The organism is Hylemonella sp. GW821-FHT10B10, from assembly GCF_059415585.1.
Genome location: NZ_JBWKNN010000001.1, coordinates 1,288,584 through 1,743,498 on the forward strand (window position 1 = coordinate 1,288,584; position 454,915 = coordinate 1,743,498).

Genomic DNA, 454,915 nt, shown 5'->3' on the forward strand with positions numbered 1-454,915 from the left:
GACGGTGTTGCTGGCGTCGTGGCTCGGGTTCATATCGTGGCGCGGATCCATGGCGGGTTCAGGCTCCGATCTTGTGCCGCCAGCGCGATGGATATCTTGATCTTGGTCATGAATCATTGCCATGATCACGGGCCGGCCTATCCCGTCTTGTCCCGGCCGGGGTGCATGCCGGGCCGGCCGTGCCCGGTGCCGGGGTGGCGACGGTTACAAGTTCAGGTACTGCTGCAGGATTTGTAGCAAAGTTGTTGATTCTTCATGGCCTTATCGCTGCACAGAGCCATTCCTTGGCATAAAATCGGCAGCGTCGGCCTGGATTCCAGGGTGGTGGCTGGCACGAAATTCCCATGAAGTCTTCCGATTCAGAACTGATAGATATCAACGAGCTGCGCGTCGGCCTGTACGTCGAGCTCGAACTGGGCTGGATGTCGCATCCCTTTCCCACGGGCAGTTTCAAGATCAGTTCCAACCGCCAGATCGAGACCATCCGCGGCCTGGGTCTGAAGCAGGTGCGCTTCGTGCCGTCCAAGAGCGATCCGCCGCTGGACGCGCCGTCCAGCCACCCGTCCATGGACGAGACCGCGGCCGCACGGGCCCTGGCCCAGGAGCGCGAGTTCCGCCGCCACCGCGCCCAGCAGATCGAAGCCCAGCAGAAGAGCCTGAAGCTCTGCGAGCAGAAATTCGGCGCGGCCCAGCAGCTGTTCAAGCGTGTGCAGGAATCTGTGCTGGAGCAGCCGCAGGCCGTGCGTGACGACTGTGTGGCCATGATCACCGCGGCCATCCGTGAAATGGAATGTGACGGCGAAGCCGCCATCCGCCTGCTCTCCGAAGGCGTGGGTGAACGCGCCGCCATGCACCCTGTCAATGTCTCGGTGATGAGCGTGCTGCTGGGCAAGGCCATGGGCCTGGCCGGGCAGGACCTGGTGGACCTGGGTGTGGGGGCCTTCCTGCACGATGTGGGCAAGCTGCAGCTGCCGCAGCGTGTGCGCTGGTTCGAGGATGGCTTTTCCATCGAGGATTTCAAGCAGTACCAGGAGCATGTTGGCAAGGGCGTGGCCATTGCCAACCGCATGCAGCTCACCGAAGGCGCGCTGATGGCCATCGCCCAGCACCACGAGCTGATGGACGGCACCGGTTTCCCCATGCGCCCGCCGGGCAGCGAGCTGACGCTGGGCGCCCGCATCCTCGCCCTGGTCAACCGTTACGACAACCTGTGCAATCCGTTGCGCCAGGTCGCGGCACTGACGCCGCACGAGGCCCTGTCCCTGCTATTTGCACAGCACAAGGCACGTTTCGACAACGTCGTGCTCAGCGCCTTCATCCGCATGATGGGTGTGTACCCGCCCGGTTCGGTGGTGCAGCTGATCGACGGCCGTTACGCCCTGGTGGTATCGGTCAATTCCGTGCGACCGCTCAAGCCGCGTGTCATCGTGCACGAGCCCACGGTGCCCAAGCACGAGGCCCTGATCCTGGACCTGGAAAGCCAGCCGGGCATCGGTATCCGCCGCAGCCTCAAGCCGGCAGGCCTGCCGGCCGACGCGCTGGACTACCTGGGCCCGCGCCAGCGCATTGCCTACTACTTCGAGAGCTCGGGGCCGGCACCCCTGTCCGACGCCTGAGGCCAGCCGGTCTTCGCCGGCAAGCAAAAAGCCAGGGTACGCCCTGGCTTTTTTCATGGGGCGACGGCCCGCGGGCCGTCGTCGCGCGGTCAGATCGCCTTGGCGGCGCGCAGTTCGTCGAGCTGGGCCTGGGTGTAGCCCATCTGTGTCAGCACTTCCACGGTGTGCTCGCCCAGCAGCGGTGAGCGCGTGACTTCGGTCGGGCTGTCCGAGAGCTTGATGGGGTTGCCCACGCTGAGGTACTTGCCGCGCACGGGGTGGTCGATTTCCACGATGGTGCCGGTTTCGCGCAGCGACTGGTCTTCGGCGATTTCCTTCATGGACAGGATGGGGCCGCAGGGGATGTCGAACTCGTTGAGGATGTCCATGGCCTCGAACTTGGTCTTGGTCTTGGTCCATTCCTCGATGCGCGCGAAGATCATCTTCTGGTGCGGCAGGCGGGCCTGCGGCGTGGCGAAATGCGGGTTGGTGATCCAGTCGTCCTCGCCGATCACCTTGCAGATGGCCTGCCAGGCGTTGGACTGGGTGATGAAGTAGATGTAGGCGTTGGGGTCTTTCTGCCAGCCCTTGCACTTGAGCACAGCGCCCGGTTGGCCGCCACCCGAGGCGTTGCCGGCGCGCGGCACGGCTTCACCGAACTCGATCTCGGGGTACTGGGGATACTCCTTGAGCGCGCCGGTGCGTTCCAGGCGCTGCTGGTCGCGCAGCTTGACGCGGCACAGGTTGAGCACGGCGTCCTGCATCGCGGCCAGCACCTTCTGGCCGCGGCCGGTTTTTTCGCGCTGGTAGAGAGCGGTGACGATGCCCAGGGCCAGGTGCAGGCCGGTGCCGCTGTCGCCGATCTGGGCGCCTGTGACCATGGGCACGCCATCCGGGTCACCGGTGGTGGAGGCGGCGCCGCCGGTGCACTGGGCCACGTTCTCGTAGACCTTGCAGTCCACGTAGGGGCCAGGGCCGAAACCCTTGACCGAAGCCAGGATGATGCGCGGATTGATCTCCTGGATCTTCTCCCAGGGGAAACCCATGCGGTCGAGTGCGCCGGGGGCGAAGTTCTCGACCATCACGTCGCATTCCTTGATCAGCTTGACCAGCACTTCCTTGCCCTTGGGGTTCTTGGTGTCCAGGGTGATGGAACGCTTGTTGTGGTTGAGCATGGTGAAGTACAGGCTGTCGGCGCCTTCGACATCACGCAGCTGCGCACGCGTGGCGTCACCTTCGCCGGCCTTCTCCACCTTGATCACATCCGCGCCGAACCACGCCAGCAACTGGGTGCAGGTCGGTCCCGACTGCACATGCGTGAAGTCGAGGATGCGGACTCCTTCGAGGGCTTTGGTCATGAATGAACTCCTGGTTCTAATGATAAAAAATTCTTATACGTTGACCGCTCAGGTCTTCTATATGACTTGAACATTATAGGGGCTTCATTTCGGCGAAACATTGTCGTTTTTTATGTGCTCGCAGGGCCGCACTGATACATGCTTTCGGAGGCGGCGGCAAAGGTCGTTGCGACGACAGTGTGAGTGTGTCAGGAGCAAAAAAAACGGCGCCCGAAGGCGCCGTTTCATATCCGAGCAGCAGGGTCTCAGACGGCTTTCTTGCTGTGCATGGCCGTGATCTGTTCCTTGCTGTAGCCCAGCTCGGCCAGCACCTGGTCGGTGTGCTCGCCCAGCAGCGGGGAAGCCGTGACTTCGGGCTTGAGGTCCGAGAACTTGATCGGGCTGCCGATAGTGAAGTAGCTGCCGCGCACGGGGTGGGGCACTTCAACGATGGAGCCGCTCTTGCGCAGGGACTCGTCAACCAGCAGTTCCTTCATGGACAGCACCGGGGCGCAAGGAATGTCGAACTTGCGGAAGATGTCCACAGCTTCGAACTTCGTCTTGTCCTTGATGAAGTCTTCGATGGTGGCGAAGATGTCCATGATGTGCGGCTGGCGGGCCTTGGGGGTCGTGTACTTGGGGTCCGTCTTCCACTCGGGTTTGCCCAGAGCGTCGCAGATAGGTTCCCAGGCGTGGCCCTGCACCGTGAAATAGATGTAGGCGTTGGGGTCGGTCTCCCAGCCCTTGCACTTCAGGATCCAGCCCGGCTGGCCGCCGCCGCCGGCGTTGCCGCCGCGCGGGGTGACCTTGTCCTTGAAGGCTTCCATCTCGTGGGGGTACTGGGGATATTCTTCCAGGTAGCCCAGGCGTTCCAGACGCTGCTGGTCGCGCATCTTCACGCGGCACAGGTTCAGCACGGCGTCCTGCATGGACACGGCAACCTTCTGGCCCTTGCCGGTCTGCTGGCGGCCGATGATGGCGGTCAGGATACCGATGGCCAGGTGCATGCCGGTGTTGGAGTCACCGAGCGCGGCGGCGGAGATGGTGGGCTGCGAGTTCTCGCCCTTCCACCAGCCGGTGGTCGAGGCGGAACCGCCGGCGCACTGCGCCACGTTTTCGTAGACCTTCAGGTCTTCGTAGTGGTGGCCGTCGCTGAAGCCCTTGACCGAAGCCAGGACCATGCCGGGGTTCAGCTTCTGGATGTACTCCCAGGTGAAACCCATGCGGTCCAGGGCGCCGGGACCGAAGTTCTCGACCATGACGTCGGACTTCTTGATCAGCTTCTCCAGCACTTCCTTGCCTTCGGCGGTCTTGGTGTCCAGCGTCAGCGAACGCTTGTTGCTGTTGAGCATGGTGAAGTACAGCGCGTCGGCATCGGGGATGTCGCGCAGCTGGCTGCGGGTGACGTCGCCGGCGCCCGGGCGCTCGACCTTGATCACGTCAGCGCCGAACCAGGCCAGGAGCTGGGTACAGGCGGGACCGGCTTGCACGTGTGTGAAGTCGATGATCTTGATGCCCTTGAGGGGTTTGTTGGACATGTTGCAGTTCTCCTTGTGGGTTGTTGCGCTTTTAGAAATCAGTGCTTCTTGGTCGCAACACTGGCCGGGTTGAGGCTGGTGATGCGGCCGCTCTCGGTGCCGGCGGTCTCGTCGATGACGGCATTGATCAGGGTGGGCTTGCGCGACTTGATGGCTTCTTCCATCGCCTTGCGCAGCTCAGCCGGGGTGGTGGCGTTGACGCCGACACCGCCGAAGGCTTCCATGAGCTTGTCGTAGCGCGCGCCCTTGACGAACACGGTCGGGGCCACGTCGGCGCCACCGGTCGGGTTGACGTCGGTACCGCGGTACACGCCATTGTTGTTCATGATGACGATACAGACCGGCAGGTTGTAGCGGCAGATGGTCTCGACTTCCATGCCGCTGAAACCGAAGGCGCTGTCGCCCTCGACCGCGATCACGGGCTGGCCGGATTCGACGGCGGCGGCCACGGCAAAACCCATGCCGATGCCCATCACGCCCCAGGTGCCCACGTCCAGGCGCTTGCGCGGCTTGTACATGTCGACAATGGAACGGGTGAAGTCGAGCGCGTTGGCGCCTTCGTTGACCAGCATGGCGTCGGGGTTGGCCTTGACGATGTCGCGCACCACGTTCAGCGCGCTGTGGAAGTTCATCGGCTTGGGATCCTTGGCCAGGGTCTCGGCCATCTTGGCGACGTTCTTGGTCTTGCGCTCGTTGATCGCGCCGGTCCATTCGACCGGGGGCTTGGCCCAGTTGCTGCCGATGCCGGCAAGCAGGGCAGAGACGCAGGAGCCGACGTCACCCACCAGCGGGGCGTCGATGGCCACGTTGCTGTCGGCTTCGATCGGGGAGATGTCGATCTGGATGAACTTCTGGGCACCCCAGTCCTTGTGGTCCTTGCCACCCCAGGTCTTGCCCTTGCCGTGCGAGAGCAGCCAGTTCAGGCGGGCGCCGATCAGCAGCACCACGTCGGCTTCGGGCAGCACGTAGGAACGGGCGGCGGCGGCAGACTGGTCGTGCGTGTCGGGCAGGATGCCCTTGGCCATGGACATGGGCAGGTAGGGGATGCCGGTCTTCTCGACCAGGGCCTTGATCTCGGCGTCGGCCTTGGCGTAAGCCGCGCCCTTGCCCAGCAGGATCAGGGGCTTCTTGGCGCCCTTGAGCAGGTCCAGTGCGCGCTTGACGGCGTCGGGGCCGGGGATCTGGCGCGGAACCGGATCGACCACCTTGATCAGCGAAGCCTTGCCGGCTGCGGCGTCCATGGCTTGCGAGAACAGCTTGGCCGGCAGGTCCAGGTAGACGCCGCCCGGGCGGCCGGAAACGGCGGCGCGGATGGCGCGGGCGATGCCCACGCCGATGTCTTCAGCGTTGAGCACGCGGAAGGCGGCCTTGCACAGGGGCTTGGCGATGGCCAGCTGGTCCATTTCCTCGTAGTCGCCCTGTTGCAGGTCGACGATCTCGCGCTCGGAGGAGCCGGAGATCAGGATCATGGGCCAGCAGTTGGTCGTGGCGTTGGCCAGCGCGACCAGACCGTTCAGGAAACCGGGGGCGGACACCGTGAGGCACACGCCGGGGATACCCTCGGCGCCGTTCAGGAAGCCGGCGATGGCGGCGGCATTGCCGGCGTTGGCTTCGTGGCGGAAGGAGATCACGCGCAGGCCTTCGGCCTGCAGCATGCGGGTCAGATCGGTGATCGGAATGCCCGGCAGGCCGTAGATGTTTTTGATGCCGTTGAGTTTCAGGGCATCGATGACCAGGTGGAAACCGTCGGTCAGTTCTCTGGTTTGAGCGTCGTTGGACATGGTGTAGTCTCTCTCGGTTTTAGACGTCTTTGGAAGTCGGGCGACCCGGCTGGCAAATACCTGCTGCTCCTCGAATCTGGCTGGCCCCGGGAGCGCGCAATCGGGGTAACCGCGATGTGTGGTGCCCTCGCGCGACTCGCGCTGGCGGGGGCCAATTGCATCGACGGGTTATGATAGGAAGCGATTCAGTTTCCGCCATTGACCACGGTCAATTTTCGGGACAAATATCCGGTTCCCGAGGGGGATCGGCCCGATACCGGCGCGAGCACGCAATCCCGACCCTGGCCCATGACATCCATCGAGAATCACCCCGAAAAGAACATCATCCGGGTTCAACTCCGACAGAACGACGTGCTCAAGGGCATGGGCGCGGCGTCGCACGAGGAGCTGGAGCAGCATCTGACGGTGGTGGACTGCAACAAGGGCGACTTCCTGCTGCACCAGGGGGTGCACGAGATGGAGCAGTACTTCATCCTCGACGGCGTGCTCAAACGGGTGGTGGCCAATCCCCAGGGCAAGGAAATGATCCTGCGCTTCGCTGCCGAGCGGGAGATGGAAACCAGCTACGCAGCATGGTCTCTCAAGACGCCCACGCCCTACAGCATCGTCTCGGTGACCAAGGCGCGGGTGGTCAAGCTGCCCATGCCCGAGTGGATCGCCTTTCTGGAGCGCCACGCCGAGGAAAAACGCCTGTTCGAGTACTGCGTGATGAACCTGATGAGCGAAATCATGGCCCACACCATCACGCTGCACCTGCTGGATGCACCGGGTCGTGTGCACCGCTTCCTGCGCAAGCATCCCGAGCTGTTCGACCGCATTCCCAAGAAGGAGCTCGCGGCCTACCTGAACCTCTCGGCCGAGACGCTGAGCCGTCTCAAGCAGCGCGGGAAGATCTAGCCTTATTCTTTTCACTGACCCAAAAAAACAGGGCCTGTTCCGTGAGGAAGCAGGCCCTGTTTCCTTGCCCCTGAGGGAAGGAGAGGAGGGGGTCTCAGGTTTTCGAGTACGTGAAGATGCGGGAGGAACTCATGAGACGCAGCCGGTTTTCGACACCGACCACACCCGACACCATGGAAGCTATCTTTTCCACGTCGGCCTGCTCATCGCTGTTGACCACGATGCCTTTGAGGATCACGCGGCCCTTCTGGGCTTCGATGGTGATGTTGACCTCCTGGGTGGTCTCGTTGTCCTTGAGCGCAGAGCGCACGCGGGCCGCCAGCGTCATGTTGGCCAGCAGCTGGCGCGAGGCCTCCGACTCCTGGAACTCCGGGCGCAGGCTCAGCTGGCGGATCTGTTCCACGCAACTGTGCACGCTCAGGCGGTCGGTGTTGAGCACCAGATCGTAGAGCACCGGGTCACCCCAGGTCACGCCGAAGAGGTGATGCATGCGGGTGGCGTGTGCGTGGTCGCTGCGGCGGATCTCGCTTTCCGCGAAGTCGCGGTCATCGGTCTCCAGGTGGTTCATGAGCCACTCGACACGCTTGTTGAAGGACCGTGTGATGCGCACCGTGAGCACGTGCGGCACGGGCCGCAGCAGGCAGGTGGCGCCCCAGCCGCGCAGCACCACATCGCCCTTGTTCGCCAGCTCGTACACCTCTTCGGCGGTGTACAGGGCCAGGCGCTCGGCGTCGGTGGTGGCGCGCTCGATCAGACCGGCCTTGCCTTCACGCAGGCGATTGATCAGGCTGGTGGAGACATGCATCTTGCCGGCCACGTGATCCACCACCTCGTGGCGCATCACGGACAGGTTCAGCGTGGCTGCCAGTTCCAGGGCCACATCCTTGGCCAGGGAACCCATTTCCTGGGTCATTGCAATCACGGGCATGTCTACGCTCCTTTGCTACACGAATGCAGACTCAATCCACAGGCCGCTCGGCGGCGAACTCGTCCTGCTTGGGCGGCCTGACCAGGGCGATCAGCTTGGAGATCAGCGGCCAGAACAGCAGCACGAGGGCCAGCGTGGTGATGGAGCCGACCAGACCGTTGGAGAACATGACCGAGAGCTCACCCTGCGAGACCAGCATGGCCTGGCGGAAGGAGTCTTCGGCCTTGTCACCCAGCACCAGGGCCAGCACCAGCGGCGCAAGCGGGTAGTCGAGCTTCTTGAACACGTAGCCGACCACACCGAACAGCAGCATGAACCAGATGTCGAGCATGGCGTTGTGCACGGTGTAGGCACCGATCGCGCAGATCACGATGATCACTGGGGCGATGATCGAGAAGGGGATGCGCAGGATCGAGGCGAACAGCGGCACGGTGGTCAGCACGACCAGCAGGCCGACCAGGTTGCCCAGGTACATGGAGGCGATCAGGCCCCAGACGAAGTCCTTCTGCTCGACGAAGAGCAGCGGGCCGGGTTGCAGACCCCAGATCAGCAGGCCACCCAGCAGCACGGCGGCCGTGGGCGAGCCCGGGATGCCGAGGGCCAGCATGGGCAGCAGGGCTGCGGTGCCGGCTGCGTGGGCCGCGGTTTCCGGTGCCACGACGCCTTCGAGTTCGCCGGTGCCGAACTTGGCGCCGTTCTTGGACATCTTCTTGGCAATACCGTAGCTCATGAAGGAGGCCGGGGTGGCACCACCGGGGGTGATACCCATCCAGATGCCGATCAGCGAGGCGCGGATCGAAGTCGCCCAGTACTGGGGCAGCTTCTTCCATGTCTGCCAGACGACCTTGGGGTCGATCTTGGCGCTCTTGCCGGAGAAGGCCAGGCCTTCTTCCATCGACAGCAGGATTTCACCGATACCGAACAGGCCGATCACCGCGATCAGGAAGTCGAAGCCGCGCATCAGTTCGTGGAAGCCGAAGGTCAGGCGCAACTGACCGGTCACGGTGTCCATGCCCACAGCGGCCAGGGCGAAGCCGATGGTCATCGAGGCCAGGATCTTGAAGGGCGAGCCCTTGCCCATACCCACGAAGCTGCAGAAGGTCAGCAGGTAGACCGAGAAGAATTCGGGCGGGCCGAACTTCAGGGCGAACTTGGCCACCATGGGCGCCAGGAAGGTGATCATCACCACGGCGACGAAGGCACCCACGAAGGACGAGGTGAAGGCGCCGGTCAGCGCTTCACCGGCATGGCCTTTTTGCGCCATGGGGTAACCGTCGAACGTGGTGGCAACCGACCAGGGTTCACCGGGGATGTTGAACAGCACCGATGTGATGGCGCCGCCGAAGAGGGCCCCCCAGTAGATGCAGGACAGCATGATGATGGCCGAGGTCGGGTTCATGCTGAAGGTCAGCGGCAGCAGGATGGCCACGCCATTGGCGCCGCCCAGGCCCGGCAGCACGCCGATGAGCACGCCGAGGACGATGCCCACCACCATGAGTAGGAAGTTCATGGGCGTCATCACGACGGCGAAGCCCTGGAACAGTGCGTTGAGTTCTTCCATTTTCTTTAAGTCTCCGTAATTTCCTGATGTGTGCTCAATAACCCAGGAAGCTGAGCAGGTCGTAGGCGCCCTTGTGCAGCGGCACCTTGAACCAGACTTCAAACATCATGAAGAACACCGCGTTGACCACCAGGGCGATGATCACGCTCTTGAGCCAGCTGTACTTGCCCAGGATGATCATGAACAGGGCGATGTAGACGGCCGAGGCCACGTAGATGCCGATCAACTGGATCGCGCCTACGTAGACGGCTGCAGGCAGCAACACGGACAGCACGCGACCGAGCGATTCGCGGTCGACGAAGACTTCGGTGTTTTTCTCCTTGCCGGCCAGTGCCTGGTAGAGCACGCCGATGCCGGAGATCATGAGGATGATGCCGATGTAGAAGGGGAAATAGCCAGCGCCGGGGCCGTCGCTGGTCCATTCGGAGCCGAGCTTGCGGCTGCCGTAGATGACGACGCCGCCCATGACGATGACCAGGACCGCGACGATCGCATCAATGATGTTGGTGGCTACGCCGGTGCGTTCGCCTTCGTGTGATTCCATATTCGATTCCATGACGAAAGATGTACTGAGGAGCAGATTTCGGGCGGCAGATACCGTGGGTCAGCGCCAGTCTGGACCGGCTACCGTCCCGCTACGCAGTTGCTTTGGGTTGGGAGAGAGGGCGGGCCGGCCACATGACCGGTCCCGCTCTTGTTTTTTTTACTTGCTTACTTGGCCAGGAAGCCGGCTTCCTGCATCAGGGTGCGGTGGGTTGCTTCAGCAGCGGTGAGCCACTTGCTGAATTCCGCGCCGCTCATGGAAGTCTGGTTGAAAGCACCCTTTTCCATGTACTCCTTCCAGTCCGGAGTCTCACGAACCTTCTTGAGCAGGTCCACGTAGTACTTCAGCTGGTCAGCCGTGATGTCCGGTGCGGCGAAGATGCCGCGCAGCATGACGTAGTCAGCCGGCACGCCAGCTTCCTTGCAGGTCGGGATGTCGTTCCAGGACTGGGTGTCGGTCACCTTGGCCTTGTAGGGCATGCGGGTGTCGTCGAACACGCACAAGGCGCGCAGCTTGCCGGCACGCCACTGGGCCACGGCTTCGGCAGGGTTGTTCACGCTCGAATCGACGTGGCCGCCGACGAGCTGCACGGCCACCTCACCACCGCCCTTGAAGGGGATGTAGATGAACTTGGTGCCGGTGGCCTTTTCCATGCCCACGGTCAGGATCTGGTCTTCCTGCTTGGAACCCGTACCGCCCATCTTGAACTTGTTCGGGCCAGCGGCCTTCACGGCGTCCAGGTACTCCTTGGCGGTCTTGTAGGGCTTCTCGGCATTGGTCCACAGCACGAACTGGTCCAGCGCCATCATGGAGACGGGGGTCATGTCCTTCCAGTTGAAGGGAACACCGGTGGCCAGGGGCGTGGTGAACAGGTTGGACAGGGTGATGATGATCTTGTGCGGGTCGCCCTTGGCTTCCTTGACCGAGAGGAAGCCCTCGGCACCGGCGCCACCGGACTTGTTCACGACGATCAGCGACTGGCTCATCAGCTTGTGCTTGACGATGATGCCTTGCATCAGGCGGGCCATCTGGTCGGCGCCGCCGCCGGTACCGGCCGGCACCACGAACTCGACCGGCTTGGTCGGTTCCCAGGCCATGGCCGGCAGCGAGGCGCTCAGCCCGGCCGTGGCGATGACGGCGGTGGCCGCAGCCACCATCCGGGTTTTCAACTTGGCTTGAAAGCTCTTCATCTCTTGTCTCCTTTTAATGAACATTTGCTGATAAGGACCACTCTGCGTTAGCCTGACGACAACCTGACGGCAATCGATCTGGAGGTAATGTGAAATTTTCTCGCGAATTTGCTCTTGATTGCGGTCAACTTTCCGGAATTTTCCACTGGCCCTAGGGTTTCTACGAGTGGGGATATTGCGTACGGATGATGACAGAAAAAACGGCGCGCAGGCCCCTTTGTCACGCCTCGAAACAGGGTCTGGGACGGTGTCAGGCCAACCCCAAAAGAAAAAGCCTCGATGTCGTTGCAGACATCGAGGCTTTCGCCCTTTAAGGGCGCTGAAGCCGGAAGATCAGTTCTTTTCCATGTGCGCCTTGCGCATGGGGCGAAGCATGAACCAGGCCATCAGCGCGGCCGCGGCATTCATCACGCTGGCGACGATGAAGACGGCGTGCCAGTTGCCGGTGGCGGCGGTCAGCAGGCTGGAGAGCGGCACCACCAGCGAGGCTGTTCCCTTGGCGGTGTAAAGCATGCCGGCGTTGGCCGCGGCGTACTTGCTACCGAAGGTGTCGGCGCAGGTGGAGGGGAACAGGCTGTAGATCTCGCCCCAGGCGAAGAACACGATGCCGGTCAGGATCACGAAGGCGACCGGGTTGTGGCCGAACTCATAGAGGGCGAGGATGCCGACGGCTTCGATGGCGAAGGCGATGAACATGGTCTTCTCGCGGCCGATCTGGTCCGACACCCAGCCGAAGAAGGGGCGGGTCAGGCCGTTGAGCACGCGGTCGATGGCCAGAGCGAAGGTCAGCGCGGGCAGGGCCAGGCCCATGATGCTCACGGGCACATCGCCGATCTTGAAGTCCTGGGCGATCGGGCCGAGCTGGGCCGTGGCCATCAGGCCACCGGCCGCGACCATGACGAACATGATGTACATGACCCAGAACACCGGCTGGCTCAGCAGCTCCATGGGCTTGTAGTCGCGACGGGCCTGCTGGACGTTGATCGCGGAAATATCCTTGCTCTTGCTCAGATTCTCCGGCGCGTGCTTGAGCCACAGGGCGATCACGAAGACCACCGCGCCTTGCAGGATGCCGAAGTAGAGGAAGGCGGCTTCGTAGCCCTGGTTCTTGATCATGGCCGAGATCGGCAGGATGGTCAGGGCGGAGCCCGCGCCGAAACCGGCGGCGGTCAGGCCGGCCGCCAGGCCGCGGCGGTCCGGGAACCACTTCAGTGCGTTACCCACGCAGGTGCCGTACACGGCGCCGGCGCCGATACCGCTGATGGCGGCGGCGATGTAGAGCAGGGTCAGCGAGTCGGCGTAGGAGTTCAGGACCCAGCCCACGCCGCACAGCACGCCGCCGAGCAGCACGACCGGGCGGGGACCGAAGCGGTCCACCAGATAACCTTCGATGGGCACCAGCCAGGTTTCGGTCATCACGAAGATGGTGAAGGCGACCTGGATGGCAGCCTTGCTCCAGCCGTGCTTGTCGGCGATCGGGTTGACGAACAGAGTCCAGCCGTATTGCAGGTTGGCAATCATGGCCATGCAGATGATGCCCATGAGCAGCTGCAGCCAGCGATTGGTGCCGGCGTGGGTGGCGCCGGCGGGGTTGATGGTTGCCGTAGAGGCCGAGTTCATTTCGTATATCTCCGTATGTTGTATGTTGCGAAATGCGAGGCTACGCCCTCAGCAGTAAAGCCGATGAATTCGGTTTGCATGGGAGGTGACCTGATCCTGCAGTCCTCTGAACTGAGGTGATCAGCGCCTGATCAGAGGATGTGAATATTGTTTCGCGAGCGATGCGCGATGTCGTTGACTGCGGTCAATTTTGAAAAATTTCCGCGTGCGCTTTCACGAGTGAAAAATCGACTTGTTGACCGCGATCAATTTTGAAAATCTTCAGCACACTGCACGTCATCCAGAGTCAGTTTCTGGTCAGGCGTGTTTGTGCAGACAGTTGCGTTGCATGAAAAAAAAGCGCGAAAAAAAAGGCAGCCCCAAGCTGCCTTTTTTCTTCATGATGCGGATCGTCTCAACTGCCCGCGATCTGCAATCCGGCGCTGCGTGCGTAGTCCGCAGCCTCCATCTTCTTGCCGCCTTCGGGCTTGAGGCGCAGCACCTCGATCATGCCGCCCTGCGCGTTGATGAAGATCGACTTGTCGGTGATCTGCGCGATCTCGCCGGGCTTGCCTCGCACCGCACCGTAGGTGCGCACCGGGTGCTTGCGGCAGTCGTAGACAGACACCTTCGTGCCGCCCAGTTCGCACCAGGCGCCCGGGGCCGGGTTGCAGGCGCGGATCAGGTTGTAGACCTGGTCCACATGGTTGGCCCAGTTGATCTTCGACTCCTCGGCCTTGAACCAGCCCTCGTAGCTGGCCTGGCTCTCGTCCTGTGCGGTTTCCCGGTGCTTGCCGGCCAGCACCAGGTCGGCTGCCTCCAGCATGGCGGCCACGCCCAGGGGGAAGAGATGGTTGAAGTAGACCTCACCCAGGGTGTCGTCCGGACCGATGGTGCAGCGCTTCTGCAGGATCACCGGACCTTCGTCCAGGCCGTCGGTGGGGCGGAAGATGCTGAGCCCGGTCTCGCTGTCGCCGCGCGCGATCGGCCAGTTGATCGAGGAGGGCCCACGGTATCTCGGCAGCAGCGAGGGGTGGTACTGGATGGTACCGTGTTTCGGGATGCTCACGAAGGACTGGGGCGCGAACTGCAGCACGTAGGCCATCACGCCCAGGTCCACGTCCAGCGCGCGCAGCGCCTGTTCGGCCTCGGGGCTTTTGAGGCTGGGGAATTGCAGGACCGGCAGGCCGGCCGCTTCGGCCGCGGCACGCAGGGCATCGGGCTTCTCACCCGGTTTCTCGGGTTTGCAGAACACGCCGGCAACTTGGTCGCCGCGCGCCAGAAAGGCGTCGAGCACGGCCTTGCCGAAATCCTGCTGGCCGATGATGGCTATGCGCATGGTTCTTTTGTCTCCTCGGAATTCTGGGCGAGCTTATAGAGACCGGATTATCCGTGGCTTACAGGGCGGACCTATCAGCCAGGCGACATCAACGCATCAAAAAATAGCCTGCCAGCATGTAGAGCACCACGGCGAAGGCGCGCTTGAGCGGCCGGATGTCCATGCGGTGCGCGGTGCGCGCGCCCAGCGGCGCCGTCAGGATGCTCATGGTGGCGATCACCAGCAGGCCGGGCAGGTAGAGGTAGCCGAAAGCGCCGGGCGGCATGTCGGGCAGGCTGCGCCCGGCCCAGATGTAGCCCAGGGTGCCGGCCAGCGCGATCGGGAAACCCAGCGCGGCCGAGGTGGCCACGGCCTGGTGGATCTTGACGTTGCACCAGGTCATGAAGGGCACCGAAACGAAGGCACCGCCGGCGCCCACCACGGACGAGAGCAGGCCTATCACATTGCCCATGCCGAACATCCCCCAACCACCGGGCAGCGTGCGCGTGGGCTTGGGTTTGCGGTCCAGCAACATCTGCGTGGCGGAGTAGGCGATGAAAAGCGAGAACACCATGCCCAGGACGCGGGTGGGCAGGGCGGCGGCGATCTGCGCGCCGATCAGGCCGCCCAGCACGATGCCCGGCGCCAGCACACGGGCCACCGGCCAGAGCACGGCGCCATGTTTGTGGTGCGCGCGCACGGAGGACAGCGAGGTGAAGCAGATCGTGGCCAGCGAGGTGGCCACCGCCATCTTGACCACCACCTCGGCCGGAAAGTTCTTGGCCTCCAGGATGATGGTCATGAAGGGCACCATGATCATGCCCCCGCCGATGCCCAGCAGGCCCGCCAGAAATCCGGCACACACGCCCATCAGGGCCAGTTCGACAATCAACTGGGGTTCAAGAAACATCGGGGAAAAGGAGTTGAGGGGCGCGAAGTGTAGGTGTCTGCAAGTGCCACCAGGCCGCATCCTGAACCGGGGTTCAGGTGGGCGAGGTCAGCGTTGGCTTTGGGTTCATCTGACGCGAGACGATCACGCTAGCCAGGCAATTTCCAAGCCCGGGCTCAATGAGCATTGGTTCAAGGAATTTAAAGCCCGATGGCATTGCAGACGAAGCCATTGTAGGCCTTCGCACCCCCACCGTGTGACTTGCTGCAATCGGGGCGTCAGATCAACTGGCCGTCCTGGCCCAGCGCGGCATCGACCCGTTCGATCAGCGCGCCCAGCACGGCGTCGGCATCGGCGCCGTTGCTTTGGGCGACGGCACTGGGGCTGCGCGGAGCCGGTACCGCCGCCACTGGCGCGTCGCGGTCGCTGAGTTCAAAAGCCAGGTTCAGCGCAGCCAGCACGGCGATACGGTCGCGCGCCTTGACCTTGCCGGCGTCACGGATCTTGCACATGGCGGTGTCCACGCGCTCCACGGCTTCGAGCAAACTGGTTTCGCCGCCTTCGGGGCAACCGAGCAGATAACTCTGGCCCATGATCTGCACTTCGAGTTGTTTCATGCGGCGTCCTTGGGGACATCGGTCTCGGCCGGCTCGGACAGGCGTTCCAGCAGTGCATCCACGCGGGAGCGCGCCGCACCCAGGCGCGACTTGAGCTGATCGCGTTCTGCCGTCAGCGCGTCGAGCTGGTCGGTGAGCAGTTCGTTGGTGCGCTGCAGCTCCGCATGGCGCACCAGCAGGCGCTCAACGCGCTCGACCAGCTGTTCGATTTGGCTCGGATTCGACATAGGGCCTTCAAATTTGTCTTGCAATTGTAGGGTTTACGCAAGATTTCGAAAGTAAAATCACGATTGTTGGTGCTCGCGGTGTGGTTCACATGCCGCAGTTCAACGGGAAGCAGGAGGGTGAGCCAACCCGGCAAACCTAACCTGCGCTGCCCCCGCAACGGTAAGTGGACGTGTCTCACGGCACCGCTTTCATCACTTAGCCACTGGATGCCCTGAACAAGCATCCGGGAAGGCGATGAAGGTCGTTTCCACCAGCCCGGATACCGGCCAATAAGGTGGTTGTGCGCCTGCGCGCAACCGTGACGTCCATGCCCTGGCGGGGAAGCCGGGGAGGGCTTCGGTTCCATTGTTCATCATGAAAAACAGTTCTTCGTACGCGCGCCCGGCCGGGCTGGTGCTGGCCGCCGCATTGCATTCCCTCACAGCTCAGGCCCAGACCGTGGCTCTCCTGGGCGAAAACGTGGTCACGGCCAACCGCACGGCGCAACCCCTGAGCGACCTAGTGGCTGATGTCAGCGTGCTCGATCGCGATGACATCGAGCGCAGCGGCGCCAGTACCTTGCCGGACATCCTGGCGCGTGTGCCAGGCATCGAGATGGGACGCAATGGCGGTCCCGGTACCACGACCAGCCTGTTCATCCGCGGCGGCGAAACACGCTACACCGCGGTTTTCATCGACGGCGTGCGCGTGGACACCCAGTCCGGCAGCGGCGGCGCGCCCTGGGAAAACATACCCCTGGCCCTGATCGACCGCATCGAGGTGCTGCGCGGCCCGGCTGGCGCGGTCTACGGAGCGGACGCCATGAGCGGCGTGATCCAGATCTTCACCCGCAAGGGTGAGGGCGGCTTCTCCCCCTTTGTCAGCGCAGGTCTGGGAACCTACAGCACGCGCAAGACCGAAGCCGGCTTCAGTGGCAGCCACGAGGGCTTCGACTATGCCCTGGGCTTTGGTGACGAGAGCAGCAAGGGTTTCAATGCCCGGCCCGTCGCCGGTCAGAACGGTGACGACGATGGCTACAACCGTCAGTCCGCCAATGCCCGTCTGGGCTGGCAGATCACACCGACCCAGCGCGTCGAGGCCACCGGCCTGTCGAGCAATATGAATTCTTCGTATGACACCTCGGCCAGGGATGACAAGAGCCTGTACCAGCTGCAGACCATGGGTCTGAACTGGCTGGCGCAATGGACCGATGCCTACAGCACGCGCCTGAGCGCCACCGATGCGCGCAATCGCTACGAGACGGAACCGTCGGTCTCCAAGTCCATCACCCAGCAGCGGGGTTACCTGTTCCAGAACGAATACCGTGTCGGCCCCCAGCTCTTCACGGCCGCGCTGGAACGGCGCGAGGACCAGCTGGACAACAGCACCACCACACCCGCGACGACCACCCGCGCGCTGAACGGCCTTGCGCTCGGGTACGGTTTCAGCGGCAAGCAGCACACCCTGCAGCTGCAGGCGCGTCAGGACCAGGACAGCGAGTTCGGCCTCCAGAACACAGGCAACGTCGGTTATGGTTATGCCCTCACGCCGCAATGGCGTCTCACCGCCTCGGCTGGCACCGCCTTCCGTGCGCCCACGCTGTACCAGCGTTTCAGCATTTACGGCGTGTCCACGCTGCAGCCCGAGAGCAGTCGCAATGTGGAAATGGGTGCGCGCTACAGCGCCGGCACGACCAGCTGGGGCGTGGTGGCCTACCGCAACATGGTCGACAACCTGATCGTCTATGCCAACAGCAACCCGGGCTGCCCCAACAGCCCCAACGGCTGCTACGGTAACGTGGCGCAGGCCGAGTACAGAGGGTTGACCTTCTCCGGTCAGCAACGTGTTCAGGACGTGAATCTGCGGGCTTCCGTGGACATCCAGGATCCGCGCGACGGCAGCACCGGCCTCATGCTGGCCCGACGCTCCAACCAGCACGCCACCCTGGGTGCGGACACGCGCCAGGGCCGCTGGACCTATGGCGTCGAATCCCAGCTCTCAGGCATGCGCTACGACACGGCGGCCAACACCACCGTATTGCCCGGTTATGTCCTGTTCAACCTGCACGCCCGTAGTCAGGTCGCGCGTGACTGGTCGGTGCTGATGCGTCTGGACAACGCCACCGACGCGCAATACCAGCTGGCCAATACCTATGCTACGGCGGGCCGCGCTCTTTTCGTCTCGCTGACCTGGGCGCCGGGCCCGGTGGCGGCAGCGCCAGTTGCCGCTCCTGCGGCGGCACAATGACCGCCATGTCCGACACCGTGCGCTGTCCCGCCATCCTGGTTGCCGCTCCGGCCTCGGGCCAGGGCAAGACCACGGTCACCGCGGCGCTGGCCCGCCTGCACAGCCGCCAGGGGCGGCGTGTGCGCGTGTTCAAGTGCGGCCCGGATTTTCTCGATCCCTTCTGGCACACCCTGGCCAGCGGGGCCCCCGTGCACCAGCTGGACCTGTGGATGACGGGCGAGGCCGATTGCCGCGCACGCCTGGCGCAGGCGGCGCAGGAGGCCGACCTCATCATCGTCGAGGGGGTCATGGGCCTGTACGACGGCCAGCCCAGCGCGGCCGACCTCGCCCAGCACTTCGACCTGCCCGTGCTGGCGGTGATCGACGCCTCGGCCATGGCCGGTACCTTTGGCGCGCTGGCCTACGGCCTGCAGCATTACCGCGCTGGCCTGCGCTGGGCCGGTGTGCTGGCCAACCGGGTGGGCAGCGCGCGCCATGCCGACATGCTGTGCCAGGGCCTGCGCGAGCCACAGCACTGGCTGGGCGCCTTGTTGCGCAACCCGGCCCTGACCCTGCCTGAACGCCATCTGGGCCTGGTCGCCGCCACCGAGCTCAGCGATGCGCAGCAGCGGCTGGACGCCGCGGCCGACGCCCTGGCCGACACACCCCTGGGCCGCATGACCGGCGCCGAACTGCAGGCCTGGGCCGTGGACTTCCCGGCACCGGCCGCCTGGCCTGCCCAGGTCCCCATGCCCTTGCGCGGCAAGACGGTGGCGGTGGCCAGCGATGCCGCCTTCTGCTTCATCTACGCCGCCAACATCGAGTGCCTGCAGCAGCTGGGTGCGCGCATCGCCTATTTTTCGCCCTTGGCCGACGCGGCCTTGCCCGCTTGCGACGCCGTCTGGCTGCCCGGTGGTTATCCCGAGCTGTACGCCGCACGCCTGGGCGCCAACTGTGCGCTGCGTGAAAGCCTGCGCACCCACATGCTGCAGCGCAAGCCCCTGTGGGCCGAATGCGGCGGCATGATGGTTCTGTTCGATCAGCTGGTCGACGGGGAGGGCAAACGCCACCCCCTGTGGGGCCTGCTGCCCGGCACGGTCACCATGCAGAAGCGGCTGGCCGCCCTGGGGCCGCAGGCCTTGCAGGTCGACGGCGAACAACTGCGCGGCCATACCTTCCACTATTCCACCTGTGACACCCCATTGGTGCCCCACACCCGCACCACGCGGCCGGGACAGGAGATGTCCGCAGGCGAGGGCGAAGCCCTCTACCTGCAGGGGCCGATGGGCGCGAGTTACTTTCACGCCTGGTTTCCGTCCAATCCTGCGCTGGTGGCGCGCCTCTTCAGCCAGGGCCTGCAGGCCGTGCCGCAGGAACATTTCGCATGATGTCCACCGCCACGCTGGGCCCCCAGCGCATCGTCTGCCTGACCGAGGAGACCACGGAGTGGCTCTACCTGCTGGGCGAGGAGCGGCGCATCGTCGGCATCTCGGGTTACACCGTGCGGCCGCGCCGAGCGCGCGAGGAAAAACCGAAGATCAGCGCCTTCCTGAGCGCGAAGATCGACCAGATCGTCGCCCTGCGGCCGGATTGCGTCTTCGGTTTCTCCGACCTGCAGGCCGGCATCGCCACCGAGCTGATCCGCAAGGGCATCCCCGTCACGGTCTTCAACCAGCGCAGCGTAGCCGAGATCTTTTCCATGATGTACCAGGTGGCGGCCATGGTGGGCGCGGCCGAACGCGGCCTGGCCCTGATGGCGCAGATGCAGACCGGGCTGGACAGCATCCGGCAGGCGGCGGCGGCGCTGCCGCGCCGTCCCCGCGTGTATTTCGAGGAATGGGACGAGCCCCACATCAGTGCCATCCGCTGGGTGTCCGAGCTCATCGGTATTGCCGGCGGTGAGGACTGCTTTCCCGAACTGGCCCAACAGGCCATGGGCAAGCAACGCATCATTGCCGACGGCACGGAGATCGTGCGCCGTGCGCCCGATCTCATCATCGGCTCCTGGTGCGGCAAGAAATTCCGCCCCGAGAAAGTGGCGGCGCGCGCCGGCTGGCAGGACGTGCCCGCCGTGAAAAACCGGCAGCTCTTCGAGATCAAATCAGCCGACATCCTGCAGCCCGGACCGGCCGCGCTCACCGATGGCGTGGCGCAACTGCACCGCCTCATCAGCGACTGGAGCAAAGCCCATGCTTGAGTCCTTGACGATCGCCCGCAGCGAACTCATCCTCGGTGGCCAGCGCAGCGGCAAGTCGCGCCGTGCCGAGACACTTGCGCAGGCCTGGCTCGCGCAAGCGCCACAGCACCGGGCCACACTCATCGCCACCGGACAGGGTCACGACGATGAGATGCGCGCGCGCATCGCGCAGCACCAACGCGACCGTGCCCTGCGTGTGCCGGGTCTGGCCACGGTGGAGGAGCCGCTGCACCTGGCCGAAACCCTCGCCACCCACAGCCGCGCCGAAACCCTGCTCGTGGTGGACTGCCTGACCCTGTGGCTAACCAACTGGCTCATGCCGGCGGAAGGTGAGGGTGGTGCGCCACCGTTGCCTGCCTTGCTGCAAGCCCTGGATCAGGCGGCCGGCCCCGTAGTGCTGGTGGGCAACGAGATCGGCCTGGGCGTGATCCCCATGGGGCGCGAGGTGCGTGCTTTTGTCGATGAACTCGGTCGCCTGAACCAGGCCATTGCTCAGGTCTGCGCGCGCGTGACCTTCATGGCCGCCGGCCTGCCGCTGACCCTGAAAGGACAAGCATGAAACGCCTTACGGCCCTCTGCCTGCTGGTCTGCGCGGGGCCGGTGCTGGCCCTGCAGATCACCGACGACCGCGGCGTGTCCATCACGCTGGCGCAGTCGCCGCAGCGCATCGTCAGCCTGCTGCCTTCGCTCAGTGAGACCGTCTGCGAGCTGGGCCAGTGCCATCGCATCGTCGGTGTGGACCGTTATTCCAACTTCCCGGCCAGTCTGCAGAAACTGCCCCAGGTCGGCGGTGGCTTGGACCCGAACATCGAGATGGTCGTGGCCCTGCGGCCCGACGTGGTGCTGATCGCCAAGTCCTCCCGCGCGGGCGAACGGCTGGAGGCCCTGGGCCTCAAGGTGATGGCGCTGGAACCCAAGAGCCACGCAGATGTGCAACGCGTGATGTTCAAGCTGGGCCAGTTGCTCGAGGTGCCCGATACCGCCCGGATCTGGCGTGCCATCGACGCCGGCGTGTCGGCCGCGGCCCAGTCGCTGCCGGCCAGCGCCCGGGGCGTGAAGGTCTATTTCGAGGTGAACCCGGGGCCCTATGCCGCGAGTGAATCGTCCTTCATCGGCGAGACCCTGGCCCGCCTGGGTGTGCAGAACATCGTGCCTGCCAAACTCGGTCCTTTCCCCAAGCTCAACCCCGAATACATCGTGCGGGCCAACCCCGACCTCATCATGATCGGGCAACGCAGCGCTGACGGCCTGATGACGCGGCCCGGCTGGCAGAACATCCGCGCGCTGCGTGAACAGCGCGTGTGCATCTTCCCCACGGAAGACGCCAACGTGCTGGTGCGCCCCGGTCCCCGCATGGCCGAAGCGGCGCGCATCATGGCCCGCTGCCTGGAAAACAAGGCGCCCCGGGTCGCAGGAGCCAAGCCTTGAAGCAGCCCCGCGTCCTCTGGCTGGTCCTGGGCGGCGTGGTCGCCGCCGGGGCCCTGGCCGCGCTGGGCATCTGCGTGGGCAGCACCGGCGTCGAAAACCTGCTGAGCCCCTTGCTGCATCCCGCTGTGAACCCGGAGCAGACCGCCATGGCACAGCAGATCGTCTGGGACATCCGCCTGCCGCGCACCCTGGGCGCCTGGGCCGCAGGCGCCTTGCTGGGCCTGGCGGGTGCTGTGGCGCAGGGCCTGTTCCGCAACCCCCTGGCCGACCCCTACCTGCTGGGCAGTGCCTCCGGCGCCTCCCTGGGGGTGGCGCTGGCGCTGGCTGCCCTGGGTGGCGGGGCCGGCATGCTCGGCGGCGGCAACATGATGAACAGCGGTGTCGCGGTCAGTGTGTTTTCGAGCAGCGTCTGGGTGCGCCTGGGCCTGACGGGCGCGGCCTTTTTGGGGGCGGTGCTGGCCGTGCTGTTGACCCTGGTGCTCTCGCGCGGCGTGGGCCACACGCTGCGCCTGCTGCTGGCCGGTGTGGTCGTGGGCGTGGTGCTGGGGGCCATGACACATCTGCTGCTGCTGTTCTCGCCCGATTCGCTGCAGGCCATGCAGGCTTTCATGCTGGGTTCGACCGCCTTTGTCGGCTGGACCTCCTGTGTGCTGATGGCCGTCGTGTGGTGCCTGTGCGTGTTGGCGGCCTGGTTGCTGGCGCGTGTGCTCGACGGCCTGAGCCTGGGCGACGCCACGGCCATCAGCCTGGGCCTGCCCGTGGCCCCCATGCGGGCCGCGCTGGTGGCCGTGCTGGCCCTCGCCACGGGTACCGCGGTGGCGCAGACCGGCCTGATTGCCTTTGTGGGCCTGGCAGCACCGCATCTGGTGCGCTCCATCATCAAGACCACGCACGCTCGCCTCATGCTGCTGTCCAGCCTGGTGGGCGGTGTGCTGCTGATGGCCGCCGACACCCTGGCCCGCTGGCTGATCGCCCCGCAGGAACTGCCCGTGGGTGTGCTCACGGCGGTGCTGGGTGGTGGTTATCTGCTGTGGCTGATGCACCGTGGCACGGCGCAGACCGGGAGCCGGGCATGAGCGCGGCAACGACTTCCATCGCGCTGCGCGCCGAGGCCATCGGTGTCCAGCTGGGGCACGGTCCCGGCCGCAAGACCGTGCTGCATGGCGTGTCGCTGGACATCGCTGCGGGGCAATGGACCAGCATCGTCGGCCCCAATGGCGCGGGCAAGTCCACCCTGCTCAAGTGCCTGGCCGGCGTGCTCTCGCACCAGGGCAGCGTCACCCTGCTGGGCCAGCCCCTGTTGGCCTTGCCGGACCGCCAGCGGGCCCGCCAGCTGGCCTGGCTGGGGCAGAACGAAAGCTCGGCCGATGACCTGCTGGTGTGGGACGTGGCCATGCTGGGCCGCCTGCCGCACCAGCCCTGGCTGGCGCCACCGAGCGCGGCCGACCACGCGGCCGTTGAACAGGCCCTGCGCGCTACCCAGGCCTGGGACTGGCGCGAGCGGCCGCTGGGCCAGCTCTCGGGCGGCGAACGCCAGCGGGTGCTGCTGGCGCGCGCGCTGGCCGTGCAGGCCCAGGTGCTGCTGATGGACGAACCCCTGGCCAACCTGGACCCGCCGCACCAGGTGGACTGGCTGCTGCTGGTGCGCGAACTGGTGCGCCAGGGCAAGACCGTGGTCAGCGTGCTGCACGAGCTGTCGCTGTCCCTGCAGGCCGATGAGCTCGTGGTGATGGCACAGGGGCGCATCAGCTACCACGGGGCCTGCGGCGATGCCGCCACCCATCGTGCGCTCGAAGCGGTGTTCGATGACCGCATCCACGTCCAGCGCATTGCAGAGCAATGGATCTCTTTGCCCAAAATTTAAGCAGGCCGAACATCATGCAGATTGAAACCCCACCCAGCGTGAAACCCTATGAGAAGCCCGAAGGCGAACGCCGCGGCCTGGTCATCGTCAACACCGGCGACGGCAAGGGCAAGAGCACGGCCGCCTTCGGTCTGGCCCTGCGGGCGCACGGCCGCGGCAAGGCCGTGAAGATCTACCAGTTCATGAAGGTGCCGTCCGCGCGCTTTGGTGAACACCGCATGTTCGAGCAGCTCGGGATCCCGATCGAAGGGCTGGGCGACGGTTTCAGCTGGAAGAGCCAGGACCTGGAACATTCGGCCCAGCTCGCGCGCGACGGCTGGGAGCGCGCCAAGGCCAGCATCCTCGGCGGCGAGCTGTTCCTCGTCATCCTCGACGAGATCACCTACCCGCTGATCTACGGCTGGCTGCCGCTGGACGATGTGCTGGCGACCTTGCGCGACAGGCCGAAGGAAGTGCACGTGGTGCTGACCGGTCGGCGCTGCCCGCCCGAAATCATCGAACTGGCCGACACCGTGACCGAGATGGGCAAGATCAAACACGCTTTCAACGCGGGCATCCCCGCGCAGCGTGGCATCGAGGACTGACGTGCTGCACTGGCCCGAACCCCTCGCACCCGGCGTCCTGCTGCTGATGGCCAGCGCCCTGTGGCTGGCCTTGCTGGTGGACCGCTACCTGGGCGAGCCCCCGGCATGGTGGCACCCGGTGGTTTGGATGGGGCGTTACCTGGGCTGGATCGGTGCGCGCATCGCGCCGCAACGCGAATGGGTGGGTCGCGATGCCGACTGGTCGCGTTTCCGGCTCGGGGCCTTGGCCTGGGGCGTGGGCGCCATCGTGGTCTTCATGGCCGCGTCCCTGCTGCAGGCCTGGGCACTGGACTGGCATGGGCTGGTGACGGCGCTGTTGCTGGGCGTGCTGCTCAAGCCGCTGCTGGCCTGGTCCATGCTACGCCGGGAGGTACTGGCCGTGGAGCAGGCCCTGGGCAAGTCGCTGGAGGCCGGGCGTGAGCGCCTGTCCTGGCTGGTCAGCCGCGATGTCACCAACCTCAGCGCCGAGGAGGTGCGCGAAAGCGCCATCGAGTCCCTGGCCGAAAACCTCAACGATTCGGTGGTGGCCCCCATCTTCTGGTTCCTGCTGCTGGGCCTGCCCGGTGCGGCGCTCTACCGGTTTGCCAACACCGCCGATGCCATGTGGGGCTACCGCGGTGTCTACCAGGGGCGCGACTGGTCCTGGGCTGGCAAATGGGCCGCGCGTGCGGACGATGTTTTGTCCTGGTTGCCCGCGCGGCTGACGGCCGTGCTGCTGATGCTGGTGCACAGCGGTGGTCCGTCCTTGCGCGCACTGCGCCAGCAGGCGCGGCGCACGCCGTCGCCCAACAGCGGCTGGCCCATGGCGGCGATGGCCCTGGCCCTAGGGGTGCAGCTGCGCAAGCCCGGCGTCTACGTATTGCACGAAAGCGGCCGCGCGGCGCAGGCCGAAGACACGGCGCGTGCGGCCCTGCTGGGCGAGCAGGTGCTGTGGCTGCTGCTCGTGTTGGCCTGGGCCACGCTGCTGGGCATGGGCTATGCGCTGGCGGAGGCCCACGCATGAACGCCCCACGACTGCATGGCGGCCCCGATGCGCTGGGCGTGCCCTTGCACGATTTCTCCAGCAACAGCCATGGTTGCGGCCCCTGTCCGTCGGCGCTGGCCGCGGTGCGTTCGGCCGATGTCACGCGTTACCCCGATCCGGCCTACACCGACCTGCGCGCGCAACTCGCGGCCTGGCACGGCGTGGCTCCCGAGCGGGTGCTGCTGGCGGCCAGCGCCAGCGAATTCATCCACCGCATCAGCGCCTGGGCGGCGCAGCAGGGCACACGCAGCGTCTGGCTGCCGCCGCAACACTATGGCGACTACGTCGCAGCCGCGCAGGCCTGGGGCCTGCAGCGGGTGGAATATGCGCAGCAGGCTGGCCTGGCCTGGGCCTGTGAACCTTCCAGCCCGCAGGGCAGGGCGCAGGACGGCCTGGCCGCGCTGGTGCAGGCTGCATCGGTCTGTGTGCTCGACCGTGCCTACGAACCCCTGCGCCTGGAGGGCACGCCCACGCTGACGCAGGAACAGCTCATGCGCGTGTGGCAACTCTGGACACCCAACAAGGCCCTGGGCCTGACCGGCGTACGCGCCGCCTACGTGATCGCCCCGCTGGGCGCACACAAGGCCGTGGCGCAACTTGAAGCCCTGTGTCCCTCCTGGCCGCTGGGCGCACAGGGTGTGGCGCTGCTGAAGGTCTGGGTTCAAGCCGATACACAAACCTGGTTGCGCTACAGCCTGGAGACGCTGCGCAGCTGGAAGGCGCGGCAGATCGCCTTGTGTGAATCTCTGGGCTGGACTTGCACACCCAGTCTGGCCAATTACTTCTGTGCGCGGCCCGCCTTGCAGGGCGAAGCGCTCGCCCAGGCCCTGTTGCAGCTGCGTGCGCAGGGCATCAAGTTGCGTGATGCCGCGTCCTTCGGTCTGCCGGGCTGGGCGCGCTTGAGTGTCTTGCCCCCCGCGGCGCAGGACGCCTTGCGCGAGGCCTGGTTGCGCATCACCCACGACAGGAAAATACAAGCATGAGAGCCAAGGCCGTCATGGTGCTGGGCACGACCAGCGGCGCGGGCAAGAGCTGGCTGACCACGGCCCTGTGCCGCCACTACGCGCGCATGGGCCTGAAGGTGGCGCCCTTCAAGGCGCAGAACATGAGCAACAACGCACGCGTGGTGGCCGGTGCCGGGGGCGGCGGAGAGATCGGCAGCGCCCAGTATTTCCAGGCCCTGGCCGCCAGGGCCGAGCCCGAGGTGCGCATGAACCCCCTGCTGCTCAAGCCCGAGCGCGACACGCACAGCCAGGTCGTGCTGCTGGGCCAGGTGGACGAGGCCCTCACGCGCATGGACTGGCGTGGCCGCAGCGAGAAGGTCTGGCCCGCCGTGGCGCGCGCGCTCGATGCGCTGATGGCCGAAAACGACGTGGTGGTGATCGAGGGCGCCGGTTCTCCGGCCGAGATCAACCTCATGGGCAGCGACATCGTGAACCTGCGCGTGGCGCGGCACACTGGGGCGCGCTGCCTGCTGGTCACCGACATCGACCGCGGCGGTGCCTTTGCCCACCTCTACGGCACCTGGGCCTTGCTGCCCGAGGCCGATCGCAGGCTGATCCGCGGCTTCGTGCTCAACAAATTCCGCGGCGACGCCAGCTTGCTTGCCCCCGGCCCGCAACAGCTGCAGGACCTCACCGGCGTGCCCACCGTGGCCACGCTGCCCATGTGGTGGCAGCACGGCCTGCCGGAAGAAGATGGTGTCTTCGACGACCGCCATACCGGCAACGGCGAGATCCATACGCGTATCGCCGTCGTGGCCTATCCGCGCATCAGCAACCTCGACGAATTCCAGCCGCTCAAGAATGTGCCTGGCGTGCAGCTGCGCTGGGTGCGCAACCCGGCCGAGCTGCAGGGCGCGGACTGGATCATCCTGCCCGGCTCCAAGTACACCAGCGGTGACCTGGCCTGGCTCAGGGAACAGGGCCTGGACCGCGCCATTGCCGCACACGCTGCGCAGGGCAGGGCGGTGCTGGGCATCTGCGGCGGCCTGCAGATGCTGGGCGAGGCCCTGATCGACACGCACGGTATCGACGGCAACGCGCCAGGCCTGGGCCTGCTGCCCCTGGTGACGGCTTTCGAGCCGGCCAAGACCGTGCAGCGCACACGCGCCGCCTTTGGCGCCGTGACGGGCCCCTGGGCCGCGCTCTCGGGCGTGGCCGTGTCGGGTTACGAGATCCACCATGGCCAGACGGCGCAACATCCGGCCATGGCGGCTGCGGGTGATGTGGCGCGGGTCCCCATTCCCGGCCTGGCCTGGCAGAACGGAGCCGGCAATGTGCTGGGCCTCTACCTGCACGGTCTGTTCGAAGACCCGGCCGCGCTGCACGCGCTCTTCGGCGCCCAGGTGCCCACGCTGGAAGCAGTTTTTGAACGCATGGCCGACTTCATCGATGAACATTTCGAACCCGGCGTGCTGGACGCGCTGACTGCTGATTGAACGTATGAACTTCACCCTGCCCAACATTCCCGACCTGCACGACACCGCGCTGGCCCAACGCCTGCAGCACAAGATCGACCAGAAGACCAAACCCCTGGGCTCGCTGGGCCAGCTCGAAACGCTGGCATTGCAGCTTGGCTTGATCCTGGGCAGCGAAACGCCCGAGTTGAAGTTCCCGCAGATGCTGGTCTGCGCGGGTGACCACGGTCTGGCCGCGCGCGGTGTCTCGGCCTACCCGAGCGACGTGACCTGGCAGATGGTGGAGAACTTCCTGGCCGGAGGCGCCTGTGTCAGCGTGCTGGCGCGCCAGCACGGCATCGCGCTGAGTGTGGCCGATTGCGGTGTGCGCCACGATTTCGCGTCGCGTCCCGGCCTGCTGAACTACAAGGTGGCGCCTGGCACCGCCGACGCGTCCACGGGCCCGGCCATGACGGCCACGCAACGCGCCCAGGCCCTGGCCAACGGTGCGCAGATCGTCCAGGACCTGCCGGGCAATGCGCTGCTGCTCGGCGAGATGGGCATAGGCAACACCTCCGCCGCTTCGCTGCTGCTCGCGCGCCTGGCGAACCTGGACATCGCCGACTGCACGGGCGCCGGCACGGGCCTGGACGATGCCGCCGTGGCGCGCAAGACCACGGTGCTGCGCGAGGTGTTGCTGCGCCATCCGGACGCCAGCGAGCCGCTGGCCGCGCTGGCCGCCTTCGGCGGTTTCGAGATCGCCACGCTGGTCGGCGCCGTGCTGCAGGCCGCGGCCGAGCGGCGTGTCATCGTGGTCGACGGCTTCATCGCCAGTTCGGCGGTGCTGGTCGCCAGCCGCCTGGCGCCGCGGGTGCTGCAGCGCTGCGTCTACGCGCACCGCTCGGGCGAGCGCGGCCATGCGCTGATGCTCGCGCAGCTGCAGGCCCGGCCCCTGCTGGACCTGGGCCTGCGCCTGGGCGAGGGCTCGGGCGCGGCCCTGGCCTGGCCCCTGCTGGTCTCGGCCTGCACCATGCTGCGCGAGATGGCCAGTTTTGAGTCGGCCGGTGTGTCTGAAAAGACTTAGTCGTATCCTCTGCGCATGAACCCCATCCGTCACTACCTCCTCGCCCTGCAGTTCTTCACGCGCGTGCCTGTCACGGGCCGTCTGGCCGCGTGGGTGGGCTACAGCCCCGAGATGTTGCGCAAGTCTGCTGCGCATTTCCCTGGTGTGGGCTGGCTCGTGGGCGGGTTGGCCGCGCTGCTCTACGCGGGGCTGCTGCGCCTGCTGCCCGACGCGAGTTATGCGCCGCTGGTGCTGGCCGTGCTGACCACGGTGTTCACGGTGCTGCTAACCGGCGCTTTTCACGAAGACGGCCTGGCCGACGTGGCCGATGGCCTGGGCGGTGCCGCCGAGCGCGAACGCGCGCTGGACATCATGAAGGACTCGCGTGTCGGCGCCTACGGTGCGCTGGCCCTGGTGCTGGCCCTGCTGGCCAAGGTGGCGCTGCTGGCGATGCTGGGCGAGGCCGATCCAGCCCTGGCCTGCGGGGCGCTGTTTTTTGCGCATGTGGTTTCGCGCTTCCTGCCGCTGTGGCTCATCCGTCTATTGCCCCATGTGGGCGACACGGCGCGCTCCAAGTCCAAACCCCTGGCCGACCAGATCGGCGCCGCCGGCCTGCTGGTGGCGGCGCTCTGGACCGCGGCGGGCGTGGCCCTGGCCCTGTGGTGGTTGCCTGATGCGCGGCTGTGGATCGGAGGCGGTATCGCGGCGCTGCTGGCCTGGGTCTGGATGTGGCGGCTCTTCGTGCGCCGCTTGCAGGGTTACACCGGCGACTGCCTGGGCGCCACGCAGCAGGTCTGCGAGGTGGCTGCCTATTTCGGCCTGGCCCTGGCACTGCGCGCATGAAGCTCTGGTTGCTGCGCCATGCGCAGCCGCTGGTTGAGCCTGGCGTCTGCTACGGCGCCAGTGACATGCCGGCTGATGCCGCGGCCACCCGGGATTGCGCCGCGTTGGTCGCGCCGCTGCTGCCGGCTGGCCTCACCTTGTTGAGTTCACCTTTGCAGCGCTGTACCCAGCTCGCGCAGGCGCTGCTGGCCTTGCGACCTGATCTGACATTGCGCCTCGATGCGCGCCTGGCCGAGATGGACTTTGGTTGCTGGGAAGGCGTGCGCTGGGACGACATCCCGCGCGCGGCCTTCGATGACTGGACTTCGAACTTCGGCGAGGCGCGTTTCGGCGGCCGCGAAAGCGTCAACGAACTGCTGCAACGCGTGGCCGCCGTGCGTGCCGAGGCGCAGGCAGGGGGGCAGGATGCCGCCTGGGTCACGCATGCGGGTGTGCTGCGCGCCATGGCCCTGCTGGACCAGGGCCTGACCACACTGGATCAGGCGCCTTTGTGGCCCCGGGACGTGGCGGGCTGGGGGGAGTGGCAGGAGCTGACGCTCTGAGCCAGCCCTGCGGTCCGGGCCAACTCAGGCGGCGGTGACCCGGTTGCGGCCCTGGGCCTTGGCCCGGTACAGGGCCGAGTCGGCCCGGGCCAGCAGGGTGTCCAGGTTGTCGTGGGCCAGCTGGTTGGTCGTCACGCCGATGGAGACGGTGTAGTGCGGCTCGCGGGTGGACTGGTCGATCATGGCCCGGATGCGTTCGGCCACCGTCAGGGCGACATCGAGCGGGGTCTCGGGCAGCAGCAGCACGAACTCCTCGCCACCAAAACGCCCCAGCTGGTCCGAACGGCGCAGCAGCGTCTTGACCTGGCTCGCAAACTCCATCAGCGCCCGGTCGCCGCACTGGTGGCCGTAGCTGTCGTTGATGGCCTTGAAGTGGTCCAGGTCCATGAGCAGCAGGGACATCACATGGCCGTGGCGGCGACAGCGCTCCAGCTCCTGCAGGCAGGCCTCGTTCATGTGGCGGCGGGTGTAGGCGCCAGTCAGCGAGTCGTGCGCAGCCAGTTCCTCCAGCTCGGTGCGCAGCCGGTCGGTGGCCATGAGCACGGCGCTGATGGAATACAGCAGCATGGAGATCGCAAAGCTGTTGAAGTAGATCTGCTGGATCAGCCCCGCATCGAAAAAGTCGGCGCCGGCCGGCAGTTGGTGGGCGGTCAGCAGGCGCAGAAGCTGGATGGCCGTGAGCACCGTCAGCACGGTGATGGCCATGACCTTCGAGTACGTATAAGGGCGCTGCTGCGCCAGCAGCCAGGCATGCACGCCCGTCAGCAGGGCCACCATGGCCGCGGACAGGGCGATGCGCGCACGGTACTCCGGTTGCACCAGGTTGAACCAGATCTGCACCAGCAGCACGGCTGCGATCAGCAGCATCCAGCGCCTGGGGCGCGGGACGATACCCAGAAAGCGCTGGGTGCCCGCATAAGCCACGTAGAGGCCGGACCAGAGCAGCAGGGTGGAGACGGAGACCGAGAGCAGATCGGGCAGCACGCCCTTGCCCCAGACCAGCAGGCCACCGAGAAACATGGCCAGCAGCGCGGCCGCCCATTCACCCAGGCCCTTGATCGAGGGCGGGTAGTTGCGCTTGAGCATGTACATGACCAGCGCCATCAGGCCACTCATGAAACCGGTGATGAAAATGAGTGTTCTGGGGTCTAGGGATGGCATGCGCGAAGGGATTCAGGGACGTCTCATTGTCGTCGATCACCCTGAATGGGCCCTGACGAGCGGGTCCGATGGGCCAGGGGCAGCTCAGTGCGCCGCTGTCTTCGGCTTGAAGTCGCAGTAGGCCGACACGCTGCACTGCCAGCACAGCGGCTTGCGCGCCTGGCAGACGTAGCGACCGTGCAGGATCAGCCAGTGGTGCGCGTCGATCATGTACTTTTCGGGCACCCGCTTGAGCAGCTTGATCTCCACTTCATAGGGGTTCTTGCCCGGCGCCAGGCCGGTGCGGTTGCCCACGCGGAAGATGTGCGTGTCGACCGCCATGGTCGGCTCGCCGAAAGCGCTGTTGAGCACCACGTTGGCGGTCTTGCGGCCCACGCCGGGCAGGGCTTCCAGCGCCTCGCGGCTGCGCGGCACCTGGCCGCCATGGCGTTCCACCAGGATGCGGCAGGTCTCCATCAGGTGTTTGGCCTTGCTGCGGTACAGGCCGATGGTCTTGATGTAGCCCTCCAGCCCTTCCAGGCCCAGGTCCAGGATCTGCTGCGGCGTGTGGGCCACGGGGAAGAGCCTGCGTGTGGCCTTGTTCACGCCCACGTCGGTGGCCTGGGCCGAGAGCAGCACCGCGGTCAGCAGTTCGAAGACCGTGGTGTATTCGAGTTCGGTGACGGGTTGCGGGTTGGCGGCCTGGAGGGTGGCGAAGAAAGATTCGATGGCGGCGGGGGTCATGTACGAAAGGCAGCGTCTCAGAGCGAAGAAATATCGAAGAAGCTCTCGCGTTCGGGCAGCTTCTTGCGCATCCAGTCCAGGTTCAGGTCCAGCGCGGCGACCACCTCCTTGGGCAACGCGTCCACGATGTCGGGGTCGCTGAAGGCCATGTCGGCCAGGCGGCTGGCCAGGTGCACCACACCACCGAGCTGCGACAGCGGCGGCGAGGCCAGCGGGGCCGACGCCGTGTTGAGCCCGCGCACGATGGCCGGCGGGAAATGCCAGCGGTGTGCCAGCTCGGCCGTGACCTGGGCCTCGGTGAAACCCAGCAACTGCTGCTCGCGCAACCAGCGGTCGCCGGGGATCTGCGGCTGGCGTTCCAGCTCGGCCAGGGTGGCGGGTTTGGCCTGCACGATCAGCAGCTCGCCCAGGCGCAGCATCATGCCGGTCAGCCAGGACTGCTGTGCGTCCAGGCCGATGCCGCCGGCCAGCCACTGGGCATAACCGGCACAGGCCATGCTGTTGCGCCAGAACTCGGTGCGGTCCAGGCCGGGCACCACGGGGAAGGCCACGTTCATGCAGGCGGTCAGCGCCAGCGTGCGCACCTGGGACAGGCCCACCATGGAGATGGCCGCATCCAGCGTGCCGATCTCGCGGCGCATGCCCATGGCGGCGCTGTTGGCGCTGCGCAGTACCTTGGCCGTGAGCACCGGGTCCTTGGCGATCAGGTCGCGCACCTGGCTGATGGACACGTCCTCGTCGTGCAGGGTGCGAATCAGCGCGTGCGCCACCTCCGGCATCACCGGCAGCTTGACGGACTGGAAGAATTCGGAAAGATCGGACATGGGGGCATCCTCGGGTCGCGGGTGGGGCCAGTGTGACGGCAGCTCGGGCCGGCAGCAAGGGCGGAAATCTCCGGTTACAGCATTGTCCATCAGGTCCGGGGCACCGTTCTGCGCAGGCTGCGGATTTCATGGGATGATCCTCGCCTCGCTGTCCAACATCACGCCCGACCATGAAGCTTCGTGTCCCACCGCGCGTCCTGCACCTGTGCCTGGCCGGCCTGTTGATGGCCCTGCTGGCGGCTTGCCAGGGCCTGCCTGAGGCGGGGGCCCCGGTGGCCGCCACGCCCGCGCCGGCCCCGGTCGTGGCCAGCCCGGCCGCCGTGCCGCCGGCCGCGCCCGCAGCAACGAGCTTCAACAACCGGCCGCGCCTGTTGGTCTTCCTGGTGGTGGACGGCCTGCCGCAGCGCCAGGTGCTGTCCTACCGCGACCAGCTGGCCCCCGATGGCCTGGCGCGTTTCCTCGACCGCGGTGCCTGGTTTTCCGATGCGCATTACGGCCACGCCTTCACCGTCACGGCGGCCGGCCACGCCACCGTGCTCACCGGGGCCTACCCGCACCGCACGGGCATCATCGCCAATGAATGGCGCGACGCCATGACCGGCGCGCCCGAGTACTGCACCGGTGACATAACGGCCACCTACATCGGCCACAAGACCCAGCCCCTGGACGGCACCAGCCCCAAGAACCTCAAGGTGGAAACCGTGGGCGACGTGCTGCGGCGTGCGGACCCGCGCGCCAAGGTCATCGGCATTTCGGGCAAGGACCGCGGCGCCATCCTGCCCGCGGGCCAGACCGGCACCGCCTACATGTACATGACGCAGACGGGCTATTTCGCCAGCAGCACCTTCTATATGCCGCAGCACCCGGCCTGGGTGACGACCTTCAACGCCGCCAAGCCGGCCGACCGCTGGTTCAAGAAGGAGTGGAAGCCCGTGCTGGCCGAGGAGGCCTACGCGCGCTCCATTCCCGACCGCCAGCCCTGGTATGGCCAGAAGGCCGCCGCGCTGCCCATGGTGATGGGCGCGCCGACCGACGAGGCCCCGAACTCGGCCTATTACAACCAGCTGCTGCGCAGCCCCTATGCCGACCAGCTCACCCTGGACTTCGCGCGCGCCGCCATCGCCGGCGAGGGCCTGGGCCAGGACAACGTGCCCGACATCCTTGCCATCAGCCTCTCGGGGCACGACTACGTCAACCACCGCTTCAGCGCCGAGTCGCGTTTCTCGCACGACCACCTGCTGCAGCTCGACCGCATGCTGCAGGACTTCTTCAAGCACCTGGACGCCACGGTGGGCAAGGACAACTACATCGCCACGCTCACGGCCGACCACGGCTTCATGCCCGCGCCCGAGTTCACGGCGCAGCAGGGCCTGCGCTCGGGCCGCATCAACGGCGGCCAGCTGCTGGCCCGCGTCAACAGCGAGTTGGAGCAGGAGTTCGGCGCGGGCAAGTGGGTGAGCTACTCGGGTTCGGCCCTGCTGCTCAACAAGCAGCTCATCGCCCAGCACCGCGCGGACCCCGACGAGGTGGCCGAGGCGGCACGCGACCTGCTGCTGGAAGAACCCGGCATCGCCGTGGCCTACACGCGCGGCGAGCTGGCCTCGGGCAGCCGCATCGACGGTCCCTTCTTCACGGCCGCGCAGCGCGCCTGGCACGCCGATGTCTCGGGTGACGTGCAGTACGTCGTCAAACCCTACTGGATGTTCGGCTCCAGCAGCAGCATCGCCACGCACGGCTCGCCTTACCCCTATGACACCAACGTGCCCATCCTGGCCTGGGGCCCGCGCTGGGTGAAACCGGGCAAGGTGGAGACGCGGGTGGAGGTGGTGGACATCGCCCCCACGGTGGCGGGTTGGCTGGGCGTGGCCGTGCCCGCGGCCTCCGAAGGCAAGCTCCTGCCGCTGCCGACGAAGTAGGGCGTCGGGCCGGGGCAGGGCTTTGACGGAGAATAGGGGTTTTCTCCGCCACTCCCTCGCCTCATGCAATTCGCCGACCGCCTCAACAACGTCGAAACCTCCGCCATCCGCGAACTCTTCAAGCTGCTGGGCAAGCCCGGCATCATCTCCTTTGCCGGGGGTTTCCCCGACAGCGCCATGTTCGACGTGGACGGCATCCGCGAAGCCTCGCAGAAGGCGCTGAGCGAAGAGCCGGGTGGGGCCTTGCAATACGGCGCCACCGAGGGCTACAACCCCCTGCGTGAACAGCTGGCCGCCTTCATGGGCAGCAAGGGTGTGCAGGTCAACCCCGACGGCCTCATCGTCACCACCGGCAGCCAGCAGGCGCTGGACCTGATCGGCAAGACCCTGATCAACCCCGGTGACAAGGTCATCGTCGAGGCGCCCACTTTCCTGGCCACCATCCAGTGCTTCCGCCTCTACGGCGCCAACGTCATCGGTGCGCCCATCGACGCGGACGGTGTTCAGGCCGACAAGCTGGAGCAACTGATCGCCGAGCACAAGCCCAAGTTCGTCTACCTCATCCCCACCTTCGGCAACCCCAGCGGCGCCACCCTGAGCCTGGAGCGCCGCAAGCGCATCCTGGAGCTGGCCGTGAAAACGAAAACAGTGGTGATCGAGGACGATCCCTACGGTGACCTCTATTTCGGCAAGGCCCCGCCGCCCAGCATGCTGGCCCTGAGCGCCCAGGTCAACGGCAGCCGCGACTGGCTGATCCATTGCGGATCCCTGAGCAAGGTGCTCAGCCCCGGTCTGCGCGTGGGCTGGATGATCGCCCCGGCCGAGTTGCTGGCCAAGGCCACCATGTGCAAGCAGTTCAGCGACGCGCACACCAGCACCTTTGCCCAGGCCACGGCCGCGCAATACCTCAAGGCCGGCCGCATGCCCGCCACCCTGGCCCGTGTGCGCGAGGTCTACGCCGAGCGCGCCAAGACCATGGGCGAGAGCCTCAAGCGTGAACTCGGCGACGCCATTCAGTTCACGCAACCCGGTGGCGGCCTGTTCTTCTGGGCCCGCCTCACAGGCGCGAACGGCAAGCTCAAGGACGCTGGTGAACTGGCCAAACGCGCTATTGAAAAGGGCGTGGCCTTTGTGCCGGGCGCGCCGTTTTACGCAACCAACCCCGATGTTTCCACCCTGCGCCTGAGTTTCGCGACGGTAGGGGTAGACAAGATCGTCGAAGGTGTGGGACGCTTGGGCTCAGCCGTCTAGTCCTGACCGTTCACCGTTTTCAATCCTGCAGATCCACTTGTTTTGAGAGAACCTTCCATGCCAGCCTTTATTTCGAACCTCTCGGTTGCCAAGCGTCTGGGTCTGGGGTTTGCGTTGGTCCTGCTGCTGTCCCTCATCACCATCCTGGTCAGCATCTCGCGCCTGGCCTCGGTGGCGGAGGCCACGCGCAACATGATGGCGGTGCCGGTCAAGACCGAGCGCCTCATCGGGGACTGGTACCGCAACATCCACACCGGCATCCGGCGCACCGCCGCCATTGCCAAGAGCAGCGACCCTTCTCTGGCCACCTACTTCGCCGAAGACCAGGCGGCCTCCACCAAAAGCTCCGGCGAATACCAGAAGACCATCGAAGGTCTCATGGTGAAGCCGCGCGACAAGGCCTTGTTCGAAGAGATCGGTGAGCAGAGAAAGATCTACATCGCCGCGCGCGACGCGCTGGTGGCGCTCAAGAAGGAAGGCAAGCTGGAAGAAGCCAACCAGATCCTCGACCAGCGCTTCACGCCCACCTCCAAGGTCTACATCGCCAAGATCGAAGCGCTGCTCAACAGCCAGCGCGAGGACATCGACAAGCTGGCGCAGGACATCCAGGCCAACTACGAAACCAGCCGCAACCTCATGGTGGGTCTCGGTGTGGTCAGCCTCTTGCTCAGCGTGGCCTGCGCCTGGCTGCTGTCCGGCTCCATCACCAAGCCGTTGCAACAGGCCAGCGAGGTGGCGCGCGACGTGGCCCAGGGTGACCTGAGCATGCAGATCGACAACAGCCGCACCGACGAGGTGGGCCAGCTGCTCAACAGCCTTAAGGACATGCAGGGCAGCCTGTCACGCGTGGTGTCCCAGGTGCGTCAGGGCTCGGAGAGCGTGGCCACGGCCAGCGCCGAGATCGCCCAGGGCAACCAGGACCTGAGCGCGCGCACGGAAAGCCAGGCCAGCGCCCTGGAACAGACCGCCGCCAGCATGGAAGAACTCTCTTCCACCGTCAAGCAGAACGCCGACAACGCCCGCACCGCCAACCAACTCGCACAGAACGCGTCCACGGTGGCCGTCAAGGGCGGCGAGGTGGTGGCCCAGGTGGTGGGCACCATGAAGGGCATCAATGATTCCAGCAAGAAGATCGCCGACATCATCAGCGTGATCGACGGCATCGCCTTCCAGACCAACATCCTGGCGCTGAATGCCGCTGTGGAAGCCGCCCGTGCCGGCGAACAGGGTCGCGGTTTTGCCGTGGTCGCCAGCGAGGTGCGCAGCCTGGCTGGCCGCAGCGCCGACGCCGCCAAGGAGATCAAGACCCTGATCAACGACAGCGTGGAGCGCGTAGGGCAGGGCACGGCCCTGGTGGACCAGGCCGGCAACACCATGCAGGAAGTGGTGGCCGCGATCCGTCGTGTGACCGACATCATGGGCGAGATCAGCGCCGCCAGTGCCGAGCAGAGCGCCGGCGTCGGCCAGATCGGCGAAGCTGTGACGAACATGGACCAGGCCACGCAGCAGAACGCGGCCCTGGTGGAAGAGATGGCGGCGGCGGCCTCCAGCCTCAAGGGCCAGGCCAACGAGCTGGTGCAGACCGTGGCGGTGTTCAAGCTCAGTGGGCAGTCGGGTGGACAACAGCAGAGTTTCCTGGCGTTGCGGTAAGACCGCCGGGGACCACATGAGCGGCCGTCACGGCCGCTTTTTTATGTCTCCCATTTAGGCAAGCGCCCTAGAATCAAGTCGTTCGTTTAGTCTGCTGAGCGGATTCCCGACAAGGGCCTCAATTCGAGGCCCTTGTCGCCTCTGGGCGGGCAGCTTAGGCTGATGCAGAATGGCTCATGCCTATCGTCATCCTCCCAGCCATCGCAGCTCGGCTCGCGGAGATCGAGGCTTCGCAGGAGCCGATAGACGCTTACGAATTCTCGACCCAGTTAGAGCAGCTCGTGGGATCTACCGAGCTCAGCTCCGATGAGCGGCTGGGCTGCCAGGCGGAAATTCTCGGGTTGAGGTTCGTCCCCGTTCGGGGCGATGATCGCAGCCCCTGGGACAGCTACTTCGGACCGATCTTCTCTGGCCAGAGAGAAGATGGGGAGATGGTTTACGTCCCTGACGCCAAAGCCGTCGGCTCCGAAATCATCGAATATTGGAGGAAGCGCTCGGAGCAGACGCCCCATCCCGTCCTTAGAGCCAGATACGCGGACCTTACATGGGAGATCGGCCGGATCTGGAATAGGGGTCATCGCACCGACGAGCGCATTGATCTGCCGCGTGAGCTTGCCCAGCGCTCGATTGACGCTCGATTGATGGCCACAGACAAGGGGCTGTCCCACAGCGAATATCAAGCATGGGAGTTTTTGGAGCGGGCGCTGGAACTCGCGCTCCACATCCACGACGCCGATCGCGTAGAGCGCGCCAAGCGCGCCGCCTTTGAGCAAAGCCGCAGGCAGCGCGCCGTGGGTGAGTCAGGCTATTGGTGGCGCCTCGATAACATGGTGTGGGAGCCCAAGAGCGTGGAGCTGACGGAGATCGAACGAGCGGAGTTGGTCTCCTGGCTCGATGAGGCGCTCGAGATTCACTCTGACATTCGAGACGAGAAGCATTTCGACCCGCATCAGGCCCAAATGGCTGCGGACCGGCTGCGGCGCTGGCATGACAAGCTGGGCCATCCGGAGCTTGGCATCGCTGCGGTCAAGAAGGCGGGAGCGGCCTTCGAAGCCATTGCCGCCAAGACGAACGCCCTCACCGCCATCGCATGGCTACAGGATCTGAGCGCACGCTACCGGCATGCGAAGCTGATGGAGGACGCGGCCCGCGTGGATGCCGCGATCAAGGCGCGAAGCGAGGAGGCCGAGACCTCGATGACGCGACACGAGATCAAGATCGAGGTGCCCCAAGAGAAGATGGATCAATGGCTGGATACCTTGCTTAAGGACTCCTTGGAAAGGTCGTTGGGCCGTATCGCGGTCCACATGATGACCGACGAAGACAAGCTGCGGCAGATGGTTGAGGACTCCGCAGCCAACGCTCCGCTGCAGGCGCACATCCCGATGAGCATCATGGGCGAGAACGGCTTCACCCGAGCGACGATCGGCTCTGTCAAAGACGACATGCCCGGCCGTATGCTGAACATGGCAGCCACGCTCATTGGCCATTCGGCTCCGTGGTTGCACATGGCTCTGGATCGGGCGAAGACGCGATGGGCGTTGGATGCCGAAGGGCTACTGGCTTGGCTGTGTCAGAGCCCCTTGTTTCCTTCTAGCTCGAGCGGCTTGCTCAAGGATGGCATTGACGCGTGGTTTGCCGAGGACCATGTGAAGGCCGTTCATCTGCTGGTACCGCAGGCGGAGGCCGCGCTGCGCGAATGGCTGAGCGCGCTGGGCGAGTCGCCGATGGAGGAAGATCGCCGCGCAGGCGGCTTCAAGGTGATTGGCATGGGAGATGTCCTGCGCGCCGAATCATTCAAAGAACAGGTCCAATCCACCTTGATCCATCATCTCCGCGCCTTTTACACCGACCCCAAGGGCCTCAACCTGCGCAACCGCGTCGCTCACGGGCTGGCTAGCCCAGAGATATTGAATCGCGGCACCGCGAACTGGGTCATCCACTCACTGTTGGCTATTCGCACCTTTGCGCACTTGAAGAGTTAGCCGACTGTCGGATCAACTATAGATCTGTACGTTGAACGGCCACTTTGCTAACTGGCGACTTGCCCGCAACGGGTCGCAAGCAGACATGTCATCGTGACAAAGCCCTTAGTTCAGGAAGATCCAGAATCTCGACCCCCCCACGTTGCACAGCCACGATCCCCTGCGCCTCCAGCTCCTTGAGGATTTGGTTCGTCGTCTGCCGAGACACGCCGATCATCAACGCCAGTTCCTGTTGCGTCACTGCCAGTACGCGTCGCGTGCCACCGCGGCCGGTCTGCACGCCATAACCCTCGGCCATGCCCACCAGGCGCCGCGCCAGGCGCAACGGGGCGCTGAGCACGGTCTGCTCTTCCATCGTCAGGAAAGCCAGGCGCAGCTTGTCGGCCATGAGCACGGCCAGGTTGCGCCAGTGCTGCGGGTGTTCGTTCAACCAAGCGAGCAGTTCGGCCTGGGGCACCTGCAGCAGCGTGGTGGGCTCGGCCGCGTGCGCGTGGTGGGTACGGGTGGCGCCGTCGAAGACGGTGATCTCGCCGAACCACTGGGGCGGGGGCAGCACCACCAGCAGGGCTTCGCGCGCGTCGTCGCCGCGGCCGCTCTGGCCCGAGATGCGGATGGCGCCGGACACCACGGCGTAAAGGCCGCAGGGCGGGCCGTCGCGCAGGAACAGGGCCTCGCCCGTCTGCAGGGTGCGCACCTTGGCCATGTGCAGCAGGGCGTGGGCGAAATCGGCGGGCAGCCCGGCGTACCAGAGGCCGGTCTGGAGCAGGGGCAGGTAGTGTTGCGGATCGGACATGGGGTTTGTACGGGGGCGAGGGCTTGTGTCGGGTACCTGACAGACTGTGGCCGAGGGTAGGTCGATCATTGATATCTGTCAATGTGAAAGACACCGAAGAGGAGACACCCATGAAAACACTCACCGACCACCTCACGCAGTACGCGGCCTACCACCAGGACCAGCGCAACGTGGCCACGCATTTCGTGGGCATCCCCATGATCGTGCTGGCCGTGACCACGCTGCTGTCGCGCCCGGGTTGGGACATCGGTGGCTTGCTGGCCACGCCGGCGCTGTTGCTGGCCATCCTGTCTTCCATCTTCTACCTGCGGCTGGACCTGCGCTTTGGCATCGCCATGGTGCTGCAACTCGTATTGAGCCTGTGGATCAGCCAGTGGATCGCCGCGCAGAGCACGGCGGTCTGGCTGGGCTGGGGCATCGGCCTGTTTGTCGTGGGCTGGGTCATCCAGTTCCTGGGGCATTACTGGGAGGGCCGCAAGCCGGCCTTTGTGGACGACATGGTGGGCCTGCTCGTGGGGCCGCTGTTCCTGACCGCCGAGGCAGCTTTTGCCCTGCACCTGCGCCAGGACGTGCATGCCGAGATCCAGCGTCGCCTGGGTGAGGGTGCGCACGGTGCGCGCCGGGTGGCTGCAGCATGAGCTTTACGGCGGCACTGCCGGCGCTGCTGCTCGGGGCCCTGGCCCTGGTGATGTTCGGCCTGGGCCTGTCGCTCTCGCTGGGTGACTTCGCGCGTCTGCGCCAGCAGCCCAAGGCGGTGATCTTGGCCCTGGCCATCCAGATGCTTTTGCTGCCGGCCGTGGCCTGGGCGCTCATCGTGGGTCTGGGCGTGGCGCCGGTGTATGCCGTGGGGCTCATGCTGCTGGCGGCTTCGCCGGGTGGGGTGTCGGCCAATCTGTTCAGCCATCTGTTTGGCGGCAACGTGGCCATGAACATTTCGCTGACGGCCATCAACACGGTGCTGTCCATCGTGAGCCTGCCGCTGATCACCAACTGGGCCATCGCCACCTTCGCGCAGACGGGGCAGGTGGTGCCGCTGCAGTTCGGCAAGGTGTTCGAGGTGGTGGGCGTGATCCTGGTGCCGGTGGCCATCGGCATGGTGGTGAGCCGCCAGCGACCGGCTTTTGCGGCGCGCATGGAAAAGCCCATGAAGATCCTCAGCGCCGTGGTGCTGGCGGTGTTCTCGGTCATCGCCATCGCCAAGGAATGGACAGCGCTGACGGAATCCTTCGCCAGCCTGGGCCCGGTGGTGCTGGCCTTCAACCTGCTGAGCCTGCTGGCGGGGTATTACCTTTCGCGCTGGGCCGGCCTGGACAAGCCCATGGCCACGGCGGTGAGCTTCGAGATCGGCATCCACAACTCCACGCTGGCGATCTTCGTGGCACTGTCGGTGCTGCAGAACTTCCAGCTTGCGCTGCCGGCGGCGATCTACTCGGTCAGCATGTACCTCACGGCCACGCTGTTCGGTCTGCTGGTGTTGCGTCGGCGGCAGATGCAGACCGCGGCAGCCTGAACACTCGACCAAGTTCAACCAAACAAGGGCCCTCACCGAGGGCCTTTGTTCCTGGGCCACATTCCAGCTACAGCCTCGCAGGCTGTCAGGTGGGCGTACGACGCACCGTGCGTTTGTCGCGCAGGGTCATGAACTCCTCTGCCGAGGTGGGGTGGATGCCCACCGTGGCATCGAAGTCGGCCTTGCTCGCGCCCAGGTTCAGCGCGAGGGCCAGGCCTTGCACGATCTCGGGCGCGTCCGGACCGACCATGTGCGCGCCCAGCACGCGTTGACTGGCCGTGTCGACCACGAGCTTCATCAAGGTCTTTTCTGCCCGACCCGACAAGGTGTGGCGCAGCGGGCGGAAACGCGATTCGTACACATCGACGTCACCATACTGAAGCAGTGCCGCTTCTTCACTCAGGCCCACGGTGCCTATGGGCGGCTGGCTGAACACCGCCGAGGCCACATGCCCAAGCCGGATGGCGTTGCGCTGCGGGCCGAAGAGGTTGCGGGCGACGGCGCCGCCTTGGGCCAGCGCCACCGGGGTCAGGGCCGGACCATCGGTGACATCGCCCACCGCATGGATGTGGGGCAGCGCCGTCTGGCCCATGGCATCGACCGGTATGCCGCCGCGCGCCGATACGGTCAGGCCCGCGGCGCCCAGGTTCAGGCCGCTGGTGTTCGGCGTGCGGCCGGTGGCGTACAGCACGGTGTCGAAGACGGCCGCGCCGCGCAGGCCGCCACTGAGCCGGGCCTCGACCTGGCCGTCGGCAACGCGCTGCAGGGCGTGCACCTGTGTCTTCATGCACAGGGAGATGCCCTTGAGTGCCATTTCCTGTTCCAGATGCGCGGCCACCGCACCGTCGAAACCGCGCAGCAGCTGTTCGCCGCGGTGGGCCAGCGTGACGTCGGCGCCCAAGCCCCTGAAGATGCCGGCGAATTCCACTGCGATGTAGCCACCGCCGACCACCAGAATCCTGTGGGGCAGGGCGGGCAGGTCGAAGGCCTCGTTGGAGGTGATGGCGTGTTCGATGCCGGGAATGTCGGGCAGGTGCGGTGCGCCGCCGGTGGCGATCAGAACGTGCTGCGCGGTGATACGCCGGCCCTGCACATCCAGGGTGTGCGGGTCTTCAAAACGGGCATAGGCCTGGAAGGTTTGCACACCGGCATCGTGCAGCAACTGCTCGTAGATGCCGCTCAGGCGCGAGATCTCCTTTTCCTTGGCTCGGACCAGCTGCGGCCATGAGAAGGATGCGGGTGGTACCGTCCAGCCGAACCCGGCGGCGTCTTTGAAATCTTCCGAGTAATGCGCGGCCTGGACCAGGAGCTTTTTGGGAACGCAACCGCGAATGACGCAGGTGCCGCCGTAGCGAAAGCCTTCGGCGATGCCCACTCTGGCGCCCAGGCCGGCCGCCACACGCGCGGCTCGGACACCGCCCGAGCCGCCACCGATCACAAATAAGTCGAAGTTGTAGTTTGGCATGTCGTTTCTCTTCCTGGCTCCGGGTGAGTCGTCTGCTTGGTGATCACGGACCTAGGCTGTGCGGCGCCAGGCTTGCGGAAAGAGCCCGCGCTCGGCCAGATTGAAAACGCCTTCGATCAACAGGGCCAGCAGCGCCACGGGGATGGCGCCGGCCAGCAGCGTGGCGTTGTCGTTCAAGGCCAGGCCGGTGACGATGCGCTCGCCGAAGCCGCCGGCGCCGATGAAGGCCGCGATGGTGGCGGTGCCGACGTTGATCACGGCCGAGGTCTTGATGCCCGCGAGGATGGTGGTGCGGGCCAGCGGCAGTTCGATCAGGCGCAGGGTGGAGGCAGAACCCAGGCCCAGGGCCTGGGCCGCCTGTTTCAAACCGCCGGGGATCTGGCTGAGCCCGGCGTGGGTGTTGCGCACGATGGGCAGCAGCGCATACACGGTCAGGGCGATGAAGGCCGGCAGCAGGCCGATGCTGCCGGTGATGGGGATCAAGATGGCGAGCAGGGCGAGCGAGGGGATGGTCTGCAGGACGCCGGTGGTGCCCAGGATGAGCGCCCGGGCCCGCGGATGGCGGGCCGCCAGGATGCCCAGGGGGATGCCGACCACCATGCTCGCGCCCAGCGAGAGAAAGACCAGGGCCAGGTGTTCCAGGGTGAGGCGCAGCAGGTCGGGGCCGAGGAGCTTGTCCAGCCAGCCGGGGGTGGCGGTGCGCTCTGCCAGGGGCAGGCCGCCGGCCAGAAACTCGCGGGCCACGCGCTCGAAGGCCTTGCCTTCGAGCTCCGCGCCGGCGTTCAGGCGGCGCATGGTGTTGTCGTCGATGCGGCCTTCGAGCCGGGTCAGGGCCGCCCAGCTTTGGGGCAGGCGTTGGGGCAGCTTGGCCTGGTGCAGCAGCACCGCGTCATAGCGCGGGAAATAGTTCGCGTCGTCCACGAGCACCCGCAGCTGGTAGGGGCCGATCTTGGCGTCGGTGGCGTAGATATCGATGAGATCGACCTGGCCCTGGGCCAGGGCTTCGTAGGCCAGGCCGTGGTCCAGTCCGCGAGGCCGGGCCGGCGACAGGGCGTAGGCTGCTTGCAGGCCGGGCCAGCCGTCGGCACGGCCGATGAATTCCTGCGAGAGGCCGTAACGCAGATCGGGGTGTTTCTTCAGGTCCGACAGGCGTGTGATCTGGCGCGCGGCGGCCTCGGGTTCGCGCATGGCCAGGGCATAGCTGTTGTTGAAGCCCAGGGGTACCGAGGCCCGCAGGCCCAGGGGGGCGAGCCGCTCGTTGAGCTCGCGCAGAGGCGGCACATGGTCCAGGCGCAGGATTTCGCGCGCGATGGTGCCGGTGTATTCGGGATAGAGGTCGATGCTGCCGGCCTGCAAGGCGCCCAGCAGGATGGCCGTGTTGCCCAGCCCCTGCCGGTGGGAGACTTCCGCTTCGCCGGCCGTCTGGGCGGTTTGCCTGACGATCTCGGCCAGGATGTAGGCCTCGGTGAAACGCTTGGAGCCGACCCGCAGGGTCTCGCCGCCGGCCGGCAGTACGCAGGCCAGCAGGAGCAGGCTGGCGGTGAGGACTTTCAGGCGTGTCATGCGTGGGCTGGGAGGGACGGGGTGGGGATCGCTGCATTGTCGCCCCCCGCGCGCTGCAAAACAAAAGGCCCTCGATGAGGGCCTTTGTCGGTGCTGAAGCTGGCCGGAGCCAGCGCGGGATCAGCCGCCCTTCGAGGGACGCTTGCCCGGGTTCTTCTTGCTGCGGGTGGCGACGCCACGCTCCAGGCTGACGCGTTGGCCGCGGCCGCCGGTGGGCAGGGTCACGCCGTTGAGCGGCTTGGGACGGGGGGTGGCCTTGCGGGCTGCTTCGGTAACGATCTTGTTGCCCATCTGGGGCTCCTTCTGACGAACGATAAAACCGTAATGTTAGCCCATTCGGCGGGGTGGCCCTGCCGCCCCGGAGTGCGGGCCTATGATGGCGGCAACATTGCTCCTGCACACCCCAAAACCGCCATGTCTGCATCCGCCCACGCCACGCTTCCCGGTCTGTCCCTCTACCCCCATCTGCTGGCCCCGCTGGACCTGGGTTTCACGCAGATCAAGAACCGCGTGCTCATGGGCTCCATGCACACGGGCCTGGAAGACGGACGTGACCTGAGCAAGCTGGCCGCCTATTTCCGCGAGCGGGCCGAGGGCGATGTGGGGCTCATGGTGACCGGCGGTTTTGCGCCGAACATCGCGGGCTGGGCCAAGCCTTTTGCGGGCACGCTCTCCACTTCGGGTGCGGCCAAACGGCATCAGGTGGTGACCCGCGCGGTGCACGAGGCTGGCGGCAAGATCGCGCTGCAGATCCTGCACACGGGGCGCTACGCCTACCACCCGCTGGCCGTGGCGCCCTCGGCCATCAAGTCACCCATCTCCCCCTTCAAGCCCTTTGAGCTCTCGACACGGGGCGTGGAGCGGCAGATCCGCGCCTTCGTGAACTGCGCCATGAAAGCACGTGAGGCCGGTTACGACGGCGTGGAGATCATGGGCTCCGAGGGCTATTTCATCAACCAGTTCCTGGCCAAACACACCAACCACCGCGATGACCAGTGGGGCGGCGACTACAGCCAGCGCATGCGCCTGCCGCTGGAGATCGTGGCGCGCACGCGCGAGGCCGTGGGCCGCGACTTCATCATCATTTACCGGCTCTCGATGATCGATCTGGTGCCTGGCGGCAGCAGTTGGGACGAGGTGGTGACCCTGGGCAAGGCCGTGGCGCAGGGCGGCGCCAGCATCATCAACACCGGCATAGGCTGGCACGAGGCCCGGGTGCCCACCATTGCCACCAGCGTGCCGCGCGCGGCCTTCGCGTGGGTGACGAAGAAGATGAAGGCCGAGTTCGCGGCCACGGGCATCACGACACCGCTGGTCACCTCCAACCGCATCAACACGCCCGAGGTGGCTGAAGCCTTGCTGGCCGAGGGCGACGCCGACATGGTGTCCATGGCCCGGCCCTTGTTGGCCGACGCGGACTTTGTGAAGAAGGCGGTGCAGGGTCGGGCCAACGACATCAACACCTGTATCGCCTGCAACCAGGCTTGCCTGGACCACATCTTCAAGAACAAGCTCACGAGCTGCCTGGTGAACCCACGCGCCTGCCACGAGACGGAACTGGTCTACCGCCCCACGGTACAGCGCAAACGCATCGCCGTGGTGGGCGCCGGCCCGGCTGGCCTGACGGCGGCGACCCTGGCCGCCGAGCGCGGGCATGAAGTACATCTGTTCGACGCGGCGAGCGAGATCGGCGGGCAGCTGAACATGGCCAAGGTGGTGCCGGGCAAGGAAGAGTTCCACGAGATGCTGCGTTACCTGGCGCGGCGCGTGGAGACCACGGGCGTGCAGCTGCATCTGAACAGCGCCGTGCTGGCGGCAGACCTGCAGGTTTTCGACGAGGTGATCGTGGCCACGGGCGTGACGCCGCGCGACCCCAAGATCGCGGGGCAGGACCACCCCAAGGTGCTGAGCTACATCGATGTACTACGCCACAAGAAACCCGTGGGCCGGCGCGTGGCCATCGTGGGGGCAGGCGGCATCGGTTTTGACGTGGCCGAGTTCCTGGTGAGCGAAGGCCACTCCACCACGGTGGACCTGCCGGCCTGGCTGGCCGAGTGGGGCGTGACGGACCCGGCGCAACAGCGCGGCGGCCTGAGCGCCGAGGGCCCGCAGGTGAGCCCGCCCGAGCGGCAGGTGACTTTGCTACAGCGCAAGGCCGGCAAGCTGGGTGATGGCCTGGGCAAGACCACGGGTTGGATCCACCGTGCGGCGCTCAAGATGAAGCAGGTCAAGATGATCGGCGGCGTGAACTACGAGCGCATCGGTGACGAAGGCTTGCTGGTGACGTATGGCGAGCAGCGCGAGAACCCCACCTGGATTGCCTGCGACACGGTGGTGCTCTGCGCGGGCCAGCTGCCGCTGCGCACGCTTGCCGATGAACTGCAGGCGGGCGGCAAGCCCGTGCACCTGATTGGTGGTGCGCTGGAAGCGGGCGAACTGGATGCCAAGCGCGCCATCGACCAGGCCGCGCGGCTGGCGGCGCGTTTGTAAAGGGCCAGGGCGCAGAATGGGGGCATGAAAGTACCCGAAAGACTGCAACCCCTGTTGGAAGAAGGCCTGATCGACACGGTGGTGCGCCAGCTCATGAGCGGCAAGGAGGCGCTGGTCTACGTGGTGCGCAGCGGCGAGGAGACGCGTTGCGCCAAGGTCTACAAGGAAGCCACGCAGCGCAGCTTTCGCCAGGCGGTGGACTACACCGAGAACCGCAAGGTCAAGAACTCACGCCAGGCCCGTGCCATGGCCAAGGGCTCGCGTTATGGCCGCCAGGCCATCGAGGCGGCCTGGCAGAGCGCCGAGGTGGATGCGCTCTACCGCCTGGCTGCGGCCGGCGTGCGGGTGCCCAAGCCCTACAACTTCCACGAAGGTGTGCTGCTGATGGAGCTGGTGACGGACGAGCACGGCGATGCGGCGCCGCGCCTGAATGACGTGATGTTCACCGCCGAAGAAGCGCGAGCGCACCACGCCACGCTGCTGACCGAGGTGGTGCGCATGCTGTGCGCGGGCGTCGTGCACGGCGACCTGTCGGAGTTCAACATCCTGCTGGCGGCGGACGGTCCGGTGATCATCGACCTCCCGCAGGCGGTGGACGCGGCCGGCAACAACCATGCCGCCCGCATGCTGCTGCGCGATGTGGCCAATCTGCGCGGCTTCTTCGGGCAGTTCGCACCCGAACTGCTGTTGACCGACTACGGGCCCGAGATATGGGAGCTGTACCAGCGCGGTGTGCTGAATACCGAGACGGTGCTGAGCGGCAAGTTCGAGCAGCCGGTGGGTACGGTGGACGTGGGGGGTGTGATCCGGGTGATCGACGATGCGCGGGCTGAAGAGGCGGCGCGGCAGCTGCGCATGCAGACGGCCCGCTGAGTGCGACGGGCCGCGTCGGCTCAAGCGGTGCGGATCACCGAGATGAACTCGTTGCCGCTTTCGGGCAGCCAGACTTCGCCGGGGCGCCCCAGGATCTGGCGTATGGATGCGCCCGCGCGCGGCATGGCCAGCACCTCGAACTTTTCCGAGCGCGGATCGAAACGCAGCATGGCGTTGTGTTCCCACTCCGAGGCCCAGACCATGTCCTTGTCGTCCACGTAGACCGCGTAGACACGCGGACTGTCGCCGGGCGCCTTCCATGTGCGCCAGCTGGCCGCGCCCGAGCCCAGGGCCGGGTCGTGCATGGACAGGTTGCCGCTGTTCCATTCGGCCACCCAGATGCGGCCCCGGCTGTCGGACCAGACGCGGCGAGCGCCCTGTTTGGGTGTGGGCGGCTCGACGATGCGCGAGGCGCCGGTCTGGAGGTCCATCTGCGCGATGTAGGAACCGGCCAGCGAACACCACCAGATGTCGCCCTTGGGCGTGGCGCAGATGCCGTAGGGCCCACGCCCGCGCGGCGCGGCCTGCACGCTGACGGTGCCGCTGCGCACCGCGACCTTGCCCACATAACCGCTCTGCCCGGTGAACCAGAGGTCGCCATTGCCGTCGAAGGCGCAGGTGTTGAGGTTGGCGTAAGGCGTGCCCGCGGGCAGGGGATAGACGCGCACCTCGCGCGCGGGCCAGCTCACGCGCACGATGGCGTTCTGTCCGCCATCGGTGAGCCACGCTGCGCCGTCGCGACCGGCGATGACGCCGTGGGGCGAGGAACCGCTGCCCAGGGTGATGAGCTCGGTCTTGCCCGTGCGCGGGTCGAACCAGCCCAGGTGGCCGCTGCGTTGCGCGGAGAACCAGACCCCGCCGTCGGGTGCTGGGGCTATGTCATGGATGCCGGTGGCACGCGGTGTGTTGAGCGGCCAGGATTGCAGACGTGAGTTCAGGGCCTGGGCATGCCCGCTGCCGGGGGCGCCCCACAGGCCCAGGGCCAGGGCAGGCAAGGCGACCAGGGCCTGGCGGCGCTGAGGACCGGGAACCTCAGGCGGGGCGTGAGGGCGAGCGAACGATGCGGGTCTCATGGCCGTGACTCCTTGCGGTGGCACCCGCCAGGGCGGGGCACCCATTCTGGCAGCAAGCTGGGCCGGGGGGCAAGCGCCCGGGATCAGGGCCAGTCGCTGAAGGGGAAGGGCGTCTCTTCGCTGGCGAAGCTCAGGTAATCGGTGATCTGGCGCAGGTACTGCCCCAGGCTGCGACCGAAGTGCTGCAGGCGTTCGTTGGGACCATCGCTCACGATGGACAGCAGCAGCTGCACCAGGGCCAGGGCGCCCAGCACGCTGAGGGCCAGGTACAGGGCCATGCCCATCAGGAGCATGAAAAGCACACGAAGCCAGAGGCTGCGTTTTTCGGGGATGTTGGTCATGTCGCTCATGGGGCCCTCCTGTGTATGGGTCGTTTACGGCGAACGGTGCAGGCGCGGGGCGGCCAGCAGGGCCAGGTTTTCCTCGATGGCCAGGTCCACGTTGCGCCAGCGGCCCTTGAGCTGGGCCTTGTCCATGGCGGCCTGCAGCTGTTGCAGGTCTTTCACCGTGGGCGCCACCTTGATCTGGGCGATGGCCGCAGCCGCGTTGCCGCCCTTGATCAGCATGAGCACCTTGCCCGGCCATTCACTCTGTTTTGCCATCCATGCACCTGTCAGTTCTTCAGGCCTCACTGTACACACTGGCAGCGGGTATGCTCGCCAGCAGATGAACTACACCGTCAAATTGTTCGACGCCGAGGGCGAGTCCGAGCCCCGGCACCGCGAGGCCGTGTCGCGCTTTCGCCGTGCGCTGGAAGACACGCTGGGCGATGCCAGCCTGGTCCTGCCCGTGTACCTGGCCTACCAGCGCATCGCGGCGGCCTACGGCGAGCAGCCTGATGTTGCCGCGCTGACCGATGCTGAGCGCGAGATCGTCGAGCAATGGCAGGCCGCCGAAACCGCTGCCATCACGGCCGTTTTTGGCCCGCTGCGCAATATGGGTGACGGGATGTACGAGCTCAAGCCGGCGTAGCACCCAGCCCGAGGGCGTGGAACACGCGGATGGCGGCCCAGGCGTCGTTGGCGGCGTAGACCAGCTGGGCCTCCGTGAGCCGAGGGTTGGCCCAGTTAGATGTGGCGGCCTTCTTGGATTTGAGGAAACGGCGGTTGAAAAGGATGGCCACGGCAGCCTTCACGCCCATGTCCTTGCGGTAGCCGCGCTCACGGAACACGGCGTTGAGCTCCAGCACACCGGCCGGCTCCACGCCCAGCTTGGCCGTGATGCGCTTGCGGTCGTCGCCCAGGCCGAAGCCGGCCTTGGTGACACTGTGCAGCGCCAGCAGCTCGGCCACCGGCGCACGGCTGGCGGGTTCATGCAATTGAAAGACCCAGGCCTGTTCGGGGGTGGCGAGTTGCACGATGTGCGGCCCGTCGGACTGTTCACCGACCTGGAAGGTGGGCTTGGATTCGGTGTCGAAGCCCAGGTGGGCAACACTGGCCAGTTCGGCGCAGGCTTTTTCGGCTTCCTTGACGCTGCTGACCAGGCGGATGCGGTCCATACCCAGGCGCTCGAAAGGGTCGAGCAGGGCGATTTCTTCCTTGCCCGGGGTGTTCTGATGGGTGTTCATGCGCCTGTTTATCGTTGTGCGAGATTGGGGTGACAAAAGCCTGGGTATTGAGTATGCTCTTTCGCACGAACTGCTGCGATACAAGGCAGGTGGGCCATACCGGGCGCAAACTAGATACTCAGGGGTGGATCATGGTTTTCGACTTCGAAGAACGGGCAGACCACATCGACCAGATGTCCAAGCTGTTGTCGGTGATGCAGGACGTGGCGCGCAAACTGGCGAACGAGTCCCATGGCCGCTCCTACGACAGGGCGCGCGAGCTCAACGAAATCCTGCACATGGCGCGCGAGCAGATCACCACCATCGAGACCGAGGAGCGCCGGCTGTACCAGCTGGAGAGGCGCCGGGCACCGCGTGGCAACTACGAGGTCTGAGCGCCGGGGATAATCGGGCGTTCGACATAACGCCCCATGCAAAGCAGCAAATCCTTCACGAGCGGTGACTACCAGCTCTACCCCTCGCCGCGCAACGCGCACCGCATCCTGTTCGAGCACCAGGTCTTCGTGCCCTTTCCCTATGCGCTGATCGATCTGGCGGCCATGGGACTCAAGGGTCGTTACAGCCTCTTCGCCGCCAGCCGCCTGGCCGACCGCAAACAGGGGCAGCTCGTGAGCTTCGAGAACGAGGCCGACGTCACCACCTTCAACGCCAGGTTCGAACCTTGAAGAGCGGCGGGGGTCTGGTTTATTCCACCGAGGGCGGGCGCATGTGCCCGGTCTGCCGTCGACCGCAGGCGCAGTGCGCCTGCAAACAACAGCAGGCCACCCAGCCGCTGGGGGACGGCAAGGTGCGGGTCTCGCGCGAAACCAGCGGTCGCGGCGGCAAGGCCGTGACGGTGGTGCGGGGCCTTCCGCTGGATGCCACGGCGCTGACCCAGCTGGGCAAGCAGCTCAAGGCGGCTTGTGGAACCGGCGGCACGGTCAAGGACGGTGTGATCGAGGTACAGGGTGACCATACTGACAAGGTGTTGGCACTGTTGCAGGCCCGGGGTTATGCGGCCAAGAGGTCCGGCGGATGATCCCCGATGCCGAGCAGCTGCAGCGCCTGCTGACGGTGGAAATGCCCTACGGCAAACACAAGGGCTGCCTGATCGCGGACCTGCCCGGCAACTACCTGAACTGGTTCGCACGCGAAGGTTTTCCCAGCGGAGACCTGGGTCGCCTGCTGGCCCTGATGCATGAGATCGACCACAACGGTCTGTCCGGCTTGCTCACGCCGTTGCGCCGGCAACTGCGCAAAGGTCCCTAGGCCTTTTTCTTCACCACGGGTGCCTTGCCGGGAAAACGCGTCTGCTGGTGTTCGCGCGGGCGGTAGAGCTGCACTTCCTGCTCGTAACCGAGCTTGCTCTTGAGCACGCTGTTGCACTGCGTCACCACGTCCTCCAGTGTCTTGCGTCCGGCGGTCGCACGCAGCTGCTGGATCAGCATGAAGGTCATGGCGCCGTAGGGCACGGAACCATGCGTGTATTCATAGGCGTACTGGTCTTCCCGGCAAGCCGCCAGCAGCACGGGGTTGTAGGGGCCGTGGTGGCCCAGACGCCTGGTGGCGGCCTTGAAGGCGGCCGGGTTGTCGCTCCAGCGGCCCACGGCACGGCCCATTTTCTGGGTGGCGCCATCCATTCCCAGGTAACGACGCACCACATCGGCGGGCGCCTTGTTCATGCGTCCGCGCAGGTCCAGCTTCTTGCGTGGGAACCACATCTGCTTGTCCACGTCCCATTCGATACCGCGGTGGCGTACGTCATCGGGCGGGTTGATGCCGCGCACCGCCACGCCACCGGCGCGTGCGATGCCACCCGAATGGCAGCAATCCAGGATGATGGAAAAGCGCGCCTCGTAGGGCAGGTTGGCGTAGTACTGGGCCAGCATGTCGTCGGTGATGCCGGTGTTGCCGCTCCAGTCGAAGTCGTAGGTGACCAGGGCCTCATCCTTGTGGTCGGGTTCACCGTCGGTATCCAGGGCGGCCACCTGGGCGCCGTGGCCCGAGTAGAAGAGGACACGCTCGTCGCCGGCGCGCACGTCTTCGAGCAGCCACTGCAGCCGCTCCTGCACACCGCGGGTGGTGGCCCGTGCGTCGAGCACCACGCGGATTTCCTCGGGCTGGTAGCCGCGCTCCTGCAGCATGGCACTCATCTGGAACACGTCATTGACGCAACCGCTCAGGCGATTCTCCGGCTGTGGGTAGTCGTTGATGCCGATCAGCAGAACGCGGCGCTTGCGCGGGCTGCGGCGCTGGATGGTAGGCGCCTTGAACCAGGTGCCGCCCACGGCCGGTGCCGGCCTGGGCTTGGCGGGTTTCGCACTGCGTGGCAGGGAGCTGGCCAGGCCGGCCCAGACATTGCTGGCCGTGACCTCGTGCACGAGGTACTGCTCGGCGCTGTGGTCCAGCGGGCCCCATTCGTCGAAAAAGGTGTCGAGCTGGGTGAAAGGGGCCTCGGGGAAATCCAGCTCGCAGGTCAGCACCGCGTCTTCGGAATTGAAGAGGTGGTACCAGTGGCGCACGGTGGTGAGGGGCTTGAGGTAGCCCCCGAAGCTTTCGGCCAGGGCCGGGTGGCCGATCTGCGAACCCAGGGTGACGAAAAGACGGTCCTGGGCCAGGGACTGCTGGGCGGCCAGGGTGTCGTAGGTGATGAGCGAACCCAGGCTGTGCGCGCAGATCACGTGTGGATTGACGCTCTTGATGCTTTGCGCCAGCTCGCTGGACAGCCGCTGGCGCAGCTGAGGCAGAGCGGTCCACTTGGCGACCATGCCGATGGTGTTGTCGAGCAGCGTGCCCAGGCCTTTTTCGGCGCCACGGCCCATGGCGCGACGATGCGCCCAGTAGCTGTTCCACAGGCGCTTGACGGCATCGGCATAGACGGCAGCGTCGGCACTGGCGGCCTCGAAGTGCGCGTTGTAGCGCAGCTCGTGGACCTCGAAGGCGTCGGCGGCCACGCCGGCGCTGGCGGCCGCTGTCCGGATGGACTGCTGCCATTTGGCCAGCCAATCGCCGTTCTCATTGGTGTTGACGCCGTGGATGCACAGGATGCGGATGCTCATGGGACCCCCTGCTAGCTGCTTGTGGATGTGCGTCTTTATAGGCACAAACGCGACGCCTGTCTTCCCCTGTTTGTGGGAGATGGTCATAATCGGCGCGCAGTCACCACAGAGTCCAACCGAGCAAGCGCATGGCCCTTTTTGTCGATTCCGCCACCGTCACCCATGGCATCCAGCTGGCTGTGGCCCCCGTTTTCCTGCTGACCGCCGTCTCCGGGATGATCGGCGCCGTGGCCGGACGGCTTTCGCGCATCATCGACCGCGGTCGCGTGCTGGAGGAAAAGCTGCGCCTGGACGTCGAACCCCTGCTGGCGCCGCAATGGCAGGCCGAGTTGCTCATGCTGCGCAAGCGTGGCCTGCTGGCCAACAGCACCATTGGCCTGCTGACCCTTTGCGCCTTCATGATCGGGCTGACCATCGTGGTGCTCTTCCTGGGGGAGACCACAGTCTTCCAGATCGACCGGCTGGCGATCTACGCCTTCCTGGCCGGCGTGAGCTGCTTCATGGCCGCGCTGTGCTGCTTCTTCGCCGAGACCCTGCTGGCCACGCGCGTGCTGAAGTTCGGTCAGCCTGTGACTGATTAACGCCGCAGCAGGTTCTTGAGCCTGTCTTCAGCTTGCTCCTTGAGGCGCTGCGCGGCCTTGGCTTTTTCCTCGTCCAGGCGCTGCTGTGTCTCCTGCTGCAGCTGCGCCTTGCGTTGGTCGACGAGCTCCTTGGCGCGGTTGCCAGCACCGGCGCCGAAGTCGATCTTCCAGCCGATGGCCTTGTAGGGTCCGCTCAGGCGCACGGGCAGGGTCAGGCCCTTGAGCTGTTCCATCTCGGGGCCGCCCTGGCCCTGCAGGGTGGGCACCACGGTGGCCTTGACCGTGTAGTCCAGCCTGTCCTCGGCAATGAAGATGTCGCCAGCGCCGCCCAGACGCAGCAGCGGGGTCTTGGCGGAGAGGTCGTCGTTGTGGGCCACACCCTGTTTGATCTTGAAGCTGGCGCCGAACTCGGTGAAGTCGGTCTTCTCCTGGGCACCGGCCTTGCCTTCCTGGGAGCCGCCGCCGAGTCTGGTCTTGGCGCTGCGCAGGGCGCCTGCGATGTCCAGGCCGTTGATGGCGCCGTCGGTGAGCTGCACGCCAGCCGTGCCGTTGAGGTTCTTCTTGAACAGGCTCACGGTGTTGCCGCCGGTGCTGACGTCCAGTGCCACGTTGCCGCGCCCGTCGATGGGCTGCTGGTCCAGCGCATCTTTCATCAGCGGGCCGATGTTGATGCCGCGCAGGTCCAGCTTGGCGCCCAGGGTCTGCGGCGCCTGGGCGTTGGCCGTGAGGGTGCCGTTGACACCTCCGCCGTAGAGCGTGGCCGTCAGCGGATGGAGCTCGGCCTTACCGCCCGCGGCCTTGAGCTGCATGCGGATGCTGGCGGCGCGCAGGTTCATGAACTTGAGCGAGGCGATCTTGAGCGCGCCCCGCGCGTCCAGCGTGCGCAGCGGTGCAAGATCGATCACGGCTTCAGGCCCGGACGGGCCGCTGCCGGCGGCTGCAGCAGATTTCTCGCTCTTGGGCAGGTAACGGTCGGCGTCGAGTTCGCCCACGGCAATGTCGAAGTCGATGGCCGGCTGCGAGAAGCGCTTTACGCCGGCCTTGATGGCCAGGCTGGTACTGTCGAGCTGGCCGTCCAGGGCCAGCTGCGCGGCTTCATGGGCCAGGTCGACCGAGACCGGGCCTTGCAGCTTGAGCGCCAGCGTGCCGCCAGCCGGGTTGGGGGCCGAGACCTCCAGCGTGAGCGCGGGGACCTTGACAGCTTGCGCACTGGCCTCGACGCTGGCCAGGCCCAGCTTGATTTGCAGATCGCGTTGGCCGGCTGCGGCGCCACCCAGGCTGGCCTTGAAGTTTTCGAACAGGATCTTTTGCTGCGCAAGCTGGGGCGTGAAGTCGCCCTTGACGCTCAGCTGCAAGGCCAATTGCGGGTTCTCTCCCTTGAGGTCGGCGCCGAAGTCCAGGGGACTCTTTTTGCCCTCGGCGATGGCGCCGGTGCTGAAGTTCAGCCTGGAGACGCTCAGGCGCTGGCCGCTGGCGTTGTCGCGGTAGTCCAGGCTGGCGTTGGTGATAGCGATGCCGCCAACCTGGAGCAGGGGCAGGGTGGCAGGCGCCTCCGGCTTGCCGGCCTCCGGCTGGGCAGGGGCCTTGTCACCGCTGGACAGCAGATCGTCGAAGTTGAAATGGCCCTGGCGGTCACGTTGCACTTTGACATTCAGTCCGTCGACCAGCACGCGGTCCACCTCCACCTTTTTGGAAAACAGCGGCAACAGTGCCACCGAGACCTTGACCTGCTGGGCGGCCGCGAAGACCTGCTCGCTGCGCGCTTCGGACAGGGAAATCTGGCCCAGATCTGCGCCGATGCGCGGGAACAGCGTGAGCCGGATCTCGCCGGGGATGGTCAGGGTGCGGCCGGTCTCTTCCTTGACCAGCTTGATGAGCTCGGGTTTGTAGTCGTTGGGGTTGAAGGTGGCGACGACGAAGGCCACCACGGCCACCAGCAGCACGACGATGGCGGCAAGGGCGACGAGGAAGATTTTGAGGGCTTTGTTCATGACGTAGGTCTCACAGCTCAGGCTTGCTGACAGGATAACGCAGCGGGTCCGCTGCAGGTTGGCATCAGAGCTTGCCGTCGCGCGCCAGTTTGGCGGCCAACTCACTCAGCGCTGCGTAGGCGGCGCCCGCCTGTGTATCCCACTCAGCGACGGCATGCCACTGGCGCTGCACCAGGGCCGTGTCTCCGCGGGCTGCCGGGCCGGTCAGCGCGCCGGCCGGTCCCAGGGCCAGCAGGTTGTCCACGGCATTGCGCAGCAGGGTGGCGCGCAACTGCGGCAGCAGTTCGGACGGCACGCCGCTGTTCAACCAGAGCGCTTCGGCCGTGGCCTGCAGCACGGGCAGGAAGTTGGTGGCGAAGACCGCTGCGGCGTGGTAACGCAGCTTGTCGGCCGAGGGCAGGGTGAAACAACGCGCGCCGAGGGCGCTGAACAGGGCCTGCAGAGCGGCCATGGCCTTGGCCTCGCCTTCGAGAGCGCAGGGTGTGCCGGCGAATTGCTGCACGGCTGCGGCCGGTGTGGCAAAGCTCAGGATGCAGTGCGCGCTGGCGATCTGCCAGCCCAGACCTTGCAGGGATGCAAGCTCAGCCGCCGCCAGCGCACCGCTGGCGTGGAAGACGATGGACGGTGGTCGGCCCGTACGGGCCAGGGCTTGCGCGCTGGCGGCGATCTGCCGGTCGGGCACGGCGATCAGCCAGTAGTCGGCGGGACGCATGGTTTCCAGGGATGCGACTGGGTGGCCGGTGCCGATGAAGTCCACCGCCGCCCGTGCGCTGGCCATCGAGGTGGTCAGCACGTCCTGCATTTGCAAGACGCCCCGGCTGTGCCACAGCTGGCCCAGCGTCCTGCCTACGCGTCCGGCACCGATCAGGTTGAGCGTGGGCAAAGGCATGACGGGGATCAGACCAGGCCGAACCAGCCCAGCAGGCCGCCGATACCCAGCAACCACAGCAGATGCAGGCGGGTGCGCCAAACGATCAGGGCGGTCACCGCGGTGATCAGCCACAGTGGCCAGTCGCGCGCCGGGTCGCCGTGGGCCCGGGCCAGGATCCAGCCGGTGGCGATCAGCAGGGCGATCACGATGGGGGCCATGCCCAGCTTGAAGGCGCGCACGGCGCGCAAGTCGCGGTTCTCATGGCTCCAGCGCGAGGTGACGTAGACCAGGATGGTGCTGGGCATGATGATGCCCACCATGCAGACCAGCACGCCGAACAGCGCCCAGCCCAGTCCCCCGGTGTTGAGCCCGACATGCCAGCCCAGAAGGGCCACGAACAGGATGTTCGGCCCGGGCGCGGCCTGCGCGATGGCGATGGACGAGGTGTACTGGGGATCAGTGAGCCAGCCCTGCTGGTCCACCAGAAAGCGGTGCATGTCCGGCGCTGTGGTGATGCCACCGCCCACGGACAGCAGGGAGAGGGTCAGAAAGTGCGTGAAGAGATAGAGCCAGTCGCCCCAGCCCAGGTCCAGCATCGGGTTCATGCGCGTGCCTCCTGGCCCAGCAGGCGGTAGGCGAGCACGCAGGCCACACTGCCCAGGCCCAGCAGCACATAGATCAGCGGCCAGCGCAACAGGGCCACGGCGATGAAGCCCAGCACGCCCAGCACGCTGTTCAGGGCGATGCCCATGACGCTGCTCTTGAGGGAGGTCGCGAGCCGCAATCCGGTGGCCACCACCAGGCCCGCGGCCACCGCCCCCATGCCTCGCAGCGCGCCGATGACGCCGGGGTGGCTGGCGAACTGGGCGTACAGGAGGGCCAGGGACAGCACCACGACCATCGGTGCGGTGAAGATACCGGCCAGCGCCGCCAGCACGCCGGGCACACCGAAGTAGCGCCCGCCGATCATGACGGCCAGGTTCACCACGTTGGGGCCGGGCATGATCTGGGCCACGGCCCATTCCTCGACAAATTCCTCGTTCGTGAACCAGCGTTTGCGCTCAACCAGTTCGCGCTGTGCCACGGCGAGCACGCCACCAAAGCCCTGCAGGGCCAGCACGGTGAAGGAAATGAAGAGATCCGCCAGGGATTGGGGTTGCGTGCGTTCGACGCTGCGGGAAGTGTCATCCATGCGCCGATTATCGGGCCTCTTGTCCCGCAAACGCTTGACGGGCCGCGTGGCCGTACCCAAGATCAGCCGCATGTCCGACGCCGTACCGCAGCTCCTCCTGAACCAGCTTTCCTTTCCCGAATCCCCGCGCTGGCACGAGGGTGCGCTCTGGTTTTCCGACTTCTACACGCAGCTGGTGATGCGCCTGTGGCCGGACGGGCGCTGCGAGACCGTGGCGACCGTACCGGGCCAGCCCTCGGGCCTGGGCTGGCTACCCGACGGGCGCCTGCTCGTGGTGTCCATGAAGGAGCGGCGCCTGTTGCGGCTGGACGGCGATACGCTGGTCGAAGTGGCGGACTTGTCGGCCCTGGCGCCTTTTCACTGCAACGACATGGTGGTCGATGCCCAGGGGCGCGCCTACATTGGCAATTTCGGCTTCGACATGCTGGCGCGGGCCGAGCCGCGGGCCACGAATCTGATCCTGGTGGAACCCGACGGTCGCGCCCGCGTCGTGGCCGAAGACCTGATGTTTCCCAACGGCAGCGTCATCACACCGGACGGGCACACGCTGATCGTGGCCGAGAGTTTTGCCGCGCGGCTGACAGCTTTTGACATTGGCGCCGATGGTGCGCTGAGTGGACGCCGTACCTGGGCAGCGATCCCCAAGAGCAGCCCGGACGGCATCTGTCTGGACGCCGAGGGCGCGGTCTGGCTGGCCTCACCGGCCAGCCGCGAAGTGCTGCGCGTGCGGGAGGGGGGTGAAGTGACACAGCGCCTGCCCATGCCAGGACAGCCCTTGGCCTGCATGCTGGGCGGGCCACAGCGGCGCACCCTCTACATCCTCTCCAGCAAGGTCATGGTGACACCCGAACAGGCGCGAGAGCTGCGCACGGGCACCATCCACACCCTGGACGTGACGGTGGCCGGCGCGGGCCGGCCCTAGTTGCGCGCGTAGTTGAGCTGGAAGTTGTTGACCCCGTCAAAACGGGTGATTTCGTTGGCCAGCTCCGCGATGGGGACCATCCTCTGCCGGTTGCGCGCCACGGCCACGAAGGACCATTCCAGGACATCCTCCCGGCATTCGATGGAAATGGTGCCGGTCGCAATGTCGTAACCGCGCTTGCTGGCCATCTGCTGCAAAGCGGCTTCACTGGGTTTGAAGCCGGGTTTGAAGCACAGAGTGATGGCCACGGCCTGGCGCGAGGGCAACCAGGTTTCGAGTCGGGAGATCCACATCATGGAGAAGGCCGAGAGGCCGGCCAGGGCCATGGCTGCGCCATAGAAGCCCACGCCGACCAGGATGCCGATGACCGAGGCCGACCACAGGGAGGCCGCCGTGGTCAGGCCGCTGATGTTGAACCCCTCGCGCATGATGACCCCGGCGCAGAGGAAACCGATGCCGGTGACAATGCCCTGGATCACGCGGCTGGTGTCGGTGGCCGTGCCCAGCAGGAAGTTGCCGCCGAACCAGGAGGCGGAGTAGCCGCCGATGACGGTCAGCGCGGCAGAGGCCATGCAGACCAGGCCGTAGGTGCGCATGCCGGCCGCCCGGCCATGGTAAGACCGCTCGTACCCGACCAGCAGGCCCAGCAGCAGGGCGCCCAGAAGGTTGAGGAAGACCAGGACATTGGTCTTGATCATGGGGATGGTCCAGAACGCGGCGAGGGTGTCGAAGGTGGGCATGTGACAGTGGGTTACAGATGGCTTGGAACCATTCTGCGCCCGCGGAACGGTGCTGCCAAGCGAGGGATCCCCCCGGGCCCCCGCTGGTATTGCCAAAAACGTACACTTCAGGGTTGCCTGTCCCGCTTATGAACGCTCCCGTCGACGTCTCCCTCTTTCCGCGCGCCGCCAAACCGCTGACCAGTTACCGCAAGTACTGGGCCGCGCGCTTTGGCACGGCCCCCATCCTGCCCATGAGCCGCAAGGAGATGGAGCAGCTGGGCTGGGACAGTTGCGACATCATCCTGGTCACGGGCGACGCCTATGTGGACCACCCGAGTTTCGGCATGGCCGTGATCGGCCGGGTACTGGAGGCGCAGGGCTTCCGCGTGGGCATCATTGCCCAGCCCGATTGGCAGAGCGCCGACCCCTTCAAGGTGCTGGGCAAACCCAACCTGTTCTGGGGTGTGACCGCGGGCAACATGGATTCCATGATCAACCGCTACACAGCGGACCGCAAGATCCGCAGCGACGATGCCTATACCCCGGGCGACGTGGGCGGCAAGCGGCCGGACCGCGCAGCCATCGTCTACAGCCAGCGCTGCCGCGAGGCCTATCCGGACGTGCCCATCGTGCTGGGCGGCATCGAGGGCTCGCTGCGCCGCATCGCCCACTACGACTACTGGAGCGACAAGGTGCGCCGGTCCATCGTGGTGGACAGCAAGTGCGACCTGCTGCTTTACGGCAATGCCGAGCGCGCCCTGGTCGAGGTGGCACACCGCATCGCCGCGCGCGAACCCGTGCAGCAGATCACCGATGTGCGCGGCACGGCCTTTGTGCAGCGCGAGAGCCCCGAGGGCTGGTTCGAGATCGACTCGAGCGAGGTGGACACGCCGGGCCACATCGAAGAGCACATCAACCCCTACCAGACCACGTCCGAGCAGGCCGCAGCCCAGGGCCAGTCCTGCAGCAAGGAAGAGGGCGGTACCGCACCTGCCGTGATGCCGGCCATCCAGCCCATCACCTTCATGGCCAACCCGGCGCTCACGGGCAAGGGCAGCATCAAGCGCCTGCCGCGTGACCGCAGCGTGATCCGTCTGCCCAGCTTCGAGCAGGTCAAGTCCGACCCGGTGCTTTATGCCCACGCCAACCGTGTCCTGCACCTGGAGACCAACCCCGGCAATGCGCGGGCCCTGGTGCAGGCGCACGGCGAAGGCACAACAGCGCGCGACGTCTGGATCAACCCGCCTCCGATTCCGCTGACCACGGCCGAGATGGACTATGTCTTCGGCCTGCACTACGCGCGCAGCCCGCATCCGGTCTATGCCGACGAAAACGGCAGCCATGACGGTGCCACCAAGATCCCGGCCTGGGAGATGATCCGCTTCAGCGTGAACATCATGCGCGGCTGTTTCGGCGGCTGCACGTTCTGCTCGATCACCGAGCACGAGGGCCGCATCATCCAGAGCCGCTCGGAAGACTCGGTGATCCAGGAGATCGAGGACATCCGCGACAAGGTCAGTGGTTTTACTGGCGTGATCTCCGACCTGGGCGGACCGACTGCGAACATGTACCGCATCGGCTGCAAGAGCCCCGAGATCGAGGCCGCCTGTCGCAAGCCCAGCTGCGTCTACCCGGGCATCTGCCAGAACCTGAACACCGACCACAGCGCGCTGATCCACATGTACCGGCGCGCGCGTGCGCTCAAGGGCGTGAAGAAGATCCTGATCGGATCGGGCCTGCGCTACGACCTGGCCGTGAAGTCGCCCGAGTACGTCAAGGAACTGGTACAGCACCACGTGGGCGGCTACCTGAAGATCGCGCCCGAGCACACCGAAGGCGGGCCGCTCTCCAAGATGATGAAGCCCGGCATCGGCAGCTATGACAAGTTCAAGCAGATGTTCGAGAAGTTCAGCGCGGAAGTTGGCAAGAAGCAATACCTCATTCCATACTTCATCGCGGCCCACCCGGGCACGAGCGACGAGGACATGATGAACTTGGCGCTGTGGCTCAAGAAGAACGGGTTCCGCGCCGATCAGGTGCAGACCTTCTATCCCAGCCCCATGGCCACGGCCACGACCATGTACCACAGCGGCCTGAACCCGCTCAAGGGGATCCACCGCGACGCGCGGGGCGAAAAGGTCGATATCGTGCGCGGCGACAAGCGCCGTCGCCTGCACAAGGCCTTCCTGCGTTACCACGACCCCAACAACTGGCCGCTGCTGCGTGAAGCGCTCAAGACCATGGGCCGTGCCGACCTGATCGGCAACGGCAAGCAGCATCTGATCCCGACCTTCCAGCCGCTGACCGACGGCAGCTACCAGAGCGCGCGGCGCAAGAACTCCACGCCTTCGGCCGCCAAGCCCGCCGTGAACACCCCGGTCAAAGGTCTCATCCTGACCCGGCACACCGGTCTGCCCCCGCGCGAGACCGGCAGCGCCAAGGCCAAGCCGGCGCGCAAACCGCGCTGAGCTTTATTTCTTGAGAGTGTGCAGCGGCAGATCCAGCCGCTGCGCCAGTGCATCCAGCGTGCGTCGGCTTTGCTGCCCGAACCAGATTGCCAAGGCCTGGTGCATGGTCGGCCCCATCATCGACGCCGGCTTCAGACCCGCTGCCTCGCACAGCGCCTGCGCAAAATGCGGCTCCAGCGCCGCCACGGCCACGCGCCCGTCCTTGCAGGCATACACACGGTAGCCGGCATGGCCGCCCCCCACCGCGCTTGTCGGAGCGGTCAGACCCCAGCGCCGTGGCAGACCCAGCCAAGCCGCGGCCTCCGAGAGGGCCACTTCATGCCGCGTGCCGTGGCCTTGCTTCTGACGCAGCATCAGGGCCTGCAGCACGGCTTCGCTGGCCAGCAGGGCGCCGCCCATGTCGGCAAAGAGTGTAGGGGGCAGGGCCAGACCGTTGATCAGGTCCTGCTCGGCCATATAGGTTAGGTCGTGCCCCGGGATCTCCGCCGCCGGGCCTGGGGCACCGACGATGGTCACGAGGTTCAGGGCCGGGTACTCCCGGTGCAGCGCAGACCAACCCAGGCCCAGACGCTTGAGCGCAGAGGGGCGGAAGGAAGTCAGCAGCACGTCGGCGCGGACCAGTTCGCGTTGCAGCAGCTTGCGGCCGGTGTCGGTTTTGAGGTCAGCTTGGAGCACCCGGATGCCCGTGTGAAGTTCCGCATAGGCAGCGGCCTGGTAGGCCTGCATGGGATCGCCGGCGGGCGGTTCGAGCTTGGTGCAGCGGGCCCCCAGGAGATGCAGGCGCATGAGGGCGGCCGGGCCTGGCAGGTTCAGCGCGAGGCTGAATACGCGCACGCCCTTGAGGGGTTTGGAGGTCTGTGCCATGGCGGCCAGTGTAATGAAGCCGGCGGTCGGACCGTGTTTGGACAGATGTGTTTTTCTTTGATACGCTGGGACATGCGGGTCCGTACAAGACCCGAAGGGTGAGGTGATCTTGACGATCGATTTGTCTGCAACAGACCCCCATGCGGCACGTGCCGATCAGGCCCGTGGCCTGATTGCCATCGTCTGGGTGTTCGTCGGGGTGGTCATCCTGCTGCTGCTGCTGGCCAGCTACAGCATCAGCCTCATGTCGGCGGGCCGTGCCTATGTGGGCGGCGAGGGCATGTGGTCCAAGGCGCAGAAGCAGGCCGTGCACGCCCTCTTGCGTTACACGCAGGATCACCAGTCCGTCGATTACCAGCGCTATGAAGCGGCGCTTTCGGTGGTGCTGGGCGACCGCCAGGCCCGGCTGGAACTGGAAAAACCCGATCCCGACCTGGGCGTGGCCGCCCAGGGCTTTCTGCAAGGGCGCAATCACCCTGATGACGTCCAGGGCATGATCCACCTGTTCCGGGTCTTTCGCCGCGTGCCGGAGATCGACCAGGCCATCACGATCTGGGCCGAGGCCGATGTGCATATCGACCGGCTGATCGACCTGGGGACCCAGATCCGGGCCAGCGTGCGGGCAGGGAAAGCCGGTCCGGCCATCACGCGAGCCTACCTGCAGCAACTCGACGATATCGACCGCGCGCTCACACCGCTGGAAGACGCGTTCTCATCTACCCTGGCAGGTGCCGCGCGCAAGACCAGCACCGTGTTGTTGGGGTTGATGTTTGTGGTGGTCTCGATCCTGCTGGCGGTGGCCTACCAGTTCTCGCGCCGGCTCGTCATGCAGAACGCGAGCTTCCAGCGCGCCTTGGTCGACAGCGAAACCCAGCTGCGCGGGCTGCTCCAGCTCGCGCCCCTGCCCATCCTGATCGTGCGCCGGGAAGATGCCGCCATTGTGTTCGCCAACGAGCGAGCACAGGCCCAGTTCCGAATGGAGGACAACGCCGCGCAGGTGTACAAGGCGGACAGTTTTTACGTGCGCCCCGAGGAACGCAAAGAGCTGATTGGCGCCGTCTGGCGCAAGGGCGGTCTGCGCGATCAGGAGGTCGAGCTGCAAGACAGCAGCGGCGGGCGCTTCTGGGCGCTGGTGTCCTGCCAGCGCATCGATTTCGCGGGGGGCGACTGCGTTCTGACCACGTTGACCAACATCGACGAACGCAAGCGTGCGCAGCAGGAATTGCACCACCGGGCCTTCCATGACGAATTGACCGGCCTGCCCAACCGCTCCATGTTCATGGACGCTCTCAACCGCACGCGGCACCGTGCGGAGCGCCGCAATGGCATTTTCCTGCTCTTTTTTGTCGACCTTGACGACTTCAAGGCGGTGAACGACACGCACGGCCACCGGCTGGGGGATATGTTGCTGCGCGAGGTGGCCTTGCGTTTGCGCCTGTGCCTGCGCGAGGGTGACCTGGTAGCGCGCCTGGGCGGTGACGAGTTCGTGGCCTTGGTAGAGAGCGAAGAACGCGCCGAGGATGCGGCCGTCATTGCGCACAAGATGCTGGCCGCGCTGGCACCCGACTATGTCTTCGACGACAAGGTGCTCAAGGTCACGGCGAGCATCGGCGTCAGCCGCTACCCGCACGACGGTACGGAACTCGCCGAACTGATGCGTCGTGCGGACGCGGCCATGTACCGCGCCAAGGCGAGCGGGCGCAATACCTTCAAGACAAACACCGCCGAGAGTTGAGCTCCCGGGCCGACGGTGCCTCGCTCAGCGGCCGAAGTCCAGCGGCAGGCCCACGTAGTTCTCGGCAATGCTGCGCGAGCCGGCCTCGCTGTGAATCAGGTAGTCCAATTCGGCTTCCTGGAACTTCTGGGCGATCTCGCCTTCGTTCGGGAAACGGTGCATCAGGCTGGTGAACCACCAGGAGAAACGTTCGGCGCGCCAGATGCGCTTGAGCGCCAGTTCGGAATAGCGGTCAATGCCGGCTTCGGACTTGTCCTGGTAATACTCGACCAGCCCGTTGAACAGGTATTTCACATCGGTGGCGGCCAGGTTCAGGCCCTTGGCGCCCGTGGGCGGCACGATGTGACCGGCGTCACCGGCCAGGAACATGCGACCGAAGCGCAGCGGCTCGGTCACGAAGCTGCGCAGCGGGGCAATGCTCTTCTCGATGCTGGGGCCGGTGATGAGTTTGGCGCGGGCTTCGGGATCCAGGCGCAGGCGCAGTTCCTGCCAGAAGGCCTCGTCGGACCAGTCCTCGATCTTGTCTGTCAACGGCACCTGCAGGTAGTAGCGACTACGTGTGTGGCTGCGTTGTGAGCACAGGGCAAAGCCGCGCGGGCTGTTCACATAAATCAGCTCCTCGTGCACGGGCGGCGTGTCCGACAGCAGGCCCAGCCAGCCGAAAGGGTAGACCTTCTCGTATTCGCGAATGGCGCCGCGCGGTGCGCTGGCGCGGCAGACACCGTGAAAACCATCACAGCCGGCGATGAAGTCGCAGGCGATTTCATGCTTCTTGCCGTCTTTCTCGTAGGTCACGCGCGGGTTTTTCGTGTCGAAGTCGTGCACCTGCACGTTGGCGGCCTCGTAAACCGTGGTCAGGCCGGCGGCCTGGCGTGCGTCCATCAGGTCGCGCGTGAGTTCGGTCTGGCCATAGACCATGACGTTCTTGCCGCCGGTCAGCTTGTTCATGTCGATGCGGTGGCGCTCGCCCTTGAACAGCATGTCGAAGCCGCCATGGACCAGACCTTCCTTGTGCATGCGCGCGCCGACGCCAGCCTCGTCCATCAGGTCGATGCAAACCTGCTCCAGGATGCCGGCTCGGATGCGCGAGAGCACGTAGTCGCCGGTCTGGCGCTCGATGACGACGGCGGCGATGCCCGCCTTGTGCAGCAACTGGCCGAGCAGCAGGCCCGAAGGGCCGGCGCCGATGATGGCAACCTGGGTGCGCATGAGGTGCTCCTGTGCGGTAAAAAAGCGATGTCCAAGAATAGGCAGGAGTGGCCCGTAATGCATCCCTTGATGCTCGTCAATGCGCGATGATCGCCATAAATGTGCGATCATCGCGCAAACAATGAGGTTTCCATGATTGCCAAATCCGACCTGATCGAAGGCATGGCCAAGGGCATGGCCGTGCTGGAGAGCTTTGACACCGAACGCCAGCGCCTCAACGCCACGCTGGCCGCCCAGCGTGCCGGCCTCACACGCGCCGCGGCGAGGCGCCACCTGCTCACGCTGGCCCATCTGGGTTACCTGGAGACCGACGGCAGCTATTTTTGGCTATCGAGCAAGGTGCTGCGCTTTTCCGGCAGCTACCTGGCTTCGGCGCGCCTGCCGCGCCTGCTGCAACCGGCACTGGAACGCCTGGCCACGCAGACCGGGCAGGCCTATTCGGCCGTCGTGCTCAACGGCGACGAGGTGGTCATCGTGGCGCGCAACAGCGATGTGCGTCGGGGGGCCGCCGAGGGCCAGCCGCAGCTCATGGCCTACGGCCTGCACCTGGGCGCGCGGCTGCCAGCCCACGCCACCTCGACCGGTCGTGTCCTGCTGGCGGCCCTGCCACGGTCGGAGTTCCAGGCTTGGATGAAAGGACGGCTGCTGACGCGCCTGACCATGCACACCGTGACCGAGCCGCGCGCCTTTCGCGCCCTGGTCGAAGCCGTCCGGCGGGATGATCACTGCCTGAGCAGCGAGGAGCACGAACTGGGCGTACATGCCCTGGCGGTGCCTCTACGCAATGTGCAGGGCCAGGTGGTGGCCGCACTCAATGTGGTGGGCTCGACCGCGCGCCTTTCCGGTGCAACGATGCAACGCGAACTCCTCCCCCTGATGTGGGAGGCCGCGCGCGAAGTGCGCGCCCTGCTCTGAGAGGCTGTTCGCGGCGTCCATGAACTGTATGCAATTGCAACAGTTCGCAGTTGGTCCGACGCCACTTGGGGCTTGCGGTATATATTGGAAAAGGTATTCTGCATGCCTAATTTCCATCACACACAAGGAGCCACCATGAAACGTCTGTCACTCATCATCGCCCTGGCATGTGCCTTGCCCAGCGCCTGGGCCCAACTCAAGCCCTGTGACGAGTTGAAGGCCGAGATCGCGGCCAAGATCGACGCCAATGGCGTCAAGAACTACACGCTGGAGATCGTGGCCAGTGATCAGGTCGGTGACCGCAAGGTCGTGGGCAGCTGCGAGGGCGGGGCAAAGAAGATCATCTACGTACGCAACTGAGACGGCGCAAGCCCGGTCCGGTCGCCGCCTTCGGGCGGCGTTTTTTTTGTACGCACGCGTTTGCACCGCTTACAAATCCATACCATCCAGCCGCCGCTGCCGCGCCTGGCGCTGCAGAATGGTTTCGACCATGTTTTCCCTATTTCGCAAGAATCAGGGCGCCAGCCCGGAAACCCTAAGTCCCAACTCCATGCTGCCCCGGCGCATGGACCTGGAGGAACGCAAGGCGTTCCGGCGTGAACTGCTGGACCAGACCGTACGGGAAAGTCTGCAGGCCTTGAACGTGGCTGCAGACAGCTACCGGCTGCGGACCATGCCGCTGGACCCGCGCCACCACCGTTTTGTCGTCATGATCGACGTGGGCCGGCATTTCCAGCCGCAGCATGCGGGTCGTGCCTGGGATGACCCGGAAACCGAAAACTGGATACGCCAGCGCGCCTACGAGCGCTTCGGCCTGTCGCTAGATGCCATTTACTGGCGTACCGGCGAGGCGCCGGACGTCCCACGATCCTCCAGCGCCCTGGCTGCGGTCGCCCCGGCGCATCCGCACTACCAACTGGTCTCGGAAGAGGAAAAAGAGGCGCTGATGGAGGCCATCCGGCAGGGCAACGAACTGCCCGTGCTGCATGTGGGCGACTGGGAATACCAGACCGACATCGTGCCGCTGGACGACACCGGGCCGCAGCACTGAGCCGGGAAGGGGCGCTCAGTCCAGCGTAATGGCCTGCGGACGCGTGCGGTAGAACTTCAGCGGGATTTCCTGGGCCTCACGCGTGGCCTGGTTCAGTACCGACTTCTTCATCTTGCCCACCACGTGCATCTCGCAGGGTTTGCAGTCAAAGCGCAGGGTGAGCTTCTCCTTGCCGTTTAGCAGCGTCAGTGGCTCGGCGCGCACCGTGCCCTGCACGCCCGTTACACCCTTGGCCTGCTTGGGGCACAGGCTCAACGAGAAGCGCACGCAGTGCTTGGTGATCATGAGGCTGACTTCGCCTTCTTCCTCATGGCTCTCGTAGGCCGCGGCAATGACCTTGACGCCGTGTTTGGCGTAGAAGTCGCGGGCCTTCTCGTTGTAGACGTTGGCCAGATAGGTCAGCGTGTCCTCCGGGTAGGCCACCGACGGCTCGACGGGTTTAGCGCGCGGCGGGCGCGCGTAAGCGCCGACGCGTGCCGTTTCCAGTGCGGCCACCGCGTCGCGGCGCAAAGCGTTGAGCGTGGAGGCTGGCACGAACCAGGGCTGGCTGAGTTCAAGCAGGATGTCTATCGGCTCGAAGAGGGTCGCGCCGAAGCGGCCCAGCTGCTCACGCAGCGTGGTCTCGGCCTGAGCGGGGTTCTTTGCTGGCTCCTTGGGTGCGTCTACGGCGGCCTGGCCCGTGTGACCGTCTTCGTCCGTGAGCTGCAATGAGAACCCGTTAACGGTTTCGGCCAGCTTGGCCCAGAGGCCGATGCGGCGTTCACTGGATTTCTTCTCCAGCATGCGCACCCAGTTCATGTCTCGGTTGCGGTTGAGTTCGGTGCCTTTGCGCAGGTCCTTCAGCCCGGCGATCGGGTCCTTGGGATAGACGCGCCAGGTATCGACGGACATGGCACCGGCCGGCTCGGCGCGGTTGATGGCCAGGCCCACGAGTTCCTTCTGCAGGTCGTAGTAGCACAAGCCGTCGCCGTTGTGCAGCACGGTGCCGGGCTCGGTAACCGTGAGTTCGACGAAATCTGGCCCAACCTTGGTGACATAACCGAGATGGCGACCGGGGTTCTTGGGCGTATCAAAAGCGCCGATGTCTTCCTTGCGGCCCTGCACGAAGTAGTCGGTGAACTCGCGGTTGAAGTTCTGGTTCGGGTCGGGCGTGAAGGTGAAGGTGGTCCTGCCACTGGAGGCGCGGGCCAGTTCCGGGCGTTGCTCCAGCAGCTCGTCAAAGAGCCTGCGGTAGTGCGCCGTGATGTTCTTGACGTAGGCCAGGTCTTTGTAGCGCCCTTCGATTTTGAAGCTGCGGATGCCGGCGTCCACCAGGGCAGCAAGATTCTCGCTCTGGTTGTTGTCCTTCATGGACAGCACGTGTTTGTCGTGGGCGACAAAACGGCCCTGGCTGTCCTGTACCTGGTAGGGCAGGCGGCAGGCCTGCGAGCAGTCCCCGCGGTTGGCGCTGCGGCCCGTATGGGCGTGGCTGATGTAGCACTGGCCGCTGTAGGCCACGCACAGGGCACCGTGGATGAAGAACTCCAGTGTGCAGTGCGTCTGCGCGCGAATGGCCTGGATCTGCTGCAGCGTCAGTTCGCGCGCGAGAACGATCTGGGACAGGCCGGCGTCCTGCAGGAAACGCGCCTTCTCAGGCGTGCGGATGTCGGTCTGGGTGCTGGCGTGCAACTGGATAGGGGGCAGGTCGATCTCCAGCAAACCCATGTCCTGGACGATCAGAGCGTCCACACCGGCATCGTAGAGCTGCCAGGCCAGCTTGCGGGCCGGCTCCAGCTCGTCGTCACGCAGGATGGTGTTGAGCGTGACAAAAACGCGGCTGTTGTAGCGATGGGCGTGCCGGACCAGGCGTGCGATGTCCTGCACCGGGTTGTCGGCCGTGCTGCGCGCGCCGAAGGAGGGGCCACCGATATAGATGGCATCGGCGCCATGGTTGATGGCTTCAATGCCGATGTCGGCTGTGCGCGCCGGCGACAGGAGTTCAAGCTGGTGATCGGGAATCGACATGCCCCCGATTATCCCAGCCTGCCGGAAATCTGGCAGGCCGGGTAGGGCCTTCAGCGCTCGGCCGGGGCGACGGCCGCGCCTTCAATGCCGTGCCGCTGGAGGGCCTGGGCGACAAAACCCGAGGCCTTCATTTCCTCGACAAAACCCCGCAGGTAGCTGACGCCGGCTTCGCCGCGCACGCGCGGCGTGCCCATGGCCTGGTTGATGACCATGAAACGGCCGGGCAGCAGGCGCAAGCCGGGCACACGCTTGGCATCGGCCTCGAGCTGCTGCTTGACGCCGGCGGCGACTTCGAGCTTGTTGGCGATAAAGTAGTCGACGACAACGGGCGAGGTCGGTGCGCGTTCCAGCGTGGCCCGCTTGATCTCGCGGCTCAGGTAGAGGTCATAGGCACTGCCCTTGCCCACGGCCACGCGCATGCCAGGGTGGTCCACCTCCTCATTGCGCCGGATCGGGGAGTCCTGACGCACGAGGTAGGCGCCTTCGATCACCACGTAGGCGGCGCTATAGAGCACGTCCTGTCCGCGCTGCGGGTCGATCGCGACAAAGGCGATGTCCACCTTGTCGGCCTTGAGCGCTTCCACGACCTGGCCGGCCGAGGTGAAGGTCACCAGCTCCAGCTTCACGCCCAGGCGCCGGGCCAGTTCACGCGACAGGTCGACCGAGACGCCCGTGGGCTGACCGGCCGCGTCCTTGTTGGCCAGGATGGGGTTGCCGAAGTTGATGGCGGCACGCAGGGTTCCCTGGGGTGCCAGTGCCTGCAGCGTGGCGGGCGGCACCGAACTGCAGGCCTGCAGCAGTGCTGACAGCCCGAGCAGGGAGACGATCTTGAGCAGGTGTTTCAGCCACGAGGTCACTGCAGTCATCAGAAGTCCACCTTCTCGCCGGGTTGCACCTTGAGCATCTTGTTGGCTTCGATGCCCAGCGCGGCCGAGAACTCGGCCGTGGTGCCCTTGAGTTGCGGAATGGTGCCGTAGTGGATGGGCAGGGCGTACTTGGGCTTGAGGTAATTCTTGACTGCGTAGGCGGCGTCGGCCGGACTCATGACAAAGTGGCCGCCAATGGGGATGAGCAGCAGGTCAGGCTTGTAGTACTCGCCGATGAACTTCATGTCACCGAACAGGCCGGTGTCCCCCATGTGGTAGATCTTGAAGCCGTTCTCCATCTCGATGATGAAACCCACTGGCTCGCCGCCCACATGGACCTCCTCCTTGGTCGTGGCCGGGTTCTTCCAGCCAAATTCAGACGAGTGTTCGGCATGGGTGGCGGTGATCTTCACGCTGCCCGGTCCGAAGGGCTCGATGGTTCCGCCCTTGCCAAAACGCGGGGCCAGTTCGGGCGGCAGCACGCCCAGGGTGGCGATGGTCTGGTTCATACCGGCCGGGCCGTACATGGGAACCTTGTGCATCTTGGCCAGGTCCGGAGCGTCGGCGACGTGGTCGAAGTGGGCGTGGGTGACCAGCACCAGATCGACCTTGCCCAGTGCCTCGAGGTTCTTGAAACCGGCCGGGGTCTTGGGGTTGGTGCGCAGCCAGGGGTCGACCACGATGACCTTGCCGCCGGGGGTGGTGATGCGCACGGCGGCCTGACCTAGCCACAGCACTTCGGTCTTGCCGCTTTGGGCACTGGCGCCCATGGCACCCAGCAGCAGGCTGGTCGCCAGGGCGGCTTTGAAGAGTGGGTTCAATACGGTGAACATGATGGAATCTCCTGGGCTGGGTTGGTGGGGACGTGTGCTGATTGAACACAGGCCGCCAGCCTGCGTCAAGCGAGCAAACCCCGCGAGTGCCATGTCGCAGCCATGAAAAAACGCGGCCACGGCCGCGTTTTTCGGGAAAGCCGCCAGGGTTTATTCGATCTTGGCCTTGGCGCGCAGTTCTTCCTGGTACTTCAGCAGCTTTTGCTGACCCAGTTGCTGAGCGATCTGCGGCTTGATGTCCTCGATCTTGGGCAGCTGGGCTTCGCGCACGTCGTCCAGACGGATCACGTGGTAGCCGAACTGGGTCTTGACCGGGGTCTCGGTGATCTTGCCCTTGGGCAGGGCGACCATGGCGTCGGAAAACTCCTTGACGTAGTTGCTGGCCGCGGCCCAGTCCAGATCACCACCGTTGGCGCCAGAGCCCGGGTCCTTGGACTGCTTCTTGGCGATGGCCTCGAACTTGGCGCCCTTCTTGAGCTGGGCGATGATGGCCTTGGCCTCAGCTTCCTTCTCGACCAGGATGTGGCGGGCACGGTATTCCTTGCCGCTGTTGGCCGTGGCGAACTTGTCGTATTCAGCCTGGACTTCAGCGTCGGTGATCGGGTTGTTCTTCTGGAAGGTGGTGACCAGGTCGCGGATCAGCAGGGAGTCGCGCGTGAAGTCCATCTGGGCCTTGAATTCAGCGCTGCTGTCCAGGCCCTGTTTCTGTGCTTCCTGCACCAGCAGTTCGCGGTCGACCACGGCCTTCTTGAGTTCTTCCATCATCTCGGGAGTGATCTGGCGGCCCGAGCGGGCGAACTGCTGGGCCAGCGCGTCCACGCGCGTCAGCGGGATCGGCTTGCCGTTGACGATGGCCAGGTTCTGCGCCTGGGCCGGCATGGCCAGGGTGCCCATCAGGGTAGCGAGGGCCAGGGCCGGAAGTATCAGCTTGTTCATCATGAGTCCTAGGAAAACGAGAGGGGAACCGGTGGTGATCTAGAGTGTTTCGATCGCGATGGCATGCACGCCCTGGGCGATGAAATCTTGCAGCGCATCATACACAAGGCGATGGCGCGCCACGCGTGAGACATCTGTAAAAAAGGGTGAAGCAATGCGCACCCGGAAGTGGGTGCCGTAGGGTGTGCCGTTGGAGCCGGTGTGGCCGGCATGGGCCGCGCTTTCATCGATGACTTCCAGCAGGCCGGGCTGCAGTTTTTCCCGCAGCCGCTGGGCCATGAGGTCGGCCAGTCCGGACAGATCCTGTGTCACTGGGATACCTCCGTGCTGCTCACTGCGGTGCGAGCTTGCTTGAATCGGTTCTGCGCGGCGCTCACGGGGTTCAGGCCTGGTCGGTCTTCAGGTAGCGGGCGATGTACAGGCCCTGGCCGACGATGAAGAGCAGGGGGAAGGCATAGCCCCAGAGCTTGAAATTGACCCAGACCTCGGTGCTGTAGAAAGCCGCCACGTAGCCGTTGAGCGCGGCCATGAAAGCGCAGTAGACGATCCAGGCCACGTTCAGGCGCATCCACACGGCATCCGGCAATTCCAGCTGGCTGCCCAGCAACAGCTTGAGGTAGTTCTTTTTCATGACCCACAGGGCCACGGCCAGCGCGATGGCCATGGCCGCGTAGAGCACGGTGGGTTTCCACTTGATGAATCGGTCGTCGTGCAGGGCCAGGGTCAGCGTGCCGAAGACCAGGATCAGCAACAGGGTGATCTTCTGCATGGCCTGCAGCTTGCGGTCGATGGCGTAGATCAGGCCGGTCTGAATCACCGTGGCGGCCATCAGCACCGCGGTGGCGACGTAGATGTCGTAGAACTTGTAGGCGCCGAAAAACAGCAGGATGGGAAAGAAGTCGATCAGGATTTTCATGCGCTGATTATCGGACGGAGATGAGGTGGGGTGACTCGCCAGGCTTGTTGTCCGGAGCGCCGCAGAACCGGCCTTGCCGGGCTACGGGTGCGGCTCCCCGCAAAAGGGGGTGGCGCAGGGAGCGTTGCCTGGGGCTTAGTCCTTGTGTTCCAGGGCGGCGGAGTTCATGCAATAGCGCAGGCCCGTGGGCGTGGGGCCATCCTCGAACACATGGCCAAGATGCGCGCCGCACTGGGCACAGACGGTTTCCACGCGCACCATGCCGTGGCTGATGTCGCGCCGCTCTTCAATGGCATGGGGTTCCGCCGGCTCCGAGAAGCTGGGCCAGCCGCAACCGGCGTCGAACTTGCTGTCAGCCTCGAACAGGCGGGCGCCGCAGCAGACACAGCTGTAGTGGCCGGGTTTCCAGAAGTCGGCGTACTTGCCCGTGAACGGGCGCTCGGTGGCCGCGTGGCGTGTGACCTGGTAGGCACCGGGCTCGGCATGCTTTTCGGCCAGCAGGGCTTTCCACTCTTCTGCAGTTTTCTGGATGGCGTAACTCATGACTGGACACTCTCGCTCAAGATGAACAACTGATTTCGATGCCGCTGGCCCATTCGGGCGGAAAACCGGCCTCGGCCTCATGGCCGGGGTGCTCGTCATAAGGAGTCTCCAGCAGGGCCAGAAGTTTCGCAACCCCGGAAAAATCCTTGTCCCGTGCCTGGCGGATGGCCAGCTCGCCCAGGTGGTTGCGCAGGACAAATTTGGGATTGACCTTGAGCATGCCGGCCCCACGGTTACCGTCTTCGCGGGCCAAGCGGGCATCGTAGAGGCGCAGCCAGTCGTCCAGGGCGACACGGTCCAGGAACAGGTCGCGCACCGGGGCGGCCTGGCTGTCGGCTGCGTAGTGGCTGAGCCGGCGCCAGAAGATGGTGTGGTCCACGCGTTCCTGTGCCAGCAGCTTCAGGATACCTTCGACCAGCGCCCGGTCCTCAGGCTGCGCTCGTTGCAGCCCGAGCTTGGCGCGCAGACGTGCTTCCAGTTCTGCCGGGAACACCGTCTTGTAGGACTCCAGCGCGGCCAGGGCAAGCTCCTGATCGTCGATCAACGGCAGCAGGGCCTGACCCAGGGCGTAGAGGTTCCAGTAGGCGATGTTGGGCTGGCGGCCGTAGGCGTAGCGACCCTGGTCGTCAGAGTGGTTGCAGATATGAGCTAGGTCGTAGCCGTCCAGGAACTGGAAGGGGCCATAGTCCAGGGTCAGGCCCAGGATGCTCATGTTGTCGGTGTTCATGACGCCATGGCAGAAGCCCACGGCCTGCCACTGGGCCAGCAGCGCCGCGGTGCGTTCGCTGACGGCTTCGAGCAGGGCCGCGTAGACGTTGCCCGCGAACTTGTCGTTCGCTCGGCAGGCCGGGTAGTAGTTGTCGATGACAAAGTCCGCCAGCCGGCGCAGTTCTTCGGGGCGGTCGTTGGCGGCAAAGTGCTCGAAATGGCCGAAGCGAACGAAGCTGGGCGCCACGCGCGTGACCACGGCGGCGGTCTCGATGGTTTCGCGCCGAATCGGCGCGTCCGAGCCCGTCACGCACAGGGCCCGTGTGGTCGGGATGCCCAGGCCGTGCATGGCTTCGCTGCACAAAAATTCGCGGATGCTGGAACGCAGCACGGCGCGGCCGTCGCCCATGCGTGAGTAAGGCGTGCGGCCGGCGCCCTTGAGCTGGAGCTCCAGGCCGTCAGCGGTTTCGCCCAGCAGCAAGGCCCGGCCGTCGCCAAGCTGACCGGCCCAGATACCGAACTGGTGGCCGCTGTAGACCGTCGCCACGGGCTGGGTGTCGGCCAGGGGGCGGTTGCCGCTGAGCGCCTGCAGCAGGTCCTCAGAGTTCACCCAGTCCTGCGGCAGGCCCAGGGCCTGCCCCACGCGGCGACTCTGACCGACCCAGTAGGGGGCGGGCAGCGGCTGCGGGGGGAGCGCAGTGTGGAAAGCCGGGCCGAGGGCGGCGTAGCGGTTGACCCAGTGCAGGCCGGTCTCAACGGCAGCTTTCCCGTCCAGGGTGGTTTCAGTGGCGACAGACATGGCTGGATTGTCTCGCAGCCGACGATCTCCGGTCCGGATCAGGGACTTACCCTCAGTGAACAGGACTATCCCTTGGTTCATACTGGCACGCAGAGCACCTAGAACAAAGAAGGAGACCTGTCCATGCTCGGATTGATGCAAAGCCAGCCCCTGCTGATTTCTTCCCTGATCGACTTTGCCGAACGGCACCACGGGGACGGCGAGATCGTCTCGCGCCGCGTCGAAGGCGACATCCACCGCTACCACTGGCGCGACGTCGCCGTGCGGGCCCGCCGCGTGGCCAACGCGCTCGATGCCATGAAGCTGCAGTTCAGCGACCGGGTGGCCACCCTGGCCTGGAACGGTTATCGCCATCTGGAACTGTATTTCGGTGTCAGCGGTTCGGGCCGTGTGCTGCACACCCTCAACCCGCGCCTGCACCCTGAGCAGATCGCCTGGATCGCCAACCACGCCGAAGACCAGGTCGTGTGTTTCGACCTGAGTTTTCTGCCCATCATCCAGGCCGTGCATAGCAAATGCACCACGGTGAAGCACTGGATCGCCTTGTGTGACGCGGACAAACTCCCCAAGGACAGCGGCATTCCGAATCTGCAGAGCTACGAGGCCTGGATCGGCGCCCAGTCGGAGAAATACCGTTGGCCGGAATTCGACGAGAACTCGGCCTCCAGCATGTGCTACACCAGCGGCACCACCGGCAACCCCAAGGCCGCGCTGTACAGCCACCGCTCCACCATCCTGCACGCCTACGCAGCAGCGCTGCCCGATGTGATGTGCCTGAGTGCGCGCGACTCGGTGCTGCCGGTGGTGCCCATGTTCCACGTCAACGCCTGGGGCATCCCATACTCGGCGGCCCTGACCGGCGCAAAACTGGTTTTCCCGGGACCAGCACTGGACGGCAAGTCGATCTACGAACTGATCGAGTCCGAGCGCGTGAGTTACGCCGCCGGCGTGCCCACCATCTGGCAGATGCTGCTGGGCCACCTGAAGCCCAATGGCCTGAAGTTCTCCACGCTCAAGCGCACGGTCATCGGTGGCTCGGCCTGCCCGCCGGCGATGATCACCGCCTTCCGCGAAGAGTACGGCGTGGAGGTGCTGCATGCCTGGGGCATGACGGAGATGTCGCCCCTGGGCACGCTGTGCACGCTCAAGAACAAGCACCTGACCATGCCCGAGGCCGAGCAGATGAAGATCCGCCTCAAGCAGGGACGCGCCATCTACGGCATGGACATGAAGATCGTGGGCGGTGACGGCAAGGAGCAGCCCTGGGACGGCAAGGCCTATGGCGACCTGCTGGTGCGCGGCCCCTGGATCCTGCGCGAGTACTTCAAGGGGGAGGGCGGCAACCCGCTGGTCCAGGACGGCTGGTTTCCCACCGGTGACGTGGCCACCATCGACCCCGACGGTTATATGCAGATCACCGACCGCAGCAAGGACGTGATCAAGTCCGGCGGCGAATGGATCAGCTCGATCGATGTGGAAAACATCGCCGTGGCCCACCCGGCCGTGGCCATGGCGGCCTGCGTGGGCATGAAACATCCGAAATGGGACGAGCGTCCTGTGGTCGTGGTGGTGAAGAAGCCGGGAGCGGAGGTAAGCAAGGAAGAACTGCTCCAGTTCTACGAGGGCAAGACAGCGAAGTGGCAGATTCCGGACGACGTGATCTTTGTCGATGCCATCCCCCTGGGCGCCACCGGCAAGATGCTCAAGACCCGGCTGCGGGAGACGCTGAAGGATTACAAACTGCCGGGCACCTGAAGCGGCCCCGGGCAGGCGGAATGACCCGCTGTGGTGCAAGGTCGTAGGACCGACGGCAGCGGAGTCGCAAAGGCGATAGTTCTAGGGCAATCCCTAGCGCGTTGATAGTTGAATTTGGTTACTCTGCAAACATTCTGACAACGAGGAGACGACAAATGAAGTTCACCGTGAAATTCGTGACCGCCGCCGCAACCCTGGCTTTTGCCGGCGCGGCCCTGGCCCAGAAGGGCGAAACCGTCAAGATCGCATGGATCGACCCGCTGTCAGGCCTCATGGCCCCGGTGGGCAACAACCAGGTCCGCAGCTTCCAGTTCTTCGGCGAGAAGTTCAGCGGCGCGGGTAACCCGGCTGGCGTGAAGTTCGAGATCATCGCCCTGGACAACAAGCTCAGCCCGGCCGAAAGCCTGAACCAGCTCAAGGCTGCGATCGACCAGGGCGTGCGCTACATCACGCAGGGCAATGGCTCCTCGGTGGCCGGTGCGCTGATCGACGCCGTGGCCAAGCACAACGAGCGCAACCCCGGCAAGGAAATCATCTACCTGAACCACTCGGCTGTGGATCCCGATTTCACCAACAGCAAGTGCAACTACTGGCACTTCCGCTTCGACGCCGACACCTCCATGAAGATGGAAGCCATCACCACCTTCATGAAGGACCAGAAGGACGTCAAGAAGGTCTACCTGCTGAACCAGAACTACTCGCACGGCCACCAGGTCGCCAAGTTCGCCAAGGAAACGCTGGCGCTCAAGCGCCCCGACGTCCAGATCGTCGGCGAAGACCTGCACCCGCTGGCCCAGGTGCGCGACTTCGCGCCCTACATCGCCAAGATCAAGGCTTCGGGCGCTGACACCGTGATCACCGGCAACTGGGGTTCGGACCTGGCCCTGCTGGTCAAGGCTGCCAACGAAGGCGGCTACAACGGCAAGTTCTATACCTACTACACCGGCGTGAGCGGTACGCCGACCGCCCTGGGCCAGACCAGCGCGGGCCGCGTCTTCCAGGTGTCCTACAACCACTACAACATGGGTGGCGACATGGGCAAGTGGCAGGCCGAGTACAAGGCCAAGTTCAAGGATGACTTCTATACCGGCTCGGTGATCCACATCTACAAGGCCCTGGGTGAAGCCATGGCCAAGGCCAAGTCGACCGATCCGGTCAAGGTGGCCGCCGCCCTGGAAGGCCTGAAGTTCAAGAGCTACAACGGCGACGTCGAGATGCGCAAGACCGATCACCAGATGCAGCAACCGCTGTACCTGACGGTCTGGCAGAAGGCGGACAAGAAGTTCCCCTACAGCCCGGAAAACACCGGCATGACGCTGGCCTTGGTCAAGGAATTCCCCTCCTACGTGTCCAGCACGCCCACCAGCTGCCAGATGAAGCGCCCCTGAGTTTTCCTGATCGCAGCCAGGCATGGGGCCCGATTGCTCTGAAAAGGTCGGGCCTTTTTCATGTCTGATCGCCAAGTAATGAGGTCTGCCACGCAGACACGGAAGGTTGTTTCCTGATGGAGTTCTTCATCATCTCCATGCTCAACGGCTTGAGCTATGGGCTCCTGCTGTTCATGCTCAGCTCCGGGCTGACGCTGATCTTCAGCATGATGGGCGTGCTCAATTTCGCCCATGCCAGCTTCTACATGCTGGGCGCCTATATCGGCTACAGCGTGGCTTCCCTGGTTGGCTTCTGGCCCGGCCTGATCGTGGCGCCGCTGCTGGTCGGTGCACTCGGCGCGGTGTTCGAGCGCCTGGCCCTGCGCAAGGTGCACAAGTACGGCCATGTGCCGGAGCTGTTGATCACCTTCGGCCTGTCGTACATCATCCTCGAGCTGGTTCAGCTGGTCTGGGGCCGTACGGCCGTGGAGTTCCGCCCGCCCGAGCTGCTGCAGGGCCCGATGTTCACGCTGATCAACCACGCGGCAGAGGGCATCAGCCTGGTCTGGGGCATGGCACCCGCAGAACTTTGCGAGGCCGCCGCCTGCTCGCCGTTCCCGGCTACGCGCGGTTTCATGATGCTGGTGGCCTTGTTCATGCTGGTGTCCTTGTGGCTCATGCTCACGCGTACCCGCATCGGCTTGGTGATCCAGGCTGCGCTGACCCACCCCGAGATGGTCGAGTCCCTGGGCCATAACGTGCCGCGCGTGTTCATGCTGGTGTTCGGCGCCGGTGCCGCGCTGGCCGGCCTGGGCGGTGTGATTGGCGGCAGTACCTTTGTGACCGAACCGGCCATGGCCGGCACGGTGGGCTCGGTCATCTTCGTGGTGGTGGTGGTGGGCGGGCTGGGTTCGCTCTCCGGCGCCTTCCTCGCCTCGGTGCTGATCGGCGTGATCCAGACCTTTGCCGTGGCTTTCGACTACTCGTTCGTCACGCTGGCGCAGCAGCTGGGGCTGGAGCTTGGCGCCGCAGCGCGCAACAACTCGGTGCTCAAGCTCACACTTTCGCAGGTCGCGCCCATCCTGCCCTATCTCTTCCTGGTCCTGATCCTGATCTTCCGGCCCAAGGGCCTGCTCGGTACACGGGACGAGTGAACATCATGGTCAAGCACTACTACGAATTCAAACCCTACAACGTTGGACGCTGGATCATCTGGGGCTTCTTCGCGCTGCTCCTGCTCCTTGCGCCCAAGGTCTTCACCAGCGGCCTGTCGGTGACGATGTTGTCGCAGATGGGCATCGCCATCATCGCCTGCCTGTCCTACAACATGCTGCTGGGGCAGGGCGGCATGTTGAGCTTCGGTCATGCCGTCTACTCGGGCCTGGGCTCCTACATGGCCGTCCATGCCCTGAACATGGTCAGCAAGGGAACCCTGCCCATCCCGGTCAGTCTGCTGCCCATCATCGGCGGCCTGGCCGGCATGGGGTTTGCCGTGCTCTTTGGTTACGTCACCACGCGCAAGTCGGGCACGCCATTTGCCATGATCACGCTGGGCATGGCCGAGCTGGTCTTCGCCATGTCGCTGATGTTCTCCGAGTTCTTCGGTGGCGAGGCGGGTGTCTCGGGCAACCGGGTGACGGGCTCGTCTTTCTTCGGCATCAACTTCGGCCCGGGCATCCAGGTCTATTACCTGATCGCGGTCTACACCTTCATCTGCGTGGCACTGATGTTCGCTTTCACGCGCACGCCGCTGGGCCGCATCCTGAACGCTGTGCGCGACAACCCGGAACGGGTGGAGTTCATCGGCTACAGCACGCAGCGTGTGCGTTACCTGGCCTTCATCATCTCGGGTTTCTTCGCCGGCATCGCGGGCGGCCTGGGCGTCATCCTGTTCGAGATCGTCACGGCCGAGGTGGTGAGCGGCATTCGCTCCGGCGCCTACCTGCTGTTCACCTTCCTGGGCGGTGCCACGTTCTTCTTCGGCCCCATCATCGGCGGGGTGCTGATGGTGCTGGCTTCGGTGCTGCTGTCCGAGATCACCAAGGCCTGGCTGCTCTACCTGGGCCTTATCTTCGTGTTCATGGTGATGTACGCGCCGGGCGGCATCGCCAGCCTGATCATGATGAACCTGCGCGTGGCCAGCTTCGGCTTCCTGCGCAAGCTCTGGGTCAGCTACCTGGGTCTGGCCATCTCAGCCCTGGTGCTGCTGCTGGGCGCTGCGGTGCTGATCGAGATGATCTATCACATCCAGCTCAATCTCTCCATGGGCCCCGAGCTGACTTTCATCGGCATCCCGCTCAACGCGCACAGCCCGGACCACTGGTTCGGCGGCGCCTTCGTGCTGCTGACGGGACTGGGCCTGTTCGAACTGTGCCGCCGGCACTACGTGCATGAATGGGGTGTGGTCCAGGAAGACATCGAAAAAGAAATCAAGCGGAGGGAAGCGCTATGAGCGGGGCCACGAACATGACCCAACCTGCACTGGAGCTCAAGGCGCTGCGCAAGAGTTTTGGCCGGACCGAAATCATCCGCGGTGTCGATCTGGTCGTCCAGCCGGGCGAGCGCGTGGCGGTGATCGGCCCCAACGGTGCCGGCAAGTCCACGCTGTTCAACCTCATCAGCGGGCGCTTCGGACCGACCAGCGGCGAAGTGCTGCTGCATGGCCGTCGCATCGACGGCATGCGGCCCTACGAGATCAACCGCATGGGCCTGGCGCGCAGCTTCCAGATCACCAACATCTTCCCCAAGCTCAGTGTTTTCGAGAACCTGCGCTGCGCCGTGCTCTGGAGCATGGGCTACCGCTACACCTTCTTCAAGTTCCTCGCCGACCTGGACGATGCCAACGACCGCACCGAGGAACTGCTGGAGATGATCCGCCTGGACAAGAAGCGCGACATCCTCGCCGTGAACCTGACCTATGCCGAGCAGCGGGCGCTGGAGATCGGCGTCACCATCGCCGGCGGCGCCAGCGTGATCCTGTTGGACGAACCGACCGCCGGCATGAGCAAGAGCGAGACGACGCGCTTCATCAAGCTGATCCGCGAAGTCACCGAGGGCAAGACCCTGCTGACCGTGGAGCACGACATGGGCGTGGTCTTCGGCCTGGCCGACAAGATCGCGGTGGTGGTCTATGGCGAGTTGCTGGCCTTCGACACACCGGAGGCCGTGCGTGCGAACGCGCGTGTGCAGGAAGCCTATCTGGGCTCGACCGTGGCCGATTCGCAGGCGGGGGGACATTGAGATGACGGCTTTGCTGAAAGTTGAGAGCCTGCACGCCTTTTATGGCAAGAGCCATGTGCTGCATGGTGTGAGTTTCGAAGTGCAACCGGGCGAGATCGTGGCCCTGCTGGGGCGCAACGGATCGGGCCGCTCCACCACGGCCAAGGCCGTCATGGGCCTGGTGGACTGCGCCGGCAGTGTGCAGTGGAAGGGCGGGGAGATCCAGGGCAAGAAGGCCTTCGAGATCGCCCACCTGGGCGTGGGTTACGTGCCGGAGAACCGTGACATCTTCCCTGACCTGACCGTCCACCAGAACCTGATGCTGGGCGAGAAAGGCAAGGGCCGCAAGAGCCGCTGGACCTTCGACGACATGTACACCATGTTCCCGCGCCTCAAGGAGCGGGAGCACACCGAGGCCGGTGTGCTGTCAGGGGGCGAGCAGCAGATGCTGACCCTGTGCCGCACCCTCATGGGCGACCCGGACCTGATCATCATCGACGAGCCCACCGAAGGCCTGGCCCCCAAGATCGTGGAGCTGGTGGGCCAGTACCTGAAGACGCTCAAGGAGCGCGGAATCTCGGTCCTCCTGATTGAACAGAAGCTGACCATCGCCATGGCCATCTCCGACCGCGCCCTGGTCATGGGGCACGGCAGCATCGTCTTCGAGGGTACCCCCGAAGCGCTGCGCAACGACAGCTACACCCGCAAGGAGTGGCTCGAGGTCTGAGCCTTCCAGGCCGGGTTTCAGGGGGTTTGTCCCAGCGGTGACAAACCCTCGTTGCATCGCAACATAAACCTTCTACAATCAAAAATCGAACGATCGTTCTATTTTCTGAACCACCCGAGGAACGCAAGCATGAGCGCTGAATACAAGGTGCATGGCGACGTCGCCGTGATCACGCTGAACAACCCGCCCGTCAACGGCCTGGGCTATGAAACCCGCAAGGGCATCACTGAGGCGCTGGCCAAGGCCAACGCCGACGGCAAAGTCAAGGCCGTCGTCATCACCGGCGCCGGCAAGGCCTTCTCGGGCGGTGCGGACATCAAGGAATTCGGTACCCCCAAGGCCCTGCAGGAACCCAATCTGCTGAGCGTCATCCTGGCCATCGAGAACTCGGCCAAGCCCGTGGTGGCCGCCATGCACACCATCGCCATGGGAGGGGGCCTGGAGCTGCCCCTGGGCTGCCATTACCGCATCGCTGCACCGGGCTGCAAGGTGGCCCTGCCTGAAGTCAAACTCGGTCTGATCCCTGGAGCCGGTGGCACGCAGCGTTTGCCGCGCGCCCTGGGTGTGGAGCCCGCGCTGAACATGATCGTCAGCGGCGAGCCCGTGCCCAGCGAGATGCTGGCCATGGTGCCCGGCCAGAAGCTCTTCGACAAACTGGCCAAGTCCAACGAAACACTGCTGGACGAAGCGATTGCCCTGGCCCAGGAAAAGGCCGACGTGCGCCCGCTGCCTCTGGTGCGCAACCTGCCGGCCAAGCACCCGCTGGGAGACGCCTATTTCCAGTTCGCCCGCAATATGGTGGGCGGCATGTCCAAGAATTTCCCAGCCCCGCTCAAGTGTGTGGACGCCGTGGAAGCCGCCACCAAGAAGAAATTCGACGAAGGTCTGCTCTACGAGCGCGAGATCTTCATCAACCTGATGTGGACCCCTGAGTGCCGCGCACTGCGCCACATCTTCGCCGCAGAACGCGCCGCCTCCAAGATTCCGGATGTGCCGGAAGACACCCCGAAACGCGAGATCAAGGCTGTGGCCGTCATCGGCGCGGGCACCATGGGTGGCGGCATCACCATGAATTTCTTGAACGCCGGCATTCCCGTGAAAATGCTGGAGATGAAACAGGAAGCGCTGGACCGCGGCCTGGCCACCATCCGCAAGAACTACGAAGCCCAGGTCACCAAGGGCAAACTGAAGCAGGACAAGTACGAGCAGCGCATGGCGCTGCTGTCGACCACGCTGAACTACGACGACCTCAAGGACGCCGATCTCGTGATCGAGGCTGTCTTCGAGGAGATGGGTGTCAAGGAGACCGTGTTCAAGAAGCTGGACGAGGTCATGAAACCCGGCGCCATCCTGGCCTCCAACACCTCCACGCTGGACGTCAACAAGATCGCCTCCTTCACCAAGCGTCCGCAGGACGTGGTGGGCCTGCATTTCTTCAGTCCCGCCAACGTCATGAAGCTGCTGGAAGTGATCCGCGGCGCCAAGACCGGCAAGGACGTGCTGGCCACCGTGATGGCCGTGGCCAAGACCATCAAGAAGACCGCCGTGGTCTCCGGTGTCTGCGACGGTTTCATCGGCAACCGCATGATTGAGCAATACAGCCGCCAGGCCGGTTTCCTGATCGAGGAGGGCGCCACGCCAGAGCAGGTCGACAAGGCGGTCGAGAAATTCGGCTTCGCCATGGGCCCCTTCCGCATGGGTGACCTGGCTGGCAATGACATCGGCTGGGCCATCCGCAAGCGTCGTTACGTGGAAAAGCCGGGCATGAAATACAGCAAGACCGCCGACCTCCTGTGCGAGATGGGCCGTTACGGCCAGAAAACCGGCGCCGGCTGGTACGACTACAAGCCGGGCAAGCGCGACGCCATCCCCAGCCCGGTCGTGGTGGAGATGATCGAGAAGCACCGCAAGGACATGAGCATCACGCCGCGCAAGATCTCCGACGAAGAGATCGTTCAGCGCCTGGTCTACGCCCTGGTCAACGAGGGGGCGCATATCGTGGAGGAGGGCATTGCCTCGCGCGCCAGCGACATCGACATGGTCTACCTGACCGGCTACGGCTTTCCCATCCATCGCGGCGGCCCCATGCAGTACGCCGACACCATCGGCCTGTTCAACGTGGTCCAGAGCATGCAACGCTTTGCGCAGAACCCGCTGGACGACGCCAAGTTCTGGCAGCCGGCGCCGTTGCTGGCCAGGCTGGTGGCCGAAGGCAAGAGCTTCAACGGCTGAGCGCAGACCAGCTGCCTTGTTGAACGGACGCTGAAACTGAGCCATGAACAGCGGAAAAATCATGCGCCGCGGCCTGCTGGCCCTCTCGCTGCTCATCGCCGTGCTTGCACTGGCGGTGGCTGGCAAGACTTGGCTGACGCCGTCGCGGCAGATCGCGGTGGGGGCCATCGAGCCGGCCCGGGTGGATGCGGCGCTGGCGGCCTCCCGTCTGGGGGCGGCTGTGCGCTTCCGTACCGTCTCCAGCGAGAGCGACCCGGCGCTGAACCGCGAGGAGTTCGAGAAGTTCCACGCCTTCCTGGCGCGGTCCTTCCCGCGCCTGCACACCCAGCTCAAGCGCGAACTCGTGGGCGGTCTGTCGCTGCTCTACACCTGGCCGGGCAGTGACCCGCTGGCCAAGCCTGTTGCGCTGATGGCGCACCAGGATGTGGTGCCCATCGCTTCCGGGACCGAGAGCAAGTGGCAAGTACCACCTTTTGCCGGCGAGATCCGTGACGGTTATGTCTGGGGCCGCGGCGCCTGGGACAACAAGGGCAACCTGATGTCCCAGCTGGAAGCCGTCGAAATGCTGCTGGGCGCCGGTTTCCAGCCGCGCCAGACGGTCTACCTGATCGCCGGCGCGGACGAAGAGGTGGGGGGGCGCCGGGGCGCCCTGGCCATCGCTGCGCTGCTGAAATCCCGCGGTGTCCAGCTGGACTTTGTGCTGGACGAAGGCCTCGTGATCACCCAGGGCGTGCTGCCCGGCTTGAACCAGCCGGCGGCGCTCATTGGCGTGGCGGAGAAGGGTTATGCCTCCTACCAGATCAGTCTGGACACCTCGCCCGGGCATTCCTCCATGCCGCCGGCGCACACTGCCATCGGCATGATGAGTACAGCCCTGGCCCGTCTGGAAGACCGGCAGATGCCGGCCGCCATCCGAGGCGTGGCGCTGGACATGTTCGATACGCTGGCGCCGGAGATGACGGGCATGAACCGTGTGCTGCTGTCCAATCTGTGGCTGTTCCGCCCCCTGGTGCAGGCGCAGCTGGAGAAAAGCCCGAGCAGCCATGCCATGTTGCGCACCACTACGGCGCTGACCATCTTCCAGGCCGGCAACAAGGACAACGTGCTGCCCGGTCACGCCGAGGCCGTGGTCAACTTCCGGCTCCTGCCGGGTGACACCGTGGCCGGTGTGCAGGACCATGTGAAACAGGCCATCGGCAACGAGGCCATCAGCGTCAAGCCCCGCGAGTGGGCCAACGAAGCCTCCCCGGTGTCGCCCATCGTCAGCCCGGGATACCGCCTGCTGGGTCGCACGGTGCGCGAGGTGTTTCCCGGCACGGTGGTGGCCCCCGGCCTGATGATCGCGGCCACCGACTCGCGCCATTACACCGGGCTGTCGGGGCAGATCTACCGCTTCTCGCCGGTGCGCGCCCGGCCCGAGGACCTGACCCGCTTCCATGGCACCGACGAGCGCATCTCGGTCGCCAACTATGTCGAAGCCATCCAGTTTTATCACCAGCTGTTGCGGAATGCCTCGCGGCCCGAGACGCCCTGAACCCGCATCGAACCTTTAGCCAGAAAGACCTCACCATGACGAACGCCGTTATCGTTTCCACCGCACGCACTCCCCTGGCCAAGAGCTGGAAGGGCGCTTTCAACATGACCCACGGCGCCACCCTGGGTGGCCATGCCGTACAGCACGCCATCCAGCGCGCCGGCATCGACGCCGGTGAAGTAGATGACGTGCTCATGGGCTGCGCCACACCCGAAGGCGCCACGGGCTCCAACATCGCGCGTCAGATCGCGCTGGCTGCGGGCTGCCCGGTCACGGTATCGGGTGTCACGGTCAACCGCTTCTGTTCCTCGGGCCTGCAGACCATCGCCATGGCCGCGCAACGCATCATCGCCGGCGAGGGCGATGTCTACGTGGCCGGCGGCGTGGAGAGCATCTCCTGCGTGCAGAACGAGGCCAACCGCCACATGATCACCGACCCGGCCCTGCTCAAGGCCAAGCCCGAGATCTACTGGAACATGCTGCAGACCGCCGAGCAGGTGGCCAAGCGTTACAACATCGGTCGCGACGTGATGGACGAGTACGGCGCCGCCAGCCAGCAGAAGGCTTGCGCCGCCCAGGCTGCCGGCCTGTTCGCGGCCGAGATCGCCCCCATCACCGTGACGGCCGGCGTGGCCGACAAGACTCTGGGCCTGATCACCAAGAAGGTCACGGTGAGCGCGGACGAAGGTCTGCGCGAAGGCACCACGAAAGAGGGCATCAGCGGTATCAAGCCGGCCATGCCTGGCGGCGTGATCTCGGCCGGGAATGCCAGCCAGTTTTCCGACGGCGCCGGTGCCTGCGTGCTCATGAGCGAAGAGCTGGCAAGCCAGCGTGGTTTCAAGCCCCTGGGCCGTTTCCTCGGTTTTGCCGTGGCGGGTTGTGAGCCCGACGAGATGGGCATTGGCCCGGTCTTTGCGGTCCCGAAGGTGCTCAAGCGCCTGGGCCTGAAGGTCAGCGATATCGATCTTTGGGAACTCAACGAAGCTTTTGCCGTACAGGTGCTCTACTGCCGCGACAAACTGGGCATCCCGGCGGATCGCCTGAACGTCAACGGCGGCGCGATCGCCGTGGGCCATCCCTATGGCGTGAGCGGCCAGCGCCTGACCGGTCATGCACTGATCGAGGGCAAACGCCGCGGCGCCAAGCGCGTGGTGGTCACCATGTGCATCGGCGGCGGCATGGGCGCAGCCGGTGTGTTCGAAGTCCTCTGAGCTGGCCATGGGCACCACACCCCCGCCATTGACCGTCTCGCCCGAGGCGTTCCTGGCGATGGGGCGGGAAGTGCTGGCGAGTCAGCCCTTCAGCGTGCTGATCGGTGCGCAATTGCACGCGCTCTCGCCGGGACAATGCGAACTGCACGTGCCCGTCACGGAGGCCATCCGCCAGCAGCACGGTTTCGTGCACGGGGGCGTGGTCAGCTACGCCGCCGATAACGCGCTGACCTATGCCGGCGGCACCGCCATGCGCGTGCCGGTGGTGACCTCCGAATTCAAGATCAACTACCTGCGGCCCGCCGTGGGCGAGCGTCTGATCGCGCGTGCCCACGCCGTGCATCAAGGCAAGAACCAGGCGGTCTGTCGCTGTGACGTGTTCGTGGTGAAGGATGGCGCGGAAAAGCTCTGCGCGATCGCCCAGGGCACGATCACCGCGCTGCCCGCCCAGCCTTCGGAATGACTTCATGAGCTATCGCCAGACCCTCGACTTCCTGCTCTACCAGTGGCTGGCCGCTGATGCGTTGAACCAGCGCGAGCGTTTCGCCGACCATAACCGTGAAACCTACGACGCCGTGCTCGACACCTGCGAACGCATCGCGCGCGAGAAATACGCGCCCTTCAACCGCACGGTCGACATCGAGGAGCCGCGTTTCGACGGCGAGCGGGTGATCCTGCCGCAGGCCACCCACGACGCCCAGAAAGCCTACGCCGCCTCGGGCATGCTCAGTGCCGCGCAGGACTACGAGGTGGGTGGCATGCAGCTACCCTACACGGTGGAGGCGGCGGCCAATTCCTTTTTTGCCATGGCCTCGGTCAGCATAGGCTCGGGCCTGCTGACCTCCGGCAATGCCAACCTGCTGATGGCGCACGGCACGGATCTGCAGAAGGAAGTCTTTGCCAAGAACGAGTTCGCAGGGCGCTTCTCGGGCACCATGTGCCTCTCCGAGCCGCAGGCCGGCTCGTCCTTGAGCGACATCGCCACGCGTGCCGTACCCGATGGCTCTGATTTCCAGAACGATCCGCTCGGTCCGCGTTACCGTCTCAAGGGCAACAAGATGTGGATCTCGGCCGGCGAGCATGAGCTGACCGAGAACATCATTCACCTGGTGCTGGCCAAGATCCCGGGCCCCGACGGCAAGCCCGTGCCGGGCACGCGCGGCATTTCGCTTTTCGTCGTCCCCAAGAAGCTGGTGGACACGCAGGGCCAGCTGACCGGGGAGCGCAACGATGTGGCCCTGGCCGGCCTGAACCACAAATGCGGCTGGCGCGGCACGACGAACACGCTGCTGAATTTCGGCGAGGGCAAATACCCCGTGCGGGGCGGAACGGGTGCGATCGGCTACCTCGTGGGCCAGCCCGGCCAGGGCCTGCGCTGCATGTTCCACATGATGAACGAGGCACGTATCGGCATCGGCATGGCGGCCACCATGCTGGGCATGGCGGGTTATCAGGCCTCGCTGGACTACGCAAAAAACCGGCCGCAAGGGCGACCGATCGGACCCGACGGGAAAGACGCCGCCAAGCCCCAGATCCGCATCATCGAGCACGCCGACATCAAGCGCATGCTGCTGGCCCAGAAAGCCTGGTGCGAAGGGTCGCTGGCGCTGCAGCTCTATTGCGCACGCCTGATCGACGAGCAGCATACGGGTGCACCTGCTGCTGCCGATGAAGCGCGCCTGCTGCTGGAGGTGTTGACGCCCATCGCCAAGAGCTGGCCCAGCGAATGGTGCCTGGAGGCGAATTCCCTGGCCATCCAGATCCACGGTGGTTACGGCTACACACGCGACTTCCCGGTGGAGCAGTACTGGCGCGACAATCGCCTCAACATGATCCACGAGGGCACGCACGGCATCCAGGCCCTGGACCTGCTGGGGCGCAAAGTGCTGATGGAGGAGGGGCGTGGCCTGCAACTGCTGGCGGGTCGCATGACAGCGACCATCGCCCGCGCCCGGCAACAGGCCGAACTGGCGCCGTACGCGACCCAGTTGGCCCAGGCCTTGCAACAAGTCGGCGCGGCCACGCAAGCGGCATGGTCCACGGGCCAACCCGCCGAGGCCCTGGCCAACGCCGTGCCGTATCTGCAGGCTTTCGGCCACACCGTGCTGGCCTGGATCTGGCTGGAGGTCGCGTTGGTGTCGCAAGCCGGTGCACAGGATGCGGGCAACCGCGGCCGCCTGTTGTCAGCCCGGTATTTCTTCCGATATGAATTGCCGAAAATCGGCGCCTGGCTTAAGGTGGTGGAATCCCGTGACATGACGTGTGCGGAATTTCCCGAAGAGGCGTTCTGATGGCAAGCGAAATCAACAAACTCCGCGTCGAGCGGCTGGTCTGGATCCTGGTCTACGGCGGTCTGCTGACGCTGGTACTGGGCATGTTCCTTCAGCGGTATGACAGGCTGCTGGCCGATACCTTCCAGATCTGCGGCACCATCGTCGCCAGCATCGGGGCCCTGCTGATCTGGGTCCGTTCACGCATGAAATAACCGAGGAACCAAGGCAGAAGACCATGACACGCAGCATTCAGCAACTTTTCGACCTCAAGGGCAAGACCGCCCTGATCACCGGCGGCTCGCGCGGCCTGGGCCTGCAACTGGCCCAGGCGCTGGGCGAAGCCGGTGCGCGCGTGATGCTCAGCGCCCGCAAGGCCGAGGAACTGGAGGTGGCCGTGGCCGACCTTCAGGCCGCCGGTATCGACGCACGCTGGATCGCCGCGGACTGCGCCCGGGAGGAGGACATCCATCGCCTGGCCGATGAGACCATGCATCGCATGGGCGGGGTGGACATCCTGGTCAACAACGCCGGTGCTGCCTGGGGGGCACCCGCCGAAGACCACCCGATCCCCGCCTGGGACAAGGTGATGAACCTCAACATCCGTGGTTACTTCATCCTGAGCCAGGTGATCGGCAAGAAGAGCATGATCCCGCGCAAGACGGGCCGCATCATCAACGTGGCTTCCATAGCCGGCCTGGGCGGCAACCCGCCCGAGATGACCACGATCGCCTACAACACCTCCAAGGGGGCCGTGATCAACTTCACGCGCGCGCTGGCAGCCGAATGGGGTAAATACAGCATCAACGTCAACGCCATCTGCCCGGGGTTTTTCCCGAGCAAGATGACAGCCGGTACCCTGGCCGCCTGGGGTGAGGAGAACCTGAAGAAACACGCACCGTTGCAGCGCCTGGGCGACGACGAGGATCTCAAGGGCCTGTGCGTGCTCTACGCCTCGGCCGCCGGCAAGCACATCACCGGCCAGTGGCTGGCCGTGGATGGCGGCGTGAGCTGCGTGACCGGAGGTTGAGGAGCCTGTATGTCGATTCCTTTTGGCGTGCGCGTCCCCTTTGTCGATCACCTGGGCTTCACCCTGGAGCGCTTCGAGAATGGCCAGTCTGAGCTGCACTACGAAGCCAGACCCGAGCACCTGAACTCCTTCGCCGTCACACACGGCGGCGCCACCATGACGCTGATGGACGTGGCCATGGCCACGGCCGCACGCAGCGTGCAGCCCGAGATGGGTGTCGTCACCATCGAGATGAAAACCAGCTTCATGCAGGCCGCACGCGGCAAGCTCACGGCCAAGGGCCGGCTGATCCACCGCACCGCAACGCTGGCCTTCACCGAAGCCACGCTGTATGACGCCGAGGGCAGGGCCTGCGCCCATGCCACCGGCACCTTCAAGTACGTCAAGCGCCTGCCGACCGGCCCCAGGGAAAGCAACGCGCTTAACGTGATTTCCACCGATTGACACAGACAGAGAGACACACCATGCCCAGCAACCGCCAAATCCTGCTCGACAACCGCCCCGAGGGCGAAGCCACCACGAGCAACTTCAAGCTCGTCACCACCCAGACGCCCGCCCTGCAGGATGGCCAGGTACTGGTACGTCACCACTATCTGAGCCTGGACCCTTACATGCGCGGCCGTATGAACGACAGCAAGAGCTACGCCCAGCCGCAGCCGCTGGGTGAGGTCATGATCGGCGGCACCGTCGGCGAAATCGTCGAAAGCCGCCACCCCAAGTTCGCCGCCGGTGACAAAGTCGTGGGCATGGGCGGCTGGCAGGAATACAGCGTGGTCGACGCCAACCAGCCTGGCGCCGTGCGCAAGGTGGACACCACCCATGTGCCGCTGAGCCACTACCTGGGCGCGGTGGGCATGCCCGGCGTAACGGCCTGGTACGGTCTGGTCAAGATCATCGATCCCAAGGCCGGCCAGACCATGGTGGTCAGCGCCGCTACCGGTGCCGTGGGCAGTGCCTATGGCGCACTGGCCAAGGCGCGCGGCTGCCGCGTGGTGGGCATTGCCGGCGGCAAGGACAAGTGCGACTATGCGGTCAATGAGCTGGGCTTCGACGCCTGCATCGACTACAAGCAGCACAAGGATGCGGGTTCTTTGTCCAAGGCGCTCAAGCAGGCCTGTCCCAATGGCATCGACGGTTATTTCGAGAACGTGGGCGGCATGGTGCTGGACGCCGTGCTATTGCGCATGAACGCCTTCGGCCGCATCGCGGTCTGCGGCATGATCGCGGGCTACGATGGCCAGCCCATGCCCCTGGCCAACCCCGCGCTGATCCTTGTCAACCGTCTCAAGATCGAAGGCTTCATCGTCAGCGAGCACATGGACATCTGGCCCGAGGCGCTCAAGGAACTGGGCATGCTGGTCGGTACGGGCAAGCTGCGTCCGCGCGAGAGCGTGGCGCAGGGTCTGGAGGCCGCACCCGAAGCTTTCCTAGGCCTGCTCAAGGGCAAGAACTTCGGCAAGCAGCTCGTCAAACTGATCTAGGCGACGCCATGAACCATGCTCCTCATCCGCAGCAAGGCGATGGAGCAGGGCGGTCCCTCGCCAGAGCGGGCGAGGAGTTTCGTGACGACCTGCGCGCGCCGGGCAGCCGCAATGTCCAGGCACGGCGCCTGCTGTCCGCCGAGGAACTGGCACCGCTGACCGCGCTCTCGGACAGCCGGTCCATGCTGGCCGTTGCGCAGACCCTGCTGCTGGCTTCATCCGGCATGGCCTTGGCCGTGGGCGCATGGCCGACGCCGCTGTGGTGGGCCGGCGGATTGGCCGGCCTGGTGCTGATCGGCGTGGCCCAGCACGGCCTGTTCATCCTGGCGCACGAAGCGGCCCACTACCGCCTTCTCACCAGTCGCACCCTCAACGATTTGCTGGGTCGTCTGATCGGCATGAGCGGCGGTGTCTCCATGTGCACCTACCGGGTCACCCATCGCCTGCACCACAACAACCTCTATGGCCCCGAGGATCCGGATACGGCCATCCACGGCGGCTACCCGCGCGGCAAGGCCTACCTGTGGAAGAAGTTGGCGCAGGACCTGATCGGTTGGAACGCCTGGAAGACCTACGCCTACTTCTTCGGCTCCCCCGCGATCAACGAAGACACGAAGCGCCGCATCTCTCCGCTGGACGACACCTCGCCACAGCTGCGCGCCGCAGCCCGGCGCGATCGCTGGGGCGTGGTGGCCTTTCATCTGCTAGCACCGGCGTGCGCCGCGCTGATCGGTGGCCTCGATGGCCTGCTGATCTACCTGGCCCTGTGGGCCCTCCCTTTGCTCACGACGCTGCAGCCCATCCTGCGCCTGCGCGCCATTTGCGAACACGGCGCGGTGAGCGACCTGACTTCGCCGCTGGCGGCTGCGCGGACCAACCGGACCTGGGGCAGCGCAGGCAACTGGATCGGGCGCTTTTTCCTGTTCCCGCACCACGTGAACTACCACCTGGAACACCACCTGTACCCGGCGGTGCCCCATTACAACTTGCCACAGCTGCACCGCTTGCTGGAAGAGAAAAATGCACTGACCGAGGCTGAGGTGCGCGACCTCCGTGAGACCTGGTCCCAGATTTTTGCACCAAGGAAAGCCCGTGGCTGAACTGATCCTGCACCATTACCCTACATCGCCTTTCTCGGAAAAGATCCGCCTGATCCTGGACTGGAAGCGGCTGGCCTGGTCCTCCGTCACCGTGCCCAGGATGCTGCCCAAGCCGGACGTGGTGGCCCTGACCGGCGGCTACCGCAAGACGCCTTTCCTGCAGATCGGTTCGCATATCTATTGCGACACAGCCCTGATCTGCGACGTGCTGGAACATCTGCAGCCCGAGCCCCCGCTCTACCCCGCGAACCAGAAAGGCCTGGCCCGGGTCCTGGCCCAATGGGCCGACGACAAGCTGTTCTGGGCCGCCATGGCCTGGAACTTCAGTCCGGCAGGTGCGGCGCAGATGTTTGGCGGCGGCACCCCCGAGCAATGGGGGCCGCAGGCCAAAGCCTTCGGCGAAGACCGCAGCAAGATGCGCGTGGCTGTTCCCCGCAACCCGCCAGCCGATGCCGCTGCCGCCTACAAGAGCTACTTGCGCCGCCTGGCCTCGATGCTGGACGCGCAACCTTACCTGCTGGGCAGTGCACCTTGTATCGCCGACTTCTCCGCCTATCACCCGCTGTGGTTCACGCGCACACAGACCAGCGTGATGGCCGGCATCCTGGACGCAACACCTGTTGTGCTGGCCTGGATGGACCGCATGGCAGCCCTAGGCCATGGTGGGCCTCGCACTGACATCGATGCCGGGGCAGCGATTGCGCTGTGTGCTGCGTCCGCGGATCAAGGTGCCGTTCTGGCTGAACAGCCCTTCCAGGACGAGCACGGTATTCCCCTGGGCAGCCAGGTCCGCATCGCCAGCGACAGTTTCGGCCCCGAACCCAGCAGCGGCGTGCTGGTGGCCGCCACCCGCATGCATTACACGATCCGCCGCGTCGATGAACGTGCCGGCGTGGTCCACGTCCATTTCCCCCGCATCGGCTACGTACTCAAAAAGGAAGAGACATGATCAAGGATTTCGCCGGCAAGACGGCTGTGTTGACGGGGGCCGGCTCCGGCTTCGGCCTCGAATGCGCGCGCATCGGTGCCCGACTGGGCATGAAACTGGTGCTGGCCGATGTGCAGCAGGACGCGCTGGACCGCGCTACGGCCGAGTTGAAAGCCGCCGGTGCCGAAGTGCTGGCCCAACAGCTCGATGTGTCCGATGCGGCACAGATGGAACACCTGGCGCAGCGCACGCAAGAGCGTTTTGGTGCCCCGCATTTTGTCTTCAACAACGCCGGTGTCGGCGCGGGCGGCCTGATCTGGGAAAACTCGGTCCAGGACTGGCGTTGGGTGCTGGGTGTCAACCTCTGGGGGGTGATCCACGGCGTACGCCTGTTCACGCCCATGATGCTGGAGGCCGCCCGGAAGGACCCGGCCTACCGCGGCCACATCGTGAACACCGCGAGCATGGCCGGGTTGCTGAACCCGCCGAACATGGGTGTCTACAACGTCAGCAAGCATGCGGTGGTCTCGCTCAGCGAGACGCTGTACCAGGACCTGGCCTTGGTGACCGATCAGGTCCGCGCTTCGGTGCTTTGCCCCTTCTTCGTTCCTACTGGCATCCAGAACAGCGAACGCAACCGGCCGGGCGAGCTGGCCACGGCCAAGCCCACGCGCAGCCAGCTGATCGGACAGGCCATGAACACCAAGGCAGTGACTTCAGGCAAGGTGACGGCAGCCGAAGTGGCAGAACTGGTATTCAAGGCCATGACGGCCGGGCAGTTCTACATCTACAGCCATCCCAAGGCCATCGCCTCGGTGCAGACCCGGCTGGAGGACATCATGCAAGCCCGCAACCCGACCGACCCCTTTGCCGCCAAGCCCGAGATAGGCGAGGAACTGCGCAAGGCGCTACGCGCAGCGGGCTGAGGCGGCCCGGATGGCTAGTGGATCTTGGGTGGCGATTGCTTGTCGCTGTCCAGCAGAAGATCCAGCTGGGCCAGCGGGTTGTTCTGCCGGTCCTGTGCCTCGACGAACTGCAGCAGCTCGACGTTCTTGATGAACCCGGCCGCAGAGGTGACCTCCAGCAGTTTCTCGGGTGCCATGGGACGTGCCACTGCATAACCCTGCACATAGTCCACCCCGATTTCGGCCAGGGCCTGTACCGTGGCGGCGTCCTCGGCCCATTCGGCAATGGTCTTCATGCCCAGGTTGCGTGCCAGGTTGACGATGGCCTCGACGATGGAGACGTTGGCCGGGTGCTGGTTCATGTTCACGACAAAGCTTCCGTCGATCTTGAGCAGGTCGGCCGGCAGTTCCTTGAGGTAGGAGAAAGACGTGTAGCCGGCACCGAAATCGTCCAGGGCCACCCGGGCGCCATAACCGCGCACCCGGTCGATGAAACGACGCGTATTCTTCAGGTCGTGCAGGGCGATGCTCTCGGTGATTTCGATGCACAGGAAGCTGGAGATATGGCTACTCCGGCGCAGCATGTCGAACACCTCCTGCATGAACTCCTCGTCATTGAGAGAAGCGCCGCTGAGGTTGATGCAGACGAATTGCGTGCGCTGCAGCCGGCCCCGGTTCTCGTCCAGCCAGGCCAGGCTGGTGGTCAGCACCCAGCGGTCGATCTTGCTCATGCGTCCGCTGTCTTCGGCAGCGGCGATGACACGACTGACTGGCACCAGCTGGCCTTGTGCATCACGCATGCGCAGCAGGACTTCGAAATTCAGCGCATCGTTCGGACGCGTGAGCGACATGATGGGCTGCATCTCCAGGTACAGGCCAGCGATGGTGTCGCTGGCGGATATCTCGCCGATCAACCGCATTTCGGCCTGATGTTCCTTGAAAGCAATGGAATCCTGCTCGTACACGACCAGTCCGCGGTATTGTCCCGTCTTTGCATCGCGGCAGGCGCGATCGGACGTGGAAAGAACCTCCTTGAACTGTGCGCCCGGGCTGACCTCGATCAGGCCGATGGAGCCGCGCACGTAAAAGGCCTTCTCGCCGACGCGGAAGGGCTTCTCGTCAATGCTGTCGATGATGCCGCGGGAAATCACCGTGGCCAGCGGCATGCGCGTGTCCGGCAGCAGGATGACGAATTCGTCGCCTCCGACACGTCCCAGCCGCATGTTGGCCGCCAGCAGGCTGTTGACGCGGTGACAGACCTGGCGCAAGACTTCGTCGCCGGCGTTGTGGCCGTACAGATCGTTGATGAGCTTGAAACGGTCCAGGTCCAGGTAGGCCAAGGCCAGGGGATGGGCTGCATCCACTGCCGCCACCGCCTCATAGAAGGCTTTCTCGACGCCGCGGCGATTCAGCACCTTGGTCAGGGCATCGTTGTCGGCGAGGAAATTGAGCTCTTCGGCCGCGATGGACTTGTCGGTCACGTCCTGCAGCGACCCTTCGATCTTTTCACCCGAGAGCGCCGCCTTGACCAGGTAGCGCCGGGGCGCCTCATAACCGGTCACGTCCATCTGGCTGCGGATCTCGATCTCACCGTCGGGCCGGTGCTGTGCCAGATCGAGCAGCGCCTGCCAGATATCAGCGCCGAAATACTGCTGCCAGGTGTTATGCGTCGTCTTGAAGGCGCGCGGTCCCAGCATCTTGCGCAGGGCCGGGTTGATGCTCGTGAAGCGGCCATGGAGGTCCAGCGTGAACATGCCGATGGGGATGGCGTCGTAGGTGTGCTGCAACTGAGCCTGGGCCGCGAGGCGTGCGCCATGTTCCTGGCGCATCTGGGCGGCGATGGCCAGGGAGGCGAGCAGGGCAGAGGCCAGGGCGGCAGTGACGGTATTGAAAAAACCGACGAGTTGCTTGAGCCCGAACGCTGCCGCAAAAATCTCGGACAACCCGGAAACCAGGGTGATCGTCAAAGCAGCCGCATACCAAAGGGCGACCAGTGAACGGGTGCGAAGGACGATGTGCACGAGCGAGCCCAGCAGCAGCAGCAGCAGCGCACCCGTGCCCAGAATCCACATGACCTTGAGAAACTGGTCACGCGGCAGCACCAGAGCCGCCACCAGCAGTGCGAAACACAACCATTCGGCAATGTGGACCAGAAAAGCGGATCGCATCTGCTTGAGGTCATCGCGCAAGAGGGCTTTGAAGAGGGTCACCGTCAGGATGGCCCATACGGCACGCGCAACAGAGCGGCTCAAGGCCAGCCAATCGGGTGGCACTTCGTGATTCAGCCACTGGGTATCCCAGCCGGCAGAAGTGGCACTGATGCGCAATGTGACGATCAGCCAAGCCGCGAAAATGACGTAGAGACTCTGACGATTGATCAGTGCTGTGATCAAGACAAAGAGTGCCAGGACCAGCATGCCCCCGTCGAGCAGGCCAGACTTGCGATGGAAGTCCTGCACGGAAACATCCAGCGCGCTGGTGGTCCAGAGTAACGCCGTCATCTTGGCCGGACCCTGGAAGCGGGCCTTGCAGATCACCCACTGCCCAGGTGTGTCAATCTTGAGCGCATAACCGGCCTTGACGCGTGACAAGGCACCAATGGGGCCGTTTTCGTCTATGTCTCCCAGGACCTGCTTGGAGATGCCGTCCCAGCAATCCATGTCCATCACATGACGGGAGGGAAACTCCACATACACGGGAACATCGATCTTGGCTGGGATGGAGAAGCCGAACCACACTGGCGCTTCCGACAGCTTGGTTTCATGCTCCCTGACTTGGAGCTGGCCGCTCAGTTCCTGCTCCGCCTGGTCCAGATCCAGCTTGGCCCCGGACTCGACCAGTACCCTCAGGTCCAGCGGATGTGCAGGCGGGGCGCTGTACAGATCGTCCCAAAAAAACAGCGCGAAGACAGAAACCAGGGCGAGCACCCCGGGGATGAGATAGACCGATGCGTACCAAAAGAAACGATCGAGCACATATTGAACGGATCCGACCACGGATCTGTTCCAGTCCTGCACGCGCTCTGCCATCGCACCCCACATTGACGACTCCCATCTCTTCCGAAGAAGATCGTAGATGGCGGTTCAGTCTGCCACCCCCCTCGACTTGGGGCATAGCATAACGCCACTCGCATGGGTTTGTAAGTGAATGCGATGTTTTTGCTACAAAAATAATACCGCCCGCACACATCCTCTATGGATATGCGCCGAGACCGGAAATGCGTTGCGCGAGGCCTAGGCCTGGTAGGCGTGCGCGATCGACTGCATGCCCATATAGGACGGCGAAACATCCACCCCGTCCTCGTTGATGTCGAGATCAGGGTGGTTCGTGAAGAAGATGAACTTGGTCAGGGGATGCTGCGCCCGACTCCAGCGCTCATATGCGGAGGCGACCTCGAAGGCCATCACGCGATGCGGGATATTGTTCATATGCGGCAGGGGAGTGAAGCCCTGGCCCGGGTAGACGTCCTGGAACAGCAGTTGCTGATACATGCGATCCAGGGGCGTGCGCGCCGCTACGACGGCCCAGTCGATGCCATTCTGTTCCCAATACTTGAAGAGGCCCTTGAACAGCATCAATTTGACGAGGCGGCCTGCGTGGCCCTGCACGATCCCCAGCCGACTGACATGTGCCAGGGACTTGCCTTCCAGCCATTGAGGCAGGGCAATCGATTTCTCCAGCGCCAGCGGCTGATATTGATTGGTCTGGATGCGAGCCGTTCCCAGCGGTGAGCCATCCACCTTGGATTCGGCCAACAACACGACGACCCCTTCCTGCGTATCCATCGGCTCGGGTGCCATCAGCGCCTGGGCGACTTCAGGCATATGGCGCGCATAGGCTTGCTGACGGATTCGCACCGCTTTCTTCAGATCTTCCTCGTTGCGCACCAGGCGGACCGTAAAAGGAAGCCGCTCTTCCGTCATGTCGGCGGCATGGGGGGCGTTGGCGGGCATTTCACCCATTACGACGGGACTGGCAAGGGGTACGCTTTGAATGTTCATGTATGCACCTGAATGGACGATAAAGATGTCAGGCCAAGCGACTTGCCGGCCTCCCAAGACTCAACAACTCCATCGTGGATGGAAGCGTTAAATAGTTGAGTCGGAATCCGCCTGATCTTCTTGTAGGAATTTGTCTGACAAGCCCTGCTGCAGCTGTGGCACACTCGCTGACTTTGTTGCCTGGGCCGTGCCCCAGGCTGGTGCAAAGTCAGAGAGTCATGCAGAAAATCATCGCGCAGATCGCGCAGGAAATCCAGGTCCGGTTACAACAAATCGAGGCCGCCGTGGCCTTGCTGGACGGGGGGGCTACGGTGCCCTTCATCGCCCGCTACCGCAAGGAGGTCACTGGCGGGCTGGACGATATCCAGTTGCGGGAACTGGAAACCCGCCTGGCCTATCTGCGCGAACTGGAAGACCGCCGTGCGGCCGTGCTCAAAAGCATAGAAGAGCAGGGCAAGCTCACGCCCCAGTTGCGTGCCGCCGTGCAGGCCGCCCCGACCAAGCAGGAGCTGGAAGATCTTTACCTGCCCTACAAGCCCAAGCGCCGTACCAAGGGCCAGATTGCGCGCGAGGCGGGGATCGAACCCTTGGCCGACCGGCTGTTTGCCGACCCCTCGCTGGACCCGGCTCGCGAAGCCCAGGCGTATGTCCTGAAAGAGAAAACCGAAGCCGGCGACGATTTCACCACAGTGGCCGCCGTGCTCGACGGCGTGCGCGATCTGCTGTCCGAACGCTGGGCCGAGGACGCCGCGCTGGTGCAGTCGCTGAGACAGTGGCTCTGGCAGGAGGGCCTGTTCCAGAGCAAGCTGGCCGGTGGCAAGGACGAGAACCACCCCGACGTGGCCAAGTTCCGCGACTATTTCGATTACGACGAACCCATCGGCCGCGTGCCTTCGCACCGCGCCCTGGCGGTCTTCCGCGGTCGGGCGCTGGAGATGCTGGACGCCAAACTGGTGTTGCCGGTCGAACCCGAGCCGGGCAAACCGTCGATCGCCGAGGGCAAGATCGCCCTGCACCTGGGCTGGAGCCACAAGGGCCGGCCGGCCGACGACCTGCTGCGCAAATGCGTGGCCTGGACCTGGCGCGTCAAGCTCAGCCTGTCCACCGAACGCGACCTCTTCGCCCGCCTGCGCGAGGAGGCCGAGAAGGTGGCCATCAAGGTCTTCGCCGACAACCTGCGCGACCTGCTGCTGGCCGCCCCGGCCGGTCCTCGTGTGGTCATGGGCCTGGACCCGGGCATCCGCACCGGCGTCAAGGTGGCCGTGGTCGATGCCACGGGCAAGCTGGTGGACACGGCCACGGTCTACCCGCACGAGCCCCGCAACGATTGGGACGGTGCGCTGCACACCCTGGCGCGCCTGGTCGAAAAACACGGCGTAAACCTGATTGCCATCGGCAACGGCACGGCCAGCCGCGAGACCGACAAGCTGGCGGCCGACCTGATCAAGCTGGCGGCCAAGGTTGACAAGCAGATCGAGAAGGTCGTGGTCAGTGAAGCCGGCGCCTCGGTCTATTCCGCCAGCGAATTTGCCAGCCAGGAAATGCCCGACGTGGACGTGAGCCTGCGCGGGGCGGCGAGCATCGCCCGGCGCCTGCAGGATCCGCTGGCCGAGCTGGTCAAGATCGACCCCAAGTCCATCGGCGTGGGTCAGTACCAGCACGATGTGAACCAGAGCGAACTGGCGCGCAGCCTGGACACCGTGGTGGAGGACTGCGTGAACTCGGTGGGCGTGGACCTGAACACGGCCAGCGTGCCGCTGCTGTCGCGTGTCTCTGGCCTGTCGGGCAGCGTGGCCAAGGCCGTGGTGCGCTGGCGCGAGGCCAATGGCGCTTTCGGCAGCCGGCAGGACCTGCTCAAGGTCACGGGCCTGGGCGCCAAGACCTTTGAGCAGAGCGCGGGTTTCCTGCGTATCCGCGGCGGCGACAACCCCCTGGACATGACGGGTGTCCATCCCGAGACCTATCCCGTGGTCGAAAAGATCATGGAGCAGACGGGCAAGCCCGTGGCCGAACTCATGGGCCGGGCCGAGATGCTCAAAACCCTCAAGCCCGAGCTGCTCGCCAACGAACAGTTCGGTGTCATCACGGTCAAGGACATCCTGGGCGAACTGGAAAAACCTGGTCGCGACCCGCGCCCGGACTTCAAGGTAGCGCGCTTCAACGACGGTGTCGACGATATCAAGGACCTGCTGGAGGGCATGGTGCTCGAAGGCACGGTCAGCAATGTGGCCCAGTTCGGCGCCTTCGTGGACCTGGGCGTGCACCAGGACGGGCTGGTGCATGTGAGCCAACTGGCCAACAAGTTCGTCAACGATGCACGCGAAGTCGTCAAGACCGGCGATATCGTCAAGGTCAAGGTGCTGGAGGTGGACGTGGCACGCAAGCGCATCAGCCTGACCATGAAGCTCGACGCCGCCCCGGCCCGCCGCGACGCACCGCGCGAGAACCGCTACGAAGGGGCAGGGCGGGGCCAGCAGCCGCGCCGCTCCAGCGACCCGGCGCCTCAGTCCGCCATGGCCTCGGCTTTCGCCAAGCTCAAGCGCTGAAGCCGGCACTGGGTGAAACCGGTCACACGAGCGACCGGTTTCAGGGTTTCCTCTCGACGGGGAACGGGGCTGCGCGACATAATGGCAGCATGAGAGTGAACAAGCATAGGAGACCAGACGCATGGACCTGAGCGCCCTGCTGGCCTCTCCCATCGTGCTGCCCAGCATCCCCAAGGTGGTTGCGCTGTTGCTCAGCGAACTCGACCGCGAGGAGCCGGATCTCAAAAACATCACCCAGCTCATCAGCACCGACCCGGCGCTGACCACGCGCGTGCTGCAGACCGCCAACACCCCCTTCTTCAGGCTGACGGGCAAGGTCAACAGCGCTGCGGAGGCGCTGGCCATCCTGGAGCTCTCCCACATCCGCCAGATGGCGGCTGAGGCCGCTTCGGCCGCTTCGCTCAAAGGTGTCCCCGGCGTCAACCTGCCGCAGTTCTGGAACTACAGCCTCAACGTGGCCAAGCTGGCCCGGTCGCTGGCCGGCGTGACCCGGCAGAACCAGGGGGCGGCCTTCACCTGCGGGCTGATCCATGCCATCGGCGAGCTGGTCATGCACGCCGGCATGCCCGATGAAATGGCGCCGCTGAACAAGGAACTCGGTCCGCTGGACCTCAAGCGTGCCAAGGCCGAGTTCATGCGTTTCGGCTACACCTATGCCCATGTGGGCGGGGCCTACGCCCGTCAGTGGCGTTTTCCGCAACCCATCGTCGACGCGCTGGAGCACCAGTACGCGCCGTTCTCCAACAATGTCTACGAGCCCCTGGCCGGCGTGATCCACCTGGCCAGCTGGCGTGCCCGCGCCAGGGAGGCCAACCTCAACGAACGGGCCCTGGCCGTGAGCTTCCCCGGTGAAGTGGGCGAGGTGCTCGACCTGGACATCGACATGGTGCTGCAACAGGACCCTTTCGACTGGTCCGCGCATACCTGATTGCTGTTTCTTCCGACTTCTCCCGCATGAAAGCATTGAGTCTGTACGCCGGGCCGGCGGCCCGTGCCCATATCCGCGAACATGGCCTGTTGCCCGGGCACATACACACCATTCCGGCGGCGGCCGGCGGCCCCAAGGGCCTGATCCTGGGCGCTCTGGACCGTTATCTCTTCGGCCAGTGGTTGCCGCAATCGTCCCAGACGGTCGATCTGGTGGGGGCCTCCATCGGCGCCTGGCGCATGGCCACGGCCTGCCTGGACGACCCGGTGGCCGCATTCAGGCGGCTGGAGCATGACTACATCCACCAGCATTACGAACTGCAGCCCGGCCAAAAGATGCCACCGGCAGAGCACGTCAGCGAAGAATTCGGCCGAAACCTTCGCAGTTTCTATGGCGGCCGCGTCCTCGAGGTGCTGCAGCACCCACGCTACCGCCTGCACGTCGTCACCTCGCGCGGTCGCCACCTGTTACGGCGCGAGCATGGCCTGCGCACGCCCCTGGGTTACCTGGGCGCCTTCCTGAGCAATACGGTGCAGCGCCGTGCCATGGGGGCCTGGCTGGAACGCGTGGTGTTTTCCACACCCGGTGGATCCGGCCAGGCGGGCCGCTGCGCGCCTTTGCCTTTTGCCACGGGCGACTACCGCACCCGGCAACTACCGCTGGACGAGGCCAATTTCTACCCGGCCCTGCAGGCCAGTTGCTCGATTCCCTTTGTGCTCAAGGCCGTACACGACATTCCTGGCGCACCGCCCGGCGCCTATTGGGACGGTGGCATCACCGACTACCACCTGCACCTGAACTACGCCGCTGCCCCCGATGCCGCGCAACGGCCCGGTCTGGTGCTCTACCCGCATTTCCAACGCGCCGTGGTACCGGGTTGGCTGGACAAGGCCCTCAAGTGGCGCCACCGTGCTACGCACCACCTGGACACCATGCTGTTGCTGGCACCTAACCCCGAATGGATCCGCAGCCTGCCCAATGGCAAGCTGCCCGACCGCAAGGACTTCACGCATTTCGGCAACGACCTGGCGGGCCGTGTCCAGGTCTGGAGCCGCGCCGTCCAGATGAGTCAGCAACTGGCCGATGAATTTCAGGCCTGGCTGGAAAAACCGGATCCGGCGCAGCTGCAGACGCTCTGAGCCGCTTGTTGGGAGCAAGGAGTTTTCACATGCGTCTACTTCTACTGATGATCAGCTGCATGGCTTTGGCCATGCTCAGCGCTTGTACCCCCGAAGTCGGCAGCAAGGCCTGGTGCGAACAGATGCAGGACAAGCCCAAGGGCGACTGGACGGCCAACGAGGCGACCGACTACGCCAAACACTGCCTGTTCAAGTGAACCGGGGCTGATGCCCGGGTTCACATGGCCTGCTGCAGCATGGCGCGGTAGTCCTCCCCGCTGGCGATGCGCGGGTTGGTCTTGTGGCAATGGTCGGCCAGGGCGCCGGTGATGACCTTGTCGAACTGACTCTCGGCCACCCCCATGGCGCGCAGGCCCGTAGGCAGGCCCAGGCGGGCGTTCATGTCCTGGATAGCTTGTCCGATGTCGCCGGCCGAGTCCAGGTTCATGGCCTGGGCCATGCGCAGCAGCCGGCTTTCCTTCTGGATCGACTCGGCGCCGGCGTTGAAGTGGATCACGGCCGGCAGACACATGGCGTTGAGCGTGCCATGGTGCAGGCGCGGATCAATGCCACCCAGGCTATGGCTCAGCGAATGCACGCAGCCCAGGCCCTTCTGGAAGGCCATGGCGCCCTGCATGGAGGCGCTCATGAGGTTCAGACGCGCCTCGCGGTCGCTGCCATCCCTCGTCGCCCGCTCGATATGGGCCCAGGCGCGCTGCAGACCGTCCAACGCAATGCCATCGGCCGGGGGGTTGAAGGCTGGCGCCATGAAGGTCTCCATGCAATGGGCAATGGCGTCCATGCCGGTGGCGGCCGTCAGCTTGGAGGGCAGTCCCAGCGTGAGCTCCGGGTCGCAGATCGCGGCCTTGGGCACCAGGTGCCAGGAATGGAAGCCCAGCTTGCGACCGTCGTCCACGATGATGAGGGCGCCTCGCGCCACCTCGCTACCGGTGCCCGCCGTGGTCGGCACGGCGATCAGCGGCGCCACGCGTTCGGTGATACGGGTCGAACCGCCCTCGATGGTCGCGTAGGTCGTGAGCGGGCCATCGTGCGTCGCGGCGATCGCCACGCCCTTGGCGCAGTCGATGGCGCTGCCGCCGCCCACGGCCACCAGGCCGTCGCATTGCTGCGCCCGGTAGATTGCGGTGGCCGCCCGCACGGCGGCCTCGTTCGGATTGGACGGGGTCTGGTCAAACACGGCCGGGCGCATGCCGGGCAGGGCATCCAGCGCCTTCTGCAACAGACCCGCAGCCTTGACACCGGCATCGGTCACGATGAGAGGGCGCGTGATGCCATTGCGTTCGCACTCGGCCTTGAGCAGCTTGATCGCGCCGAAATCGAACTGGACCTGCGTGATGTAGTTGATGACGGACATGGTGCCTTGCCTCCGCAGTGTACGATTTGAAATCTTTCTCTGACTACTTTAGCAAGCCTTTTCCGTTTCATGAGTCACCAACGCAACCCGCGGGCCCTGCTGACCCCGGCCATGCACCAACTGCTGGACCGCATGGGACGCACCCGCCAGCCCCCTATGCATGCCCTGAGCCCGCAACAGGCACGCCAGGTCTATGAGGTCGGCTCCGGCATGCTGGACATCGCGGGCCACAAGCTGGCTCGTGTGGAAGACCTGCGGGTGCCTGTCCGTGATGGCCACACGATCGGCATCCGCCTTTACGCGCCGTCTGCGGAAAAGCTGCCCGTACTGGTGTATTTCCATGGCGGTGGTTTCACCATCGGCAGCGTCGCTACGCACGACGCCCTGTGCCGCCGGCTCAGCCATCTGGCGCATTGCGCCGTGGTGTCGGTGGACTACCGGCTGGCACCCGAACACAAATTCCCCACAGCCTCCAATGACGCCTGGGATGCCTTGCAGTGGCTGGCCCGGGAGGCCGGGGCCCTGGGCCTGGATGGCACGCGCATCGCGGTCGGCGGTGACAGCGCCGGCGGCACGCTGGCAGCGGTCTGTGCCATCGAGGCGCGCGACGCGGGCCTGCTCCTGGCCCTGCAGATGCTGTTCTATCCGGGCTGCGCCGCGCACCAGGAAACACCTTCCCACAAGACCTATGCCGAGGGCTTCGTGATCGGCGAGGCGCAGATCACGTATTTCTTCAACCACTATGTCAACACGCCGGCCGACCGCGACGAGTGGCGCTTCGCGCCCTTGCTGGCGCCCGATGTGGACGGCGTAGCGCCAGCCTGGATCGGCCTGGCCGAGTGCGACCCGCTGGTGGACGAGGGCGTGATGTACGCCGACAAGTTGCGCGCCGCTGGCGTGGCCGTCGATCTGGAGATCTACCGCGGCATGGTGCACGAGTTCATCAAGATGGGGCGAGCCATCCCCGAGGCCCTGCAAGCCCATGCCGACGCCGCGCGCGCCCTGAAACACGCCTTTGGCACCCCCTGACCCATGAGCCAGCACACCACCCGAGCCGACTTCCGTTTCTTCCACCCCTTGCGCGTGCGTTGGGCCGAGGTGGACATGCAGAAGATCGTTTTCAATGCCCACTACCTGATGTACTTCGACACGGCCATCAGCGACTATTGGCGCGCCCTGGCCCTGCCTTACGAGGCGGCCATGGTGCATCTGGGGGGTGACCTCTATGTGAAAAAGGCCAGCCTCGAATACCACGCCTCGGCGCGTTATGACGACCAGCTGGCCATCGGCCTGAAGTGCGAGCGCATCGGCAACTCGTCCATCCAGTTCCGCGGAGGCGTGTTCCGCGGCGATCAGTTGCTGGTGGCGCAGGAACTGGTCTACGTCTATGCCGACCCGGCCACACAGACCTCACAAGCTGTCCCGCAGCAACTGCGCGACACTCTGACAGGCTTTGAAGCGGGCGAGGCCATGGTGGACCTTCGCCTGGGCGGCTGGAATCAGCTCGGTGATGCCGCTGGCCGGGTGCGTACCGAGGTCTTTGTACAGGAGCAGCAGATCCCGCTGGAACTGGAATGGGATGAGGACGACGCCACCGCCCTGCATGCCGTGGCCTATAACCGCCTGGGCATGCCCGTCGCCACAGGGCGCCTGCTGCAACATGAGCCCGGGGTCGCCAGGATAGGGCGCATGGCGGTCAGCCGCGTGTTGCGCGGTAGCGGACTGGGCCGGGACATCCTGCGCGCACTGATGGACGCAGCCCGCCAGCGTGGCGACCGCAGCGTGGTCCTGCATGCCCAGCGCAGCGCCGAGGGCTTTTACCGGCAACTGGGCTTCGTAGGGCAGGGCACGCCTTTCGAAGAAGCCGGCATTCCGCATCTAGAGATGCACCGGAAGCTGACATGAGCCAGTTGCAAGCCGGCTTGCGCTGGCCCGCCGGGGCGGATGGCGTCGTGCTCGTGCTGGCCGCCATGCTCTGGCTGGTGCCAGTGGTCGGGATGCCCGGCGAACTGGTGCTGCAGGACACGCTGAAATCGATCCTGGTGGTATTTGCCGCCCTGGGCGCATCCCTGCTGTTGTGCTGGCAGGGCCTGCGCACGCCACAGCTGTTGCGCTGGCATCCGCTGCTGTGCCTGCCCCTGCTGCTGATGGCCTGGGCCCTGGGCAGCATGGCCTGGTCGCACACTTACCTGGCCGGGGTGGAGGCAGTGCGCTGGTTCATCTTTGCGCTGTTGCTTTGGCTGGGACTCAATACCCTCACGCTGGAACGTCTGGGCGTGCTGGCCACGGGCATTCACTGGGGTGCGGTGCTGGCTTCGCTCTGGGTGGCCTTGCAGTTCTGGCTGGATCTTCGGCTTTTCCCCCAGTTGCCGCCGCCGGGCTCGACCTTTCTGAATCGCAATTTCTACGCCGAGTTTGTGGTCTGTACGCTGCCGTTTTCGGTGCTGCTGACCGCCCAGGCGCAGGGACGCTCCCAGATCGTCCTGCGGGTGTTCAGCACTTCATTCAATGTTCTGGCATTGCTGATGACGGGCACGCGCTCCGCGCTGCTGGCTTCGCTGGTGCTGTTGCCGGCGCTTGCGCTGATCCTCTGGCGCTACCGCGGCCGGCTTGAGTTCACGCGCTGGGCGCAAACCGATGGCTGGCTGACTGGCGTCATCCTGCTGGGCACGCTGCTGGGGCTGGGCAGCCTGTCCACCGGCAATGCCTATCTCGCCCAGGAGGGCATTGGGCATACGGCCCTGGAACGCGCCTTCATCCGAGGCAGCTCGCTGGGAACAGCTTCTGAGTACAGCGAGGGATCGTCCAGTGTCCGTCTACAGATGTGGCAGGCGACATTGCGTCTGATCGCCGATCGGCCGCTGGCGGGTGTCGGCGCCGGCGCCTGGGAGGTGGAAGTCCCCCTCTACCAGGCAGCAGGAACTCAACTGGAAACAGACTACTACGCGCACAACGAGTACCTGCAGCTGCTCGCCGAATACGGCGCAGCGGGCTGGCTGTTTGCACTGCTGCTTGGGGGCTATCTGTTGCGGGCCGCCTACCGGACCTGGACAGAGCAAGGCGCAGGCCAGCCGGCGGACCCGCAGGAGGCCCCTTGGCGTGCCATCCTGCTGACCAGCCTGCTGGGCTTGCTGGTAGTTAGCGGTGCAGGGTTTCCCTGGCGACTGGCCAGTACCGGTGCCCTGTTTGCGTTGAGTCTGGGAGCGCTGGCGGCGTCCGATCTGCGGCGCCGGTCCGCCCATCCCGGGCGACCGTTGTTCCCGCGCATGCCAGCCTTGTTGCCGGGTCTGGCCCTCGCGGGCTTGACGCTGGCCTCGGCACTGGCCGTCTGGACCAGTTGGCGCGCTGTTGCCGCCGAAACCCGTCTGGTGCGCGCTGCACAGCTGGCTTATGCGATCTCCATGACCGGCGCCCCGGACGATCCACGCTGGCAAGGCGCGCGCGCGGACATGCTGCGGCTGGTTCGGGAGGGCATCAGCATCCACCCTCACTATCGCAAGATCACGCCCCTGGTGGCGGATGAACTGGCCGCCTGGGGCGATTGGCAGAACGCACGCTGGATCTGGGCCTCGGTGCTGGATTCACGCCCCCACGTGGTGGCCCTGTTGGCCAATCTGGCCAGGGCCTGCATCCGTACCGGGGATCTGGCACAGGCCCAGGCCTATTACGAGCGCGCGCAAGCCATAAGACCGGACGCACCATCCTTGCGCTCGGTCGAGATCATGTTGCTGCTGGGCCGCCGACAGGATGCTCTGGCCTTGGCTCGCCTGCGTGAACACCTGGCCGGAGGCCAGGTCGAACCCGACCTGGTTGAGTACGCCTATGTTCTGGGACTGCGGAACAAGGATTTTGCATTGGCCCTTGAGTCGCAGCGCCTGCGACGCGCCTTGTGGCCCGACACCCACATCGACAGCTGGCTCAAGACGGCCATGGTGTATGCCGGGCCGGATCTGAAGAACCGCCCACAGGCACTGCAATCCTTCCAAGCTGCGTGGGAAGCCACTCCCGAGTCCTTGAAGCCCCAGGTGCGCCAGAGGGTGCCGCCGGACTACCGTGACCAGCTGCGCTGACCTGGCTCAGATATCTTCAAGCAGGGCGTAGGGCAGGGGCAGCAGTTCCACCGACGGACCACCCGCCTGGCCCAGCAGCAGGCTGGCGCCCGCCGCCGAGATCTGCAACGAGACAATGGCGTCGCAGCCACCACCGGGCGCTGCTGCGGCCTGGGCCACGATGCCGCAAGGCTGGCTGGTATCGACCGCATCGAAGACTTCCTGACCGGCCTGCACGTCGGCCGCGCTGTGGGCCAGATACGCCCGACGCTTGAGCGTGCCACGGAACTGGCTACGCGCCACCACCTCCTGCCCGGGATAGCAGCCTTTTTTGAAATTGACACCACCGACGGACTCATAGTTGAGCATCTGCGGCACAAAGGCTTCGAAGACAGGCTGCGTCAGTGTGGCCACGCCGCTACGTACCTCACCCCAGAGCCAGTCCTCGTGTTTCAGCGCGGGAACCACCGGAAGAGGGGTACCAACCGGCGCCACCCACAGGGCGCGGGGCGTGCCATCAGCCGGATACAGGTGTACCAAGCTGGCAGCGCCCAGGTCGTTACGGCTCCATGGCGAATGGACTCCGGGCGCCAGGGTCTGCAGGGCCTGGCCGGCCAGCCCGTACAGGAGCAACTCGCTGCTGGCATCACTGAGCTTGACCTTGGCACGCAAGACAAACATGGACAGGCGTTTGAGCGTGGGCGCGAGCAAATCGCGGCTGCAGACCAGCAAGATCTCGCCATGGCTGCGCTTGAAGGCGACGAAACTGGCCTGCATACGCCCCTTGGCCGAACAGAAGGCCGCCAGGCGAGCCTCGGACAGGCCCAGCAGGGAAAAGTCCTGGGTCAGCTGGCCATGCAGGAATTTGGCGGCATCCTCACCCTCGGCGCGTATCACACCAAGATGGGGCAGGGGGGCGAGGCCATTCAGGATGAAGTTCATGAGGGTGAATTATCATCGTCCGCTGTACACATAGGATTCGTAGGGCTGTGAAATTCATTGCGTCGTTTTTGTTTCTGCTGGCCAGCATGCTGTTTGCCGGTGCCGTCTGGTGGCTGCAGCAGCCCCTGGACCTGAAGACCGAGACGGTGGAGTTGACGGTCGAACCCGGCATGCCGGCACGCGCCGTGGTGCAGTCCCTGGTGCAAGGTGGGGTTCAGGTCGATCCGCAACTGCTCTATTGGTGGATACGGCTCTCCGGCCAGGCGCGCCAGATCAAGGCGGGCAGCTACGAGATCAGCGGTGAGCCGACACCACGCACCGTGGTGGCCAAGCTGGTTCGCGGAGAAGTCGCCCAGCGCAGTGTGACCTTGGTCGAGGGGTTGACCTTCAGCCAGTGGCGTGAATTGTTGCGCAAGGCCGATCAACTCCGGCCCGATATGCAGGAACTCGGCGATGCCGCCGTCATGGAAAAACTGGGCCGTCCAGGCCTGCATCCTGAAGGACGCTTTTTCCCGACCACCTACAGCTATGCCAAAGGATCGAGCGACCTCGCCCTGCTGCGCCGCGCCATGCAGGAGATGGACCAGCGGCTGGCGGCTGCCTGGGCCCAGCGCGCGCCCGACAGCCCGCTCAAGACCCCAGACGAGGCCCTGATCCTGGCCAGCATCGTCGAGAAGGAAACCGGTCGCCCCTCGGACCGCGGCCAGATCTCGGGGGTTTTCAACAACCGCCTGCGCATCGGCATGCTGCTGCAGACCGATCCCACCGTGATTTACGGCTTGGGCTCCAAGTTCGACGGTAATCTGCGCAAGCGCGACCTGCAGACCGACACACCCTGGAACACCTACACCCGCGCCGGCCTCCCACCTACGCCCATCGCCATGCCAGGCCAGGACTCTTTGCTCGCCGCCGTGCAGCCGGCAGCGACCCGGGCCCTGTATTTCGTGGCGCGCGGCGACGGGACCAGCGAGTTCAGCGCGACGCTGGAAGAGCACAACCGCGCCGTGCGCAAATACCAGCTGGGACAACGCTGAATGGCGGGCCTGTTCATCAGCTTCGAAGGCATCGACGGGGCCGGCAAGTCAACCCATATCGAGAGCCTGGCCCAGGCACTTCGCACGCAGGGCCGCAGCGTGACGCTCACTCGCGAGCCAGGTGGCACGCCGTTGGCCGAGAAGCTGCGCGCCCTGGTGCTCAACGACCCCATGGATGCCATGACCGAGGCTCTGTTGGTATTCGCCGCGCGGCGCGACCACCTGCAACAGCGCATAGAACCCGCGCTGGCTCGCGGTGAGGTCGTGCTGTGCGACCGGTTTACCGACGCCACCTATGCCTACCAGGGCGGCGGTCGTGGTTTCGATACGCAGATCCTGGGCGTGCTTGAAACCTGGGTTCAGGCTCTGCCCCCCGGCACGTCCTTGCGCCAGCCCGACCTGACGATCTGGTTCGATCTGGACCCGGTCATTGCTGCCCAACGTCTGGCCGGCGCACGCGTGCCCGATAAGTTCGAGGCCCAACCGGTGGAATTCTTCCGCCGCGTGGCGCAAGGGTATGCCGAACGCCTGCTCCAGGACCCGAAGCGTTTTGCCCGTATCGACGCCGCGCAAAGCCGCGAGACCGTCTGGTTGGACGTATTGCAAGCCATGAAAAACAGAGGATGGCTGACATGAGCGCGCTGGCGCCGTGGATTGCCTTGCAAAGCCGGCAGTTGCTGGCTCAGCGGGGCCATGCCTGGCTGCTGCAGGGGCCCTCGGGCCTGGGCCAGTACAGCCTGGGCCTGGCGCTGGTCCGGGCCTGGCTGTGTGAACAGCCGGCAGAGCAGGGCGCCTGTGGCAACTGCCCCTCCTGTCATGCCATCGATGTTCGCACCCATGCCGACCTGTGCGTGCTCATGCCCGAGACCGTGATGCTGGAGCTGGGCTGGCCCCTGGACGAAAAATCCCAAAGCGACATCGACGAAAAAAAGCGCAAACCGAGCAAGGAAATCCGCATCGAAGCCATGCGTGATGCCATCGAATTTGCCCAGCGCACGAGCGCGCGCGGGCGTGGGAAGGCGGTGCTGGTCTACCCGGCCGAGCGTATGAACCATGTCACGGCCAATGCCCTGCTCAAGACCCTGGAGGAGCCACCCGGTGACGTGCGCTTCGTGCTGGCCAGTGAAGCCGCGCACCAGTTGTTGCCCACCATCCGCAGTCGCTGCCTGACCCACGTGATGTACTGGCCCCAGGAAAGCGCGGCCTTGCCATGGCTGCAGGAGCAGGGCGTGGCCGCTGGTGATGCCCGCACGCTGCTGCGCGCGGCCGGGGGCCGGCCCGAGGACGCTTTGCTCTTTGCTGTGTCCGGGCGCGACCCGAAAAGCTGGCGCAGTCTTCCGCGCGCGCTGCAGCGCGGCGATTTGGTTGCTCTGGCCGACTTCAGCCCGGCCCAGTTGATCGACGCCATGCACAAGCTTTGCCACGATCTGATGGCCTTGGGAACAGGCGCCGCGCCGCGTTATTTCGAAAGCGGAGATCTGCCCGCCCCCCCGCCCTTGACCGCGCTCAGCGCCTGGCAACGCGAACTGGGACAGGAAAGCCGCAGCGCCGAGCACCCCTACAACAGCGGCCTGATGATCGAAGCGCTTGTGAGCCGCGCCCAAACCGCTCTAAACTAGCCGCTTCCGTTCCACGCCCACCATGTCCACAGCTCCCAACAACGCCCCTCGGCCCAGTGTCATTCAGCTGGCCATCAAGGAGAAAGCTGCGCTTTATGCGGCTTACATCCCCTTGTTCACCGAAGGTGGGGTGTTCATCCCGACCACCCGGGAATACCGCCTGGGGGACGACGTTTATGTGCTGATGTCGCTTCCCGACGACAACCAGCGCTACCCGGTAGCCGGCAAGGTGGCCTGGGTGACCCCTGCCAAGGCAGCCGGAACCCGCACCCAGGGAGTCGGCGTGCGCTTTCCAGCGGACGAGAAGTCCCGCATGCTCAAGAACAAGATCGAAGAGATCCTGGGCTCGCACCTGAGCTCTGACCGGACCACGCAGACCATCTGAGCGCTGCGGTTGACCCGCAGCAATGATCTTCCGCGTGCCCTTTGCCATGTACACCGACTCCCACTGCCATCTGACTTTCCCTGAACTGCGGGAAGACTTGCCACGCATCCGCGAGGCCATGGCCGCAGCCCAAGTCACACGCGCCCTGTGCATCTGCACCACGCTGGAAGAATTCGACGATGTGCACGGTCTGGCACTGCAGCATGACAATTTCTGGGCCACGGTCGGTGTGCACCCGGACAACGAGGACGTGACCGAACCCAGGCTGGACGATCTACTGACCCGCGGCCGCCTGCCACGTGTGATCGGCATTGGCGAGACCGGACTGGATTACTACCGACTGGGCGAACGGACCGTGGCCGACATGGAATGGCAGCGCGAGCGCTTTCGCGTCCATATCCGTGCGGCACGCCAGCTTTCCAAGCCCCTGGTGATTCACACCCGCAGCGCTTCCGACGACACCTTGCGGCTGCTGCGGGAGGAGGGCGAGGACGGTTCGGCCGGCTCGGCTGGTGGTGTTTTTCACTGCTTCACGGAAACCATGGCCGTAGCCCGGGCTGCTCTGGATCTGGGGTTTTACATCTCGTTTTCGGGCATCCTGACCTTCAAAAATGCCGCCGACCTGCGCGAGGTGGCCGGCTTCGTGCCCATGGACCGCATGCTGATAGAGACCGACAGTCCTTATCTGGCGCCGGTACCCTATCGCGGCAAGACCAACAATCCGTCCTACGTTCCATATGTTGCGCAGCAGATTGCGCAACTGCGCTCATGCCCGATCGAGACCGTGGCGGACATCACCAGCCGCAATTTCGAACGTCTTTTCAGCGGCGCATTGCTGCCCATCTGATTTCAAGTGTTTTCTAGATATCCGACAGATCATATTGATCTATATGGATATATTACTGATGATTAGCTGTCAATGCAATGAATTTTCGGTAACTCCAACCCAAATGAATCAAAGAGCTTGGAGAGGCGAAAAATCACGCCAGCTCCAAGAAGGCGAAATTTTGGTAACCGGTCCTACGTCTAAGCATTCCCTCCGGTGGCCAATAGGGCTGGGCGTCAGAGCATCCTCGTTGGTGTCGGTTTACCGCTACACAAGACTCAAACACGTCTCCAGAAGGCGAAGGCGGCCTACGTGGCCAAACCGGGACAGATGGCTAGGAGGTAGGGCCGAGGAGATGGGGATTACGGCCCTTCTTACTGTTCCATGGTCTTACGCGGCCTTGAGCTTCCTCGGGCTTGGCCAGTGTCGGCAGGGGCAGTTCCAGCACTCCCGCGACGGGCAGGGCCCCCTGCTCGCCATCGGTCGCTCTCCTTTTGAAGGCGTTTGGACCCATGTTGCGCTCGCCCCCGCGTGACAAGCCCACGCCCTAGACAACCAATTCCTTGAGTCTCGCCCGTCCAGCGCTGGTGAGACGGTACAGGCTCCGCTTTTCTTCCTTACGCTCATCTAGCAGCCCGCTTTGCCAGCACAGATACAGGATGTGCTCGAGCTTGTCCTGAGCAAAGGGGACGCGACCGATGCCCTTGGCCGGGGCGTAACGTTCTAGCCCACGGTCTCCGATGATGAACCAAAATCGGTTTCTGCCGTCGCGCTGTACTAGGGTCCGGGTGCTGGCGATGTGGAAATGGCGAATGATGACCCATTCCTTGGCAATATGCGCCATGAAGGCGCTAGGGCTTTGCTCCATGTATCGGGGCAATGTCCGTGTCAAATCCATCAGCGAGTACCGGTCATTATCGAAGTCCAGCAGCACTTTCTTGTGCCAAGGATTTTTGAGTAAGTTATTTGCCTCGACTGCGCAGAACAGCAGGGCCTGGTAAACCAGCGCCAGTGCAGCATTGCTGTCTTCCGCCCCAAAGTGAAAAGGGCAGTGCCTTAGTTCGGAAATGCGCGTAAACACGTCCGCACCTTTGCGGCTCGGATACCGGCTTGCCGCCGAGTAGAGACATGATTCGCCGGCCTGCGCCTTCTTCAGGCCGGCTACAGTCCTCGCAACCGTCGTACGCAGATTGTCGTCAAGCGCCGTCTCACAGCCCTGTCCGATGGCGTTGGCGACAGCTTCCACCGAGTTGTCGCCGTCCGGGTCTCGTTGGTAGGTAAGCCAAGTTTCCAGCACGCCGAGCATCTTTTCGAGCGCCAGCCGATGTAGCTGGCGCAGTTGCAGCACGGCCCACTCCGCTTGTGGCAGCTCCACCCCATTGAGGCTGAAGAGCTCCGCGCCGCTTGCGCTCCCCCGGGCCATGCACGCGCGGACCTCAGCTTCGCTCACGAACTGGCGTGCCCCCCCTTGCACCCGTTGACCCGGCAGCGTCCAGCGCGCGGAGGGTGAGGTGGATAGACCTCCATCGCTTCTTGTCCTCCGGAAATTCCGGTTCGGCGTCGACGGGGAAGAAGCGTGCCAGAAATGCCTGCTGTTCCGCTGGCGATGCCGTAGTCACGTCAAACAGCTGTTCCAGCTGAAGAATGTCTTTTTGAGTGGTTGTCAGTTGGGTTACATCGCGCAGCCAGCGGTACTTTTTAAACGTGCGGGCGCGGTCTTCAAAGGCCTGGGCGAGTTGCCGTCCCTCAGCTGTGCAGAGGAGCAGCTCCGTCGTCTTTCCCGTTAGGAATTTCAACCCAGCGACGATGCTGGGGCCATAGGCGTCGGGGCCGAGCAGCCCGCCGTCGCTTCCGCCGACGCGGTCAAACTGAAGCTCGACCTTCTCGCTTCCTGTTGGAAAGCGCCGCTCGATGCCTGGAATGTTGCGCAAGTCCCTCCCCTGGTTCAACCAGATGAGCACCAACTGGACTTTTTCATAGCCCCTTTGAGCCAGCTCGATGCCCTGCGCCATATCGAGCCGGGAACCGTGCGCCTCCAAGTGCTCCTCGACTTGATGGGCCATCCAGCAGATGGAACCGTAGACCCTGATATAGCGCACGACATTGTTGATGCCGGGGAACACGTCGTTGTACAGCCGCTCATTGACGGCGGCCAGCCCTATGGGGTCGTTGCCCGTTATACCCGGGTTCAGCGGCGAGGTGAGGAGGGGTCCCTCAAGCATTGGCGAGGCGCTCCTTGACGCGTTGAGCAATATGCTCGTCTGCGAAATGAAAGATGGCCTTGCGACACATCGAGTTCGGGCAGACGACAAGGTGATTGGACTTCAGTTTGTCCCGTAGGTTCGTACTGAAGGCACGATAGCAATGAGGGCAGCCGCAACTGTCGAGCTCGCGCTCGGTTTGAAGCAGACCGGAGTCTCGCAACTTCGGATTCACGCGTCGGATGGACCTCACCGCGGCCACGGCCTGCGGAAAGGACGCTTCATCTTCTAAGCTGGCCTGGTACGCCGGTTCCAGCGCGTTCTTCACCAAGTCTTCAATGCATTGGTCCAAGGGCTTCGCCTGCCACAGCTCATCAATCGACTGCACCGCAGCCGCCTTCAGGCCTGCGCTGACTCGTGCGAACGCGTAGTCTTGAAAGGCGAGATTCACCTCATGCCGATTGGGTGCGGAAACCCGCCAATCGCCAGACAGGCGCAGCAAAAAGTCCTTGAGTACCGTGCGCGGGGCTTGCCGGTTCCGTTGATTGGCCATCGCAATAATCAGGCAAGCGGTCCCTAACGCGAAGTTTTTCAGGCTTTGATACTCGTCCTGAGCGTAGCGGAACCCACTGTAGACCTCCAGCCAGTGGCGAAGCCCCTGGTAGTCCTTATCGTCGCCCCACGTTGCCTTGAGCGCCAGCTTGAGAGCCCGAGCACCCGCCACCAGAGCAAGTAGCGGACCGGTGGCAAGTCCGGGGTTGTCACGCAATATGGCAGGGATGCCAGCCAGCAGAGTCTGCAGCAGTTCTTCCAGGTCCTCCGGGGTTGTCGCTGGTTGCTGGACGGTTGGCGTGGGCCGAGCGACGCCCTTGCTCGCCGCGGGGGGCGGAGGGGCGTCCACTACAGCCGGCTGTTTCACTGGAACCGGTTCGTCAGAGTTCAGCCAACGGAAATAGGCGCGCAGCACGTCGTGGGTGCTCCCCCCGGGGATGCCCGAGCGGCTTCTCGCCCCGCCGTATTGCCAGGGCGCAAATGAGAAGGGCTCGTCCGACGGCTGAGGTCCCGCCGCCCGGAGGCCTCCTTGCCCTCGGCTTGGCGCCCCCCCCTGCGGGTGGGGCGGTATTGCGGCCCGTGTAAACATCTGCAGCAGTTCAAGAACGTCGTCATTGGCAAAGTCGCCCGCCAGCAGATGGCGCACTGCCAGTTTCTCACGCCGCTGCTCATCGGTTGCGGACAGGTCCTCCTCGACGCTGAGCCAGCAACGGGCGTCTATACCTGCTCCCTTGAGCGTCAGTTGAACGGGGCTGTCCGTTTCAAGGCGCTTTGGCAGCCGAAAGGAAAACTGTCCCTGCGCGTTAAGCGCCACCATCGTCCTTGGAATCAGCTCTTGTTCCGGCCCGTCCTCAAGCGTGGCAAGGGCCGAGGATGGTAGCTCGGGCACCCCCCAGACCGAGCCTTCCACCGTGCCGTCGATGCTCAGCGTGGCATCCATGTAGGCGAAACCGACTTCGCGCGCTGAGGGCTCGTAATTGTTGGGAACGAAATCTTCAGGCTTGCATGGGGTCCACTTGAACGGCGACTTCGGCAGCACGCGGGCCAGGGACACCTCCACGTTGTCCTTGGATTCCAGGCTCGTTTGCGTGGCGTTGATAGAGCCGGAGACTATCAGGCATGTGTTCTTGGCGCGCACCTCGAACAGCTTCGCATGCAGCCGCCGCGGTTCGAGGTCCAGCTCCGGAACGACAAACGAAAACGTGGGAGCGGCTCCAGCTTTCTCCGCCTTGCGCGGCTTTTCCAGTGGAGCAATTTTTGTGACGGGGTCCAGCCCAAATTCGAGCCGGTGCGCAGCCAAGGCTTTACCCAGTCTTCGCACCGGCGAACCATCGCGCGTATGGAAGGGGGCCAGGACCAGCAAGGAGTCCGCTTGAGTGCCTTGACCATTCCAGAGGTCAACGATTTGTGAGCTGGCCGTGTCGTCCAAGGTGTGAACAAGCCGAACGGTCGATTGCTGCGTCATCGAAAGCCGCGAGGTCGTCGTGCAAGCCAGCCGAGCGCGCCTTTCCAGCAACCTGAGCACCGCGACCCCTTGCTTCGAGGTGCCGTCTACAAGTTGCGCCAGACGCCCTGCGAAATTGGCGAGGTCTGCAAAGACAGCCGGATAGTCCCGGCTTGAGACCGCGTCCAGGCACTCAAGTTGTCGATGCAGCCCAGATGCCGTCAGATTGCCACTGCCTACGGCCAAGATGTCCTGGTCCTTGCAGACCAAGTAAGCCAGCTTCGGGTGAAAAACGCCTCCTCCAGGAGCCGTCAGTGCGGCAATCCGATATTGGCGTCCGACCCCTTGCGCCTGCGCCTCGACAAGGCTGCTATCGAGCTCGTCGGCATCGGCCAAGATAGCCACCTCTTTGCAGCCCGCCTGGCGCAGAGTGGGCAGCAGGGCGCTTTCGATGAAGCCAAGACTTAGGGTGTAGGTAGTGAACAGTGCCGACTGTGGCCGGACTTCGGATATCAACTCGATTAAATTTCTTGGACTCATCCCTGCGAAATCTCTGATTAAGGCGAAGCTTGTCTACGTGCCTTCGCACGCAGTGAAAGTTAAAGCAAGCAGCCTTTGCTGTCAATGTGGCTAGCCAAGCGTTAGCTCCGTTGTCAAGAATGACGCCGCAACACCTAGGTGTGTACCCAAGGTGTGGGCAAAGCGATTCAAGAGCGCGCCCGTGTTGGGTTCGCCGCCTCTTCCTTGCCGGAGCTCTTCCCTCCAACAAGAACCCGTAGGGGCAAGGTTCCGTCTGGGATTCAAGACACGTGAATGTCTCAAATCAACACTCTTTCGCTGTCACCTTGCCACTGGTAGCGAACCTCGTGTTCACCCAAATCGTTTGACTACTTTGAGTCAACGGCAACTAGTCCTTAGGGCTACGCGCGCTGCCGAGTAGGAAATTGATGTCCTCCGCATCGATGCTAATGCTGGCCCAGTCGAATGGAAGCGCCCAGTCAAACCTGCGCAATGAACCGTTCAGGACTAGCTTGACCGCCCTGACAACCAACTGGAACGGTAACGGGCTTTCTTCGCTCAGGGCACGCAAGGTCCTCGGATTCGCTGGGCGTTTTGCATCGTGCCACTTGGCTGTAAGCTGCATCTGCAGGTCGACAATGTGGTCCAGACTAACCCGCAGGTCATCAGATTTCCTAGGATTCCAGGAAGGGAAGACGTCCTCAAACATCGGGTCATGACGTTCCAGCGGCACCCCCAGTATTTGCGCAAGTTCGACAGGATTAAGTAGTCCATGGGAAATGAACTGCTGGGTTGCCAGTACCTGGTCTATGTCAAAACCAGGACTTTCTCGGTTCGGAACCTCCAGCATCCCTTGGGATATCACGCCTGAAAGCGTCAGGTCGTCTACTGCTAGGTAGCGCGCTAACTCGGCGCCAGTGGTGAACATTGGCGGGCGCCCTTTGAAAAGTTCAGCTCCACGTTTTGACTGAGGCAAAGGCACATCCGAGCAAATTGCCTCCGCAACTGGGCGGGGCAAACCGACTTCGGAGAAGAGCAGCTTCATCCCCTGCGATTCAATCAAGGCAGGCCTTGGAATGGCGCGAAGTGGCGCAAGGAGACGATGAGGAACACCTCGGAGTTCCGGCAAGTGATACCTATCGTTGTACCGGCAGTTGGATAGAAGCTCCGTTGCCTGGTGACGTAGGGCTAGGGGCAGGGTTCGCAGATACTGTCCCGGCCATCCACCTTTCGCCCAGTCCGCTCCGGACAGGCTCATGGCCTTGTACACCTTAAAACCAACGTCGAATGGGAGGACATCGTCTTTCCCTCCGTGCAGGGAGTACCGGAAGGGGGCGAGCGCCGCATAGTCCAGACTGACATCCGTCGTTGTGGCCGTTGCTGACATCGTTCGTAGACCGGTCAACGGTCTCCCGCACCGACCACAGGAAGAAAGAGTGGACCGAGTCCAATCTAGCCGGGCATCGCAAGCGGGGCAGGTGTCCAGCAGCACGACATCGTGACGAGGGCAGGTTGTCACGGGGCTCCAATCCCACTCCTCAAGGCAAAGGCCAGACTCTTCAAGGCAGAGGGGACATATCTGGCTGTAGCGGTGAAGAAACGCGTCTTCGTCGACCCGGCAGCCATGAATAAATAATGCATCGTCTCCGAGTTGCCTTCCAAGGAAATGAATTAGATGCCCGGGGTCCCCAACGGCCATACAGCCGATTTTTTCAAGGTCCTCCCGTGAAGTGCGCAATTTGTGGAGAGCTTTGTCAAACGAGCGCGTCACTTCGATAGTTGCGGCAATCAGCAACTCCTTGATTCCGTAGTACCCGTTCCCTTCGGCAAGTCTGAGCAGATATCCCGGAAGGGACTCTCCTACGGCAATCGGTAGGTTTCGATAACACCCAGGTAGGAACTTTTCAACCGGGCCAGTCATTTGCCCACCTTCGGACGTGACTCATGCTTCAGCAGGGCCATCTTCGTATGGCTGGAAATCTCATCGGCGCTCCAGCTAAAGGGATTCACATCAACTCCAGGCTGCGAACCACCGACCTGCTCGAAGGCAGTAATTAGCAAGTCGCGCGCGCTGACCGATTCGGCGGACCTCTTGAGAAGGCTTGCTACACGCTGAATCAGGGCGTCCAAATTTCTCAGATGCCCCCCAGAAGCGAAGTACATCTGAGCGACGAAGTCCAGGTTGTTGATTGATAGGCGCTCAGATATGCCATGACGCCTCAAGAGGCCGCGCAAAACATAGCGAAACTCTGCTTGGGCAGCCGAGGAGAAGATGTGCAGCTTGGGTATAAAGATTCGGGATGTGAAGCGGCTGTCTAACTCGCTCTCCATCGAGAGCGGCTTCAGGAGCTTCTCTGTCGCGGAAACAACGACGACGAGTCCGTAGGGTTTCTTCTCTCCATCGGCGGTCACCCAGGACTTGGGGCTCTTCTCGTCGTGCAAATTCCAAAGGTTCTTGAGAAATTGACTGTTCTGGGAGCGTAGGGCGGGGGTGCTTGCCAACAGACCGTTGTGAAACTCCTCCAGCATTACCACCGATGTCTTGCACGCTCGAATGGCGTCGTACAGAACTTTCTCAGCCTCTGAAATCTTGTCTCGCGGGTTCTGAAGGAGGGGGCGATTTAACTGGGTGCCCGCAGACCGAATAATTGAAGGTGCGTCCGCCTTTGTGGACAGAGAAATTCTGACTGCTGGGACTATCCGCTGGGTGCCCTCCATTGAGTTTTGGAACCTTCTGGTGAGATGGTCAAAGGCGTGGGTCTTGCCTGTTCCGGACTCACCAATAAGCAAAACTCCCTTGCTGACGCCTCTCTTAGCCTCGTCAACCGCGTAATCAACCTCTTCCAGCAACCTGACTTGGGAAGGCCGAAGGTACTCAGTCATCCGGAATGTCTTCCGCGGCCAGCAATGTCTTAAGGCTCTCTGGAGGGCCTGTTGGCGCAGCCGGTTTTGCTTGCGGCAAGGCAGCCGCCTGTGTAACCGCCTGGATGTCTTTTCGCGGCGTAGTCTTGGGCGTCGACGGCTCGGAGGATGACTGGAGCTTGTTGAAAACTTCCGGCATCACAAATGAAACTTCTCCCCGTTCAAAGGCCATGGGGTAGTCCACCTCAATTCGCTTCTCAACTGCGGCCCAGAGTTCCTGTGGCATTGCGTATGGAAATTCAAACGTCGTGCACTTGGCTTGAATCGGAGTGTCATTCTCAGGAAGAAGGACCAGAACAGTCCGGATGTCGTCGGGGTCAACCTTGACGAATACCTTGCCGCTGTAATGACGATATGCCTGTGCCAGTTCAGGGCTGTTGTATTTCAGCTTCTCGGCAATGACTCCCTCTCTTGTCAATGTTGCCGTGTACGTCAGTGCAAAAGTACATTTGATTTGCGTGAGCCCAGTAATCAGTATTGGTGGCGCTTGCTCGAGACCATTGCGCCAGACTTGAATACGGGAAACTGGAAGGCGAGGGTGGGGACTGTTGTTAAATTCCTGGATGTATTCAGTACGCATCAGCGTGTATTCCTCGACCGTGTGCTTGGCAGCAAGCTCCGCCTTCTTTCGTAGCCGGTCGTACTTGGGGTTCATGCCTTTCTCTTGCCGAGCGACGTAGCCTGCAAGCCCTTCGACAAACTGCGTTTCGACGGTCATGTGAGTTCTCTCTATGGTTCCTTTCAGGTCGCCGCTCCAAGGGGGCATACGCAACAAGCATATGCCGCAGGCCATGAACGCAAATATCACAGCATCGGCAACGAGTTCTGTGCCGTTGTCGATTGCCGCGACCCTTTCGATTCCAAATACGTCCCAATCCTGAGCGTATTTCTGTGCGCTCTCTGGGAGAGTCAGTGACTTGGGAAGAATGCAGTTCTTGAGCAATCGAATCGTGTCCCTCGCCGCCGGCGATTGAGTGAGACACGCCCCCTTGATAACCGTTGAGTGGTGGTCAATCCCAAGGCCATCGTGATATAGAACCGGGTAGTTCCAGTGTTCATTGGGGAACAGAAAGACTCCAAACTTTGTGTAGTCGTACTCGGTTCTATGGCCTGAGTAGTAGGTGTGGAGGCGCCCAATCTCTCGCAGCTCTTGTTCAGCGACAAGTTTTCCTAACAAGGCGGCTCGCAACTCCAGTTTGTTCAAGCCTTTGATGGTGCGCCTGATGTGTTCGTATGAAATGACGTAGCCGCTCATCATTGAGTCTGCTCAGCGTTCTTTGCGCTCCATGACTTGAGTTCCTTGTCCACTTTCTTATGAATATTTGCAGCGGTCAGACTCGGGAACTTGAGCACGGTTCTCTTGGTCAGTTCCTCCACAGCCTTGAAAAACTCAGTCCGCCTCGTTCGCCAGGGAGCGGGGTGCAGTCCCTTTTTTTGAATTGCGTCCAGTTGATAGCGCCGTTGTCGCCATCTCAGTAGGTCGTGATACAGCGTGTGAGGAGCCCAATTTTTCGTGTCTACAAGGCCTGCATCTGCATATGCTTGCTCAATTTCCGCCGTGGCTACTTGGACTTCCTTGCGTTGAACATCGCTTTTTGGGGACGTGACTCCAAGCTGCATCAGGCACTTCAAGATGTACACCTTCTTCTGCCAGTCAATGGCACGATGAACTCGAACATGAGACAGGTCCGTGACGGCATTGGCACGTCGGGGATTGGTGTCACCTCCCTCGCCACTTGGGTCGGTGTTTTCGTCAAACGAACCGGGCGTTGGGTCTGGAACGTCAAGGTCATCAATCAAAATTGCCTCCTCAAGAACAAGCAGACTGGCCAGCTCATTGACGGACATCTTTTGAGTCACTGAGATTTCGTCTTCTTTCCTCAGTTTGACCACAGCTCTCATCGAATCTCGGTCAACGACTCGATAGCGAATTCCTCGAATTTCAACAATCTGGCCTTCGTCAAGGCTCAGGCAAATCATCCGAGACATTTGCTGAGCTCAATAACTGCCAAGGGGCGATATACCAGTTCCAGTTGCCGGTGATACAGGAGGTGGTACAACATTCCGACCGGAACGCCAGCTATCTTCGCGTGTTCGCGCCAAGTCGTGAGAGGGCACGGCTGGTGGCGGCCTAGTCTCTGCTTGGCACTAGCTAGAGACTGTTTCGAGTAGGGAAGCTGGCCATATGGACGCAGCAGCAAGATGGTCTGTACGAACCCGGACTTTTCCAAAGCCTTGCGATAGACAACCTGATGGGTGTAGCCCCGCGCCCGCAAATGTTCACCAACATGGTCTAGCTTTTCGCTTTCCTCCAGGGACAACCCCACCTTGTCGTACTTTGCATCGGTAAATTCAATTTCGCCGGTGTTGAGAACGCACCGGTAGTCTGGTATTGCCTCGACGGCAGGTGTCCCGTTACCGGCCTCGAATTTGTGGCGTTCGGGCTCGAATTCGATGGAGAGAACCTCCGGTCGTGATTCAAGCCAAATCGCACAGTAGAGGGAGGAAATCGAATCAAAGGGGAGGCGGTCTGACTTGCCCTTGTGACTCGGGAAGTGGCCGATAAATCTTGGGCGCCCACCTCGGTTCGAGATGGTCCTGGTTGGACTCTTGATACGTCGTGCCATTTGTGCGAACCCTGCGTTTGGATGCGCTGATGGTATACGGCAGAACCCAATGAATCAAACAAAATATCAAATTAATCAACTACTTAGGTTCACTTGCTAAAGTGAAATATACATTCAGAATTCGTTCAACGCGAAAGGCGCCGGGCACTATGGCCGATGCCCGACGTTGAAGGGGGTGTCCTTTCGCATCTCGTCCGCACTAAGGATTCGTGGCGGCTCTGGGGCAGACATGCGTGGACGTTCCGAAGCGTTCGGAGGCCGAGCCGAAGCAGCGACGGCCCGGTTTGCGCAAGAACTAGGTCAGGATGCGGCATCTCGAATCGCCTGGATGATGCCGAGGGTCTGAGAATTGCCCTGAAATCTGCTGAACGGCGGGACGGGTCCAAGGAGCTCAGGCAGCGTTTCGTGGATGCTCTGAATCTCGAGCAGCGTGGGGAAGTGCTTCAGAAGCGCCTGCGCCCGGTCCCGGACTTGTTGCGAAACCATAAGCCCATTGGACGGGTCAGAGAGCGCCCAGAGCAGGTCCTTCGTCTGCACAAGAGACTTGGTGCGCAGGTACGGGGAGGTTTTCACGTTCTTCCTCTTGAGGAATTGCCGAACACCGCAGCCAGCGTGCGCGTGAGCCCCTCCAACACCAAGGGTTCGCTGATGCCGTGCACGTTGTCGGTAACGACCAGGTACTCTCTGAAGAATGGCGGCCATCCGTTCTCGTCGTCGTCAATTGCGAGGACCTGGGTCGGCGCACGGCGCAGATAGTCCTCGTACACCTGTTGCCCACGCGGCATGTTGGAGAAGTCGTCCCTGGACATCCGGCTGTGAAACGTCGCGCCGATGACCCGACTGCGCAGCTCCTCGGGCAAGTAGCTTGCAGCCCTTCTCAGGCCAAGCGTACGGACCCATGTAGTACTCAACACAATCCGCACTGCGGGGTAGGGGCGCAGCAGTTGGCCCAACAACCCAGCATGCTGAAACAGCGTGAATTGAGGCGCGGCAGAGATGTAGATGCCCTTCTTGGGATGGCGGTACACGCGTTCGTGGTGCAAAACGCCGTCGTAGTCGAGGTAGAGCACCTGCCCGCCACGGACTTTCGGGCTGTCGGGAAGGAGAGTGCTGAGGACTCGCCCCTTGTTTTCAGGTTGCGCCGCCTCTATCACTTGGTGTTGCGGTTCTGTTATGGGTTTCACTTTCAAGCCCTTGTCGAATCAATAGCCGTGTCTAGGAGCTTCTGGTCGTATACAGAACCCAGGTGTTCACTCGACATAACGCAAGTCGGCGACATTGACTGTCGCGACGCAAATGGTCTTGCGCTTTTTGGTCAAGAACTCGACCTCGAACGCCGGCGCGTCGTAGATATGAACTACCAGTCCCTCAGCACCACTCGTGAGGCCTAGTTCTGGGATGTCTCGGGTGAGCGCTACTCTCGAGTACTCTGCCCGGCCCTTGGGAGCGGCTTCCCGCATCGCGGTCCAGACCTCCTTCGTGACGTCGACGATATCTGCTGCCTTGTTGATGCCGCACCACCAGTTCCATGTGTAGTCCGCGTCGATGTTCCCTCCCGGTTGGTCGTGCAAAACGTACACGCGACTGTCACTTGTGACTCCCTTGCCGGTCTTCGGGTCGAAAGAAATTACTTTCGAGCTGGTACGACCCTCTCTACGGGATTCAACAGCGCAGCCTACAAAGTGCCGAGTTCTCTGGGATTCGCTAGGCAACGTCACTTCGTAAATGCTCCAGTTCGCGAGCGTAGTAGTAGGCTGCTGCTCGACAGACGCCACTCTCCAAACGCCAAGGAGCGCCGATGCGGGAATTTCTGGGATATCCATAGCTGTTTCCCCTGTTTGTTCATTTCGAGGTGGCGGCTAATACGCGCGTGCGCTTCATCAACCAAGCGACTTCATCGAGGCTGAGGCCCCAGCCCTGGAGGTTCACTCGCTGTTCGGTTTCGCGATAGAGGTCCTCGATGTCTGTGATGAGACCCGCTTCCGCTTTCCGTCTCGTCCGCTCCGCGAGTTGCTTCGCGAGGTCTTCGCAATAGACCCAGCGCGCATGCAACTCTTCTTGCGTCATTCCGACCACGTAGCGCCCGTCGATTTCCCTGGCCACGAACTTCGGCTGCGAGCCGGGCACCGTGGCCGCCGTGATGCCCCGAGGAAAGTCGCTTGGGACGCTTGGCTGCATGTCGCCACCTACGCTGCCACCGGCATGGGCAACGCCACCATGGGCCCGACGAACTCGTCGGTGACGTCCTTCTCCTTTGCAACGCCGCTAAGAAGCTTCCAGCGCTGCCAGACGAGGTTCCCGGCGAGGCTGTGGCCCGGCGGCCCCTCGAGCAGATACACGCGTCCGCTTTTGGTGAGCGCCACACGACGATGCGGGTCGAACGCGACGATGGCGGCGCTGGCTTGGCCCGCGCCGTGCTCTTTGCTGTAACCGACGATGTGGCGGGTCCAGGGCTCCTCCTCACCACGGATGGGGGTCTCGTAGATGGACCATTTCGTCAGAACGATGTGAGGTGCATCGAAGAGTGCTTGGATGGGGGTAGTCATTGGGTTCTCCTGCGTCTTGTCAGTCGAAAAAATCGATGTAGCGGTTTGCCAGAGCTTTGGCCGATGCGAGCGGGTCCGCAGCTGACAGAACTGCCCGGACAACTTCGTCATCGACATCGATGCCGTAAAGCCGAAAGCGCAGTGGGTAGAAATCTGGAGCGCGAGCAACGTAGAGCTCGATGAGTGCGAGTAGCTCTCGTCCGTTTTCGGGCGCGGTTTCAAAGTAAAGAATGCGTTTCTCGCCGTTGGGTGCCGGCAGGTCAGGGGCGAATCCGACCACGACCTTCGGCCCAACAAAGCCGGGCGGGGCATCGTCTGAGTTGGCGTGAACAAATTTCGACGTTGAAAGCTTGCAGCCGGAGCACTCGTAGTAGCGCGCGAGGTCACTACGAGATGTGCAGTTGCGCAAGGCCACGGCAAGTGGCACAGCCGTGTGCACCTCCGAGCATCTCGGGCACATCGCAGCGACGTAAGGCGGATGAAAATGCCAAGGGTTAATAATCATGATGAGCAAAGCTTCTCCCGGGCCTGCGCAAAGCGCTTGCCTGAGAACCGGGGTTGGAAGGGGCTAGCCTGGGTCTAGTGCGAGGAAGTGTTCAGGGTGTCACCTCCTCACGCGTCGTACGACGCTGATGACGACGCCCATGAGCTCGAGTGAGCTGGTGGGGTAGATAGGCTCGAAGGCCGGGTTCGCCGCTTCAAGGTAGTGCCTGCCGTCGCCGGTCTGGCGCAGGGTCTTGACTGTGAACTCACCATCCACGACCGCAACGACGATGTCGCCGGTAGAAGTGGGACTGTTGTGCTCGACCACGACCAGGTCACCGTCGAAGATGCCTGCGTCTTTCATACTGTCACCGCGGACCTTGTGGACCGAGGTCCTAGTCGGGTGGTCAATGAGGTAGTCATCCAGGGTAATGAGCTCAGGCTCTTCTTGGGTGGCAGGCTGAGGCAGGCCGGCGCGGACCGGACCCAGCACAGGGCGGGCGAAGAAGAGCTTGCCCGGGGCGATACGCCCCTCATGGCGCTTGACGTAGCCCGCGTCAGTCAGTCGGCCAACGAGCGCGAAGACGCTCGAGGTCGAGCTCAGGCCCAGGACCTCGCACAACCTAGCCATCGGTGGAAAGGTCTGGTGGCGCTTCCAGTACGTCTGCAGGGTGCCAAGGTAGGCGGCGTCTTTCATCTGAATCCGTCCAAAATCGGTTAGATGAATTACACTGTACGCACATACAGACATAATGGCAACGCTAGGAAATATAAGCCCTGCAGGACAGTTTGCTATTTCAAACTCCACTCTCAGCTCATGGCGCGGCTACCACAACTGGAGCGCACGTTCCAATTGCTCCGGTATGCTTCCAATAGAGTTAGTCTGCAAATAAAGGGAACCCGTACGAGGAGATTCCCGCTTTCAAGGAGGTAAGACTTGCACACGATTCCATTCGAAATTCAGGTCCCGAAGAATGAGCTGGAGCCAATCTAATGCTGGACATAGACAGCGTTAGCTTCGACATCCAATGCCCGGAATGTCACTTCTTCGGAAAAATTCGATATCGCGAAGCGAGGCTGCGTGACGTATTTATTTGTCGTGGCTGCAAAGGGAACATACGGCTCGACGACAACATGAACGAGTGCAGAAAGGCTCGCAAAGAAATTGCCAGTGCGATGGCGGACCTCGAACGTCAACTCCAGTCACTCAATAGAACAATCAAAATCAACCTCTAATATGGACTCAGCGTATCTCCAGGCGCAGCGCTTCCAGTTGCAAAAGCGGTTTCGCAGACTCAATTCTTGTGAGCCAGATTTTTTCCACAGCTCGCTCATGCAGTTCTGGAACTACCTTACGTCCCATCCCTTGCACGGAGGGACGATAGCAAGCCTGGCCGCAAGAACCTCACCCTATTCAGAAGACCTTACGCAACTAACCACAGTAGGTGAGGTCCCCATTTTTATGACCGAGGCCGAGGCGGATGGATTCTCGTTTCGTGTGATTGAACACTGTGCGCAGTTGCCTCTAGAGTCAAAGAACCCAGAAATTAATATCGGACGTGTGGTTGGACGCGACTCCAAATACCGAGAATGCCTTGATGCGTTTATCGAGCGCTATCTTGAGCCTTTCTATGAGATTTTGGATGAGGCCCTCGACCAGAAGACGGCAGTTCTATCTTTGTTGTTGAAATACAAGCGTAAGGTCGAATGGTTCGAGCGGGCAGAGCTTGCGGCATTGGCTGCCAGAGGGGAGCGTTCCCTTGCAAAGCATCTCTACGCCTATCTGTTTGACCAGGGACTTGATTTCCACATAGAGCCTCAATCCGTGTCAGGGGAGGCAGATTTGGTCGCAAAAGACCTCGTTCTTGACGCAAAGATTTTCGACGGAGAGAGAAGAGGCGTCGGCTACGTGAAATCTGGCGTAAATCAAGTTCTGACCTACACGCGGGACTTCAACCAGACTGTCGGGTACGTGGCCATCTACAAGACCTGTTCTGAGGACCTGCATTTCGATTTTGCAGCCGAGAATACGCTCGTACCGTTTCTGCACTTTGGGGGGAAGACGCTCTTCTTCCTCGTAATTGACTTGTGCGATTACGGGGCGTCTGCCTCAAAGAGAGGTGCACTCAAGGCTCATGTGGTTACTGGAGATGTCCTACGACAAGCCGTCGAATCAGAACCTTCAGCCAGCACAGACTCCAGCTCACCAGTGGGGGACTAGGCCTGAAGCCTTGGCGGAAGGGGACAAAGATATCCTGGCTTACTAGCGGATGAAATCTGATGGGGCATTCACTCTGCAGGCATCACGAAATTTGTCCAAAAATCTGCCGTCAAATTTCCCTGCGCGAAGACGGGGTTAAACAAGAAGGTATTCAGGGTCGAGCGCAGACATGCCTTAGCAGTTTGGGCGTTAGCAACGAGCAGAGGGGCCTCCTTGGAATGCAGATTGATTCCACCATGCACCACCTTGTTTCGCATGCTCTGAATGTCCTTGAGAGCTTTATATCGGTCATGGCGCTCCTTCGAAGGTCCCAAGAAGGCAAAGTTGAGGGCCACTCTGAAAGAGAGCTCTCTGTCATCCCGCGGATTGAGTAGGACTTCCAGGCCGATTACTGCATCTAGCAGCGCGTCGACGGGCGATGTTCTTCGCTCAGCGTCATGCAATCGAGCAGCCGCGATTTGAACATTTGGGCGTGCATTTTCGACCGCTTTATACGTGCGCTGCAGGTCCTGCAATCTGCCGGGTTCAAGCTGCATCGAAGCATATGGGTTTGTTGAAAGTGGATGCACGCCATTGATACCCGATAGAGGTGGAACGGGTCGCTTCTCGTACTTGAAATAGGTCCCGACAGGTGCGGACTGACCTGAAGCCGCGACATGTAAAGCGACCAGCACAATGTTCAATACCTCTTGTGCCTTCCCCTGAATTTCAGTGTCAAATTTGGCGTCTTCAGCGTGGGCTCTCTCGAGACGAACCGGAGTTGAGGTGCGCCATTGGACAGCAACATTGAGGTTGTGCGGAGCGACCGAAGTGAATGGAGCTAGCTCGATGTCGGCATTGGTGAGTTCGGCGAACAGCTCGTCTGAGATTGCCACTAGGGACACATCATCACTTAGCTTGAAATCATTGACGCCGTCAGGGAGTTGCAATCCATAAAGCGGCATCATCACGTCAACATTTATGCGCCGATTGAGCAACAGGTAATTGATTTCTTCGAGGAGTGCATCGATTGCAACGTCCTGCGCTGCTCCTCGCTCAACTCTTGCAATGACTTGACTGCACCAATACAGCGCTAGTCCGGTGGTGTCGGATATGGTAATCATTCCCCCGTGGTAGTAGCAGAACCCTCGTAGTTCAGGCTGATGTTGCGTTAACTCTGTGCTCAGAACCTCTACGATGCGTTTTACGGGCGGCACGCCATATAACGCGGTTAATGTGCGCCATCCCCTGTATGGTTCGATTTGAATTTGGAAGGCTCCTGGCCCGGTCTTCCGGTGGACTTTCTGGTGGTCCATGGGTGGGATGCTGCCCCAGATTGGAATCAGTGCATCTAGCGCGGCGCGAATCGCTGCGCGCGCTTCATGAGTTAGTCCAGCGCGAGCTGCTGGAGCTGCAACGCCACTATTTTGCTTTTCTGGCATGAGACTCTCCCGCCTTTGATGCCGTCCAATGTAGCGCTTTTTCAGGCAAAAACATTACTAACTGTAGTCTTATTGCGCCTACTACAGGTAGTGTGTTGACTGGGCAGCTCCCCCCACTTATAGTGTTTAGCACTCGCGACCGGCGAGTGCTAAACACTGGAGGGCCGTGCCATGGCCACGCAGCAGCAGTTCATTGATTTCTTGGCAGAGATTGAACCCAGCTCGACAACCAAGTCGGCATGCATCAGTGCGCACACGAACCTACGTGGAAAGCTGGAGAAACACGAGACGTACAAGAATATTCACGTCAACACGTACCTCTCAGGTTCGTACGCCAGGAGCACAGCGCTTCGCCCTAGGCAAACTAATGGAACTGTCCGACGGCCTGATGTAGACATCATCGTGGTCACTAACCACAACCGTCATGACCTTCCGAGCCAAGTAATTTCCACGCTGCGCAAGGCTGTGAAATCCCTGGGATATACAGAGGTAGAGGCAAATCGGCGGTCAATCTGCGTGTCTTTGGGGTCGGTCGAGATGGACGTCGTGCCAGTGATTCCCAACCCCTGGGAGACTAATGGCTGGCTGATTGCCGACAAAAGCGAAGAACGATGGCTGGTGACCAATCCAATGGGACACAACCAATGGGCTAGTGCGGTCAATAAAAAGGCCAATGGCAATTTCGTTCCTCTCGTAAAGCTGGTCAAGTGGTGGCGCCGAGAAAACCTTCCGCATCTCAAGCGGCCTAAGGGCTTCATCCTGGAAACCATGGTGGCTAAGCACATGGATTTCAAAGAGACAAGCTACGAGGAGATGTTTGCCAAGTTTTTAGAGGCTGTTCGGGATGAGTACCGAGAGACTGTCCAATGGGGACAGGTGCCACACTTGGAGGACCCGAGCGTTTCAGGGAATAACGTGTTCTCGCACGTCAAACCAGAGGAGTTCAAACGCTTTTACGACCTTGTTGAAGCCCACGCCACTCTCGTTCGACGTGCGCAACGTGAGTCAGACGCCGATAAGGCATTGTCCCTTTGGCAGCGTGTATTCGGTGACCGCTTCCGTAAGTCAGAACAGAAGGGTGGGCTGCTGCGGACGGCAGCAACTACTGCTGCGTTGGGCCTGGCTTTTCCGGCTACTGCCGTTGTTCCCCCGAACAAGCCTCCTGGATTTGCTTGATGCGTTTGATATTTGAGGAACCTATTCGCATGCGCGAAGAGGCTCGCGGGCTGAATGAGCTCGCGGGTAATTCGGTTTGGCTGACAAAGTTGGACTGGGGGTTCACAGAGTCTCACGATGTTCGGGTCGATTTCGACATTACTGTGAATGAAAAAGTGTACGAGGCAGTCCTCATTTACCCGTCCTTGTTTCCACAGGCGCCGGCATTTGTGAGGCCAAGGAAATCGAGTGAATCTTGGAGCGCACATCAATACACGTTGAATGGAACCCTTTGCCTAGAGTGGGGCCCAGACAACTGGCATGCTGGTGTAACAGGGGTTGACCTTATCGTTAGCACGCATAGGCTGTTGGCCTTTGAAAAAAATGGTCCAACTTTCGGGATATCCGCTCCAACACGGCACGAGCTTTCAATAGGGCAGCGCGTTCGGACAGAAACCCAAAGATTTCTCGTAACCTCTAATCTACGTGACTCCCTTGCGATGGCGAGTAGAACTGCGCCTGTCCCGCTCACTGTAGGAACGGTTCACAGGCATTACGAACTTGTCTCTGTTGCAACAAAACTTGGGTTAGAGGACGTGACGTCAAACCTCGAAGTTCCCAAAGAGATTGCAGACCCCAAGTCATTTAGCTCCTGGATTCGGAAAGGGTGGGTTGTCTGGTGCGACGAATGGGAATCCTTGCAGAAACCTGCCAAGGACCAAGTAGCCGTCCGGGATTTTCTGAAAGCCAAAGGGTGTTGGCCGTATGCCGATGATGAGCTCCAAGCGGATTTTCTGCTTCTTGTTGATGGCAACCAGAGGGTGCGGCCTATCGCACTAGCGAAAGAAGCTGAGGGCAAATCTGCGTATGAATACTACCCAGTTGATTGCACGAACCAAGGACAACAAAGACAGCCGGAAAGTAACGCGACGCTGAGCCAGAAAAAGATTGCCATTGTCGGGTTAGGCTCGGTAGGCAGCAAGGTCGCAGTCTCATTGGCGCGCTCAGGTGTAGAAAAATTCTTGCTTATCGACGACGACATTCTTAAACCGTCGAACCTCTCGCGCAACCAACTTGATTGGTTGTCAATGGGGTATGACAAAGTTGATGGGACAAGAGGTTCGATTCAGCTGGTTCGGCCAAGTGCAGACGTATCATGTAGAACATTCCGATTGGCAGGGCAGGAGAGTGCTGCATATAACACGACCGTACTTGAGCAAATTGCGGCATGCGACCTTGTCATCGATGCTACGGCGAATCCCAAAGTGTTCTCGTCAGTCGCTGCAATTTGTACGCGGCGAAAAGTTCCATTTGTCTGGGGTGAGGTTTTTGCTGGCGGCATCGGAGGCCTTATGGCTCGAAGCCTACCGGGTTTCGATGCTGACCCGCTACAAATACGTCGAGCGATTCATGAGTACTTGGCCACAATGCCTGAGGCTCCGTTCCGGCACGCTCAAAACTACGACGCTGAAGCTGAGGACGAGGTATTTGTCGCTGGGGACGCGGAGGTAAGCTCGCTGGCTTCCTCATTGACACAGTTCGTTATCGACTCTCTAGTTGGAGCCGAGGAACCCAGATTCCCCAACTCTGCCTACCTTATTGGCTATCAGAAGGCTTGGATTTTTGAAGCTCCGTTCGACACACATCCAGTTTCATGCCCTCGAGCTCCAGTGGGCCCGGAAGAGCCCGAGGACAATGAGCGCGCGGTTAAGGCCCTAAGCGACCTAATGACTGTGTTTGCTCCGAAGTAATGTTGAAGGTAGTAATCCCAGCAGAGGTGTGTGCGACATTGCTAAAGGCACTTAAGCATGCGGGAACAGATGAGTGTGGAGGTGTACTGATGGCTGAGCATGTGGGGCTTGACCACTTCACCGTCCGGCAGATAACAGTGCAGGGAGGTGGTCGCTTCGCTAGTTTCGTAAGAGAGACTAGGTCGGCAATGCGTGCGCTGAAGAACTTCTTCAGCCAGACAGGTAATAACTACTCACGATTCAACTACCTGGGTGAATGGCACTCTCATCCGAGTTTCTCGGTCCAGCCCAGCAGTACAGACCATCATTCGATGCTGGATATCGTTATGAATGAGCGTGTGGGGGCGAATTTTGTGGTTCTAATTGTTCTCAAGCTGTCAAGCAAAGGGGAGTTGATTGGTAGTGCACATACCTACCTCCCGGACGGTTCATTCGGACCATCAACCTTGATTCTCGAAGGCAACACATGAAGCCCCCTCTCTTTGCCCCTCAAGCAACTGGCGGAAGAGTTGCTCGAGACGGATTTGAATATCAGGATGCCTTCTTGCTCGAGCACATTCCAAAGTTTCTTGCTCAAGGTGCATTTAGCCAAGTCGTCAGTGAGCATTTAGGTGATGTCGAGTTGCGCTACTTTCGTCCAGGAGGTGGGACCAAATGCGTTTTCTACGAGGCGAAAGGTTACCAGCTCACCAAGACGGATTTCTGGAATGAAGTCGCGCACTTTAAGGAATTGCATGAACAATCGCCTAATGAGTACGTGCAGTTCGTTCTGGTATGCGAAGACTACGTCGATGCATACCAGGCAATGCTTCGAAAGCTAGAGAGGTACCGAGGACCTGGCCAATCTCTGAATGAAGACTCAGAAATCCGCACATCTGCCAGAGAAGATATTGTCAAGACCATCGTCCAATTCGGACAGTCCGAGGGCATGGCCCAGTTTGTCTTGGAAAGGGTGATGTTTATCAGGTACAGCTCTGCCAATGTTGATGCTGGGTTCGGAACGAAGCTAGAGGAATTCCTGCCTAAATTGGACCTGAGTCGAAGTGAAACAGCGGCATTTCGTTCGAAATGCAGAGGCCTTGTAAACAAGTCAGTGAATGGGGTTGTTACTCGAAGTGAGGTGGAGGCAGCACTTATCGAATGTGCGCCAAGTGTGGCTTCGGCCTGGCGTGCTACGCCAACTGTCCTTGAGCTGACCTCGACTGCTTTCGAAATTGGAACTGTTTCGCTGGATGTGTCAGCTTTCAACGGGCCTGGTCGCGGCACTCTACCCAAGGAAGACTGGACCCAACTGCAGACCAAGTTGCAGGATGTCGGCGCTTTCTTGCACGCCACCAGAATTCGCCGTGGGGTGTACTTGACCTCAAAGCACCGGATGTCATTGGCCTGTCTGTTGGGTTATTGCTTTTCTGCAACGCGAAACTTTACTCTCGCAATCGAACATAACGGCCATGTGTATGACACCTCAACACACGACAGGCTGCCGGCACCTTTTTTTAAAGCCTCAGAGATATCACCAGCACAGCTTGGAGTGGAGGACGGAATCGCATCCATTTCTTTCCCGAATAGCTCAAATGCCGACATTGACGCAAATGCAAAGCGTTTCGGGCTAGAGGCTGGTCCGAAGATTCATTTGGTTTCGGCTGGTGTTGTTTCGGATATTGGCAGCTTGAATACGGCTGTGAGCGAAGCTAAGGTGGCTTTAGCTGCGTACAGGAGCCGTCATCAGTTGCAGCGGATTCACCTCTTCATCAAGACGCCTGCTGTATTTGCAATGGCACTAGGGCATCGGCTCAACGGAGTAGGGCGCATCCAGCTCTACGACTGGATTGATTCGGCCTATATGAGGGGCGGCAGGGATTCATGTAAATTTCCGCAAAAAGAGCCCTAAGTGGCTGTCGTGGCTGGTTTCTTTGCCACTTTCCTGCCACCCGATTCGGTATCTTTCGCCGCAGCTAAGTCGGGCTCGGCCGGCGCCGCGGACAGTCGCGCTAGCATGCTGGCGACCACCTGCTCCTGGGCCGTGACGGATGACCTCGCCGTCGCCAGCGCCAATTCCAACTCCTGCTTCGCGGTCAGCATCTCGTCGACCTTGGTTAGCAACTCCTTGTTCGAGGTGCTGAGCTGCTGGACGGCCGCATCCTGCGCGACCAGGCGCCGACCCAATTCCTCGGTGCGCCGCTGAGCAAACCCCAGTTCATCCTTAAGTGGCCGCAGGCCTCTCACCTCCTCCTGGACTTGGTGCAGATCGCCTTGGGCGCGAGACAAATCCCCCAGCAAGCGTGCGTTTTCTTGAAGGATGTGCAGGGCTTCTCGTTGTTTGGTGGCCAAGGTCTCGTTCACGGTGCGTAGCTCGGCCTGCAGGTACTGCACCTGCTGCTCATGTTTGCGCTGATCTTGGTCGCGTTGCTCCTTGGAGGATTGCCGGAAATGCTCTAGCGCCTGGCGCGCATGCTGGTGCTTTTCTTCCAAAGATTGGCGATGGCGCTCTTCGGCCGCGATGCGCTCCTGCAGATCGGCCACCTGCTGTGCGAGCTGAGTGCACTCAAGGGTCTTGCTGCTCAGCGCTTCGCTGGTTTTGCCGTGAGCGGTTTTTTCGTCGGCCAACGCTCGCTGGGTGTGCTCTAGCTGCTGGCGGGTGGACTGCGCCTCGGTTTTCAAGGCCGCGACGGCTTGCTGCTGCTGGCCCAGCTGCTCGGCGTGCCTGGCCTGGGCCGTGGTGACTCGCTCTTCCGCTTCCTCGTTGACGCGGGCGGCCAGGCGGCCCACCAGGTCTTGGATCGCCTCGCTGACGGCCACGCGGCTGCCGGTGGCTGGTCCTTCCTCTTCCTCGATCTCCTTCAGGTAGCGGTGGATGGTGGTTTTGGACCCGCTGCCCAGCTCTTCGCGTACCGCATCGATGGAAGGATTGCGCCCCATGGCCAGCAATTTATCGCGTGCGCGCAGCACTTCAGATTTGTAAATTCCGGCTCTGGACATGGTTCACCTCTTTATTTCGTACCTCAATACGTACCATGATAGTACATACTATTTATTATGGCAACAAAATAGTAATTTCAATAAAACTAACATCGGGTAATAGTTAGTTATCCGGTGTTAGGTTAGTTTTTGCTGATTTCAGCCGCCGGTTTGAATCGCCCCGGGAATTGAGGAGGCTCAAATCTTTGAGAGGATTGAGCCATGAAGAAGTCAAATCATTTTTCACCCGAGGTCCGCGAACGCGCTGTTCGCATGGTGCAGGAGCATCGTGGCGAGTACCCATCGCTATGGGCGGCCATTGAATCCATCGCGCCCAAGATCGGCTGCGTGCCGCAGACCCTCAACGAATGGGTCAAGCGCGTTGAGGGGTCGTCTCAGAAAACGGAAAATAAAGCACGCTAAGCCGGTTGCAACGGTCGTAACGGCCTGAACTTGCCCGCGCCGATCTTGGCGCTGCTGCGCCACAGGTAATCGCCGGTCAGGTTGATGTGCTCCCAGCCCAGCGGCGACAGGTACTGCAACAGCGCGTCATCGACCGCATGGCCGTTGCCACGCAGCCCATGTGCCGCCCGCTCCAGATAGACCGTGTTCCACAAAACGACGGCTGCTGTTACCAGGTTGAGGCCGCTGGCACGGTAGCGTTGCTGTTCAAAGCTGCGGTCGCGGATTTCACCCAAGCGGTTGAAGAACACGGCGCGGGCCAGCGCGTTGCGCGCCTCGCCCTTGTTGAGTCCGGCATGGACGCGGCGGCGCAGCTCGACGCTTTGCAGCCAATCCAAGATGAACAGCGTGCGCTCGATGCGCCCCAGCTCGCGCAACGCCACGGCCAGGCCGTTCTGGCGCGGGTAGCTGCCGAGCTTGCGCAACATCAGCGAGGCCGTCACCGTACCCTGTTTGATCGAAGTAGCCAGGCGCAGGATTTCGTCCCAATGGGCACGGATAGCCTTGATGTTCAGCTTGTCGCTGCTAATCATCGGCTTGAGTGCGTCGTAACTGGTTTCACCCTTGGGAATGAACAGCTTGGTGTCGCCTAGGTCGCGGATGCGCGGCGCAAAGCGGAAGCCCAGCAAGTGCATGAGGGCAAAGACGTGATCGGTAAAGCCCGCCGTGTCGGTGTAGTGCTCCTCAATGCGCAAGTCCGACTCGTGGTACAGCAGGCCATCGAGTACGTAGGTCGAGTCGCGCACGCCGACATTGACCACCTTGGTGTGGAACGGCGCGTACTGGTCGGAGATATGGGTGTAGAAGGTTCGCCCTGGGCTGCTGCCGTACTTCGGGTTGATGTGCCCGGTACTCTCGGCTTTGCTGCTGGTTCGGAAGTTCTGGCCGTCCGACGATGACGTTGTGCCATCGCCCCAGTGTTCGGCGAAGGGATGCCGGAACTGAGCGTTGACCAGTTCGGCCAGTGCGGTCGAATAGGTTTCGTCGCGGGTATGCCAGGCTTGCAGCCAGGCGAGCTTGGCGTAGGTTGTGCCGGGGCAGGACTCCGCCATCTTGGTCAGGCCCAAGTTGATCGCGTCGGCCAGGATGGTGGTCATCAGCAGATTCTTGTCCTTGGCCAGATCGCCCGATTTCAGGTGCGTGAAGTGGCGGGTGAAGCCCGTCCACTCATCGACCTCCATCAGCAGCTCGGTGATCTTGACGTGCGGAAGGATCATCGCCGTCTGGTCGATCAGCGCCTGCGCCGTGTCGGGCACGGCGGCATCGAGCGGCGTGATCTTCAGGCCGGACTCGGTGATGATGGCGTCGGGCAGGTCGTTGGCCGCCGCCATGCGGTTGACGGTGGCGAGTTGCGCTTCCAGCAGCGTCAGCCGCTCATGCAGGTACTGGTCGCAGTCGGTGGCAACGGCCAGCGGCAAATCGCTGGACTGCTTGAGGCTGGCGAACTTCTCGGGCGGCACCAGGTAGTCCTCGAAGTCCTTGAACTGGCGCGAGCCCTGCACCCAGATGTCGCCCGAGCGCAGCGCGTTCTTCAACTCCGACAGAGCACACAGCTCGTAGTAGCGCCGGTCGATTCCGGCGTCGGTCATCACCAGCTTCTGCCAGCGCGGCTTGATGAAGCCAGTGGGTGCATCGGCGGGCACCTTGCGGGCGTTGTCGGTGTTCATACCGCGCAGCACCTCAATGGCATCAAGCACGTTTTTGGCGGCGGGCGCGGCCCGCAGCTTGAGCACGGCAAGGAATTCCGGCGCGTAGCGGCGCAAGGTGGCGTAGCTCTCGCCGATACGGTGTAGGAAATCGAAGTCATCGGGCTGCGCGAGCTTCTGCGCCTCGGTAACGCTCTCGGCGAAGGCATCCCAGGACATGACGGCCTCAATGGCGGCGAACGGGTCGCGGCCCGACTGCTTGGCGTCGATCAGCGCCTGGCCGATGCGCCCGTACAGACGCACCTTGGCGTTGATGGCTTTGCCCGATGCCTGGAACTGCTGCTGATGCTTGTTCTTGGCCGCGTTGAACAGCTTGCCCAGGATGCGGTCGTGCAGGTCGATGATTTCGTCGGTGACGGTGGCCATGCCCTCGATGGCCAGCGCAACCAGGGTGGCATAGCGCCGCTGCGGCTCGAACTTTGCCAAGTCGGCGGGTGTCATCTGGCCGCCCTCGCGGGCGATCTTGAGCAGCCGGTTCTGATGTACCAGCCGCTCGATGCCGGTGGGCAGGTCGAGCGCCTGCCAGGCTTTCAGGCGCTCGATATGTTCGAGCATGTGGCGCGAGTTTGGCTTTGCCGGGGACTGGCGCAGCCAAGCTAACCAGGTCGTCTTGCCATTGTCCCGGCGTTTGAGCAAATCGTCGAGGCGACGACGATGTACGTCCGATAGCGGTTCGGCCAAGGCATCGTAGATGCGGCGGTTGGCGCGGGTGATCGCCTCGGCGCTCGCCCGCTCGACGGCGTTGAGGGCGGGCAGAATGACCGACTGTCGCCGCAGATGTTCGACCAAGGTGCTGGCCAGCACGACGCCCTTGTCGGTCTGCATGGCCAACTCGGTCAGCGTGTGTACGGCCTGCCGGTAGTGGCTCACGGTGAACGGCTGGAAGCCGAACACCGTTTGCAGCTCCACCAGATGCTCACGCCGGGTCTGCTCCCGCTGCCCGTAGTCGTCCCAGCTTTCGATGCCGACCTTGAGCTGGTTGGCGACCAGTTTTAACAACGGCTGGAACGGCGGCTGATCGACGCCAAGGATGATGCCGGGAAAGCGCAGGTAGCAAAGCTGCACCGCGAAGCCCAGCCGATTGGCTGGCCCGCGCCGCTGCCGGATGATAGAGAGGTCGGCTTCGCTGAACGTGTAGTGACGGATCAACTCGTCCTTGGTGTCCGGCATCGCCAGCAGGCTTTCGCGCTCGGCGGCGGTCAGTATGGAACGACGAGGCATAGCTATTGATCCAATCTCAAGTATTGATACAGGGTCTCCCGGCTGACACCAAATTCACGTGCCAGCTTCGCCTTCTGCTCGCCAGCAGTGGCCCGCCGCCGCAGCTCGGCGACCTGTTCAGGCGACAATGCCTTCTTGCGGCCCCGATAGGCTCCGCGCTGCTTAGCGAGCGCGATGCCTTCTCGCTGCCGCTCACGGATCAAGGCCCGCTCGAATTCGGCGAACGCACCCATCACCGACAGCATCAGGTTCGCCATCGGCGAATCCTCGCCGGTGAAGGTCAGACTCTCCTTGACGAACTCGATGCGCACGCCGCGTTTGGTCAGCTTTTGCACAAGGCGGCGCAAATCATCGAGGTTGCGCGCCAGCCGATCCATGCTGTGAACCACCACGGTGTCGCCTTCGCGCACGAAGGCCAGCAGCGAATCGAGTTCAGGTCGCTCGGTGTCCTTGCCCGACGCCTTGTCGGTGAATACCCTGCCGACTTCGACATGCTCCAGTTGCCGTTCCGGGTTCTGGTCGAAGCTGCTGACCCGGACATAGCCGATGCGTTGACCCTGCATGATGCCTCCAAACACGAAAGTGTCAGGAAGAAATCTATGACCTTTCGCCGCAGGTGTCAAGAAATGTAAAAATTAGCTCTATTCTGACGTTTCGATGTGACCTGTCCTGACATCAGGATAGGGTATGCTTCAACCTGACGGAGTTGGGTCTCCGGCGGCAGGTGTAGTAACTGGTTCGGCTACGGCTTTAGCTCGGGCCTGAAAACGTTCATAACAATCGAGTCCACAAAAGTGTTCGACGTATTCCGCGCCTTCCGGGGTGAAGGCAGCATCGAGCGGGATTTCCTTGCAGCACACGCAGCAACTGGTGGTTGGTTCGTTGACATTCATGGTGGCACCCCTCCATTGACTGACGAAACCGGCGAACGCCGCTGCCGGCATCGGCTTGGCGAACAGGAAGCCTTGTGCTGCGTCGCAGCCGGTTTGCTGCAACAGATCAAGACTCGCCGCCGTCTCCACGCCCTCGGCCACGACATCCATGTCCAGCCCGTGCGCAAGCTGGATCACCGCCCGGACAATGGTCTGATCACGGGCGTCCTCCGCAAGTCCGGCGACGAACGATTGGTCGATCTTGAGCGTGGTAATGGGACAGCATTTCAAATGTTGCAGACAGGAATAACCCGTCCCGAAGTCGTCGGCGGCGAAGCGCACACCCAGCCGGCGCAAGGCTTCCAGTGCGGGGAAGATCGCCGGATCGCCGAACGCGACCGATTCGGTCAGCTCAATTTCAAGATACTCGGCTGGCAACTCGGCATCGGCCAGCACGCCCTTTACCCACCTGTCGAAGTCCGGACCCACCTGGCTCGCCGAAACATTGACGGCCAGCCGGAACGGTTTCCACGCCAGCACCCGCCAGTCGCGCATCTGGCGGCAGGCTGCGCCTAGGAGTCTGCGCGGCAGAACGATTTGCTCTCGATTTTGGATGTTTTCAGGGGCCTCTTACCCATTCGCCATGCCGAGAAAATCGATTTTGACGCGTTCTGAGAGGTCGGAAAAATTTGTGCTGGTTTCATTTCTTTCTGCCGCGCAGACTCCTAGCACCCAAGCGCCGATTTCCGGCATCAGGCCGGACGTTTCGACCACGGGCAGGAACTGGCCCGGCGGCAACAGTCCGAGCGCCGGGTGACGCCAGCGCAACAGGGCTTCCGCGCCGACAATCTGGTCACTGCGCAAATCGACAATCGGCTGGTAATGCAATTCAAACTGCCCGCGCTTGACCGCCTGCGCCAGTTGCGCCGCTGTCCATTCAATGGGTTGGGAGGCGCTCATGATCGACCTCTGAAGGCCCGCAACAGCCGCGTCACTGACAGGACAAACAAGCCAGTCAGCGCGAGGGCCGCGATGCCCCAGTGCTCCCCGATGAATGCCCCGGCTGTCGTGCCGGCGAGTACGGCCGCGAGAATCGGCAAATGGCAGGGACAGGTGAGCACGGCCAGCGCGCCCCACAAGTAGCCGGTGAACGGTTTGTGTGCCTCGGTCGGCAAGCGCTCGGGGCTGTTCATGGCAGACTCGCTACGTGCTGTGCCGGCGCGCTCGGCAAGGCGGCCAACCGCACGTCCAGATCGGCCAAGGCTTCGCGCCGGCGTTCGACGAACTGGCGCAGCACGGCAAGCTGCGCGGCTGTTTCATCGCCGTTTTCCGCATCCAGCGCCCGGCACAGCCGCGCCAGCGCGTCCAGGCCGATGCCCGCCTCGAAGGCGGCCCGCACGAAGCACAGCCTCTGCAACGCGGCATCATCGAACAAGCCGTAGCCGCCCGTGGTGCAGGCGACTGGCCGCAGCAGTCCGCGCAGCAGGTAGTCGCGCACGATATGTACGCTCACCCCGGCCTCAAGGGCCAGCCGGGACACTGTGTAGGCGTTCATCGAACACCTCCTTCTTTTCCTCACCCGGCGCAGCAGGAAAGCTGCTTCACGTCCTTGCTGAAGGTCTGCGCCGCGAGCTTCAACCCCTCAACCATCGTCAGGTAGGGGAACAACTGGTCGGCCAATTCCTGCACCGTCATGCGATTGCGGATGGCGAGCACCGCCGTCTGGATCAACTCGCCCGCTTCAGGGGCCACCGCCTGCACGCCGATGAGCCGTCCGCTACCTTCCTCGATGACCAGCTTGATAAAGCCGCGCGTGTCGAAGTTGGCAAGCGCACGCGGCACGTTGTCGAGCGTGAGCGTGCGACTGTCAGTCTCGATCCCGTCGTGATGCGCTTCCGCTTCGCTGTAGCCCACAGTGGCGACCTGCGGATCGGTGAACACCACGGCCGGCATCGCGGTTAGATTGATGGCAGCATCCCCGCCCGTCATGTTGATCGCGGCGCGGGTGCCGGCGGCTGCCGCCACATAGACGAATTGCGGCTGGTCAGTGCAGTCGCCGGCCGCATAAATGTGTGGCGTGCTGGTGCGCATGCCCTTGTCGATGACGATGGCACCTTGTGCATTGACGGTGACTCCTGCCGCGTCCAGTGCCAGGCTGCGCGTGTTCGGCGCCCGGCCGGTGGCGACCAGCAGCTTGTCGGCGCGTATTTCACCGTGCGCCGTGGTCAGCAGGAATTCGCCGTTCTCATGCGCGACCTGGCTGGCTTGCGTATGTTCCAGCACCGTGATCTCTTCGGCACGGAAGGCGGCTGTGACAGCCTCGCCGATGGCAGGGTCTTCGCGGAAGAACAAGGTGCTGCGCGCCAGGATCGTGACCTGGCTGCCCAGCCGGGCAAAGGCTTGCGCCAGTTCCAGCGCCACCACCGACGAGCCGATCACGGCCAGGCGTTCGGGAATGGTGTCGCTGACCAGGGCCTCGGTCGAAGTCCAGTAGGGCGACTCTTTCAAACCGGGAATCGGCGGCACGGCCGGGCTTGCACCCGTGGCGACCAGGCAGCGGTCGAATGCCACCACGCGCTCGCCGCCATCGTTCAAACGGACGGCAAGGCTCTGTGCGTCCTTGAAACGCGCTTCGCCGTGCAGCACGGTGATGGCCGGGTTGCCGTCCAGGATGCCTTCGTACTTGGCGTGACGCAGCTCATCGACGCGGGCTTGTTGTTGCGCCAGCAGTTTACTGCGGTCAATCGCAAGCACAGTCGCGGCGATACCGCCGTCGAACGGGCTTTCGCGGCGCAGATGGGCGATGTGGGCAGCGCGGATCATGATCTTGGACGGCACGCAGCCGACATTGACGCACGTACCGCCAATGGTGCCGCGCTCGATCAGCGTGACCTTCGCGCCTTGCTCGACGGCCTTGAGCGCCGCCGCCATCGCGGCCCCGCCGCTGCCGATCACAGCGATATGCAACGCGCCGCGCTCGCCGCTCGCCTTGTCATTTCTGCCCAGTAGATCGCGCATCTTGTCAAGCAATCCGCCCGGCGTCGAAACCGACGGGGCATCGGCGAGCGTAGCCCGGTAGCCGAGGCCAGCCACGGCGGCGGTCAGTGCATCCGGTGACGTGCTTGGTTCAATGGATAGCTGCGCCGTGCCTTTCGGATAGGACACAAGCGCCGACTGCACGCCGGGCACTTTCTCAAGGGCCTCCTTGACATGCACTGCGCACGAGTCGCAGGTCATGCCGGTAATTTTCAGGGTGGTCATGCATTTTTCCTTTTCTGTGGTCGGCGACGGCCGTTGCCGTCAGCCGCGTTGTGCTGGCAGTTCGCAACCGTCCGGTCCACAGCGGCGATGTGCTGGCGAGACGAAATCCCAGACCGATACCCCGACCATCAGGGCCAGACCGACGTACATCAATCTCGCCGTCCACCAGTTGCCCAGGAACCAGACCGTGGCCGCGAACACGATGGCCGGCCCGATCATGCCGAACAGGCTGCGGTGCCATTGCCGGTGGCTCAGCCATCCCAGCGCATTCGCGATAAAAGCAAGCACGGCAAACAGCGGTAGCAGCCGGCTTATGAACAGCCCCTCGTATTCACTCAGGAAGCCTAGTCCGATGGCCGCGCCGAAACTGGGAGAGCCGGGAAGCAGGCCGCGCAGCCCATCGCGGAAACGACGCTGCCGAGCGCGCCGGTTTTATCGGCAATGCGTGTCATCAAGCCCATGGTGTCGCTCCCGGTTCAGCGGCTCACTGCTTGACGCTGGATGGATAGCCCGCGTCTTCGGTGGCCTTGGTCAGCTTCTGCACGCTGGTCTTGGCATCATCGAAGGTGACAACCGCTTCGCGTGTCTCGAAGGTCACGTCAACTTTGCTGACGCCTTCGACCTTGGAAATCGCCTTCTTGACAGTGATCGGACAGGCGGCGCAGGTCATGCCAGGCACCGACAGCTTGACGGTTTGGGTGGCCGCCCACACGGGGGCAACGACGGCGACGAGAGCAAGGGAGGCAAATAGCTTTTTCATGGTGAACTCCTGTGATTAATAGAAAAATGGCATGACGTAGGGAAATCCGAGCGCGACCAGAACCAGCACGGCCACGATCCAAAAAATGAGTTGGTAGGTGGTTCGCACCTGCGGGATTGCGCAGACCTCGCCCGGCTTGCAGGCTGCGGCCGGTCGGAAGATGCGCCGCCAGGCGAAGAACAGGGCGACCAGCGCCGCGCCGATAAAGAGCGGTCGATATGGCCCCAACACCGTCAGGTTGCCGATCCATGCCCCGCTGAATCCCAAGGCGACCAGGACCAGCGGCCCAAGGCAACACGTTGAAGCGAGGATGGCGGCCAGTCCGCCGGCGAAGAGCGCGCCGCGCCCGTTTTGTGGTTCAGACATGCGCTGGTCCTTTCGAATTTGAATTGGATAGCGTAACCTTACTTCCGTAGTCATGTACGGAGTCAAGCGATATGCAAATTTTTTTTGAAAATCTGACCATCGGCGTCTTTGCCAAGGCGGCCGGGGTCAATGTGGAGACCATCCGGTTCTATCAGCGCAAGGGCTTGTTGCCGGAGCCGGATAAGCCTTACGGCAGCATTCGCCGCTATGGCGAGGCGGATGTAACGCGGGTGCGGTTCGTGAAATCAGCCCAGCGCTTGGGCTTCAGCCTGGACGAGATCGCCGAGCTGCTGCGACTGGATGACGGAACACATTGCGAGGAAGCCAGTATCTTGGCCGAGCACAAACTCCAGGACGTGCGCGAGAAGATGGCCGACTTGGCGCGTATGGAGTCGGTGCTATCCGAACTTGTGTGTGCCTGCCACCTGCGGCAGGGAAATGTTTCTTGCCCGTTGATTGCGTCGCTACAAGGTGGCGCAAGCCCGACTATGCCTTAGCGTGCTTTATTTTCCGTTTTCTGAGACGACCCCGTTGAGATTGACACCGGTGCCAGAGCCGGCATCAAGACGACCGACTTGCAGCGCCTGTAGGAACTCGAGCGCGAGAACAAGGAGCTGCGCAAGGCCAACGAGATTTTGAAGTTGGCCAGCGCGTTTTTCGCCCAGGCGGAGCTCGACCGCCGTCTGAAGTCCTGAAGGGCTTTGTCGATCAGCATCGACAGGCCTACGGGGTCGAGTCGATCTGCAAGGTGCTGCAGATCGCCACGTCTGGCTACTGGCGCTACGCCGCCCAGCTACACAACCCGGCCCTGCGATGTCAGCGCGCTCAGCGTGATGGTGTCCTGGTGCCACAGATCGAGCGCCTGTGGCGTGCCAACCTGCAGGTCTACGGCGCTGACAAGGTCTGGAAGCAGCTCAACCGTGAAAGCATCTGCGTTGCCCGTTGCACAGTGGAGCAACTCATGCGCCACCTGGGCCTGCGGGGCGTCCGCCGCGGCAAGATGGTGCGCACCACCGTCAGCGATGGCAAGGCACCATGCCCGCTGGACCGGGTGAACCGGCAGTTCAAGGCCGACCGGCCCAACCAGCTGTGGGTCTCGGACTTCACGTACGTTTCAACCTGGCAGGGCTGGCAATACGTGGCCTTCGTAATTGACGTTTATGCCCGCCGGATCGTGGGTTGGCGCCAGAGCAGTTCGATGCGAACAGACCTCGTGCTGGATGCGCTGGAGCAAGCCTTGTACGACCGTCAGCCCGAGCGCGCCGACGCACTGATTCACCATAGCGACAGGGGTTCGCAATACGTGTCTATTCTGTACAGCGAGCGACTGGCCGAGGCGGGCATAGAACCCTCGGTAGGCAGCCGAGGCGACAGCTATGACAACGCTCTGGCGGAAACCATCAACGGGCTGTACAAGGCCGAATTGATTCACCGCCGGGCACCCTGGAAGACCAAGGAATCGCTGGAACTGGCAACGCTGGAATGGGTGTCCTGGTTTAACCACCACCGACTGCTGGAGCCTATCGGATACATTCCTCCTGCCGAAGCTGAAGAAAATTACTATCGGCAATTAGCCAGTCAGGCCGTTGCATCGGTCTGACTTAACCCAATGGGCCTCCACGAAACCCGGGGCGATTCACCACCCTCTATCTGCTTTGGGACAGGGGCGGTCGGTCGAGGCGTTTCCCAATATCAGAGCCCCCCATTTGGGGACCTCTGCGATGAATGGTGCTTGACGATGTTGCGCCGCACAAATTAGAATCACATGCTTTCAACTTTTGGGGTTTCTTGTGGGTAATGGTTCTAGTGACAGTTGTCGGTTGAGTATCGGCTCGGCTGCCTGACAGGCCCCACGGAAATCTATTCCGCAGCGGCCATGCCGGCCGCTCGCTTCTAAATCCGGACTTTCTCCGGAAATCTCTCGACAGTATCTGTTTCTCTGCATGCAGCCAAGCCGTTGGCCGGCTTGACTGTTGCCTGGGTGAATCACGAACTCTCGGTCTCTCCATGCTCATAACAGGAAGAACGAACATGCGGTTTTTCAAAAAATTGGTATTGGTGGCGGCACTTGTGCCTTTCTGCGCTTGGGCGGCCGACGGCACCACTGACTCGTTTCTGCGTCTGCCCGAGGGCGATTCGCCTTGGCGCATCCATGGGGATGCCAACCTGATTAGCCAGTTCCACGACAGCTTTCCGAGCCTGTACGAGAACACCCCGGACCAGGGCGGCAACAGCTTTCAGTCCGGGCTCGAGCGTTCACAGACGACGATGCTGGGTTTGAACATTGGCTATCGGCTCTCTGCTGCCACCGAGTTCTGGTACCGGGCCGAGGCCATCCGTGGCGTGGCGTTGAGCAATGCCGGCGGTTTGGCAGGGCTGACAAATAGCGATTTGCAGCGTGTCATCCAGAAAGATTTCATGTACTACACAGCTCAGGCTTACGTGCGTCATCGCATTGACCTGGGGGGCGAGTCTACGAACCTCGATGAGGGCGGCATGCAGTTCGCTCAGGCAGCCCGTGGCCGGCGCTTTACGCTGACCATGGGCAAGCAGGACTTGTTGGGCATTTACGACTACAACAGCTACGCCCACAAGGGGCCGAACGGCTTTCTCAATTGGGCTCTGATGACCAGCAGTGCGTTCGACTTTGCTGCCGACGCCCGGGGCTACACCTTCGGTGTAACAGGTGATCTGACCTGGGATGACTACAGCGTGCGCTTTGGCCGCTACCTGATGCCTGTGCTGCCCAACCAGCTGGATCTGGATTTCGAGGGCTGGTCCAAGAATCGGGTGGGCTACAACCTGGAACTGGAGAAACGCTGGACCACCGGTGCGGTGCGACTGCTGGCCTTTCACAATCGCATGCGGCTGAGCACCTATGCCAGTACCGCCAACATTGCGCTCATCGAGAACGGGTTCGACGACAACGGTGCCAATCCGCGCGTGGACCGCACCAAGACAGGCCTGGGCTTCAATGTGGAGCAGGCCCTGACGTCCCACGTGGGCGTATTTGCCCGGGGCATGTCAACGCATAGCGATGGGGAGACCATGGCTTTTACCGAAGCGGATTCAAGCCTGAGCGCTGGCATCGTGGCCCAAGGTGCTGCTTGGGGCCGTCCCTTCGACGCAGCCGGTCTGGCTTTCTCCAACCAGTACGCCAGCGCAGATCGGCGTGACTACCTAGGGCGTGGCCTGTATACGCTGTTCACAGGCGACGGTCCCAACCCCTACGGCCCGGTGCGTTACGGGGTGGAGCAGGTGATCGAGGCCTACTACCTGATCGGCTGGAGCCGGCAAACGCATCTGACCGTGGACTGGCAACGCCTGACAAACCCGGCCTACAACCCGGATCGCGGCCCGGTGGATGTATTCAGCCTGCGACTGCACGCGGAGTTCTGAGAGAGAAATGAGCGAATCGAAACGACGGACATCTGTCCATGGCTGACAGGCCATCAAATTCCCAATCTCATACTAGGAGAAATAGCAAATGGCAGAAGAGAAGAAAGAACCCTGGCTCAATCAGATGGCACTGGCGACCGTGATACTTGCCGTCTGTGCCACCTTGTCGACTTTTAAGGGTGGCTCATATTCCACGGCCAGTGTGATCAATCAGACACTGGCATCTGATCAATGGGCGTTCTATCAGGCAAAGAGCACCAAACAGCATCTCTACGCGTTGCAGGTCGAACAGCTCAAGCTCCAAGAGATGACCCTGCCAGCAAAGGAAAAAATTCAGTCAGCGTATTCCCAAAAGATTGCGGACTACGAAGAACAAGTCAAACGGTATGGCCTTGAAAAAAAAGATATCGAATCTAAAGCCCGCTCGCTGGAAGACCAACGCGATGACGCCCAAAGCCACGGAAAACCCTTTGGGGTTGCGGTGATGTTCTTGCAGGTTGCTATTCTTCTCAATTCAATTTCCGGGCTGATGAAGGCCAAACGTGTTTGGTGGAGCAGCATCCCTGTAGGTTTGATCGGTTTGATATTTTTCGCAAATGGTTTTTTAGGATTTTTCTGAACGCATTTGCGGAGGACAGGGTGATCACCTTTTACATCCCTGCTGAAAGTTTCAGCAGAGCAGGGGAACACCCCTATCAATTTTCGGTCGGCGGCAACACCCTATTCTCGAATTCTTATCAAATCCAACGGTTTTCGAGAGGTAGTAAGATGGTCCACCGCTGCCAAAGCAGCCTTGGATAGGCGCTCGCTAAAGGAGAAAGACTTATGAGCATTTTTGACAAACTTTTCGGGGGCCATCACGGCGGTGGGCAAGGCTATGGCGGTGGGCACGGAAGAGGCGGGCCTCCAGCCGGTGGGTGGGGTAACAGCGGTGTTGCTTGCCCGAACTGCAAGGCGCTGAACGCACCTGGCGCTCGTTTCTGCCAGCAGTGCGGGACTTCGTTGGCTCTTTCGGCTTGCACGCAATGTGGAACCAAATTGCAACCGGGTGTGAAGTTCTGCTCTCAGTGCGGCAAGGCGGGGGGGTGACCTTGCCATGTTTGGTTGGCTATGCGCGCGTCTCGACGCAAGATCAGAAGCTGGAGTTCCAACGGGAAGCCTTGGCCAAGGCCGGATGCCAGAAGCTCTTTGAGGACAAGGCGAGCGGCACACTAGCCGAAAGCCTCGGCTTGGTCCGCACGCTGGAAATGCTGCGAGAGGGAGACACCTTGGCCGTCTGGAAGCTAGATCGCTTGTCTCACCGAAATGGAGCGCGAGCTGACGGTGGAGCGCCGCGCAGCATTGGCGGTCGCCCGGCTGTCGGGCCGCACAGGCGGACGCAAGCCGAAGATGACCAACAGCAAAATCGAGTCAGCCAAGAAGTTGCTCGCTAGCGGGATTGCTCCCAAGGCCGTGGCCAGGAATCTGGGCGTCTCGATTCCAACCCAGTACCGCTGGGTAGCGGCTTCCGGCCACGCTGAACAGAAATGAGATCAGAAAAAGGACAAAGATGAGCACTGGACACACCCATGCCTTGCCCAGCGAGCGCAAGGAAAAATCTCTCTGGATCGCTCTGGCGCTGACAGGGAGTTTCTTGCTGGCCGAAGTCGCTGCTGGCATCGTTTTCAATAGCCTGGCGCTAATCTCAGACGCGGCGCACATGTTCACCGACGCGGCAGCGCTGGCTATCGCGCTGGCGGCCATGCGGATAGCGCGACGCCCCGCCGATGCCAAACGGACATACGGCTACTATCGATTCGAGATCCTTGCGGCCGCATTCAATGCCCTTCTGCTCTTCGGCGTTGCCGCCTACATCTTGTATGAGGGATGGCAACGTTTGCGCGAGCCTGCACAGGTGCAGTCCAACGGGATGCTGGCGGTAGCGGTGCTGGGGCTGATCGTCAACCTGATCAGTATGCGCATGCTCCAGGGGGGCAAAGACGAGAGCCTCAATGTCAAAGGCGCCTATCTGGAGGTCTGGAGCGACATGCTCGGCTCCATCGGGGTGTTTGGAGCCGCGCTGGTCATCCGATTCACAGGTTGGGTGTGGGTCGATGCGGCCGTGGCCGTGGCGATTGGGCTATGGGTGCTGCCCAGAACGTGGCTGTTGCTCAAGGAAAGCCTGAATGTCTTGTTGGAGGGCGTTCCAGATGGAATCGACTTTGATACGCTGACGGCATCTATTCAGGCTGTGCCAGGTGTGACCGGCCTGCATGACCTGCATGTATGGGCGCTGACCAGCGGCAAGGCCAGCATGACCGTTCATATCGTTCATTCACCTGAAGTGCGCCCAAGTGACTTGCTGCAAACGGTCAAGGAACTTCTGGCGGACCAGTTCAACATCTTCCATACGACGCTGCAACTGGAGACGGTCGCCTGTGAGCACGGCGCAGATGGGTGCAACTTTGTCGATCACCGCCACTGATTCCCATGAATTTGGCCGAAGAATATGCCATCGTACCTGCTCGGTACGGGGATGATAAATCGACAGGTACCCCTTCTCAGCGTCTTGGATCCGACGATGCCGCTTTGAATTCCTTGTATTCGTCATCGAGATTCGACACGGCAAATCTGTAGAGAATTGAATTCTGGGCGAACGTGGCACGCTCACGATCCATGTCCACCGTGTTTCCGTCGAGGCTCGGCTGGGACGCGAGTGCGTAACGAGCAAACGCAAGTGTGCTCTGCGGCAACTCTTTGATTGGGAGGTGAGCCGTAGATGTCGAAGCCAACCCCATAGTTGGCCCGGTCACATTGCGCAAGGCTTCCTTGAAATCAACGTCCAACGCTTTGTAGCCTGGCGTATCGGCATTTGCGATGTTGGACGCAAGCAATGCTTGACGTTGCCCGCGTGCCAGGAGCACTCGGGCATTGAAATCGTCATCAACAGTAGCGGACCTGCTTGAGCCGCTACTGGCTAGTCTCAGTGTTTCCATTGCAGATCATCACGGTGTTTGGCATCAGTCGAACCAATGGAGTATCGTACGTTCTAGGATGATACGGGGTCGCAGTCTTGTCAAATCCAGAAAATAACCCTAAATGTCTGCACTAAAGCTTCGTTCTCTTGGGCTGCTGCCGGTTTTAAAGACACTTTGTTAAGGTGGTCGATGATACCGGCAGCAGCCCATCTCGATTTCTTAAAACCCTAGTCAGATCAGCAAATTATGGAACTCGCACGGAGTTGGCGAAACTCGGACGCAACCGTCCGACTTCGGCTGGTGGGCGACTTCGAGCCCATCCAGCCCCAGACTGGTCAAATGCCCCGAAAGCTCAATGGCGGCGCGGCATTACGCCGTTGACCAGGTGGAAGCTGCCGGCGACATCAGGCCGCCCAGGCGCCCCGCTAGGCCCGCCCTCCATGCGTCCGCGCCCGATGGCCTCCAGGGCGCCAAAACGCCCCCAAAAGCCCGTTTTCAGAGGGCACCGGCCCACATCATCCCGCTCAGTTCCGCATCTTCCCGGATGTTCAGCCCCATGCGTCCGGTCACATTGCTGACCACACGCCCCGGCGGCGTCATCAGCTCCCACAGCACCTCGAATTCGCGCGCCGGCAGCTCCAGCAGCAGTCCGTCGACGGTGAAGCGCCGCGCCTTGCGGTCCAGGCTCAGGCGTCCGATTTCAAACAGGTCGTCGGTGCCAGCGGTGCGACGCACCAGCGCGCGCAGCCGCGCCTCCACCTCGGCCAGCTCAAAGGGTTTGCCCAGGTAGTCATCGGCACCCGCGTCGAGGCCGGCGATGCGCTCGTCGGTGCGGTTGCGCGCGGTCAGCACCAGCACGGGGGTGCGGTCGCCACGGGCACGCGCCTCGCGCAGCAGGGTCAGGCCATTGGCCAAGGGGCTGTTCGGTGCGTCGCTCTGCGGCAGGTTCAGGTCGAGCAGAACAGCGTCGAAGGGCTGCACCCGCCAATAGTGGGCGGCCTGCTCCAGGCTGCCGGCCTCGTCCACCCGGTGGCCGGCATCACGCAAGCTCAGGCGCATGACCTCGCGCAGCACGGGATCGTCTTCAACCAGCAGGATTCTCATGGTGGCAGGGCTCGCTACAGGGGCTGTCTACGCGTTTTCACCAAGGGCGGAGTCAGTCGGCGGTCAGGCGTGGCAGGAGACACTCGATCCCCCCGAGTGGATTGATCCATGAGCATACGTCAGTTATTGTTGTTAAGCGGCCTGCTGCTGTCGGTGGCCAGCCAGGCCCAGACACCGGCGCCCGCCACCGTGCCGGTCTCGCTGCAGCAGGCGCTGCAGGCCGCCCAGGACAATCTGGACGTCGTGCTGGCGCGGCGTACGCTGGCCGGCGCCCAGGCCGACATCACCAGCGCCGACCGCGCACCCTTTCCTGTGCTCTCGGCCAGCGTCAGCCAGATCGACCTGCAGAACGGCAACGGCAGTGGCAACACCTGGACCGAGCAGCGCTACGACAAGTCGATCGGCCTGGACTGGACCTGGGAACGCGGCAACAAGCGCGAACTGCGCACCCTGACCGCACGGCGCGCCGCCGACGCGGCCCGGGCCGAACTGGACGAAACCGGCATGCAGCAGCGCCTGGCCGCACTGTCCGGCTTTTATGACCTGCTGGCGGCGCAAGAGCGGGTGGCCGAGGTCACCCAGATCGAACGCAACGCCGCCGAGCTGGCGGGCATCGCCGGGCGGCGCCTGCAGGCCGGCGATCTGTCGGCCCAGGAAACAGCGCGCACCGAAATCGAGGCCCAGCGCGCCCGCGCCGACCTGCACCAGGCTGAACTGGAACAGCGGCGCGCCGCCCTGGTGCTGTGGCAGCTGACGGTGCTGGCCCCGGCGCCCGAGCAGCTGCAGGCCCGTGCCGACTGGCCCGTTCTGCCGGCCGCCCCCGCCATGACCGCAGGGCTGGACGAACTGGTCGAGGCCCGTGCCGACGTGGCCGCCGCCCGCGCGCGCGTGCAGGCCGCCCAGGCGGCCCTGGACAGCAGCAGCGCCCAGAAGAAGTCCGACATCACGGTCGGCGTGTCCTATGACCACTACCCCGGCACCTCCAACGCCCTGGTGGCGCTGCGCATGTCCATGCCCTTGCAGTGGGGCTACGGCTACGAGGGTGAGATCGGCCGGGCCAGCGCCCAGCTCGCGCAGGCCGAAGTCGCCCTGGAACGGACCCGGCGCCTGACCCGGCTGGAACTGCAGCGTCTGCAACACGAGCTGCAGAGCGCGGCCGTGCGCGCCAACGCCTATGAAACCGAGATCCTGCCGCGCGCGCGCCGTGTGGCCGAGGGCGCCGAACTGGCCTACCGCAAGGGAGCACTTTCCCTGACCGACTTGCTGGACGCCCGCCGCACCCTGCGCACCACCGTGCTGGACGCAGTGGCCGCACGCAGCGACTACGCCAAGGCATTAGGCGTCTGGCAACTGCGCACAGGCCAGGCGCTCAGCATCGCAGCCGGCCCTCCCTGAATCAAGATCCGAAAAGTCGTCGAACATGTTGAAACGCCTGAAACTCCAAATGCCCCTGCTGCTGGCGACGATGCTGCTGACCGCCTGCAATGAGCAACCCGCACCGACGGCCGCTGCTCCGGCGCCGATCATGCAGGGTCAGCAACTGCGCTTTGCCGCTGGGCATCCTCAACTCAAGCTCCTCACAGTGGCGCCTGCCGAGCCAGCCAACTCCATCACCATCGAACTGCCCGCCAAACTGGTCTGGAACGAGGAGCGCACCCAGCGCATCTACCCCTCCTTCGCGGGTCGTGTGATGAGTATCAAAGCCGACGTCGGCCAGCGCGTAGTGGCTGGCGCACCGCTGGCCGTACTGGCCTCACCGGACTTCGGCCAGGCGCAAAGCGAGACGGCTCGCGCCGAGGCCGACGCCCGCCTGGTGGCCAAGGCCCTGCAACGCCAGCGTGAACTGTTCGATGCCGGCATCGTCGCGCGCAAGGAACTGGAGCAGGCCGAGGCGGATCAGGAACGCGCCCGTGCCGAGGTGGACCGCGCCCAGGCCCGCACCCGCCTTTATGGGGGCAGCGGCAACGTCAACCAGCAACTGATCCTGGGCGCCAGCATCGGGGGCGTGGTGGTCGAACGCAACCTCAACCCGGGCCAGGAACTACGGCCCGAGCTCAGTGGCCCGGGCGTGCCGGCCCTGTTCGTGGTGACAGATCCCACCTCTCTCTGGATTCAGATCGATGCGAGAGAGTCAGAGGTTGGCATCGTGCGTCCAGGAACCCGTTTCGAGCTCAGCGTCGCTTCGTTACCCGGACAGAAGTTTTCGGGCCGGGTCATCGCAGCCTCTGATTTCATCGACCCACTGACGCGTACGATCAAGATCCGGGGCGTCGTGGCTAACGCCAATCGCCGGCTGAAAGCAGAAATGCTGGCCACGGCCCGCTTCGAACGCACCTTCCCTAACGGAGTGGTGATACCGGCAACAGCCGTTCTCCTGCGAGGCACCCGGCAGTCCGCATTTGTGCAGACACGACCCGGCGAATTTGAGCGGCGTACCGTGGAGCTGGAGTATGAAGGCCCCCAGCAGGTCGTCGTGAGCAGCGGCCTGAAAGCGGGTGACCAGGTCGTGGTTGAAAACGCGCTGTTGCTCGCCAGGTTACTGCGGCTTGCGGAAGAAGAGTCTCGCTCGGGCAACGATACCGGGGCCGGGGCTGGCGCAAAGGCGCAGAGCCGCGAGGCGGACAAGAAATGAGGCGCCTGATCCAGTATGCCGTGCACCAGCCGCTGTTCATCGTGCTGGGCACGCTGCTGTTCGTGATGGCGGGCGTGATTGCCTTCAAGAACCTTTCGGTCGAAGCCTTCCCCGACGTCACAGACACCCAGGTCACCGTCATTTCCCTCTTCCCTGGCCGTGCCGCTGAAGAAGTCGAAAAGCAGGTGACGCTTCCGATCGAAACCGCACTGGCCGGCTTGCCCAACTCGATCCGCCTGTTCTCGCACACCCAGTTCGGACTCTCCTACACCGTGGTCACTTACGACGACAGCGCCAACGTCAACCTGGCGCGTCAGCAAGTGATGGAGCGACTCAACGGAATCGACCTGCCTCCCGGCGCCCAGGTAAACATTGCGCCGAATGCCACCCCGGTGGGTGAGATCATGCGTTATCGTCTGCGTGGCGATGGCAAGTCCACCACCGATCTGAGAACACAGCAGGACTGGGTGGTGGAGCGCGCGTTGCGACAGGTGCCGGGGGTCGCCGACGTGGTGGCCATGGGGGGCTTCATCAAGCAGTACGAGGTGCAGCCCGACCTGGACAAGCTGCGCGCCTACAAGCTGACCTTCCAGAACCTGCTCGACGCCCTGGGCCGAGGCAACTCCAATGCAGGCGGCAGTTATGTCGCGCAGGGTTCGCAGCAGTTCGCCATCCGCGGGATCGGCCTGCTGCGCTCGCCCGACGACATCGGCCGCATCGTGCTGGACTCGCGTAATGGCACGCCGATCCTGATCCGGGACGTCGCACAAATCCAGCTCGGCTCCGTCCCCCGTCTTGGCGTCACAGGGCAGGACCACGACGATGACGCCGTGATCGGCATCGTCATCATGCGCAAAGGCGAAAACGCCAGCGTGGTACTGCGCGGGGTGAAGGACAAGATCGAACAACTCAACGACCGGGGCCTGCCACCGGGCGTGGAGATCGTTCCCTTCTACGACCGAACCTGGCTCATGGGCAAGACCCTGTCCACGGTGTTCCGCAACCTGGTCGAGGGCGCGCTGCTGGTGTCCCTGGTGCTCTACATCTTCCTGTCCAACCTGCGCGCCAGCCTGGCGGTAGTGGTGGTGATCCCGCTGGCGCTGCTGGCCACCTTCATGGGCCTGAAGATCATGGGCGTGCCGGCCAACCTGCTGTCGCTGGGCGCCATGGACTTCGGCATCATTGTCGACGGGGCGGTGATCGTGATCGAAAACATCATGCACCGGCTCGAGAAGGACAGCGAGAACATGTCCGAGAGCGAACGGCGCCAGACCATCATCGACGCGGCCAACGAGGTGGGGCGGCCCACGCTGTTCTCCATGCTCATCATCATCGCCGCGCACATCCCCATCTTCGCGCTGCAGCGCCACGAAGGCCGCATCTTCCAGCCCATGGCGCTCTCCGTTACCACGGCCCTGGTCGGTTCCCTGATCTTCTCGCTCACCCTGGTGCCGCTGCTGGCCTACTGGATGTTGCGCAAGAAGCTGCCGCACGGGGACAACCGCGTGATCGCCGCTGCCAAACGCGTCTACACACCGGTGCTGGACTGGGCCCTGACCCACCGGCGCAAGGTGGTGATCATCGCCCTGTCGGCTTTTGTGCTGGGCCTGGGCGCGGCCGCGCGCCTGGGCTCCGAGTTCCTGCCCGAACTCAACGAAGGTACCTTCTGGGTGAACTGGGACATGCCTGCGAGCCAGTCCCAAGAGCAGGCCATCAAAGTCCTGCGTATCGCCCGCGAGCAGCTGCTGACCGTCCCCGAAGTGCGTACCGTGGTTTCCAAGGCCGGCCAGCCCGAAGACGGGACCGACCCCAAGACCCTGAGCATGGCCGAAGTCTTCGTTGACGTGAAGCCCGCGGAAGAGTGGCGCAAAGGTATGACCCGTGAGACGCTGATTGAAGAGATGGATCGGAAACTGGCGGTGATCCCTGGTGTAGATCCGGCCTTCTCACAGCCCATCCGCGATAACGTGCTCGAATCCATCTCGCAGATCAAAGGACAGATCGTCGTCAAGGTGGCGGGTGAGGATCTGGGGGAGTTACAGCGCACGGTGGAGGCCATGCGCCGCGAGTTCCGCCAAGTTCAGGGCGTGCAGCGCGCCGAAGTCGATCGTTTGGGCGAATTGCCGCAACTGTTGATCGACATCGACCGGGAACGGGCCTCGCGCTTCGGACTCAACGTCAGCGACGTGCAGGACGTGATCGAATCGGCACTGGCCGGCCGCGCGGCCACCCTGCTGTGGGAGGGCGAGAAGAAGTTCGCCGTCGCGGTCCGCCTGCCCGAGGACGAGCGCACCATCGCCAACTTGCCCTCGACCCCGCTGGCCATCCCTGGCGGGGGTTACACAACGTTGGGCGCTGTCGCAAGCATCCGGCAAAGCACGGGAGCGATGAACATCGCTCGGGAAGCCGGTCGTCGAACCATGGCCATCGGGGTTTTCATCAAGGGGCGTGACATGGGGTCCGTGGTCAGAGACATGAAAGCCCGCGTGGCAGCTAATGTCCAGGTACCTGAAAACTACACTGTCAACTGGTCAGGCGAGTTCGAGAACCAGGAGCGCGCGATGCAGCGCCTGTCCGTGGTGGTGCCGATCTCGCTGCTGTTGATCTTCGTCCTGCTGTTCGACGCCTTCGGCTCCTTCAAGAAAGCGGCGCTGATCCTGGTCAATGTGCCGCTGGCGCTGATCGGGGGCTTTATTACTTTGTGGGTGTTCGACATCCCGCTGTCGGTGTCTGCTGCCATTGGTTTCATCGCCCTGTCGGGCCAGGCCGTGCTCAACGGCGTGGTGATGCTCTCGGTCTTCCAGCAACTGCGCAACTCGGGCTACAGCGTGCTTGAAGCGGCACGCACAGGCTCCATGCAGCGTCTGCGCACGGTGCTCATGACGGCGATGCTGGCCGCGCTGGGCCTGCTGCCCATGGCACTGTCGCACGATATCGGCTCGGAAACCCAGCGTCCGCTGGCCCTGGTGGTCATCGGCGGGTTGGTGACGGCCACTCTGCTCACCCTGGTGGTCCTGCCCGTGCTCTACGTCGCCTGGTTCTCGGGCAAGAAGCTGGCCGAGGATATCTAGGTGCCCTGCGCTCATCCCGCGCTGACCCCGATCGGCGCCGGCGCGCGCATCACGATGCGCGTGAACAGGCGATCGTAGACGGGGTCGCGCGGGTACGTGCCGGTCAGCGGATCGCCGTTGGTGGCAAAGGCCGCGTCGCGTTCAGCCCAGTCCTGCGGGCTGAGCCGCCGGCGGGCCTCGGGCCGCACCACGGTCTCCTCCAGCCGCATGTGCTCAGGGTAAAAATCCAGGTAACGCAGCACGGCGAGTTCGAAGGCGCTGCGGCTCGATGCACCGAGCAGCTCCCAGGCCAGCAGCAGGTGCTGCAGCTCGCGCACGGTGGCCTCACCGCGGCATGGTCAAGCTCCAGCCGACACTTGGACACCCTCTAGCAGGCAGAGAGTCAACCGTGATCGCCAATCCCTTGCCGTTCTAGCGCCCAATGTTACGGTCGAGAGGGTTTCGAGCGAAAATTAGTCATCGCTGCATCCGCGGATTATCACGGGGAAGGACAAAAATGAGTGATTTCGACGTAGCCATCATCGGTGGCGGCCCAGGCGGCTACCAGGCCGCCATACGAGGTGCCCAGCTGGGGATGCGCATCGCCTGCGTGGAAGACCGCCCTCGGCTGGGTGGCACCTGCCTCAATGTGGGCTGCATTCCCTCGAAAGCGTTGCTGGAGTCCTCCGAGCGTTATCTCGAAGCGCGTACCGCCTTCGGCAAGCACGGCATCGATTTCACCGGTTTAGCCCTTGACCTTCCAAGGCTTCTCGCGCACAAGGACGGCGTGGTTGACGAGCTCGGCCGGGGCATTGATTTTCTGTTCGGCAAGCACAAGATCACCCGGTTGCTCGGATATGGTCGCCTGGATGGGCCTGGCCGTGTTCTGGTGCGCGACCCAAAATCAGGCGCAGAGCGGACCATCACGGCTCGGCATATCGTGATTGCGACCGGCTCGAAACCTAGGGAAGGTCTGAACAAGTCATAAAGCTGCCACGCGCAGCCCGATGCGCAAGGCAACCACGACGCGCAGGACCAGATCGCACCTGCCCGAAGGCCGTTTGCGGTGCGATCTGCTCCCCGGCTGCGGCCTCACGCCGCCTGCACACGGCCCACTCCCATCATCGCCATGAGCTTCTTGCGCGCCATCCACAGATTGGACAGCGCAAACAGCGTGATGACGTGTGCGGTGTTCTTGGCCAGGCCCTTGAACCTGACCTTCACCAGCCCGAACTGGCGCTTGATCACCCGGAAGGGGTGTTCCACCTTGGCCCGTACGCTGGCCTTGCGGTGCTCTTGCCTTTTGGCCCTGGTCTTGGCCCGGCCCTCAGGCATTTTGGCCATGTCGCTGGGTCGTGCAGCGATGTGCCACTGCAGATCAGCCTTGCTCACCCGGGTCTGCGCCCCGCGGTAGCCCGAATCCGCCCAGACCTGTTCTTCCTTGCCGTGCAGTAGATCCGCTACCTGCTCCACGTCGGCCTCGTTGGCCGCGGTGGTCGTGACGGTATGCACCAGCCCGGAGTCCGCATCCACGGCGATGTGGGCCTTCATGCCGAAGTGCCACTGGTTGCCCTTCTTGGTCTGGTGCATCTCGGGGTCTCGCTCACCGCTGCTGTTCTTGGTCGAGCTGGGTGCCGCGATGATGGTGGCGTCCACGATGCTGCCGCGCTTGAGCATCAGCCCCTTCCTGTTCAGGTGGGCGTTGACCAGCTTGAGGATGTCTTCGGCCAGGTCGTTCTCTTCCAGAAGATGGCGGAAGTTCAGGATCGTGGTCTCGTCGGGGATGGCCTCGCTCAGGCTCAGGCGGGCAAAGCTGCGCAGCGAAGCAATCTCGTACAGGGCCTCTTCCATCGCCGGGTCGCTCAGCGCGAACCAGTTCTGCATCAGGTGCACGCGCAGCATCGATTCCAGCGGGTACGGCCTGCGGCCACGTCCGGCCAGGGGGTAGTGCGGCTCGATCAGCTTGAGCAGCCCTTTCCAGGGCACGACCAGTTCCATTTCCTCCAGGAAAACCTCCCGCCGGGTCTTCTTCCTCTTGCCTGCGTATTCGGCATCGGCGAAACTGATCTGGTCCATCGGTATTACTCCTTTGCCACGATCAACGATTCAGCGGCTTGATCGGTGGACTTGTTCAGACCTTCCCTAGTATGGTGCCCGGCGTCCAGATCGACGAAGAGCGCGTCGTCTCTTCCACAGGTGCTCTGAGCTTTCCAGAAATCCCCAAACACCTCGTGGTGATCGGCGGTGGCTACATTGGCCTCGAACTGGGTTCGGTTTGGCACCGACTCGGGTCCAGGGTCACCATCGTGGAATATCTAGACCGCATCACGCCGGGCCTCGACACCGAGATGGCCACGCAGTTGCACAAGATTTTGCACAATGCCGGCGTCGAATTCATGCTCTCCACCAAAGTGACCGGCGCGCAGCGGCAGGCAGGCTCGGTAGTGGTTGACGTCGCGCAGGTGGATGCGGGAAAGCCATTGTCAATCACAGCCAATTCCTGAACTAGTCGCCATCACTTGCGCTCTAGAAAAGCGCTTGTAGACTATCTATTAATCGAACTTATCACATCAATTATCGTGACTGATCATGAAATAACAATAATTAACGTGACTGAATCTGCCGAAGGCGTTCGGAAGGTCCTGTCGAATTACATAAGCATGACTGGCAGGGTCGTAACTCTGGCTGGAGTCTCGCTCGAGTGCGAGAGCTCGCTCGAATATGACTTCGCTGAATTGCTCGACTTCAACTCACGGGTTGGGACGATTGGTGCGCAGCCAATGACCATCAAATACAGAGTGGCAGGGGAGTCAGGTGTCAGGCGGTATACGCCGGATTTCCTCGTCAAGTTTAGAAACTCCCATCAGAAAACTCCCTGGCAACCAATCCTTTACGAGGTGAAGTTCCGTGATGAGCTTGAAGAAAAAAAGCGGGAGTTGTCTTACGGATTTGCCGCTGCAAAGTTACTTTGCAAGTCGCGTCGGTGGCGGTTTCGGGTTGTCACGGAAACGTTTATCCGTACTCCGTTCCTCGAGAACGTCAAGTTTTTGCGAGGTTTTCGAACCTACCCAGACACAGGTGTGCACAGCGCGATGCTGCTGGAGGTTATCGAGCAGCTTGAGTTGGCGACACCGGCTGATCTGTTGGCCGCCACGTTTCAGGACATGCAGCGGCGCATGGAGGCTGTTGGCGTGCTTTGGCGGCTGATTGCCAATCGATCAATTGGAGCCAATCTGATGTCAAAGCTGACTATGTCGTCTGAAATCTGGCACGAGGAGCCGGTGCTCTATGCAGCAAACGTCTAACGAGCCGGGGAGGTTCCTTCTCATCAAGCCAGGTGTGATCCTGAGCTTCCGTGGAGCACCGCACCTGGTGAAACGAGTCTCGACACCTGAGCGCGTATTGGTCGAGAACCTCGATACACATCAAGTGGAGAGTGCGTATGTGCATCAGTTGTCAGCATACAACCCGGCTGAAGCGCTAGCTGAAGAAGGCCCGGCAAGATCTGCAGCTCCGGAGTTGGAGACGTTCACCAAAGAAGAACAAGAGCGCGCTCAGAAAATCTACAGCGTGCTTGAGCCAGTCCTGGAGCCGCACGGAAGGACGCGACAGTTGGTGGCGCAGGCTGCCAAAGAACTGGGCAAGAGTACAGGAACTGTCTACAAGCTGATCAGTAACTTCGATGGAGCGGGATTAGCTGGGTTCATACCTGGTAAACGTGGTCCCAAAGGGGGATATCGATTAGGCCCCAGGGTCGAAGAAATCATTGAGGAAATCATCAACGATGTCTACCTGAATTCTCAAAAGAAAAAACAAGTAGATGTGATTGGTGACATCAGGGAGCGGTGTGAAGTCGAAGGATTACCAGTGCCTCACGACAACACCATTCGAAATCGCATTACCTCCATCCCCGGAAATGTAGCCCTGCGGCGCCGAGGGTACAAAAAAGAGGCCGACAAGAGCTTGCCAGTGCCTGGTGAATTCCCGAAGACAAGTGGTCCTTTGTCGGTCGTTCAGATGGATCACACGCCGCTTGATATTCTGGTCGTGTTCTCCGAAACGCGACAGTATTGGGGACGGCCCTGGTTGACGCTGGTCATCGACGTGGAAACCCGAGTGATTGTTGGCTTCTACTTGAGCATGAGCCGACCTTCGTCTGTTGCCGCCGGCATGGCAATTGCCATGGGCATCTTGCCGAAAAAAGACTATCTTGGGTCGCTCGGTCTTTCCGGAAACTGGCCGGTGTGTGGAATTCCGCGTCGACTTCACTGTGATAACGCACGCGAATTCAAGGGGAAGACGTTAGAGAACGCAGGCCGTGAGTACCGCATCGACTTGCAATTGAGGCCGGTGAAGACGCCAGAGTACGGCGGGCATATCGAACGGATGGTGGGTAACGTCAACCATATGCTGCATCGTAAGCCCGGGACTACATTCTCAAACATCAAGCAGCGGGAGGGCTACGACTCCAAGAAGAAATCAGCCTATACGCTGAGAGAGTTGGAGATTGAGATCGCTGATTGGATCGTCAACCATTATCACCAGACCAAGCATTCAGCGCTTGGGATCCCTCCGATCAAAGCATGGGAACGAGGTGTCATGGGGAGCGATGACAAGCCAGGTATCGGGTTGCCTGTGCTGCCGAGTGATCCTGAGCGATTCAAACTAGATTTCATGCCGGGCGATATCGGAACCGCAGCAAGGAGCGAGAGCAGCAAGCAGTAAAGACAACGCAAAAGGTCCGTCGTTCACACCAAAGGGCAGGCCAATCGGGTAAGCCGCAGGCAATAGATGCCAGCGAAATCGAGTCAAGAATGAGGCCGCAATCTCCCACCGAAGGAGACACCGGTAACCCGTTTGCTGCACTTTCCAAGAAGACTCTGACTGGCTTCCCAGTACGAAGCAAATGAGCTCATACGACCATCTGAACAATGAAGCAAAGGCGCTGCTGCAGGCGCCGCTTGATGAGCGGCTAAATCATGTCAGACAGCTTCATTACATCGAATATCCCGCGGCCGAAAACTCTCTTCGAGAGTTGCAAGATCTGGCGAACTACCCACTGACAACGCGGCCGCCATGTCGAGCCTTGATCGCCGACAGCAACAATGGCAAAACAACTCTAACTAGGGAGTTCATGCGGCGCAACCCGACGACGCTGGACGCGGCCGGGTAGCCGTCGAAGAGACCGAGAAAGTCGAAGGACTCATTGATGAGCTTGACTCTCAATCGGCCATTGATGTTGTTCTCCGTATCGAGAAGATACTGGCCGGCATGGAAATACCCGAGGAAAAAGTGATACGCCCGGGTGGATACAACAGCAAGCAGCAGTTCCTCGAGGATTTCCTTAAACCCGTTGTCATCAAGCTTGGAGTTGATGAATAGGCGGTTCTCGACAACGATGGAGAGTGCTCGTTCGACAAAGAAGGCCAGAACGATGATCATCGACAGGACTTCAATCAGCACATCCCAGTCGACGCGAAACTGAATCGGATCCATGGAGCCTCCCTAGATTTCAGGTTGAACCAGAAAAGGGAGGACGAACTAACACGGCGCGCAGCCGTGAAATCTATGCTTCTCCCTTGTGTGCGGCATTTAACGGCAACCGCAAATCCAGGTCAACCAATCTATTCGCATCAACTAATGCAGCACACTGAAAGCTTGCAAACTGACCGTTGCCGGCACTTAGGAATCCACTGCCTAGGACCTCAAAAGACGCGTGATCTCCCGGTCTATTCGCTGCTCTAGCAAGACCAAGGCTTCGCCCTCCAATCCGGTACCTCCAACATGGACATGAGGCAATAGAACCAGCTGCGGGCAGATTTCATCAAAGTAATTGGCACGATCGTCCACTGCCAACCATGGCGCTCCCGGTGCGTTTGAGGCTAGCCATTGCTCACATTCTTTTTGACGGAGTCCCCGGGAAATTTTCAATCCCTGCAGGTTGGGCGTTGCGCCAACGATTCGATTCTTGATATCGATTGAGAAGAATGCGACAAGATCCTCCAATGAAAAGGACAGCCGCCACGAAGTTGACAGGACGATCAGTACTTGCGGATGGTGCCGCATCAGGTTCTCAAAATTCTCCAGATGACAAAACTCAAGATCCTGGCCAACACCCTCGGGATGCAGGACACCATCAAAGTCAAGAAATAAATATAGCTTTGTAAACATCATCATCTCTTTATGCACTTCATTCTCATTTCTGTATAGATCTGCTTGAGATTGCGCCGTTGTTTCCGCGATTTTGTTGCCTCGATTCCTAGCCAGGTAGCCAGCTTCTCGGCATAGGGATCAAGCTTGCTTGGACTGGCCCGCTTTGCGTATGTGGGCTCGGTCTCGTCTGACCGCAGGTACTTCTTCACTGTTTTGCGACCCAGGTCTGTACACCCGGAGACCTCGCGGATGGACATCTGTTCTTGCAGTGCCCAACGTCTGATGACATTCAATGTCGCCACGTCTATCACTCCTAAGTTCTCCCTGCTTTTGAAACTAGCAGGGTACGGCCTACGTGTGTCAACTTTGGATGGAAATCACTGTCCTAAGTGGGTCAGATTTCAGCGGAATTCAACAGTGAGTGAAATGGCGGGATTGGATTAGAGCGCAGCTATGACTTCCGCTCCTACCGCTCGACCCAGACGAAGGCCCTCCTCGTTGTCGCTTCGGAAGTGAATGCCACCCCAAAGCCGTGAGATTGCAGCTTCGTCGGCCATAGCGTTCAATCTTGGTGCCTCGGCTGGCCAGAAATGCGCCATAACAATGGATGTTGCACCTGAGAGCGTGGAGTGTCCGGAGACGTAGCTAGGGAACCCCGGGGTCACCAAGGGAGTCGTGAATCCGGGGTCGATGTCGCGTCGGATCGCGGTAATGGGGCGTTCACTCCAATCACGGAACTTGATGCGCCAGCAGACGATGAAAGAGTCTTCCATGACCACAGAGGTTGCGGTCAGGATGGCCACGCTCGCCTCAAAGGCGTCGCCAGGAATCTGTGAGCGCAGCAACAGATCAATGGCGTGTTGCATCCAGACGCCAGCGGGGGTGACTGAGCCTGCATCCAGATTCCAGCGTTCGGCAACTTCGAGTTGTTTGGAAGTTAAATTCCGAATGACGTTCAGAACCTCCTGTGTTTCGCGGCGATGTTGGTCAGATTCAGGGCGTGGTGCGGTAGGGGGCTGGTACCGCTGCGGGTTCGGCCTCAACCAAGAGCGCCACTCACCCGCATAGGGTTCCGTCGGGTTGACCGCATAGATCGGATGCGCGGCTTGCCATATGCCGGGAAAGTCCTTGGGGCGGTCGCGGACGGGCCAAGCCCTACCGGCTCCATCACGCAGACTGCGCTTGATGATGGCTTGCCCCACGTGCGTGCCTGTAGCTTCGACCAAGTCCTGGTTGATGTTGTTTTCTGGAAGTTGCGATGCGAGCCAAGCATATTGCGCCTCAAAAAATCCGGGCGTCTCATTAGGGAAGAGATGTTGCAGGACCAGAGATGCGGCTCGATGCGCACTAAGCTCCCGCGTTTCGGGTGATGCCCCCTGTGTTGCCGCGAGCAGCCATGCGTCATGCATGGCAACTTGGGCGTGCGCGATGCAACGTGATGCCCGCAGAGGGTTTTGCTGATATTTCACAACCAGCCGCAGCCATTGCTTTGTCCAATGAACAGCGCGTTGGATGGCCTGGGTGTTGTCTTGGGCTGCTGCTGTGTTTCGCGATGAAGTCACCAGTGGAAGGCCGGAAGGCAATTCAATGAACCACGGCTTCTTGATGATTCCGTGTACCAATTCAAGAGTGTTGATCTTCGACTTTGCGTGTACTGAATGCTGCGTATGCACCAGAAGAGAAGCAAGCCCTGTCGTAGCGATGATCTTAATCAGCGCCCGCTTATTTGCTTGGGTGTTGTTTATCGATGCAATAGTTTTTTTGCGTAGGAGCATGTATGACAGCTCAAAAATGTGTGTTAAAAACTCGCTCAATTAAAAGCGCCTAAAAAAATCAAGAGGGCGCTAAAACGGGAGGAATGCATTTTGCTGCGGCTTTTTGCCAGATTGCAAACGCTGTCGCTGTCCAGCGTGTGGGGCTTAGTAGCGCTTCTTGCGTGCATTGGCGCTGGACTCTATCAGCCGGCCCATGCGGCTGTTGAGCGTTACAGCTATGACCCACTGGGCAGGCTTATCCAATACGTGGATAGCGCTGGTCAGGTCACCGAATACACCTACGACGCGGCAGGCAACCTCACTTCTGTGACGGGTGCGGGCTCGGCGTCGGGCTTTGTGCCTGTGTTGAGTACGGTCACACCTGGCCTGATCCGTCGCGGGGAAACCAAAAGTCTGCTCATCACGGGGCAGCGTTTGCAGGCGGGTAGCCTGAGAACGTCTGATCCAGGTTTGGATCTGCTCAACGTCCGGCAGACGGCCGCTCAGATTCAAGCGGACCTGATTGCCGATCAAGCTGTCCCAGTTGGCTCACAAACCCTTAGCTTCACCAACGCACAGGGCACTGCGTCCATCGCCCTCACAGTGGCGCCGGTGTTGCCGACGTTGTCTGTGGAGCCATCTCCACTGGCTTTGCCGCCGGACAACTCGGCACGCAACATCACCTTGCGACTGTCGAGCTCTGATGTGGTGTCCCACGCCATCAACTTGGTGATGAGCGACACGAGCAAGGCGACCATTTCACCGGCCACTGTCACGATAGCCCCGGGGCAGACGTCCGTGCAAGTCAGCGTTACACCCAAGGTCGCGGGCTTCACTTCGTTGCAACTCACATCTTCTACTTTGGTGTCGACAACTGTGCCTGTGTTCATCACAGCTGACTTCAGAGGAGTGAACACCAGTCAGGCCATGCCTGTAGGTCTGGTCGTAGGTTCGCTCACGCAGCCGACTTCCAACACCACCTCTGCCTTGTTCGGGGCGCCACTGGTGGGGGTGACGGTTGGTCCCGTGCTGACCGGCATCAGCCCGGCCGGCATGCCTGTGGGGCAGACGCAAAGCCTGGTGGTGAGTGGTCGTGGCATACCTGCTGGCGCAACGTTGTCGATGCTGCCGGCGGCAGGTCTGACCTTGGGCGTGCCAGCCATCGCAGCCGATGGTTCGCAGATTTCTGCAACCCTGAGTGTCGCAGCCAATGCGATAGCTGGCGCACGCAGTGTCGTGGTGAAGGATGCGAGCGGCAAGGTGTTGCCGTTCGTTCCAGCGGCTGCATCTCAACTGGTACTGACTACCGGCCAGCCGGAAATCTTCTCGATTGAGCCGCTGTATGCCAAGGCGGGCACCTTGCTGCAACTCAAAGTCCGTGGTCGTCATCTGCACAACGGAAAACTGGCTTTGCTGCCCGGTATTGATGTGGCCATCGACCCACAGCCCGTGATCAATACGGATGGTACCGAGCTCATCGCCACGATCCAGCTTTATCCCTTGGCGTCGGTTGGGCCGCGCGTAGTGCAGATCACCACGCCATCGGGCCAAAGCAGTGCGGAGCTCAATGCCGCCAACCAGTTCAGCATCGTGACCCAGATCAATGGAACTCTGGGGCCTGTCTTCGCACCGGTCGTGGGCATCATGGTGGGTGATGGTTCGAGGGCTCCGTCCAACCAGTCCATCGGTCCGGTGGCAGCCTCTTCGCTTGGTGTGGTCGTTGGTGGCGCGGCCTACAACGTCACGCCTAAGGTGGCTGTGGTGGGCACATCCCTGAACCTGACAGTCACGGGTGTCGGTTTGCAGGCAGTGCAGTCGGTCAGCTTGCTTGCACCTGACGGTATTACCCAATCTGCCTTCAGCGTGAATCCGGAAGGCACAGTCCTGACCTTGCCCATCACAGTGGATGTCGCGGCAGCCAAAGTTGCCCGCAAGATTGTGCTGCGGACGGCATCTGGTCGCCTGTCTTTTGTGCGCGATGCTGAGAGCAGTTTCCTGGTAGCAGCGCCTGCGCCGGAAATCATTGCGACTGCGCCCCAGGTCATCAAGGCCGGGACGAGTACGACGCTGACCCTGCGCGGCAAGAATTTCCGCGACGTGCTGGGTGTGCGTTTCGAGCCTGCCGATGGCTTGGCGGTGACAGCCAACGGCGTCATCACGGCCAATACGGATGGAACTCTGCTGACCGTTCCTGTGACGGCCACATCCGCAGCGGTTACAGGTCCGCGCACCGTGATCGTGGTGGCTGCCGGCGGCGAGTCCAGCAATGTGACCATGGCCGCCAATACGGTGCAAGTCGCACAGCAGGTCGGCGCAACCTATGCTGACGTTAGCGCGCCGGCTGTTGGGCTGCTGGTGGGCTCGGCTACGACGGAGCCAACTGGTAGCGCCTTGCTGGTGCCAGCTGCCCTGGTTGGTGTGGTCGTGCAGACGCCGCCCATCGCGGTGACTGACAACCGGATTGTGGTGGGTGCGCATGTGGGCGTGGCGGTCGGTGGATTCGTGAATAACATCGCGCCTACGACGCCCGATGGCTTCCTGATCGGCTCGACTGCTACTTTGGCGGTGCAGGGCCTGGGTCTGGACAAAACCAGTGCCATCACTTCACTGGGGCATGCCGGGATTACCTTCGGCGCCTGGGCGGTCAATTCGCAGGGCACGCTGCTGACGGTACCGGTCACGGTCGCCAGCAATGTGCCGGCCGGCCGTTACGGTGTGTCGCTGAGCCAGACCGTCAATGGCGTGACGAGTCGATTCACGACCGTGCCTGCTGCCACGCTCCAATTCAATATTGGCGCCCTGCCGACCTTGCTTGAATCGGTCACGCCCATCGTGCTGGAGCAGGGCAAGAGTTACACCTTCACTGTGCGTGGGGATGGACTCAAGGATGTCTATGAACTGCTCACCGAGCCTGGAGCGGGTGTTCAGTTTGGCTCGGTGCAGTGGGCCACGGATGCACTCGGCGAGCTGCTCACGGTCAGCGTGCGCATTGATGCAACAGCGGCTATTGGCAGCCGCGTGGTCCGACTGCGCGTTCCTGGCGGCTTGACCAGCTCCGAAGCTGTTCCGGCCAACACCATCACCATCGTTTCGCCGCAATGAAGAGGGCAGCACCATGAAGACACCCATTTCCAACGAAACGCACGTGCCTCTTGTATCCGGCGCTGCACCCATCTCTGTTTCACCTACTGCTTTTTCAAATTCGTTCAGGAGGATTGCCATGTTCAAGTCCACTTCCATCCGTTCCCGCGCAGGGTTCGGCTTGCGTCCGCAGGCTCTCATGGCGGCGTTGGCTCTCGCGTTCGCTGTCACTGGGGCGCACGCCTTCACCAGCGGTAGTACGGGGGCCGATGGAGCGCTGGCTCCAACGGTCAATACTGAGATTCAGCTGCCACCTTCCGGTGTTCTGAACTACACCACGATCAATATTCCTGCTGGTGTGACGGTCAAGTTCAAGCGCAATGCGCTGAATACGCCGGTGTATCTGTTGGCCAGTGGCAATGTGACGATTGCTGGCGTGATTGACATTAACGGGAAAACTGCTGCTGCTACGGGTACGGCAGGGGATGGGGTGGTCGCCGATGATGGCGTTCCGGGTGAAGGTGGCCCAGGCGGTTATGACGGTGGCCGAGGTGGGCGTGATGATCTGGCACAGACACCGGCAGTCATCCGAGGTGGCGCAGGTCTGGGGCCTGGCGGCGGGCTCGGTGGTGTCGAGGGTGCTGATGGTTGCGGGAGTGACAATCGTCAATATCGATACATAGGCGGCTCAGCGGGTTATGCGCAGGCTGCTCTAGAGCAGTATTACCACCCCGGCGGCTATTACCAATGGTGTGGTGCGTCACCCGCTTCCGGTAAGGCGTACGGCTCTGCCATATTGCAGCCCTTGATCGGCGGCTCAGGCGGCGGCGGTGGCCGCGGCGGCGCTAACTTCCCAGGGTCTGGCGGTGGCGGCGGTGGCGGCGCCTTGTTGATTGCCAGTTCTGGCACGGTCACGTTGACTGGCAGTATTGCCGCTTCGGCTGGATACGGCGGTGCGGTTGCGGGTACCAATTCGGGTGGTTCAGGCGGTGCTGGTTCGGGTGGAGCGGTGCGCATCGTCGCGACCAGCGTAACGGGCGCTGGTTCGATCACAGCGAACTTCGGCTGTCCGCAAGGCATCACGGGATCTATCAATACCAACATGACCTGCAACTATTTCCGCAGTTCAGTCGGCCGTATTCGCATCGAAGCCGAAACCCTGACCTACAGTGGTGCCACAACACCGGCCTACACCACCGATGTCCCCGGCCCCGTCTTCCTGGCCAGCCTGCCTTCGCTGCGCATCGCCACGATCGCCGGCGTGGCCGTTCCGGCAACCCCCACGGGCAATGCCGACGTGACGCTGCCGACTGACGTGGTCAACCCAGTCACTGTGACGTTTGAAACCGTCAACGTGCCGACGGGCAACACTATCCTGTTCAAGCTGATCCCGGCCTATGGCGTCCCCACCGAAGTTCTGAGCGCGGCCATTGCCGGTACGACCGCTGCCGGTACCGCCAGCATCACGGTGGCATTGCCGCAAGGTCCCAGCACCCTGCAGGCGACGACGACCTACACCGTGGTTGTCGCCATGGGGGATGCATTGTCAGTCTTTGCCCAGAACGAGCGGGTCGAGAAAGTTCAGCTTATCGCTACTCTTGGCGGCGCAGGTCAGGCCAAGCTCATCACGGTCAGTGGCAAGGAGTACATGGTGCCCATGTCGTTGCTGCAGCAAGTGGGCTTCGCGGGCTAAGCCGCGGCGCTCGGGCAATTACAGGTAGGTTGGTATCAGAACAGAAAGTGAGCATGGTCTAAGCGCTTGACCGCGGCGGGCTGGGAGGCCCGCCTCGAATGCCGTGTGCTACGCGAGCCGCGGTTTGCACGCGCAAGACCTGCGATCTTCACACTCAGGGATAGGCGCGATATGTCGTGGATCACAAGCAGTAATGTGCGGGCGCTGCTGCGTCGGCTGCAAGGCTGGGCGGCGGTATTGCTCCTGCTCGGGGCATCCCAGGTTGCAGCGCAGACCACGATTTATGGCTCACAGAGCGCATCCATCACGCCTACGGGTCTGGGCGCAGCCAATTTTGCTGATATCGATAGCTTTGCTGTCGGCCGCAATGTCAGCGGTCCTTTCTACATCTCCGTCAACAACAATTCGGCGCAGTGGCCCAGCGGCAAGAGCGCCTCTGTCGAAATCTGGGTCAACTTCCAGAAAGTCGTCAGCACCAGCAACGTTTTCACGGCGCAGGGTGCACCCATCCCCACTTTCCAGAAAAGCGTATCGCTGCGCACCGGCGTGCTCAATCTCATCCTGGTCAAGGTCAATGGCACCGCACCGGTGCGCATCAACTACCAGATCCAGGTAGGCCAGATCCCCGTGGTGCCTTCTACGCTCAGCGGACTGACCCCCAATCCGCTGGAGCTGACCAATGGCAAGAGCGGGGTACTGTCGGCGACGCTCAGTCCCACCCCATCCGTGGCCGGTGCCGTGACGTTAAGCAGCGCCAACGACAACATAGCCACCGTCGCCGGCAGTGTGGCCTACGGAGCCGGGCAATCCCAGGTGGCCATCCCCGTGCGCGGCAAGGGGGTCGGACAGACCACGCTGACCGCCAGCCTCAACGGCAGCTCGCGCAGTGTGGCCGTCAACGTCTCTCCAGTGCCGCCGCGTGTTGTGTCGCTGCGCCCCATCTACAGCGCCGTTCAGCAAGGTGCCAGCGGCCAGTTGCAATTGCGCATTGCGCCCAGCCAGCAGCAGGACACCACGGTGACTCTGGCCAGCTCGGATGCGGCCAAGCTCGGCGTGCCGGCCAATGTCACTGTTCCGGCCGGGCAGACCACCGCCAACTTCTCGGTGCAAGGCCAAGCCACGGGCCTGGCCTACGTCACGGCAACTTTGCCGGGGACGCCGCGTGCTTCGCGCGCGTTTGCCATCGTGCGCATCGTGCCGTCCGCCGTCTCCGTCACCTCGCTGCTGCCCGCCACCAGCGTGCTGCAAAAGGGCAGCACAGCCCAACTCAGCGTGCAGCTTTCGGCAGCACAGGGCACCGATACGGTGGTCGCCCTGCAGGCGCGCACCGGTGGCGTCATCAGCATTCCCGCCAGTGTCACCGTTCCGGCCGGGGCCATGCAGGCCAGCTTCAACGTCAATGCACTCGAAGTGGGCAACACCCTGGTGGCTGCCACGCTGGGTGGCAGCACGGTGGAAGCGGCCGTGCAGGTCACGCCGGTGCCGGCCGCCGTGGCGGCGCTCACACCCGCGAGCAGCACCCTCATCGTCGGCGCCAGCGGCACGCTGACTGTGCAGCTCAACAGCGCACAAAGCAGTGTCACCACGGTGGCGCTCTCCGCCCAGCCAGCCGGTACGGTGCAGGTGCCAGCCACCGTCCTCGTGCCGGCCGGAGTGAACCAGGTCGAGTTCCAGGTCAGTGCGCTGGCCGTGGGCCAGGCCCAGGTGATGGCCAGCCTCAACGGCACGAGTCAGAGTGTCACGGTCGTCGTCACCCCGCAACCTGCTGCCATCGCGTCTGTCTTGCCCAGTCCCCTGAGCCTGCAGCAAGGCGCCAGCGGTGCGGTCACTGTGCGCCTCAATGCTGTACAGACAGAAGACGTCACGGTCGACCTGGCAGTGGCCAACCCGGCCCTGCTGCAGGTGCCCGAGACTCTGCTGATTCCTGCTGGACAGATCGAGGCAGAGCTGAGTGTCCAGGCACTCGCTGCGGGGGGCACACAGCTCACTGTCAGCCTCAACGGCACAAGCCAGTCGGTACCGGTCACCATCACCTTGCCGCCGCCTGTCCTGTCCAGCCTGTTGCCAGCCAGCCAAGATTTGCCCAAGGGCAAGCTGGGGCAGTTGCGTCTCACGCTGGACCGCGCGGCGCAGGAACCTGCCATCGTCAGCCTGAGCAACAGCAACACCGCTGCGCTGGGCCTACCCAGCCAGGTGACCGTGCCTGCGGGTGTGCTGGCCATTGATGTGCCCATGACCGCGATCGTGCTAGGCCAGTCCACCGTGGTGGCCAGCCTCAACGGCAGCACGGCCCAGGTCGTGGTCAATGTGGTGGCGCCCGAAATCACCGGCATCACGCTCACGCCCGCCAGCCTGAGCCTCACGCCGGGCCAGAGCGCCGAAGTGCAGGCCATGGGCACCTATTCCGATGGCAGCACGCGCGACATCGGCATGGACGCCAACACCAGCTGGTCCATCGCAGATTCAGGCCTGGCCACTGTCAGCGCCCAGGGCCGTGTCACGGCCCTGGCGCAGGGCACTACCGTGCTCAGCGCAAGCCAGACCGTGGCGCCCACCTACGGTAATCCCACGCCCAGCGCGGTGGTCGGCCAGGCCAGCGTGACCGTAGGCAGCCCGGCTCCCCTGGCCATGTCGGCTGCCAAGACCAACCTGGTGGTGGGTGAAACGGTGGCCGTCAGCATTACCGCGCCCTATGCCGCCGGTGCCACGCCCTACACCGTCAATCTCAACAGCAGCGGCACGGCGGCATTGCAGCACCCGTCCAGCGTCACCATCAACCCGGGGTTGACCAGCGTGACTTTCAATGTCCAGGCCACGAGCGCCGGTACCGTGGCGCTCAGCGCCTCGGCCGTACCGTTTGCGCCGGGGCAGCTCAGCTTTACCGCCACGCCGCCTGTGGCCACGGCCATTGTCATCAGCGGCATCACGCCCACCAGCGGTACGGTGGGCAGTGTGGTTACGCTCACCGGTGAGGGCTTTGCCTCGCCGGCCAACGCCAACACGGTGGCCTTCGCGGGCAATGTGCCAGCCATCGTGCAGTCCGGCACGGCCATCGAGCTCAAGGTCCTCGTGCCCGAAACCGCCCAAAGCGGTCCCATCACCGTGAGCAACAGCCTGGGCTCGGCCCAAAGCCCGGTTTTCACGGTGATCCGTGCGCAGGACTTCAGCTTCCAGGTCAGCCCGTCCACGGTTGACGTGATCCAGGGTTCCAGCGCCAGCCTGGTGCTGAACATGGCCAGCACCGGCACCAATGCCTACCAGGGTCTGGCCCGACTCAGCGCCAACGGCTTGCCCGCGGGCGTGACCGCCCAGTTTGATCCACCCGCGCTTAGCGCCTACCAGACTGGCAGGCTCACCTTGCTGGCCGACAGCTCTGCCGCGCTGAGCCAGGCTACCGTCACTGTCCGCGCTGAAGCCACCCTTAACGGTCTGCCTTGGGTGCGCGAGAGCCAGGTGGCTGTCCGGGTGGTGACCAAGGACAACGTCACCGGCGTCAAGGGCCGTTTCATCACGCCCTCCGGAGCGGGTATTGCCGGCATCATCGTGCGCCAGGACATCACCACCAACCAGGTGGTCACCGACGCCGGCGGCAACTTCACGCTGACGGGCCTGTCCAGCGGTGTGACCACCCTGCGTTTCGACGCCACGCCGGCCAATTCGCTTTATCCCATCTGGCCCTATAACGTGACCCTGGCAGCCAACGAGCTGCTCACCATGTCGGACTGGATCCTCCAGCCGCCGCCGGCCGATGCGCTGTTCAAGCCCATCAACAACGCCACGCAAGACCAGCAGATCACCGACGAGCGCTTCCCCGGCTTCGCCATCACTTTGCCAGCGGGTGCCACCATCACCGGCTGGGACGGGGTGAAGAAAACGCGCATCGCCGTGCAGAAGATCGACCCCGACAAGCTGCCCGTCGGTGCGCCGCCTTTCCCCATGAAAGAGGCCTATCAGCTCTACTTCGGCACGCCCATGGGCGGCATCCCCAGCACTCCCATTCCCGTGACGTTGCCCAACGTGGCCGAGAAAGACCCGGGCGAGAAGGTCGAGATCTGGTGGTTTGATGGCTCGCCCATGGGCGGCACCGGCGACTGGAAGATGGCCGGCCTGGGCACTGTGAGTGCCGATGGCAAGACCGTCACCAGCGATCCGGGCGTGGGCATCCCGCGCTTCTGCGGGGTGTGTGGCCTGTTCAGCCTAAGTTGCCCGCCGGTACCCAAGCCGCCGCAGCCATGCCCAACCTGTGATGGGCAGGCCCAGGCCGCGGGTACGGCCGGCAATCCAGTGGACTTGTTCACCGGCCAGGAGATGGCCAAGCAGCACAGTGGTTTGTCCATCGGCGGCGTGACGCCCATTGACATGGGCATGCGCTACAACCCCGTGGACGCTTTCGACAACCGCGCCGGCACCATCACCAGCTTTGGTTACGGCTGGACCATGGGCTACGACATCAGTTTCTGGCCCATGAGCGGTGCGCAGAAGCGCGTGGTCATGCCTGGCGGCATTTACGTCAATCTGGTGGATGACGGCACGGGCAAGTACCGTCCCGTGGACGACACCCGTTACGCTGGCGCTTATGCGCGTGCGCTTTCCGGTAGTAACTGGGAGTTCGTGCTCAAGGACGGTACCCGTTGGCAGTTCGAACCCTTTGCTGGCATTACGGGGGTTATCCGTGGCGGCCCGCCGCTCTTCGTAACCAAGATCATCGACACCAGCGGAAACACCACCAACATCAGCCGTCAGAGCAATGGGCGCATCCTGTCCATCACCGGGCTAGCCAGCCGTGGCCTGAGCATGAGCTACGGGGCCAATAACTTTGTGTCTCGCATCACAGATCACACGGGCCGCCGTGTGGACTACGAGTACACGAGCGAGGGCCGCGTCAGCAAGGTCACGGACGCAGCCAGCCGCGTCACACAATACAACTACCAGCCAGTGCCCACCTACACCAACACGGACACAGGTGTGGCGCAAACGGCATGTTCTGCAGACCTCATGCCTTCGAGCATGCGCGTCATCAGCTCCATCCTCTACCCGGATTCGGATACGCCCACCGTCAACACCTACGGGACAGACCGTGTCGTCAAGCAGACCACCTCCACGGGCGAAACCTGGAAGTTCGCTTACCGGCGCACGGGGGCCTGTGTGGTCAAGGTGCTGAGTGGTGGTTTGGAGCCTGCTGGCGGCACTAGCCGCACCTGGGACTACACCTGCCGTGCTGGCCAATCCCTGGCCACGCGGACTTTGGCCCCCAGCAGTGGGAACACCATCACCCCTTCCCTGGCGGGTACGTGCCCGGATGTGGAGTCCGAAGAAACCCGCGCAGCGGGCTGGCGCTTCTTCGGCGGTACGGTGCAGGAAGTCATCGTCACCCAACCCGATGGCCAAGTGCGCCGCAGCAAGTTCAACGCCCGCGGCTTGGCCACAGAAGCCATTGATCCGCTGGGCCAGCGCACCCAGTTCGTCTACGACGCCAAGCAGCAGAAGACCAAAACCATCGACCCGCTGGGCCGTGAAACCAGGTACGAATACGACGCGGTGGGTAACCTCACGGCCGTGGTGGACGCCCTGGGCCAGCGCATCGAGGCCATGTACGACCCCACCTTCAACAAGCCCGTGCAGGTCACGCGCTTCCTGTTGGGCGTGCCCAGTACCCAAGGCGGAGTGAACCTCAGCTACACACCGGTCTTCACCAGCAGCGCTTATGACAATGCGGGCCGTTTGACCAATGAGACTAACCCGGTGGGCCTGCAAGGCAGCCTGAGCTACAACGCCCAGGGGCTGATCAGCCAGGCGGTAGCGCCAGCCCAGGTCAATGTGGGCAGCATCCCCATGGTGCAGTCCGGAGTGGCCAGCAGTATCGCGCCCAGTCAGCGCAAGGTCAGCCTGGGCTATAACATCGCCGGTGATCTGGCGCAGATCACCGACGCCCAGGGCAACGAGACCCGCATGGGCACGGATGCGCTGGGCCGCGTGACGGGCAACACCGACGCCCTGGGCTACAGCGGCAGCCTGCAGTACAACACCCTGGATCAGACCACTCAGGCCACCGACCCGCTGCAGCAGAACACCGGCCTGAGTTATGACAGTGCCGGCCGTGTCACGGCAGTGACCAACGCCGCAGGCGTGCAGATCGAACGCTACGGCTACGATACCAAGGGTCGCTTGACCAGCAAGACCGACGCGCTCAACCAGAGCGAGACCTATGAATACGACGCCGCGGGCCGCCTGAGCAAGGTCACCAACCGCAAGGGCCAGGTGAGTACTCTGGCCTATAACGAGCGCGGCCAGCTGGCCAGCCTGGAGCTGCCGGACCGCACAGTCAGCTACCAGTACGATGCCACGGGCCGCCTCAGCGAGGTGCGTGATGCCAGCAGCGTCAATAGCTATGTCTACGATGCCATAGACCGCACCCTTCAGACCACGGCCACCACGGCCGCCGGCAGCCACACCCTGGCCTACCAGTACGACAGCCTGGGCCGGATGACCCGTCGTACCCTGAGCGGTACGGGCATTGCCGCGCCAGAGGTCACCACCTACCGCTGGGACAACGCCGACCGCCTGCTGGGCCACACTACCAACATTGGTGGGCAGGACCACAGCACTAATTACAGCTATGACGCTGCCGGTCGCTTGAGCGCACGCAAGGTCCAGGCCGGCAATACCCCGGACCTGATCACCCAGGCCTATGGCTACGACAGCCTGGACCGCCTGAGCCAGATCAAGTACCTCAAAGGTGCAAGCACGGCGGGCGAGCAGCTCATCGAGCAGATCGACTACGAGTACGACGCCAATGGCCGCCGTACCGCCCGGACCACGCTCAACGCCAATGGCACGGGGCAGAGCGAAACGCCCATGACGGCCACTTTCGATGCGGCCAACCGCATGACAGCCATCACGCTGAACCTGGGCGGGACGAGCAAGACCTGGAATCTGACGTATGACGCCAATGGCAATCTGGTGCAGAAGCAGAATGCGGGGGACACCAGTGAGCAGACGCTTTATGTCTGGGATGCCAGCAATCGGCTGATTCGGATTGAGCAAAATGGGGCAGGGGGAAACAACCTGCTGACGGCCAGTTATGGCTATGACGCGTTTGGGCGCAGGGTGCAAAACGCAGTTTCTCAGGGTGGCCGGACCAGTACCGTCCAATACCTTTACGAAGGAGCTCAGGCTTTGGGTGAAATTCGAGACGGCAAGCTAAGCCATCGGCTGCTGACTGGATTGAACTTAGATGAGACCATCGCCAGAGTGGCGATCAATACGTCGGGGCAGAAGGATGCAGCACTCAGCCGCATCTACATTGCCGACGTGCTGAACAGCGTGGTTGCGCAGTTGGCGGATGACAACAGTGCCAACTTGCAGAACAGCTATGCCTACAGCCCGTATGGGGAATCAAGCACGGTGGGGCCGGATGTGACAAACAATCCGACCCAGTACACGTCGCGGGAGAATGACAATCAGACGGGGTTGTATTTTTACAGGGCACGATATTACGATCCAGTGAGAAAAGTATTCATCTCCGACGATCCACTGGGGTTGGAGGCAGGGGTGAACTTTACGGGGTATGTGGAGGGGAATCCTGTGACGTATACGGACCCGACTGGAGAAATCATCCCCGTAGTTGCGATGGGAATCGGTGCGCTTTTCGGTGGAGGGCTTGATCTTGCTGTGCAACTGTATAAGAACGGTGGCAATTTCAGTTGCGTCGATTGGGGCGATGTGGCTATTTCGGCGGTTTCGTCAATGTCTCTTGGGGGACGGCTTGGATACAAGGCAACACTTGCGGCACTGAAGCCTATGGCCCAGACAATGACCAAAGAGGGCGCATACGCGTTGAGATCGCAGGTACGGAGTGACTACAGGCTTTTCAAACCGATTCGCGATTTTTTGTCGAAGCGGGATATACCTTTTGAAAAGGTGCGCGATCCTATTGATTCTTTTGCACGCAGCAATTGGCGATATGACTTGGGATTGACTGCGCCAGGTGCAGCGACATTGGGCGGAAAAGTTGGTTCCGCTCTTGGAGGAAATTGTGACTGTCCTGCCAAGTAATTCACTGCGCCCAATTCTGATGCGTCCTGTTGGTGTAGGGCAGACAGATCGTTCTGATGAATTCTATGTTATGGATTCGAGCTCGGGGGTGCTGACACGGATCAGTGATTCGCTTGTGCCTCAAACAAAACTTGTAGCTGATGGGGGCGGAATATATTCATTTCGACAACAGAATGGGTGGATTATTGATGTACCGCACGTTTTTCGGTTAAACGAAACTTGGATTGCACGAGCAATCGGCGGCGACATTCAAGTCGAGACCCCTAATCTCAAGTTTCGTGTGATCGAAGATGCTATCCAAATAAAAGTTCGCACTATCGGGTTGATCGGGCGCTACGCCGTGACAAGTGAATGTCGTGGGTTGAAGATATTCGGCTGGTTCTGGTTTCCATGGTCTCGCACTTGGTTTATAGGTGATGAGTCAGATCGTCCGCGATGTATGCCGTTCACCGAGTTGCTTTACGAGTTGAGCGATGCGCGACGTGCTAAGAAGCTTGCATCTCAATGGGAGATGGGGATTCGCGTTGTTAGTGATGCGTTCAACTTGCCAAAGGATATACAGTGGTCAGTCTGATGGCCGACCTGGGCACCGTCAGTGACGACGGCAAGACCGTCACGAGAGATCCGGGCGAGAAATCCTGGGGTCAGGTCTTGCCTTTTGTTCATTTAAATATTCAACCAGCGTGAAATCATGTCCCGACCACTAAGACCGGAGTTGCACGGTGCGCGGCACTACCTGACGGCCCGAGGCGATGGCCGGGAGGATATCTCTCTGGACGACGCGGGTTGCGTGTTTATTCTGGAGTGTCGGGCTAGGTGAATAGATAATCGTTGGGCCGTGTAGGCCTATTAAGCTGTTATTGCTTAGAGACACATAGGTTGAAAATAGTGGGCATGTTTTTTTGATGAATAATTTGATGAATAAGTCGATGCGATTCAAACATGGCTTCACGTTACTGGAGCTACTGGTCGTCGTCGCCATCATCGGCCTCCTGGCCGCCTACGTTGGCCCCAAATACTTCGGCCAACTCGGCAAATCCGAGCAAGCTGTTGCCAAATCCCAGATCGAAGCCTTCAGCCGTGCCCTCGGTGCCTATCGCATCGACACTGGCAGCTATCCCAGTTCAGAGGAAGGTCTGGGCGCCTTGGTGAACCGCCCCGCGGACAGCGTACGCGCCGCCAAGTGGAACGGCCCATATCTCGAAAAAGCCGCCCCGCCCGACCCCTGGGGCAAGCCCTATCTCTACACGAGCCCGGGCAGCAAGGGTGACTTCGATCTGCTGAGCTACGGCAAGGACGGCCAGCCCGGAGGTACGGGTGATGCGGCCGACGTCAGCAACCATTGACGGGGCGCGAGGGGCGCCGCCATGAAGTTCGACGTGCGGGCGCTCAGCGCACAGCAGCAGATCGAGGCCTTCGAGTTGGAGGCCTTGGACGCTGCGCATGCGCAAACCCTGGTGCAGGCACGCGGCTTGGCGCTGCTCTCGCTCAAGGCTGTGGTCGGAAGGGCCTGGCTGCCCGCGCCGCGCAGCAAACCCTTTGACCTGCTGTTGTTCGCCCAGGAACTGCTGGCCCTGGTGAGCGCTGGCCTGAGCGTGGTGGAGGCACTAGACGCCTTGCTGGAGCGAGCGGCCCAAGCCTATTTGCGGGCCGTGCTGCAGCGCCTGCGTGATGCCTTACAGCAGGGGCAGCGTCTCTCACAGGCCCTGGCGCAGCAGAGCGACGTTTTCCCGCCGCTCTTTGTGGGGGTGGTGCAAGCGGCCGAAGGCACCAGCGACCTGCCGCGTGCGCTGGAACGTTATGTGTCTTATGAAACCCGGTTGCGCACCCTGAAGCACAAAGTGGTCAGTGCGGCCATCTACCCTTCCATACTCTTTACTGTGGGCCTGGCTGTGGCGCTGTTTTTGCTGGGTTATGTGGTGCCGCGTTTTGCCTCGGTTTACCAGGGCGGCGGGCGCAGCCTGCCCTGGGCTTCACAGGTCTTGCTGGCCTGGGGGCAGTTCGCCGCTAACTATGCGCTCTGGCTTGTGGCCGGTTTGGCGGCTGTCGTGGTGGCCGTGGTCTGGGGTGCACGCCGTTTGCTGCGCACGGGCCAGTGGAGCCGCTTGCTACGGGTGCTGCCCGGCGTGCGGCAACGGCTTGAAATCCTGACACTGACGCGCCTGTACCTCACGCTGGGTATGCTGCTTGATGGCGGCATACCCATCATGCGGGCCATTCAGTTGTGTGAGGCGGTTTTGCCGCAGGACACAGTAGGCCGCTTGCAGGCCGCGCGCCTGGCTGTAGGTCAGGGCGAAAGTCTTTCCGGTTCCCTGGAGCGCCAGGGCTTGGCTACGCCGGTCTCGCTGCGCATGCTGAGGGTAGGTGAGCAGACGGGGCAGATGGGCCAGATGCTGGGGCGCACGGCAGCGTTTTACGACACCGAAACCACGCGCTGGATCGAGCAGTTCAGCAAGGCGTTTGAGCCCATCCTGATGGCGGCCATCGGCCTGGTGATTGGGGTCATCGTGGTGCTGCTCTATATGCCTATTTTTGATCTGGCGGGGAGCATCTGATGGCAGATGCGGTGGCGGCACCCACCCTGGAAGGACTGCAGGGCCTGCGCGCGCGAGCACATGCCAGCGGCCGCCCCTTGGTGGATCTGCTGGCCGAGGCGCATCAGATGCACCCGCGCGAAGCCGCGGGCTGGCTGGCGATGCAGTTCGACCTGCCCTTCTGGGACAACCAGGCGCTGCAGCCGCAGACCGCCAGATTGGACCTCTGGCCCATGGCCCGGGCGCAGGCCCAGCGTGCCGTGCTGCTGCAGCGCGCCGACGATCCTGGTTCCTGGGTGGCCGCGCTGACCGATCCTTTTGACAGTGATGTACTGGCCCAGCTGGAACAGGCCGCAGGCCAGGCGGTGCAGCAGGTGCTGTGCACGCCGGAGGACTTGCACGCCTATCTGACGCAGCAGGAGGCCTCGCTGCGTGCGGTGGACAGCCTGGAGTCCATGCGTTCAGATCAGACTGAAGCCGAGCAGGGCATCGAGGTGCTGTCCCTGGTGAGCGCCACGGATGCCGCCAGCCCGGCGGTGCGGTTGGTGAACTCCACGCTCTACGACGCCCTGCGCGCCGGGGCCAGCGACGTGCACCTGGAGTCCACGCCCATGGGCTTGGCGGTGCGCTACCGCATTGACGGCGTGCTGGACGATGTGACGGACATCCAGGACCGCGCCGTGGCCGAGCAGACCATCTCGCGCCTCAAGGTGCTGGCCGAACTGGACATTGCCGAGCGGCGCGTGCCGCAGGATGGCAGCTTCCAGGTGCGGGCCCAGGGGCGCTTGATCGACTTGCGTGTGTCTATCATGCCTAGCATCCATGGCGAGGACGCGGTGGTGCGGATTCTGGACAAGCAGGCCATGATCGAGGCGCATGGCAAGCTGAGTCTGGAGGCGCTGGGTTTTGATGCGGTGGCGCTCAAGACCATGCGTACGCTGACCGAGGCCGCCTACGGTATGCTGCTGGTGACGGGGCCCACAGGTTCCGGTAAGACCACCACGCTCTATGCCGCACTGGCCGAGACCTATACGGGCAAGGACAAGATCATCACGATTGAAGACCCGGTTGAATACCAGCTGCCCGGGGTGCTGCAGATCCCGGTGAACGAGAAAAAGGGCCTGTCTTTCGCACGCGGCCTGCGCTCCATCCTGCGGCACGACCCGGACAAGATCATGGTGGGCGAGATCCGTGACCGCGAGACGGCCGAGATTGCAGTGCAGTCGGCGCTGACGGGCCATCTGGTGTTGACCACGGTGCACGCGAACAATGTGTTCGACGTGTTCGGCCGCTTCACGCATATGGGCTTGGACCCGTACACCCTGGTGTCGGCGCTCAACGGCATCTGGGCCCAGCGCCTGGTGCGGGTGAACTGCATGCATTGCCGCCAGCCCTACCAGCCTGAGGCGCTGGAGTTCGAGAAGCTGGGCTTGGATGCCGGGCAATGGGCAGCTGCGAAGTTCATGAAAGGCGCGGGCTGCGGCGACTGCCGCGGCACGGGTTTCCGCGGGCGGCGCGCGATTGCGGAGTTTCTGCTGCTGGACGACGAGCTGCGCGAGATGATCATTCAGCGCCTACCGGTACGCCAGATCAAGGAGGCCGCACGGCAGCGCGGCACGCGCACGCTGCTGGAGGCGGCGCTGGACCTGGTGCGTGCAGGTGCGACCACGCTGGAGGAGGTGCGACGTGTCACGCTGGCGCAGTAAGTCCGTAGCGCCTGCGCTGCCCCTGGTGCTGGGCCTGTCCGCACAGGGCGTGGCTTGGCTGGCGCCGAAGGCGGCATCACCCACCTGGCAGACCTGGAACTGGCCCGAGGACGTGGATGGGCCGACTGCGTTGCGGGACTGGGTGTCGAATCAGGCGCCTGACGTCGATGGAACGCGGCAACCCGTGCAGGTGTGTCTGGCACCGAGCCTCGCCCAGCACTGGGTGCAGAGTGTGCCGACCCAGACGACTTCCCTGTCCGAGCTGCATGCGGTGGCGGCAGCCCGGGCTCAGCAGCTCTGGGGGCCGGCCCCGGGCGGCTGGATGGTGACGGGCGATTGGCAGCCCGAGGGCTCTTTTTTGTGCACCGCCGTGCCGGCGGCTTGGGAACTGGTGTGGGCGGCGATGCGGGAGCGCTGGGGGGGGGTAGCGTTTCACACTCCTTTGCTGCTGGCGCAGCAGCAGGGGCAGACGCAGTGGCCGCAGACCGGTTGGCTGGCCGTGGCGGTGGCGCAGCGCCTGTATGTGCAGCGGCGTGTGGCCGGGCGGATGGCGTCTTTGCGCAGTGTGCGCTGGCCGGAAGCCAGTACCCTAGAAACCTTACAAGCTCAGGCTGTGCAGGAAGGGCGGCGCGAGATGCTGCGTGCGGACAGCGGGCAGGAAGACTTGCATTGGCTGGCCCTGTGCGAGGGCGGGGAGCAGGCTGTGGCAGATGCGACTTTGAAGGCGCTGCCCTGGCGCTCTGCGGGTGCGATGCCCGTTGTTCCGCTGGACGCGCCTGAGGCTGCGCAGGCCGCCTGGTGCGCACGGCAGTGGGTGGAGGGCGACCGGCATGCGGCCTGAGCCCTCTGATATGTCATTCAGCTGGGAGACCGCGCCGCGCTGGACGGTGTGGGGCCGGCAGAGCGGGCCGCGTGTGCGCGCGGCCGCCCTGGTTGTGGGCGGTGTTGCGCTGCTTGGCTTGGCTTGGGGTGCGTGGAGCAGCTGGCGGCAGATGCAGGACCTCGAAGCCGTGCAGGCGCAAGTGCAGGCTTTGCGCGCAGCACCCGCGAAACCGATGGCGCCGCGCGTATCCGCCACGGTGCGTCGTGATGGCGGGCTGGTGCTGGGGCAGGCCTTGAGCACGGATCAGCGGCAGGGATTGCGGGCGGTGGCCCGCCAGCTCAACATTCCCTGGCAGGAGTTGTTCGAGCAACTGGAGCGTTCGACGCCGCCGCAGGTGGCCCTGGTCAGCGTGGAGCCGGACGGTCAGCGTGGCACGGTGCGCTTGCAGGCGGAAGCCAAGTCGCTCGACACACTGCTGCAATATGCCGCTGCCTTGCAGGGCCAGGGCGTGTTGGGCCGCCTGAACTACAACAAGCATGAGACCAACGGTCAGGATGCCAACCGTCCCATGCGCCTGACCTTCGAACTGGTGTTGTTGCCCTCTCGGCAGGCCGTCATGGCGGCAGTCCCACCAGAGGGCGCGCGATGAATCCAGGTTGGATGAAAACAGGGTACTGGCGGCTGCGGCTGGAGATTCTGCTGTGGCGTCATGGCTTGGTCTGGCTGGGCGTGCTGGTTTTGTTGATGGCGAGCCTGGCGCTCTGGCTGGTGCTGCTGCCGGGCGGAGCACAGCAACTGGCGCAGGCTCGGGCGGAATTGCAAGGCGTGCAGTCGGGGCAGGCTGTGCGCCTGGTGAGTCCGTCGGAACTGGCCGGGCAAGAGGATGTGGCGCTGGTGACTGCGCTGGATCGTGTGGCGTTGTCCGAGCAGGAGGTCAGCGAGGTGCTGCGACGCCTGGGGCGAATTGCACAGAGCAAAGGCCTGTCGCTGACAGAGACGGATTTCCAGGTGACGGGCGAAGGATTGGGTGGACTGCGGCGCTTGCAGCTGACCTTCCCGCTGCGCGCTGCGTATCCCCAGGCGCGGCAGTTCGTGGAGGCCGTGCTGCTGGAGTTTCCCGGTGTGAGCGTCGACCAGATGCTGCTCAAACGTGATTCGGTGGGGCAGCGGCAGGGCGAGATACGCCTGCGTCTGTCGATCTGGACCAATCCGGCCAAGTCCGGGCGGGGGAGCACCTGATGGCGATCCCAGGGAAAAACAAGCGCTGGTGGATACTGGGGCCGCTGCTCGTGGGTGCGTTTGGGCTGGCGGTGTTTGGCGACAAGACGCCTGCCGATGGTGCCGCGGCCGTGGTGGTACCGCGTGTGCAGTCTGCACCGCAGACCGTGCCCTCTGGACAAGCGCTAGCCGGGGTGGCTGTATCAGCCCCTGTGGCTCCCGTGCCTGATGCGCAGGTGTTGGTGCCGCGTGATCAGCTGGTGAAATCCGGCGAGCGTGCGCCGGTGCTGGATTTGTTCAGCCAGCGCAGCTGGACGCCCCCTGCACCCAAAATCAAGCCGGTGGTGTTGCCCGCGCCTGTGCCGACGGCGCCACCTCTGCCTTTTGTCTATGTGGGCAAGAAACAGGAAGGCGGCCACTGGGAGGTGTATCTCGGGCAAGGCGAAAAGACCTTCGTCGTGCGTGAAGGCCAAATGCTAGAGGGCCAGTACCGCGTGGATTCGATCAAGCCGCCACAGATGGAGCTTGTGTATTTGCCGCTGGGCCAGTCCCAGAACCTGTCGATTGGAGAAGTACGATGAGATGGAGAGGGGACAGGCGCATCCAGCGGGGCCTGCAAGGCTTGTTGATCGCTTTGGCATTGACAGCTTGTGCCAGTGACCGCGCCTACCGAGAAGGGCAGGACCTGGCGCGCGAAGGCAAGACCGAGGAGGCGCTGGCGCGTTTCGAAGATGCGAGCCGGCAGAATGCGGATTCGGCCAAGTTCCGCATTGCCGTCTTGCAGACGCGCGAAGCGCTGGTGTTGGGCGCACTTGCGGCAGGACGCAAGGCGCTCGATGAGGAGCGTTATGACGATGCACGTGCGGCGTACCAGCGTGCCATGAGCTGGCAGCAGGGAAGTCCGCGGGCACAGGAAGGGCTCAATGCCATTGCCGCGGCCCAGCGTCACGCCAAGTGGATGAGTTCGGCCCAGCATGCCCTGGACCGCAAGGACGACAAGGTGGCAGAGAACTGGCTGCGCATGGTGCTGAGCGAGGCCCCGCAGCACCGCAAGGCTCGGGCTTTGTTGCAGGAGCTGGAGGAGACCGGGCAGAAGAAGTCAGGCACCGTGCTGCTGGCCGAGGCATATCGCAAGCCCATCACGATTGAGTTCAAGGACGCACCGTTGAAGCAGGTGTTCGAGGTGATTTCGCGGACCTCGGGGCTGAACTTCCTGTTCGACAAGGATGTGCGCTCGGACCAGAAGACCTCCATCTTCCTGAAGAACTCGACCATCGAGGCCGCTGTGAACCTGACCTTGTTGACGAACCAGCTGGAGCAGCGGGTGCTCGATGCGAACACGGTGCTGATCTATCCCAATACGCAGGCCAAGCAGAAGGACTACCAGTCCCTGACGGTGAAAGCCTTCTATCTGGGGAATGCAGAAGCCAAGGTGGTGGCGAGTACGCTCAAGACCATCCTCAAGTCACGCGATGTGGTGGTGGACGAGAAACTTAATCTGCTGATCCTGCGGGACACGCCAGAGGCGATCCGCATGGCGGCCAGGCTGGTGGCTATGCACGACGTGGCCGAGTCCGAGGTGATGCTGGAGGTGGAGATCCTGGAAGTCAAGCGCACGCGGCTGCTGGATCTGGGCATACGCTGGCCGGATCAGCTCAGCCTGAGCCCGCTGGCGGCATCGTCGGGCGCCTTGTCGGTGGCGGATTTGCGTGGCCTGAACGCTGAAACCCTGGGGGCCACCATCGGGCCGACCACCATCAACGCCAAGAAAGTAGATACAGACACCAACATTCTGGCCAATCCGCGCATCCGCGTGCGCAACCGCGAGAAAGCCAAGATCCTGATCGGTGAGCGGGTGCCCAACATCACGTCCACCTCGACGGCCACCGGATTTGTGGCGGAATCGGTGAACTACGTGGACGTGGGCCTGAAGCTGGATGTGGAGCCCACGATTTCCATCGAGGGCGAGGTGGCCATCAAGATCGCGCTGGAGGTGAGCAGTGTGACCAGTCAGATACAGACCAAATCGGGTTCGCTGGCCTACCAGATTGGAACGCGGACGGCACAGACCATCCTGCGCCTGAAGGACGGTGAGAACCAGGTGCTGGCTGGTTTGATCAACAACGAGGACCGCCAGACGGCTAACAAGGTACCAGGCTTGGGTGAAATACCGGTGCTGGGACGTTTGTTCGGGGAGCAGCGCGACGACACCGCCAAGACCGAGATTGTCCTGTCCATCACTCCACGTATTTTGCGCAACCTGACCAAGCCCGGTACGTCCAATATGGAGTTCGAGTCGGGGACCGAGAGCAGTCTCAGCGGTTTCAGCTGGGGTAGCCCGGATGCGGCGACGAAAGCTGCGGAGGGGGCGGCCAAGTCGGCGAATGGAGCGGCAGCGTCGTCAGGGAATGGCGAGGCCAATGGGACGCAGGCTGCGACGTCGCTAGCCTGGCAGGGCCCGGACAAGGTGAAGGTGGGCGATGTGTTTGCGGTGCAGTTGACGATGCAGTCCAGCCAACCCGTGATGAGCCTGCCCCTGGCGGTCGGATTCGACGCGCGCAGCATGCAAGTGGTGTCCGTGACCGAGGGAGATTTCCTCAAACAGGGCGGGGCACAGACGAATTTCACCAGCCGCGTTGATCCGAGCGGCCAGATCGTGCTGACGGTGACGCGTTCCGGTGACTCGGGAGCTACTGGCAGCGGCGTGGTTGCGACGGTGAATCTTCGGGCAACTGCGGCCGCCAGCGCCGATGCGCGTGTCCAGCTGTTGACCGCGGCGCCTGTCGCACAGGGTGGCAAGGCCGTGAGTGCTCCCTTGCCATCGCCGCTGGTGATTGGCGTTGCCCCCTGAAGGCGTATGCGTTGCCCGTGTGAATTACTGACGCAAGATGGCAGCCGACTGCTGCGGCGGGAACAAGGGTTCACGCTGGTGGAGTTGCTCGTGACCTTGGCCATTCTGGCGGTGCTGGCGAGTCTGGTGGTACCGGTGGCGCAAATCCAGGTGCAACGTGGCAAGGAACAGCAGCTGCGGGCGGGCCTGATCGAGATTCGTTCGGCCATCGATGCCTATAAGAAGGCGGGTGACGAAGGGCGGGTGCCGCGCGAAGCCGGTACGACGGGGTATCCCAAGTCCTTGGGAGTTCTTGTTGAAGGGGTGAACGACCAGCGAGACCCGAAGCGCGGTAAGTTGTACTTTCTGCGGCGCATTCCTCGGGATCCATTTTTTGAAGACCCGAATATCGAAGACGCCCAGACTTGGGGTAAGCGCTCTTATGCAAGCGAACCGACAGACCCGGCGGAAGGGGACGATGTATACGACGTCCATAGCCTCTCGACGCTGACGGGTCTGAACGGTGTGGCTTTGAGGCGCTGGTGATGACGATGTGCAGAAGAGGATTCACCCTGATCGAGTTGTTGGTGGTTCTGGCCATCGTGGCGGTGCTGCTGACCTTGGTGGTCCCGCGGTATGCGGATCGGATTGATGTGGCCAAGGAAACCGTCCTCCGTGACAACTTGCGCGGTGTGCGGGATGTCATTGACAAGTTCTACGGTGACCGGGGACGTTTCCCGGAAAGCCTTGAGGAATTGGTGGAGAAGAACTACCTGAAGAAGCTACCAGTCGATCCACTGACCGACTCCGAGGTCACGTGGCAGATCGTGGAAGTGCCCAGTGGCCACAAGGGGCGGGTCTACGACATCCGGAGCGGAGCTCCCGGGAACGGGCGCAACGGACGGCCTTATGCGGAGTGGTAGCGCTCTGCGGTCTCGGTGCGGTCGGCCGTGGGGGCGTGGCTTTGCCTATGTGTTGCTCCTCCTGGGCGTGGCTGTGTTGGCTTTGGGGGCTTCGGCGGTCTTGCAGCTGAGTGCTCAGTCGGGGCGCCGGCAAGCTGAGCAATCACTGCTATTCGTTGGGAGCGAGTTTGAACGGGCCTTGTACAGCTATGCGGGTGTTCCCGTGGCGGCCACCGTCGGTACTCAGGCTGGGGCGTTGCTTGCGCGCGGCCCTCGCACCCTGGAAGAGCTGCTGAAGGACCCGCGGGTACCGGGCGTGCGGCGGCATTTGCGCCAACTGTACGCGGACCCGATGACCGGAAAGTTGGAATGGGGAGTGGTGCGCGATCCTGCAGGATTCATCATCGGGGTATACAGCCTGGCCGATGGGCAGCCAATCAAACAACTGAGGTTCGACACAAGGCATGCTCATTTCGAGGAAGCGCCCGGCTATGCCAAATGGGTATTTGGCCTGCCGATGGCGCAGCTGCAGACTTTGCAAAAGGCTGGAGTTCCGGCGACGCCTGCCGTGACCAAGCAATAAAGGGAGAGGAAGATGAGACGCTTGAGCTGGAAGCAGTGGGTGCTGGCGAGTCTGGCACTGGTGTTTGCATGGGAAGCCTGGGCCCAGCCTGCATGCGAGCGATACGAGCTGCTGATGCCGAAGCGGGGGAGCCAGATCACGGATCGGCATCCTGAATTGCACTGGAACGGTGACGTGAATTCCAGTTACCGGCTCCAGGTTGCAGTGATCTTGCCCGAAGGGCGGGTGTTGGAGTCTGTCGATACCGTAGTGGCAGGTACGAAGTGGCAACTGGGCGCTCCGGTTTCCGTCGTGACAGCCGTTTTCAAGGTGCTGGTGAGCCGAAATTGTCCTGCGCTGTCCATCCAGGACCTGAATGCACAGGGGCCCTATTTCATTGTTCAGTCTACGGATCAGTGCGCGCTGAAGTCACGATCCGTGGGGCAAAAAGGGAAGGCGTTGGAATGGACTTCACCTAGCAACGCAGACAAGTTTGTTGTCCAGATTTTCTCAGTGACCCAAGCCACTGATGGGACTGTATTGACGCGACGAGTAAACAGCTACGAGGTCGCAGGGGCATCTTGGACATTTCCTGAGGAGCTCAACACAGAAATACAGCGGGGGACGCAAACAATGTCCTCATGGATAGCTTCGGTACAAGCTCGATGTGGGGCGTTGACGAGTCTGCCACAGGCGGTCAAGCTGAATGCTGTTGAATTCCGCCGAAATCTGTCGCACTTAGGACAGTGATCTCTATCCAAATTTGACCCACGTAGGCCCTGCCCTGCTAGTTTTAAAAGCAGGGGGAATTTAGGAGTGATAGACGTGGCGACATTGAATGTCATCAGACGTTGGGCGCTGCGAGAAGATGTCCATCCGCGAGATCTCCAGGCGTACAGGCCTGGCTCGCAACACAGTGAAGAAGTACCTGTGGTCGGATGAGACCGAGCCGACGCACACAAAGCGGATCAGCCCAAGCAAGCTCGATCCCTATGCCAAGAAGCCAGGTCGCCAGGCTAGGAATCGAGACAACAAAATCGCGGAAACAGCGGCGCAATCTCAAGCAGATCTACACAAAAGGCGCTTTTCAAGTTTCGGTGAGATGAGAGACGTGTTTAGTTGGGCTATGGCGACGCTTGACTCACTTGTTTGGATTGACTGATTCGAGACGTGCAAATATGCTCCGCAACTACGGATCACATGAAGTACCTGCGTTGCAGCGTACATCCCAGGGAGAACGCATGACAAGAAGCACGGTAACGGTGCCTGCAATCTACGATGGCCGCGAGCAGGCCTGGATCAAGCATCAACTGCTTGAGAGCTACCTAGAAAAACTACTGCTGATCATAGGCATGTCCGCCCGCGCAGAGGGAAAGGTCGAGATCTGCTACGTAGACTGCTTTGCCGGCCCCTGGGGGGACGACTCGGAGAAGATGGAGGGTACCTCCATTGCCATTTCCATGCGCACCATGGCCATGTGCAAGCAGAAGCTTGCCAAGCTTGGGGTCGACGCCACCATGCGGGCGCTGTACGTAGAACTTGATAAGCAGGCATTTGGGCGGCTGTCTGGCTACCTTCAGAGGGCAACGCCAGCCGGCGTTGAGGCCGAATGCAAAGAAGGTGACTTCCTTGCCCTGCGGCAAGACATCCTCAAGTGGTGTGGAAGCACAGCATTCGCTTTCTTCTTCATCGACCCCAAAGGCTGGAAGACGGTCGGCGTCCCCAACCTGCGCACGCTCCTCGCTCGGCCGCGGTCGGAATTTCTGATCAACTTCATGTACGACTTCATCAACCGCACTGCATCGATGCGCGAATGGCAGCATGAAATCGCGGAATTCCTGGATCAGCCGATTGAAGTTCTTCAGGACTTGGAGGGGGCATCCCCCCAGATTAGAGAAGCCGCGCTACTCAGCACTTACCGCGAAGGCCTCAAGAACGCCCTACCACCTCAGCGGGCCAAGTATGGTCCGAGAACGGCCTATGCGCGCGTCATGGACAAAGACAGAGAACGCGCTAAATACCATCTGGTTTACCTTACCACCCATCCCGTTGGCATTATCGAGTTCATGCAAATATCGCAGGATGTCGAGCTGATCCAGAAGCGCGTTCGCGTCGCCAAGAAAGTCGAAATCCGGCAACAGCAGAGTGGGATCGAAGACCTGTTCGCCGAGACGTACGATGATCTAGTCGACGCCGATGAGCAAGCCAGTCCAGACATTGTGGATCAGTTCTGGCTCAAGTATTTGTCGGCAAATCCCAAAGTAGTGGACGAAGGCGCATTCGCCGACATCTTGGAACAGCAGGGATGGACACCCAGTGATCTACAGGCGTCCTTGGCCCGCTTAATCAAAGTGGGCAAGGTCAGTAACGTCAATGCGACCAGCCTTCGGCCAAAGCGCCCCCTGCACTACGAGAAGAAGGAACAGCTCGTTCTGACGCGCTGAGCATCAGTTGAAGGAGATCAGCGACTTCTGCTTGACCTGAAGCTGATCGCCCGGTTTGATGGAGTTCCCCTTGGTGCGAGTCTTGCCATCCGGTGACATCACCAACAGCTCGCGGCACCGGATGGCTTCGTCAAGCGATTCCTTGATCATGCCAGCTGTCGCCGGTGTCAGGCTTCCAATCGACTCTGTCAGTTGCCGGAACTCAATAGGGTCACTTCGCCCGAAGAGTAGAGGAACGAGCTTTTCGCCCAAGCCTCTTTTACATTTGTCGGCGGCGATGGCATCGAAATGGTGGGACTCGCCCAGCTCAATATCGTTCTGCTGAGTCACGGCTCCGTCGCTCCCAGCACGGTAGCCCAGGGTAAACAGGTCCGGCTCCAAGTAGTGCGAGAAGTGGTTAGCCATCTCCCAGTGCAACTCCATCATGACGTCGCGCGCCTTGTAGTTCTTGGACAGGTGAACCAGCCAGTACGTCCAAGATGAGTTGCCCATGGGCGTGATGTAGAAGATGGTGGAATGGGTGGCGCCGCTGCTTTCGATCAGCCCTTTAGCTAGATTGCGCTGGATGGCGGAGCGCCAGACCGCCGGTGGCGCGCCTCTCAGCGATTCGAGAGTTGCCCAGTCAATTTGAGCGTCCAGACCAAGCTCTTCCATCTTCTTGCGGCTTTGAGAGTTGTCCGCCAGGAAAGAGATCAGCGAATCCACACCAAAGGTTAGGATCACCTCGGGCTTGTCCACCTCGGTGAAGATTTTCTTGATCAGCGGGACTGGCACCTTGTCGTAAGAGTACTGGTCCAGCAGGAAAATCGCGCGTCCACCGCCTTGGCGCTTGATGATGTCCTGATTGATCTTGTGAACGTGGGCATCAAAGGCACCTTGGACCGAGATGATGTCCTTCCCCAGTCGTACATCGCCATATTTCGTGGTCAGCAGCGCGTTCAGATAAGCGTGTGTGGCTCGGTGCCGCTCGACGAAGTAGTACTTGGCATCCACCTTACGAGGCTTTGCTCGACCGATGTTGAGCAAAGCCTCTTGCTCGGTGACGGTGTCCACCACGATCTGCGGGGATCCCGGACTGTAGCCCTGACCGTCGGGTGCGACGTACTCACCACCGCCAGCAAAGCCGTCCACGATGGACAACACCAATCTTTCAATGTTGTAGTTGCTCATCAGCACCTTAATATAGCGCCCCAGGTATTCTTGGACGATTTGGTGCTTGACCAGACTGTGATGGTCCAACTTTGGTGGCGCGTTGCCGATCTGCCAGTTGTACTTCTCTCCGTGCTTTGTCATTTGGCTGCAGCAGAGTCTAGGAAGCTCCTATGCTAGTACAACTGGCACTGTATTCCAGACGGGGCGCGGCAGTGTCAAGCCAGCGCCATCATCTGCGCCGGCATCTGGTCCCAAACCCGGCCGTTCAGCAAACGTCCATTGGCAGACTTGGCTCGACGCTTGCCGTCGGCTCCCCAGCCACCCCACTGTTTGAAGAAGAAGGCGACACCCTGCTCCTCACACTGCTCGCGCACAGAATCGGCCCATTCAGGCTTCATGGGCCTGGCCTTCGGCCCGGATTCGCCGCCGACGATTACCCAATGGATATCGGTCAGGTCCAATTCGCCCACATCCTCCAATAACGGCTCTACAGAGAGAAAGCGGATGTGCGCCGGCACCTTGCGAAGGTGATCAATACGCAGCACGCCGTGCTTCTTGTTCTCCACGGACACGCCCAGCCAAGCGTTCCTTGGGACCTCCCGGTTCTTGAAGAAGCGCGCCATGCGCGCTGCACGCTTAGTCAGGATCTGGTAGGTGTGGCGTGGCGTCTTGTGAATGACGTCAAAGACTTTTTCGATGTACTCATCGGTAATCCGGTCATGGAACAAGTCGGACATCGAATTGACGAAGTACGTGGTCGGCTTGTTGCGCAATATCGGATCGTTCAGCCGCTGCGGCAGCATGGTGAGTTGGAAGCCGTTTTCGTAGCCCGGCGTGCCCATTGCCTGCAGTCGGTGCGCCATGCTCTCGGCGTAGCAATTCTTGCAGCCCGCAGAAATCTTGGTGCACCCGACGGTGGGGTTCCAAGTCTGCTCGGTCCATTCGATCTTGCTGGTAGTGGTCATAAGGTCTTCCCTCCTTGTGCTTTGGTGGGCCAGTGGCTACGCGCCAGGCCGCGGAAAATTCCGTAGATCTCCATATTCGACTGAGGCCGGATTGGCTTGTATTCTGGGTTGTGAGGCATCAACACCGGCCACTTGCCCTCGTACCGCAGTTCCTTGAGCGTATAAGCGCCATCAACGACCGCCACCACGATCTGCCCTTCCTGGGCCTGCTTCGTGCGTTCAATGATGGCTAGATCGCCATCCAAAATGCCGGCATCCCGCATCGAGTCTCCCCGGACTTTCAGCAGCACTGTCTTCGACGGACGCTTGACCAGAAAGCTCTCCAGCGTCATCACGTCCGACCACGACTGAGGCTCGACTGCGTCCGGCATGCCGGCTCGCACACTTGCATCCATCACCGGCAACGAAAAGAAACGCTCCGTCGGTAGCACCTTCCCGCCGGGACCCTTGCGCAAGATTCCAGCAGCACACAGGCGGTCACGCAGCTTCAAGGCCGCGTTAGCCGAGCTGAACCCCAGAACTTCAGCCATCCGGGCCAGCGAACTAGGCATTGCACGGTCAGCCATGTACTGATCGCGCAGCTTCAAGAGGTGTTCATGGTCGGCGTTGGCTTTGCCCATGGGCGTATTTTGGTGTATGAACATACACCTTGCAAGTTTTCTGCACTTATCCATGCGCGAATAAAGTGTTGCGCAACGGCTGTCCAGCGTCATGGAGCACACCTATGGCTCGCCTGCACGATAGCCGGGCCTACTGATTCGATCAGCTTGGCCAGGATTTCGGCGGTGCTCTCCCGACCGTCCCAGACCTTGTCCAACGCTTGGCGAATCCGGGCATTGTCGAGCCCAGAACATGCCGCGTCGCCTATGCGAATATTTGTATCAATATCTGCATAATCAAGGAGCAGCCTCATTTTGGGCGTCACGGTCTTGGTGCGTGAAGCCAGGAATCGCTGGACCGTCGATTGATTGACACCTTGCTCAATAGCAAATGATGTGGGTGTAGAGCCGACCCTTTTTAGATAGGCCTGCAGCTCCTTCCGGATTCGAGGTAGATTCGCCTGCGGCGGCTTGGCTATTCTTGGCATATATGCACATTATTGTGCATATATGCGCGCTGTCAAGAATGGGGTTCCAAGGCCATGAGTGGTGGGGCGGCGCAGCTGCCCTATTCACCACCGCACCGCGAGGCACGGCTCGTGTCAGAACCTCTTGTCTACGCCCACCCCTGGAGCGCAAGAGCATGCCTCCCAGCTCCCGGGCGGCAAGTGCGCTGAGTGAAGGACCAGCCACCGACATGGTCCAATTCCCATGCAGTATTCGGCGGAAAATGTCGACAGCGTTCGGACGGGTGAAAGGTGAGGTAAGAACAAAATGGCAAACGAGGCAGACGGGTGTGGCGGATCTGGAAGCCACTCAATTGCGGGCTACGAATACCAGATCGATGTCTCTGTTTGGCTCGCCCTTGACTTAGTGCTGGCAAACCGGCTCACTCTAGAGTTGGTTCTTGAGCCCGTTTCAGAGGAAGACGTCGAGGCTGATCTTGCCGACGTCGAGCCTGGCCGCTTGACGAGTACGGCGGCCTTGGACGGTTATCGCCTCGTTGTGCAGGCTAAGCTTCGCGGCGGAGACGCCTGGACGGTGGCTGGTGTGAAGGCGTTGCTAAAGCATGGCGTCGCCCGACCATCAGCCGCGAAGCGGCTCGAAGACAAAAATATCCGCTACTTGCTCGTCACCTCAGCCAGCCTGAACGGAGGTACGCGGGGATTGCTTGTCCGCCGGGCGGGGAGCTGGCCCAAGGCGGCCGACATGCCAGCAACGATCAAGAGCGCGCTCCCGGTGGGCTCAGCGGCGCGGGTTGCGATCATCGGCAACGAAGATAAGGAGCGGATCACCACCGATATCAAGACCCTCCTAACCGAGAGTTTTCGCGTCCCGAATGCCAAGCTGGACGAGTGCCGCCAAGCGTTGCGCGAGGCAGCGCGGGTTCGGATCGGTGGAGCAGGCGGTGGCTGCTGGACGCGTGCGCAGTTGGAGCAGGTCATCCGCCGTCACGATGGCTACATCGCTAGCTCACCGGGGCTCGATCATTACGTCGCCCCTACCAATTGGGGCGAGTTGCGCGCGGCGATGACCGATCGGCACGCAGCTCTGATCATCGGTCAGTCTGGGACGGGAAAGACAATGGCGACGCGTAAGCTCTATGACGAGCTGCGCAAGGAGATACCTGGCCTAGCTCGCGTACCAATCACGCTCGGGCCCGAACAGCTCCGCGACGATACAACGCCGCCACCGGTGCTCTATGACATCGAAGACCCGTGGGGCCGCTACGACTTCGACCCCAAGAGCCGCCCTTGGAACGATCAGCTTGCACAGTTCTTTGCCAAAGCTCGTCCCGATCGAATGATCGTGGCGACTTCGCGCCTGGACGTGGCCCAGAGCGCGGGAGCGCTCGATACGGTGAAGCCGTGGCGCATTGGGCTGGAGGCTGAGCACTATGGCGGCATCGAGCGTCGACGTTTGTACCGGACACGAATCGAAGCGCTGCCCCGAAAGCTCCAGGCGTTAGCGAAGGATAGTGAAGGATCGGCGCTGGCGAGCCTAGCCACCCCGCTGGAAATCCAGAAGTTTTTTGACGCCCTGCCGACACTCGACGACAAGGAGAGGCGAAATTCCGCAGGATTCGTCGCTGAGGCTATACGGCGGGCGCACCAGGACTCGATCGAACGGACAGTGGTCGATCAGATCGAGGAGCGTAAGGATATTCGCGCGGCCACCGTCCTCTGGGGTCTGCTCAAGGCCAATGACAAGCTCTCGCTCAGGCTACTGCGGCAGATCGAAGAGGATTTCGCCGAGCAAGGGGCCCCTTATGAAAAAGGTGTTTCCCCGCTCGTCACCTTCTTCGTCGCGGCTCGAAATCTGCGTCAGGTTGAAAGTACAGTGACCTACTACCATCCGCGGGTCGAGGCTGGCATTGAGCAAGCGCTGAATCGAGACCGTCTGCTCGCACGGCGAACGCTCCGCCTCTTGATCGACATCCTGATATCGCCGATCGGGCCAGGAGAAGCCTGGGGTGTTGCCGCATCTGCGAGGTTACTTCTTGCCCTTGATCGAACACCAAAGCTGAAGCCTGAGCCGTCGACCACGGCGCAAACGAAGATAGATGCATGGCTAGCCGCTGAGTTAGCCAAGGGCGGGAAGGAGTTCGAGGGGAACCTCAACCTTGCCGAAGCGGCAGGTTCAGCGAACAGCAATGTTTCTGAAGTGGCACGGTTCCTCCTGCACCGGCCGGATCGTAGCTTTGCGGGAATGCGCCTGTGGGGCCCCGCGGAGCATGACGAGGCGTGGTACGCACGAATGCGGGCCGACCCGAAGGTCAGGTCGGTCGTGGAGACTTTCATCCGAGATGTGCTACCGCACGCCCGTGATGATTTCGGAACTGGCTTCGTCGCGGAGGCCGAGCGCATCGCGCCCGGACTCACAACGGCGTTCCTGGCTGCCGCGGCGACAGCGGTGCACTACGGTCTTACAAACACCCATGACGCAATCGCCGAAGGCGCACTTAACGACCTCTCAGCGTTCGAGGCGATCGTCGATGCTGCAATCGCGGTGCGCACCCTCAGCGAGGCCGATCGCCAGCGCGCTGCGGATATCCATCTAGCGATTGTCAACGGCGAGTACAGCGAGGATTATGCCCAGCACCTTGCCGACGATGACGATGGTTGGACCGCAGGCGAGTTTCTGGAGGCCTATGTCAAGCGAGTGCGGGGGACGGTCGGTTGGCAGCACTTGGTCGAGCATCGGCATAGGGGTCGGCTGCTCTCCTACTGGCTCCGCGAGCTGGCGAAGGACGAGGCCCCGAATATAGAAGAACTTTCCAGTGCCTTTGCGATTGGACTCGGGACGGATGACGAAGACGATCTTTGGTATGTCCTGGGCAAGACGTGGGATTCCGCGTTCGAGCAGGCGCTGGTGAACCGCATCCTAGAGAGCCATCCTGCGCCCAGAGTGCGTGTCGCGGCGTTGACGTGTCTTGCCGAGCGGGCCACAGAGCGGCTACCAAGGATTTGCCATGAACTCGCGGCGCGGGGAGAGGACGGCCGACTGGTCGAAATTGCGATCGAAATTGGAGAAATGCGCTGCAAGCGATCTACCTTTGACGGCGATCGCCACGGTGAAGCGGCAAATCGGGCGGCAGAGCATCTACCAGCTCAGCTTAAAGAGATCAGCGATGCAGTTTTCGCGTTGGAAGCGGGGGCATCGCCGATTCTCACGGACGACGCGCATGAGCTGCTTACCCGCGTCATCCCGCCAAGTGAAGAAGTTCGTCTCTTTCGCGTCAGCCTGGACAAGCACCTACCTATATTCGTGCCTGACGATGTGCAGTGGTTACTCGCCAATACCGAGGATGCGAGCAACGCTGCAGAAGCGATCAATTTCGCGATACGTCATGGGATGACGGCTGAGGTTGAGGCGGGGCTCGCTCACCGATTCGCCGACGTAGTCGCACGATCGCTCACGGCGATAGCGGTGCAGAAGGTGCCCCCCCTACCTAACTCTCTGCTCGCCCTCGCTCGACATAAGGGTAGTCCGGTGCGTCGGGCCCTGGTTGAATTGCTCGATGCCAAATCGCATTCCGATCACCTTCCCGCGTTGCTTCTTCTGGCCAAGGACGAGTGGTCGCCTCGTTCTTCATATTATGGGGAAGACGACAACTATCCTATCGCGCAGTCCGCCATTGAGGCGATCGCGAAGCTCGGCGCAATCGAGGACCGGGTGGCCGAAGAGTTGTACCGGCTGGCCATCGACACACGCGACCCAGATGTTCGGTATAACATCTTTGTTCTTCTCATCGGTGCGGCCGATCCTCGCTTCCAAAGTGAGCTTTTCGAGCTTGCCGTGAGCCCGGGACGCCGAAAAATTCGGCTGGCGGCTTCGGGGGCGCTGATGGCTGGCCACGAGCATGTAGTGTCCGAAATCCTCGGACGAATCACACCGCAGTTGCTGGGGACGCGAATTGAGAGCGTCGCCTCAAGACTGCTGCTGCTCGTTGCACTACAGGGCGAAATTGGCGACGTTTTGAAGGCTGCCGAGGCGCTTTCCACGAGCGAGACGCGCCGCGTCCTATTGCTCCTTGCGATCTGGGTGATTCGCGATCGCGATATATCGGCAGCCGAGCAGATCGCCAGGATGCTGCCAACAAACCACGCCGGGGTGAGGTGGGCGCTGGCAGGTGCTGAGGGCAAGCTCGACGATACGGCTCTGGACGATTTGGGAGATTCCATCAACGTTGAGCAGGTCTTCCTGTTCATGCGACCGAAGAAGAAGCGCTGAACTGTGGCTCAGTCATACAAACCCATACCCTTGAACTCTCGTTGACTTTCACCGTTGAGGCATGCACGATGCTGACTACAGTCAACTCGGCAAACGCCTGAGAGAAACAATGGACGTCTATCAGGATCAGAGCGAAGGCTTCAAGAAAGCTCGTGTACATCCATATGTCTCTTCAAGACCCGGCGGGGCGAGTTTTGTTGATTTCAAGCGCCATCCGGAGCGGATAGCCGAGGTATTAGAAGATTTTGTCGTCTTTGGGCATGAAGCGGCGATTCAAACCTTTTACCAATTCCTTGCCTGGATCAACGGGCCTGATTCGTTGCTGGAAAGCTGCGATTGTGCGCTACGTGGACCTGGGCCGCATGACTCCAAATACTCGGAGCACTTATTGTGCGTTCACGGGCGACTGATGGTGATGCATCGTGACTTGTCAGCAAATTGCGATGACCGGTTCAACCTTCTCTACAACACATTGGGCAGGGAGCTGAGTTTTATTGATCAAGAACTCAATCGGAGCCAAGGCACCGTCGGATTCGCCGGCAGCCGCGCTCTGTACAAGGACCTGATTCCCGTACATCAACGCAAGGACGGCAACATCGTCTCGCGTTTCGGGGACCCCGGCCGAGGGCATCAGGTCTTGCTTCTTTTCAAAGCCTTCGGCGACGACCAAAACGAGGCCTTCAAAAACTTAGATCGGGTTTTTAAGAACATCGAAATGGCCTGTCGGCGGGCCTCGGAAAAGCTGCAAGCTACTAAGATGGTGCCGACTGAACGCGAGGGCGTGTAATACGGGCAGCAAGCATAGCCCTATAACACCCTGGTGGCACGATTATGCTTCCCGTCGCGGAACAGTTATGGTTCCGGCGACAGGAGTCCCGGATGCGCCAGGGTGCCGACTTATAGCTGCACGCAAGGCCCGCTTCCTGAACTATCTTTCTGGCCGGGAGCCGCCACCGGCCGTTAAATGTCTCTAATAAGAGCGTGTTTGCCAAGCGTGACACCCTTCTTGAGATCCCTCACTTGCGCAAGCACATGCAGCCTGATGGCCTCCGGGAGCACTGTGACCAGAGGCGAAGCCTGCCGTAGTTGTTGGGCCCGCTGGCTCGATCTCAGGATCTTGCGCCACGATTGATATTTCAGGATTTGCTCCCATTCCTGCCAAAGGGGGGCAGAGCGTGAGTTGGGTCTGGTAGTGAGCCAGCGGCTCAGAATCTTGTTGGCCCTGTCGAGCAGAACCGGATCTTGTTGAACTACGCGCACTGCCTGACGGTGCAAGGCGAGGCTCTGTAGGTCCTGTAGTTGGTGACGAGTCTCATCCGCAGAGATGACGACTTGAGCAGTGGATCTAGCACGTCGTGATCGCACGGTGTCAGAACCTGCCTGCCTAGGCAGACGTCCGTCAACGGCGACAAATGCCAGTTCTCCACTCAAGTTCAGAACGGCCATGACGCGAAGATATGACCCCATGGACGAACTCGGGTCACCTGACTCCACAGCCCTGAGGGTCATACGAGAGATGCCGGCCCGCTTGGCCATCTCGATTGTGCTCAGGCCTTGAGCTTTGCGTTGCAGTTGGAGACGGTTGCCCAGTTGCAGAAGCACTTGGCAGTCCAAGACGGAGAGCGAGTCAGGCGCGATCATTTGTCTACCATAATAGACAAAGTGTCCTCATTTGTGCGAAGGCTGATCGCCAACCGTTCGGCGGGTTGATCAGCCGCCGGCCTATCGTGCCAAAGCCACTTTGCCAGCCAGCCGATCTGAGATCTCTTCCACCATGGACGGCGGGGCCGCGTAGTCTTCCAGCGTTTTCGGCCAGGTCGCTTTGGCCAGGTCCACCAAGTCGCGACAGTGGCGGATCAGGCTCGACGGCCGAGAAAAGCCGCCTCGCTCGATGAGCTGCGTCATCTCATCCCAGCCAAACCTGGACACGATCTCGTCGACGGCGCGGTTGTGCCCGTAAGACTTGGGCGAGCCCTTGAAGTAGCTCGACACGCTCACCGGGTCGTACAAAGGTGCAAGTGTCGGGGTGATGCCGTCCTCGTAAAGCAGAGCCCAGTTCTTGAGGTGCGCGTCGGTGTTGCCCATCAGGATGAACGCCACCATGCGCCCCAGGAACTCCTTCACATCCTGGGCCGGGCGTGCGGACTGTTCATTGAGCACGCGCAGCATCTGGCCGTAGTCCTGCAGTAGTTCGTGGCCGTATTTCTGACTCGGGGTAAGGCCCATGGCCTGTGCAAATTCCTCCATGTGCACACGCCGCCCGTCAATGCGGTCAAAACGCTGCACCGCCAGGATGAACTCGAATGGCACCTGCTCTGGCAAGGCCGCTTCCTCGCGCGTGATCAGGTTGGCTCTGGCGCAATTGAGTCCCAGGCCTGCACACAGTGCGTAGCCGGCGTACTCGTTGAGGGTCATGTCCGGGTGCACGGAGTTGGGCAGTTTGAGGATGTGGCTGCCGGCGTGGCCATGTCGGCGAACGACGTAGCGGCGCCCATCGTGTACCGCAGAGAACTTGGTTACTACCCCCGGGATGGCCGAGCCATCTTCGACAGGAGTTTCCACAAAGCCGGGCTCGAGCACATCCAGGCCCAGCGCCGTGTGCCAGTGCCGCACGGCGGTCGGGATGTCCTCGCCTGTGGGCATGGGCTCCACTTCCAGCGCGCCCATGAGGTCGTGGCCGGCCGCGGCCAGCAGCTCGAACTCATTGTCGACGCTGCAGCCGCGTTGATCGGCAAGGCGGGTGCGGTTGTGCCCTTCGGGCAGTAGATTCTCGAAATAGCTTGGCCAGCGGCCTGAGGTTGTGACCACCCGTACATCATTCTTCGCCGAGAGGATGTCTCTGGTCTGCGCGTCGTTCGAGCCGCGATAGTTCAAGGACAGGGTCAGGCGCTGCGGGTCGTTGATGTAGTCCGCATCGAAGGACACCCGCATGATGTCACCGTAGCTGGAGAGGTAGCCGATGGGCATGCGCGCGCCTTCGGGCGCATACAGGTACATGCGCAGGTAGCGTATCGTGCCCGGCGCATTCGCGCGGACAGCACTCATTTCTTGCCGCCCTTGGGAGGCGAGAGACCTTGCAGGCGGGCCAGGGCTGCAGCAGAGATGCCCGGGCCCTTGCCCTTGTTTACTTCTTGGGCTGCGGGGAGGCTGAAGGCGTCAACTGGAAGATCCATGCGCTCCACGAAATGAGATGTCAGGTCTTGCTGGGCCACACTTCTGGCCGACCAAACGGCTGCTGGCTGAGGGGTGCGCACCCCCGCGTTGCGGGCCGAGAGCTGCCGGGCGAGGCTTCTGGCGGAATGCACGTTCTCCAGCTCATTGCTGGTTTCTTGCGTGAGCCTGTGTGTCGCCTGGCTGATGGCCAAGGCCTGGGTCACGACGGAGTCGGGTGCACCGACGCCACTGGGCTGAGCCAGCACACGTCCTCCCGACTGGATGAAAGCTTGGACCTCGCCGGCCAGGACCTTGGGCACCAGGAGCAGCTCCAGCCCTAGCGCACGTGCCAGCTCGTGGACCGTGGCCAGCTTGGGGTCAAAGCCGGACTCCACGCGCCCGACCGTGACACGGCTGGTGCCGGCCTTCAGGGCCAGTTCTTCCTGGGTCAAGCCCTGCGCCTTGCGGGCTGACTCGAGAGTGTCGATGATGCTAAGCCTATTTCTCATTCAGAGACCTTTGATAAGCCTAATTATCATGGCTCGTCGAGATAAATCAAGTAAATGTATATTACAAGATTCATAATCTGCTAAATATAAAAGGAATTTGTCATTATGGGGCTACTTGGAGCATTCAGAACTGGGTTCGAGAGGTTCAAGGCACGCGGGCTGAAGTGTGGGGCCGAAAGGGCCTCCGCGCCTCAGGTTAGGCTGGAACCCGATGCTCGAACCTAGCAGTGATTCAGCAAGGAGTTCATGCTTTGGGCACGTAAGGGCGCTGTGAAGCGCTTTTACCTAGCCGGAACTACTCTGGCCGGTACAGCAAATTAATGTTTATTCCAGTAATTTGATGTGATTCACAGCCATCCCTCGCGCCACTCGCGTGCGACGCCGTGCTGGTGAGCGTCGGTCGAAAGCCGAACACGGATGGTTTGGCATTGGAGTCGGCGAACCTCAAGGCCGATGCCATGGGCTTCATCCCAGTGGACCTGAGGACGTTTGCCACGTCGACGCCTGGGATCTACGCCATTGGCGATGTCATTGGAGGCGCAATGCTCGCGCACAAGGCGTCAGAGGAAGGCATTGCGCTTATGGAGATGTTGGCGGGGCAAAAGCCGCACGTGAACTACAACACGATTCCATCAGTCATCTACACTGCCCCCGAGGTGGCGTCCGTCGGGCAGACCGAAGAGGCGCTGAAGAAGGCGGGCGTTCCGTACAAGGCCGGCCGATTCCCATTCAGCGCCAGCGCACGCGCGAAGGCCAAGGCGCACACTGCCGGACTGGTCAAAGTCCTGGCCCACGCAACTACGGACGAGATCCTGGGCGTCCACATCATCGGTCCCGAAGCAGGATCGCTGATTCACGAGGCGGTTGTCGCTATTGAATTCAAGGCCTCTTCTGAAGACATCGCACGATGCTGCCACGCGCATCCAACCCTACCTGAGGCCCTGCGGGAGGCGGCTCTCGCGGTTGAGGGCCGCGCTCTACACATGTGAGCAATTCATCCGGAAGTCGATCGCACCTGATATTGCGGCCGATTCCCACAACACTGCGTTTCCCTCGAATAATTCCGAACGCTCCAATGCAAACATCAGACATCATGAATCAAAGAATCAAAGCGCTGGCAGTTCAGGCCACAGAAATCAGGCAGACGAGCGACCATTGCTCGGGCCAAAGCGAAACGTGGAGCGAGATGAATCTCGACACCTTTACACGGATTCTTGTCGAAGAATGTGCCGGCGTCATTAAGCAGAATAGCGCAGGACTCGAACAGGGTCTGGTCAGCGTTGAAGCTTTGAAGGCTACGCTGCTTTCACATTTTGGACTGGAATAATCATGCTTTGAACTTTCTGAGGGGGTCGAGTTCGGCTCAAGCGAAAACATCGACGCGTTAAAGCTCAGTGAACTTCCAAGTTCTGGACAAAAGCAAATTGGTGGCCTTGATGGTGTGCCGAGACGTACTGTTGGCCTTGGTCACCGAGCCTGACAAAGAGTCGAAACGGATGGCAAGCCCTGCGCACCCGGGTCCGAGGGTGCTCGTCGCGAGAACGCTCCAGATCGTTCTCAAATCGTGTACTCTCGCTGCCATCTCCGGCGCCGCGTACTGTGGTGCCTCGCATCCCCGCCTTCTGACCGCTCAAAGAGAGTATGCCGTACCGATGGTGACATGACCCGTCTTGACCAGTATATCGAGGCCGCCGAGCGCGACAACACGCGCCGGAGCTACGCTTCGGCCATACGCCATTTTGAAATAGAGTGGGAAGGCCTGCTGCCTTCCACTGCCGATGCCGTCTCCCGCTACCTGGCCGACCACGCGGCAACCCTGGCCATCAACACTCTTCGCCAGCGGCTGGCAGCGCTGTCCCGGTGGCATACCGACCAAGGTTTTGCCGATCCTACCAAGTCGCCCCTGGTGCGCCAGGTCCTCAGAGGCATTCGCTCGATTCACGCAGTGCCAGAAAAGCGCGCGCGCGCGCTGGAGCTGGCGGTGCTGCAGCAGGTCGATCAATGGCTCGATGCCGCAATCGGCAACGCCCAGCGATCCGGTGACCGGCCGGCTTTGCTTCGCCACGCGCGCGACCGCAGCTTGATGCTGCTGGGATTCTGGCGTGGATTTCGCTCCGATGAGCTGGTCAACCTGCGCGTGGAGAACACCGAGGTGACGCCGGGTCAAGGCATGGCCTGCTACCTGGGTCGCAGCAAGGGCGACCGGCAGTTGCAGGGCCGGGTTTTTAAATGCCCAGCCCTGTCCCGTCTGTGCCCGGTGACGGCCTTCAATGCCTGGGTCGACGTGGCCGGTTTGACCGAGGGTCCGGTGTTCCGCAAGATCGACCGCTGGGGCAATATTGCCGACGAAAGTCTGCATGCCGATAGCCTGATTCCGTTGCTGCGCAGCCTGTTCGCTGAAGCCGGTGTCGAATCGCCCGAGAAATACAGCAGCCACTCCTTGCGCCGCGGCTTTGCCAGCTGGGCCCGCGCCAGCGGCTGGGACATCAAGGAACTGATGGAATACGTCGGCTGGAAGGACGTCAAATCAGCCATGCGCTACCTCGATGCATCTGACTCCAGCCTGCAAGCCCGGTTCGAGCAGGGTCTGACAGCCCTGACGTCGGCCACTCCGCAGCCACCGCCGCCTTTGTTGCAGCTGTTCGAACAGGTCGAAGTTCCCCGCCCGCCAGTTGAAGGAGCGACGCTCATGGCAGTCCTGCGTGTTACGCTGGTGCTAGCCCGGTTCAGCAAGCACTCGCGCGGCCTGGCCCGAGGCCACCGGCTGATCGAGCAGACCTGCTTCGAGCGTTTCGCCATGCAACGCCTGAACACCGAGGGCACGCTCTACGAACTGGCGGTTCCCTACCTTTCCCGCGACTTGCTGGACGAGGTGATCGCCACGCTGCTCGATGACATGTACCGCATTGCCGAGGACAACCAGTGCCTGCTGGAAACCTCGTTTCACGAACCCGCCACCGACACCTATTGGGATTGAGGCGATGGATAGCAATGCCATCAGGCGGGGTAGCCCCCGCGAATGACCACGCTCCACGAGACGGCCTATCCCAGCCTGAAATCCGATCCGACACCTCGTGAGCTGGCAGAGCTTTACACGCCGACCGTGGATGAGCAACTCCTGGCTGCCGGCATAGGCAAACGCGTTTTGCCGCGGATGGCAGCGCTAATCCACCTGAAGGTCTTCCAGCGCCTGGGTTATTTCATCCCTCTGGCCGACGTGCCCCCAGTGATCCGGGAGCACATTGCGCAACAAGTGGGCGTGGTTCGGCCGCCCTTGGCGGCGGACCTTAAGCGCTTCGAGGCCTCGGGCTCACGCACGGCACTTTTTGCGGCTTTGCGCCGGCACCTCAATGTCAAACCTTTGAACCCGGCTGGCAACGCCTGGCTGGAGGTCGTGGCCGACACGGCGGCTGAGACGAAACACGCGGTGGCCGACATCATCAACGTGATGCTGGAGGAGCTGGTCCACCATCGCTACGAATTGCCTGCCTTCTCGACGCTGGACCGGATGGCATTTCGAGCCCGAGAAAAGAGCAACAGCCGGTACTTTTCCGCTATCACCAGCCAACTGACGGTGCATACCAAGGCCCTGATCGACAGCTTGCTTAAAACCGCTACGGGCGAGGCGGTTTCTCCTTGGCAAATGCTCAAGCGCGAACCCAAGCGGCCGACCAACAAGGAAACACGCACCTACATCCAGCACATCCGGCGCCTGCAATACCTTGTGGAGCAGTTGCCCAAGCCCGACGTGCCGGCACCCAAGCTCAAGCAGTTCCGGCATCTGGCGCGCGCACTCAATGCGACCGAAATGGCCGAGCTCAAGCCGCAAAAGCGCTACGCTCTGGCCGTGATTTTTATCCGGGCGCAGCATGCCCAGTCCCTGGATGATGCCGCCGACCTGTTTATTCGCCTTATGCAGAACCTGGAAAACAATGCCAGGCAGAAACTGCTCTCGTTCCAGCAGGAGCGGGTCCAGAAAACCGACATGCTGGTCAGCCAACTCAAGGATATTCTGGGTGCCTATCAGCTGGAGGGGACAGACACCCAGCGCGTGGATGCCATCGGCACCACCCTGGTGGCCGAGGTGGACGAACTGCTCAACGAGTGCGAACAGCACCTGGCCTATGCGGGCCGCAACCACCTGCCGTTCCTGCTGCAGCCCTACAAGATGGTCCGGGCCCAGTTGCTCAACTGCATAGGGATCGCCTCGCCCAAAGCCAGCAGCGAGGACCAGGTGGTGGAGCGGCTGATTGAGGCGCTCAATAAACTGCGTGACAACCGCGCTGACACCGTGCCACTTGACATGCTGGGCCTGAGTGAAGACAAGGATTTGCGCTGGATGTCCTCCCAGTGGAAGAGGCTGGTACTGGTCCGGTCAGCAGGCAAAGGCCGGGCAGAAGCTGTCTATCGCCGGTATTTTGAGCTGGCGGTCATGCATGCGGTCAAGGACGACCTGAAGTCCGGCGATCTCTTCATCAAGTACGGCGAACGTTATGACGACTACCGTGAGCAGTTGGTCGATGACGAAACTTTTGGAAAAGAAGTGGGCGACTATGGCCGGGTCACCGGCATCGAGACAGATCCCCCCACCTTTGTGTCAATGCTCAAATCGGCCATGTCCCAGCGGGCGAAGGACATCGACGCCACTTTCCCGGAAAACGCCCATGCCGAGATCGTTGACGGCCGCTTGATCCTGCGAAAACCGCCTCGTTCAGAAATCGTCGAGGCGGCCGCGCGGATCGACGCCCTGATAACCGAGCGGATGGAGGCGGCTAGCATCGTGGATGTCATGATCGACACCGAGCGCTGGTTGGATCTGCACAAGCTGTTCCGGCCACTCGCCGGCACCGACAGCCGCCTGGAGGACCTGCGCATGCGCGTCATCACGACGCTGTTTTGCTATGGCTGCAACCTGGGGCCGGTGCAGACCGCCAAATCCATCAAAGGGCTTAGCCGCCGCCAGATTTCCTGGCTCAATCTCAAATACGTCAGCGAAGACCTGCTGGACAAGGCCATTGTCAAGGTGATCAACGCATACAACAAGTTTGAGCTGCCAGGCTATTGGGGCACCGGCAAACACGCGTCGGCCGACGGTACCAAGTGGAACCTGTACGAGCAAAACTTACTGTCCGAGCACCATATTCGCTATGGCGGCTACGGTGGCATCGGCTACTACCATGTGTCCGACAAGTTCATTGCGCTGTTCAGCCATTTCATTTCGTGTGGCACCTACGAGGGCATCCATATCCTTGACGGGCTGATGACCAATGAATCCGATATTCGGCCCGACACAATCCACGGCGACACCCAGGCCCAGAGCTACCCGGTCTTCGCGCTGGCCTATCTCCTGGGCATCCAGCTCATGCCACGCATCAGGGGTATCCAGGACCTCAAATTCCATCGCCCGGAACCGGGCAATGTGTACCAGAACATCAATGCGCTGTTCAGCGATGTGATCGACTGGCGGCTGATTGAGCTGCATCTTCCGGCGATGTTGCGGGTGGCGGTTTCCGTCAAAACCGGCAAGATCACGCCGTCGGCCATCCTGCGGAGGCTTGGCACCTACAGCCGCAAGAACAAACTGTATTTCGCATTTGTTGAGCTTGGCAAGGTTATCCGGACCATGTTTCTGCTGAGCTATATCGGCGATGTGGGATTGCGCAAGGTGATCCATGCCGAAACCAACAAGAGTGAGCAGTTCAACGGCTTTGCGGGCTGGTCATTTTTTGGGGGAGAGGGGATCATTGCCGAGAACATCCGGCACGAGCAGCGCAAGGTGATCAAGTACAACCACCTAGTGGCCAACATGATCATTTTGCACAACGTGGTGGGCATGACGCGTGTTCTGCAGGAGCTTCGCGACGAAGGAACCGAGATCACGCTGGAGATCCTGGCGGGCTTGGCGCCGTTTCGCACGGCGCATATCAACCGGTTTGGCGACTACACGCTGGACTTCCGGCGGAAGATCGGTCCATTGAACTTCGACGCCACCATAATTCCAATGGAATCATAGGCTTAGGGGAGTTCCTGCGGGTTTTTACATGAATCCCTGCCGACCCTCTATTACGCCCGTGTGTCCCCGGCGTTGGCACTGGTATTGGAAGCCGGGGAGGAGCTGAACACGCTACAGGGGCGACCTGCAGGTCTGCTGAGGGTGAACGCGGCTCGAATCTCTGTAGCGATGGTGCTTCAGCCACTTCTGGCCGGCTTCCTGGCAGAAAACCCGCACGTGCAACTCGAAATCACCAATGACGAGGGATTCGTAGACATTGTTGAGCGTGGGTTCGATGCGGGTGTGCGAATGGGGGAGAGCCTGCACCGGGACATGGTGGCAGTACCGCTGGGCGGACCGATTACCGTGGCCGTTGTGGCATCACCTGAATACTTGAAGAAGCACCCCGCACCCCGGCATCCGGACGACCTAGCGCGCCACAACTGCATTCGCTTTCGCTTCGCAAGCACGGGCGCCATCTACAAGTGGGAGTTTGATGTTGAAGGCAAGCGCGTGGAGTACGAGGTCAAGGGCAACCTCACCATCAGCGACACCACGTTCGGGTTGGACGCCGCACTGGAAGGTGTTGGTCTAGGCTACACCTTTGAGCAACTGGCCGCCCCACACATCAAGGCAAAGCGGCTAAAGCGCGTGCTGACAGCCTATTCGCCAACGTTCCCTGGATTTTTTCTGTACTACCCGAGTAGACATGACCAACCTACTAAGCTGAAAGCGCTTATCGAGTACGTGAAGCGTATTTCAAAGTCACTGGGATGATTGCGGTGCTCGGCTAGAACAACGAGGGCCCTTCGTCTGGCTTCGGTGGCCGAAGAGTTCGAACGCTACTGCTCTTAGGTGCGCGCGGCGGCAAAGGCGCGGGGGCTGCCTCAAGCGGCCCCATCCATGGTCGGAAGAACGAGGGGGCCTCTGACACGGGGCAAGATAGCCATTTGCCGTAGTCCTCGGGGGCGAGAATCACCACCATCCGCTTCTCGTCGTCAGGCCGGTGAAAGTTCTTCATTACCGGATGGCCATCAGCGTTCACCGTAAGCATCGCAAATGTGAACAACTCTTTTCCGTCTGGGCCGCGCCAGCGGCGAAAGATGCCGGCGATGCCCATGGGTAGTTCGCTGGGCTGTCGGATGGCCCAGCGAACAGCCTTGCCCGTCCCCCAGTTGGGCTCGTAAATGAACTCCGCGGGAATGATGCACCGCCAGCCCTTGGCCCAGGATTCGCGGAAGCTCGGTTTGCTGGCTACCGTCTCAGACCGAGCGTTATAGGTCTTGCGGCCCGGGGCAAGCTCGGCAGCAAAGTGCGGCAGCAGACCATACAGACCATCGTGGATGACCCGATTCCCTGACCCGTCCTCGGCCAGCCTAATGAACGGAGCCATGCCCAGGGGCCAGACATCAACCGAAGGTTCATCGCGCTCACGCTCCACACCAAAAAAGGCTAACAACCTGTCCGAGCGTGTCACCGGGCGATAGTTGGAACACATAGCCTTAGAGCGAGTTTGCGTCAGTATGCCTCGTGAATCCGCGCGAGCAATTTGGCCTGGACGTGCATGAGAACTTGCTGCGCAAGTGGGTTATGGCACGGCTACATGCTGTTGTTCCTGGTGGCAGCATCGCCATACCAACCATGATTCGAGCCCAGACAGCGGGTTACCAAGATTTCTTGTCCGGTTACTGAAATTCCGTGGTACCGACATTAGCGTTTTTGTGGCGCCTTGAATTGCATTATTAACTTAATACGATGTATATTATGTTAAGGAAGCGGCGTGGTAAGAAATCACGCTCCGAGCTTGGCATGCTGAACTGCTGGCCCTTTGGCCCCCTGTTCCCGGGATCAAATGTAACAACGGCCTGAACACTCCCACAAGGGAGGCAAAAATGTTCAGAGCACCACGCCCGGCCAGCCTACCGGGTTTCAATCAGATATGCAGCGATCTGGTGGCCACGCCGCGCCAGGTCGCTCACCATCTCGATATCACCGAGCGCACCCTGCAGCGCTACACGGCCGCCGACAGCGCGCCCCGGGCCGTGCTGCTGGCCCTGTTCTGGGAATCTCAATGGGGACGGATGACGGCCGACGCTGAGGCCGCAGAGTTCGGCCGCGTGCACTACGCCCTTGCCAAGAGCCTGGAGCGGCGCCTCGAGCTGCAGCAGCGACAGATGCAGAGCCTTGAGGAAGAACTGTCCCGGCCGAGCCCGCTACGGGCCGCCAATGCGCCGATCTGGAGGCAGGCCTAGGCCTCGATCCCGTCCAGGCGCTGCAGGCGCTTGGCGTGGTGGCGCTGGGTGGCTTTGAGGCTGGCCAGGTCGGCCTTGATGCCGATCAGCAGGCCCACCACGGGCACCAGCAGCAGATTGAGCCAGGGAAGAACGTCACCCATGGCTCAGCTCCCAGGGGGCGGCGCCCGGTGCACCAGGCGGATGACGCAGATCAGCAGGCCGGCCAGCGCTCCCCAAAAAACGAGGTCGCCGTAGGTGATTTCGATGAACACCGCGTCTTTGTTGTGGGTCAGCCAGAGGCCTATGGGCGTGAGCGCGGCCACCAGCGCCGCGAACTGCGCGACGGTTGACACCGCGCCGCCGACGGACTCCCCGGCTTTGCCGGTGAACAGGCCAATGATGAATTGCAGGATGTTCAAGGTGTGCTCCCTCGGTCAGAAATAGCCGTATTGCGTGTAATCGATCATGGGCTCGGGGCCGATGCCAGGCGGGCCGATGCCGACGGGCCCGCTGATGGCCTTGACCTCGGCCGCGGTGCCGGGGTGCGTGACGTCATACAGCCAGCCGCCCAGGGACCAGCTGCCGTCGGCGTTCTTGCCCGGGCCGGCCGGGTCGGTGACCAGGGCGCCGCCCAGGGCGTTCACGCTGGAATAGGCGGCATTGTCCCGGCTGAAGGGGTTGACCAGGTTGCGGTTGCGATACGCCAGCCAGGCCAGCAGCCCTACCCCGCCGGCCACCAGGCCGACCTTGAGCAGCAAGTCGCCGGAGACGGGCGAGACCTTGACCATCAGAACAGGCCGTTGATCTCGTCAGGGTTCCAGCCACTGCCCGGTGCGGGGTTGATGGCGGTGAGGTCCGGGCCGGTGACCTGCGGGGTGCCGCTGTTGGTGCCCAGCCAGCTGCCCAGCTTCTGGCCCAGGCCGTTGAGCAGGGGGTTGTAGGGGTCCTGCTGCGATGCCGGCGGGCGGTAGGCCGTGGCGCCAGCGCCGGCCGGCAGCAGGGCGCCGCGGGCGCTGAGCTGCTGGCCCTTGGCCGGGCGGGTCATAAACCAGTAGGCCCCGATGCCGATGGCGGCCAGGATCAGGAGGGAGTCGGGTTTGAGGTTCATTGCGCTCATGGTCATGCCTCGAAGGTGCCGCCGTTGTCGCGGTATGCGCTCAGCAGCGAAGAGAGCTTGCGCTCGGGTTGGTTGTAGCCGGCGCCCGGCAGGCTAGCCCAGATGGGGGCGATTTTCTGGATGGCCACCTCGATGCGGCCGGCGTGCACGTCGGCCAGGGCGCCCTTCTGGCGGATCAGCTCGAGGGCGGCCGCGTCCTGGCTTTCCGGGCCGAAGTTGGGCAGGCCCAGCTTGCGCTGCAGCTCGTCCCAGGTGCGGGCGAGGAATTGGTAGCGCCCGGCGGCCGAGGTCTTGAGCTTCTGGCCCGCCTTGTTGGTGAACTCGAAGAGCCGGCGCGGGTGGTCCGCGAAGCTGTCAAAGATGCCGCCCCCGAAGAGCATGCGGTAACCGTCGGGCGAGTTGGTCCCCTCGGAATACGCGATCATGTCCAGCACCGCCCGCTCGTTGCGCGCGGCCTGGTCGACGGGGGCGGATTCAAAGTAGCTCATGGGGTCAGCGTTGTTCCAGAGGTCCTCGAGCGTGCCGGCGGTCTGGTCCGGCATGTCGTCCTGCAGCGAGTCGCCCTGCCCCCGGCGCGAGAGCACGAAGGCGGCAGCGAGGATCGCGGCGGGGAGTAGCCATTTCATGGGTCACAACAGGGTGTAGCGGCAAGCACGCGCGTAACCCGCCGATCCGGCCGCCGAGGAATAGAAATACAGGGCAAGGCCGGCAGCGATGCGCTGAGGCTGACTCATGGCAATGTTCTGGATCGTGTTGCCAGTCACGGGGGCATACTGAGACAGCGCGATCACCTCGCCGTCAACCACGCTCCCTGGGGCCGTGGCTTTGGCCACAAAGGACTGCATCAGCGCGCCGGCCGACAGGTCTTGGGCATGCGCAGAATGGATGATTGCGCCGTTGGTGTTGGAGGCCGCCGAAAAGACCAGCACCGACCCAGCGCCGAGCGTGGCCGTGCTCGACCAGGGCGTAGCGGCCACCAAAGGCCGCGTCAGCGTGTTAAGGCTGGCCGGGTTCAGGTCGATCGACTCCAGGGCGGCCAGGGTGCCCGCGCTGAGGTCGAAGGTGCCGAACATGCGGTTGTCGAAGTACTCCGACGAGGCCACCAGGATCACGCCGCTATTGGGCGCGCCGCTGGTGTCGCGAATCGTGAGGCGGTTGAAGGGCAGCTTCTGGAAGCCCTGGCCAGCCAGCAGGCCCGGCGCTGTGCCCTTGCCCTCGACGGTGACCTCGATCGTGCCGGTGGAGCTGAGCACGCGGAAAAACTCGCCGCCGCCCGGGATCTGCTGGACGCCATCGGCGGCCAGGTCGAAGTTGTAGGGCTTGAAGGTGAAGGGTGTTTCCATGGTGCTCACTTTTTGAGTGCCGTGATGGCCACCAGGCCGGCCAGGGCCACGGCGCCGATCAGGATGTAGTCGGTCATCTCCCCCCGCCCCTTGGCCTCGTTGTAGGCGTCGGCGACCAGCTTGGTGGTGGAGTTCAGGGCCGAGATCGAGGCGTTTTGGGAGACGGTGGCGAAGTCGAACGCGTTCTTGATGGCGCCGCCGTCGAGGACGTTGATGGTGTTGTTGTCGCCCGAGGTGGCGGTACCGCTCTGCAGGCTGATGCGGCTGTCTTTGTTCTCGGTCTTGTTGGTCGACGTCGAGGCGCCGCCGCCGCCGCCCATGGGGCAGGCGCGACCGCCCAGGCTGTGCCGATGTTCGAATGAGGGGATCATGGAAGCGCCTTGTGCATTTCAAAGCCGGCGCCCTTGACGCCGGTCACCACGTAACCGAGGGACTTGGCGCGGCGCACCAGGCCGGGCCGGCGGGTCTGGAAACCCACCACGCGCAGGCCAGAGAGCCGGGCGATGCGGCAAAGGGCCGCGTCGGCCGCCAGGTACATGCGCTGGCCACTGCCGGCCGCGCCGTAGCACCACAGGGCGCCACGCTCGGGCCCGACGCTGAGCACCAGCTCGCCGTGCGAGGTGTCCATGCGGAAGCACTTCCCTGCCCAGGCCATGGCCTCGGGCGTGGCAGAGCCCTCCGGGTCCACGATGCCGGCGGCCTTGAAGGCTTCGGCCGCGACCTGGTGCGGGATGGCCTGCAGGCCTATCGACGTTTGCGCATCAGGAACCACGCGAGGCCTCCCACAGCGGCGGCGATCACAGCCCATTTGAGCGTGCCGGTGGCATCGGTCGAGATGCCGCCGGAGCCGTAAGTGATGTTCCAGCCCGAGCTGTCAAAGCCCGAGTTACTGCTCGCGGTGGAGGGACCGGCAGCGCCGCCCGCCCCGCCCGAATAGCTGGCGCCAGCAGGGAGTGCCATGTCAGGCCTTCCTGCGCATCAGCCACCAGGCGGCAGCAACGACCACGGCCACCAGGGCCACGGGGCCCAGGACCACGCTGGTCTGCACGTTGCTGATGCTGGTGCCTTGCACGCCCACCGCACCCGTGCGGGTGTCGATGGTCTGGTACTGGCGCGGGTAGTTGACCGGGTTGCTGTCGTCGGTTGCGTAGGTCTGATCCGGGATGCCGAAGGCCCCCGAGATCAGGCTTACGAAGTTGCGCGACGTGCGCTGCTGGTCCTGTTGCTGGACTGCATCGATGGGCATGGGTTACCCCCGATCAGTACGGTGCCAGGGGCAGCAGCTCTTCGGTCTCGATCGTGATGGTCTCGCCGGCAGAGAACCTGGCGTACAGCTGCGCGCTGCGCACACCGCTGGACGGTCGGGTGTCCCACAGGCGGCCTTCCACCTGGCCATCCTGCACCGGATCGAAAACCACCAGGCCGGCCTGGGGCGTCTTGAAGTTGTCCTTCTGCGCCGCTTCCAGCTGGGCCTTGGTCAGGTCGAACTCGGTCACACCTTCGCGCAGCGCCTTGAGGTTGGTCAGGTTGCTGCAGTAGATGTAGATGCGACGGAAGGCCGAGCCACCGCCCGAGGGGTCCAGGTGGGGGACCAGCAGGGCCACGTCGACGCCGGAGGCGCCGATCACCTGCACGGCACGGTGGCGGCGGGCGATCAGGAACCGGATGTGCTCTTCGGCCTTGACGTTGTTGGGGGGCGAGAGGTCGGCCATGGCCACCAGCGTCGGGGTGGTGGCGCCGGCAATGGTGACCTCGACGCGCAGGTTGGTGATACCGGAGTCGGCCGACAGGTCCAGCGCGCCAGCCTGGCGGGCGTTGACGGTCACCGCCTTGCGGTCCATCAGGTCCAGCGTGAGGATGGTGACGTCACTGGCGCCGCCGTTGTACAGCTTGGCGCTGTCCAGCTTCGAGCCATCGGTCTGGATGATGGCCTTGTTGTTGGCCTTCACCTCGATCAGCGTGATCATGGACTTGGTGAAGGCGCCGCCGCCCAGCACAAAGGTGATTTTCTCGAGCACGGAGCCGAGAAACTTGTTCATGTCGCTGTAGGCCAGGCCGGAGGCCGCTACGCCGTTGAACGGGTCGAGAGGGATTTGCTTGTTCATGGGATGCCCTTGGTCGAGTGGAGTTCGGTGCGGTGCGGCTTAGACCACGTCGCCGACCAGGGGGAACTGCTTGAGCAGGATCACGGTGGCGGCGCCGTAGCAGCCGGCCTTCACGCGGGAGTCCTTCACGAAGTGCTCGAGGGCCCACAGGCCAGCCAGCACGGCGCCTGCCTTGACATAGGGGTTGGAGAGAATCGCGTTCATCGTCTGGTCCTTCAAAAGGGTTGGTTGAGCGATGAACAGAGGTTCCTGCGGTCAAGCGAAACCGCGAAACAGGCCCCCTAAGGGCGAGCGCCTTAGGGGGTTCTGGCGGACTTGCCGCGTGCCGAACTTTTTTTGCTGGATGACGTGGCCGGGGCACCACGGACCGGCTCGAAAGACCCGGGGCGGCGCTCGATCCAGTGCCAGTCGGGCAGCGCCATGATCTCTTCGGGTCTGCAGTTGACCGACTTGGCCATGAGCTTGGCGTCATCGAGGAAAGCGAGCCGCCCGGTGTGGATGATGTCGGCGTTGCTGATGATGGATTTGTCCACCTCGGCGGGGCGCTGGGCATCGACCACGATGGAGATCCACTTGAGCTGCCCGCCGTGCTGGTACTCGCGGCCCACGTTGACGCAGCGGCGCCAGCCATCGGGCGCACCGCCTGCTCGCGTCACCTCGGGCAGCTCGGGAACGTACATGCCCAGGCGACCGGCCTCCCACGCTGCACGGCAGAACAGGTCGAACTGCTTGGCGATGGGCATGGTCCCGCTGTGGTCGACCAGGTAGCGGCTGGCGAAGCGCGGGGCCTTGAGCGACTGGATGAAGGCCGGCAGTGAGGTGTAGGGCGTGCCCAGGCCGGTCAGGCCCGGGTCGTTCTTGAAGTCCCACACCATCAGCCGCGGCCATCGCTGCGCCTCGACGTAGCGCCGGCACCAGTGGGTTTTACCGGTGCCGCGCGCCCCGAAGGCGACAACCGTGAGCGCCTTACTCGAGCTGGCCATCGGGCGGTGCTGCTGCAGCCGGCTCGCCAGCAGGCCTCTCCTTGGCCAGGCGCACCTGGGCCTTCTCGTAGGCGGTGTACAGGCCCATGCCCAGGGGGAAGCACGCGACCACGAAGCCGGCCAGCTCAGGGTTGCGCCCGGCGACCTCCATCAGCGTGGCCATGTACTTGCGCGCCAGGGGGACGGCCGCCGCGGCTGGCGCCTCGAGCACGTCATCGGGCCACTCGTCGCGGATCTCGGGGATGTGCTTGGCGATGACCGTGCGGGCCACCTTGAGCAGGCCCAGCAGGACCTTCTGGATGCCCTGCTCGAGCACGGCCTGCTGCTGCGCGGCTTCGGCCTCTGCCGCCGGATCAGGTGCACCAGGCGTGCCAGGTGCGGGCGGGGCGGTCAGGCCCTGCTCGGCTTCTTTGGCCAGGCTGTCGAGGCCGGTGGCCGGGGCGGTGGTGTTGGGTTTGGTTTCAGGCGTGGACATTACCGGCCTCCGAGTTGGGAAAGATCAAAGCCGCCGCTGGCGGGCTTCTTGGGCGGAGTCGCCGGGGCGGTGGGTGCCGGTGGCTCACTGGGTGAGCTACTGGGGGCCGGCTTGGTGGGCTCGTCGCCCTCCTCCGGCTTCATGGCGGCGCGGATCGACCGCGCGGCCTTGGTGCCCTGCTGGGCGTAGGCGCTGAAGCCACAGAAGCCGCAGCGCATGGACAGCGCGCCGCCGCTGGTCACTGTCACCGGGACTTCGCGCGTGCACTCGAGGCCCCGGCAGGCCAGTGAACCGACGGCGGCGCCCATCAGCTCAGCACCTCGAGCTCGTCTTGGTGGAAGGTGGCTTTCACACCTTCGCCGAAGTCGACCTCGACGCGGTTGTCCGCCGGGCGCGAGATCGAGGTGCCGACTTTGCCGGCGAGTTCGCTCTCAGCCTCCTTCTTGACGCGCACGCCCTGCTGCATGGGGATTCGGTTGGTATCGCTCATTTGGGTTTACCTCAGGTTGTTGCCGGGGACCGCCCGGCGCGGATTCAATCCTCGGTGGCCTCCACCGGGTGGTAGCGGTACTGGGCCGGGGCCTTGATGTGCCAGTGCACGGCCTGCAGCACCTCGCCAGAGCCACGGAAGCCGGCCTCCCCTGCCCTGCGCTCGATCCATGAATCGATCAGGTCCTGCGCGATGAAAATGTCCGCGCACTCGGTGGTGACGTAGGTCAGGAAGGCGCCCAGCAGGTTGGCCCGCGTGAGGCTGGAGAACTGCCCCTGGCTGATGCTGGCCACGTTGACCTCTTCGGCCTTGGCCGGGGAGCCCAGCTCGGCCGCAATGTCCGCATCGTCCAGCTCGGCCACGTTGAAGTGCTTCTTGAGCCCCGGTGACCAGGTGAGCATGCGGCGGCCCTTGAAGGCCTCGGCGAACTCGCGGAACATGGCGCGCGCCTGGATCGAGTACTCGCCCTGGGCGTCGGCGATCTCGAGCAGCTGGAACGGTGAGAAGTGCTGGTAGCCGGCCTGGGTGCCGCGCACGCCGATCTTGGCGTAGGTGCTGGCCATCTCGCGGGTCAGGCCCCAGTGGTCCTCCCCGTACTTGGCGATGTACTCGGCCGCCTGGTCGCCACCGCGCACGTTCAGGCCGTGCTTGTACACGTCGCTGCCCTGCTCCTTGGTGATCGCGCCCACCTTGAGCAGGATGCGCACCCACTCCAGCTTCAGCACGTCAATCTGCCGGCTGGACAAGTCGCCCTCTTCGCTGGGTGCGCCCTCGCCCAGGCCGCCGCGATCGGTCAGCACCAGCATGTGGAAGTGCGGGTGCCAGCCATTCCAGCCCACGGTGACCTCCAGGCCGGTTATCGAGCCGATGCGGCCGGCGGCCTCCATGGTGTCCTTCCACTTCCGGCAGTTCTGCAGGCGCTTGCGGGCGTCCTGCAGCCGGTCCACCAGCTCGATCAGGGGCTGATCGGCGGTGTGGGGGGTGGTGCAGCTGAGCAGGTAAACACCACCTCCGGCGCCACAGTGACGCTCAACTGCAAGCTGCAGCTCTTGCCTACGAGCTTCACTGATCTGGGCAGCGCAAACCGGACAGGTCCAGCCCAGCCCGCAGGTAATGACCCCTTCCAGCCTCGCGCCGGTTGAATCTCCACGGCGAAGAACTGGTAGGCGTTCGCCCTCAGCGCGATTACTGCCACGGTGGCACCAGCAGGTTGCATGTTGGTCCTTCCAGTTCAGGCCCTTTTCGTAGAGGCACGATCCGGCCAGGCGGGTGAGCTCGAACCGGCGCTGCCGGCGGGTGACCGACTCCAGCACCTGGGCCACGTCGCGGGCCTCCCTGGGCTTGCGCTTGGGCCGGTTTGGGTAGACCGTGGACGGGTTTTCCGCCTGGGGCGTGTGTACCGATTTCCCATTACTACCGAGAGTAGATGGCAGGGCCTCGGCGGGCCCGTTGAACAGGGGTGCGGTCATCAGTGCGCCCTGCCCTGCCGGGCTTCATCGTCCAGGCGCTGCAGCAGCACGTTGAGCTGTTCCCCGGCCCGCTTGGCGAACTGCTGCAGGTCCGGGCGGCCTTCGAGGTTGCGGTACACGGCGCGCAGCCAGCCGACGCAGCTGGTGGTGATCTGCTGGGTGCACTGGAGGTCGTGGGGGTCGATGGATGGCCGGTTCGCGATGTGCGCCAGGTAGGTGGCGTGGATCGGGTCGGTGGTGGGGGTGCGGGTGCGCATGGTCAGCCCCTCCCCTGGCGTGATGCATCGACGGCCTTGGCCACCGTGCTGGCGGCCTCGGCGAGTGCCATCAGCAGCTCGGGCTCAACCACCTGGTGCATGGCCGGGATTCCGAAGGTCAGCAGCCGCACGTGCGCCTGGTCGCCGTCGTCCTCGAGCTGGATGGACTTGGCGGCGTCGATCGGGATGGTGTGCTTCATGCCAGCACCTCCAGCACATCGAGCGCCAGGCTGGCGAGGACCAGCACCATGCCCGAGAGGAATGGCACATCGCAGAGGTACGCGCTACGCGCGATGACCACGGCAGGGTTTCGAGCCTTGAGGTACTCGAAGCGCCGGAAGGCTTCGCCGATCAGGATGCCGACCAGCAGCAGCGCCAGACCGAGCCACATCAGGAGGGGGGTGCTCATGACTCGAGACCTTGAATATCAAAGACACCCGGTTCAACCTCCACGGCCGAAGACCCCGCGCGCTGCTCTGCCTTAACGGCAGTTGCAGAGCACCGCGCAGCCTCTTCGCCCAGCGCAGCGATGAACCGACCGAGCTGCCATTGCTTTTCAGTAAGGCGGGCGTCGGCGTAGGCGGCGGCGTAGGCGGCGGCGTCGGCGGCGGCGTAGGCGTCGGCGTAGGCGGCGGCGTAGGCGGCGGCGTAGGCGGCGGCGTAGGCGGCGGCGTCGGCGGCGGCGTAGGCGGCGTAGGCGGCGGCGGCGTAGGCGGCGGCGTAGGCGGCGTCGGCGGCGGCGTAGGCGTCGGCGTAGGCGGCGGCGTAGGCTTCACGGCAAGCTCGGCGGGCCTCGGCAAGCTCGGTTGCGGTGCACTCCCCGCGTGCGAAGGCGCGGGCCATGGCGATGCAGTCTGCTGGGCGGTGATCGTCGGGCCGACGCTTCAGGAAGATGGGCAGGGCGTGCTCGGCGAAGTCACAGGCCAGCAGGCGGGCGAAGCGGTCGAACTCGGGGCCGCGGTCCACGGCATTGCGCAGAACCCAGATGGTGTCGTCCAGGCCGTTGGACTCGGCGATCAGGGCCAGCGGGATGGGCCGGTCCATGCCGAAGTCTTTGGGGGCCTGGCCGAACTGGTCTCGGACGTACTCGGCGAGCTTGCCGTAGCCTGATGGGCAGGCGTCGGCAGCGTGCAGGCGGTTGAAGGTGGTGACCAGGTGGCTGGGCCAGCCGGTCAGAGAGATGGCTGTTTTCATGGGATGGCACTCCTACAGCGCGCCGGCCCTCAGGGTGTCCCCCCTGGCCAAACGCTAGGGAGAGTGCCGGCCCGCCCGGGTTTAATGGATCCGCAGGGGAGACGGCTGGAGAATAGTCCGACGCGTCAGTCTAGTCAAGCGCGTCAGTCGGCCTGAGGTCAATTGACTGTTGACGGTCAGCTGCAATTGACTATCCTTAGGGCCATCCCCTAAGGAGTGCCCCATGAAAGCAGCAGATTGGATCGATCGAGTGAAAACCGCCCGTGGCTGGGAGAGCGATTACAGGGTTGCTAAGGAGCTGGGCCTCAGCAAACAGACCATCGGCAGCTACCGTGGCAAGGTTGCAACGATGGATGAAGAAGTTGCCTTGAAGGTGGCCCAAACACTGGGTATTGATCCAGCCATCATCCTGGCCGACCAGGCCATGGAGCGCGCTAAGAACGACGAAGCGCGTACCGCATGGGCTGATGTATTGAAGCGCCTGGGCGGCGTGGCGGCCGGACTTTTTGTCGCAGTCGGCATGGGTGCAACCCCTGCGCCCTCCTCTGCAGCGCCCTCTGTAGGCGAGCCCGGAATGTATATTATGTTAAGTAATAAATACAAAATAGCAAATGCCATCAGCTAACCTCAAAACTCACGATCGGCGCACTGGCATCTGTAAATGACGCGCCCAGCGCAATCAGACCCTTGCCATGCAGAACGCACTCCTCGCGACGCAACAGCAATTCCGAACGGGCCCCGACAAAACGGATCCAGGTGCCGTAGCTGCTCATGTCGATCAGCATGATGCGGCCATGGCGCCATTCAAGCCGCGCATGGGTGCGCGACACACGGGGATCGGCAACGACAAATTCACAATGCCGGATACGGCCTATGTGCGCAGGCAGCTCAAAAGCACGGAATACCCGCTTCTGATCACCCCAGGCCAAGTGGACCTCCTGGCCCAGGGCATCGGCCTTGGCTGCCTTGCTCATCGGATCCAGATCACCCTGCATGGTGATGAAATCGGTAGACTGGTCTTCGTGCCATTCGACCTGGTAAACATGGCAGGGCTCGACACGGCCTCGTACGCTGATGGGGCCCAGCGGCCGGTAGCGGATGCCATTGGCCCGGCTTGAATAGTCAAGATCGGGGCTTTCCGCCCAGATCTCGTGAGGGCCGGCCAAGTCACTCAAACGGGAGGCAATGTTGACGGCATCGCCGTAGCAGTCACCGTTGACGATCTCCACTTCACCGGTGGCCACCCCCACGCGTATGGGCAGGTGCTCAGCCAGGGGCTGCTGCAACAGGTTCTTCTGGTGTTCGCGCTGGAGTTCGACAACGGCATTGACGGCCACAGTGGCGTCGGAAAACACGGTCAGGACGCCATCGCCCAAGGTCTTGATGACCTGCCCTCCCCGAGCTTGCAGCATCTCGCAAATCCAGCGCGTCAGCTGGGTCACTGCACGTGTGGCCCTGATATTGCCTAGTGACTCGAAAACGGAGGTGCTGCCGGTCAGATCAGTGAAAACGACGGTGGTGTTGACACCCATGCGCGGACTTGATTGATTTCTTCTGTAGACAGTTTAGGGCATAGCCAGATGCTTGGATACCGAGGCCTACCCTCATCCTATGCAGGCTGGACAAGCATACAGCCCTACAGTGTTGCTTGATGTATCTTGGGTAAATTATTGATTTACATGTTGTTTCTGGATGACATTCAGAGCATAAATCTGTTGTGGGAAATCCGCCGCGAAATTACCCTGCGAAAGTCGTTGAGTCTGTCGATCCCAACATACAAGAACATATGAATAAACTGGCCAGCCAATTCATCAGCAGCATGCAAGGCATGTTGGGGCGCCCCATGGTGGAGGAGAGCCACGCCACGGTTCGCATAGAAGACATACGACAAGCCATGCTGGACTCTCTCGGTGACGAGGGCTGTACCAACTTCCCGCACATTGAGCGTCGTGTGCTCTTTGCCCCCGATCTGCAAGGCCTGTGGTATCTGCGTGCCGACGTAATGGTGGCCATTTCGTCTCTTCAAGGCGAAGGAGCGGCCAATCAGAAGATTCGGCTGATCACCGGCATGTTCGAAGGCCTCTTGCCCAAGGGCATGATCTCGCGCCCCGGCGCCCTGAGTCGCTAGGCCAGCGGCTTCGCTTCAGTTTCAGTGCATGTGGGCGTGCTCACCCCAGAGCAGCAGCGCATCACGCCCCTGCACCACCAGATCACAAGACTGTCCAACCGGCAACAACACCTTGGTCGGCACATGACCGAAAGGCAGGTTGCTGAGGACCGGAACCTTGATCTGGCTGCGCAGCCAATTGATCACCGACTGCAGTTTGAAACCCTTGTCGTGCGGCACCAGCTTGTAGCCGGTGAACTGACCCAGCACGATGGCCTTTTGCCGGGCCAGTACGCCCGCATGGAGTAACTGGCTCAGCATGCGCTCGATACGGTAGGGGTGCTCGGCCACATCCTCCAGAAACAGGATGCCATCCTTCACCGTCGGGAAATACGGCGTTCCCAGCAGGGAGCACAGCACCGCCAGATTGCCACCCCAGAGCACGGCATCGTCCACATGAAAATGGGCGGCGTCACCCAGCCGACGGGCGTGATAGGTACCCGCCTGGGCGATGTCAGCCTCGCGCTCCTTGGGCTGACGCCAGCCTGCGCCCTCCCCCTGCCCCTGGACCATGTCATCGAAACAGGCCTCCATGATCTCGTCCGGGCCACCCTGCCGACCGGCTCCATGACCGTCAGCGGCGTCGGACCGATCACTCACCCCGAAGCCCTCGCACAAAGACGGTCCGGCCCAGGTGACCGATCCCGACTGGGCCAGCACCGCCAATTGGAAAGCGGTGAAGTCGCTCAGCCCAACAAACTGCATGCCTTTCTGAATTGCCTTGGACACGCGTTTGTAGGGGATGCCGGGAAGGATGCGGCTCAGCCCATAACCCCCGCGCGAAATCATCGCTACGTCGGCGCCGCTGGCGGCCGCGCGCTCAATGGCGGCCAGACGGGTGGCGTCGTCGCCGGCAAAACGCTGATGGCTGGCCAGCGCCGCTTCATCGACCTCGACCTCATGCCCCAGCGTCTGCAGGCGTTTGACCCCACGACGAAAGGCTGCCTTGTCGCGCACGGCCCCCGAGGGGGAATAGATGTAGATATGTTTTTTCATGTCGCTGCTGATTATCGGGGCGAGAAGTGACGCAGCGCAGCCTGCGCGATGAACTCGCCCTGCTCCTGGACGAAATGCCCGCCCTGCTCCACTCGCATAGGCTCGGGGCAGCCGCGTATCGTTTGCCGCAGCTGCTGCATGACAGGCCAGCCCAGCACGGGGTCCTGCATGCCCACGACCATCAGGCTGCGGCCCTGCCAGTCCTGCTGCCAGAAGGCACGCGCCTGGAGCGAAATGGCGGCACCATCGGCGTCTTCGGTCTCCGGCACCATGGGCGGAAAAGCGCGCAGGGCGGCGCGGTGGCCGCGATCGGGAAAGGGGGCGTTGTAGGCCACGCTCTCCTCCACGCTCATCTGCGGGTTGCCGCGCGCAAGCAGGCGCCCCACATCGAAGTCGGGCTTCTGGGCGCACATCTCGCGCCAGGCCAGGAAACCGGGCGTGAGCGGCGCATCTCCGGTGGCCAGCATGGTGTTCATGACCAGGAGGCCGTTGTAGCGTTGAGGCGCCGCCATGGGCAGGGTCAGGCCCAGCAAACCACCCCAGTCCTGCACCACCAGCACGGTGTCTTGCAAGTCCAATCGCTCGACGAACTCCAGCAGCACCTGGCGATGCCAGCTGAAGCTGTGCGCAGATTCCTTCTTGGGTTTGTCGCTGCGACCGAAGCCGATCAGGTCCGGGGCCACCACCCGATGCCCGGCTGCGAGGAAGACCGGGATCATCTTGCGATAGAGGTAGCTCCAGCTCGGATTGCCGTGCAGGCACAGCCAGGTCAGCGGCGCATCCCGCGGTCCTTCATCAAGATAGTGCAAGCGCAGGCCGGACAGGGCTGGCAAGTCATTGAGGTAGTGCGGTGTCCAGGGGTAGCCGGGAAGTTCGCTGAAACGCTCGTCGGGGGTGCGCACAGCATCCTCGCGCACTGGCTGGCTTTGCCTGCGCTGGGTTTCGCGTCTGGCGTGGAAGAAGTCTTGCAACAAGGCCCCACAAGGGCCGGCCTGAACCCCGCCCTGGACAACCGTCTGGTGATTGAGCTGGGGGTAGGAAAAAAGGTCCAGCACCGAGCCGGCCGCACCGGTCTTGGGATCCGACGCCCCGAACACCACCCGCTTCAGGCGCGCGTGCAGCAGGGCACCGGCGCACATGGGACAGGGTTCCAGTGTGACGTAGAGCTCGCAGTCCTCCAGCCGGTAGTTGCCCATGCGGGCCGCGGCATCACGCAGGGCTCGGACCTCGGCGTGGGCCGTGGGGTCGTGGCTGCTGATCGGTGCGTTGTGCCCGACCCCGATCACCTCGCCACGATGCACCAGAACCGCCCCTACCGGTACCTCACCGGCAGCACCGGCCAGGCGCGCCTGCGCCTGCGCCAGCTCCATGAAGTGTTCGTCAGTGGCTGCCATGCAGACCCAGTCGCTCCATCCAGGCGGCCAGTTCGCGCTCGTTCTCGTTGCCCGCAGCATAAGCGGTCTTCATGGCGGCATGGGCTTCCGGCCGGTGCTGATTGATCTTGAGCTTGCATTGCAGGGCCGTGACCCGCAGTTCGAAGGCCACGATGCCGGCCAGCATCTTGCGCGCATAGTCTTCCCCCAGGCTGCGCCATTGCGCGACATAGGCGGGTTCATGGTCCCCGATGAGCTTCTTCAGCAAGCCATCCTTCGCCTGCGCCTCTTCGATCAGGGCAGCCTGCACGGTGCAATGCACAGCCAGATAGTTCCAGGTGGGAACCCTCGCCAGATCCGGATAGACACCGGGCGACATATAGGCGTGCGGGCCCATGAAGGTCACCACGGACTGGGGCCGGGCCTGCAGGTAGCGCCAATGCGGATTGGGCTTGGCCACGTGGCCCAGCAGTACGAGTTGCTCCCCCTCCTCCTGCACGTGCAGGGGAAGGTGCGTGACGTAGGGCAGGCCGCCGTCGTCCAAGCTGATCAGGCTGGCAAAGGGATGCCCACGCATCAGGGCCAAGGCATGCTCGCGCTCTTCGGATTTGAATTGGGGTGGCAGGTACATGGTGCTAACCTGAAGTCTATCCCGACCGCAGGCCGCAGGCTTCAGTGCAATTCAGCCAGAACGGTGCGATTGCGCCCCTGCTGTTTGGCGGTGTAAAGGGACTGGTCCGCCCGCTTCAGGGCCATCTCGGCCGAACGATCATCGGGGGAGATCATGCTGGCGCCGATACTGACGCTGTAGGCGATGTCGCGCTGGCCATAACGCACGGGGCTGCGACCCACCTGCTCCCGCAGGCGCTCGGCCAGCTTGAGCATCCCGTCCCGGTCGGTGTTGGGCAGCACCACGACAAACTCCTCGCCTCCCCATCTGCCGGCGATATCGATGCCGCGCAGCTGGATGCGCAGTTGCTGGGCCAGGGCACGGATCACAGCATCGCCGGCATCATGCCCGTGCTGGTCGTTGATGTTCTTGAAATGATCGATGTCGATCATCAGCAGGCCCGAGGATTCGCCGCGCAGGGCCCGCTTCCATTGCTCCTGTATGTACTGTTCACTGACACGCCGGTTGTTCAGTCCGCTCAACGCATCGGTACGCGCCATGACGGCCAGTTCTGCGTTGGCCTGCTCGAGCTTGATGATCAGTTCGCTGGACAGCGTATGCCAATGCATGAAAAAGCGATAACCGAAAAAGGCCAGGAACAGGATGATGAGCGCAAAGATCCAGTAGAAAGCCCAACTGGTCGCCCCCAGGATCTCCGCTGCCTGAGTGATGGCAATGGTATCGCCACCCTTTATGGCACCTTCTACCCGGCTATTGCCCAATCCAATCGTGACGAAACCATAGGCCAACACCCCTAACAACATGACGGCGATCAGCCTCAGCACACGCAAGCGCGGCTGTGTGGCCTCCAGACTGAGGTAGGCCGGGTTGCGGATCTGCCAGCGCGACATGGCCGGCCAGCTCAGATACAGCAGGGGCCCAACCAGCAACACGCTTTGCAGGAAGGCACCCAGCCACCAGCCCTGCCAGATCGCCAACGCCGCCGTGGTGTCGATGCGATTGGTATAACACCAGACCAGCGCCCCGGCGGAGCCGAATACGCTGGCCACGAAGGCCAGGTGGATGTAGACCAGCAGGGATTCCAGCGTGCGCAGGCCGCGCGATACGGCGATCGCGCGGTAACCCAGCACCAGCACGGCAAAGCCCAGGGGATTGGCACAGGCAAACAACAGGGCCCAGGCCCATGGCATGCCCGCATAGAGCGCCAGCGACAGCGTGGCCAGGTAGGCCGGTATCGCGCCCCACCACCAGCCGAAGTTCAAGGCCCACCAGAGGCAGATCAGCAAGGGGGGGTAGACCGTGACGTAGACGTCCAGGCCGCCGAAGGACAGCGGCAGCCCCGACCATTGCTGGACCACGGTGACCAGTCCCAGGACGATGCTCAGGGCAACGCTCAACAGCCAGGCAGCCAACACCTGTAAACGGGTGCGACGAGGCGCCAGTTGCCAGAGTTGCCGTGGGTCCACCGAGCGAAAGGCTTCCGGCGCCCCATCACTCGGGGCCAATACGTCATCAGCACGGGCGGGCTTGCTCACCTGCCTATGATGGCATGTTCCAGCCCGCAGGTCACGCCGGGGTCGGCATGACCTGCCGGGCCAAGGGCTGACTTCGCATGAGGCGCGCACTTTCTGCTATCTTTGTCCAGCACAGAGACAAGTTCGGGGCACGACAGGTACAGGCATGAGCGGCGCGCTGGTGGGATTCCGGATCAATGGCGAGAACAAGCTGCAACGGCTGTATGGCGAGCGCAGCAGCGAAGGTGTGCTCGCTGAATTGCTGGCCTACCTGCGCAGCGTCAGCAATGCCCGCCTGAGCACTTATGCACGCTCGCTGAAGATGGTCGGCCTGGAGCGCGGCCATTTTCCTGGTGAAGCCGACCAGGCCGTGCTCCAGGACTTCTGCGAAGACCATTTCGGCGAAACCTGCCGGCAGAGCACGTGGGCCGAAGCCTTTGCCAATTTCCCCGAGCTGGAAGGCTGGCACGCCGGTTTCCCTTTCATGCCGGCGGCCGCGCTGCACAGCTGCGGCGACGTGTCCTGGGGCTTTCTGATCGACCTGGACGCGGATGAGCTGCAGATTTTCATCAACCGCAACGCGCGCTTCCAATGGCGGGACATGGCCGACGTGCAGCCCGCCTATTGCACCCTGGCCCTTGCCCACGCGCGTGAACTGACCGTGCAAGATCTCTCGGCCCTGCATGGCTTGCTGCACCAGCACTCCTACTCGGATGGCATCGATCCGGTCCTGCCCCTGCGCGATGCCGTGTCCGCCCCTTTCCCGGGGCCCGGCGAGTGGCAGGCCCGGCTCAAATTGGCCCATGGCCGTGTGCGCCTGTTGCTGGAACGCGGCCCGCTCAAGGCCAAGGTCAGGCAGGTCGGTGAACTGAAGCTGGATGAAGCCCACTGCGGCACCCTGCTGCGCGACGCGCTGGACGCTCGGGTGCTGGAACTGTCGCAGGCCATTTACGGACCCGGCGCGAACCTCGGCCAGGTTGCCCATGTGGCCGCCAGGCTGCCCTTGCTCCCCTACGCCCCCGGTGACGGCGGTCTGCCGCTGCTCGACCTGGGCCTGAGCCCCGGTTCCGGACTTGGCCTGGCGCTGGGGGCAGGGTTTTTCGACGCGGTTCGGGCGCGTTTCCTGGCCGCTGGAATGAGCGCGCAAGGCTGGCGTTTCCTGATCAAGCAAGACAACGACGTACTGCGTTTTGTGCTGCAGTTCTTCCCGCCTTCGGTACGCATCCTGGGGGCCTTCAACCATTTCATCAACCTGCTCGCCAGCGCGCTGCAGAACGAACCGCTGTACATCGAACGTTGCCAGCCTGCCTTGCGGGGGGTCGAACGCATCCTCGACCGCACGCGCGGACGCCCGGGGCCGCTGCGTGAGGAAAACGCCCGCATCTTCCTGCGCGCCATCATGCGAGCCCGCCTGTCCCCGGAGGATGAGGCCAATCTGCCGCACGATGCACAAGATGTATCCGATTTCATCTATTCGCAGACGGCCGTGCTCAAGGGCGTGACCTGGCGCTCCCTGTGCCGCCGCTCCGACGCCTGGCACCGCGCGTTGCTGGTCACCGTCGATCCTGAAAAGGACGTGCGCTGGGTCGCCCTGCTACCGCGCTACGTTGCCGGCCCCTTTCTTGCGGTGGAACTGGACACCGGCTCCTTGCTGGCTGAAGAAGGGCTGGAGCAGCGGCACTGCATCGGCACCTACGTCAATGCCTGTGCCAGCGGCGCCACTCGGGTCTTTTCCCTACGCCGCAATGGCAGGCGCATGGCGACGATCGAACTGCAGCGCAACCACGACGGCTCGTGGCGCATGGTCCAGATCCGCGGCAAGGCCAACACGGTGATCCAGGACCCTGCCATGCTGCAGGCAGCCAATCAGGTGGCACTGGCCTATTCGGAAGCGGCGCAGCTACGGCTGCATCTGCCGCACCCGCCGGAAGGAGCGCAAGCGGGCAGTTATGTGCCGCCGACCTACCTCATCCACCGGCAGGAGCACTGGACCGGCTAGGCCAGCTCTCTGCTGCTTACTCCCACTCGATGGTGGCCGGCGGCTTGGAGCTCACGTCGTAGGTTACGCGGTTGATGCCGCGCACCTCGTTGATGATGCGGCTCGATACCTTCTTGAGCAGGGCATAGGGCAGCTCGGCCCAGTCTGCCGTCATGAAATCACTGGTCTGCACAGCGCGCAGGGCCACCACGTAGTCGTAGGTACGGCCATCGCCCATCACGCCCACGCTCTTGACCGGCAGGAACACAGCGAAGGCCTGGCTGGTCAACTCATACCAGGTCTTGCCCGAGATAGGCTCAATGGTCGAACGCAGCTCCTCGATGAAGATGGCGTCGGCCCGGCGCAGCAGGTCGGCGTAATCCTTTTTCACCTCCCCCAGGATGCGCACCCCCAGGCCCGGGCCCGGGAAGGGGTGACGGTAGACCATGTCATGCGGCAGGCCCAGGGCCACGCCGAGTTCACGCACCTCGTCCTTGAACAGGTCGCGCAGCGGCTCCAGTAACTTGAGACCGAGCTGCTCGGGCAGCCCACCGACGTTGTGGTGGCTCTTGATGGTGACGGCCTTCTTGCTCTTGGCGCCACCCGACTCGATGACGTCCGGATAGATGGTGCCCTGCGCCAGCCACTTGGCACCCTGGGCACCCTCGCCTTTGAGCTTGGCCGCTTCGGCCTTGAAGACGTCGACGAAGAGGCCACCGATCATTTTGCGCTTCTGTTCGGGCTCGCTGACACCGGCCAGCTTGCCTAGAAACAATTCACTCGCATCGACCCGGATCACGCGCGCGTGCAGTTTGCCCGCGAACATGTCCATAACCATGTCGCCCTCGTTCAGACGCAACAGTCCGTGGTCCACGAACACACAGGTCAGCTGGTCACCGATGGCGCGGTGGATCAGTGCCGCAGCCACGGACGAGTCAACACCACCGGACAGGCCCAGGATCACCTCTTCCTTGCCTACCTGCTTGCGGATGGCCTCCACCGCCTCGGCCACATGGTCACGCATGACCCAGTCCGCGCGGGTGCCGCAGATCTCCAGCACGAAGCGCTCGAGGATCGCCCGGCCCTGTACCGTGTGGGTGACCTCGGGATGGAACTGCACAGCATAAAAGCGGCGCTGCTCGTCGGCCATGCCGGCGATGGCGCAGCTGGGCGTGGACGCCATGAGCTTGAAGCCGGGCGGGAAGGCCGTGACCTTGTCACCGTGGCTCATCCAGACCTTGAGCATGCCGTGGCCTTCGGGGGTGCTGAAGTCGGCAATGTCCTTGAGCAGGGCGGTGTGGCCATGGGCGCGCACCTCGGCGTAACCGAACTCGCGCTGATGCCCGCTCTCGACCTTGCCGCCGAGCTGCTGCGCCATGGTCTGCATACCGTAACAAATGCCCAGCACCGGCACGCCCAGATCAAACACCGCCTGCGGGGCCTTGTCGGTGGTTTCCTCGTAGACGCTGGCGTGGCTGCCCGAGAGGATCACCCCCTTGAGATGCCCGTCGGCAGCGAATTCACGCACCCATTCATCCGTCACATCACAGGGATGGACCTCGCAGTACACATGCGCCTCGCGCACACGGCGCGCGATCAGCTGCGTGACCTGGGAGCCGAAATCGAGGATGAGGATCTTCTGGTGTTGCATGGCGGTACGGGAGCAGTTCTGGCAATCTGAAAGGCGAAGGCCCGAACGCCGTGGATGGGGGTTCGGGCCCGGGCTGCGGTTTTCTCAGTCAGCGCGGTAGTTGGGCGCTTCTTTGGTGATCTGAACGTCGTGCACGTGGCTCTCGCGGATGCCCGCCGAAGTGATTTCCACGAACTCGGCCTTGTTGCGCATCTCCTCGACGGTGGCGCAACCGCAATACCCCATGCTGGCACGCAGGCCGCCGGCCATCTGGAAGATGATGGCGACCACCGAGCCCTTGTAGGGCACGCGGCCTTCGATGCCCTCGGGCACCAGCTTGTCGGCTTGCGGATTTCCGGCCGTGGATTCCTGGAAGTAGCGGTCGGCACTGCCCTGCTGCATGGCCCCGATGGAGCCCATGCCGCGGTAGCTCTTGTAGCTACGCCCCTGGAACAGCACAATCTCGCCGGGCGCCTCTTCGGTACCGGCGAACATGCCCCCCATCATGACGGTGCCGGCGCCGGCCGCGATGGCCTTGGCGATGTCACCGCTGTAGCGGATACCGCCGTCGGCGATCAGCGGCACACCCGTGCCCTTGAGCGCCGTGGCCACATTGTCGATGGCCATGATCTGGGGCACGCCCACACCGGCCACGATGCGGGTGGTGCAGATGGAGCCAGGACCGATACCGACCTTGACGGCGTCGGCGCCAGCCTCCACCAGGGCCAGCGCGGCAGCGCCGGTGGCGATATTGCCGCCGATCACGTCCACCTGCGGATAGGTCTGCTTGACCCAGCGCACGCGGTCGATCACGCCCTTGCTATGGCCGTGGGCCGTGTCCACCACGATGGCGTCCACACCGGCCTTGACCAGGGCCTCGACCCGGGCCTCGGTGCCCTCACCCACGCCCACCGCCGCGCCCACACGAAGGCGACCTGAGGCGTCACGCGCGGCGTTCGGGAAGTTCAGCTGCTTGGTGATGTCCTTGACAGTGATCAGGCCCTTGAGCTCGAAAGCATCGTTGACAACCAGCAGTCGTTCCAGCTTGTGCTTGTTCAGCAGGGCCTTGGCCTCGGCCGGGGTAGTGCCATCAGGCACGGTGATCAAGCGCGCGCGGGGCGTCATGATCTCGCGCACCGGCAGCTCGTAACGGGTTTCGAAGCGCAGGTCGCGACCGGTCACGATGCCAACCACCTTGCCGCCATCCACCACCGGAAAGCCCGAAATCCCCAGCTCGTCGGACAGCTTCATGACATCACGCACTGTCGTCGTGGGGCTGATGACCACCGGATCGCGCAGTACGCCGGATTCGTAGCGCTTGACCTTGGCCACTTGCGCGGCCTGCTCGGCCACGCTGAGGTTCTTGTGCACGATGCCCATGCCGCCTTCCTGGGCGATGGCGATCGCCAGACGGGCTTCAGTGACCGTGTCCATGGCCGCAGAGACCAAGGGCAGGTTCAGGGAGATATTGCGGGAGAAACGGGTCGAAAGAGAGGTGTCCTTGGGCAGGACCTGGGAGTACGCTGGCACCAGCAACACATCGTCGAAGGTGAGCGCTTTACCTAGAAGGCGCATGTCTAAGCTCCAAAAAACGGATTGTACCCGCCTCGATGCCTGTTTGCAGCGGCCCTCCACGATCCGCCCGCTGCAAACAGGCAACAGGTCAGGGAAAATTCAGCTTGGCGGCGCTACACTGCTGACATGAAACCGATCCGCCCCCTGATCTGCCTGGCCCTGTGCGTCTATGCGCTCACGGCCGGCGCCCAATGGCAATGGATGGACAAGGATGGCCGCAAGGTCTTCAGCGACCGGGCGCCGCCGTCCGATATCCCCGAGAAAAACATTCTCAAACGGCCCGGTGGTCGCAGCTCCGCTGAGTCGGTCACAGCGCCTGCAGCAGCAACGCCCACTGCAGCCGCCCCGGCCGGTGTGGACAAGTCTCTGCAAGACAAGAGGAAACAGGCCGAGGAAGCCGACGCTGCCAAGCGCAAGGCAGAGGAAGAGCGCAACACCCGCGCCATGGCCGAGAGCTGTCAACGTGCCCAGCAGGCTAAGGCTAGCCTGGACTCGGGCGCGCGCATGAGCCGCGTCAACGAAAAGGGCGAACGCGAGTTCTTCGACGAAAATGCCATCGCCGCCGAAGGCCAGCGGCTGCAGAGCATCATCAACGAAAACTGCAGGTAATCAGTAGCCCGTCTTGGACCCGGGCCGCTTCTGGGCAAAAAGACCGGCCCGGCCGGCCCCCTGTTTGGCAAAACGCTCACGCCGCGCCACCTTGGGATCGACACGCAAAACCCGGTACACCTCCACCCGGTCCTGCGTTCGCAGGACCTGATCGCGGTTCGCCTTGCGGCCCCAGACCCCCACCGGCGCATGCTGCAAATCAAGCTCTGGGTGCTGCCTGGCCAGACCGCTGGCCTGCAGGGCCTGGGCCACGTTGCTGCCAGCCGGTAGGCGCAGGACCAGCTCACACACCTGACGGGCTGCTGGCGCGTAGACGACCAGGACTTCGATGTCCACTTCAGGCCCCGTAAACCTGCTCGGCCCGCTTGACGAAGGCATCGACCAGGCTGGCCGCAATCTTGTCAAACACCGGGCCGACCAACTTGCCCAACAGAGCATTGGAGAACCCATAGTTCAGGGTCAGCTCGACCTTGCAGGCCCGCTGACCGCCCTCGCCCACCGGCCGGAAGTTCCAGTAGCCTTCGAGCTTTGAAAACGGCCCCTTGACCAGTTCCATCTTGACCTCGCTGCCGGGGACATGGGTATTGCGGGTGGTGAAACTTTGATGGATGCCGCTGAAAGCGATGCCCACCTCGGCCGTGGCGCCGCCCTCATGGGCTTCGATGATGTGGGCGTGGTCACACCACGGCAGGAACTGCGGATAGTCGGCCACACCGGTAACCAGTGCGTACATTTCCTGCGGGCTGTACCAGATGAGAACGGACTTGTGGACGGTTTTCATAGAATGCAGGGCTCGCACCCCAAACGGAATTGTAAGTTTGGCGCCCGCCCCCAACTGAACTTCATGGCCAAAAAACCCGAAACACCTGCCCGCATTGCCGACAACAAGAAGGCCGTCTTCAATTATTTCATCGAGGAACGCTTCGAGGCCGGCATGGTGCTGGAAGGCTGGGAAGTCAAGGCCGTGCGCGAGGGCAAGGTGCAGCTGACCGACGGCTATGTGGTGATCCGCGACGGCGAGATGTACCTCATCGGCTGCCAGATCAATGCGCTCAAGACCGCCTCCACCCACGTCCGACCGGATGCCGTTCGCACCAAGAAACTGCTGCTCAAGAAGGACGAGATCCGCCGCCTGATCGGAAAAGTCGAGCAGAAGGGCTACACCCTGGTGCCCCTGAACCTGCACTGGAAAAGCAACAAGATCAAATGCGAAATCGGCCTGGCCAAAGGCAAGGCCGAGCATGACAAGCGCGACACCATCAAGGACCGCGAGGGCAAGCGCGAGGTGGAGCGCGCCATGAAAAGTCGCAGCCGCTGATTTATTTTCAGGTGCATGGAATAAACCGGGACCAGCCAGCGTTTATCCCGTTGAGCACGCTTTTGTGCCGCAACCCGACGGAGATGAACATGACTTTGACTGCCCACCCCGCCAAACGCGCCTTCCTGTTTCTCACCCTGAGTGCTGCCTTGCTGGTCGGCTGCGCCTCCATGGCCGCCGGCCCTGCCAAGGTATCCGATGGCGTACTGACCGGCCCCAACGGCATGACGCTCTACACCTTTGACCGCGATACGGCCGGCAGCGGCAAATCCGTCTGCAACGGCCCCTGCGCCACCAACTGGCCGCCCCTGATGGCTGGCGACATGGATCAGGCCAGCGGTGATTACAGCATCATCACGCGCGACGATGGAAAGAAGCAGTGGGCCATCAAGGGCAAACCCCTGTACTACTGGGCCAAGGACATGAAACCCGGCGACCGCACCGGCGACGGTTTCAACAAGGTCTGGCAACTGGCCCGCCCTTGAGGCTTTTAGGGCGGGATCCCTTCTCCCTATAGAGTTCACGGCAGATGGAACGCCCCGCCCTCGTCGAACAGATCCCTGGCCTGCGCCGTTATGCGCGTGCGCTGACCGGGGATGCGTGGGCCGCCGACGATCTGGTGCAGGACACCCTGGAGCGTGCCTGCGCCAAGTGGCGGCTGTGGCGGGTGGGCTCAGACCTGCGGGCCTGGTTGTTCACCCTGATGCACAACCTCTATGTGAGCCAGGTACGACATACCCTGCGCCAGGGTGAATTGGCCCGCCCCCTGGACATCGATGAGCCAGGCCAGGAGTCTGCTGCCCCGATGGCCCCCTTAGACAGCGCCATCGATCTGCAGCGCTGTCTCTTGCGCCTGCCCGAGGATCAGCGCGTGGTGCTGCTGCTGGTCACACTGGAGGACCTGTCGTATACCGAAGTTGCCCGCATCACGGGCGTGCCGGTAGGCACGGTCATGTCGCGCCTGTCGCGCGCGCGCAGCCGACTGCAGGAGCTCATGACGACGCCACCCGAGACTGCTGTGACCCCCTCCCTGCGGCGTCTCAAGTGAACCTGACGAAGAAGACCATGGACATACGCCCCGACCACCCTGTCAGTGAAGAAGAGCTGCATGCCCTGCTGGATGGCCAGCTGGATGCGGTCGCACGGGCGGCGCTCGAAGCCCGCCTGGCACGCGACCCCGCAGCCACGGCCACCCTGCAAGCCTGGCAACGCCAGCTCACATTGCTGCGCGGACTGCACCAGAATGTGCTGCAGGAAGCCGTCCCCGCCAGCCTGCTGGCCGCCGCCGGCCGGGCCGGCCAAGCCCACCAGCAAGTCCAGCAATGGTGGCGTTGGGGAGGCATGGCGGCTGGTTTGGCGCTGGCTTTTGGCCTGGGCTGGTTGATGCACGGCCAGATGGATCCCGCGTCGACGCTGGCGCGCGCCCAGCCTGTCCGGGAGTTTGTTCAGCAAGCCTCCCTGGCCCACGCCGTCTTCGTGCCCGAGGTGCGGCACCCCGTTGAAGTTGGTTCGGCCCAGGAGGAGCACCTTGTGCAATGGCTGTCCAAGCGCCTGGGGCGTCCGCTCAAGCTGCCCAAACTGAACCAGCAGGGTTTCGATCTGGTCGGTGGCCGGCTACTGCCGGGCAGTGACGGGGCGCGTGCCCAGTTCATGTACCAGAACAAACGCGGCGAACGGGTCACCCTCTATCTGGGCAGCACCCCCGGAGAGATACGGACTCGCGACGCCAGTACAGAATTCCGTTACACCGCCGATGGCCCGGTCCCGGGTTTCTATTGGGTGGAGGGAGGCTTTGCCTATGCCCTGTCAGGTGCGCTGACACGCGAACAGCTGCTGCAACTGGCGCAAGCGGTTTACCACCAGCTCTGAGCAGCTTGCTCAGGCCAGTTCGCGCAGCGGATGCGCGTGCGCCGGCCAGGGCGAGACGAAGAAACCGTCAACCATGGCCGGTGTCACATCCTCCAGTCGTGCAGGTACCCATTTGGGCGTGCGGTCCTTGTCGATCACCAGGGCACGTATGCCTTCCATGGTGTCGGTTGCCGTCATGTAGCGATTCAGGTGGCGCGCGTTGAAGCAGTGCCGCACCATGTCCCGCTCCATGCGCAGCTCGTCGGCCAGGCTCATGCCGGCCCCGCGGCGTATCTGTTGCAGCGTGACCTCCAGCATCAGCGGGGAATGCATGCGCAGGGCCTTGGCGGTGCTGGCCGCCCACTCACCGGTTTCCTTTTCCAGTGCCAGCAAGATGTGCAGCACGTCTGGCTGTTCGAAGCAGCGAGCGATGGTGTCCAGCGGCAGAGTCGCGGCGGGTGCTGACGTGATGTAATCCTTCTGCCAGGTCTGCAAGCTGGTCACATCGAAACTCGTCAACCCGGCCAACGCCTCCCAGGCCTCCGCAACGCGTGCCGCATCGAAGCAGGCATCGGCCAGTTGCAGCGCCAGCGCGTCGGCTGCACCGACGACTTCACTGGTCAAGGCCAGCCATTCGCCGCCATGGCGCGGGCAACGCGCCAGAAACCAGCCGCCGCCGACATCGGGGAAAAGACCGATATTGGTCTCGGGCATGGCCATCTTGGTACGTGGTGTGACGATACGCAGCTTGGCCCCCTGACTGATGCCCATGCCACCCCCCATGACCACACCATCCATGAAGGCGATGTAGGGCTTGGGATAGTGGTGGATCAGGTGATTGAGCGCGTATTCCTCGGTGAAGAAGTCTTCCAGCTCAGCATCGCCACGCAGCACGGCCTGATGGAAGAAGCGGATGTCGCCTCCGGCGCAGAAGGCGCCAAAAGGCCCTTCCTTGCCCATGCCTCGAATGGCGACCGCCTGCACCTTCGGGTCTTCACGCCAGGCCAACAATGCAGCGGCCAGGGCCCGGATCATGGGCAGGGACAAGGCATTGAGAGCGCGCGGACGGTTCAGGGTAATGCAGCCGAGATGGCCATGAACTTCGGTCAATACCTCGGGGCAGGTATAGGCAATGGGGGATGTCATTGTTTCTTCTTCCAGACCATCAATTCGTTGGCGACCAGCGCGAACAACACCAAGGCGCCGCCCTGCAGTACGGTGGTAGCGGGTCGCTCACCTGCACCGAGCCAGACCAGCAGGATGCCAAAAATGATTTCCAATTGCGCCAGCAGGGAGACCTCTGGCGCCTTGAGCACGCGCGCGCAGATCACCACCAAGGTACAGGGTATGGCCAGTTGCACCAATCCCAAAAGTGCGAGCAGGCCGATGTCGTGCGCAGTGGCTTGCAGGGGCAGCGCCAGCGGTAGCGTGACCAGTGCAGAGAGCATGCCTCCCACCAGCACCGAAGGAATCAGGTCCACGTCCTCACCCTTGGCATGGGCGTGCTGCACCACGATCCAGTTGATGGCCGAACTCAGTGGCACAAAAAGCGCCACAAACAGGCCCGCGCCGCTGTCTCGCCCCAGCTGCCCGCCGAACATCCAGGCCATACCAACACCGGCCAGCGCGATGGCCATCCAGGTGAACCAGGCGATGTGCTGGCGCAGGAAGATCCATGCCAGCAGCGCGGTAAACAGGGGGCTGAGCGAGGAGATCACCAGCACCCCGGCCACGCTGCTCATGGTCAGGGCCAGCATGAAGGTGGTGAACATGGCGCTCCAGCACAGGCCGGACCACCAGAGTGCTGCTGGCGCGCTGCGCAGCTGACGCCAGATGGCTGCCGGCCCGCGCCACAGCGGCAAGATCACGAGCAGCGAGATGGCCGTGAAAAAGCTACGCCAGAAGGTGACCTCAAAGCTGCGCGCCGCCTCCAGCTGCCGCGTGACGACGCCGGCGATGGACCACATCAGGGCCACCGCCACCATCACCCACACGGCACGCTGGTGCGTCAGCTTCATCGCCCTTCAGCTGTGAACAGCCGTTCAGAGGCTCTTGCCGGCGCGCTTGCGTTCGTTTTCGGTCAGGTGACGTTTGCGCAGTCGGATCGACTTGGGCGTGATTTCGACCAGCTCGTCGTCCTCGATGAACTCCACGCCGTATTCCAGCGTGCAGTCGATTGGCGGCGTGATCTTGATCGCGTCTTCCTTGCCGCTCACTCGGAAGTTGGTAAGCTGCTTGGTACGGGTGGCGTTGACCACGAGGTCGTTGTCGCGGTTGTGGATGCCGACGATCATGCCTTCGTACACCGGGTCATTGGCCTTGACGAACATGCGGCCACGGTCGTCCAGCTTGCCCAGGGCATAGGTGAAGATTTCACCGGCGTCCATGGAGATCAGCACGCCGTTTTTACGGCCACCGATGTCGCCCTTGTGCGGCTCGTAACCGTCGAAGATGTTGGAGATCAGGCCAGAACCACGGGTCAGGTTAAGGAACTCGTTGGAGAAGCCGATCAGGCCACGGGCCGGGATGCGGTATTCCAGACGGACTCGACCGCGGCCGTCCGGCTCCATGTTCACCAGTTCGCCCTTGCGCTCGCCCAGGGCCTGCATCACGCCGCCTTGGTGCTGCTCCTCGATGTCAGCGGTGACCAGCTCGATAGGTTCACACTTCTCGCCGTTGATCTCCTTGAACATCACGCGCGGCTTGGACACGGCCAGTTCGTAACCTTCGCGACGCATGTTTTCCAGCAGGATGGTCAGGTGCAATTCACCGCGACCCATCACTTCGAAAATACCCTCTTCGTCTGTTTCCTTGACGCGCAGAGCGACGTTGTGCTGCAGCTCTTTCTGCAGGCGGTCCCAGATCTGACGGCTGGTCACGAACTTGCCTTCGCGTCCAGCCAGCGGGCTGGTGTTGACGCAGAAATTCATGGTCAGAGTCGGCTCGTCGACCTTGAGCATGGGCAGCGGTGCCGGCTTGAGCGGGTCGGTGATGGTCACGCCGATGCCGATTTCATCAATGCCGTTGATCAGCACGATTTCCCCCGGACCGGCCTCCGTGGCCTGTACACGCTCCAAGCCCTGGAAAGTCAGCACCTGGTTGATCCGGCCCTTGACGGCCTTGCCGTCCGGCCCTTCCATCACAACCACATCCATGGCGGGTTTGATCGTGCCCTGGCTGATGCGGCCCACGCCGATGCGGCCCACGAAAGTGGAGAAGTCCAGCGCGGAAATCTGCAGTTGCAGCGGCGCGGTCGGATCACCCTTCTGCGAAGGCACGTGCTTCAGGATGGTGTTGAACAGGGCCGACATGTCGGGGCCCCACTGCTCACCCGGTGCACCCTCTTCCAGCGAGGACCAGCCATTGATGCCGGAGGCGTAGACCACGGGGAAGTCGAGCTGTTCGTCGTTGGCGCCGAGCTTGTCGAACAGGTCGAAGGCCGCGTTGACCACCTTGTCCGGATTGGCGCCGGGCTTGTCGACCTTGTTCACGACCACGATGGGCTTGAGACCCAGGGCCAGTGCCTTCTTGGTCACGAAGCGCGTCTGCGGCATCGGACCTTCCTGCGCGTCGATCAGCAGCACCACACCGTCCACCATGGACAGGGCGCGCTCCACCTCACCACCAAAGTCGGCGTGGCCGGGGGTATCGACAATGTTGATGTGCGTGCCTTCCCAGGTCACGGCGCAGTTCTTGGCCAGGATGGTGATGCCGCGCTCTTTTTCGATGGCATTGTTGTCCATCACGGTGTCCACCACCTTCTCGTGTTCGGCAAAGGTACCGGACTGGCGCAACAGCTGATCCACCATGGTGGTCTTGCCGTGGTCGACGTGGGCGATGATGGCGATATTGCGGATCTGTTTATGGCTCATGGTTGGCTTTCCAGGATTTGTTGGATTTCGATCGGGCTCAACAGGCGCCCGGGTATGAGTTCCCCCGCCTTGGCATGGGCGGTGCCCAGCAACGCGTGGGGTTGATCGCCGTAAACGGCGATCTGGTCGTTATCCGGCCAGTTGCCACGACGGCGCAGGCCGCTGAGGAAACGACCGGCATTTTCTTTGTCGAGCGTGACGGCGGCATGACCGTCCAGAAGCGCATCGACCGGCTTGAGCTGGACAGGACGCTCGGCCTCGTTCATGCGCTCCAATCCCTCCAGGGTCACGCATTGGGTCTGGTCAAACGAACCGGTGGCGATGCGACGCAGTGCCACCAGATGGCCGCCGCACCCCAGGGCCTCGCCGATGTCTTCACCCAGGGTGCGGATGTAGGTACCCTTGCTGCATTTCACGCGCAGGCGTAGGAACGGCTCGTCGCCCTGCAGCTGCACGTCCAGCAGTTCCAGTTCATGGATCACCACATCGCGGGGCTCGCGCTCGACGGTCTCGCCTTCGCGGGCATATTCGTACAGGGCCTTGCCGTCTTTCTTGAGCGCGCTGTGCATGGGCGGTATCTGACGGATCGGGCCCATGAACTGGTCAAGAACCTCCACCACCTGGCCCAGGGTGCAGTTCACCGGACGGGTCTCTATGACCTCCCCCTCGGCATCGGCCGTGCTGGTGCGCACACCCAGACGCACCGTGGTCTCGTAGGTCTTGTCGGCATCGAGGTGCAACTGGCTGAACTTGGTGGCGGCGCCAAAGCAGATGGGCAGCACGCCCGTGGCCAGCGGGTCAAGCGTGCCGGTGTGACCGGCCTTTTCGGCGCGCAACAGCCACTTGGCCTTTTGCAACGCATTGTTGCTCGAGAGTCCGAGCGGTTTATCCAGCAAAAGCACCCCATGCACAGGGCGCCTTTGCACCCTGGTGCGTGGCGCTTGCATGGTCAACCCTCGTCTTTGGAACGCGACGCGACGGCCTGCGCGATCAGCGCATTCATGTCGGCGGCCCGCTCGGTCGTGCGGTCGAACAGGAAATGCAAGGTCGGCACGGTGTGAATGTGCAGACGCTTGAACAAACCATTGCGCAGGAAACCTGCGGCCTGGTTCAACGCATCCTGAGTCTCCTGCGGGTCACCGACCAGGACGCTGAACCAGACCTTGGCATGCGCGTAGTCGGGCGTGACCTCCACGCTTTGCAGCGTCACCATGCCCACACGCGGGTCTTTCAACTCGCGCGCGATCAACTCCGTCAGATCGCGCTGGATCTGATCGGCGACCTTGAAGCCGCGGTTCGGAGTGGATGACTTTTTGGCCGGCATGGTTTACAGCGTACGGGCGATCTCTTTCACCTCGAAGAACTCCAGCTGATCACCTTCCTTGATGTCGTTGTAGTTCTTGAGCTTGATACCGCACTCGAAACCTTCCTTGACCTCGCGCACATCGTCCTTGAGGCGCTTGAGCGAGTCGAGTTCGCCGGTGTAGATGACCACGTTGTCGCGCAAAAGGCGGAAATGCGCACTGCGGGTGACGAAACCGGCGGTGACCATACAGCCGGCCACAGTACCGATTTTGGAGGCCACAAAGACGGTACGGATCTCGGCCATGCCGATGACCTCTTCCCGCTTCTCCGGTGCCAGCATGCCCGACATGGCAGCCTTCAATTCATCGACGGCGTCATAGATGATGTTGTAGTAGCGGATCTCTACGTCGTTGCCTTCGGCCAGCTTGCGCGCACCGGCATCCGCACGGGTGTTGAAGCCGATGATGAGAGCCTTGGAGGCGATCGCCAGGTTGACATCGGACTCGCTGATGCCACCGACAGCTGCATACACGAGCTGTACCTTGACCTCTTCGGTCGAGAGCTTGAGCAGCGAGGCTGCCAGAGCTTCCTGCGAACCCTGCACATCGGCCTTGACGATGATGGGCAGCATCTTGACTTCGCCAGCGGAGATGTCGGAGAACATGTTCTCCAGCTTGGCGGCCTGCTGCTTGGCCAGCTTGGTGTTGCGGAACTTGCCCGCACGGTACGTGGCAATCTCGCGCGCGCGGCGCTCGTCGGACAGCACCATGAACTCATCACCCGCCTGGGGCACTTCCGTCAGGCCCTGGATTTCCACCGGGATGGACGGGCCAGCCGACTTGATCGGCTTGCCGTTTTCGTCCAGCATGGCACGCACGCGGCCATAGGTCTGGCCGGCCAGCACCACGTCGCCGGTCTTGAGCGTACCGGTCTGCACCAGCACGGTGGCGACCGGACCGCGGCCCTTGTCCAGCTTGGCCTCGATGACCAGACCCTTGGCCATGGCGTCGACCGGAGCCTTGAGCTCCAGCACCTCGGCCTGCAACAGCACCTGCTCCAGCAAGGCATCGATACCCTGGCCGGTCTTGGCCGATACGGGTACGAAGGGCGAGTCACCGCCGAACTCCTCGGGCACCACCTCTTCCACCACCAGTTCCTGCTTCACGCGGTCCGGGTTGGCATCGGGCTTGTCGATCTTGTTGATGGCCACGACGATGGGAACCCCGGCCGCCTTGGCGTGCTTGATGGCTTCCCGGGTCTGCGGCATGACGCCGTCGTCGGCGGCCACCACCAGGATCACGATGTCGGTCGCCTGGGCGCCACGGGCACGCATGGCCGTGAAGGCCTCGTGACCCGGAGTGTCCAGGAAGGAGATCATCCCGCGCGGCGTTTCCACGTGGTAGGCACCAATGTGCTGCGTGATGCCGCCGGCCTCGCCCGCGGCGACCTTGGCGCGGCGGATGTAGTCCAGCAACGAGGTCTTGCCGTGGTCGACGTGACCCATGACGGTCACGACCGGAGCGCGCGGCAGGGATTCACCGTGTTGTTCCGACACTTCCTCGTCGGTGAAGGCTTCGGGATCATCCAGTGCCGCCACGATGGCCTTGTGGCCCATTTCCTCGACCACGATCATGGCCGTGTCCTGGTCCAGTGGCTGGTTGATGGTGACCATCTGGCCCAGCTTCATCAGGTGTTTGATAACCTCCGAGGCTTTCACGGCCATCTTGTGCGCCAGTTCGGCCACGGTGATGGTCTCGGGCACGTGCACTTCGATGACGCGGGCTTCGGCCGGCGCGGCCTGGGTCTGCTGATCATCGCGGTCGTGACCGCGCTTGCCGCGCGGGCCACCCCGCCAGCTGCTGCGACCGACGCCGCCGCTGGTGTCGCCGCGGGTCGGGATGGCCTTCTTCTTGGCCGGATCACCAGCCCAGCTGGACGACAGCTTGGCCGACTTGATTTCCTTGCCAGCACCGGCACCCGCTGCGGGTGCCGCCGTAGTTCCAGGCTTGGCAGGTTTGGCCGTGGTGGTGCCGGCAGCCGGCTTGTGCAGCGTGCCCTTCTTGGCTTCCGCGATCGGCTTGGGTTCTTCCTTCTTGACCACCGGCGGCTTCTTGGCCGCGCTGGACATCATGGTGCGGATGGCCGCGGCTTCGGCCTCGGCCTTGCGGCGGCGCGAGTCCAGATCGGCGCGCGCCAGCTCCTCGTCGGCACGCACCTTGGCTTCCGCCGCGGCCTTGGCCTGGGCGACAGCCTTGACGGCGTCCTCGTCAACCACCGGCTTGACCGGCTGAGACTTGGCCTCTTCGGCAGCCTTGGCCGCGGCTTCGCGCTCCTGGGCCTCCTGAGCCTCGCGCTGGCGACGACGTTCAGCCAGTTCTTCTTCCTGGCGGCGGATCAGTTCGGCCTGACGGCGGGCTTCTTCCTCGCGGCGGGCCAGTTCGGCGTCGTCGATCACCGGTGCAGCCGGCACGGACGGCGACGGGGCCGGTGCGGCGACTTCCGCAGCGTTTTCCACCACCTCACTGCCATCCTCGCGACGCACGAAGGTGCGCTTCTTGCGCACCTCGACCTGAATGGTGCGGGCCTTGCCGCTGGCGTCGGCCTGCTTGATCTCGCTGGTCGACTTCTTGGTCAGCGTGATCTTCTTGCGCTCAGCCGTGGCCGTGCCATGGCTGGCCTGCAGGAAACCCAGCAGGCGCTGCTTGTCGGCATCGGTCAGGGTGTCGGCTTCGGACGCCTTGGCCACGCCTGCGGCCTTCAGCTGCTCAAGCAGGGTATCGGTTGACTTCTTGAGTTCGGTTGCAAACTCGGCGACGGTCGTACTGGACATTTGGTGTGGGGCCTTTAGCTACGGCATGACAAGCCCGGAGGGCAAAGCCAGCCTTTACTGAACTTATATATTCATGACAATGACTCTTGAGAAGCGGTTTCATTGGTAAACCAATGCTCGCGCGCTTTCATGATCAGGGCTTTGGCTTCGTCCTCGGACTGGCCAGTGATCTCGGTGAGCTCGTCGACCGCCAGATCGGCCAGGTCGTCCAGCGTGTGCACACCGCCGTCGGCCAGCTTGGCGATCAGCTCGGGCGTCAGGCCCTGGAGGTCGCGCAGGTCCTGGGACACTTCCTCGACGCTTTCCTCGCGGGCGATCTCCATCGTCAGCAGGGCGTCCTTGGCACGGGCACGCAGCTCGTTGACGGTGTCTTCGTCGAAGGACTCGATCTCCAGCATTTCCTGCAGCGGCACGTAAGCCACCTCTTCCAGGCTGGTGAAACCCTCGGCGATCAGGATATCAGCGATCTCTTCGTCCACATCCAGCTTGGCCATGAACAGGGCGCGCAGCGAGCCGGTCTCGGTGGCCTGCTTCTCGGCCGATTCAGCGGCGTCCATGATGTTGATCTTCCAACCGGTCAGGTCGGACGCCAGGCGCACGTTCTGGCCGCCACGGCCGATGGCGATGGCCAGGTTTTCCTCGTCCACCACCACGTCCATCGCGTGCTTTTCCTCGTCCACCACGATGGACTGCACATTGGCCGGGGCCAGCGCGCCGATCACGAACTGGGCGGGGTCTTCGCTCCACAGCACGATGTCCACGCGCTCGCCAGCGAGTTCGTTTGTGACGGCGTTGACGCGGGTGCCGCGCACGCCGACGCAGGTGCCGATGGGGTCGACGCGCTTGTCATGCGACAGCACGGCGATCTTGGCGCGCGAACCAGCGTCACGGGCGCAGCTTTTGATCTCCAGCAGGCCCTGCTCGATCTCGGGCACTTCCTGGCGGAACAGCTCGATCATGAATTCGGGCGCCGAACGCGACAGGATGATGGGAGCACCGCGCAGCGTCAGGTCCACCTCCATGATCATGGCGCGCACGCGATCGCCGGTACGCAGGTTTTCCTTGGGGATCATCTCGCCACGGCGCAGGCGACCTTCGACACGGCCGGACTCGACAATGATGTCACCCTTGTCCATGCGCTTGACAGTGCCCACGAAAATCTTCTCGCCACGCGACATGAAGTCGTTGAGCAGCATCTCGCGCTCGGCGTCACGGATCTTCTGCAGGATGACCTGCTTGGCCGCCATGGCGCCGATGCGGCCGATCGGCAGGGACTCGACGGCTTCCTCAATGTACTCATCCACCTCGATGTCGGGAATCTGTTCTTTGGCTTCGAACAGCAGGATTTCCTGGTCGGGCAGTTGCAGTCCGGCCTCGTCGGGAACGACGTGCCAGCGACGGAACGTCTCATAGACGCCGCTGTCGCGGTCGATCGCCACGCGGATGTCCACGTCGCCTTCGTACAGCTTCTTCGTGGCTTGCGCCAGAGCCGATTCGACCGCGCCAAACACCACGTCGCGTTCGACGTTCTTTTCGCGGGAAATGGCTTCCACCAGCATCAACAGTTCGCGATTCATGCCTCTAACCTCCAATACCCTCAATGACCCGTGGCCCCAGCTTGTGTATCGCTGCGGCCCTTGAAACTCACGATAGGCGCCAGGCGCGCCTCGCGCAACTCGTCCAGCGTGAAACCCAGCGCCTGCAGGGGCGCCGGCGCACGCTTCTTGCTCACCTTCTGACCCGGCTTGGGCTCCGGCGCGTCGCTCCAGACGATCTGCCAGCCCATGCTGCCGTCGGCAGCGGTCACGCGCTCGAGCGTGCCGCGAAACTTCTTGCGGTTGGCCGCCACCTGGCCGGCCGCCGCCGCCCCCATGGGGGCCTTCAGCGTGATGTCGACCACCTGGCCGGCAAAACGCTCGAAATCTTTCTCGTGGCGCAACGGGCGATCGATGCCCGGCGAGGACACTTCGAGCCGCTTGTACTCGATGCCCTCGACTTCCAGGGTGTACTGCAGCTGGCGCGTGACCTTCTCACAGTCCTCGACATTCACAAAACGCTCACCGGCCTGGGGCTCCCAGGGCAGATCGATCGTCACGCGCAGCAGGCCCCCGGCGGAGCGTTCTATCTCCACCAAGTCGTAACCGAAACCGGTCACGGTCTGCTCGACGATCTGCTGCAGTGTCAACGTTGCCCTTCCCTGGCCATCAAAAGCGTTCGACCATAAAAAAAGGGCGGTTGGTAATCCGCCCGTTTGGTCGAGAATTGCGGCATTGTACCCGAAAACCGGGATTAGAGCCTTGATTTTCAAGGCGATTTCACCCCGGGCGGGGCTATTTCAGGCCGCCGCCTGCACCAGGGTACGGGTGTAGGGGTGGGCCGGGGCATCCAGCAGGGCCGAAACCGGCCCGGATTCGACGATGTCCCCGCCCTTCATGACCAGCACCTCGTGCGCCATGGCCCGGATCACGTCCACGTCATGGGTGATCAGCAGGTAGCTCAACCCCCGCTCCCGCTGCAGGCGCTGCAGCAGTTGCAAGACCTGCTTCTGGATGGTCACGTCCAGGGCGCTGGTGGGTTCGTCCAACACGATCAGGCGGGGCTCCACAATCAGCGCCCGCGCGATCGCGAGGCGCTGGCGTTGACCGCCGGAAAACTCGTGCGGGTAGCGCTGCAGCAGGCCGGGAAACTGGGTTTCGGGCAAGCCCACCTCTTCAAGGGCCCTTTCCACCTTGGCTTTTCGCTCCTCTTTTGATAGCTCCGAAGCATGGATGGTCAAACCCTCACCGACGATCTCCTCCACCGTGAGGCGCGGCGAAAGCGAAGAGAAGGGGTCCTGGAACACCACCTGCACGGTGCGGCGCAAGGCCTTGTTGCGGGCTTGGTCCCGGCCCCAGAACTGGCCGTCCACGCGCAGTTCCCCACCAAAGGGCAGCAGGCCCAGGGCCGCCAGGGCCAGGGTCGATTTTCCCGAGCCCGACTCGCCGATCACCCCCAGGGTGTGGCCCGGCGGAATGCTGAAGCTGGCACCCTGCACGGCCACGAATTCGCCGCGCCGGAACCAGCCGCGCAGGCCAGGCAAGGGCGTGGGGTAGCTCACACGCAGGCCCTGTGCCTGCATCAGCGCTGGCGCTTGCGCCTGCGGCGGTACCTCCTGCACGTCGCGCACTGGGCGGCTGTCGATCAGGCTGCGGGTGTAGGGGTGTTGCGGCCGAGCAAAGACCTCAGCTACCGTCCCCTGCTCCACAATCCGGCCGTTCTCCATCACGATGACCCGGCTGGCGAAGCGCCGCACCAGGTTCAGGTCGTGGGTGATCATCAAGATGGCCATCCCGTGCTTTGTCTGCAGGCTGTCCAGCAGATCCAGGATCTGGCCCCGCAGGGCCACGTCCAGCGCGGTGGTCGGCTCGTCGGCCAGCAGCAGCCTGGGCTGGCAGGCCAGGGCCATGGCAATCATGGCGCGCTGGCGTTGACCGCCGCTGAGCTGGTGCGGATAGGCCTTGACGCGCTCCTCAGGCTGCGGGATGCCGGTGTCGGCCAGCAGCTCCACCGCCCGCGTCAGGGCCATGCCGCGGTCCAGGCCGAGCTTGAGCTGCAGCACCTCGGTGATCTGGTCACCGATGGTGTACAGGGGGTTGAGCGCCGTCATGGGCTCCTGGAAAATCATGGCGATGTCGCGGCCGCGGATGCCGCGCAAGTCACGCTCGGGCAAGGTCAGCAGATCCGCGTCACCGTCGCTGCCTGCAAACCCCGCCCTCCCGCTGACCATGGCCTCCGGCAGCAGACGAAGGAGACTGAGCGCCGTGACGGTCTTGCCGGAGCCAGACTCCCCCACCAGCGCCACCTTCTCCCCCGGCGCGATCCGGAAATCGAGGCCACGCACCACTTCCTTGCCGCCAAAGGCGACGCGCAAGTCATGGACGTCCAGAAGAAGCTCGTTCATTTTTCCGCCTTGCGTGGGTCCAGCGCGTCGCGCAAGGCATCGCCCATGAAAGTCAGCAGCAACAGGGTGATGACCAGCACGCCGAAAGTGGACAGCGAAATCCACCAAGCGTCGATGTTGTTCTTGCCCTGGGCCAGCAGCTCACCCAGCGAAGGTGTGCCCGGCGGCACGCCCAGGCCCAGGAAGTCCAGCGAGGTCAGCGCCAGGATGGCCGCGCTCATGCGGAAAGGCAGGAAGGTCACCACGGGCGTCAGGCTGTTGGGCAGGATGTGCCGCCAGATGATCTGCCCATTGGACAGGCCCATGGCACGCGCCGCGCGCACGTAGTCGAGCTGGCGGTTGCGCAGGAACTCGGCCCGCACGTAATCCGACAGGCCCATCCAGCCGAAGAGGCTGAGCAGGATCAGCAGCAGCGAAATGCTGGGGTCGAACATGGCCGAGAAGATGATCAGCAGGTAGAGCTCGGGCATCGAACCCCAGATCTCGATAAAACGCTGGAACCCCAGGTCGATCTTGCCGCCGAAATAGCCCTGCACGGCCCCGGTGAGTACCCCCAGCAACACGCCGATGAAGGTCAAGGCCAGCGCGAACAGCACCGAGATGCGGAAGCCATAGAGCAGGCGCGCGACGACGTCGCGCCCGCGATCGTCCGTGCCTAGCCAGTTGTCACGCGACGGCGCTGAAGGGTTGGGCTCCTTGGCGAAGTAGTTGATGGTGCTGTGGTGGTAGGGGTTGGGCGGGTAGATCGCGAAGTTGCCCGGTTTCGCGAACTGCTGCTGGATATAGGGATCAAGGTAGTCGGTCGGGGTCTGGAAGTCGCCTCCGAACACGGTCTCCGGCACGTTGTGCAGGATGGGCACGTACCACTGGCCGTGGTGGCGCGCGATCAGAGGCTTGTCATTGGAGATGAGTTCGGCACCCAGGCTGAGCACAAAAAGTGTGCAGAAGATCAGCAGACTCCAGTAGCCCAAGCGGTTGCGCCTGAAACGCAGCCACGCGCGCTTTGAGGGAGAAAGGGAAACGCCGGCCATCAGTCGAACTTCACTCTGGGGTCGACCCAGACGTAGCAGAGGTCGGAGACCAGCTTGGTCACCAGCCCGATCAGCGTGAACAGGTAGAGCGTGCCCAGCACCACGGGATAGTCGCGCCGCATCACGGATTCGTAGGACAGCAGACCCAGGCCGTCGAGCGAGAACAGTGTCTCGATCAGCAGGGAACCCGCGAAAAAGGCACCGATGAAAGCCGCCGGAAAGCCGGTGACGATGGGAATCAGCGCATTACGGAAAACGTGCGTCCACAGCACGCGGTTCTCGCCCAGGCCCTTGGCCCGTGCCGTCAATACATACTGCTTGCGGATTTCCTCCAGGAAGGCGTTCTTGGTCAGCATGGTGGTGACGGCAAAGGCGCCCAGCACGCTGGCCGTGACCGGCAACGTGATGTGCCAGAGATAGTCCGTGATCTTCGCGCCCCAGCTCAGCGTTTCCCAGTTGCTCGAAGTCAGACCTCGCAGCGGGAACCATTGCAACTGCCCACCAAAGATCACCAGCAGGGCCACGCCCAGCACAAAACCGGGAATGGCATACCCAATAAGCACGATCAGGCTGGTCAGCGTGTCGAAACGCGTGCCCGCACGTACCGCCTTGGCGATGCCCAGGGGAATGGAGATCAGGTAGCTCAGGAAGAAGGTCCACAAGCCCAGGCTGATGGAGACCGGCAGCTTGTCCTTGACCAGTTCCCAGACGCTCTTGGGGTAGAAGAAACTCTTGCCCAGGTCGAAACGCGCGTACTGGCCCAGCATCTGCCAGAAACGCTCGGGCGCTGGCTTGTCGAAGCCATAAAAGGTGCGGATCTCTGCGATGCGTGCCGCGTCCACGCCCTGGCGACCACGGTAACCAGCACCACTGGCGGCCGCACCCTCGCCCCCCGTGTCACGCCCCTGCAGCTGCGCCACCATCTGCTCGACCGGGCCACCCGGCACGAACTGGATGACGACAAAAGTCAGCAGCAGAATGCCGAACAGCGTCGGGATCATGAGCAGCAGGCGCTTGAGGATGTAGGCGGCCATGGCTTATTTCCCTCCCCCGGCCAGATTCGCGGGCGAGGCCCACCAGACGGAAGTGACCCAGGCTTCGGGCTGGTAATAACGCGGCGTCAGGGCCGGTTGCTCGAAGCGCCCGGCGCGCCAGGCCACACGGTGCACGCCGCTGTACCAGTGCGGCACGACATAGTGACCATGGCGCAGCACACGGTCCAGCGCGCGCACCCTGGCCACGAGTTGCGGACGGGTCTGGGCCGAGATCACCTGGTCCAGCAGGGCATCCACGGCCGGACTCTTGAGACCGATCACATTGCTCGAACCCTCGGTGTCGGCGGCTTTGGAACCGTAACGCTCCAGCAGTTCGGTACCCGGCGCCTCGCTGCCTATCATGCGGTTGCTGATGATCTCGAAATCGAAAACGTCCATGCGCTTTTGCAGAATGGCGAAGTCGATCACCTTGTAGTTCACCTGCATGCCCAGCTTTTCCAGGTTGCGCGCATAAGGCGTGACCACGCGGCCCATGGAGCCCGAGTTGTCGAGAAACTCGATGGTGAAGGGCTCGCCCCTGGCATTGCGCAAGGCACCGTCGCGGTAGGTCCAGCCGGCGGCGGCCAACAGGTCGCGCGCGTGGCGCAGGTTGTCGCGCAGGGTCTGCCCCGAGGCCGGATCCAGGCTGGTATAGGGCGGCAGCGGCACCGCATCGGTGTAGACCTCGGGCGGCAACTGGCGACGCAGCGGCTCCAGCACGGCCAGTTCTTCAGGACCGGGTTTGCCCTTGGCTTCGAAGTCGCTGCCCACAAAATAACCGCGCACCCGGGTATAGGCGTTGTAGAAAAGCTGGCGGTTCATCCACTCGTAGTCCATGGCCAGGGCGATAGCCTGGCGCACGCGCACGTCCTTGAACTTGTCGCGCCTCAGGTTGAACAGAAAGCCCTGGAAATCGCCAGCATTGCCGTGCTCCAGCTCCTTCTTGACCAGCTGACCGCGCTCGAACTGCTTGCCCGTGTAGGCTCGCGCCCATTCACGCGCGATGAAAGCCTGGATGTAATCGAACTCACCCGCCTTGAAGGCCTCCAGCTGAGCGGTGTTGTCCTTGTAGATCTTGTAGGTGATGCGGTCGAAGTTGAACATCCCGCGTCGCACATTCAGGTCTTGTGCCCAATAGGCCGGATCGCGCTCGTAGCTGATGTCCTTACCGAAGTTGACCTTGCCGATCCGGTAGGGTCCGGAACCGATGGGCACGTCAGTGACGATCTGGTCCAGGGGTTTGAGCTTGCCGTTTTCCAGGCCCCATTTGCGGCTGAAGACCGGCAGGCTACCGGCGATCAGCGGCAACTCGGCGTTGACACGCTTGAAATCGAAGCGCACCTGGCGTTCGCCCAGCACGGTCACGCCCCTGATCTCGCCAAAGATGGTTCGAAACTGCGGCGCTGCCTCCTTGGAGGTCAGGCGGTCAAAGGAATGCTTGACGTCGGCCGCCAGCACCGGATCACCGTTGTGGAAGCGCGCCAAAGGGTTGAGGGTGAAAACCACAGAAAGCCGGTCCTTGGCCAGGGTCACGTCCTGCGCCAGCAGCCCGTAGGCCGTGGTCGGCTCATCGAAGGTGGACGTCAGCAGGGATTCGAAGACCAGACCGTTGAGGGCCGGTGGCGCGCTGCCCTTGAGCGTGAACGGGTTGTACTTGTCAAAGTTGGACAGCCGTGTCGGCGGCACGAGGGTGATCTCGCCCCCCTTGGGCGCCTTTGGGTTCACGTAGTCGAAATGGGCAAAGTCCGGCGCATACTTGATGTCACCGAACTGGGCATAGGCGTGGGCAGCCCAGACGGGCCAAGCCGCAAGCAGTGAAACCAGGCCCAGAAAGAAACAGCGCATCCGCATGCGACAATTCTGCACAGAATTTTTACTTCCCCAGGTCAACCGAGAAAAAATATGGGATTCCTCTCCGGCAAGAAATTTCTGATCACCGGCGTGCTGAGCAATCGCTCGATCGCCTACGGCATCGCCAAGGCCTGTCACGAGCAGGGGGCCGAGCTGGCCTTCAGCTACGTGGGCGAGCGTTTCAAGGACCGCATCACCGAGTTCGCAACCGATTTCGGCTCCCAGCTGATCTTCGACTGCGACGTCGGCGACGATGCCCAGATCGAAAAGCTGTTCAAGGACCTCTCAGCCCACTGGCCCCAGTTCGACGGTTTTGTGCACAGCATCGGCTTCGCCCCGCGCGAAGCCATTGCCGGCAACTTCCTCGAAGGCCTGACACGCGAGAACTTCCGCATCGCGCACGACATCAGCGCCTACAGCTTCCCGGCCATGGCCAAGGCCGCCCTGCCCTACCTCAAGGACAAGTCAGCCCTGCTGACCTTGAGTTACCTGGGTGCGCTGCGCGCCATCCCCAACTACAACACCATGGGCCTGGCCAAGGCCAGCCTGGAAGCCTCGGTGCGTTACCTGGCCGAAGCCGTGGGCAAGCTGCCCGACGGTCGTTGCATGCGCGCCAACGGCATCAGTGCCGGCCCGATCAAGACCCTGGCCGCCAGCGGTATCAAGGACTTCTCCAAGCTGCTGAACGTGGTGGCCAACGCCTCGCCCATCCGCCGCAACGTGACCATCGAGGACGTGGGCAATGTGGCCGCTTTCCTGCTCAGCGACCTGGCCGGCGGCGTGACCGCGGAGATCACCTATGTGGACGGCGGTTTCAGCCAGACCGCCGTGGCCGTCGTCGAATAGACGACGCTCCCCGCCATGAAAAACGCCCCGCATCGCGGGGCGTTTTGTTGGGACCGGCACAGGACGGTTTCAGGCCCTCACACAGTCGGCGAAGTAGTGCTTCTTGCCGTCCGGCCCAGCCTCTTCCACCAGGCCGTGGATGTCGGTCTCAAAGCCCGGGCACTGGGCGTTGAACTCGCGAGCGAACTTGAGATAGTCCACGATCTTCTTGTTGAAGACCTCGCCCGGGATCAGCAGCGGGATGCCCGGCGGGTAAGGCGTGACCAGACCCACGGTGATGCGGCCTTCGAGCTTGTCGATCTCCACCCGCTCGGTCTTGCGATGCGCAATATGGGCATAGGCGTCACTCGGGTTCATGGCCGGCGTCAGGTCGCTCAGGTACATCTCGGTGGTCAGGCGGGCGATGTCGTACTTGGCGTACATCTCATGGATGAACTGGCAGAGGTCGCGCAGGCCCATGCGTTCGTACTTGGGCTGCTTCTTGCAGAAATCCGGCATGACGCGCCACATGGGCTGGTTCTTGTCGTAGTCGTCCTTGAACTGCTGCAGCGCGGTCAGCAGCGTGTTCCAGCGGCCCTTGGTGATGCCGATGGTGAACATGATGAAGAAGCTGTACAGGCCCGTCTTCTCCACCACCACGCCGTGCTCGGCCAGGTACTTGGTCACGATGGAGGCCGGCAGGCCGGTCTTGTCGAACTTGCCGTCCAGGTTCAGGCCGGGCGTGACGATGGTGGACTTGATCGGATCCAGCATGTTGAAGCCGTCAGCCAGCTGGCCGAAACCGTGCCATTTGCTGCCGTTCTTGGTGCTGCGACCGTCGCTGCGGATGATCCAGTCCTCGGCCGCACCGATGCCCTCATCCGCCAGTTTCTCCGGCCCCCAGACCTTGAACCACCAGTCCTTGCCGTACTCTTCGTCCACCTTGCGCATAGCGCGGCGGAAGTTCAGCGATTCGGCAATGCTCTCCTCCACCAGCGCGGTGCCGCCGGGCGGCTCCATCATGGCGGCGGCCACATCGCAGCTGGCGATGATGCTGTACTGCGGGCTGGTGCTGGTGTGCATCAGGTAGGCCTCGTTGAAGAGGTGATGATCCAGCTTGGTGTTCTCCGAGTCCTGCACCAGCACATGGCTGGCCTGGCTGATGCCGGCCAGCAGCTTGTGGATGGACTGGGTGGCGTAGACCATGGAATTCTTCGGCCGTGCGCGCTTCTTTCCCATGGCGTGGTAACGGCCATAGAAGGGATGGAAGGCCGCGTGCGGCAACCAGGCCTCGTCGAAGTGCAGGTTGTCGACGTAACCGTCGAGCAGGCCCTTGATGGTCTCGGTGTTGTAAAGCACGCCGTCGTAGGTGGACTGCGTCAGCGTCAGCACGCGTGGTTTGACACTCTTGGCGTCTACCCCCTTGAGCAGGGGGTTGGCCTTGATCTTGGCCTGGATGGCTGCAGGCTCGAACTCGCTCTGCGGGATCGGGCCGATGATGCCGAAATGGTTGCGCGTGGGCTTCAGGAAGACAGGGATCGCCCCCGTCATGATGATCGCGTGCAGGATGGACTTGTGGCAGTTGCGGTCCACCACCACCACATCACCCGGTGCCACCGTATGGTGCCAGACCATCTTGTTGGAGGTGCTGGTGCCATTGGTCACGAAATAGCAATGGTCGGCGTTGAAGATGCGCGCGGCGTTGCGTTCGCTCTCGCCGATGGCGCCATTGTGGTCCAGCAGCTGGCCCAGTTCCTCCACTGCGTTGCAGACGTCGGCGCGCAGCATGTTCTCGCCATAGAACTGGTGGTACATCTGACCCACCGGACTTTTCAGGAAAGCCACGCCGCCCGAATGCCCCGGGCAGTGCCAGGAATAGGAACCGTCCTCGGCATAGTCGAGCAAGGCCTTGAAGAACGGCGGCTGCACGCCTTCCAGATAGCTCTTGGCCTCTCGGATGATGTGGCGCGCCACGAACTCGGGCGTGTCCTCGAACATGTGGATGAAACCGTGCAGCTCGCGCAGGATGTCGTTGGGCAGGTGGCGGCTGGTCTTGGTCTCGCCGTAGATGTAGATCGGCACATCGGCGTTCTTGCGACGCACTTCGTCGATGAAGCTGCGCAGATTCAGCACGGCCGGGTCCAGATCGGGGCCGGGCGTGAACTCCTCATCGTCGATCGACAGGATGAAGGCGCTGGCACGCGACTGCTGCTGGGCAAACTGCGAGAGATCCCCGTAACTGGTCACCCCCAGTACCTCGAAGCCCTCGGCCTCGATGGCTTGCGCCATCGCACGGATGCCCAGGCCCGAAGTGTTCTCGGAGCGGAAGTCTTCGTCGATGATGACGATGGGAAAACGAAACTTCATGGACGATGGACTCCAGCCGGACAGACAAAAAAGAAAAACGAGCGCGAAGTGTAAGGATTAATTGGCTGCCAGCCCGTGTAAATCCCGGGATTTGCCGCAGAATGTCGCAATTGAATCACAAGCACCGATAGGAGCAAGTACCGTCATGGCTGATTCGACCCTCTGGTGGCTGGCCGCCGGCATCCTGGTAGCCGCCGAGCTGACAACAGGCACCTTCTACCTGCTCATGCTGGCCGGGGGCCTGGCCGCTGGCGCCGTGGCGGCCCACGTCGGGCTGGCGGCAACGCCTCAGGTGGTGATTGCTGCCCTCGTAGGCGGCGGTGCCGCACTGGCCTGGCATTTCTGGCGTCCGCGTTCGGGGGCCAGCCAGACCGCCGGCAGCAACCCGGACGTCAATCTGGACGTTGGCGAGACCGTGCAGGTCGACTCCTGGCTGCCCGACGGCAGCACCCAGATCAAGTACCGCGGTGCCCAGTGGCAGGCTGTGGCCCACGACGGCAGCTCCCGTACCACCGGTGCACACCGTATCGTCGAGGTGCGCGGCAGCCAGCTGATCCTCGAAAAAATCACCACCTAGCCCAGGGAGTCCGCCATGGAAATCGCCGTCCTCATCTTCGTCATCGCCGTCATCTTTGTCAGCCGCTCCGTCAAGATCGTGCCGCAACAGAACGCCTGGGTCGTCGAGCGCCTGGGCAAATACCACGGTGCGCTGACGCCGGGCCTGAACTTCCTCTTCCCCTTCATCGACAAGGTCGCCTACAAGCACAGCCTCAAGGAGGTGCCGCTGGACGTGCCCAGCCAGGTCTGCATCACGCGCGACAACACCCAGCTGCAGGTCGACGGCATCCTGTATTTCCAGGTCACCGATCCCATGCGCGCCAGCTACGGTTCGTCCAACTACATCGTGGCCGTGACCCAGCTGGCCCAGACCTCGCTGCGCAGCGTGATCGGCAAGCTGGAGCTGGACAAGACCTTCGAGGAGCGCGACATCATCAACGCCCAGGTGGTCCAGGCCATCGACGAAGCGGCGCTCAACTGGGGCGTCAAGGTGCTGCGTTACGAGATCAAGGACCTGACACCGCCGAAGGAAATCCTGCACGCCATGCAGCAGCAGATCACGGCCGAACGCGAGAAGCGCGCGCTGATCGCCGCCTCCGAGGGCCGCCGCCAGGAGCAGATCAACATCGCCACCGGTGAGCGTGAGGCCTTCATCGCCCGTTCGGAGGGCGAGAAGCAGGCCGTCATCAACAAGGCCCAGGGCGAGGCATCTTCCATCACCGCCGTGGCCGAGGCCACGGCCGGCGCCATCGAGCGCATCGCCGCGGCCATCCGACAGCCCGGTGGTGAGCTGGCCGTGCAGCTCAAGGTGGCCGAGAAGGCCGTCGAGGCCTACGGCAAGGTGGCCTCAGATGCCACCACCACGCTGATCGTGCCCAGCAATATGACCGAGGTGTCCGCCCTGATCACTTCGGCCATGGCCATGGTGCGCCAGCAGAAAACCTGATCACCCGGCAGGGCCAGGAATGGCCAGCCACGATGGCGCTGAGTACGGTCATACCTTCTGCGCCCGGAACCCCCTACGAGAATTGCATGGACCTGCCTTCCAACCAGCTGAGCATGACGGTGCTCATGACCCCCGATACCGCCAATTTTTCAGGCAAGGTGCATGGCGGCACCATCCTCAAGCTGCTCGACCAGGCCGCCTATGCCTGTGCCAGCCGTTATGCCGGTCGTTATGTGGTCACACTCAGCGTCGACCAGGTCATGTTCCGCCAGCCCATCCAGGTCGGTGAGCTGGTGACCTTCATGGCCAGCGTCAACCATACGGGCACCTCCTCCATGGAAATCGGCATCAAGGTGATCGCCGAAGACATCCGGACCAAGGTGGTGCGGCACGTCAACAGCTGTTTCTTCACGATGATCGCCGTGGATGACGACGGCAAACCGACCGCTGTACCGTCCTGGAAACCGGTGAGTGCCGAGGAACGGCGCCGGCATGCCGCGGCGGAAGTGCGGCGATCCATGCGCCGTGAAATGGAACAGAAGTTCGCAGCGATCCGCCAGGCGAGCTGATAAGCTGGTCTTGCATTCGGAAGCAACTCGAACAATCAGACAGAGGAGATCGACATGCAAGACAACACCCACGGCATTTCACGGCGCCAGCTGCTGGTCTGCGCTCCCACGCTCTCTCTGCTCGGATCCGGTCCGGTTTACGCCCAGTCGGAGAGCTACCCACGCCGCCCCGTCACGCTGATTGTTCCCAATGCCCCCGGCAGTTCGATCGACACCATCGGCCGCATCGTCAGCGCCGAAATGGCCTCCGTGCTGGGCCAGGCCCTGGTGGTCGACAACAAGGCCGGCGCGGCGGGCGCCCTGGGCGTGCAGGTCGGCCGCAACGCGGTCCCGGATGGCCATACGCTGATCCTCGCCTCCAGCAGCTCCATCACCGTCGCGCCGCTGCTGCAGAAAGCCGTGAGCTACCGGCCCCTGGAAGATTTTGATTTCGTCTCGCTGATGGCTCTGCTGCCCAACGTCCTGGTCTGCAACCCCAATCTTCCTGTGCGCAATACGGCCGAACTGATCGCATATGCAAAGTCCAAGGGTGATGCCAGCAACATGGCTTCGGCAGGCATAGGCTCGGCCAGCCATCTGGCCGGCGTGGCCTTCCAGGCCGCAGCCGGGTTCAGGTCGCTGCACGTGCCCTACAAAGGTGGCAATCAGGGCGTCGCCTCGGTGGTGTCCGGTGAAACCGACTGGGTGCTGACGCCCGCTCCCGCTGCCATGAGCCTGGTTCAGGCCGGCCGTCTGCGCCTGCTGGGGCACAGCATGGCGCCGACCACGCAGCCCGTGGGCGATACCCCGTCCCTGGCCCGGACTGTTCCGGGTTTCGAGTTTGCCGGCTGGATCGGCCTCATGGCGCCCAAAGGCCTGCCGACCCAGGTGACGGAGACCCTGGTTCGTGCCCTGACGACCGCCCTCCAGCAGCCCAAGCTGCGGACTTCGTTCGAAACCCACGGCGCGGTGGCGACAGCGTCCACGCCTCAGGAATTCCGCAGCTATCTGGAGCGGGACATCGAACAGAGCCGCAAGGCCATCCAGGTAGCAGGCATCCAGGCCGAGTAGCGCGGGAGGGACGGACCGGCCTTCGCTGGCCGCGAATTTCTCGCGCAGAAGGCCCCAAAAGCAAAACCCCGCCGAAGCGGGGTTTTCTTTTTCTGGCGGAGGAGGCGGGATTCGAACCCGCGGTGGGTTTTACCCCACGCACGCTTTCCAGGCGTGTGACTTAAACCGCTCATCCACCCCTCCGGAGCCGACTATTGTAACCGAGCTTAGGCTCGACATCGGCCCGACCAGGACGGAAAGAGGCAAAGAAAAAGCGCCCGCAGGCGCTTTTTCAGGGGCACACGCAGCAGTGATCAGCGGACCACGGCCAGTTGCTCGCGCTTGTCGCCCCGGTAGGTGAACAGGGTCAGCGCGCCGTTCTTGATGTCGCCCTTCTCATCGAAGGTGATGGGACCGGTCACGCCCTTGTAGTCGGTGGTGGCTGCCAGCACGGGCAGGTACTTGGCCGGATCGGAAGAGTTGGCCTTGACCATCGCGGCGACCAGCACCTTGGTGGCGTCGTAGACATAGGGCGAGTAGAGCTGCACGTCGACGTTGAACTTGGTCTTGAAGTCGGCGCGGAACTTGTCCATGCCGGCCTTGGCCTCACCCTCGACACCGCCGGCTTCGGCGCAGAACACCTGCTCGTTGCCGATGGCGTCGCCCGCCAGCTTGCTGAGCTCGGCGGTGCAGATACCGTCGCCGCCCATGAACTTGGCGGTGATGCCCAGGGACTTCATCTGCTTGAGCATGGGGCCGCCCACGGCATCCATGCCGCCGAAGAAGACCACATCAGGCTTCTTGCCCTTGATGCTGGTCAGGATGGCATTGAAGTCGGTGGCCTTGTCGGTCGTGAACTCCTTGGCCACGATCTTGGCGCCCGCGGCCTCGGCGGCCTTGGTGAACTCCTCGGCCACGCCCTGGCCGTAGGCTGTGCGGTCGTCGATCACGGCGACGTTCTTGGCCTTGAGGGTGCCCACGGCGTACTTGCCCAGGGTGCTGCCCAGGTGCACGTCGTCAGCCACCACACGGAAGGTCGTCTTGTAGCCCTGGCGGGTGTACTTGGGGTTGGTGGCGGAGGGAGAAATCTGCGGGATGCCCGCGTCGCTGTAGATCTTGGAAGCCGGGATGGTCGTACCCGAGTTCAGGTGACCGATCACGCCGACCACCTTGGCATCGGCCAGCTTCTGGGCCACGGCCGTGCCCTGCTTGGGATCGGCGCCATCGTCCTCGGCCATCAGTTCAAGCTTGACCTGTTTGCCATCGATGGTGACACCGGCGGCGTTGAGTTCGTCGATCGCCATGCGGGCGCCGTACTCGTTGTCCTTGCCCAGGTGGGCAATGGCGCCGCTGACCGGGCCCACGTGGCCGATCTTCACCACAGGCAGTGCAGGGGCGCCGGAAGCCGCCTCATCCTTCTTGCCGCAGGCGGCCAGCAGGGCCGCAGCGGCAACCACGAGCAGTACACGATTCACTTGATTCACAGGCATGGCGATCTCCAATATAGAAACGGGCTGGTGAAAAAAACTGACGAACGCAAGACTAACTCAAATTTCGCCGGCTGGACACTTGTCCGAAACAAGTGCTGACAACTCAGCCCGCACGGCTCGCAGGCGCCTGGGTCTCGGCGATCAGGGCCTGGCCCACGGCCTTGCGCACGGCGTTGTCCACACGCTGGCGTATGCGCGGGGCCAGATCCTTCATCTGCTCCTGCAGTGCATCGGCCACCACTTTCTGCACCTGGGCATCCAGGGTCAGCTCCAGGCGCTGCAGCACGCGCTGGATCAGGACCTCCTCCAGAAGGTCGCCGGAAGCACCCGATGCGACGACAACTGGCGCGGGCACGTCCACCACCTCGGTCAGCGTGGGCAGGGTGCGCAACAGTTTCTTGGAAAGCGCGGGCATCAGCTGGCCCCCTTGAGATTCAAGTCATGGCGAACGATGGTGTAACCCAGCTCGGTGTACTGCTTCCAGCGCCCACGCGCCTGCTGCCGGTCTTCGTCGTCCAGGCTGACGACTTCAATCAGGCGTTCGTAGGCCTCGAACCCCGTCGGCAGCTGCGTCCCCAGATTCAGCAAGACCTGGCGATGCGGCAGATCCTGCGCCGGTGTTTCGGTCAGCACCACGGGAGAGACGGCCAGCTGGTCGGGCGGGGCTGGCTGACGCACATGGGCGACAAAGTCGGTCTGGGAAAAAGTCCACAGCAGGGTGTCGAGCCGGGCCAGGGCCTCAGCCGGGGCCGTGACCACCACGCGGGAACCGGCGGCCACCGCCTTGCGCAGGAGTCGGCAGGCATAGGCCAGCTTGTCCGGCGCGTTGAAATGAAAGGCCACCTCGGTCATGCAGTTGCGCTCAATCTGACTCAGGCCTTGCGACGGCTGGTCGGCTTCGCTGCCGGCTGCGCCAGCAGGAACTCCAGCAACAGGCCGACAGGCCGGCCGGTAGAGCCCTTGGCCGCCCCGCTCTTCCAGGCCGTGCCGGCGATGTCCAGGTGTGCCCAGGGGAACTTGGCCGTGAAGCGCTGCAGGAATTTGGCCGCCGTGATGGCGCCGCCCGCGCGGCCGGCCACGTTCGCCACATCGGCGAAATTGCTCTTGAGCCCGTCGGCATAGTCGTCGTCCAGCGGCATGCGCCAGGCCAGATCCTGCGCGGTCTCGCCTGCGGTCAGCAGGCGCTGGGCCAGCGCGTCATCGGCACTGAACAGGCCGCTGCGCACGGACCCCAAGGCGATCACGCAAGCACCGGTCAGCGTGGCAATGTCCACCACGGCCTGGGGCTGGAAGCGCTCGGCGTAACTCAGCGCGTCGCACAGGATCAGGCGACCTTCGGCGTCGGTGTTCAGGATCTCGATGGTCTGTCCGCTCATGCTGGTCACCACGTCGCCCGGCTTGACAGCGCGGCCGTCAGGCATGTTCTCGCAACTCGGGATGAGTCCGACCACGTTGACGGCCGGCTTGAGCTCGCCCAGGGCGCGGAACACGCCCAGCACGCTGGCCGCACCACCCATGTCGAACTTCATCTCATCCATCTCGCCGGCAGGCTTGATGGAAATACCGCCGGTGTCGAAGGTGATGCCCTTGCCTACCAGCACGGTGGGTGCCTGGCTGGCCGGCGCACCCCTGTACTGCAGCACAATGAAACGCAGCGGCTGCTCCGAGCCCTGGGCCACGGCCATGAAAGAGCCCATCTTGAGCTTGGCCACTTCGCGCGGGCCCAGCACCTGGCAGCTGATCTTCGGGAACTTGGCCAACGCGCGCGCGGCCTGGGCCAGGTCGGTCGGCGTGGCGTGGTTGGCCGGGCGGTTGGCCCATTCCTTGGCCAGCTCGATGCCGGCCACAGCGGCCGTGGCCTGGGCGAACTCCGCCTTGGCTTCGGCGGCCTTGGGGACACCTACCGTGACGCGAACCAGGCTGCGGCCCTCGCCCTTGGATTTGGTGGTGGTGTAGACGTAGCTGTTATCGGCCACGGCCGCAACGGCGGCGCGCACCGCACCACGCTGGGGTGCGGCGGAAAAACAGAGCAGGAGCTTCTTGACAGCCGGCGTGCCACTGCGCAAGGTTCCCAGGGCAGCGTTCACCGCAAGCCGGATCTGGCGCGGCGATCCGTCGCCGGCCCCCACCAGCAGCACGCGAGGCGCCTTGGCCTGGGCCGGACGGTACAGGGCCAGCAGTTTGCCGGGCTTGCTGTCCAGGTCCCCGGCCTTGAGGGCCTGACCCACGAGGGCCGCCAGGGGGTCCCGGCCCGGCTTGTAACCGGCCGGGACCAGGAGGATGAGGGCATCGCCAGCCTGTGCGGATGCACCGGTGAGGTCCAGGGACTTGAGTTCGAAGTTCATAATAGGGTTTTCCTGACGAGCAATGTTATTCGATTCCTCCATCCGCAAGGAGCTGGCGCGCAGTTTTGGCGCCACGCTGATCATCCTGGTCACGGTGGTCATGACCATGACCTTGATCCGCACCCTGGGCATGGCCTCGCGTGGCAGTTTCAATCCTTCGGATGTGATGCTCGTGATGGGCTACACGCTGCTGACCTTTCTGCCCAACATCATGACCATGGGCCTGTTCGTCGCCATCGTCATGACACTCTCACGCCTGTACACCGACAGCGAGATGGTGATCTGGTTCTCCAGCGGCATGGGCCTGTTCAGCCTGCTGCGCCCCTTGCTGCGCTTTGCCTGGCCCATCCTGCTGGCCATCGCTTCACTGGCTGTGTTCGTGTTGCCCTGGTCCAACCAGCAGGTCGAGACCATGCGTGCCCAGTACGAAAGCCGCGGCGACCTGGAGCGCGTGCAGCCCGGCCAGTTCCAGGAGGCAGGCGGTGGCAGCCGTGTCTTCTTTGTTGAAAAGAGCCTGCTCAATGAGTTCAGCGCCAAGAACGTCTTCGTCGCCACCACCGAGAACGGCAAGGAAACCGTCACCTCCGCGCGCAGCGGCCACACCGAACTCATAGGCAATGACCGCTTCCTGGTGCTCGAGAACGGCCAGCGCCTGGAAAACTCCCTGGGCAAGACCGACACCAAGATCGGCGAATTCGAGCGCTACAAGATCCGTGTGGCGCAGGACCCGCTGGGCGGCAAGATCGACGTGCCGCTGGGCAATATCTCCACGCTGGAGCTGATCCGCAACCCGAATTCCCTGCCCTACCTGGGCGAGATCTCCATGCGCCTGGGCTTCGTGCTGGCCGCGCTCAACCTGGCCGTGCTGGCGCTGGCGGCCACGCGCGTGAACCCCCGCGTGGGTCGCTCAGGCAACCTGATGTTCTCGCTGCTGCTGTTCCAGGTCTACCTGAACCTGCTGACCCTGGGCCAGACCTGGATCGCAAGCGGCAAAATCGGCTTTCTTGCCTACAACGTGTGCCTGCACGGTGGCATGCTGGCCGTCGGCCTGCTGTGGCTGGCCAAGCGCCAGTACAACTGGGGCTGGCGCCTGCGCCTGCCGCTCAGGGGCGTGGCGCCGCAGCAGGGGGTGGCCCCATGAGAACCATACGCCGCCTGATCCACGCCGAGATGTTCCTGGCCGTGGTCTTCGTCACGCTGGGCTTCCTGGCCCTGTTCGCCTTCTTCGACTTCGTCGACCAGCTGCCCGCCATTGGCCGCCCAGGCCTGGGCGCCGCTTACCAGGTGCCCCAGGCCACCAGCTACGTGGCCCTGATGGTCCCCAATCACCTTTATGAGCTGCTGCCCATCACGGTACTGATCGGCACCATCTACGTCATGACCCGCCTGGCGCAGAGCTCGGAATTCACCATCCTGCGCACCAGCGGCCTGGGGCCCTGGCGCGCGCTGCGCATGCTGCTGACGGCCGGCTTCACCTTCGCCCTGCTGACCTTCGTGGTCGGTGACTACCTTGCCCCCTGGGCCGACCGTACGGCCCAGTTGCTCAAGGCGCGCTACGAAGGCAAGCTCAGCGTGGGCCAGACCGGCGCCTGGCTGCGCGAGCGCGAGCCCTATGCCCAGTTCGCCGTCAACGTGGGCTCGCTGAACTCCGAAGGCAATATGCGCGATGTCCGCATCTTCGAATTCGACAACCAGAACGCCCTGGTCTCCATGACGCATGCGCCGCTGGCGCGCTTCACGACCAACGACGATGCCTGGCAGCTTGAAAATGCCGAGCGCACCGAATTCAACGCCCCCGGCCTGGCCCTCAGCCGAGTGGAGCGCACGCATGTACCGGTGTTCCGTTGGCCCACCGGCATCTCCAGCGAGATGGTGTCGGCCGCCGTGCTGCGACCCGAGCGCATGAGCACCATCGACCTGTTCCAGTACATCCGCCACCTCAAGGAAAACGCCCAGACCGCCGAACGCTACGAGATCGAGTTCTGGAAGAAGGTGTTCTACCCGCTCTCCTGCCTGGTGATGGTGGTGCTGGCCCTGCCCTTTGCCTACCTGCATTTCCGCAACGAGGGCATTTCCATCTATGTCTTTGGCGGCGTGATGGCCGGCATCAGCTTCTTCTTCCTCAACAACGTGTTCGGCTACATCGGCGAATTGCAGCACTGGATCCCCTGGCTCACCGCCGCCGCGCCCGGTTTCATCTACATGCTGATCTCGCTCACCGCCTTCGGCTGGCTGGTGCTCAGAAGGTGATGTCCATGCAAGACCCGGCGCCGCAACGCGGCCTTATCCTCTTTGCGCACGGCTCGCGCGACCCGCAGTGGCGCGCCCCCATGGAGGCCGTGGCTGCACGTGCCGCCGCGCTCGAGCCCGGGGCCACTGTGCGCTGCGCTTACCTGGAACTCATGGCGCCCGACCTTCCGGCCTGCGCCAGCGAGTTGGTGGCGCAGGGCGCCACGGCCATCACCATCCTGCCCATGTTCCTCGGTGTGGGCCGCCATGCGCGCGAAGACCTGCCGCTGCTGGTCGCCGAACTCCGGCGCCAGCACCCGCAGGTCGGCTTCGAGCTGCGCCCCGCCATCGGCGAAGATGCGCGCGTGGTCGACATGCTGGCGCGCATTGCGCTGGACGCAGGCTGAGACGCGTCGCCGACGCTACGTACAATCGCGCGGACCTTCTCACCGCCCATGAACCGCCCCACCCTCCGCAACCGTACCGTCTTCCTGCTCGTACTGGGCGTTTCGCTCGTCGCTGCATCGTTACCCGTGTTCTGGCCGCAGCTCGACATCGCCGCTGCCGCCTATTTCCTGCAACCCGATCCGCCGATTGCCGCCGCCCAATGGAAATGGGTCGAACTGGTCAACGAATACCTGCCCAATCTCTTTCGGGGTGCCGGTTTGCTGAGCCTGGCGGCCTGGCTCATCGTGAGCCTGCTGCCCCCTCTGCGCCGCCAGCGCCGGCTCGGCCTCGCACTGGCCTTCGTGGGCTTCTCGCTCCTGCTCGGTGCCGGTTTCGCCCCCTGGGCCCTCAAGGAGCACACCTTGCGCGCGCGCCCCTTCGACGTGGTCCAGTTCGGCGGTGACCGCCACTTCAGCCCCGCTCTGGTGCAGGCCCAGCAGTGCAAGGACAACTGCGCCTTCCCCAGCGGCCACGTGGCCTGCGGCTTCTTCTTCGTCTCGCTCATGCTGCTTGATCGGCGCCGGCGCTGGTTCTGGATCGGTTTCGGTCTGCTGGCCGGCGCACTGGTGTCGCTCGCGCGCATGTCGGTTGGAGCGCACTGGCTCAGCGATGCCCTCTGGACCCTGCCTATCACCCTGGCCTTCAGCGGGCTGGTCTGGCTGGTCCTGGGCTATTTCTACAAACACGGGCAGGCGCCCGGGCGGAGCTGAAGCCATGTCCAAGCCGAGCAGTCTGATCCGCCTGATGCGGCCTCATCAGTGGCTCAAAAATGTCTTCGTCTTCGCCGGACTGATGTTCAGCCAGGCCTGGCACAACGGTCCGCTGATCGAGCGTGTGCTGTACGCCTTCCTGGCCTTCTGCTGCTTCTCCAGCCTGGTCTACATCCTCAACGACTGGCGCGACCGCGCGGCCGATGCCCAACACCCCACCAAGCGCCAACGTCCCCTGGCCAGCGGCGCGGTCAGCCCGCGCGAGGCGCTGCTCCTCGCCGCCGTACTGCTGCTTGTGGGTCTTGTCCTGGCCTGGGGCAGCCGTGCGCTGCTGCTCATCCTCGCCCTGTACGTCACGCTCAACCTGGCCTACAGCTGGCGCCTCAAGCACGTGCCGGTGGTGGATGTGTCCATCATCGCCAGCGGCTTCATGCTGCGCCTGCTGGCCGGTACCGTGGCCGTGGGTATCCCACCCTCGCGCTGGCTGTTGCTCACGGGCCTGTTCATCGCGCTCTTCCTGGGCTTCTCCAAACGCAAGGCCGAGACCTTCCACCAGCCCGAGCAGCAGCGCGCCGTGCTGGAACACTACCCCCCAGCCCTGCTCGACACCTACATGGCCGTCACCATGACGGCCACCGTCATCACCTACGGCCTCTACGCCACCAGCGTCGAAACCATGCAACAGCACGGCGAACGCCTCGTCTATACGGTGCCGGTGGTGGTCTTCGGCCTGCTGCGCTATGCCTACCAGGTGCACCGGGGCCGTGGTGAGGATGTCTCGCGCGACCTGCTGCGCGATCCCTGGATCCTCGCCGCCGGCATCGCCTGGCTGTGCCTCTTCTTCGCCACACGGTTCTGGCGTTGAAGCTGCCGCTCAAGACCCTGCTGGTCGTCATCGGTGGCGCGGCCACCGTCTACGCGCTGGTGCTGCTGCTCAGCGGCAACGGCACCAGCGATGCCAGGCTCTCCATGCTGTGGTCACCCGCAGGCGCGTGGGCTGCCGCCCTGTGCCTGCTCAACTACCTCCTGCGCGGTCAGCGCTGGCGCCTGTGGATGGCGCACTACGGCCGCCCGCTGCCGCCGGGCCAGGGCCTGCGCCTGTACCTGGCCGGCTACACCTTCACGCCCACACCCGGCAACGTCGGCGAGGCCGCGCGCGGTCTGCTGCTGCGCCAACCCCTGGGCGCTGCCGACAGCCTGGCCATTTTTGGCGCCGAGCGCCTGGCCGACCTGCTGGCCCTGCTGCTGCTCACACTGCCCGGCCTGTGGTGGCTGGCGCAACTGCCGGAGGAGGCTGCATGGCAGTTGCAGCTCGTCCTCGGTGTCACAACGGCAGGGCTGTTCCTGCTGGGCCTGCTCTTCAAGCTCAGGCAGACCCTGTTCACCCGCCTGCCCTGGCTGCATGCCGCCTGGCGCTGTCTTGCCACGCGCCCCTGGGGCTGGCTGGGCCTCACGCTGGTGGCCTGGGCCGCACAGGGCCTGGCCACCTGGCTGGTCTGCCGCGAACTCGGCCTCATCATCGATCCTCTGCTGGCCACGGGCTTTTATGCCCTGGCCATGGTGGGTGGCGCGCTGTCCCTGCTCCCTGCGGGGCTGGGCGGCACCGAGGCGCTGCTGACCGGTCTGCTGGTCCTGCAGGGCTCGGCCCTGGCCACGGCCCTGGCCGTCACCGTGCTGGTGCGCCTGCTGACGCTCTGGCTGGCCGTGGCCATCGGTGCCCTGGCCCTGCTTTATAGTGCGGCCGTCTCCCGCGATATTTCCCTGCGCTGATGTCCACCTCCTCCACCGACTCCACCTTCAATCTGCCGCGCTGGCTGCTCGTCACCGCCCTGGCCGCGCTGGCCGTGCGCCTGTGGATCGCCCATGCCCTGCCCATCACAGGTGACGAGGCCTTCTTCTATTGGTGGGGGGTCTATCCCGACTGGGGCTACTACGACCACCCACCCATGGTGGGCTGGCTGATCTGGCTCATGCGCACACTCTTTGGCGAAGCCACCTGGGCCATCCGCCTGCCCGTGGTCCTGCTGCCCCTGGCCCTGGGCGCCATGCTCTGGTGGGCCTTCAAGCCGCTGAACCGCGAGCGCGCGGCCTGGGCGGTACTGCTGTTCTGGCTGGCCCCGATCAACTGGATCAACGCCCTGATCACCACCGACACGCCGCTGATCTTCTGGTCGGTGCTCTCGGTAGCCATGCTGCTGCGTGCCGAACGCCGCGCACAGATGGACAGCCGCGCCTGGGGCTTGTACGCGCTATCTGGCCTGTTCATCGGCTGCGCCTTCCTCTCGAAATATTTCTCGGTGGTGCTGGGCCTGGCCTACCTGGTCTATTTCGCTGCCTTCCGTCGCGAGCGCTGGCCCGGCCTGCTGCTGCTGGTGCTGTGTGCCCTGCCCGGGCCCGCCATCAATCTCCTGTGGAACATGAGCCACGGCTGGTCCAACATCATGTTCAATGCCATCAACCGCAACGAGGACGCGGCCTTCGAGCTGCGCAAGCCCCTGCTATACCTGGGCATGCTGGCCTACCTGCTCACGCCGGCCCTGCTCTGGCTGGGCTTCCGGCACCGTGCCGTGCTGGTCGCAACGTCCCGCCAGCTGCGCCTCGTCAGCGTGCTCGTCGTGGTGCCGCTGCTGTTCTTCGCTCTGCTGTCTCTCAAGAAAGTGGTGGGCCTGCACTGGGTGCTGGCCTTCTACCCCTTCGTCTTCGTGCTGCTCGCCTTCGCTCTGCCGCAGGCCACGCTGCGCCACTGCGCCATGGGCTTGGCTGCCTTCACGGCCCTGCACCTGCTACCGCTGGGCGGTATCGCACTGACCCATGTGGAGCAATGGGAAGGCAAACCGCGCTACTTCGCCATCGTGCGCGCCCTCAAGACATCCGAGCTGCTGGCCCAAGTGCGCACGCCGGATTCCGTGCTCATGGCCGACGGCTATTCGCCCGCCGCTGTCTACGGCTACGTGATCGGCCAGTACGTGCCGGTCTTCGGCCCCGGCAAGTTCCATGCGCGCCAGGATGATCTGCTGGTGGACTATTCCATCTACCAGGGCAAGACCATCCGCGTGCTGCTGTCGGACCCACCGGTGATGAGCGACTTCACCCCCTATTTCGACAGCGTGCAGGCCTACACGGCGGTGCAGAGCGGCATCACCTTCCACTACGTCGAAGGCCGCAACTTCAACTACGAGGCCTATCGTCGGGGTGTGCTCGGCGAGGTCTTCCGCCACTACTACAACATCCCGGACTGGCTGCCCATGACGGGCTGCCCCTACTGCGTGCGCTATTGCGGCCAGGTCTCATGTCCGAAACCGTGAACGAAACGCAGCCGCCAGTGGTTGCAGCCTTTGACTTCGACGGCACGCTTACCCGGGGCGACACCCTGCTGCCCTTCCTGCGCCGCCTGCTGGGCTGGCCGCGGCTGCTGTGGGTGCTGCTCGGATGCAGCCCCTGGCTGATCGCCTACGCCCTGCGTCTGACCAGCAACCACCGCGCCAAGGCCCGGCTGCTGCAGGCCAGCCTCGCCGGCCGCACGCAGGCCGCTGTGGAACATGCCGCCCGCGCCTTTGTGCAGCATGAATTGCCGCAGCAGTGGCGCCCCTGGGCCCTGCGGCAACTGGTGCAGCACCAGCAGCAGGGTCATCGCTGCGTCATCGTCAGTGCCTCCACGAGTCTTTACATGCATCTCGTCGGCGCCAGCCTGGGAGTGGACGCCGTGCTGTGCACGGAGATGGAAGTGGTCGACGGGTGTTACACCGGCCGCATGGCCACGGCCAATTGCCATGGCGAAGAAAAGGTGCGCCGCCTGCAGGCCTGGCTGGCCCAGACCTTAGACCCCGAGGCCACGCCTAACCTGCAGGCCTATGGGGACACCCCGGGCGACAAGCCCATGTTGCGTCTCGCACAGCAGGCCTGGTACCGCGAAAAACGTTGGCCGAGCTGAACCCATAAGCACAGTACAGTCATCTCATAAGAGAAGACGCGACTGCCCCCCCTAGAATGTGTCAGTATCGTGAATCGCCCCTGAGAGGCGACCTCGATACAGCCTGAGTGTTACTGAGTGTTAGCAACGAAGGAGACAAAATGACGAAAGTACTCGTTTGGGTCTTGTGCACCTTTGCCTGTGCGCAAGCTGCCTGGAGCCAGGACATCGTGATCGGTCAGTCTGTGCCGCTGAGCGGTTCCAACGCCGACATCGGGCGCGACATGCGCGACGGCGCCCTCGCCATCTTCGCCAAGACTAATGCCAGCAACCTGCTGGGCCGCAAGGTTCAGCTCGTGACGCTGGACAATGCCAACAATCGCCAGCGCGCCGCTGAAAACACCCAGCAGCTCCTGAGCCAGGGCGCCATGGCGCTCTTCGGCTACAACTCGGCCACCAACAGCGTGGATGCCTTGCCCCTGGTGGCGCAGAACAACATGCTGTTCTTCGCCCCCTTCAGCGGCTCGCTGAGCCTGCGCAGCCACCCCAACGTCTATACGATCCGCGCCTCCTACAAGGACGAAACGCTCAAGATCATGGAGTCCAAGCGTGGGGTCGGGGCGGCCAAGGCGGTCGTCCTGTATTACGACGACGAGGTCGGCCGCAGCAACTACGAGGCCGTGGCCAGCGTCTTTGTCGAGGCTGGTACCGAAAAGCCGCGCGGTGTGGCCGTCAAGCGCGGCGCGGCACTCGACGCCTCCGTCGTGGACGCCCTCACCAAGGACAGCCCGCACTACGTGCTCGCCACCACACAGTTCAACGCAGTGGGCGACTACCTGAAGATCGCTGGCGAAAAGGGCTCACCGGTACCCGTGGCCGCACTGTCCTTCGTCAACCCGGACGAGCTGATCGAATCGGTGGGCAACCTGGCGCGTGGCACCGTCGTCTCGCAGATCATCCCCTCGCCACGTGTTTCCAACCAGGTCTCCATTCCCCTGGTCAAGGAGTGCGCTGATGCGCTCAAGGCGCTCAATGGCGCCAAGCTCAACTACACATCACTGGAGTCCTGCATCGCCGCCAAGGTGCTGGTGATGGCCTTGAAAAAGGCTGGCCCCCAGCCCACCCGGGAAAGCGTGCTGCAGGCCATGGGCACGCTGGGCCGGCTGGACCTGCATGGCTACACGCTGAGCTTCGGTCCCAACCAGCGCCATGGCAGCACCTGGGTGGACCTGACCATCCTCTCGCGCGGCAACCGCTTCGTGCAATAGGTGCGAGGCGTACGCGACAAATGCGCAAAAAAGACCGGTGCACTCTGCCACCGGTCGCTCAGGCCATCCACATAGGTGATGGTCAGGCCTGAGAGCTCCTCGTCGCCGACCTCGTCCAGACAACCCAGGTTGACGCCGTACATCTTGCCGATCGGCGTTTCGGTCCCAATGCCGAAGGCGCGCACACCGCAATGCCTGCAGAAATAATGCTGGTTCTTGCGTGTGTTGAAGAGGTACTGCGTGAGTTCGGTTTCACCGGCCAGCAGGCGGAAACCGCCTTCGCGCGCCACCGCCGGCCAGAAACGCGTGCGCCGGCAGATCGAGCAATTGCAGCGGTAGGTGCTCTGCGTGAGATCGAGCTCGGCCTCGAACTGGACGGCGCCGCAATGGCAGCTGCCACGGTAGGTTTTGAGCATAGGTGGCTCCGGCAAGGAGGAATGTCGCTTTGGGCTGGGCCCGGGCGCTTGAAGCAGACAACCCCGCCGCAGCGGGGTTGGTCGTGGCGCGGAAACACCCTCAGCCCATGTGCAGGCCGCCGTTGACCGAAAAGTCCGCCCCCGTGGAATAGCCGCTCTCCTCCGAAGCGATCCAGGCAATGATCGACGCAATCTCACTGGGCTCGCCCAGGCGCTTGACGGGGATGGTGCCCACGATCTTGTCCAGCACGTCCTGGCGTATGGCCTTGACCATGTCGGTGCCGATGTAACCCGGGCTCACGGTGTTGACCGTCACGCCCTTGTTGGCCATTTCCTGGGCCAGCGCCATGGTGAAGCCATGCATGCCGGCCTTGGCCGCCGAATAATTGGTCTGGCCGGCCTGGCCCTTCTCGCCATTGACCGAGCTGATGTTGATGATGCGGCCCCAGCCGCGTTCCACCATATCGCCCACCACCTGCTTGGTCACATTGAACATGGAGTTGAGGTTGGTCTCGATGACAGCGTCCCAGTCCTCGCGCGTCATCTTCAGGAACATGCGGTCGCGCGTGATGCCGGCGTTGTTCACCAGCACATCGATGGGGCCGTGCTCGGCCTTGGCCTTGCCGAAGGCCTCGACGGTGGATTCCCACTGGCCGACATTGCCGACCGAGGCGTAGAAGGTGTAGCCCAGGGCCTTCTGTTCCGCGATCCATTTGTTGAAGTCACGGGTGGGGCCACAGCCCGCGATGACCGTGAAGCCTTCCTTGTGCAGGCGCTGGCAGATGGCGGTGCCGATGCCACCCATGCCACCGGTGACGTAGGCTACTTTCTTGCTCATGATGTCCTCCTCATCAAACTTGTGATCTCAATCTACGCCCCGCCACCCGCAGCGGCTAGCTAGGCAAAACCCGCGTGTTGTGCAATCGCTCAGCGCTCGATGGTGAGCGCCACGCCCATGCCGCCACCGATGCACAAGCTGGCAATGCCCTTCTTCGCATTGCGGCGCTGCATTTCGTGCAACAGCGTGACCAGGATGCGGCAACCCGATGCACCAATCGGGTGACCGATGGCGATGGCGCCGCCATTGACGTTGACCTTGCTGGTGTCCCAGCCCATTTCCTTGTTCACCGCGCAGGCCTGGGCGGCGAAGGCTTCGTTGATTTCCAGCAGGTCCAGGTCGGCCGCCTTCCAGCCGGCACGCTGCAGCGCCTTGGTGGAGGCCGGCACCGGGCCCATGCCCATGGTGGCAGGGTCCAGGCCGCTGGTGGCGTAACTCGCGATACGGCCCAGGGGCTTCAACCCCAGCGCAGCGGCCCTCCTCGCCGTCATGACCATCACGGCAGCGGCACCGTCGTTGAGTCCGGAGGCATTGCCCGCCGTCACGCCACCGGCCTTGTCGAAGGCGGGACGCAGGCCGGCCAGGGCCTCGGCATTGGTCTTGCGGTTGATGAATTCGTCGGCATCGAAGGCCAGCGGGTCACCCTTCTTCTGCGCGATCAGCACCGGCACGATCTCGTCCTTGAATCGGCCCGCATCCTGCGCTGCGGCGGCCTTCTGCTGGCTGGCCAGGGCCAGCGCGTCCTGCATCTCTCGCGTGATGCCGTACTGCTTGGCCACGTTCTCGGCGGTGATGCCCATGTGGTACTGGTTGTAGACGTCCCAGAGGCCGTCGACGATCATGGTGTCGATCAGCTTCCAGTCGCCCATGCGCTGGCCGTCACGGGAATTGGGCAGCACGTGCGGCGCGGCGCTCATGTTCTCCTGCCCGCCGGCGATGACGATCTCGCTGTCACCCGTGGCCACAGCCTGGGCGGCCAGCATCACGGCCTTGAGGCCGGAGCCGCAGACGGCATTGATGGTGAGCGCGGGGATTTCCTTGGGCAGGCCGCTTTTCATGAGGGCCTGGCGCGCCGGGTTCTGGCCAGCACCGGCCGCCAGTACCTGGCCCATGATGACCTCGCCGATCAGGCCGGCGTCTACCTTGCTGCGTGCCAGCAGGGCCTTGATGACAATGGATCCGAGTTCGGTGGCGGGTGTTTTGGCCAGGCCGCCCCCGAACTTGCCGACCGCAGTGCGTGCTGCGGCAACGATGACGATGTCTTCCATGATGTCTCTCCTCTTTGTACTTAGTGTGCTTTCTGCTTCACATAGCGTCCCGGAGCCGCTTCGATGACCTTGTATTTGCTGCCCTTGCCGTACTTCTTCGGTGCAGCAATTTTCTTGCCAGCCTGTTTGGCCAGCCAGCCCGCCCAGTCGGTCCACCAGCTGCCGGCATGCTCTTCGGCGCCCTCCAACCAGGCATCGAAGGTCTTGGGCAGCTTGCCATCGGCGCGGATCCAGTGGCTGCGCTTCTTTTTCTCGGGCGGGTTGATCACGCCGGCAATGTGGCCCGATGCCCCCATGACAAAGCGCTTCTTGCCCGGCAGAACCTGGGTGCTGGCGTAGGCGCCGGAGATGGGCACGATGTGGTCTTCGCGCGACCCATAGATGTAAACCGGCAGATCCACCTTGCGCAAATCCACCTTCTCGCCACAGACCGTGAGCCGGCCCGGCTTGACCAGGTTGTTCTCGAGGTAGGTGTTGCGCAGGTACCAGGCATAAAAAGGCCCGGGCAGGTTGGTGCTGTCGCTGTTCCAGTACAGCAGATCGAAAGGCGGCGGCATCTCGCCCTTGAGGTAGTTGCCCACCACGTAGTTCCAGACCAGATCATTCGGCCGCAGGAAACTGAAAGTGGAAGACAGGTCGCGCCCGGCCATCAGGCCACCCTGCCCCAGCTGCTGTTCGCGATAGCGCACCATGCCCTCGTCGATGAAGACGTCGAGGATGCCGGTGTCGGAAAAATCGAGGAAGGTGGTGAGCAGGGTCAGGCTGTGCACAGGCTCCTCGCCCCGCGCCGCCAGCACCGCCAGCGCCGTGCCCAGCAGGGTACCCCCCACGCAGAAACCCAGGGCGTTGATCTGCTCGGCCCCGCTGATCTCCTGCGCCACGTGGATGGCCTGGATGACGGCCTCCTCGATGTAGTCATCCCAGGTCTTGTGACCGAGGGACTCGTCGGGGTTGCGCCAACTCACCACGAACGTGCGGTGGCCCTGGGCGGTGGCGTAGCGGATCAGCGAGTTTTCGGGCTGCAGGTCCAGGATGTAGTACTTGTTGATGCAGGGCGGCACCAGCAGCAGGGGGCGCTCATAGACCTGCTCCGTCAACGGCTTGTATTCGATCAGCTGGAAGAGTTCGTTCTCATAGACCACGGCGCCCGCCGTGGTAGCCACATTGCGGCCCACCTCGAACTGACTCTCGTCGGTCATGCTCACATGGCCCTGGCCCAGGTCGTGCAGCATGTTCTGCAGGCCCTTGGCAATGCTCTCGCCCTTGCTGTCTATGGCCTTCTTCTGCGCCTCGGCGTTGAAAGCGAGGTAGTTGCTGGGCGCGCTGGCCGCCACCCATTGCTCGACGGCAAAACGGATGCGCGCGCGGGTCTTGGCGTCGGCCTGCACGGCCTCGGCCATGTTCATCAGAAAACGGGCGTTAAGCAGGTAGGTGGAGGCGCTCATCGCCGCCAGCGGGTTCTCGCTCCAGGCCGGGCTGGCGAAGCGCCGGTCGCCGTTCACCGGGGCGCCAGCCCCCTGCTGCAAAAGCTGGCCCAGGTCCTGCAGGTATTGCTGCTGCAGGACCTGCAACTTGTCGGGGGGAATGCTCATAGGATGTTCGGGCATGGGCAGCGCCGCCTGAGCCTGACCCGCCTGGGCGCCCTGGAAGGACTGGAAGAGCTTCAACCAGCTGTCACCATAGGCCTGCTGGAACTGTTGCGCCGCTTGCGTCCAGAATTCGGGGGTATCCTGTGCCACGCTGTGTCCTCGTGCTGAATGTTCTCTTCCGCCCAGTATGTCAGGCTTGAGGCCACGAATACCTGATATCGATCAAATTACTCATGTTCCTGATCCTGATAGCTATTGGCTGGCTTTACGTGGCCTTGCTCATGGCCGTGGCCGAAGCGACCAGTCCGGTAGGCAGCGTGCTGGGCGCGGTTTTCACCTTCTTCCTTTACGGTGTGGGGCCGGTGGCGCTGCTGCTTTATATCCTGGGCACGCCTGGACGCAAGAAGCTGCGCAAGCAACGCGAGACCGAGGAACTGGCCGCCTGGCAGCAGGCCCAGGCCGGCTCAGGTGCGCCAGATGCAGGCGGCCAAGCGGCCGCTGACACGGTCGCGCCTGTGCGAAAAGAACCGTGAAGGGTTGCTGACGGTGCACCAGGATGGTGAGCCGTCATTGCCATAGATCTGCTGGATGCCCTGTGCCGCCAGGCGCCGCCTGGCCAGGGCCGGCAGATCGGCCAGCCATTTGCCCGGCACCTTGGCGGGACGAAAACAGCCCCCCGCCTGCGGGTCATGCGCCTCGAAAGCGGCTTTCACTTCGGGCCCGACCTCGAAGGCCTGCGGGCCTATGCAGGGTCCCAGCCAGACCAGGATCTCGCGCGCAGCGACACCCAGCCTCGACTGCAGGTTTTCCAGCACCCCCAGCCCCCCCTGCCCGGCCAGGCCGCGCCACCCTGCATGGGCGGCGGCCACGAAGCTGCCACGGCCATCGGTGTACAGCAGGGGCAGGCAGTCGGCCACCATGATCGTGCAGGCCACGCCGCGTTCGCGTGTGAGGCAGGCGTCGGCCTCTGTCCCTTGCAAGGTATGTGCGTCCAGGGTCGCAATGCCGCAACCATGCACCTGCTGCAAAAACACCGGCCGCGCGCCCAGGGCCTGGGCCAGCAGCGCTCGGTTGGCGCCCACGGCCAGGGCATCGTCACCGACATGGTCGCCCAGGTTCAGGCTGTCGTAAGGCGACCGTGAACGGCCACCGACACGCGTGGTGCAGACCGCCCGCACCGTGGCAGGTGCCGGCCATCGCGGAACGATCCAGTCGGGATGCACTGCGCCTTGCTCCGCTCAGGGCTCGTTGTCAGGACAGCTGGAGGGCTCGGCACGCTGGAAGGCAGGCAGCCGCATGCAGGCGTCGAAAGCGGCCATGGTCCGGGGCAGGCCGTCGAGATTCACGTCGAAGCGTTTGCCGTTGAATATCTGCGGCACCAGGCAGCAGTCGGCCAGCGAGGGTGTGTCGCCCCAGCAATAGACCGAGGGCAACAGGCCATCCTTCTCACGCTGCGCGGCGAGGGTGCTCAGCTGGCGCTCGAAGCTCTCCAGGCCCTCGCGCACCCAATGGCGGTACCAGCTGTTCTTGGCCTCCTCGCTGACCTTGAGCTCCCGCACCAGGTACTTGAGCACACGCAGGTTGTTCAGGGGATGGATCTCGCAGGCGATGGACTGTGCCAGCGCGCGCACCCGGGCGCGGCCCGCAGGGTCCTTTGGCAAAAGGGCCGGCTCGGGATGGGTCTCGTCGAGGTACTCGATGATGGCCATGGACTGAGAAAAACGACCACCTTCGTCCTCAAGCAACGGCACCAGCCGGTCGGGCGAGACCTCGGCATAGGCCGCCAGCTTGTGGTCACCCCGCGCCAGGTGCACGGGGAGGTAGTCGTAAGCCAGGCCCTTGAATTCCAGCGCTATGCGCACGCGGAAAGAGGCGGAAGAGCGGAAGTAGTTGTGCAGCTTCATGCCACTGAGGATAAACCGGAAACGGAACCTGAGAGACAATGCGGCCCTACCGAACCGGAGGACCCACCCCATGATTCTCGAGATTGCCGATATCCGCATCCACGCCGATCAGCAGACCGCCTTCGACGAGGCCATCCAGCGCGGGCTGGCCACCGTCATCAGCAAGGCCCGGGGTTACCGCGGCTTCAAGGTGAACAAGGGTATCGAGCACCCGGAGCGTTATGTGCTGATGATCTTCTGGGACACGCTGGAGGACCACACCGTGCATTTCCGCCAGTCGCCGGCCTTTGCCGAGTGGCGCGCCATCGTGGGGCCCTTCTTCGCATCGCCCCCGCAGGTGGAACATTTCACCCTGCTCGCGAAGTCCAGCTGAGACCGCGAGATTAGCCATTGCCGAAGGCCGCCAGGCCAAGGCTTGTTCGCAAAACGCCGTGGAACCGGCTTTGCCGGGCCACTGGCGTTGCCCCCTTTAGGGGGTGGCGCAGCGCGCGTAGAGCGCGGAGCCTGGGGGTTAGTCCTTCTCGTGCCCGGCAACAAGTTTGCCGAGCAGACGCACGAACTGCTCGCGTTCGGCCGCATTGAGCGGCCCCAGGATGCGTGTCTGCGCCCGCGCCACCACCCGCTTCATCTGCTGCACGATCTGCTCGCCCTCGGGTGTCACCCACAGCAACTTGCGCCGACGGTCTTGCGCATCGGCCTCCCGCCGCACCCAGCCCTTGGCCTCCAGCCTGCCGATGACAGAGCCGGAGGTGGCCGGGTCGAAGGCCACGTGGCCGGCCAGCGTCACCTGATCGGTACCGGGCGCTTCCATGAGCGCATTGAGCATGGCAAACTGCACCGGCGTGACATCGAAGGCAGCCGTTTCATCCATGAAAAGGGCCACTGCGCATTGCTGGGCGCGCCGGATCAGGTGCCCCGGGGCATGCTGGAAATCGAAGCTTTTGGACATGACCCGAGTGTATTACCCGCATCAGCCCGGGGAAAACCCGATACCTCGGTTGCAGACACTATGCATGCTTACTAATAGAATGGCCATGCCAGCCCACAGGAGACAGCCGTGAACGCCCCACATCCCACCGCCGCTGCGCGCCAGGACCTGTACCGCGACATGGCGCCGCTGAACCTGACCCCCCTGTGGGAGGTGCTGCACGCGCTGGTGCCGGCGCAGCCGCTCTCCCCCTGCTTACCGGCCCTCTGGAAATACGAAGCGCTCCGGCCCTACCTGCAACGCGCCGGCGAGGTCATCACGGCCGAGGAAGCCGTGCGCCGCGTGCTGATCCTGGAAAACCCGGCGCTGCGTGGCCAGTCGGCCATCACCCAGTCGCTCTACGCTGGCCTGCAGCTCATCCTGCCCGGCGAGGTCGCCCCCAGCCACCGCCACACGCAAAGTGCTTTACGCTTCATCGTCGAAGGCTCAGGCGCCTACACGGCCGTGGACGGTGAGCGCACGACCATGCACCCGGGTGACTTCATCATCACACCCAGCTGGACCTGGCACGACCACGGCAACGAAGTTGACGAACCCGTGGTCTGGCTCGATGGCCTGGACATACCGATGATCCGCTTCTTCGATGCGGGCTTCGCCGAGAACGGCACGGCCAGGTCGCAGGCCGTCACCCGCCCCGAGGGCGCCAGCCTCGCCCGCTACGGCCACAACATGGCGCCAGTGCGCGGCGACGCGCCCTTCGGCGCCACCTCGCCCATCTTCAGCTACCCCTACGAGCGCAGCCGCGAGGCCCTGCACCAGCTCGAGCGCAGCGCACCGCTGGACGCCTGGGATGGCTACAAGCTGCGCTACATCAACCCGCTGACCGGCGCAGCACCCATGCCCACCCTGCAGCCATTTCTGCAGCGCCTGCCTTCCGGTTTCGACGGCAAACCGGCGCGCCAGACCGACGGCGCGGTCTACAGCGTGGTGGAGGGTGCGGGCACTGCGTACATCGCCGGGCCTCAAGGAACGGTACGATTCGATGTGCAAGCACGTGACCATTTTGTCGTGCCGTCCTGGCAGACGCTGCGACTGCAGTCCGACCCAGGTTGTGTGCTGTTCAGTTTTTCAGACCGCCCGGTCCAGCAGGCCCTGGGCATCCACAAGGAAGAAAGGCTCGCATGAGTTTTGTCATCACCGCACCGGCGCAGGTATCCGTCCCTGTGGTCGGCAGCAAGGACCGTTTCCCCGTCAATCGCATCTACTGCGTCGGCCGCAACTACGTGGCCCACGCACAGGAGATGGGCTTCACCGGCCGCGAACCTCCCTTCTTCTTCATCAAGCCGGCCGACACCTGTCTGGTCATCGAACCTGGCCAGACCGGCACCCTGCACTACCCCAGCCTCACCAAGGATTTCCACCACGAAATGGAACTGGTGGCCTGCATCGGTACCGGCGGCAAGAACATCAAGGCGGCCGACGCCAAGAAGCACATCTGGGGTTATGCCGCTGGCCTGGACATGACCCGCCGCGACCTGCAGGGCGAGCAGAAGAAGCTGGGCCGTCCGTGGTGCATCGGCAAGACCTTTGACGAGGCCTGCCCTATCGGGGCCATCACGCCCGCGGCCCAGGCCGGCGACGTGGAGAAGGCCGAGATCTGGCTGCAGGTCAACGGCAAGGACCGCCAGCGCAGCGACGTCACCAAGCTGATCTGGAACATCGGCGAGATCATCGAACACCTCACCACCGCCTGGGAGCTCAAGCCTGGGGACCTGATCTATACCGGCACACCCGAAGGCGTGGCGGCCGTGCTACCCGGTGATGTGATCGAAGGCGGCGTGGCAGGGTTGACCCCTATCCAGCTCAAGGTGGTCTGACCTTCTGGCGCCCCTACAATCCCGGCGCATGACTTACAAACTGTTGGGCAAGCTGGCCGGGTTCTGCGCCATCCTGGCTGGCGTCTTGCTGACGGTCATCACCCTGATGACCTGCATCAGCGTCCTGGGGCGCAACACCACGGGCACCACGCTGGTCGGTGACTTCGAACTCACGGGCGTGGTTGCCGGTGCGGCCATCGCCCTCTTCCTTCCCTGGTGCCAGTTCCGGCGCGGCAACATCATTGTGGACTTCTTCACCTCGCGCATGAGCGGGCGCACCAACGCTATGCTGGACCGGACCGGTGCCCTGATACTGGGCCTGTGCCTGGCCCTGCTTGCGTGGCGCACGGTACTCGGCGGACTGAGCGCCTGGAACACACAGTCCGCCACCATGATGCTGGGCTTCCCAGAGTGGATCGTCTACACGCTGATGGTCCCGCCCCTGATCCTCACAGCCCTCATTGGCCTGTGCCAGGGTCTACTGGGATTCGAGCCGGAGACACAGGCATGAGCGCCGCCTGGCCGTCCTGGGGCACTCGTACCGCAATGCGCAGCATGGAGATTTCCCAGTGAGCCCCCTGAGCATGACCCTGTTGATCTTCGGCATCATGCTGCTGCTGATGGCCGTGCGCATCCCGATCGCGATCTCGATGTTCGTCGCCGGCGCCATAGGTTACGTGGCACAGGCCGGCTGGCTGCCCCTGGCCAACTTCCTCAACACCGAGGCCTTCGCCCGCTTCGCCAGCTACGACCTGTCGGTCATCCCCCTGTTCATCCTCATGGGGCATTTCGCCACGCAGGGCGGCATCTCCAAGGCCCTGTTCGGCTTCGCCAGCGCTGTGATGGGGCGCTTCAAGGGCGGGCTGGCCATGGCCGCCGTGATGGCCAGCGCGGCCTTCGGCGCCATCTGTGGATCATCGGTGGCCACGGCAGCCACCATCACCTCTGTGGCGCTGCCCGAGATGAAACGCCATGGCTACTCGGGCCGCCTGTCCACCGGCACGCTGGCTGCCGGCGGCACGCTGGGCATCCTGATCCCGCCCTCGGTGCCGCTGGTCATCTACGCCATCCTTACCGAGCAGAACATCGCCAAGCTGTTCGCCGCCGCAATGGTGCCCGGCATCATCGCGATGATCGGCTACATGATCGCCATCGGGATCTACGTGCGACTGGTCCCGGGGCACGCGCCGACGGGCGACGTGGTCACGGAAAAGATCACGCTGCAGTCGCTCAGGGGCGTTATTCCGATCGCGCTGATCTTCCTCATCGTCTTTGGTGGCATCTACGGCGGCATCTTCACCCCGACCGAAGGTGCAGCCGTGGGCGCAGCCGCCACCTTCATCGCGGCACTGATCCTGCGCGAACTCACACTGGCCAAGCTCAAGCACTGCTTTTATGCCACCGCCGAGAGTTCGGCCATGATCTTCATGATCTTCATCGGCGCCGACCTGATGAACTCCGCCCTCACCTTGACCCAGGTGCCGACGCAGCTCGCCAGCCTGGTTGGCAGCTGGGGCCTGCCGCCGCTCATGGTGGTCAGCGCCATCCTGCTGCTCTACGTGGTGCTGGGCGCGGTCATGGACGAGTTGTCCATGATCCTGCTGACCATCCCGATCTTTTTTCCCATGGTCATGGGCCTGGACTTCGGCATGCCCCCCGAGTCGGTGGCCATCTGGTTTGGCATCATGGTGCTGATGACGGTGGGCTTCGGCCTGCTGGCGCCGCCCGTGGGCCTGAACGTCTACGTCGTCAACGGCATGGCCAAAGACGTGCCGATCAGCGAGAGCTACCGCGGTGTCATGCCCTTCCTGGCCAGCGATGTGTTGCGCACCCTGTTGCTGCTTTTCTTCCCGGCCATCTCCCTTTGGCTGGTGAAGTACGTAGCTTGACACCGCCCTGGTGCAAGACTTGAGGGAAAGCCCCAGCACGTGCCCAGGCTGATTTCGGCTAAGGTGCGAACAGAGAACCAAGAGGAGACAGACATGATCCAGCGCCGTACCCTGCTCAAATCCACCGCTGCTGCAGCAGCACTCGGTGTCCCGACCCTGGGCCTGACCCAGCAGAGCGTGACCCTCAAGTTCCACACGTTCATGGCCCCCATGTCGGCCGTCTGGCTGACGATGCACAAGCCCTGGATGGACAAGGTCGAGAAAGACTCGGGTGGCCGCATCAAGTTTGAAGCCTACCCCGCCATGCAACTGGGCGGCACGCCGGTGCAGCTCTACGACCAGGCACGCGACGGCGTGGTCGACGTGGTCTGGACCCTGCCAGGCAATACCGCCGGACGCTTTCCACGCATCGAGGTGTTCGAACTGCCCTTCATGCTCAACAACGCCGAGGCCACTTCCAAGGCCTATTGGGAATACGTGCAGACCGTCGCAGTTGACGAGTTCAAGGACACGCACCCGATCGCCCTGCACGTGCACGGCCCCGGCATGTTCCACACCAAAGCCAAGCAGATCAAGACCCCGGACGATCTCAAGGGCCTGAAGATGCGCGGTCCGACCCGCCAGGTCACCAAGCTGCTGCAGGCCGTGGGCGCGACACCGGTGGGCATGCCGCTGCCGCAGATCCCCGACGCCCTGTCCAAGGGCACCATCGACGGCTGCGTGATCCCCTGGGAAGTGGTGCCGGCCGTCAAGGTGCACGAGTTGACCAAGTTCCACACCGAGTTTCCAGCCGGCCATCCTGGCCTGTACACCACGACCTTCGTGATGACCATGAACAAGGCCAAATACGAGTCGCTGGCGCCCGACCTCAAGAAAGTCATCGACAACAATTCCGGTCTGGCCACCTCGGGCTGGCTGGGCAAACAGCAGCAGGAGAGCGATATCCCCGGGCGCAAGACCACGGTCGAACGCGGCAACACCATCTACACCCTGAGCAATGCCGAGGCCCAGGAGTTCGTCAAGCGCTCCAGCGAAGTCGACAACGAGTGGGTGGCCGATATGAACAAGCGCGGCTTTGATGGCAAAAAGCTGCTGGACGGTGCCCGGGCCCTGATCGCCAAGCACGGCAAGGCCTGAACACAACGCCCCGAATAAAAAAGCGCCCGACGGGCGCTTTTTTTTGCCTCTCTGCGGCGACTTCAGAACTGTGGGCGCACCAGCCTGACCACCAGCGGGGTACGGCGGCCCACATCGCCTCGCGCCTCTCCGGTGCCCATGTGCAAGGCCCAGCCCTGCTGCACGCCCAGCTGGTCCTGCGTCCCGGCTCGGCCTTGCTGGATGTTCCCATAGTGGTAGGGATTGGCCTGCGTCGTGTCGATCCGCGACGTGCTGGTCCAGTACCAGTCCTGCGGCGCCGCCGGAAACAGCGCCTTGCCCTGCTCGCTGGCGGCCCAGCGCCGCAATTCTGTCAGGCGCGGCAAACGCCAGGCCACGCCCTCGGCCTTGAAGCGTGCCGTCGCCAGTGCCACCGCCTCGCCATAGGTCATCTCACGCGGCTGCCCGGTACAGGTCTTGCCATTCCAGGCCATGCCCTCCACGCAGCGCGGCCAGGCCAGCTTGCTGCGCGGATCGACCACGTAGCTGCCATCGGCCGTCGTGACCGGGCTGGTTGCGGCAGGGGACGTCGCCTGCGCGGCGGCCAATCCGGCCAACAGGGCACAGAAGCTGCCCGCCAGTATGTGTTTCATGATCTGCCTTTGCATGCGTCGCGGATCACGCGCCCGCCTTGACCAGCTTGAGCACCTCGTCGAAAGCCGGATGTTCGGCGGAACGCAGCCATTCGAAAGCCACCATCTCGGTCGTCACCAGTTCAGCACCCGCACCAGCCAGGCGATCGAAGGCCGCATCGCGGTTGCGCTCCGTGCGCGAACTGCAGGCGTCCGTCACGACCCAGACCTCGAACTCGTCATCGAGCAGGTCCAGTGCCGTCTGCAGCAAACAGACATGCGTCTCGCAACCGGCGATGACGATGGTGTTACGCCCGTCGGCCGGCTGGGCCGGCTTCTGCAGATGCTTGGGCAGGCTGCGCGCATTGCCCTGCGGCGCGCGTGCCGGTGGCCGCAGCAGATCGGCCAGGCCATCGGCCACGGCACTGAAGCTCATCTTGGCAAAGGTCTTGCCACCGCCCTGCGTGATCAAAGCCTGCAGCTCAGGCACGGTGGGCCCCAGGCTTGCGGGGTTCTCTTCCGTGGCGAAGACGGGGACCTTGAGCAGGCGCGCCAGCTGCGCCAGACGTCGCGCGTTGGACAGCACATTGGGACCATCGTGGATGGCCGGCATCAGCTTGATCTGGTAGTCGACCAGCAGGAGTTGGGAATCATCGAGTTCGAGCAGCATCTTGTTTCCTTCAGGCTATGCGGACCACCACACGTCCGCGCACCTGGCCGGCCATGAGTTGCTGGGCCTTGGCGATGGCGCCGTCCAGCGGCACTTCCTCGATCATGCGCTCCAGCAGTGCCGGATCAAGGTCGCGCGCCAGGCGGTCCCAGGCGCGCTGGCGCTTGGGCAAAGGGGCCATGACCGAATCGATCCCCGCCAGCGTGACCCCGCGCAGGATGAAAGGCATCACCGTGGTCGGCAGGTCCATACCCTGGGCTAGGCCGCAGGCGGCAACCACGCCACCGTAGCGCGTCTGCGCCAGCGCGTTCGCCAGGGTATGCGAGCCCACGGCGTCGATCACTGCAGCCCAGCGTTCTTTCTGGAAGGGCTTGCCAGCGGCTCCCAGGTCGGCACGGTCGATGATGGCGCTGGCACCCAGGGCCTTCAGGTAATCCGCCTCGGCCGTCTTGCCGGTAGCGGCCGCGACCTGGTACCCCAGCTTGCCCAGCAGGGCCACGGCCACGCTGCCCACACCCCCGGTGGCACCGGTCACCAGCACCTCGCCAGCGCCGGGGCTCACGCCGCGGTCTTCCAGCGCCAGCACACAGAGCATGGCCGTGTAGCCGGCCGTGCCGATGGCCATGGCCTGGCGCGGCGTGAAGGCCCTCGGGAGTTTGACCAGCCAGTCTCCCTTGAGGCGCGCCTTTTCGGCCAGGCAACCCCAATGGGTTTCTCCGACACCCCAGCCGTTGTGCACAAAGGCGTCACCCGCCTTCCAGGCGGGGTGGCTGGATTCCAGCACCGTACCGGCGCCATCAATGCCCGCCACCATGGGCCAGCTGCGCACCACAGGGCCCTTGTTGCAGATGGCCAGACCGTCCTTGTAATTGAGAGTGGAGTACTGCAAGGCCACGGTCACGTCGCCCGCCGGTAGACGGGCTTCGTCGATGTCCTGCACCGAGGCCTGGAATCCGTTGGCATTGTCCAACACGAGAGCTTTGAACATACAGATGAATCTCTTGGATATTTTGTTTTAAATCAATGACTTATCGTTATTTTCACGAAAAAGCTTTAATTGACACAAGCCTGCGCGCCGCCCTATGCTAACCGCATGCGTACCGCTTGTATCGCCCTTCTGCTGAGCCTGCTCGCCTGTGCGCGCGCTGGCGCCAGCGGCGTGGGCGATGACGAGCTGGACCGCTTTCTCAATGCGCGCGGCCTGGGAGACTCGTCGACACGAGCCGCCACGCCGTCACAAGCCGTTCCCGCACCAGCACGCAACGAAGCACCCGAGACGACGACCAACGGCGCCAGCGCCAAGCAGCCCATGGACCGCATGTCGGAACTGGTGGTAGCGGCCATGGGTGCGTTGGGAGTGCCCTACCGCCGCGGCGGCAACACCTATGACTCGGGTTTCGACTGCAGCGGCTTCGTGCGCGCCGTGTATGAGCAGACGCTGGGGCTGATGCTGCCGCGCAATGCGGCACAACAGGCCGCCGCCACCTACCAGATCGAGCGCACCGAGCTCCAGCCCGGCGACCTGGTCTTCTTCAATACCCTGCGCCGCACCTTCAGCCATGTGGGCATCTATGTCGGCGACCACAAGTTCATCCACTCTCCCAAACCGGGCGCCGCTGTGCGCATCGAGGATATGCGCGTGAACTACTGGAACCGTCGCTTCGATGGCGCCCGGCGCGTGACGGGCCAGGCCCGGGCGCCTGTACAGGCTGCGACGGTGCCGGAGCGGGTCTACAACAATTATTGACAGTGACGTGCCCCGGTCTTGCTCTCCAGCAAACCCGGAACCTGCGGCGCAGCCACGATCTCTGTCACAGTCTTTTACAGTGGCGCCCCAAACTTCAGGGCACAGGTCCTCGTGACCGTCGACTTCGGAACGACAATGGCATGATCAAGTCCTTCGACTTGCCATTCACGTGTCCATGCCCCTGACCCGACCCGGATGGCATTCGTCGAGAAGAACACCCCAGACGATAGACGAGGCTCCGACATGAAAAAAACCCTGCATCGCATCCACCTCCTGGCCGTCGGCCTGCTGCTGGTCGTCGGCGGCCTGGGCGCTCAAGCCCAGGATGCTGGCCCCACCTACGCTGGCGCCGAGCCCCTGGGCGCCGCCCTGGAGAACTGGTCCTATCCCTATCCGGTGCAGATGCTGCAGTTCGAGGTGGAGGGCCGGCCCGTGCGCATGGCTTATATGGACGTGAAACCGGAAAACCCCAACGGCCAGACCCTGCTGCTGTTGCACGGCAAGAACTTCGGTTCCGACTACTGGGCCAACACCATACGCGTCATGTCGACCTATGGCTACCGCGTGATCGCCCCGGACCAGATCGGCTTCGGCAAATCGTCCAAGCCCGAGATCCGCTACACCTTCGCCATGCTGGCCGAGAACACCGCGCGCCTGCTAGACCACCTGCGGATCAACCGGACCACCGTCATCGCCAACAGCATGGGCGGCATGCTGGGCGTGCACTACGCGCGTCGGTATCCGGAACGTGTGATCGCCCTGGTGCTGGAAAACCCCCTGGGCCTGGAAGACTACGTGGCCAGCATCCCGCCGCAACAACTCTCCAACCTCGTCAAGCTGGAAATGGCGCAGACACCAGCCAGCTACCGCAACTTCGTCAAAGGCTACTTCCCGGTCTGGAAACCCGAATACGAACGTTTTGTCGAGCAGTTCGCCCGCGTGCAGCTCAGCGGTGACTATCCGCACTTCGCCCTGGTCTCGGCCCTGACCTACCAGATGATCTATGACGGTCCGATCATCAACGAGCTGCCCCAGCTCAAGGTGCCAACCTTGCTGATCATCGGACAGAACGACCGCACGGTCTTCGGTCGCCGTTTTGCACCGCCTGAGGTGGTCAAGCCCATGGGCAATTTCCCGGCCATGGGGCGTGCCGCGCAGCAGCGCATCCCGGGTTCCGTGCTCAAGGAATTCAATGGCGTGGGCCATGCGCCGCACCTGGAACAGCCCGAGCGCTTCCACGCCGTCATCATCGACTTCATCTACGGCAAAAAATAAACCCTGAAGGCTGACGCCCTCAGGGTTGCTGCGGCACGCCAAACCGGCCTATTTGTCAGACGGTTTCTCCGCACTGCCTTTATTGTTGACCTTGTTCTGGATCCAGCTGTCGGCAGGCTTGAACACCTTCTCGTTGACGGTACCGAAGGCCTTGCCCACCCCCTTGTCAGCAGCTGCAGCACCTTTCTCGATGCCCTCCTGCGTCGCCTCGCCACCTTTTTTGATCGTGCGACCGGCCTTGTCCACAAAACGCTCTTCTTCGGCATGCACCACAGGCATGGCAAGAACCGCCAGCAGGCAACACAGGCATCCGTATTTTTTCATCATGATCTCACTCCAGTATCAGGTTATCTGCCACACCGGGTATACCCCGCGTGTGACGGGCTGAATCTAACACCATTGCACCCACGCAAGCCAGACACCGCTGTTGGATGCCGGCCAAGCTACCTTGGTTCCTTTTCGTTACCAGGAGACAGATCGATCTCCACCGATTGACCGTGATCGATCGCACCACCGGCCTCGGCTGGCGCACTGCGCGCCATCTGCGCACTCTCCAGCAGAGCAAATACACCCCAAAAAGGACGCATGTTGTCCCCCACCGAGTCAGGCGGCACATGGCCCGTGACCGATGAGCGATCGGGCACCACACGGTTGTTGCCCGCGTTGTCTGTCAGGCTATGGGCAAGCTCCGGCCGGCCGTTAACGGTGAAGACACCGCCACCGGCGTTGCTGACCTGGCTGAAATTGCCGCTGACGTTGCCGCCAGGCGCATCCAGGCTGAGGCTGGACGAGCCGCCAGACAGATTGACCGGCCCATCGGCATGCACCGTGGCCGTCTGGGTATTCAACGTCAGTTGAACCCCGCTGCCAGAATCCACCACCGCCGCCGGTGCGCTGACGGAGCCGGTCACCGAGTCGCCGCTCAGGGTGGCCGTCTGCGTGGCCACGACGGCCACGTTCGCACTGCCTTGTGCCGTCACAGCCACGTCCGTCCCCGAAATCGTGCCCGTGATGTTGTTACCGGCCACAGTTGCGTTGCCGCCCGCGCTGACATTGGCTGTGACGTCACCGCTGCTCTGCACCACCACACTGCCCAGGCTGACGGTGCTCCCCGTCACATCGCCGTCGGTGGTGAGCGTGTTGTTGCCTGCGGTATCCATGGCACGCAGGGTATGGTTGCTCAGCGCCACCAGGCCCAGGGCATTGATCTGGTAGCTCTGGACCCACAGCGTGTCGCTCAGGTTGTAGCGGTTCGAGCTGACATTGAGCTGGTTCAGGGGACTGCTTTCCGATCCGCCGCTGCTCATGCGCACGTTGCCGCGGCTGCTGCCGGAACCCGCCATAAGGGTCAGGCTGTAGGGCCCACCTGTGGCGTTGTTGATGTGGCCATCAAGGTTGATGTCAGCACCGTTCGTGCCCAACCGGGTGTCGGCCAGCAGACGCACGGGGGCCTGAAAGCTGATGCCGCCGGTTCCCTGGACCGTCACCCGACCGCCGACGCCCGAATCGGCGGCGCCGGCCTGGAGCGTCAGGCCCTGCAAGGTCGCGTCGGCAAAGCTGAGATCGCGCCGGCTGGACAGGCTCACGGCCTCGTTGTAGTTGCCATTGGCCACCGAGATCCGGGCGCCGCTGCCGGACTGGCTGATCGCGGTCGCAATCGACATCGCCTGCGTACCGCCACCCGCCAGGTGACCGACGCCGACCTCAAAGTTCTGCGTACGGGAACCGCCATCCCAGCCCTGGATGGTGCTGGAGGGCACCCCCGGCAGATTGACCGCGAAGTCATAGGCTTTCTGCTGCGTGGCCTGCAACCAGGTGTACTGGTTGCTGTCGACGCTGACGCCATTGCGCACGGCGTAGCCGAAGCCGGCAATGTTCAACGTGCCGAAATCATGCAGCGACGACTCGTCCTGCAGGTAAACCGGATTGACTTCGTTGAACTGGTTGTTGCCTTCGATGCTGATGTTGTTAACCCGCTGGTTGTAGCCGCCCGAGCTCCTGTTGGACTGGTACAGCGCTACCCCGCCCCAGGCGTTGTTCAGCGTGGTGCTGTAGCGCACCGTCACATTGGCGCTGTCGGTGATCTGCAGGCCTGCACCTTGCGTGGTACCCCCATCGTTGCCGACCGGCGCGCCGTTGAGGGTGACATGGTCGATGAGGGCCCCGTCGACCCCGTTGAGGTCGAGCTCGGCCTTGCCTGCGCCGCGGCCGGTCACGTTCATGACGGTGAAGTTGCGCAGGCGTGCATCCGCCGCGCCCGAAGGCGATACCTTGATGCCGTAGGCCGATGCGTAAAAGGCCGAAGGCCCATAAATGGTGAACTCGCGCAAGGTGACGTTATCGGCATTCACCAGCATGCCGTAACCTGCCGTGATGCTGCGCGCATCGATGGTGGTCGCCCCCTCCCCGGCGCCGATCAGCGTCAGCGCCTTGTTGACATTCAAGGTCGAAGCCTGCGTGTAGCTGCCGGACGCCACCTTGACCGTGCCGCCGCTGACCACCGCGTTGATGCCTCCCTGGACGGTGTTGATCGGAGTGAGCCGGCTGCCCTGGTTGCTGGCGGCCCCGCTGCCTGCGACCTGCACATGCGTGCGGTTGGACGCGGTGTAACCCTGGTCCTGCACCGTCCAGGCGTTGTTGGGCGTGCTATTGGCACTGCTCAGGTCCAGCAGGCTCTGTTGCCAGCCCAGGGTGGGCGCATTGGCGATGGGCGTTGTGTTGCTGACAATCGTGCCACCAGAGAGATGCCCGTTGAGGTGCAGGTTCAGGCCCCACTCGTTGCCCATCGGCCCCTGGCTGTTGCCGGTGATGGCAATGCCGCTGGCGTCGGTGTACTGCACCGAGATGCCACCCTTGGTGTTCTCGATGCGGTTGCCGCTGACGCTGCCGGTGCTGTTGCGACCATGGATCAGGATGCCGGTGCGCAGGTCATGCAGATTGTTGTTCCTGATCGTGAAGCCGGTGATGCCGTCAGTCACTGCAATCCCGCGGCTGATGTTGGGGCGAGTCGTGGCGTAGTAGTCGTAGTACGGCTGATTGACAGGCCCTGCAATCTCCAGGTTTTCCACCGTCACGTTGGCGGCGCTGAGGGTAATGCCATTGACCTCCGTTACGTCGGGCACCAGCAGCCGGGCACCGCTCTCACCCAGCAAGGTCAGATTCGCCTTGTTCAGCGCGACTTGTTCTATATGGTCGCCAGCCTTGAGGACCACCGTCGCGCCGGCACCGGGCATGCCGGTCTTGGCGATGCTGATCGCGTCACGCACGCGCCCCCCCGGACTGACATCGATGCGGTTCGAGTTGCCGCTGACGGTGGGCGCATTCAGCGCAGACTTGAGCAGCACGACATCGCCGTTGACCACCAGGGCACTGCTGGCCTGCTGCACCCCCTCCAGGTTGATGACACCGGACAGGAGGTTGGCGGCGTCCCCGGTGCTTATCAGCAACTGCGCCCCGACCAGGCTGGCGCCGGCGTCGTTGGACACACTCGTGCCGACAGCGCCCGCGGGCAATGCGAATTCGAAGAGGCCACCGTTGAGCGTCACCGTGGCCCGATCGGTCCCGGACAGGGCGATCCGCCCCCCTGTGGCCGTGATGCTGCCATGGTTCACTGCCGAGGGCGCCACCAGAGCCACCAGGCCCGCACTGCTGGCAGTGATACTGCCTTCGTTGCGGACACTGCCCGCAGCGCCAGTGATGGCGATGACGCCATCGCTGACATCGTCCATGAACCGTCCGGCATTGACCGTTCCCGAGGTGGCGATCAGGGAACCAACGTTGATGGTCGCGCCCTGCCCGAACAGAACGCCGTTCGGGTTCATCAGCAGCACCATGCCATTGGCCGACAAGGTGCCATAAATCTCGGACATGCCGGCGTTGGCCGAGACCCGGTTCAGCACGGCTGCCGTGGCGCTGGGTTGCACGAATTCGACCGTTTTCCCCGCATTGATATTGAAGGATGTCCAATCGATGACGGCACGGTTGCCGGTCTGGGTCAGCGTGAGCCTGTTGCCCGTCAGGTCACTGGCCACACTGCCTGCCGCCACCGTTCCACCCATGGGCAGGCCGGCGATGACCGGGTTGATGTCGGCCCGGCTCAGCGTGCAGAAGCACAAGGCCACGGCTAGCGGCAGGGTCTTGAGGGGAAGACCAGCAGGCATGCCAGCCGTGCGTCGTCCTGGAGAAGGAGAAGGAAGTCGTTTGCTCGTCATGGTGAACCTTTCAGAAGTTGGTTCGCAAACACGGTCCGGTCGCTAGAACTGGATCAGTAGTGAGGCCAGCAGGCGCACGGCCTTGCCGTCGTCCGGGAGACTGGCGACCGGTCGGGTCAGGGGCCAGGCGGCTTCCAACTGCGCAGTTGCCGGCCCCGCCATGAAAAGACGGGTGCCGAATCCGGCGGAAGCCAGGCTCTGGCTGGCTGGGGTGCCGGCAGGCTGGTTGCCAACCTTGGAGACCTCGCCTATGTCGTAGAAGCTGAACAGGTGATAGGAGCGCAGGCCACTGCCGCCCACTGGGACGGCATAACGTGGCTCCAGTCGGAAGGCCAGCCCCCGATCGCCCACCAGCTCCGCCGCCTCGTAGGCCCGGCCGTAGCGGCGCCCGCCCAGCGCAAACTGTTCGGACGACAGCAAAGGTGTGTCCTGGGTCCACTGCCCGGCGAGTCCCATACTGACACCCCAGCGGGCGCCCAGCGGCTGGAAACGCGCGTAGTCGAAGGTCAGCTTGCTGAAGTGCCCATCGGCACCGACACGGCTCTTGAGCACATCGTCCCCCTGCGTTCCTCCCACACCCCGGCTGAAATCGACGTCGAGGTTGTTTTGCCCGTCGAGACCGTCCAGCAAGCGCCAGGTCAGGCCGGTGCGCAGCGCGCGTATCTTGTCGTCGCTCACGCGCGAGCCTAGGATCTCGCTGCGGATATCGGCCTGGTCGTAGGTGACACGCGCCAGCAGGCTGTGGTTGCGTGTGCGCAGCCAGGGAGAGCTCAGTGTCAGTGCCATCGCATCCGAATAGCCCCGGACATCGAAGGCTCGCAGGGTGTCGCCAGGCTGGGTGCGGGCCTGCGAGGCCGACAGCCCCAGCGTCAGCCCCTCCTCATTCAACACCTGGCTGTAGGAAAGCTGGGCGTAGGACATCTGCGTATTACCCGTACCGGCGCCGATGAAACGCCATTGGTCATTGACGCCGAGCAACTGGTTGCCGGTGACACCCACCGTGGCCTGGTTAGGGCCCAGATAGCGGGTGCCGTAGTTATCGATCGAGGCAAACCCTTCCACCTGCTTGACGCTGGCGATCAGGGTCAGGTCGGCAGCCCCCAGTGTTTGCGATGGCGACAGCACGCTGCGCAGCCGCACGCCGGGAAAGTCATTCGCAATCAGCAGATAGCGCTCCAGCACCTGGGCCGACAGCGGCCGCGCAGCCTCGATCTTCGCGGCAATCTCCTCCAGTTGCGGGCGCAGGCGCGGGTCCCCTTCGATGCGCACGCTGGCCACATACCCCTCGACGGCGCGCAGGGTGAGCGTACTGTCTGCCAGCGACTGCGGCGGGACCACCACCACCGACAGGAAATACCCATCGTTGCGGTATTGCACCGTCAGGGCCTGCGCCAGGGCAAAGATGTCGCTGCCACTTATTTCGCGTCCGAGAAACGGGTCGGTATGCACCTGCCATTGCGCGGGGGTGTACACGGTACTGCCCTCGACCCGGATCGCACGTAGCGTCACACGCAAGGCTTTGACAGCCTCGGGCAAGACCGCCTCGGTAGCTCCTTTGAGCTCAGGCAGCCGCGCCTCCGTCGGCGCCGCCGCCGGTGCATCGAATCGTTCGCGCAGACGGCCCGGTTCGGCCGTCGCCGGCGGCACCACTGTTTGGGCTTGCACGCCCCAAGCCGCCAGGAGCAGTGCGCCCGCCACCATCCAAGGTATGTGTTTCATTTTTCCTTCAGGCCATGCCATCGAGAACACCCCTTCTTCACATTTCGCAGCCAATGGAACCGGTAGCTCTTTTCTCACACCTCGCCATCTGTAACTAGATGTAAACCAGTGTAATGATGTGTAACAAAAATACAAGAATCAGTCGACAACCGAAGTCGCGGAATCAAAAGGATGGAAAGGCTGAAAAGGCGCTGCAACGCACGCAATTTCCTGAGGGCGGAAGACCTGGCGGGTGGGTCGACGCGCGGAGGCCATGAACTGCCGGGTCACCGTACCTTAGTCAGCGGCGCCCACTTCGTCGAATCACCCGTCTCGCTCGTCAATGTAGAGGTCCCGGCCATCGCTCACCGTGCGACAGCGCACATAAACACAGTTGTCACGGATACGTTGAGGGGCCACGCCAAACGATTCACGCGCTTGATCGACCTGCCGAGATCGACAGTCCCCTGGCGGCGGGCTGCTGACGCCTCTTGGCAAAAGGTCATTGGCGTTAACGTGTGCCGTCTGCGCCCAGGCAAAGACCCGCTCACCCTGACCAGACTCGCCGTTGCCAAGGCAGCAAAACTTTACTTGTACACTTTGACGATCGACCTATCAAAGCTTGGGGTGCTGCCTACCATGTCGTCAAAGTTCGTGTGGATCGTCGCCTTGGCCACGGCGCTTCCGGTCGCATCGCAAGCAGCGGCCTACAAATGCACCGATGCCAAGGGCAGGGTGTCTTTTTCCGACATCCCTTGCCCCACGAGCGCCACCACGGCAGAGAAAGTCATGGGACGCGGCGCGGGCTACAACCCCTTGTCGAGTGAAGAGAAAAGCGACTTCAAAAAAGGCGTGATGATGAGTTGCACGGCGCCACGCAACGTCTGCGAATGTTTTGGCGAGACCATGGCCGACACGCTGACTTACGAGGAACTTCAGGAAACCATAAAGAACGGGAACAAGCCGATGCCGTCCCTGGCCGAGAAATCCAAACAAGCCATGCGCTCCTGCCAGGCCATGGAGACCAGGCGTTGACGCAAGACCTGTATGCACTGCTGGGTCTGGCGCCCGACGCAAGTACCGAAGCGATTGCCGCGGTCTGCGCGCACAAGTTGGCCGAGACCACCGACCACAACGCCAAGGTCGTCTTGCGCCATGCGCGGGAAGTGCTGTGCAACCCGATTTCCCGCGCCACCTACGATCTGAAGCTGCGTGAACAGCGCATCCCGGCGGGTTTGCGACAGATTCCCCTGGAACCAGAACAGGCATCCGCCCCCGGAGGCTCCTACAACAAGCTGGTGGTGTTCCTGCTGGTCTTGATCACGGTGCTCGGGCTCATGGCCTGGATCTGGGCAAAAAAGACTGCTGCTGTCAAAACGGCAAAACCACACGGCGCTGTGATCGTCGAGCAGACTCGCGTGCTGGTAGCTCCCACACCGGAGCAGAACATCCCAGGCACCGCAACCTTGACTCTGAATCCCGAAACCTTGTACGCAACGAACGCTCCCAGCGTGGTTGTCGTTGAATCGCTGGGTGCCAACGGCCAACCCTTTGGTCGCGGCAGTGGTGTCGTGATCGGCCCGCAAAGCGTGATCACCAATTGCCATGTGATCGATCGCGCCGTCAGCGTCAAGGTCAAATCTGGCAATGCCGAATACACCGCCAGCAGCGGCACCTCTGACACCTATCTGGATCTGTGCATCCTGCGGGTAGAAGGCTTGCCGGCACCTGAAGTCAGGCGCGGCAGCGCGAAGAACCTGCAGGTGGGACAAACGGTCTACACTATCGGCGCGCCACAGGGACTCGACCGCACCCTGAGCCAGGGACTGATCTCGGCGCTGCGCGAAACACCCGAGGGCACCGTCATCCAGACCTCGGCGGCCATCTCACCGGGGTCCTCCGGCGGCGGCCTGTTCGACGCGGAAGGCCGGCTCATCGGCATCACCACCTTCCAGACCAAGGCCGGGCAGAACCTCAACTTCGCGGTTCCAGTCGACTGGCTGGACACCATGCGGACGCGCTAGGCAACGTCCCGCCCCGCTACAGGCGGGTCAGGTGTATCACTGCTCCAGTTCCTGCGCCCGGCTCAGTGCCTTCTGCCCGGCATCGGTATTGCCCTGGGCGATGCGCGCCTGGCCGATCACACGCCAGTTCATGGCCTGCAGCTGACGCTGTGCACCGGCGAAACTGTTGGACTTCTGGGCCAAGGCGAGCGCCTGGGCATATTGCCCCTGGGCCAGGCGAAGCTGGGCCAACTCATGCCACAGTCGCGCATTGCGCGGTTCGATGCGCAAAGCGCGTTCCAGCGTAGCACTGGCCGCATCCGGGCGCCCTGCTCCCGCGTCCATCTGCGCCCGGTCCAGCAGTGCGATCACGGCCCGGTTGCCCGATGCCGGTGGCAAGGGTGCAGGCTCCGCAGCCGCGGGAAGTTCGGTTCCCGGCACGACATCCCCCTGCACCGGGCTGGTCTGGGCCTGCGCACCCGATGGCGCGGTGACCACGGTCTGGCCTGGCTCCTGGGAGGACGACACACCGCCACCGACAGGGACCGGCGGCAGCATGGGGCTCACGCTGGCGCAACCCGCTAGCAGCAGCAACGCAGCTGTCCAAAGAAAGGCAGAAAATCGTTTCATCAGTCGAACAGCTTACGGAACCAGCTGCGTTGCGTGGACGGGTCTTGACCGGCAGCGTTGTCGCCGCGGGCCGAAGAGGCATCTTGTGGCCCGGGCAACGGTCGCTCGGACGGGTCGCAGGGGGACGAGCCAGCCGGCGCCGACCCCTTGATGAAAGGCAGGAGCACGGACATCTTGCACGCCTCCTCGTGGCTCGCGCCTGCGGGCGGATCGATGGCCACCAGCTCGACGTCTTCAGGCATGCCCGGCTGCAGCGGCTCGGGCTGCATGCTCTTCATCATCTCGCCCCAGACCGTCAGGGCGCCATTGCTGCCGGTCAGCCCGGACGATTTGTTGTCATCACGACCCACCCACACCACCGCGACATGATCGCCGGTGTAGCCCGCAAACCAGCTGTCGCGCAGGTCGTCGGTGGTACCGGTCTTGCCAGCCACATTGATCTCGGCCGGCACCCAGGCACTCAAACCTTGCGCGCTCCCCTCCTTCACCACGCCCTGCAGTGCTGTCGTCAGCAGATAGACCGGCGCCGGTGCGGCGACCGACTCCACGTTGAGCGGATAGCGCTGCAAGGGCTTGCCATCGGCCGTGACGATGTCGCGAATCGCGCGCAGAGGCGTACGGAAACCGCCATCGGCAAAGGTCTGGTACATCTGCGTTACCTCGATGGGTGACAACTCGTAGGCCCCCAGCAAGGACGAGGGAAAGGCCGGCGGGCGCTGCTCAATCCCGAAACGGGGCAGCTTGTCCAGGATGCGGTCAACACCCAGGTCGATGCCCAGCCGCGCGGTCGACACATTGAGCGAGCGCGCCAGCGCCGTGCGCAGCGGCACTTGGCCATAGAACTTGTGATCGTAGTTCTTCGGTTTCCAGTCCGGAGAGCCGCGCTGGCGCCAGACCAGCTCGCTGTCGTCGAGCGGCGTAGCCAGGGTGTATTTCGCCGGGTTCTCGAGCGCTGTCAGGTACACGATGGGTTTGGCCAGCGAGCCGATCTGTCGTTTCGCGTCCAGGGCCCGGTTGTAGCCTGCATAACGCGCCTGGCGCCCCCCCACGATGGCCTGCACCTCGCCGGTCTGGGTGCTGCTGACGACCACGGAGCCTTCCAGCGTGTTGAGGGGCAGCTTGCGCGCCTTCTCGATCTGGTCCAGCCGTTGCGACAGGGCCTGCTCCGCGGACCGCTGGATGCGCGGATCCAGCGTGGTGAAAATTCGCAAACCCTCGCTGCGCAGATCCTCTTCGCGGTAATCGCGCTGCAACTGCCGGTGCACGTATTGCAGGAAGGCGGGATAGGGCGAGGTGCCGGTCGCCGCGCGCGGCGCCACACCAAGCGGCTTTTGCCGGGCCAGCGCGAACTGTGTCTGGCTGATGGTGTCGAGCTTGACCATTTCCTGCAGGACGATATTGCGTCGCTGCAGTGCCTGCTCCGGCTTGCGGCGCGGGTCGTAGATGGCCGGCCCCTTGATCATGCCCACCAGGGTCGCAATCTCGTGCAGTTCGAGCCGCTCCAGTGGCCGGTCGAAATAGAAATAGCTGGCCAGGCCCACGCCATGGATGGCGCGGTTCGCATCCTGCCCCAGGTAGATTTCGTTAAGATAGGTTTCGAGGATTTCGTCCTTGCCGTAGTGCAGCTCCAGCAGCAAGGCCATCAGGACTTCGTTGGCCTTGCGCGTGAGCGTGCGCTCGGACGTCAGGAAGAAGTTTTTCACCAGTTGCTGGGTCAGCGTGCTGCCGCCCTCGATACGCTGACCACTCAGGGTCTTGTAGAGCGCACGCGCGATGCCGCGGGGATCGACGCCCCAGTGCGAATAGAACTTCCGGTCTTCGATGGCAACCAGCGCATCGATCAGGGACTTGGGTACCTGCGAGAGGCGCAGCAGATCGCGGTCCTCGTTGTGGCCGGGGTAGATGCCACCAATCTGCGGTGGCTCCAGGCGCAGTAACGCAATGTCCTTGTCCTCGCCGCCCCGATCCTGGAGCCGGGCCACCGCTCCATCGGCAAACTCGACGCGCACACGCTGTACGGGCTGAAGACCGTCCCAGAAGGCGAATTCACGGCTCGTGAATTCGACGCCCGCAAGGGTGTAGCGGTAGGTGGCCTCGTCGTTAGGCTGCGGATTTTCCCGGTAGCCGATGGACCGCAACTCCTCAACCAGCTGTGCGGGCGTCAGCTTCAACCCCGGATAAACCTCCAGCGCACGGCCATAAACGCGCGCGGGCACTGCGAACTTGCGCCCCTCGAAAGCCTCGCGGATGGTGACATCGAGGTAATAGAGGTAGCCGGTAAGCCCCAGGATTAGGAGCAGGAAGACAACCCGCAAGGCCCGGTGGCGAAAAATAGGCAGCACCCTGAGCTGCAGAAATGGCATCAGCCGGGAGCGTAGCCAGTTCCGGAACAGGTGGAGAAATTTCATGGTGATCGTGACGACTGCTGTTCGTTTCATTGTAGAGGTCGGGCATGCCCTCCATGTTTCGTGTCGTTACATACGCTGCAGTCTGGAATGCATCATCTTTGCTGTCGATGGCGGTGTCCCAATGACAAGGGCCTCGCCATATGGCGAGGCCCTTGTCATGTCCCGGCCTTGCGCCTACTTGCGTGCCGGCGGCACGTCGGTACAGGAACCGTGCGCCACCTCGGCCGCAAGGCCGATGCTTTCGCCCAGCGTGGGGTGCGGGTGAATGGTCTTGCCGATGTCCACCGCGTCGGCGCCCATTTCGATGGCCAGCGCGATCTCGCCGATCATGTCGCCCGCGTGTGTGCCCACGATGCCGCCGCCGACAATGCGATGCGTCTCCTCGTCGAACAGCAGCTTGGTGAAGCCTTCGTCTCGGCCGTTGGCAATGGCACGGCCCGAGGCCGTCCAGGGGAACAGACCCTTCTTGACCTTGACCCCCTGAGCCTTGGCCTGGTCTTCGGTCAGGCCCACCCAGGCCACTTCGGGATCGGTGTAGGCCACGCTGGGGATCACACGGGCGTTGAAGGCGGCTGACGCCAGCTCCTTGTTCCCCTGCAGTTCACCAGCAATGACTTCAGCAGCCACATGGGCCTCGTGCACCGCCTTGTGCGCCAGCATGGGCTGGCCCACGATGTCACCGATGGCGAAGATGTGCGGCACGTTCGTGCGCATCTGGATGTCGACCGGAATGAAACCACGGTCGGTCACCGAGACACCGGCCTTGTCTGCCGCGATCTTCTTGCCGTTGGGGCTGCGGCCAACCGCCTGCAGCACCAGGTCGTAGGTCTGGGGCGCCGGAGCGCCCTCCCCCTCAAACGTCACCTCGATACCCTTGGGTGTGGCCTTGGCCCCGACCGTCTTGGTCTTGAGCATGATGTTGTCGAAACGCGGGGCGTTCATTTTTTGCCAGACCTTGACCAGATCGCGATCGGCGCCCTGCATCAGGCCATCCAGCATTTCCACCACGTCCAGGCGGGCGCCCAGCGTGCTGTAGACCGTGCCCATTTCCAGACCGATGATGCCGCCACCCAGGATCAGCATGCGCTTGGGCACTTCTTTCAGCGCCAGCGCGCCGGTACTGTCCACCACGCGCGGATCCTCGGGCATGAAAGGCAGGCGCACCGCCTGCGAACCGGCGGCAATGATGGCGCTCTTGAAGGCGATGACCTGTTTCTTGCCGGTCTTGTCCTGGGCCGTGCCGGAAGTCTCTTCCACTTCGACATGGTTGGCACCCACGAAAGCACCGTAGCCGCGCACGACCGTGACCTTGCGCATCTTGGCCATGGCGTTCAAGCCGCCGGTGAGCTTGCCGATCACCTTCTCCTTGTGCCCGCGCAGCTTGTCGATATTGACCACGGGCTTGCCGAAGTCCACACCCAAAGCACTCATGTGGCTGACCTCGTCCATCACAGAGGCCACATGAAGCAGCGCCTTGGACGGAATGCAGCCTACGTTCAGGCAGACGCCGCCCAGGGTGGCATAGCGCTCGACCAGCACAACCTTGAGTCCGAGATCGGCCGCACGGAAGGCCGCCGAATAGCCACCGGGGCCGGCACCGAGCACGAGCACATCGCATTCAAGATCGGCGCTGCCGCTGAAACTGGCAGCGGCTGGCGCCGGTGCAGCGGCCTTGGGAGCGGCTGCGGCCGGGGTCGCAGCAGGTGCGGGAGCGGCAACCGACACGGCGGCGGCCCCAGACGCTTCGAGCAGAAGCACGACGCTACCCTCTTTGACCTTGTCGCCGAGCTTGACCTTGAGCTCCTTGACCACACCGCCCTGGCTGGCCGGGATCTCCATGGAAGCCTTGTCGCTCTCCACGGTGATCAGGCTTTGCTCTGGCTTGATGGTGTCGCCGGCCTTGACCAGCAGTTCGATGACCGACACCGACTCGAAGTCGCCAATGTCCGGAACCTTGATTTCAATGAGTGCCATGGAATTTCCTTACAGCATCACCCGGCGGAGATCGCCGAGGACCTGGCTCAGGTAGGCATTAAAACGTGCACCCGCCGCGCCATCGATCACACGGTGGTCATACGACAGCGAAAGCGGCAGGATCAGGCGCGGCTGGAAGGCCTTGCCATCCCAGACCGGCTTCATCGTGTTCTTCGACAGGCCCAGGATCGCCACTTCCGGCGCATTGATCAGCGGCGTGAAGTAGGTGGTACCGATACCACCCAGCGAGGAGATCGAGAAAGTGCCGCCCTGCATGTCGGCCCCGCCGAGCTTGCCCTCGCGTGCCTTCTTGGACAGTTCGGCCATCTCGGCAGAAATCTCGAGCAGGCCCTTCTGGTCAGCGTTCTTGAGCACCGGAACCACCAGGCCGTTGGGCGTATCCGCTGCAAAGCCGATGTTCCAGTAGTTCTTCAGGACCAGCTGATCACCATCGAGGCTGGCATTGAACTCGGGGAATTTCTTGAGCGCGGCCACCGCCGCCTTGATGACAAAAGCGAGCATCGTGACCTTGATGCCTGCCTTTTCATTCTCCTTGTTGACCTGCACGCGCAGTGCTTCCAACTCGGTGATGTCGGCATCCTCGTAGCTGGTGACGTGCGGAATCATCACCCAGTTGCGGTGCAGGTTGGCGCCGCTGATCTTCTTGATGCGCGAGAGTTCCTTGCGCTCGATGGGGCCGAACTTGGCGAAGTCCACCTTGGGCCAGGGCAGGAGGCCCAGGCCGGCGCCATCGCCGCCACCGGAGGCTGAGCCCATGGCTTGGGTGCGTGCGGCACCGCTCATCACGGATCGGGTGAAGTTCTTGACGTCTTGGTCGACGATACGCCCCTTGGGACCGCTGCCCTTGACCTCTTCCAGCGGCACGCCGAGTTCGCGCGCGAACTTGCGTACCGAAGGGCTGGCATGGGGCAGCTGGCCCTTGGGGGCCATCGGATCATGGGCAGGAACAGCCACCGACGCAACGGCGGCGGGCGCCGCCGCAGGTTTGGCGGCTGCCGGTACCGCAGCGGGCGTGGCTGCCGCAGAAGCAACTGGGGCTGTTGCCACCGCGGGCACCGCGCTGGCGCCGGCGTCGGCCGCATCCAGCGTCAGCACGACCGAGCCTTGCGCGACCTTGTCGCCCAGCTTGACCTTGAGCTCCTTGACCACACCGGCGTGGCTGGAGGGGATTTCCATCGAGGCCTTGTCGGACTCGACGGTGATGAGCGACTGCTCGGCCTTGACGGTGTCGCCAGGCTTGACCAGCAATTCGATCACCGCAACGGAGTCGAAGTCGCCGATGTCGGGGACCTTGATTTCTACGATAGCCATGTTTGTTCTTCCTGTTCTTGGAAGCGGGACTTTGTGGCTACGACATCACATCGCTGCGCGATATGAGTCTTCGCCGCAAGATCAACCCGCTTTAAGCGTAAAGCGGATTGATCTTGTCAGTCTTGATCTTGTACTTGGCGATGGCCTCGGCCACCTTCTCCATCGGCATCACGCCCTCTTCGGCGAGGGCCTTGAGCGCGGCGACCACGATGTAGTGGCGGTTGACTTCGAAGTGCTCGCGCAGCTTGCTGCGGAAATCGCTGCGGCCGAAACCATCGGTCCCCAGCACCTTGTAGGTCCGGCCCTTGGGAATGAAGGGGCGGATCTGGTCGCTGAAGTTCTTGATGTAGTCGGTCGAGGCGATCACCGGGCCGGCGTGGGGCTCGAGTTGCTGCGTGACGAAGGGCACGCGCTGCTTTTCGGTCGGGTGCAGCAGGTTCCAGCGCTCGACGTCCTGGCCGTCGCGGGCCAATTCATTGAAGCTCGGGCAGCTCCAGACATTGGCAGCCACGCCCCACTCTTTTTCCAGCAGTTCCTTGGCGAACATGGACTCGCGCAGGATCGAGCCCGAACCCAGCAGATTGACCTGAGGGGCCTTCTTGGCCGCCTTGGCTTCCTGCAGCAGGTACATGCCCTTGATGATCTGCTCTTCGGTCCCGGCCTTGAGCCCGGGCATGGCGTAGTTCTCGTTGAGCAGCGTGATGTAGAAGAAGACGTTGTCCTGCTTCTCCACCATGCGCTTCAAGCCATGGTGCAGGATGATGCCCACTTCGTGCGCGAAGGTCGGGTCGTAGCTCACGCAGTTGGGAATGGTGCTGGCCAGGACCTGGCTGTGACCGTCCTCGTGCTGCAGGCCTTCGCCGTTGAGCGTGGTACGCCCGGAAGTGCCGCCCAGCAGGAAACCGCGTGCCTGCATGTCGCCGGCTGCCCAGGCCAGGTCGCCCACGCGCTGTAGGCCGAACATCGAGTAGTAGATGTAGAAAGGGATCATGATGCGGTTGCTCGTCGAATACGAGGTCGCCGCCGCGATCCAGCTGCTGATGCCGCCCGCTTCATTGATGCCTTCCTGCAGGATCTGGCCGGACTTGTCTTCCTTGTAGTAGCTGACCTGCTCCTTGTCGACCGGGGTGTACTTCTGGCCTTCCGGGTTGTAGATGCCGATCTGGCGGAACAGACCTTCCATGCCGAAGGTACGAGCCTCGTCCACCAGGATGGGCACCACACGCGGGCCCAGGGCCTGGTCGCGCAGCAACTGCGTGAGGAAACGCACATAGGCCTGGGTGGTGGAGATCTCGCGCCCCTCGGCCGTGGGCTCCAGCACCGCCTTGAAGGTCTCCAGGGAAGGCACAGTGAAGCTCTCGCTGGAGCGTGCGCGGCGCTTGGGCAGGTAGCCGCCCAGGGCCTTGCGGCGCTCGTGCAGGTACTTCATCTCCGGCGTGTCGTCGGCCGGCTTGTAGAAGGGAATCTTGGACAGTTCGCTGTCGGGGATCGGGATGTTGAAACGATCGCGCATGTAGCGGATGTCTTCGTCGCCGAGCTTCTTGGTCTGGTGCGCGGTGTTCTTGCCCTCTCCGGCCTTGCCCATGCCCCAGCCCTTGACGGTCTTGACCAGCAACACGGTGGGGCCGCCCTGGGTGTTGTGGGCCTTGTGGAAGGCCGCGTAGACCTTCTGCGCGTCGTGCCCGCCGCGGCGCAGGCCCCATACGTCCTCATCGCTCATCTTGGCCACCATCTCCGCCGTGCGTGGATCGCGGCCGAAGAAATTCTTGCGCACGAATGCACCGTCATTGGCCTTGAACGCCTGGTAGTCGCCGTCCAGCGTGTCCATCATGAGCTTGCGCAAGGCGCCGTCCTTGTCGCGCGCCAGCAGGCCATCCCATTCGCGGCCCCAGATCAGCTTGATCACGTTCCAGCCGGCGCCACGGAACTCACCCTCGAGTTCCTGGATGATCTTGCCGTTGCCGCGCACCGGGCCGTCCAGACGTTGCAGGTTGCAATTCACCACGAAGACCAGGTTGTCCAGCTTCTCACGCGCGGCCAGGCCGATGGCGCCCAGGCTTTCCGGTTCGTCCATCTCGCCGTCACCACAGAAGACCCATACCTTGCGCTGCGACGTGTCGGCAATGCCACGGGCATGCAGGTACTTGAGGAAACGCGCCTGGTAGATCGACATGATGGGCCCCAGGCCCATCGAGACCGTGGGGAACTGCCAGAAACCTGGCATCAGCTTGGGGTGCGGGTAGCTGGGCAGACCCTTGCCGTCGACTTCCTGGCGGAAGTTCAGCATCTGCTCTTCGCTGATGCGGCCTTCCAGGTAGGCACGGGCGTAGATGCCGGGCGAGGAATGCCCCTGGATGTAGAGCAGGTCGCCGCCGTGGGTACCACCTTCATCGGTGTTGTCAGCGTGCCAGAAGTGATTGAAACCGGCCGCGAACATGTGGGCCAGCGATTGGAAGGAGCTGATGTGGCCACCCAGGTCACCGCCGTCGATCGGATCCAGGCGATTGGACTTGACCACCATGGCCATGGCGTTCCAGCGCATATAGGCGCGCAGACGGCCTTCCAGGTCCAGGTTGCCGGGGCTGTGCGCCTCCTGATCCGGCTCGATGCTGTTGACGTAGCCGGTGGTGGCCGAGAAAGGCATGTCGATGCTGTGCTCGCGCGCATGCTCCAGCAATTGCTCCAGCAGGTAATGGGCGCGTTCGGGACCCTCCTGCTCGATCACGGCTTCCAGCGCGTGCTTCCACTCAAGGGTTTCCTGGCTGTCTAGGTCTTCGGCGTTGAGTCCAGACAGGTTCTGGGGCAGGGCTGACATGCGTGTCTCCTCTTGGTTTTAAGCATGGAACTTGTGCGCAGACAAGTTCTTCAGTCAATGTAGAACGATCCCGGAGTTTCTCATAATTTTTCGCCAATTTCAAGGCGTGCTTATCTATTTCATATTATGAATTTCAAACAAACCCAAGAAAGTCATACGGAATACACTAGCTAGACATGGACATACGATTGAGCACACTGCTGCCTAGACTGCGCGAACTCCCCGCGCTGCTCCGCCTGCAGCAGTGGTGGCGGCGGCAGTCCCCACATCGCCAGGACCGCTACGCCATGTTGGCGCCACTGCTGGCCGTTCTGCTATTTCTCGCCGCCATCGTGGCCGCCTTCGGTTACCTGCGACTCGAGGAAATGGAACGCGAACAGGAGGCGGTACGCCGTGACGTGGAATACGCACAGCAGCGTATGCGCCTGCGCCTGCTGGAACGTCAGGAGGAACTGGTGCGCCTGGCCCAGGAAATCTCCGGCCAGGAGGTCGATACCGAGCAGTTCCGCAACCGCGCCAACGTACTGCTGCACCAGTACCCCGAGCTGCAAGGCCTGAGTTGGCTTGACGAACGCCGCCGCCTGCGCGCAGCCCAGGGCAATCCCGGCGTGGCCCACAGCTTGGCCAATAGCCCCGGCCGTACCAGTGCGTTGCCGGAAAAACCCAGCGAAACAGAGAACGCCTTTGCCCTGGCGCGGGAACTGCGCCAGCCCATCTACGTGCAGCGCAGCGCCACGCCAGACGGCACCTCTCTATTGGAGCTGCACCTGCCCCTGCAAAGCCGCACCCGCTTCAGCGGTGTGCTGTTGGCCGAATACTCGCTGGACACGCTCTACCGCTATGGCGTCCCCTCGGAAGTCTCGGCCCGCTACGCCGTCTCGCTGCGAGACTCACGCGGCGAAGTACTGGCCGGCAGCAGCGCGCCCAAACGCAACCGGGCAGGCCAGTGGCTGGGCTGGGCCGCCAGCGCGAACGAATACGAGGTCCCGGTCTCGCCCGTGGGCAATGGCCTGGTGCTGCACGCCCAGGCCTACCGCGCCTCGCTGGGTGTGATCGGCAGCGGCCTGTTCTGGCTGGTGGGCACGCTCAGCGCGATGACCGCCTGGATGCTGATCGCCAACTGGCGCCACACGCGCCGACGCATGCAGGCCCAGCAGGCCCTGGTGCTGGAGACCAATTTCCGCCGCGCCATGGAGAACTCTATGCCCACCGGCATGCGCGCGCTGGACCTGCAGGGCCGCATCACCTATGTCAACGCCGCCTTCTGCCAGATGACGGGCTGGAGCGAACGCGAGCTGGTTGGCTGTACCGCCCCCTTCCCCTATTGGCCCGAGGAAGACCGCGACATGCTGATGGGACGGCTGGAAGACGAGTTGACCGGCCGTGTGACCCCGGGGGGCTTCCAGGTGCGCGTCAAGCGCAAGGACGGCACCCTGTTCGATGCCCGCATCTACGTCTCGCCGCTGATCGACGCGCGCGGCCTGCAGACTGGCTGGATGACCTCGATGACCGACATCACCGAGCCCAACCGCGTGCGCGAGCAGCTCTATGCCTCCTACGAGCGATTCACCACCGTACTGGAGGCCCTGGACGCCTCGGTGTCGGTGGCACCGCTGGGCACAGACGAACTGCTGTTCGCCAACAAGCTCTACCGGCTCTGGTTCCACGAACACAGCAGCGGCCATGTGCGCCTTTCCACCCAGGCTGGCATGCCGGCCCGTGTGAGCAGCGAGGACAGCCACGACAGCGTGGACGGCCTGATGGGCATGCCCACCAGCGCCCTGCCCGATGCCGAGGTCGAAAACGCCGAAGTCTATGTGGAGGAACTCGACAAGTGGCTGGAGGTGCGCACTCGTTACCTGACCTGGGTGGATGGCCGCCTGGCGCAGATGGTCATCGCCACCGACATCACGCCGCGCCGCCTGGCCGAGGCCCAGTCCGCCGCCCAGGCCGAGCGCGCACAGACTGCCAGCCGCCTGATCACCATGGGCGAGATGGCCTCCAGCGTCGCGCACGAGCTCAACCAGCCTCTGACCGCCATCAACAACTACTGCAACGGCATGGTCTCGCGCATCAAGGCCCAGCAGATTTCCGAGGAGGACCTGCTGGGCGCATTGGAAAAAACTGCCAAGCAGGCCCAGCGCGCCGGCCAGATCATCCAGCGCATCCGTTCCTTCGTGAAGCGCAGCGAACCCAACCGAACGCTCTCCGAGATCACGGTCATGGTCAACGAAGCGGTGGAGCTGGCCGAGATCGAGCTGCGGCGCTACAACGTGCGTCTGAGCTACTTCATGGCCGACCTACCCCCTGTGCTGGTCGACCCCATCCTGATCGAGCAGGTGCTGGTCAACCTGCTCAAGAACGCGGCTGAATCCATTGTCCATGCCCAGCGCCCGCCCCAGCAGCGCCGTGTAGAGCTGCACGTGCTGCCCGCCCTCGTGGAGGGCAAGCCGGTCGTCGAGTTCACCGTGACAGACACCGGCCGCGGCATTGCCCCAGAGGTCATGGCCCGCCTGTACGAGGCCTTCCACACGACCAAGGCCGAGGGCATGGGCATCGGCCTGTCCCTGTGCCGTTCCATCGTCGAGTCACACCAGGGCCGGATGAAGGCCGAGAACCTCTACAATGGCTCCGAAGTCACAGGCTGCCGCTTCACCTTCTGGCTGCCTGCGGACGGACAAACGGCTGCGTCAGCCGCCTCACAACTGCAAGCAGAGAAAATCTCAGGTTAGAGCATGAGTCTGATTCCGAAAAAAGGCACGGTCTATGTGGTCGACGACGACGAGGCCGTGCGCGACTCGCTGCAATGGCTGCTCGAGGGCAAGGACTACCGGGTACGTTGCTTCGACTCTGCCGAGTCCTTCCTGAACCGCTACGACCCCCGTGAGGTTGCCTGCCTCATCGTCGACATCCGCATGGAAGGCATGACCGGGCTGGAACTGCAGAACCGCCTGCTCGAAAGCCATTCCCCCCTGCCCATCGTCTTCATCACCGGCCACGGCGACGTACCCATGGCGGTGGACACCATGAAAAAGGGTGCCATGGACTTCATCCAGAAGCCCTTCAAGGAAGACCAGCTGGTGACCCTGGTCGAGCGCATGCTGGACCGCGCCCGAGACACCTTCAGCGTGCACCAGCAGGCCGCCAGCCGTGACGCCCTGCTTGCCAAGTTGACCCTGCGCGAAAGCCAGGTGCTCGAGCGCATCGTCGCCGGCCGCCTCAACAAGCAGATCGCCGACGACCTTGGCATCAGCATCAAGACAGTGGAGGCCCACCGCGCCAACATCATGGAAAAGCTCAACGCCAATACCGTGGCCGACCTGCTCAAGATCGCCCTGGGACAAGCCGCCAAGGCCTGACCCGCTCTGCACGCATCCGACGCCCGCCCCCGCGGGCGTTTTTACTTGAACGAAGACGACGACATGACCCAGACCTCCGCCCGCCTGATCGACGGCAATGCCCTCTCTCAACAACTGCGCGGCGACGTCGCCCAACGTGCCGCCGCCCTCAAGGCGCGTGGCATCACGCCCGGTCTCGCTGTGGTGCTGGTCGGCGACAACCCGGCCTCCCAGGTCTATGTGCGCAACAAGGTCAAGGCCTGCTCCGAAGCCGGCCTGCATTCGGTATTGGAGAAGTACGAAGCCTCCATGACCGAGGCGCAGTTGCTAGCGCGCGTGGAAGCCCTGAACAATGACCCGACCATCCACGGCATCCTGGTGCAGTTGCCCCTGCCGGCACACATAGACGCGCACAAGGTCATCGAGGCCATCTCCCCGGCCAAGGACGTGGATGGCTTCCACGTGGCCAGCGCGGGCGCGCTCATGGTGGGGCAGCCCGGTTTCTGGCCCTGCACCCCTTACGGCTGCATGAAGATGCTGGAAAGCATCCACTACGACCTCAAGGGCAAACATGCAGTGGTCATCGGGCGCTCCAACATCGTGGGCAAGCCCATGGCGCTGATGCTGCTGCAGCAGAACGCCACGGTGACGATCTGCCACAGCGGCACGAAGGATCTGAAAGCCATGACCCTGCAGGCCGACGTGGTGGTCGCAGCCGTGGGCAAGCGCAATGTGCTGACCGCCGACATGGTCAAACCCGGTGCCGTGGTGATTGACGTGGGCATGAACCGCAACGATGAGGGCAAGCTCTGCGGCGACGTGGACTTCGAGGGCGTGAAGCAGGTGGCGGGCTGGGTCACCCCGGTGCCCGGCGGCGTCGGGCCCATGACCATCACCATGCTGTTGGTCAACACCCTGGAAGCTGCCGAACGCATGGCAGGCTGATCGGCATCATCAGCAAAAGCAATGAGGACATGGCTTGAATCGGGCCCCACAGACCGCACAATGCAAGATATGAGCAATCCCCTCCTCGACGCTTCCGACCTGCCTCCCTTCGACCGTATCCGTCCGGAACACGTGGCCCCGGCCATGGACGTCTTGTTGCAGACCTCCAATAAGGCGCTGGAACATGTCACCGCAGCGGACTTCCCGGCCGACTGGTCGGCCATCGCTCGGGAACTGGATGTGGCCACCGAGAAGCTGGGCCGCGCCTGGGGCGCCATCAGCCACCTCAACAGCGTGGCCGACACGCCCGAGCTGCGTGCCGCCTACAACGAGGCCCTGCCAAGGGTGACCGAGTTCTGGACCCGCCTGGGATCCGACGAGCGCCTGTACGCCAAGTACAAGACCATCGATCCTTCCAGCCTGAATGCAGAGCAGCGTCAGGCGCACCAGAACGCCTTGCGCAACTTCGTGCTGGGCGGGGCCGACCTGCGTGACGCCGCCAAGGAGCGCTTTGCCCAGATCCAGGAGCGCCAGGCCGAGCTGAGCCAGAAGTTCAGCGAAAACACCCTCGATGCCACCGATGCCTGGTCCTATTACGCCAGCGCAGCCGAACTCGAAGGCGTGCCAGCCGACGTGCGACAGGCCGCGCGCGCAGCCGCCGAAACTGAAGGTAAGGAAGGCCACAAGCTCACGCTTAAGATGCCCTGCTACCTGCCCGTCATGCAGTTCGCCAAAAGCAGCGAGCTGCGCCACAAACTCTACCGCGCCTACACCACGCGGGCCTCCGACCAGGCCGAAGGTGATGGCGCCAAGTTTGACAACAGCGCGCTGATCCGCGAAATCCTGGCCCTGCGCCAGGAAGAAGCCCGGCTGCTGGGTTACCTGAACTTCGGTGAAGTCTCGGTCGTGCCCAAGATGGCCGAGTCCCCCCAGCAGGTGGTGCGTTTCCTTCGCGATCTGGCCCAGAAGGCCCGGCCCTACGCCGAGCAGGACGTAGCCGACCTCCGCGCCTATGCGCGGGACGAGCTGGGCATGACCGACCCGCAACCCTGGGACTGGTCCTATGCCTCCGAGCGCCTCAAGGAAGCGCGCTACGCCTTCAGCGAGCAGGAGGTCAAGCAGTACTTCACGGCACCGCGCGTGCTGGCGGGCCTGTTCAAGATCATCGAGACTCTGTTCGAGGTCTCCATCCGGCGCGACGCGGCCCCGGTCTGGCACCCGGCAGTGGAGTTCTACCGCATCGAACGCGACGGCCAGCTGGTCGGCCAGTTCTACCTCGACCAGCCGGCCCGCCCCGGCAAGCGCGGCGGCGCCTGGATGGACGATGTGCGCTCACGCTGGCTGCGCCCGGACAACGGCCGCCTGCAGATGCCGGTGGCCCACCTGGTCTGCAATTTTGCCGACGGCGTGGGAGACAAGCCCCCGCTGCTCACGCACGACGACGTCATCACCCTCTTCCACGAATTCGGCCATGGCCTGCACCACCTGCTGACGCAGGTCAACGAACGTGATGTCTCGGGCATCAGCGGCGTCGAATGGGATGCGGTGGAGCTGCCTAGCCAGTTCATGGAGAACTTCTGCTGGGAATGGGACGTGCTCAGGCACATGACGTCCCATGTCGAAACCGGTGAGCCCCTGCCGCGCGCGCTCTACGACAAGATGATCGCCGCCAAGAACTTCCAGAGCGGCCTGCAGACACTGCGGCAAATCGAGTTCGCCCTGTTCGACATGCTGCTGCACACCGAGCACGACCCGCAACAGGACTTCATGCCCCTGCTCGACCTGGTACGTGCCGAAATCGCCGTACTGCAGCCGCCAGCCTGGAGCCGTACGGCCCACACCTTCAGCCACGTATTTGCCGGGGGCTACGCGGCCGGCTACTACAGCTACAAGTGGGCCGAGGTGCTGAGCGCCGACGCCTATGCCGCCTTCGAGGAAACAGCGGGTAACGAGGGCTTGCCGAATGTAAAAACCGGGCGAAAATACCGCCAGGCCATCCTGGAGGCAGGCGGTAGCCGTCCAGCCATCGAATCCTTCAAGGCCTTCCGTGGGCGCGAGCCCAGCCTGGACGCCCTGTTGCGGCACCAGGGCATGGCCCGCTCCTAGGAAATCAGCACATAAGGAATAATGAGGCGCATGAAGACCCTATACCGACTCCGCCAGGCAGCCCTGCTGGCTGCGGCTGCCGTCCTGGCCCTGCTCCCCGTCCTGGCTTCGGCCCAGGGCATCTACCGCATCGTTGGCCCGGACGGCCGGGTCACCTTTTCCGACAAACCGCCCACCAGCAGCGAGAAGGCCACGGCCCTGAGTCCAAGCGGCCGCTCGGCGCAAAGCGGCACGGCTGGCGAATTGCCCTTCGAACTGCGAGAGGCCATGAACCGCTACCCGGTGACGCTGTATACCGGCGACAACTGCGAGCCCTGTGGTGCAGCCCGCAATCTGCTGAACTCGCGCGGTATTCCCTTTACCGAACGGACCATCATCACGGCCCAAGACGTCGAGGCGCTCAAACGCTTGGGCATGGAAGCCATGATCCCGGCTGCGACTATCGGCGGACAACGCCTCAAAGGCTATTCCGAAGGCGAGTGGAGTGGATACCTTGACGCTGCAGGCTACCCCAAGACCTCCCGCCTGCCCTCCGGCTATCGCAACCCTTCGGCCAGCCCACTGGCGCCTATTGCAGAAGCCGCACCCGCTCCGGCGGCAGGCCCAGTGGCCGCCCCGCCTACGCCCAGCGCACCAGCTCCCGGCCCCACGCCGGACAATCCGACCGGCATCGTCTTCTGATCCACAAGGGGCCTCGCGAGGCCCCTTGTCCATTCAGTACATCAGGGTCTTCACGCCGCTGGCCGTGCCGAGCAGGCAGACCTGGGCACGCTGGTGCGCGAACACCCCCACGGTCAGCACACCCGGCCACTGGTTGACCTCGGACTCGAAAGCCAGGGGATCCCTGATCTGCAGGCCCGTCACGTCCAGGATGTGCTGGCCGTTATCGGTCACCAGCGGCTGTCCATCCTTCAGACGCAGCCGGGCCGTGCCGCCCAGGGCAGCAAACTGGCGTACCAGGCGCTGGGTCGCCATGGGAATTACTTCGACCGGCAGCGGGAACTTGCCCAGCACCGCGACTTGCTTGGACTCGTCGGCAATGCAGACAAAACGGCGCGACTGGGCCGCCACGATCTTCTCGCGTGTGAGCGCCGCGCCGCCGCCCTTGATCATGTTGCCTTGGCCATCGATCTCGTCGGCGCCGTCGATGTAGACCGAGAGTTCGCCGACTTCGTTGGCATCGAACACCGGGATGCCCAGCGCCCGCAGCCGCTCGGTGCTCGCCACCGAGCTTGAAACGGCGCCCCTGATCTGGCCCTTCATACTCGCCAATGCGTCGATGAACTTGTTGACCGTGGAGCCGGTGCCGACCCCGACGATCTCGCCGGGAACCACGTAGTGCAATGCGGCCTGGCCGACCAGGGTTTTGAGTTCATCTTGGGTGAGCATGGGCATCGAAAAGGTAGGGTGGATGATCTGGGAAAATCGGAGGAACTGCAGGAATTATCCAATGTCTCTGATCCCCTACGCGCTTTCCCGTGCCATGTTGTTCCGCCTCGACCCGGAAGCTGCACATGAACTCACCATCAACATGCTGGCCCGCACCCAGAACACGCCCCTGGCCTGCACCTACAGCATGGCACGTGTGGAGGACCCCGTCACCCTGGCCGGGCTGACGTTTCCCAATCGTGTGGGCATGGCCGCCGGCCTGGACAAGAACGCCCGCTGCATTGACGGCCTGGGTGCCATGGGCTTCGGCTTCGTCGAGGTCGGTACCGTGACGCCGCTGGCCCAGCCCGGCAACCCCAAGCCCCGCATGTTCCGCCTGCCGGCAGCGAATGCGTTGATCAATCGCATGGGGTTCAACAACGAGGGCCTGGACGCCTTCCTGGCCCATGTGCAGCGCGCCACCTTCCGCCGCCGCAGCGGCACGCCCCTGCTGCTCGGCCTGAACATTGGCAAGAACGCCGCCACCCCCATCGAGCGTGCCACCGATGATTACCTGATCGGCCTGACCGGCGTTTACCCCCACGCCGACTACGTCACCATCAACATCTCCAGCCCGAACACCAAGAACCTGCGCGCGCTGCAGAGTGATGAGGCCCTGGACGCCCTGCTCGGCACCATAGCGTCCCGGCGTGAACAACTGGCGCAGCAGCACGGTAAACGCGTGCCTCTTTTCGTGAAGATCGCCCCGGACCTGGACGAGGAGCAGGTCAAGGTGATTGCGGCCACCCTGCTGCGGCACAAGATGGATGGTGTGATCGCCACCAACACCACGCTCAGCCGCGAAGCGGTTCAAGGCCAGCCCCACGCCGAGGAAACGGGTGGCCTCTCGGGCGCGCCGGTGCTGGAGATGAGCAACCGCGTGATCCGCCAGCTGCGCGCTGCGCTGGGCCCGGCGTATCCCATCGTCGGCGTGGGCGGCATCCTGAGCGCCGCAGATGCCGTGAGCAAGATCGACGCCGGTGCCGACCTGGTGCAGATCTACACCGGCCTGATTTATCAGGGTCCGCAGTTGGTGAAAGAGGCCGCCATGGCCATCAAGGCCCGGTACACGGGTCGCTGAAGTGAGCGGCCCTAGTCTGCGGCGCTGGAAAGCAGGGGCTGGTCCCAGGAGGGTTCGCCGGCAAAACGCTCGGCGAGAAACTGCACGAAGTTGCGTATGCGTTCCGGCAGCCGTCGATCCGGCAGAAACACGGCATACAGCGTGCTCTCCTGCAGCGCGTACTCCGGAAACAGCTGGACTAGGCGTCCGGCCACGATGTGCTCGCTGGCCGCGAAAGACGGCAAGACAGCGATGCCTACGCCGGCCACGGCCGCATCGAGGATGCCCTCGGCCACGTTCGCGCGCAGATTGCCCGACACGTTGACGGTCAGTTCGCCTTCACGTCCGCGAAAGCGCCATTCATTGCCCTTGGGCTTGTCGTAGACCAGGCAGTTGCAATTCAGCAGATCGCGCGGGGTGCGCGGCGTCGCATGGGCTGCCAGATAGGCCGGCGCAGCCACCACGACCCAGCGGCAGGGCGCCAGCCGGCGCGCGACCAGATTGCTCAGGCGTGGCTCTTCAGCCAGGCGGACCACCAGATCGGCGCTGCCCGAGATCAGGTCGGCAAAACGCTCCGAAAGGGTGACATCGATCTGGATCGAGGGGTTGTGCAAAAGAAACTCACTCACGGCCGGCAGCAGGTGCAGGCGCCCGAAGGTGATGGCCGTGCTGATGCGGATCAAGCCATGGGAGCCACGTGACAGCTCCTCGACGTCGCGCACGGCGTCCCCAGCGTCGGCCACAATGCGGGCGCAACGCTCGTAGAAGCGCTCGCCCGCCTGGGTCAGGCCCAACTTGCGAGTGCTGCGGTTGAGCAGCTTCACGCCCAGTGACGCCTCAAGTTCCTGGATATGGCGGCTCGCCAAGGCCTTGGATATCCCGCAACGATCAGCGGCCACGGTGAAGCTCTTGGCATCCACCACCGCGACGAAGGTGGCCAAGGCGTTCAGATCGCGCATCGCGCACCACCCGTAAACAATGAATTCACAGAAACCCGTTTCCTAAGCCTGAGCTTAAAAGTATATTCGTCCGGAGCTTGTACGCTGCGCCCGTGCCTTTGCATGGCCGTCTTGCCCATCCTTGAAAGACCGATATCGTGATCTGGAGCGAAGAATATTCCGTGACCCGCGAGGGCGTTCAACTGCATGTGTTCCGCAAGCGGGCCCAGGCACCCGTGGCGGGCGAGACGCCGCGCCCGGTACTGATGCTCGTGCACGGCTCCACCGTCTCGGGACGCAACACCTATGACCTGCAGGTGCCCGGCGGCAAAGACTATTCGGTGATGGACTATTTCGCCGAGCGCGGTTATGACGTCTGGACCATGGACCATGAGGGCTACGGCCGTTCGGGCTGGTCGGGCCGTGGCAACAGCGACATCCAGACCGGGGCCAAGGATCTGGCCGCCGCCATTCCCCTGGTGCTGCAAAAGACCGGCGCGAAAAAGATCAACCTGTTTGGCTCGTCCTCCGGCGCCCTGCGCGCCTGCCTTTACACGGCCGCACATCCCGACACTGTCGCCCGACTGGGCCTTTCTGCCCTGGTCTACACCGGGGCCGGCTCTCCCACGCTGGAGCAGCGTCGCAAGAAGTTGCCCGAGTACTCGGCCAGCCCGCGCCGCAAGGTGGACTTGGCCTTTTATGAGGGCATGTTCAACCGCGACAAGCCCGGCAGCAGCGAGGACGTCGTGCCCAAGGCCATCGCCGCGGCAGAGTTGCCGCTGGTCAGCGAGGTGCCGACGGGCACTTATGTGGACATGTGCGCCAACCTGCCGGTGGCCACGCCCGAGGCCATCCCCTGCCCCGTGCTGGTGATCCGCGGCGAATACGACGGCATCGCCGCTGAGCCTGACCTGCTGGACTTCTTCGCCCGCCTGCCTACCAAGGACAAGGAGTTCGTGGTGCTCTCAGGCATCGCCCATAACCCCATGATGGGTGTGCAGCGGAACAAGTTCCACTACGCACTCGAGACTTTCCTGCGCCGGCCTGCTTGAGCGTCCTACAAGACCTGAAGGTACACAAATGACACAAGTACAGTGGACCGGTGGCATCGAGCACTGGACCCGCAAGGGCGACATCAAGCTCTTTCTCTGGCAGAAACCCGCCAATCCCAAGGTGCCCAGTGCCGGCACCATCCTCTTCGTACATGGTTCTTCCATGGCCTCGCAGCCGACCTTTGACCTTTCGGTTCCAGGTCGGCCACACTCCTCGGTCATGGACTGGTTTGCCGAACGCGGCTTCGACACCTGGTGCATGGACAACGAAGGCTATGGCCGCTCCGACAAGCATCGGCCCATCAACTTCGATATCAGCAACGGTGCCGATGACCTGGCCGCAGGCAGCGAGTACATCCTGGGCAAGACCGGCGCCCGCCAGTTGATGGTCTATGGTATTTCTTCCGGTGCGCTCAAGGCTGCGTTGTTCACCGAACGCCATCCGGAGCGCGTGGCCCGTCTGGCCCTGGACGCTTTCGTCTGGACCGGCGAAGGCAGCCCGACCCTGGCCGAGCGCAAGAAGAAATTGCCGGAATTCATCGCCAGGAACAGCCGTCCCATCGACCGGGCCTTTGTGCACAGCATCTTCAACCGCGACCACCCTGGCTGCGCCGACGAAGCAACCAAAGAGGCCTTCGCCGATGCCATCCTCACACTGGACAGCGCCATGCCCACCGGAACCTATGTGGACATGTGCTCAAAGCTGCCGATCATCGAACCGCGCAGGATCCAGGCGCCCACGCTCATCATGCGCGGCGAATTCGACGGCATCGCAAGCCTGGACGATCTGCTGAAGTTCTACCAGCTGCTGCCCTGCAGCAACAAGCAGTTCAGCATCATGCAGGGTATCTCCCATGCGAGCTTCCAGCAGAAGAACTATCTAATGGTCTACGCCATCCTGCACGGCTTCTTCGCCATGCCTGAACCAAGCTACAAGGGGTAATTCCATGCACATGCAAGCCAACACACGTCGCCTTCTGCTCGCCGGCCTGCTGGGTCTGTCGGCCTTCGGCGCCGCCGCGCAGGGCTATCCCAATCGCCCGGTGAAGATCGTCGTGCCCTTCGGTCCGGGCGGTTTCACCGACGTCGTCGCGCGCATCCTGGGGCAGAAGCTGGGCGCGGCCATGGGCGGCTCTTTCGTGATCGAGAACAAACCCGGCGCCGGCTCCACCATCGGCGCCGATCAGGTTGCCAAGGCCGCCCCCGATGGCTACACCCTGGTCATGATCTCCTCGACCCACACGATCAGCCCGGCTCTCTACAAGAGCATCCCCTACGACCCGATCAAGAGCTTCACACCGATCAGCAAGCTGGTGGATTCCGCCTATGTGCTGGTGGTCAACGCCAGCAACGTGAAAGCCAACAACGTGAAGGAGTTCATCGCGCTGGCCAAAGCCCAGCCCGATACCCTGCGCTACGCTTCCTCGGGCAACGGCAGCACGCAGCACCTGATGGGTGGCCTGTTCATCTCCATGACCGATGCCAAGCTGCAGCACATCCCCTACCGGGGCAGCAATCTGGCCATGACCGACCTGATCGGTGGCGTGGTGGAAAGCAGTTTTGCCGGCGTCACCAATGCGCTGCCCCATCTGGCCAGCGGCAAGCTCAAGGCCCTCGCCGTGACCACGGCCACCCGCGCTCCGCAACTGCCCGACGTGCCCACGATGCAGGAAGCCGGCGTGGCCGGTTACGACGCCAGCAACTGGCTGGCCCTGCTGGGTCCCGCTGGCATGCCCAAGGAAATCGTGCAACGCCTCAACCGCGAGATCGCCAAGCTCATGGCATTGCCCGACACCCAGAAGGCATTGTTCGATGCGGGTGTGCAGGTCAGCCTGTCCACGCCTGAAGGCCTGACCAAGCTCATGCAGGACGAGACCGTCAAGTGGGGCAAGATCGTCAAGGACGCCGGCGTCACCATCGACTGAGCCGGCTCAGAGCAGTTTCAGCACCTGTTCCGCTATCGCCAGGCTGCTGGTCAGCCCGGGTGATTCAATACCGAAAAGGTTGACCAGGCCGGGCACGCCGTGCCCGGCCTGCCCCTGGATCTGGAAGTCACGCGCCGCCTCGCCCGGACCATTGATCTTCGGCCTTATGCCGGCGTAACCGGCCAGCAAGGCCCCGTCGGGCAGACCCGGCCAGTACTTGCGGACCTCGGCGTAGAAGGCATCACCACGCGCCGGGTCCACCACCAGTTCACCCGGCGAGTCCACCCACTGCACGTCGGGGCCGAACTTGGCCTGGCCACCCAGATCGATCGTCAGGTGCACGCCCAGACCGGCGGCCTCGGGCACCGGATAGATCAGGCGAGCAAAAGGCGAACGGCCACTGAGCGTGAAGTAGTTGCCTTTAGCGTAGTACTCGCCGGGGACGTGTACCGGGTCCAGGCCCTCGAAACGGCGCGCCAGCGTCGGCGCATGCACCCCCGACGCATTGACCACCGTGCGGGCAAGCAGCTGCGTGCCATCCTGTGCCGTCAGCGCCAAACCCTGCGATATCACGCGCGCACGCGCCAGGGGCGAATTGAAGGCCAGCAGGCCGCCGGCGTTTTCCAGGTCCCCCTGCAAGGCCAGCATCAGGCCGTGGCTGTCCACGATGCCGGTGCTGGGAGAGTGGACGGCCGCCACGCATTCCAGCGCCGGCTCCAAAGCCTGGGCCTGTTCACGCGTCAGCAGGACAAGATCGTTGACACCATTCGCTGCGGCCTTGGCGATGATGCCCTGCAACTCGCTCACCTGCGCCTGGGATGTCGCGACGATGAGCTTGCCGCAACGCCGGTGCCCGATGCCGCGCTCGGTACAGTAGTCGTAAAGCATCTGCCGACCCTGCACGCAGAGCCGGGCCTTGAGCGAACCTTGAGGATAGTAGATGCCGGCGTGGATGACCTCGCTGTTACGCGAGCTGGTCTGGGTACCGATGGCGTCCATCGCCTCCAGCACCAGCACCTCACGCCCGGACAAGGCCAGCGCCCGCGCCGTCGCCAGGCCCACCACACCTGCCCCCACCACCACCGCATCCACCTGCTCCACAGCTCAGCTCCTCAGAAGGGCAAAGCTGGGAGCATAAGCGAGCAGCCGATCAGCCCTCTTCGCCGCCCAGGGCCTTGTAGAGCTGAGCGGCGGCCGACCACATGGCGCGGCGAACCTGGATCAGGTTCTGCTGCACCGTGAAAAGCTGGCGCTGCGCGTCCAGCACCTCGAGGAAGCTGCCCACACCCTGGCGGTAACGCGCCTGCGCAATGTCGGCCGCGCGCAGTTGCGAACGCTCCTGCGCCTCCACCGCCTTGAGCTGCTCGGCCAGTTGGTCGCGCGAGACCAGCAGATCGGCCACCTCGCGGAAGGCCTGCTGCACGGTACGCTCGTAATCCGCCACCGCGATCTCCTTGCGCACCGTGGCCAGGTCCAGGCTGGAACTGTTGCGGCCGTAGTCGAAGATGGGCAGGCTGATGCTGGGCGTGAAGCTCCAGGCATCGGATCCGCTCTTGAACAGACCGTCGATCTCGCGGCTGGCCGTTCCGGCCGAAGCGGTCAGGGCGATACGCGGGAAGAAGGCCGCGCGCGCTGCGCCGATGTTCGCGTTGGCCGCCAGCAGGCGCTGCTCGGCCGCCAGAACGTCGGGGCGACGCACCAACACCTGCGAAGGCACGTCGGCCTGCTGTTCCAGCGTGATGCCCTGCTCGGCCAGCGCCTTGCCCGCAGGCAGGTCCTTGGGCTCGGTCCCGACCAGGGCACGCAGGTAGTTGCGCGCTGCCGATTGCTGGCGCAACAGGGCCGACACTTCGGCGCGTGCCCCCTCAAAAGCTGCATCGGCCTGCAGGTAGTCCAGGTCGCCAGCCAGTCCCGCCTGGCGCCGGCGGTCCACCAGCTCACGGGTCTGGGCCCGGGTCTCCAGGGCGGACTGGGCCAGTACCAGACGCTCCTGCGCCTCGCTCAAAGAGAGATAGGCATCGGCCACACTGGACACCAGCGTCAGGCGGAAGGAACGCTCGGCCTGCTCCGTCGCCAGGTAGGAAGCCTTGGCGGCTTCGCTGAGGCTGGCCACACGCCCCCAGAAGTCGAGCTCGAAAGACGACAGACCGACGTTGACGTCGGCACGCTGGCCGATCACCGCTGCACCGGTCGTCGACAGGTCGGCCGGCGTGCGGCTGCGCGTCAGCGAGCCGCCGACGGCAAGCGTGGGCAGGCGGTCGGCCCGCTGGATGCCGTAGAGCGCCTGGGCCTCGGCCACGCGGGCCGTGGCGATACGCAGGTCGCGGTTGTGTTCCAGGGCCAGCTTGATCAGGGCGCGCAGGCGCTCGTCGGGGAAGAAGCTGGCCCAGTCCACCGGCTTGCTCGGTGCCGCAGCGGCCTTGACATCGTCGGGCCAGGCGTCCGGTACGGCGAGCGCGGGACGCTCGTACGTGGGCGCGAAGGAACAGCCGGCCAGGGCCAGCACCGCGAGCATAGCTGCGTAACGAATTTGCTTAGGCGCCATGGTGGCCCTCCTCGCCTGCGGATGCACCGCGCTGACGGCTGTGACCCGGGAACAATCGGCTCACAACCAGGTAAAACACCGGCACCAGGAAGATGGCCAGCACAGTGGCTGCGATCATGCCGCCCATCACACCGGTGCCAATGGCATGCCGGCTCTGCGCGCCCGCGCCAGTGGAGATGGCCAGGGGCAGCACGCCGACGATGAAGGCGATCGAGGTCATCAGGATGGGGCGCAGACGCAGGCGGCAGGCCTCGAGGATGGCTTCCTTGAGCGCCATGCCCTGGTCCTGCAAGGTGCGCGCGAACTCGATGATCAGGATGGCGTTCTTCGAGGACAGGCCGATCGTCGCGATCAGGCCAACCTTGAAGTAGACGTCATTGGGCAGGCCGCGCATGTAAACCGCCAGCAGCGCACCGAAGATGCCCAGCGGCACCACCAGCATGACCGAGAACGGAATCGTCCAGCTCTCGTAGAGTGCGGCCAGACAGAGGAAGACCACGACCAGCGAAACCGCAAACAGGAGCGGCGCCTGCGAGCCCGACAGACTTTCCTCGAAGGAGGTGCCGGACCAGGAATAGCCTATGCCGTTCGGCATCTGGCCCGCCACGTCACCCATGGCCTGCATGGCCTCGCCCGTGCTGTGGCCCGGTGCCGGGTTGCCCGAAAGCTTGACGGAGGGCACGCCGTTGTAGCGGTCCAGGCGGGGGGCACCGACCATCCACAAGGGCTTGACCACCTCGGACAAGGAGACCATGCCGCCACTGCGGTTGCGCACCTGCACACGCATCATCGCCTCGGGGCTGGTACGCACCGAAGGATCCGCCTGCATCTGCACGCGCAGGATACGACCCTGGCGCTCGAAGTCGTTGATGTAGGACACGCCGAACAGGGTCTGCAAAGTGTCATTGAGCGTGCCGATGTCCACGCCCAGAGCCTGCGCCTTCTCGCGGTCGATCTGCAGCAGAAGCTGCGGACCCGGCGGCATGCCCTCCATGCGCACGCCGGCCAGGGCCTTGTTGGCGTTAGCCACCTGCACGGCCATGGCCTGGGCCGCGGCCAGTTGCTCACGGCCCAGACCGCCTCGGTCCTGCAGGCGGAAGTCGAAACCACCCACAGCCGCCAGCTCGGGGATGGGCGGCGGATTGACGCTGAAGATGAAGGCCTGCTTGATGCCGAAGAGCATCATGTTGGCGCGCTGGACCACAGCGGTGGCACTGCTCTCCTTGGCCTTGCGCTCGTCCCAATTCTTCAGGCGCGTGAAGATCAGGCCCGCGTTCTGGCCGCGGCCGAAGAAGGAGAAGCCGACCACGCCCACGGTGTGTTCCACCTCGGGCTGTGCCAGAAAGAACTGCTCGGCCTGCTGGATCACCTCCACCGTACGCTCCTGCGTCGCGCCCGGCGGCAGCATCACCATGCTGATGAAATAACCCTGGTCTTCCTCGGGCAGGAAGCTGCCCGGCAGCTTGGCAAACATCCAAACTGTTGCTGCCAGGATGGCACCATAGACGATGAGCCACCGACCCGGACGGCCCAGCAGACGCGTCACGTTGCGGATATAGCCGCGCGTGGCGGCCGCGAAGCCGCGGTTGAACCAGCCGAAGAAACCCGTGGTGGGCAGCACGCCCGCCTCACCCGGCTTGTGGGGCTTGAGCAGCGTGGCGCACAGGGCCGGCGTCAGCGTCAGGGCCATCAGGGCCGAGAAGAGCATGGTCAGCACCAGGGTCACGGCAAACTGGCGGTAGATCGCCCCCACCGATCCCGAGAAGAAGGCCATGGGAATGAACACCGCCGACAACACCACGGTGATGCCAATGATGGCGCCCACGATCTGGTCCATGGCCTTGGCCGTGGCGTCACGCGGCGACAGGTGCTCCTCGCTCATGATGCGCTCGACGTTCTCCACCACCACGATGGCATCGTCCACCACGATACCGATGGCCAATACCATGGCGAAGAGCGTCAGCACGTTGATCGAATACCCCAGCACATAGAGGCCCAGCGCCGCGCCGATCAGCGAGATCGGCACCACGATGGTGGGGATCAGCGTCGCACGGAAGTTCTCGAGGAAGAGGTACATCACGATGAAGACCAGGAACACCGCTTCGAACAGTGTCTTGACCACCTCATTGATCGAGATATCGATGAAGGGCGTGGTGTCGTAGGGCACGTCCCAGGCGATGCCCTTGGGGAAGTAACGCTCGAGCTCCTTCATGCGTGCACGCACGGCCTTGGCCGTGTCCATGGCGTTGGCACCCGGCGAGACCTTGACACCCACGGCCGCGGTCGGCTGGCTGTCCAGGCGCGCAAAGATGGAATAGTCCTGTGCGCCCAGTTCCACACGTGCCACGTCGCGCACGCGCACCAGCGAACCGTCAGTCTGCGCACGTACCACCACGTTACCGAACTCTTCGGTCGTGGTCAGACGGCCGCGCGTGATCACGGTGGCGGCATACTCCATGCCCTTGGGTGCGGGTGGCTGGTTCACCTCACCCACCGCCAGCAGCACGTTCTGCGCACGCACGGCGGTGATGACCTCGGTCGGCGTGAGGCGGTAGGCCGCGAGCTTGTCGGGGTCGACCCACAGGCGCATGGCGTACTCGGAGCCGAAGAGCTGAGCTTCGCCCACGCCAGGCACGCGCCGCAGTTCATCGATCACGCTGGCCGCCACATAACTCGCCAGGTCCACACCATTGAGGCTCTTGTCCGGCGAAAACAGCGTGATGAACATCAGGTAGTTGCGCCGCGTCTTGGTCACGGTCACGCCCAGGCGCTTGACCTCATCGGGCAGGCGGGCTTCCACACGCTTGATGCGGTTCTGCGTCTCGACCGAGGCGATCTCGACGTTGGTCCCTGTCTTGAAGGTCAGGTTGATGGTGCCGGTGCTCTGCTCCGAGGTCGAATCCATGTAGAGCAGGTTCTCGATGCCGTTCATCTCCTGCTCGATCAGGGCCACCACGGTGTCCTCGACCACCTTGGCCGAGGCCCCGGGATAGGTCACATTGACGGCCAGCGCGGGCGGCGCAACCTCGGGATACTGAGCCACGGGCAACTGGCGCAAGGCCAGGGCCCCGGCCAGCAAGATGACCAGCGCAATCACCCAGGCAAAGACCGGACGGTCTACGAAAAATTTTGCCATGGTGTATTACTTCCCTTGTTTGGCAGGCGCGGCGGCGGTCCCGGCCGGCGCCCAGGGCACGGGTTTGACCGTGCTGCCCGGATAGGCCTTCATGTGGCCCTCCACGATCACCTGCTCACCACCGTTGAGGCCGCTGAGCACGGTCCAGCTGCTGCCGCTCATGCCCCCCAGCTTGACGGGACGTGGCGCGACCTTGCCGTCCTCGCCCACGATCAGCACCGAAGCGCCAGCCGGCGACAGCTGTACGGCCCGCTGCGGCAGCGTGATCAGCTTATCAGCTTTGGCCTGCGCATAACGCACGCGCACGAACATGCCGGGCAGCAGTTCCTTCTTCGGATTCGGAAACTCGGCGCGCAACGAGACAGCCCCCGTACCCGGATCCACCGCCAGGTCCGAGAACAGCAACTTGCCTGTCAGCGGATAGACGCTGTCGTCCTCCAGCACGAGCTCCATGCGCGCCTTGGTCGCACTCTTCCAGCGGCCGCTCTTGATGGCATCGCGCAAGGCCAGCAGCTCGGCGCTGCTCTGCGTGAAGTTCACATAGATCGGGTCGATCTGCTCGATGGTGGCCAGTTGCGTGGCCTCGCCACGGCCGACCAGCGCGCCTTCGGTCACCAGCGTGCGGCCGATGCGGCCCGAGATCGGGGCCGGCACGGTGGTGCTCTCCAGATCCAGTTCGGCGCGCGACAGCGCGGCCTCGGTCTGGCGCAGACGGGCCTCGGCGGTATCGAGTTCCTGCTGGCTGACCGCCTTGATCTCGACCAGCGGCCGGTAGCGGTTCACCACGGCCCGTGCGGCGGCGGCATCGGCCTTGGCGGCCTCGAAATTGGTGCGGTAGGTCCGCGGATCGATCCGGTACAGGGGCGCACCGGCCTTCACGTCAGAACCTTCGATGAAAAGACGCTTCTCGACGATGCCTTCCACGCGCGCGCGCACCTGGGCCGTGCGCCAGGCCTGCAGGCGGCCCGGCAGGTCCTTGGTCAGCAAGGCCTCGCCCTGACGAGCGATCACCACGGACACTTCCGAGGGCGGCGGTGCGGCGCCCGGCCCGGCGGCGGCCGGCTTGGGCGCATCGGACTTGCCACAGGCGCTGAGCAGGGCTGCCAGCGCCGCTGCGGCGAGAACGGAACGGTAAGCAAATGATTTCATTGGTTTTTCCTTCAATGCGCCCGGACGCCCGCAGGGGGTGCGTACGCCCGTAAAAAACAATCGACGATGTGGGTGCTCCGGCCTGCTTGCTGGGGGCAGGTGGACGCCATGCCAAACAGGTGCAGATCCCGCTGGGTGCCGGTCAACAGGCTGATCAGCATGTCGGCCGCCAGGCCCGGGTCTTCCTCGCGCAGTTCGCCGCGCACCATGGCTTCATGCAACAAGCGCGCCAGCTCAACCCCGGCCAGTTGCCAGGATTCATAGACGGCACGGGCCAGTTCCGGGAAACGCGGTGATTCAGCCACCAGCATGCGGTACAGGGCCAGGCCCTGCTCGCTCATGGCCTGGGACTGGAAAGAATCGGCGAAACGCAGCAGGTCCTCGCGCACCGAACCGGAACGCGCAACCAGGTCAATCAGCAACACATTGACCAGACCCGTCAAGGCCTCGCGAAACAGGCTGTCCTTGCTGCCACAGTGGTGGTAAAGCGTCTGCTTGACCACACCGGCCCGACGGGAAATATCGTCCATGCTCGCGCCATACCCTTTCTCGCAAAAGGTATCCAGAGCCGCTTCCAGGATGCGCGCGCGGGTGTCCGCCGTCATGGTGCTGTGGTGAAATGGGGTGATGATCGTCGGGCTTGACACATGTCAAACCACGCAAGATCGCCATCATACTAGACTCATGAGTCTAGTGCTTGGCACAGGCTGTAAAGCAAGGTGAAGCCGGGAAAGCAAAAGGGCCACGACTTGCGTCGTGGCCCTTTGCTGGTCTGGTGGGCGATACATGGATCGAACATGTGACCCCTGCAGTGTGAATGCAGTGCTCTACCGCTGAGCTAATCGCCCTGAATTTGTGCTGAAAGCGCTTGTCTTTTCAGGAAAACCAGCATTATGCCACAAGACGTTGCGCCCGCCTCAGGCCTGGGCCCGCCAGACCGTCTTGCCGCCGCTGGCTTTGTCTAGCTGGTTCAGCACGTCTTCGTGCGCAGCCAGTTCCTGCTCGGACGCGCTCAGAACGGGCAGCTCAAAGCGGCTCAGATCCACGCGCTCGAAGCTGCCAGCACTGCCGGTCGCCTCGGACACGTCGATCAGCAAAGCATCTTGCCCGCGGGTGAGATTGATGTAGACATCGGCCAGCAGCTCGGCGTCCAGCAAGGCGCCGTGCAGGGTACGGCCCGAGTTGTCCACGCCCAGGCGATCGCACAGCGCATCCAGCGAGTTGCGCTTGCCCGGGAACATCTCCTTGGCCATGGCCAGGGTATCGGTCACGCTGGCCACGAACTGGGCAAAGCGCGGCTTGCCAACCAGTTCCAGTTCCTTGTTCAGGAAACCGACGTCGAAGGCCGCGTTGTGGATGATGATCTCGGCCCCCTGCAGATAGGCCAGGATTTCCTCGTGCACTTCGGCAAACTTGGGCTTGTCGCGCAGAAACTCGTTGCTGATGCCGTGCACGCGCAACGCATCCTCGTGGCTGTCGCGCCCGGGGTTCAAGTAGAAATGCAGGTTGTTGCCGGTGAGCTTGCGGTTGAGCAGCTCCACGCAGCCGATTTCGATGATGCGGTCGCCGCCCTCGGCGGAGAGACCTGTGGTTTCGGTGTCGAGAACGATCTGGCGCATGGTTCAGATCATAGCGCCCCAGAAACAAAACAGCCCCGCAAAGGAGCTGTCAATGTCTTGTCGCGTTCAGTGGTTTTCCTTGGCGTGATTGATCGAGTATTTTGGGATCTCGACTTCCACGTCCTGTTGCGCCAGGATGGCCTGGCAACTCAGGCGGGACTGGGGCTCCAGACCCCAGGCACGGTCGAGCAGGTCCTCTTCGTTCTCGTCGGGCTCGTTGAGCGTGTCATAGCCCTTGCGCACGATCACATGGCAGGTCGTGCAGGCACAGCTCATGTCGCAGGCATGCTCGATATTGATGTGGTTGTCCAGCATGGCCTCGCAGATCGAGGTGCCGGCGGGCGCCTTGATCTCGGCGCCCTGCGGGCAGTACTCGGGATGAGGAAGGATCTTGATGACGGGCATGGTGCTGTGTACTACCGTTATACCGATTCGATGTTCTTGCCAGCCAGGGCCTGCTGGATGCCTCGGTTCATGCGCAAGGCGGCGAAAGCCTCGGTGCCCTTGGCCAGGGCCTCGGTGGCAGCGTCGATGACCGCCGCCTCGTCTTGCGTGCGGATGCTCTCCAACTTGGCCATCAGGCTGTCGATGGCCACGCGCTCCTCGTTGGAAAGCAGATCGCCGTCGGCCGTCAACGCCGTGCGGGTGGCCATGAGCATGCGATCGGCCTCCACGCGGGCCTCCACCAGGGCACGGGCACGCATGTCTTCCTGCGCGGTGCTGAAACTCTCCTGCAGCATCCTCGCAATCTGCTCATCCCCCAGGCCATAGGACGGTTTGACCGTGATGCTGGCCTCCACACCGCTGACCTGTTCGCGCGCGCCCACCTGCAGCAGGCCGTCGGCATCGATGGTGAAGGTCACGCGGATGCGCGCAGCGCCGGCCGCCATGGGAGGGATACCGCGTAATTCGAAACGCGCCAGGCTGCGGCAATCGGCCACCAGGTCGCGCTCACCTTGCACCACGTGCAGGGCCAGGGCGGTCTGGCCGTCCTTGTAGGTGGTGAAGTCCTGCGCCATGGCGGTGGGGATGGTCTGGTTGCGCGGCACGATGCGCTCCACCAGACCGCCCATGGTCTCGATGCCCAGTGACAGTGGAATCACGTCCAGCAGCAGCAGGTCGCCACCCGGGTTGTTGCCGGCCAGCTGGTTGGCCTGGATGGCCGCACCCAGAGCCACCACCTCGTCCGGGTTCAGGTTGATCAAAGGGTCACGGCCGAAGAACTCACCCACAGTGCGACGGATCACTGGCATACGGGTGGAACCACCTACCATGACCACGCCCTGCACCTCGTCGATGGAGAGTTTGGCGTCGCGCAACACCTTGCGTACGGCGGTCATGGTGCGTGCGGTCAAGGCAGCGGTACAGGCCTCGAACTGGTCGCGGTTCAGCGACAGGTCCATCGCACCACTGGAAAGCTCAATCTCGGCGGTAACGATCTCCTCCTCCGACAGCGCCTCCTTGGCCTCGCGTGCCTCGGCCATGATCCGGGCCTGGTCTTCCGCCGTTTCGGCACTCAGTCCGGCTTCGGCCAGCATCCATTCGGCCAATGCGCGGTCGTAGTCGTCCCCCCCCAGGGCCGAGTCGCCACCTGTAGCGATGACTTCGAACACCCCCCTGGAAAGACGCAGGATGGAAATGTCGAAGGTGCCCCCACCCAGGTCGTAGACCGCATAAACACCTTCACTGGCGTTGTCCAGCCCGTAGGCGATGGCCGCGGCGGTCGGCTCGTTGATCAGGCGCAGCACGTTCAGACCGGCCAGTTGGGCGGCGTCCTTGGTTGCCTGGCGCTGGGCATCGTCGAAATAGGCCGGCACCGTGATGACGGCACCGTAGAGATCATCGTTGAAGGTGTCCTCGGCACGGTAACGCAGCGTGGCCAGGATCTCGGCGCTCACCTCCACCGGCGTCTTCTCGCCCGCGATGGTGCGCACGCGCACCATGCCTGGCGCGTCGACCAGGGCATAGGGCAGCTTGGCCGCATTGGCGATGTCGCCCAGGCCACGGCCCATCAGGCGCTTGACCGAGGCGATGGTGTTGCCCGGGTCATTGATCTGCTCGGCCAAGGCCTCGTAGCCGATCTGCCGGCCATCCTGAGGCAGGTAGCGCACCACAGAAGGCAGGATCACACGGCCCTGAGTGTCGGGCAGACACTCCGCCACGCCGCTGCGCACGGCAGCGACCAGGGAATGGGTGGTGCCCAGGTCGATGCCTACCGCGATACGCCGCTGGTGCGGGTCGGGGGCCTGGCCGGGTTCGGAAATCTGCAGCAGTGCCATCTTTGTCTATTTTCTGGACCCGGGATTGTCACCCGAGCCGGCTTTCCATCATCTCGTAGCGGGCTTCGATATCGCGTGCAAAACGCTCGATGAACATCAACGCCCTCACCTGCGCCACGGCGCCGGCATGGTCCCTGGCCGTGTCCAGCAACTGCTCGCAGCGCTGCAGCAGCCCCTTGCGACTGCGGTTGACTTCGTCGTTCAAGGCATCCAGGGCCGCGATGTCCTGTGCTTCGTCCAGCGCCTCGCGCCATTCCATCTGCTGCATCAGGAACTCGGCCGGCATGGCCGTGTTGTTCTCGGCATTCACCGCAGCGCCGTGCAACTCGCACAGATAGGCGGCGCGCCTCAATGGGTCCTTCAGGCGCTGGTAGGCCTCGTTGATGCGCACCGACCACTGCATGGCCACGCGCTGGGCCGCCGCCCCCTGGGCGGCAAACTTGTCCGGATGGGCCTCGCGCTGCAACTCCTTCCAGCGCATATCGATGGCCGCACGGTCCTGGGCAAACTGTTGCGGCAGGCCGAACAGCTCGAAGTCGTTGGACTGGAGATTCACACCCGGAACGACTCACCGCATCCGCAACGGTCACGCTCGTTCGGATTGTTGAAACGGAAGCCCTCGTTCAGCCCCTCACGCACATAGTCGAGCTGGGTACCGTCGATGTAGGACAGGCTCTTGGGATCGATCAGCACCTTGACGCCGTGGTCTTCGAACACGATGTCTTCCGTAGCGATCTCGTCCACGTACTCGAGCTTGTAGGCCAGGCCCGAACAGCCCGTGGTCTTGACGCCCAGGCGCACGCCCACACCCTTGCCTCGCTTGCTCAGGTAGCGGGTCACATGCCGGGCTGCGGCTTCGGTCAGGGAAACTGCCATTTCAATCTCTCGTTCTCATCATCCACACCTCAAACCCAGGGCACCCGTGGAACCGGCTTTGCCGGACCGCAGAGTGCGCCCCCTTGAGAGGGAGGCGCCGCAGGGCCTCGGGGGCGGGCTTAATGCGCGTGTTTCTTGCGGTAATCGTCCACCGCGGCCTTGATAGCGTCTTCCGCCAGGATGGAGCAGTGGATCTTGACCGGCGGCAGGGCCAACTCTTCGGCGATTTCGCTGTTCTTCAACGCCGCGGCCTGGTCCAGAGTCTTGCCCTTGACCCACTCGGTCACGAGTGAGCTGGAAGCAATGGCCGAACCGCAGCCATAGGTCTTGAAGCGCGCGTCCTCGATGACACCGGTACTCGGGTTCACCTTGATCTGCAGCTTCATCACGTCACCGCAGGCGGGCGCGCCCACCATGCCGGTGCCTACCGTGTCGTCGCCCTTGTCGAAGGAGCCGACGTTGCGCGGGTTTTCATAGTGGTCTACGACTTTTTCACTGTATGCCATGGTCTTTACTCCTGGGGCCTTAGTGGGCGGCCCATTGAATCGTGCTCAGGTCAACGCCATCCTGGAACATCTCCCACAAGGGGCTGAGCTCGCGCAGCTTGGCCACGTTGTGCTTGATGGTCGTGATGGCGTAATCAATTTCTTCTTCGGTCGTGAAACGGCCGATGGTCATGCGCAGGCTGCTGTGGGCCAACTCGTCGCTGCGCCCCAGGGCGCGCAGCACGTAGCTGGGCTCCAGGCTGGCCGAGGTGCAGGCCGAGCCGCTGGATACCGCCAGACCCTTGATGCCCATGATCAGCGACTCGCCCTCGACAAAATTGAAGCTCATGTTCAGGTTCTGCGGCACGCGCTTCTCGAGGCTGCCGTTCACGAACACCTGTTCGATGTCCTTGAGGCCGTCGAGCAAACGCTGCTGCAGCTTGCGAGCCTTGGCCAGGTCCTGGGCCATCTCGGCCTTGGCGATGCGGAAGGCCTCGCCCATGCCGACGATCTGGTGCGTGGGCAGGGTGCCCGAACGCATGCCGCGCTCGTGACCGCCCCCGTGGATCTGCGCCTCGATGCGCACCCGCGGCTTGCGGCGCACGTACAGGGCACCGATGCCCTTGGGGCCGTAAGTCTTGTGCGCTGTCATGCTCATCAGGTCGATCGGCAGCTTCTCCATGTCGATCTCGACACGGCCCGTGGCCTGGGCGGCGTCCACATGCAGCAGGATGCCTTTTTCACGGCAGAACGCGCCGATGGCAGGGATGTCCTGGATCACGCCGATCTCGTTGTTCACGAACAGGATGCTGATCAGGATGGTGTCGGGACGGACGGCAGCCTTGAGCGCATCCAGGCTCACCAGACCGTCTTCCTGCACATCCAGATAGGTCACCTCGTAGCCCTGGCGCTCCAGCTCGCGCATGGTGTCCAGCACGGCCTTGTGCTCGGTCTTGAGGGTGATCAGGTGCTTGCCCTTGCCCTTGTAGAACTGGGCCGCGCCCTTGAGGGCCAGGTTGATGGATTCGGTGGCCCCCGAGGTCCAGACGATCTCGCGGGGGTCGGCACCGATCAGGTCGGCCACCTGGACACGCGCTTTTTCCACGGCTTCCTCGGCTTCCCAGCCCCAGGCGTGGCTACGCGAAGCAGGGTTGCCGAAGTGCTCGCGCAACCAGGGAATCATGGCGTCCACCACGCGCGGGTCGCAAGGCGTGGTGGCACCGTAATCCATGTAGATGGGGAAGTGAGGCGTCATGTCCATACGGGTCTAGAAAACAGAAATCGATACAAAGAGCGGTCCGCTCAGGACTTGGAAAAGGCGTTGCCCAGCGCGAACACCGAATTGGGCGCGTTCACGCGCACCGGCTTGACCACCGGGGCACTGGAGATGGCGCGCTTGACGGTGGGCTTGTCCTCGATGGTGATGCCCTTGGCCAGTTGATCGTCGACCAGCTTTTGCAGGGTGACCGAATCCAGGAACTCGACCATGCGGGTGTTCAGTGAGGCCCAGAGCTCGTGGGTCATGCAGCGACCGCCCTCGCCCATGCAGTTTTCCTTGCCGCCGCACTGGGTGGCGTCGATGGGCTCGTCCACCGACAGGATGATGTCGGCCACCGTGATGTCGGCTGCCTTGCGGGCCAGGGTATAGCCGCCGCCGGGGCCGCGGGTGGACTCCACCAGCTCATGGCGACGCAGCTTGCCGAACAGCTGCTCCAGATAAGACAGGGAAATCTGCTGCCGCTGGCTGATGGCGGCCAGGGTCACAGGGCCATTGCTCTGGCGCAGGGCCAGATCAATCATGGCGGTGACCGCAAAGCGGCCTTTGGTCGTGAGGCGCATGGCAAGCTCCTTTTCCGAGTAATTGGCTCAAGTTTACCAAAAAACCCGCCGCCGCGCTCGGGATAGCCGCAGTGCAGCATAAGTACTTGTGAACAAAGGACTTTTGGATTTCAGCGGGGACCCGGCAGGGTAACCGGATGGTCCGGCACGGCCGCCCCGAAGGCCCGGGCCTTGAGCAAACCCAGCTGGTCGCGCACGCGGGCGGCCTGCTCGAACTCCAGGTTGCGGGCGTGTTCCAGCATCAACTTCTCGAGGCGCTTGATCTCCCGGGCAATGTCCTTCTCGCTCATGTCCTCGACCTGGGCCCGGGCCATGGCCTCCTGTTCCAGGCGCTCGGCCTCGCGGCCGGCCTTTTCGCTGTAAACCCCATCGATGAGGTCACGCACCTGCTTGACGATGGCACGCGGGGTGATGCCGTGCGCCTCGTTGTGGGTCACCTGCTTGACCCGGCGACGCTCGGTCTCGCCGATGGCCTTGGCCATGGAATCCGTCACCCGATCGGCATAAAGAATGGCCCGGCCTTGCAGGTTGCGCGCCGCCCGGCCTATGGTCTGGATCAGCGAGCGCTCGGAGCGCAGGAACCCCTCCTTGTCAGCGTCCAGGATGGCCACCAGGGACACCTCGGGGATGTCCAGGCCCTCGCGCAGCAGATTGATCCCCACCAGCACGTCGAAAGCCCCCAGGCGCAGGTCGCGCAGGATCTCGACCCGCTCCACGGTATCCACATCGCTGTGCAGGTAGCGCACCTTGACGCCGTTGTCGGTCAGGTAGTCGGTCAGCTGCTCGGCCATGCGCTTGGTCAGGGTGGTGATGAGCACGCGCTCGTGCTTCTCCACCCGGATACGGATTTCCTGCAGCACATCGTCCACCTGGTGGGTCGCAGGGCGGACCTCCACCGCCGGGTCCACCAGACCGGTGGGGCGCACCAGCTGCTCCACCACCTGACCGGTATGTTCGTTTTCCCAGTTGCCCGGGGTGGCCGAGACGAAAACCGCCTGACGCATCTTGGTTTCGAACTCTTCGAACTTCAGCGGCCGGTTGTCCAGCGCACTGGGCAGGCGGAACCCGTATTCCACCAGCGTGGTCTTGCGCGCGCGGTCACCGTTGTACATGCCGCCGAACTGGCCGATCAGCACATGGCTCTCGTCCAGGAACATCAGCGCGTCCTTGGGCAAATAGTCGGTCAGGGTGGGAGGCGGTTCGCCAGGAGCGGCGCCGCTGAGGTGGCGTGTGTAGTTCTCGATGCCCTTGCAGTGGCCCACCTCGGACAGCATCTCCAGGTCGAAACGCGTGCGCTGCTCCAGACGCTGGGCCTCCACCAGCTTGCCCATGCTCACGAGTTCCTTGAGGCGCTCTGCGAGTTCCACCTTGATGGTCTCCACGGCGTTGAGCACCTGCTCGCGCGGGGTCACGTAGTGGCTGCTGGGATAGACGGTAAAGCGCGGGATCTTCTGGCGGATGCGACCGGTCAGCGGGTCGAAGAGCTGCAGGCTCTCGATCTCGTCGTCGAACAGCTCGATGCGCAGGGCCAGCTCACTGTGCTCGGCCGGGAACACATCGATGGTATCGCCGCGCACACGGAACTTGCCGCGCCCGAAGTCCATGTCGTTGCGCTGGTACTGCATGCGCACCAGCTGGGCGATCACGTCACGCTGGCCCATCTTGTCGCCCGCGCGCAGTGTCATCACCATCTGGTGGTAGGCCTCGGGCTTGCCGATACCGTAGATGGCCGAGACCGTGGCAACGATGACCACGTCGCGCCGCTCCAGCAGGCTCTTGGTGCAGCTCAGGCGCATCTGCTCGATGTGCTCGTTGATCGCGCTGTCTTTCTCGATGAACAGGTCGCGCTGCGGCACATAGGCCTCGGGCTGGTAATAGTCGTAGTAGCTGACGAAGTACTCGACCGCGTTCTTGGGAAAGAACTCACGAAACTCGCTGTAGAGCTGGGCTGCCAGGGTCTTGTTGGGCGCAAACACGATGGCCGGCCGCCCCATGCGGGCGATCACATTGGCCATGGTGTAGGTCTTGCCCGAACCCGTCACGCCCAGCAGGGTCTGGTAGACCTCGCCGTTCTCCACCCCCTCCACCAGCTGGTTGATGGCCTCGGGCTGGTCACCCGCAGGCGGGTAAGGCTGGTAGAGCTCGAAGGGAGAGCCTGGGTAGCTGACAAAACGGCCTTCGGCGGCGGGGCTGCCGGCGTCGGCGGACTCGGGGGCGGTTGCTGCTGATACGTCTTGCATGTCGGCCTGATGTGGACGGTTTCCGGAGCCCGTTAAAATTAGGGCTAACCCGAAAGAATACGTCATTCCGGTGCCGGGCGCAGCCCCTGACCGGAGTGGGATGAATCCACCACTTCACTACTCTTGCAAGGAACCGACATGTCCATGTTCTCCGCCGTCGAAATGGCACCGCGCGACCCCATCCTGGGTCTGAACGAGCAGTTCAACGCCGACACCAACCCCAAGAAGGTCAACCTCGGCGTGGGCGTGTATTTCGACGACAACGGCAAGCTGCCCCTGCTGCAGTGCGTGCAGGCCGCCGAAAAAGCCATGATGGACAAGCCCACCGCCCGTGGTTACCTGCCCATCGACGGCATTGCTGCCTATGACGCGGCCGTGAAAAGCCTGGTCTTCGGCGCTGAAAGCGAACCCGTCAAGAGCGGCCGCGTCGCCACCGTGCAGGGCATCGGCGGCACCGGCGGCCTGAAGATCGGCGCCGACTTCCTCAAGAAGCTCAATCCGAACGCCAAGGTGCTGATCTCCGACCCGAGCTGGGAAAACCACCGTGCCCTGTTCACCAGCGCCGGCTTCACGGTCGAGAGCTACCGTTATTACGACGCCGCCAAGCGCGGCGTGGACTTCGCCGGCATGCTGGCCGACATCCAGGCCGCTCCGGCCGGCACCATCGTGCTGCTGCACGCCTGCTGCCACAACCCCACCGGCTACGACATCACGGCCGCCCAGTGGGACCAGGTGATCGCCGCCATCAAGGCCAAGGGCCTGGTGTCCTTCCTGGACATGGCCTACCAGGGCTTCGGCAATGGCATCGCCGAGGACGGCGCCGTGATCGGCAAGTTCGTGGCCGCCGGCCTGGACTTCTTCGTCTCCACCAGCTTCTCCAAGAGCTTCAGCCTCTATGGCGAGCGCGTGGGCGCACTGTCCGTGCTGTGCGCCAGCAAGGAAGAAGCCGACCGCGTGCTGAGCCAGCTCAAGATCGTGATCCGCACCAACTACAGCAACCCGCCCACCCATGGCGGCGCCGTGGTGGCCGCCGTGCTGGGCAACCCCGAGCTGCGCGCCCTCTGGGAAAAGGAACTGGGCGAGATGCGCGTGCGTATCAAGGCCATGCGCCAGAAGCTGGTCGACGGCCTGAAGGCCGCCGGCGTCAAGCAGGACATGAGCTTCATCACCAGCCAGATCGGCATGTTCAGTTACTCGGGCCTGAGCAAGGATCAGATGGTGCGCCTGCGCAGCGAGTTCGGCATCTATGGCACCGACACCGGCCGCATGTGCGTAGCCGCGCTCAACAGCAAGAACATCGACTACGTCTGCCAGGCGATCGCCAAGGTGGTTTGAGCCGGTTCGGCCTGAGGCAAAAAAAGCCGCCCGCGGGCGGCTTTTTTCTTGGTGCCATCAGAGTGCAAACTTCTGTCGCAATGCTGCGCAGAATTGCGCGCTCCCGCAGAGGGCCAAGGTCACCGTATGCCGCACCGGCCCGGGCTCTCCGGACAGGCTGCTGAAACGCCGTGCCGCCTCGTCGTACACCAGGGTTTGCGGCAGGCTCCACTCCTGCTGCCCTTCGAGCAGATAATCCCACTCCCCGCCCTCCTCCAACGGCGCACGCTGGCCGGCAAAGGTCACAAACGCCCAGTCCAGCACCAGCATGATCTCGGCCTGCAAGGCCGGCAGACGCCCCGGTGGCACCGAGGCCATGGCCTCGAAGCTGCCGTGGCCATGTGCATCCTCGCTGTAGTCGAAATCCAGGTACTGCAGGGTCATGGTGCGATGGTCAGAGGGCACCCAGCGATTTGTCACGCAGGTACTGCTCGAATTGCCCGGCCGGCATGGGTCGGGCGAAGTGGTAGCCCTGGACCTCGTCACAGCCGAAGACACGCAGACGGGCCAGCATGTCGGCGGTTTCCACGCCCTCGGCCACGGTCTTGAGGCCCAGGCTGTGCGCCATCTGGATGATGGCGCGCACGATGGCGGCATCGTCGGGGTCCACCGCCAGATCACGGATGAAAGACTGATCGATCTTCAGCTTGTCGATCGCAAAGCGCTTGAGGTAGGACAGGCTCGAATAACCCGTGCCGAAATCGTCGATGGCGAACCGGACGCCCTGCTGCTTCAGCCGCTGGACCGAGGCCAGCACACTTTCCGACTCATGGATCAGGATGGACTCGGTCAGCTCGAGCTCCAGATGCTGGGGATTGAGCCCCGAGGCTTCCAGTGCGTTCACCACCGTCTGCTCGACGTCCCCCCGCCTGAACTGCACGGCGGAGAGGTTCACCGCCATCACCAGATCGGGCAGACCCGCGCGCCGCCACCGCATGGCCTGACGGCAGGCCTCGCCCATCACCCACTCGCTGATGGGGATGATGAGGCCGCTCTCTTCGGCCACGGAGATGAAACGCCCCGGCGGCACCAGGCCACGGTCCGGATGGTTCCAGCGGATCAGGGCTTCGGCACCCACGACCTGGCCGGTCGCCATAGAGATCTGCGGCTGGTAGTGCAGCACGAACTCGCCACGCTCCAGCGCACGGCGCAGGTCGTTGCGCAGGGCCAGATGCTCGACCGCCTCCACATTCATCTGTTCGTCAAAGTAGCGGTAGGTGTTGCGCCCGGCGTCCTTGGCCCGGTACATGGCAGTATCCGATTTCTTGAGCAGGGTGGCGAAATCGGCGCCATCGTCCGGATAGATGGCGATGCCGATCGACACCGAGGTCGAGAGTTCATGCCCATCGATCAGGATGGGCTGGCGCAAACGCTCCAGCAGCTTGGCCAGCACAGGCGCCGTGTCGTCGGCGCTCTGCACGGCCGGCAAAACAATCAGGAACTCGTCCCCCCCCTGCCTGCTAATCGTGTCGGTATCGCGCACGCACTCGGTCAGCCCCATCGCAATCTGCTTGAGCAGGACATCCCCCACGGTGTGGCCGAGGGAGTCGTTGATGGTCTTGAAGCTGTCGAGGTCCAGGAAGAGCAACGCCACCTTGCTGCCCGCACGGTCCGCGTAGGCCTTGGCCTGTTCGAACCGGTCCTGCACCAGGGCCCGGTTCGGCAGGCCGGTGAGGGTGTCGTGGTGGGCCAGATACTCCATCTGGTGCTCGGCCACCTTGCGCCAGACGATCAACTGGTTGAAGTCATCGATCAGGGTACCGATTTCGTCCTTGCGCTCCACCGGAATCGGGGCAAAAGGCTCCTTGCCATCGCTCATGCGCCGGATGCGCAGACCCGCCGCTTCGATCGGTTCCCATTGCCTCACCAGGATGTGGCGCAACACCAGAACCATGACCACGGTCAGCAACAGGGCTGCGAAATAGACCTGACGCTTCAGCGTGGCGATGGGGGCGAAGGCCTCGGCCGTGGTGACTCCGGCCATCACGAACCAGTCCGTGGTCTTCATGCTGCGACTGACCGAGAAAGTCTCGACACCCAGGGAATTGACCGAGACACCAGGCCCCTCATACCCTTCTACAACCCGCCGGTCGAGCACCGGGTTCAGGCCTTTGGCCGGCAGCGGCTGCATGACACGCTTCTGGTCTGTCGCCGAGACAATCAGGTTGTGCCTTGGTGACATCACGAAGAAGCTGCCAGTCTTGCCCAGTTTGGTCGCCTCGAGCTGACCAAAAAGATTCGCATCCGCGGGGTACATGGCGGCCGACAGAACCCCTATGCTGCGCCCCTGCGGGTCTCTCACAGGCACCGACAGCGTGACGATGGGCAGGTTGGCCACCTGACCCAGCCGCGGTTCGCCAACCACCGGCTTGCCCGTCTTCATGGTCTCGACAAAGTAGGAGCGATCCTTGATCACGCCCCCCAACCGCCCCTTCAGCGTGACTTGCTCGGCCACGATGACACCTTCGGCGTTGGCGACATAAGTCCCGGTCGGAAAAATGCTTTTGGGAACATGCCGCTGCATCAGGTAGGCAGCGAGCCTGGGCGCGTCCGCCATCACCTCCGGTGTGATGCCATCGGCAATCTCCGCCATCATGTCCAGCCGCAGCTGGACCTTGATGTCCAGATCCGCTGCGACATAGTCCACCGTGGTGGACATCTGGGTGGCCAGAATCTGTTCGAGCTCGACCTGCATCACGCTGGCCACGCGCACGGCCAGCAACCACAGCCCTGCCACCACCAGGGACAGGATGATGATCAGGAGGCGCGCCTTGAAACTCAGGTCTTTGAAGTGCTTGGTCATCAGGGATACCCGAAGCTTTCATTATCCGGGCAGGACGACCGGCCGCCCAGCAAGCTCCTCCGTTCTGCCAGCCGTTCAGGCCAGAACGTCGCGCAAATGCGGCAAAGCGAACTCGGCGGCGCGCTCGCCCTCGGCGATGGTGGGGCTGGCGAGGTGATAGTCCATCGGCGCCACGTCGTTGAGCCTGGGACGGATCACCACATCGGCCGGCTCGCCCGCCAGCCGGCTTTGCGTGATGCGCATCTGCATGATGTTCAGGCTGGTGGTCAGCACGTCCAGCATGGAGGGCATGGGCATGCCGGCCTCCGGGCCACTGCCAGGCTTGGCCGGGCGCAGGCGCGACACGATGGCCTGCAGCAAGCCACCCGGCGGGGCCTCTTCGGCTTCGGCCTCCCTGGCATGGCTGGCCACGCGGCTGTGGCGCAGCATGATGTCCCAGTTCAGATCCACTGCGATCACGATGTCCGCACCCAGGGCGCGGCACAGGGACACAGGCACCGGGTTGACCAGACCGCCATCCACCAGCAGCCGGCCGTCATGCTGAGCCGGCTTGAACAGGCCCGGCAGGGCGATGGAGGCGCGCACGGCGTCGATCACCGGCCCCTCGCGCAGCCAGATCTCGCGACCGGTGTAGAGCTCGGTGGCCACGCAGGCGTAGGATTTCTGCAGGCCTTCGATACCGTGGTCTTCGTAGTGGCTGCGGAAGAACTCCAGCAGCCTGCCGCCCTCGATCAAGCCACCGCCCATCTTGAAGTCCATCAGGCCGAGCACGGACTTCCAGCTCAGGCTGCGGACCCAGGGCTCAAAACGGTCCAGTTCACCGGCCGCATAGACCGCGCCCACCAGGGCACCGATGGAGGTCCCGCAGACGATGTCGGGCACGATGCCGGCGCGCTCCAGCGCGCGGATGACTCCGATGTGCGACCAGCCACGCGCCGAGCCACTGCCCAGGGCCAGGCCGATCTTCCGTGCATGGGGTCGATTCATGCCGTCCGGTGCTCAGTCCTGGGGAGCCTCGGCGGGACCACCTGCCCGGGCCTTGCGATGGCCGTTTTTCGCGAGCAGTTCCACATAAAAGGCTGTTGCTCCTTCCTTGGCAGCAACGTCGATCTGTTCGATGAGGTTGCCGAAATGGATGGGTGCGGCGGTTTCTGCGCTCAGACCGAACTTGCAATCGAAGTCCCAGAAGTCGACGCCTTCGGGCAGCGCCACGCGCCGCTGCCGCTTCACGTATTTGCGGATGTCATGCTTGACGGCGTCGAGCACGCGGTCACGGTTTTTGCCCTCGATGATGAGCTGGTAGGTTTTGCGCACGATGGGCCTTGGTAGATTCGCGGGGGCTTGATTATCGTCGCCCCGGCTGGGCCGAAGGCCCAGGGCTTAAACTGGGCTTCCCTCCCCGAAGCTGTTCATGCCATTTTCATCACTGGGTTTGTCGCCCGCCCTGTTGCGCGCCCTCGCCGCCAGGACCTATACCCGTCCTACGCCCATCCAGGTACAGGCCATTCCCGCCGCACTGCAGGGCCGCGACGTGCTGGGCTCGGCGCAGACAGGCTCGGGCAAGACCCTGGCCTTCGCGCTGGCGCTGCTGGAGCAATTGGCGCAGACCCCGGCCGAAAAACCCCGCCGCCCCCGCGCCCTGGTGCTGGTGCCCACGCGCGAACTTGCCGCCCAGGTCGGTGAGGAGTTCCGCAGCCTCGCGCAGCACCTGAGCGAACCGCTCAAGGTGAGCGTGGTGTTCGGCGGCGTGTCCATCAACCCGCAGATGATGGGCCTGCGAGGCGGCACCGACATCGTGGTGGCCACGCCCGGCCGCCTGCTGGATCTGCTGGACCACAACGCCCTCACGCTCGCCGGCGTGCGCACGCTGGTGCTCGATGAGGCTGACCGCCTGCTGGACCTGGGTTTTGCCGAGGAACTGACGCGCCTGCTGTCGCTGCTGCCGAAACAGGGACAGAAACTTCTCTTCTCTGCCACCTTCCCCCCGGCCGTGCAGGCCCTGGCGCACACCTTGCTGCAGGACCCGCTGCACATCAATGTTCTGCCCGCGCCCCAGGACCAGCCCGATATCGTGCAGCGAGCGATTGCCGTTGATGCGGGTCGGCGCACCCAGATGCTGCGTCAGCTGATCGTCCAGGAGCACTGGAGCCGGGTGCTGGTGTTCGTGGCGACCAAACACGCGGCCGAGATCGTGGCCGACAAGCTGCGCAAGGCCGACATTGACGCCGAGCCTTTCCACGGCGAACTCAGCCAGGGCAAACGCACCCAGGTGCTGGCCGACTTCAAGGCCGAGCGCCTCACCGTGGTCGTGGCCACCGATGTGGCAGCACGCGGCCTGGACATCACGCAGCTGCCGGTGGTGGTGAACTACGACCTGCCGCGTTCGACCAGCGACTACACCCACCGCATCGGCCGTACCGGCCGTGCCGGCGCCAGCGGCCTGGCCGTGAGCCTGGTCAGCGCCGCCACGGAAGCGCATTTCCGCCTGATCGAAAAGCGCCAGGGCCTGCAGTTGCCGCGTGAACAGATCGCTGGCTTCGAGCCGGTGGAAACCGCGCCAGCGGCAGCCGCCACCGGCGGCGTCAAGGGCAAACGCCCCAGCAAGAAAGACAAGCTGCGCGCTGCTGCGCACAAGCCCTGACCATGCCCGATCTCCTGACCCTGGCCCTGGCCGAACCCGTGATCACCTTCGCCTATGTGGTGTTCGGCCTGGTGGGTTTCGGCTCCACCCTGGTCAGCGCGCCCCTGCTGGCCCATCTGCTGCCGGTCTCTACCATCGTGCCCACGCTGGCACTGACCGACATGATCGCCTCCTGGTCCAACGGCTGGCGCCTGAGCGAGCATGTGGTGCGACGCGAACTCTGGCGCCTCGTGCCCGCGCTTTTCGTCGGCAGCGCGCTGGGCGCCTGGCTGCTGTTCACGCTACCGGTGAAGCTGCTCATGCCCCTGCTCGGCGCCTTTGTCGTGCTGTATGCCCTGCGTGGCCTGCGCGCGCAGACTGTTGCCAGGACCCCGCTTTCACCACGCTGGGCTTGGTGGTATGGCGGTGTGGGCGGGGTGTTCAGCGCGCTGTTTGGCGCCGGGGGCTGGGTCTATTCGGTTTACCTGATGCGCCGCCTGGACGACGTGCAGCAGATCCGCGCCACACAGACAACCGTGCTGATGTTCAGCTCCGTGATCCGGGTGGGGCTCTTCCTGCTCGCCGGACGCCTGCTGGAGCCCGAGCTGCTGTGGTTGGTGCTGTGCCTGCTGCCTGCCGTGGCACTGGGCTTGTACATCGGCCACCAGGCCAGTCTGCGCCTGGACAAGCGACGCTTTCTGCAGGTGCTGCATGGCGTGCTGCTGCTCACCGGCAGCAGCCTGATCCTGCGCGCACTGCTCTAGGCTATTGCGACGCGGACAGGCCCAGCAGCGCGTCTTTCAGCGTCCAGTCGGCCGGATCCTGGCCCAGCCAGATGCGCAGCAATGCGCCGTAGAACTCGGGTTCGGGAAAGGGCTCGCCCACCGGAACGCCGCGGATGCTGATCACCGTGCCCCTGCCTGGCAGCCAGTCCATATGGATAACCTCACCGACCTTCATCTTGCGGGCTTCGTAGAAGACCTGGCTCATGCGCATCACGCTGCCGACGATGCGTGTGTACTCGTCGTTCGGCGTGTTGGTCTTGATGCCCTTGATGAACAGCCTGCCCAGTTCCTCGGAGGCGATCTCGCGCACAAAGGTCAGCGCCAGGCGCTTGGGGCCGGGCTGCGCAATGGCATCGGCCGTGGTGCTGGCCTTGCGCCCCAGATACAGACCCGCGGTGTAGACCTTGAACACGGCCTTGTAACGGATGCCGGCCCCGTTGAGCTGCAGCTTGCTGCCAGCGACCTCGATGGTCTCCTCGTATTTCACGCCCTCCACTTCGCGGGCGCCGGCCTGCAAAGCCAGCAAGCCCAGGATGCACAGGAGCAGCGTTTTCATGGTGAGCTTCATTTTTTCTCTGGTCGTGGTTGGACAGCCGTGGCATTGTCGCTGGCTTACACAGGCTTACAGATGGCCCTATGCAAGCCTCTTCCTAGCCCCAGATGGCTGAGCGCATCGAGATCGAAGCGCCCTGGAACCCCGTGTTGAAAAACCGTGGTGCCTCGCCGGGAAACACGGCACCCGCCGCGTGCAGCAGAGGCAGGAAATGGTCGTGTGTGGGATGGGCCAGGTGCGCCAGTTCACCCATCTGCAGGAAATCCGGCAGCGCATCCAGCCGCCCCTGGGCCATGTGCTCGCCCATGCGTTGATCGAACTCGATGGCCCAGTCGTAGGCCTGGTTGTTGGGCAAGCCGCGGCGCATGGTGCGCAGGTTGTGCACGATGTTGCCGCTGCCCACGATGAGCACGCCGCGCTCGCGCAAGGACCGCAGTTGCTGGCCCAGGGCATAGTGCTCGGCGGGCGGGCGGCTGTAGTCCATGCTGAGCTGCAGCACTGGAATGTCCGCCCGTGGAAACAGGGACTTGAGCACTGACCAGCTGCCATGGTCGTAGCCCCATTCCTCATCCAGTCCCAGCGGCTGCCGGCTGCCGGGCTGCTGGAGTTCGGCCGCCAGGGCACGGGCCACGGCTGGCGCCCCGGGGGCGGGGTATTGCTGGTCGAACAGGGCCTGCGGAAACCCGCCGAAATCGTGGATGGTGCGCGGCAGCGCCATGCCCGTGAGCCACCAGCCGCGCGTGAGCCAGTGCGCCGAGATGCAGAGGACAAGCTGCGGGCGCGGCCAGCGGGCTTGGGCGCCAGTACCGAATTCGGTACCCAGCGCCTCCCACTGGGGCCGGAATTCATTAGGCTCGATCACGTTCATCGGGCTGCCGTGCCCGATGAACAGCACCGGCATGCGCGGGCTGGGCAGGAGCGACTGGAGCTGGGTGAGGCTGGTCGCCCCGGCAAGGGTGCTCATAGGTATTCCGGTCAGAAGGCTGGCGCCACGGCCCAGGGCCGTGGCGAGGACAAAACGACGCTGCATGACTGATATCTTGTCGGACTTCTGATTGTCGCCTTTGCATCCCCGCAACCCATCGCCAGACGTAAAACCCAACAACCAACGCGCTCGCCCCTGGGCCCAGGGCAACACGCACACGACTAGTCCGCTTGGCAGGCTGGGCCGGCCAGGGATGTTTCCACAGCTTTACGGCGTTCGGGGCGAAGGATCTGCTTCAAGCAGCCGGCTCACGACACTTTGCAGGGTGGTTGGCTTGAACGGCTTCACCAAATAGGCGTTGGCACCCGCCTGCTTGCCTTTTTCGCTGTCCTGCGCGGTGTCGTTGGCGGAAAGCAGAATGATCTTGGTATCAGAAAAATCCCGATCCGCGCGCAGCTCTGCGCAAACCGTAAAGCCGTCACGATCGCCTGGCATGACAACATCAAGCAATATGAGGTCCGGGTTCACCTGCCGCGCGACACTGATGCCAGCGTCTCCATTCGAGGCTTCGTAGAGACGATACCCAGATTCCGCCAACGCCCACCTGATAAGTTGGCGAGTCGTGGCGTGGTCATCAACAATCAATATTTTTTTCATCGCTGGCGAATTGATCTGGACGCAATAGACCCCGGGCGGATTTTACGCACGGGCTCCCCGGACTAACCCTTATGGATGCCCCAGTGTGATGTACCCCGCCCTGCCACCTCACGCTCACAAGAGACCACATCTTTTCAACAAGCGACTTCGGAAGGCCTTCGTCTCTGTGCCATCCACAAACTGGAGATAAGCTACTATATTGCACCGCAGCAAGCGGCCGAAAGCGAGAGTCACCCATGCTGTACCAGCTTTATGAAGCCCAGCGCTCCCTGATGGAGCCCTTTGCCGACCTGGCCGAGACCACGGCCAAGGCCTTCAACAACCCCTTGTCGCCTCTGGCCCACCTGCCCCATGCCCAGCGCATGGCCGCCGGTTATGCCCTGCTGCACCGTCTGGGCAAGGACTACGAACGGCCGGAATTCGGTATCCGGACCGTGGGCGTGGACGGTGTCAACGTGGCCATCCACGAACGCGTGGAACTGGACAAGCCCTTCTGCGAACTGCGCCGCTTCAAGCGCTTCACCGATGACCCGGCCACCCTGACCCGGCTCAAGGCCCAGCCCGTGGTGCTGATCGTCGCGCCCCTCTCGGGTCACTATGCCACGCTGCTGCGCGATACCGTGCGCACCATGCTCAAGGACCACAAGGTCTACATCACCGACTGGAAGAACGCGCGTCTGGTGCCGCTGTCGCAGGGAGAGTTCCACCTGGACGACTACGTGAACTACGTCCAGGAGTTCATCCGCCACATCCAGCACGAGTACGGCAACTGCCATGTGATGAGCGTGTGCCAGCCCACGGTGCCGGTTCTGGCCGCGGTCTCGCTGATGGCCAGCCGCGGCGAGACCACGCCGCTGACCATGACCATGATGGGCGGCCCGATCGACGCGCGCAAGTCACCCACCGCCGTCAACAACCTGGCCATGACCAAAAGCCACAGCTGGTTCGAGAACAACGTGATCTACCGCGTGCCCAGCAACTTCCCCGGCGCGGGTCGACGCGTCTACCCCGGTTTCCTGCAGCACGCAGGTTTTGTGGCCATGAACCCCCAGCACCACGCCAAAAGCCACTACGACTACTTCGAGCATCTGCTCAAGGGCGACGACACCAGCGCCGAGGCGCACCGCCAGTTCTACGACGAATACAACGCCGTACTGGACATGGACGCCCACTACTACCTCGAAACCATCAAGACCGTGTTCCAGGATTTCTGCCTGGTACAGGGCACATGGGACGTGAAGGGCGTGGACGGCCAGATCGAGCGCGTCAAGCCGCAGGACATCAAGACCACCGCCCTGCTCTCGGTTGAGGGCGAGCTCGACGACATATCGGGTTCGGGCCAGACCGAGGCCGTGCACGAGATCTGCAGCGGCGTGCCGCGCGCCCGCCAGCAGCACCTGGAAGCCAAGGGAGCGGGCCACTACGGCATTTTCTCCGGCCGGCGCTGGCGCGACATCGTCTACCCTGCGGTCAAGGCTTTCATCCTGGATCACAACACACCCACCAAGACCGGCGGGAAAAGGACCGCGAAGTCCGCGACCTGATTTCCGCGGCGGTCCCTCGGGCCGGATAATCGGGACATGCCCGCGACCGCCGACCAGATCCTCGCCGCCCTGCCCCAGACCCAGTGCACGCGCTGCGGTTATCCGGACTGTGCGGCCTATGCGCAGGCCATCGCCTCAGGGGAAGCCCCCATCAACCAGTGTCCACCGGGCGGCGCCGAAGGCGTGGCCCGGCTGGCGCAACTGACCGGCCTGCCCCTGCTGCCGCTGAACCCCGAGTTCGGCACTGAAGGCCCTCTGACCGTGGCCGTGATCGACGAGGACTGGTGCATAGGGTGCACGCTCTGCCTCAAGGTCTGCCCGACCGACGCGATCATCGGTGCCAACAAGCGTATGCACACCGTGATCGAGCCGCACTGTACCGGCTGTGAACTCTGCATCCCGGTCTGCCCGGTGGATTGCATAAGTATGGAAAACGTCAGCGGCGAGCGCACAGGCTGGACCGCGTGGTCGCAACCGCAGGCCGACACCGCCCGGCAGCGTTATGCCTTCCACGTTATGCGTTTGCGTCGAGAGGAGCGGGAAAACGATGCCCGCCTCGAGGAAAAGGCCCGAGCCAAGCTGGCCGACCTGCCCGCCCACAGCCTCCATACGGACCCCACGGTGCTAGATCGCAAGCGCACCATCATCGAGGCCGCGCTGGAGCGGTCCCGTGCACGGCGCGAAGGCAGGAGCTAGAACCTCCGCTTAACCCGGTCCGCAGGGCTGACAAGGCCCCAAAAGTCTGGCATGCTGCACTTTCATCGCAGCGCATGCAGCCGCCGCGCGACAGCTCCTATAGGATCCGCAACCTTTCTCAATGCGCATCACCCGCCAATCGGCTCTGTTCCGGGTTCTGTTCGAGATCGTCGCCTTCCTGGCGCTGGGCGAACTGGTCGTCCTCATGGTGATGCGTGTCCTGGACATCTCACCCCGAGGCGCCCTCGGGGCCGGCGTCGACGCGGTACTGCTCGTTGTCTGGGTCCTGCCCTTCCTGGTCTGGCGCTTGCGCCGATACACCCTCGAGCTGCAGCCGCAGCGCGTTATGGCAGCAGACTCATCGCCCCGCCTGCTGCGCCTGCAACAGATGCGCCTGGGCTCCCTGCTCTTTTTTGTGCTCGGCAGCAGTGTCTGCTTCTTCTTTGCGCACGAGATCTACGACCAGAACCAGCAGGAAGGACGTGAACAGTTCGTCAAGCAGGTCGAATTGATCGAACAGGGCATTGTCGAGCAGTTCGATCTGCCGTTACAGGCCCTGCGCAGCCTGGAAGGTATCCATGCCATGGACTATGGGTTCAGTCGCGACCGCTTCCATGCCTACTGGTCGCAACGGGGCTTCAGGCGTGATTTTCCGGGTGTACGCGGCTTTGGCTACATCGTCCACGTGCCTGACAACCGGCTCGATTACTTTCTCGACAGCGAAAGGCGTGATCAGGCACCGGATTTTGCTATCAAGGCCCTGGGGCCGACCACCGAGCGCTATGTCATCAAGCTGATCGAGCCGCTGGAGCCCAACCGTGCGGCCATCGGTCTGGACATAGGCTCGGAGCCCATACGGCGTCAGGCAGCGCAGGCTGCCATTCTCAGCGGCGAAGCGCGATTGACGGGTGTCATCACCCTGGTACAGGATGGGAAGCAGAGCCCCGGTTTTCTCCTGCTGCTGCCGGTCTTTCACCCACGCACCAACATCGACAGCGCTCCGGCCCGCCGGGAGCACCATGTCGGTTTCGTTTACAGCCCCCTCGTCGCCTCCGAGTTGTTTGCGCCCGTCGTACCACGGGCCCAGGGACAGGTGGAGTTCTTCCTCACGGCCTCCGCGTCCGACGAAACGCCACGTCCTGTCTTCATCAGCCCGCAGTGGGGCGACCCTACACCCTCACGTTTTGAACTTCAGCGCGATTTCCGTTTCGCTGGGGTGAGGTTTCATTTGCAGGCCCGCAGCGGCGAGGCCTTCGAGAACCTGTACCAGAACAGCCTGGCTTGGCAGGTGGGGCTGGGCGGTACCCTGCTCAGCGGGATGTTGGCCTTTGTACTCTGGTTGCTGGCGTCGGGTCGGGCGCACGCCGAGACACTGGCCCACGAACTCACCGGAGAACTGCGCGACATGGCAGCGGTAGCGCGCAACACCAATGACTCCGTCATCATCACCGATAACGAAGGACGCATCACCTGGGTGAACGAAGGTTTTATCCGCCTGAACGGCTATCAGCTCGATGAAGTGCGTGGCCTGAACCCCGATGCCCTCCTGCAATGTCCCGACACCGATTCGAGCATCGGCCGGACGCTGCAGGAGCACAAACGCAAGCGGGAGTCGGCACGGGTCGACATCCTCAACCGGCACAAGGACGGCCACAGCTACTGGATCGACCTGGAGATCCAGCCGCTCAGCGACGAAGCGGGCCGACCGAACGGGTACATGTCGGTCGCCCGCGACATCACAGCCCTGCGCGAGGCGCAGATGCGCGAACAGGAGAGGCTGCAACAACTGAATGCCGCCCTTCGGGAGTCGGAGTCGCTGATGTCGACCATCATGACCCATGCCATCGTGTCGGAGGCGGGGCCGGACGGGCGCATCACCCGGGTCAACGACGCGTTTTGCCAGATCAGCGGTTATGGCCGCGAAGAGCTCCTGGGCCAGGACCATCGCATCGTCAACTCCGGCATGCACCCGCCGGAATTCTGGCGGGAGATGTGGGCTACCGTCACCGAGGGCCGTCCCTGGCGCAGTCAGGTCTGCAACCGGGCCAAGGATGGCGACTTGTACTGGGTCGACAGCCTCATCGCCCCCTTCCGGGATGTCAACGGATTGACGGAGAAATACATCTCCATACGGTTCGACGTCACGCGCGCACGCGCCGCTGAGCTGGAGCTCGCGCATGAGCGGCGACGATTGCAGGCAGCCCTGGAGGGCGGTCGTATCGGGACCTGGGAAGTCAATCTGGTCACGGGCGAATATGTCATCGACGACCGATGGGCCGAGATGCTGGGCTACAGCCGGGCCGAGTTGCTGCCCATGAACCAGGACCGCTGGCTGAGCCTGCTGCATCCGGAGGATGCGCAGGCATCCGCCATCCAGCTTCGGAACCACACCCAGGGCGTCACGGACGCCTATGAGATGGAGTGCCGGCTCAAGCACAAGCAGGGGCACTGGGTCTGGGTCTTCTCCCGCGGCACGATCTCCACCCGTACGCAAGACGGCAGTCCCGAGTGGCTCTCAGGCACCCATATGGACGTGACTGAACGGCATGAGCTCTATCGTCAGATCGACGAGCGCAGCAAGCTGCTGTCGGCCATTCTGGAGAACATGCCGGCGGGGCTGGTGGCTTTCGACAATGAACTGAACCTGATCGTCCGCAACCGCCAGTTCTCCGACATGCTGGACATGCCCGAGACCCTGTTCAACCAGACACAGGTCCGCTACCAGGACCTGATTCGCTACGAAGCCGAGCACGGCGAGTTCGGCGACGAGCCGGTACAAACCCTGATCGACAGGTCCGTGAAGCACGCCCGGCGCGCCCAGCGCTATCACTTCGAACGCATCCGCCCCAATGGCATGGTCCTGGACGTCCAGGGGCAGCCCATGGACGACGGCGGTTTCGTCACGACCATCACCGACATCACGCAACGCAAGGCGGCGGAAGCCCAGGCCCGCAGGGCCGACGAAATGCTGCGCCAGGCCATCGACGCGCTTGATGAGGCTTTTGTCATCTACGACGAACACGACAAGCTGCTGCTGTGCAACCAGCGCTATCGGGACATCTATCCACTCAGCGCCCCCATGATGCAAGTGGGCAAGACCTTCGAGGAAATCATCCGCCACGGTGCGCAAAACGGCGAATACGCCGCATTAAAGGATGTGTCGCCCGACGAATGGGTCACCGAACGGCTGGCGCAGCACAAGCGCGCCGATACCGACCTCGTGCAGGAACTGAGCGACGGGCGCTACCTGCGCATCCTCGAACGCCGGACACCCAGCGGCTACACCGTGGGCTTCCGCGTCGACATCACGGACATCGTGCGCGCCCGCATGGATGCCGAATCTGCGTCCCGAGCCAAGAGCCAATTCCTGGCCAATATGAGCCACGAGATCCGCACGCCCATGAATGCCGTCCTCGGCATGTTGCAGTTGCTACAGAACACAGATCTGACACCCCGGCAACAGGACTATGTGAGCAAGACGGAAGGCGCGGCGAGGTCCCTGCTGACATTGCTCAACGACATCCTGGACTTCTCCAAGGTTGAAGCCGGCAAGATGACACTGGAAACGGCGCCTTTCCACATCGAGCAACTCCTGCGCGACCTGTCGGTCATCCTCTCGGCCAGTCTGGGCGGCAAGCCGGTGGAACTGCTGTTCGATCTCCCCTCCAAGCTGCCAGCCGAGCTCATTGGCGACAGCCTGCGCCTCAAACAGATCCTGATCAATCTGGCGGGCAACGCCATCAAATTCACTGAGCGGGGCATGGTAACGCTGCGCATACGCGAGTGCGCGCACAAGGACGATGAGATCACCCTCGAATTTGCGGTCGAAGACACGGGCATCGGGATCGCGCCCGAGCACCAGCACCATATCTTTGAAGGCTTCACGCAGGCCGAAGCATCGACCACTCGCCGCTATGGCGGGACCGGCCTGGGTCTGGCGATTTCGGCTCGGCTCGTTGAGCTCATGGGCGGCCAACTTCAACTTGAGAGCGAAGTCGGCCGCGGTAGCCGCTTCTACTTCCAGATCACATTGAAGGTCCCGCAAGACATCCTGCTCCAGGCGCCGTTGCATAAAGAGTTGCGGGCTCTGGTGATCGACGACAACCGGATCACACGAGAGACGCTCCAGCACATGCTGCAGCCGCTGACCCGGGAGCTGGACAGCGCCGGTAGCGGCCCAGAAGCGCTGGCGATCCTGCAGCGGCGCGCCGACGCGGGCCTGCCGATGTACGACGTGATCCTTGTGGATTGGCAGATGCCCGGGATGGACGGATGGGAAACCTGCAGACAGCTGGGCGCAACTCTTGGCCCCGAACGCAGAAGCCTTGTCATCATGGTGACCGCCCACGGACGGGAGATGCTGGCACAGCAACCAGAGGGAGACCAGTCGCTCATCGATGCCTTCCTGGTCAAGCCAGTCACGACTGCGATGCTGATCGATGCGGTGAATGAAGCTCGGCAGCTGCGTGCGCGAAGACACGTGCGCTTGGAACCCTCGGCAGGCGGCAGAAAGCGTTTGCAGGGCATGCGGGTCCTTCTGGTGGAAGACAATGTTCTCAACCAGCAGGTCGCCCAGGAGTTGCTGCAGCGCGAAGGCGCCGTGGTCACCCTGGCGGGTGACGGCGCCCAGGGTCTGAAAGCCATGCTGGACGCTCCCAGCGGCTGGGATGTGGTACTCATGGACATTCAAATGCCCGTGATGGACGGCTACACCGCCACACGAGAAGCCCGGAAACATCCGGAACTGTCCCAGCTTCCCATCATCGCGATGACGGCCAATGCCATGGAGAGCGACCGCCGCGACGCGCTCACGGCGGGCATGAACGCCCACGTCGGCAAGCCCTTCAGCCTGGATGAACTCGTCAAGACCCTACTGGCGCACACCGAACTTCCACCTCCGGCTTTCGCTTCTGGCGCGATGCCCCTTGCCGGGGCTGCGAGTGCGGAGGGCGCCCCCCTGGAGGGGGGGCTGCCAGACAACACAGACGAACTGGATATCGCAACGGCCGCCGAGCGGCTGGGGGGTGACCCCGGCATGCTCTACCGCGTGCTCGAGTCCTTTTCCCAGGAGTTGCCAGGCACCGCAGAGGAACTCGACCGGCTTCTCCGGGCCGACATGATGCAGGACGCGCGGCGATTGATGCACACGCTCAAGGGCACCGCGGCGACTGTCGGCGCGACGCGCTTGTCTGCCGTGGCGGCCACGATCGAGCAGCGTTTGCGTGCATCGCCCACCCCGGGAGTGGAAGAGTCCGCACAGTTGGTGGCCGAGGTCCGGACCAGGGCACAGTCCGTGGCTACCGACCTGCAAGCGGTCCTGCCAGCATTGCGGCCCCATGGCCTCGTCGACCTGCACTCGGCAGGGCCGCTAGACGTCTCGCTGCTGCGCAAGGACCTGGAAGCGCTTCTGGTCCTGCTCCGCAATTCGGACCTCGCAAGCCTGGAGTCCTTCGAAATGCTGCGCAGACGGCATCGTGGCGGCCTGGCGTCCGAACTCGAACCCTTGGCCGGGGCCATGGCCACGCTCAATTTCGACGAAGCCGTCCGTCTTTGCGGGATGCTGCAAGAACGCTACACTGCCTGAGAGCCATAACGCAAAGCATGCTTCAAGAGTCGTCCCTTTTTTCAGACTTGTATGACTTGGCGCCGGGTCGCAAGCCACGCTTGTTGGTGGTCGACGATCAGCCGGTCTACATCCAGGTCATTCACCACGCCTTCGCGCAGGAATGCCAAGTTTTCATGGCAACCAGCGGTGCCCAGGCGATCAAGATCTGCACGGAACAATTGCCCGATCTGGTCCTGCTCGATATCGAAATGCCCGAGATGGACGGTTTCGAAGTCTGTGGCCGCCTCAAGGCCAGCGAACTGACCCGCCATATCCCCGTGATCTTTGTGACGGGTCACACTGATCCCGCCCAGGAGACCCAGGGGCTCGAGCTTGGTGCGGTGGATTTCATCAGCAAGCCGGTCAATCCCAGCGTCCTTCGGGCCCGGGTCCGAACTCACTTGTTGCTGAAGTTCCAGTCAGATGTGCTGCGCGACCTTGCGTTCATCGATGGTCTTACATCGCTGTACAACCGTCGCTTTTTCGATCGACAGCTCGATCTCGAGTGGGCCCGGTACACGCGAAATGGAACAGCTATTTCGCTTGTCATCCTGGACGTTGACCATTTCAAGCGCTACAACGATACCTACGGACATCAGGCAGGTGACGATTGTCTGAGGGCGGTTGCCCGTCAGATCAAAACGTGCCTCAAGCGCAGCACCGACATTCTTGCCCGCTATGGTGGTGAGGAATTCGTCTGCTTGCTACCTGAGACCGACCACGAACATGCGATGCTCTTGGCAGGTGAAATTGTTCAAAGTGTTCGTTTGCTGGCCATTCCTCATGGCTCGTCTGATGCAGCCAAGATTGTCACGGTGAGCGCCGGCGTCGCCACCGGTGCCCGGCCCTATGGCAAGGTGAGCGACCTGCTGGAGTTTGCAGACCGCCAACTTTACCAGGCCAAGCACGATGGACGCGACCGTGTCTGTGGCGGGGTGCTGTCCAGCAACACCTGATCAGGATGTCGGGGCCCGCCCCTGATCCCGCTTTCGTGGCTCGCGCACAGGGCTAGCTGGCCGCAACGAGATTCTTGTAGACGCCACAGCCGACGTACAAGTCGTCAACCTGCTGCACATAGGACATCTTGGTCTGCACGGTCCCTGTGGCCGGATTGGTGATGTCGTATTCCACCCAGCCCGGCTCGTGCTCGGCCTGGGTCACGATGGCCGCCAGCAGGCCCTGGCCATCGATACCCGGGATGTCCTGCACCCGCGTGCCCACCTTGGCCGGGTTGCCGCCGAAGGCCACGTAATGGCCCGCGCGGTCCAAGGCAAAAACGTACATGTCGCGGTCGTGGAAACCCTGCTGCTTGTCGGTCAGGCCGCGCACAAAACCCTCGCGCGTGGTCTGCTGGCGATAGGCCAAAGCACGCTGGACCAGGGCCAGGGCCTCGTCGGCTGTTCCCTGCTGCAGATGGAAAGCCTCCACCGCCTGGGCCAGCGTGGAAGCCCGATGCTCGAGCTTTTCCGCCTGTTCAACGGCATGCTCCACCATGGCCGCATTGCGCTGAGTGATCTCATCCAGCTGGCGTATGGCGGCCGTGATCTCATTGAGTGAGGTGCTCTGCTCGGCGCTGGACACGGAGATATTGGACATGCTCTCGGCCACACTGCGGATGCCCGTCACGATCTCGCCGATGCTGCCGCCGGCTGCGTGGATCTGCTCCACGCTGGTCGCCACCTGGCTGGACGAGGTACCGATGAGCTGACGGATCTCCTTGGCCGACTCGGCCGAACGCTGGGCCAGCGAACGCACCTCGGCCGCCACCACGGCAAAGCCGCGGCCGGCCTCGCCGGCACGCGCGGCCTCCACGGCGGCATTGAGCGCGAGGATATTGGTCTGGAAGGCCAGGCCGTCGATCACGCCGATGATCTCGTTCATGCGCTGCGCGCTACCCTGCACCGCCTCGACCGACTGCACGGCCTGCGCCATGCCCTGGGCTCCGCGGTCGGCCACACCGCGCACCTGGACAGCCTGCGTGTGGGCCTGCTGCATGGTGCGCGCATTGTCCTGCACCGTGCTGGACAGCTCCTGCACACTGGCCGAAGTCTGTTCCAGGTTGGCGGCCTGCTGTTCGGTGCGATCCGACAGCTCACGGTTGCCGGCGGCCAGGCTCTGCCCCGCATGAGCGACCAAAGCCGAATTGCTGCGTATGCTGGCCACCATGCCCGAAAGGCCTGCCACCATGACCTGCATGGCCTGCGCCATGGCACCGAGCTCATCGCGTCCGCGGATTTCGATCTTGTCGCGCAGATTGCCCTGCGCCGTCTGCTCCATGAAATGCATGACGCGACGCAGATCGGCCATGAAGCTGACATAAAAAGCCAGCATCAGGTAGAGCAGCACCAGCAGCGCAAGGACACCTGTGACGGCGCCGACCCACTCCATCGACGCGTAGGCCAGCAGCATGACCGCGACGAGCAGGACCAGTTTGCCGGCCAGCGGTAAACGGCGCATGAGCCATGCGCCGGGTCCGAAGATCTGATTGACTATGCCCATGCCCGATCCCAATGACGTATCCCCACGAAATATGGGAGGCGTACCACAATTCAAGCTTCGACCAGATCGAAACACAATTGCGACGCTGGATACCCTATTCAGTATAGAGATGCGCCCTACACAGGCCTTACGGGGTTTGTCCCTATCAAGTCAGCTCATGTCAACGCCGCCACGACCTCGGGAGGGGCCTGCACCAGTTCAATCAGCACACCCTCACCGGCAATCGGGAACTCATCGTTCGACTTCGGATGCAGGAAACAGATGTCGTAACCCGCCGCGCCCTTGCGTATGCCGCCTGGTGCAAAGCGCACTCCCTGCGCGGTGAGCCATTCCACGGCCCTGGGCAGGTCGTCGATCCACAGCCCCACGTGATTGAGCGGTGTGGTGTGCACTGCCGGCTTCTTCTCGGGATCCAGCGGCTGCATCAGATCGACCTCGACCTTGTACGGCCCCTGCCCCATGGCGCAGATGTCCTCGTCCACGTTCTCGCGTTCGCTCCTGAACGTGCCGGTGACCTGCAGGCCCAGCATCTCGACCCAGAGCTTCTGCAGGCGGGTCTTGTCGGGGCCGCCGATGGCGATCTGCTGGATGCCTAGCACTTTGAAAGGACGCGTGGCCATCACTGGAATTCCACGATGGGTTGGTCGACCGTAAGCGACTCGCCCTTGCTCGCCAACACCTTGCCCACCACACCGTCGGCAGCAGCGAAGAGCACGTTTTCCATCTTCATGGCCTCGATCACGGCCACGCGCTCGCCGGCCTGAACCTTCTGACCGGGCTGCACCGCCACGTCGACCAGCAGGCCCGGCATGGGCGAAAGCACGTAACGGCTCATGTCCGGCGGCGCCTTGTGCGGCATGAGCTGGTGCAGTTCGGCCATGCGTGGCGAGATCACCAGCGCCTCGATGAGTGTGCCGTTGTGTTGCAGCTTCAGGGCCAGCGGATTCCTGGCCGTGCCGCGTTCCACCTGTGTGGTGAAGGAGCGGCCATCCACCGTGCCGGTAATGATGATGTCGTTCAGACGCGAGGTGCTGCAGATGTCGTAACTGCGGCCATTGACCCGCACCCGTGCCTTGCCGGTCTCGCCCACGAACTCGTCAACATGCACCGGCGTGTGCACGTGCTGGCCGTCGGCCCCCAGGGTGATGACCACATAGTCTTTCCCTGCGTCCACCGAATAACCAGGCAGCTGACCGGAAATGGTGGTCGTGCGCTCACGCGACTTGCGGCGCACAAAAGCGGCCAGGGCCACCAGGAAACCCGGATCCTCGTGCGGCACATCCTCCGCAGAAAAGCCCTTGCCGTAATGCTCGGCGATGAAGCCGGTGTTGAAATCGCCCGCAACGAACTTCGGATGGGCCAGCAGCGCGGCCTGGAAAGGGATGTTGGAGCTGATGCCGCGGATCACGAAGCCGTTAAGCGCCTCGCGCATCTTGGTAATCGCATCCAGCCTGTCCTTGCCGTGCACGATGAGCTTGGCGATCATCGAGTCGTAATACATGGGGATCTCGCCGCCGTCCTGCACGCCGGTGTCCACGCGCACACCCAGCAGGTGTTTCGTGTCGGACTGCCACATGCTTTGTGTCGGTGGCGTGAAACGCACCAGGCGGCCGGTCGAGGGCAGGAAGTTGCGGAAGGGATCCTCGGCATTGATGCGGCATTCGATGGCCCAGCCATTGCGCTTCACGTCGGCCTGCGTCAGTGGCAGTTTTTCGCCCGCGGCGACGCGGATCATCAGCTCCACCAGGTCCAGGCCGGTGATGCACTCGGTCACCGGATGCTCCACCTGCAGTCGGGTGTTCATCTCCAGGAAGTAGAAGCTCTGGTCCTTGCCGACCACGAACTCCACCGTGCCCGCGCTCTGGTACTTCACGGCCTTGGCCAGGGCCACAGCCTGCTCACCCATGGCTTTACGTGTCGCGTCGCTGATGAAGGGCGACGGCGCCTCCTCGATCACTTTCTGGTGGCGGCGCTGGATCGAGCACTCGCGCTCGTTCAGGTAGATCACATGGCCATGGCTGTCGCCCAGCACCTGGATCTCGATGTGGCGCGGCTCCTCGACGAACTTCTCGATGAAGACACGGTCATCGCCAAAACTGTTGCGCGCCTCGTTGCGGCAGCTGGTGAAACCCTCGAAGGCCTCCTTGTCGTTGAAGGCCACGCGCAGGCCTTTGCCACCGCCGCCGGCCGAGGCCTTGATCATCACCGGGTAACCGATGCCCTTGGCGATTTCCACGGCGCGTTCGGCCGATTCGATGGCCTCATTCCAGCCCGGGATGCAATTGACCTTGGCCTCGCCCGCCAGCTTCTTGGACGCGATCTTGTCGCCCATGGCGGCAATGGAATAGTGCTTGGGGCCGATGAAGACCAGGCCCTCTTCTTCCACACGCTTGGCAAAGTCCTCGTTCTCGGACAGGAAGCCGTAGCCCGGGTGGATGGCCTGGGCACCGGTCTGCTTGGCGGCCGCGATGATCTTGTCGGCCACCAGGTAGGACTCGCGGCTGGGCGCCGGTCCGAGCAGCACGGACTCGTCGGCGAGCAGCACGTGGCGTGCGTCACGATCGGCTTCGGAATAGACCGCCACGGTGGCGATACCCATCTTCTTCGCCGTGGCGATGACACGGCAGGCGATCTCGCCACGATTCGCAATCAGGATCTTCTTGAACATGATGTCTTCCTGTTCTCTCTCAATGTTGTTTTGTCAGCATGGCCTTGCGCCGGACGGTGAAATTCCACCACGGCTGGCTGGCCCCGCCATTCATGAAATCGTGCGCGGCCAGAAAGGTGTCCAGCACGCAAGGGTCATGGCGCTTACCCATGAGATCGCGCAGCTGCTCGTAGGCCGCCAGCGGATCCATGTCGCGCACTTGAAGCGGGGTGGCGATGCCCAACGTGCGCAGGTCGGCCGCCAGCGACTTCCCGATATTCGGGATGTCGGTCAGCAGGCGGGCCTGTTCAGCGCAGATCGCTTTGGGCATGGCGGACGCTCCAGCTCAGAGCGGGATATTGCCGTGCTTGCGCCACGGGTTGTCCAGCTTCTTGTCCTTGAGCATGACCAGCGAGCGGCAGATGCGCTTGCGGGTCTCGTGCGGCAGGATCACGTCGTCGATGTAGCCGCGCGCGCCGGCCACGAAGGGGTTGGCAAAGCGCGCCTTGTACTCGGCCTCCTTGGCGGCCAGCTTGGCCGGGTCACCCTTGTCCTCGCGGAAGATGATCTCCACTGCACCCTTGGCGCCCATCACCGCGATCTCGGCATTGGGCCAGGCGAAGTTCACGTCACCGCGCAGGTGCTTGGAGGCCATCACGTCGTAGGCACCGCCGTAGGCCTTGCGCGTGATCACGGTGATCTTGGGCACCGTGCACTCGGCATAGGCATAGAGCAGCTTGGCGCCGTGCTTGATGATGCCGCCGTACTCCTGTGATGTGCCGGGCATGAAACCGGGCACATCCACGAAGGTGATGACCGGAATGCTGAAGGCATCGCAGAACCGCACAAAGCGCGCGGCCTTGATGCTGCTCTTGATGTCCAGGCAGCCGGCCAGCACCAGGGGCTGGTTGGCCACGATGCCCACGGTCTGCCCGTCCATGCGGGCGAAACCGATCAGGATGTTCTTGGCGTACTCGGGCTGGATCTCGAAGAAGTCGCCGTCATCCACGGTCTTGACGATCAGCTCCTTCATGTCGTAGGGCTTGTTGGGGTTGTCCGGCACCAGGGTGTCCAGACTGCGCTCCATGCGGTCGATCGGATCGCCGCTCTTGCGCACCGGGGCTTTCTCGCGGTTGTTCAGCGGCAGGTAGTTGTAGAGGCGCCGCAGCATGAGCAGCGCCTCCACGTCGTTCTCGAAGGCCAGGTCGGCCACGCCGCTTTTGGTGGTGTGGGTCAGCGCACCGCCCAGTTCCTCGGCCGTCACCTCCTCGTGCGTCACCGTCTTCACCACGTCGGGGCCCGTGACGAACATGTAGGACGAATCCTTCACCATGAAGATGAAATCGGTGATGGCCGGGCTATAGACCGCACCACCAGCCGATGGGCCCATGATCAGGCTGATCTGCGGAATCACGCCCGAGGCCAGCACATTGCGCTGGAACACCTCGGCATAACCGCCCAGCGATGCCACGCCCTCCTGGATGCGGGCGCCACCCGAATCGTTGAGGCCGATCACCGGGGCGCCGGCCTTCATGGCCTGGTCCAGGATCTTGCAGATCTTTTCGGCATGGGCTTCGGACAGCGCGCCGCCGAAAACCGTGAAGTCCTGGCTGTAGACGAAAACCAGGCGGCCGTTGATCATGCCGTAGCCTGTCACCACGCCGTCACCCGGAATCTTGTTCTCCTCCATGCCGAAGTCCACGCAACGGTGTTCGACGAACATGTCCCATTCTTCGAAGGTTCCTTCGTCGAGCAGCACCTCGATGCGTTCACGCGCCGTCAGCTTGCCCTTGGCGTGCTGCGCGGCAATGCGTTTCTCGCCCCCGCCGAGTCGGGCTGCGGCGCGCTTCTGCTCCAGTTGTTCCAGGATGTCATGCATGGTTCGTCCTCTGTTGATTTCGTCAGGTTTTGTGTTCGTAGGCCTGCAGCAGTTGCCGCGCGGCAGTGGAGGCGGCCAGACGGCCGGCCGTCACTTCGGCACCCAGTTGTGGCAGCAGCTTGCGCACTTGCGGGTGCACGCGGAAGGCCTGCTTGAGCCCCGATTCGATACGCTCCCACATCCAGGCCTGGGCCTGGCCCTCGCGGCGCGCCGCCAGCTTGCCGCTGGCGGTCTGCAAGGCGCGGAATTGCGTCACGGCAGCCCAGTAGGCATCCACGCCCTGGCCCAGCAGGGCACTGAGCTGGACCACCTTCGGGTGCCAGATCTTTTCGTCATGGTGCGCGTGTTCGGGGTTGCCGTGCTGGCCCAGCAGGCGCAGGGAGGATGTGATCTGCGCCTGCGCGCGTGTGGCAGCAGCAGCGTCGATGTCGGCCTTGTTGATCACCACGAGGTCGGCCAGTTCCATCACGCCCTTCTTGATGGCCTGCAGGTCGTCGCCGGCATTGGGCAACTGCATGAGGCAGAACATGTCGGTCATGCTGGCCACGGCGGTTTCGCTCTGGCCCACGCCTACGGTCTCGACGATGACGATGTCGTAGCCCGCGGCTTCGCAGACCAGCATGGCTTCACGCGTCTTCTCGGCCACGCCACCCAGGGTGCCGCTGCTCGGACTGGGACGGATATAGGCTTGCTCGTGCACGGAAAGCTTTTCCATGCGGGTCTTGTCGCCCAGGATGGAGCCGCCGGACACACTCGACGACGGATCGATCGTCAGCACCGCCACACGATGGCCGTGCCCGATCAGATACAGCCCCAAGGCCTCGATGAAGGTGGATTTGCCCACACCGGGCACGCCGCTGATCCCCAGGCGGAAGGCACCGCCCGTGTGCGGCAGCAAGGCGGTCAGCAGTTCGTCGCCCTGGGCACGATGGTCTGCGCGGGTGGACTCCAGCAAAGTGATGGCCTTGGCCATGGCACGGCGCTGCTGGGCCGGGTTGCCCTGGAGGATGCCGTCCAGCAATGATGGATGACTCACCGGGCTCAACCTCAAGCCTTGGCCGCTTTTTTGATCTGCTCCAGCACGTCCTTGGCGCTGGCGGGGATCGGGGTGCCCGGGCCGTAGATGCCCTTGACACCCGCCTCGTACAGGAAGTCGTAGTCCTGGCGCGGGATCACACCACCGACGAAGACGATGATGTCGTCCGCGCCCTGCTTCTTGAGCTCGGCAATGATGGCCGGCACCAGGGTCTTGTGGCCTGCGGCCAGGGTGGAAACGCCCACAGCGTGCACATCGTTCTCGATGGCCTGGCGCGCGCATTCCTCGGGGGTCTGGAACAGCGGGCCCATGTCCACATCAAAACCCAGGTCGGCGAAGGCCGTGGCCACCACCTTGGCTCCGCGGTCATGCCCGTCCTGGCCCAGTTTGGAGATCATCACGCGCGGACGGCGGCCATAGGCTGTGGCGAAATCGGCGATTTCCTTCTTCAGGGTCTCCCAGCCTTCGGCCGAGTCGTAGGCAGCTGCGTACACACCGGTCACCTTTTGCGTATCGGCGCGATGGCGCCCGAAAACTTTTTCCAGCGCATCGCTGACCTCGCCCACCGTGGCGCGCAGTCGGATGGCCCGGATGCTCAGGTCGAGCAGGTTACCACTGCCCGCCTCGGCGGCCGCGGTCAGCGCATCGAGTGCGGCCTGGACCGCCTTGCCGTCTCGGCTGGCACGGATGGCCTTCAGGCGCGCGATCTGGCCGTCGCGCACCTTGACGTTGTCCACCTCGAGGATGTCGAGCGGGTCTTCCTTTTTCAGCTTGTATTTGTTGACACCGACGATCACGTCCTTGCCCGAATCGATACGGGCCTGCTTCTCGGCCGCTGCGGCTTCGATCTTGAGCTTGGCCCAGCCGCTGTCCACCGCCTTGGTCATGCCCCCCATGGCATCCACTTCTTCGATGATGGTCCAGGCCGCATCGGCCATGTCCTGCGTGAGCTTCTCCATCATGTAGCTGCCGGCCCAGGGATCGATCACGTTGGTGATGTGCGTCTCTTCCTGGATGATGAGCTGGGTGTTGCGCGCAATCCGCGCGCTGAATTCGGTGGGCAGGGCTATGGCCTCGTCGAAGCTGTTGGTGTGCAGGCTCTGCGTGCCGCCGAAGACCGCGGCCATGGCCTCGATGGTGGTACGCACCACATTGTTGTAGGGGTCCTGCTCGGTCAGGCTCCAGCCGCTGGTCTGGCTGTGCGTGCGCAGCATCAGGCTCTTGGGATTCTTGGCGTTGAAGCCCTTCATGATGCGGCACCAGAGCAGACGGGCCGCGCGCATCTTGGCAATCTCGAGGTAGAAGTTCATGCCGACCGCCCAGAAGAAGCTCAGGCGGCCTGCGAAATCGTCCACGTCCATGCCCTTGGCTATGGCGGTCTTGACATACTCCTTGCCATCGGCCAGCGTGAAGGCCAGTTCGAGCGCCTGGTTGGCGCCGGCTTCCTGCATGTGGTAACCCGAGATCGAGATCGAGTTGAACTTGGGCATGTTCTTGCTCGTGTACTCGATGATGTCGCCGATGATGCGCATGCTCGGTTCGGGCGGGTAGATATAGGTGTTGCGGACCATGAACTCCTTGAGGATGTCGTTCTGGATGGTCCCGCTCAACTTGTCTTGCGACACACCCTGCTCTTCCGCCGCTACCACGTAACCCGCCAGAACGGGCAGCACGGCGCCGTTCATGGTCATGGAGACGCTCACCTTGTCCAGCGGGATCTCGCTGAACAGGATCTTCATGTCCTCCACGGAATCGATGGCGACGCCGGCCTTGCCTACGTCGCCCGTCACGCGCGGGTGGTCGCTGTCGTAACCGCGGTGCGTGGCCAGGTCGAAGGCAACCGACACGCCCTGCCCGCCGGCGGCCAGGGCTTTTCTATAGAAGGCGTTGGACTCCTCGGCCGTGGAAAAGCCCGCGTACTGCCGGATGGTCCAGGGCCGCACGGCGTACATGGTGGCCTGCGGACCACGCAGATAAGGCTCGAAGCCGGGCAGCGTGTCGGCATGCGGCAGTCCCTGCAGGTCGGCCGCCGTGTACAGCGGCTTGACCGAGATGCCGTCGGGTGTGAGCCAATTCAGGGCATCGACATTGCCAGCCGGGGCGGATTTGGCAGCGGCCTTGTGCCAGGCTTCGAGGCTGGCTTGCTGGAACTCGGTCTTTTTCTGGCTCATGGCAAAGCGGCGGCCCCCTGGGGGGCCCAGTTAATGTTGCGCGGAGTTTACATCATTTATAATTATTGATGCAAAATATTCTTTAAGCTTACAATCTACTCCATGTCTGCCGTCTCCCTGTCCCCCCGCGCACTTTATGAAGAAGTGGCTGAGCTGCTGCGTCAGCGCATCTTCAGCCGCGAGCTGGAGCCCGGCAGCTGGATCGACGAATTGAAGATTGCCGAGGACTACGGCATCAGCCGCACCCCCCTGCGCGAGGCCCTCAAGGTGCTGGCTGCCGAAGGCCTGGTGACCATGAAGGTGCGCCGCGGCGCCTACGTCACCGAGGTCAATGAGAAGGACCTGGTGGACATCTACCACCTGCTCGGCCTGCTGGAAAGCGACGCCGCCGGCGTGGTCGCCCAGAACGCGACCGAGGAACAGCTGCGTGAACTGCAGAGCCTGCACGAGGCGCTGGAAGCCGCCACCCAGGACCGGGAGCGTTTCTTCGCGATCAACGAAAACTTTCACATGCGCCTGCTGGAAATCGCCGACAACCGCTGGCGCAACCAGATGGTGGCCGATCTGCGCAAGGTCATGAAGCTCAACCGGCACCACTCCCTGCTCAAGTCCGGACGCATCGCAGAATCCCTGGCCGAGCACCGTGCCGTGATGGCCGCCCTGCAGGCGCGCGACGCGGCCCTGGCCACGCAAAAGATGTTCGAACATTTCCGTAACGGACTGGAAGCGGCCGCCTGAGACTTTTTGCTCTGGCTGCGCAGCCGGAATTGCCCTATCCTGAGACCATGGCCACGCGGGCAAACAACAACAACGACAACACCCTGCAGCAGACGCTGCTGGAATACCAGGCCATCCTGGAGAACGCCTCGGTCGGCATCCTGTTCACGCGCGACAGCAAGGTCGTGCACTGCAATCCGCGTTTCAACGAAATCTATGGCTGGAGCGGCAGCGAGCTTGTGGGTCGGCCCGGCGCCAGCTTCTACCTGAACACCGAAGACTACGAGGCCATGGGTCGGCACGCCGCCCCCATCCTTTCAGCCGGGCAGTTGCTGGACATGGAGTTGCCCATGCGCCGCAAGGACGGCAGTTCTGTGCTCTGCCGCTTGCGCGCCAAGGCCATCGACCCGGCCAACACCGGCGCCGGCACGATCTGGATCGTCGAAGACGTGACGGCACAGCGCCAGGAACAGGCCCGCCTGGCCGAACTGCTACAGCGCCAGCAGGCCATCCTGGAAAACGCCTCTGTCGGCATCCTGTTCACGCGCGACCGCAAGGTGCTGACCAGCAATCCACGCTTTGCGGAAATCTTCGGCTGGACCCAGGACGATCTGGTCGGCCAACCCAGCTCGGTCTTCCACCTGAACGCGGAAGGCTACGAAGCGTCCAGCCGTGAGGCCGTCGCCATCCTGGCTCGCGGTGAACTGCTGGACATGGAGCTGCCCATGCGCCGCAAGGACGGCAGCGTCGTGGACTGCCATGTGCGCGCCCAGGCCATCCAGACGGGCGGAGCGGGCGAGGGAACCATCTGGATCGTCGAGGACATCAGCGAACGCCGGCGCGAGCAGGCCCGTCTGGCCGAACTGCTGCAGCGCCAGCAGGCCATCCTGGAGAACGCCTCGGTCGGCATCCTCTTCACCCGTGACGGCCAGATCGCGCACTGCAACCCGCGCATGGAAGGCATCTACGGCTGGGCACCGGGCACGATGACCGGCCAGCACGCGCGGGCCTTCTTCGACAGCGATGCGGACTACCAGGCCTTTGGTGCCATCGTCGGCCCGCGGCTGGCGCGCGGCGAGCTGGTGGACATCGAATGGCGCCATCGGCGCCGCAGCGACGGCGTGCTGATCTGGAGCCGCCATCTGGCCAAGGCCCTGCCCAGCCAGGACGGCAGCCAGGGCGCCATCTGGATCAGCGAGGACATCACAGCTCAGAAGGCCGCCCAGCAGGCCCTGGCCGACGCACGCCTCGAGCTCGAACGCCGGGTCGAAGAACGTACCCAGGAACTGGCCCAGATCAACCAGCAGCTGCAGCACGAGATTGCCGAGCGTATCGCCGCCGAAAACCACCTGCGCGCCGAAGAAGCGCGTTTTCGCGACCTCTCCGAAATGTCCTCCGACTGGTTCTGGGAGATGGACACCGATCTGCGCTTCACGGAGATTTCCGGGGGCCATCTCGCGCCGCCACCCGACAGGGAAGGCAGCGGATTGGGTAAACATCGCTGGGAGCTGCCCATCGTGGGCGTGGCGCCGGAGCAGTGGGCCGAGCACCGCCGCGTGCTTGACGCGCGACTGCCCTTCAAGGATTTTGTCTACCAGCTGAAGAGCCGGACCGGCGAACTGCGCTGGTGCGTGGTCAACGGCAAGCCGGTCTTCGAAGACGGTGTCTTCAAAGGCTATCGCGGCACCGGCTCGGACATCACAGAGCGCAAGCAGGCCGAGCAGAAAGTCGAGTTCCTGGCCTACCACGACCCGTTGACCGGGCTGCCCAACCGCCTGTTGCTCGAAGACCGTCTGCAACAGGCCATCACCCAGGCCGAGCGCAGCCGCAACGGCCTGGCCCTGGTCTTCCTGGACCTGGACAATTTCAAGAAGATCAACGACTCGCTGGGCCACGCCACGGGCGACGCCCTGCTCAAGGAAGTCTCGGCACGACTCAAGCGCTGCGTGCGCGACAGTGACACCATCAGCCGCCAGGGGGGCGATGAATTCATCCTCATCCTGCGGGAGTTGCACGGCGCCGAAACCTGTCTACCGGTGCTGACCAAGATCATGGAGGCGCTGCAGGAACCCTACTGCTGGGAAGGCAACGAACTCACCACCTCGGCCTCGATCGGGGTGGCGCTCTATCCGCAGGACGGCAAGGACTTCGATGTCCTGCGCAAGAAGGCCGACATGGCCATGTACCGCGCCAAGGAAGCCGGCCGCAACATCTACCGTTTCTTCGACGAGGAGATGGACGAAGAGGCCGTGGAGCACCTTCTGATGCGCAGCGGTCTGCGCCGCGCGGTGGAACGCGGGGAATTCGTGCTGCACTACCAGCCGCAGATCGAACTGGGCAGCGGCCGGGTCATCGGCGTGGAAGCCCTTTTGCGTTGGCAGCACCCGGAGTTCGGCCTGGTTCTGCCCGGGCGCTTCGTGCCGGTGGCCGAAGACAGTGGGCTGATCGTGCCCATCGGCGTCTGGGTCATCCAGGAGGCCTGCCGCCAGGCCATGGCGTGGCAGCAGGCCGGGCTGCCCGCCCTGGCCATGGCGGTCAACCTTTCGGTTGCTCAATTCCGTCGCGGCAGCATCGAAGACACGGTGATCGAGGCGCTGGAGGGCTCCGGGCTGGCCGCCTCACTGCTCGAGCTCGAGCTGACCGAGTCCATGTTGATCCAGGATGCCGAGCAGGTCATGGCCACGGTCCGCCGGCTCAAACAACTGGGCGTGAAGCTGGCCATCGACGACTTCGGTACCGGCTATTCCAGCCTCTCCTACCTGAAGCGCTTCGACATCGACAAGCTCAAGATCGACCAGAGCTTCATCCGCGATCTCGCCAGCGACCCGGACGATGCAGCCATCGTGCGCGCCATCATCCAGATGGCGCACAGCCTGGATCTGCTCACCATCGCCGAAGGAGTTGAGTCGTCCGACCTCCTGCTGCAGTTGCGCAGTTTCGGCTGTGACGAAGCCCAGGGTTATCACTTCGCCCGTCCCATGCCGGCCGAGGAATTCGAACGCTACCTGAGCAGCAGGCCCCAGGTCGTGGGACTATGATCGAGGGTTTTCCCTGGGCCTGGATTGCGCAACAGGAACCGGGAAAACCGCCCTGATACGACACCCTGCTCCGATGACCGAACTCGACCGCGTCCAGACGCTCCCCGAACTCCTGGCCTACCGCGCTGCGCTCAGCCCCGCGGGCGAGGCCTACCGTGAATACGACAACGCCACCCAGCGCTGGCTCAGCCTGAACTGGGCCCAGGTGCGCGAGCGCGTGGCGCAGTGGCAACGCGCCCTGGCCGCCAGCGGTGTGCGCCACGGCGAGCGTGTGGCCATCCTGCTGCCCAACGGCCTGGCCGCCATGAGCATCGACCAGGCGGTGCTGGCCCAGGGCGCCATACCCGTGCCCCTGCACGCCATCGACAACCCCGGCAGCATCGCCTACATCCTCTCGGACTGCGCGGCCTCCCTGCTGGTCGTGGCCCAGGCCGAGCAGTGGGAAAAAATCCGCGCCGTGGGCACGCCCCTGCCCGCCCTGCGCCGTGTGGTGGTCTGTAACGACAGTGTTGCCCCCATGGCCGGCACACCTGCCCTTCAGGGCCTGCAAGACTGGCTGGCCGCCGCGGTCGGCACCGGCGCGGCGGCCACGCCGCCCGGCCCCGAAGACCTGGCCACCATCGTCTACACCAGCGGCACCACCGGTAAGCCCAAGGGCGTGATGCTCACGCACCGTAACGTCGTGGCCAATGTGCGCGCCGTGCTCGCACGCGTTCTGCCGCTGGAAACCGACGTGTTCCTGTCCTTCCTGCCGCTGTCGCACACCTTCGAGCGCACCGCCGGCTACTACGTGCCCATCGCGGCCGGCAGCTGCGTGGTCTACGCGCGCTCGGTAGCCCTGCTGGTCGAGGACCTGAAGAACGTTCGCCCCACGGTGCTGATCTCCGTGCCGCGCATCTACGAACGCGTCTATGCCAAGCTGCACGAGACCCTGGCCGTCACGCCCTGGAAGCTGCGCCTGCTCGAAGCCGCGCAGGACGCCGGCTGGCGGCGCTTCCGCGCTGCGCAGGGCCTGCCCCGCCCACCCGCGGACGAAGGCGCCTCGGCCGGCTTTTTCCGCTGGCTGCCCTGGGCCCTGCTGCGCCGCCTCGTGGCCCAGCCCCTGCTCGCGCAGTTCGGCGGCCGCGTGCGTGTGGCTGTCAGCGGTGGCGCGCCGCTCTCACCCGCCATCGCACGTTGTTTCCTCGGCCTGGGCCTGCCCCTGCTGCAGGGCTACGGCATGACCGAGACCGCGCCCGTGGTGGCCGCCAACGGCCTGGACGACAACGACCCGGCCACCGTGGGCCGCGCCCTGCCGGGCGTGGAGGTGCGCATCGCCGACAACCGCGAGCTGCAGGTGCGTGCGCCTTCGGTGATGAAAGGCTACTGGAACCGCGCCGAGGACACGGCACGTGTGATCAACCCCGAAGGCTGGCTGGCCACGGGCGACCAGGCCGAGATCGTCGGTGGCCGCATCCGCATCCTGGGCCGCATCAAGGAAATCATCGTCACCTCCACGGGCGAGAAAGTCCCGCCAGGTGACCTGGAGCTGGCCCTGCTGGGTGATCCGCTGTTCGAACAGGTCTTCGTGGTCGGCGAACAGCGCCCCTTCATCGCCTGCGTGGCCCTGCTGCAGCGTGATGAATGGCAACGCCTCGCGACCAGCCTGGGGCTGGACCCTGAAGCGCCCGCCAGCCTGGCCGATGCACGCGCCGTGAAAGCCGTGCTCAAGCACATTGAACAGGCCACGGCCAGCTTCGCGCGTTATGCCGTGCCGCGCACGGTGCACCTCGTGCGCGATCCCTGGACCATCGAGAACGGCTTCATGACACCGACGCTCAAGCTCAAGCGCAACCGACTCATGGAGCACTACGCATCGGCCATCGAGGGCCTGTACCAAAAGCAGGCCGGCCGCTGAGGCCGGCTTCGCTCAGGCGGCGAGACGTTCGCCGTCGCTGTCCCGGCCGTGCGCCAGGGCCATCACCTCACGCGGGTCGCGGGTCTTGAGCCTGTGGTCGCTCCAGACCTGGCGCCAGCGCCGCGCGCCCGGCAGGCCATGGCGCAGGCCCAGCATATGGCGCGCTACCGCATACCAGGATGTGCCGTCCTCGGCGGCCACGCGCAGCATGTAATCCACCATCTGCGCTTCCACAGCCTCGCGTGTAAGCGTCGAGGGCGCCGCGCCGAAATATGTCGCGTCCCATGACGCCAACCACCAGGGATTGTGATAGGCCTCGCGACCTATCATTGCGCCGTCGAGCAGGCGCAGTTCGCGCGACACCTGCTCGTCTTTACTGAGGCCGCCGTTGATCACGACGGACAGCTGAGGAAAGTCGTGCTTGAGCCGGTGCACCAGCTCATACCGCAAGGGCGGGATTTCGCGGTTTTCCTTGGGCGACAGGCCCTGCAACCAGGCATTGCGCGCATGCACGATGAACGTGGAACAGCCCGCCTCGGCCACGGTCCCCACAAAGTCGCGCACGAACTCGTAACTTTCGGTCCGGTCGATGCCGATGCGGTGCTTCACCGTGACAGGGATGGACACCGCATCGCGCATAGCCTTCACGCCGTCGGCCACCAGTTGCGGCTCCGCCATCAGGCAGGCGCCAAAAGCGCCCCGCTGAACCCGTTCACTCGGACAGCCGCAGTTCAGATTGATCTCGTCATAGCCCCACTGTTCACCCAGCTTGGCGCACTGCGCCAGATCGGCCGGTTCGCTGCCGCCCAGCTGCAACGCCACCGGATGCTCCTCGGCATGGAAGCGCAGATGCCGCGCCACATCACCATGCAGCAGCGCGCCGGTGGTGATCATCTCGGTATAGAGACGTGCGTTTTGGCTCAACAGGCGATGGAAATAACGGCAGTGCCTGTCAGTCCAGTCGATCATGGGCGCGACCGACAGGCGCCATCGACTGGAAGCGGCGGACGGGAGAACGGACATGGACGGATTATCTCAGCCCGCCCGGTAGAATGGTGGGCTTACCGCAACCACCATCCCGTGGCTCTGCCCCCTGCCCGCCTGTCACACCCCGTCATGAGCACCACCGAAACCCTGACTGATTTCGAACGCGAGATTGCCCAGTTCATCGTCACTGCGCTGAACCTGGACGTCACACCCGAGCAGATTGCCCCCCTGGACCCGCTGTATGGGGACGGCCTGGGACTGGACTCGATCGATGTGCTCGAGATTGCTCTGGCTGTTTCCAAGCAATACGGGTTCCAGATGCGTTCGGACGATCCGGACAACGCCAGCATCTTCAGTTCCCTGCGCAGCCTGGCCGCGCACATCGCCGCCCACCGCGTCTGAGGCCCTGCGGCCCGTCCTTGCGGACATGTCCATGAAAACAGGACCTTGGTTCAAGGCGGCGCTGGCCGTCCTGCTCGTGCTGGGCTATCCCCTGGCCATGCACTGGCTGCTGACCTCTTCCCAGTGGTCACACCGCACCCTCGCCTGGATCAACCTGGGCCAGACCGTGGGCATGCAGTCCCTGCTGGCCTGGTTTTTCGGCCGCACCCTGCGCACCGGCCGGGAACCGCTGATCGGGCAGTTTGCCCGGCGCATCCACGGCGATGACTACAGCCCGCGCATCGCACACTACGCGCGCCAGGCCACCTGGGCCTGGACCTGGTTCTTCATCGCCATGGTGGTGATCCCATTGGTCCTGTTCTTCACGGCCTCGCTGGACACCTGGTCCTTCTTCGTGAACGTGCTCTCCCTTCCCCTGCTGGGCGGGATGTTCGTGGCCGAATATGCAGCCCGGCGCTATTGCCTGCGCGGCATCCCTCACGTCTCCATCTTCCAGAGCTTCGCCCTGTACCGCGACAAGAAGCGCGCCACAGACGAGGCCTGAGCCAGCCACCATGCCCGCCCTGATTTCGCACCGCTCGCCCCAGGCCGTGATGGCCTGGTCGAATGGCCGCGCCATCACGGCGCTGGACTACCTGGGCGCCGTGCGCCACATGGCCGCGCGGCTGCCGCCCGATGCGGCGGTGCTCAATCTGTGCAGCCGGCGCCACCACTTTGCCGTCGTACTAGGCGCGGCCTTGCTGCGCGGCGTGCCGCTCCTGCTGCCTTCGACCCGCACACCCGAGATGCTGCAGCGCCTGGGCCAGCGTTACCCCGGCTTGCACGCTGTGGTCGACGCGCCGGGCGACAGCGGCGGCCTGCCGCAGATCATCTATGAGCGCGGCCCCATCCCCGCCGCCGACGCGCCCTTCGAGGTCCCGGATATCGCCAGCGAGCAGATCGCCGCCTACGTCTTCACCTCGGGTTCCACCGGGGAACCCGTGCCGCATGCCAAGCACTGGGGGCCACTGGTGCAGAACGCTCAGGGCGCCGGTCGCCGTGTGCGCGAGTGGCTGGGCACCGAGCAGCCTTTCACGGTGACGGGCACGGTGCCGCCCCAGCACATGTACGGCTTCGAGTCCACGGTGCTGCTGCCCCTGCTCAACGGGAGCGTGATCGATGCCAGCCACCCCTTCTACCCGGCCGACATCGCTGCGGCACTGGCCAGCACGCCCACCCCACGCGTACTCGTCAGCACACCCTTTCATCTGCGCACCCTGATCGAAGCACAACTCGAGGTCCCCCCCCTGGGCCTGCTGCTCTGTGCCACCGCGCCGCTGGCGCCGCAGCTGGCACGCCAGGCAGAACAGACGCTGGGCGCCTCGCTGCTGGAAATCTACGGCAGTACCGAGACCGGCCAGATCGCCATGCGCCGCGGCTCGGCCGGCGAGCTGTGGCAGACCTTCGGCGGCATCGAAGTGCAGGCCCAGCCCACGGTGGACGGTGAACTGCGCTTCGCCGCCAGCGGCGGCCACGTCGAGGGCGTGGTGCCCTTGGGCGATGTGCTGGAGCTGCACGGCCCGACACGCTTCGCCCTGCTCGGCCGCCACGCCGACATGGTCAACATCGCCGGCAAGCGCACCTCCCTGGCCTACCTGAACCACCAGCTCAACAGCATCTCCGGGGTGCTCGACGGCGCACTGTACTGGCCACAGGACGCAATGCAGGACGCCCAGGCCCGCATCCAGCGCCCGCTGGCCTTCGTGGTGGCGCCCACGCTGGGTGAGGCCGAGCTGCAGCAGGCCCTGCGTGAACGCATCGACCCGGCCTTCATGCCCCGTCCCATCCATTTCATGGCCGCTCTGCCGCGCAATGCCACGGGCAAGCTGCCGCAGCAGGCGCTGGCCGAACTGGCCCGGCAGGCCATGCAAGATCGCCATGCGGCACATGTCGCACCGGCCGTCGCGCCGCCCGGTCCGGCAAGACGCTGGAAACCGGCCCCCTTCGTACAGGCCACGCTCGGGGTGCATGCCCTGGCCGGCGTCGGCCTGCTCACCCCGGCCTGGCCCCTGAGCCTGGGCGCCCTGGCCGCCAACCATGCGCTGATCGCGGCCGCCGGCTTGTGGCCACGCAGCAGCTGGCTGGGGGCCAACCTGACGCATCTCTCGCGCGAGCGCCCGGAAGTCGCGATCACCATCGACGACGGCCCCGACCCGGAGGTCACACCCGCCGTGCTCGACCTGCTGGACGAGCTGCAGGCCCAGGCCACCTTCTTCTGCATCGGTGCCCATGTGCAGCGCCACCCGGAACTGGCGCGCGAGATCGTGCGCCGCGGTCATGCCCTGGGCAACCACAGCCAGCACCATCGCCATCATTTTTCCGTGATGGGGCCCGCCCAGCTGCGCCGCGAGATCAGCACGGCACAAGCCACGCTGGAAGACATCACCGGCTATCGCCCGCGCTTTTTCCGTGCCCCGGCCGGCCTGCGCAACATCTTCCTCGACCCGGTGCTGCACGAACTGGGTCTGCAACTGGCGAGCTGGACACGGCGCGGTTTCGACACCCGCACCGGTGACGCGGCTCTCGTGCTGCGGCGCCTCACCCGCGACCTGGGTGCCGGCGACATCCTGCTGCTGCACGACCACCATGCGGCCCTGAGCCCCACAGGACGGCCCGTGCTGCTGGAGGTGCTGCCGCCGCTGCTGGCGACCCTGCGTGCACAGGGCCTGCAGCCCGTGCGACTGTCAGCCTGAACCCAGGTCCTGCCCCACACATGCGTCGCGCTGCCCTGCCCACCGACTTGCTCGAACAAGCCTCGGCTCCCTACCGCCCCTTGGGCAACTTCGCCTGGCGCTTCGCCCGCGGCAAACTCGGCGGCGATCCAGTCTTTGCCGGTCTGCTGCAGCGCGGCCTGCTGCCCGCTCGCAGCCGTGTCCTGGACATCGGCTGCGGCCAGGGCCTGCTGGCCGCCCTGCTGGGCGGCCTGGACGGCCAGTCCGTGGCGGAACGGCACTGGCCGACAGACTGGGCCCCGGCCCCGGCCAACTGCAGAGTGCATGGCATCGAACTCAGGCCACGCGACGTGGAGCGTGCACGGCAAGCCCTCGCGCATCTGGGTGAGCGCGTCCGCTTCACCCTGGGCGACATGTGCCGCGCCGACTTCGGCCAGGCCGACACCGTGGTCATCCTGGACGTGCTGCATTACGTCGATCACGCGGCGCAGCTGGACGTGCTGCAACGCGTCAAGGCTGCGCTGACACCCGGCGGCACCCTGCTGCTGCGGGTGGGCGACGCCTCGGCCGGCCTGCCCTTCAGGATCAGCAACTGGGTCGACACCCTGGTGGTCTTCCTGCGCAGCCGTCGCCTCTCACGCCTGTACTGCCGCACGCTGGCCGACTGGCAGGCCTTGCTGCACGATCTGGGTTTTGCCGTCGAAGCCGTCCCTATGGACCGGGGCACGCCCTTTGCTAACAGCCTGCTGGTCGCCCGCCTCGGGCCAGCCGCGGCCGCCTGAGCGGCGCGCATACTCCCCCGTGTCGAAGAAGCACTGAATGATCACCCTGGCCCTCCCGGTTGAAAACGCCCACCCCGCCTATGCCGGCCACTTCCCAGGCCGCCCCATCCTGCCGGGCGTGGTGCTGCTCGACCGGGCCAAGACCACTCTCGAAAGCGCCAGCGGCCTCACGATCACTGGCATCGCCATGGCGAAATTCCTGAGCCCCTCGCTGCCCGGTGAATCTCTGCTGCTGGACTACGAGGCCACGGATGCCGCGCTGCGCTTCGAGATCCGCTGTGGCGAGCGACGCATCGCCACCGGGCGCTTCACCGTGGCCAAGCCCTGACCATGCCGCCCACCATACCCCCGGCCCCGGACCGCAGCGCGGGTACACCGCAATGGCTGCAGCGCAAGGAACGCGGCAGCCTGCTGCTGCTGCGTTTCATGACCTGGCTGTCGCTCGCGCTGGGGCGCCGCCTCACGCGCCCCATCGTCTACGGCATCGCGCTCTATTTCCTGCTGGCGGTCCCCGCCGCGCGCAAGGCCTCGCGTGCCTACCTGGGTGCCTGCCTGGGGCGGCCGGCGACCTGGCGTGACCAGTACCGCCACATCCTCGCCTTTGCCAGCACCATCCACGACCGCATCTACCTGCTCAACGACAGGCATGAGCTGTTCGACATCCGTGTCTTTGGCGAGGAGCAGTTGCCTGCGGCCGAGGATGCCTCGGGCGGCCTGCTGATCTTTGGCGCGCACCTGGGCAGCTTCGAGGTGCTGCGTGCGCTGGCGCGCAAGAATGCCAGGCACAAGGTCTGTGCCGCCATGTACCCGGAGAACGCCCGCCTGCTCAACAGCATGCTGGCCCGGGTCAACGCCGAGGTCGTGCTGGACATCATCCCCCTGGGCCGGCTCGACGCCATCTTCACGCTCAATGAACGTGTCAAGGCCGGCGCCTGGGTGGCCCTGCTGGCCGATCGCGCCGTGGGCCCGGACCCGCATCAGAGCCTGCCCTTCTTCGGCCGACCCGCGCCCTTTCCGATGGGGCCGTTCCGGCTGGCCGCCATCCTGCGCCGACCGGTGTTTTTCATGACCGGCCTGTACCGCGGCGGCAATCGCTACGACATCCATTTCGAGCGCCTGGCCGACTTCAGCGAGGCTGGGCCCGGCCAGCGCGACACCGTGATACACCAGGCCCAGCAGCGTTATGCCCAGCTGATCGAGCAGTACTGCCGCCTGGCGCCCTACAACTGGTTCAATTTCTACGATTTCTGGGAAGGAGCCCCGCGTGCCTCAGCCTGAGACCCGGTCGCTGCGCGGCCTGCTGGCCCTGTTCACCGCCTGCCTCCTGCTGGCCGGCGCCGCTTCGGCACAGGCCGCGGAATGGCAGCTGGCCGACCTGATGCAATTGCTGGCCCAGACCCGAAGCGGGCAGGCCCGCTTTGTCGAGCGCAAGTACATCAGCATGCTGGACAAACCGGTCGAGTCCTCGGGTGAACTGTCCTTCACCGCACCGGACCGCATGGAGATGCGCACGCTCAAGCCCCGCAAACAGTCGATGCTGCTGGACGGCAACCAGCTGACCCTGGAGCAGGACGGCCGCCAGAAGACCGTGAGCCTGCAGGCCTACCCCGAAGTCGCTGCCTTCGTCGAAGGCATACGCGGCACCCTGGCCGGCGACCGCCAGGCGCTGGAAAAGGTCTACCGGGTCCACCTGCTGGGCACCCCGGCCCGCTGGCAACTCATGCTGGTACCGCGCGAGCAGAGCATGGTGCGCATCATCAGTCGCATCCGCATCAGCGGCAGCCAGGGCGAAGTTACGCAGGTGGCCTACGACCATGCCGACGGAGACCGTTCCGAGATGCAGATTACTCCGGTGACACGGCCATGAAGATCCTGCGCCGTTACCTGCCGACCTTGCTCTGGCTGCTCGCGCTGGTGGCCTGCGCGGTCGTGATCGTGCGCACGACCTTCGTGGCCGACCTCTCGGCCTTCATGCCGCGCGCGCCGAGCGAACGCCAGCAGATGCTGATGGACCAGTTCAAGGACGGCATCATCGCGCGCCTCATCCTGGTCGGCATCGAGGGCGGTGATGCCACGGAACGGGCCCGCATCTCGAAGGAACTTTCCGCGGCGCTGCGTAAAAAGCCGGATTTCGTCGGCGTGCAGAACGGCAGCGCCTCGGACCTGGCGCTCGACCGCGCCCACGTGTTCGACAACCGTTATCTGCTCAGTCCCTCGGTGGACGCACAGCGCTATACGGAAGAAGGCCTGCGGCGTGCCATCGGTGCGACGCTCGAAGATCTTTCCGGCAGCGCCGGCATGCTGCTCAAGCAGTTGCTGCCGCGCGACCCGACCGGTGAAATCCGGGAACTGCTGAGCCAGTTCGACGGCAGCTCACAGCCGCCCAGCACCGAGGGGGTCTGGTCCACCCGTGACGGCGCTCGCGCCCTGCTGCTGCTGCAAACCCGGGCCGAGGGCTCGGACATCGATGCGCAGGCCCGCACCCTCGACGTGGTGCGCCAGGCCTTCGCCGCCATCCCCGATCGCCAAGCCGACACCCGGCTGCTGATGTCGGGAACCAGCGTGTTCTCGGTCTCCTCCCGCGCCCTGATCGAAGGCGAAGTCCATCGTCTCGCGGCCGCCAGCCTGGTGCTGGTCGTCGGACTGCTCCTGCTGGTGTATCGCTCGCCGCTGCTGCTGGGCCTGAGCCTGCTGCCCATGCTGACCGGCACCCTGGCCGGGATCACGGCGGTGAGCCTGGGTTTCGGGCAGGTGCATGGCATCACCCTGGGCTTCGGTACCACGATGATCGGCGAGGCCGTCGACTACGCCATCTACCTCTTCGTCCAGCGCCCGGGCCCCGGCACGGCACGGCTTTTCTGGCGCACGCTCTGGCTGGGCCTGCTCACTTCGGTTGCCGGCTTCCTGGCCCTGTTGGGCTCGGGCTTCCCCGGCCTGACGCAACTGGGGGTGTACTCCACGGTGGGCCTGGTGGCCGCCGTGCTGGTCACACGTTTTGTCCTGCCCAACCTGACGCCCGCCCACGTCCCGGTGCCCGACCTGCCCCGCACCGGCGAGTTTGTGCAGAAGCTGATGCGACTTGCACCGCGCCTGCGCTGGCTCCTGCTGCTGCTGACAACGGGCATGCTGGTGGTGGCCACCCTGCACACGGATCGCCTCTGGAACCGCAGCATCTCGGCCCTCAACCCCGTTTCCAAGGCCGACCAGCAGTTGCACGAAGAGCTGCGCCGGGATCTGGGAGCCTCGGATCTGCGTTATCTGGCCGTGCTGACGGCCGCAGACCCGGAACAGGCCCTGCAACAGGCCGAGCGCGCCGGCAGCGTGCTGCAGGCCCTGAGCCGGGCCGGCACCATCGCCGGCTACAGCTCGCCCGCACAGGTGCTGCCCAGCCTGGCCAGCCAGCGAGCCCGCCAGGCCGCCCTGCCGGAACCGGCGCAACTGCGCCAGCGACTGAATGCCGCGCTTGTCGGCTCACCGTTGCGACCGGAACGCCTGCAAGGCTTCCTCAGCGATGTAGAGCGCAGTCGAACCCGGGCCCCGTTGACACGCCAGGACCTGGACGGCAGCGCCTCGGCGCTCTTGTACGACTCCTTGCTCATCCCCCGCGAACGCGATGTGCTCCTCCTCATGCCGCTGCGCCCGCACCGGGTGGGCGAAACCGAACAGGACATCAATATCGACGCGGTTGAAACTGCGCTCAAGGCCGGCGGCTTGACGGCCATCACCGTGATCGACTTGCTGGCCGAGACCAATGCCCTCTTTGACAGCTACCTGCGCGAAGCCCTGGTCTTCTCGGGCCTGGGCTGTCTGGCGATCCTGGTCCTGCTGCTGCTGGCCCTGCGCTCCGTCCCGCGCACTCTGCGCGTGGCCCTGCCGCTGGTCTGTGCAGTGATCTGTGTGACCGGCACCCTGGTACTGGGTGGGACCTCGCTGACCATCCTGCATCTGGTCGGCCTGTTGCTGGTGGTCGCCATCGGCTCGAACTACGCCCTGTTCTTCGACAGCGTGAACACCGGTGCCAGTTCGCAGGAGCAACGCCAGACCAGCATTTCGCTGGTGACGGCCAACCTGACCATCGTCGGCAGCTTCGGCATGCTGGCGCTGTCCAGCGTCCCCGTGCTGGCCATCCTGGGTACAACGGTGGGCCTGGGTACGGTACTGGCTCTGGTGTTTTCGGCGGTGCTTGCAAGACCACAGACCGGCATGCGCATACCTGCGCCGGTAAAATCGGCCACCTGAATCAGGCTTTTCTAGCCTTTCTGTCCTCCCCCTCATGTCACCGCTTCATCTTGCCGCTTACACCATGACCAGCGCCCTGGGCGCCGGACTCACGCCGACGATCGAGGCCATGCGCCAGCAGCGCAGTGGGGTAAGGCCCATGCGCTGGGAAACGGTCGACCTGGACACCTGCCTGGGCGAAGTGGCAGGGCTGGACGACTACAGGCTGCGCGAGGATCTCGCCGCTTTCGATTGCCGCAATAACCGCCTGGCACAGCTGGGCCTCGAGCAGGACGGCTTTGCGGCTGCGGTACGCGAGGCCATGCGCCGCCACGGCCCGGACCGCATCGGCGTCTTCCTGGGCACGAGTACCTCGGGCATTCTCAGTTCCGAACTGGCCTATCGCCAGCGCGATGCGACCGGCGCCTTCACGACACCGCTGGACTACCGGCACACCCACAACTGCCATTCCGTCGCCGATTTCGTGCGCAGCTATTTCGGCCTCACCGGGCCAGCCTTTGTCGTCTCGACCGCCTGCTCTTCCAGCGCCAAGGTCTTCGGCAATGCGCAGCGCATGCTGGACAACGGCCTGATCGATGCGGCTGTTGTGGGCGGGGTGGATTCGCTCTGCCTCACCACACTCTACGGCTTCAACTCCCTGCAACTGGTCTCGACCCGTCCCTGCCGCCCTTTTGACGCCGGACGCGATGGCATTTCCATCGGCGAGGCCGGCGCCTTCATCCTGGTCGAGCGCGCCGACCATCCAGCACCTGGAGCCATCGTCATGAGCGGGATCGGCGAATCCAGCGACGCGCACCACATGTCGTCCCCCCACCCCGAAGGTCTGGGTGCACGCACGGCCATGCAACAGGCCCTGTTCATGGCTGGCCTGCAAGCCGCACAGATCGACTACATCAACCTGCATGGCACCGCCACACCGAGCAACGACGCGGCCGAGGACAAGGCCGTGAGCTCCCTGTTCGGTACGGCCACCCCCTGCAGCTCCACCAAGGGCCACACGGGCCACACGCTCGGCGCAGCGGGTGGCATCGAGGCGATCATTTGCGCGCTGGCCCTGCAGCACGGCCTGGCCCCGGGCGGCTGCGGTACCACAGAGCTGGACCCGAAGCTGCAATCCCGCTACCTGCTGGGTAATCTGGAACTGCCCCTGCGCCATGTGCTGAGCAATTCCTTCGGCTTTGGCGGCAGCAACTGCAGCATGGTGCTGTCGAGGGTCGCCGCATGAGCCAGCTACGCGTTCACGTGCAAGGCATCGGGGTCTATGGTCCCGGCCTCGCAGGCTGGCAGCAGACTGCCGAGATTCTGGCCGGCCGCCAGTCCTACGCCATGACACCGATCAGCCTGCCACCCGCGGAGGCCCTGCCCCCGGCCGAGCGGCGGCGTGCCGGCGTGTCGATCAAGCTGGCCTTCGCCGTCGGCTTCGACGCGGTCAGGCAGGCCGGCGTCGACCCCGCTGCGCTGCCTTCGGTCTTCACCTCGAGCGGTGGGGACTGCGACAACTGTCACGCCATCCTGGAAACCCTCGCCTCGGCCGACCGTGCGGTCTCGCCCACGCGCTTTCACAACTCGGTCCACAACGCCCCCTCGGGCTACTGGAGCATCGCCACCGCCTGCCGCGCAAGCTCCACCAGCCTGAGCGCCTACAACGGATCCTTCGCGGCCGGCCTGCTGGAAGCCGCCACCCAGGTCCTGAGTTCCGGCGGGTCCTGCCTGCTGCTGGCCTACGACAGTCCCTACCCCGGGCCCTTGGGCGTCGTGCGCGGCATCCCCTACCCTTTTGGGGTGGCCATGGTGCTCAGCGCAAGTCCGACGGCCGGAAACCTGGCCACACTGGACCTGGCCCTGAGCCGCCAAGACCCGACCCGTATGGCCGATAGCGCGCTCGAAAAGATACGCAGCAGCGTGCCGGCCGCGCGCAGCCTGCCGCTGCTGCAGCGCCTGGCGCTGGGCAGCAACGAACGCATGACACTCGACTACCTGGATGGGATGTCACTGGATGTCGAAGTCCATGCCGCTGCCTGACCGCGCCTGGATCGCGGCCCGCATCCCACACCAGGGCAGCATGTGCCTGCTCGATGCAGTGCTGCATTGGGACGAAGGCAGCATCGTCTGCAGCGCCAGCAGCCACAGGCGTACTGACAACCCGCTGCGGGCGCAGGACATGCTGGGCATAGCCAACGGGATCGAGTACGCAGCCCAGGCCATGGCCGTGCATGGCGCCCTGCTCGCGGGCACCGAGACGGCGCCGGCCGCCGGTTTTCTGGCCAGCGTGCGCGACGTCAAGTGGCAGGCGCAACGCCTGGACGATCTGGCCTCACCCCTGCAGGTGCACGCCGAGCGACTGTCGGGTGACGGGACGACCATCCTTTACAGTTTCCATCTCCAGGCCGGCGACACCACCCTGCTGTCCGGTCGCGCCAGCGTCCTGCTCGATGCCGGCGCACCCTGAACCCAACGCACACGGACTCCGCATGAAACACGCACTCGTCACCGGCGGCAGCGGCGCCATCGGCGCGGCCATCTGCCGCCAACTCGCCAAGGACGGCCTGCACGTCATCGTCCACGCCAACAGCAACACCGCCGCTGCCGAACAGCTGTGCGCAGAGATCCAGACCACTGGCGGCTCCGCCAGCACTGTCACCTTCGATGTGGCCGACGAGGCCGCGACACGCGCAGCGCTGGAGCCGCTCTTGGCCCAACACGCGATCCAGGTGCTGGTGAACAACGCAGGCATGCACGACGACGCGGTCTTTCCCGGCATGAGCAGCGCACAGTGGCATCGCGTGATCGACGTCTCGCTCAACAGCTTCTTCCACGTCACGCAGCCGCTGACCATGCCCATGATCCGCACCCGCTGGGGTCGCATCATCAGCATTTCGTCCATTGCCGGCATCACCGGCAATCGCGGTCAGACCAATTACGCGGCCGCCAAGAGCGGCCTGCACGCGGCCAGCAAATCGCTGGCGCAGGAGCTGGCCAGTCGGGGCATCACGGTGAACGCCATCGCACCGGGCATCATTGCTTCGGACATGAGCAAGGACACCTTCGACGCCGAGTCGATCAATCGCCTCGTGCCCATGAAACGCGCAGGCCGGCCCGATGAGGTGGCTGCCCTGGTGAGCTTCCTGGCCTCGGAGCAGGCGGCCTACATCACTGGTCAGGTGATCTCGGTCAACGGCGGAATGATCTAGACGGGTACGGCTGCGGCCGCTGGACGCGCTGACGCGTCGACGGCAAATAGACGGCGGAACAGGGCCAGCGTAAGCAAGCCGCCCAAGCCCCCCAGCAGGACGCCCCCCGCCACGTCCAGCACCACATGCTGCTTGGTGGCCAGGGTCGAATACGCGATGGCCAGGCACCAGGCCCAGCTGACCATCAGCCAGGTGCGCCCCGCGGCCACGGCCCGCAGCTGATGGTCCAGCCAGATTGCCGAGAACACGGCAATCGCGACATGCAAGGAGGGACAGGCATTGCCCGCCGCATCGATACCTTCGAGCATGGCCAAGCCGCTGCCCGGCAGCCGCTCGAAAGCGGGCACGGCCGTGGGCCAGAAATAAAAGCAGGCCAGGCCGATCAGGCAGGTGCCGCCCACACTGAGGCCGTAGTACAGCAGTTGCCGCAGATTGGGCATCAGCGCGGGGGACACGCAGGTGTAGAACCAGAGCGATAGATAGGGCACCCAGGCCCATCCCTGCATGGGGATGGCCCGGTCCAGCCAGGTGATGGGCATGATGCTCACCTGCGCGTGCGGGTAACGCAGCAGGAAGAAATAGGCCTCGAAAAACAACCAGATGAAGAGCGCCGAACCGGGTGCCTTGAGCCACCAGATACGCCAGAACAGGCGGTTCAATTCGCGCACCGGGGACTGACGGGAAGGAGGCATGGTCAATAATTGCGGACTGACGAAATCGTAGCAGCTATTCATGACCATCCGACGTTCCCGCAACCCTCTCTGGCGACTCTATGAAGTGTGGGTCATGTTCTTCGGACTGGGTCTGCTGGCGCTGATCTGCCTGGGGTCTGTCCCGTTGTTCCTGCTGCTGTATTTCGTGCTGCCGCGGCGCTGGCACCGGCTGGTATCGCGCCGTATCGTGCGCCACGGCTTCCGGGCTTATCTTGGCGCCCTGCATTGGTTCGGCCAGATGCATTTCGATCTGACGGAACTGGATGGTCTGGATCAGGAGGGGCCGCTGATCCTCATTGCCAACCACCCCTCACTGCTCGATGCGGTCATGCTGCTGAGCTGTTCGAACAAGGCCACCTGCGTGCTCAAGGCCAGCCTGTTGCAGAACCCCTTGTACGGCGTAGGCGCGCGCATGGCCCGTTATGTGAGCAACGAGGATCCGCGCCGCATGATCGAAGACGGCAGCCGCGAACTGCAACACGGTGCCCATTTCATCCTGTTCCCGGAAGGCGGCCGCACCCGCGAGTTTCCTCTCAGTGAACTCTCGAGTGCCTGCATTCTGCTGTCCAAACAAAGCCAGGCCCCCATACAGACCGTCATCCTGGAGTTCTCCACGCCCTATCTGGGCAAGCACTGGGGGCTGTTCAACCCGCCGGTGCTGCCGCTGCGCGTACGGGCCCGGCTGGGCAGGCGCTTTGATCCGCCCAAGATCACCGCGCAGGCGCTGGACGAACTGGACAGCTATTTCCGCGGCGAACTGACGGTGAAGGACTGAGGCCGCAGCGAGAGCGGTCTTGCTCAGGCGTCGCGCTGGGCGAGGTTGGCCATGCCGTCGAGGAACGCCTGGCGTGGCGCGTTGATCACCAGAATCTCGATCTGTGCGGCCTCATCACCAGCCACGGTCAACAGGGCCGATACCGCTGCCGCAGTTTCCGACATGGGCCGCGTGTGCACATCCACCCGCACGGTCTCACGCGGCAAGACCGGACGCTTGAAGCTGCACTTGCGGATGCTGGCCAGCATGCCCACGTAATCGCCGGCCAGGCGCCGCGCCGCGGGGGAACCCGCCCGCATGCCGGCACCGGCGACCTGCGCCACCAGCTCCACCAGCATCACGCCCGGTACCAGGGGCAGGCCGGGAAAGTGGCCGCGCAGGATGGCACCATCGGGCGACCATTGCGCACTGGCCTGGTAGTGGTCATGGTCCAGCACCGTCAGGGCTTCAATCAGCTGCATGTCGCCGCGGTGCGGCAGGAGCCGGTACACGGCTTCGGCATCGAGCTCGATGGGGTAGCTGAGCGTATCGCTCATGCGTGGCGGCGCGCGATCAGCGACACGTTGCTGCCGCCAAAAGCAAAGGAATTCGACATGACGGCCTGCAGGTTCTGCCCATGGCGCGCCTGCCGCGGCACGTAGTCGAGCGTGCAACGCGGATCGGCCTGATCAAGAAAGGCTGTCGGCGGGATGCTGCCGCTTTGCATGGCCAGCAGGCTGATGGCGAATTCGGTCGCTCCCGCGGCCCCGATCAGGTGACCGTGCTGGGCTTTGGTGGAGCTCACCGGCAGGCGGTCGGCATGGTCGCCAAAGACCAGTCGTATCGTCTCGCTCTCCACCACATCACCGGCATCGGTGGCCGTGCCGTGGGCGTTCAGGTAATGGATGCCAGCGGGGGCCATGCCGGCTTCATCGAGGGCCATGCGGATGGCACGGTACTGGCCTTCGCTGGATGGCAAGGTCAGGTGCTTGGCATCGCTGCTGCTGCCATACCCGCAGATCTCGCCGTAGATTGTCGCCCCGCGGCGCAAGGCGGACTCCAGCGTCTCGAGCACCAGGGCGGCCGCGCCTTCGCCGAGGACAAAACCACTGCGGTCCTTGTCAAAGGGCCGGCAACTGGCAGCCGGGTTATCGGGATGGGGCTTGGCCATCACACGCAAGGCATTCCAGGCCATGAAGACACCAGGCACGTTCATGGCTTCTGCACCCACGACCACGATGGCGTCGGCGTAGCCGTGGCGGATGTTACGGTAGGCTTCGCCGACCGCCATGGCCGAGGAAGAACAGGCCACGCAGTAGGTGTGGGTCGGCCCGCGGAACTGGTGGGCCATCGAGATGGCGGCCGTGGCAGCGTTGGGCATGAGCCGCGGCACGGAGAGCGGGTGCATCACCGTCGGGTTGCGGCCAGCCTGCAGCTGCTCGCTCATGCGGGTGTAGAGGGCTTCACCGGTGGTGGCCCCGCCCAGGCCGATACCGGCAAACACACCTATGCGCTCGGGAGCCAGATCCCATTCGGCCGCACGGGCATCGGACAGGGCTTCTCGGCTGGCCAGCAGGGCGAATTGGGTGGCGCGGTCCAGGCCCTGCTCGTTGCGATCCAGCTGCTGCGCGTAAGCGGGATCGACATCGGCCGACAAGGCCTGCGGTAACCAGCGGGTGATCTCCGGAGCGGCGGGACGGACGGCACTCTCGGCGCGTATCAGACGCTCAAAGCTGGCCTGGCGCGTCAAGCCCAGAGGGCTCAGCAGGCCGATACCTGTGACGACTACGCGCTGCACGGTCGAAGCGGCGGCAGACATGGGCCGGGTTCAGCAGCGACGCCGGCCGCTCAGGCCTTGCCCTGCAGGGACGCCGGTTCCGGGATCTGGCCGTTGTTGGCCGCGCGGATGGTGACTTCCATATCGGCCACCATCTCGTCGAAACTCATGCTGCTGTAGCGCGCCGGGTCGTCCACCTGGAAGCCATAGAGGTCTTCCACCTCGAACAGCATTTCGACCACCCCCAGTGAATCCAGGCCCAGATCGGCCACCTTCAGATCGGGCTGGTCGAACACGGCCGGATCGACCTTGAATTGTTGAATGACGAAATCTTTGATGATCTGACGCAGCATAGTGGCTCTTTTTCCTCATGGGCTCCCGCGGTCTGGCAGGTGAACCCGTCCGCAGCGCGGTCCGGGAATCACAGCTGACGAGCATCCCAGGGAATTTGTTGTTGTATTCGGCGCCAGGCAGGAAACACCCTGTCCGGCTGCAGCCATGGCCCCGAAGAACGGGCCCATGATCCGGTCCAAATTGTACCCAAATTCCCCCAAAAATTGTGCGGAAAAGCTGGCTGCACCGGGCCGGACAGCTCAGCGCCGACCGCGCCCGCCCAGGCGTCGCATCAGCAACAGCGGGAGACGCAGGGCAAACCCCAGCATCAGGCGCGTGTGCATCCAGGTCAGCAAGGCGTTGTCGCGCAGGTAGTTGAAGTGCGATACACCGCCCTCCTCGGGTCGCAGGTATTTGACCGGCGCATCGATATTCACAGGCCAGACGCCCGCCCAGCACAGACGCACGGCGGCTTCGATGTCGAAATCGAAACGGCGCATCCAGTGCTGGCCGCGCATGATCTTGAGCAGCGGCGAAACCGGGTAGACGCGAAAACCGTAGAGCGAGTCGCCGATGCCCATCCAGAGGGTCTCCAGATTGGCCCAGGCATTGGACACTTTGCGGCCCTGCACGCGCAGCGCCGGGGCATCCGCATCGAACACCGGCTTGCCCAGCACCATGCGGGCAACATCGTCGCCCGCGGCCTGCATGAAAGCCGGGATCAGCTGCGCCGGATGCTGGCCGTCCGAATCCATGGTCAGCACATGCGTGTAACCCGCTGCCTCGGCCAGGGCCAGTCCGTGCATCACGGCGGCGCCCTTGCCCTGGTTCTGTGCCAGCACCATGACCTTCAGGTCCGGCTCCTGCGCGGCCATGGCCTGCAGTTGGGCGCCGGTGCCGTCCGTACTGCCGTCCACCACGACCCAGACGGGGGCCCATTGCCGGAGGGCTTCCCGCACGGTCTCCAGCACCTTGGGGCCGGCGTTGTAGGTGGGGATCAGGACGAAATGGGTGCGCGAAGGCGCTGCGCCGGGGGTGCGTGACATGGGCGTGGATTATGGCAAACGGCCACGGCAGGGCTGCGACATCCGCTTCAGCCGGCGGGCGTGAGACACCAGGGCGCCGCATTGTGCACCAGGCCCATCCACAGGGCCCAGGCCGAACTCAGCGCCAGGGCGAGGCCTGCCAGACGCACGCCCCAGTCGCCCTGCCCGGCACCACGCAGGCGCAGCCAGAGCCAGGGACCCAGCGTCATGGACACCGCCGTGCCCAGCGCAAACAGTGCCATCACCGTCGCCCCCTCGAGGGCCTGCCCGGTCATGGCGGCCACGAGCAGCGCGGAATACAGCAGGCCGCAGGGCAACAACGCCCACAGCATCCCCACCACGAGCGGCGCACCTCGGCCCCGCCCCGCGGCCAGCGACCGCGCGCCGCTCCACAGACGCCGCGCGGCGCTTTCCAGCCAGACAGGCTGCTGCGCTCGGACCAGCAACAGCAACCCCAGCATGAAGGCCGCGACGTGGAACAGGGTCCAGACCGGGCGCAGCGCGGACGACTGGATGGTGAGCCAGCCCAGGCCCTGGATCGAGGCGGCGGCCAGGCCGCCGAGCAGTGCGTAGCCGATCACACGGCCCAGCTGGAAGCTCCACAGGGCCTCGGCGCGACGCTCGCCGGCCGCCTGGGCCAGGCCGGCACAGGCGGCACCGCACATGGCGATGCAGTGGGGACCGCCGACCAGTCCCATGAACAGGGCCGTGAGGGCCAGGGAGGTTTGCATGCCCGCCAGTGTAGGGCGTCAAATGATCTTGGAGAAACGGGCGCGGTTGCGGTCGGCCTGCAGGTAGCGGTCGAAGACCATGGCCACGGCGCGCACGAAGTACCAGCCCATGGCCGTGACCTGGATGCCACTGTCGTCCAGCGTCACCAGGCCCTGCTCCGCCAGCGCGCGCAGCGCTTCGAGCTCGGGGGCAAAGTAGCTCCTGAAGTCGATCAGATAGGCCAGGTCGATGGATTCAAACACCAGCTCGCCCTGGCACATCAGGGCCATGATGACGGCGCGCCGCACCAGGTCATCGCGCGAGAGCGCCAGGCCGCGCACCACGGCAAAACGGCCGTGGTCGATGGCGTCGTAGTACTCCTCCAGTGTCTTGGCGTTCTGGCTGTAGGTGGCGCCAATGCGGCCGATGGACGAAACCCCCAGACCAATCAGGTCGCAATCGGGCTGGGTGCTGTAGCCCTGGAAGTTGCGGTGCAGGCGCCCCTGGCGCTTGGCCACAGCCAGCGCGTCGTTGGGCAGGGCGAAGTGGTCCATGCCCACATAGACGTAGCCGGCACCCTGGAAGCGCTCGAGCGCATTGGACAGCATGGCCAGCTTGGCGGCCGCACCGGGCAGTTCGGCACTGGCGATACGCCGCTGCGGCTTGAAGCGCTCGGGCAGGTGGGCGTAGGCATACAGGGCGATGCGGTCCGGGCGCAATTCGGTGACTTGCTGCAGGGTGCGCGCGAAGGACTCGGGGGTCTGCTGCGGCAGGCCATAGATCAGGTCCACGTTGATGGACTCGAAGCCGCGTTCGCGCGCCGCCTGCACCAGGGCGAAGACCTGCTCGGCCGGCTGCACGCGGTGCACGGCCTTCTGTACCGCCGGGTCGAAATCCTGCACCCCGAAGCTCAGGCGATTGAAGCCGAGTTCAGCCAGGGTGTCGAGCCGGCTCGCATCGATGGTGCGGGGATCCACCTCGATCGAATATTCGCCGCCAGGGGCGAGAGTGAAACTGCGCTTGAGCATGGCCATGAGCTGGCGCAATTCGGCGTCGCTCAGGAAGGTCGGGGTGCCGCCACCCAGATGGAGTTGGGTGACCATCTGGCCCACACCGAGCTGGGCCGTGTGCAGGTCCACCTCGCGCCCCAGATAGCGCAGGTATTCGGCCGCGCGGTCATGGTGCTTGGTGATGATCTTGTTGCAGGCGCAGTAATAACAGAGCGACTCGCAAAACGGCAGGTGCACGTAAAGCGAGAGCGGCAACACCAGGGCGGCCGCCCCGGAACGGCGCTGCTGGAGGGCGCGTACATAGTCATCGGGACCGTAGGCCTCGACAAAACGATCGGCCGTCGGATAGGAGGTGTAACGCGGCCCGGCGACGTCATGGCGACGCAGCAACTCGGCAGTGACGGGCTCGACGATTTCAGCATTCATGGCCCGACTTTGCCGGGAACGCCCGTTCCCTGTCTTGATATTCATCAAATGCTGCTAAGGTAGAGGGTGCAAGTTCGCCCCGGCACTGGAGTACCTCTATGACCGATGTCAAAATACAGAGCATGAATCCGCAAACGATCAAAGTCGCCTGCTCCAACTGCAATCTGCGCGAGCTGTGCATGCCCATGGGTCTCAATGCCGACGAAATCGACCGCCTGGACAACATGGTCGCCAACCGCCGCAAGATCAAGCGCGGCGAATCCCTGTTCCGCAATGGCGAAAAATTCACCTCGCTCTACGCCATCCGCACGGGCTTCTTCAAGACCTGCGTGGCCTCCGAGGACGGCCGCGACCAGGTGACCGGTTTCCAGATGGCCGGCGAGATCATCGGCCTGGACGGCATCGTCAGCGATCACCACAGTTGCGACGCGGTGGCCCTCGAAGATGCCGAGGTCTGCGTCATGCCCTTTGACCGCATCGAGGACCTCTCGCGCGAGATCAACGGCCTGCAACGCCATGTGCACAAGATCATGAGCCGTGAAATCGTGCGCGAGCACGGTGTCATGCTGTTGCTGGGCAGCATGCGCGCCGAGGAGCGCCTGGCGGCCTTCCTGCTGAACCTGGTACAGCGTCTGCACGCACGGGGTTTCTCGCAATCAGAGCTGATCCTGCGCATGACACGCGAGGAAATCGGCAGCTACCTCGGCCTCAAGCTGGAGACGGTCAGCCGGACCTTCTCGAAATTCGTGGAAGACGGCATGGTCGAGGTCAAGCAGCGCCATGTGCGCATCCTCGATACGGAAGCCCTGACCCGCCTGGTCAACCACCAGGGCGAATGCCACTGAGCCTGTGCGGCTGAAGCGGCGATGCCCGGGTCAGGCGCCGGGTTGCTCGCCCTGCGGCGGCTCGCGCCGGTTGAGTTCGGAAGACGACAAGGCCAACAGCGCCGTCAACGCGCTGGAGAGCATGGTGATCCCCCAGAAGATGAAAAATGCAAGGGTGTAGATGCCCTGGCGGGACAGTCCGACCGGCTGTCCGAACCAGTGCAGGTCCTGTGGATCCACCATGGCAAACACCAGCATTTCCAGCACGCCTGCCACCAGAAAAGCGGGCCAGGCGATCCACATGAGCTTGTGCAGTTTCATCGTGCCCTCCTCTGGTCAGCGTTTTCAGCGTTTGTCTTGCGCCGGGACCACGGGCGGCGCGCCCGTAGCGGCATGGTTGCGCGCCTGCACGGCCGGGGCCAGACTGGCCGCATCAGCCTCCAGTGCCTTGTTGATCTCGATGCCCTTGCGGTAGTAGTCCTCGCTGACCACGGGATCGGGCATGCGCACCGCGATGTAGAGGGTGACGAAACCGGCCACCACCACCAGTGCCGGACCGGCCAGGACCAGCCAGACGTGGCCGAATTTCCACCAGGGTGCAGGTGACATCTTGTCGCCTTGGTCGCTCATGTGATGTGCTCCTTAACGGGGGACCAGGAACACCGACTTCTCGCTCAGCTGCGCGTCGCGTGCGGTGATCTCGAAATGGATGGGGTGGGTGCCGGCAGCCGCCGCCTCGTAAGGCAGCTGCAGGCGCACGGCAACCCAGCGCGACTGCGTCGACTCGACGCTCACCTGCTCCTCCGAAGCGACGGTCAGGCCCGGCAGGCCGCTGACCGTGATGCGGTACGTCTGCTCGGACTCGGTAGCGTTCATGATCTGCAGGCGGTAGACGTTCTCGATCATGCCGCCAGCCACGATGCGCGCCAGCACACCACGGTCGCGCACCACGTCCACCTTGAAAGGCGTGCGCAAGGCCAGGCTCACCAGCATGGCCACGCACACCGCCCCTAGGATGGCGCTGTAGACCAGCACGCGCGGACGGAACACGTGTCGCCAGGTCTGGACCTGGCTCCAGCCCTTCTGCAACGCATTCTGTGTCGTGTAGCGAATGAGGCCGCGCGGGTAGTTCATCTTGTCCATGACATCGTCGCAGACGTCGATGCAGGCAGCGCAGCTGATGCACTCATACTGCAGGCCCTTGCGGATGTCGATACCCGTGGGACAGACCTGCACGCACAGGGTGCAGTCTATGCAGGACCCCAGGCCCAGGGCCGCGGGGTCGGCCTTGCGCGAGCGGGCGCCGCGCGGCTCGCCGCGCCGCTCGTCGTAGCTCACGATCAGCGTGTCGCGGTCAAACATGGCGCTCTGGAAGCGCGCATAGGGACACATGTACTTGCAGACCTGCTCGCGCAGGAACCCGGCATTTCCGTAGGTGGCAAAGCCGTAGAAAATAACCCAGAAGACCTCCCAGGAGCTCATGCGCAACTGCAGCACCTCCAGGCCCAGCTCATGGATGGGCGTGAAGTAGCCGACGAAGGTGTAACCCGTCCAAAGCGAGAGCAGGATCCACGCCCCGTGCTTGCCGCCCTTGCGCAGCAGCCTGTTCAGGCTCCAGGGCCCCTGGTCCAGGCGCATGCGCGCCGAACGGTCGCCTTCGATGCGACGCTCGATCCAGAGGAAGATTTCGGTGTAGACCGTCTGCGGACAGGCATAACCGCACCACTGGCGCCCCGCCACCGCCGTGAACAGAAACAGCAGCAGCGCCGAGATGACCAGCAGGCCTGTCAGGTAGATGAAGTCCTGCGGGTACAGGACCAGGCCGAAGATGTAGAAACGCCGCGCCCCCAGATCAAAGAGCACGGCCTGGCGCTGGCCCCATTCGAGCCAGGGCAGGCCGTAGAAGACGATCTGGGTCAACCAGACAAAGACCCAGCGCCAGCGGGCGAACAGACCCGTTACGCTGCGAGGATAGATCTTCTTCTGGGCCTCGTAGAGCGAGACCATCACGGCATCGTCGGCGACGGCAGCCGGCACCGCTGTGATGGGGATGACCTTGCGGTCCGCTGGTTCGGTATCGCTCAAATCGACTCCAATCCCTCAGCGGGCAGCCACCTTGGTCCCGCTGGAACGGCTCCAGACATAGGCCGTGAGCACATGGATCTGGGCCTCACTAAGCTTGCCCTCCTGCGCCGGCATCTGGTTCATCTTGCCGTTGTTGATCATGGCAATGATGGCGTTCTCGCCGTAACCGTGCAGCCAGATGTCGTCGGTCAGGTTGGGAGCGCCCAGGGCCGGGTTGCCCTTGCCGTCCATGCCGTGGCAGGCGGCGCAGGCACCGAACTTGGCCTTGCCCAGTGAAGCGCGCAGCGAGTCGTTGGGGCTGCCCGAGAGACTCAGCACGTAGTGCGCCACGTTCTTCACATCGTCCGGCGTGCCGACGGCGGCGGCCATGGGCGGCATGTTGCCGATGCGGCCCTTCGTGATCGTCTCCTTGATCTGCTCCGGCGCACCGCCGTGCAGCCAGTCAGCGTCACTCAGGTTGGGGAAACCCTTGCTGCCGCGCGCATCGGAGCCGTGGCACTGTGCGCAGTTGTTCATGAAAACGCGCTCGCCGATGGCCATGGCCTGCGGATCGCGCGCCACGTCCGGCACGCTCATGGCCGTGAAGCGGGCGTACAGCGGGGCCACCTCTTTATCGCCCTTGGCCATCTCGGCCTGGTACTGGCCCAGTTGGCTCCAGCCCAGCTTGCCCGGGCTGCTGCCCAAGCCCGGGTACATGAAGAGGTAGACCAGGCTGAAGACCACGGTGATGACGAAGAGCCAGACCCACCAGCGCGGCAGGGGGTTGTTCATCTCGCGCAGGTCGCCGTCCCAGACGTGGCCGGTGGTGTTGTCGTTGGCGGTCATGGCCTTGGCCTTGCCGCTGACCCACAGCAGCACCAGACAGGCAATGATGCCGACAATGGTGATCGCCGTGACGAAGACCGACCAGAAGTTGCTTGTGAAATCGCTCATGATTCTTCCTTAGACGGCGCGTTAATCCTGCTCGAAGGGCAGCTTGGCGGCCTGCTCGAAATCGGCCGCATTGCGACCGGACCAGGCCCACAGCACGATGCCGATGAAGCAGACCAGGGCAGCGACGGTGACGACGGAACGCAGGGTGTTGACGTCCATGATGTGTTGCTCCTGTGCTTACTTGAGGGCGGTACCCAGAACCTGCAGGTAGGCGATCAGGGCGTCCATTTCCGACTTGCCCTTGACTTCCTCGCCTGCTTTGGCGATCTGCTCATCGGTGTAGGGGACCCCCACCACGCGCAGCGCCTTCATGTGGGTAGGCAGCGCAGCCGCATCCACTGTGTCCTTGAGCAGCCAGGGATAGGCCGGCATGTTGGACTCGGGCACCAGGTCACGTGGGTTGTTCAGGTGCAGGCGATGCCACTCGTCGCTGTATTTCCCGCCCACGCGGGCCAGGTCCGGCCCGGTGCGCTTGCTGCCCCACTGGAAGGGGTGGTCGTAGACCGACTCGCCGGCCACGGAGTAGTGGCCGTAGCGCAGCGTCTCGGCTCGGAAGGGGCGGATCATCTGCGAGTGGCAGTTGTAGCAACCCTCGCGGACATAGACGTCGCGCCCGGCCAGCTGCAGCGCGGTGTAGGGCTGGATGCCCTTGAGCGGCTCGGTAGTGGACTTCTGGAAGAACAGCGGAACGATCTCGACCAGTCCGCCGACCAGCAGCACCAGCAGGATGAGCACGATCATCAGGAAGTTGTTGGTCTCGATCTTCTCATGGGAAAGACCGCTGGATGTGTTGTTGTTTGCCATGGTGTTTTCCTTCTCAGGCGTGGGCGGCAGCTGCGGGAATCGCGACTTCGGACGCGCGACCGGCAGTGGCTGTCTTGATCACGTTCCACAGCATGACCAGCATGCCCAGCAGATAGAGCGCACCGCCGAGCAGGCGCAGAACATAGAACGGGAAGGTGGCCTTGACCGACTCGACGAAGGTGTAGGTCAGGGTGCCGTCGGGGTTGATGGCGCGCCACATCAGGCCCTGCATCACGCCGGCAATCCACATGGCGGCGATGTAGATCACGATGCCGATGGTGGCGGTCCAGAAGTGCACCTCCACGGCCTTCATGCTGTACATCTGCTTCTGGCCGAACAGGCGCGGGATCAGGTAGTACATGGAACCCATGGTGACCAGGCCCACCCAGCCCAGCGCGCCGGAGTGCACGTGGCCCACGGTCCAGTCGGTGTAGTGGCTGAGCGCGTTGACGGTCTTGATCGACATCATCGGGCCCTCGAAGGTGCTCATGCCGTAGAAGGACAGGGACACGATCAGGAAGCGCAAGATGGGGTCGTCACGCAGCTTGTGCCATGCACCGCTGAGCGTCATGATGCCGTTGATCATGCCGCCCCAGCTCGGCGCCAGCAGGATGAGGGAGAACACCATGCCCACCGACTGAGTCCAGTCCGGCAGCGCGGTGTAGTGCAGGTGGTGCGGGCCGGCCCACATATAGGTGAAGATCAGCGCCCAGAAGTGCACGATGGAGAGGCGATAGCTGTAGACCGGGCGCTCGGCCTGCTTGGGGATGAAGTAATACATCATCCCCAGAAAGCCGGCCGTGAGAAAGAAGCCCACGGCGTTGTGGCCGTACCACCACTGCACCATGGCGTCCTGCACGCCGGCATAGGCCGAGTAGGACTTCATGAAACCCGCGGGAATGGCCGCGCTGTTGACCAGGTGCAGCAGGGCCACAGCGAGGATGAAAGCGCCGAAGAACCAGTTGGCGACGTAGATATGGCGCACTTTGCGCGTGCCCACGGTGCCGAAAAACACGATGGCGAAGGCCACCCAGACCAGAGTGATCAGGATGTCGATGGGCCATTCGAGCTCGGCATATTCCTTGCCCTGGGTGTAGCCCAGCGGCAGCGAGATGGCCGCCAGCAGGATGACCAGCTGCCAGCCCCAGAAGGTGAAGGCCGCCAGCTTTTCGCCGAACAGACGCACCTGGCAGGTCCGCTGTACCACGTAGTAGGCCGCAGCAAACAGGCCGCAACCGCCAAACGCGAAGATCACCGCGTTGGTGTGCAGAGGCCGCAGGCGGCCATAACTGAGCCATGGAATGCCGAAGTTGAGTTCAGGCCAGGTTAGCTGGGCGGCGATGATGACGCCGACCAGCATGCCGACCACGCCCCAAACCACCGTCATGATGGCGAACTGTCTGACCACGCTGTCGTTGTAGACGGTCGCTTGTTGGTTTGAAAATGCCATGTGCACCTCTCTTCTTGATTAACCTTACGAAGTTTGCGCTTTTAAGCTCGCGGCCGGTTTGACGAATATCAAACGCCTCAGGAATCCCTCAGGATCCTCTCCCCTTCGGCCTCGATGTCCTCGAACTGACCACGCTCGATGGCCCACCACAGGCCGCCGAGTATGCAAAAGACCAGCACCACCGAGAGCGGGATCAGCAGATACAGGATGTCCATCAGCTTGTTTCCTTGTGATTGCCATTGCGCGCAAGGCGCAGCGCGTTGAGCACCACCAGCAGCGAACTGGCCGCCATGCCCAGGCCGGCCAGCCAGGCCGGCAACCAGCCGGCCACCGCGAGCGGCACGCAGGCTGCGTTGTAGGCCACTGCCCAGGCCAGGTTCTGGCGCACGATGCGCAGGGTGCGACGCGCCAGCAGGAGCGCGTTGCCCACGCTGGCCAGCTGCTGGCCCAGCACCACGAAATCGGCCTGGGCCTGCGCCAGCGGCACCGCCTGACCAAAGGCGAAGGAAACATGGGCACCGGCCAGAGCGGGGCCGTCGTTCAGGCCGTCCCCCACCACTGCAACCTTGCGGCCCTGCCGCTGCGCAGCCTGGAGAAAAGCCAGCTTGTCCTGCGGCGTGCAACCGCCACGTGCATCGGAGATACCCAGCTGCGCTGCCACGCGCGCCACCGTGGGTGCGGCATCGCCAGACAACAGGGTGACGCCGAGCCCCTGGGCCTGCAGCGCGGCCACGGTGGAGCGGGCATCGGGGCGCAGATCCTCGTCCAGTTCGAAGGTCGCCAGCCAGCCGCCGGCATCGCTGAGCACGGCATGCGGGCTGTCGGGCACGTTCACGGTCGCGCCGCTATGGGCCCGCGAGCCCAGGCGCAAGGTCATCGCGCCGCCCTGCGGCGGCTGCACCGAGCCCGTCAGACCCTGGCCCGGAATTTCCTGTACCTCGTGCGCCCGCCAGGCCGCAATCCCCTCGCCCTGCCCGGCGGACAGCAAGGCCCGCGATACGGGATGCAAGGATTGCTGCGCCAGTGCCATGGCCATGGCCAGCACCTGTGCGCGGTCCACCCCCTCACGACTCGACACGGACTGCAAGACCAGGGCATCTCGGGTCAGCGTGCCGGTCTTGTCGAACAACACCGTGTCCACCCCGGCCAGCGCCTCCAGCGCGCCCAGGCGGCGCACCAGCACGCCCTGGCGTGCCAGGGCGCCAGCCGCAGCCAGCATGGCTGCCGGCGTGGCCAGCGAGAGCGCACAGGGACAGGTCACCACCAGCACTGCGACGGCGACCATCAGCGCATGACCAGGCCCCTGCGGCCACCACCAGGCCGCAGCACCCGCAGCGGCGAGCAGCACAGCGATGAGAAAGGGCCGGGCCAGGCGATCGGCCAGTTGGGCCAGTTGCGGGCGACTGGTGGCAGCCTGCTCCATCAGCGCCACGATCTGGGCAAAACGCGTGTCGGCACCGGTGCGCTCCACACGCACCTGCACGACCGCGCTGAGGTTGTGGCTGCCGGCGATCACGGTCGCGCCGACACCGCGAGACAGCGGGCGCGACTCACCGGTCAGCAAGGCTTCGTCAGCCAGGGTCTCGCCCTCGAGCACCACACCATCGGCAGGGAACGCCTCGCCCGGCAACACTCGCAGCAGGTCGCCAGGCCGCAGGCGCCGCACGGCCACGCGCTCGAACCCGCCGTCGGCGCGCTGTCGCAGCACGCTGTCGGGCAGCCGGTTCATGAGCGCATCGAGCGCGCCGGCGGTGCGCTCGCGCAGGCGCTGCTCCAGCCAGCGACCGGTCAGCAGGAAGAAGACGAACATGGTCAGCGAGTCGAAATAGACTTCGCGCCCGAAGATGCCCTGGGGCTCGAAGGTACCGACGGTGCTGACCGCGAAGGTGATGCCCATGCCCAAGGCCACGGGCAGGTCCATGCTGACACGTCGCTGCAGCACGTCACGCAGGGCGGCGGAAAAGAAGGGGCCGCAGGAAAACAGCAGGACCGGCAGCGTCAGCACCCAGGACGCCCAGCGCAGCAACTGCTCCATCTCGGCCGTCAGATCACCCGGCTCGGCCACATAGGCCGGCCACGCGTACATCATGACCTGCATCATGCAGAAGCCCGCCACCGCCCAGCGCCACAGGGCCTTGCGTGTTTCCTGGCGCCGGCGTTCGCTGGCGAAGGCATCGTTGGCCGGCACCGCACGGTAGCCGGCGCGACGCACGGCCTCCATCCAGCCCGAGGGCAACACCCGATCGGATGACCAGAGCACCCGCGCACGCCGGCTGCCGGCGCTGACGCTGGCCTCGCTGACCCCGGGCACGCGGCGCAGCGCGTCCTCCACAGTCAGTGCACAGGCCGCGCAATGCATGCCTTCGATCACGAGATGGGATTCCCAGGCGCCGGGCCGCTGCGCCAGAGGACGGCTGAAGGCGGACCAGGCGTCCGGGTCATCGAGCAGCTGGTTGCCCTCGGCCGGATCAGCAGGTTTGCTCCTGAGCGGCAAATCGGGCACAGGCATAAGATGGCCCGGCACCGGCATGTGCTGCACAGACACGGCAGAACTGGCTGATTGCATGGGCACCAAGCGTACCGGGCAGAACCCGCCTCCAACTTGATATGGATCAAGACCATAGCAGAACGGCGGGCGTAGTCTAGAGTTGTTTCAAACCACCAAGGAGAACCCTATGTACCAGCGTATCCTCGTCGCCACCGATGGCAGCACCCTGTCCAAGAAGGCCGTGAGCAGCGCCATCGCCATGGCCAAGCTCACCGGGGCCGAACTGGTCGCCCTCAAAGTGGTGCCCCGCTACCCGCAAAGTTATTTCGAAGGCGGCCTGGCGCTGCCCCTGAGCGACATCAACAAGATCGAAAAGCAGTGGGCGGCACACGGCCAGGCCATCGTGGACGCCGTCGCCAAGTCCTCCTCCGCCAAGGGACTCACGGTCAAGGCCGTGATCGCCAAGTCCGACCTGATCAGCGACGCCATCATCGCCACCGCCAAGAAGCACAAGTGCGACCTCATCGTTATGGCTTCGCACGGACGCAAGGGCATCAAGCGCCTGCTGCTAGGCAGCGAAACCCAGCAGGTGCTGACGCACTCGCATATCCCGGTGCTGGTGCTGCGCTGAGCTGGGCGCAAACTGTTAAATTCCCGTGGAACAACTCCACGGGAACTCATGAGCACACGACACCGGCACCTTGCCTTGTGCGCCCTGCTGCCGCTGGCAGCGCTGGCCCAGCCGGTCTCCCTGAGATCGACCGACAGCAGCGAACTTGGCGTTGAAATCATGAGCCAGCGCTACGAGGCCGGCAGCGGCGGCACGGCCTACAGCCACGAGGGCAACAAGGTTGGTCTCGTCGGGCGCTTTACCCAGGCATTGCCTCAGCAGTGGTTCTGGGGCGCCGATGCGCGCCAGTCACACGGCAACATCAATTACAGCAGTGCCAGCCGTGGCGACAAAGGTGGAAATGCCGAAGTACTCACCGAGGTTCGCATCACCGGTGGCAAAGATTACCCACTCGGCGCCCAGTTGCTGGCCCCCTACTTCGGGCTGGGCTATCGCGAACTCTTCACGGACCTGCGCGGTCTGACCAGCACCGGCGATGCAGGCTACCGACGTCGCAACCAGTACGTCTACCTGCCGCTGGGTCTGACACATCGCCTGCAGTTGCATTCTGCCGCCCGGCTCTCCACCAGTCTGGAATACGATCTTCTGCTGGATGGTCGGCAGAGTTTCCAGCTCTCCGACTCCGATGCCACGTCCAATGACCCGGTAACGAGCCAGCGCAGCGGCCACGGCATGCGCCTGCACATCGCCTACGAAACCTATTACTGGTCTCTGGGATTCTTCGTGCACCACTGGCAGATCGGTGCTTCTGACCAGACCCGCCAGGCCCTGGCCGGCGTGCCTGCGGCCTTGGTCGAGGAGCCGGCCAACAGCACACGCGAAATCGGTGTGCAGTTCCGGCTGCGCTTCAACTGAAGAGCTGCTTGTACTGGTCCCGCAGCAGGTTCTTCTGCACCTTGCCCATGGTGTTGCGCGGCAGATCGTCGACGACGTAACAACGCTTGGGGATCTTGAAATTGGCCAGTTTGGACTTGAGTACGGCAACGATCTGCTCGCCATCGAGCGCGGCTCCGGGTTTGCGCACCACCACGGCGACACCCACTTCGCCGAAATCAGGGTGCGGCACGCCCACCAGCGCGCTTTCGGCCACGCCGGACAGCTCGTTGATGTAGCCCTCGATCTCGGCCGGATAGACGTTGTAGCCGCCGCTGATGATCAGGTCCTTGCTGCGACCGACGATGCTCACGTAACCACGTTCGTCGACCTTGCCCACGTCGCCGGTCTTGAAGTAACCGTCGGCAGTAAATTCTTCTTTCGTTTTCTCGGGCATGCGCCAGTAGCCCTTGAACACGTTCGGCCCCTTGACCTGTATGCCGCCGATCTCGCCCACCGGCAGGGACTGGCCCGATTCGTCGCAGACGCGCAGGCTCACACCCGGCAGGGGAAAACCGACCGTACCGCCGCGGCGTTTGCCCTTGGTGGGGTCATAGGGATTGGACGTCAGCATGATGGTCTCGCTCATGCCGTAGCGCTCCAGGATGGTGTGACCGGTGCGCTCCTGCCAGGCCTGGAAGGTCTCGATCAGCAGCGGCGCAGAGCCGGCGACGAAGAGGCGCATATTGCGCACCGCTTCGCGCGTGAGGCCCGGCTCAGCCAGCAGACGCACGTACAGCGTAGGCACGCCCATGAAAACGGTCGCCTCGGGCAGTTTCTCGATCACGCGCTTCGGATCGAACTTCGACATCCAGATCATCTTGCTGCCGTTGAGCAGCGCGCCGTGCAGGGCCACGAAGAGGCCGTGCACATGGAAGATGGGCAGGGCATGGATCAGAACGTCACCCGGTTTCCAGCCCCAGTAGTCCTTGAGCACCTGCGCATTGCTCAGCAGGTTGCCGTGCGTGAGCATGGCCCCCTTGCTGCGCCCGGTGGTGCCACTGGTATAGAGGATGGCGGCCAGATCATCGGCCTCGCGCGCCACCGGCACGTGCTGGTCCGAGCAGTGCACCGCGCGCTGCAGCAACGAGCCTGTGCGGTCATCGTCCAGGGTGTACACGTGCCGGGTACCGGCCTTGAAGGCCAGCTTGCTGACCCAGCCGAAGTTCTTGCTGCTGCAGACCACCACAGCCGGCTCGGCATTACCGATGAAGTACTCGATCTCGGCGCTCTGGTAGGCCGTATTGAGCGGCAGGAAGACATGACCGGCGCGCAGCGTGGCCAGGTAGAGCATGACGGCTTCGACCGATTTCTCCACCTGCACCGCGATGCGCGAACCCGGCGGCAAATCGAGTGAATCGAGCAGGTTGGCCAGCATGGCCGTGGCGCGCTCGAGGTCGCGCCAGGAATAGTTCAGGCCGTTGTCGGTCGCGATCGCCACGGCATCGAGCTGGGCGGGAAAGGCCGCGCGCAGCGCGGCAAATAGATTGGCTTGGGGTCTGGACATGGTGCTCGTCACTCGGTTCAGGAAGTCGGAATGGAAAAATCGGCCGGCCGTTTGGCCAGAAAGGCGGCGATGCCTTCGCGGTGCTCGGCGTTGTCGGCGTAGGCATAGGCCCCGGCCAGCAAGCCACCCAGGGCATCTGGTGCACCGGCCTGCAAAGCGCGCAGGGTCTGCTTGTTCAGGCGTGCAGCTTGTGGCGCGAGCGCACAGATGCGCCGCGTGGTGGCGGTGACTTCATCGGCCAGTTGTCGCTCGGGCACAACGCGCTGCAGGAAACCGCGCAGCTGCATCTGCGCAGCCGACAGAACGGCAGCCTCCAACAGCATCTCGCGGGCCGTCAAGGCCCCGGCTTCGCGCAGCACCAGCGCGGCTTCACGCGGCGCCATGGGAAAACCAAGCCTGGCAATGGGCGCACCAAAGCGCGACGACTCAGTGGCAATACGGATATCGCAACAGCAGGCGATCTCCACGCCCGCTCCCATGCAGTTGCCTTCGATCTGCGCCACCACCGGCAGGTCGCAATCGAGCACGGCCTGCAAGCCGCCCCAGACATCGTTTTCGTGAAAATCGCGCAGGCTGGACTCGCTGAAACGAAAGCTCTCGTATTCGGAAATGTCGCCACCCGCGCAGAAATGCCCACCCTCCCCGCGCAGCATCACGCAACGCAGGGCAGCATCAGCCTGCAGGCCGATGAACGCCTGCCGCAGTTCGCGCCACATTCCACGGGACATGGCGTTGAACTTGCCGGGATGGCTCAGGGTGACAATGGCCAGGGCGCCTTGCCGCAGCAGCTGGACATGGCCGCTCATGATCGGACTTGCTGCATCAGGCGCATGAGGACGGAGCCCGGGCGCACCTTCAATCGAGCTTGGCGCCCGAGAGCTTGACCACCTGTGTCCAGCGCTTGACTTCAGCACTGACGAACTGGCCGAACTGCTGCGGCGTACGGTCGCTGAATTCTGCGCCCTGGTTGGACCAGGCGGTCTTGGCCTCGGGCGTCGCGCCAGCCTTGCGGATCTCGTCCACAATCTTCGCCTGCACGTCGGCCGGAGTGCCCTTGGGCGCCCAGATGCCGTACCAGGTCTGCACCGTGTAATCGGGCAGGCCCAGCTCGCCGGCACAAGGCAGGTCCGGGAAAGCCGGGTTACGTTTGGCGCCCGCCACCATCAGGGCCTTGATGCGGCCACCCTTGATATGGGAGGCAGAGGAACCCAGGCCGTCGAACATCATGTCCACATTGCCAGCGATCAGGTCCTGCAGGGCCGGGCCGGCGCCACGGTAGGGAATGTGCGTGATGAAGGTCTGGGTCTGCTGCTTGAACAGTTCGCCCGCCAGATGGTGCGAGGTGCCGCTGCCGGCCGAGCCATAGTTCAGGCGACCCGGGTTCTTGCGCACCATGTCGAGGAAGGACTTGAAATCGCTCTCGGCGATCTTCCTGGGATTGACCACCAGCACCTGCGGCACCGTGGCCACCAGCGCCAGCGGCGCGAAATCCTTCTCGATGTCGTAATCCAGCTTGGGATACATCGAAGGGGCGATGGTGTGGTGCACCGCGCCCATGAACAGGGTGTAGCCATCAGGTTGCGCCTTGGCCGCGATGCTCGCGCCCAGCGTGCCACCGGCGCCGCCACGGTTGTCGATGATGAGCTGCTTGCCGGTCAACCGGGAAAAGGAAGCCGACAGCGGACGGGCGAACGCATCAGTCCCGCCACCCGCCGGAAACGGCACGATCATGGTGACGGGCTTGGTCGGCCAGGCCGACTGCGCCTGTCCCGCCAGGGGGCCGGCCGCCAGGCCCGCGGCAGCCAGGCGCAGGACATCACGACGGGTGCCGTGGAACTGGAATACTTTTGTCATGCTTGTCTCCTATTGTTGGATGAATCAACGACCGTGCCTTCAGAACTGCAGGTCTTCTATGGATGGCGCCACCGCTATTCTGCCCTCAGCCAGCTGGTCCCGCTGACGGTCCAGACGCTTGAGGTCGTAGAGGTAGTTGACCATCAGGCCATAGGACTGCTTGAGTCCCTTGGGCGAGGGATCGCCCATCCAGTTCAGCCGCTCGACGCGGGCGCCATTGCCCAGGTGAAAACGCGCCACGGGATCCGCGGGCTTGCCCTCCACCATCTCGCGCCCCAGGTAATGGGCAGCGCAATGCAGCAGCCAGCGCCGCAAGGGCGACTTCGCATCCAGGGTGTCCGCCTTGTCCAGCGCCTGCAACAGGTGCGCGGCGGCCGGTGGCTCGAAGCCCACGACCCGTCCCAGTTCGGCCCGTTCTTTTTCCGGGGTCAACTCCAGCATGCGTGCCGCATGCTGCGTCAGCCAAGAACGCAGGCCGGGTATCGGTGACAGGGTGGCGAAATGCCGCAGCCGGGGAAACTCGGCGCTCAGTGTCTCCACCACCCGCTTGATCAGCGAATCCCCGAAGCTCACGCCGCGCAGACCGCTTTGCGTGTTGCTGATGGAGTAGAAGATGGCCGTCGTGGCCTTGCCCAGATCGGACGCTGCGGCCTGCTCATCCAGCAGTGGCGTGATGCTCTCGGCCATGTGGTCGATCAAGGCCACTTCCACGAAGATGAGCGGCTCCGCAGGCAGACGCGGATGGAAAAAGCCGTAGCAGCGGCGATCGGAATCGAGCCGGTTCTTGACATCGGCCCAGCTGCGGATGTCGTGCACGGCCTCGTACTTGATCAGTTTCTCGACCAGGGAAGCCGGCGAATCCCAGCTGATGCGCTGCAGCTCCAGGAAACCGACATCGAACCAGGTGGAGAACATGTACTCCATCTCCACGTCCAGGGCTTGCAAGCGCTTATCCTTCTTGAGGTACGGCTGCATCTCGGCACGCACATCCACCAGGAAACGGATGCCCTCGGGCAGCACGCTGAAGCGCTGCAGCAGGCGCCGGCGCGGCGACACCGTGGCCCGGCGGTACTGCACCTCGGCCGCAGCCTCGTCGGGTGTACCCACGGCGGCGGCGAACTTGGCCTGCGCGCTCTTGACCTTCTCGGCGTCGGCGGTGAACATCTCGCTCATCAGGAGCCACATGTCCCGCCGCCGGGCCACGGTGGCGCCTGCGTAGCGCTGGATCAGCACCTGGGCACGCCGCCCGCCTTCAACCTCGCTGATGCGCGGGTCGATGGTTGTCTTGAGTTCGTCGAGCACGAGCCGCAGCATGCGCGGCGACATCGCCTCTTCCTTGTGGCGCCGGCTGGCGGCCAGGCGCTCGCGGGTAGGCCGCTCCGCCGCCTGCCCCGTCGTCATCCCGCCACCGGACCGGCGATCGTCTGTCGCGGTGCCAGCCGTACCGGCGGCGAGCAGGCCCCGGCGGTCCATGGGGAAGAGACGCGAGACACTGCGGCTGATCCAGCTTGTTGCGTTCATGCCAGCCTCCGGTTTTGTTGACGACTCAGTTCGCGCAGCGCTTCGCGCTGGCGCGTCAGGTGGGTGCGCATGGCTGCCTCTGCCCCCTCGCCGTCGCGCGCCTTAAGCGCGGCATAGACGGCCATGTGTTCGCTCAAGCTCTGCTCCAGCCGGCCCGGCGCATGCAATTGCTGCAGGCGGGCCAGCTTGAGAATCTTGCGCAGGTCACCAATGACCTGGGCCAGCCAGCGGTTGTTGGCCAGCGTGATGATGGCCTCGTGGATGGCGTAATTGGTTTCGTAGTAGTCGACGATGCGTTTGTTGCGCGCCGCCTTCTGCAGCTTATCGTGCAGGGCCTCCAGCGCGACCAGATCCGCATCGCTGGCATGCAGGGCTGCCTCGTGCGCGCAACGCCCTTCCAGCAGGGCGATGACGGGGAAGATTTCGTCCAGGTCCTGCTCGGTCACCTCGTTGACGAAACAGCCGCGTCGGGGTTCGTGCCGCACCAGGCCTTCCGCCGTCAGCACCTTGAGCGCCTCGCGCAGGGGCGTGCGTGAAATCTCCAGGCGTTCGCACAGCGCGACCTCGTCCACGAAGCTGCCCGGCGCCAGCAGCCCGCCAAAGATCTGCTGTCGCAGCTTGTCAGCGACCTGTTCGTGCAGCGAGTTGTGGACGACACGCATGGGCAGACCATCGGTTAGGGGCGAACAACCCGCCACCTCACTCAAGAAGACGGCGGATCCATGGCTGTAATTTTACATAATTATGTGTAATTACAAACCAGGGGATAACCCTGAGTGTCATGGCCGCAACAGATCAGTGTGGCACGCAGGAGTGCTGCTGGGCCGACTCAAGGGCGCAGAGGCTGGCGACCAAGCCACCACCAAAGCCCAGCCCCCAGCAGAATCATGGGCAGGCACAGCCACTGCCCCATGCTGAGGTTCAGGGCCAGCAGGCCCAGATAGTCGTCCGGCTCACGGAAATACTCGGCGATGAAACGCAACAGGCCGTAGCCCACCAGGAAGGCCGAAGCCACCTGGCCCGTGCGGCGCGGCTTGCGGGCATACAACCACAGCAGCACGAACAGCAGCAGCCCCTCCAGCAGGAACTGGTAAAGCTGAGAGGGATGGCGAGGCGCATCGCCGGCCCCACGGAACACCATGGCCCAGGGCAAGGAGGGATCGGCTACCCGCCCCCAGAGTTCACCATTGATGAAATTGCCGATACGGCCGGCCGCCAGACCTGTGGGCACACAGGGCGCCACGAAGTCGGCCACCTGCAGCCAGTGCTTCTTGCGCACGCGGGCAAACCAGAGCATGGCCACCACCACCCCCAGCATGCCACCGTGAAAACTCATGCCCCCCTGCCAGAGCGCAAAGACCTCCAGCGGGTGGCTCAGGTAGTAGGCCGGTTTGTAGAACAGGCAGTAACCCAAGCGCCCGCCGATGACCACGCCGATCACACCGTAGAACAGCACATCCTCGACATCGCGCCGGCTCCAGGCCGCATCCCCCCGGATCGAGGCATAGGGCTCGTGCCGCAGCCGGCGCAGACCCAGGAACATGAAGAGGGCAAAGGCCACCAGGTAGGTGATGCCATACCAGTGGATGGCCAAAGGCCCCAGGCGCAGGGCCACCGGATCGATCGCGGGGTGTATCAGCATGGGCGCCATTGTGCCGCAGCCTCCACCCCACCCTGCCACGGCTTACACTCACGGTCTGCACTGATTTTTCGGCTCTTTTACCGCACACGAACCATGGTTACCAAAGTCATCCAGATCAATCGCCGCTCGGCCAACATTACCGAGGGCAAGTCCCGCGCACCCAACCGCTCCATGTACTACGCCATGGGCTATGAGGAAAGCGATTTCAAGAAACCCATGGTCGGCGTGGCCAACGGCCACAGCACCATCACGCCCTGCAACTCCGGCCTGCAGAAGCTGGCCGACGCCGCGATCGCCGGCATCGAGGAAGCCGGCGGCAACGCCCAGGTCTTCGGCACCCCCACCATCAGCGACGGCATGGCCATGGGCACCGAGGGCATGAAGTACTCCCTGGTTTCGCGTGAAGTCATCTCCGACTGCATCGAGACCTGCGTGCAGGGCCAGTGGATGGACGGCGTGCTGGTGGTTGGCGGCTGCGACAAGAACATGCCCGGTGGCATGATGGGCATGCTGCGCGCCAACGTGCCGGCCATCTACGTCTACGGCGGCACCATCCTGCCGGGCCATTACAAGGGCCAGGACCTGAACATCGTCAGCGTCTTCGAGGCCGTGGGCCAGAACGCCGCCGGCAACATGAGCGACGCCGACCTGCGCGAGATCGAGATGCGCGCCATTCCCGGCACCGGCTCCTGCGGCGGCATGTACACGGCCAATACCATGTCCAGCGCCTTCGAGGCCCTGGGCATGTCCCTGCCCTACTCCTCCACCATGGCCAACCCGCACGACGAGAAGCAGAACTCGGCCAAGGAGTCGGCCAAGGTGCTGATCGAGGCCATCAAGAAAGACCTCAAGCCGCGCGACATCGTGACGCGCAAGAGCATCGAGAACGCCGTGGCCGTCATCATGGCCACGGGCGGTTCGACCAACGCCGTGCTGCACTTCCTGGCCATCGCCCATGCGGCGGATGTGGAGTGGACCATCGACGACTTCGAGCGTGTGCGCAAGAAGACGCCTGTGCTGTGCGACCTCAAGCCCAGCGGCAAGTACCTGGCGGTGGACCTGCACAAAGCCGGCGGCATTCCCCAGGTCATGAAGGTCCTGCTGAACGCCGGCCTGCTGCACGGCGACTGCATCACCATCAGCGGCCAGACCATTGCCGAAGTGCTGAAGGACGTGCCGGACCAGCCGCGCGCCGACCAGGACGTGATCCGCCCGATCAACAAGCCCATGTACGAAGAAGGCCACCTGGCCATCCTCAAGGGCAACCTCTCGCCCGAGGGTGCGGTCGCCAAGATCACCGGTCTGAAGAACCCTGTCATCACCGGCCCGGCCCGCGTGTTCGACGACGAGCAGTCCGCCCTCAAGGCCATCCTGGACGGCAAGATCAAGGCTGGCGACGTCATGGTGCTGCGCTACCTGGGCCCCAAGGGCGGCCCCGGCATGCCCGAGATGCTGGCCCCCACGGGCGCGCTGATCGGCGCCGGCCTGGGCGAGAGCGTGGGGCTGATCACCGACGGTCGCTTCTCGGGCGGCACCTGGGGCATGGTGGTGGGCCACGTGGCACCCGAGGCCGCCGCAGGCGGCACCATCGCCTTCGTCAACGAGGGTGACAGCATCACCATTGACGCGCACCAGCTCAAGCTCGAACTCAACGTATCCGAAGCCGAACTGGCCAAGCGCAAGCAGGGCTGGATGCCGCCCAAGCCCCGCTACACCCGCGGGGTGCAAGCCAAATTCGCCTTCAACGCCTGCTCGGCCAGCAAGGGCGCGGTGCTCGACAACTACTGAGCCCCTACCCTGCGCAAAGCAAACGCCCCGGCGAGCCGGGGCGTTTTTGTTTCAGTGGGCCCTAGCGCCGATCAACGGCGACGCTTCTGGGTGCCCAATGCGTTGCGCTGCTTGTCGATGCGGTCCTGACGCCGCTTGTCCTCGCGCTCCATGGCCTTGCGCCGCGTATACCCGCTGGCATCGGCCCAGGACCACCAAGCCACCGCCAGGCCAAAAGGCGCGAGCACGATGAACCAGCTCCAGTTGACGACGGGGTCCATGTCGAGGTATTTCATCAACAGAAGAATGATGCCCAGTCCCAGAAAATACATAGGTACAGCCCTCGGTGAAGTTGCTGGGTTCCCGCACGGGGTCAACCACAGCCTTTACAATTGCGTTGACTGATTATCTACTCAACCCAGCCCAGAGGAAATCAATGAAACGCGCCCTGTTTGCCCTGCTTGCCACCGCCTCCCTCAGCGCCCCCGCCCTGGCCGATCAGGCCCTGGCCACCGCCAAGAACTGCATGGCCTGCCACGCCGTCGACAAGAAGCTGGTCGGCCCGGCCTTCAAGGACGTCGCCAAGAAATACGCCGGCGACAAGACCGCCGCCGACAAGCTGGCCGCCAAGGTCATCAAGGGCGGTTCGGGCACCTGGGGTCCCGTGCCCATGCCGGCCAACCCGCAAGTCAACGAAGCTGAAGCCAAGAAGCTGGTCGCCTGGGTGCTGTCCCAGAAGTAATCTGCTGCTTCTGCAATAAAAAAGCCCGCGCAAGCGGGCTTTTTTGTTCACGCCAGAACCTCTTGCGAGGGCCTGGCGCTGTCTGGATCAGTTGTTCTGCGACAACTGATCGAGAATTGCGGGGTTTTCCAGCGTCGAGGTGTCCGAGGTGATGGCCTCGCCCTTGGCGATGGAGCGCAGCAGGCGGCGCATGATCTTGCCGCTACGCGTCTTGGGCAGGTTGTCACCGAAACGGATGTCCTTCGGTTTCGCAATCGGGCCGATCTCCTTGGCCACCCAGTCTCGCAGCTCCTTGGCAATGGCCTTGGCTTCATCGCCGGTCGGACGAGAACGCTTGAGTACGACAAACGCACAGATTGCTTCGCCGGTCAGGTCATCGGGGCGGCCCACCACAGCGGCCTCGGCCACCAAGTCGGTCTTGGACACCAGGGCCGATTCGATTTCCATCGTGCCCATGCGGTGGCCCGAAACGTTGAGCACATCGTCGATGCGGCCCGTGATGCGGAAGTAGCCGCGATCGGCACTGCGCACCGCGCCGTCGCCGGCGAGGTAGTAGCCCTTGAGCTCCTCGGGGAAGTAGCTCTTCTTGAAACGCTCGGGGTCGCCCCAGATAGTGCGGATCATCGAAGGCCAGGGCTTTTTCACGACCAGGATGCCGCCCGAACCGTTGGGCACGTCGTGGCCGGCCTCATCGACAATGGCGGCCGAGATGCCCGGCAGCGGCAGGGTGCAGGAACCCGGCACCAGCGGTGTGGCACCCGGCAGCGGGGTGATCATATGGCCGCCAGTCTCAGTCTGCCAGAAGGTGTCCACGATCGGGCAACGCTCGCCGCCCACGTGCTTGTGGTACCACATCCAGGCTTCCGGGTTGATGGGCTCACCCACCGAGCCCAGCAGGCGCAGGCTGCGCAGGTTGGAGCGGGCCGGGTGCACTTTCTCGTCGCCCTCGGCCGCCTTGATCAGCGAGCGAATGGCCGTGGGTGCGGTGTAGAAGATCGTGCACTTGTGCTTCTCGATCATCTGCCAGAAACGGCCGGCGTTCGGGTAGGTCGGTACGCCCTCGAAGACGATCTGCGTGGCGCCAGCGGCCAGGGGGCCGTAGGCAACATAGGTGTGGCCCGTGATCCAGCCGATGTCGGCCGTGCACCAGAAGATGTCGCTGGGCTGGATATCGAAAGTCCAGTCCATGGTCAGCTTGGCCCAAAGCACATACCCCCCGGTGGAATGCTGCACGCCCTTGGGCTTGCCCGTGGAACCCGAGGTGTAGAGGATGAAGAGCGGGTGCTCGGCCCCCACGGCCGTCGGCGCACAGGTGCTGCTCTGTCCGGCCAGCACCTCGGCGAAGGTCTTGTCGCGGCCGGCCACCATGGCGCAGGCGGTGTTAGTGCGCTGATAGACCAGCACGGACTTGATGCTGTCGCAGCCGCCCATCGCCAGACCTTCGTCCACAATGGCCTTGAGCGGCAGTTCCTTGCCGCCGCGCATCTGGTAGTTGGCGGTGATCACAGCGACGGCGCCAGCATCGATGATGCGCTCCTGCAACGACTTGGCCGAGAAACCGCCGAACACCACGGAGTGCGTGGCACCGATGCGCGCGCAGGCCTGCATGGCCACCACACCCTCGATGGTCATGGGCATATAGATGAGGACGCGGTCGCCCTTCTTGATGCCCTGCGCCTTGAGCGCATTGGCGAACTGGCTGACCTTGGCCAGCAGCTCCTTGTACGTCACCTTGGTCACAACACCGTCGTCGGCCTCAAAAATAATGGCCGTCTTGTTCTCGGTCGACGTGCCCATGTGCTTGTCCAGGCAGTTGGCCGAGGCGTTGAGCTCCCCATCGTCAAACCACTTGTAGAAGGGCTTTTTGGAGGCGTCCAGAGTGCGGGTGAAGGGTTTGGTCCAGACCAGGTTCTCGCGTGCCAGTCTGGCCCAAGTACCTTCGAAATCCTTTTCGAAGGTGTCGCACATGGCCTGGTACTGGGCCATGCCGGAGATACGGGCTGCCTTGACGACCGATTCCGCCGGGGGAAAGACACGGTTCTCGACCAGGACGGATTCGATGGCGGAAGAAGATGCACTCATGGCTTGTTTCCTCAGATGGTTTTTGCTTCGCCCCGCAATGTCGCGGCTGGCGCTTACAAGTCACTGACTGACTGGAGGCCGACCAATGTACCGAATCCCGGCCGGGATTGAAATGCGGCCTAAAATCCGCCGTCTAGATAGAAACCCGGATTTTCAGAACATGTCCAGTCCCGAACCGTCCAAAGCCTCCCCGCTGCGTCCCCTGCCCGCCCTTATCTTTTCGAGCCGCTGGCTGCAACTGCCGCTGTATCTGGGCCTGATCGTCGCCCAGGGTGTTTACGTGTATCACTTCCTGTTCGAGTTGCTGCATCTGGTGGAGGCGGCCTTCGGCAGCCAGGCCGCCTTGCAGGCCCTGGTGACCAGCATCGGCTACAAGACCGGTGCGCCCATCACCTCGCTGAACGAGACGGTCATCATGCTGGTGGTGCTGGCCCTGATCGACGTGGTCATGATCTCCAACCTGCTGATCATGGTCATCGTGGGCGGCTACGAAACCTTCGTGAGCCGTATGGACCTCGAAGGCCACCGCGATCAGCCCGAATGGCTTAGCCATGTCAACGCCTCGGTGCTCAAGGTCAAGCTGGCCACCGCCATCATCGGTATCAGCTCCATCCATCTGCTCAAGACCTTCATCAACGCGGACAACTACACCGACCGGGTCCTGATCGCCCAGACCGCGATCCACATCACTTTCCTGCTGTCGGCGATCGCCATCGCCTACACCGACAAGCTGATGTCGGGCCCTTCCGCGGAACATCATTGAACCTCTCATCGAGATCACGCACCATCATGACCACCAGCATCAAGCAAGCCGACCTGATCGAATCCGTCGCCGCCGCACTGCAGTACATCAGCTACTACCATCCGGCCGACTACATCGCCCACCTGGCCCGCGCCTATGCGCGCGAGCAGAGTCCGGCAGCCAAGGACGCCATCGCCCAGATCCTGACCAACAGCAAGATGAGCGCCACCGGCCACCGCCCGATCTGCCAGGACACGGGCATCGTGAACGTCTTCCTCAAGGTGGGCATGAACGTGCGCTGGGAAGGCTTCACCGGCAATCTGGAAGACGCGGTCAACGAAGGTGTGCGCCGCGGCTACAACCATCCCGACAATATGCTGCGCGCCTCGGTCGTGGCCGATCCGCACTTCGCACGCAAGAACACCAAGGACAACACGCCCGCGGTCATCTTTACCGAGATCGTGGCCGGCGACACGGTGGAAGTCACCGTGGCAGCCAAGGGCGGTGGCAGCGAAAACAAGAGCAAGATGGTCATGCTCAACCCCAGTGACTCCATCGTCGACTGGGTGCTCAAGACTGTGCCCACCATGGGCGCGGGCTGGTGCCCGCCGGGCATGCTGGGCATCGGTATCGGCGGCACGGCCGAGAAAGCCGTACTCATGGCCAAGGAAAGCCTGATGGACGACCTGGACATGTACGAGCTGCAGGCCAAGGCAGCCAAGGGTGAAAAACTCACACAGGTCGAAGAATTGCGCCTGGAGCTGTTCGACAAGGTCAACGCGCTGGGCATCGGTGCCCAGGGCCTGGGCGGCCTGACCACGGTGCTGGACATCAAGATCAAGATGTACCCAACACACGCCGCCGGCAAGCCTGTTGCCATGATCCCCAACTGCGCCGCGACCCGTCACGCACATTTCGTCATGGACGGCTCGGGCCCGGTCTACCTGGACCCGCCCAGCCTGGACCTCTGGCCCAACGTCAACTGGGCGCCCGACACGAAGAAGAGCAAGCGCGTCAACCTGGACACGCTGACACCGGCCGAAGTCGCCAGCTGGAAGCCGGGCGACACCCTGCTGCTCAACGGCAAGATGCTCACCGGCCGCGATGCCGCGCACAAGCGCATCCAGGACATGCTGGCCAAGGGCGAGAAGCTGCCAGTGGACTTCAAGAATCGTGTCATCTACTACGTGGGCCCGGTCGACCCGGTCAAGGGTGAAGCCGTCGGCCCCGCGGGCCCGACCACGGCCACGCGCATGGACAAGTTCACCGAGACCATGCTGGGCCAGACCGGCCTGATCGCCATGATTGGCAAGGCCGAACGCGGTCCGGAAGCTGTGGAAGTCATCCGCAAGTACAAGAGCGCCTACCTGATGGCCGTGGGCGGTGCCGCCTATCTGGTCAGCAAGGCCATCAAGACCGCCAAGGTGGTGGGCTTCGAAGACCTGGGCATGGAAGCCATCTACGAGTTTGACGTGGTGGACATGCCCGTCACCGTGGCGGTGGACGCCGGCGGTACCAGCGCACACGTCACTGGCCCGGCCGAGTGGAGCAAGCGCATCGCCAGCGGCGAGTTCAAGGGCATCTCGGTGGCGACCGCCTGAGCAGCGTGGCACGACCGGTCGGCGTCTTCGACAGCGGCATCGGGGGCTTGAGCGTCCTGCAGGCGCTGCGCGCCGAGCTTCCGCACCAGCCCTTCGTCTATGTGGCCGACAGCGGTCATGCGCCTTATGGCGAGCGCGAGAGCGAGCATGTGATCGAACGATCACAGGCCATCACCCGCCACCTGATCCAGGCGCACGGCATCCAGGCCCTGGTCGTGGCCTGCAACACGGCCACCGCCGCTGCCATCGCCGTATTGCGTCAGCAGCATCCTGAACTGCCGATCATCGGCGTGGAGCCTGCGCTCAAGCCCGCGGCCCAGGCCAGCCGAACGGGTCGTGTGGGCGTGCTGGCCACGCGTGGCACCTTGCAAAGTGCCAAATTCCAGGCCTTGCTGGAAACACTGCAAGATCAGGCCAACTTCGTGTTGCAGCCCTGCGACGGCCTGGCCGATGCCATCGAGCGCCAGGACTTCGAACGTGCACAGGCGCTGAGCCGGAGCTATATCGCAGCCATGGGACGCTTTGGCGCGGGCGCGGATGAGATCGACACCGTGGTCCTGGGCTGCACCCACTATCCGCTGATCGCTGGTGCGCTCCAGGACATGCTGGGTCCACAGGTGACCCTGATCGACAGTGGCGCCCCTGTGGCACGACAGACCCGCCGCGTGCTGCCCGAACCCGCCCTCACCGGACACCCGCTGCCGCACCTGAGCACCACCGGGCATCCCGAGCAGTTGCGGGCGGCGGTCGACCGCTGGCTGCAACCACAGTTCGCCATCGAAACACTGAACGACTGAGGCCGGGCGAGGCCTGGCTTGCGACGGCCAGAGGGAAGATGGCTGCAGCCTACTTCCTGCGTCCCTGGCGATACTCCCAGGGTGGTATGGGTCTGGCATCGCGCCAGAGCCCCACACGCTGCTGCCGGGCCTCGGCCTCGGCTGCAGCATAGGCCTCGCGATCGGTGGCCGACAGGCCGGCAGCCTGAGAGCGATCGTGCCAGGCCATGCCGCGCGCGATCTGCTCCAAGTTCACGTCCCGTCCCTGCATGAGCACCTTGCCGCGACGCGGTGCATTCCGGTCGTTACCTGGAATCTCCACCGCCACACCTTTCTGGAAGACCAGGTCACGCAGGGAGTCCAGAGAGCGTTGCCCATAGGCCTGGAATTTCTCCGGCGCATCAAGGCCGGCCAGCCGCACGGTGTGCTGCACCTTCCTGTCATCCACGACCTTGATGGTGTCGCCCGAAACCACGGACGAAACCCGGCCCGTGAGTGTCCAGGCATCCGCCGGAAAGCAGGACAGGAGCGCCAGTGGCAAGGTAAGGGAAGCGAGGAAGGATCTCATGCAGATCGGCAGAGAAAAGAAGAAATGGTCGGGGCGATACGATTCGAACGTACGACCCTCTCGTCCCAAACGAGATGCGCTACCAGGCTGCGCTACGCCCCGACTAGGTCCGTATTCTACCGGCACGCACTCTGGCAACCCGCAAGGAGCCACCTTGGGATAAAGTTTCCCCATGCGCGCTCGCCCTTTTCCCCTTCCCTGGTTGCAAGCCGGCGACGACTTCCCGCCCTTGAGCCAAGCCTGGGGCCCGGGCTCTGAAGCACCCGGTCTGCTGGCCGCAGGAGGAGCCTTGGATGTGCCCACCTTGCGGCGCTCCTATGGGCAGGGCATCTTCCCCTGGTTCAGCACTGGCCAGCCCATCCTCTGGTGGAGTCCGGATCCGCGCATGGTGTTGGAAGTGGCGCAGTTCCGCCTGCACCGGTCCCTGCGCAAGACTCTGCAGAAATTCAGCACAGCCCCCGGCTGTGAAATCCGCTTCGACTCTGCCTTCGACGAGGTGATCACCGCCTGCGCCGGGAGCCCGCGCGCAGGGCAGGACGGCACCTGGATCGTCCCGCCCATGGTGCAGGCCTACGGCGAACTGCACCACGCCGGCTACGCGCACAGCGTCGAAACCTGGATCGATGGGCGGCTCATGGGCGGGCTCTATTGCGTGGCGCTGGGTCGGGCCGTGTTTGGTGAATCCATGTTCACGCGGACCAGCGACGCCTCCAAGATCGCGCTGGCCGCCCTGGTGGCCTTCTGTCGCCATCAAGGCATCACTGCGATCGACTGCCAGCAGAACACCGCGCATCTGGCCTCGCTGGGTGCCCACGAGGTGCCACGTGTGGATTTCTTGCGCCATATCTCGCAGGCGCAGCTGCAGCCGCCCCCCCCTTGGCGCTTTCAACCCCTATACTGGCGTGAACTGATGATGGCCCCCGCGGAGTCAACGTGACGCACCTCAAGGATCTGCCCCTTCAGAGCCTGCAGTTCTATGCCACGGCACCCTACCCGTGCAGTTATCTGGGTGGCCGTCTGGCGCGTTCTCAAGTGGCCACGCCCAGCCACCTCATCAACAACTCCACCTACTCCGGACTCGTCGCCCAGGGTTTTCGCCGCAGCGGCATGTTCACCTACCGTCCGCACTGTGATGGCTGCCAGGCCTGCATCCCGCTGCGCGTGCGCGTACCGGACTTCCAGCCCACGCGCAGCCAGCGCCGCGCCTGGAAACAGCACCGGAACCTGCAGGTCCGCGTCTCGCGCCTGTGCTTCGTGCCCGAGCACTACCAACTCTACCTGCGCTACCAGAACGGGCGCCACGCGGGCGGCGGCATGGACCAGGACAGCATCGACCAGTACACCCAGTTCCTGCTGCAAAGCCGTGTCAACTCGCGTCTGGTCGAATTCCGCGAAACGCTGGCCGATGGTTCCCCCGGCGCCCTCTGCATGGTGTCCGTGCTCGATGTGCTCGACGATGGCATCTCTGCGGTCTACACCTTCTATGAACCTGGCCACGATGCCAGCTATGGCACCTACAGCGTCCTCTGGCAGATCGAGCAGGCAGGGCTGCTGGGCCTGCCCCACGTCTACCTCGGCTACTGGATCGAGGACAGCCCGAAGATGAACTACAAGGCACGGTTCGGCCCGCACGAGCTGCTCTTGCAAGGCCAATGGAGAGCTGCCGGACCCGGCAGCAGCATGCCGTTGGCCAGATAACGATTTCACGAGGTAAAATCGGCACCATTGCAGGAGAGTGCCCGATGAAGAAAAAAGATCCGGATGCGGTTGTCACGCCGACCGTGCAGGTGATCGAACGGATGTTCACGCTGATGGACGTCCTGGCCTCGCGCGAAGAGGCCATTTCGCTCAAGGAAATCAGCGAGAAAACCGGCCTGCACCCCTCGACCGCCCACCGCATCCTCAACGACCTCGCCAGTGGCCGCTACGTCGACCGTCCGCAACCCGGTACCTACCGCCTAGGCATGCGTCTGCTGGAGCTTGGAAATCTGGTCAAGGCGCGCCTCAATGTGCGCGATGCGGCCATTGCCCCCATGCGCGAACTACACCGCCTGATCCAGCAGCCGGTCAATCTGAGCATGCGTCAGGGCGACGAGATCGTCTACATCGAGCGCGCCTACAGCGAGCGCTCAGGCATGCAGGTGGTGCGTGCCATCGGCGGCCGTGCCCCCCTTCACCTCACTTCGGTGGGCAAGCTGTTCCTCGCCGCCGACGATCCGCAGCGCGTGCGCGCCTATGCCACGCGCACCGGCCTGGCGGGTCACACCAAGAACAGCATCACTCAGTTGCCGGTCCTCGAACGCGAACTCTCCAAGGTACGCCAGTACGGCACTGCACATGACGACGAAGAGCTCGAACTGGGCGTGCACTGCATGGCTGCAGGGATTCACGACGACCAGGGCAAGCTGGTGGCCGGTCTGTCGATCTCGGCCCCTACGGGACGTCTGGACAAGGAATGGCTGCCCAAGCTGCAGACCGTGGCCAGCGAGATCTCCCGAATGCTCGGCTACCAGGCCGGCAGCACAGACAAACGCTGAAACGGACCCCGCACGGGGGCCCGCCGGCGTCAGGAATTGACGTTGATCAGCGAAACCGGAGTCTGGGGACCGATCAGGTTCTCGGTCATCGGTCCCGGTACCTTGGCGGGAATCGATTCAACCCAGCGACGCACGCGCTCGGCATCGCCCAGCCGGCTGAGCTTGCCGGCGGAATCCAGGAAAACCATGATGAGGTTGCGCCCAGCCACCTTGACCTGCATGACCAGGCATTGGCCAGCCTCGGAGATGTAACCCGTCTTCTGCAGACCGATTTCCCAAGTGGGATTGCGCACCAGTCGATTGGTGTTGCTGAACATGAGCTTGCGCCGGCCAACCGCCACCTGATAAGCGGGAGAGGTGGAGTATTCGCGCAACAGGCTGTCATCGGAAGCCACGTTGACCAGCACGGCCAGATCACGCGCGCTGGAGCGGTTCTTGCTGGACAGGCCCGTGGGCTCGACATACTGCGTGTCCTGCATGCCCAGCAGTTGGGCTTTGGCATTCATCATTTCGACGAACACCTGCAAGCCACCCGGATAAGTACGTCCCAAGGCGTGAGCCGCGCGATTTTCGCTGGACATCAATGCCAGATGCATCAATTCACCGCGGCTCAGGGTCGAACCCACGCGCAGGCGCGAGGTGCTGCCCTTCTCAGTGTCCACATCGTCCTGAGTGATGGTGATCATCTCCTCCAAAGGAAGCTCGGCCTCGCTGATCAGCAGGCCCGTCATGAGCTTGGTCAGCGAAGCGATGGGTAGCACGGCTTCTTCGTTCTTGCTGAGCAGCACTTCCTGGGTTTCCTGGTCTATGACGTAGGCTACGCTGGAACGCAGGGACAGAGGATCGGTGGCGCCATGCAGTCCGGCACGCATGCCATCCGAAGGCCGTGCCGGCCGCACGATGCGGGCCGCCGGGCGCTTGGCGTAGGTTTTGCGCTTGGCCTGATAGCTGACCTTGACCACCTGCGACCTGGCCCCGGCCTGGCTTTCCTTGCCTTGGCCGGCAGACGCGGCAAAGGCCAAGCCGGATGCACCCAGCATCAGGAACGGCAAGGCCGTCAAAGCCCAGATAAAACGTTGGAAGTGATTCACCAGTCCGACCTTGCACAAGAAACAAATGGATGCCACGGATACATGGCATCTGTCTAGGCAAGGTTATACCGAAAATATCAAACTGAATCAACCACTTGTGTCGTTTTTCTAAACAAACTCTTACATATATAGGTAATAACCCTAGCCCTGAGCGGCCACACGATCAGCTTTGCTGTGCAACTTGTTGAGCGCACTGAGATAAGCCTTGGCAGACGCGACCACGATATCGGGATCTGATCCGACACCGTTGACCACGCGGCCGCTATTCTGCAGACGCACGGTCACTTCGCCCTGGCTCTCAGTCGATCCGCTGATGGCATTGACCGAGTACAGGACCATCTCGGCGCCACTCTTGACGTGCGACTCGATCGCCTTGAGCGACGCGTCCACCGGACCGTTGCCATCGGACTCGCCGTGTACCTCCTTGCCTTCCACCGTGATCACGATGGCAGCATGGGGCCGTTCGCCGGTTTCGCTGTGCTGTGAAAGCGAGATGAAACCGTACTGCTCCTTCTCGCTGGTCACGCTCTCGTCGCTCACCAGAGCCAGGATATCCTCGTCAAAGATCTCGCTCTTGCGATCGGCGAGCTCCTTGAAACGTGCAAAGGCTGTGTTGAGCTCGCCTTCGCTCTCCAGGCTCACACCCAGATCTTGCAGACGCTGTTTGAAGGCATTGCGACCACTGAGCTTGCCCAGCACGATCTTGTTGGCGCTCCAGCCCACGTCCTCGGCCCGCATGATCTCGTAAGTGTCGCGCGCCTTCAGCACGCCGTCCTGGTGGATACCGGAGGCATGGGCGAAGGCATTGGCACCCACAACAGCCTTGTTGGGCTGCACTACAAAACCGGTGGTCTGACTCACCATGCGGCTGGCGGGCACGATCTGCGACGTATCGATGCCGACCTCCAGGTTGAAATAATCCCGCCGCGTCTTCACGGCCATCACGATCTCCTCCAGGCTGCAGTTACCTGCACGTTCTCCCAGGCCGTTGATCGTGCACTCAACCTGACGCGCTCCCCCAATCTTCACTCCGGCCAGTGAGTTGGCCACCGCCATGCCCAGGTCGTTGTGGCAGTGCACCGACCAGATCGCCTTGTCGGAATTCGGCACACGTTCGCGCAAGGTCTTGATGAAGTTGCCATAAAGCTCAGGCACTGCATACCCCACCGTATCCGGGATATTGATGGTGGTGGCCCCCTCCTTGATGACCGCCTCCACCACACGGCACAGGAAGTCCATCTCGCTGCGGTAGCCGTCTTCGGCGCTGAACTCCACGTCGGCCACCTGGTTGCGGGCAAAGCGGACTGCCAGCTTGGCCTGTTCCAGCACCTGCTCCGGACTCATGCGCAGCTTCTTCTCCATGTGCAACGGCGAGGTGGCGATGAAGGTGTGGATACGGGCCCGATTTGCGCCCTTGAGGGCTTCGGCCGCGCGCGAGATGTCCCGATCGTTGGCCCGCGACAGCGAGCAGACAGTGGACTCCTTGATGGTGTTGGCAATGTTCTGGATCGCCTCGAAATCACCATTGGAGCTGGCAGCGAAACCAGCCTCGATCACGTCCACCTTCAGGCGCTCCAGCTGGCGTGCAATGCGCAGCTTCTCATCCTTGGTCATGGAGGCACCCGGCGACTGCTCGCCGTCGCGCAAAGTCGTATCGAAAATGATCAATTTCTCAGCCATCTCAAACTCCTGTTCGTCTTCAATTCAAGAATCAACAACCGTAAAAGCAAAAGGCCCGCTGCGGATGCAAACGGGCCTTTGATGGGAATGCGCGCGCGCTACTGATCCCGCCCGTTATGGCGTAGCAGCAGTAGTGCTAGCGAGAATTTCTTCATGGCTTCAATGTACCACAATCAAACGCCGTGTGCATAGCCCTATTCTATGGTGCCAATTACTGGTGCAGCCCACGCTCTTCGGGCTCGTCGGTCGAGGTGCTGATGACGCTGGTCGGCTTGCCTTTGGCCCTGCGCACGGCATACACAACATATCCGCTCAGGCCGTAGACCACGAAAACGCCGAACAGCACCACGGGCGGGTGGATGTTGATCACCGCAATGCCCAGGGCAATCAGGACGATCACCACAAAGGGCACGCTCTTCTTCATGTGCACGTCCTTGAAGCTGTAGAAGGGCACATTGCTGACCATGGTCAGGCCGGCGTACAGGGCCAGCACGAACATGGGCCATGCCACCGTCGGGCCTGCTACATCCAGTTCCGTCATGATCCAGATGAATCCCGTCACCAGGGCGGCGGCGGCGGGTGAAGGCAGGCCTTGGAAATAGCGCTTGTCCACCACGCCTGTATTGACGTTGAAGCGCGCCAGCCGCAATGCAGCACAGGCACAGTAGACAAAAGCAGCGATCCAGCCCCAGCGCCCCAGCCCCTTGAGCGCCCACTCATAGGCGATCAGGGCCGGTGCCGCGCCAAAAGACACCATGTCCGACAGCGAATCCATCTGCTCGCCAAAGGCGCTTTGCGTATTGGTCATGCGCGCCACCCGGCCGTCCAGGCTGTCTAGCACCATGGCCGAGAAGACGCCGATGGCGGCCAGGTCGAAGCGGCCGTTCATGGCCATGACGATGGCATAGAAGCCGCCAAACAAGCCGCCCAGGGTAAACAGATTGGGCAGGATGTAGATGCCCTTGCGGCGCTTGCGCACCACCACAGCCTCCTCTGCGCCGATGCGCTCCTCTGCACCATCATGCATGTCGCACCTCCGCCCCGCAAAGGCAGGTCAATGTGTCAAGGTCTTGAGTATTCATGGCGGCAAGTGTAAAGCAGGCCACGCCTGCGTGAGACAAAAAAACAAGGCCACCGAAGTGGCCTTGTTTCAAGCGGTAAAGACCGATCAGTTGCGGGTCTGGTCGACCAGCTTGTTCTTGGCGATCCAGGGCATCATGGCGCGCAGCTGGCTGCCCACCTTCTCGATGCTGTGATCAGCCGTATTGCGACGGCGGGCCGTCATGCTCGGGTAGTTGGTACGGCCTTCCAGGATGAACATCTTGGCGTAGTCGCCGTTCTGGATGCGCTTGAGCGCATTGCGCATGGCGACGCGCGACTGCTCGTTGATCACCTCGGGGCCGGTCACATACTCGCCATACTCCGCATTGTTGGAGATCGAGTAGTTCATGTTGGCAATGCCGCCCTCGTAGATCAGGTCCACGATGAGCTTGAGCTCGTGCAGGCACTCGAAGTAGGCCATCTCAGGGGCGTAGCCGGCCTCGACCAGGGTCTCGTAACCCATCTTGATCAGCTCGACGGCACCACCGCACAGCACGGCCTGCTCGCCGAACAGGTCAGTCTCGGTCTCTTCCTTGAAGTTGGTCTCGATGATGCCGGCCTTGCCGCCACCATTGGCCATGGCGTAGGACAGAGCCAGGTCACGGGCCTTGCCGCTCTTGTCCTGATGCACCGCCACCAGGTGGGGCACGCCGCCACCTTGGGTGTAGGTGTTGCGCACGGTATGGCCGGGAGCCTTAGGCGCCACCATCCACACGTCCAGATCGGCGCGCGGCACGACCTGGTTGTAATGCACGTTGAAGCCGTGGGCGAAGGCCAGCGAAGCGCCCTTCTTGATATTGGGCGCGACGTTGTTGGTGTACACCTCGGCGATCTGTTCGTCGGGCAGCAGGATCATGACCACATCGGCGGCCTTGACGGCGTCGTTCACTTCCATCACGGTCAGGCCGGCCTTGCCGACCTTGTCCCACGAGGCGCCGCCCTTGCGCAGCCCGACCACGACCTTGACGCCGCTGTCGTTCAGGTTCTGGGCGTGGGCATGGCCCTGGCTGCCGTAACCGATGATGGCCACGGTCTTGCCTTTGATCAGGCTCAGGTCACAGTCCTTGTCGTAGAAAACTTTCACTTCTTTTCTCCTAGGTAAAACTTGATATTCAGACGCGCAGAATGCGCTCGCCGCGGCCAATGCCGCTGCTGCCGGTACGCACCGTCTCGAGGATAGCGCCACGATCGATCGCCTCGAGGAAGGCGTCGTTCTTGGACTGGTCACCCGTCATTTCGATGGTGTAGCTTTTGTCGGTGACGTCGATGATACGTCCGCGGAAGATGTCCGCCATCCGCTTCATTTCCTCACGCTCCTTGCCTACCGCGCGTACCTTGACCATCATGAGCTCGCGCTCGATGTAGGCACCCTCGGTGAGGTCGACCACCTTGACCACCTCGATGAGACGGTTCAGGTGCTTGGTGATCTGCTCGATCACGTCATCCGACCCGGTGGTCTCGATGGTCATGCGCGAGAGGCTCGGGTCTTCCGTCGGCGCGACGGTCAGGGACTCGATGTTGTAACCACGGGCCGAGAACAGGCCCACCACGCGGGAGAGCGCGCCAGGTTCGTTCTCCAGCAATACGGCAATGATGTGTTTCATGTATGGATTCCTCTTTTCGCCGCCCTCCCCCGGTCGCGGTAACGACCGGGCTTGGCGGACAATAGATTCGTCTTGAGTTGAGGTGGCGCGACCTGAACGGCCGCACCGGCTTACAGGTCTTCGGCCCCCAGCAGCATCTCGGTGATGCCCATGCCGGCCTTGACCATCGGGAAAACGTTCTCGGTGGGGTCGGTGCGGAAGTCCATGAAGACCGTGCGGTCCTTGAGCTTGCGCGCTTCGCGCAGCGCCGGCTCGACGTCTTCCGGCTTCTCGATGAGCATGCCAACGTGGCCATAGGCCTCGGCCAGCTTCACGAAATTGGGCAGCGCGTCCATGTAGCTATGGCTGTAGCGACCAGAGTATTCGATCTCCTGCCACTGGCGCACCATGCCCAGGTAGCGGTTGTTCAGCGACAGGATCTTGATCGGCGTGTTGTACTGCAGACAGGTCGAGAGTTCCTGGATGCACATCTGCACCGAGCCCTCACCCGTCACGCAGAACACCTCGCTCTCGGGCTTGGCCAGCTTGATGCCCATGGCATAAGGAATGCCCACGCCCATAGTGCCCAGCCCCCCGGAATTGATCCAGCGACGCGGCTCGTTGAACTTGTAGTACTGGGCGGCCCACATCTGGTGCTGACCGACGTCGGAGGTGATGTAGGCCTCGACGTCCTTGGTCATGTTCCAGAGCGTCTCGATCACGTGCTGCGGCTTGATCACGTCCTTGTTGCCGCGGTCGTACTTCAGGCAGTCGCGCTTGCGCCAGCCATCGATGGCTTCCCACCAGGAGCCCAGCGCATTCGCATCGGGCCGCGCCGGGCCTTCCTTGATCATGGCGATCATCTCGGTCAGCACATCCTTGACGTCGCCCACGATCGGGATGTCGACCTTGACGCGTTTGGAGATGCTCGACGGGTCGATGTCGATGTGGATGATCTTGCGCTCGTTCTGCGCGAAGTGCTTCGGATTGCCGATCACGCGGTCGTCGAAACGCGCGCCCACGGCCAGCAGCACGTCACAGTTCTGCATGGCGTTGTTGGCCTCGATCGTTCCATGCATGCCCAGCATGCCCAGGAATTTGGGATCTGTGGCCGGGTAGGCGCCCAGGCCCATCAAGGTGTTGGTTACTGGGTAGCCCAGCATGTCCACCAGGGTGCGCAGCTCAGCGGTGGCGTTGCCCAGCAACACGCCCCCACCGGTATAGATATAGGGGCGCTTGGCGGCCAACAGCAGTTGCAAGGCCTTGCGGATCTGGCCCGCATGGCCCTTGCGCACCGGGTTGTAGGAGCGCATGGTCACCGATTCAGGGTAACCGCTGTATGGCACCTTCTTGAAGGACACGTCCTTGGGGATGTCCACCACCACCGGACCGGGACGGCCGCTGCGGGCGATGTGGAAGGCCTTCTTCATGGTCTCGGCCAGATCCTTGGCATCCTTGACCAGGAAGTTGTGCTTGACGATGGGGCGCGTGATACCCACGGTGTCGCACTCCTGGAAGGCATCCAGGCCGATGGCGGCCGTTGGTACCTGGCCAGTGATGATCACCATCGGGATGCTGTCCATGTAGGCCGTGGCGATGCCGGTGATGGCATTGGTCACGCCGGGACCCGAGGTCACCAATGACACGCCCACGTCACCCGTGGCGCGGGCATAGCCGTCGGCGGCGTGCACAGCCGCCTGCTCGTGACGCACCAGAATGTGTTGGATGGTGTCTTGCTTGTAGAAAGCGTCGTAGATGTGCAGGACGGCGCCGCCGGGATAACCCCAGACGTACTTCACGCCCTCAGCTTGCAGGGCCTTGACGAGGATCTCGGCGCCACGCAACTCTTCTCCCTGACCAGCAGCGCTGGCTGCAGCGGCGGAAGTGATTTCAGCCTTGGAAATTTCCATGATGAACCTTTGTGAATTTCTCTAACGAAAAACCTAGGGTGCCCCTTCGCAAATGCTTGTGGCATCGCGTCGAGACTTGAGATCAAAGCCATGGGCGCCTTGGATAACCGCGCCGGACCGTGACCCGTTTGCTTTTTGATTCGCAATCATCATTATCGCACTGCAGCATTCAAATTCGCGGGCGCGGGCCCATAAATGTGCGTCTCGGTGCCATAATCCAGCCCCAAAGTGGCCTTTTGAGGTCGCCGCCCCTTCAAAGACACCCTCGCGCCCCCTGGTTCCAGCCCTTGGCCACCGAACAAGAACTGTCCGAATTCCTCAAAAGCGTGGAAAAACGCGCTTTCAAGCGCTCGGTCTACCATGTGCGCAACGACGAGGCCGCGCTGGACATCGTGCAGGACAGCATGATGAAGCTGGTGGAGCACTACAGCCACAAGCCGCCTGACGAGCTGCCCATGCTCTTCCAGCGCATCCTCTCCAACACCACCCTGGACTGGTTTCGCCGGCAAAAGACGCGTAATGCCCTGTTCTCGAACCTCAGCGACTTTGAGTCGGAGTCGGATGACGGCGAGTTCAATCTGTTGGAAAATCTCGACAGTTCGGATCAGGCTACCCAGGTCGAGAGCGCAGAGACCTCGACCCAGCGGGCCCAGATCTTGCGTGAAATCGAGCTGGAGATCCAGGAATTGCCGGCCCGTCAACGGGAAGCCTTCCTGATGCGTTACTGGGAGGAATTGGACGTGGCGGAAACCGCTGCGGCCATGGGCTGCTCCGAAGGCAGTGTGAAAACACACTGTTCCAGGGCGGTTCAGGCTCTGAACAAAGCCTTGAGGGCCAAGGGAATACAACTATGAAACAGATGATCACTGACGACTATCTGTCCGTCCAGGACCGTTATGGCCGCCAATTGGCGGCCCGCCTGGATGCGTCTGCCTCGGCCCTGCCGCATGACATCAGCGAGCGGCTGCGCGTAGCGCGCCTGCAAGCCATGGACAAGTACCGTACGGTACTTGTCCGGGAGGCCGTCACCCTGTCCCTGGACGGCGGAGTGGCCACGCTGGGCGGCGGCGAGAACGACCGCGGGCTCTGGCCCCGGCTGGTGTCCCTCGTCCCTCTGCTGGCCCTGATCGCCGGCCTGGTGGCCATCCAGATGGTGGGAACCGACCAGATTGCGGAAGATCTGGCCGAACTTGATGCGGCCATCCTGACCGACGATCTGCCGCCCGATGCCTATGCCGACCCTGGCTTCGCCCAGTTCCTCAAGGCGCGGCTGGACCAGTTGCAGCAAAACTGAACCTATGCATCCGATGGCCCGCTCAACGCACAGCTTCCCCTGCCTCGGCTTTACCCGCCTCGGCAGCTGGATGTCCTTGCTGCTGGTCCTGTACCTGCCGGTTCAGGCAGCGCCTTCCGAGGGCACAGCCGGCCAGACCGTGACCGGGCGCTCCTTGCAGCGCCATGACAGTACGGCCCGCAGTGCTGGTGCCGGCACCGTTGTGGCTGCCGCCCCGACCCAGAGCAAGCCGACTTGGAAAGACCTTAGCCCGGCCCAGCGCCAGGCCTTGCAGCCGCTGGCCCCGCATTGGGATCATCTGACCGAGCGCCACAAGCTGAAATGGCTGGCGCTGTCCAAAAACTACCCGACCCTGAGCTCCGACGAGCAGGTCAAACTGCATCTGCGCATGATTGAATGGGCCACCCTCAGCCAGCAGCAGCGTACCCAGGCCCGCCAGAATTTCAAGGAAATCAAGGGTTTGAGCCCCGAGAAGAAAGTCAGTGAGTGGGAGGCCTATCAGGCCTTGAGCCCCGAGGAAAAACGCAAATTGGCCCAGCAGGCTCGCCCCCAGGCAGCCGGCGTGACCACCACCGTCAAACCCGTGACCGCCCCCAAACTGACCCAGATTCCCCGCCGGGCCGCCAGCCCCCGCCCCCATCTGGCCGAGGCCAGCCTCCCGGTCCAACAGCACACGCTGCTGCCGCGCGTGGAAGCCCGCAACGAGGTCGAGCGCCCCCCCTACGAGGACGAGCCCGCCGAGTGAGCCACCCCGATCGTCGAGATATCGCCCCTCAGGTGCCAGGGGTCGATCCGCTGGCACCTTTTGCTGTTCTGACCGCTCCCGGGCTGGCGCGCCGCATGGCCTGCTGGCTGTATGAGGGCATGCTGCTTTTCGGTGTCATTTTCATCGCCGGCTATCTCTTCAGCGCCCTGTCGCAAACCCGCCATGCGCTGGACAATCGCGCCCTGCAGCAGGCTTTCCTGTTCGTTGTATTGGGCATCTACTTCACTTGGTTCTGGGCCAAGGGCCAGACCCTGGCCATGAAAACCTGGCATATCCGTGTCTTGGACCGACAGGGCCGCCCGATCAGCCAGCCGCGTGCGCTTTTGCGCTATATGCTGAGCTGGCTCTGGTTCCTGCCCCCATTGGCCGGAATCGCCCCCTTCCACCTCGCAGCGGGCGAGTCCACCGTGATCGTGCTGGGGTGGATTGCCATCTGGGCCCTGCTGAGCCGTTTTCATCCCCAGGGTCAGTTCTGGCATGACGTTCTGGCCGGCACGCGTCTGGTCGATGTGCGGCCGGTCACACCCTGATTCGTCACGAAGCTGGGGGACAATCGGTCCCATGTCCGAGATCCAACCCCCTTCCCCCGTCAATCCTCAAAAAGGTCGCATCGGCCTGAACCGTGTCTGGCACGCGCTGGGTTATTCCATCGAGGGCCTGCGCGCCGGGTGGCATGAAACGGCCTTCCGCCAGGAAGCCGTCGCCGCCATCGTGCTGCTACCGCTTGCATTGTGGCTAGGCCGCAGCTGGACCGAAACCTCCCTGCTCGCCGGTTCAGTGCTGCTGGTCATGATCGTCGAGCTGCTCAACACCGGGATCGAAACCGCGATCGACCGTATCGGCCCCGAATGGCACGATCTGTCCAAACGCGCCAAGGACATGGGCAGTGCCGCAGTGCTGCTGAGCCTGCTCCTGTGTGCCGGCATCTGGGCCGCGGCGCTCTACCACCGCTTCCTAGCATGAACCCGAATTTCTCGCTTTGCGTCTATTGCGGCTCGCGGCCCGGCCTGGACCCTCAATTTGCAACCCTTGCGCATACCGTGGGCCAGTGGATCGGCCGGCATGGCGGGCAACTGGTCTACGGCGGCGGCAAGGCAGGGCTGATGGGTGTCGTGGCTGAATCCACCCTTGCGGCGGGGGGCCGCGTCGTTGGCGTCATCCCCAAGGCCCTGGTGGAGAAAGAATGGGCGCTGTACGACTGCACCGAACTGCACGTCGTAGAGACCATGCACGACCGCAAGCGCATGATGGCCGAGCGTGCCGATGCTTTTGTTGCCCTGCCGGGCGGCATCGGCACTTTCGAGGAGCTGTTCGAGGTCTGGACCTGGCGCCAGCTGGGCTATCACGACAAGCCGGTCGGGATCCTCAACGCCGCGGGCTATTACGACGGGCTGCTGGCCTTCCTGGCTTCGACGGTCGAGCAGCAGTTCCTGAACGAATGGCAGATGGAACTGATCCAGACCGGCAGTGAGCCGGTGGCCCTGCTCAGCAGCCTGGTACAGGCCGCCGGCCTGGCGCCGGCGCCGCGACTCGAAGGTATTTAGATCGCGGTGTTGTCGAGCTCGCCGGTGCGGATGCGCACCACGCGCTCGACGGAAGTGATGAAGATCTTGCCGTCGCCGATCTTGCCGGTGCGGGCGGCTTTGACGATGGCGTCGACACAGCGGTCCACATCGTCGGACTTGACCACCACCTCGACCTTGACCTTGGGCAGAAAGTCCACGACATACTCGGCGCCGCGATAAAGCTCGGTATGCCCCTTCTGGCGGCCGAAGCCCTTGACCTCGGTCACGGTCAGACCCGTCACGCCGCACTCGGCCAGCGCTTCGCGCACTTCCTCGAGCTTGAAGGGCTTGATGATGGCGGTAATCTGCTTCATGGTTCTTCTTCCTTCTTCTGTCGGTGGGTAAACTGGGAGTCGGCCGGCTTGCGATGCAAGTCAGGCTCTGAACTTGTTGGTAATAGGATAACGCCAATCCTTGCCGAAACTGCGGTGGGTCACGCGGATGCCCACGGGCGCCTGGCGGCGCTTGTACTCGTTGAGCTTGATCAGGCGCGTTACCTTCTCCACATGGGCCCGTGCATACCCCTGGGCCACGATCTCCTCGATGCCCTGGTCGTTCTCCATATAGCGCTCGACGATCGCGTCCAGCACCTCGTATTCAGGCAGGCTATCCTGGTCCTTCTGGTCCGGTCGCAGCTCGGCACTGGGCGGGCGGGTGATGATGCGTTCGGGAATCGGGTTTGCACCGCTGCCATGTGGATCGTGGGCATTGCGCCAGCGCGCCAACCGGAACACCGTGGTCTTGGCCAAGTCCTTGATCACTGCAAAACCACCCGCCATGTCGCCGTAGAGGGTGCAGTAACCCGTGGCCATCTCGGACTTGTTGCCCGTGGTCAGCACGATACGCCCGCTCTTGTTGGACAGGGCCATCAGCAGCGTGCCGCGGATGCGGGCCTGGATGTTCTCCTCGGTGGTGTCCTCCGACAGGCCTCTGAACTCCTGCGCCAGCGAGGCCTTGAAAGCGTCGAACTCGGGCAGGATGGATATCTCGTCGTACTGCACGCCCAGTCGCCGTGCCATGTCCTGTGCGTCGATCCAGCTGATGTCGGCCGTGTAGGGCGAAGGCATCATCACCGTACGAACACGGCTGGCGCCCAGGGCGTCTACGGCAATCGCCAGCACCAGGGCCGAATCGATCCCCCCCGACAGGCCCAGGATGGCCCCGGGGAATCCGTTCTTGCCGATGTAGTCGCGCACGCCCAGGACCAGGGCATCCCAGAGGTCGGCATCGGCGCTGCGATCGGGTTCCTTGGGTCCTCCCAGGCGCAAACCGGTCGCGGCGCGCTCCGCGGTGAGCATGAACAGGTCATCGACGAAACTCGGCGCTCGCGCCGCCAGCGCGCCATCGGCCTGCAAGGCAAAGGAGTGTCCCTCGAACACCACCTCGTCCTGCCCACCCACCAGGTGGGCGTAGACCAGGGGCAGGCCGCAGTCCCGCACCCGATGCCGCATCATCTCCTCGCGCTCGCCTCCCTTGCCCACGTGAAAGGGGGAGGCGTTGATGACCGCCAACAGTTCGGCCCCGGCGGCACGGGTCTCGCGTGCCGGCGCCTCGTACCAGGCGTCCTCGCAGATCAGCAGGCCCACCTTGACACGCGCACCGGCCTCACCGGCCTCGAAGACGCAGACGTCACGACCTGGCACAAAATAGCGGCGCTCGTCAAAGACTTGGTAATTGGGCAGTTCGCGCTTGGCGTAGCTGGCAACCACCCGCCCCTCGCGCAACGCGCTAGCGGCATTGACGCGGTTGGGCACGGTCACCGAACGCGTGCGCAGCCCGCCGGCCTCGATGGCGGCCGGATGCCCCACCACCACGGTCATGTCCTTTAACCCGGCCAACTCGCGGGCCACTGTTTTCACGGCATCATCACAGGCGGCGATGAAGGATGGGCGGAAGAACAGGTCTTCGGCGGCATAACCGCAGATGGAGAGTTCGGGTGTCAACAACAGGCGTGCGCCATCGGCATAAGCCTGGTGTGCGGCATCGATGATTTTCTGGGCATTGCCTGCCAGGTCGCCGACGACGAAATTGAGCTGGGCAAGGCAGATACGCAGGGTCATGGAAGGCAAGAGAAGTCGGGAATCAGCGTGAGTAAAAGCAATTATGTCATCCGGGTGCTCGACACACCTTTGCAAATCGAAGCCCAAACCTGGGACGAATTGCTGGCGCTGCAAGTCCAGCCCACGCCCTTCATGCAGCATGCCTACCTGGCCGCGCTGCACCGCAGTGGCAGCGCCGTGCCGGACAGCGGCTGGACACCACGCTTCCTCACCCTGTGGGACGCCACAGGCCACCTGCAGGCCGCCTGCCCGCTCTACCTGAAGAGTCACTCGCGCGGCGAATACGTGTTTGACTGGGCCTGGGCTGATGCCCACCACCGCCACGGCCGTGCCTATTACCCCAAGGCCGTGGTGGCCGTGCCCTTTACACCGGTACCTGGCAGCCGCCTGCTGGCCCGCGACGCAGCGGCGCGCGCGGCGCTGATGGAAGCGGTGCTGGAGCTGTGCCGTGAAGCCAAGCTCTCCTCCCTGCACCTGTTGTTTGGCACGCCCACCGATCTCCACTGCACGGAGCAGGCCGGCCTGCTGCTGCGCCATACGGTGCAGTTCCATTGGCAAAACAGGACCCCTGCGTCCTACCGTGACATGGAGGACTTCCTGGCCGCCCTGAACCAGGAAAAGCGCAAAAAAATCCGGCAGGAACGGCGCAAGGTCCTGGAAGCCGGCGTGACGCTGCGCCACGTTCGGGGGCTGGACATCAGCGCCAACGATTGGGATTTTTTCTACCGCTGCTACGAGCAGACCTACCTGGAGCATGGCAATCCGCCCTATCTGAGCCGCAGCTTCTTCGAAGAGATCGCCAGGACGCAGCCACAGCATTGGTTGCTGTTCATCGCCGAGCGCCGGGGCCGACCCATGGCCAGCAGCCTGATCGCCGTCAGCGATGCCGGAGCAGAGAAAGTAGCCTGGGGACGCTATTGGGGTGCGCTGGAACGGGTCGACTGCCTGCATTTCGAGGCCTGCTATTACAGTCCGATCCAGTGGTGCATCAGCCAGGGCTACCACCGCTTCGAAGGGGGGGCGCAAGGCGAGCACAAGCTGGCCCGGGCCCTGCTGCCCGTGCGCACGAGCAGCGCCCATTGGCTGTCACATCCGGAATTCGCCCAGGCCATCGAACGCTTTCTCGAACGTGAAACCGTGGGCGTCCAGGACTATGTCGATGAACTGGAGCGGCACTCCCCACTGCGGGTGGAGAGCAGCTGAGGCTGGTTCAGAAACTTTCCCAGTCGCCGTCGTTGCCGCCAGCCTTGACGCTCAATTTCGGAGACGGGCTGGGCGGCGTCTTGGCAGCGGCTGCCTGGCCGCCGCCTGTGCCCATCGGCCGGGGTGCTGCCGGACGCACGGGCAAAGCGGCGGGTTTCGCAGTGTGCGCGACGGCAACTGCTGTCGCTGCCGAGGCGCCGAATTCCTGCTGTTGAGCGTCCACTTTGAACACGGCCACGGTCTGCACCAGATCTTGAGCCTGACTCTTGAGACTGCTGGCCGCGGCGGCCATCTCTTCCACCAGGGCCGCGTTCTGCTGCGTGGCCTGGTCCATCTGCGTCACCGCTTCGCCGATCTGGGCCACGCCCTGGCTCTGCTCGCTGCTGGCCGCGCTGATCTCACCCATGATGTCGGTCACGCGCCGGATGCTGGCCACCACCTCGTTCATGGTGCTGCCGGCCTGGTCCACCAGGGCACTGCCCTGCTCCACACGGCCCACGCTGTCAGTGATCAATCTCTTGATTTCCTTGGCGGCCTCGGCGCTGCGGCCTGCGAGTGAGCGCACTTCGGAAGCCACCACGGCAAAACCCCGGCCCTGTTCGCCCGCGCGGGCGGCTTCAACCGCCGCGTTCAAGGCCAGGATATTGGTCTGGAAGGCAATGCCGTCAATCACGCTGATGATGTCGGCGATCTTCTTGGAGCTGTCGTTGATGCCCTTCATGGTGTCCACCACCTGGGCCACAACTTCGCCGCCCTGGATGGCCACCGTGCTGGCGCTCTGGGCCAGTTGGTTGGCCTGCTTGGCGTTGTCGGCGTTCTGACGCACCGTGGAGGACAGCTCCTCCATGCTGGCCGCCGTCTCCTGCAGGGCGCTGGCCTGGCTTTCGGTGCGTGCGCTCAAGTCATGATTGCCCTGGGCAATCTCGGCGCTGGCGGTCGAAACAGAATCGCTGCCCTGGCGGACGCGGCTGACGATACGAGCCAGGTTGTGCTGCATCGCGGCCAGGGACTGCAGCAGCTGGGCCACTTCATCGGAGCCGCGCGCCGGGATATGCGTCGTCAGGTCCCCTTCAGCGATATGCCGTGTGGACGCAGCTGCTTGCTGAACCGGTCGCACGATGGAACGCGTGACCAGAAAAGCCAGAACCACGCCTAGCAACACCGCCAGAACGGTTCCGCCAGCCTGGGCCAGCTGGCTTCTGGCTGCTGTCGCCTCGGCATCTTCTTGTGTTTCGGCCAACTGCTTTCGCGCATAGGCCGCAACCTGATCGACGGCTTTGAGATAGGTTTCCGCCAGTGGACGCAAGTCATTGTCGACTGCGCCAAGGATGTCCTCACCAGCCTTTTGCCGCTTGATCAAGGCGGCGCGTGCATCGACGTAAGTCTTGCGGACTTTCGCCACAGCGGCCAGCAATTCCTTGCCCTGAGCATCCTCCACCATGGCTTCAAGTTGCTGCTGGTCGTCGCTGATGGCCTTGGAGGTGGCCGCCATGTCTTTCTGCAGAGACTCGATGTAGGACTCGTCGCGCGTCTTGAGCGCAGCCGAGGCCCGCACCCAGTTGATGGCAATCTGTGAGGCCCAGCGCTGGGCCAGCAAGCTGCGCTGCAGCTCGACCGTGGCAATCTCATGGCTGGTGTCCCTGAGCGTTCCGATCCGCCATACCCCCAGGGCCGAAACGGTCGTGGTGATGACAAGTACGGCGGCAAATGCCAGGGCCAGGCGGGTGCCGATCCGCAATCGAAACCAGAATTCCATGCGCGTCTCCTCTTATGATCGCGCCTCCCGCGCCCTTTGCGGGCCGCCTGTTGCATCGCCCGTCATCGCGGGCTTGTCTTTCTCTGTCGCTCAGTTGATGGCTGTGGCCATCATGCCCATCTCGGCATTGCTCATCAGGGCTTCCATGTTCATGACGATCAGCATGCGTTCGCCCACACTGGCCAGGCCGGTGATGAAACGGGTGTCCAGCGTGGTATCAAACTGCGGCGCAGGTTTGATCGCATCTGCTCCGAGCGTCACCACATCGGACACCGAATCGACTACCGCGCCGATCACGGTACCGCGCACGTTGAGGATGATGACCACGGTGAACTCGTTGTACTCGACCTTGTCCAGGTCGAGCTTCATGCGCAGGTCGACAATGGGAACGATCACACCCCGCAGATTGACCACCCCCTTGATGAAGGCCGGCGCATTGACCATGCGGGTCGGCTCCTCATAGGATCGAATCTCCTGCACACGCAGGATGTCGATGGCGTATTCCTCTTTGCCCAGGCGCAGGGTAAGGTACTGGCCAGAGGTCGCGGAGACGGCCGTGGCGTCGGCACGGGTTTCACTGGGGCTATGCATGATCTTGCTCCTTCCAGGCGACGTACGCCGGCTTGACCTTCGGTTCATGATACACGCGGGAGTTCAGCAGGTGTTGCTCAAACTGGACCGTGAAAACCCTGCGATTCCGAGACCACCGCATGAAAAAACGCCGGCAGACCCGCGGGCCTGCCGGCGTTGGATCGGGTCAGCTCAATCAGCCTTTGGACTGCTTGCTCTTGTAGGCGGCGATGCCGTCCATGACTTCCTTCTTGGCCGACTCCGGGCCTTCCCAGCCCTGCACCTTGACCCACTTGCCGGGTTCCAAATCCTTGTAATGCTCAAAGAAGTGCTCGATGGTCTTGAGGCGCATCGGGTTCAGGTCCTCGGGCTTCTGCCATTGGGTGTAGAGCGAGAGGATCTTGTCGGTGGGCACCGCCAGCACCTTGCCGTCTTCACCGGCCTCGTCCGTCATCTTCAGAATGCCGATCGGGCGGCAAGGCACGACCACACCGGGGATCAGGGGCACGGGCGTAATGACCAGCACGTCGACCGGGTCACCGTCGCCCGAGATCGTCTTGGGCACGTAACCGTAGTTGGTCGGGTAGTGCATGGCCGTGCTCATGAAACGGTCCACGAAGATGGCACCGGTTTCCTTGTCCACCTCGTACTTGATGGGGTCGGCGTTCATCGGGATCTCGATGATCACGTTGAAAGCGTCGGGAACATTCTTGCCTGGGGTGACGTTGTCTAGGGACATGGTTGCTTCTTGCTGAGTTGAGACGGAAAGAGATCGGTATTAACCCTGATTTTACTTGCTCCGTCCTGACGCCCTCTTGAAAGCGCCTGTTTTCACGTTACAGTCCGCCCGTTGGCCAATCGTCCTGTCAGACCTGCGGGCTGTCGCGGCGAGGAAGCAACGCATCGGTGGCACCGGCCCCTGCGTTGCCACCCCTACGCGATACAACAACACAGGAGTTTGATATGACAGGCAATTCAGCGCTGATACTGGCGCTCGTGTGCGGACTCATAGCCGTGGCTTACGGCATCTGGGCTCGCAGCTGGATCCTCTCGCAAGACGCAGGCAATGCCCGCATGCAGGAAATCGCGGCGGCCATCCAGACCGGTGCGGCCGCCTATCTGGCCCGCCAGTACAAGACCATCGCCATCGTCGGCGTCGTGCTGGCCATCCTGATCGGTCTCTTCCTTGATGGCCAGACCGCGGTCGGTTTCATCGTCGGTGCCGTGCTTTCAGGCGCCTGCGGTTTCATCGGCATGAACGTATCGGTGCGCGCCAATGTGCGCACCGCACAAGCCGCTACCAAGGGCATCGGCCCGGCACTGGACGTGGCCTTCCGCGGCGGCGCCATCACCGGCATGCTGGTGGTGGGCCTGGGCCTGCTGGGCGTGAGCGCCTTCTACTGGTTCCTGGTCGGCAATGGCAACCTGAACGCCAGCAGCAACCTGGCCAAGTTGCTTAACCCGCTGATCGGTTTTGCCTTCGGCTCCTCGCTGATCTCCATCTTCGCCCGCCTGGGCGGCGGCATCTTCACCAAGGGCGCCGACGTGGGCGCCGACCTGGTGGGCAAGGTCGAAGCCGGCATCCCCGAGGATGACCCACGCAACCCGGCCGTGATCGCCGACAACGTGGGTGATAACGTGGGTGACTGCGCCGGTATGGCGGCCGACCTCTTCGAAACCTACGCGGTCACGCTGATCGCCACCATGGTGCTGGGTGCCCTGCTGGTCACCGGCGCCGGCACCAGTGCCGTGGTCTATCCGCTGGCACTGGGCGCCGTGTCCATCATCGCGTCCATCATCGGCTGCTTCTTCGTCAAGGCTTCCCCGGGCATGAAGAACGTGATGCCGGCCCTGTACAAGGGCCTGGCCGTGGCCGGCGTGCTCTCGCTGGTCGCCTTCTTCTTCGTGACCATGTGGCTGATGCCGGACAACGCCATCACCGCCACCGGCAGTCAGCTGCGTCTGTTCGGCGCCTGCGCCGTCGGCCTGGTACTGACCGGCGCACTCTGCTGGATCACCGAGTACTACACCGGCACGCAGTACGCCCCCGTGCGCCACATCGCGCAGGCCTCTACTACCGGCCACGGCACCAACATCATTGCCGGCCTGGGCGTGTCCATGCGCTCCACCGCCTGGCCCGTGATCTTCGTCTGCATCGCGATTTGGGTGTCCTTCCAGCTGGCCGGTCTGTATGGCATCGCCATTGCGGCCACCTCCATGCTGAGCATGGCCGGCATCGTGGTAGCGCTGGACGCCTACGGCCCGATTACCGACAACGCCGGTGGCATTGCCGAGATGGCCGAGCTGCCCTCCAGCGTGCGTGACATCACCGACCCGCTGGACGCCGTGGGCAACACCACCAAGGCCGTGACCAAGGGTTATGCCATCGGCTCGGCCGGCCTGGCTGCGCTGGTGCTGTTTGCCGACTACACGCACAAACTGGAAGCCTATGGCAAGGTCATCAGTTTCGACCTGAGCAACCCGATGGTCATCATCGGCCTCATCATCGGCGGCCTGATCCCCTACCTCTTCGGCGCCATGGCCATGGAAGCCGTGGGCCGCGCCGCTGGTGCGGTGGTCGTTGAAGTGCGCCGCCAGTTCCGCGACATCAAGGGCATCATGGACGGCTCGGGCAAGCCCGAGTACGACACCGCAGTCGATATGTTGACCACGGCGGCCATCAAGGAAATGATGATCCCCTCGCTGCTGCCGGTGGTGGTGCCGATCCTGGTCGGTCTGGTCCTCGGTCCGGCCGCGCTGGGCGGCCTGCTCATGGGCACCATCGTCACAGGCCTGTTCGTGGCCATCTCCATGTGCACCGGCGGCGGCGCCTGGGACAATGCCAAGAAATACATCGAGGACGGCAACCACGGTGGCAAGGGTAGCGATGCGCACAAGGCGGCCGTCACCGGTGACACCGTAGGCGACCCCTACAAGGACACCGCCGGGCCGGCTGTCAATCCGCTGATCAAGATCATCAACATCGTGGCTCTGCTCATCGTGCCGCTGATGATGAAGTTCCACGGCTGAAGCCAGACGCCCCACGCAAGCCCGCCATCCGGCGGGCTTTTTTCATGGCGCTGGCGTTCACGCGGCGAGGCCATACGAAAGACCAATGCTTCAGCGCCGGCGATAGCGTAAAGCCCCACCCCCGAAAGAGCTCAGAACAGACCTGGCCGCGATCTCGGGCCACCGCTTTTTCTCTTGCTCTGCTCGCGAACTCTCTACATAATCAATCCGTCACAGTTGGGAAGCCCGGATCACAACGGGAAGATGGTTTCCGCCTATTAGCCCGGAGTACTGTTCCATGTTTGATATGTTCCGTTCCTCGCGCAACCCCGCCAGCCACAGCACCTCGGCAGAGAGCCCCTCCACGACGGGCTCCTCCATCCAGTCCCAGAATCCGCTCAATTACCGCGACCTGGTCCGCATGGTCCTGCGCGACACTCTGCGGCTCAACGGCATTCCGATCGACTGGATAGGCTGCGAAGTCATACCGCGACCGCACACGGGTGGTGTCCAGAACTTCCAGATCAACCTGATCGTCTACACCTGGCATGAAGGCCTGCTGCGCTACGCGCCCCTTCTCAAGCAGCAGATCCTGCAAGGCTTGCAGCACTTCGACCCGGCCAACAACCACAGTGCTCACGTCATGTCCTGGGTGTTTGCCCCGACCTGTGGTTTCCCGCACACCCGCATGCCCGGGCCTGCCTACTGGCGGGTATCGGCCGACCTGGGCAAATTCGACCTGCCGCCCTCGGCCCACGACCTGCGTCGTGACGACCAGGATCACATCCCCACAGTTCCCACGCCTCTGCGCTGATTGCTGACAGCGTCACAAGACGACGAGCGGTCCGCCTCGTTCCGGCCGGTCCTGCAAGGACCGGAACCGTTCAGCCCATGCGCTACCATGCTCCTTGGTTTGCGCTCTGCTGGGAAACACGTTGAAGATACTGGTTGTCGATGATCACGCCTTGATACGCGAAGGCCTGCGCCAGGTCCTGCGCGGTCTGGAGGACGGCGTGGACGTGCTGGAGGCGGGCTCATGCGCCCGCGCCTTCGAACTGGCGCAACAGGAGCCCGAACTCGATCTGGTCCTGCTGGACTACCACCTGCCAGACATGAATGGGCTGGAGGCACTGGACGTCTTCGCCCGCCAGCATCCGGCCCTGCCCATCATCGTACTTTCCGGCTCGGTCAATCCAAGGGTCATGCAGCAGGTCATGCAAAAGGGCGCCGCCGCCTTCCTGACCAAATCCGGCATGAGCGACGAACTGATCTCGGTCACCCGCCTGGTACTCGCCGGTGGCGTGCACATGCCCACCCTTCCGCCCCTGGTGGGCGATGAAAGCCAGTCCGATCTGCCCCTGCCGCTGTTCACGCCACGCCAAGAGGAGGTATTGCAGTTGCTGCTGGACGGCTACTCCAACAAGGAGATCGGGCGCATGCTCTACCTCTCCGAGGAAACGGTGAAAAACCATGTGAGCAACATCCTGCGCGGTTTTGGTGTCACCACACGAACCCAGGCTGTGCTGGCCGCCAAGCGCCATGGTTTTGCCGGCTCGGGCCGGCCGCAGATGGCACCCGACGACCTGACCTGAAGCCTGTGCACAGATCACGGTGCTGTCACACAGTTTTCCTATTCTGGGCCTTTCTTCACCACCACAAGGTTCGCTCATGAGACTGTCGATACTGCTCGCCGGATCCCGCATCGCTGCCCTCTCCCTGCTGCTGAGCCTTTCGCTGCCGGGAGCGTACGCGCTTGCGCAAGAGGTCGCCACCCGCACACCGCCGCCTGTCGCGCGCTTCACGATCAAGGACGCGCGCCAGGCCGTGGCCGTCGATCAGGACGCCTTCTACGCCATCGACAACCGTGTGATCGCCAAATTTGACAAGAAGACCGGTGCCCCCAAAGCGCGCTGGGAAGGCCCGAAGGATGGCCCCATCCTGCACCTGGACAGCGGCGTGGTGCTGGACGGCCTGCTCTATACCGCCCACTCCAACTATCCGGCCTGGCCCATGACCAGCTCTGTCGAGATCTGGGACGCGGCCACACTCAAGCACGTGCGCAGCCACAGCCTGGGCATCGATCGCGGCTCGCTCACCTGGCTCGACCGCGACGCCAAGGGCGTCTGGTGGGGCGCGTTCGCCAATTACAACCGTGTCTTTGACCGCAGCCCCCTCGCCTATGGCAACAAGTACGCCACCCAACTGGTGCGCTTCGATGCCGGCTGGCGCGTGGACGGTGCCTGGGTCTTCCCCGACGCGCTGGTGGAAAAGTTCGGTGACATGAGCAACTCCGGTGGTGCCTTCGGGCCCGACAACCGGCTTTACATCACGGGTCATGACAACGCCGAGGTGTATGTGGTGGAGCTGCCCGCCATGGGCTCGGTGCTGCGCTGGACAGACACCTACCCTGTCACGCTCGCCGGCCAGGGCATCGCCTTCGACCGTAGCGAGCCGGGCCTGCTCTACGGCATCATCCGCCGTCCGGGCGCCGCATCGGAAGTCACGGTGAACCGTCTGCCCATCCCCCTGTCGCTGCAGCTACAAACGCCCGCGCGCTGAGCATCGCTCAGCCTGCGGGGACTGCGGGCAGCGGCCGTGCCAGGCGGCGGATCAGGGTACGCAGCTTGGCAGGCCGCACCGGCTTGTGCAGCAGGGGCAAGCCGGCGTCGCGACAAGACTGGATCAGCTCCGGGTCGGTGTCGCCGCTCATCAGACAGGCCGGCAGCGGCCGACCCAGGGTCGTGCGCAGGCGCCGCAGGGTCTCCATACCGCTTTCACCCGCACGCAGACGGAAATCGCTGAGCACAAGATCGGGAGCGAACCCTCCGTGCACGAGGGTCAGCGCCCCCTGCAGGCCCTCCACCACAGCCACCACGCAGCCCCAGGAATCAAGCAGGCCACGCAGGGCCTGGGCCGAGTGCGTGTCGTCTTCGATCACCAGAATGCGCAGGCCTCGCACATCGTCCAAGGGCAAAGGATCGGCCGCCGCCAGCAAGGCCTGCAGATCCCCGGGCGGTGCCAGCGGCACTTCAATGCGAAAGCGCGTGCCCCGCCCGGGGACGGAACACAGCTGCACGGTATGCCCCAGCAGGCGCGCCGTGCGGTCGACGATGTTGAGGCCCAGGCCCAGGCCCTTGCTGCGATCGCGCTCCGGATTGCCGATCTGGTAGAACTCGCGGAAAATGTCCTGCTGGTGCTCGGGTGGTATGCCCACCCCCGTGTCCCAGACCTCGATCCAGAGATGGCTGCCTCCGCGGCTGCGCCGGCAGCCCACCAGCACGCCGCCGTGCCCGGTGTAGCGCAAAGCATTGCTGATCAGGTTCAGCAGAATGCGGTGCAAGAGGGTCGGGTCGCTCTGCACCCACTGCTCGTTGTCTCGCACGCGCAAGCGCAGTCCCTTGTCCGCCGCCACCGGCAGCAAGGCGCCACGCAACTGCTCCAGCAGAGGGCCCAGGGGCACAGGCTGTTGCTGTACCCGCACGGCGTCGGCATCCAGACGGGAAATATCGAGCAGCGCATCCAGCAGGTCCTGCATGGCGCGCACCGAAGCCTCCAGATTGCTGATGAGGTGGCGCGTCTCGCGGTCGTGCGGTAGCTGGGCCAGGCGCGCCACGAACATGCCCAGTGCATGGATGGGCTGGCGCAGGTCATGGCTGGCAGCGGCCAGGAAACGAGACTTGGCCCGCGTGGCGGTCTCGGCCTCCTCCTTCTTGCTGCGCAGTTCCGAGGTCGCCAGGGCCACGCGCTGCTCCAGTTCATCGCGCCCCTGCTGCAGGTGCTCGGCCATCTGGTTCAGGCCCTGCTGCAGATCGCGTAGCGGATCGTCGGGCCGCACCTTTCCCCGCATGGACAGTTCGCCCTGTCCGATGCGCTCGATCATGTCGGAGACACGCAGGATGGGCTGGATCACGCCACGGCCGATGCGCACCGCCAGCACGCCGCCAAAGAGCAGCCCTCCCAGCGTGACCGCCAAGCCTAGGGCCAGCATGTCATGGCTGCGCGAGACCACCCCATCACGCGAAATCTCCAGCACCACATGTCCCAGTGGTGCGGCTTCGCTGCGATCCACAGGGGTGGAACCTTCGAACAAATCGTCCAGCCTGAGTTGCGAGGGGCTGACCGGTTGCAGCAGCACTTCGAGACCGGTGGCTGCATCGACCCAGCGTTGCTCTTGCTGGCCCAGCGCAGGCAGCGTGGCCAGACTGGTCGAGCCCGCCAGGGCCAAGGCCTGCCCCTGTGCATTCAAAATCATGACGGAGCGCACGTCCGGCTCGCGCGAGGCCCCCGCCGCGATCGCCTGAAGACTGCTGGTGTTGGCAGAGAACAGGCCGTATTCGCTGGCACTGGCCAGCTGGCGTGCCAGCGAACGGGCCCTTTGCTGATGGGCCTCGTCCAGGTCGGCGTAACGTCCGGCCAGAAAGACTGTGGACAGCAGCACAGCCACCAGTGTCACGGGCAACAGCGCCGCCAGCAGCATGCGGTCGCGGATGTCGAAGAAGCGCATCATGGGCCACGCTCCTGACGGCGCAGGCGCTCAGCCAGCGCACCGGCATCCAGCGTCAGGCCCAGCGAACGCGCCACGTGCTCGTTGACGCTGACTTCAAACTGCAAGGGGTATTGCGGCACACCCAGCGGCTGCCCCTGCAATACACCGCGCGCTAGCAAACCAGCCTGCTGGCCGATCTGCGCCGGGGTCGAGTAGACCGCCATCAGGGCACCGGCCCGCACATAAGCGGGCGAAAAAGCCAGCATGGGCACCTGCGCACGGAAGGACGCCAGCAGGATGTTCTGGATGCTGCTGGAGTTGTAGATCTGCGGATCGGCCAGTGCCAGCAACAGATCGGACTCGTCGAGAATCTTCTTCAGGCCGTTGAACACCGGCTCTTCCGGCTTGATCTGCACCCCCACCACCTTGAGCCCACGCGCCTGGGCGGCCGACTCCAGCATGGCTTCCTGGGACTGCGAATCTGCGCCCCACAGCACGCCCACACGACGCGCCTGGGGCAGGGCCAGGCGCATGAGGTCGAGCTGGCGCCCCAAAGGCTGGTTCAGGTACAACGCCGAGAGCGTCGCCCCGGTACGTCGACCAGCATCACGCAACACGCGCTCGAAACTGGAACGGGGCAAAAGCGTGCACAGTACGGGGGCAGCGGCGGCGGCGCGCATCAGCTGCGCACAGGCTTCGGTCCCCAGGGCGATGTACAAACGCGGGGCCGCACCGCGGTAGGCCGGCAGATCGGCCGCTGTCAGTTGCAGTATGTCCCGTCGCGTCTCTGTCGAGCGCAGCAGTTCAACCGTCACGGCCTCGGCGGCTTCCTGGTAGGCCGCGCTGCGCTCACTGCTGACGACAATCACCGCCGACTCGTTGGCGTGTACGCCACCGGCGAGCAGTGTCAACAGAAGCAGGAGCGGCAGGCCATGCCGCAGCAGGACAGGCAGCGGCATCAGTTCTCCAGTTTCAGCATCAGATAGGTCTGCTGGTAGTAACGGAAAGCAGGCACGAAGTCCTGGTAAGAAGCCCCCAGGTTCTGCACCACCAGAGAAAGCTCTGCACGCTTTCCGCCCAGGCGCATGGACCGCGCCAGGCGGATGTCGGTACGGCTCATGGCCGGCGCCGCCTGGTCTTCGCCTGGGAAATGGGTGGCATCGGCCTCGAAGTACATGAGGCTGAACTCATAACCGGCCGGCAGGCGCTGCATGAGCATCAGGCTCTGGGTACCGTAGGCCCGGACCGGCCCGGAACCGACCGATTGCGTGCTGTCCACCAGGGACTGGCCGTAGATCAACTGGCCGTCCTGCCAGGGCTTCCACTTCAGCTGGTACTCGTAACCATGGATGTTGAAGTCCTCGCTGTTGGTGTAATCGAAGACCTGGTCGCCATTGCCGCTGCCTGGCAGGGTGTACTGGAGGCGTTTGATCACGCCACGCACATCCTCCTCGTAGACACGCACATCCAGGCTGAAAGTTTTGCCGGGCAACTCGGCCAGGTAGCCGATCTCGCGTGTCTGGACCTTTTCCGACACCACGCTGCCCCGTGCCACATCGGTCGAGTCGGCCAGTGTGCCCCCGAGGTAGTAGCGCACATTGGCATATTTCTCATACGTGCTCGGCGGCCGGAAGGCCTGGGTCACACCGTAGCGCAGTGTGTGCCCTTCGGCGACGCGCCAGTTCAGCATGGCACGCGGGGACAGGTGCTCACCGGCAATATTGCTGCGCTCGAACAGGGCTCCGGCATTGAGCAGCCAGTCGGGGTGCAGGCGCCATTCGGCATTGCCGAACACGCGGGAGAAATCGGTCACAAAAGCCGCATCGGTATCGTAAAGCGGCCGCGAAACAATCGTCTCGCGTCGCAACTCGCCCCCCCAGACCAGGCGCACCGCCTTGTTCAGGCGCAGCGTGTGTTGCAGCGAGATGTTGTCATTGCTGGAGCGCCCGCCAAAGTCGATCGTCAGACCGGGTGCCGGAGTGTACGGGAACTGGTCCCGGATGAACTCGGCCGTATGGGAGACCTGAAAAGCCAGATCCTCGTCCACGCCCAGGTTGCGCTTCCAGTCCAGCTGGGCAAAAGAGGTGTCTAGCTGGCGCGCGCGCACGGCGTTGCCGGTCTGGTTGGCAAAACCCACCCCCGCCTCCAACACGCTCTGGCCCACGCGAATCTCGACCTGGTCATTGGCACTGACGCGCAGGTCTCCACGGAGATTCACCCGACTGACGCGGTCCGGCCCGCTGCTGCCCTGCAGACCGCGGTCGGCGCGTTGATCGGCCGTGAGTCGGTAACTTGCACGGTCATCACCCCAGCCCAGACGGGCCAGCCCGTCAGCGATCTGGTTGTCTCCGCCTGCAAGCTGGACCTGGGCACCCAGCGTGTCCAGCGGATCGCGTGTGATGATATTGATCGTGCCCAGAAAGGCACGGGCACCATAGGTTGCCGAATTGGAACCGCGATGCACCTCGATGCGCTCGATGTCCTCCAGCGCCACCGTCTGCAAGCCGGGGCCCGTACTGCCCTGAAGGTAAGTGGAATAGACCGAACGCCCGTCGACCATGACCTGCATGTGGTTGGAGTAGTCGCTCAGGCTGGTGTGGTAGCTGCCTTGCGGTGTGTTGCTCTCAAAAGAATTGCTGACGCGGAAACCCGGAACCAGCCGTAGCAGGTCGGCCACATCACGCGCGCCGCTCATGCGGATCATCTGGCGATCGATGATGGTGACCGCACCCGGCGTTTCATCCAGCCGCTGCGGCAGACGCGATACCGACAGGACCACCGGCACATCGTCCAGATAGTCCTTTTCCGAGACGGACTCTGACTGCTGGGCCGCGGCCAAGCCGCCCAGCCCCCAGAGGACAGACAGGTAGATCAGGTCGTTCTTGCGTTTCATGGGCAGGTTTTCCGGGGATTTGTTTTTTTTCTTATCCCTGCCCTGATTCTGCCCTGCCAAAAGGGGTATGCCGGCTGGGTCACAATAAGGGTATGTCCGAACGTGTCATTCCCCTGGTCGACCAGCGCATACCGACCCTCAGCGCGCCGGCAGCCGCGTTCGACCCAGCCACCCGCATCACGGCCAGCGGTCTGCTGTCCGACCGGCTGGGTCGCCCGCTGCGTGACCTGCGCATCAGCGTGACCGACCGCTGCAATTTCCGCTGCAGCTACTGCATGCCCAAGGAAGTCTTCGACAAGGATTACGCCTACCTGCCGCACAGCGCCCTGCTAAGCTTCGAGGAGATCACGCGCGTGGCGCGCCTCTTTGCCGCCCACGGCGTGCGCAAGATCCGCCTGACCGGCGGCGAGCCCCTGCTGCGCAAGAACATCGAGATCCTGATCGAGCAACTGGCCGCCCTGCGCACCCCCGATGGCGAGCCTTTGGACCTGACCCTGACCACCAATGGCTCCCTGCTGGCGCGCAAGGCCCGCGCACTGAAGGACGCCGGCCTGCAGCGCGTGACCGTCAGCCTGGACGGACTCGACGATACGGTATTCCGCCGCATGAACGATGTCGACTTCCCGGTGGCCGATGTGCTCGAAGGCATCGCGGCAGCCCGGGAGGCAGGCCTGGGGCCCATCAAGATCAATATGGTGGTCAAACGCGGCACCAACGAACATGAAATCCTGCGCATGGCGCGGCATTTCCGTGGCTCGGGCATGGTGCTGCGCTTCATAGAGTACATGGACGTGGGCGCCACCAACGGTTGGCGCATGGACGAGGTGCTGCCATCGGCCGAGGTGGTCAAGCTCATCCACGCCGAAATGCCGTTGGTGCAGCTCGGGCACAGCGCCCCAGGCGAGACCGCCGAGCGCTGGGGTTATGCCGATGCCAACGGCCAGCATGACAGAACCGCAGGCGAGATCGGTGTCATCAGCAGCGTGACCCACGCCTTCTGCGGCGATTGCAACCGTGCCCGCCTGTCCACCGAGGGCCGACTCTACCTCTGCCTGTTCGCCACCCAGGGCCACGACCTTCGCAGCCTGATCCGCGACGGTGCCAGCGACGCCGACATCGAGTCGGCCATAGCCCACATCTGGGGCGGGCGCGACGACCGCTACTCCGAGCTGCGTGCGGCCCAGCCGCCCGACAGCGGACTCGGTGGCCAGCGTCGCGTCGAGATGAGCTATATCGGAGGCTAGGATATGGCCCCCACGGTCGCCCACTGCGCGTGGCTCCCTGCCCCCCGAGGGGGCCGCGTTTTGCCTTGGTGCGGCCGGGCGGCAAAACTTTCCTCTCGCTAAAGAGATTCTTGAATGATCGACTCTTCTGAAATCACCGGCCTCGTTCTCGCCGGCGGCCGCGGCAGCCGCATGGGCGGGGTGGACAAGGGCCTGCAGAACTTCAACGGCATGCCCCTGGCCCTGCACACGCTGATGCGCCTGCAGATGCAGGTCGGCAGGGTCATGATCAACGCCAATCGCAACCTGTCAGCCTACGAGTCCTTTGGCGCCGAGGTCTGGCCCGACGTGCTGGCCGACTACGCTGGTCCGCTTGCCGGTTTTCTGACAGGCCTGGAACGCTGCGAAACGCCCTACCTGGTCTCCGTACCTTGCGACTCGCCGCGTTTCCCACTGGATCTGGTGGCACGCCTGGCCGCGGCCATGGACCGCGAGCAGGCCGAGATCGCCATGGCGGCCGCCCCCGAAAAAGACGACAGCGGCCAGGTGAGGGTACGGCCCCAGCCTGTGTTCTGCCTGCTGCGCATCGAACTGCTGGAAAGTCTGGTCCAGTTCACCCAGGGCGGCGGCCGCAAGATCGACGCCTGGACAGCTCAGCACAAGACCGTGATAGTGCCCTTCGACCAGCCCGGCGACGACCCGTTGGGTTTCGCCAACGCCAATACGCTGGCTGAGTTGAAACAACTCGAAAATTCCTGAACGCATGAAATCGATCGCGCAGATCGCCGCCGAGCTGCAGGGCTACGACCCGCAAGCCCTGAGCGCCACCGCCGTCAACGACTTCCTGGCCCGTCTGGCCGAACCGGTGAGCCAAGCGGAAGAACTTCCTCTCTTCGACGCGCTCGACCGCGTGCTCGCGCAGGAGGTGGTTTCCCCGATCAACGTGCCACCACACGACAACTCGGCCATGGACGGCTACGCCTTCGACGGCGCCCAGCTGCGCAGCGGCGTCCCGCTTGCCTTGACCCCGGTCGGCACCGCGCTCGCTGGCAAGGCCTGGACGGGCACCGTCGGACCCGGGCAGTGCCTGCGCATCATGACCGGCGCCATCCTGCCTGCAGGCCTGGACACCGTGGTCCCCCAGGAGTTTGTCAAGACCAAGGGTGAAGCCATCGTCATTCCTCCAGGCCTCCTGCAGGCCGGCGACAACCGCCGCCTGCTGGGCGAGGACGTCAAGCAGGGCCAGCCAGCCCTGCACCGAGGCACACGCCTCAGTCCCGCCGCGTTGGGCCTGGCGGCCAGCCTGGGCATCCCTACGGTTCGGGTCTGGCGTCGCCTCAAGGTGGCCTACTTCTCCACGGGCGACGAAATCCTGAGCCTGGGTGAAGCACCACGCGAAGGCGCGGTCTATGACAGCAACCGCTACACCGTCTTCGGCCTGCTCAAGCGCCTGGGGCTGGAGGTTCTGGACTACGGCGTCGTGGGTGACAGCCCCGAAGAACTGGAAGCCACCTTCCGTCGCGCGGCAGCCGAAGCGGACGCCATCATCACCAGCGGTGGCGTCAGCGTGGGCGAAGCCGACTACACCAAGGCCATGATGAAGAAGCTGGGTGACGTGGCTTTCTGGCGCATTGCCATGCGCCCGGGGCGTCCCATGGCTGTGGGACGCATCGATCACTCCATCCTGTTCGGCCTGCCCGGCAATCCGGTGGCAGTGATGGTGACCTTCCTGGCTTTCGTGCGCCCCACCCTGCTCAGAATGATGGGGTGCACCACCGCCCCGGTCCCGCTGCTGCGCGCACGCTGCCTGGAGCCCATGCGCAAGAAACCTGGCCGCACCGAGTACCAGCGCGGCATCGTGAGCACGGCCCCCGACGGTAGCCTGCAGGTGCGCACCACCGGCAACCAGGGCTCGGGGGTGCTCAGTTCCATGGTGCAGGGCAACGGCCTGATCGTTCTTCACCACGGCCAGGGCAATGTCGCGGTGGGTGACGAAGTCGACGTGATGATGTTCGAGGGCGTGATCTAGCCAGTACGTTCCTGCAGATAACGCAGGAAGGCCTCGATCTCCATCGGCCGGGCAAAAAGATAACCCTGTCCGTAGTCGACGCCAAACGTCATCAGGCGGGCACGCTGCGCCTCGTTTTCGATGCCCTCCGCCACCACCCTGGCGCCCACGGCCCGCGCAATGCCGACAATCTCGGGGATCAGCGAGGAACGCACGCTGGCGTCTTCCATTTCGAAGACAAAGGACTTGTCGATCTTCAGGTAGTCGGGCGCCAGCGCCTTGACGCTGGACAGGTTGGAATACCCGGTGCCGAAATCGTCGATGGACACCAGATAACCCGCCTGCTTGAGCTTGGCAATCTCCGTCAACAGGCAACTCTGCTCGGCCTGCTCGATCACCTCCAGATCGAAACGCAGGGCACACGCCGGCTGCCTTGCCAGTTCACCCTCGATCAGCGCACGCAAGCGGTCGCAATCGATGTTCTTTGGAAAGAAATTGAAGGACACCTTCAGGTCGCAGGAAACGGGCAGATGGGTGCACAGCTCACGGATGGCGCGGCGCACCACCGCCTGGTCCAGCTCCCAGCACAGCCCTCCCCGTTCCACGGCCGGCAATACACTGTCCGGGTACAGCACCTCGGCGCCATCGCGCAGACGCATGAGCACTTCGCAACCGACCGGCAGGCCGGTCTGCATGTCGACGATAGGCTGGTAGGTACACAACACGTTCTCGTCGCGAATCAGCCGCGCAATGCGGTGGTCGAGTCGCTCCCAGCGCTGCAGCAGCGGCACCAGCGCCCAGTAGACCAGCAGCCCGGCGCTCAGGGCCAGCAACAAGACCAGGCCAAAGCGCGGCGCGTAGGCAGCCCAGAAGCGCGGCAAAGGGATGGCAAACTGGCTGAAATACTGGGTGCCCGCGATCTGTCGTGACGAGACAAAAGCCTGCTCCTGCCAGCTGTAATGGTGCACCGCCGAAGCCAGCAGATCGGCCTCGCCCAGTCGCTGTGTCAGGCCGGCTGGCAGGGTCGGATCCTCGTGCGCCACCTTGAACGTTCCGTCTGCCAGCCGCAGCCGCAGGACGCCTTCGTCGATGGCAAAAAGATCGTCCAGGGCATGCGGGCTGACCACCGTGCTGAACCGGCCCATACGTACCACCGTGGCGGTGTAGCGCCCATCCCCGACCAGCAGTGGCAGGCGGAAGTTGATGTGGTGCACATCGCCCTGCGTGGTCTTGACGATGGCATCGGGCGGCGGAAACCTGACGGCCTGCGGCAGCACGCCCATCACCGCCGTGCAGCGCAGGCGTTCCTGTTCGTCGTGTACGCCGATATCGGCCTGGTAGGTCGAGGCAAAAACCTCCTGCCGCAGGCGCAGCAGGTTAGCCTGACTGCAATCCGGCGTGTAATCGTGGCCGAGCCGGCGCAGCGTATTGCGCGTATCGAGCGACATGCCCTGCAGCTTGAGGGTCAGGCCGCTCTGGATGTCGTCAAGCTTGCTCAGCTGATCGGCAGCCGTCAGTGCCACAAAGACCATCATGAACAGCCCTATCGCGAGCAAACCAGCAACGGTGGCATAAAGCCGGGGACGCTGTGCCAGCCTGTGCTTGGGGATGTTCATACGCTTTGCAGGCCGGCAACTTTCATGGTGTATTTGAGGCCTTGAAACCATACCACACAGGCCAGCGCAGCCACGAGGGCTAACCCCAACAAACCCGGCCCCAGCGGCGCCATGTGCAGCACGGCCGCCAATGGCGGCAGGTAGAGGGACAGCGCCAGCAAGACCAGAGTGAAGGCCATCACCCCCCACAGCATGCGGTTGGGCACACACAGCGAGGCCAACAGGCCGCGCGGGCCCGCGCGGTTGAAAATAATCAGTAACAAATTGCCCAGCACCAGAGTGCAGAAAGCCAGCGCGCGCGCCTGCGCTTCGTCCAGCTGCTGCGTACCCCAGAGATAGACCCCCAGTACCGCCGCCAGCACCCCCAGGCCTTGCATCACCGCCTGCACCAGGGTGCTGCCCGCGAACAGTGGCGCGGCCGGGTCGCGTGGCGGTTGCCGCATCACACCCTCTTCGGCCGGCTCGTTCTCGAACACCATGCCGCAGGCCGGGTCGATGGCCAGCTCCAGCAGCGCGATGTGCATGGGGAACAACACGATGGGCCAGCCCAGAAGCAAGGGCAGCAGGGCCAGGCCGGCAATCGGCACGTGCACCGCCATGATGTAGCTCATGGACTTGCGCAGGTTGTCAAAGATACGGCGCCCCTGCCGCACGGCGCGCACGATGGACGCGAAGTTGTCATCCACCAGCACGATAGCGGCCGCCTCGCGCGCCACGTCGGTGCCCCGCCCGCCCATGGCCACGCCCACGTGTGCGGCCTTCAGCGCCGGCGCATCGTTGACGCCGTCGCCCGTCATGGCCACCACCGCACCGGTGGCCTGCAAGGCCTGCACGATGCGCAACTTCTGGGTGGGTGCGATACGCGCGCAGATACTGCTCGTGCGCAGGCGCTGCTGCAGCTCGGCGTCTGCCAGGCGGTCGAGTTCGTCCCCGGTAAGCACGTTCTCGGCATCGAGTCCAGCCTGTCGCGCGATGGCACGCGCGGTGACCGGGTAGTCGCCCGTGATCATCACCACACGGATACCGGCCTCCCGGCACTCGCGTACGGCCTGCGGGATCTCCTCGCGCAACGGGTCGGCCAGGCCGAGCAGACCGACGAACTCGAAATCGAAATCATGTTCGCCAGCGGGCCAGGGCGGGCCGTCGTGCGTCGCCCGCGCCACGCCCAGCACGCGCAGCCCGCGCGCGGCCATGGCATCGGCCGCAGCGGCCACGGCCAGCCGGCGCTGCGCATCCAGATGGCAGAGGTCGACGATAGCCTCCGGGGAACCCTTGGCGGCCACCGCATGGTCGACCTCTTCTCGCCCCTTCCAGACATGGGCCATGGCACGCAGCTCGGGCGTGAGGGCGTATTCCTGAACCAGCGCCCAGTCCTGATGCAGATGTTCGGTCTGCGCCAGAAAGCGCTGGCCCAACGCATGAAAGGCCTGTTCCATCGGGTCGTAGGGATCGATGCGGCTGGCCAGGATGGCGTACTCCACGATGGCATGGAAAGCCTCTGGCAACTCTGCAGCAAGAACCTCGTCGAGCGCCAGTTCGACCCCGTCCACCTGAAGCCGGGCGACCTGCATGCGGTTCTGCGTCAGCGTGCCGGTCTTGTCCACGCACAACACCGAGGTGGCGCCCAGCGTCTCTATCGCCGCGATACGGCGCGTTAATACCCGTTGGTGCGAGAGACGCCACGCGCCCAGCGCGGGCAGCACGGTCAGCACCACCGTGAACTCCTCGGGCAGCATGGAAATGGCCAGGGCGATCCCGGCCAGCAGAGCCTGCAACCAATCCCCCCGCAGCAGCCCCTGCGCCCCGACCAGCAGCACGCTCAGACCCAGCCCCAGCCAGGCCAGGCGCCTCACCAGGACACGGATCTGGCGCCGCAACGGCGACTCCTCGGCCTGCACGGTCTGCAGGGCCCGACCGATCTGGCCCATCTGGCTGCGCGGCCCGGTGGCAGTCACACGCGCCAGCCCCTGCCCCTGGACCACCAGCGTGCCGGCATGCAGCGCCGTCACCGCGCCGACTCGCTTGCCAACCGGCACCGACTCGCCCGTGAGCAGGGATTCGTCCACCTGCAACTCCCCGGCAGAGAGCAGTTCGGCATCGGCCGCGACACGATCGCCCTCGGCCAGCAGCATGAGATCCCCGCGCACCAACTCCTGGCCAGCAACGGTCTGCGCCCGCCCGTCACGGATCACCCGTGCACGTGGACTGGAGAGGTCACGCAACGCCTGGATAGCCCGTTCGGTCTTGCCCTCCTGGTACAGGGTGAGGCCAATCACCACAAACACCATCAGGGCCAGGCTCAGACTTTCCCGCAACTCTCCCAGCAGCAGGTACAGGCCGGCGGCCGCCAGCAACAGGGAGAACATGGGGTCGCGCACGGTGTCACGCACGATAAGGCGCCAGCGGCGAGCACCTTCGCCCGGCAGGGCATTGGGACCGTCCGCCGCCAGCAGCAGCGAGACCTGCGCCGTGCTCAGGCCCGGCTCATGGGAGAGAGGAAGACTCATGCCGCAGATTGTGCGACATGAGTCAGCCGCCGCACCTGGCTACTTGGCCAGCAGGTCGGCCTCGTGCACAGCCGCCTCGCTCACGGCACGCTTGTCGGCACCGGGGGCGTGCTTGCGTGCCAGCAGGGTGTACATGGTGGGCACGACGAAGATGGTCAGCAGCGTGCCCAGCGTCATGCCGCCGACGATGACCCAACCGATCTGCACACGGCTCTCGGCACCCGCGCCCTTGGACAGGGCCAGAGGCACGGCCCCCAGCACCATGGCGCCGGTGGTCATCAGGATGGGGCGCAGGCGCTGGCTGGCGGCCTTGACCACCGCCTCGAACATGTCCATGCCCTGCTCACGCATCTGGTTGGCGAACTCGACGATCAGGATGCCGTGCTTGGTGATCAGGCCCACCAGAGTGATCAGGCCGATCTGTGAGTAGACGTTGAGCGAGCCGTTGGTGAACTTCAGCGCCAGCAGCGCACCGATCATGGACAGCGGCACCGACAGCATGATCACGAAGGGATCGACAAAGCTCTCGAACTGCGCAGCCAGCACCAGGAAGATGAACAGCAACGCGAGCACAAAGACGATGGTCAGAGAGCCCTGCGAATTCTTGAACTCGCGTGATGTGCCGTTCAGGTCGGTGGTGTAGCCTGGCTTGAGCACCTTGGCACTGGTCGCATCGAGGAAATCGAGCGCCTGTCCCAGGGAGTAGTCGGGCGCCAGATTGGCGGTGATGGTGACCGCGCGTCGCTGACTGAAGTGGTTGAGCTCGCGCGGCGAGACCGCCTCGCGCACAGCCACCAGCGCAGACAGCGGGATCATGGTGTCGTTGCGACCGCGCACGAAGATACGTTCGATGTCATCAGGCGTGTCGCGGCCCACGGACTGGGTCTGGACGATCACGTCGTACTGGTCGCCGCCCTTCTTGTAGCGCGTGACCAACCGGCCGCCCAGCATGGTTTCGATGGCGCGCGCCACGGCATCGACGCTGACGCCCAGATCCGACGCCTTCTCGCGGTTCACGTCGATCTTGAGCTCGGGCTTGTTCAGGCGCAGGTCGACGTCGGTCCCCTGGAAGCCCGGGTTCTTGCCCATCTCCTCCTGGAACTGGCGCACCACCTGGTTCAGGTTTTCGTAGCTTTCCGAGGTCAGGATGACGAAGTTGACCGGGCGCTCACGGAAACCCTGGCCCAGTGAAGGCGGGGTGATGGGAAAGGCGGCCACGCCGGGCAAGGCATTGATCCTGGGCTGCATCTCGCGCGCCATCTCCAGCGTGGTGCGTTTGCGATCTTCCCAGTCAACGGCGCGCAGGGTGACGTTGGCCTGGCTGACCGTCGGGTTGCCCGTCACCACGAAGACACGGTCGAACTCCTTGTATTCGCTGCCGATCTTCTCGATGACGCTCGCGTACTTGTCGGTGTAAGCCATGGTGGCGCCATCGGGCGCATTGACCACATTCAGGATGACACCGCGGTCCTCCAGCGGCGCCAGCTCACGCTTCATGCCGGGCAGCACGGCCACGATGGCCAGCACAACACCGCCCATGACCAGCAGCACCAGCCAGCGCATGCCCAACACCTGCCGCAGCAGGCGCTCATAACCATTGGTGAGGCTGGTCAGCGCCTGCTCCATGCCGCGGTCAAATCTGCCAGGTTTGGGGTTGTGGCGCAGCAACAGCGAGCACATCATGGGCGAGAGCGTCAGCGCAATGAAGCCCGAGACGACCACCGCCCCGGCGAGCGCCAGCGCAAACTCGACGAACAGGCGCCCGGTACGCCCCGGCGTGAAGGCCAGAGGCGCGTAGACCGCGGCCAGGGTCAGTGTCATCGCCACCACCGCAAAGCCCACCTCCTTGGCTCCCTTGATGGCGGCACTGAAAGGGTCCAGCCCTTCCTCGATGTGGCGATAGATGTTCTCCAGCACAACGATGGCGTCGTCCACCACCAGGCCAATGGCCAGCACCAGGGCCAGCAGGGTCAGCGTGTTGACGGTGAAACCGGCCAGCGCCATCAGCGCAAAAGTACCGATCAAGCTGACAGGGATGGTGATGATCGGAATGATGGAAGCCCGGAAGGTGCGCAGGAAGAGGAAGATCACCAGCGCCACCAGCACCACGGCCTCCAGGATGGTCTGGAAGACGTTCTTGATCGAGCGGTCAATGAAGACCGAGTTGTCGTTCGCGATCATGATGGTGATGCCTGGCGGCAGGTCGGCCTCCAGCCTGGGCAACATCTCGCGCACGCCACGGCTGAGTTCCAGCGGGTTGGCCGTGGCCTGGCGGATCACGCCAGCCGAGATGGCCTCGCGGCCGTTCAGCCGCACCGAGGTCCGCTCCTCGGCGGGCCCCTCTTCGATGCGTGCGACGTCGCGCAGCTTGACGGGGAAGCCATTGACGGTCTTGATGACGATCTCGCCGAACTGGGCCGGCTTGATCAGGTCGGTGTTGGACGTGACGGAGAACTCGCGCTGCCGGCTCTCGATACGCCCGGCTGGCACTTCCAGGTTGCTGCGTCGGATAGCGTCCTCGGCATCCTGCGTGGTCAGCTTGTAGGCGGCCAGGCGGTCCGGATCGAGCCAGACGCGCATGGCGTATTTGCGTTCACCGTAGATGCGCACATCGGCCGCACCGGTGACGGTCTGCAGGCGTGGCTTGACGATGCGGTTGATCAGCTCGTTGAGTTGCAGTGTGCTGTGGGTGTCGCTGGAGAAGGCCAGCCAGATCACGGGGAAGGCATCGGCCTCGACCTTGGCGATGACCGGCTCCTCGATGGCCTGCGGCAGCTTGTTGCGCACACGGGCGGTGCGGTCGCGCACCTCGGCGGCGGCGGCGTCAGCGTCCTTCTCCAGACGGAAGCGCACGGTGATCTGGGCCTGCTCGGCACGCGAGATCGAGGTGATCACGTCCACCGCATCGATGCCCGCGATCGAGTCTTCCAGCGGCTTGGCTACCTGCGACTCGACCACCTCGGCCGAGGCGCCGGCGTACTTGACGGTCACGGTGACCACGGGCTCGTCGATCTTGGGGTACTCGCGCACCGGGATCTTGGTGAAGCTGACCGCGCCGATCAGCAGCACCAGCAGGGACAGCACGGTGGCGAACACCGGCCGGCGGATCGATACTTCAGGCAGTTGCATGATGGCTCCTCGCCGCGCTCAATTGGCGGGACGGTTCACTTCCAACACCTTGACGGGGCTGCCGTCGCGCTGCAGGCGCTGCTGCCCTGCCGCCACCACGGTGTCGCCCTCCTTCAGACCTTCAAGGATCTCGACCTGGCCCGGGCTGCGGATGCCTATCTTGACCTCGACGCGCTTGGAGACCAGGGTGTCGTTGTCGGGCCCCGGCACCAGCTTGATGACAAAGGCCTTGCCGCCCTGGGGCACGATGGCTTCTTCGGGAATCACACGGGCCTTTTCGCGGACACCGAACACGGTGCTCACGCGCGCGAACATGCCGGGACGCAGCAGCAGCTGCTTGTTGTCGATGCTGGCGCGCACGCCGATGGAGCGCCCGTTGGCGTCGATCAGCGGGTCCACGGCCTGTACCTTGGCCTCGAATTTGCGACCCGGCAAGGCGTCGAGCTCCACCGTCGCCCGCTGCCCCATCCGCAGCCGGGTCTGGAAACGCTCGGGCAGGCGGTAGTCGACATAGACGGTGTCGATGTCCTCCAGGTTGACGATATCGGTGCCATCCTTGAGGTAGTCACCGACGTTGACGTTGCGGATACCGGCGATGCCGTCAAATGGCGCCAGGATCTTCAGACGCTCCGCCGTGGCCTGTGCGAGGGCCAACTTGGCCTGCGCCACCTCGAGGTTGGCCGCGCTCTCGTCCAGCGAGCGCTGGCTGATGAAGTTCTGCGCCAGCAGCTCCTGGTTGCGCTTGTGGTTGGCCCGCGCAATGGAAAGCTCGGCCTGGCTCTGCTTGACCTGCGCGAGTTGCAACTGGTCATCAAACTGCACCAGCAGACGCCCCTTGCGCACGCGTTCGCCGTCACGGAAATTGAGCTGGGTGATACGCCCGCTGACCTCGGGGCGCAGCATGACACCCTGGCGCGAGCGCAGGCTGCCCACGGCCTGTGTGTCGTCGCTCAGTCGCATGACCAGAACCTTGGCCACCTCCACCGTCACCGGACGGGCCGGGCCGCCGGCATTAGCGGACCCCGCTGCGCCGGCGTTCGCCTGGCTGGTGACAGCCGGAGCGGTGGCGCTCTTGTCTGTCCTGTTCTGGAACCACCATGCGGCAGCGGACGCGGTCGCGATGCCGACAACGGCGATCACCGGGTAAAGAAATTTGGAGGCCATGGATGAATCGGGAGCTCGGGCGGTTTCCCCGTCCGGGATGGAACGGGACAATCAAAGAATGTAACAGTCCCTGACAAGTTCTGCATGCGCAATAGTCCTTAGGACGGGCCGCTCCCGAGCAGCTTTGCAACAGCTTTACAAAGCCACCTCAGCGGCCCAACACCTGCTCCACGCCCCGATTGGCCAGGGCGTCGGCCCGCTCATTGCCCGGATCGCCGTCATGGCCCTTGACCCAGCGCCAATCGATGCGGTGCCCGCCCCCGGCCACCAGCGCATCCAGGCGCTGCCACAGGTCCACGTTCTTGACCGGCTGCTTGGCCGCTGTCTTCCAGCCCTTGGCCTTCCAGCCGGCCAGCCACTCGTTGATGCCCTTGAGCACGTACTGGCTGTCAGCATGCAGGACCACATGGCAGGGCCGCTTGAGCGACTCCAGCGCCATGATCACCGCCAGCATCTCCATGCGGTTGTTGGTGGTCTCGCGCTCACCGCCAAACAGTTCTTTCTCGACGCCGCCGGATTTCAGCAGCACGCCCCAGCCACCCGGGCCGGGATTGCCCTTGCAGGCACCATCGGTGTAGATCTCGACTGTGTTCAAACTTCTTGTCCCTCGTTCCTGTGGGCTTGATTGTCGCTGTTGCGGCGTACCAGCGGCGCGGTCGCCGTGGCCTTGCTGGTCGTTTTTTTCCAGGCGGGCTCCAGTAGCCGAACGCCATACACGCGCTTGACGGCCACCAGAAAATAGGCCGCGCCGAAGAAGGGCCACCAGCGTTCACCGGCGCGGTCCATCCAGCCATAACGCTTGAGCCATTTCTCGCTGCGCACCAGCGGCCGGTAGCAGCCGTGCTGCCCGACCTCGACCTCGAAGTCGAGCAGGCGCAACCAGTCGCGCAGGCGCCAGTTGCCGATGAATTCCAGGGGCTGTGGCAGCAAAGGCGTCCCCAGACCGACGCGCCGGCACAACTGCTCGCGCCGCTGGCGCAGGCCCCATAGACTGGCAGGGTTGAAACCGCTGAGCACCACACGACCGCCCGGCACCAGCACGCGCGCCACTTCACGCAGGGTAGCGTGCGGGTCAGGGTGGCTGTCCAGCGCGTGCGGCAGGGCCACCATGTCCAGACTGGCCTCGGGAAAGGGCAGCGCCGCATAGTCACTCAGCAGGGCGGTATGCGTGTTCGCAGCGCCGGGGGCAACGGGTTGGCTGGTGGCCAGCCAGCGATGCGACATGCGGTTGGCGGCCAGGGCGTCGAGCGCGGGCAAACCCAGTTGCAAGGCGTGGTAGCCGAAGATGTCGGCGACCCGCAGATCAAACTGCTGTTGTTCCCACGCCAATAGATAACGACCTGGCGGGGTCTCAAACCAGTCCTGCAAACCTATAATTCCGTCATTCATGACCCTGCTTCCATTGCCCGCCTTCGACGACAACTACCTCTGGATGCTGCATGACGGCCACCAGGCACTCGTCGTCGACCCCGGTGATGCGCAACCGGTGCTGCAGGCACTGCAGGCCCAACACCTGCAGCTCCAGGCCATTCTAGTCACCCACCACCATGCCGACCACATCGGTGGTGTGGCCGAGTTGCGCCAGGCCACGGGCGCCGCCGTCTACGGACCCGCGGGCGAAGAGATGCCTGAGCCGCTGCAGCGCTTCGCCGAAGGCGACACGCTGGACCTGCTGGGCCTGCACTTCACCGTGCTCGACGTCCCTGGCCACACCGCCGGCCACATCGCCTGGTACACCCCGGATTGCGCAGGCCAGCCCCTGCTGTTCTGCGGCGATACCCTGTTCTCCGGTGGCTGCGGCCGGCTCTTCGAGGGCACTCCGGCGCAGATGCTGGCCTCGCTGGACCGTCTGGCTGCCCTGCCCGGCAACACGCGGGTGTGCTGTGCGCACGAATACACCCTGAGCAATCTGCGCTTTGCGCGCGCGGTGGATCCCGACAACGCGGCCCTGCTCGACTACAGCAGGCAGTGCGAAGCACTGCGGGCGCGCCACTTGCCCACCCTGCCCTCGACCATCGCCGTCGAGCGCAACATCAACCCCTTCCTGCGCTCGCGTGAGCCGGCCGTGCGCCGTTCCGTGCAGGCCCGTACCGCTGCCCATGACGAGGTCGGCTAC

Annotated in this window: 424 protein-coding genes, 3 tRNA genes, 9 pseudogenes, 1 riboswitch and 1 other annotated feature (2 of these 438 only partly in view); of the genes and pseudogenes, 205 read left to right on the forward strand and 231 right to left on the reverse strand. The window is 63.5% G+C overall.

What is annotated here, in order from left to right; all coding sequences use genetic code 11:
* Positions 1-51: the beginning of an ABC transporter ATP-binding protein gene (locus tag AC07NT_RS06300; protein WP_498597294.1), read on the reverse strand. The gene continues 693 nt to the left of window position 1, outside the view; 51 of the gene's 744 nt are visible here — the first part of the coding sequence; the start codon lies at positions 49-51; its stop codon lies off the left edge, out of view.
* 293 nt (positions 52-344) lie between these two features.
* On the opposite strand from AC07NT_RS06300, the gene AC07NT_RS06305 reads away from it, so the two are divergent.
* Positions 345-1,616 carry an HD-GYP domain-containing protein gene (locus AC07NT_RS06305; RefSeq protein WP_498597293.1) on the forward strand — a complete coding sequence of 424 codons (1,272 nt, stop codon included), beginning with the start codon at positions 345-347 and terminating at the stop codon, positions 1,614-1,616.
* A gap of 89 nt (positions 1,617-1,705) precedes the next feature.
* Here AC07NT_RS06305 and frc (AC07NT_RS06310) read toward each other — a convergent pair whose 3' ends face one another.
* From frc (AC07NT_RS06310) to oxc, 3 genes are all read right to left on the reverse strand, one after another.
* Entirely contained in the window at positions 1,706-2,953 is a 1,248-nt protein-coding gene (frc, locus tag AC07NT_RS06310) for a formyl-CoA transferase (RefSeq protein WP_498597292.1), read from the reverse strand.
* Positions 2,954-3,198: 245 nt separating this feature from the next.
* A complete protein-coding gene (gene frc, locus AC07NT_RS06315; protein ID WP_498597291.1) occupies positions 3,199-4,470 on the reverse strand; it encodes a formyl-CoA transferase in 1,272 nt (423 codons plus the stop codon).
* A 38-nt stretch (positions 4,471-4,508) separates the two neighbouring features.
* Positions 4,509-6,251 (reverse strand): oxalyl-CoA decarboxylase, encoded by a 1,743-nt coding sequence (gene oxc / locus AC07NT_RS06320; protein ID WP_498597290.1) that lies wholly within the window; start codon positions 6,249-6,251, stop codon positions 4,509-4,511.
* 288 nt (positions 6,252-6,539) lie between these two features.
* On the opposite strand from oxc, the gene AC07NT_RS06325 reads away from it, so the two are divergent.
* Entirely contained in the window at positions 6,540-7,148 is a 609-nt protein-coding gene (locus AC07NT_RS06325; RefSeq protein ID WP_498597289.1) for a Crp/Fnr family transcriptional regulator, read from the forward strand.
* A 94-nt stretch (positions 7,149-7,242) separates the two neighbouring features.
* Here the strand turns inward: AC07NT_RS06325 and AC07NT_RS06330 are convergent, their stop codons facing one another.
* The 9 genes from AC07NT_RS06330 to AC07NT_RS06370 form a co-directional block, all read right to left on the reverse strand.
* Positions 7,243-8,076 carry a cytidylate kinase family protein gene (locus tag AC07NT_RS06330; RefSeq protein WP_498597288.1) on the reverse strand — a complete coding sequence of 278 codons (834 nt, stop codon included), beginning with the start codon at positions 8,074-8,076 and terminating at the stop codon, positions 7,243-7,245.
* 31 nt (positions 8,077-8,107) lie between these two features.
* Positions 8,108-9,637 (reverse strand): tripartite tricarboxylate transporter permease, encoded by a 1,530-nt coding sequence (locus AC07NT_RS06335; protein WP_498597287.1) that lies wholly within the window; start codon positions 9,635-9,637, stop codon positions 8,108-8,110.
* 34 nt (positions 9,638-9,671) lie between these two features.
* Positions 9,672-10,193 carry a tripartite tricarboxylate transporter TctB family protein gene (locus AC07NT_RS06340; RefSeq protein WP_498597286.1) on the reverse strand — a complete coding sequence of 174 codons (522 nt, stop codon included), beginning with the start codon at positions 10,191-10,193 and terminating at the stop codon, positions 9,672-9,674.
* A gap of 155 nt (positions 10,194-10,348) precedes the next feature.
* Positions 10,349-11,371, reverse strand: a complete 1,023-nt coding sequence (locus tag AC07NT_RS06345) for a Bug family tripartite tricarboxylate transporter substrate binding protein (RefSeq protein ID WP_498597285.1) — start codon at positions 11,369-11,371, stop codon at positions 10,349-10,351.
* 333 nt (positions 11,372-11,704) lie between these two features.
* Positions 11,705-12,913, reverse strand: a complete 1,209-nt coding sequence (gene oxlT, locus AC07NT_RS06350; protein WP_498598493.1) for an oxalate/formate MFS antiporter — start codon at positions 12,911-12,913, stop codon at positions 11,705-11,707.
* 472 nt (positions 12,914-13,385) lie between these two features.
* Complete coding sequence (locus tag AC07NT_RS06355; RefSeq protein WP_498597284.1) at positions 13,386-14,309, reverse strand: methionyl-tRNA formyltransferase; 924 nt, start codon at positions 14,307-14,309, stop codon at positions 13,386-13,388.
* Positions 14,310-14,397: 88 nt separating this feature from the next.
* Positions 14,398-15,198 carry a sulfite exporter TauE/SafE family protein gene (locus AC07NT_RS06360; RefSeq protein ID WP_498597283.1) on the reverse strand — a complete coding sequence of 267 codons (801 nt, stop codon included), beginning with the start codon at positions 15,196-15,198 and terminating at the stop codon, positions 14,398-14,400.
* Positions 15,199-15,455: 257 nt separating this feature from the next.
* Positions 15,456-15,794 (reverse strand): cell division protein ZapA, encoded by a 339-nt coding sequence (locus AC07NT_RS06365; RefSeq protein ID WP_498597282.1) that lies wholly within the window; start codon positions 15,792-15,794, stop codon positions 15,456-15,458.
* Complete coding sequence (locus AC07NT_RS06370) at positions 15,791-16,021, reverse strand: DUF904 domain-containing protein (protein ID WP_498597281.1); 231 nt, start codon at positions 16,019-16,021, stop codon at positions 15,791-15,793. The genes AC07NT_RS06365 and AC07NT_RS06370 overlap by 4 nt, the downstream gene beginning before the upstream one ends.
* Before the next feature lie 50 nt (positions 16,022-16,071).
* Positions 16,072-16,307: riboswitch (cobalamin riboswitch) on the forward strand.
* Between the two features lie 69 nt (positions 16,308-16,376).
* On the opposite strand from AC07NT_RS06370, the gene AC07NT_RS06375 reads away from it, so the two are divergent.
* Genes AC07NT_RS06375 through AC07NT_RS06440 form a run of 14 tightly spaced genes read left to right on the forward strand, consistent with a single transcriptional unit; the run spans position 16,377 to position 30,170 of the window.
* Positions 16,377-18,248: a TonB-dependent receptor domain-containing protein gene (locus AC07NT_RS06375; protein WP_498597280.1), complete on the forward strand. Its 1,872-nt coding sequence runs from the start codon at positions 16,377-16,379 to the stop codon at positions 18,246-18,248.
* 5 nt (positions 18,249-18,253) lie between these two features.
* A complete protein-coding gene (locus AC07NT_RS06380) occupies positions 18,254-19,615 on the forward strand; it encodes a cobyrinic acid a,c-diamide synthase CobB (protein ID WP_498597279.1) in 1,362 nt (453 codons plus the stop codon).
* Positions 19,612-20,424 (forward strand): ABC transporter substrate-binding protein, encoded by an 813-nt coding sequence (locus AC07NT_RS06385; RefSeq protein ID WP_498597278.1) that lies wholly within the window; start codon positions 19,612-19,614, stop codon positions 20,422-20,424. Before AC07NT_RS06380 ends, AC07NT_RS06385 begins: the two co-directional genes overlap by 4 nt.
* The gene (gene cobU, locus AC07NT_RS06390; RefSeq protein ID WP_498597277.1) at positions 20,417-20,983 is read left to right on the forward strand and encodes a bifunctional adenosylcobinamide kinase/adenosylcobinamide-phosphate guanylyltransferase; all 567 of its coding nucleotides are present in this window, start codon (positions 20,417-20,419) and stop codon (positions 20,981-20,983) included. The genes AC07NT_RS06385 and cobU overlap by 8 nt, the downstream gene beginning before the upstream one ends.
* Entirely contained in the window at positions 20,980-21,852 is an 873-nt protein-coding gene (locus AC07NT_RS06395) for an ABC transporter substrate-binding protein (protein WP_498597276.1), read from the forward strand. Before cobU ends, AC07NT_RS06395 begins: the two co-directional genes overlap by 4 nt.
* A complete protein-coding gene (locus AC07NT_RS06400) occupies positions 21,849-22,928 on the forward strand; it encodes a FecCD family ABC transporter permease (protein WP_498597275.1) in 1,080 nt (359 codons plus the stop codon). The genes AC07NT_RS06395 and AC07NT_RS06400 overlap by 4 nt, the downstream gene beginning before the upstream one ends.
* Positions 22,925-23,716 carry an ABC transporter ATP-binding protein gene (locus AC07NT_RS06405; RefSeq protein ID WP_498597274.1) on the forward strand — a complete coding sequence of 264 codons (792 nt, stop codon included), beginning with the start codon at positions 22,925-22,927 and terminating at the stop codon, positions 23,714-23,716. Before AC07NT_RS06400 ends, AC07NT_RS06405 begins: the two co-directional genes overlap by 4 nt.
* 14 nt (positions 23,717-23,730) lie before the next feature.
* A complete protein-coding gene (gene cobO / locus AC07NT_RS06410; RefSeq protein WP_498597273.1) occupies positions 23,731-24,300 on the forward strand; it encodes a cob(I)yrinic acid a,c-diamide adenosyltransferase in 570 nt (189 codons plus the stop codon).
* Positions 24,301-24,346: 46 nt separating this feature from the next.
* Positions 24,347-25,303: an adenosylcobinamide-phosphate synthase CbiB gene (cbiB, locus tag AC07NT_RS06415; protein ID WP_498598492.1), complete on the forward strand. Its 957-nt coding sequence runs from the start codon at positions 24,347-24,349 to the stop codon at positions 25,301-25,303.
* The gene (locus AC07NT_RS06420; RefSeq protein ID WP_498597272.1) at positions 25,300-26,307 is read left to right on the forward strand and encodes an aminotransferase class I/II-fold pyridoxal phosphate-dependent enzyme; all 1,008 of its coding nucleotides are present in this window, start codon (positions 25,300-25,302) and stop codon (positions 26,305-26,307) included. The genes cbiB and AC07NT_RS06420 overlap by 4 nt, the downstream gene beginning before the upstream one ends.
* Positions 26,304-27,764 carry a cobyric acid synthase gene (locus AC07NT_RS06425; RefSeq protein ID WP_498597271.1) on the forward strand — a complete coding sequence of 487 codons (1,461 nt, stop codon included), beginning with the start codon at positions 26,304-26,306 and terminating at the stop codon, positions 27,762-27,764. Before AC07NT_RS06420 ends, AC07NT_RS06425 begins: the two co-directional genes overlap by 4 nt.
* 4 nt (positions 27,765-27,768) lie before the next feature.
* Entirely contained in the window at positions 27,769-28,806 is a 1,038-nt protein-coding gene (gene cobT / locus AC07NT_RS06430) for a nicotinate-nucleotide--dimethylbenzimidazole phosphoribosyltransferase (protein ID WP_498597270.1), read from the forward strand.
* 15 nt (positions 28,807-28,821) lie between these two features.
* Positions 28,822-29,628, forward strand: coding sequence for an adenosylcobinamide-GDP ribazoletransferase (locus AC07NT_RS06435; RefSeq protein ID WP_498597269.1), 807 nt, complete (start codon positions 28,822-28,824; stop codon positions 29,626-29,628).
* Positions 29,625-30,170 carry a histidine phosphatase family protein gene (locus AC07NT_RS06440; RefSeq protein ID WP_498597268.1) on the forward strand — a complete coding sequence of 182 codons (546 nt, stop codon included), beginning with the start codon at positions 29,625-29,627 and terminating at the stop codon, positions 30,168-30,170. The genes AC07NT_RS06435 and AC07NT_RS06440 overlap by 4 nt, the downstream gene beginning before the upstream one ends.
* 24 nt (positions 30,171-30,194) lie before the next feature.
* Here the strand turns inward: AC07NT_RS06440 and AC07NT_RS06445 are convergent, their stop codons facing one another.
* The 3 genes from AC07NT_RS06445 to AC07NT_RS06455 form a co-directional block, all read right to left on the reverse strand.
* Complete coding sequence (locus tag AC07NT_RS06445; protein WP_498597267.1) at positions 30,195-31,331, reverse strand: GGDEF domain-containing protein; 1,137 nt, start codon at positions 31,329-31,331, stop codon at positions 30,195-30,197.
* An 84-nt stretch (positions 31,332-31,415) separates the two neighbouring features.
* Complete coding sequence (gene nth, locus AC07NT_RS06450; RefSeq protein WP_498597266.1) at positions 31,416-32,054, reverse strand: endonuclease III; 639 nt, start codon at positions 32,052-32,054, stop codon at positions 31,416-31,418.
* A 17-nt stretch (positions 32,055-32,071) separates the two neighbouring features.
* Positions 32,072-32,878, reverse strand: a complete 807-nt coding sequence (locus tag AC07NT_RS06455; RefSeq protein ID WP_498597265.1) for an HDOD domain-containing protein — start codon at positions 32,876-32,878, stop codon at positions 32,072-32,074.
* Positions 32,879-33,048: 170 nt separating this feature from the next.
* Between AC07NT_RS06455 and AC07NT_RS06460 the strand changes: the two genes are divergently transcribed.
* The 4 genes from AC07NT_RS06460 (at position 33,049) to AC07NT_RS06475 (ending at position 39,680) form a co-directional block, all read left to right on the forward strand.
* On the forward strand, positions 33,049-34,794 hold the full coding sequence (locus tag AC07NT_RS06460; protein WP_498597264.1) for an alkaline phosphatase family protein: 1,746 nt from the start codon (positions 33,049-33,051) through the stop codon (positions 34,792-34,794).
* A 63-nt stretch (positions 34,795-34,857) separates the two neighbouring features.
* Positions 34,858-36,045 carry an aminotransferase-like domain-containing protein gene (locus AC07NT_RS06465; RefSeq protein WP_498597263.1) on the forward strand — a complete coding sequence of 396 codons (1,188 nt, stop codon included), beginning with the start codon at positions 34,858-34,860 and terminating at the stop codon, positions 36,043-36,045.
* A gap of 57 nt (positions 36,046-36,102) precedes the next feature.
* On the forward strand, positions 36,103-37,695 hold the full coding sequence (locus tag AC07NT_RS06470) for a methyl-accepting chemotaxis protein (protein WP_498597262.1): 1,593 nt from the start codon (positions 36,103-36,105) through the stop codon (positions 37,693-37,695).
* A 176-nt stretch (positions 37,696-37,871) separates the two neighbouring features.
* Positions 37,872-39,680, forward strand: a complete 1,809-nt coding sequence (locus AC07NT_RS06475; protein WP_498597261.1) for a DUF4209 domain-containing protein — start codon at positions 37,872-37,874, stop codon at positions 39,678-39,680.
* Positions 39,681-39,768: 88 nt separating this feature from the next.
* Here AC07NT_RS06475 and AC07NT_RS06480 read toward each other — a convergent pair whose 3' ends face one another.
* Positions 39,769-40,473, reverse strand: coding sequence for a Crp/Fnr family transcriptional regulator (locus AC07NT_RS06480; RefSeq protein ID WP_498597260.1), 705 nt, complete (start codon positions 40,471-40,473; stop codon positions 39,769-39,771).
* A gap of 110 nt (positions 40,474-40,583) precedes the next feature.
* On the opposite strand from AC07NT_RS06480, the gene AC07NT_RS06485 reads away from it, so the two are divergent.
* Together AC07NT_RS06485 and AC07NT_RS06490 are read left to right on the forward strand one after the other, a co-directional pair.
* The gene (locus tag AC07NT_RS06485) at positions 40,584-41,111 is read left to right on the forward strand and encodes an Mpo1 family 2-hydroxy fatty acid dioxygenase (RefSeq protein ID WP_498597259.1); all 528 of its coding nucleotides are present in this window, start codon (positions 40,584-40,586) and stop codon (positions 41,109-41,111) included.
* Positions 41,108-41,983, forward strand: coding sequence for a bile acid:sodium symporter family protein (locus AC07NT_RS06490; RefSeq protein WP_498597258.1), 876 nt, complete (start codon positions 41,108-41,110; stop codon positions 41,981-41,983). Before AC07NT_RS06485 ends, AC07NT_RS06490 begins: the two co-directional genes overlap by 4 nt.
* A gap of 85 nt (positions 41,984-42,068) precedes the next feature.
* Here the strand turns inward: AC07NT_RS06490 and gorA are convergent, their stop codons facing one another.
* From gorA to AC07NT_RS06505, 3 genes are all read right to left on the reverse strand, one after another.
* A complete protein-coding gene (gene gorA / locus AC07NT_RS06495) occupies positions 42,069-43,448 on the reverse strand; it encodes a glutathione-disulfide reductase (RefSeq protein WP_498597257.1) in 1,380 nt (459 codons plus the stop codon).
* A 51-nt stretch (positions 43,449-43,499) separates the two neighbouring features.
* A complete protein-coding gene (locus tag AC07NT_RS06500; RefSeq protein WP_498597256.1) occupies positions 43,500-45,011 on the reverse strand; it encodes an ABC transporter permease/substrate-binding protein in 1,512 nt (503 codons plus the stop codon).
* A 120-nt stretch (positions 45,012-45,131) separates the two neighbouring features.
* The gene (locus AC07NT_RS06505; RefSeq protein ID WP_498597255.1) at positions 45,132-45,302 is read right to left on the reverse strand and encodes a hypothetical protein; all 171 of its coding nucleotides are present in this window, start codon (positions 45,300-45,302) and stop codon (positions 45,132-45,134) included.
* A 123-nt stretch (positions 45,303-45,425) separates the two neighbouring features.
* Between AC07NT_RS06505 and AC07NT_RS06510 the strand changes: the two genes are divergently transcribed.
* Together AC07NT_RS06510 and AC07NT_RS06515 are read left to right on the forward strand one after the other, a co-directional pair.
* Positions 45,426-47,501 (forward strand): oxidoreductase, encoded by a 2,076-nt coding sequence (locus AC07NT_RS06510; RefSeq protein WP_498597254.1) that lies wholly within the window; start codon positions 45,426-45,428, stop codon positions 47,499-47,501.
* 24 nt (positions 47,502-47,525) lie between these two features.
* Positions 47,526-48,374 (forward strand): PA4780 family RIO1-like protein kinase, encoded by an 849-nt coding sequence (locus AC07NT_RS06515; RefSeq protein WP_498597253.1) that lies wholly within the window; start codon positions 47,526-47,528, stop codon positions 48,372-48,374.
* 20 nt (positions 48,375-48,394) lie between these two features.
* On the opposite strand, the gene AC07NT_RS06520 is transcribed toward AC07NT_RS06515, so the two are convergent.
* The 3 genes from AC07NT_RS06520 to AC07NT_RS06530 all read right to left on the reverse strand — a co-directional run bounded on the left by AC07NT_RS06520 (position 48,395) and on the right by AC07NT_RS06530 (position 50,049).
* On the reverse strand, positions 48,395-49,447 hold the full coding sequence (locus AC07NT_RS06520) for a Vgb family protein (protein ID WP_498597252.1): 1,053 nt from the start codon (positions 49,445-49,447) through the stop codon (positions 48,395-48,397).
* 83 nt (positions 49,448-49,530) lie between these two features.
* The gene (locus AC07NT_RS06525) at positions 49,531-49,797 is read right to left on the reverse strand and encodes a DUF4389 domain-containing protein (protein ID WP_498597251.1); all 267 of its coding nucleotides are present in this window, start codon (positions 49,795-49,797) and stop codon (positions 49,531-49,533) included.
* A 24-nt stretch (positions 49,798-49,821) separates the two neighbouring features.
* Positions 49,822-50,049, reverse strand: coding sequence for a hypothetical protein (locus tag AC07NT_RS06530; protein WP_498597250.1), 228 nt, complete (start codon positions 50,047-50,049; stop codon positions 49,822-49,824).
* A 64-nt stretch (positions 50,050-50,113) separates the two neighbouring features.
* Between AC07NT_RS06530 and AC07NT_RS06535 the strand changes: the two genes are divergently transcribed.
* Complete coding sequence (locus AC07NT_RS06535; protein ID WP_498597249.1) at positions 50,114-50,419, forward strand: hypothetical protein; 306 nt, start codon at positions 50,114-50,116, stop codon at positions 50,417-50,419.
* Here the strand turns inward: AC07NT_RS06535 and AC07NT_RS06540 are convergent.
* A complete protein-coding gene (locus tag AC07NT_RS06540; protein WP_498597248.1) occupies positions 50,406-51,014 on the reverse strand; it encodes a 3'-5' exonuclease in 609 nt (202 codons plus the stop codon). The genes AC07NT_RS06535 and AC07NT_RS06540 overlap by 14 nt on opposite strands.
* 131 nt (positions 51,015-51,145) lie before the next feature.
* Between AC07NT_RS06540 and AC07NT_RS06545 the strand changes: the two genes are divergently transcribed.
* From AC07NT_RS06545 to AC07NT_RS06560, 4 genes are read left to right on the forward strand one after another with little or no spacing between them, the layout of a single operon-like run.
* Positions 51,146-51,388, forward strand: a complete 243-nt coding sequence (locus AC07NT_RS06545; protein WP_498597247.1) for a hypothetical protein — start codon at positions 51,146-51,148, stop codon at positions 51,386-51,388.
* Between the two features lie 36 nt (positions 51,389-51,424).
* Positions 51,425-51,679, forward strand: coding sequence for a hypothetical protein (locus AC07NT_RS06550; protein ID WP_498597246.1), 255 nt, complete (start codon positions 51,425-51,427; stop codon positions 51,677-51,679).
* A 41-nt stretch (positions 51,680-51,720) separates the two neighbouring features.
* On the forward strand, positions 51,721-52,032 hold the full coding sequence (gene yciH, locus AC07NT_RS06555) for a stress response translation initiation inhibitor YciH (RefSeq protein ID WP_498598491.1): 312 nt from the start codon (positions 51,721-51,723) through the stop codon (positions 52,030-52,032).
* Entirely contained in the window at positions 52,029-52,262 is a 234-nt protein-coding gene (locus tag AC07NT_RS06560; protein ID WP_498597245.1) for a DUF3820 family protein, read from the forward strand. The genes yciH and AC07NT_RS06560 overlap by 4 nt, the downstream gene beginning before the upstream one ends.
* On the opposite strand, the gene AC07NT_RS06565 is transcribed toward AC07NT_RS06560, so the two are convergent.
* A complete protein-coding gene (locus AC07NT_RS06565; RefSeq protein WP_498597244.1) occupies positions 52,259-54,052 on the reverse strand; it encodes a caspase family protein in 1,794 nt (597 codons plus the stop codon). The genes AC07NT_RS06560 and AC07NT_RS06565 overlap by 4 nt on opposite strands.
* 128 nt (positions 54,053-54,180) lie before the next feature.
* Here AC07NT_RS06565 and AC07NT_RS06570 point away from each other — a divergent pair, with 128 nt between their 5' ends.
* Positions 54,181-54,633: a DUF2721 domain-containing protein gene (locus AC07NT_RS06570; RefSeq protein ID WP_498597243.1), complete on the forward strand. Its 453-nt coding sequence runs from the start codon at positions 54,181-54,183 to the stop codon at positions 54,631-54,633.
* Here the strand turns inward: AC07NT_RS06570 and AC07NT_RS06575 are convergent.
* From AC07NT_RS06575 to AC07NT_RS06590, 4 genes are all read right to left on the reverse strand, one after another.
* Positions 54,630-56,624, reverse strand: coding sequence for an AsmA family protein (locus tag AC07NT_RS06575; protein WP_498597242.1), 1,995 nt, complete (start codon positions 56,622-56,624; stop codon positions 54,630-54,632). The two genes, AC07NT_RS06570 and AC07NT_RS06575, sit on opposite strands and share 4 nt — an antisense overlap.
* A 64-nt stretch (positions 56,625-56,688) precedes the next feature.
* A complete protein-coding gene (locus AC07NT_RS06580) occupies positions 56,689-57,513 on the reverse strand; it encodes a Rossmann-like and DUF2520 domain-containing protein (RefSeq protein WP_498597241.1) in 825 nt (274 codons plus the stop codon).
* Between the two features lie 8 nt (positions 57,514-57,521).
* Complete coding sequence (locus AC07NT_RS06585) at positions 57,522-58,100, reverse strand: chromate transporter (RefSeq protein ID WP_498597240.1); 579 nt, start codon at positions 58,098-58,100, stop codon at positions 57,522-57,524.
* Positions 58,097-58,687 (reverse strand): chromate transporter, encoded by a 591-nt coding sequence (locus AC07NT_RS06590; protein ID WP_498597239.1) that lies wholly within the window; start codon positions 58,685-58,687, stop codon positions 58,097-58,099. The genes AC07NT_RS06585 and AC07NT_RS06590 overlap by 4 nt, the downstream gene beginning before the upstream one ends.
* Before the next feature lie 19 nt (positions 58,688-58,706).
* On the opposite strand from AC07NT_RS06590, the gene AC07NT_RS06595 reads away from it, so the two are divergent.
* Positions 58,707-59,609 (forward strand): SMP-30/gluconolactonase/LRE family protein, encoded by a 903-nt coding sequence (locus AC07NT_RS06595; protein ID WP_498597238.1) that lies wholly within the window; start codon positions 58,707-58,709, stop codon positions 59,607-59,609.
* On the opposite strand, the gene AC07NT_RS06600 is transcribed toward AC07NT_RS06595, so the two are convergent.
* Entirely contained in the window at positions 59,606-60,349 is a 744-nt protein-coding gene (locus tag AC07NT_RS06600; RefSeq protein WP_498597237.1) for an MgtC/SapB family protein, read from the reverse strand. The two genes, AC07NT_RS06595 and AC07NT_RS06600, sit on opposite strands and share 4 nt — an antisense overlap.
* A gap of 128 nt (positions 60,350-60,477) precedes the next feature.
* On the opposite strand from AC07NT_RS06600, the gene AC07NT_RS06605 reads away from it, so the two are divergent.
* Positions 60,478-62,799: a YgiQ family radical SAM protein gene (locus AC07NT_RS06605; RefSeq protein ID WP_498597236.1), complete on the forward strand. Its 2,322-nt coding sequence runs from the start codon at positions 60,478-60,480 to the stop codon at positions 62,797-62,799.
* Positions 62,800-62,802: 3 nt separating this feature from the next.
* Here the strand turns inward: AC07NT_RS06605 and AC07NT_RS06610 are convergent, their stop codons facing one another.
* Positions 62,803-63,663: a CoA transferase gene (locus tag AC07NT_RS06610; protein ID WP_498597235.1), complete on the reverse strand. Its 861-nt coding sequence runs from the start codon at positions 63,661-63,663 to the stop codon at positions 62,803-62,805.
* A gap of 109 nt (positions 63,664-63,772) precedes the next feature.
* Here AC07NT_RS06610 and AC07NT_RS06615 point away from each other — a divergent pair, with 109 nt between their 5' ends.
* Positions 63,773-65,398, forward strand: a complete 1,626-nt coding sequence (locus AC07NT_RS06615; RefSeq protein ID WP_498597234.1) for a diguanylate cyclase domain-containing protein — start codon at positions 63,773-63,775, stop codon at positions 65,396-65,398.
* Between the two features lie 24 nt (positions 65,399-65,422).
* On the opposite strand, the gene pobA is transcribed toward AC07NT_RS06615, so the two are convergent.
* Positions 65,423-66,607 carry a 4-hydroxybenzoate 3-monooxygenase gene (gene pobA / locus AC07NT_RS06620; RefSeq protein ID WP_498597233.1) on the reverse strand — a complete coding sequence of 395 codons (1,185 nt, stop codon included), beginning with the start codon at positions 66,605-66,607 and terminating at the stop codon, positions 65,423-65,425.
* Positions 66,608-66,739: 132 nt separating this feature from the next.
* Between pobA and AC07NT_RS06625 the strand changes: the two genes are divergently transcribed.
* The 3 genes from AC07NT_RS06625 to AC07NT_RS06635 all read left to right on the forward strand — a co-directional run bounded on the left by AC07NT_RS06625 (position 66,740) and on the right by AC07NT_RS06635 (position 68,573).
* On the forward strand, positions 66,740-67,522 hold the full coding sequence (locus AC07NT_RS06625) for an IclR family transcriptional regulator domain-containing protein (protein WP_498597232.1): 783 nt from the start codon (positions 66,740-66,742) through the stop codon (positions 67,520-67,522).
* A gap of 135 nt (positions 67,523-67,657) precedes the next feature.
* Positions 67,658-67,882, forward strand: coding sequence for a DUF1161 domain-containing protein (locus AC07NT_RS06630; RefSeq protein ID WP_498597231.1), 225 nt, complete (start codon positions 67,658-67,660; stop codon positions 67,880-67,882).
* A 130-nt stretch (positions 67,883-68,012) separates the two neighbouring features.
* Complete coding sequence (locus AC07NT_RS06635; protein ID WP_498597230.1) at positions 68,013-68,573, forward strand: hypothetical protein; 561 nt, start codon at positions 68,013-68,015, stop codon at positions 68,571-68,573.
* Positions 68,574-68,588: 15 nt separating this feature from the next.
* Here AC07NT_RS06635 and AC07NT_RS06640 read toward each other — a convergent pair whose 3' ends face one another.
* The 8 genes from AC07NT_RS06640 to AC07NT_RS06675 form a co-directional block, all read right to left on the reverse strand.
* Entirely contained in the window at positions 68,589-70,577 is a 1,989-nt protein-coding gene (locus AC07NT_RS06640; protein ID WP_498597229.1) for a peptidase U32 family protein, read from the reverse strand.
* Positions 70,578-70,627: 50 nt separating this feature from the next.
* A complete protein-coding gene (locus AC07NT_RS06645; protein ID WP_498597228.1) occupies positions 70,628-71,443 on the reverse strand; it encodes an ABC transporter substrate-binding protein in 816 nt (271 codons plus the stop codon).
* Positions 71,443-72,213: a metal-dependent hydrolase gene (locus AC07NT_RS06650; protein ID WP_498598490.1), complete on the reverse strand. Its 771-nt coding sequence runs from the start codon at positions 72,211-72,213 to the stop codon at positions 71,443-71,445. Before AC07NT_RS06650 ends, AC07NT_RS06645 begins: the two co-directional genes overlap by 1 nt.
* Before the next feature lie 213 nt (positions 72,214-72,426).
* The gene (locus AC07NT_RS06655; protein ID WP_498597227.1) at positions 72,427-73,212 is read right to left on the reverse strand and encodes a peptidylprolyl isomerase; all 786 of its coding nucleotides are present in this window, start codon (positions 73,210-73,212) and stop codon (positions 72,427-72,429) included.
* A gap of 39 nt (positions 73,213-73,251) precedes the next feature.
* Positions 73,252-73,491, reverse strand: a complete 240-nt coding sequence (locus tag AC07NT_RS06660) for a BolA family protein (RefSeq protein WP_498598489.1) — start codon at positions 73,489-73,491, stop codon at positions 73,252-73,254.
* A gap of 103 nt (positions 73,492-73,594) precedes the next feature.
* A complete protein-coding gene (locus AC07NT_RS06665) occupies positions 73,595-74,128 on the reverse strand; it encodes a septation protein A (RefSeq protein WP_498597226.1) in 534 nt (177 codons plus the stop codon).
* Between the two features lie 135 nt (positions 74,129-74,263).
* Positions 74,264-74,671, reverse strand: a complete 408-nt coding sequence (gene msrB / locus AC07NT_RS06670) for a peptide-methionine (R)-S-oxide reductase MsrB (protein ID WP_498597225.1) — start codon at positions 74,669-74,671, stop codon at positions 74,264-74,266.
* A gap of 16 nt (positions 74,672-74,687) precedes the next feature.
* Positions 74,688-76,178 carry a protein adenylyltransferase SelO gene (locus AC07NT_RS06675; protein WP_498597224.1) on the reverse strand — a complete coding sequence of 497 codons (1,491 nt, stop codon included), beginning with the start codon at positions 76,176-76,178 and terminating at the stop codon, positions 74,688-74,690.
* A gap of 123 nt (positions 76,179-76,301) precedes the next feature.
* Here AC07NT_RS06675 and AC07NT_RS06680 point away from each other — a divergent pair, with 123 nt between their 5' ends.
* From AC07NT_RS06680 to AC07NT_RS06765, 18 genes are all read left to right on the forward strand, one after another.
* Positions 76,302-77,933: a 3-(methylthio)propionyl-CoA ligase gene (locus AC07NT_RS06680; RefSeq protein WP_498597223.1), complete on the forward strand. Its 1,632-nt coding sequence runs from the start codon at positions 76,302-76,304 to the stop codon at positions 77,931-77,933.
* A 155-nt stretch (positions 77,934-78,088) separates the two neighbouring features.
* Positions 78,089-79,321, forward strand: a complete 1,233-nt coding sequence (locus AC07NT_RS06685; protein WP_498597222.1) for a branched-chain amino acid ABC transporter substrate-binding protein — start codon at positions 78,089-78,091, stop codon at positions 79,319-79,321.
* Between the two features lie 116 nt (positions 79,322-79,437).
* Positions 79,438-80,454 (forward strand): branched-chain amino acid ABC transporter permease, encoded by a 1,017-nt coding sequence (locus AC07NT_RS06690; protein ID WP_498597221.1) that lies wholly within the window; start codon positions 79,438-79,440, stop codon positions 80,452-80,454.
* A 5-nt stretch (positions 80,455-80,459) separates the two neighbouring features.
* A complete protein-coding gene (locus AC07NT_RS06695; protein ID WP_498597220.1) occupies positions 80,460-81,752 on the forward strand; it encodes a branched-chain amino acid ABC transporter permease in 1,293 nt (430 codons plus the stop codon).
* A 14-nt stretch (positions 81,753-81,766) separates the two neighbouring features.
* Positions 81,767-82,540, forward strand: a complete 774-nt coding sequence (locus AC07NT_RS06700) for an ABC transporter ATP-binding protein (RefSeq protein ID WP_498597219.1) — start codon at positions 81,767-81,769, stop codon at positions 82,538-82,540.
* A gap of 10 nt (positions 82,541-82,550) precedes the next feature.
* Positions 82,551-83,246, forward strand: a complete 696-nt coding sequence (locus AC07NT_RS06705; protein WP_498598488.1) for an ABC transporter ATP-binding protein — start codon at positions 82,551-82,553, stop codon at positions 83,244-83,246.
* Between the two features lie 129 nt (positions 83,247-83,375).
* Positions 83,376-85,478, forward strand: a complete 2,103-nt coding sequence (locus AC07NT_RS06710; protein WP_498597218.1) for a 3-hydroxyacyl-CoA dehydrogenase NAD-binding domain-containing protein — start codon at positions 83,376-83,378, stop codon at positions 85,476-85,478.
* A 43-nt stretch (positions 85,479-85,521) separates the two neighbouring features.
* Positions 85,522-87,012, forward strand: a complete 1,491-nt coding sequence (locus AC07NT_RS06715; RefSeq protein WP_498597217.1) for a M20 family peptidase — start codon at positions 85,522-85,524, stop codon at positions 87,010-87,012.
* 35 nt (positions 87,013-87,047) lie between these two features.
* Positions 87,048-88,223, forward strand: coding sequence for an acetyl-CoA C-acyltransferase (locus tag AC07NT_RS06720; RefSeq protein WP_498597216.1), 1,176 nt, complete (start codon positions 87,048-87,050; stop codon positions 88,221-88,223).
* 7 nt (positions 88,224-88,230) lie between these two features.
* Positions 88,231-88,686 carry a PaaI family thioesterase gene (locus tag AC07NT_RS06725; protein ID WP_498597215.1) on the forward strand — a complete coding sequence of 152 codons (456 nt, stop codon included), beginning with the start codon at positions 88,231-88,233 and terminating at the stop codon, positions 88,684-88,686.
* Positions 88,687-88,690: 4 nt separating this feature from the next.
* Positions 88,691-90,514, forward strand: a complete 1,824-nt coding sequence (locus AC07NT_RS06730; protein WP_498597214.1) for an acyl-CoA dehydrogenase — start codon at positions 88,691-88,693, stop codon at positions 90,512-90,514.
* Complete coding sequence (locus AC07NT_RS06735) at positions 90,514-90,708, forward strand: hypothetical protein (RefSeq protein WP_498597213.1); 195 nt, start codon at positions 90,514-90,516, stop codon at positions 90,706-90,708. Before AC07NT_RS06730 ends, AC07NT_RS06735 begins: the two co-directional genes overlap by 1 nt.
* Positions 90,709-90,731: 23 nt before the next feature.
* Positions 90,732-91,523: an SDR family oxidoreductase gene (locus tag AC07NT_RS06740; protein WP_498597212.1), complete on the forward strand. Its 792-nt coding sequence runs from the start codon at positions 90,732-90,734 to the stop codon at positions 91,521-91,523.
* Positions 91,524-91,532: 9 nt separating this feature from the next.
* A complete protein-coding gene (locus AC07NT_RS06745) occupies positions 91,533-91,967 on the forward strand; it encodes a PaaI family thioesterase (protein ID WP_498597211.1) in 435 nt (144 codons plus the stop codon).
* A gap of 20 nt (positions 91,968-91,987) precedes the next feature.
* A complete protein-coding gene (locus AC07NT_RS06750) occupies positions 91,988-93,004 on the forward strand; it encodes an NADP-dependent oxidoreductase (RefSeq protein ID WP_498597210.1) in 1,017 nt (338 codons plus the stop codon).
* A gap of 8 nt (positions 93,005-93,012) precedes the next feature.
* Positions 93,013-94,104, forward strand: a complete 1,092-nt coding sequence (locus AC07NT_RS06755) for a fatty acid desaturase family protein (protein WP_498597209.1) — start codon at positions 93,013-93,015, stop codon at positions 94,102-94,104.
* Positions 94,097-95,053 (forward strand): glutathione S-transferase family protein, encoded by a 957-nt coding sequence (locus AC07NT_RS06760; RefSeq protein WP_498597208.1) that lies wholly within the window; start codon positions 94,097-94,099, stop codon positions 95,051-95,053. Before AC07NT_RS06755 ends, AC07NT_RS06760 begins: the two co-directional genes overlap by 8 nt.
* The gene (locus AC07NT_RS06765; protein ID WP_498597207.1) at positions 95,050-95,958 is read left to right on the forward strand and encodes an SDR family oxidoreductase; all 909 of its coding nucleotides are present in this window, start codon (positions 95,050-95,052) and stop codon (positions 95,956-95,958) included. Before AC07NT_RS06760 ends, AC07NT_RS06765 begins: the two co-directional genes overlap by 4 nt.
* 14 nt (positions 95,959-95,972) lie before the next feature.
* Here AC07NT_RS06765 and AC07NT_RS06770 read toward each other — a convergent pair whose 3' ends face one another.
* On the reverse strand, positions 95,973-98,933 hold the full coding sequence (locus AC07NT_RS06770) for a putative bifunctional diguanylate cyclase/phosphodiesterase (RefSeq protein ID WP_498597206.1): 2,961 nt from the start codon (positions 98,931-98,933) through the stop codon (positions 95,973-95,975).
* A gap of 237 nt (positions 98,934-99,170) precedes the next feature.
* On the reverse strand, positions 99,171-99,938 hold the full coding sequence (locus AC07NT_RS06775; protein ID WP_498597205.1) for an N-acyl amino acid synthase FeeM domain-containing protein: 768 nt from the start codon (positions 99,936-99,938) through the stop codon (positions 99,171-99,173).
* Positions 99,939-100,156: 218 nt separating this feature from the next.
* On the opposite strand from AC07NT_RS06775, the gene AC07NT_RS06780 reads away from it, so the two are divergent.
* The 4 genes from AC07NT_RS06780 to AC07NT_RS06795 all read left to right on the forward strand — a co-directional run bounded on the left by AC07NT_RS06780 (position 100,157) and on the right by AC07NT_RS06795 (position 104,748).
* Entirely contained in the window at positions 100,157-102,484 is a 2,328-nt protein-coding gene (locus tag AC07NT_RS06780; protein WP_498597204.1) for a Tex family protein, read from the forward strand.
* Between the two features lie 121 nt (positions 102,485-102,605).
* The gene (locus AC07NT_RS06785; protein ID WP_498597203.1) at positions 102,606-103,412 is read left to right on the forward strand and encodes an HDOD domain-containing protein; all 807 of its coding nucleotides are present in this window, start codon (positions 102,606-102,608) and stop codon (positions 103,410-103,412) included.
* A gap of 26 nt (positions 103,413-103,438) precedes the next feature.
* The gene (locus tag AC07NT_RS06790) at positions 103,439-104,551 is read left to right on the forward strand and encodes a patatin-like phospholipase domain-containing protein (protein ID WP_498597202.1); all 1,113 of its coding nucleotides are present in this window, start codon (positions 103,439-103,441) and stop codon (positions 104,549-104,551) included.
* Between the two features lie 29 nt (positions 104,552-104,580).
* Positions 104,581-104,748: a DUF3012 domain-containing protein gene (locus AC07NT_RS06795; protein ID WP_498597201.1), complete on the forward strand. Its 168-nt coding sequence runs from the start codon at positions 104,581-104,583 to the stop codon at positions 104,746-104,748.
* 20 nt (positions 104,749-104,768) lie between these two features.
* Here AC07NT_RS06795 and gbd read toward each other — a convergent pair whose 3' ends face one another.
* Positions 104,769-105,905 (reverse strand): 4-hydroxybutyrate dehydrogenase, encoded by a 1,137-nt coding sequence (gbd, locus tag AC07NT_RS06800; RefSeq protein WP_498597200.1) that lies wholly within the window; start codon positions 105,903-105,905, stop codon positions 104,769-104,771.
* A gap of 69 nt (positions 105,906-105,974) precedes the next feature.
* On the opposite strand from gbd, the gene AC07NT_RS06805 reads away from it, so the two are divergent.
* The 3 genes from AC07NT_RS06805 to AC07NT_RS06815 are packed head-to-tail and all read left to right on the forward strand — an operon-like array spanning position 105,975 to position 109,975.
* Positions 105,975-106,934: an alpha/beta hydrolase gene (locus AC07NT_RS06805; RefSeq protein WP_498597199.1), complete on the forward strand. Its 960-nt coding sequence runs from the start codon at positions 105,975-105,977 to the stop codon at positions 106,932-106,934.
* A gap of 3 nt (positions 106,935-106,937) precedes the next feature.
* Entirely contained in the window at positions 106,938-107,810 is an 873-nt protein-coding gene (locus tag AC07NT_RS06810) for a YbgC/FadM family acyl-CoA thioesterase (RefSeq protein ID WP_498597198.1), read from the forward strand.
* Positions 107,807-109,975, forward strand: a complete 2,169-nt coding sequence (locus AC07NT_RS06815) for an O-antigen ligase family protein (RefSeq protein WP_498597197.1) — start codon at positions 107,807-107,809, stop codon at positions 109,973-109,975. The genes AC07NT_RS06810 and AC07NT_RS06815 overlap by 4 nt, the downstream gene beginning before the upstream one ends.
* A 6-nt stretch (positions 109,976-109,981) precedes the next feature.
* Here the strand turns inward: AC07NT_RS06815 and ygfZ are convergent, their stop codons facing one another.
* Positions 109,982-110,896 carry a CAF17-like 4Fe-4S cluster assembly/insertion protein YgfZ gene (ygfZ, locus tag AC07NT_RS06820; RefSeq protein ID WP_498597196.1) on the reverse strand — a complete coding sequence of 305 codons (915 nt, stop codon included), beginning with the start codon at positions 110,894-110,896 and terminating at the stop codon, positions 109,982-109,984.
* Positions 110,897-110,943: 47 nt separating this feature from the next.
* On the opposite strand from ygfZ, the gene mltG reads away from it, so the two are divergent.
* The 5 genes from mltG to AC07NT_RS06845 are packed head-to-tail and all read left to right on the forward strand — an operon-like array spanning position 110,944 to position 114,781.
* On the forward strand, positions 110,944-111,930 hold the full coding sequence (gene mltG, locus AC07NT_RS06825; RefSeq protein WP_498597195.1) for an endolytic transglycosylase MltG: 987 nt from the start codon (positions 110,944-110,946) through the stop codon (positions 111,928-111,930).
* On the forward strand, positions 111,931-112,566 hold the full coding sequence (gene tmk, locus AC07NT_RS06830; RefSeq protein WP_498597194.1) for a dTMP kinase: 636 nt from the start codon (positions 111,931-111,933) through the stop codon (positions 112,564-112,566).
* The gene (locus AC07NT_RS06835) at positions 112,563-113,549 is read left to right on the forward strand and encodes a DNA polymerase III delta subunit-related protein (protein WP_498598487.1); all 987 of its coding nucleotides are present in this window, start codon (positions 112,563-112,565) and stop codon (positions 113,547-113,549) included. Before tmk ends, AC07NT_RS06835 begins: the two co-directional genes overlap by 4 nt.
* A 22-nt stretch (positions 113,550-113,571) precedes the next feature.
* Positions 113,572-113,934 (forward strand): PilZ domain-containing protein, encoded by a 363-nt coding sequence (locus AC07NT_RS06840; protein WP_498597193.1) that lies wholly within the window; start codon positions 113,572-113,574, stop codon positions 113,932-113,934.
* Positions 113,935-113,980: 46 nt separating this feature from the next.
* Positions 113,981-114,781, forward strand: coding sequence for a TatD family hydrolase (locus AC07NT_RS06845; protein WP_498598486.1), 801 nt, complete (start codon positions 113,981-113,983; stop codon positions 114,779-114,781).
* A gap of 526 nt (positions 114,782-115,307) precedes the next feature.
* Here the strand turns inward: AC07NT_RS06845 and AC07NT_RS06850 are convergent.
* From AC07NT_RS06850 to AC07NT_RS06925, 16 genes and pseudogenes are all read right to left on the reverse strand, one after another.
* Complete coding sequence (locus AC07NT_RS06850; RefSeq protein ID WP_498597192.1) at positions 115,308-116,210, reverse strand: hypothetical protein; 903 nt, start codon at positions 116,208-116,210, stop codon at positions 115,308-115,310.
* Complete coding sequence (locus tag AC07NT_RS06855; protein ID WP_498597191.1) at positions 116,197-116,982, reverse strand: hypothetical protein; 786 nt, start codon at positions 116,980-116,982, stop codon at positions 116,197-116,199. The genes AC07NT_RS06850 and AC07NT_RS06855 overlap by 14 nt, the downstream gene beginning before the upstream one ends.
* Entirely contained in the window at positions 116,975-119,473 is a 2,499-nt protein-coding gene (locus AC07NT_RS06860; protein WP_498597190.1) for a phospholipase D-like domain-containing protein, read from the reverse strand. Before AC07NT_RS06860 ends, AC07NT_RS06855 begins: the two co-directional genes overlap by 8 nt.
* Before the next feature lie 391 nt (positions 119,474-119,864).
* A complete protein-coding gene (locus tag AC07NT_RS06865; RefSeq protein ID WP_498598524.1) occupies positions 119,865-120,521 on the reverse strand; it encodes a hypothetical protein in 657 nt (218 codons plus the stop codon).
* Positions 120,522-120,974: 453 nt separating this feature from the next.
* Positions 120,975-121,397: pseudogene (locus tag AC07NT_RS06870) on the reverse strand (TniQ family protein); the annotation flags it as partial.
* Complete coding sequence (locus AC07NT_RS06875; RefSeq protein WP_498597189.1) at positions 121,394-122,359, reverse strand: TniB family NTP-binding protein; 966 nt, start codon at positions 122,357-122,359, stop codon at positions 121,394-121,396. The gene AC07NT_RS06875 and the pseudogene AC07NT_RS06870, both read right to left, overlap by 4 nt.
* Positions 122,352-123,653, reverse strand: coding sequence for a TnsB C-terminal domain-containing protein (locus AC07NT_RS06880; RefSeq protein WP_498597188.1), 1,302 nt, complete (start codon positions 123,651-123,653; stop codon positions 122,352-122,354). The genes AC07NT_RS06875 and AC07NT_RS06880 overlap by 8 nt, the downstream gene beginning before the upstream one ends.
* Positions 123,653-124,387 carry a hypothetical protein gene (locus AC07NT_RS06885; RefSeq protein WP_498597187.1) on the reverse strand — a complete coding sequence of 245 codons (735 nt, stop codon included), beginning with the start codon at positions 124,385-124,387 and terminating at the stop codon, positions 123,653-123,655. The genes AC07NT_RS06880 and AC07NT_RS06885 overlap by 1 nt, the downstream gene beginning before the upstream one ends.
* The gene (locus tag AC07NT_RS06890; protein ID WP_498597186.1) at positions 124,375-125,025 is read right to left on the reverse strand and encodes a hypothetical protein; all 651 of its coding nucleotides are present in this window, start codon (positions 125,023-125,025) and stop codon (positions 124,375-124,377) included. Before AC07NT_RS06890 ends, AC07NT_RS06885 begins: the two co-directional genes overlap by 13 nt.
* Positions 125,026-125,325: 300 nt before the next feature.
* Entirely contained in the window at positions 125,326-125,598 is a 273-nt protein-coding gene (locus AC07NT_RS06895) for a BPSL0761 family protein (RefSeq protein WP_498597185.1), read from the reverse strand.
* Positions 125,595-126,209 (reverse strand): HAD domain-containing protein, encoded by a 615-nt coding sequence (locus AC07NT_RS06900; protein WP_498598485.1) that lies wholly within the window; start codon positions 126,207-126,209, stop codon positions 125,595-125,597. The genes AC07NT_RS06895 and AC07NT_RS06900 overlap by 4 nt, the downstream gene beginning before the upstream one ends.
* A gap of 66 nt (positions 126,210-126,275) precedes the next feature.
* The gene (locus tag AC07NT_RS06905; protein ID WP_498597184.1) at positions 126,276-126,848 is read right to left on the reverse strand and encodes a DUF4926 domain-containing protein; all 573 of its coding nucleotides are present in this window, start codon (positions 126,846-126,848) and stop codon (positions 126,276-126,278) included.
* A gap of 19 nt (positions 126,849-126,867) precedes the next feature.
* The gene (locus tag AC07NT_RS06910; RefSeq protein WP_498597183.1) at positions 126,868-127,203 is read right to left on the reverse strand and encodes a hypothetical protein; all 336 of its coding nucleotides are present in this window, start codon (positions 127,201-127,203) and stop codon (positions 126,868-126,870) included.
* An 8-nt stretch (positions 127,204-127,211) separates the two neighbouring features.
* Complete coding sequence (locus tag AC07NT_RS06915; RefSeq protein ID WP_498597182.1) at positions 127,212-127,571, reverse strand: hypothetical protein; 360 nt, start codon at positions 127,569-127,571, stop codon at positions 127,212-127,214.
* A 19-nt stretch (positions 127,572-127,590) separates the two neighbouring features.
* On the reverse strand, positions 127,591-128,085 hold the full coding sequence (locus AC07NT_RS06920; protein ID WP_498597181.1) for a hypothetical protein: 495 nt from the start codon (positions 128,083-128,085) through the stop codon (positions 127,591-127,593).
* A gap of 90 nt (positions 128,086-128,175) precedes the next feature.
* Positions 128,176-128,685: a LexA family protein gene (locus AC07NT_RS06925; RefSeq protein ID WP_498597180.1), complete on the reverse strand. Its 510-nt coding sequence runs from the start codon at positions 128,683-128,685 to the stop codon at positions 128,176-128,178.
* An 831-nt stretch (positions 128,686-129,516) separates the two neighbouring features.
* On the opposite strand from AC07NT_RS06925, the gene AC07NT_RS06930 reads away from it, so the two are divergent.
* The gene (locus AC07NT_RS06930; protein ID WP_498597179.1) at positions 129,517-130,275 is read left to right on the forward strand and encodes a hypothetical protein; all 759 of its coding nucleotides are present in this window, start codon (positions 129,517-129,519) and stop codon (positions 130,273-130,275) included.
* A gap of 68 nt (positions 130,276-130,343) precedes the next feature.
* On the opposite strand, the gene AC07NT_RS06935 is transcribed toward AC07NT_RS06930, so the two are convergent.
* Positions 130,344-131,696: a hypothetical protein gene (locus tag AC07NT_RS06935; RefSeq protein WP_498597178.1), complete on the reverse strand. Its 1,353-nt coding sequence runs from the start codon at positions 131,694-131,696 to the stop codon at positions 130,344-130,346.
* A 171-nt stretch (positions 131,697-131,867) separates the two neighbouring features.
* Here AC07NT_RS06935 and AC07NT_RS06940 point away from each other — a divergent pair, with 171 nt between their 5' ends.
* From AC07NT_RS06940 to cap4, 4 genes are read left to right on the forward strand one after another with little or no spacing between them, the layout of a single operon-like run.
* Entirely contained in the window at positions 131,868-132,872 is a 1,005-nt protein-coding gene (locus AC07NT_RS06940; protein WP_498597177.1) for an SMODS domain-containing nucleotidyltransferase, read from the forward strand.
* Between the two features lie 29 nt (positions 132,873-132,901).
* Positions 132,902-134,602, forward strand: a complete 1,701-nt coding sequence (locus AC07NT_RS06945) for a ThiF family adenylyltransferase (RefSeq protein WP_498597176.1) — start codon at positions 132,902-132,904, stop codon at positions 134,600-134,602.
* Positions 134,602-135,072 carry a Mov34/MPN/PAD-1 family protein gene (locus AC07NT_RS06950; RefSeq protein ID WP_498597175.1) on the forward strand — a complete coding sequence of 157 codons (471 nt, stop codon included), beginning with the start codon at positions 134,602-134,604 and terminating at the stop codon, positions 135,070-135,072. Before AC07NT_RS06945 ends, AC07NT_RS06950 begins: the two co-directional genes overlap by 1 nt.
* Positions 135,069-136,493 carry a CD-NTase-associated endodeoxyribonuclease Cap4 gene (gene cap4 / locus AC07NT_RS06955; RefSeq protein WP_498597174.1) on the forward strand — a complete coding sequence of 475 codons (1,425 nt, stop codon included), beginning with the start codon at positions 135,069-135,071 and terminating at the stop codon, positions 136,491-136,493. Before AC07NT_RS06950 ends, cap4 begins: the two co-directional genes overlap by 4 nt.
* Here cap4 and AC07NT_RS06960 read toward each other — a convergent pair.
* Positions 136,490-137,581 (reverse strand): DNA-binding protein, encoded by a 1,092-nt coding sequence (locus tag AC07NT_RS06960; RefSeq protein WP_498597173.1) that lies wholly within the window; start codon positions 137,579-137,581, stop codon positions 136,490-136,492. The two genes, cap4 and AC07NT_RS06960, sit on opposite strands and share 4 nt — an antisense overlap.
* A 201-nt stretch (positions 137,582-137,782) precedes the next feature.
* Between AC07NT_RS06960 and AC07NT_RS06965 the strand changes: the two are divergent.
* A pseudogene (locus AC07NT_RS06965) lies at positions 137,783-137,956 on the forward strand (IS3 family transposase); the annotation flags it as partial.
* Positions 137,957-137,979: 23 nt separating this feature from the next.
* Here the strand turns inward: AC07NT_RS06965 and AC07NT_RS06970 are convergent.
* The 10 genes from AC07NT_RS06970 to merT form a co-directional block, all read right to left on the reverse strand.
* The gene (locus AC07NT_RS06970; protein ID WP_498597172.1) at positions 137,980-140,949 is read right to left on the reverse strand and encodes a Tn3 family transposase; all 2,970 of its coding nucleotides are present in this window, start codon (positions 140,947-140,949) and stop codon (positions 137,980-137,982) included.
* A 2-nt stretch (positions 140,950-140,951) separates the two neighbouring features.
* A complete protein-coding gene (locus tag AC07NT_RS06975; RefSeq protein WP_498597171.1) occupies positions 140,952-141,512 on the reverse strand; it encodes a recombinase family protein in 561 nt (186 codons plus the stop codon).
* 129 nt (positions 141,513-141,641) lie between these two features.
* A complete protein-coding gene (locus tag AC07NT_RS06980; RefSeq protein ID WP_498642664.1) occupies positions 141,642-142,376 on the reverse strand; it encodes a DUF3330 domain-containing protein in 735 nt (244 codons plus the stop codon).
* Between the two features lie 75 nt (positions 142,377-142,451).
* Complete coding sequence (locus AC07NT_RS06985; protein WP_498597170.1) at positions 142,452-142,781, reverse strand: EAL domain-containing protein; 330 nt, start codon at positions 142,779-142,781, stop codon at positions 142,452-142,454.
* The gene (gene merE, locus AC07NT_RS06990; protein WP_498597169.1) at positions 142,778-143,014 is read right to left on the reverse strand and encodes a broad-spectrum mercury transporter MerE; all 237 of its coding nucleotides are present in this window, start codon (positions 143,012-143,014) and stop codon (positions 142,778-142,780) included. The genes AC07NT_RS06985 and merE overlap by 4 nt, the downstream gene beginning before the upstream one ends.
* Positions 143,011-143,376 carry a mercury resistance co-regulator MerD gene (merD, locus tag AC07NT_RS06995; RefSeq protein WP_498597168.1) on the reverse strand — a complete coding sequence of 122 codons (366 nt, stop codon included), beginning with the start codon at positions 143,374-143,376 and terminating at the stop codon, positions 143,011-143,013. Before merD ends, merE begins: the two co-directional genes overlap by 4 nt.
* A gap of 20 nt (positions 143,377-143,396) precedes the next feature.
* The gene (gene merA / locus AC07NT_RS07000; RefSeq protein WP_498597167.1) at positions 143,397-145,082 is read right to left on the reverse strand and encodes a mercury(II) reductase; all 1,686 of its coding nucleotides are present in this window, start codon (positions 145,080-145,082) and stop codon (positions 143,397-143,399) included.
* A gap of 39 nt (positions 145,083-145,121) precedes the next feature.
* Positions 145,122-145,478: an organomercurial transporter MerC gene (merC, locus tag AC07NT_RS07005; RefSeq protein ID WP_498642667.1), complete on the reverse strand. Its 357-nt coding sequence runs from the start codon at positions 145,476-145,478 to the stop codon at positions 145,122-145,124.
* Positions 145,479-145,566: 88 nt separating this feature from the next.
* Positions 145,567-145,842: a mercury resistance system periplasmic binding protein MerP gene (gene merP, locus AC07NT_RS07010; RefSeq protein WP_088753987.1), complete on the reverse strand. Its 276-nt coding sequence runs from the start codon at positions 145,840-145,842 to the stop codon at positions 145,567-145,569.
* 15 nt (positions 145,843-145,857) lie between these two features.
* Positions 145,858-146,208 (reverse strand): mercuric ion transporter MerT, encoded by a 351-nt coding sequence (merT, locus tag AC07NT_RS07015; RefSeq protein ID WP_498597166.1) that lies wholly within the window; start codon positions 146,206-146,208, stop codon positions 145,858-145,860.
* Positions 146,209-146,279: 71 nt separating this feature from the next.
* Here merT and merR point away from each other — a divergent pair, with 71 nt between their 5' ends.
* The 7 genes and pseudogenes from merR to AC07NT_RS07050 all read left to right on the forward strand — a co-directional run bounded on the left by merR (position 146,280) and on the right by AC07NT_RS07050 (position 152,071).
* Positions 146,280-146,705, forward strand: coding sequence for a mercury resistance transcriptional regulator MerR (gene merR / locus AC07NT_RS07020; protein ID WP_498597165.1), 426 nt, complete (start codon positions 146,280-146,282; stop codon positions 146,703-146,705).
* Positions 146,706-146,741: 36 nt separating this feature from the next.
* Positions 146,742-147,808, forward strand: a pseudogene (locus AC07NT_RS07025) (IS3 family transposase); the annotation flags it as partial.
* Positions 146,858-146,974 (forward strand) — a sequence feature (AL1L pseudoknot). It overlaps the preceding pseudogene by 117 nt.
* Before the next feature lie 431 nt (positions 147,809-148,239).
* Complete coding sequence (locus tag AC07NT_RS07030; RefSeq protein WP_498597164.1) at positions 148,240-149,607, forward strand: carbohydrate porin; 1,368 nt, start codon at positions 148,240-148,242, stop codon at positions 149,605-149,607.
* An 88-nt stretch (positions 149,608-149,695) separates the two neighbouring features.
* Positions 149,696-150,226, forward strand: coding sequence for a DUF4337 domain-containing protein (locus tag AC07NT_RS07035; protein WP_498597163.1), 531 nt, complete (start codon positions 149,696-149,698; stop codon positions 150,224-150,226).
* A 206-nt stretch (positions 150,227-150,432) separates the two neighbouring features.
* The gene (locus tag AC07NT_RS07040) at positions 150,433-150,696 is read left to right on the forward strand and encodes a double zinc ribbon domain-containing protein (RefSeq protein ID WP_498597162.1); all 264 of its coding nucleotides are present in this window, start codon (positions 150,433-150,435) and stop codon (positions 150,694-150,696) included.
* An 11-nt stretch (positions 150,697-150,707) separates the two neighbouring features.
* Positions 150,708-151,137: pseudogene (locus AC07NT_RS07045) on the forward strand (recombinase family protein).
* Positions 151,138-151,156: 19 nt separating this feature from the next.
* Positions 151,157-152,071, forward strand: coding sequence for a cation diffusion facilitator family transporter (locus tag AC07NT_RS07050; RefSeq protein ID WP_498597161.1), 915 nt, complete (start codon positions 151,157-151,159; stop codon positions 152,069-152,071).
* 76 nt (positions 152,072-152,147) lie between these two features.
* Here AC07NT_RS07050 and flgB read toward each other — a convergent pair whose 3' ends face one another.
* Together flgB and AC07NT_RS07060 are read right to left on the reverse strand one after the other, a co-directional pair.
* The gene (gene flgB / locus AC07NT_RS07055) at positions 152,148-152,582 is read right to left on the reverse strand and encodes a flagellar basal body rod protein FlgB (protein ID WP_498597160.1); all 435 of its coding nucleotides are present in this window, start codon (positions 152,580-152,582) and stop codon (positions 152,148-152,150) included.
* Between the two features lie 477 nt (positions 152,583-153,059).
* Positions 153,060-153,668: a response regulator transcription factor gene (locus AC07NT_RS07060; RefSeq protein ID WP_498597159.1), complete on the reverse strand. Its 609-nt coding sequence runs from the start codon at positions 153,666-153,668 to the stop codon at positions 153,060-153,062.
* A gap of 108 nt (positions 153,669-153,776) precedes the next feature.
* Between AC07NT_RS07060 and AC07NT_RS07065 the strand changes: the two genes are divergently transcribed.
* The 3 genes from AC07NT_RS07065 to AC07NT_RS07075 are packed head-to-tail and all read left to right on the forward strand — an operon-like array spanning position 153,777 to position 159,371.
* Positions 153,777-155,063, forward strand: coding sequence for a TolC family protein (locus tag AC07NT_RS07065; RefSeq protein ID WP_498597158.1), 1,287 nt, complete (start codon positions 153,777-153,779; stop codon positions 155,061-155,063).
* Positions 155,064-155,088: 25 nt separating this feature from the next.
* A complete protein-coding gene (locus AC07NT_RS07070) occupies positions 155,089-156,300 on the forward strand; it encodes an efflux RND transporter periplasmic adaptor subunit (RefSeq protein ID WP_498597157.1) in 1,212 nt (403 codons plus the stop codon).
* Positions 156,297-159,371 carry an efflux RND transporter permease subunit gene (locus AC07NT_RS07075; protein WP_498597156.1) on the forward strand — a complete coding sequence of 1,025 codons (3,075 nt, stop codon included), beginning with the start codon at positions 156,297-156,299 and terminating at the stop codon, positions 159,369-159,371. The genes AC07NT_RS07070 and AC07NT_RS07075 overlap by 4 nt, the downstream gene beginning before the upstream one ends.
* 11 nt (positions 159,372-159,382) lie before the next feature.
* Here AC07NT_RS07075 and AC07NT_RS07080 read toward each other — a convergent pair whose 3' ends face one another.
* The gene (locus tag AC07NT_RS07080) at positions 159,383-159,688 is read right to left on the reverse strand and encodes a hemerythrin domain-containing protein (protein WP_498597155.1); all 306 of its coding nucleotides are present in this window, start codon (positions 159,686-159,688) and stop codon (positions 159,383-159,385) included.
* 179 nt (positions 159,689-159,867) lie between these two features.
* Between AC07NT_RS07080 and AC07NT_RS07085 the strand changes: the two genes are divergently transcribed.
* The gene (locus AC07NT_RS07085; protein WP_498597154.1) at positions 159,868-160,338 is read left to right on the forward strand and encodes an FAD-dependent oxidoreductase; all 471 of its coding nucleotides are present in this window, start codon (positions 159,868-159,870) and stop codon (positions 160,336-160,338) included.
* 104 nt (positions 160,339-160,442) lie between these two features.
* On the opposite strand, the gene AC07NT_RS07090 is transcribed toward AC07NT_RS07085, so the two are convergent.
* Complete coding sequence (locus AC07NT_RS07090) at positions 160,443-161,426, reverse strand: IS5 family transposase (protein ID WP_498597153.1); 984 nt, start codon at positions 161,424-161,426, stop codon at positions 160,443-160,445.
* Between the two features lie 38 nt (positions 161,427-161,464).
* Between AC07NT_RS07090 and AC07NT_RS07095 the strand changes: the two genes are divergently transcribed.
* The 4 genes from AC07NT_RS07095 to AC07NT_RS07110 all read left to right on the forward strand — a co-directional run bounded on the left by AC07NT_RS07095 (position 161,465) and on the right by AC07NT_RS07110 (position 164,523).
* On the forward strand, positions 161,465-161,854 hold the full coding sequence (locus AC07NT_RS07095) for an FAD-dependent oxidoreductase (protein ID WP_498597152.1): 390 nt from the start codon (positions 161,465-161,467) through the stop codon (positions 161,852-161,854).
* A gap of 105 nt (positions 161,855-161,959) precedes the next feature.
* Positions 161,960-162,655 carry a TnsA endonuclease N-terminal domain-containing protein gene (locus tag AC07NT_RS07100; RefSeq protein ID WP_493036454.1) on the forward strand — a complete coding sequence of 232 codons (696 nt, stop codon included), beginning with the start codon at positions 161,960-161,962 and terminating at the stop codon, positions 162,653-162,655.
* Entirely contained in the window at positions 162,639-164,075 is a 1,437-nt protein-coding gene (locus AC07NT_RS07105; protein WP_498597151.1) for a TnsB C-terminal domain-containing protein, read from the forward strand. The genes AC07NT_RS07100 and AC07NT_RS07105 overlap by 17 nt, the downstream gene beginning before the upstream one ends.
* A gap of 181 nt (positions 164,076-164,256) precedes the next feature.
* Positions 164,257-164,523 (forward strand): TniB family NTP-binding protein, encoded by a 267-nt coding sequence (locus AC07NT_RS07110; protein WP_498597150.1) that lies wholly within the window; start codon positions 164,257-164,259, stop codon positions 164,521-164,523.
* Positions 164,524-165,047: 524 nt separating this feature from the next.
* Here AC07NT_RS07110 and AC07NT_RS07115 read toward each other — a convergent pair.
* From AC07NT_RS07115 to AC07NT_RS07125, 3 genes and pseudogenes are all read right to left on the reverse strand, one after another.
* The gene (locus tag AC07NT_RS07115) at positions 165,048-165,539 is read right to left on the reverse strand and encodes an HAD domain-containing protein (protein ID WP_493036488.1); all 492 of its coding nucleotides are present in this window, start codon (positions 165,537-165,539) and stop codon (positions 165,048-165,050) included.
* Between the two features lie 8 nt (positions 165,540-165,547).
* A pseudogene (locus tag AC07NT_RS07120) lies at positions 165,548-165,814 on the reverse strand (IS21 family transposase); the annotation flags it as partial.
* Positions 165,815-165,943: 129 nt separating this feature from the next.
* Positions 165,944-167,317: a vanadium-dependent haloperoxidase gene (locus AC07NT_RS07125; RefSeq protein ID WP_493036490.1), complete on the reverse strand. Its 1,374-nt coding sequence runs from the start codon at positions 167,315-167,317 to the stop codon at positions 165,944-165,946.
* Between the two features lie 51 nt (positions 167,318-167,368).
* On the opposite strand from AC07NT_RS07125, the gene AC07NT_RS07130 reads away from it, so the two are divergent.
* From AC07NT_RS07130 to tcmP, 18 genes and pseudogenes are all read left to right on the forward strand, one after another.
* The gene (locus AC07NT_RS07130; RefSeq protein WP_493036492.1) at positions 167,369-170,359 is read left to right on the forward strand and encodes a hypothetical protein; all 2,991 of its coding nucleotides are present in this window, start codon (positions 167,369-167,371) and stop codon (positions 170,357-170,359) included.
* 13 nt (positions 170,360-170,372) lie between these two features.
* Positions 170,373-172,031, forward strand: coding sequence for a hypothetical protein (locus AC07NT_RS07135; protein WP_493036494.1), 1,659 nt, complete (start codon positions 170,373-170,375; stop codon positions 172,029-172,031).
* 171 nt (positions 172,032-172,202) lie between these two features.
* Positions 172,203-180,086, forward strand: coding sequence for an RHS repeat-associated core domain-containing protein (locus tag AC07NT_RS07140; RefSeq protein WP_493036496.1), 7,884 nt, complete (start codon positions 172,203-172,205; stop codon positions 180,084-180,086).
* Positions 180,067-180,660: a hypothetical protein gene (locus AC07NT_RS07145; RefSeq protein WP_493036498.1), complete on the forward strand. Its 594-nt coding sequence runs from the start codon at positions 180,067-180,069 to the stop codon at positions 180,658-180,660. The genes AC07NT_RS07140 and AC07NT_RS07145 overlap by 20 nt, the downstream gene beginning before the upstream one ends.
* A gap of 355 nt (positions 180,661-181,015) precedes the next feature.
* Positions 181,016-181,432 carry a type II secretion system major pseudopilin GspG gene (gene gspG / locus AC07NT_RS07150; protein WP_493036500.1) on the forward strand — a complete coding sequence of 139 codons (417 nt, stop codon included), beginning with the start codon at positions 181,016-181,018 and terminating at the stop codon, positions 181,430-181,432.
* 21 nt (positions 181,433-181,453) lie between these two features.
* Positions 181,454-182,641: a type II secretion system F family protein gene (locus AC07NT_RS07155; protein ID WP_493036502.1), complete on the forward strand. Its 1,188-nt coding sequence runs from the start codon at positions 181,454-181,456 to the stop codon at positions 182,639-182,641.
* Positions 182,641-184,326, forward strand: a complete 1,686-nt coding sequence (locus AC07NT_RS07160) for a GspE/PulE family protein (RefSeq protein WP_498597148.1) — start codon at positions 182,641-182,643, stop codon at positions 184,324-184,326. The genes AC07NT_RS07155 and AC07NT_RS07160 overlap by 1 nt, the downstream gene beginning before the upstream one ends.
* Positions 184,307-185,167 (forward strand): hypothetical protein, encoded by an 861-nt coding sequence (locus tag AC07NT_RS07165; RefSeq protein WP_498597147.1) that lies wholly within the window; start codon positions 184,307-184,309, stop codon positions 185,165-185,167. Before AC07NT_RS07160 ends, AC07NT_RS07165 begins: the two co-directional genes overlap by 20 nt.
* A 10-nt stretch (positions 185,168-185,177) precedes the next feature.
* Positions 185,178-185,798 carry a PilN family protein gene (locus AC07NT_RS07170; RefSeq protein WP_493036510.1) on the forward strand — a complete coding sequence of 207 codons (621 nt, stop codon included), beginning with the start codon at positions 185,178-185,180 and terminating at the stop codon, positions 185,796-185,798.
* Positions 185,799-185,809: 11 nt separating this feature from the next.
* Positions 185,810-186,388 carry a hypothetical protein gene (locus AC07NT_RS07175; protein WP_493036511.1) on the forward strand — a complete coding sequence of 193 codons (579 nt, stop codon included), beginning with the start codon at positions 185,810-185,812 and terminating at the stop codon, positions 186,386-186,388.
* Entirely contained in the window at positions 186,388-186,948 is a 561-nt protein-coding gene (locus AC07NT_RS07180; RefSeq protein WP_493036513.1) for a hypothetical protein, read from the forward strand. Before AC07NT_RS07175 ends, AC07NT_RS07180 begins: the two co-directional genes overlap by 1 nt.
* A complete protein-coding gene (locus AC07NT_RS07185; protein WP_493036515.1) occupies positions 186,945-189,218 on the forward strand; it encodes a secretin GspD/PilQ domain-containing protein in 2,274 nt (757 codons plus the stop codon). The genes AC07NT_RS07180 and AC07NT_RS07185 overlap by 4 nt, the downstream gene beginning before the upstream one ends.
* Positions 189,219-189,224: 6 nt before the next feature.
* Positions 189,225-189,743, forward strand: a complete 519-nt coding sequence (locus AC07NT_RS07190) for a type II secretion system protein (RefSeq protein WP_493036517.1) — start codon at positions 189,225-189,227, stop codon at positions 189,741-189,743.
* Positions 189,743-190,120, forward strand: a complete 378-nt coding sequence (locus AC07NT_RS07195) for a type II secretion system protein (RefSeq protein WP_493036519.1) — start codon at positions 189,743-189,745, stop codon at positions 190,118-190,120. The genes AC07NT_RS07190 and AC07NT_RS07195 overlap by 1 nt, the downstream gene beginning before the upstream one ends.
* A 178-nt stretch (positions 190,121-190,298) precedes the next feature.
* The gene (locus AC07NT_RS07200) at positions 190,299-190,682 is read left to right on the forward strand and encodes a hypothetical protein (protein ID WP_493036521.1); all 384 of its coding nucleotides are present in this window, start codon (positions 190,299-190,301) and stop codon (positions 190,680-190,682) included.
* 12 nt (positions 190,683-190,694) lie between these two features.
* On the forward strand, positions 190,695-191,411 hold the full coding sequence (locus AC07NT_RS07205; RefSeq protein WP_493036523.1) for a hypothetical protein: 717 nt from the start codon (positions 190,695-190,697) through the stop codon (positions 191,409-191,411).
* 66 nt (positions 191,412-191,477) lie between these two features.
* Positions 191,478-191,734, forward strand: a pseudogene (locus AC07NT_RS07210) (IS21 family transposase); the annotation flags it as partial.
* A 168-nt stretch (positions 191,735-191,902) separates the two neighbouring features.
* A complete protein-coding gene (gene tcmP, locus AC07NT_RS07215; RefSeq protein ID WP_493036525.1) occupies positions 191,903-193,105 on the forward strand; it encodes a three-Cys-motif partner protein TcmP in 1,203 nt (400 codons plus the stop codon).
* Between the two features lie 3 nt (positions 193,106-193,108).
* Here tcmP and AC07NT_RS07220 read toward each other — a convergent pair whose 3' ends face one another.
* The 4 genes from AC07NT_RS07220 to AC07NT_RS07235 all read right to left on the reverse strand — a co-directional run bounded on the left by AC07NT_RS07220 (position 193,109) and on the right by AC07NT_RS07235 (position 196,309).
* Positions 193,109-194,398, reverse strand: coding sequence for a three-Cys-motif partner protein TcmP (locus AC07NT_RS07220; RefSeq protein WP_493036527.1), 1,290 nt, complete (start codon positions 194,396-194,398; stop codon positions 193,109-193,111).
* Positions 194,399-194,472: 74 nt separating this feature from the next.
* Complete coding sequence (locus AC07NT_RS07225; RefSeq protein WP_493036529.1) at positions 194,473-195,222, reverse strand: DUF5131 family protein; 750 nt, start codon at positions 195,220-195,222, stop codon at positions 194,473-194,475.
* Positions 195,219-195,842, reverse strand: coding sequence for a LexA family protein (locus tag AC07NT_RS07230; protein WP_493036531.1), 624 nt, complete (start codon positions 195,840-195,842; stop codon positions 195,219-195,221). The genes AC07NT_RS07225 and AC07NT_RS07230 overlap by 4 nt, the downstream gene beginning before the upstream one ends.
* Positions 195,843-195,931: 89 nt before the next feature.
* Entirely contained in the window at positions 195,932-196,309 is a 378-nt protein-coding gene (locus AC07NT_RS07235) for a hypothetical protein (protein ID WP_493036533.1), read from the reverse strand.
* A 286-nt stretch (positions 196,310-196,595) separates the two neighbouring features.
* Here AC07NT_RS07235 and AC07NT_RS07240 point away from each other — a divergent pair, with 286 nt between their 5' ends.
* On the forward strand, positions 196,596-200,555 hold the full coding sequence (locus AC07NT_RS07240) for an nSTAND3 domain-containing NTPase (RefSeq protein ID WP_493036535.1): 3,960 nt from the start codon (positions 196,596-196,598) through the stop codon (positions 200,553-200,555).
* Positions 200,556-200,616: 61 nt separating this feature from the next.
* Positions 200,617-201,342 (forward strand): hypothetical protein, encoded by a 726-nt coding sequence (locus tag AC07NT_RS07245; RefSeq protein ID WP_493036537.1) that lies wholly within the window; start codon positions 200,617-200,619, stop codon positions 201,340-201,342.
* A 173-nt stretch (positions 201,343-201,515) separates the two neighbouring features.
* On the opposite strand, the gene AC07NT_RS07250 is transcribed toward AC07NT_RS07245, so the two are convergent.
* The 3 genes from AC07NT_RS07250 to AC07NT_RS07260 all read right to left on the reverse strand — a co-directional run bounded on the left by AC07NT_RS07250 (position 201,516) and on the right by AC07NT_RS07260 (position 204,217).
* A complete protein-coding gene (locus AC07NT_RS07250; protein WP_493036539.1) occupies positions 201,516-202,196 on the reverse strand; it encodes a helix-turn-helix transcriptional regulator in 681 nt (226 codons plus the stop codon).
* A gap of 81 nt (positions 202,197-202,277) precedes the next feature.
* A complete protein-coding gene (locus AC07NT_RS07255) occupies positions 202,278-203,600 on the reverse strand; it encodes a type II toxin-antitoxin system HipA family toxin (RefSeq protein WP_493036541.1) in 1,323 nt (440 codons plus the stop codon).
* A complete protein-coding gene (locus AC07NT_RS07260; RefSeq protein ID WP_493036543.1) occupies positions 203,597-204,217 on the reverse strand; it encodes a helix-turn-helix transcriptional regulator in 621 nt (206 codons plus the stop codon). Before AC07NT_RS07260 ends, AC07NT_RS07255 begins: the two co-directional genes overlap by 4 nt.
* 377 nt (positions 204,218-204,594) lie before the next feature.
* On the opposite strand from AC07NT_RS07260, the pseudogene AC07NT_RS07265 reads away from it, so the two are divergent.
* From AC07NT_RS07265 to AC07NT_RS07285, 5 genes and pseudogenes are all read left to right on the forward strand, one after another.
* Positions 204,595-205,206, forward strand: a pseudogene (locus AC07NT_RS07265) (oxidoreductase dimerization domain-containing protein); the annotation flags it as partial.
* A 104-nt stretch (positions 205,207-205,310) separates the two neighbouring features.
* Positions 205,311-205,544 carry a hypothetical protein gene (locus AC07NT_RS07270; RefSeq protein ID WP_498597145.1) on the forward strand — a complete coding sequence of 78 codons (234 nt, stop codon included), beginning with the start codon at positions 205,311-205,313 and terminating at the stop codon, positions 205,542-205,544.
* Positions 205,545-205,877: 333 nt separating this feature from the next.
* A complete protein-coding gene (locus AC07NT_RS07275) occupies positions 205,878-207,194 on the forward strand; it encodes a site-specific integrase (protein WP_498597144.1) in 1,317 nt (438 codons plus the stop codon).
* Between the two features lie 42 nt (positions 207,195-207,236).
* Positions 207,237-210,230: a Tn3 family transposase gene (locus AC07NT_RS07280; RefSeq protein ID WP_498597143.1), complete on the forward strand. Its 2,994-nt coding sequence runs from the start codon at positions 207,237-207,239 to the stop codon at positions 210,228-210,230.
* A gap of 60 nt (positions 210,231-210,290) precedes the next feature.
* Positions 210,291-210,986 carry a LysR substrate-binding domain-containing protein gene (locus tag AC07NT_RS07285; protein WP_498597142.1) on the forward strand — a complete coding sequence of 232 codons (696 nt, stop codon included), beginning with the start codon at positions 210,291-210,293 and terminating at the stop codon, positions 210,984-210,986.
* A gap of 13 nt (positions 210,987-210,999) precedes the next feature.
* Here the strand turns inward: AC07NT_RS07285 and AC07NT_RS07290 are convergent, their stop codons facing one another.
* Positions 211,000-211,707, reverse strand: a complete 708-nt coding sequence (locus AC07NT_RS07290; protein WP_498597141.1) for an SOS response-associated peptidase — start codon at positions 211,705-211,707, stop codon at positions 211,000-211,002.
* A gap of 394 nt (positions 211,708-212,101) precedes the next feature.
* On the opposite strand from AC07NT_RS07290, the gene AC07NT_RS07295 reads away from it, so the two are divergent.
* Positions 212,102-212,461, forward strand: coding sequence for a hypothetical protein (locus AC07NT_RS07295; RefSeq protein ID WP_498597140.1), 360 nt, complete (start codon positions 212,102-212,104; stop codon positions 212,459-212,461).
* Here AC07NT_RS07295 and AC07NT_RS07300 read toward each other — a convergent pair.
* The 21 genes from AC07NT_RS07300 to AC07NT_RS07400 all read right to left on the reverse strand — a co-directional run bounded on the left by AC07NT_RS07300 (position 212,458) and on the right by AC07NT_RS07400 (position 221,876).
* On the reverse strand, positions 212,458-212,604 hold the full coding sequence (locus AC07NT_RS07300) for a hypothetical protein (protein WP_498597139.1): 147 nt from the start codon (positions 212,602-212,604) through the stop codon (positions 212,458-212,460). The genes AC07NT_RS07295 and AC07NT_RS07300 overlap by 4 nt on opposite strands.
* Positions 212,605-212,607: 3 nt before the next feature.
* Positions 212,608-212,862: a hypothetical protein gene (locus AC07NT_RS07305; protein WP_498597138.1), complete on the reverse strand. Its 255-nt coding sequence runs from the start codon at positions 212,860-212,862 to the stop codon at positions 212,608-212,610.
* Positions 212,863-212,877: 15 nt separating this feature from the next.
* Positions 212,878-213,231: a hypothetical protein gene (locus AC07NT_RS07310; protein ID WP_498597137.1), complete on the reverse strand. Its 354-nt coding sequence runs from the start codon at positions 213,229-213,231 to the stop codon at positions 212,878-212,880.
* On the reverse strand, positions 213,231-213,560 hold the full coding sequence (locus tag AC07NT_RS07315) for a hypothetical protein (RefSeq protein WP_498597136.1): 330 nt from the start codon (positions 213,558-213,560) through the stop codon (positions 213,231-213,233). The genes AC07NT_RS07310 and AC07NT_RS07315 overlap by 1 nt, the downstream gene beginning before the upstream one ends.
* A gap of 2 nt (positions 213,561-213,562) precedes the next feature.
* Positions 213,563-214,186, reverse strand: coding sequence for a glycoside hydrolase family 24 protein (locus tag AC07NT_RS07320; protein WP_498597135.1), 624 nt, complete (start codon positions 214,184-214,186; stop codon positions 213,563-213,565).
* A 3-nt stretch (positions 214,187-214,189) separates the two neighbouring features.
* A complete protein-coding gene (locus AC07NT_RS07325; protein WP_498597134.1) occupies positions 214,190-214,903 on the reverse strand; it encodes a hypothetical protein in 714 nt (237 codons plus the stop codon).
* Positions 214,904-214,908: 5 nt separating this feature from the next.
* Entirely contained in the window at positions 214,909-215,274 is a 366-nt protein-coding gene (locus AC07NT_RS07330; RefSeq protein WP_498597133.1) for a hypothetical protein, read from the reverse strand.
* Positions 215,271-215,675, reverse strand: coding sequence for a hypothetical protein (locus tag AC07NT_RS07335; protein ID WP_498597132.1), 405 nt, complete (start codon positions 215,673-215,675; stop codon positions 215,271-215,273). The genes AC07NT_RS07330 and AC07NT_RS07335 overlap by 4 nt, the downstream gene beginning before the upstream one ends.
* A complete protein-coding gene (locus tag AC07NT_RS07340; RefSeq protein WP_498597131.1) occupies positions 215,648-215,863 on the reverse strand; it encodes a hypothetical protein in 216 nt (71 codons plus the stop codon). Before AC07NT_RS07340 ends, AC07NT_RS07335 begins: the two co-directional genes overlap by 28 nt.
* A 1-nt stretch (position 215,864) precedes the next feature.
* Positions 215,865-216,149 (reverse strand): hypothetical protein, encoded by a 285-nt coding sequence (locus AC07NT_RS07345; protein WP_498597130.1) that lies wholly within the window; start codon positions 216,147-216,149, stop codon positions 215,865-215,867.
* Positions 216,150-216,162: 13 nt separating this feature from the next.
* Positions 216,163-217,008, reverse strand: coding sequence for a major capsid protein P2 (locus tag AC07NT_RS07350; RefSeq protein WP_498597129.1), 846 nt, complete (start codon positions 217,006-217,008; stop codon positions 216,163-216,165).
* 39 nt (positions 217,009-217,047) lie between these two features.
* On the reverse strand, positions 217,048-217,212 hold the full coding sequence (locus tag AC07NT_RS07355) for a hypothetical protein (protein WP_498597128.1): 165 nt from the start codon (positions 217,210-217,212) through the stop codon (positions 217,048-217,050).
* A 92-nt stretch (positions 217,213-217,304) separates the two neighbouring features.
* Positions 217,305-217,991, reverse strand: a complete 687-nt coding sequence (locus tag AC07NT_RS07360; RefSeq protein WP_498597127.1) for a hypothetical protein — start codon at positions 217,989-217,991, stop codon at positions 217,305-217,307.
* The gene (locus AC07NT_RS07365; protein WP_498597126.1) at positions 217,975-218,466 is read right to left on the reverse strand and encodes a hypothetical protein; all 492 of its coding nucleotides are present in this window, start codon (positions 218,464-218,466) and stop codon (positions 217,975-217,977) included. The genes AC07NT_RS07360 and AC07NT_RS07365 overlap by 17 nt, the downstream gene beginning before the upstream one ends.
* Positions 218,466-218,714, reverse strand: coding sequence for a hypothetical protein (locus tag AC07NT_RS07370; protein WP_498597125.1), 249 nt, complete (start codon positions 218,712-218,714; stop codon positions 218,466-218,468). The genes AC07NT_RS07365 and AC07NT_RS07370 overlap by 1 nt, the downstream gene beginning before the upstream one ends.
* Positions 218,715-218,773: 59 nt before the next feature.
* Positions 218,774-218,956 carry a hypothetical protein gene (locus AC07NT_RS07375; RefSeq protein WP_498597124.1) on the reverse strand — a complete coding sequence of 61 codons (183 nt, stop codon included), beginning with the start codon at positions 218,954-218,956 and terminating at the stop codon, positions 218,774-218,776.
* 44 nt (positions 218,957-219,000) lie between these two features.
* A complete protein-coding gene (locus AC07NT_RS07380; RefSeq protein WP_498597123.1) occupies positions 219,001-220,425 on the reverse strand; it encodes a rep family protein in 1,425 nt (474 codons plus the stop codon).
* Entirely contained in the window at positions 220,425-220,682 is a 258-nt protein-coding gene (locus AC07NT_RS07385; protein ID WP_498597122.1) for a hypothetical protein, read from the reverse strand. The genes AC07NT_RS07380 and AC07NT_RS07385 overlap by 1 nt, the downstream gene beginning before the upstream one ends.
* Positions 220,683-220,684: 2 nt before the next feature.
* Positions 220,685-220,882 carry a hypothetical protein gene (locus AC07NT_RS07390; RefSeq protein ID WP_498597121.1) on the reverse strand — a complete coding sequence of 66 codons (198 nt, stop codon included), beginning with the start codon at positions 220,880-220,882 and terminating at the stop codon, positions 220,685-220,687.
* Positions 220,879-221,091: a hypothetical protein gene (locus tag AC07NT_RS07395; protein ID WP_498597120.1), complete on the reverse strand. Its 213-nt coding sequence runs from the start codon at positions 221,089-221,091 to the stop codon at positions 220,879-220,881. The genes AC07NT_RS07390 and AC07NT_RS07395 overlap by 4 nt, the downstream gene beginning before the upstream one ends.
* Positions 221,088-221,876: a hypothetical protein gene (locus AC07NT_RS07400; RefSeq protein ID WP_498597119.1), complete on the reverse strand. Its 789-nt coding sequence runs from the start codon at positions 221,874-221,876 to the stop codon at positions 221,088-221,090. The genes AC07NT_RS07395 and AC07NT_RS07400 overlap by 4 nt, the downstream gene beginning before the upstream one ends.
* 223 nt (positions 221,877-222,099) lie before the next feature.
* Here AC07NT_RS07400 and AC07NT_RS07405 point away from each other — a divergent pair, with 223 nt between their 5' ends.
* Positions 222,100-222,501 (forward strand): DUF3693 domain-containing protein, encoded by a 402-nt coding sequence (locus AC07NT_RS07405; RefSeq protein ID WP_498597118.1) that lies wholly within the window; start codon positions 222,100-222,102, stop codon positions 222,499-222,501.
* On the opposite strand, the gene AC07NT_RS07410 is transcribed toward AC07NT_RS07405, so the two are convergent.
* Positions 222,494-223,408: an adenylate/guanylate cyclase domain-containing protein gene (locus tag AC07NT_RS07410; protein WP_498597117.1), complete on the reverse strand. Its 915-nt coding sequence runs from the start codon at positions 223,406-223,408 to the stop codon at positions 222,494-222,496. The genes AC07NT_RS07405 and AC07NT_RS07410 overlap by 8 nt on opposite strands.
* A gap of 254 nt (positions 223,409-223,662) precedes the next feature.
* Between AC07NT_RS07410 and AC07NT_RS07415 the strand changes: the two genes are divergently transcribed.
* The gene (locus AC07NT_RS07415; protein ID WP_498597116.1) at positions 223,663-224,004 is read left to right on the forward strand and encodes a hypothetical protein; all 342 of its coding nucleotides are present in this window, start codon (positions 223,663-223,665) and stop codon (positions 224,002-224,004) included.
* Positions 224,005-224,025: 21 nt separating this feature from the next.
* On the opposite strand, the gene AC07NT_RS07420 is transcribed toward AC07NT_RS07415, so the two are convergent.
* Genes AC07NT_RS07420 through AC07NT_RS07435 form a run of 4 tightly spaced genes read right to left on the reverse strand, consistent with a single transcriptional unit; the run spans position 224,026 to position 228,578 of the window.
* Positions 224,026-225,039, reverse strand: coding sequence for an LD-carboxypeptidase (locus AC07NT_RS07420; RefSeq protein ID WP_498597115.1), 1,014 nt, complete (start codon positions 225,037-225,039; stop codon positions 224,026-224,028).
* 11 nt (positions 225,040-225,050) lie between these two features.
* Complete coding sequence (gene tadA, locus AC07NT_RS07425; RefSeq protein WP_498597114.1) at positions 225,051-226,433, reverse strand: tRNA adenosine(34) deaminase TadA; 1,383 nt, start codon at positions 226,431-226,433, stop codon at positions 225,051-225,053.
* The gene (locus AC07NT_RS07430; protein WP_498597113.1) at positions 226,420-227,043 is read right to left on the reverse strand and encodes an FMN-binding negative transcriptional regulator; all 624 of its coding nucleotides are present in this window, start codon (positions 227,041-227,043) and stop codon (positions 226,420-226,422) included. The genes tadA and AC07NT_RS07430 overlap by 14 nt, the downstream gene beginning before the upstream one ends.
* A gap of 41 nt (positions 227,044-227,084) precedes the next feature.
* The gene (locus AC07NT_RS07435) at positions 227,085-228,578 is read right to left on the reverse strand and encodes a sensor domain-containing diguanylate cyclase (protein WP_498597112.1); all 1,494 of its coding nucleotides are present in this window, start codon (positions 228,576-228,578) and stop codon (positions 227,085-227,087) included.
* 145 nt (positions 228,579-228,723) lie between these two features.
* Here AC07NT_RS07435 and AC07NT_RS07440 point away from each other — a divergent pair, with 145 nt between their 5' ends.
* Positions 228,724-230,556, forward strand: coding sequence for a PcfJ domain-containing protein (locus AC07NT_RS07440; protein ID WP_498597111.1), 1,833 nt, complete (start codon positions 228,724-228,726; stop codon positions 230,554-230,556).
* Between the two features lie 16 nt (positions 230,557-230,572).
* Here the strand turns inward: AC07NT_RS07440 and guaA are convergent, their stop codons facing one another.
* Both guaA and guaB read right to left on the reverse strand, forming a co-directional pair.
* Entirely contained in the window at positions 230,573-232,186 is a 1,614-nt protein-coding gene (gene guaA / locus AC07NT_RS07445; protein WP_498597110.1) for a glutamine-hydrolyzing GMP synthase, read from the reverse strand.
* 84 nt (positions 232,187-232,270) lie between these two features.
* The gene (gene guaB / locus AC07NT_RS07450; protein ID WP_498597109.1) at positions 232,271-233,740 is read right to left on the reverse strand and encodes an IMP dehydrogenase; all 1,470 of its coding nucleotides are present in this window, start codon (positions 233,738-233,740) and stop codon (positions 232,271-232,273) included.
* Positions 233,741-233,866: 126 nt separating this feature from the next.
* On the opposite strand from guaB, the gene AC07NT_RS07455 reads away from it, so the two are divergent.
* Positions 233,867-234,349 carry a DUF4124 domain-containing protein gene (locus tag AC07NT_RS07455; protein ID WP_498597108.1) on the forward strand — a complete coding sequence of 161 codons (483 nt, stop codon included), beginning with the start codon at positions 233,867-233,869 and terminating at the stop codon, positions 234,347-234,349.
* Here the strand turns inward: AC07NT_RS07455 and AC07NT_RS07460 are convergent, their stop codons facing one another.
* Positions 234,350-234,685 carry an RnfH family protein gene (locus AC07NT_RS07460; protein ID WP_498597107.1) on the reverse strand — a complete coding sequence of 112 codons (336 nt, stop codon included), beginning with the start codon at positions 234,683-234,685 and terminating at the stop codon, positions 234,350-234,352.
* Between the two features lies 1 nt (position 234,686).
* The gene (locus AC07NT_RS07465) at positions 234,687-235,130 is read right to left on the reverse strand and encodes a type II toxin-antitoxin system RatA family toxin (protein WP_498597106.1); all 444 of its coding nucleotides are present in this window, start codon (positions 235,128-235,130) and stop codon (positions 234,687-234,689) included.
* A gap of 63 nt (positions 235,131-235,193) precedes the next feature.
* Here AC07NT_RS07465 and smpB point away from each other — a divergent pair, with 63 nt between their 5' ends.
* From smpB to AC07NT_RS07485, 4 genes are all read left to right on the forward strand, one after another.
* Positions 235,194-235,667: an SsrA-binding protein SmpB gene (gene smpB / locus AC07NT_RS07470; protein ID WP_498597105.1), complete on the forward strand. Its 474-nt coding sequence runs from the start codon at positions 235,194-235,196 to the stop codon at positions 235,665-235,667.
* A gap of 89 nt (positions 235,668-235,756) precedes the next feature.
* Positions 235,757-236,152 (forward strand): COG4315 family predicted lipoprotein, encoded by a 396-nt coding sequence (locus AC07NT_RS07475; RefSeq protein ID WP_498597104.1) that lies wholly within the window; start codon positions 235,757-235,759, stop codon positions 236,150-236,152.
* 44 nt (positions 236,153-236,196) lie between these two features.
* Positions 236,197-236,715, forward strand: coding sequence for an RNA polymerase sigma factor (locus tag AC07NT_RS07480; protein ID WP_498597103.1), 519 nt, complete (start codon positions 236,197-236,199; stop codon positions 236,713-236,715).
* Between the two features lie 17 nt (positions 236,716-236,732).
* Positions 236,733-237,536 carry an anti-sigma factor family protein gene (locus tag AC07NT_RS07485; protein ID WP_498598482.1) on the forward strand — a complete coding sequence of 268 codons (804 nt, stop codon included), beginning with the start codon at positions 236,733-236,735 and terminating at the stop codon, positions 237,534-237,536.
* Positions 237,537-237,545: 9 nt separating this feature from the next.
* On the opposite strand, the gene AC07NT_RS07490 is transcribed toward AC07NT_RS07485, so the two are convergent.
* The 12 genes from AC07NT_RS07490 to AC07NT_RS07545 all read right to left on the reverse strand — a co-directional run bounded on the left by AC07NT_RS07490 (position 237,546) and on the right by AC07NT_RS07545 (position 253,372).
* Positions 237,546-238,661 carry an enoyl-CoA hydratase/isomerase family protein gene (locus AC07NT_RS07490; RefSeq protein ID WP_498597102.1) on the reverse strand — a complete coding sequence of 372 codons (1,116 nt, stop codon included), beginning with the start codon at positions 238,659-238,661 and terminating at the stop codon, positions 237,546-237,548.
* Complete coding sequence (locus tag AC07NT_RS07495; protein ID WP_498597101.1) at positions 238,658-239,533, reverse strand: DMT family transporter; 876 nt, start codon at positions 239,531-239,533, stop codon at positions 238,658-238,660. The genes AC07NT_RS07490 and AC07NT_RS07495 overlap by 4 nt, the downstream gene beginning before the upstream one ends.
* Before the next feature lie 24 nt (positions 239,534-239,557).
* Positions 239,558-241,387 carry a translational GTPase TypA gene (gene typA, locus AC07NT_RS07500; RefSeq protein ID WP_498597100.1) on the reverse strand — a complete coding sequence of 610 codons (1,830 nt, stop codon included), beginning with the start codon at positions 241,385-241,387 and terminating at the stop codon, positions 239,558-239,560.
* A complete protein-coding gene (truB, locus tag AC07NT_RS07505) occupies positions 241,384-242,334 on the reverse strand; it encodes a tRNA pseudouridine(55) synthase TruB (protein WP_498597099.1) in 951 nt (316 codons plus the stop codon). Before truB ends, typA begins: the two co-directional genes overlap by 4 nt.
* A gap of 2 nt (positions 242,335-242,336) precedes the next feature.
* Entirely contained in the window at positions 242,337-242,711 is a 375-nt protein-coding gene (rbfA, locus tag AC07NT_RS07510) for a 30S ribosome-binding factor RbfA (protein ID WP_498597098.1), read from the reverse strand.
* 3 nt (positions 242,712-242,714) lie between these two features.
* Positions 242,715-245,522, reverse strand: a complete 2,808-nt coding sequence (infB, locus tag AC07NT_RS07515) for a translation initiation factor IF-2 (protein WP_498597097.1) — start codon at positions 245,520-245,522, stop codon at positions 242,715-242,717.
* Positions 245,523-245,593: 71 nt separating this feature from the next.
* A complete protein-coding gene (gene nusA / locus AC07NT_RS07520; protein WP_498597096.1) occupies positions 245,594-247,099 on the reverse strand; it encodes a transcription termination factor NusA in 1,506 nt (501 codons plus the stop codon).
* Between the two features lie 20 nt (positions 247,100-247,119).
* Positions 247,120-247,707, reverse strand: a complete 588-nt coding sequence (gene rimP, locus AC07NT_RS07525) for a ribosome maturation factor RimP (RefSeq protein WP_498597095.1) — start codon at positions 247,705-247,707, stop codon at positions 247,120-247,122.
* A 150-nt stretch (positions 247,708-247,857) separates the two neighbouring features.
* On the reverse strand, positions 247,858-249,462 hold the full coding sequence (locus AC07NT_RS07530; RefSeq protein ID WP_498597094.1) for an ABC transporter ATP-binding protein: 1,605 nt from the start codon (positions 249,460-249,462) through the stop codon (positions 247,858-247,860).
* Positions 249,459-250,493: an ABC transporter permease gene (locus AC07NT_RS07535; protein WP_498597093.1), complete on the reverse strand. Its 1,035-nt coding sequence runs from the start codon at positions 250,491-250,493 to the stop codon at positions 249,459-249,461. The genes AC07NT_RS07530 and AC07NT_RS07535 overlap by 4 nt, the downstream gene beginning before the upstream one ends.
* The gene (locus AC07NT_RS07540) at positions 250,493-251,527 is read right to left on the reverse strand and encodes a microcin C ABC transporter permease YejB (protein WP_498597092.1); all 1,035 of its coding nucleotides are present in this window, start codon (positions 251,525-251,527) and stop codon (positions 250,493-250,495) included. Before AC07NT_RS07540 ends, AC07NT_RS07535 begins: the two co-directional genes overlap by 1 nt.
* A 3-nt stretch (positions 251,528-251,530) precedes the next feature.
* Positions 251,531-253,372, reverse strand: a complete 1,842-nt coding sequence (locus AC07NT_RS07545) for an extracellular solute-binding protein (RefSeq protein WP_498598481.1) — start codon at positions 253,370-253,372, stop codon at positions 251,531-251,533.
* 57 nt (positions 253,373-253,429) lie between these two features.
* Between AC07NT_RS07545 and fabI the strand changes: the two genes are divergently transcribed.
* Entirely contained in the window at positions 253,430-254,224 is a 795-nt protein-coding gene (fabI, locus tag AC07NT_RS07550; RefSeq protein ID WP_498597091.1) for an enoyl-ACP reductase FabI, read from the forward strand.
* A 69-nt stretch (positions 254,225-254,293) separates the two neighbouring features.
* Here fabI and AC07NT_RS07555 read toward each other — a convergent pair whose 3' ends face one another.
* The gene (locus AC07NT_RS07555; RefSeq protein WP_498597090.1) at positions 254,294-256,570 is read right to left on the reverse strand and encodes an Orn/Lys/Arg family decarboxylase; all 2,277 of its coding nucleotides are present in this window, start codon (positions 256,568-256,570) and stop codon (positions 254,294-254,296) included.
* 145 nt (positions 256,571-256,715) lie between these two features.
* Here AC07NT_RS07555 and AC07NT_RS07560 point away from each other — a divergent pair, with 145 nt between their 5' ends.
* The 4 genes from AC07NT_RS07560 (at position 256,716) to AC07NT_RS07575 (ending at position 259,693) form a co-directional block, all read left to right on the forward strand.
* Positions 256,716-257,147, forward strand: coding sequence for an NfeD family protein (locus AC07NT_RS07560; RefSeq protein WP_498597089.1), 432 nt, complete (start codon positions 256,716-256,718; stop codon positions 257,145-257,147).
* 15 nt (positions 257,148-257,162) lie between these two features.
* Positions 257,163-258,074, forward strand: coding sequence for an SPFH domain-containing protein (locus AC07NT_RS07565; protein ID WP_498597088.1), 912 nt, complete (start codon positions 257,163-257,165; stop codon positions 258,072-258,074).
* Positions 258,075-258,160: 86 nt separating this feature from the next.
* On the forward strand, positions 258,161-258,643 hold the full coding sequence (locus AC07NT_RS07570; protein ID WP_498597087.1) for an acyl-CoA thioesterase: 483 nt from the start codon (positions 258,161-258,163) through the stop codon (positions 258,641-258,643).
* Positions 258,644-258,697: 54 nt separating this feature from the next.
* Positions 258,698-259,693, forward strand: a complete 996-nt coding sequence (locus AC07NT_RS07575) for a Bug family tripartite tricarboxylate transporter substrate binding protein (RefSeq protein ID WP_498597086.1) — start codon at positions 258,698-258,700, stop codon at positions 259,691-259,693.
* A gap of 93 nt (positions 259,694-259,786) precedes the next feature.
* On the opposite strand, the gene AC07NT_RS07580 is transcribed toward AC07NT_RS07575, so the two are convergent.
* The 5 genes from AC07NT_RS07580 to AC07NT_RS07600 all read right to left on the reverse strand — a co-directional run bounded on the left by AC07NT_RS07580 (position 259,787) and on the right by AC07NT_RS07600 (position 263,507).
* Positions 259,787-259,876 (reverse strand) — tRNA-Ser (locus tag AC07NT_RS07580).
* A gap of 110 nt (positions 259,877-259,986) precedes the next feature.
* Positions 259,987-261,162, reverse strand: a complete 1,176-nt coding sequence (locus AC07NT_RS07585; RefSeq protein ID WP_498597085.1) for a branched-chain amino acid ABC transporter substrate-binding protein — start codon at positions 261,160-261,162, stop codon at positions 259,987-259,989.
* A gap of 103 nt (positions 261,163-261,265) precedes the next feature.
* Positions 261,266-261,577: a hypothetical protein gene (locus AC07NT_RS07590; protein WP_498597084.1), complete on the reverse strand. Its 312-nt coding sequence runs from the start codon at positions 261,575-261,577 to the stop codon at positions 261,266-261,268.
* Positions 261,577-262,014: a DNA polymerase III subunit chi gene (locus AC07NT_RS07595; protein ID WP_498597083.1), complete on the reverse strand. Its 438-nt coding sequence runs from the start codon at positions 262,012-262,014 to the stop codon at positions 261,577-261,579. Before AC07NT_RS07595 ends, AC07NT_RS07590 begins: the two co-directional genes overlap by 1 nt.
* 20 nt (positions 262,015-262,034) lie before the next feature.
* The gene (locus AC07NT_RS07600) at positions 262,035-263,507 is read right to left on the reverse strand and encodes a leucyl aminopeptidase (RefSeq protein ID WP_498597082.1); all 1,473 of its coding nucleotides are present in this window, start codon (positions 263,505-263,507) and stop codon (positions 262,035-262,037) included.
* Positions 263,508-263,529: 22 nt separating this feature from the next.
* Between AC07NT_RS07600 and lptF the strand changes: the two genes are divergently transcribed.
* From lptF to AC07NT_RS07645, 9 genes are all read left to right on the forward strand, one after another.
* Positions 263,530-264,648 carry an LPS export ABC transporter permease LptF gene (lptF, locus tag AC07NT_RS07605; RefSeq protein WP_498597081.1) on the forward strand — a complete coding sequence of 373 codons (1,119 nt, stop codon included), beginning with the start codon at positions 263,530-263,532 and terminating at the stop codon, positions 264,646-264,648.
* A complete protein-coding gene (gene lptG / locus AC07NT_RS07610; RefSeq protein ID WP_498597080.1) occupies positions 264,645-265,757 on the forward strand; it encodes an LPS export ABC transporter permease LptG in 1,113 nt (370 codons plus the stop codon). Before lptF ends, lptG begins: the two co-directional genes overlap by 4 nt.
* Complete coding sequence (locus tag AC07NT_RS07615; RefSeq protein WP_498597079.1) at positions 265,757-266,143, forward strand: sirohydrochlorin chelatase; 387 nt, start codon at positions 265,757-265,759, stop codon at positions 266,141-266,143. Before lptG ends, AC07NT_RS07615 begins: the two co-directional genes overlap by 1 nt.
* Positions 266,144-266,191: 48 nt before the next feature.
* Positions 266,192-266,893, forward strand: coding sequence for a phosphatase PAP2 family protein (locus AC07NT_RS07620; protein WP_498597078.1), 702 nt, complete (start codon positions 266,192-266,194; stop codon positions 266,891-266,893).
* Positions 266,894-266,897: 4 nt separating this feature from the next.
* Positions 266,898-267,758: a decaprenyl-phosphate phosphoribosyltransferase gene (locus AC07NT_RS07625; RefSeq protein ID WP_498597077.1), complete on the forward strand. Its 861-nt coding sequence runs from the start codon at positions 266,898-266,900 to the stop codon at positions 267,756-267,758.
* The gene (locus AC07NT_RS07630) at positions 267,755-268,663 is read left to right on the forward strand and encodes a lysylphosphatidylglycerol synthase transmembrane domain-containing protein (RefSeq protein WP_498597076.1); all 909 of its coding nucleotides are present in this window, start codon (positions 267,755-267,757) and stop codon (positions 268,661-268,663) included. The genes AC07NT_RS07625 and AC07NT_RS07630 overlap by 4 nt, the downstream gene beginning before the upstream one ends.
* Entirely contained in the window at positions 268,663-270,198 is a 1,536-nt protein-coding gene (locus AC07NT_RS07635; RefSeq protein WP_498597075.1) for an ArnT family glycosyltransferase, read from the forward strand. Before AC07NT_RS07630 ends, AC07NT_RS07635 begins: the two co-directional genes overlap by 1 nt.
* Entirely contained in the window at positions 270,183-270,824 is a 642-nt protein-coding gene (locus AC07NT_RS07640; protein WP_498597074.1) for an HAD family hydrolase, read from the forward strand. The genes AC07NT_RS07635 and AC07NT_RS07640 overlap by 16 nt, the downstream gene beginning before the upstream one ends.
* Before the next feature lie 140 nt (positions 270,825-270,964).
* Positions 270,965-272,071, forward strand: a complete 1,107-nt coding sequence (locus tag AC07NT_RS07645) for an ABC transporter substrate-binding protein (protein ID WP_498597073.1) — start codon at positions 270,965-270,967, stop codon at positions 272,069-272,071.
* On the opposite strand, the gene AC07NT_RS07650 is transcribed toward AC07NT_RS07645, so the two are convergent.
* The 4 genes from AC07NT_RS07650 to AC07NT_RS07665 form a co-directional block, all read right to left on the reverse strand.
* Entirely contained in the window at positions 271,981-272,487 is a 507-nt protein-coding gene (locus AC07NT_RS07650; RefSeq protein WP_498597072.1) for a GFA family protein, read from the reverse strand. The genes AC07NT_RS07645 and AC07NT_RS07650 overlap by 91 nt on opposite strands.
* A gap of 100 nt (positions 272,488-272,587) precedes the next feature.
* A complete protein-coding gene (gene phbB, locus AC07NT_RS07655) occupies positions 272,588-273,325 on the reverse strand; it encodes an acetoacetyl-CoA reductase (RefSeq protein ID WP_498597071.1) in 738 nt (245 codons plus the stop codon).
* An 89-nt stretch (positions 273,326-273,414) separates the two neighbouring features.
* Positions 273,415-274,593 carry an acetyl-CoA C-acetyltransferase gene (locus tag AC07NT_RS07660; protein ID WP_498597070.1) on the reverse strand — a complete coding sequence of 393 codons (1,179 nt, stop codon included), beginning with the start codon at positions 274,591-274,593 and terminating at the stop codon, positions 273,415-273,417.
* 20 nt (positions 274,594-274,613) lie between these two features.
* Positions 274,614-276,332, reverse strand: coding sequence for a PHA/PHB synthase family protein (locus AC07NT_RS07665; RefSeq protein WP_498597069.1), 1,719 nt, complete (start codon positions 276,330-276,332; stop codon positions 274,614-274,616).
* An 83-nt stretch (positions 276,333-276,415) separates the two neighbouring features.
* Here AC07NT_RS07665 and AC07NT_RS07670 point away from each other — a divergent pair, with 83 nt between their 5' ends.
* The gene (locus tag AC07NT_RS07670; RefSeq protein ID WP_498597068.1) at positions 276,416-276,715 is read left to right on the forward strand and encodes a hypothetical protein; all 300 of its coding nucleotides are present in this window, start codon (positions 276,416-276,418) and stop codon (positions 276,713-276,715) included.
* On the opposite strand, the gene pgeF is transcribed toward AC07NT_RS07670, so the two are convergent.
* Both pgeF and maiA read right to left on the reverse strand, forming a co-directional pair.
* On the reverse strand, positions 276,647-277,405 hold the full coding sequence (gene pgeF / locus AC07NT_RS07675) for a peptidoglycan editing factor PgeF (RefSeq protein WP_498597067.1): 759 nt from the start codon (positions 277,403-277,405) through the stop codon (positions 276,647-276,649). The genes AC07NT_RS07670 and pgeF overlap by 69 nt on opposite strands.
* A gap of 15 nt (positions 277,406-277,420) precedes the next feature.
* On the reverse strand, positions 277,421-278,086 hold the full coding sequence (maiA, locus tag AC07NT_RS07680) for a maleylacetoacetate isomerase (protein WP_498597066.1): 666 nt from the start codon (positions 278,084-278,086) through the stop codon (positions 277,421-277,423).
* Positions 278,087-278,156: 70 nt separating this feature from the next.
* On the opposite strand from maiA, the gene AC07NT_RS07685 reads away from it, so the two are divergent.
* Positions 278,157-278,459, forward strand: a complete 303-nt coding sequence (locus AC07NT_RS07685; protein ID WP_498597065.1) for an antibiotic biosynthesis monooxygenase family protein — start codon at positions 278,157-278,159, stop codon at positions 278,457-278,459.
* 138 nt (positions 278,460-278,597) lie between these two features.
* Here AC07NT_RS07685 and AC07NT_RS07690 read toward each other — a convergent pair whose 3' ends face one another.
* Positions 278,598-279,035 carry a MarR family winged helix-turn-helix transcriptional regulator gene (locus AC07NT_RS07690; RefSeq protein WP_498597064.1) on the reverse strand — a complete coding sequence of 146 codons (438 nt, stop codon included), beginning with the start codon at positions 279,033-279,035 and terminating at the stop codon, positions 278,598-278,600.
* Between the two features lie 108 nt (positions 279,036-279,143).
* Here AC07NT_RS07690 and gtdA point away from each other — a divergent pair, with 108 nt between their 5' ends.
* The 5 genes from gtdA to AC07NT_RS07715 all read left to right on the forward strand — a co-directional run bounded on the left by gtdA (position 279,144) and on the right by AC07NT_RS07715 (position 283,917).
* Entirely contained in the window at positions 279,144-280,199 is a 1,056-nt protein-coding gene (gtdA, locus tag AC07NT_RS07695; protein ID WP_498597063.1) for a gentisate 1,2-dioxygenase, read from the forward strand.
* Complete coding sequence (locus AC07NT_RS07700; RefSeq protein WP_498597062.1) at positions 280,196-280,891, forward strand: fumarylacetoacetate hydrolase family protein; 696 nt, start codon at positions 280,196-280,198, stop codon at positions 280,889-280,891. Before gtdA ends, AC07NT_RS07700 begins: the two co-directional genes overlap by 4 nt.
* Before the next feature lie 28 nt (positions 280,892-280,919).
* On the forward strand, positions 280,920-281,402 hold the full coding sequence (locus AC07NT_RS07705) for a TRAP transporter small permease (protein ID WP_498597061.1): 483 nt from the start codon (positions 280,920-280,922) through the stop codon (positions 281,400-281,402).
* A 73-nt stretch (positions 281,403-281,475) separates the two neighbouring features.
* Positions 281,476-282,780, forward strand: coding sequence for a TRAP transporter large permease (locus AC07NT_RS07710; RefSeq protein ID WP_498597060.1), 1,305 nt, complete (start codon positions 281,476-281,478; stop codon positions 282,778-282,780).
* Between the two features lie 93 nt (positions 282,781-282,873).
* On the forward strand, positions 282,874-283,917 hold the full coding sequence (locus AC07NT_RS07715; RefSeq protein ID WP_498597059.1) for a TRAP transporter substrate-binding protein: 1,044 nt from the start codon (positions 282,874-282,876) through the stop codon (positions 283,915-283,917).
* Positions 283,918-283,979: 62 nt separating this feature from the next.
* Here AC07NT_RS07715 and AC07NT_RS07720 read toward each other — a convergent pair whose 3' ends face one another.
* The 3 genes from AC07NT_RS07720 to acuI are packed head-to-tail and all read right to left on the reverse strand — an operon-like array spanning position 283,980 to position 286,165.
* Positions 283,980-284,528 carry an Lcl domain-containing protein gene (locus AC07NT_RS07720; RefSeq protein ID WP_498597058.1) on the reverse strand — a complete coding sequence of 183 codons (549 nt, stop codon included), beginning with the start codon at positions 284,526-284,528 and terminating at the stop codon, positions 283,980-283,982.
* Positions 284,529-284,553: 25 nt separating this feature from the next.
* Positions 284,554-285,177 (reverse strand): hydrolase, encoded by a 624-nt coding sequence (locus tag AC07NT_RS07725; RefSeq protein ID WP_498597057.1) that lies wholly within the window; start codon positions 285,175-285,177, stop codon positions 284,554-284,556.
* A 10-nt stretch (positions 285,178-285,187) separates the two neighbouring features.
* On the reverse strand, positions 285,188-286,165 hold the full coding sequence (gene acuI / locus AC07NT_RS07730; protein ID WP_498597056.1) for an acrylyl-CoA reductase (NADPH): 978 nt from the start codon (positions 286,163-286,165) through the stop codon (positions 285,188-285,190).
* A gap of 105 nt (positions 286,166-286,270) precedes the next feature.
* Between acuI and AC07NT_RS07735 the strand changes: the two genes are divergently transcribed.
* Positions 286,271-286,924, forward strand: coding sequence for a C40 family peptidase (locus AC07NT_RS07735; RefSeq protein ID WP_498597055.1), 654 nt, complete (start codon positions 286,271-286,273; stop codon positions 286,922-286,924).
* A 243-nt stretch (positions 286,925-287,167) separates the two neighbouring features.
* Positions 287,168-288,199, forward strand: a complete 1,032-nt coding sequence (locus tag AC07NT_RS07740) for an alpha/beta fold hydrolase (protein ID WP_498597054.1) — start codon at positions 287,168-287,170, stop codon at positions 288,197-288,199.
* A 48-nt stretch (positions 288,200-288,247) separates the two neighbouring features.
* Here AC07NT_RS07740 and AC07NT_RS07745 read toward each other — a convergent pair whose 3' ends face one another.
* From AC07NT_RS07745 to AC07NT_RS07755, 3 genes are all read right to left on the reverse strand, one after another.
* The gene (locus tag AC07NT_RS07745) at positions 288,248-288,526 is read right to left on the reverse strand and encodes a hypothetical protein (RefSeq protein WP_498597053.1); all 279 of its coding nucleotides are present in this window, start codon (positions 288,524-288,526) and stop codon (positions 288,248-288,250) included.
* A gap of 116 nt (positions 288,527-288,642) precedes the next feature.
* Entirely contained in the window at positions 288,643-292,359 is a 3,717-nt protein-coding gene (locus tag AC07NT_RS07750) for a beta strand repeat-containing protein (RefSeq protein WP_498597052.1), read from the reverse strand.
* Positions 292,360-292,452: 93 nt separating this feature from the next.
* Positions 292,453-294,129, reverse strand: a complete 1,677-nt coding sequence (locus AC07NT_RS07755) for a ShlB/FhaC/HecB family hemolysin secretion/activation protein (protein WP_498597051.1) — start codon at positions 294,127-294,129, stop codon at positions 292,453-292,455.
* 417 nt (positions 294,130-294,546) lie between these two features.
* On the opposite strand from AC07NT_RS07755, the gene AC07NT_RS07760 reads away from it, so the two are divergent.
* Complete coding sequence (locus tag AC07NT_RS07760; protein ID WP_498597050.1) at positions 294,547-295,143, forward strand: DUF4124 domain-containing protein; 597 nt, start codon at positions 294,547-294,549, stop codon at positions 295,141-295,143.
* Positions 295,140-296,132 (forward strand): trypsin-like peptidase domain-containing protein, encoded by a 993-nt coding sequence (locus tag AC07NT_RS07765; RefSeq protein WP_498597049.1) that lies wholly within the window; start codon positions 295,140-295,142, stop codon positions 296,130-296,132. Before AC07NT_RS07760 ends, AC07NT_RS07765 begins: the two co-directional genes overlap by 4 nt.
* 36 nt (positions 296,133-296,168) lie before the next feature.
* Here the strand turns inward: AC07NT_RS07765 and AC07NT_RS07770 are convergent, their stop codons facing one another.
* From AC07NT_RS07770 to aceE, 5 genes and pseudogenes are all read right to left on the reverse strand, one after another.
* Positions 296,169-296,741, reverse strand: a complete 573-nt coding sequence (locus tag AC07NT_RS07770; protein ID WP_498597048.1) for a tetratricopeptide repeat protein — start codon at positions 296,739-296,741, stop codon at positions 296,169-296,171.
* Positions 296,741-299,149 carry a penicillin-binding protein 1B gene (gene mrcB / locus AC07NT_RS07775; protein WP_498597047.1) on the reverse strand — a complete coding sequence of 803 codons (2,409 nt, stop codon included), beginning with the start codon at positions 299,147-299,149 and terminating at the stop codon, positions 296,741-296,743. Before mrcB ends, AC07NT_RS07770 begins: the two co-directional genes overlap by 1 nt.
* A gap of 174 nt (positions 299,150-299,323) precedes the next feature.
* Positions 299,324-301,123 carry a dihydrolipoyl dehydrogenase gene (gene lpdA, locus AC07NT_RS07780; protein WP_498597046.1) on the reverse strand — a complete coding sequence of 600 codons (1,800 nt, stop codon included), beginning with the start codon at positions 301,121-301,123 and terminating at the stop codon, positions 299,324-299,326.
* Positions 301,124-301,132: 9 nt separating this feature from the next.
* Positions 301,133-302,464: pseudogene (gene aceF / locus AC07NT_RS07785) on the reverse strand (dihydrolipoyllysine-residue acetyltransferase); the annotation flags it as partial.
* A gap of 82 nt (positions 302,465-302,546) precedes the next feature.
* Positions 302,547-305,270: a pyruvate dehydrogenase (acetyl-transferring), homodimeric type gene (aceE, locus tag AC07NT_RS07790; protein WP_498597045.1), complete on the reverse strand. Its 2,724-nt coding sequence runs from the start codon at positions 305,268-305,270 to the stop codon at positions 302,547-302,549.
* A gap of 176 nt (positions 305,271-305,446) precedes the next feature.
* On the opposite strand from aceE, the gene AC07NT_RS07795 reads away from it, so the two are divergent.
* The 5 genes from AC07NT_RS07795 (at position 305,447) to AC07NT_RS07815 (ending at position 312,340) form a co-directional block, all read left to right on the forward strand.
* Positions 305,447-308,002 (forward strand): PAS domain-containing sensor histidine kinase, encoded by a 2,556-nt coding sequence (locus AC07NT_RS07795; protein ID WP_498612035.1) that lies wholly within the window; start codon positions 305,447-305,449, stop codon positions 308,000-308,002.
* A gap of 3 nt (positions 308,003-308,005) precedes the next feature.
* Complete coding sequence (locus tag AC07NT_RS07800) at positions 308,006-308,629, forward strand: response regulator transcription factor (RefSeq protein ID WP_498597043.1); 624 nt, start codon at positions 308,006-308,008, stop codon at positions 308,627-308,629.
* 63 nt (positions 308,630-308,692) lie between these two features.
* On the forward strand, positions 308,693-309,553 hold the full coding sequence (folD, locus tag AC07NT_RS07805) for a bifunctional methylenetetrahydrofolate dehydrogenase/methenyltetrahydrofolate cyclohydrolase FolD (RefSeq protein WP_498597042.1): 861 nt from the start codon (positions 308,693-308,695) through the stop codon (positions 309,551-309,553).
* A 69-nt stretch (positions 309,554-309,622) separates the two neighbouring features.
* On the forward strand, positions 309,623-311,659 hold the full coding sequence (locus AC07NT_RS07810) for a M3 family metallopeptidase (protein WP_498597041.1): 2,037 nt from the start codon (positions 309,623-309,625) through the stop codon (positions 311,657-311,659).
* Positions 311,660-311,689: 30 nt separating this feature from the next.
* Entirely contained in the window at positions 311,690-312,340 is a 651-nt protein-coding gene (locus AC07NT_RS07815; protein ID WP_498597040.1) for a glutaredoxin family protein, read from the forward strand.
* Between the two features lie 33 nt (positions 312,341-312,373).
* Here the strand turns inward: AC07NT_RS07815 and rpiA are convergent, their stop codons facing one another.
* Positions 312,374-313,054, reverse strand: coding sequence for a ribose-5-phosphate isomerase RpiA (gene rpiA, locus AC07NT_RS07820; RefSeq protein ID WP_498597039.1), 681 nt, complete (start codon positions 313,052-313,054; stop codon positions 312,374-312,376).
* Between the two features lie 55 nt (positions 313,055-313,109).
* On the opposite strand from rpiA, the gene AC07NT_RS07825 reads away from it, so the two are divergent.
* Positions 313,110-314,168, forward strand: coding sequence for a quinone-dependent dihydroorotate dehydrogenase (locus AC07NT_RS07825; RefSeq protein ID WP_498597038.1), 1,059 nt, complete (start codon positions 313,110-313,112; stop codon positions 314,166-314,168).
* An 11-nt stretch (positions 314,169-314,179) separates the two neighbouring features.
* Here AC07NT_RS07825 and AC07NT_RS07830 read toward each other — a convergent pair whose 3' ends face one another.
* Positions 314,180-315,106 (reverse strand): LysR substrate-binding domain-containing protein, encoded by a 927-nt coding sequence (locus AC07NT_RS07830; protein WP_498597037.1) that lies wholly within the window; start codon positions 315,104-315,106, stop codon positions 314,180-314,182.
* Between the two features lie 161 nt (positions 315,107-315,267).
* Here AC07NT_RS07830 and AC07NT_RS07835 point away from each other — a divergent pair, with 161 nt between their 5' ends.
* From AC07NT_RS07835 to AC07NT_RS07845, 3 genes are read left to right on the forward strand one after another with little or no spacing between them, the layout of a single operon-like run.
* Complete coding sequence (locus AC07NT_RS07835; protein ID WP_498597036.1) at positions 315,268-316,137, forward strand: alpha/beta hydrolase; 870 nt, start codon at positions 315,268-315,270, stop codon at positions 316,135-316,137.
* 28 nt (positions 316,138-316,165) lie between these two features.
* Positions 316,166-317,080 carry an alpha/beta hydrolase gene (locus AC07NT_RS07840; protein ID WP_498597035.1) on the forward strand — a complete coding sequence of 305 codons (915 nt, stop codon included), beginning with the start codon at positions 316,166-316,168 and terminating at the stop codon, positions 317,078-317,080.
* A 4-nt stretch (positions 317,081-317,084) separates the two neighbouring features.
* The gene (locus AC07NT_RS07845; RefSeq protein WP_498597034.1) at positions 317,085-318,062 is read left to right on the forward strand and encodes a tripartite tricarboxylate transporter substrate binding protein; all 978 of its coding nucleotides are present in this window, start codon (positions 317,085-317,087) and stop codon (positions 318,060-318,062) included.
* Positions 318,063-318,068: 6 nt separating this feature from the next.
* Here AC07NT_RS07845 and AC07NT_RS07850 read toward each other — a convergent pair whose 3' ends face one another.
* The 15 genes from AC07NT_RS07850 to uvrB form a co-directional block, all read right to left on the reverse strand.
* The gene (locus AC07NT_RS07850; protein WP_498597033.1) at positions 318,069-319,163 is read right to left on the reverse strand and encodes an NAD(P)/FAD-dependent oxidoreductase; all 1,095 of its coding nucleotides are present in this window, start codon (positions 319,161-319,163) and stop codon (positions 318,069-318,071) included.
* A 49-nt stretch (positions 319,164-319,212) separates the two neighbouring features.
* Entirely contained in the window at positions 319,213-320,607 is a 1,395-nt protein-coding gene (locus AC07NT_RS07855) for an efflux transporter outer membrane subunit (RefSeq protein WP_498597032.1), read from the reverse strand.
* The gene (locus tag AC07NT_RS07860) at positions 320,597-323,743 is read right to left on the reverse strand and encodes an efflux RND transporter permease subunit (RefSeq protein ID WP_498597031.1); all 3,147 of its coding nucleotides are present in this window, start codon (positions 323,741-323,743) and stop codon (positions 320,597-320,599) included. Before AC07NT_RS07860 ends, AC07NT_RS07855 begins: the two co-directional genes overlap by 11 nt.
* A 6-nt stretch (positions 323,744-323,749) precedes the next feature.
* Positions 323,750-324,892, reverse strand: a complete 1,143-nt coding sequence (locus AC07NT_RS07865; RefSeq protein ID WP_498597030.1) for an efflux RND transporter periplasmic adaptor subunit — start codon at positions 324,890-324,892, stop codon at positions 323,750-323,752.
* 11 nt (positions 324,893-324,903) lie between these two features.
* A complete protein-coding gene (locus tag AC07NT_RS07870) occupies positions 324,904-325,497 on the reverse strand; it encodes a TetR/AcrR family transcriptional regulator (RefSeq protein ID WP_498597029.1) in 594 nt (197 codons plus the stop codon).
* A gap of 168 nt (positions 325,498-325,665) precedes the next feature.
* A tRNA-Val gene (locus tag AC07NT_RS07875) sits at positions 325,666-325,740 on the reverse strand.
* Between the two features lie 69 nt (positions 325,741-325,809).
* Positions 325,810-326,511: a DNA polymerase III subunit epsilon gene (dnaQ, locus tag AC07NT_RS07880; protein WP_498597028.1), complete on the reverse strand. Its 702-nt coding sequence runs from the start codon at positions 326,509-326,511 to the stop codon at positions 325,810-325,812.
* Positions 326,512-326,577: 66 nt separating this feature from the next.
* A complete protein-coding gene (gene fdx, locus AC07NT_RS07885; RefSeq protein ID WP_498597027.1) occupies positions 326,578-326,916 on the reverse strand; it encodes an ISC system 2Fe-2S type ferredoxin in 339 nt (112 codons plus the stop codon).
* A 17-nt stretch (positions 326,917-326,933) separates the two neighbouring features.
* Positions 326,934-328,790 (reverse strand): Fe-S protein assembly chaperone HscA, encoded by a 1,857-nt coding sequence (gene hscA / locus AC07NT_RS07890; protein WP_498597026.1) that lies wholly within the window; start codon positions 328,788-328,790, stop codon positions 326,934-326,936.
* Positions 328,791-328,818: 28 nt separating this feature from the next.
* A complete protein-coding gene (hscB, locus tag AC07NT_RS07895) occupies positions 328,819-329,346 on the reverse strand; it encodes a Fe-S protein assembly co-chaperone HscB (RefSeq protein WP_498597025.1) in 528 nt (175 codons plus the stop codon).
* Complete coding sequence (iscA, locus tag AC07NT_RS07900) at positions 329,343-329,666, reverse strand: iron-sulfur cluster assembly protein IscA (protein ID WP_498597024.1); 324 nt, start codon at positions 329,664-329,666, stop codon at positions 329,343-329,345. The genes hscB and iscA overlap by 4 nt, the downstream gene beginning before the upstream one ends.
* Positions 329,667-329,785: 119 nt before the next feature.
* Positions 329,786-330,172 (reverse strand): Fe-S cluster assembly scaffold IscU, encoded by a 387-nt coding sequence (gene iscU / locus AC07NT_RS07905; protein ID WP_057676330.1) that lies wholly within the window; start codon positions 330,170-330,172, stop codon positions 329,786-329,788.
* A 19-nt stretch (positions 330,173-330,191) separates the two neighbouring features.
* Positions 330,192-331,412, reverse strand: a complete 1,221-nt coding sequence (locus AC07NT_RS07910; protein WP_498597023.1) for an IscS subfamily cysteine desulfurase — start codon at positions 331,410-331,412, stop codon at positions 330,192-330,194.
* A 41-nt stretch (positions 331,413-331,453) separates the two neighbouring features.
* Positions 331,454-331,990, reverse strand: a complete 537-nt coding sequence (gene iscR, locus AC07NT_RS07915) for a Fe-S cluster assembly transcriptional regulator IscR (protein ID WP_498597022.1) — start codon at positions 331,988-331,990, stop codon at positions 331,454-331,456.
* Between the two features lie 110 nt (positions 331,991-332,100).
* Positions 332,101-334,230 (reverse strand): excinuclease ABC subunit UvrB, encoded by a 2,130-nt coding sequence (gene uvrB, locus AC07NT_RS07920; RefSeq protein ID WP_498597021.1) that lies wholly within the window; start codon positions 334,228-334,230, stop codon positions 332,101-332,103.
* 138 nt (positions 334,231-334,368) lie between these two features.
* Between uvrB and AC07NT_RS07925 the strand changes: the two genes are divergently transcribed.
* Positions 334,369-335,565, forward strand: a complete 1,197-nt coding sequence (locus AC07NT_RS07925) for an amino acid aminotransferase (protein ID WP_498597020.1) — start codon at positions 334,369-334,371, stop codon at positions 335,563-335,565.
* Positions 335,566-335,622: 57 nt separating this feature from the next.
* Here the strand turns inward: AC07NT_RS07925 and AC07NT_RS07930 are convergent, their stop codons facing one another.
* The 4 genes from AC07NT_RS07930 to AC07NT_RS07945 form a co-directional block, all read right to left on the reverse strand.
* Positions 335,623-335,988: a hypothetical protein gene (locus AC07NT_RS07930; RefSeq protein ID WP_498597019.1), complete on the reverse strand. Its 366-nt coding sequence runs from the start codon at positions 335,986-335,988 to the stop codon at positions 335,623-335,625.
* Positions 335,989-335,998: 10 nt separating this feature from the next.
* Entirely contained in the window at positions 335,999-338,407 is a 2,409-nt protein-coding gene (locus tag AC07NT_RS07935) for a bifunctional diguanylate cyclase/phosphodiesterase (RefSeq protein WP_498597018.1), read from the reverse strand.
* Between the two features lie 75 nt (positions 338,408-338,482).
* Complete coding sequence (gene rssA / locus AC07NT_RS07940) at positions 338,483-339,394, reverse strand: patatin-like phospholipase RssA (RefSeq protein ID WP_498597017.1); 912 nt, start codon at positions 339,392-339,394, stop codon at positions 338,483-338,485.
* Between the two features lie 12 nt (positions 339,395-339,406).
* Entirely contained in the window at positions 339,407-339,721 is a 315-nt protein-coding gene (locus AC07NT_RS07945) for a DUF6172 family protein (RefSeq protein WP_498597016.1), read from the reverse strand.
* Between the two features lie 97 nt (positions 339,722-339,818).
* Here AC07NT_RS07945 and AC07NT_RS07950 point away from each other — a divergent pair, with 97 nt between their 5' ends.
* Complete coding sequence (locus AC07NT_RS07950; RefSeq protein ID WP_498597015.1) at positions 339,819-341,048, forward strand: DEAD/DEAH box helicase; 1,230 nt, start codon at positions 339,819-339,821, stop codon at positions 341,046-341,048.
* Positions 341,049-341,050: 2 nt separating this feature from the next.
* A complete protein-coding gene (locus AC07NT_RS07955) occupies positions 341,051-341,791 on the forward strand; it encodes a sulfite exporter TauE/SafE family protein (RefSeq protein WP_498597014.1) in 741 nt (246 codons plus the stop codon).
* 1 nt (position 341,792) lies between these two features.
* Here AC07NT_RS07955 and AC07NT_RS07960 read toward each other — a convergent pair whose 3' ends face one another.
* The 3 genes from AC07NT_RS07960 to AC07NT_RS07970 form a co-directional block, all read right to left on the reverse strand.
* Positions 341,793-342,368 carry a chalcone isomerase family protein gene (locus tag AC07NT_RS07960; RefSeq protein WP_498597013.1) on the reverse strand — a complete coding sequence of 192 codons (576 nt, stop codon included), beginning with the start codon at positions 342,366-342,368 and terminating at the stop codon, positions 341,793-341,795.
* Positions 342,369-342,462: 94 nt separating this feature from the next.
* The gene (ygiD, locus tag AC07NT_RS07965) at positions 342,463-343,329 is read right to left on the reverse strand and encodes a 4,5-DOPA-extradiol-dioxygenase (RefSeq protein WP_498597012.1); all 867 of its coding nucleotides are present in this window, start codon (positions 343,327-343,329) and stop codon (positions 342,463-342,465) included.
* Positions 343,330-343,557: 228 nt separating this feature from the next.
* Positions 343,558-343,947, reverse strand: coding sequence for a response regulator (locus AC07NT_RS07970; protein WP_498597011.1), 390 nt, complete (start codon positions 343,945-343,947; stop codon positions 343,558-343,560).
* Positions 343,948-344,183: 236 nt separating this feature from the next.
* Here AC07NT_RS07970 and AC07NT_RS07975 point away from each other — a divergent pair, with 236 nt between their 5' ends.
* The 4 genes from AC07NT_RS07975 to AC07NT_RS07990 all read left to right on the forward strand — a co-directional run bounded on the left by AC07NT_RS07975 (position 344,184) and on the right by AC07NT_RS07990 (position 352,748).
* On the forward strand, positions 344,184-345,491 hold the full coding sequence (locus AC07NT_RS07975) for a polyhydroxyalkanoate depolymerase (RefSeq protein WP_498597010.1): 1,308 nt from the start codon (positions 344,184-344,186) through the stop codon (positions 345,489-345,491).
* A gap of 36 nt (positions 345,492-345,527) precedes the next feature.
* Positions 345,528-346,187, forward strand: coding sequence for an electron transport complex subunit RsxB (rsxB, locus tag AC07NT_RS07980; protein ID WP_498597009.1), 660 nt, complete (start codon positions 345,528-345,530; stop codon positions 346,185-346,187).
* Positions 346,188-346,308: 121 nt separating this feature from the next.
* Entirely contained in the window at positions 346,309-351,771 is a 5,463-nt protein-coding gene (locus AC07NT_RS07985; RefSeq protein ID WP_498597008.1) for a PAS-domain containing protein, read from the forward strand.
* A gap of 17 nt (positions 351,772-351,788) precedes the next feature.
* Complete coding sequence (locus AC07NT_RS07990) at positions 351,789-352,748, forward strand: diguanylate cyclase domain-containing protein (protein WP_498597007.1); 960 nt, start codon at positions 351,789-351,791, stop codon at positions 352,746-352,748.
* A gap of 52 nt (positions 352,749-352,800) precedes the next feature.
* Here the strand turns inward: AC07NT_RS07990 and AC07NT_RS07995 are convergent, their stop codons facing one another.
* The 7 genes from AC07NT_RS07995 to scpA all read right to left on the reverse strand — a co-directional run bounded on the left by AC07NT_RS07995 (position 352,801) and on the right by scpA (position 362,024).
* Entirely contained in the window at positions 352,801-354,291 is a 1,491-nt protein-coding gene (locus tag AC07NT_RS07995) for a methyl-accepting chemotaxis protein (RefSeq protein ID WP_498597006.1), read from the reverse strand.
* A gap of 155 nt (positions 354,292-354,446) precedes the next feature.
* Entirely contained in the window at positions 354,447-354,911 is a 465-nt protein-coding gene (locus AC07NT_RS08000) for a VOC family protein (protein ID WP_498597005.1), read from the reverse strand.
* Positions 354,911-356,959 (reverse strand): acetyl-CoA carboxylase biotin carboxylase subunit, encoded by a 2,049-nt coding sequence (locus tag AC07NT_RS08005; RefSeq protein ID WP_498597004.1) that lies wholly within the window; start codon positions 356,957-356,959, stop codon positions 354,911-354,913. Before AC07NT_RS08005 ends, AC07NT_RS08000 begins: the two co-directional genes overlap by 1 nt.
* A gap of 19 nt (positions 356,960-356,978) precedes the next feature.
* Positions 356,979-357,269 carry a helix-hairpin-helix domain-containing protein gene (locus AC07NT_RS08010; RefSeq protein WP_498597003.1) on the reverse strand — a complete coding sequence of 97 codons (291 nt, stop codon included), beginning with the start codon at positions 357,267-357,269 and terminating at the stop codon, positions 356,979-356,981.
* Positions 357,270-357,284: 15 nt separating this feature from the next.
* Positions 357,285-358,817, reverse strand: coding sequence for an acyl-CoA carboxylase subunit beta (locus AC07NT_RS08015; protein ID WP_498597002.1), 1,533 nt, complete (start codon positions 358,815-358,817; stop codon positions 357,285-357,287).
* A 22-nt stretch (positions 358,818-358,839) separates the two neighbouring features.
* Positions 358,840-359,853 carry a methylmalonyl Co-A mutase-associated GTPase MeaB gene (gene meaB, locus AC07NT_RS08020; RefSeq protein WP_498597001.1) on the reverse strand — a complete coding sequence of 338 codons (1,014 nt, stop codon included), beginning with the start codon at positions 359,851-359,853 and terminating at the stop codon, positions 358,840-358,842.
* 11 nt (positions 359,854-359,864) lie between these two features.
* A complete protein-coding gene (gene scpA / locus AC07NT_RS08025) occupies positions 359,865-362,024 on the reverse strand; it encodes a methylmalonyl-CoA mutase (RefSeq protein WP_498597000.1) in 2,160 nt (719 codons plus the stop codon).
* 102 nt (positions 362,025-362,126) lie between these two features.
* Between scpA and AC07NT_RS08030 the strand changes: the two genes are divergently transcribed.
* From AC07NT_RS08030 to AC07NT_RS08040, 3 genes are all read left to right on the forward strand, one after another.
* The gene (locus AC07NT_RS08030) at positions 362,127-362,762 is read left to right on the forward strand and encodes a GntR family transcriptional regulator (RefSeq protein ID WP_498596999.1); all 636 of its coding nucleotides are present in this window, start codon (positions 362,127-362,129) and stop codon (positions 362,760-362,762) included.
* A gap of 47 nt (positions 362,763-362,809) precedes the next feature.
* Complete coding sequence (locus AC07NT_RS08035) at positions 362,810-365,779, forward strand: EAL domain-containing protein (RefSeq protein ID WP_498596997.1); 2,970 nt, start codon at positions 362,810-362,812, stop codon at positions 365,777-365,779.
* A gap of 73 nt (positions 365,780-365,852) precedes the next feature.
* Positions 365,853-367,676, forward strand: coding sequence for an AMP-dependent synthetase/ligase (locus AC07NT_RS08040; protein WP_498596996.1), 1,824 nt, complete (start codon positions 365,853-365,855; stop codon positions 367,674-367,676).
* A 12-nt stretch (positions 367,677-367,688) separates the two neighbouring features.
* On the opposite strand, the gene dusA is transcribed toward AC07NT_RS08040, so the two are convergent.
* Complete coding sequence (gene dusA, locus AC07NT_RS08045) at positions 367,689-368,699, reverse strand: tRNA dihydrouridine(20/20a) synthase DusA (protein WP_498596995.1); 1,011 nt, start codon at positions 368,697-368,699, stop codon at positions 367,689-367,691.
* A gap of 93 nt (positions 368,700-368,792) precedes the next feature.
* Here dusA and AC07NT_RS08050 point away from each other — a divergent pair, with 93 nt between their 5' ends.
* The 13 genes and pseudogenes from AC07NT_RS08050 to fabG all read left to right on the forward strand — a co-directional run bounded on the left by AC07NT_RS08050 (position 368,793) and on the right by fabG (position 379,988).
* Positions 368,793-369,065: a phosphopantetheine-binding protein gene (locus AC07NT_RS08050; RefSeq protein WP_498596993.1), complete on the forward strand. Its 273-nt coding sequence runs from the start codon at positions 368,793-368,795 to the stop codon at positions 369,063-369,065.
* A gap of 31 nt (positions 369,066-369,096) precedes the next feature.
* Positions 369,097-369,609 carry a COG4648 family protein gene (locus AC07NT_RS08055; RefSeq protein ID WP_498596991.1) on the forward strand — a complete coding sequence of 171 codons (513 nt, stop codon included), beginning with the start codon at positions 369,097-369,099 and terminating at the stop codon, positions 369,607-369,609.
* A gap of 241 nt (positions 369,610-369,850) precedes the next feature.
* Positions 369,851-370,918, forward strand: a pseudogene (locus AC07NT_RS08060) (AMP-binding protein); the annotation flags it as partial.
* Between the two features lie 51 nt (positions 370,919-370,969).
* On the forward strand, positions 370,970-371,797 hold the full coding sequence (locus tag AC07NT_RS08065; RefSeq protein ID WP_498598480.1) for a polysaccharide deacetylase family protein: 828 nt from the start codon (positions 370,970-370,972) through the stop codon (positions 371,795-371,797).
* 20 nt (positions 371,798-371,817) lie between these two features.
* Positions 371,818-372,558, forward strand: a complete 741-nt coding sequence (locus AC07NT_RS08070; protein WP_498596989.1) for a class I SAM-dependent methyltransferase — start codon at positions 371,818-371,820, stop codon at positions 372,556-372,558.
* Positions 372,559-372,595: 37 nt separating this feature from the next.
* The gene (locus AC07NT_RS08075; RefSeq protein WP_498596988.1) at positions 372,596-372,886 is read left to right on the forward strand and encodes an ApeI family dehydratase; all 291 of its coding nucleotides are present in this window, start codon (positions 372,596-372,598) and stop codon (positions 372,884-372,886) included.
* 2 nt (positions 372,887-372,888) lie between these two features.
* A complete protein-coding gene (locus tag AC07NT_RS08080) occupies positions 372,889-373,836 on the forward strand; it encodes a lysophospholipid acyltransferase family protein (protein ID WP_498596987.1) in 948 nt (315 codons plus the stop codon).
* Positions 373,823-374,425, forward strand: coding sequence for a LolA family protein (locus AC07NT_RS08085; RefSeq protein ID WP_498596985.1), 603 nt, complete (start codon positions 373,823-373,825; stop codon positions 374,423-374,425). The genes AC07NT_RS08080 and AC07NT_RS08085 overlap by 14 nt, the downstream gene beginning before the upstream one ends.
* Complete coding sequence (locus AC07NT_RS08090) at positions 374,422-376,797, forward strand: MMPL family transporter (RefSeq protein WP_498596983.1); 2,376 nt, start codon at positions 374,422-374,424, stop codon at positions 376,795-376,797. Before AC07NT_RS08085 ends, AC07NT_RS08090 begins: the two co-directional genes overlap by 4 nt.
* 34 nt (positions 376,798-376,831) lie before the next feature.
* Entirely contained in the window at positions 376,832-378,022 is a 1,191-nt protein-coding gene (locus AC07NT_RS08095; RefSeq protein WP_498596982.1) for a beta-ketoacyl-[acyl-carrier-protein] synthase family protein, read from the forward strand.
* Positions 378,019-378,819: a beta-ketoacyl synthase chain length factor gene (locus tag AC07NT_RS08100; protein WP_498596980.1), complete on the forward strand. Its 801-nt coding sequence runs from the start codon at positions 378,019-378,021 to the stop codon at positions 378,817-378,819. Before AC07NT_RS08095 ends, AC07NT_RS08100 begins: the two co-directional genes overlap by 4 nt.
* Positions 378,806-379,246: a hotdog family protein gene (locus tag AC07NT_RS08105; protein WP_498596978.1), complete on the forward strand. Its 441-nt coding sequence runs from the start codon at positions 378,806-378,808 to the stop codon at positions 379,244-379,246. The genes AC07NT_RS08100 and AC07NT_RS08105 overlap by 14 nt, the downstream gene beginning before the upstream one ends.
* Positions 379,247-379,268: 22 nt before the next feature.
* Positions 379,269-379,988, forward strand: coding sequence for a 3-oxoacyl-ACP reductase FabG (gene fabG, locus AC07NT_RS08110; RefSeq protein ID WP_498596976.1), 720 nt, complete (start codon positions 379,269-379,271; stop codon positions 379,986-379,988).
* Here the strand turns inward: fabG and AC07NT_RS08115 are convergent.
* Positions 379,985-380,680, reverse strand: a complete 696-nt coding sequence (locus AC07NT_RS08115) for a phosphatase PAP2 family protein (protein ID WP_498596974.1) — start codon at positions 380,678-380,680, stop codon at positions 379,985-379,987. The two genes, fabG and AC07NT_RS08115, sit on opposite strands and share 4 nt — an antisense overlap.
* A gap of 40 nt (positions 380,681-380,720) precedes the next feature.
* Between AC07NT_RS08115 and AC07NT_RS08120 the strand changes: the two genes are divergently transcribed.
* Positions 380,721-381,476 carry a lysophospholipid acyltransferase family protein gene (locus AC07NT_RS08120; protein ID WP_498596972.1) on the forward strand — a complete coding sequence of 252 codons (756 nt, stop codon included), beginning with the start codon at positions 380,721-380,723 and terminating at the stop codon, positions 381,474-381,476.
* A gap of 23 nt (positions 381,477-381,499) precedes the next feature.
* Here AC07NT_RS08120 and AC07NT_RS08125 read toward each other — a convergent pair whose 3' ends face one another.
* The 6 genes from AC07NT_RS08125 to hemN all read right to left on the reverse strand — a co-directional run bounded on the left by AC07NT_RS08125 (position 381,500) and on the right by hemN (position 386,758).
* Positions 381,500-382,012, reverse strand: a complete 513-nt coding sequence (locus tag AC07NT_RS08125) for a 3-hydroxyacyl-ACP dehydratase FabZ family protein (protein WP_498596970.1) — start codon at positions 382,010-382,012, stop codon at positions 381,500-381,502.
* The gene (locus AC07NT_RS08130) at positions 382,009-383,274 is read right to left on the reverse strand and encodes a beta-ketoacyl-[acyl-carrier-protein] synthase family protein (protein WP_498596969.1); all 1,266 of its coding nucleotides are present in this window, start codon (positions 383,272-383,274) and stop codon (positions 382,009-382,011) included. The genes AC07NT_RS08125 and AC07NT_RS08130 overlap by 4 nt, the downstream gene beginning before the upstream one ends.
* Before the next feature lie 29 nt (positions 383,275-383,303).
* The gene (locus AC07NT_RS08135) at positions 383,304-383,585 is read right to left on the reverse strand and encodes an acyl carrier protein (RefSeq protein ID WP_498596967.1); all 282 of its coding nucleotides are present in this window, start codon (positions 383,583-383,585) and stop codon (positions 383,304-383,306) included.
* A gap of 240 nt (positions 383,586-383,825) precedes the next feature.
* Positions 383,826-384,611: a glycosyltransferase family 2 protein gene (locus AC07NT_RS08140; RefSeq protein WP_498596966.1), complete on the reverse strand. Its 786-nt coding sequence runs from the start codon at positions 384,609-384,611 to the stop codon at positions 383,826-383,828.
* A gap of 47 nt (positions 384,612-384,658) precedes the next feature.
* Entirely contained in the window at positions 384,659-385,342 is a 684-nt protein-coding gene (locus AC07NT_RS08145) for a sulfite exporter TauE/SafE family protein (RefSeq protein ID WP_498596964.1), read from the reverse strand.
* Between the two features lie 18 nt (positions 385,343-385,360).
* A complete protein-coding gene (gene hemN / locus AC07NT_RS08150) occupies positions 385,361-386,758 on the reverse strand; it encodes an oxygen-independent coproporphyrinogen III oxidase (RefSeq protein ID WP_498596962.1) in 1,398 nt (465 codons plus the stop codon).
* 122 nt (positions 386,759-386,880) lie between these two features.
* On the opposite strand from hemN, the gene fnr reads away from it, so the two are divergent.
* Positions 386,881-387,603, forward strand: a complete 723-nt coding sequence (gene fnr / locus AC07NT_RS08155; protein WP_498596960.1) for a fumarate/nitrate reduction transcriptional regulator Fnr — start codon at positions 386,881-386,883, stop codon at positions 387,601-387,603.
* A 30-nt stretch (positions 387,604-387,633) separates the two neighbouring features.
* On the opposite strand, the gene AC07NT_RS08160 is transcribed toward fnr, so the two are convergent.
* The 9 genes from AC07NT_RS08160 to AC07NT_RS08200 all read right to left on the reverse strand — a co-directional run bounded on the left by AC07NT_RS08160 (position 387,634) and on the right by AC07NT_RS08200 (position 395,363).
* Positions 387,634-387,903: a hypothetical protein gene (locus tag AC07NT_RS08160; protein WP_498596958.1), complete on the reverse strand. Its 270-nt coding sequence runs from the start codon at positions 387,901-387,903 to the stop codon at positions 387,634-387,636.
* A gap of 24 nt (positions 387,904-387,927) precedes the next feature.
* Positions 387,928-388,212, reverse strand: coding sequence for a FixH family protein (locus AC07NT_RS08165; protein ID WP_498596956.1), 285 nt, complete (start codon positions 388,210-388,212; stop codon positions 387,928-387,930).
* 12 nt (positions 388,213-388,224) lie between these two features.
* Positions 388,225-389,667, reverse strand: a complete 1,443-nt coding sequence (gene ccoG, locus AC07NT_RS08170; protein ID WP_498596954.1) for a cytochrome c oxidase accessory protein CcoG — start codon at positions 389,665-389,667, stop codon at positions 388,225-388,227.
* A 15-nt stretch (positions 389,668-389,682) separates the two neighbouring features.
* Positions 389,683-390,600 carry a cytochrome-c oxidase, cbb3-type subunit III gene (gene ccoP, locus AC07NT_RS08175; RefSeq protein WP_498596952.1) on the reverse strand — a complete coding sequence of 306 codons (918 nt, stop codon included), beginning with the start codon at positions 390,598-390,600 and terminating at the stop codon, positions 389,683-389,685.
* Between the two features lie 21 nt (positions 390,601-390,621).
* Complete coding sequence (locus AC07NT_RS08180) at positions 390,622-390,759, reverse strand: cbb3-type cytochrome oxidase subunit 3 (RefSeq protein ID WP_498596950.1); 138 nt, start codon at positions 390,757-390,759, stop codon at positions 390,622-390,624.
* A gap of 18 nt (positions 390,760-390,777) precedes the next feature.
* Positions 390,778-391,404, reverse strand: coding sequence for a cytochrome-c oxidase, cbb3-type subunit II (ccoO, locus tag AC07NT_RS08185; RefSeq protein WP_498596949.1), 627 nt, complete (start codon positions 391,402-391,404; stop codon positions 390,778-390,780).
* A 13-nt stretch (positions 391,405-391,417) separates the two neighbouring features.
* The gene (gene ccoN, locus AC07NT_RS08190) at positions 391,418-392,854 is read right to left on the reverse strand and encodes a cytochrome-c oxidase, cbb3-type subunit I (protein WP_498596948.1); all 1,437 of its coding nucleotides are present in this window, start codon (positions 392,852-392,854) and stop codon (positions 391,418-391,420) included.
* A gap of 77 nt (positions 392,855-392,931) precedes the next feature.
* On the reverse strand, positions 392,932-393,069 hold the full coding sequence (gene ccoS / locus AC07NT_RS08195) for a cbb3-type cytochrome oxidase assembly protein CcoS (RefSeq protein WP_498596947.1): 138 nt from the start codon (positions 393,067-393,069) through the stop codon (positions 392,932-392,934).
* Positions 393,069-395,363, reverse strand: a complete 2,295-nt coding sequence (locus AC07NT_RS08200; protein WP_498596946.1) for a heavy metal translocating P-type ATPase — start codon at positions 395,361-395,363, stop codon at positions 393,069-393,071. The genes ccoS and AC07NT_RS08200 overlap by 1 nt, the downstream gene beginning before the upstream one ends.
* A gap of 166 nt (positions 395,364-395,529) precedes the next feature.
* Between AC07NT_RS08200 and AC07NT_RS08205 the strand changes: the two genes are divergently transcribed.
* Together AC07NT_RS08205 and AC07NT_RS08210 are read left to right on the forward strand one after the other, a co-directional pair.
* Positions 395,530-395,973, forward strand: coding sequence for a universal stress protein (locus tag AC07NT_RS08205; RefSeq protein WP_498596945.1), 444 nt, complete (start codon positions 395,530-395,532; stop codon positions 395,971-395,973).
* 48 nt (positions 395,974-396,021) lie between these two features.
* Positions 396,022-396,828: a hypothetical protein gene (locus AC07NT_RS08210; protein ID WP_498596944.1), complete on the forward strand. Its 807-nt coding sequence runs from the start codon at positions 396,022-396,024 to the stop codon at positions 396,826-396,828.
* On the opposite strand, the gene AC07NT_RS08215 is transcribed toward AC07NT_RS08210, so the two are convergent.
* The 6 genes from AC07NT_RS08215 to lgt form a co-directional block, all read right to left on the reverse strand.
* Entirely contained in the window at positions 396,821-398,353 is a 1,533-nt protein-coding gene (locus AC07NT_RS08215; protein ID WP_498596943.1) for a malonate--CoA ligase, read from the reverse strand. The genes AC07NT_RS08210 and AC07NT_RS08215 overlap by 8 nt on opposite strands.
* Before the next feature lie 17 nt (positions 398,354-398,370).
* Positions 398,371-399,159, reverse strand: coding sequence for an enoyl-CoA hydratase/isomerase family protein (locus AC07NT_RS08220; RefSeq protein WP_498596942.1), 789 nt, complete (start codon positions 399,157-399,159; stop codon positions 398,371-398,373).
* 49 nt (positions 399,160-399,208) lie between these two features.
* Positions 399,209-400,207, reverse strand: a complete 999-nt coding sequence (locus tag AC07NT_RS08225; RefSeq protein WP_498596941.1) for a Bug family tripartite tricarboxylate transporter substrate binding protein — start codon at positions 400,205-400,207, stop codon at positions 399,209-399,211.
* Between the two features lie 39 nt (positions 400,208-400,246).
* Positions 400,247-401,728, reverse strand: a complete 1,482-nt coding sequence (locus AC07NT_RS08230; protein ID WP_498596940.1) for a malonyl-CoA decarboxylase — start codon at positions 401,726-401,728, stop codon at positions 400,247-400,249.
* The gene (locus tag AC07NT_RS08235; protein ID WP_498596939.1) at positions 401,725-402,390 is read right to left on the reverse strand and encodes a GntR family transcriptional regulator; all 666 of its coding nucleotides are present in this window, start codon (positions 402,388-402,390) and stop codon (positions 401,725-401,727) included. Before AC07NT_RS08235 ends, AC07NT_RS08230 begins: the two co-directional genes overlap by 4 nt.
* A gap of 167 nt (positions 402,391-402,557) precedes the next feature.
* Complete coding sequence (gene lgt, locus AC07NT_RS08240) at positions 402,558-403,370, reverse strand: prolipoprotein diacylglyceryl transferase (protein WP_498596938.1); 813 nt, start codon at positions 403,368-403,370, stop codon at positions 402,558-402,560.
* Between the two features lie 93 nt (positions 403,371-403,463).
* Here lgt and ilvD point away from each other — a divergent pair, with 93 nt between their 5' ends.
* Entirely contained in the window at positions 403,464-405,158 is a 1,695-nt protein-coding gene (gene ilvD, locus AC07NT_RS08245) for a dihydroxy-acid dehydratase (RefSeq protein ID WP_498596937.1), read from the forward strand.
* Between the two features lie 71 nt (positions 405,159-405,229).
* Here the strand turns inward: ilvD and AC07NT_RS08250 are convergent, their stop codons facing one another.
* On the reverse strand, positions 405,230-405,469 hold the full coding sequence (locus AC07NT_RS08250; RefSeq protein WP_498596936.1) for a TIGR04438 family Trp-rich protein: 240 nt from the start codon (positions 405,467-405,469) through the stop codon (positions 405,230-405,232).
* 104 nt (positions 405,470-405,573) lie between these two features.
* Here AC07NT_RS08250 and AC07NT_RS08255 point away from each other — a divergent pair, with 104 nt between their 5' ends.
* Positions 405,574-405,879 (forward strand): c-type cytochrome, encoded by a 306-nt coding sequence (locus tag AC07NT_RS08255; protein ID WP_498596935.1) that lies wholly within the window; start codon positions 405,574-405,576, stop codon positions 405,877-405,879.
* A gap of 87 nt (positions 405,880-405,966) precedes the next feature.
* Here AC07NT_RS08255 and acs read toward each other — a convergent pair whose 3' ends face one another.
* Positions 405,967-407,961: an acetate--CoA ligase gene (gene acs / locus AC07NT_RS08260; RefSeq protein ID WP_498596934.1), complete on the reverse strand. Its 1,995-nt coding sequence runs from the start codon at positions 407,959-407,961 to the stop codon at positions 405,967-405,969.
* A 160-nt stretch (positions 407,962-408,121) separates the two neighbouring features.
* On the opposite strand from acs, the gene AC07NT_RS08265 reads away from it, so the two are divergent.
* Genes AC07NT_RS08265 through murI form a run of 3 tightly spaced genes read left to right on the forward strand, consistent with a single transcriptional unit; the run spans position 408,122 to position 411,101 of the window.
* On the forward strand, positions 408,122-408,724 hold the full coding sequence (locus AC07NT_RS08265) for a TIGR00645 family protein (protein ID WP_498596933.1): 603 nt from the start codon (positions 408,122-408,124) through the stop codon (positions 408,722-408,724).
* A 26-nt stretch (positions 408,725-408,750) separates the two neighbouring features.
* Entirely contained in the window at positions 408,751-410,304 is a 1,554-nt protein-coding gene (locus AC07NT_RS08270) for a fumarate hydratase (RefSeq protein WP_498596932.1), read from the forward strand.
* Between the two features lie 5 nt (positions 410,305-410,309).
* The gene (gene murI, locus AC07NT_RS08275; protein WP_498596931.1) at positions 410,310-411,101 is read left to right on the forward strand and encodes a glutamate racemase; all 792 of its coding nucleotides are present in this window, start codon (positions 410,310-410,312) and stop codon (positions 411,099-411,101) included.
* 49 nt (positions 411,102-411,150) lie between these two features.
* Here murI and AC07NT_RS08280 read toward each other — a convergent pair whose 3' ends face one another.
* Both AC07NT_RS08280 and AC07NT_RS08285 read right to left on the reverse strand, forming a co-directional pair.
* Positions 411,151-411,648, reverse strand: a complete 498-nt coding sequence (locus AC07NT_RS08280) for a thermonuclease family protein (RefSeq protein ID WP_498596930.1) — start codon at positions 411,646-411,648, stop codon at positions 411,151-411,153.
* Positions 411,649-411,673: 25 nt separating this feature from the next.
* Positions 411,674-411,750: transfer RNA gene (locus AC07NT_RS08285), tRNA-Pro, on the reverse strand.
* A 70-nt stretch (positions 411,751-411,820) separates the two neighbouring features.
* On the opposite strand from AC07NT_RS08285, the gene aat reads away from it, so the two are divergent.
* Genes aat through AC07NT_RS08300 form a run of 3 tightly spaced genes read left to right on the forward strand, consistent with a single transcriptional unit; the run spans position 411,821 to position 414,185 of the window.
* Positions 411,821-412,585, forward strand: a complete 765-nt coding sequence (gene aat / locus AC07NT_RS08290; RefSeq protein WP_498596929.1) for a leucyl/phenylalanyl-tRNA--protein transferase — start codon at positions 411,821-411,823, stop codon at positions 412,583-412,585.
* A complete protein-coding gene (locus AC07NT_RS08295; protein ID WP_498596928.1) occupies positions 412,582-413,346 on the forward strand; it encodes an arginyltransferase in 765 nt (254 codons plus the stop codon). The genes aat and AC07NT_RS08295 overlap by 4 nt, the downstream gene beginning before the upstream one ends.
* 44 nt (positions 413,347-413,390) lie before the next feature.
* The gene (locus AC07NT_RS08300) at positions 413,391-414,185 is read left to right on the forward strand and encodes an IclR family transcriptional regulator (RefSeq protein WP_498596927.1); all 795 of its coding nucleotides are present in this window, start codon (positions 413,391-413,393) and stop codon (positions 414,183-414,185) included.
* 29 nt (positions 414,186-414,214) lie between these two features.
* On the opposite strand, the gene AC07NT_RS08305 is transcribed toward AC07NT_RS08300, so the two are convergent.
* The 6 genes from AC07NT_RS08305 to AC07NT_RS08330 all read right to left on the reverse strand — a co-directional run bounded on the left by AC07NT_RS08305 (position 414,215) and on the right by AC07NT_RS08330 (position 421,550).
* Complete coding sequence (locus AC07NT_RS08305) at positions 414,215-415,276, reverse strand: serine hydrolase (RefSeq protein ID WP_498596926.1); 1,062 nt, start codon at positions 415,274-415,276, stop codon at positions 414,215-414,217.
* A 141-nt stretch (positions 415,277-415,417) separates the two neighbouring features.
* Positions 415,418-416,956: a 2-isopropylmalate synthase gene (locus AC07NT_RS08310; RefSeq protein WP_498596925.1), complete on the reverse strand. Its 1,539-nt coding sequence runs from the start codon at positions 416,954-416,956 to the stop codon at positions 415,418-415,420.
* A 211-nt stretch (positions 416,957-417,167) separates the two neighbouring features.
* A complete protein-coding gene (gene pssA / locus AC07NT_RS08315; RefSeq protein ID WP_498596924.1) occupies positions 417,168-417,983 on the reverse strand; it encodes a CDP-diacylglycerol--serine O-phosphatidyltransferase in 816 nt (271 codons plus the stop codon).
* Positions 417,984-418,124: 141 nt separating this feature from the next.
* On the reverse strand, positions 418,125-419,141 hold the full coding sequence (gene ilvC, locus AC07NT_RS08320; protein WP_498596923.1) for a ketol-acid reductoisomerase: 1,017 nt from the start codon (positions 419,139-419,141) through the stop codon (positions 418,125-418,127).
* A 28-nt stretch (positions 419,142-419,169) separates the two neighbouring features.
* Complete coding sequence (gene ilvN / locus AC07NT_RS08325) at positions 419,170-419,661, reverse strand: acetolactate synthase small subunit (RefSeq protein ID WP_493037184.1); 492 nt, start codon at positions 419,659-419,661, stop codon at positions 419,170-419,172.
* A 110-nt stretch (positions 419,662-419,771) separates the two neighbouring features.
* Complete coding sequence (locus tag AC07NT_RS08330) at positions 419,772-421,550, reverse strand: acetolactate synthase 3 catalytic subunit (protein ID WP_498596922.1); 1,779 nt, start codon at positions 421,548-421,550, stop codon at positions 419,772-419,774.
* A gap of 287 nt (positions 421,551-421,837) precedes the next feature.
* On the opposite strand from AC07NT_RS08330, the gene AC07NT_RS08335 reads away from it, so the two are divergent.
* From AC07NT_RS08335 to AC07NT_RS08360, 6 genes are all read left to right on the forward strand, one after another.
* Positions 421,838-422,404: an RNA polymerase sigma factor gene (locus tag AC07NT_RS08335; protein ID WP_498596921.1), complete on the forward strand. Its 567-nt coding sequence runs from the start codon at positions 421,838-421,840 to the stop codon at positions 422,402-422,404.
* A complete protein-coding gene (locus AC07NT_RS08340; protein WP_498596920.1) occupies positions 422,401-422,844 on the forward strand; it encodes a DUF3619 family protein in 444 nt (147 codons plus the stop codon). The genes AC07NT_RS08335 and AC07NT_RS08340 overlap by 4 nt, the downstream gene beginning before the upstream one ends.
* 4 nt (positions 422,845-422,848) lie before the next feature.
* On the forward strand, positions 422,849-423,589 hold the full coding sequence (locus AC07NT_RS08345) for a DUF3106 domain-containing protein (RefSeq protein WP_498596919.1): 741 nt from the start codon (positions 422,849-422,851) through the stop codon (positions 423,587-423,589).
* Positions 423,590-423,684: 95 nt separating this feature from the next.
* Positions 423,685-424,140 (forward strand): RDD family protein, encoded by a 456-nt coding sequence (locus tag AC07NT_RS08350; protein ID WP_498598479.1) that lies wholly within the window; start codon positions 423,685-423,687, stop codon positions 424,138-424,140.
* 31 nt (positions 424,141-424,171) lie between these two features.
* On the forward strand, positions 424,172-424,573 hold the full coding sequence (locus AC07NT_RS08355) for a diacylglycerol kinase (RefSeq protein WP_498596918.1): 402 nt from the start codon (positions 424,172-424,174) through the stop codon (positions 424,571-424,573).
* Positions 424,570-425,154, forward strand: a complete 585-nt coding sequence (locus AC07NT_RS08360; protein ID WP_498596917.1) for an LOG family protein — start codon at positions 424,570-424,572, stop codon at positions 425,152-425,154. Before AC07NT_RS08355 ends, AC07NT_RS08360 begins: the two co-directional genes overlap by 4 nt.
* Here AC07NT_RS08360 and AC07NT_RS08365 read toward each other — a convergent pair.
* Positions 425,151-425,489: a P-II family nitrogen regulator gene (locus AC07NT_RS08365; RefSeq protein ID WP_498596916.1), complete on the reverse strand. Its 339-nt coding sequence runs from the start codon at positions 425,487-425,489 to the stop codon at positions 425,151-425,153. The genes AC07NT_RS08360 and AC07NT_RS08365 overlap by 4 nt on opposite strands.
* A 60-nt stretch (positions 425,490-425,549) precedes the next feature.
* Positions 425,550-427,235 carry an NAD+ synthase gene (locus tag AC07NT_RS08370; protein ID WP_498596915.1) on the reverse strand — a complete coding sequence of 562 codons (1,686 nt, stop codon included), beginning with the start codon at positions 427,233-427,235 and terminating at the stop codon, positions 425,550-425,552.
* Positions 427,236-427,262: 27 nt separating this feature from the next.
* Here AC07NT_RS08370 and AC07NT_RS08375 point away from each other — a divergent pair, with 27 nt between their 5' ends.
* Positions 427,263-428,438 carry a GNAT family N-acetyltransferase gene (locus tag AC07NT_RS08375; RefSeq protein ID WP_498596914.1) on the forward strand — a complete coding sequence of 392 codons (1,176 nt, stop codon included), beginning with the start codon at positions 427,263-427,265 and terminating at the stop codon, positions 428,436-428,438.
* 7 nt (positions 428,439-428,445) lie between these two features.
* Here the strand turns inward: AC07NT_RS08375 and AC07NT_RS08380 are convergent, their stop codons facing one another.
* The 3 genes from AC07NT_RS08380 to ppa all read right to left on the reverse strand — a co-directional run bounded on the left by AC07NT_RS08380 (position 428,446) and on the right by ppa (position 431,503).
* On the reverse strand, positions 428,446-430,194 hold the full coding sequence (locus tag AC07NT_RS08380) for a methyl-accepting chemotaxis protein (RefSeq protein WP_498596913.1): 1,749 nt from the start codon (positions 430,192-430,194) through the stop codon (positions 428,446-428,448).
* Positions 430,195-430,284: 90 nt separating this feature from the next.
* Positions 430,285-430,785: a chemotaxis protein CheW gene (locus tag AC07NT_RS08385; protein WP_498596912.1), complete on the reverse strand. Its 501-nt coding sequence runs from the start codon at positions 430,783-430,785 to the stop codon at positions 430,285-430,287.
* 175 nt (positions 430,786-430,960) lie between these two features.
* Complete coding sequence (ppa, locus tag AC07NT_RS08390) at positions 430,961-431,503, reverse strand: inorganic diphosphatase (protein WP_498596911.1); 543 nt, start codon at positions 431,501-431,503, stop codon at positions 430,961-430,963.
* 224 nt (positions 431,504-431,727) lie between these two features.
* On the opposite strand from ppa, the gene AC07NT_RS08395 reads away from it, so the two are divergent.
* The 4 genes from AC07NT_RS08395 to AC07NT_RS08410 all read left to right on the forward strand — a co-directional run bounded on the left by AC07NT_RS08395 (position 431,728) and on the right by AC07NT_RS08410 (position 436,332).
* On the forward strand, positions 431,728-433,794 hold the full coding sequence (locus tag AC07NT_RS08395; protein ID WP_498596910.1) for a sodium-translocating pyrophosphatase: 2,067 nt from the start codon (positions 431,728-431,730) through the stop codon (positions 433,792-433,794).
* A 277-nt stretch (positions 433,795-434,071) separates the two neighbouring features.
* Positions 434,072-434,587 carry a hypothetical protein gene (locus tag AC07NT_RS08400; RefSeq protein ID WP_498596909.1) on the forward strand — a complete coding sequence of 172 codons (516 nt, stop codon included), beginning with the start codon at positions 434,072-434,074 and terminating at the stop codon, positions 434,585-434,587.
* A gap of 121 nt (positions 434,588-434,708) precedes the next feature.
* Complete coding sequence (locus AC07NT_RS08405) at positions 434,709-435,365, forward strand: response regulator transcription factor (protein ID WP_498596908.1); 657 nt, start codon at positions 434,709-434,711, stop codon at positions 435,363-435,365.
* 76 nt (positions 435,366-435,441) lie between these two features.
* Positions 435,442-436,332, forward strand: coding sequence for a hypothetical protein (locus AC07NT_RS08410; RefSeq protein WP_498596907.1), 891 nt, complete (start codon positions 435,442-435,444; stop codon positions 436,330-436,332).
* A 7-nt stretch (positions 436,333-436,339) separates the two neighbouring features.
* On the opposite strand, the gene AC07NT_RS08415 is transcribed toward AC07NT_RS08410, so the two are convergent.
* Genes AC07NT_RS08415 through AC07NT_RS08425 form a run of 3 tightly spaced genes read right to left on the reverse strand, consistent with a single transcriptional unit; the run spans position 436,340 to position 441,152 of the window.
* Complete coding sequence (locus AC07NT_RS08415) at positions 436,340-438,280, reverse strand: hybrid sensor histidine kinase/response regulator (protein WP_498596906.1); 1,941 nt, start codon at positions 438,278-438,280, stop codon at positions 436,340-436,342.
* Entirely contained in the window at positions 438,277-439,218 is a 942-nt protein-coding gene (locus AC07NT_RS08420; protein ID WP_498596905.1) for an ABC transporter substrate-binding protein, read from the reverse strand. The genes AC07NT_RS08415 and AC07NT_RS08420 overlap by 4 nt, the downstream gene beginning before the upstream one ends.
* Positions 439,218-441,152, reverse strand: coding sequence for a TonB-dependent receptor plug domain-containing protein (locus AC07NT_RS08425; RefSeq protein ID WP_498596904.1), 1,935 nt, complete (start codon positions 441,150-441,152; stop codon positions 439,218-439,220). The genes AC07NT_RS08420 and AC07NT_RS08425 overlap by 1 nt, the downstream gene beginning before the upstream one ends.
* A 92-nt stretch (positions 441,153-441,244) precedes the next feature.
* Between AC07NT_RS08425 and moaA the strand changes: the two genes are divergently transcribed.
* The 3 genes from moaA to moeA all read left to right on the forward strand — a co-directional run bounded on the left by moaA (position 441,245) and on the right by moeA (position 444,404).
* Entirely contained in the window at positions 441,245-442,396 is a 1,152-nt protein-coding gene (moaA, locus tag AC07NT_RS08430; RefSeq protein WP_498596903.1) for a GTP 3',8-cyclase MoaA, read from the forward strand.
* A gap of 114 nt (positions 442,397-442,510) precedes the next feature.
* The gene (gene mobA / locus AC07NT_RS08435) at positions 442,511-443,134 is read left to right on the forward strand and encodes a molybdenum cofactor guanylyltransferase MobA (protein ID WP_498596902.1); all 624 of its coding nucleotides are present in this window, start codon (positions 442,511-442,513) and stop codon (positions 443,132-443,134) included.
* A 4-nt stretch (positions 443,135-443,138) separates the two neighbouring features.
* Positions 443,139-444,404, forward strand: coding sequence for a molybdopterin molybdotransferase MoeA (gene moeA / locus AC07NT_RS08440; RefSeq protein ID WP_498596901.1), 1,266 nt, complete (start codon positions 443,139-443,141; stop codon positions 444,402-444,404).
* On the opposite strand, the gene AC07NT_RS08445 is transcribed toward moeA, so the two are convergent.
* The 6 genes from AC07NT_RS08445 to AC07NT_RS08470 form a co-directional block, all read right to left on the reverse strand.
* Entirely contained in the window at positions 444,401-445,999 is a 1,599-nt protein-coding gene (locus tag AC07NT_RS08445; RefSeq protein ID WP_498596900.1) for an EAL domain-containing protein, read from the reverse strand. The two genes, moeA and AC07NT_RS08445, sit on opposite strands and share 4 nt — an antisense overlap.
* Positions 445,996-448,506, reverse strand: coding sequence for a cation-translocating P-type ATPase (locus AC07NT_RS08450; RefSeq protein WP_498596899.1), 2,511 nt, complete (start codon positions 448,504-448,506; stop codon positions 445,996-445,998). The genes AC07NT_RS08445 and AC07NT_RS08450 overlap by 4 nt, the downstream gene beginning before the upstream one ends.
* Before the next feature lie 39 nt (positions 448,507-448,545).
* Positions 448,546-451,635, reverse strand: coding sequence for an efflux RND transporter permease subunit (locus AC07NT_RS08455; protein ID WP_498596898.1), 3,090 nt, complete (start codon positions 451,633-451,635; stop codon positions 448,546-448,548).
* 18 nt (positions 451,636-451,653) lie between these two features.
* Positions 451,654-452,799, reverse strand: coding sequence for an efflux RND transporter periplasmic adaptor subunit (locus AC07NT_RS08460; protein WP_498596897.1), 1,146 nt, complete (start codon positions 452,797-452,799; stop codon positions 451,654-451,656).
* Positions 452,800-452,947: 148 nt separating this feature from the next.
* A complete protein-coding gene (gene rnhA / locus AC07NT_RS08465; protein WP_498596896.1) occupies positions 452,948-453,394 on the reverse strand; it encodes a ribonuclease HI in 447 nt (148 codons plus the stop codon).
* Positions 453,391-454,188, reverse strand: a complete 798-nt coding sequence (locus AC07NT_RS08470; protein WP_498596895.1) for a class I SAM-dependent methyltransferase — start codon at positions 454,186-454,188, stop codon at positions 453,391-453,393. The genes rnhA and AC07NT_RS08470 overlap by 4 nt, the downstream gene beginning before the upstream one ends.
* Between AC07NT_RS08470 and gloB the strand changes: the two genes are divergently transcribed.
* Positions 454,187-454,915, forward strand: partial view of a hydroxyacylglutathione hydrolase gene (gloB, locus tag AC07NT_RS08475; RefSeq protein ID WP_498596894.1) — the 5' portion only. 39 nt of this gene lie beyond the right edge of the window; 729 of the gene's 768 nt are visible here — the first part of the coding sequence; its start codon is at positions 454,187-454,189; its stop codon lies off the right edge, out of view. The genes AC07NT_RS08470 and gloB overlap by 2 nt on opposite strands.

Coding starts and splice junctions, on each gene's coding strand:
- AC07NT_RS06305 (WP_498597293.1), top strand. CDS start 345: ATGAAGTCTTCCGATTCAGAACTGATAGATATCAACGAGCTGCGCGTC.
- frc (WP_498597292.1), bottom strand. CDS start 2,953: ATGACCAAAGCCCTCGAAGGAGTCCGCATCCTCGACTTCACGCATGTG.
- frc (WP_498597291.1), bottom strand. CDS start 4,470: ATGTCCAACAAACCCCTCAAGGGCATCAAGATCATCGACTTCACACAC.
- oxc (WP_498597290.1), bottom strand. CDS start 6,251: ATGTCCAACGACGCTCAAACCAGAGAACTGACCGACGGTTTCCACCTG.
- AC07NT_RS06325 (WP_498597289.1), top strand. CDS start 6,540: ATGACATCCATCGAGAATCACCCCGAAAAGAACATCATCCGGGTTCAA.
- AC07NT_RS06330 (WP_498597288.1), bottom strand. CDS start 8,076: ATGCCCGTGATTGCAATGACCCAGGAAATGGGTTCCCTGGCCAAGGAT.
- AC07NT_RS06335 (WP_498597287.1), bottom strand. CDS start 9,637: ATGGAAGAACTCAACGCACTGTTCCAGGGCTTCGCCGTCGTGATGACG.
- AC07NT_RS06340 (WP_498597286.1), bottom strand. CDS start 10,193: ATGGAATCGAATATGGAATCACACGAAGGCGAACGCACCGGCGTAGCC.
- AC07NT_RS06345 (WP_498597285.1), bottom strand. CDS start 11,371: ATGAAGAGCTTTCAAGCCAAGTTGAAAACCCGGATGGTGGCTGCGGCC.
- oxlT (WP_498598493.1), bottom strand. CDS start 12,913: ATGGGCATCATCTGCATGGCCATGATTGCCAACCTGCAATACGGCTGG.
- AC07NT_RS06355 (WP_498597284.1), bottom strand. CDS start 14,309: ATGCGCATAGCCATCATCGGCCAGCAGGATTTCGGCAAGGCCGTGCTC.
- AC07NT_RS06360 (WP_498597283.1), bottom strand. CDS start 15,198: ATGTTTCTTGAACCCCAGTTGATTGTCGAACTGGCCCTGATGGGCGTG.
- AC07NT_RS06365 (WP_498597282.1), bottom strand. CDS start 15,794: ATGAAACAACTCGAAGTGCAGATCATGGGCCAGAGTTATCTGCTCGGT.
- AC07NT_RS06370 (WP_498597281.1), bottom strand. CDS start 16,021: ATGTCGAATCCGAGCCAAATCGAACAGCTGGTCGAGCGCGTTGAGCGC.
- AC07NT_RS06375 (WP_498597280.1), top strand. CDS start 16,377: ATGAAAAACAGTTCTTCGTACGCGCGCCCGGCCGGGCTGGTGCTGGCC.
- AC07NT_RS06380 (WP_498597279.1), top strand. CDS start 18,254: ATGTCCGACACCGTGCGCTGTCCCGCCATCCTGGTTGCCGCTCCGGCC.
- AC07NT_RS06385 (WP_498597278.1), top strand. CDS start 19,612: ATGATGTCCACCGCCACGCTGGGCCCCCAGCGCATCGTCTGCCTGACC.
- cobU (WP_498597277.1), top strand. CDS start 20,417: ATGCTTGAGTCCTTGACGATCGCCCGCAGCGAACTCATCCTCGGTGGC.
- AC07NT_RS06395 (WP_498597276.1), top strand. CDS start 20,980: ATGAAACGCCTTACGGCCCTCTGCCTGCTGGTCTGCGCGGGGCCGGTG.
- AC07NT_RS06405 (WP_498597274.1), top strand. CDS start 22,925: ATGAGCGCGGCAACGACTTCCATCGCGCTGCGCGCCGAGGCCATCGGT.
- cobO (WP_498597273.1), top strand. CDS start 23,731: ATGCAGATTGAAACCCCACCCAGCGTGAAACCCTATGAGAAGCCCGAA.
- cbiB (WP_498598492.1), top strand. CDS start 24,347: ATGGCCAGCGCCCTGTGGCTGGCCTTGCTGGTGGACCGCTACCTGGGC.
- AC07NT_RS06420 (WP_498597272.1), top strand. CDS start 25,300: ATGAACGCCCCACGACTGCATGGCGGCCCCGATGCGCTGGGCGTGCCC.
- AC07NT_RS06425 (WP_498597271.1), top strand. CDS start 26,304: ATGAGAGCCAAGGCCGTCATGGTGCTGGGCACGACCAGCGGCGCGGGC.
- cobT (WP_498597270.1), top strand. CDS start 27,769: ATGAACTTCACCCTGCCCAACATTCCCGACCTGCACGACACCGCGCTG.
- AC07NT_RS06435 (WP_498597269.1), top strand. CDS start 28,822: ATGAACCCCATCCGTCACTACCTCCTCGCCCTGCAGTTCTTCACGCGC.
- AC07NT_RS06440 (WP_498597268.1), top strand. CDS start 29,625: ATGAAGCTCTGGTTGCTGCGCCATGCGCAGCCGCTGGTTGAGCCTGGC.
- AC07NT_RS06445 (WP_498597267.1), bottom strand. CDS start 31,331: ATGCCATCCCTAGACCCCAGAACACTCATTTTCATCACCGGTTTCATG.
- nth (WP_498597266.1), bottom strand. CDS start 32,054: ATGACCCCCGCCGCCATCGAATCTTTCTTCGCCACCCTCCAGGCCGCC.
- AC07NT_RS06455 (WP_498597265.1), bottom strand. CDS start 32,878: ATGTCCGATCTTTCCGAATTCTTCCAGTCCGTCAAGCTGCCGGTGATG.
- AC07NT_RS06460 (WP_498597264.1), top strand. CDS start 33,049: ATGAAGCTTCGTGTCCCACCGCGCGTCCTGCACCTGTGCCTGGCCGGC.
- AC07NT_RS06465 (WP_498597263.1), top strand. CDS start 34,858: ATGCAATTCGCCGACCGCCTCAACAACGTCGAAACCTCCGCCATCCGC.
- AC07NT_RS06470 (WP_498597262.1), top strand. CDS start 36,103: ATGCCAGCCTTTATTTCGAACCTCTCGGTTGCCAAGCGTCTGGGTCTG.
- AC07NT_RS06475 (WP_498597261.1), top strand. CDS start 37,872: ATGCCTATCGTCATCCTCCCAGCCATCGCAGCTCGGCTCGCGGAGATC.
- AC07NT_RS06480 (WP_498597260.1), bottom strand. CDS start 40,473: ATGTCCGATCCGCAACACTACCTGCCCCTGCTCCAGACCGGCCTCTGG.
- AC07NT_RS06485 (WP_498597259.1), top strand. CDS start 40,584: ATGAAAACACTCACCGACCACCTCACGCAGTACGCGGCCTACCACCAG.
- AC07NT_RS06490 (WP_498597258.1), top strand. CDS start 41,108: ATGAGCTTTACGGCGGCACTGCCGGCGCTGCTGCTCGGGGCCCTGGCC.
- gorA (WP_498597257.1), bottom strand. CDS start 43,448: ATGCCAAACTACAACTTCGACTTATTTGTGATCGGTGGCGGCTCGGGC.
- AC07NT_RS06500 (WP_498597256.1), bottom strand. CDS start 45,011: ATGACACGCCTGAAAGTCCTCACCGCCAGCCTGCTCCTGCTGGCCTGC.
- AC07NT_RS06505 (WP_498597255.1), bottom strand. CDS start 45,302: ATGGGCAACAAGATCGTTACCGAAGCAGCCCGCAAGGCCACCCCCCGT.
- AC07NT_RS06510 (WP_498597254.1), top strand. CDS start 45,426: ATGTCTGCATCCGCCCACGCCACGCTTCCCGGTCTGTCCCTCTACCCC.
- AC07NT_RS06515 (WP_498597253.1), top strand. CDS start 47,526: ATGAAAGTACCCGAAAGACTGCAACCCCTGTTGGAAGAAGGCCTGATC.
- AC07NT_RS06520 (WP_498597252.1), bottom strand. CDS start 49,447: ATGAGACCCGCATCGTTCGCTCGCCCTCACGCCCCGCCTGAGGTTCCC.
- AC07NT_RS06525 (WP_498597251.1), bottom strand. CDS start 49,797: ATGAGCGACATGACCAACATCCCCGAAAAACGCAGCCTCTGGCTTCGT.
- AC07NT_RS06530 (WP_498597250.1), bottom strand. CDS start 50,049: ATGGCAAAACAGAGTGAATGGCCGGGCAAGGTGCTCATGCTGATCAAG.
- AC07NT_RS06535 (WP_498597249.1), top strand. CDS start 50,114: ATGAACTACACCGTCAAATTGTTCGACGCCGAGGGCGAGTCCGAGCCC.
- AC07NT_RS06540 (WP_498597248.1), bottom strand. CDS start 51,014: ATGAACACCCATCAGAACACCCCGGGCAAGGAAGAAATCGCCCTGCTC.
- AC07NT_RS06545 (WP_498597247.1), top strand. CDS start 51,146: ATGGTTTTCGACTTCGAAGAACGGGCAGACCACATCGACCAGATGTCC.
- AC07NT_RS06550 (WP_498597246.1), top strand. CDS start 51,425: ATGCAAAGCAGCAAATCCTTCACGAGCGGTGACTACCAGCTCTACCCC.
- yciH (WP_498598491.1), top strand. CDS start 51,721: ATGTGCCCGGTCTGCCGTCGACCGCAGGCGCAGTGCGCCTGCAAACAA.
- AC07NT_RS06560 (WP_498597245.1), top strand. CDS start 52,029: ATGATCCCCGATGCCGAGCAGCTGCAGCGCCTGCTGACGGTGGAAATG.
- AC07NT_RS06565 (WP_498597244.1), bottom strand. CDS start 54,052: ATGAGCATCCGCATCCTGTGCATCCACGGCGTCAACACCAATGAGAAC.
- AC07NT_RS06570 (WP_498597243.1), top strand. CDS start 54,181: ATGGCCCTTTTTGTCGATTCCGCCACCGTCACCCATGGCATCCAGCTG.
- AC07NT_RS06575 (WP_498597242.1), bottom strand. CDS start 56,624: ATGAACAAAGCCCTCAAAATCTTCCTCGTCGCCCTTGCCGCCATCGTC.
- AC07NT_RS06580 (WP_498597241.1), bottom strand. CDS start 57,513: ATGCCTTTGCCCACGCTCAACCTGATCGGTGCCGGACGCGTAGGCAGG.
- AC07NT_RS06585 (WP_498597240.1), bottom strand. CDS start 58,100: ATGAACCCGATGCTGGACCTGGGCTGGGGCGACTGGCTCTATCTCTTC.
- AC07NT_RS06590 (WP_498597239.1), bottom strand. CDS start 58,687: ATGGATGACACTTCCCGCAGCGTCGAACGCACGCAACCCCAATCCCTG.
- AC07NT_RS06600 (WP_498597237.1), bottom strand. CDS start 60,349: ATGCCCACCTTCGACACCCTCGCCGCGTTCTGGACCATCCCCATGATC.
- AC07NT_RS06605 (WP_498597236.1), top strand. CDS start 60,478: ATGAACGCTCCCGTCGACGTCTCCCTCTTTCCGCGCGCCGCCAAACCG.
- AC07NT_RS06610 (WP_498597235.1), bottom strand. CDS start 63,663: ATGGCACAGACCTCCAAACCCCTCAAGGGCGTGCGCGTATTCAGCCTC.
- pobA (WP_498597233.1), bottom strand. CDS start 66,607: ATGCGCACCCAGGTTGCCATCATCGGCGCCGGCCCTTCGGGCCTGCTG.
- AC07NT_RS06625 (WP_498597232.1), top strand. CDS start 66,740: ATGATTGCCAAATCCGACCTGATCGAAGGCATGGCCAAGGGCATGGCC.
- AC07NT_RS06630 (WP_498597231.1), top strand. CDS start 67,658: ATGAAACGTCTGTCACTCATCATCGCCCTGGCATGTGCCTTGCCCAGC.
- AC07NT_RS06635 (WP_498597230.1), top strand. CDS start 68,013: ATGTTTTCCCTATTTCGCAAGAATCAGGGCGCCAGCCCGGAAACCCTA.
- AC07NT_RS06640 (WP_498597229.1), bottom strand. CDS start 70,577: ATGTCGATTCCCGATCACCAGCTTGAACTCCTGTCGCCGGCGCGCACA.
- AC07NT_RS06645 (WP_498597228.1), bottom strand. CDS start 71,443: ATGACTGCAGTGACCTCGTGGCTGAAACACCTGCTCAAGATCGTCTCC.
- AC07NT_RS06650 (WP_498598490.1), bottom strand. CDS start 72,213: ATGGGCGCCAGTGCCCAAAGCGGCAAGACCGAAGTGCTGTGGCTAGGT.
- AC07NT_RS06655 (WP_498597227.1), bottom strand. CDS start 73,212: ATGAACAAGCTGATACTTCCGGCCCTGGCCCTCGCTACCCTGATGGGC.
- AC07NT_RS06660 (WP_498598489.1), bottom strand. CDS start 73,491: ATGGCCCAGCGGCTGCGGGAAAAACTGCAGCCCGGCCTGCTGGAAGTC.
- AC07NT_RS06665 (WP_498597226.1), bottom strand. CDS start 74,128: ATGAAAATCCTGATCGACTTCTTTCCCATCCTGCTGTTTTTCGGCGCC.
- msrB (WP_498597225.1), bottom strand. CDS start 74,671: ATGAGTTACGCCATCCAGAAAACTGCAGAAGAGTGGAAAGCCCTGCTG.
- AC07NT_RS06675 (WP_498597224.1), bottom strand. CDS start 76,178: ATGTCTGTCGCCACTGAAACCACCCTGGACGGGAAAGCTGCCGTTGAG.
- AC07NT_RS06680 (WP_498597223.1), top strand. CDS start 76,302: ATGCTCGGATTGATGCAAAGCCAGCCCCTGCTGATTTCTTCCCTGATC.
- AC07NT_RS06685 (WP_498597222.1), top strand. CDS start 78,089: ATGAAGTTCACCGTGAAATTCGTGACCGCCGCCGCAACCCTGGCTTTT.
- AC07NT_RS06690 (WP_498597221.1), top strand. CDS start 79,438: ATGGAGTTCTTCATCATCTCCATGCTCAACGGCTTGAGCTATGGGCTC.
- AC07NT_RS06695 (WP_498597220.1), top strand. CDS start 80,460: ATGGTCAAGCACTACTACGAATTCAAACCCTACAACGTTGGACGCTGG.
- AC07NT_RS06700 (WP_498597219.1), top strand. CDS start 81,767: ATGACCCAACCTGCACTGGAGCTCAAGGCGCTGCGCAAGAGTTTTGGC.
- AC07NT_RS06710 (WP_498597218.1), top strand. CDS start 83,376: ATGAGCGCTGAATACAAGGTGCATGGCGACGTCGCCGTGATCACGCTG.
- AC07NT_RS06715 (WP_498597217.1), top strand. CDS start 85,522: ATGAACAGCGGAAAAATCATGCGCCGCGGCCTGCTGGCCCTCTCGCTG.
- AC07NT_RS06720 (WP_498597216.1), top strand. CDS start 87,048: ATGACGAACGCCGTTATCGTTTCCACCGCACGCACTCCCCTGGCCAAG.
- AC07NT_RS06725 (WP_498597215.1), top strand. CDS start 88,231: ATGGGCACCACACCCCCGCCATTGACCGTCTCGCCCGAGGCGTTCCTG.
- AC07NT_RS06730 (WP_498597214.1), top strand. CDS start 88,691: ATGAGCTATCGCCAGACCCTCGACTTCCTGCTCTACCAGTGGCTGGCC.
- AC07NT_RS06735 (WP_498597213.1), top strand. CDS start 90,514: ATGGCAAGCGAAATCAACAAACTCCGCGTCGAGCGGCTGGTCTGGATC.
- AC07NT_RS06740 (WP_498597212.1), top strand. CDS start 90,732: ATGACACGCAGCATTCAGCAACTTTTCGACCTCAAGGGCAAGACCGCC.
- AC07NT_RS06745 (WP_498597211.1), top strand. CDS start 91,533: ATGTCGATTCCTTTTGGCGTGCGCGTCCCCTTTGTCGATCACCTGGGC.
- AC07NT_RS06750 (WP_498597210.1), top strand. CDS start 91,988: ATGCCCAGCAACCGCCAAATCCTGCTCGACAACCGCCCCGAGGGCGAA.
- AC07NT_RS06755 (WP_498597209.1), top strand. CDS start 93,013: ATGAACCATGCTCCTCATCCGCAGCAAGGCGATGGAGCAGGGCGGTCC.
- AC07NT_RS06765 (WP_498597207.1), top strand. CDS start 95,050: ATGATCAAGGATTTCGCCGGCAAGACGGCTGTGTTGACGGGGGCCGGC.
- AC07NT_RS06775 (WP_498597205.1), bottom strand. CDS start 99,938: ATGAACATTCAAAGCGTACCCCTTGCCAGTCCCGTCGTAATGGGTGAA.
- AC07NT_RS06780 (WP_498597204.1), top strand. CDS start 100,157: ATGCAGAAAATCATCGCGCAGATCGCGCAGGAAATCCAGGTCCGGTTA.
- AC07NT_RS06785 (WP_498597203.1), top strand. CDS start 102,606: ATGGACCTGAGCGCCCTGCTGGCCTCTCCCATCGTGCTGCCCAGCATC.
- AC07NT_RS06790 (WP_498597202.1), top strand. CDS start 103,439: ATGAAAGCATTGAGTCTGTACGCCGGGCCGGCGGCCCGTGCCCATATC.
- AC07NT_RS06795 (WP_498597201.1), top strand. CDS start 104,581: ATGCGTCTACTTCTACTGATGATCAGCTGCATGGCTTTGGCCATGCTC.
- gbd (WP_498597200.1), bottom strand. CDS start 105,905: ATGTCCGTCATCAACTACATCACGCAGGTCCAGTTCGATTTCGGCGCG.
- AC07NT_RS06805 (WP_498597199.1), top strand. CDS start 105,975: ATGAGTCACCAACGCAACCCGCGGGCCCTGCTGACCCCGGCCATGCAC.
- AC07NT_RS06810 (WP_498597198.1), top strand. CDS start 106,938: ATGAGCCAGCACACCACCCGAGCCGACTTCCGTTTCTTCCACCCCTTG.
- AC07NT_RS06815 (WP_498597197.1), top strand. CDS start 107,807: ATGAGCCAGTTGCAAGCCGGCTTGCGCTGGCCCGCCGGGGCGGATGGC.
- ygfZ (WP_498597196.1), bottom strand. CDS start 110,896: ATGAACTTCATCCTGAATGGCCTCGCCCCCCTGCCCCATCTTGGTGTG.
- tmk (WP_498597194.1), top strand. CDS start 111,931: ATGGCGGGCCTGTTCATCAGCTTCGAAGGCATCGACGGGGCCGGCAAG.
- AC07NT_RS06835 (WP_498598487.1), top strand. CDS start 112,563: ATGAGCGCGCTGGCGCCGTGGATTGCCTTGCAAAGCCGGCAGTTGCTG.
- AC07NT_RS06840 (WP_498597193.1), top strand. CDS start 113,572: ATGTCCACAGCTCCCAACAACGCCCCTCGGCCCAGTGTCATTCAGCTG.
- AC07NT_RS06845 (WP_498598486.1), top strand. CDS start 113,981: ATGTACACCGACTCCCACTGCCATCTGACTTTCCCTGAACTGCGGGAA.
- AC07NT_RS06855 (WP_498597191.1), bottom strand. CDS start 116,982: ATGCTTGAGGGACCCCTCCTCACCTCGCCGCTGAACCCGGGTATAACG.
- AC07NT_RS06865 (WP_498598524.1), bottom strand. CDS start 120,521: ATGAAGCTGCTCTTCTCCGAAGTCGGTTTGCCCCGCCCAGTTGCGGAG.
- AC07NT_RS06875 (WP_498597189.1), bottom strand. CDS start 122,359: ATGACTGAGTACCTTCGGCCTTCCCAAGTCAGGTTGCTGGAAGAGGTT.
- AC07NT_RS06880 (WP_498597188.1), bottom strand. CDS start 123,653: ATGAGCGGCTACGTCATTTCATACGAACACATCAGGCGCACCATCAAA.
- AC07NT_RS06885 (WP_498597187.1), bottom strand. CDS start 124,387: ATGTCTCGGATGATTTGCCTGAGCCTTGACGAAGGCCAGATTGTTGAA.
- AC07NT_RS06890 (WP_498597186.1), bottom strand. CDS start 125,025: ATGGCACGACGTATCAAGAGTCCAACCAGGACCATCTCGAACCGAGGT.
- AC07NT_RS06905 (WP_498597184.1), bottom strand. CDS start 126,848: ATGGATATCCCAGAAATTCCCGCATCGGCGCTCCTTGGCGTTTGGAGA.
- AC07NT_RS06910 (WP_498597183.1), bottom strand. CDS start 127,203: ATGCAGCCAAGCGTCCCAAGCGACTTTCCTCGGGGCATCACGGCGGCC.
- AC07NT_RS06915 (WP_498597182.1), bottom strand. CDS start 127,571: ATGACTACCCCCATCCAAGCACTCTTCGATGCACCTCACATCGTTCTG.
- AC07NT_RS06925 (WP_498597180.1), bottom strand. CDS start 128,685: ATGGCTAGGTTGTGCGAGGTCCTGGGCCTGAGCTCGACCTCGAGCGTC.
- AC07NT_RS06930 (WP_498597179.1), top strand. CDS start 129,517: ATGACCGAGGCCGAGGCGGATGGATTCTCGTTTCGTGTGATTGAACAC.
- AC07NT_RS06935 (WP_498597178.1), bottom strand. CDS start 131,696: ATGCCAGAAAAGCAAAATAGTGGCGTTGCAGCTCCAGCAGCTCGCGCT.
- AC07NT_RS06940 (WP_498597177.1), top strand. CDS start 131,868: ATGGCCACGCAGCAGCAGTTCATTGATTTCTTGGCAGAGATTGAACCC.
- AC07NT_RS06945 (WP_498597176.1), top strand. CDS start 132,902: ATGCGCGAAGAGGCTCGCGGGCTGAATGAGCTCGCGGGTAATTCGGTT.
- AC07NT_RS06950 (WP_498597175.1), top strand. CDS start 134,602: ATGTTGAAGGTAGTAATCCCAGCAGAGGTGTGTGCGACATTGCTAAAG.
- cap4 (WP_498597174.1), top strand. CDS start 135,069: ATGAAGCCCCCTCTCTTTGCCCCTCAAGCAACTGGCGGAAGAGTTGCT.
- AC07NT_RS06960 (WP_498597173.1), bottom strand. CDS start 137,581: ATGTCCAGAGCCGGAATTTACAAATCTGAAGTGCTGCGCGCACGCGAT.
- AC07NT_RS06970 (WP_498597172.1), bottom strand. CDS start 140,949: ATGCCTCGTCGTTCCATACTGACCGCCGCCGAGCGCGAAAGCCTGCTG.
- AC07NT_RS06975 (WP_498597171.1), bottom strand. CDS start 141,512: ATGCAGGGTCAACGCATCGGCTATGTCCGGGTCAGCAGCTTCGACCAG.
- AC07NT_RS06980 (WP_498642664.1), bottom strand. CDS start 142,376: ATGCGCGACTGGCGGGTGCTGGCGTGGAAACCGTTCCGGCTGGCCGTC.
- AC07NT_RS06985 (WP_498597170.1), bottom strand. CDS start 142,781: ATGAGCGCCTCCCAACCCATTGAATGGACAGCGGCGCAACTGGCGCAG.
- merE (WP_498597169.1), bottom strand. CDS start 143,014: ATGAACAGCCCCGAGCGCTTGCCGACCGAGGCACACAAACCGTTCACC.
- merD (WP_498597168.1), bottom strand. CDS start 143,376: ATGAACGCCTACACAGTGTCCCGGCTGGCCCTTGAGGCCGGGGTGAGC.
- merA (WP_498597167.1), bottom strand. CDS start 145,082: ATGACCACCCTGAAAATTACCGGCATGACCTGCGACTCGTGCGCAGTG.
- merP (WP_088753987.1), bottom strand. CDS start 145,842: ATGAAAAAGCTATTTGCCTCCCTTGCTCTCGTCGCCGTCGTTGCCCCC.
- merT (WP_498597166.1), bottom strand. CDS start 146,208: ATGTCTGAACCACAAAACGGGCGCGGCGCGCTCTTCGCCGGCGGACTG.
- merR (WP_498597165.1), top strand. CDS start 146,280: ATGCAAATTTTTTTTGAAAATCTGACCATCGGCGTCTTTGCCAAGGCG.
- AC07NT_RS07030 (WP_498597164.1), top strand. CDS start 148,240: ATGCGGTTTTTCAAAAAATTGGTATTGGTGGCGGCACTTGTGCCTTTC.
- AC07NT_RS07035 (WP_498597163.1), top strand. CDS start 149,696: ATGGCAGAAGAGAAGAAAGAACCCTGGCTCAATCAGATGGCACTGGCG.
- AC07NT_RS07040 (WP_498597162.1), top strand. CDS start 150,433: ATGAGCATTTTTGACAAACTTTTCGGGGGCCATCACGGCGGTGGGCAA.
- AC07NT_RS07050 (WP_498597161.1), top strand. CDS start 151,157: ATGAGCACTGGACACACCCATGCCTTGCCCAGCGAGCGCAAGGAAAAA.
- flgB (WP_498597160.1), bottom strand. CDS start 152,582: ATGGAAACACTGAGACTAGCCAGTAGCGGCTCAAGCAGGTCCGCTACT.
- AC07NT_RS07060 (WP_498597159.1), bottom strand. CDS start 153,668: ATGAGAATCCTGCTGGTTGAAGACGATCCCGTGCTGCGCGAGGTCATG.
- AC07NT_RS07065 (WP_498597158.1), top strand. CDS start 153,777: ATGAGCATACGTCAGTTATTGTTGTTAAGCGGCCTGCTGCTGTCGGTG.
- AC07NT_RS07070 (WP_498597157.1), top strand. CDS start 155,089: ATGTTGAAACGCCTGAAACTCCAAATGCCCCTGCTGCTGGCGACGATG.
- AC07NT_RS07075 (WP_498597156.1), top strand. CDS start 156,297: ATGAGGCGCCTGATCCAGTATGCCGTGCACCAGCCGCTGTTCATCGTG.
- AC07NT_RS07085 (WP_498597154.1), top strand. CDS start 159,868: ATGAGTGATTTCGACGTAGCCATCATCGGTGGCGGCCCAGGCGGCTAC.
- AC07NT_RS07090 (WP_498597153.1), bottom strand. CDS start 161,426: ATGGACCAGATCAGTTTCGCCGATGCCGAATACGCAGGCAAGAGGAAG.
- AC07NT_RS07105 (WP_498597151.1), top strand. CDS start 162,639: ATGCAGCAAACGTCTAACGAGCCGGGGAGGTTCCTTCTCATCAAGCCA.
- AC07NT_RS07110 (WP_498597150.1), top strand. CDS start 164,257: ATGAGCTCATACGACCATCTGAACAATGAAGCAAAGGCGCTGCTGCAG.
- AC07NT_RS07135 (WP_493036494.1), top strand. CDS start 170,373: ATGAAGACACCCATTTCCAACGAAACGCACGTGCCTCTTGTATCCGGC.
- AC07NT_RS07140 (WP_493036496.1), top strand. CDS start 172,203: ATGTCGTGGATCACAAGCAGTAATGTGCGGGCGCTGCTGCGTCGGCTG.
- gspG (WP_493036500.1), top strand. CDS start 181,016: ATGCGATTCAAACATGGCTTCACGTTACTGGAGCTACTGGTCGTCGTC.
- AC07NT_RS07155 (WP_493036502.1), top strand. CDS start 181,454: ATGAAGTTCGACGTGCGGGCGCTCAGCGCACAGCAGCAGATCGAGGCC.
- AC07NT_RS07160 (WP_498597148.1), top strand. CDS start 182,641: ATGGCAGATGCGGTGGCGGCACCCACCCTGGAAGGACTGCAGGGCCTG.
- AC07NT_RS07170 (WP_493036510.1), top strand. CDS start 185,178: ATGTCATTCAGCTGGGAGACCGCGCCGCGCTGGACGGTGTGGGGCCGG.
- AC07NT_RS07175 (WP_493036511.1), top strand. CDS start 185,810: ATGAAAACAGGGTACTGGCGGCTGCGGCTGGAGATTCTGCTGTGGCGT.
- AC07NT_RS07180 (WP_493036513.1), top strand. CDS start 186,388: ATGGCGATCCCAGGGAAAAACAAGCGCTGGTGGATACTGGGGCCGCTG.
- AC07NT_RS07185 (WP_493036515.1), top strand. CDS start 186,945: ATGAGATGGAGAGGGGACAGGCGCATCCAGCGGGGCCTGCAAGGCTTG.
- AC07NT_RS07190 (WP_493036517.1), top strand. CDS start 189,225: ATGCGTTGCCCGTGTGAATTACTGACGCAAGATGGCAGCCGACTGCTG.
- AC07NT_RS07195 (WP_493036519.1), top strand. CDS start 189,743: ATGACGATGTGCAGAAGAGGATTCACCCTGATCGAGTTGTTGGTGGTT.
- AC07NT_RS07205 (WP_493036523.1), top strand. CDS start 190,695: ATGAGACGCTTGAGCTGGAAGCAGTGGGTGCTGGCGAGTCTGGCACTG.
- tcmP (WP_493036525.1), top strand. CDS start 191,903: ATGACAAGAAGCACGGTAACGGTGCCTGCAATCTACGATGGCCGCGAG.
- AC07NT_RS07220 (WP_493036527.1), bottom strand. CDS start 194,398: ATGACAAAGCACGGAGAGAAGTACAACTGGCAGATCGGCAACGCGCCA.
- AC07NT_RS07225 (WP_493036529.1), bottom strand. CDS start 195,222: ATGACCACTACCAGCAAGATCGAATGGACCGAGCAGACTTGGAACCCC.
- AC07NT_RS07230 (WP_493036531.1), bottom strand. CDS start 195,842: ATGGGCAAAGCCAACGCCGACCATGAACACCTCTTGAAGCTGCGCGAT.
- AC07NT_RS07235 (WP_493036533.1), bottom strand. CDS start 196,309: ATGCCAAGAATAGCCAAGCCGCCGCAGGCGAATCTACCTCGAATCCGG.
- AC07NT_RS07240 (WP_493036535.1), top strand. CDS start 196,596: ATGGCAAACGAGGCAGACGGGTGTGGCGGATCTGGAAGCCACTCAATT.
- AC07NT_RS07245 (WP_493036537.1), top strand. CDS start 200,617: ATGCACGATGCTGACTACAGTCAACTCGGCAAACGCCTGAGAGAAACA.
- AC07NT_RS07250 (WP_493036539.1), bottom strand. CDS start 202,196: ATGATCGCGCCTGACTCGCTCTCCGTCTTGGACTGCCAAGTGCTTCTG.
- AC07NT_RS07255 (WP_493036541.1), bottom strand. CDS start 203,600: ATGAGTGCTGTCCGCGCGAATGCGCCGGGCACGATACGCTACCTGCGC.
- AC07NT_RS07260 (WP_493036543.1), bottom strand. CDS start 204,217: ATGAGAAATAGGCTTAGCATCATCGACACTCTCGAGTCAGCCCGCAAG.
- AC07NT_RS07270 (WP_498597145.1), top strand. CDS start 205,311: ATGAATCAAAGAATCAAAGCGCTGGCAGTTCAGGCCACAGAAATCAGG.
- AC07NT_RS07275 (WP_498597144.1), top strand. CDS start 205,878: ATGACCCGTCTTGACCAGTATATCGAGGCCGCCGAGCGCGACAACACG.
- AC07NT_RS07280 (WP_498597143.1), top strand. CDS start 207,237: ATGACCACGCTCCACGAGACGGCCTATCCCAGCCTGAAATCCGATCCG.
- AC07NT_RS07290 (WP_498597141.1), bottom strand. CDS start 211,707: ATGTGTTCCAACTATCGCCCGGTGACACGCTCGGACAGGTTGTTAGCC.
- AC07NT_RS07295 (WP_498597140.1), top strand. CDS start 212,102: ATGTTCAGAGCACCACGCCCGGCCAGCCTACCGGGTTTCAATCAGATA.
- AC07NT_RS07300 (WP_498597139.1), bottom strand. CDS start 212,604: ATGGGTGACGTTCTTCCCTGGCTCAATCTGCTGCTGGTGCCCGTGGTG.
- AC07NT_RS07310 (WP_498597137.1), bottom strand. CDS start 213,231: ATGGTCAAGGTCTCGCCCGTCTCCGGCGACTTGCTGCTCAAGGTCGGC.
- AC07NT_RS07315 (WP_498597136.1), bottom strand. CDS start 213,560: ATGAGCGCAATGAACCTCAAACCCGACTCCCTCCTGATCCTGGCCGCC.
- AC07NT_RS07320 (WP_498597135.1), bottom strand. CDS start 214,186: ATGAAATGGCTACTCCCCGCCGCGATCCTCGCTGCCGCCTTCGTGCTC.
- AC07NT_RS07325 (WP_498597134.1), bottom strand. CDS start 214,903: ATGGAAACACCCTTCACCTTCAAGCCCTACAACTTCGACCTGGCCGCC.
- AC07NT_RS07330 (WP_498597133.1), bottom strand. CDS start 215,274: ATGATCCCCTCATTCGAACATCGGCACAGCCTGGGCGGTCGCGCCTGC.
- AC07NT_RS07340 (WP_498597131.1), bottom strand. CDS start 215,863: ATGGCACTCCCTGCTGGCGCCAGCTATTCGGGCGGGGCGGGCGGCGCT.
- AC07NT_RS07345 (WP_498597130.1), bottom strand. CDS start 216,149: ATGCCCATCGATGCAGTCCAGCAACAGGACCAGCAGCGCACGTCGCGC.
- AC07NT_RS07350 (WP_498597129.1), bottom strand. CDS start 217,008: ATGAACAAGCAAATCCCTCTCGACCCGTTCAACGGCGTAGCGGCCTCC.
- AC07NT_RS07355 (WP_498597128.1), bottom strand. CDS start 217,212: ATGAACGCGATTCTCTCCAACCCCTATGTCAAGGCAGGCGCCGTGCTG.
- AC07NT_RS07360 (WP_498597127.1), bottom strand. CDS start 217,991: ATGGCCAGCTCGAGTAAGGCGCTCACGGTTGTCGCCTTCGGGGCGCGC.
- AC07NT_RS07365 (WP_498597126.1), bottom strand. CDS start 218,466: ATGTCCACGCCTGAAACCAAACCCAACACCACCGCCCCGGCCACCGGC.
- AC07NT_RS07375 (WP_498597124.1), bottom strand. CDS start 218,956: ATGAGCGATACCAACCGAATCCCCATGCAGCAGGGCGTGCGCGTCAAG.
- AC07NT_RS07380 (WP_498597123.1), bottom strand. CDS start 220,425: ATGACCGCACCCCTGTTCAACGGGCCCGCCGAGGCCCTGCCATCTACT.
- AC07NT_RS07385 (WP_498597122.1), bottom strand. CDS start 220,682: ATGCGCACCCGCACCCCCACCACCGACCCGATCCACGCCACCTACCTG.
- AC07NT_RS07390 (WP_498597121.1), bottom strand. CDS start 220,882: ATGAAGCACACCATCCCGATCGACGCCGCCAAGTCCATCCAGCTCGAG.
- AC07NT_RS07395 (WP_498597120.1), bottom strand. CDS start 221,091: ATGAGCACCCCCCTCCTGATGTGGCTCGGTCTGGCGCTGCTGCTGGTC.
- AC07NT_RS07400 (WP_498597119.1), bottom strand. CDS start 221,876: ATGAAAACAGCCATCTCTCTGACCGGCTGGCCCAGCCACCTGGTCACC.
- AC07NT_RS07405 (WP_498597118.1), top strand. CDS start 222,100: ATGAAAGCAGCAGATTGGATCGATCGAGTGAAAACCGCCCGTGGCTGG.
- AC07NT_RS07410 (WP_498597117.1), bottom strand. CDS start 223,408: ATGGGTGTCAACACCACCGTCGTTTTCACTGATCTGACCGGCAGCACC.
- AC07NT_RS07415 (WP_498597116.1), top strand. CDS start 223,663: ATGAATAAACTGGCCAGCCAATTCATCAGCAGCATGCAAGGCATGTTG.
- AC07NT_RS07420 (WP_498597115.1), bottom strand. CDS start 225,039: ATGAAAAAACATATCTACATCTATTCCCCCTCGGGGGCCGTGCGCGAC.
- tadA (WP_498597114.1), bottom strand. CDS start 226,433: ATGGCAGCCACTGACGAACACTTCATGGAGCTGGCGCAGGCGCAGGCG.
- AC07NT_RS07430 (WP_498597113.1), bottom strand. CDS start 227,043: ATGTACCTGCCACCCCAATTCAAATCCGAAGAGCGCGAGCATGCCTTG.
- AC07NT_RS07440 (WP_498597111.1), top strand. CDS start 228,724: ATGAGCGGCGCGCTGGTGGGATTCCGGATCAATGGCGAGAACAAGCTG.
- guaA (WP_498597110.1), bottom strand. CDS start 232,186: ATGCAACACCAGAAGATCCTCATCCTCGATTTCGGCTCCCAGGTCACG.
- guaB (WP_498597109.1), bottom strand. CDS start 233,740: ATGCGCCTTCTAGGTAAAGCGCTCACCTTCGACGATGTGTTGCTGGTG.
- AC07NT_RS07455 (WP_498597108.1), top strand. CDS start 233,867: ATGAAACCGATCCGCCCCCTGATCTGCCTGGCCCTGTGCGTCTATGCG.
- AC07NT_RS07465 (WP_498597106.1), bottom strand. CDS start 235,130: ATGAAAACCGTCCACAAGTCCGTTCTCATCTGGTACAGCCCGCAGGAA.
- smpB (WP_498597105.1), top strand. CDS start 235,194: ATGGCCAAAAAACCCGAAACACCTGCCCGCATTGCCGACAACAAGAAG.
- AC07NT_RS07475 (WP_498597104.1), top strand. CDS start 235,757: ATGACTTTGACTGCCCACCCCGCCAAACGCGCCTTCCTGTTTCTCACC.
- AC07NT_RS07480 (WP_498597103.1), top strand. CDS start 236,197: ATGGAACGCCCCGCCCTCGTCGAACAGATCCCTGGCCTGCGCCGTTAT.
- AC07NT_RS07485 (WP_498598482.1), top strand. CDS start 236,733: ATGGACATACGCCCCGACCACCCTGTCAGTGAAGAAGAGCTGCATGCC.
- AC07NT_RS07490 (WP_498597102.1), bottom strand. CDS start 238,661: ATGACATCCCCCATTGCCTATACCTGCCCCGAGGTATTGACCGAAGTT.
- AC07NT_RS07495 (WP_498597101.1), bottom strand. CDS start 239,533: ATGAAGCTGACGCACCAGCGTGCCGTGTGGGTGATGGTGGCGGTGGCC.
- typA (WP_498597100.1), bottom strand. CDS start 241,387: ATGAGCCATAAACAGATCCGCAATATCGCCATCATCGCCCACGTCGAC.
- truB (WP_498597099.1), bottom strand. CDS start 242,334: ATGCAAGCGCCACGCACCAGGGTGCAAAGGCGCCCTGTGCATGGGGTG.
- rbfA (WP_498597098.1), bottom strand. CDS start 242,711: ATGCCGGCCAAAAAGTCATCCACTCCGAACCGCGGCTTCAAGGTCGCC.
- infB (WP_498597097.1), bottom strand. CDS start 245,522: ATGTCCAGTACGACCGTCGCCGAGTTTGCAACCGAACTCAAGAAGTCA.
- nusA (WP_498597096.1), bottom strand. CDS start 247,099: ATGAATCGCGAACTGTTGATGCTGGTGGAAGCCATTTCCCGCGAAAAG.
- AC07NT_RS07530 (WP_498597094.1), bottom strand. CDS start 249,462: ATGAACGAGCTTCTTCTGGACGTCCATGACTTGCGCGTCGCCTTTGGC.
- AC07NT_RS07535 (WP_498597093.1), bottom strand. CDS start 250,493: ATGGCCGGCGTTTCCCTTTCTCCCTCAAAGCGCGCGTGGCTGCGTTTC.
- AC07NT_RS07540 (WP_498597092.1), bottom strand. CDS start 251,527: ATGGCCGCCTACATCCTCAAGCGCCTGCTGCTCATGATCCCGACGCTG.
- AC07NT_RS07545 (WP_498598481.1), bottom strand. CDS start 253,372: ATGCGCTGTTTCTTTCTGGGCCTGGTTTCACTGCTTGCGGCTTGGCCC.
- fabI (WP_498597091.1), top strand. CDS start 253,430: ATGGGATTCCTCTCCGGCAAGAAATTTCTGATCACCGGCGTGCTGAGC.
- AC07NT_RS07555 (WP_498597090.1), bottom strand. CDS start 256,570: ATGAAGTTTCGTTTTCCCATCGTCATCATCGACGAAGACTTCCGCTCC.
- AC07NT_RS07560 (WP_498597089.1), top strand. CDS start 256,716: ATGGCTGATTCGACCCTCTGGTGGCTGGCCGCCGGCATCCTGGTAGCC.
- AC07NT_RS07565 (WP_498597088.1), top strand. CDS start 257,163: ATGGAAATCGCCGTCCTCATCTTCGTCATCGCCGTCATCTTTGTCAGC.
- AC07NT_RS07570 (WP_498597087.1), top strand. CDS start 258,161: ATGGACCTGCCTTCCAACCAGCTGAGCATGACGGTGCTCATGACCCCC.
- AC07NT_RS07575 (WP_498597086.1), top strand. CDS start 258,698: ATGCAAGACAACACCCACGGCATTTCACGGCGCCAGCTGCTGGTCTGC.
- AC07NT_RS07585 (WP_498597085.1), bottom strand. CDS start 261,162: ATGCCTGTGAATCAAGTGAATCGTGTACTGCTCGTGGTTGCCGCTGCG.
- AC07NT_RS07590 (WP_498597084.1), bottom strand. CDS start 261,577: ATGCCCGCGCTTTCCAAGAAACTGTTGCGCACCCTGCCCACGCTGACC.
- AC07NT_RS07595 (WP_498597083.1), bottom strand. CDS start 262,014: ATGACCGAGGTGGCCTTTCATTTCAACGCGCCGGACAAGCTGGCCTAT.
- AC07NT_RS07600 (WP_498597082.1), bottom strand. CDS start 263,507: ATGAACTTCGAACTCAAGTCCCTGGACCTCACCGGTGCATCCGCACAG.
- lptF (WP_498597081.1), top strand. CDS start 263,530: ATGTTATTCGATTCCTCCATCCGCAAGGAGCTGGCGCGCAGTTTTGGC.
- lptG (WP_498597080.1), top strand. CDS start 264,645: ATGAGAACCATACGCCGCCTGATCCACGCCGAGATGTTCCTGGCCGTG.
- AC07NT_RS07615 (WP_498597079.1), top strand. CDS start 265,757: ATGTCCATGCAAGACCCGGCGCCGCAACGCGGCCTTATCCTCTTTGCG.
- AC07NT_RS07620 (WP_498597078.1), top strand. CDS start 266,192: ATGAACCGCCCCACCCTCCGCAACCGTACCGTCTTCCTGCTCGTACTG.
- AC07NT_RS07625 (WP_498597077.1), top strand. CDS start 266,898: ATGTCCAAGCCGAGCAGTCTGATCCGCCTGATGCGGCCTCATCAGTGG.
- AC07NT_RS07635 (WP_498597075.1), top strand. CDS start 268,663: ATGTCCACCTCCTCCACCGACTCCACCTTCAATCTGCCGCGCTGGCTG.
- AC07NT_RS07640 (WP_498597074.1), top strand. CDS start 270,183: ATGTCCGAAACCGTGAACGAAACGCAGCCGCCAGTGGTTGCAGCCTTT.
- AC07NT_RS07645 (WP_498597073.1), top strand. CDS start 270,965: ATGACGAAAGTACTCGTTTGGGTCTTGTGCACCTTTGCCTGTGCGCAA.
- AC07NT_RS07650 (WP_498597072.1), bottom strand. CDS start 272,487: ATGCTCAAAACCTACCGTGGCAGCTGCCATTGCGGCGCCGTCCAGTTC.
- phbB (WP_498597071.1), bottom strand. CDS start 273,325: ATGAGCAAGAAAGTAGCCTACGTCACCGGTGGCATGGGTGGCATCGGC.
- AC07NT_RS07660 (WP_498597070.1), bottom strand. CDS start 274,593: ATGGAAGACATCGTCATCGTTGCCGCAGCACGCACTGCGGTCGGCAAG.
- AC07NT_RS07670 (WP_498597068.1), top strand. CDS start 276,416: ATGTTCCTGATCCTGATAGCTATTGGCTGGCTTTACGTGGCCTTGCTC.
- maiA (WP_498597066.1), bottom strand. CDS start 278,086: ATGAAGCTGCACAACTACTTCCGCTCTTCCGCCTCTTTCCGCGTGCGC.
- AC07NT_RS07685 (WP_498597065.1), top strand. CDS start 278,157: ATGATTCTCGAGATTGCCGATATCCGCATCCACGCCGATCAGCAGACC.
- AC07NT_RS07690 (WP_498597064.1), bottom strand. CDS start 279,035: ATGTCCAAAAGCTTCGATTTCCAGCATGCCCCGGGGCACCTGATCCGG.
- AC07NT_RS07700 (WP_498597062.1), top strand. CDS start 280,196: ATGAGTTTTGTCATCACCGCACCGGCGCAGGTATCCGTCCCTGTGGTC.
- AC07NT_RS07705 (WP_498597061.1), top strand. CDS start 280,920: ATGACTTACAAACTGTTGGGCAAGCTGGCCGGGTTCTGCGCCATCCTG.
- AC07NT_RS07710 (WP_498597060.1), top strand. CDS start 281,476: ATGACCCTGTTGATCTTCGGCATCATGCTGCTGCTGATGGCCGTGCGC.
- AC07NT_RS07715 (WP_498597059.1), top strand. CDS start 282,874: ATGATCCAGCGCCGTACCCTGCTCAAATCCACCGCTGCTGCAGCAGCA.
- AC07NT_RS07720 (WP_498597058.1), bottom strand. CDS start 284,528: ATGAAACACATACTGGCGGGCAGCTTCTGTGCCCTGTTGGCCGGATTG.
- AC07NT_RS07725 (WP_498597057.1), bottom strand. CDS start 285,177: ATGCTGCTCGAACTCGATGATTCCCAACTCCTGCTGGTCGACTACCAG.
- acuI (WP_498597056.1), bottom strand. CDS start 286,165: ATGTTCAAAGCTCTCGTGTTGGACAATGCCAACGGATTCCAGGCCTCG.
- AC07NT_RS07735 (WP_498597055.1), top strand. CDS start 286,271: ATGCGTACCGCTTGTATCGCCCTTCTGCTGAGCCTGCTCGCCTGTGCG.
- AC07NT_RS07740 (WP_498597054.1), top strand. CDS start 287,168: ATGAAAAAAACCCTGCATCGCATCCACCTCCTGGCCGTCGGCCTGCTG.
- AC07NT_RS07745 (WP_498597053.1), bottom strand. CDS start 288,526: ATGATGAAAAAATACGGATGCCTGTGTTGCCTGCTGGCGGTTCTTGCC.
- AC07NT_RS07750 (WP_498597052.1), bottom strand. CDS start 292,359: ATGCCTGCTGGTCTTCCCCTCAAGACCCTGCCGCTAGCCGTGGCCTTG.
- AC07NT_RS07755 (WP_498597051.1), bottom strand. CDS start 294,129: ATGAAACACATACCTTGGATGGTGGCGGGCGCACTGCTCCTGGCGGCT.
- AC07NT_RS07770 (WP_498597048.1), bottom strand. CDS start 296,741: ATGAAACGATTTTCTGCCTTTCTTTGGACAGCTGCGTTGCTGCTGCTA.
- mrcB (WP_498597047.1), bottom strand. CDS start 299,149: ATGAAATTTCTCCACCTGTTCCGGAACTGGCTACGCTCCCGGCTGATG.
- lpdA (WP_498597046.1), bottom strand. CDS start 301,123: ATGGCACTCATTGAAATCAAGGTTCCGGACATTGGCGACTTCGAGTCG.
- aceE (WP_498597045.1), bottom strand. CDS start 305,270: ATGTCAGCCCTGCCCCAGAACCTGTCTGGACTCAACGCCGAAGACCTA.
- AC07NT_RS07795 (WP_498612035.1), top strand. CDS start 305,447: ATGGACATACGATTGAGCACACTGCTGCCTAGACTGCGCGAACTCCCC.
- AC07NT_RS07800 (WP_498597043.1), top strand. CDS start 308,006: ATGAGTCTGATTCCGAAAAAAGGCACGGTCTATGTGGTCGACGACGAC.
- folD (WP_498597042.1), top strand. CDS start 308,693: ATGACCCAGACCTCCGCCCGCCTGATCGACGGCAATGCCCTCTCTCAA.
- AC07NT_RS07810 (WP_498597041.1), top strand. CDS start 309,623: ATGAGCAATCCCCTCCTCGACGCTTCCGACCTGCCTCCCTTCGACCGT.
- AC07NT_RS07815 (WP_498597040.1), top strand. CDS start 311,690: ATGAAGACCCTATACCGACTCCGCCAGGCAGCCCTGCTGGCTGCGGCT.
- rpiA (WP_498597039.1), bottom strand. CDS start 313,054: ATGCCCATGCTCACCCAAGATGAACTCAAAACCCTGGTCGGCCAGGCC.
- AC07NT_RS07825 (WP_498597038.1), top strand. CDS start 313,110: ATGTCTCTGATCCCCTACGCGCTTTCCCGTGCCATGTTGTTCCGCCTC.
- AC07NT_RS07830 (WP_498597037.1), bottom strand. CDS start 315,106: ATGCGCGATCTGAACGCCTTGGCCACCTTCGTCGCGGTGGTGGATGCC.
- AC07NT_RS07840 (WP_498597035.1), top strand. CDS start 316,166: ATGACACAAGTACAGTGGACCGGTGGCATCGAGCACTGGACCCGCAAG.
- AC07NT_RS07845 (WP_498597034.1), top strand. CDS start 317,085: ATGCACATGCAAGCCAACACACGTCGCCTTCTGCTCGCCGGCCTGCTG.
- AC07NT_RS07855 (WP_498597032.1), bottom strand. CDS start 320,607: ATGGCGCCTAAGCAAATTCGTTACGCAGCTATGCTCGCGGTGCTGGCC.
- AC07NT_RS07860 (WP_498597031.1), bottom strand. CDS start 323,743: ATGGCAAAATTTTTCGTAGACCGTCCGGTCTTTGCCTGGGTGATTGCG.
- AC07NT_RS07865 (WP_498597030.1), bottom strand. CDS start 324,892: ATGAAATCATTTGCTTACCGTTCCGTTCTCGCCGCAGCGGCGCTGGCA.
- AC07NT_RS07870 (WP_498597029.1), bottom strand. CDS start 325,497: ATGACGGCGGACACCCGCGCGCGCATCCTGGAAGCGGCTCTGGATACC.
- dnaQ (WP_498597028.1), bottom strand. CDS start 326,511: ATGCGCCAGATCGTTCTCGACACCGAAACCACAGGTCTCTCCGCCGAG.
- fdx (WP_498597027.1), bottom strand. CDS start 326,916: ATGCCCGTCATCAAGATCCTTCCTCATCCCGAGTACTGCCCGCAGGGC.
- hscA (WP_498597026.1), bottom strand. CDS start 328,790: ATGGCACTGCTGCAGATTTCCGAACCCGGCCAGGCCCCCGACCCGCAC.
- iscA (WP_498597024.1), bottom strand. CDS start 329,666: ATGGCAGTTTCCCTGACCGAAGCCGCAGCCCGGCATGTGACCCGCTAC.
- iscU (WP_057676330.1), bottom strand. CDS start 330,172: ATGGCATACAGTGAAAAAGTCGTAGACCACTATGAAAACCCGCGCAAC.
- AC07NT_RS07910 (WP_498597023.1), bottom strand. CDS start 331,412: ATGGACATGACGCCTCACTTCCCCATCTACATGGATTACGGTGCCACC.
- iscR (WP_498597022.1), bottom strand. CDS start 331,990: ATGCGCCTCACGACCAAAGGCCGCTTTGCGGTCACCGCCATGATTGAT.
- uvrB (WP_498597021.1), bottom strand. CDS start 334,230: ATGCAAGACGTATCAGCAGCAACCGCCCCCGAGTCCGCCGACGCCGGC.
- AC07NT_RS07925 (WP_498597020.1), top strand. CDS start 334,369: ATGTCCATGTTCTCCGCCGTCGAAATGGCACCGCGCGACCCCATCCTG.
- AC07NT_RS07930 (WP_498597019.1), bottom strand. CDS start 335,988: ATGACCCTGCAGTACCTGGATTTCGACTACAGCGAGGATGCACATGGC.
- AC07NT_RS07935 (WP_498597018.1), bottom strand. CDS start 338,407: ATGACCAAGCACTTCAAAGACCTGAGTTTCAAGGCGCGCCTCCTGATC.
- rssA (WP_498597017.1), bottom strand. CDS start 339,394: ATGAATCGACCCCATGCACGGAAGATCGGCCTGGCCCTGGGCAGTGGC.
- AC07NT_RS07950 (WP_498597015.1), top strand. CDS start 339,819: ATGCCATTTTCATCACTGGGTTTGTCGCCCGCCCTGTTGCGCGCCCTC.
- AC07NT_RS07955 (WP_498597014.1), top strand. CDS start 341,051: ATGCCCGATCTCCTGACCCTGGCCCTGGCCGAACCCGTGATCACCTTC.
- AC07NT_RS07960 (WP_498597013.1), bottom strand. CDS start 342,368: ATGAAAACGCTGCTCCTGTGCATCCTGGGCTTGCTGGCTTTGCAGGCC.
- ygiD (WP_498597012.1), bottom strand. CDS start 343,329: ATGAGCACCCTTGCCGGGGCGACCAGCCTCACCCAGCTCCAGTCGCTC.
- AC07NT_RS07970 (WP_498597011.1), bottom strand. CDS start 343,947: ATGAAAAAAATATTGATTGTTGATGACCACGCCACGACTCGCCAACTT.
- AC07NT_RS07975 (WP_498597010.1), top strand. CDS start 344,184: ATGCTGTACCAGCTTTATGAAGCCCAGCGCTCCCTGATGGAGCCCTTT.
- rsxB (WP_498597009.1), top strand. CDS start 345,528: ATGCCCGCGACCGCCGACCAGATCCTCGCCGCCCTGCCCCAGACCCAG.
- AC07NT_RS07985 (WP_498597008.1), top strand. CDS start 346,309: ATGCGCATCACCCGCCAATCGGCTCTGTTCCGGGTTCTGTTCGAGATC.
- AC07NT_RS07990 (WP_498597007.1), top strand. CDS start 351,789: ATGCTTCAAGAGTCGTCCCTTTTTTCAGACTTGTATGACTTGGCGCCG.
- AC07NT_RS07995 (WP_498597006.1), bottom strand. CDS start 354,291: ATGGGCATAGTCAATCAGATCTTCGGACCCGGCGCATGGCTCATGCGC.
- AC07NT_RS08000 (WP_498597005.1), bottom strand. CDS start 354,911: ATGGCCACGCGTCCTTTCAAAGTGCTAGGCATCCAGCAGATCGCCATC.
- AC07NT_RS08005 (WP_498597004.1), bottom strand. CDS start 356,959: ATGTTCAAGAAGATCCTGATTGCGAATCGTGGCGAGATCGCCTGCCGT.
- AC07NT_RS08010 (WP_498597003.1), bottom strand. CDS start 357,269: ATGCCCAAAGCGATCTGCGCTGAACAGGCCCGCCTGCTGACCGACATC.
- AC07NT_RS08015 (WP_498597002.1), bottom strand. CDS start 358,817: ATGCATGACATCCTGGAACAACTGGAGCAGAAGCGCGCCGCAGCCCGA.
- scpA (WP_498597000.1), bottom strand. CDS start 362,024: ATGAGCCAGAAAAAGACCGAGTTCCAGCAAGCCAGCCTCGAAGCCTGG.
- AC07NT_RS08030 (WP_498596999.1), top strand. CDS start 362,127: ATGTCTGCCGTCTCCCTGTCCCCCCGCGCACTTTATGAAGAAGTGGCT.
- AC07NT_RS08035 (WP_498596997.1), top strand. CDS start 362,810: ATGGCCACGCGGGCAAACAACAACAACGACAACACCCTGCAGCAGACG.
- AC07NT_RS08040 (WP_498596996.1), top strand. CDS start 365,853: ATGACCGAACTCGACCGCGTCCAGACGCTCCCCGAACTCCTGGCCTAC.
- dusA (WP_498596995.1), bottom strand. CDS start 368,699: ATGTCCGTTCTCCCGTCCGCCGCTTCCAGTCGATGGCGCCTGTCGGTC.
- AC07NT_RS08050 (WP_498596993.1), top strand. CDS start 368,793: ATGAGCACCACCGAAACCCTGACTGATTTCGAACGCGAGATTGCCCAG.
- AC07NT_RS08055 (WP_498596991.1), top strand. CDS start 369,097: ATGAAAACAGGACCTTGGTTCAAGGCGGCGCTGGCCGTCCTGCTCGTG.
- AC07NT_RS08065 (WP_498598480.1), top strand. CDS start 370,970: ATGCAAGATCGCCATGCGGCACATGTCGCACCGGCCGTCGCGCCGCCC.
- AC07NT_RS08070 (WP_498596989.1), top strand. CDS start 371,818: ATGCGTCGCGCTGCCCTGCCCACCGACTTGCTCGAACAAGCCTCGGCT.
- AC07NT_RS08075 (WP_498596988.1), top strand. CDS start 372,596: ATGATCACCCTGGCCCTCCCGGTTGAAAACGCCCACCCCGCCTATGCC.
- AC07NT_RS08080 (WP_498596987.1), top strand. CDS start 372,889: ATGCCGCCCACCATACCCCCGGCCCCGGACCGCAGCGCGGGTACACCG.
- AC07NT_RS08090 (WP_498596983.1), top strand. CDS start 374,422: ATGAAGATCCTGCGCCGTTACCTGCCGACCTTGCTCTGGCTGCTCGCG.
- AC07NT_RS08095 (WP_498596982.1), top strand. CDS start 376,832: ATGTCACCGCTTCATCTTGCCGCTTACACCATGACCAGCGCCCTGGGC.
- AC07NT_RS08100 (WP_498596980.1), top strand. CDS start 378,019: ATGAGCCAGCTACGCGTTCACGTGCAAGGCATCGGGGTCTATGGTCCC.
- AC07NT_RS08105 (WP_498596978.1), top strand. CDS start 378,806: ATGCCGCTGCCTGACCGCGCCTGGATCGCGGCCCGCATCCCACACCAG.
- fabG (WP_498596976.1), top strand. CDS start 379,269: ATGAAACACGCACTCGTCACCGGCGGCAGCGGCGCCATCGGCGCGGCC.
- AC07NT_RS08115 (WP_498596974.1), bottom strand. CDS start 380,680: ATGCCTCCTTCCCGTCAGTCCCCGGTGCGCGAATTGAACCGCCTGTTC.
- AC07NT_RS08120 (WP_498596972.1), top strand. CDS start 380,721: ATGACCATCCGACGTTCCCGCAACCCTCTCTGGCGACTCTATGAAGTG.
- AC07NT_RS08125 (WP_498596970.1), bottom strand. CDS start 382,012: ATGAGCGATACGCTCAGCTACCCCATCGAGCTCGATGCCGAAGCCGTG.
- AC07NT_RS08130 (WP_498596969.1), bottom strand. CDS start 383,274: ATGTCTGCCGCCGCTTCGACCGTGCAGCGCGTAGTCGTCACAGGTATC.
- AC07NT_RS08135 (WP_498596967.1), bottom strand. CDS start 383,585: ATGCTGCGTCAGATCATCAAAGATTTCGTCATTCAACAATTCAAGGTC.
- AC07NT_RS08140 (WP_498596966.1), bottom strand. CDS start 384,611: ATGTCACGCACCCCCGGCGCAGCGCCTTCGCGCACCCATTTCGTCCTG.
- AC07NT_RS08145 (WP_498596964.1), bottom strand. CDS start 385,342: ATGCAAACCTCCCTGGCCCTCACGGCCCTGTTCATGGGACTGGTCGGC.
- hemN (WP_498596962.1), bottom strand. CDS start 386,758: ATGAATGCTGAAATCGTCGAGCCCGTCACTGCCGAGTTGCTGCGTCGC.
- fnr (WP_498596960.1), top strand. CDS start 386,881: ATGAATCCGCAAACGATCAAAGTCGCCTGCTCCAACTGCAATCTGCGC.
- AC07NT_RS08160 (WP_498596958.1), bottom strand. CDS start 387,903: ATGAAACTGCACAAGCTCATGTGGATCGCCTGGCCCGCTTTTCTGGTG.
- AC07NT_RS08165 (WP_498596956.1), bottom strand. CDS start 388,212: ATGAGCGACCAAGGCGACAAGATGTCACCTGCACCCTGGTGGAAATTC.
- ccoP (WP_498596952.1), bottom strand. CDS start 390,600: ATGAGCGATTTCACAAGCAACTTCTGGTCGGTCTTCGTCACGGCGATC.
- AC07NT_RS08180 (WP_498596950.1), bottom strand. CDS start 390,759: ATGGACGTCAACACCCTGCGTTCCGTCGTCACCGTCGCTGCCCTGGTC.
- ccoO (WP_498596949.1), bottom strand. CDS start 391,404: ATGGCAAACAACAACACATCCAGCGGTCTTTCCCATGAGAAGATCGAG.
- ccoN (WP_498596948.1), bottom strand. CDS start 392,854: ATGGCATTTTCAAACCAACAAGCGACCGTCTACAACGACAGCGTGGTC.
- ccoS (WP_498596947.1), bottom strand. CDS start 393,069: ATGGACATCCTGTATCTGCTGATCCCGCTCTCGGTGGTGCTGGTCTTT.
- AC07NT_RS08200 (WP_498596946.1), bottom strand. CDS start 395,363: ATGCCTGTGCCCGATTTGCCGCTCAGGAGCAAACCTGCTGATCCGGCC.
- AC07NT_RS08205 (WP_498596945.1), top strand. CDS start 395,530: ATGTACCAGCGTATCCTCGTCGCCACCGATGGCAGCACCCTGTCCAAG.
- AC07NT_RS08210 (WP_498596944.1), top strand. CDS start 396,022: ATGAGCACACGACACCGGCACCTTGCCTTGTGCGCCCTGCTGCCGCTG.
- AC07NT_RS08215 (WP_498596943.1), bottom strand. CDS start 398,353: ATGTCCAGACCCCAAGCCAATCTATTTGCCGCGCTGCGCGCGGCCTTT.
- AC07NT_RS08220 (WP_498596942.1), bottom strand. CDS start 399,159: ATGAGCGGCCATGTCCAGCTGCTGCGGCAAGGCGCCCTGGCCATTGTC.
- AC07NT_RS08225 (WP_498596941.1), bottom strand. CDS start 400,207: ATGACAAAAGTATTCCAGTTCCACGGCACCCGTCGTGATGTCCTGCGC.
- AC07NT_RS08230 (WP_498596940.1), bottom strand. CDS start 401,728: ATGAACGCAACAAGCTGGATCAGCCGCAGTGTCTCGCGTCTCTTCCCC.
- AC07NT_RS08235 (WP_498596939.1), bottom strand. CDS start 402,390: ATGCGTGTCGTCCACAACTCGCTGCACGAACAGGTCGCTGACAAGCTG.
- lgt (WP_498596938.1), bottom strand. CDS start 403,370: ATGCTGATACACCCCGCGATCGATCCGGTGGCCCTGCGCCTGGGGCCT.
- ilvD (WP_498596937.1), top strand. CDS start 403,464: ATGGTTACCAAAGTCATCCAGATCAATCGCCGCTCGGCCAACATTACC.
- AC07NT_RS08250 (WP_498596936.1), bottom strand. CDS start 405,469: ATGTATTTTCTGGGACTGGGCATCATTCTTCTGTTGATGAAATACCTC.
- AC07NT_RS08255 (WP_498596935.1), top strand. CDS start 405,574: ATGAAACGCGCCCTGTTTGCCCTGCTTGCCACCGCCTCCCTCAGCGCC.
- acs (WP_498596934.1), bottom strand. CDS start 407,961: ATGAGTGCATCTTCTTCCGCCATCGAATCCGTCCTGGTCGAGAACCGT.
- AC07NT_RS08265 (WP_498596933.1), top strand. CDS start 408,122: ATGTCCAGTCCCGAACCGTCCAAAGCCTCCCCGCTGCGTCCCCTGCCC.
- AC07NT_RS08270 (WP_498596932.1), top strand. CDS start 408,751: ATGACCACCAGCATCAAGCAAGCCGACCTGATCGAATCCGTCGCCGCC.
- AC07NT_RS08280 (WP_498596930.1), bottom strand. CDS start 411,648: ATGAGATCCTTCCTCGCTTCCCTTACCTTGCCACTGGCGCTCCTGTCC.
- aat (WP_498596929.1), top strand. CDS start 411,821: ATGCGCGCTCGCCCTTTTCCCCTTCCCTGGTTGCAAGCCGGCGACGAC.
- AC07NT_RS08300 (WP_498596927.1), top strand. CDS start 413,391: ATGAAGAAAAAAGATCCGGATGCGGTTGTCACGCCGACCGTGCAGGTG.
- AC07NT_RS08310 (WP_498596925.1), bottom strand. CDS start 416,956: ATGGCTGAGAAATTGATCATTTTCGATACGACTTTGCGCGACGGCGAG.
- pssA (WP_498596924.1), bottom strand. CDS start 417,983: ATGCATGATGGTGCAGAGGAGCGCATCGGCGCAGAGGAGGCTGTGGTG.
- ilvN (WP_493037184.1), bottom strand. CDS start 419,661: ATGAAACACATCATTGCCGTATTGCTGGAGAACGAACCTGGCGCGCTC.
- AC07NT_RS08330 (WP_498596922.1), bottom strand. CDS start 421,550: ATGGAAATTTCCAAGGCTGAAATCACTTCCGCCGCTGCAGCCAGCGCT.
- AC07NT_RS08340 (WP_498596920.1), top strand. CDS start 422,401: ATGAAACAGATGATCACTGACGACTATCTGTCCGTCCAGGACCGTTAT.
- AC07NT_RS08345 (WP_498596919.1), top strand. CDS start 422,849: ATGCATCCGATGGCCCGCTCAACGCACAGCTTCCCCTGCCTCGGCTTT.
- AC07NT_RS08350 (WP_498598479.1), top strand. CDS start 423,685: ATGGCCTGCTGGCTGTATGAGGGCATGCTGCTTTTCGGTGTCATTTTC.
- AC07NT_RS08355 (WP_498596918.1), top strand. CDS start 424,172: ATGTCCGAGATCCAACCCCCTTCCCCCGTCAATCCTCAAAAAGGTCGC.
- AC07NT_RS08360 (WP_498596917.1), top strand. CDS start 424,570: ATGAACCCGAATTTCTCGCTTTGCGTCTATTGCGGCTCGCGGCCCGGC.
- AC07NT_RS08365 (WP_498596916.1), bottom strand. CDS start 425,489: ATGAAGCAGATTACCGCCATCATCAAGCCCTTCAAGCTCGAGGAAGTG.
- AC07NT_RS08370 (WP_498596915.1), bottom strand. CDS start 427,235: ATGACCCTGCGTATCTGCCTTGCCCAGCTCAATTTCGTCGTCGGCGAC.
- AC07NT_RS08380 (WP_498596913.1), bottom strand. CDS start 430,194: ATGGAATTCTGGTTTCGATTGCGGATCGGCACCCGCCTGGCCCTGGCA.
- AC07NT_RS08385 (WP_498596912.1), bottom strand. CDS start 430,785: ATGCATAGCCCCAGTGAAACCCGTGCCGACGCCACGGCCGTCTCCGCG.
- ppa (WP_498596911.1), bottom strand. CDS start 431,503: ATGTCCCTAGACAACGTCACCCCAGGCAAGAATGTTCCCGACGCTTTC.
- AC07NT_RS08395 (WP_498596910.1), top strand. CDS start 431,728: ATGACAGGCAATTCAGCGCTGATACTGGCGCTCGTGTGCGGACTCATA.
- AC07NT_RS08400 (WP_498596909.1), top strand. CDS start 434,072: ATGTTTGATATGTTCCGTTCCTCGCGCAACCCCGCCAGCCACAGCACC.
- AC07NT_RS08410 (WP_498596907.1), top strand. CDS start 435,442: ATGAGACTGTCGATACTGCTCGCCGGATCCCGCATCGCTGCCCTCTCC.
- AC07NT_RS08415 (WP_498596906.1), bottom strand. CDS start 438,280: ATGATGCGCTTCTTCGACATCCGCGACCGCATGCTGCTGGCGGCGCTG.
- AC07NT_RS08420 (WP_498596905.1), bottom strand. CDS start 439,218: ATGCCGCTGCCTGTCCTGCTGCGGCATGGCCTGCCGCTCCTGCTTCTG.
- AC07NT_RS08425 (WP_498596904.1), bottom strand. CDS start 441,152: ATGAAACGCAAGAACGACCTGATCTACCTGTCTGTCCTCTGGGGGCTG.
- moaA (WP_498596903.1), top strand. CDS start 441,245: ATGTCCGAACGTGTCATTCCCCTGGTCGACCAGCGCATACCGACCCTC.
- mobA (WP_498596902.1), top strand. CDS start 442,511: ATGATCGACTCTTCTGAAATCACCGGCCTCGTTCTCGCCGGCGGCCGC.
- moeA (WP_498596901.1), top strand. CDS start 443,139: ATGAAATCGATCGCGCAGATCGCCGCCGAGCTGCAGGGCTACGACCCG.
- AC07NT_RS08445 (WP_498596900.1), bottom strand. CDS start 445,999: ATGAACATCCCCAAGCACAGGCTGGCACAGCGTCCCCGGCTTTATGCC.
- AC07NT_RS08450 (WP_498596899.1), bottom strand. CDS start 448,506: ATGAGTCTTCCTCTCTCCCATGAGCCGGGCCTGAGCACGGCGCAGGTC.
- AC07NT_RS08455 (WP_498596898.1), bottom strand. CDS start 451,635: ATGCAACTGCCTGAAGTATCGATCCGCCGGCCGGTGTTCGCCACCGTG.
- AC07NT_RS08460 (WP_498596897.1), bottom strand. CDS start 452,799: ATGGCCTCCAAATTTCTTTACCCGGTGATCGCCGTTGTCGGCATCGCG.
- AC07NT_RS08470 (WP_498596895.1), bottom strand. CDS start 454,188: ATGAATGACGGAATTATAGGTTTGCAGGACTGGTTTGAGACCCCGCCA.